Source organism: uncultured Aquimarina sp., from assembly GCF_947492965.1.
Taxonomy (GTDB): domain Bacteria; phylum Bacteroidota; class Bacteroidia; order Flavobacteriales; family Flavobacteriaceae; genus Aquimarina.
Genome location: NZ_CANLOZ010000003.1, coordinates 115,344 through 576,716, shown reverse-complemented (window position 1 = coordinate 576,716; position 461,373 = coordinate 115,344). Strand labels below are relative to the sequence as shown.

Here is a 461,373-nt window from a genome sequence, read left to right as displayed (position 1 = left end):
TAAAATTCTCCTCATAATCATTTCTCATTTTTTCAAAATATAGGAGATTATCTTCTTCCAGATGCATCCAATCATTATTTAGTGAAGCCAATCCATCCGAATTACGCAAAGTAACATCTATATGAAGACTTATTATGTTTTCTAATTTTTGAATAGCACTATGATCCGAATTTACAATTTGATTCATTCCGGTAGTAAACTCTTCAGCCAGTTCTATTATAATCGTGGATAAGATCTCTTGCTTAGACTGGATATGATTATATAGGCTAGCAGCTTTGATTCCCATAGCAGTGGCTAAATCTCTCATAGTAACTGCACTATAACCTTTCTCTTTAAAAAGAATTGCCGCAGCATTTACAATTTCTTGCTTTCTACTCTCTTGTTTCATTGGCGCAGGGGTTTTACGACTGTTAATCAAACATTACAAAAAACTTATTCCATGTTTTGATTACAGATTAAACACTAAAAATATAATAAATTTGTTATATTAGAAATTATACGACATCCTTTACTCCGTTTTTTGATAAAAATCGAAAACCTATGAAATATTATACTTTATTGTTTACTTTTTTTCTATTCCTAACTAACTGTAATAGCGTAAATGCTGTAAATTCTAACAATAAAGAAGCCCAGGATACATCCAAACTTAATGGTACTTACATGGTTACCAATCTCTACGGAAAGGACGTTTCTGAGTATAAACTAACTATGATTTTTGATACTGCTAAAAACAGTATTTCTGGTTTTTCGGGATGTAATTCTTACACTTGCGATTATAAATCAGACAAAAACTCTTTGAATACTGGTTTCCCAATAGGTACTAAAATCTATTGCGAAGAAACATCTGATGTAGAGAAAGAGTTTTTTAAAGTGTTCGCAGAAGAGAAATACAAAAACTTAGAAGGCAATACACTCAACTTAACGAACCACAAGGGCATAACTATTCTTTCTGCTAAGAAAAAACTTTAAGGAAAATACCCCTTTTCTTATTCTACTATAATCTTTTTAGTAAAATCTCCTCCTTCGGAAAGGTTTTCCATGTATACAAAATACATTCCTGAAGCTATCGATGATAAATCTATGGTTCTTTCATTAGTGATTTGTCCTCTAGCAACTACCTGACCAAAAATATCAAATACTAGATAATCAAAAGTGCTTTCTTCTTCAGAAATTGTAATCATTCCTTCCGTAGGATTTGGATAAAGAACAATCTCTGTTGACGGTTCTCCACCTTCTCCAGGATCAGGATCATTTCCTTGTGACAGTGCATTAAGAGCTGTTTGACCCGTATTTGTTGGATCTAACCAATTAGATAATCTGGTAGCATCTGTAGTTCCGAAATCCCAAGAAATACTAAATCGTCCATAAAAATCAGGTGCTCCATTATCATCTGTTCCAGAACAAGCGGCTCCTCCTCCTGCTAATTGCCCTACTATTCTACCTTGTGGATCAAAAATCGCAGAACCCGAAGAACCTCCTTCTGTTACTCCTAAATCCCAATCATCTACTCTCCAAGTATCTACGGGATCTGGTATCCCTCCAATATTTACATTATCAGCTATTGTTGGACTTATATCTTCTCGACATACTTTCATAATATCACCATCTGGATGATGAATTCCGACCACAAAGTCAGGAGTATTTCCTGTACGATCCCATCCTGCCCATTCGATATCCCAATCTTGATCCAATCCGCCAGTAATCTCTACTAATTGCACATCAGATTCTGGATTTACGGCTAGTGGTGTTGCCCCACTTGTAGTTTGAAAATAATTAGAAGGACCATTATCTACACTATCCTCTGTGGTTGCGCAAACAGCATTTGTACTTATCCAATTAAATCGAAACGCCCAATTAGGATTAGCAGTACCACAATGATTCGCTGTAAGAAAATATGGTGCTCCATCTCTACTAGTGTTATTAATCAAGGTACCTGTACAAAATCCATTTGTTCCCACCAGAATAATACCCACAGCTTTTTTTACAATATCTTTAATACTATCAAAATCAGATCCTACAGGGCAATTTACATCTTGATTACAATCCCCAGAAGTGTTCAATCCCTTTTGAAACGCCTGGAAGTTACTTTTACTTCTATAGCCATGAACTACAGAACCGATATTTAATTTTCCTAAACCTCTAACAAGTTTTGGCTCATAATATTCTATTATTATATTATCACCATCGGCAAGCCAGGTTCCTATTGTTTCGTCTGGGTTATTCATTTTATCCGTATAAGCTCCTAGGTGAAATGATTTATCCTCGTTATATAAAAAAACTTTTCCTCCTTCGGGAAGTCTGAACGAATTAAACACAAAATTTAAGGTGTTTGCACCTTCCGATATGATTCGTATCCTCCATATTCTATCTCCATTTGGTAATTCTGTCCATACTCCTGCATTTGCAATCCCAAGATCTACTTTAAACTCATGACCGAATCGATATACCTTAGATTTATCCTGATCGTTTATAGCGTCTTCTTTCTTTAATGCTTCTAGATCTATAGAAGCCATCTTTACAGAAGGTATTTCTACATTATCTAATGTTTTGCTAAATTGTACTTCTGAACTTTTGGGAAGTTCATTAGTTACCTGACCAAATACCACTACCGTAAAAAGTAATGAAACACTAACACATATAAATTTTCTTATCATTGTATATAATCTTAATAAGATTGACAATCTTTTTCTTATAACGGACAAAGCGAACAAAAATTAAACTACTATCTATAATTATAACATAATATTAGAATAAAACCCTACTGTTCGTTAACAAAATTAGTTAATTAATTCTAATCTTAGTTTTAAAACTAGTACTTTTCGGAATCCAAAAATTAGCACACAAAATTTGATTTATACATGTCATCACCAATAGAATCTAATCCTTTACTTGATAGACTACCACCTCATCTTAAACAGTTCATCAAACCGCAAAATTATGATGAATACACACCTATAGATCAGGCTGTTTGGAGGTATGTAATGCGTAAAAACATTGCTACATTAAGCAAAGTAGCTCATAAATCATATTTAAAAGGGTTAGAAAAGACTGGAATTTCTATTGATGAAATTCCCAGTATGTATGGTATGAATAGAATTCTTAAAGAAATCGGATGGGCAGCTGTAGCTGTAGATGGGTTTATTCCTCCAAATGCTTTTATGGAATTTCAGGCATACAACATATTAGTTATTGCTTCTGACATACGACAACTCGAAAATATAGAATATACACCTGCTCCTGATATTATTCATGAAGCAGCAGGACATGCTCCTATCATCGCTAATCCGGATTATGCAGAATACCTCCGTCGTTTCGGAAAAATTGGCTGTAAAGCGATTTCTTCAAAGAGAGACTACGACATGTATGATGCCGTAAGAACACTTTCCATACTAAAAGAATCTCCTGATACAGATCCTAAAGAGATTGAAAATGCGGAAAAAAGAGTAAACGAACTACAAAACCAAAAATCAGAACCTTCTGAAATGGCACTGATAAGAAATCTGCATTGGTGGACGGTTGAGTATGGTTTAATAGGAACAGTGGAAGATCCTAAAATTTATGGTGCAGGATTACTCTCATCTATTGGAGAAAGTGAGTGGTGTATGACTGATAATGTAACAAAACTTCCTTATCATCCAGATGCTGCGTTTCAAGATTTTGACATTACGAAACCTCAACCTCAGCTTTTTGTAACTCCTGATTTTGCTTATCTATGTCAGGTATTAGAAGAGTTTGCTGATACAATGGCCTTACGAAAAGGAGGTCATCGAGGACTTGCAAAACTAATAGAATCTCAAAACTTAGGCACTATAGAGCTCAGTACTGGTCTACAAGTCTCTGGTGTTTTTACTAGAATGATCAAGAATGAAGACAATGAAGTTATTTATTTTGAAACCGAAGGTCCTACTGCTCTTTCTTTTAGAGAAAAAGAATTAATTGGACAAGGAATTGATGCACATCCAAATGGATTTAGATCTCCATTAGGAAAACTAAAAGGAATCAATCTAGCGATAGAAAACATGTCTCCAAGAGATTTAAAAGCTTATAACTTTTATGATGGAGAACATATTGAATTTGAGTTTGAAAGTGGTATTACGGTAGCTGGAATCAACGTTACTGGAATGCGTAATATCAAAGGAGAACTTATCCTTATTCAGTTTAAAGAATGTACTATCAAATATAAAGATGAGTTCTTATTCAGACCTGAATGGGGAACTTTTGACCTAGCTGTAGGAAAAGAAATTGTTTCTGCTTTTTCGGGCCCTGCAGATGATTATTCTTTTGATATGATTACTCATAATCCCAATATGAATACCATAAAAAGGTCATATACCGATCAGGAAAAAGAATTACACGCTCTATATCAGGCTGTAAAAAATGTTAGAAATGGTGAAAACACAAAATTTTCTCTGGAAGCGGTTTTTGCGATTATAAAAAAAGATCATTCCGAAGATTGGTTATTACCTATAGAAATTTATGAATTGATTTACGATCGAGATGCAAACTTTGCAGATAACATTTTACAACATTTAGATAAGATCAAAGCAGCTAAACCTTCTATCGCTCATTTAATCGATAGTGGTATTGAAATTATTACAAAAAAAGCTTTAATCAGCTAGTTAAAACCATATATACATATATCAGACCAAAGCATCATAAACCTTGGTCTGATTATTTATCTTCTTCGGTTATTTTATTCGAAACCCTACTCCTATATGATGGGTTACATTAGATAATCTACTAAAATTAGATCTATAGCTTACGAACCAATCTCCTTTCCTGTTATATTGAAGTCCCAAACTAATATTATTAAACTGTCTTTGATTACCACCTACTTCTCCAAAAGCATACAAACCACTTCGATAAGCCTTCGGGTGCTCTATAGTATTTGTTATTTTAATTTCTCTAGGGACTTTTAATTTATAAGAAAAACTACTGGAAAGTAATTCTCCCTTTAACAAATTGTAACTATAAATCTCTAGATCATCCTTAAATAAAGTATCCCGGTATTCTCTAGCTTCCTCAAAAAGAACTTGTTCTTCTTTTGTTAAAGCTTCTTTTTCCTTAACATTTAGATTAATTTTTGTAGATGCTACCTTTTTAGGAATATACACTGTTTTATATTTCTCGGTTTGTAAATAAAATGTGTCTATTTTAACCTGATAGACAGTATCTGTCATAACAGTAACCTTAGGACTTTCTGATTGTATATTTTGATCAGAAGAACATTGTTTTTGAGCCAAAATATATACAGACAAGACTACAATAATAATCAACAGCACTTTATTGCTCGACATTTTATACCACATTCGAATATATTTTAAATTAGAAAGGTATACCAGATTGAAGTACATCAATCTGGTATTTTTAGAGTTATTTGAATTAATGAACTAATAAGAATTAGACCACATTATCCAAGGCTATTTTCAAACTTTTAAGAGATATTTGAGCGACTATCTTTCTGGGATTTGTTGCAGTTGTTAATTGTAAATTTCCGTTTACGATATCAATGTTTTCTATCATACGATCATTCATTACTTCAATTTGATCCGCTTCTGTTTCTATGAAAATCAATTCAAATTTTAGAGAGACATCTTCCAGAAGTTTATTAGTAATTGGACCACTATACGATTGCATCCTATAACCCGTATAATTATTATAGGAAACAGTTTCTTTTGTGGTATCCACAATTAAAGAAAGAGGATGTTTGTTCGCTCTGATTTTAACTTTACCTTTATTTTTAAAATAGGCAAATGCTCCTGTAGAAGAAGAATACACGTTTTTTACAAAGAAAAAACTCCCCATGGATGTACCATCAGTATCAAGCAATTTATCTACTTCGATAAAATCGGTATCAAAAGTAATTTCATCTGCTTTTACGTTAGCATAGGTTCTAACATTGTGTTTTAAAACAGAATTCTTTAATGCTCTATATTCACCTTCATTTATAGACACCTTATTTTTTAGTGCTACTGTAATCGCATTATTACGAACAGGGTTCACAGACGCGTCAGATAACACACTATCCACTGTGATATTACCACCAGTTGACGATAATGATGCTAATTTCTGTTTTTCTGCATCTGTAAAATCATTAGAAGATAATCCTTTACCATCCTCAATAGTTACTTTATTAGTTAGTGCTTCTAGTAATCCGTTTATCTGGTCAATATCCCAAGAGTTAGGAATATTTAGTACGGTTCCATCCGTAAATTCAACTAAAACAGCTTCATCATTATCTTCTATTACCTTCTTTACAAGTTTCCCCTCATTTTTATGATAAAAACCATCTATTAATTCTTCATATTGCTGTTCTGTTGGAACATCTCCAGTTTCGAAATATGATTTTAATTCTTCTTTTGTTTTTATAGACATTCTTTATGTATTTCTATTAGTTATTATTCTATTTCATTAAAAAAACCACTACACTTTTGCGAGTATCAATCCTAAATTTTATCATATAATCGTCCACGCAACTACCTGCCAGGTATTACTCATACGCAAATGCTTAAAAAATAAAAAACCTAAGATTGTGTTATCTAAAGTGTAGTGATTCTGATCATCTCTCTATTTTTTTCCTTCTTTAGAGATGGTATTTATGGTCTCAGAAATACCTCCTGATCTTAGCATACTTACTAAAGCTTTAAAAAGGTCTATTCCATAAATTTTATTGAAGTTTTCTAAAATTGATTTTATCTCTGTAATGGCTATAAATCCAGCAATTATTTTAAGAAAAGGAACTTCATCTACGATAAAAGTTTCTAATAAGAAAGATGCTAGAATTACCAAATTATAGATAAAAAATTTAGAGATCGTATTACTTATTCGTTCGCTACTTATAGGAACTTTGTTTTTATAGGATGCATATGAACCTGTAATAAAATCCACCAGAATCAGGAAGACCATTGTCATCATCACTCCATTCACTGGGGACAGGATCGCAAGCAGCCAAAATAATATATTAATAATCTTATCCATTTTTTGTTAATTTTTTATACTCTAAAACTCGATTTTTAGGATATGCCTGAATACACACCTTATTGTTTTGATTTCCTCCCAGAACATATACAAATCCTTTTGTTTCTTTGATAAAAAAACCAACATGGCCTTTCCAACTGGTTCGGCTTTCTCTCCATAAGACTACAACATCTCCCACACCTGGAGTGTTTGTAGATTGTCCAACATTAAGCCAACTTCTAGCCGTAAGCTTACCAGAATAGGAATAACCAGATTTTTTAGCTACCCAATTAGCAAATGCACTGCACCAAGCAGTTTCATCATGCAATTGAGCGCCATCAAAGCCAAGTTCATTAAAATAGGAAATGATCTGTGGATGATCTTTGGAGCCATTAATCTCCGTAACGCCATACTGAGATAGCGCCATTTCTAAAATATTCATCTGTTTTTTGTTTTTTTAGTTTATTTGACTATCAGATGTAATTTGCCATTAACCACCTAGGTTACTACCTACATAGTAATCATGGCTTATTTCACATGTTAAAAATGATTGATTACTCCCACGTAAATAATATTGTTCAAAAAAACACTTAATTCACTCCGAAAACTGGTGATATGTTTGCCTTTTTTTTGAATCTTTTTAATTACGCAGAACTTGGTTAATTGCACTTAAAAAGAGTGAAGTTTTTAGGCTTAATTATAATACCTGCAGGAACCCAAAAACCCGTTCTTTTTTTGCACATTACACAGTAAACTGTTAATACACTCTGATCATTGAATCGTCATCAAAATCAATGATTTACAGTGCTTTGAAAAGCGTATACAAATATACGAATACATTAAGGTTTTGAGAAAAATTTCGCCTACTACCTACTGCAACTACGGGATGAAAAAAGGTCAAAATTCAAAAGAAAAACTCTTCGAATTTTGACCTTCTAAAAAAGATATTTTATTGCTTATAAAACAGAAAAACTATTGTACTATAAATCTTTCTATTCTTTTATCAGACTGATCACCAACTTGTAACAAATACAGACCATTAGATAAATTACTTACATCTATTTTTCCGTTATCGAACTTTGAATTTATTAGTATTTGACCTGCGTAATTATAAACTTTTATTTCTGTATTTGAATTATTAACTCCATCAATAAAAAGAATTCCGTTCGTTACAGGATTAGGATATAACCGAAGTTTTGCATTATTATCAAAATCATCCGTATTGTTTATAGTTGTTACCACCTTTGCGCTACCAATATTTACGGTGTAATCCTCCACCTCTCCATAGGTAAAGGTTTCGCAAGGAGTAGCCGTAGCATTATATTTTAAAGTCACTCTCATTCTTGTCGTTCCTGATAATGCACTAGAAGGCACCGTAAAATCATAAGATTGATTTGCATCACTTCTGGTAGATTCTGAAACAATTTTCTCCGAACTTTCAAAAGTTCCACTCTGATCATAATCTATCCATACATTCCAGTATTCCGTATATACCGTACCAGTGTAATTTAGGCTGAGAACAATAGTGTTTTGTCCATAAGCAATTGTTCCTGTTTGGTTTGTATAATCAGAGTATCCTGTTGTTGCTCCAGAAGTATTATCAATTCCTCCAATACTTACGTAGTCAATAAATTCATCATTTACGTTATTACCTTGACTATCGCAATAAGTAATTACAACTCCTGTCGTGGTAATAGTAACGTCGTTACTTTCAGCTGAACTGTTACCAGCAGCATCTTTAGCAATCACAACAAATGTATATGTAGTATTTGGGGTTAATCCACTTACTGTGGTGTTTACAGAAGTTGAACTAGCAAAGAGTGTTGTTCCCTGATACACTTCGTAAACTGATACTCCGATGTCATCGGTAGATGGATTCCAAGATAAATCTACAGTTGTTCCTGTAACATTTGATGCTGTAAGGTTTGTTGGTATGGAAGGTGCTTGCGTATCTGGTGTGCTAGACATAATCGCAAAATCATCTATTGCTATGTCACTTCTGAATCCATTTCCGGTAGTCCCCTTAAACTGAAATTCAATTACAGATCCGGCATACGACGATAAATCTATCGATGCCTGATTCCATTGATTCCCTTGACTTCCGCTTCTAGACCAAAGGGATGTGTAGCTTGCTCCTTCATCTGTACTAACTAATACTTCTAACGATCCCATATTAGTTCCATTCATATGATACGCAAACTCCAAGGTAGCTCCACTAAGGTTTCCTAAATCAATACAAGGACTATTTAACAAAGCAACTTTTCCTGGATAACCACTGCCATTACCTGAAGCTTCGGTGAATAAATAAAAAGATCCTTCTTGAGCAGAAGACGGTCCTGTTCCACTGGATGGAGTTCCATTACTATCTCTTGTCCAATTTATATCGTCATTATTAGCATTTAACCAAACACCCAAATCGGTTTCAAAACCTTCTGTATACGGAAATGTGCTAATTCCAGCACATGCTGGAGTTGCCGTTGTTGTAAATGAGATAGCATCGCTATAAGGAGATGTAGTAGCTCCCGAACAGATGCTACGAACTTGAGCTTCATAAGTAGTTTCTGATAATAATCCACTAAGTGTAGTCGTATTTGTCGATAGATTTACTACTGTCCAATTTGTCGTTCCTATTTCCCTATATCTAAGATCAAAGGTAGCTCCAGCACTTCCTGTCCAGCTTAAACTAGCGCTACTAGACTGTACTGCAGATGCGGTTAATCCTGTTGGAGCTACCGCTCCAATCGGAGTTAGCTGCACATTTTGTATGACTGCCTGATCATCAGCGATCACCACATTTGTAATGGTTTTGGACTCATAGCATTCTGCTTCATAAAGCACGTCATATACTCCAGCTTTGATAGGTCTGTAATAATCTCCTTCTGGTAATTCGGTAGGAGTCCAGGTTTCATAATTCTCTTTTCCAACTACTGTTATTTTTGCATCAATTGCCTGATTAGTTACTGCATCGATAACCACACCTCGAATTCCATAATTGACTTGTTTCAAAAATCCGATAAGTGCTTCTTGATTATAATTCCAAAAATTGACCAATTGATTTGCGGGAGGAGTTTTAGCATTCGAAAGTTCTACCGTTACTTCCCTTCCTTTATGAAAATAAATTTGATAATCTTGTCTTCCTCCCTGTACTTCATACCAAGCATATCCGTTTGTAATTCCATTGTTAAGAGCATCAAAGTATCCATTTGGACTATTTTGCTGGCAAAAATCTCTATATTCCTCGGAGATGTGAATAAAATAATCTTGATCTGGATGTGCTCCAGCGTAGGTGTCCCAAGGATAATTAATCAATTCAATTCCTCCGTGAAAATTTGCAGATAGCACAAAATGTTTATCGGCTGCAAAATTCATAAAATGTTGGGTTTCTATCTGATGACTATTCCCATCAGGATTTGGCCCATCATCTGGATCTGGATAGTTTCGATTCAGATCTACATTATTAGCATTCCCTCGGGTAGCATTAGCTACCGAAGTATTATTCGCACTATTTCTAAACGTTCCATCTGGATTGGCTAGTGGATTAATCCATACCTCATTATTATCTAACAATTGTTTAATTTCTGCATGTCTTGGATGCGAAGCGTCATTATAGGTATTTAACAAAAAATCAATAAGATTAAGCATCATAGGATATCCTGCGATCTCATCACCATGCATAGAAGATGTATACATCACTCTGGGTTCTTGTTCATTAGCCGATACGTTATCCGAAAGTTTTACAAAAAGTATTGATTTATCCCCTTCTGTAGTTGCACCAATATTTTCCACCTGACAAATAGTAGGATTATTCGTTGCAAAATCATTCATCATACTTACATAATCTGCGTACGTTGGATAGGCTGTTAATGGAAAGGTTGCAGCTTTTACGGAAAGATCCGAAGTCATGGTTTGATAACCAACAATATTGTCTTCTTTACTAACTGTGAATGAGACGTTTCTTTGCAAAAACTGATCAAATTGAGATTGATTAGCCATAAGCTTAAGAATTCCAGTACTTTCATCATAATTAACAACTGAAAGTCCCTGACTAATAGATTGTATTTGTAAAGGGTTTTTAATAGCTATATCAAATATTACTTCTCCTTTAAGATTTATATATTCAATAGCTTGTTCTTTTGGAGTTTGCTGTGCAAACATAGGATAACTTAGGATCATGCCGATCCATAAGATAAACGGAAGTGTTTTCTTCATGGTTTTAAGAGTGTTTGTGTAAGTTCTGCCTTGGTTAAGAAGCAGTGTTTAATTTTAAATTGGTTTTAACAATCTTAAAGATAGGATAAAAAACATCAAAAACCCCTTCTAAACCCTAATCTTTTCCATCAAACACACCCCAGTAAATCAATAGATTAACTATTTAAAATCGTTTTACAAGCTTGTAAAAACTATCATCTTTTAAGGGGAAATATCATAAAAAAACCGCTCAGATTGAGCGGTTTTTGGGATTATAATTTTGTTTTACACAGCTCTTATTCTTCAGTTAAACCATTCATAAACTCTTTAAATGAGTTTGCAAGTAATTCAATATCTTCATCATCATCCATATCATGATACCAAATAAAAATCTTCCCATAGTTTTTCTCATCCAACGCGATACATATTTGATTCCCTCCACCATCGTAAGCAAAAGGAAAAAAACCATCGGGTAAAACATCTGAAATAACATTTAATGTCTCTTCCAAAGTTCCAGAATCTCCATACTTTATTGGGTAAAAATAGCTTAAACGGGTGTCTCCAAAATAATCCTTATCAGGTTTACCTCCATTATAAATCAAAATATGTGATTTATAATCTATTGGTAATATAAAACCTTGCTCTTTTTCAAACTCGCTTAATTCTTCTGGTAATAATTGTTTTTTAGTATTTTTAAAATTAATCATTATAAGTATTTTTTGATATCCAATAATTCCTGTAATTGTTTAGCTGATCCAAAATGCTTGTATGTTGCTGTGTGTATAGTGGATTTTACTAATTGCATAGTACCTTCCAGGTTTTCATCCAAATCATCAAGATGATGCCAGGTATAGCCTTCTGGAATTTCGTCCAATTTCATAAGCTCATTTGCTTGTGCAAAATCAACATCTCTTGAACCGGTAATTTTTATTTTTACTTTTCCAAATTTAGCATTTCCTTGATACAAATATTCAGTTAATCCATCAAAATCTGGTGAAGTACCGCTTTTACTAGTTGGAATATCATATCCCTTATCCAAAGTTTTGAGTTGATTATATTTTGTAGTCTTTCCTCGCAATGTTTTCTGCATTTCCGATATCAACTTTCTTCTTTGCTCCAATGGTTTATTAATAAACTCTAAGAATTTCGGCACATCATCCGGTAACCCTCTAAATACAATCTTACCATTACGATCCACTACGTCTAAGGTTTTTGTTGCCCTTGGTTTTCTTTCTACTTTTAGTTTTTTCTTTTTGAGAATAGAAAGCATTTCTTCATTTAACCCAGAAGCAATTTCATCTAAACGCTGTTTCAGTTGGTTTCGATTAACTCCTGCTTTTTTATTAAAATCCGTTAAAGCATTAAAGAAATTCTGGAATGGCCCTTCATAAATCACATCTCCGTATTGAGTTACAACCGCTCTTTCCGTTCCATTAAGTAGAGTTCTAGCAATATCTACTCCTAAATCCTGTAGTGCTCTTATCAAACCCTTAGCAAATTGAGCATAAGCATCTATTTTCTTCCCCACTTGCAAAACCTCATCCAACCATTTCCCTAAATCATCTAAAAGCTTTGGAAAATCATTCAGTTGTTTTTGTATTTCTCTGATGATAGTTAAAATGCCATCGATTGTAAATTTGATGGCCTTTTTAGAAGCTCGATATACACCTCTAATCAAGCTTTTATAAGAATCAGCAGCCAGTTTTAGGGCTGTTCCTACGGTTTTTGCACCTCCAGTAAGAATCGCAAACACCACCTCTTCGACAATAAACCCGATTAAATATCCTATTCCATACCCTAATTTATCAGAGGAAATAGATGGTGGAGACGTCAGGAATTTCACAAAAAGCCCAATCATAAACTTAAAGAACGCTTTGATATTTTTTAGCGTAAATAATTTTGCAGTAGTCTCCATAGCATTTTCGAAAAGCTCCACAAATAAGCTAAACATAGATGCTGGAGTTTTGGCAGTTTGCTCGTGTGCTTTATTGATTCCTATAACAATCTTGCAGATCAACCCTATCAGATCAAAAATACCTTTAATGACATCAACCAAACTATTGATCAGTCCTACTAAAAAAGAATTGAGAAAAATAAAATAGCTTTTGGTAAACAACAGCACCTGTGAAGCAACTTCTTTTAGAAATGATTTCCCTTCATTAATAAAATCAAAAAGGACACTTACTTTTTCTTTTACAAAATCACGAATCAACTGAAAAGGGATTTTATCAATTCCTGTTTGCAACTGACTCTCCAAAGCATCTAACTTTTGAGTAAATCCACTTAATAACTGATCATAATCTATATTCTCATTCAGTGTTTCTAATTGTTCTATCAATTCAAAACCTGGAAGTATTGGACTATAAGTTTTATCAGGATTTCCTTCTTGATCATATGCTTTCCAGTATTTACTTCCTATCTTCAGGTTATCTTCGATACCTTTGGAAACAGCATCCATCGCATCTGCTACTTTTTCTAAAGCAAAATTGGCAGGAATATTTACTACTTCGATACCTTTTTGAAATACATTTCGAATCAGATAAAAAACACTGTCTTTGTCTTTTACATGATCTTCTAACACATCTTTGATCGCAGAAGAATTAACTCCAATTTCAAAAGTTTTGGTTAATTTGGCAATATCATTAAATGGAATTTCAGTGCTTTCAGTAATCTCATCACCAGAATTTACTCGTATCACCGAACCAAAGGTGTTATAAGCATCGTCTTTTTCCACAAACATGACAATCTCATTAGGACCGAATTGATCTATTTTTTGATAAGCACGTTCTAGTTTTGCTCCATCTTTGGTAATAAATAAAATCACTGATAATTCCGACCCTTGCAATTGCTCACTCAACAACGTAAGATCTGGCGCGAATTTTTTCTTGTTACCTGTTCCTTTAGCGGTAACTACCACCTCATCTAAAATCACAATTTCAGGATTGAAAACGAAGTAATTTCCTTTAAACTCAAAAATTTCTCTTTGGGCAGAAAACCCAACAATATTTCTCGTTTCTCCTGTTGATTGAAATTGGCCAAACTTTTGCAAATATTCTTTTGTAAAAAGATCTGAATATTCGATTCCTGAAGGCGTAATTCTTGCGTAAGAATTGTTATTCTCATCCAAAGTAACTTGTTTATAAATAAGAACTTCTGAGAACAATGAACTGGACTGGTCTAGTACTTCTATTTGATCATTGAAAACCGTTATATTGGGAAAGGGTTGATATTTTTTATTAAAATTTCTAACCCCATAATCGTATGCATACATAATTACTTTCTTTTGTATTAACATTTATTTTAGGGCATACAGCATCCCTATCCCCAAGAATAGGGACACTTGTATGCGATGAATAGCAAACCATTTTTCAGGTTTTATAACTCATCATTCCTTTATAATTGTTGGGATTAAGAAACCGCTGTTTCTCCAATAATATCAGTACCTACTCCTTGTGAAGTCTCATTACCTCCAATAAGATTATCGGTTTGCTGGATAGGATTGCCATCAGAGTCAAACTGTGTCCAATCGGCACAATCATCATCGCATGGTAATCCTTCTACATTGAGACCAATAGATCCTGCTTGAATTACGGTAAGCGAGGTCGGAACTCTAGTTTCCCAAGTTTCTTCAACTACACTTTCTGGGTTACGTAATTCTTCTACGATAGATACAAATTCTGGATCATCGATTGTCGGCACTTGTCCGCCATTCCAGATTTGACCTGTTGCTAAATACCAGTTAACCATTTCTTCGAATCCAGGCCTTACGGTTACAATAACTCTGGCCATACCACTTTGCAAGAATGCTTTGAATAGTGGATCGTTATTCTCGATAATGTATCGCTTAGACCAATTATTTTTACTTGCCCAATAAAATGGATAAAATTGATAGCTCATAATATCCCATTCGAAGGCTTGTTCGAAGAACTTTACTTTGGCAGCATACGCATCTAATCGATCACTCGTATGATCTGGACGATATTCATCTAGCTTATTCTGGTTACCAGTGAACATATTGAGTCCCATATTTTCATGACCTAATAAATATGTGATACAATTCTTGCGTAAAACGGTTTTTTCTATTTGGCGATAGAATCCTGGATTGGTCTTGAAGGTTTCTTCTTGTAATTGCTTTTGTTCTGCTAACTTCTCTTCATATTCAGCTAACTTAGCTTCATACGCCTCGATAATTTTACCAAAAGAATCCATTTGCCATTGTTGCTTAGCTTTATCTGTTAAGACGCATTTTGCAACAACATTTACGCGAATTCCTCCCACATCGGAACCAATTACAGAAACTCCTAATTCATTTTCTACACCATTTAGATACAAGGTTCTTTCCTGATCCCAATACGCTCTTCCGGAAAGGCTAAAACTTTTATCACCTACAGAAATCGTAGCATAACTTAGCTCTATTCTATTTGGAACAAACACATAACCTCCATTTACATAAGCTCTAGTAGCTTTGTACCCTTCTGGAATTCTTAGGCTAAAGTCACTTGCACCAGGATAGTTGTGCGAGCTTAAATAACTGGTTCCAGTTACACTAAATGAATCAGAAACATTCATTTCTTTTGCAATACTATCGACTTCTACATTGTAAATCCCTGCCCAATGCGCTAAAGTACTATCAGTAATCTTCCTAAAATCTTTAAGATTCATTGTTCCTGAAGCTGTTCTAGGATCTAATGGTTTTACTAATACCTCTGCATCGCTATCTCCTTTTAGTTTAACCGCCAGATCGTGAAAAGCAGCAGGTTCAGGCACCATAAACTCATACATTAATCGTTTCCCATAATTAAGGATTCTATTATTGTAGATTTTATCAACCCAACGATATACTCCAGAAATATGCTTATCTCCTTCTCTGTTATCAAAACCATGCGAGCTATTTTCTTCGTATTCCTCAATTACCTTGGTAACTCGCTCTTCTCTCACTTTTTGAACTACGCGATCTAAAGCTCGTTCTGTTACTTCTCTTGCTTGACTTACCGCCTGAATATCAGATTCTTCTTTACTGGTATTACTTGCAAAACTTGCATTAGCACTAGCATTAAATCCGGCATTAGAATACGAAACTCCTGCTGATGCAGCAAATGATCTATCCTGCGCTAGAACTGAAGCAATCTCTTGATTCATCTCGAAACGACCTGTGGAAGTAGTTTCCGTTAATGTTTCTAATTCTTGTTCTGTAGCAACAATTACTGTATCTTCTTGCCTTCTTAATCTTCGAGTAGATTTTTCTTTGTACTCACGGGCCATAATGTTCTCGATATGAGAAACTTCTCCTGGCACATAGCAACAAACTTCTTGTTCCACTTTGCGATAATCTGCAATTCCCAAACGCTGAATTCCAAAACCATTTGGTGCTTCCTCTTCTGGAGTACCCGTATCTCCTCCAGAAACTAGAATTAATGATCCTGTAGCACATTGAGTGGGTGTAAAATCTGGAATATTGAATTTGTATTTCGCACCATTTGAGAAGGTTATATTCCCTTTGAAATTACTAACAGGTTTATCAATTACAATTCCGGAATAGAGGCTTAAAGAAATACTATTATTAAATTTTCTTTGTCTAAAAAACCCATTGGTATTTGATGTTCCATCGGCATAGTTCATATGATACAAAGTACTAGTAACATCTAGGGATGTATCAGGAACTTTGATCGTCATGATGATAGAATATCGATTACTTCCCAATTCTGACAAAGAACAGCAACTAAATGTAAATGCCTGTCCAGGATTGATTTCTGATACTGGTAATGTTGCTCCCAAAACACTCACTTGTTTGGTTCCTGATGAGGTGTTTTCAGAAATAACCTCAGCATTTTGTTTGATCTGATCATTGATCACATCTTTCACTTCTTCTAAAGAGTCTATTGCCAAATCTGAAACCAAAGTATTTATGTAACTTTTGGTTTTTTCTCCCAATAATGCTAATACCTTAGGATCTTCCAACTCATTAGTTATAGAAAAATCATATTCTGGAAGGACTAGATTTTCATATTCCTGAACTACGATATTATTTCCCGATCCAGGATCTTCTATAATTTTATCAATAATCGTAGCATCCTTGTACGCTTTTGACACCAACCCATCATAATCTCTTTGGTAAATTTCTCTAGCCTTTTCATTTTCCCTTACATACACTGTTTCTGCACGTTCAACTTCTTTTAAAATCAAACTCAACTCTTCATTTTTCTCGATAGCTGTAGCAATATCCATTTCTTTCTGAAAATCCTTTGCCATCACTACCGGAGTTGGAAGAGGATCAGATCCTTCGTCATCATTATTTTCGAATAAAGATTTGTCGATGATCACTCGTGATTGTGCCATCTTTCTGTAAGCTTCATCGGTTTTTTCTAATCGTACAGATTGTTTGATAAAATAATCCGCTACAATAATAGAAAGTAACAAATCTCTGAGATACGGAGAACCACTTGTTAGAATACTGTTGTGCAAATCATTCCAAAGCGATTTTAAGGCTATAGTTGATAAGGTTTCACCGGCTACATCGGCTACTCTATCATCTGTTTCTACTACCGTTAATTTAGTTCTATTTGTAATTAACCATTTTGCAAATTCAGCCAAATCTGGAAATGCTTTTTTAACATCCTCTACAGTTTTAAATTTAGGAACATATATAGAAGCAACTGCAGTTAATTCGTTTCGAGAAACATCCGCAGTCTCATCTGTGATCAAAGCAGAAGCCACAGCAACATCTGTTTGAGCCTCTGGATAACTGATAAATCCAATTCTCTTTTCTTCATCTCCAATTAGCTCTGCAGAGCGCATCGTAACAAATCGATACAGTGTATTCTTAATGTTTTGACTCATATTTAGTCTTTTAAAATATTATAAATTGTTTTTTCGGAAATGAAGAGCTGTTCAATCAGCTCTTCAACGATGACTTTCATTTGTTTTTCTGAATTGTTTTGTACATAATTATGAACAAACTGTTTACGCTTTTCTAATAACAGTTTACTTCGTTGCATAGGTCTCTTATTTTAAAATTAGACACAAAAACATCACCCTATTCAAACAAAAGTTTGAACAGTTACCCGTCTAAAGTGATTTTAGCACGACGTCTTATACTATTTCACCTGAAAATGTTGCAATAGAATTAATACAAATGTTTGATCATGAATTCTTTTTCGTATTTTAGCAACTAATTACAGTACAAATATACAACATTTTACAGAAATTTACAACAAAATGCAGAAAAATTCTGTAAAATGTTTAATTTTATTTTCATCATATGTTTTTAACAAAAAGAATGGGAAAATGGTAGAAATTGACACGAAAATAAGGGAGATAATAGATTTTTTTGGATTAAATAATCATTCTTTTGCCAAACGAATAGGAGTCACCAGCACAACAATAGATAGCATTACCACAGGAAGACTGCAATCTGACGGCTCTAGAAAACGAACCAAACCTGGGTACGATTTATTAGAACGTATGATTGAAGAATTTTCTATAGATCCCGAGTATCTTTTTGGTAAGAGCAATCAAATATTAAAACAAAAACAACAAGAAATTTCAACATATGGTGGAATTCCGCAAGTTGTTGCTGTAAATCAAGAAGGAGACGAAAATGTAGTTTACGTACCCATAAAAGCACGTGCTGGTTATTTAGATGGATATGGAGATACCGAATTTATAGAAACACTTCCTTCTTTTAACATGCCTCATCTTACCAATGGAACCTTTAGATGTTTTGAAGTACAAGGAAATTCTATGGTGCGTACGTTTTTTGATGGAGATTTGGTTTTTGGGAAGTATGTGGAAGATTTACAGGATATAAAAGACGGAAGGATCTACGTAATTGTAAGTAAGAATGACGGTATTGTGTTAAAACGAGTAATCAATCGCATTGAAGAAAGAGGTAAGCTTATTCTAAAATCTGACAATAAAAACGGAAACTATCCTACCTATACAATAAATTCTGAAGAAATTATGGAAGCTTGGTATGTTACCATGTTCGCTTCCAAACAAATGCCTGAACCTGTAGATGTTTATGACAGGCTTCATGATTTAGAAACTAAAATTGTTTTATTAGAAGAGGAATTAAGGAGAAGTCATTAGATAAAGATCGGGCGCAACCACCGTAGTCATCACCCGATCTCACGTAAAAAAACCTCACAATAAAGACTTTTATACTTATATCTATCCTTCCTTTTGTCTTTCAATAAATCAAAAGGTTAACATTTTATAGTGTATATTTATGGAATATTTTTTGATATTATTTTTCTTCAAAACCTACTAACCTTTTGAAATATGAAAAATTTTAATCTTTTATTCTGCGTCGTTTGCTTTGTTTGTATTCAAATACTACCTGCGCAATCGCTACAAAATCCGTCATTGACAAAGAAAAAGAACGTTCAGAAAACTTTAATTATAGATTCTATTCCCGTTTCTGTGTCTAAGAACTATCAATTAACAGGAATCAGTAAGAATAATGTAGACTATCGACTTTTTTTTGGTGCCTCAAGAATTTCTGATTACCCAGTTTTTGGAATCTCAAGATCTCGTCCATTTGTTGCGGTTACGAGCAATGCTTTTACTCATGAATTCTTATTTGACCCATTTACATCTTATTCTGTAGATCGAAGAAATTGGGACAATCCTTACAATACCACTTCTCTTGGTGCAGGAATATTGGCAGGAAGTCTGCAATTATTATCTGGTTTCCTAAATTAGAACTTAATAAAAGAATATTGCTGCTGGATTTGTAGTTTTTTTTGTTCTAATTTCTGAAGAAACTGATGATGTTGGTCGCTATCGGGATTAAAAGGTCGATGTGCTATCCCGTTTTGTATTTCATTTACCTTATCCATAGTCGGCAGGGCATTTTCATCAATCCAGGTTTGCTTAAAACGTTCCCAGATATAATCAATAGCTAATGAACTGGGATGAATCATATCTTCTTTATAAAATCGATAATCCCTAAGTTCATCCATCATAATCTCATAAGAAGGAAAGTAAGTACTATTCTGATCAACGCTAATAATCTGATGTATTGCAGCGATAAGATGCGACTTGCTACGATTATTTTCTACAAAACCGTCTTTACTATGTCTAACAGGAGATACTGTAAAAATTATCTGAACACCTGGATTAAAACTTCTGATCAAACCAACACTATTCTGCAAACATTGCACTACTTCGGCAACGGACAATATTTCTTTAGAAAATTCTTTTTGAGGAATTTTATGACAATTTGCTACAATCATGTCTAACGCTTGCAGTCGATATACCCAGGCTGTTCCTAGGGTTATACAAATATGCGTAGCAGATAGCATATCATTATATGTATGATCCAACCCTTGATTTAGTGTATTCAACACTGTTTTTTGATCTGGGTGACTCAATTTAGAATGTGCATCAAAGCAATGCCATCGTTCGTTATGAAAAAATAAATCCGTTTCGGTATACTTTTCCTGCTGAGTAGCCATCCACAAAAATGTCTCAATAGCTTTGGGATGAAAAAGTATACCGAAAGGATTTACTAAAGACTTATATTTAAAGTACGAGAACTTCTCTCCAATATTTTCAGCAAAACACGATCCTAGTAACACTAGATTAGAATCATAATTGATTTTAGGTTGCTGAGGTTTTAAGGGTATGTTGGTTTGTAAGTTCATATATATTATATCTCACAGAGACGCAAATAAGGTTTCACTCTACATCTTAACGAGCTATCAGTTTAAATATTCTTTTACTTTTTCTAAGGCTTCTTCGATACCTGCTGGATTTTTACCACCTGCAGTTGCAAAAAACGGTTGACCACCGCCACCACCTTGGATATATTTTCCAAGTTCGCGAACCACCTTACCAGCATTAAGCCCTTTCTCTTCAACCAAGTTTTTAGAGATATAACAGGACAATAATGCTTTGCCATTATTATCCGCTCCAAAAAGCATAAATGCATTTGATACTTCTCCACCTAATTCAAAGGATAGATCTTTAATTCCTGCTGGATCTAGATCCACTTTTTTACTTAAAAACTGAATTCCATTTACTTCTTCAAATTCAGCTTTAAGATCTCCTTTTAGGTTTTTGGCTTTATCTTTAAGAAGCGCTTCTATTTGTTTTTTAAGACTTGCATTCTCCTCTTGCAAAGCAGTAATTGCTTTTACAGGATCTTTTGCATTTTTCAATACTGCTTTTACTTCCGAAAAAGCTTCCGATTGATTTGTAAAATAATCTTTAGCAGCATCACTCGTGATGGCCTCTATTCTTCGAATTCCTGCAGCAACAGCACTTTCAGAAGTAATTTTAAAATGCCAAATATCACTAGTGTTTTGCACGTGAATTCCTCCACATAATTCCATAGACTCTCCAAAACGAATTGCTCTTACTGAATCCCCATATTTCTCTCCGAATAATGCTATTGCACCTTCTGCAATTGCTTGATCATAGGATATGCTTCGCTTTTCCTCCAATGGCAATCCTTCTCTAATTCTAGCATTCACAAAATCTTCTACTTGCTGTAACTCATCTGCAGATACTTTAGAAAAATGAGAGAAATCAAATCTCAAATTCCCACTATGTACCATCGAACCTTTCTGAGCTACATGAGTTCCCAAAACAGTGCGCAATGCCTGATGTAATAAGTGTGTTGCCGTATGATTAGAAGCAGTTCTGGTACGTTGTTTTGTATCCACTACTGCCTTGTAAGTTTCTCCTAAATGCTTCGGCAAACTTTTAGCAAAATGGATAATCAAATTGTTCTCTTTTTTAGTATCAACAATATATACCACATCTCCATTGGCAACTTCTAAATATCCTTTGTCACCTACTTGACCTCCACCTTCTGGATAGAACGGAGTTTGATCTAGTACTAATTGATACAGCTCTCCATCTTTCTTACTATTTACTTTACGATAGCGAGATATTTTAGCATCTCCCGTAGTATGATCGTATCCGATAAATTCTTCTTCAGCATCTGGCAATAAAATTTCCCAGTCTCCTGCTTTTACTTCAGAAGCTGCTCTGGAACGGTCTTTTTGTTTTTGCAACTCTACTTCAAAACTCGCTTCATCATATTCATATCCTTGTTCACTTAAAATAAGTGCTGTTAAATCTTTTGGAAAACCATAGGTATCATACAACTCAAATGCTTTTTCTCCCGAAACTACTTTTCCTTTGGTATTCTTGATCACATTATCCAACAACACCAATCCTTGGTCCAAGGTTCTTAGAAAAGAATTTTCTTCTTCCTTAATTACGTTAACAATTAAGTTTTTCTGAGATTTCAATTCTGGAAAAGCATCACTCATCTGATTGCTAAGCGTATCTACCAATTTATAGATAAAAGGTTCTTTGGTATTCAAAAATGTGAAACCGTATCGGATAGCTCTTCTTAAAATTCTACGAATTACATATCCAGCACCTGTATTACTAGGCAACTGTCCATCTGCAATCGAAAAAGATACTGCCCTAAGGTGATCTGCAATTACCCGTATAGCAACACTAACCTTACCACTATCCTCAGTTGGGATACTATCTTTATCATACGTACTATTCGTAATCGTTTCTATTTCTCGAATTAACGGAGTAAATACATCTGTATCATAATTCGACTTTACTCCTTGCAACGCCATACACAAACGCTCAAATCCCATTCCTGTATCTACATGCTGTGCTGGTAATTTTTCTAAAGAACCATCAGCTTTACGATTAAACTGCATAAAAACCAGATTCCAAATCTCTACTACTAATGGATCATCCTGATTCACTAAATCACGTCCAGGAATTTTTGCCTTCTCTTCTTCAGATCTTAGATCTACATGAATCTCCGAACACGGTCCACAAGGCCCTTGGTCTCCCATCTCCCAGAAATTATCTTTCTTGTTTCCCATAATGATACGATCTTCTGGAACTATTTTTGTCCATAAATCGTACGCTTCTTGATCCATTTCCAGATTTTCATCTTTTGCTCCTTCAAAAACTGACACATACAAGATATCCTTATCGATACCGAAAACATCAGTTAGCAGTTCCCATGCCCATTCGATCGCTTCCTTTTTAAAGTAATCACCGAAACTCCAGTTCCCTAACATTTCAAACATAGTATGGTGATACGTATCCATCCCCACTTCTTCCAAATCGTTATGCTTACCACTTACTCGCAAACATTTTTGGGTATCTGCAATTCTATTATTTTTTGGTATCCCGTTTCCTAAAAAGAACTCTTTAAACTGGTTCATCCCGGCATTGGTAAACATCAGTGTAGGATCGTCTTTGATCACCATGGGTGCAGAAGGCACTATGCTATGTTTTTTGGATTCAAAAAACGCTAAAAATTGGTTTCTGATGTCTTGGGATTTCATTTTTCTTCTATTTTATTTCTTATCAGTTAGTTATCGATAGTTCTAACTTCCCGACACCATCGATAATTGTCAGTTTTTTCTGGACTTTGCGACAATTTATTATATTTGTTGCAGCCTCAAAGTATAAATTAGCCTGTTTTTGGCTAACATCCTGCAAAAATAGTATATTTTAGATTATGTCAAAGGTTAAATATTACTACGATAGCGAGACGCTATCTTATCGTAGAATTGAGCAAAAAAAGGGTCGTAAATTTGGTTTTGCCATCTTGGGGATTCTTGGTGCTTTTTTAGCAGGCTTCATCCTTCTGGTAATCTACCTAAATATTCCTCAATTAGAAACTCCTAAAGAGAAAGCATATAAAAGGGAATTAGACAATATGAAACTGCAATATGAGCTTATGAACAAGCAATTGAAAAAAGATCATGCTGTTCTTGCTGAAATTGCGGAAAGAGATGATAATATTTACCGCTTATATTTTGGTGCACCACCAATTCCTGAAGAAGTACGAAGTGCTGGATTCGGTGGAGTAAATAGGTATAAAGGTTATGAAGGTTACGATAACTCTGAAATGATTATTGAAAGCCAAAAACAAATAGATAAACTTACCAAACAAATCGCTGTTCAATCTATATCTTTAGATGAGATTAAAGAATTAGCAGAACAGAAAGAAGAATTACTTGCCACGATTCCCGCAATTCAACCGATTGAAAATTCTGATCTAAAACGTATGGCCTCTGGTTATGGATGGAGAAGTGATCCTTTTACCAAAGCACGAAAGTTCCACTATGGAATGGATTTTTCTGCAGCTACAGGAACCCCAATTTATGCTTCTGGAAATGGAACAGTTACTCGTGCAGATGCAAACTCAAGCGGTTACGGAAAACATATAAGAATAGATCACGGGTTTAACTATGTTAGTTTGTATGCTCATTTAAGCAAATACAACGTAAAGAAAGGACAGAAAGTAAAACGTGGAGATATTATTGGATACGTAGGTAGTACCGGTAGATCCGTAGCGCCTCACCTTCATTATGAAATATTTAAAGATGGTGAACGTATTAATCCTCGTAACTTCTATTATGGAAGTTTAACTTCTGAGGAATTTAATGAAATGCTAAAAGCTTCTTCTCTTATTAATGAAACTCTAGACTAGTCTATATGCGCAAAGCACTTCTTTTTGTAATTCTAATTGGTTTTAGCACTACAATACAAGCTCAGAAATTTTCAAAAGAAGCCATTGACTCCATGACCACAATTGTGGAGGATTTTAAACTAGAAATGGAAAAACTGTCTGCTCCCAAAAGCATAAAGTTAATGGCTGTTGGAGATATCATGATGGGAACCAATTTTCCTAACGAAAGTTACTTGCCTCCAAAAGACAAAGGACCATTCGATAATGTGAACATAGTATTGCAACAAGCAGATATTCTTTTTGGAAATCTAGAAGGCACGCTTACTGACGAAGGTAAAAATGCCAAGCGTTGTTCTGACCCTTCTAAATGTTACTCGTTTCGTTCTCCGGAATTCTTTGGTCAATATTTAGAGGAAAGCGGGTTTGATGTAATGAGTGTTGCGAATAACCATATTGGTGATTTTGGTGCTGTAGGTATTAAAAACACAGCTAAAACTTTAGAGAAACATAATATTGCCTATGCTGGAATTTTTGCACAGGAATCTACTATTTTCGAAAAAAATGGAATCACGTACGGATTTTGTGCCTTTGCCCCAAACAAAGATTGCGTAAAAATTCATAACTTAACCAAAGCAAAAAGGATAGTAAAGGAACTGAAGGAAAAAGCAGATATTGTAATTGTTTCTTTCCACGGTGGTGCAGAAGGATCGGATCATACGCATGTACCTAGAAAAACAGAACGTTTTTACGGTGAAGATCGCGGTAATGTATACCTGTTTGCACATACATTAATAGATGCAGGAGCAGACGTTATTTTAGGCCATGGACCGCACGTTTCCAGAGCTTTTGAAGTATATAACAACAAGTTTATTGCTTATAGTTTAGGAAATTTTTGCACTTATTCTAGATTCAATTTAACCGGAATCAAAGGATATGCACCCATAGCAGAGATCGATATCGATCCGGAAGGTAATTTTATCCAAGGCAAATTACATTCTGCTAAACAGATTGATGAGATCTATCCGTTTATGGATGACAAAAAAAGAGCTCTAAAAGAAATTAAAAAATTGACAGAGGAAGATTTTCCAGAAAGCAATTTGGTATTTAAAGAAGATGGGAGTTTTACCCAACAAAAAGAGAACTAAATATGTACGTAGACTTACCCAAAAAATTATATTATGGTATTGGTGAGGTAGCTGATGCATTTGATGTAAATGCTTCTCTTATTCGTTTTTGGGAAAAGGAATTTGACATTCTAAAACCTAAAAAAAATGCCAAAGGAAATCGAAAGTTTACTCCAGAAGACATTAAAAATTTAGAGCTTATCTACCATTTGGTAAAAGAACGAGGTTTTACCTTAGAAGGTGCTAAAACTCACCTTAAAGAACAAAAGCAAGAAGCTTTAGATAGCTTTGATATCATCCGAAAATTAGAATCTATACGTGCTCAATTGTTAAAGATTAAAGAGCAGTTGTAATACGTTTTCCTCCCATTTGATAAAGTCTAAATAGTTTTTTTCTTTTTTTTCATCAATAGAAGACAGAAGTCTGATGACCTAATTAGGAAGAGGAAAAACTATAATCTCCCAAAACACACAATATCCAACACCCATCCAAAACTTTTTACTAAAAAAGTCCGATTTCTATAGTAACATATCTTCTTGTTTTGACACTATAACGAATGTCACCTTTCCTGATAATACGGATTGACAACTTACATCTTTAGCATCCTATCCCAAAAAGCTAACATCTCTTTTAAGAAAGTTTTAATCAAAGAAAAAATTATCTTTTCCAACCTCTCCCTTTTTTCCCAAACTATTAAATTTATAACTAAAACTCAACATAAAATATTGCTGTAAAACTGTACTTTCTGCATCCTCAATATAATTAGATGTCGCAATACGTCTTGCGTTGTTATTTTGATTTAGCAAATCATATATTTTTAAAGTAACAGTTGCTTTCTTTTTCCATAAAGAATAAGCGACTGTGGTATTCCAAAACCAGGAGCTTCGTTGAAAGCCGGCTGCTACATCTGGATTATAATTATATTTGATATCATTACTCCATTCTAAATTTTTAGGCACAAAAGTTGTTGTTCTTAGCCATAAATCATGCCTTAAAAAATCTCTATTATCAAAGAGATCAATATCATAAGTAGTATTCGTAAATGAAATACTATATCTAGGTCTTAATTCTAAAATATTTTTCCATGTAAACGTAAAACTAAGATTAGGAGTTAATGAGGTAGTATTAGTCCTGTATTGTATTTCATTATTAAAATTTACGATCCTATTTATATTACCATATAGCCCAAGGCCTACTTTTATAGTTCTTAATGAGTCTATTTTATAAGATTTACTCTTTGATAAACTTCCATAAATTCGATAATCGCCATTAACATTATCAAAAGTTGTATTTGACACCAAATTTTCATCAATGATCGTTCTTGCCACTACTTTATCGTTGGTTGCTCGAATATTAAAATAACTATAAAACCCTGATCTTTTCTGAAAATCATAGTCATTAAACCCAACATATACGCTATGCTCATTAGAGGGTTTAAGATTTGGATTTCCTGTAATAGTATTTAAAGGATTGGAAACATCCTGAAACGGTTGAAGTTGGGAAATATCTGGTGGCCTATTACTTAACTGATATCCCGTGTACAATGAAGCTTTTGGACTAAATCTATAATTAACTCGCCCATTAAGTTCAATAGCATCAAAGTCTTGTTCAAATTCGACACCTCTTAGTTTGTCTTGATTTTCTAAAGTCCTAAACACATAACCAGTACCAACACTTGCTGATAGTTTTTTTCCTTGATATACTAATTTTGCTCCTGGAGTCTTTCTTGTATTAATAAATCTAAAGTCAGTGCTTAAATCTTCATTAAAGTCATCATACTGCTGTGTAACTGTGTTAAAATTAAAAGTACTTTCCAGGTTTTCTCTAACATCCCATCTATATGAGTAAGAGACATCTAAAAATACCTTTTTTGAAATTAAAGGATGTCTATACGTAATATTAGCATACCAACTTGTAAAAGAATTTTCTGTATTTGTAAACTGATCTCTAGATAAGGTTTCGGGTAAGTCTCCAAATATATCTGTATTTGATTGCAGAAACTCATCACTAGAAGCATTATTAAATCCAGCAGAGGTATTAACCTTTAGAAAAGCACCACGATTACCAAACCTCTTGGTTACATCGATATCATTTGTAAATCTTTTATCTAAACGTTCCGAATTGGTAAAAAGATTTGATCTATTAAGTTGCACTCCATTTTCATCTCTAGAACTATCTGTACTCTGAAAACGAGAATCAGATGTTATAAATTTTAAAGATGGTTTTATATTGATTAAAAAAGTAGAATCCACTTTAATATCAAAACTAATATTCACATCATGATTATCTATTTTACTAATAGAATTAGAAGAAGAAGTAGAAAAAAAACGCGTGTCTGGCAGGATGTTTTCTCGCTCACTAAGCCTTTCATTTTCTGAATCTGTTGAGCCATAAAAATAGTTAGCATTCACATTTATTTTATTATTTAAATCATCAGTGTAGTTAACCCCTGCATTTCTAGAAGTCACTATACCTTCTCCTCCTCCAAAAGAGATTCCATCAATAGAAAATGCTCCACTATCGTTTACAGACATGCTTCTGGCTCCTCCGAACATCTTCCGTATCTCACCAAAACTAAATCCAGGCGAGTTGATATTATTCCCTCCCATTAAAACACTAATCCTTTGATCATCATTAAAATAATTAATAATCCCAGCTGCTTCATAACGTTCATCTGTTCCAATACCGGCTGCGACTCGACCAAAAGTTCCTTTATTTTTATCTTCCTGGATTGTTATATTTATGGTTTTATTTTCTCCATCGCCTTCTTCTCCAGCAAATGCTTCTGCATCTGTTTTAGTATCTGTAACCTGAATTTTATCGACAATGTCTTTAGTTAAATTTCTAGTAGCAATTGTAGGATCGTCTCCAAAAAAAGGTTTTCCATTTACCAAAATCTTATTGACTTCTTTTCCATTCACTCTAATTTTTCCGTCATCGCCAACCTCAACTCCTGGTAACTCTTTTAATAAATCTTCAACATTAGCATCTTTTTTAGTTTTAAATGACGCTACATTAAATTCTAAAGTGTCTTTTTTTATCGTAACAGGAGCTCTTGACTTTACTAGCACTTCGTCTAATGATTCTACTGCAAAATCCAAATTAATTTGCCCTAAATCAATTTTTGGATTTGTAAGCTTAATTTTTTTAAAATAGGGTTGATATCCAATTGACGAAATGAAAACCTTCGCTTCTTTTCTTGGAGTGTTTCCTAAAAGTTGAAAATTACCTTTTGCGTCAGAAATCGTATACGTAATTAGCATACTATCTTTCACAGCTTCTAAATACACCGTTGCGGCTTCAATTGGAATGCTTTTTTCCGCATCGGTTATTTGGCCTGTAATTGAAAAGTTCTGTGCATGCAAAAGGAAAGAACAAAAGAATAATATACTCAGAAGAGTAATTTGTTGTATTTTCATGTATAAAATTGATTGAAGAATTTGTGATTACTTAAAACTAATTATCCATTATTCATTAAGTGTTCGTAAAAGCAAAAATGTTACCTTCATTTTATGCTTTTTTTTGAAAAAGTTTATATACCACTTTTAAGAGAAGAAAGAAATTGAGAAAATCTGCACTCAACCATTTTTTTAGATTATATTTTTATTAAGAAAATAACTCTAAAAACACATAAAAAATCATGTAAATCTATTTTAGGATTAATATAAACTTTTTTAGGAAGAGACAGTATTTCAGAAAACGAAATTCCACTGCTGGCACGAACGTTTTGCTCGTGCTTAGCACAACACATTTAAAAACAAAAGTTGTACGTACCATTTCACAACTTTTGTTTAATTTGATGTAATAAGTAGAAAGCAAAAGTTTCCTAATATATCTGTTGCATACTTTACTAGCTTTATTATTTGGCTGCTAGATTAATTTAGGTTAATAAAATAGAAAAGCCACCAGTTACAAACTAGCGGCAGCGACGGGAAAGAAACACCATCAAATACAGATACTAATGTATTGAAAGAACAAAGAAGTATATTACTTAAACAAGTTGAAAGTCAACAAAAATAATTTCAAAATGCAAAAAGCACTTATTTTTTTAGGAACTATAATTTTATGCCTTAGTTGTTCGACCGTTCCTAAATCTTATTTTAATGATGAGTTATGTACTCCTAAAAAAGATTATCAAGAGAAAAAAGCTCTTACAGCATTTAATGCTTTAGACGATAAATATTCATTGATTGTTTTTAAATCAGCTTTCAATGGAGAGAAAATTCTAGTAACAAATGATTCAGATTCATTATTAAATCAACAAATCCACAGTGATAAATCCATGGGATTAGCTAAAGTTATTTGTATTAATAGAAATTATAGAACAGAAATTACTGAATTAGATAATGGTTATTCTTTTACACTTGATTTGGAAAACACAAAAAAAGGTAAATATATTTATATTAGTAAAGATCAATATTCTAAGAAGATTAAATATGAAATAGTCTATAGTAATGCCTTATGCGGATTTAAATAATCCAGATCCCCGCTACCGCTAGTCTGTGACTAGTGGCGTCAAAGATTGGCAATAACAAACAAGCAATCTAAAAGCTATACTATATCGGTATAGCTTTTGTTTTATTTGGTAATATGAGTAGAAAGTATAAGTTTCCTAATACATCTGTTGTATACTTCGCGAGCTTTGCTATTGGGTGCTAGATTTATTTGGATAATACAATAGGAAAGCCACTAGTTACAAACTAGCGGCAGCGATTGAAGAATTAGTGTCAGACAGATTGCAAATCCACGCTATCTTGATTGCTTCATTTTCAGGGTTTACTTTTTCCTAAAATACACTGCTACGGGTACACCATGAAAATCAAATTGTTTTCGTAATTGATTTTCGATAAAGCGTTTATACGGATCTCTGATGTATTGTGGTAGATTACAGAAAAATGCAAACTGCGGTTGAGGTGTAGGTAATTGCATGCAATATTTAATCTTTACATACTTTCCTTTATACGCAGGTGGTGGATTATGCTCAATAATAGGAAGCATGGTATCGTTCATAACACTCGTTTTGATCTTTTTAGAACGATTTTTATACACTTCTACAGCCGTTTCAATGGCTTTAAATATACGTTGCTTGGTTAACGCAGATATAAACACAATAGGCACGTCTGTAAATGGCTCTATTTGCTTACGAATATACTTTTCGAAATCTTTAAGGGTATTGCTTTCCTTATTTTCGATCAGATCCCATTTATTTACCAGAATTACAATTCCTTTTCGGTTGCGTTCTGCTAACCAAAATATATTCTGCACTTGTGAATCAAATCCTCGCGTAGCATCTACTAACAATAAACATACATCACTATGTTCTATCGCTCTTACCGATCGCATTACGGAATAAAATTCTAAATCTTCTTTCACCTTCGATTTACGTCGGATTCCTGCAGTATCTACAAGATTAAATTCAAAACCAAAACGATTGTACTTGGTATCAATAGCATCTCTTGTAGTTCCCGCGATATCTGTAACTATATATCGATCTTCGCCGATAAGGGCATTAATAAAAGACGATTTTCCAGCATTTGGTCTTCCTACTACAGCAAAACGTGGTAGCTCAGAAACTTCTTCTTCTTCTTGTTCTGGCAGAGCTTCTACTAAAGCATCTAATAATTCTCCTGTACCGCTTCCGTTAATACTAGCAATAGTATAATATTCTCCTAATCCCAGATTATAGAACTCAACAGCATCAGCAGCTCTTTTGGCATTATCAACCTTATTTACCGCTACAAAAATTGGCTTATCTACTTTGCGCAACAGATTGGCGACTTCTTCATCCATACCAGTAATACCAGATTCTACATCTACCATAAAGATAATTGCATCGGCTTCATCGATAGCAAGTTCTACTTGCTTATCGATTTCTGCTTCGAAGATATCATCACTACCAACTACATAACCACCTGTATCGATCAATGAGAATTCTTTTCCATTCCAATCACTCTTACCATAGTGACGATCACGAGTAACTCCACTCACCGCATCTACGATAGCTTCTCTCCTTTGGATCAGTCTATTAAAAAAAGTAGATTTTCCTACATTTGGTCTCCCTACAATTGCCACTATATTGCTCATTATCTCGAATTCTAAAATTTGTGCAAAATTAGTCTTTTTATTCTTCCTAAACTATTGATCCTGTAAGATGAAGTAAATAAAATGTAATGAAATAGGTGTAAAAAACGAAAAAGCTCAACGGTCAGCGCATCGACCTATTGAACTTTTTCATAATTGATAGTCAGTCAGTGAAATAATTACTTACCTCAAAGATATAAACAAATCTATATAAGTTGGTTACTGTAAAACATCAAAATTTTTATGGATGCTTTTATTTCACCTCGTAGATAGCCACAGAATTAGATACTTCGTGTGTAACAATCACCAAAGCATTACCTGTTGGACTATCCTCTGCTTTAACGGTAATCAATCCTTCTGGAGAGATATCAGCTGCATCACGCAACCAATCGATAAACCTCGGATTTACTGGATTAGAAATATCATACACCATTACTCCTCCTGTTCTTTCTAAACCTACAAACAACAACGTACTTCCGTCAACTTTTAGCACTTCTACAGCTTCTGGCTCTGCTCCTTTATCATCAGATCTATTATCTACTCCATCTCCTTCATTACTATTAAAGGCGCTAGGATCAAATTCAAATACGGTTCTTGCAATCTGATCACCACTATCGTATACTTTTGCTCCTGTTGTAGTCCAAATGGTAAAAGATCTTCCTCCATAAGCATAGATTTGATCTACATCACCATCTCCGTCTATATCACCATTAGCAGTAGTTGTCTTTAAACGTCCAAGATTTTCGTCTAATTGTAATGTCTCAGCATCTGGATATGCAGTAGGATCAAGTGTTAAATCTTTTACTCTTTCTTCTTCAGAATATCCATCATAATCTCTTGCATCACCTTCGTTTGCAGTAATTAAAAATCTCGCTCCACGTATTTTAGCAAATGTCATAGCATCTGGATGATAATACCCTAATACTGGCCAGTTCTGAAAGTTTCCAACAATATCATCTCGATCACTCGCATCGATCTGGTTTTCTGGTAATGAATAATCCTTAGTTCCCAAACCAGTAATATAACGTACCGTTTTAGTTCTTAAGTCTATTACGGCAATACCATTATTTTCTTGTAATGCTACATACGCTGTTCTAGAATCATCAGATACAGCTATATATTCTGGTTCTATATCCTGAGCAAATGTTGCATTTGGACCAAAAACCCTAAAATCATTGCCAATAGAAACACCATTAAACCTAGTAAACGTTACCTGGTGCACTTGACCTGTTGCTACTTCTATAATCGTTACAGAACCTTCTGGATCAATGGTATACTCATCGTTTGGCTCTCCTTCATTTGCAGCTATAATATATTTGCCATTTGGACTAAATGTTACCATGTCTGGTAATGCTCCTGCTTGATAGGTTGTTAGCAAAGTTTGTGAATCTGCATCGTATGTTGCTACTGTACCATTTGCCTGTTTATCTGCTGCATTTTCTAACGCTACAGCAACCAGTCCATCATGTACTGCTACACTATTAGGAATTCCGTTTAAAGAAATATCTGTGCCAGCTACTGGATTAGAAGGATTAGAAAGATCCCATACAGAAAGTTCCACATCATTAGGATTAACTACAAACAGTTTTGCTGTTTCTGGATCAAAAGCAGAAATTTCTGCAAAGCCTTCATCTCCAGTTCCGTTGATAAATCCTCCGATTTTGTTAAACGTAAGGTCGTCTGTATTACCACCTCCACCTTGATAATCATCGAGATTACAAGAATAAAATAATCCTAAAGCCCCAATTACAAATAGACTTGATTTGTTAAAGATTTTCATTATTAATTTGATTTGCGTTAGCTAGCTAAATTCAATAATGCATATATCCTTAATGTTACCATAATAATAAATTACGTCTATTTTACGAATTCTTAGAGTTAAGAAATTGTTAGATAGAAAAAGCGCTCTAAAAAGTGTTACTTTTTAGAGCGCTTTCAAATTTTAAGCTATATCGAAGAAAGTATTATTCTATAATAAACTTCTTATATTCAACACCTTCTTCTTTGTGTATCTTCACTACATACACTCCTGATTCCATTGATTGTGTCATGTTAAACACTAACGAATTTTTACCATTCGTAATTACTGACTCTTTTGTAGGAGTCATTCTTGAACCATTCATATTGTAGATAGTTACTCTTACATTTTGTTCTTTCTTAGACATGATATCTATGGTCATATCTTCTCCAGAATGTAATACTGTTGGATATAGTTTTGTACTTATAATACTCTCATCACAATTATCCACAAATACGGTAACCTCATCAGAATCGCTACAGTTTCCTGTAGTTACTGTAACTGTATAATTCGTAGTAACTGGTGGAGATACAATAATAGTTCTTGTTGTTTCTCCGTTAGACCATAAATAACTATCTCCGATAGAAGCTGTTAAAGTTGCCTCCTCTCCAAAACCTTCACATAAAAATCTATCTCTTCCAGCACTTACCTCTAATATCGTTACTCCTACTATAACTTCATCCATAGATTCACAAGCTCCATCTGTAACAATTACAGAATAAGTAGTTGTATTTCCTGGTGATACTGTTATAGTTCTAGTTGTTTCTCCTGTAGACCATAAGATATCTCCTTCCCCTTCTACCGACAATACAACTTCCTCTCCTAAACAGATTTCCTGATCTTCTCCAGCGTCAGCAACTAGTGAACAACCTTCTACAAATACCGTAACTTCATCAGTTGCTGTACATCCATTATTAGTTATGGCAACAGTGTATGTTGTAGTTTCTTGTGGTGAAACTTCGATACTAGCTGTAGTTTCTCCTGTAGACCATAGAATAGCTCCTTCTCCAACAACAGTTAGTGTAGCGGTTTCTCCTACCGTGATTGTTTGATCCTCTCCTGCATCTGCAGTTGCTGAATTTACTGTAACTGTTACTTCATCTGTAGCAGAACAGTTTCCATTCGTTACTGTAACTGTATATTCTGTTGTAGCATCTGGCGAAACATCAATACTTGCTGTAGTTTCTCCTGTAGACCATAGAATAGCTCCTTCTCCAACAACAGTTAGTGTTGCCGTTTCTCCAACGCAAATAACTTGATCATCTCCAGCATCGGCTGTAGCCGAACCTACTGTTACTACTACCTCATCTGTAGCAGAACACTCACCATTGGTTACTGTAACTGTATATTCTGTTGTAGCATCTGGCGAAACATCAATACTTGCTGTAGTTTCTCCTGTAGACCATAGAATAGCTCCTTCTCCAACAACTGTTAATGTAGCTGTTTCTCCAACACAAATAACTTGATCATCACCAGCATCTGCAGTAGCATTATCAACGGTAACAGTTACCTCATCTTCTCCAACACACTCTGTACATCCAGTTACTGTAACAGTATATGTAGTATCTTCTTCAGGTGAAACGGTAATACTTTGTGTAGTTTCTCCTGTAGACCATAAATACTGTACTTGTCCTTGTCCTTGAGAAATGCAATCTCCTAAGTTTATATTAAAATCTCCAAACGAATCTGGGTTTCCTTCTAAGTTAAACCATCCAGATCCTCCGTAAACAGCTGGAGTATATTCGAATACGTTAGCACCATTTCCTACCTGAAAAGCTTCACCTCTTCTGGAGATATCATAACTTAAATCACCTCCAATTTGTGTAATCGTTCCACTGATTCCTGTATAATATACCCAACCTGTTGCATCTTCTGTTTGACAAGAACTTGCTTTAGGACTTCCTGCTGGCGGTGTATCTGTAAATCCAGTAAAGGTAGCATCTACTGTAAAAGCAGTGTTCGTGGAATTGTATTCAAATACTTCTCCTTTTAACGTTGCAGTTCCATCAACAGCATTTTCACTCCAAACAAGATCAACGTTTCTAAACCATAATCTGGTTCCGTTATCATTTATGAAAACAACAAACTGATGATGTCTTCCTCTGCAATAGTCAGTATCTTTAATACCATATTCTATACAATCACCACAATTATCTATACCCGTAGCTTGTGCAGTTAAAGTAACTTCTTCTCCTAAACAAATCTCTTGATCTTCACCAGCATCAACAATCACTGGATCATTAACTACCACCGTAACCGAATCTGTAGCCTCGCAACTTCCACTAGTAGCTGTAACAGTATATGTAGTTGTTTCTGTCGGAGATACTGTAATACTTTCTGTTGTCTCTCCTGTTGACCATACAAATGTACCTTCTCCGGTAGCTGTTAGTGTTACTTCTTCCCCTAAACATACATTTTGATCATCTCCTGCATCTACCACAGCAGATTTCACAGTTACCACTACTTCATCAGTTGCTGTACAACCATTACAATTAGTAACAGTAACTGAATAGGTAGTATCCTCTTCCGGAGAAACAGTAATTGAAGCTGTAGTTTCTCCTGTAGACCATAAGAAAGTTGTATTACTCGTTTCTGAGGAAATACAATCTCCAAAATTAAAATTAAAATCTCCTACAGGATATTCATTATCATCTGTATCAAACCAACCACAAGCTCCAAATTTTCCTAATTCAGTTTCTGTTTGATTTGCTCCATTACCCATCTGGAAAGCTGGCCCTCTTCTAGTTAAGCTAGTTGACCAAGATCCATCTTCACTAGTAATTGTTCCAGTAAATTCTGTATAATATTCCCATGCTGATTCGTTTTCATCATTACAAACATGTGATTTAGGACTATTTGCTGGTGCTACCGAAGTTTTTCCGGTAAATACCACGTCTACTTCATAATTAGATTGTGTTACCGTATAATCAAAAACAGTACCTTTTAATGTTGCAGTTCCATCAGCAAGTTCATTCCATTCTAGATCTACGTTAGAGAAAAATCTATTACCTTCTAACCACAACACATAGTTCTGATCTCCACGACAATACTCTGTATCCTGAATACCATATTCTACACAGCTTTCACAACTTTCGTTGTTGTCTGTAGTAGCAGTTAATGTTACTTCATCTCCAAGACAAATTTCCTGATCATCTCCTGCATTTACCGTAGGAGCTTCATTAATGATTACCTCAACGGCATCAGAAGCTTCACAATTCTCACAATCTTTAACAGTAACAGTATATGTTCCTCCTTCATTAACTGTAATAGAAGGTGTAGTTTCTCCTGTAGACCACAAATAACTTACTTCTGTATTTGTTGTTGTAACACAGTCGCCTAAGTTAAAGTTAAAATCTCCTCTATTGTATTGACCATCTGTAGTATTGAACCATCCACAAGCTCCTAATTTACCTAGTTCCGTTTCCGTAACATTTGCTCCATTTCCTAACTGAAATGAAGGACCTCTTCTAGATAAATCAATAGACCAAGATCCATCTGTACTAGTTACTGTACCAGCTAATTCTGTATAATAAACCCAATCATTCGTATTCTCTGAATTACACTCATGGTTTTTAGGACTATTAGCAGGTGTAGAAAATGTTTTTCCAGATAAAACTGCGTTCACTTCATACGTAGTTTGCGTAAGGGTATGATCAAAAATAGTTCCTGTAAGCGTTGCAGTTCCGTCTGCCAACTCATTCCATTCTAGATCTACATTAGAAAACCATCTTGGATTGCTCCCATCCGTTAACCACATCACGTAGTCTTGATCTCTTCTACAGTTATTCGTATTTTCTACTCCATAAGTCCCAATACAATCCACACACTCAGAAGCTCCATTAACTCTGGCAGTAAGAGTTACTTCTCCTTCTCCACAGAATTCAGAATCTTCACCTGCATCAACGGTAAGTTCGCAAATATTGTTATCCGTACAAGCATCAAAAACATGTTGATGTAATTCTCCTTGGATATGATAATAATTAGCAGCAATTACCTGACCATTAATATTTCCTGAAGAATCTTTTGTAACATCTGATTTTGGTGCAAACAAACTTCCTATAATTGTAGAACCCCCTTTTAGTGTAATACTATTGTTATTATAAAAATTCCAAATAATAAATGCTCCTTGCGGGTCTCCTATTCCAGCTATGTTTAAAATATTCCATTCAAAATCACCTGGTGCATCTACATTAATAATTAAAGGAGTATCCTGATTAGGGGCATTCTCAAAAGTTAAGTATGGAAGATTTTGCAGTTGAGCTCCCGTAAGGTTTAATACATTCACAGTATTTGGAGCTAATGAAATTTTATTATCACTACTAACCGTAAGATTTGGTGTTAACAGACTATAATCTAATGATCTCGTTTCAAAAGCTCTAAAAGCCGCTTCAAAATCTATTAAACCTCCATTACTAACAGAGTTCTCTACTTGTTTTCTTTGTACCTGTACTCTAGGTTTTGCATCATAATCTCCAGAAGTTACTCTTGTATTTACAGATGCGTTATTTCTATCTAAATCAAATACAGAAGAACCATTAAGATCCCCAACTTTCACATATCCTTGATTTAAATGAATTCCTTCTCCAGAAGTATAAATTATTCTTCCGTTTACCACTAATGATGAAGGCTGATCATCACCGTTAAAAAAATTAGTACCGGCAGTTTGTGCCGCTACAGTAATGATACCATCCATTGTTAAATTTCCACCTAATGCTATAGGCCCTTCGGTATCACCTCCTTTGAGTGTTGTATTATATCTTACAAACGCGTTATACCCTAATGCTTCTCCTAATGGATTGCTACATACGGTAGCAGGAGCACTATTATTTTTATCTAATACAGAATTAAATCCTGTTGTCATCATAAAAATGACGATCATGGTTAGGCTAAAGATAGTCGCTCCAACATTTGTTGCGCTTATCTTTCGGCTTAAAGAGTTAAGCTTTTTAGTAAATATTGACATTGTGTAGTTTTTTCTTTTGAATTCGGAGATCCAATATGGTTAATTATTTTGGGTTATTTCATAAACAATTACAAGACAAAAAGAGTCAATAAATTCATTATAACATGAACTGTATTGTCTATTGTTTATTAAATTTTAAAAGTAAAACGTTATTAAAAAACGAGTGAAGTTAAAGTAAGTTTCATATCATATTTTAGGGCTTTAGATATTTGTTATGTAACAAAATTAGAAGATTCGCATTAAAAAATCATAGAAAAACCTATAAAAACGTTTAAATGCAAGGTTTTATCTTTCAAATACAGTTTTACCGTAAATCGTTAAGTTGGATAACTTATAAAAATCTTACAAACAAAGTTTTAGAAGAATTTAGAAGTGCTATGATTATTGATTATAACCAAAACGTTTTAATTGACGCTGATTATTTCTCCAATTTTTATTCACTTTTACGTACAACTCTATATGTATCTGCTTTCCAAAAAACTTCTCTAATTCCTTTCTAGCTTCTACTCCAACTCTTTTAAGTGCAGAGCCTTTGTGACCTATAATAATTCCTTTTTGAGAATCTCTTTCGACCATAATAACAGATCTAATCCTAATGATTTTTTCGTCTTCAAAAAATTCTTCTGTTTCCACTTCTACAGCATAAGGAATTTCCTTTTTGTAATGCAACAAGATTTTTTCTCGAATAGCTTCATTTACAAAGAAACGTTCTGGTTTATCGGTTAGCTGGTCTTTAGGATAAAAAGGTGGTGAGTCTGGTAGTAATTCTACAATCCTTTCAAAAACTTCTCTTACGTTAAAATTTTCTAACGCAGATATTGGATATAACTCTGCATTTGGAACTTTTTCTGACCAAAACTTTACTTGTTCTTCTAATTGTTCCTGGTTGGATTGATCGATTTTATTTAATAATAAAAACACTGGGATCTTAGCATTTGTAATTTTCTTAAAAAAAGCTTCATCCTTAAGTTCTTTCTCACCAATTTCTACCATATATATAAGAACATCTGCATCTTCAAAAGCAGATTTTACAAATCCCATCATAGATTCCTGCAATTCGTAAGCAGGCTTGATAATCCCTGGAGTATCCGATAAAATTACCTGAAAATCATCACCATTTACGATTCCTAAAATTCTATGCCGTGTTGTTTGCGCTTTTGAAGTAATGATGGATAACCGTTCTCCAACAAATGCATTCATTAAAGTTGATTTCCCTACATTAGGATTTCCTATAATATTTACAAAACCAGCTTTATGACTCATACTTATAATTTTGATGCAAAGTTAGTTGATTATTTCACAAAACTACGCACTCCTAAAAACTATTATCTTTTTCAATTGATTAAAATTTATATACATAAAACACAGAAAAATCTGATATAGAAATACAATCTAAAGGTACTCTTGTTAATTTTTTGTAAATTCAATTCCAGTATATTTTCAAAAACCCCTGAAAATAAATTATTGACATTAAAATACTGGGATCATTTTGGGAAATTGTTCTATATCATTTTTTATTAATTTCAAGACGTTTCATACGGTATCTATTTATGCTGTCATGACGTTATTTTTGATATCAATAAATTGTTTTTCTCAAAGCACAGAAAAGTTACTTTCTAAAGCGGATCAAAATTTTGAAGCATTAGCCTATATTAATGCCAGAGACATCTATCTCGATGTTGCAAAGAAAGGATATTCATCACCAGACTTATACAGAAAATTGGCAGATTCCTTTTATTTTACAGGAGAACCCGAAGCATCTATCGAGTGGTATGAAAAATTGATCTCGAATTTTTCTGATCAAATTAAACCAGAATATTTGTTCCGCTATGCGCAAAGTCTAAAAAGTGCTGAACGTTACAATGAAGCGGATACTGTTATGGAAAGATTTAATTCGATAACTGGTAATGATAAACGAGCCAAATCTTTTGTTGACAAAAGAGATTACTTAAATTTTATCGAAATGCAATCTGGTAAATATGACACTTATACATTAGATATAAATTCTGAATTTTCGGATTATGCTCCAAGTTTTGATTATAAAGGAAATCTTGTTTTTGCCTCTTCCAGAAGTAAAAATTCAAAACTACATGAATGGAATAAAATGCCTTTCTTAGACCTGTTCTCCTCAAAAATAAATGACGATAATATATCAACAAAGGAATCTAAAAAACTAAAGGGTAAGATAAACTCTAAATATCACGAATCTTCTACTAGTTTTACAAAGGATGGGAATACTATGTATTTTACCAGAAACAATTTCACCAATAACAAATTAGGAAAAAGCAGAAAAGGTGTTGTGTTACTCAAATTGTATAAAGCAACATTCATTAATGAAAAGTGGACTAATATTGAAGAACTACCTTTTAACAGTGATAATTATTCCATTTCGCATCCGGCACTAAGCCCTGATGACAAACAGTTGTTTTTTGCAAGTGATATGAGAGGAACCCGAGGTAAGTCTGATTTGTTCGTCGTAGACATACTTCCAGGAGGAGGCTATGGGAAGCCTAGAAATCTTGGAGATTCTATTAATACCGAAGGAAGAGAGACATTCCCATTTGTGAGCAACAGTGGACAATTATATTTTGCCAGTGATGGTCATGTGGGACTTGGAGGTTTAGATGTTTTTGTTGCTATCCCAAAAGAAGAAAACTCTTATGAAGTATTTAATGTAGGGAGACCTATTAATAGTCCAAAAGATGATTTTTCTTTTGTTATTGATGAAGAAAACAGAACAGGTTATTTTGCCAGTAACCGAAAAGGAGGGAAAGGAAATGATGACATTTATAGTTTTAAACAAACCGAAGAACTTATCACTTCCTGCAAAGAGTATTTAACTGGAATTATTACTGATGAAAAAACAGGTGAAACAATTGCAAATGCTGATGTTATCTTATTGGATACAGATGGAAATGTGATTAATGAGATCAAATCTGATTATAATGGTAGTTATAACTTTGAAGTAGAATGTGATAAGCAATATATTATAAGAGTAGCAATCGATGGTCTTAATCCTAATGATATTATTTTTAGATCAGACAATACCTATGAAACTCTTAACAATGTACCTATCAATTTCACAAAAGAAAAACTACTATCTACATCATCCGAACCTGTTTCTATCGGTGACGATATAGTAGACCCTTTACAATTAAATACGATTTTCTTTGACCTAGATAACGATGAAATAAGACCTGATGCAATTGCTGACTTACAAAAAGTAATTGCCGTTATGCAACAAAATCCTAATTTAAAAATTGAAGTACGTTCGCATACTGATAGCAGATCAAGCTATTGGTATAACAAAAGACTTAGTGTAAAACGTATGCGAGCGACGGTACGATACATAATCAGAAATGGTGGTATACATTGGCGTAGAATTAGAGGAAAAGCGTATGGTGAACGAAGACTTAAAAATAAATGTGCAAATGGTGTTCCTTGTACAGAAGAAGAGCATCAAGAAAATAGAAGAAGTGAATTTATTGTAAGAGAATAAAACTACTGTTTGCTTGAAAATGCATCTTAAATTATAATACAAACACGAGAAATTAAAAATGATATTCCTCGTGTTTATCTTAAATAATTAAAGCCCTAGAATATTTGCATCTACTCGAAATACACAATCGACTTTTATCTTATGATCTTCATTTATGGTTTCATCGGTAGTGGTGGAAGCTCTCAGAGTAAACGAGTCTTTTTTTAAGAACTCTTTTAACTCTGCTCGGGTCGTTTCCAACTCGATCACCTTTAGGTTTTCATTTTCTAAATCTTCGGCAAATGCGATTTCAGTTTCTTCTAATCCCTCTGCATCAATAAATAACCTAACCTCTTGAAGAAAGTTAAAATCTCCACTTTCCGGACTTTCTATGATAAGGCTAAGTCTTTTTAATTGAATACTCTCTATTAGTGAACTACTCGTATTATTACTTTCAAATTCGGATTCCGAATTAGTTGGTACCGGAGGTGTTTCTATACTTATTGGCACATCAATAATTGTTGTTGAAGCCACTGTAAATTCAGAATCGTAGTCAATCTCAAATACTGTTAGTCTTTCCAATTCTTCACAGGAAACAAAAAAAAGCATCAATATTACAGATGATAAATAGGTAAACTTGTTCATATTTTCAAAAATTTGGGTTAGAACAAATATATACGAAAAATAGGAGACTTTGGTTTTCTGTAGTTTCTCCTATCAAATAATACTAGTTTAAAAAGTAGTTTTACAGATTATTTGGAAGTGATTTTTTCAAAGTACGTTTTTGCCTTGTCATTTACCTTTTTTGACAATAATAACCCGGAAATTACGGTGGGAATCGCCATTAAGGCAAATGCGCTATCTATTAGGTTAATAGCAAAATCTATTTTTACGACCGCAGCAACAACAATAGAAAGTATATAGATATAATTATAATACTTTCCGAATTTTGGTTTGGTTAAAAAACCTAGACAAGTAACTCCATAATACGAAAACGAAAATAAGGTTGAAAAAGCAAAAACTAGTACCATAGTAATTACCACAATATCTCCAATCCCATAAGGCAATACAGAATTAAATGCAGCTAGTGTAAGTGAAATTCCATTATCGTCAGAGTGCTGCCAAACACCAGTAGACAAAATAGCTAAGGCTGTTAAGGTACATACTAAAAGGGTGTCTATTGCAGGTCCAATCATAGCTACCAAACCCTCTCTTATGGGCTCGTTCGTTTTTGCGGTTCCATGCATCATCGGAGCAGTTCCAATTCCAGCCTCATTAGAAAAAGCGGCTCTTTTTACACCTGTTTTTATTAGATATCCTAAGGCACCACCAGCTGCCGCTTCTCCAGAAAAAGCATCAGAAAAAATCAACATAAACATTTCCGGCACCTTATCGATTTGTAATATTAATATGGTAAATACAGTAATAAAGTATAATACCACCATAAAAGGCACTAATTTACTTGCAACAAGACCAATCCTTTTAATTCCTCCAAGAATGACAAATGAAGCTATAACCGCTAAAACAATTCCTATATATAGCTTAGTATGATCCTCCCAATCTAGAACATCTACCAGTGTCTGTGTTAATTGATTAACAGTAAAAGCGGGTAATGTTCCTATTAATCCAGCAATAGCAAAGAAAACTGCTAATGGTTTCCAACTTTTCCCTAATCCTTCAACAATTACATACATCGGACCACTAAGAGTTGTACCTTCTTTACTTTCCGATCGATACATAATCGCCAGAGTACAGGTATAAAATTTAGTCGCCATTCCAATTACAGCACTTATCCACATCCAGAATATTGCTCCAGGTCCACCCATAACCAAGGCTACTGCCACTCCACTAATATTCCCCATACCAACTGTAGCGGCTATTGCAGATGATAATGCCTGAAAATGGCTTAATTGTCCAGGAGCCTCTTCATTATCATACTTACCTCGTAATATTTGAATAGCATGTCCGAAATATAAAAAAGGAGTAAATCGAGAATATAAAAGAAAAAAGGCTCCTCCGCCAATTAAAAGAACTAACAAGGGCCAATCCCAAATCCATGAACTGAATTGGGCTATAGATTTCTCAATTATTTCGAACATAGAACTAAATAAGTTATAAATGTACTATAAAAAAAGTAGTTCTATTAAACTGTTGTAAATTGAGGCATAAAGATATATTTCGATTCGGACGCGCTTCAAGAACTTTTATGAAGATGCTCTAATAAACCTTGGCTTATCTATACCTCTATCATACATCACTATACTTCCAGCTACAGCAACATTAACACTTAGCTCAGATGAAAATTTTACTAAAAAATGTGACTTTTCGATTGCTAATTTAGACAAACCGTGATCTTCTGCTCCTAATAGATACACACACCTTTTTGGATGATGAAAAGTTTCTAGTGGAACTGCTTCTCCAGTCAATTCTACTCCTACAAGCATAGCTCCTTTTGGTAAGTGACTATAAAAATCTTCGAAAGTATTATAGTGAAAATATGGCATGGATTTTACCGCATTATGAGTATCACAAGCTTGCTTAGCATAACGATTACCAATAGTAAAAATATAACTAGCGCCCATATTTTGCGCGGTTCTCCATAATACTCCTAAGTTCTCTGGCGTTTTCCCATTTTGGATTCCTATTCCAAAAAACTCATTCTCGAAATTATTTATCATAGCGCAAAAATAACTATTAGATATGAATCACTATACAACGAATTCTCAATAAGGAATATTCCTTCATTATGTTAAAACCGTAATTAGTGATACGAATTCTAAATTGATTCTAACGAATTCTAAAACCAGCAATTTTGAACGGTGTAACGCCTATACATTTGTATCAAATAATCAACCTCAAAATAATACTGTTATGAAAAAGATCATTGTTTTTTTCATCCTAATTTTAGGATTTCAGTTTATGAAAGCGCAAAGTTTTCAGAAAACAGGAAAGTATAAAGCAGTTACTGAAATTAAAGAGAATGGGGCAGAACAACTGACTTGCATTGTTAATCTGATTCGTTTGGGGGGAATTTCAGAAAACGTTTTTACTTTCGAAGTAAAAGACAGTGAGCTTTTTGAGGACATCTTTATCACCACCTTGGAGAACCCAGGTCTGGAAGGGATCTCTGAGGTGATTAAGATGGAAGTGGAATATTTAGCCTGTTGTGCTGAGGTAGATTCCTATTATTTTATGGTGAATGATAAAAATGAACTAATTAAGTTACCACATCTAACGAACGTTTATTGCGATAATTCAAACACCGATTCTCAATATACTTTTCCTAGCCAAGAGTATGGTATCCATGGAAATATATTAGAAACTGAAACATTATATAAAGAGACATCTGAAATAAAATACGTAAATCTAAAACAAAGTTTTACCTGGAATGACAACAAGGTTACTACTCCAAAAAATACAGCGATTACCAGTAATTAATTTATTGAATATAAATTCAGCGAATTTCTATTATTCAATCATATTATTTTATTGCGCTATTTTATTTGTTTTTATGGTTCTATTGAGCATTAAGATGTTATAATATCATATTAAAACCATTGTATACGGCAGGCGCGTCCAATTATTTCCAATTTGTTTTTTCCCAAAAAAACTGCCTGCTTGTATACGGTTTTACTTTATTTTCCTTTTTATCATAAGTATTTTATGGGTACCGTTAACAAGAAATCAAGTTTGATTATATTTGTTATCAAACCAAAAGTTATGAGCCCCAATCGCTTTTCATACCTACTATTCCTTTTATTATTATATATCGGAATTGGAAGCTCCAATAAAATCACAGCCCAGAATAATGGCTTAAGAGCCTATACCTTAGAAGATGGACTACCGCAATCACAAGTTCATGATATTATCCAAGATGATATCGGATATCTGTGGTTAGGAACTCGTGGCGGTGGACTTAGCAGATTTAATGGAGAGGAATTTGAAACCTGGAATGAAGATGATGGGCTTTTATCGAATTATATTCATTCATTACTTTTCGTTAATGACAGTTTATTCGTAGGTACACGATTAGGACTTTCGATAAAAACAAAAAAACAATTCCACAATTTTGAAGGACTTCAGATCAATAAGATTTTTAGAATTCATAATAAAACCTATCTAGCATCAAATGTTGGAATTTATATATACACAGCTCGTAATGGCCTGAAAAAAGTACAATTAGATCCTAGAATCAATACCAGTATTGTAAATGATATTGTATTCGACGGAAAGCTATTTTGGATCGCAACTAATAAGGGGCTTTGGAAACTAAATCAAATTCATAAAGATGCGAGCATTATGGTGCGTCATAGTGCTTACAATTTTAGCGCTGCTCTTTATCATAAAACCAAAGTATTTGCTTCCGCTTTAAACCAAGGAACTCTAGTTTTAAACACCAATGCCAAAAGCTATGGAAATAAATGGATACAGGAAACACTAAATGTTAATGATATTTCGATCATTAACAATGAACTATGGTTTTCTACCAGTAATGATGGAGTTACCATTTTAGATGCTACCAACTATCGATTAAAGAAAAAAATAAATCGTAAAAACGGACTAGCTGTATCTAATATCAGAAAGAGTATTACAGATCGTCAATCGAATATTTGGATCGCTACTTCTGGAGGTGGATTTTATAAATATTCTCAGAATAACTTCACACATTACAATCAAGATACAGGTTTAAAAGGAAATCGCGTATACGCTGTCCATCATAAGGATGATGAAATCTGGGCTTCTAACTCAGAAGCTGGACTTATAAAAATTGATAGCGCAGGAATTCATCAAATAAAACAAGATAAAAAATTATCTGAGTTAAAAATTAAAACGTTAACTAGTGATAGCCGTGGAAACATATGGGCTGGTACTGAAGGAAAAGGTATTATACTTAAAGAGATAAAACTTAAAGACAGCATTTTTACTACCAAAAGAAGATCTAAAAGGGCTAAGAAAGATACCATTACTAAAGAAGTTATTAAAAACTATGTAATCAATAAAAAAAGAGGACTTTCCTCTAACTGGGTAAGATCAATACACATCAGTAACGACACCGTTTGGGCTGCCACCTACTCCTCTGGAATTACCAGATTTATTTATGATTATAGAAGACATAAGGTGAAATCTGTTCGCAAATTTGCTAAAAGAAGAGGAATCAAAGACTTAGAAATTAAGTATATGTCAGCCGATAAAAAAGGTAAGATTTGGTATGCTACAGAAAATGGAAGTCTTGGATTTATAAAAAGAAATAAAGTCACTCACCTCGGCAATGTCCTAAATCAAAAAGTAGCCATAAACAGCTTTGTTTTTAAAGACAAGAAAATGTATTTAGGTACTGCTGGACAAGGAATTTGGTGGGCTGATCTGAGTGAAAAAGAACTTTCTTTTAAAAAATTAAAAGGCGAAAAAAATCTATACTCCAACAATATCTATCAAATGATATTTGATAATGAAGAAAACTTATGGATTGGGACCGAACGTGGTGTGGATCGTGTAGAAATTAATTTACTCAATCAAATTCAGGATATTTTTCACTATGGTCGCAATGATGGTTTTTTAGGTATCGAAACTTGTCTTAATGCGATTACTAAAGATAATGATGGGAATTTATGGTTTGGCGCTATCTATGGCCTAACAAAATATGAACCAGGAGAAACAGATAAAGAACCCATAAAACCTGAAATTCATTTCGAAAATATTGAAATAGCATACCAAACACTAGATTCCATTAATCCAGACGATTGGGCTAAAAACAATTATGTTTTACAATTAACTCCAGAACAAACGGAGTTATCCTTTAGTTATAAAACAATCGATTTAGATCACCCTAATGATATAGAATATCGATACCGTTTAAATAGTACTGCCTGGAGCCCTTGGTCATCAGAAAAAAAGCAGAACCTGGCTGGATTAGCATATGGAGCACATTCTTTTTCTGCACAATCTAGAAATTATCGATGGGAAGAAAGTCAACCCATAACGTTCAATATCTTTATAGACAGTCCTATTTATGAAAAACTTTGGTTTCAACTGACCATGTTAGGTATTCTTCTTTTAATAGTGACCCTTATTGCCCTATTTTACATTAGAAAAGTAAAACTTAAAAACAAAGAAGAACGAGAAAAGCTGCAGATGCAAAACCACCTCCTTTCATTAGAACAAAAGGCCTTACGTCTTCAAATGAATCCTCATTTTATCTTTAATGTGTTAAATGGGATTAAAGCGATGGGAACTAGTAATCCATCAAAAATGAATAGCACCATTAATACTTTTGCTACGTTATTAAGAGAAACTTTATACAATTCTAGAAAAGATCATATTACCTTGGATCAGGAAATGAAAACCTTGAAACATTATATAGAAGTAGAAAAACTAATGGCCACAAAACCATTTGATTATACTATTTCTATTGATTCAGAATTTGATCCAGAAGAAGTACTTATTCCACCGATGCTAATACAACCTTTTGTAGAAAATGCTATACGACATGGAATCCTAAAAGGAAATAAAGATGGAAAATTAAAAGTCTTTTTTGATACTAATGAAGAATTCTTACATTGTAAGATATTAGACAATGGGATGGGTATTTTTCAATCCCAAAAAGCGAAGGCAAAAACGGATCATCAATCCATGGCATTGACGGTTACCAGAGAAAGATTAGAATCTATTTCGGGAAAAGACGCCTTACAGATTAAAGAAATTGTACACGAAGATTCTTCCATTGAAGGAACTGAAATTTCGTTTAAAATACCATTACTAACTGATTATTAAGTTAACTATGCTTACAGCAATTATTGTAGAAGATATGCCAGACGCACTTCAATTATTAAAAAGTGACCTGGAAACTAACCACCCCGAAATAAAAATTACTGATACTGCTAGAAGTGTAGTAGAAGCCGCAAAGGCATTAAGAACTCAGGAACCCGATATTTTATTCTTAGATATTATGCTTGGTGATGGTACTGGTTTTGATGTACTGGAAATATTTCCTGAATTAAAATCCAAAATCATCTTTGTTACTGCTAGTGATGAATATGCTATACGAGCTTTCAAGTTTGCTGCTATAGATTACGTATTAAAGCCATATTCTAATGAAGAACTTGCCCAGGCTATTAGCAAAGCCAAACAACAGATTCAGCCTAATAAAGAACGCCTAAACATTCTGAAGGACACTTTATCTGCTCCAGAACAAAAACCTGATAAAATATCTCTTCATACTTTAGACAAGATTATCATTGTAAGCCTGGATGATATTGTGCGTTGTGAATCTGATAGTAATAACACTATTTTCTATCTACAAGATGGTCAGAAAGTTTTTGTAACCAAAACACTAAAATATTTTGCTGATATGCTTAAGAATTATCAATTCTTACGCGTTCATCAAAGTCATTTGATCAACCTACAATGCATTAGCGCTTTCATAAAAGCTGATGGAGGTTACCTGATGCTAAAAAATGGAGAAAACGTTCCGGTTTCTGTTCGAAAGAAAGTAGAAGTAATGGAAATATTAGATAGAATGCACCGATAAAACTAGGAAATCAAAATAATTTTTATTTAAAAAGAATAGGCTAAGCCATTGGTCCATTCATATTGTGTATCTGGTATACCCATTGCTGGGAAAGAATCAAACAACAAGGTAAAAGTGGATTTAAAAGCGAAATTTTTAAAAATACTAAACACCAATGAAGTCTCAGTAGAAATACGATAATCTTTTAGCAGATCTATTTTGGGCTGGTAATATGTAGTACTTATGATCGAAACCTGATTGGATGGATAGAGGTTTACAGAAATATAAGTACTTCCTCTAACATCCGAATTAGTAATTATCTGATCTAACTCTTCTGTTTCTTCATATTCATACATTACCAAGGTACCGATATAAAACTTATGTTTTTCGGAAGGTAATACTTTAAATCTTGGTCCAGAACCTAACAACCCTCTAAACTTTATATTAGAAACAGGGTCATATTGAGTTTGCACAAAGGCTTCCCAAGTTACTCTAGAATGAAATCTATAATTATACCGAAGGTGCTGAATACCTCTGTTTACAAATCTTTCGGAGTCCAATTGCTGTAGATTAAGATCATTAATAAAAAGCACCAAATTCTTATCTGTTTTATATTGAATATGAGTTCTATTAGCGATCTTAAATATATCACGCTTGTTTTTTATCAATGCTACATCCAAACTTACAAATCCATACCATCGAGAGGTATCTGACACTTTTCGTAGGGATTCTACATTAACGATCTGAGCACTAGCAGTTATACAAAAACAACTAAAAATTAAAAGTATATATCTTTTGAACACCAACTAAATATGTAAGGTTAAAATCCTTTATATATAAATTTGAAAAAATTTATAGGCAGTAAAGAATTACATCATAGATCTACCAAAAATATAAAAAGGTTTTTAATTAAATTAACTTATAAATCTCATTTTAAAACCGCTACAACTTCCTCTTTTTACGCTCAATTTTTGATCAGATTTTATCATTTATATAGATTTTGATTCACTCTTTTTTGACGTTTTCACTTTCCAAAAACAGTTCAAAACCGCTGAAAACAGAAAAACAATTCTATTTTAATTTATTTTTTTCTAAAAATAATTCAGTTACAAATAACGAACTTTTTGTACTACTCTAAGAGTAATTAGATGCATTTCAAATACTTAATTTTCAATTACTTACAATAAAAAATCAGCATTAGAATTTACACCCAAAAATTATATTTAAACCACTTTGCGAAAATTTCATTTTTACATTTTTTAATCATTTTAGCGAACGTTCGCTTTTTTTATCAAAAACTTTTTTCTAATATTGTCCTGTAATTAATTTACTAAGACGCTTAGAAAATAATATTACAGCAAAATGAATCTAGTTGAAGCCTGTAAGTAGCAATTGGAATTCGGATTATTAATGAACATTAAAGATTATAAAGATGAAATCAAAAGCAAAAACTAAGACACTAGTCACTAACTGGGCGGTCAACAATACGATTGATTACAATTCAGAAAAAACCACTAAAGCATAAAAAGTAAATCCTTGAAATAAAATTTAAATACAAAATTATGACTACTTATAATTCGGCACTTGATACAGTACGAGCATTAAAAGCAAAATACGGAAACACTTGGGCAACCATTAAACCAGAAAATGCTGCGAGAATTGCGGTACAAAATAGATTTAAAACTGGATTAGACATTGCAAAATATACGGCTTCCATCATGCGTAAGGATATGGCAGCATACGATGCAAATAGTGTTAATTATACTCAATCACTAGGTTGCTGGCATGGTTTTGTAGCACAGCAAAAAATGATTGCTGTAAAAAAGCACAAAGGAACTACCGACAAAACGTACCTATACCTTTCTGGTTGGATGGTTGCGGCTTTACGTTCTGAATTAGGACCTTTACCAGATCAGTCAATGCATGAAAAAACAGCTGTACCAAATCTAATCGAAGAGATTTATACATTTTTACGCCAGGCTGATGCGGTAGAGCTTAATGATCTTTTCCGTCGTTTGGATGCTGGTGAGGATGTACAAGATCAAATTGATAATTTCGAAACACATGTAGTACCAATTATTGCTGATATTGATGCTGGTTTTGGAAACGAAGAAGCTACTTATCTTTTAGGAAAAAGAATGATTGAAGCTGGTGCATGCGCACTGCAGATAGAAAATCAGGTTTCTGATGCAAAACAATGTGGTCATCAAGATGGTAAAGTAACTGTACCACACGAAGATTTTATTGCAAAGTTGAATGCTCTTAGGTATGCATTCTTAGAATTAGGAGTTGATGATGGTATCATCGTAGCAAGAACAGATTCTGAAGGTGCTGGTTTAACTCAAAAATTACCAGTTTCTAAAGAAGAAGGTGATTTAGCTTCTCAGTATATGGATTTTGTAGAAGCTGAGGAAGTTCGTATTGATGAGGTAAATGAAAACGATGTTCTTTTCAAACGCGATGGAAAATTAGTTAGACCTGTGAGATTACCTAATGGATTATACAAGTTTAAAGAAGGATCTAATATCGATCGTGTTGTATTAGACTGTGTAACTAGTTTAGAAAATGGTGCTGATTTATTATGGATCGAAACACCTACGCCTAATGTAAAACAAATTGCTCATATGGTAAACCGTGTAAAAGAGCAAGTACCAAATGCTAAATTAGTATATAACAATTCTCCATCATTTAACTGGACAATCAATTTCCGTCAGCAGGCATATGATCTTATGGTAGAAGCTGGAGAAGATACTTCAACATATAATCGCGAAGAGCTTATGGATGCTAAATATGACGGTACCGAATTATCCAATAGAGCAGATGAAATGATCAGAAATTTCCAGGCAGATGCATCTAGAGAAGCAGGAGTATTCCACCACTTGATCACATTACCAACATATCACACTACTGCACTACATATGAATGACTTAGTAGAAGGTTATTTTGGTGATAAAGGAATGTTAGCATATGTAGGTTCCGTTCAGCGTCAGGAAATCAGAAAAGGAGTTTCTTGTGTAAAACACCAACGTATGGCAGGTTCAGATCTTGGTGATGATCACAAAACATTCTTTGCTGGTGACAATGCACTAAAAGCAGGAGGAGCTAAAAATACTAGTAATCAATTTGAAGCTAGTACTGTGAAAGAACCAGAAATGGCATTAGACAAGTAATATATTATACATTTAGTTTAAAAAGGCGATCTAAAAATAGATCGCCTTTTTGTTTTCCATTAAATACACCGATTACTAATCTATCTGTTAGTATCTTCTTAGAGATCTTTTGTAAAAAAGGCTGTTCATACGGGAAAAGAACAGCCTTTAGAATGGGCAACAACTAAACAATCAATGAAAACAACATTACTATCGTTAATTATTATATAAGAGCGCTTTACGCTTATTGAGTTGAGTTTTTAAACTTTTTATCGTTTCATTCAAAGCACTTAAGAGATCACTATTATGCGAAGAAGCATATAATAATGGACCAGGACCACTAAGACGAATTCCACATATATATCCTTGCCCCTTTTCTTTAAGACTAAGCTCTTCCTTAAAAAACACATAGCTTTTTACCACAAAAGGATATTTTTTAATTAATCTTTTCAGTTTTTTAGTTGCCATGGATGACAAGTAACCACTACTTCTTGCGTTATGATATTCAAAAATTACTTCCATATTTTTTCCTTTTAAAGTTTCCTATTCCATAAACTAATCAAACAACTACCCTAACATACCTCGTAATCTTCTATCGATTTTACGTTTTTTGTTAGTTACAGACTTCATAATATCCATTAACTCTGGATCTTTTGTTTTTTTATACACTTCATTAATTGATAATACAATCGCCTTGGCTTCTCTGGATGCTACTACCCTATCACTTGTGCTCATATTAGCCATACTTCTTTTTATAAATTCTGATGCTTTATTTAATAATTCCATGATCATTTGTTTTTAAGTTAAACTCTTGATTAATCATCTCCTGCTATAAGAAAAGGTGCTTTACCATCTGTAATAATCACTTTGCTATTCGGAGATTCTGAAAGTTTGTTAAAAGCTTCGATACTACGGATTCGTATAATTTCTTTTGTAAGACCTTCTGCTATTATTTTTTGAGCATCTCTTTCTCCTTTTGCATCAATGATTTTCCTATCAGCTTCTAGTTTTGCTTGGTCGATTACAAATTTCATTCGCATGGCATCTTGCTCAGCTTGTAATTTTCTTTCTATAGAATTTGCCAAACCTCTAGGTAACTGGATGCTTTTCATAAGTACTGCAATAAGCTCAATACCATCCGCCTGTTTTTCCAGGTTTTCTTTCATTTTCACTTTGATCTCTTCTTCTATATTTGCTCGCATTCCAGAATGCATATCCTTAGCAAAAAATTTCGCACAGACATCCGAAGAAGCTGATCTAAATACACTTGTTATAATGGATTCATAATCTCTTCCTAAGTTTTCTAAAACACTCGGTATTTTGTTCTGCTCTAACCTGTAGAGAATAGAAATCTCGGAATTAACACTCAATCCTTCTTTACTAGGAAGATTTAAAATCAACTTGATATTATTTGTTTGAGTAGATTCTTTTATTACTCTACTAACTAAAGGATTGTAGAACATTGTTCCCTGAGTAGAAACATTATTTGACAATTTTCCAAGTGTTTGTTTAACACCTGCCTCTCCGGGTCTTATTACTGCGCAATTAGATAAAAAAACAATAAGCCCGACATAAATTAAAACTCTGATTTTCATATTACTTTCTTTTAATTAACCAACCTTTCTGTTCTAAATTACTAGTTTTGTCTCATTAATTATTATTTATATTTATTATCTAATTAATAAATATTTTTTATGAAAATTTTCATTATACTTTGTTTAACAAAACAACTGTTCAAAATGTTAAACCATTAGAGCTTTCAAAAATCCAATAAATACTTGAAAAACAAATACTTGAACTCATAAATCTTTAAGAAATATGTAAAAAATTGTTAATGAAAAAACCTTAACAAATAAGAGATGAGTTAATTATAATTTTTTATTATGAATATTATAATTAATATAAATAATATTAAATGTAAAAAAGTATAGAATTTTGCGGTCAATATTTATCAATTAAACCTTCATTAAATCTAATATTATGACAACAAGATCTTATTTTACCTTATCATTATCACTTGTATTGTTACTTTTTGTAGGGTCTTGCAAAAAGGAAAAATCTACTTTATCGGGAGAAAACGTGACAAGTAATCAAACAAATGAGCAAATCAATACTGCAAGTATTTTTGGAGACTTAAAAGGTGATCCAAAAACGGCAGAAGATATAATAATAATAACCAAATCCTTTTATAAAAAGGAAAAAAACTACATTATTGATTATAAGTATCCTTATTTAGATATTTCATCCAACCCATCTTTAAAAAAATTTAATGATTTTATATCCAATAATTATTTATCCACTAATGTTTCTGTAAAAAACACTTTGAATGAAACAAAGTTGCAATGTGATCTTGGTTATAATTCTTCTGAACGGCACAAAAGATTAATTAATTATAAAATTTATTCTCACGAGAACATTTTTAGTATTCTGTTATACAAAGCAAATCATTATATCGATGACAACCAATCATCTTACATGTTTAAAGCATTAAATTTTGATCCTAAAAAAGCTGAATTCATCAATTACAACAACATTTTCAAGAATGGATCTGAAATAGACATGTTGGATGCAGTAAATAAAACATTGACTAAGTATAAAAAATCAGAACCACAATATGAAGAATGCTGGCAATTAGACCTAGATACTTTTCAACAGTACAAGAATAATTTTGTAATCAATCAAAATACAGTGAAATTTTATTTTGATGATTGTGTTATTTGTCCAATCTACTCAGGCAGTTATGCTGTTGAAATACCTAGAAGTAAAATTTCAAATTTATTTCTACAGAAAGATTGAAGAGATTGTTAGCAAACCTTCCTGCCACTAGTCGCTATTCCATAAGCAGATAGTACATCTATAAGCAAGGTGATCTACTCTTAGATCGCCTTTTGCTTACAAATTATCTTCTCTTTTACATTAAAATATTGTTCTTGATTTTAACGCCAGGTGGTAAATCTTTTTCTCCTAACATTTCTCTAAGGTCAATTTCTATTACCCGACAAAGCGATAACATAGGAATGTCATTCGCCATTCCCTGAAATGGATTTTCGGAGTAATCACCTACTAATTCCATCATTACATATACCCATCCTATCAATGATGTAATGGGTACGGATAACCAAAACCCCGTTTCTCCTAATTTCATTAACTCTGGTATCATACTAAATGGTAGTAGGAAAATAAAAATCCACACAAAAATTCTACTCATATTCGCATACTGCCTGGGAAGTGGAAATTTTTTAATACGCTCGTTCTTGCCTTGTAAAGCATAAAAGCTTCTCAATAACTCTGCCATCCTCATATGACGAAAATCTTCGATCAGTCCTTGCGCTCTAAGCTCTTGTAAATCTTGAGACTGCTCATTAATAATTTGTGTAGCTGTATTTACATTGGCTACCAATCGATCATGCTCGTCTTCTGGCAAAAAGTTCTTTAATTCTGTTCGTGTATATTCATCATCTACTAAGCCTATTCCGAATTTTTTCCGGTAATATCTTGCTTTTCGGGCAACAGGACCTCCTTGACTAACGTGTTCCCAAGGTGTTGGAACTAATAATTGACTTCTATGTGCATACAACCATGCTATATGTCTATAAATTAAGCGTTTTTTAATCTGGTGAATTTTCCTTTCGGATACCTCTGTATTAGAGAACAAATTGGTAACAAAACCATCTACGTACATCCCCCAGGTTCTACTATCATTTACAATGCCGCCCCAAATCTTCCGTGCTTCCCACATTCGATCATACGACTGATTGTTTTTAAAACCTACATAAAAAGCTACTGCAGTACCAATAACAGATATTGGCAACCAAGGCATACTTACTTCTATAATCTTAAAATAATACAAAGCCGCTACTCCTCCAGAAAAAATAAGTAACCAAAGTATGTGGAATCCTGTCCATTTAATAATTTTAAAAAAGGAAATAGTCTTTGCCGTTTGCATAGTGTATGAGTTAAGCTATATAACAAATGTAATTTTTATAAACTATTGATCCAATTTTGGGAAAATCTAGACTGAAATCCGGTACGATTTATAGGACTTACAAACAATATTTCTTTTAGGACAAAAAATTATTCTTTTCCGGACGATATCGTTATTATGAATGATTCACTATCAAAAGAATCATAATCTTTTTAGATGTAGCTGAAAAAATTAAGATATATCTTGATTATTGATATCGATTAAAAAATACTTATGAAAGAGTTCATCAATTTTAGATGGACTTAAGGGTTTTTTAATTGCTCCAACTACATTCCTATACTTACATATCTTCTTTAAGTCTTGTTGAGGTATCGTCTCATATAGAATAATTATTTTAATCCCTCTGGTAATTCTAGGTCCTAAATTAGAAAAGTGTGAGAAAAACTCTGATTTATTCATCATTGCCAAATCACAATTCAGGATAATTAAATCTGGTTTTAACGAAAGGTCTTTTTTAGCTTTTGTCAAATAATCAATTGCTTCATTACTATTAGAAACTTTAATGATATTTCCAAGCGCACAATATTTCAGTAAACGGTACTGATTTAAAAAATTATGAGATTTATCGCTATTAACAAGAAGCACGCTATTGACTATCCCTTTCATCGATCTAATTAATTTTAAAGAAAATTAAAGATCGATGTCTAAAAAAATGAATTTTCCATTAAATCAGATAAAAAACATCGTTTAAACGCTTATAAAAACGACGAAAAGCAGAACTTATGAAAGCTATATCAATGTAGCGAAGACAATAATTCTTTTGCTTCTTTATTCTTAAAATTAGTAGGTTTCTCTAATAGAAGTTCTAACTCGGTTTTGGCTTTTTCCACATCTTGATTCTTCAGATAACTGAGTGCTAAATACCAATGGGCTTTATCCGCATCCAAGGTGTTACTCTCTAATAATTCAGTAAAACTATCAATTGCAGCTGTATTTTTATGTAACTCTAATTGAGATATTCCCTTGTACATAAGCAACTGCGGATTTACTTCCTGATCATTATTCAAAACATAAGTATTTAGTAACAGCAATGACTCTTCATAATTTTCTGCTCTAAATTGCTGTTCTATTTCCGTTAAATCAGAATTTTGATCTCTTAGCGTTAATGATGGCAGCTCATCCCAATTCTTATAAGTCGCATATAATTGTTCGGTATTAGTCCCTTGATTGTATTCAACAACCAAAAATAATCCCGCTATAAATATTGCTGCAACCGCTACATACTTTAAAATTTTTGTTAACCTAAAAGGTTTCTCATTAAAATACGATTGTTCTGCTGATTTAATACTACTGGCTATTTCTTTTCCTTTATCACTTCTTAAAAACTGTTCGTATTGTTGAACCTTTTGATTTGTAGTTTTTTTATCTGATAATTCCCAATCATTCTGATCATAAACAATATGCATTTCTTGATAAAGACTGAGCAACTTTTTTGCCTCTGGATCCGTATCTATTTTATTTAGAAAAGCAGCTACCTCTTCTTGGGTCATTTCATTATTAAGATATCTCTCTATATCCTGTTCCATAATCTTTTACAACTCTTTTAATTCATTATAACGTTTATCAGAATATATCGCTTCTTTTAATTTTGACTTACACTTAAAAATACGCTGTCTTACTGTATTCTCCGTTGCATACCCTAGTTTCTTAGCAATATCGACATAAGGCACTTTATTAAAGAAAAAAGTTAAAACTTCTCTACAGTTCTGTGATATTTCTGATAGTTTTTCCTGAAATAGCTCCCATTTTTCTTGTTCATAAGCTGCTAAAGCTATTTCTCGTTCTTCATGTACAAGATCCAAAACACCTTCATTTGTTACCCGAGATTTTGACATTTTTGCTGCCCTTCTCCATAAGTTCTTGGCAATGGTCACAAAATAACCATCAAAACTCGATGTAATTTTAAAATCTGCAGCCTGCGCTCTGGCTAGTAATTGTAGTAATGACTTTTGCATAATATCCTTAGCATCGTCTTCTGATCCGTCATGACTGAGGATATAGTTCCTAACCTTAGGATAAACTTTCTTGTAGATCTCTTTTATACCCTTGTCATCACCATCAATAAGGCTTTGCAATAAATAGTCATCTTGTTTCTGAGTAGCCATGTGATTTCTTGCGTAATTATAGGTGCTATTTAATTACTTCAGATTATGAAGATCACAAACATAAGATAATTCGTAAAACTTCATCAGGGGGATATACCTATTTTTTTTAGGGTTAACTTCTTTTGATTTCATATATAGTTTCAATTATAACTTCAAGAACAAATTATCATTACAAAACAACAATCCATTAATTATCATATAATTAAACACAAAACCATCATATCAAAATCACAATGAAAAATAAATTTTGATATAAAAATTTAATTATTCCAATTTTTAGGGTAACATTTCGAAGGTTTTTGAATCGAATGAATGGATACCAATTTAAAAGTGCAGTGCTACAGGTATTGTTATGAGTACTGCTCACCTAAAAAACTAATCAATTATCATGAAAAAAAGTATTGTAACATTAAAATTAATCTGTCTTTCATTACTAGGAATATGGGGATGTTCTGTTGATGAGGATGGAATGGAAGAACCTTTAAAGGAAAGTAATGAGTTATTTACAAAGAACTCTCGGGCAGAAAGTATGGATCCCAAAATTATACCAAATCAACTGGTTGTTAAATTCAAACAGGATAATCTTACCGAAGAAGAAAAGTTTAACATCCGAAATAATTTCAAGAATAAATATAAAATTGATATCGAATATAAAGAAACTTGTGACTGTGACAATAATACTATTGAACTATGGACGATAAACCTCAGTAATTCTGATTTTCTAAAGATTGAAAATTTAGTGTCTAATGCTGAACATAATGACGATGAAGGAGGAGTAGAAATAGATTTGAACTTTTTCTTTCAAATAAAAAATGATCCAGTTTTTGGAAGTCATTATGCTAAGATTGAAGAAAAAGTAGTTCATAATGCAACGGAAGATGCTATAAACATTGCGATTATTGATACAGGAATCGATTATGATTTTTTTCCTGATCCATTTTTATATAACAGTAGTGATTCCAGTTCTTGTACAGATGAAATATCTGGATGGGATTTTGTAAACGATGATAACGATCCGAGAGATGATAATGGTCATGGAACTATCGTTACGAAAATCATTACAGATCAACTAGATCATTATCAAGTACCTTATACAATTATGTCTATAAAAACCTTTGATCACAATGGGAGAGGATCCTATTGGGCGAATGTTTGTGGACTGAATCATGTTGCTGCAAAGAACAAGCCTTTTATTGTGAATACGAGTTTTGGGTTTTACAAACTAAGCAATCAAGATATTTTTAAAGACATTGTTGAAGATGCTAGTGATCGATTACTTTTAATTTCTTCTGCAGGTAATCTTGGAATAGACACCGACATCCCCGGCAATGAACATTTCCCTTCTGGATACGACAGCACTAATATCTTAACAGTAGGAGGATATACCAAAGGAGAATATTTTACGTATCCTATACATGGAAATCCTTATGTAAGTGGTTTATTAAAAGCGCCGAATTCTAATTATGGAGTATCTACCATCGATGCACTTGCTATTTTTGATGAACATCGTTTCAAATTAATAAACGCATCTAATCCTAGCGAAGTCATCCCTGTTGATGTTAGAGGAACCTCTTTCGCAAATGCGGAAGTTACTGCTAGAGCAGCACAATTGCAAAGTGATCTCCATGGAAATCCGTTTCTTCTTAAAAGAAGCACTTTAGACTCTGGTTTTAAACAGTATAGCCTTAATGGAGTCATTGGTGGAGGAAGAGTAATCATAAGAAACTTAATCAATTCGCAAAACTCGGGACCTGTTCATAATTAAAACAAAGCATATAAAAATAATTCAATCAAATGACATTCTATAGAGTCCAATTCTTATTGACTATCTATAGTTATCAGATAACACTTTTACATTTTGCGGGAATAAACGATTGGTAATCCATATATTTATTTTATGAAATACCGATCGTTTATTTTTATGTGCATTTGTTTTTGTGCATCCATTGGAATCTACTCTCAATCGTTTACAAAATTCAAAGACATCTTATCTCAAGATATAGCTATTGACAGTACTCAAAAGCTTGTAAACTCTTTTTTAGAAAAAAACATAGAAAGCTTATCAAAAGAAGAGTTAGCAGAATGTTATCATGCATATGGTACGTGGTTTTACCGAAAACAAAGAAATAAAGAAGGTATTAAAAGTGCTATTATATATACCAATAAAGCAGCCAATCTTAAAAGAAAGATTGAAAACTTAAACCCTAAATCACTCAAAAAAACTTTATACAATTTGGGTTTTTTTCATGGAAAGGATGACGATTTTGCTTTTGCTATTAAATATTACCAAGAAATAATAGAAATCTCCTCGATCAATAAAAAAACTATAGAAGCACATAGAGCTCTGGGTAATATCTATATTCAGTTTGGAGATTTTCATAAAGCACTGGATCATATTGATCATATGATAGAGCTACTTCGTGATGATTATGGCACTAAAGAAATATTAATTCAAGGATATTTAACCAGAGCTGATATTAATTCTAAAATTGGTTATAATACAAAGTCAAAAGAAATCATACGAGACATCCAAGAGATTGATCAGTTATTACAAAATATTGAGCTTCCGAAAAACAAACTAAATAGTTATAAGGTTAGAAAAAATCTTCTCCAAGGAAATTTATTTTTGAAAATTAACGAATTTGACAAAGCAATTATAAATTTCAATAAAACATTAGATAACTTATCCTTATCAGATTCTATAAACAGAGCAATAACGCATAATAGTCTTGGTCTTTTATTTCTAAAAACAAAAAAAAATGATCAATCCGAAATTAATTTAACTAAAGCAATCAATTACAACAAACTCTATTCTCTTAGCTATGAAAATCTTGGAGATCTATACATCGCCAAAAAAGAGTTTACAAAAGCTTTAGAATCATATCAAAAAGCAATTCAGTACAATATTGATCCAAACAAACCACATGATTATAAAGATAGCATAGAAATCGAAGACCTGGTATTATTATCTAATAAGTACTATACTTTAAGCCATCTTATCCAAAAGGCTAATGCTTGGATTCAATATTATCACCATGATCAAAATAAAGATAACTTATATCAAGCTATCAAAACCTTTAAAATAGCAGATCAATTAGTGGATATTATTCGTTTTGAAAGTTCGGAATACAGATCAAAATTATACTGGAGAGAACGCGCTTCCGCTTTGTATCTAAATGCGGTAGCAGCCTCTTTTCTGCTTAATAATCATAAAGACGCTTATTATTTTATGGAAAAAAATAAAGCGATCTTACTGCTCGAAGATATTACGAACGAACAAGCTAAAGAGAACACCAAACTACCTGAAGACTTAGCCAACAGAGAGTTTTTATTAAAACAAAACATCTATTTATCCGAAAATAGATTGAATACTCTTACCGATACATCCGAAGATGCTCCGCAAAAGACTAAAAAAGAAATTTATAACCATAAAAAGAATTATGAAGTATTTGTAGATTCGCTTCATCTCCTATATCCTGATTATGCCATTAACAAACAGAAAATAAAAGTACTACCCTACGACAGTTTTACATCTCAATTCATTTCAGATCAAGAAGTTGTATTACAATATATTTTAAGTGAAGATGAAGGATATGGAATTTTTCACAGTAGAGATCAACAGTTATTTTTTAAAATCCCAAGGGTGAACGAATTATCGCAAGATATTACTCTTTTAAACAAACAAGTTACGAACTGGTTTAGGAATGAGGAAGAATTAAAAGCATACCACAAAACAGCATATCAAATTTTTCAAAAACTAATCCCCTCATCTGTTTTCTCTATTCTAAAAGGAAAAAATATCACTATTATTCCTGATTATGCATTACAGCAACTCTCTTTTGAAACACTTATTACTTCTGATAAGGAGCATAGTTATTTAATTAAAGATGTTGAGATACGATATGCATACTCCATGAGTTATCTGGACCAAAATGATCAAAAAGAAAGAAATGCGCCATTGGATTTTCTTGGAGTCGCGCCTGTAGATTTTAAGATAGAAAACTTGGGATCTTTGGTTCATAGTAAAAAGGAAATAACCACAATCACGGACATATTGTCTGGTGACGTATTGTTAGAGGAACAAGGAACTAAAACCAATGTGCTGGATAGTATAGATCAATATCGTATCATACATTTATCAACACATGCTGATATCGAACATCATACAAGTCCATGGATTGCATTTAGGAATCAAAAAATCACATTGCAAGAGATTTATGCCACCAAGAACCAATCGGAAATGGTTGTATTAAGTGCATGTAAAACTTCTTTAGGAGAGCTTAATAAAGGAGAAGGTATTATGAGTTTAGCAAGAGGTTTTTTTCATTCGGGAACTAATAGTGTCGTATCTTCATTATGGTCTGTAAATGATAAAGCTAATCAAGAACTTATGATTAATTTTTATAAAAACATTGATCAAGGACTTTCTAAATCTTCTGCCTTACGAAACGCCAAACTACAATACATTAATTCTCATGATGGAAGTGAATTATCTCCTTTTTATTGGGGTTCTTTGATACTTATTGGCAACAACGATCCAATACCCTTTTCTAATCATTTAAGCAGTTTTTTATGGATAGCTATTTTACTGGTGATCATCGGAATTATAATCCTAATTTATTTTAGAAAAACGAGAAAATCTTGAAAACAAAATAGAAATACTCGATTCCATATATTGCTTTCAAGATTTGTAGTGAAAATAGTTTAATGATCTGTAATTAATACTTTATGAGTCTTTCTAAAACCATTTGTATCAGAAATTTTAAGCATATATACTCCGCTTGGGTAAGGTTTTACATTTATTTTATAATATTTTTGAGTGATTATTTCAGAAATCAGTTTGGTTCCTTTTAAATCAAACAATTCTATCCGAAGTCCATTCAATTTATCATTCTCTGACTCTATTTTTACTTGAATTTTATCAGATGTAGGATTAGGAAATAAAGTTATCTCATACGAACTCAAGACACCTACACTATTAGTATTTAAAGGATCTCCTATATTCTGTTTGTTATGTAATTCATTGCTGCGATACATACTAGACAATTCTGGATATTTTTCATAATAAAAGAAATCAAATATTTCGTAATACTTTAGAGCCAGTATATGTTTTTCATTATGTGGTGTTGCTTTTACAGTTAAATAATCATTTTGAACTCCATTTAAGTACCAATTATCTAACCTTCCTGTTCCTGAATTATTCCAATTTTGTTGAAAATTGGTGCCATTATAATCAGCAGTAGCAGACCAAGTATTATTAATATTTAAAACCTCATCCGTAGCATCCTGATCAAAGTTACCTATCAAAATTTTCTGTTGATTGTTTAACGGTAATATCTGCATATTTGCAAATTTTGAATCTCCATATTGACTCCAGATCCAATTCCATTGCGAAGTATTAGTATCAAATCTCAGTACTGTTACCCAAGTATTAACCCAAGTTAAAAGTTCATCTGCATTCGTAACCGTAAATCTCCCAGGTGTATACCGATTATCATAATTAGCATCTACACCTCCAATTCTTCCGCTTCCACTATTTGTCCATCTCTGACTAAAAGTACCTCCTTCAAAATCAAATAAGCTTGACCAATTATAAGAGAATCCTAACAATTCATCTTTTCCATCCCCGTCAAAATCTCCTATCTGAAATTGATCAGAAGATCTTATATGCCATGTAGAAATATTAAAGCTGCCAAAATTGCTCCATTTATAATACCAAGAATTGGTAGCTGCATTAAATCCTTGTAACGTAGCCCATGCATTACTAACAGAAATAGACAATAAATCTGTAATTCCATCTCCATCAAAATCTCCTGTATAATGGCGATCTCCTTCATTCATATACCAGGATCCTATCCATCTGCTTCCGTGATTATTCCACATATCGTACCAATCTGTTCCCGTATCACAAGAATAATCTTCCATACCAGACCAGGTTGTACTACTCATAAAAAGTAGTTCTTCATCGGTATCTCCATCAAAATCACCTACTAGTTTATGATCTCCATTATTAAAATACCATCCTCCTAATCTTCTTTTGTTTCTTTCATTAGTCCAAGTCATTTCCCAATCATTTCCTACCGTCGATGAATTAATATTATTTAAACAATTACCATATGAAGCAAGGTGATTTTGTGTTTTCGAAATACTAGAAGCATTAAAAAAATATCCTCTAGTACCGTAGCACATAATTCCTGGAGTTGTACTACATTCGGTATTCCCTGAAACTTCAAACGGATGCGGCATATTTAATAGATGCCCTATTTCATGTGCGATGGTCATATATGCACCAGCCGTTCTTCCAATAACCGTACAGGCATATGTAGGGTATCTACAAGTGGTGCCGACGTAAGCAATTCCAGCTACAGACAAACTTCCATTATCATCTTTCATGCTAGTTAACCCTGTAAATAACATGCTTATATCTCTGTTAATTCCAGAAAAAACTGAGGGACTATTAACCCTAAATTCTATTAAACGATCTTCAGCAATAATTGATGTATAAGGATCCATGCTTGAAGTTTGTACATTTTGCCCTGTTACACTAAAAAGAATATTAAAATAAATAGAAAAGATTCCTTCTGTTTGATTTAGTAAGGATAAAATCTCTGGATTAGACCCACCAGTATTTCTATAGTATTGATAATGTTCATAATCTGCATCTGTAGCAATTTCTAAATATTTTGGTGTACAAGTAGAAGTACCGCCTTTTGATGAAAATGTTTGCCCTCCAATATTAATTTCTTCTCTATCACTTATATCAGCTATCAACTCTTGACATTCTCCAAATGCATTTTCTCTCATATCTTTTAGATGATATACTAACAAATAATTTCTTGCTTCATCATCTTTAAGAAAATGTCGTGTTGATTCAAAAAACAACCAATCCTCCTTTTCTTGATTATAAATATATCCCCAAAAATTATCTTTAGTGATAGTTACTCTTACAATATTATTTCTGTTTTTATCTGCTACTCCTTTATACGTATTTGATTGAGTATTATTTGCCTCATCTGTTTGATTTATAATCTCTCCATTAATACTTTCTACATACTCGGGGCTTCTTATATCATTAGATTGTAAACTAATTTCATATTTCCAATTTTCTGCAGCTAGTAGGAACTCTGATATATAATTATCTCTTTTAACATGATGATATACTTCTTCAAAATCAAAATCTAAAAGTTGATAGCTCTTAAAATACTCTTCTAAGCTATCTATACGCTCATTAGTATTTTTTAACTGGAAGGTCTTAGGTCTATAGTCATCTATATGATCAAAATCGCTTCCCTCCTTAATCTGCTCTTGTCCATAAAGCATGGTCAATCCCAAGCTTATAAACAACAGGTTTGTTACAAAAGATTTCATCGTAATGTATTTTTATCCACCTTTATGAATAAAAATCACAAAGGTGGATTATTTGATATTAGTTATTAATTGTCCAGACACCAAGATCTGTACAGCCCGAAGGATTCATCGTAACTGTAGACAGGTCGATAATCGAAGTGTAAATCGGCCCTCCTGGAACGCATAAACATAAACAAGCGTTTAGCTGGAATACACTATTAGGACACACCCAAAATTCTACAAATCCATTTGCATCAGGGGTAAAATGGCCCGAAAAACCATTATAAGTAAGTCCTGTAGCCCAAACATAACATCCAGGATCTCCATTGGTATATACCACTTGTACTCTCACACATACTAAAGCGTTTGCACAAGGATCATCTGCATTCCACGAACTATTAACCGATGTAATCTCTCCTCTTAATACATTTCCTTGATTAACCAAAACTCCAGAAATGTCCCAGTATCCAGTTTCTTTATTCAATTCGTATAAATTCACTTGTTCTGGCGTATTTTCCGTTTGTATTGGAAATGAAGCATCAATTACCGCTCCTTCATTTAGATCTAAAGGAATATTTTTCTCGGGTATTGTAGCTGTAATTTCTATCATTCCAAAAGATGTTAATGGATATAAAGTCCCATCTTCCTCTTCTGCTATGTAACTTCCAGGAGCACTTCTTAATTCAAACGGATCAGTTACATCTATATAAGTGGCTCTTATTTCTACTTTACCATTATACGGCTTTCCTCTATAGTTAAACGCATTGCTAGGAATTGATATTTGCCCTTGAAAGTCCACAGGTATTTCTGCCCCTTTATCAGCATCAATCACATGAGCTTTGGCTCTTTCTTTCATTAAAACAAATAGTTTTGTGTTCTTTTCAATTACTTTAGAAACTGTAACAAAATCCTCATGCTCTATAGTTAATACATCTCCTAACCTAAAACTGTTTTCCTCTAAAACAAAACCTCCTTTCGAATCGCTGAATGCTATTATATCGCCTCGAAGTTTAATCGTGGCATTTACAATTGGTTTATTGTTTTTAGTTTGAAGAGTCCCACTTAGGCGATCTAAAACCCCTTCTCTTTTTAAAGTAGTTTCCAATATATCTACACGCATTTCTGATGTAGTAAACTCATCATTACAAGCCCAAAAAAAAGTGATGAGCACTAAAAATGAGAGTAGTAAATATGTTTTAAAATTTTTCATCTATTCTATATATTAAATTGATTATAAAGACTATTGTACCGCTAATTGTTTTGTGATTACTTCTCCAGAGTCTTTAATGATTCTTACGAAATACATCCCTTTAGGTGTTTTCGCATCTATATCCAAAAGGATCATACCTTTTTCTTTTTTAAACGATATGGATGCACTCTTCCCTGTAAATGTTACTAATTCAACATTTTGGATATCCGTAGTAGTTGAGGTGGTAATGGTAAGCACTCTTCCTGCTGGAACTGGATTAGGGTACATTTCGATTTTTGAAATTTCTTTATCATCCTCCACAAAACTTCCCTCTTCATACTCTTCAAAAAGTTCGAAAATTACACCAGAATTAATGAGTTCATTGATCTCTTTTGTATAGGCACTATCTGGCTCAAAAGGATATTCTTTGGTTTCTAATACAAAACCTCCAGTATTATTCTCACTTTCCTGTATCTGAACTCTAAAATATCTTCTAGTTTCTTGCCATTCTTTACAATCATTCCAAATTCCATGTTTTATATAATACCAAGTGTTTGTAGAAAGTCCTGAAAAAGAAGCGATATCGGAGTTACAGCAAAAACCGCTAATGACATTATGATTAACGTCGTAGACTTGCCAGCCGTGATAAACCGATACAGGATTTGGATCCGCCTGTAGATTTACATTTACCAAACCACCACTAGCACTAAGGCTTAGTGTAAAATCTGTGGTATATCCTATCCAACTTACAGAATTAGGTACAATTTTTCTGGCTTCTTGCCATGGATAACAATTCTTATCAGAATCTTTCCAAACACCATGCTTTATGTAATAATTTTTGGTTCTACTTAGTCCACTAAAAGTAACCGATGTTCCTCCTTGAATAGGTCCTACTTGTGTACCTCCTGTAGTAGTCGAGGTAGCTGTTTCGAATAATCCCCACCATTGGTAGGCATTGGTTGTTGTAGCTGTTGCCTGAATCGTAATAGTTCCATTACCTGCACAACTAGCATTCATTGTAAAATCAGGATCCAAGGCTGCATTAGGTAATACAGTAAACCTCTTAGTTAAAGGCAGCCAACCGATGCAATCATTCCCTAACGCTACTTTGATTTCATATTCATAACCTGCTTCAAAATTTACATTATTACTAGCAAATAGATTGGTTAAATTCACCGTTTGTAATTGTCCTGCTGTCCATCCTAATCCAGATACATACTGAAAACTTCCTAAACTACCGCTAGGTCTTCTCCAGGCATCAATAAAATAATGAATCTCGCCTTGAGAAGCGCTTCCATTCAGTAGAATAGTCTCTCCCTCGCAAAAAGTATTCTTATGAGTACCAGCTGTATCTTCAAAATGAAAATCCACACTAAGGTTTTGACTTTCCTGAATCACAATATCATCAATCGCCATCTCAGCCTGTTTTACACCTCCTGTGTATAATGGATTTATTAATAATCTAGAATAATTAGCATTAGGTGTAAACGTAGTGGTTACGGTATGCCAGTTATTCCCTAAATAGGTTCCGATAGTATTAGAAAATATCGTTTGTTCTGTATCAATACTTCCATTTTGAAAATTTACAGCTCTTAAGTTTACGGTACCATGATCACTGATATCCTGATTGCCTCTATCGTTCGTTTTTACTTTAAAAGAAACAGCGTAACACTTCCCTTGTTCAAATGCTACTGGAGTTTGGATACTTTCATAATGATCATTCGTCCCTCCTGACCACATCCAGGCATGTGGATTTGATGATACTCCATGTAGGGAAGGACTTCCGGAATAGGAGTTCCAATCATCTACACAATTGGTGTTTGCTGATCCAGTAAAACCAAAACTAAAATCATTACAGTTAACATCGTATTGCGAGAAATCTCCGTTTAACACCAGGTTTTGACTTATCCCCAGATATATGCTTGCTATCATAAAAAATAGCGATAAAATATTTTTAAGCTTCATTGTATTAAGTTTTAAAAGAAATGCTTACTCTTTCGCTTTTCGGCTTACGCGTTTTGCTTTGCAAAAATTATTTAGGTTGATCAGACCAGATAATAAATGTCCATTTGGTAGAAGGAGTTCAACTAGATTAAAATGTTACCCACAACATTTAAAAATTTTTATTTTTTGATGAATATGACCCTAAGTTTTGGTCTAAATGTAGAGGAAGACTTTATGAATAATTCTTGTTCCAAACATTAATATCTTAAAACCAAATTATCCAAAGAGGATCTACTTTCTGTTTTTGAAATACTGGAGGAAATCCAAAATCAAATCTGTATCAATACATCAAAATATAGTAATGCGATCTACCCTCTAGTAATCTCCTTTTATATGATAAAGATCATATTTGATCTAAGGTTTAAAAGGTAATTTTATGGTATAAATCAAACATCATGAAGAATATTCTCTTACCCACAGATTTTTCAAAAAATTCTTTAAATGCTATTGACTATGCTACGGATTTTTTTAAAAAAGAACTATGTACTTTTTATATTTTACATGTACAAAAAGCATCTCATTATACCACCGATGATTTGATGAGCGCTCCGACAAACACTTCTCTTTATCATTCGATAACTAATGAATCAAAAACAAAATTAAATCAGCTTGTCGACGATCTAGAAATTAAATATTCTAATGAAAACTATGCTTTCGAGAAAATAATTGATTATGACATTTTCACGGATGCCATTAGGCAAGCTGTCGTGACTAAGGAAATTGATTTAATTGTTATGGGTACAAACGGAGCTACTGGAGCTGCTGAGGTAGTTTTTGGAAGCAATACACTAAAAGTTATCCGTAAAATTGATTGTCCAGTTTTGGCAATACCAAATAATATCAAATTCAGAGTTCCAAAGACAGTGTTATATGCTTTGAATATAGATGATCATTTTACAACAGAAGGAATTGATCCTCTCACCGATATTTTATCAAAACACAATGCTTCTCTAAGAATTTTGAAAACCAAAGAAGATGAATTGGTAACCATAACAGAATTTGATGATAAAAAGAATCTAGAATCATTTTTTAAAGACTACAACCATACTTTTCATACTATTAGTAATATACCGTTTTCTTTAGCGATTCATAGTTTTGTGCAGGTGATGGAAGTAGATCTTACTGCAATATTCGTAAAAAGAGAAACATTTTTAGAACGCTTTTTTAAAGGATCTGAAACTTCTAAAATTAGTTACGGAACTCAAATTCCTTTATTGATAATGCATTATTAAGTTTATCTTTAATTTGTGATTTATTCAATAGGTATTATTATATACATAATCATTAGTGCAATAATTACTATTAGATTATTGCTTAATGGTATGAGACCTACCAAAATATTAGGATGGCTTTTTGCTATTTTCACAATTCCAATAGGTGGTATATTTCTGTATTTTATGTTGGGAAGAAATCGAAGAAAAAATAAACTCTTTCGATTAAAAAAAACACCTAGGGTTGCAACTTTCATGGAAAGAGCCGTTGCAGAATGCGCTCCTATTTCGACAAAAGAATTTAATGAGCATCATAAAATAATTTCGTTGATTACTCAGAACTCACTTTTTAGACCTAGTACAGGAAATGAAGTAAAACTACTCAAAAATGGAAGAACTACGTTTGAAGCCATTTTTGAAGCTATAAAGAATGCCAACAAATTTATCTATCTTGAATATTATATTTTTGAAGAAGGAGGACTTACTACAGAGCTTTTTAATCTATTCAATACTAAAATTAATGATGGAGTAGATATTTATATCCTTTATGATGGAATAGGTAGCTTATCTCTGAGTAAAGCATACATCAAAAAATTACAGAATATCGGAGTAAAAATTCATAAATTCTTACCCATCCAATTTGGTAAATTTATTTCTTCTATCAATTATAGAAATCACAGAAAAATCATAGTGATCGATGGAGAAATAGGATTTACAGGAGGAATTAATATTGCGGATAAATATATAAAAGGAGATCCCAATTTAGGAATTTGGTATGATACACATTTACAACTAAAAGGTCCTTCTGTAAACAACTTAAAAGCAATATTTGCTCTTGATTGGTATTTGGTCAGTAATGACGAATCTATATTAAACACATCCTATTTTTCTAAAAACCTTGTTAACGGAAACTCTACTGTACAGATAGTTCATAGTGGTCCAGATGATAATTTTCCAGCTACAAAACAGATGTATTTTTCTATCATTAATGAGGCAAAAGATTACGTATATATTGCGAATCCTTATATCATTCCGGGAGAATCGATTTTAGATGCTTTGAAGGTTGCTGCATTGAGCGGAGTGGATGTAAGGCTACTATTATCTCAAAAATCGGATAACCTAATTGTAAAGTGGTGTGTTCGTTCTTATTTTGAAAATTTGTTACAAGCTGGTGTAAAGATTTATCTTTTTGAAGATGGTTTTTTGCATAGTAAAACGATTGTTTCGGACGATACAATATCATCAGTAGGCACTACCAATTTAGATATAAGGAGCTTTGAACAAAATTATGAAGTGAATGCTGTAATTTATGATGATGATTTTGCACTTCAACTTAGAAAAGAGTTTGTAAAGGATTGCCATAAGAGTACTCTTTTAGCGTATGATACTTTCGTAACAAGACCCTGGTCACACAAAATAAAAGAAGGTATCGCTAAAATTTTCAGTCCAGTTCTTTAGTCAAACCCTAACCATCGATATCCTTTAATACGGGTGTTAGCTCATTCTGCGGTATTCCTCCATTTTGCCAACTCTGTATATTATCAAAAGTAGTTTTCGCAATATTATGTAATGCTTCTTTAGTCGCGAATGCCTGATGCGGTGTAATCAAAGAATTGGGTAAATCTATTAGTTCCTGTAAAAGTGGATCATTTGGATGATTTTGAGATCTATCATAGAAAAAAACTCCATTTTCATACTCGTAAACATCCGAGCCATACGCTGCAATCTTTTTTAATTCCAAAGCTTTAATGATATCCTCAGTTCTTACGATACCTCCTCTGGCTACATTAATAAGAATTAGGTTTCGTTTCATATACTCAATAGTCTCTGTACGAATTAAGTGATGTGTCTCTGAAGTCAAAGGCGTACTTAAAAATAGGATGTCTGATTCTTTTAATAGTTCCTCTAATTTGTAATATGTTACTTTATCATTTTCTACTAAATCAGGATCTTCTATCAAATCATTAGCAATAATTTGGCACCCAAAACCATTCATGATTTTAGCAATTACCTTTCCTATTCTTCCCGTACCAATTATCCCAACAGTTTTTTGATTAAGATCAAAACCAATAAGATCATCCAGCAAAAAATTATAATTATGAACCTGTTGATTTGCCATTATTATTTTACGATTTAGTGATAATAATAATGTAATGGCATGTTCTGCAATAGCGTGTGGTGAATATCCCGCAGCATTGGCCACTCGAATTCCTAACCTGCTAGCTGTTTTTAGATTTATATTATCATATCCAGCAGAACGCAAAGTAATATGACGTATCCCAAAATCTCTAAGCCTTTCTAAAACCGAAGAAGAACAATCATCAGCAGAAAAAATAGAAACCACATCAAATCCAAGAGCTAAAACTGCTGTATCTTCGGTAAGACGTTCCTTACTATATTTGATATGAAATTGATCTTTATTAGCCTGCTCCAAAAATGGTATTTCAAAATCCTTTGCACTATATATCAACACCTTCATAATAGAGTTCATGCTTTACAATTAATAGTTTTTGTTCTTTCAATGCCCAGACTAACATATTCACATAATCTTTTATAGCCTTTTTTATATTATCAGGCATGGTAACGTCTATGGATCCTTGCCAGATCACTTCCTTTTCTTTTTCGGGACAGATACAATACAGTGTGGACTGAGCATGAAATATTTGATACTCTTCATAATAATCCTGATCATGATAAATTTCCTGATTCTGGTAATAATCTTCTCTAAAATTATTAAAAGTTCGATCAAGGTTTCTCATGGAAGAAACTACCGTAACCTTGTCTTCTACACCAAGAACTTTGGAAAGTAATATAGCATCAAAACCTTCTTGAATCAATTCTTTCTCAAGTTCTAGTAATTCTTCTTCAGTTTTTGGCGAATCGTCATAGAATTGTTCAAAAAGGTCGAGACTAGTAACAGCATTAACTCCATTTTTTTGTAACGTTTTAGAGAGCCTTTCTTCAAAACTTTTTCGATTCTTACTATCTGCAGTAATTCCGACCACCAGTACCTTTTCAGATTCAAATACTTCGATATCTGGATGTTTCCAATTTTCTACTAATTCACTCGAAGAACAACTCCAAAGCAATCCTATGATCAGTAAGTTATATATAAACACTTTATTCATTATGGTTAGTTTTTGTATTTGATAATATTTTATCTAGTCTATGGACTATCTCATTTGTATATTCTGGCAGTTTTTCAATAATGGATTCGCCAGATATTACATCTACATCTTGTAATGTGATATGACTGCTTCCAACGGTAGAAAGAATAATCAATCTATCAAGATCTTCAGGATGATTTTTGATATATCTCTTCACATTAGATGGCGGGCTTCCGTATTCCCAAGAATTGATAATCACAATTGCATCCCATTTATCTATTGGTACTGTAAACAGTGTATACACATCAATTACTTTAAAATAAATAGCATCCTCTTTATAATGTTTTAATACTCTTTGTACCAATGAATCTTTAAACCTGCTTCCCTGAGAGGCGATAAGCACTTTTGTTTCTAGATTTGGATCATTTACCTGAAATGGTATTACGGTATCCATGGAATATGTATACTCATACCAAATCCAAAATCCCATAAACAAAAGAACTATCACAATTGATATGTTCTTGAGTATTCTCAATGCTATTATTTTGATATTCGTTTTACTTTTTCCTTTTTGATAAAGCTTTTAATTAGTTCAAAAATTATTCTCTTGTGAGCTTTATATGTTTCTAAATAGCTATTTACTTCTTCCGATAATAATCGATGTGTTTGCTTATACTCCTTTTCCTCCTCCAATTGATCTTCACTGTCTACTAATACAAGAAGTTCATTGTTATGGTTCCTAATTTTCTCAAGCAGAGGATCTATCTGTTCAGATAATTTAGCAAGACGATCCGCAGTTTCTTTGCTTTCTTTTACTTCTATTTCTGAAATTGGCGTTGCCGGATAGTTCCTGATAAGATTTTGAAGAAATAACTGTTCATCTTTACTAAATTTTAATTCAGAAATCCAGCCTACGGTAATTTCATGTAATTCATCAGCGCTTTTCCACTCAGCATATTTTATATGTTGCTCATCGGTTTTCATATTTCTGCTCTTATTGATGATAGTTTTAAAATAGAAAAGGCAGAAAATTAACCCCACATCATTTTCTGCCTACCTCTTTTTCTAAGCAATTTCTATTACTCTTTTTGGTGGTTCCTTAGCCTCTTCTTTTTTGAGTAAATTCAGGGTTAACAAACCATCTTTGTATGCCGCTTTGACCTTCTTATTTTGGTCAATACTATTGGGTAACTGTAGTCTTCTTTGAAAAGAATTATAACTAAATTCTTTTCGGGTATAGTTTTCTTCTTCCTGAACAGCATTATTACTATTTTCTGCAGAGATATGAAGCATATCATTTTCTATAGTTACAGCTATATCCTCTTTAGAAAAACCTGGAACCGCCAGTTCTACTTCAAAATCATCTTTATTTTCCTTAATATTCATGGCTGGTAAATCCTTATCTCTGATGAAAAAATCATCAGAGAAAAAACTATCTGTATCTAACCAATTACCAATACTATCATTAATCCAAGGAAATCTGTTTCTTTTAAATTTAATTAGTGACATAATATTTAGGTTTTATAGTTATTATCTGTAATAAAATTAAATCAGTTGAATGAGGAAAAAAATGATATTTCTCAGCTTTAAGATTTATTTCTTCTTCTTTTTAAGCACTCCTCCAGCATAGCTAAACACCTTTGTTTTAAAAAACTGATAGTTTTTATAAAACAGATCAAATTTCTCCTTTAATGAAAAATGTTTATCACTATAAAAAATATCGCAAGACATGGTATCGCACTCCATCATTCCACCTAATTCACTTTCTTGCTTGCTTATCTCTAAATAAATATTCTCTAATTCTGTCTGTACAGTTTTTATTTGTGTTTTAAATTCCTGAAGTCTTTCAAAAAGGTTTGGTGTATTGGGTTCAAAAACATAGGAATTAAGGAGTTGATTAATGAATTGTACTTCACCTTCAATAAATTGAAGTGAGGATTTCCATGTTAACATTTCAAAATGAAAATCTTTTAACCTTGTTTCTGTTTCGTGTATTGTTTTCATTTCTTCAAAATTTTATAATTACCGTTTTTCTAGTATGCGTAAAAAAAGTAGGATTCATATTTAAGAGTACTATCAATACTTCTTTTACAGATTAAAATAATCTCTTACCAATGCTTTGGTTTGATTTGCGGTCATACTATCAGTTTTAAAAACACCTTCTAGTTTGTCATGTAGATCTTTATAGTAGTATCCTAATTCTTTTTTGAACTTTTCTCCAGCCTCTGCAGGTCCAAAAACAACCAGTTTATCGACGTCTTTTACATGAGAAGCTATTTCTTTAAAATAAGCTTTGAACTGATGTTTCTCTCGTTCCAAATATTTACTGTCTTGTACCACATCTTGTGGACCTCCTTTTACTCTGGTTCCGGAACCTCCATGAATGCGATATGTTTCTATTTGAGATGGGATGGTGATCATCTCTTTTTCGTTTTTATTAGGGTTAATAATAAACGCCTTTTCTTTATCCATCCAGATGCCTATGTTTTTCATTGTATATGGTTTTAGTTTTTTAAATCGTGAAGTGCCAGTACAGGAACTGTAGCATGATGTCCTAAGTTTTTAACTAAGGGTCTAGAGAATACACTACCAAAAAAGCTATGCTTATGATTTACAAAAGTGATCATATCACTATCTCTACTTTCTACAAAACAGCTCAAGCCTCCAGCCACATCTACATTATGCAGCGTATGAAATGTATAAGGGACTTCTTCGAAATATTCTTTTAATAAATCCTGATTATTCTTTTGTTCTTCAGAAAGTGTATCGTCTTGTGTGATATATAACACACGAATTGCTGCATTATTTCGTTGAGCGATCTCTACCAAATATTGTAATTCTCTTCTCTTAAAATGTGTTTTATAATCCGTTGGAAATACTATTTCTCTTGGTTTTCGGTATAGTGTTTCTTCTGGAACCATCATTACAGGACAGTTTCTTACCTTTTCCATAACGGATATAGCGTTGCTTCCAAATATGACATCTCTCTGATTACCGGTTCCCTTGGTTCCCATGATAATCATTTCGATATCTTTTTTATCCACGATATCTTTAATGGCCTCTAACAGACTATTCATCTGCGAGATAGCAAAGAATTTATGTCCTGGATATTCATCTCTAAATGCTAATCTTTCCAAGGTTTTTCCAAGTCCTTTTTCTGATTTTTCTTTAGCTGCATCATATAACTTCTCTCCTGGTTCTGGAACCATCATACTTTCCAGCGCATAACCAGACACATCAAACGTATTTAGTAAATAAAATTCGCACTCATCGCTTTTATACAATTCTATAGCATAACAAATAGCTGTCCATGCATTTTTAGAAAAATCTGTTGGTAATAAAATCTTCTTCTTCATCAGTATTGATTTTTAAGATTAGTGTAGTAAATGTACCTCTGTTATTTATCGTAAACTATGATAATTATCAGCTTGCGTCAGGAATAATTAAAAAGGGAACTACAGGATGGAAACCTATACTTTTTATTACTGGTTCATGAGTGATATTTTCCATCAGACTATGCTTATAATTCACCATAGCCAGCATATCAACATCCATATCTCCAATAAAATCATTGATCAATTTTGATTTTTTTGAGAATTTTGAAATCCAATGTACAGTCGGATTTATGTCCTTCAGGTATTTTTTCAAAGCTGTAAAATTATACTCTTGAAGTTCATCTAATTGTTCTTCTTCGTGAATATGAAAAAGCCTAATGTTAGCATCAAAAAGTTTGGTCATATCTACAAGAGGTTTCAACTCCTCTTCCAAATAGAATCTTTTAAAATCAGTAGGAAATGCAATTTCCATAGGTTTTACAAACTCAAATGCATCTGGAATCATCAAGATAGGACAGGATTTTATCGATTGGATCACCTTCACCGTGTTACTTCCCATAAAGATTTCTTTAGCTCCAGTAGCTCCTTTTGTTCCCATAACTACCAAGTCAATCTTTTTACTTTTAACAGTCTTATTAATAGTGTCTATTAATTCTTTGGAAATAGAAATCGTTTCAAAATGATGTTGCAGCTCTTCGGTATCAAGAGTTATTCTATGTTTTGTTTCGAGTAACTTTTCTTCAGATTCTTTTCTCAATTTCTGAAAGAGTGCATCTCCTTTACTCGTATCCAAACGACTAGTTAATATTGGGGTGTTAACCTCAAAAGTATTGAGTATATAAAAATGGCAAGGTTGATTCTGAAACAATCGAGTAGCATAAAAAAGAGCATTATATGCATTGTTCGAAAAATCGGTAGGAACTAGTATTCGTTTCATCGTTAAACTATTTATTAATTATGAGTAAATCTAATTCCTGTAGAAACGAAAAACTATGACAATTCTCAGTTATCAGCAGGGATTACCAGAAATGGAATTACAGTATGAAATGTTATTTTTTTAATAACAGGTTCTCTTAATAATCGCTTGATAAACCCATGCGGGTAGTTAATCATGGCCAATACATCTATCTCCAGTTCTTCTATAAAAGCCTGTATTGCATTTTCTATTGTAGAAAAGTCTTCAATTACATGAAAATCATGCTTCCTATTACTAAAATAATGCTCTAACGTGCTGGAATTAAAGCTTTGCATTTCTGAAAGTTTTGGTTCTTCATATACCTGAATCATTCGTATAGTAGCATCATGAATCTTTGCTAAATCTTTTATAGGATTGATTTCAGATTTGAAATACATTCTTTCAAAATTAGTGGCAAAAGCAATATTTGAAATTTCTTGATATCTACACTCTTCAGGAATTACTAAAACAGGACAACTATCCAGATATTGAACAACCTTATGCGCATTACTTCCCATAAAAATCTCTTTTGCCCCAGTAACTCCTTTAGTTGCCATCAGAACGAGATAATAATGATTTTCATTGATTAAATTTTGAAGAACTTCCACTAAATCTCCTAAACGAGAAATGGTTTTAAAAGAGTGAAGCATACTAGTTTTCGAATTTTCAATATCCTTGACAACCATATCCAACCCCTTTTGTGATGCTGATCTAAGAAGTTTATACTGCTCTCCTATCTTTTGAGAACTAATCGTAGTTAGCAATTGTGTCGCAGCTAAATCATAGGCATTTACAATATGAAATTCGCATGGAGTATTCTCAAAGAAATTAAAAGCATACACTATTGCATTCCATGAATTATCGGAAAAATCTGTTGGAATTAATATACGTTTCATATCGTTATATTTTTAAGATCTAATCATAAATTTATTATTGTCTTTCTATTGAAGGAATCACTAAAAAAGGAACGTTTAGATGATATGCAATCTGATTGATCACCGGTTTAAACAAAAGGTTCTCAAAAAATGAATGCTTATTGTGAACCATCACTAATAAGTTGATAATATGATATTTCTGATAGTCTTCAATAGCTTCTATAACATCCATGCCGTCTGCAATTTCAAAAACATGAGCATTCTCTTCGAAATAAGTATCTAAATATACTTTTGTATCCTTCTGTTGTGTAACTAAGGGAACACCATAATATGCATTTAAAATATGTAACCGCGAGTTATGGATGTCACATATACTCTTAATTAATGGAAATAAAATTGGGTTTGAAGTATTGAGATTATAGTCTGTCGGAAACAGAATTTCTTTAGGTTTTTCGTAAACAAATCCATCTGGGACAGCAATAATCGGACATTTTACTTTTTTCATGGTATACATAGTTTGGGACCCTATCAATACTTCTTTAAGTCCTGTTGCACCTTTTGTACCCATGATTATAAGATCAATATTATACGTTTCAATAACATCCTTTATCTCAGCAATCAACATATTAAAAGCAGAAAGCTTTATAAATTGATGCTTCTCATTTGGAAATTCTATTTGAATCTTTTGTGCTACTTTTTCTATTTCTTTTTTTGAATGTCCAAGTGCAACCTCCTCTATACCATAAGGTGCAGGATTCTCTATAAGGTATTCTGCTGTATATGAAATAGGAGTAAATGTATTTAGCAAATAGAACGTACAGGTTTCGTCTTTAAAAAACTGTACTGCATATTTTATAGCATTATATGCATTATCCGAAAAATCTGTTGGTAATAATATCCTTTTCATCTTTTCAACATTTATTGTTTACTAAATCACCACATCATGACAAACCATTATACCTTCTCATAATTCTTGTGGTCTATTTTTCCTTGTTATTTTTAGAAGTTAGATTCTTGGTACATTTTGCATCACCAAAAATGGAATTTTGATCTCTAATCCTATTGTATCTATTGTAGATGTATACAATATGTTCTCCATGTAGGAATGTCTAGAATTTACCATCACCAAAAAATCTATTCCTTTATGCTCGATAAATTCATTAATTGCTATAGTCAAACTCTTTGACGAGATCCTATGAGATTCTAGTTCAACACCTGATAAACTTGTTTCTAAAAACTCTTTATTGTCTTCTTGTCGTATGGACAACTTATCATTAGTAGATACCCATAAAAAGTTAATTTTAGATCTAAAACTTCTAGCCATTGTATACAATAACTTCAACTCTCTTCTTTTGTATGGTAATTGATAATCTGATGGAAATAAGATACTCTTCGGAGACGTATATGTACAACCATTAGGAATTACCAAAACAGGACTTTTAACGTATTTAATTACCTGTAGTGTATTACTTCCAAAGGTTATTTTGCTGTTATCCGTTTTTCCTTTGGTTCCCATGACAACAATATCTACATTTTCTTCCTCTATAATTTCATTACTCTCATCTACCAACTGACCAAACTTAGATAGTGTTTTATAAGAATGTCTTGGGTTCGGAGAAATCTGTTGTAATATCTCCTCTATTTTGGTCAATTCTTTTTCCGAGTTTTGATAGACATTGTCTTTTATTTCATTAAAAAGTTCTCGAGCCATATGAGCATTCTGATCATATACTTCGTCCGCATAGGCATGTAGTATAAAGAAATCACACTGTTCATATTTGAAAACCTCAACAGCATATTTTAATGCGTTTAAAGAATTCTCTGAAAAATCTGTGGGGATTAGAACCTTTCTCATGATAAATAGTTTTTATTATATCCAAAACTAAGTCCTGTCTAGGAGATGAACTATGACTAATATCAGTTATACCGTATCTTTTATCAGATTTTGATATCTTTTAGATACGTCTTTACCTATTTTAGAGAATGAAGTACTCATTCCTATTTCTGGTAGTATCATAAAAGGAATTTTTGAATAAAACGCTATATTTTTAATGACAGGTTCTCTGGTTAATTTTTCTAAAAAACTGTATCTATAATTCAACATTGCTAATAGATCTACATTCGATTTTTCTGCAAAACCTTGTAAAGTTGAAGCTATAGAATCACCCATGTTTATGGTATGCACATAACTATCTATAGCATTAAAATATTCTTGTAATATTTCTGAATTAAATTTTTGTTCCTCTGATAAAGAACCTGCTTGCTTCGGAATGTGTACAATATCGATTTTCGCACTTTTATGTATAGCTAGGTCTATTAAAGGTGTTAATTCTTCCTTACTATAAAAATGTGTAAATTCTGTTGCAAATGCTATATGCAAAGGATGGTTTATCAAGGAAAAACCAGATGGTATGACTACAACCGGACATTTTTTGATAGCTTTTATGATTCGTACAGCATTGCTACCTATAAATACTTCTTTTGCAGCAGTAGTTCCCTTAGTCCCCATAACGATAAGATCTATTTTCTTGGATGCTACTATTTCTGATGTTACTTCAGTGATCGTGCCAAAAACTGCAATGATTTCAAAATAATGGTTCTTATTAACATTCGCATACTCCAAGCTTTTCTTTATGTGTTTCAGGTTTGTTAAAACATCTAATTGTACTGTATTTTCTACACTACGCTCAGATGGATGATCGGAGAGATGAATAGCTTCATAAATAATTTTGCTGTAAGCATTTACTATATAAAATGTACAAGATTCTTCCTTAAAAAGTTCTGTAGCATAATCAATAGCATTCCAGGAGTTTTCTGAGAAATCGGTAAGTAGCAAAATCTTTTTCATGGTTTTTAGTATTATGTTGATATCTCAAAACTATTTTATTTGCCTTCTCCAAACTATGATTTTTGTCATATGATACGAACGTAGTCTTTATGATTTTTGTACAAAATCTAATAGATATGATAGCTACAAAATGTTTTCACTGCGGCAATGAATGTGATAAAACAATTGTGAAATTTGATCATAAAACTTTTTGCTGTAATGGATGCAAAACAGTGTATGAAATTTTTTCCACCAATAATTTATCCTGCTATTATGATTTACAATCTACTCCTGGAGCCATTCCCAAAGAGCTCGAAGGAAAGTACGATTATCTCGATAATCCTGATATTATTGAAAGATTAATCGAGTTCAGCAATGAAAATATCCAGATAGTTACCTTATATATCCCTCATATACATTGTAGTTCCTGTATTTGGATTTTAGAAAATTTGCATAAGCTTCATACATCGATTTCTGCATCACAAGTAAATTTTCCGAAAAAAACGGTAAGAGTAACTTTTGATACTTCAGAAACTACCCTAAAAGAAGTTGTTACTTTACTTAACTCCATAGGATATGAGCCTTATATTAGCTTAGAGGATTATACTAAGGGCAATCAACATATTAACCGAAGTTTATTCTATAAATTAGGAGTTGCAGGTTTTGCTTTTGGAAACGTGATGTTTTTATCTTTCCCTGAATATTTTGAAGTGTCAGAATATTGGTTAGAACAATATAAACATGCTTTTAGATGGTTAATGTTTGCTTTTTCGATACCTGTTGTTTTTTATGCGGGTCAGGAATATCTAATTTCTGCCTATAAAGGGTTACGAAATAACATATTAAATATCGATGTACCTATTGCCTTAGGTATTTTAGTACTCTTCATTAGAAGTACTGTAGAAATAATATTTGATCTAGGCACCGGTTTTTTTGATAGCCTCACCGGTTTGATATTCTTCCTATTATTAGGGAAGTTTTTTCAACAAAAGACATATACTTTCTTATCCTTCGAAAGAGATTATAAATCCTATTTTCCCATTGCAGTCACCAGAATTTCTTCAGACCAGAAACTAGAAGAGAACATTCAGGTATATGAAATTAAAGAAGGAGATCGTTTATTAATTAGAAATGAGGAATTAATTCCTGTAGACAGCATATTAATTAATGGTAATGCAAGGATAGATTACAGTTTTGTTACTGGAGAAAGTGAGCCTGTTTCTAAACGATCTGGAGATAAACTTTTTGCAGGAGGAAAACAGATGAACGGAGCAATAGAAATTGAAGCGCTCAAATCCGTAGAACAAAGTTATCTAACTCAATTATGGAGTAATGATATTTTTAAAAAGAACAAAGCCGATTCTTTTACCAATCTTACCGATATGGTAAGCCAATATTTTACCATAATCATTTTATGTATCGCAGTTATTGCAACTAGTTACTGGTTATTTAAGGATGCATCCAAAGCCATGAATGTTTTTACAGCAGTCTTAATCATTGCATGCCCTTGCGCATTAGCATTAGCCAGACCATTTGCACTAGGAAATGTACTAAGGTTCTTCGGTAAGCATAAATTTTATCTCAAAAATGCTGACGTTATCGAGCAAATGGCAAATGCAGATACCATTCTGTTTGATAAAACAGGTACGATTACAGTACATAAAAAAAATAATATTGAATATCATGGGCAACCTTTATCACATACCGAAGAAGCATTATTAAAAAACACTCTACGGGCTTCAAACCATCCGTTAAGCAGATCTTTATACGATACACTTGCAGCATATGAAATTATGACTTTAGATGAATATCAAGAGTATATCGGTAGTGGTATAGAAGGAAAACATGCCGAAAACTCCATTAAAATTGGTTCTACGAATTTTGTAGGAAATCCTGATAACGAAAAACAGCTTAACACTTCCGTACATATAAGCACAAATGATAATTACCGAGGCCATTTCATTTTTTACAATCAATATCGAAAAGGACTCGAAAAATTATTTAAAAAGTTATCTATTACTTACGAAGTATCAATAATCTCTGGTGATAATCAGGGAGAAAGATCTTATTTACAGAAAATACTTCCTAAAACGACTTCATTACTTTTTAATCAAAAACCAAAAGACAAACTTAACCATATCAAGAACTTGCAGGAAAACCATCGAAACGTAATGATGATTGGAGATGGTCTTAATGATGCCGGAGCACTGGCACAAAGTAACGTAGGAATCGCTATATCAGAAAATGTGAATGTATTTTCTCCAGCTTGTGATGCAATTTTAGATGCATCAGAATTTGAAAAAATCAGTGATCTTTTACATATTTCAAAAAAGACAATCCAAGTAATTAAATCAAGCTTTATTATATCATTTTTCTATAATATAATTGGCTTGTATTTTGCTGTAATAGGTCAATTATCTCCTATCGTAGCTGCCATTCTAATGCCATTAAGTTCAATTTCTATAGTAATTTATGTGACGGTACTTACAAATTTTATGAGTTTTAAGCTATACCATAAAAAGAAAGGAGATGTCGAAGCATTATAATCCCATAGAACACTTCCAACAGTGGTTTTATGAAATAAAAAACTTGGATACTGGAGATGAAATAAATGCTATGCAACTTTCTACCATTGGAATAGATGGTTTTCCAAAAACCAGGATTGTTTTATTAAAGAGATTTACTTGGGAAGGTTTTATCTTTTTCACCAATTATAAGAGTGAAAAAGGAAAAGCGCTTGCAAACAACAATAGAGCTTCACTATTGTTTAACTGGAATAAATCGCAAAGAGAAGTACATATTTACGGCCATACCGAAAAAATACCTGAAAATTTATCAGAAGGATATTTCGAATCTCGTCCTAGAGGTAGCAAACTTGCAGCTTGGGTTTCTGAACAAAGTACTATTATACCATCTCGAACAATTCTGGACAGAGGTATGGAACAATTGGAACAGAAATTCCAAAACAAAGAAATTCCAAAACCACCCTATTGGGGTGGTTATATTCTTAAGCCTATTCATATGGAATTTATAAAATACGACGCATTCACTAAAGCAAATAAGGTTATTCAATATACACTCCAACAAGATTATAATTGGTGTAAAACCAGTTCATATAGATTCCTTTGATTATAGCTTTATACCTGTATTAAAAACTATTTGTTTCTAGTGCGGCTAAAATTCTAAATCTGTATTCCATACAAAAATACTTTTTACAAGATGGATTTCGAAACCTGATAAATGTCATTTTTTAAGAAAAGGTTGGCACATACTTTTGATGCATAATAAAATAAGTATGGGTGTTATTTATGTGCTCTTAACGATTAGTATTCTAGTAGCGATTGTCTTTTTTATTGCTTTTATATTTTCTATAAAAAATGGACAATACGATGACGTTTATACGCCATCTATTCGCATGCTTTTTGAAGACGAACTCGTAAAAGAAGGCCAAGAAAAATCTTCAACACCTTCTAAAACCAAACAATCTTAACATGGAAATGGAACAGTTCTATTACGATAATAAAATCGTAAAAAAATTCTTGTACGCTACGATGCTATGGGGTATTGTAGGAATGTCAGTTGGTCTACTTCTGGCGTTCATGTTTTTATTCCCTAACCTTACCGATGGTATATCATGGTTGAGTTTTGGTCGACTAAGACCGCTACACACCAATGCTGTAATCTTCGCCTTCGTAGGAAATGCCATTTTTGCAGGGGTATATTATTCTACACAACGTTTATTAAAAGCAAGAATTTTCAGCGATATTCTCAGTAATATTAACTTCTGGGGATGGCAATTAATTATTGTTGGTGCTGCCATTACGCTTCCTTTAGGTTTTACAACATCCAAAGAATATGCAGAACTCGAATGGCCTTTTGATATTGCTATAGCAGTAATATGGGTTGTTTTTGGTTGGAACCTTATTGGAACAATATTAAAAAGAAGGCAACGTCATTTATATGTCGCCATTTGGTTTTACATCGCTACCGTTGTAACTGTGGCAGTACTCCATATTTTTAATAGTCTGGAACTTCCTGTAAGTGCATTAAAAAGTTACTCAGTGTATGCAGGAGTACAAGACGCATTGGTACAATGGTGGTATGGTCATAATGCAGTGGCTTTTTTCCTTACTACTCCATTCTTAGGATTAATGTATTATTTCATTCCTAAAGCTGCCAATAGACCTATTTATTCATATCGATTATCGATAGTACATTTTTGGTCCCTTATTTTCATATATATCTGGGCTGGTCCTCATCATTTGTTGTACTCTTCGTTACCAGATTGGGCACAAAATCTTGGAGTTGCTTTTTCTATAATGCTTATCGCTCCATCATGGGGTGGAATGATCAATGGTTTATTAACTCTTCGTGGAGCCTGGGACAAAGTCCGTACAGATCCTGTACTTAAATTTATGGTAGTTGCCATCACTGGTTACGGAATGGCGACTTTCGAAGGTCCAATGTTATCTCTTAAAAATGTAAATGCCATTGCCCATTTTAGTGATTGGGTGATCGCTCACGTTCATGTGGGCGCATTAGCATGGAATGGATTTTTAACTTTTGGAATGGCATATTGGTTAATTCCTAAACTCTTCAAAACCAAATTATGGTCTACAGGATTGGCAAATGCTCACTTTTGGTTAGGTACTCTTGGTATTATCATGTATGCATTACCTATGTATGTAGCAGGATTTGTTCAAGCTTCTATGTGGAAGCAATTTAATCCTGATGGTAGCCTGGTATATGGAAATTTTCTAGAAACCGTAAATGAAATTATACCGATGTATTGGATGCGTGCTATTGGTGGAAGCATCTACATATTAGGAATATTCATTATGCTCTATAATGTTGTGAAAACAGTGAAAAGTGGAAGCAAAGTTGCAGACGAACTTGCCGAAGCAGCTCCTCTTACTAAGGTAACACGACACAGAACAGCTAAAGAAGGGTACCATACCTGGTTAGAAAGAAGACCCGTAAAGCTTACCATTTTTGCAACTATCGCTATTCTTATTGGAGGAGCCGTACAAATCATTCCCACATTAATGGTTGATTCTAATATTCCTACTATCACAAGCGTGAAACCTTATACGCCTCTTGAGTTAGAAGGACGTGATCTTTATATTAGAGAGAGTTGTGTTTCTTGTCACTCTCAGATGATTCGGCCTTTTAGAAGTGAGGTAGAACGCTATGGAGAATATTCAAAAGCAGGAGAATATATATATGATCATCCTTTCTTATGGGGTAGTAAACGTACAGGACCAGATCTTATGAGGATAGGAGGAAAATATTCTGATAATTGGCATCTTAATCATTTCTACGATCCACAAAGCACCTCTTCTGGTTCTATCATGCCTAGCTACAAATGGTTGATAAAAAATAAGCTCGACAGATCTCAAACAGAGATAAAAATGGAAGCTATGGTAACCCTAGGAGTTCCCTATACTCCAGAGGAGATTGCAAGAGCACAAGAATGGATGGACGAGCAAGCTATACAAATTGAAAAAAATCTATATACCGATCCTGATTTTGCAAAGACCTATGAAGCCGATAAGAAATATGCCGAAGAAAATGGGTTAGACTTCATAGAGATGAGACATCGAGAAGTAGTAGCACTTATCGCCTACATTCAAAGATTAGGAACAGATATTAAAGTTAAAAATCAAGACGAAGAAACGATAGTACAAACTAAAGAATAAAGCTATGCTAAAATTTATAAAAGGTCATATGGAAAGTATCGAGGGAATAGAAATCTATCCTATGATTTCTCTCCTGATATTTTTCATCTTCTTTACCGCATTATTTTGGTGGGTTATTTCTGCAAAAAAAGAACACATCAAAGAAGTAAGTCATATACCATTAGAAACAGAAATTGATAAAGACCTAACATTATGAAAACAACCGCATCATATATAAGAGTATGTACCTTTTTACTCATTGCGTATATTTTAATAGAACTTACAGTTGAAACTAACGGCAATTCAGCATTTATTGAAGAACCTCTTAGCTGGTTAGTATTAGGTATGATTGCGTTATTTGCTATTGCGATAGAAATTAGTTTAGCTGCATTACAAAATATACTATTCCTATCTCTAAAACCAGATGCCCAAGAACGTTATGTACTTGCTCAAAAGATTAAGAAAGAAAAACAATTCAAATGGTTAAAAGATATCTATCTAAAGCTTCTTGATAGTAAACCGGTAGCACAAGAGGATGAAATCATCCTAGATCATAATTACGATGGCATTAAAGAATTAGATAATAATCTTCCTCCTTGGTGGGTATATGGATTTTATGCTACCATCGTATTCGGCATGATCTATATGATACGTTTCCATGTGTTTAATGACTACACCCAAAGAGAAGAGTATGAAACAGAAATGGCTGAAGCTAAAATTGCGATCGAAGAATACAAAAAAACCGCCAAAGATTTAGTCGATGTAAATACGGTTACACTATTAACTGATGCTTCGGACATGAGTGCAGGAAAAGCTATTTTCACAGCGAATTGCGTTGCCTGTCACAACGCTGATGGCGGAGGTGGAATTGGTCCAAATTTAACTGACAGATATTGGATTTTGGGTGGTGGAATTAAGAACATATTTCGTACCATTTCTGAAGGAGGTAGAGATGGTAAAGGAATGGTGGCCTGGAAACAAACATTAAAACCTGCAGAAATGGCTCAGGTAGCTAGTTATATCATCACCTTAGAAGGAACAACTCCTGCCGAACCGAAAGAAGCACAAGGAGAACTATGGATAGATCCTGATACTCCAAAAAAAGAACAATCAAAGGAAGAAACACAAGAATTAGTATCAGATTCAACCTCTGTCGCACTGAATGAATAATTGAAAATCAAAACTCTTGGAAACACCAACAAATGAAAAATTCAGAGATTCGATTGCTACTGTAAATGCAGAAGGAAAACGAGCATGGGTATACCCAAAAAAACCAAGTGGAAAATTCTATAAATATAGAAAGTGGGTAAGTTACGGATTATTAATCTTTCTGTTTTCTGCTCCTTTTATTAAGATCAACGGAAATCAATTCCTGCTTTTTAATGTCCTGGAAAGACAATTCAATATTTTTGGAGCTCCTTTTTGGCCTCAGGATTTTCATTTGTTTGTGATTTCCATGATTATAGGAGTTATATTCATCACCCTATTCACTGTGGCTTTCGGGAGATTATTCTGCGGTTGGGCATGTCCACAAACGATTTTTATGGAAATGGTTTTTAGAAGAATCGAATACTGGATAGAAGGTGATCGAGGAAAACAAATCCGACTTGATAAGCAAGTCTGGAATGCAGAAAAAATCAGAAAAAGAATAATAAAGTGGATTATATTTTTTATCATTTCCTTCTTAATCGCCAATGTATTTTTGGCTTATCTTATAGGAAGTGATCAATTATTACAATATATCATTGATGGCCCTTTAAAACATGTTAGCACTCTAATTTCATTACTGATTTTTACGGCTGTTTTCTATTTTGTTTTTGCATGGTTTAGAGAACAAGTATGTATTATAGCTTGTCCTTATGGTCGATTACAGGGAGTATTATTAGACTCAAAATCGATTGTAGTTGCGTACGACTACAAACGTGGAGAAAAAGAGACAGGCAGAGCCAAGTTTAAAAAAAATGAAGACCGCCAAAGTACTGGAAAAGGAGATTGTATAGATTGTTTTCAATGTGTACATGTATGTCCTACCGGTATTGATATTCGTAACGGCACCCAGCTAGAATGTGTTAACTGTACTGCCTGTATAGATGCTTGTGACCATATGATGGAAAGCGTGAACCTACCTAAAGGACTTATTCGATATGCAAGTGAGGAGAATATTGCAAAAAAAGCGAAATTCGAATTTACTTCCCGATTAAAAGGATATACCGGTGTATTATTGATTCTGACAGGTGTACTTACTGGAATGTTATTCTTAAGAAATGACGTAGAAGCCAATATCCTCCGATTACCTGGTCAACTTTATGAAAGAAAGGAAAATAATATGATTAGTAATGTATTTACGTATAAGTTGGTAAACAAAACCACTGAGGACATTGTAGATGTACATTTTGAGTTGTTATCACATCAAGGAAAAATTGAACAAGTAACACATAAAAACTTTGTTGTGCCTAGACAAGGACTGGCCGAAGGAACATTGTTTATTGAGGTTCATGCATCTGTGCTAAGTGGGGATAAAGACAAACTAAAAATAGGAGTTTATAGCAATGATACACTAATAGAAACAACTTATGCGGCTTTTTTGGGGCCAAGAAGTTATAGATAGAAATTAAAAACCTAAGACTATGAAAATAAACTGGGGAACCGCAATCGTATTGGTATTTATAGGATTCATAACCTTTATTATGTACTTCGTAGTACGTATGAATACCAACAAGAAATATGAGCACGACCTCGTAACCGAGGAATATTACAAAAAAGAACTAGCTTTTCAGAAGGAAATTGACGCTGAGAAAAATGCAAGAGCTTTGCCTAATGACGTTTTTATTAAAAAAACACCTATAGGTCTGTCCATCACATTTCCTGAAGAAAAGGAATTTCAAAAAATCAGTGGAGTAATTTCATTATATCGTCCATCAAATAAGCAACTAGATTTTTCTATTCCAATTAATCTTGAAAGAAATACCATAATAATTCCAGACGAAAATATGATCGAAGGAAAATGGAAAATTACAATAGATTGGAAGTATGAAGATATCCATTACTTATATAAAAAATCATTTACATATTAGATGTTAATATCTGCTTTCATATTAGGCTTTTTAGGCAGTTTTCATTGTATAGGAATGTGCGGGCCAATCGCATTTATGCTCCCAGTACATAATTCCAATAGTGCTAAAAAACTATTTCAGGTTTTAATATATCATTCTGGTAGGCTATTAGCGTATGGAATGATAGGTTTTTTCTTTGGTTTACTGGGGAAAAGTTTTCATATTTTTAATCTACAACAAGGATTATCGATCGTCATCGGAATTTTAATGATTCTTATAGTCCTAGTACCAGCAATTAAAGCCAAGAAAAAAACTTTTACCCGACCAATTTATTATGCAATTACAAAAGTAAAAGCTGCTCTTGGTCATAATTTGCAAAAGAAAACTACAGATACCTTTTTAACCATCGGTTTTTTAAACGGTTTTTTACCTTGTGGACTTGTGTATATGGCTGTTTTTGGTGCTATCACTTCTTCAAACATATTACAAGCAAGTTTATATATGATTCTTTTTGGATTGGGTACAATTCCATTGATGACTGCAATAGTCTTTGCAAACAACATATTCAAAGGAACTTGGATAAGACAACGGATACAAAAGATGATCCCTATATTTATCATTGTAATGGGATTACTTTTTATTTTAAGAGGAATGGGACTAGGAATACCTTATGTTTCTCCAAAACAAGCATCCCCTATTGTCTCTACCAATTTTGAATGTCATTAAACCCGAATCATACGGTATATAATTCGGGTTAAAATTGAATAAAACTATACTGGTTTTTGTTACACTTCAATATTGAAGCTTCTTCGTATTCTAGATTGTCATTGAAAACAATTGCGTTTCTGGTCTATTGCGCTGCAATCTTAAATCAAATGCCATGCAAATATTACGAACAAAAGGTTGTCCTTTTTTGGTAATTCTTATATTATGATTTGTCACTTCTACTAATCCATCACTTTCCATTTCTTCTAATCGATCAGATACATCTGCTAATTCATCAAAATGAAGATTATCTATACTCCAATCTGTTTCAAAATGACACATCAAATTCAGTATATGCCTTCTGATGATTTCATCTTCTTTCGTTAACATATGACCTCTATAAATGGGTATGATTCCTTCATGAACTAAGTTCTGATAAGCTTCAACACCTTTTACATTTTGAGCAAAACCATACCAACTATCACTAATGGAAGAAGCGCCCAAACCAATCATCAATTTGGTATTAGAAATGGTATATCCCATAAAATTACGATGCATATCTCCTTCCATTTTGGATGTATAAAGTGCATCACTTTTGAGTGCAAAATGATCCATTCCAATTTCTATATACCCTTCATTCGTTAATAATTCTTTACCTATTTCATATTGTCTTCTTTTTTGAGCAGCTGTAGGAAGATCTGATTCTTTAAAGCCACGTTGACCGTTCCCTTTTTGCCAAGGAACGTGTGCATAACTATAAAAAGCCAATCGATCAGGCAGTAATTCTTTTGTCTTTTTGATTGTTCTGATAATTGCTTCTTCTGTCTGAAAAGGCAATCCAAATACGATATCATGACTTATGGATGTGTAACCAATTTCTCTGGCAACTTCTGTAACATATTTCACATTTTCAAAGGGCTGAATACGATGGATAGCCTTCTGTACCGTTTCATCATAATCCTGCACCCCAAAACTTACTCTTCTAAAACCTACTTCGTATAAGACCTGTAACTGTTCTCGTGTTGTATTATTAGGATGCCCCTCAAAACTAAACTCGAATCCTTCTGCTTTTTTTGCAAAGGAAAAGATACCTTGTAGTAAGTATTGCAAATTTTCAGAAGAGAAGAATGTAGGAGTACCTCCTCCTAAATGTAGTTCTTTAATTATTGGCCTGGTTCCAAATAGGTCAACATACAATTGCCATTCTTTTATAACGGCATTAATATAAGGTATTTCTACTTCGTGTCTTTTGGTAATTCGTTTGTGACAGCCACAGAAAGTACACAAACTCTCACAAAATGGCAAATGTATATAGATACTGATTCCTTTAGAATTATTGGTAACATGAAAAGATTTTTGAACTGATTCTGTCCACTTTTTAAGCGAAAACATATCATTGTTCCAATAGGGCACTGTTGGATAGCTTGTATACCTAGGTCCTGGCACATTATACTTGGTGATTAAACTTGTACACATTCGTTAGAAATTATTAGGGTTTATTATTCGTGTAAAACAAAAAAAGGAATATGGGTGTGATAACTAATTTTTTCTACTGTAGGACGAAATAAAATTCGCTGAAAAAAATTCACATTTTTTGCAATCATCGTTATCATATTTATATTACTACTTTCTACAAAAGATTGAACTCCTTCTTCGATATTAGCGGTAGAAAGAAAATGAAAACTGTGCTTTAGAGTATCTCCCAGATAATCATCAAGAAGGTTTTTATTTCCTTTTTGTAATTCAGAAAGTTCTTTCTCTTTTTTGGCAATATGAAGTATTCGAAAATTTGCATCACTAGTGGCAACAACAGTTCTAATGGTATTTAAAACTTTGCTTCTATACTGTAGATTATAGTCTGTAGGAAAAGCTATTTCTATTGGTTTTATATAAGTTGCTTTTTCGGGTATTACTAAAATCGGACACTTCACTTTGGTAATTACATCTCCAGTATTGCTTCCGATCGTTCTTTCTTTCCATCCAGACGCCCCTTTTGTACCCATGACGATATAATCAATAGACTTTTCGGATACAATATTTCGTATAGTATCTACTAAATAACCATATTCATGAAGCGTAAAAAAGTGGTGCTTTTGGTTGGTGGAAAACTGTTTGATTTTTTCTCGAAGATCTATGAAACGTTTTGATACTGTTGTTTTTTCTTCAAAAGGATTCATGATAATTTCAGAAGTGATTCCTGATGCCACCATTTCGGAAGCGGAAACATGAAGTAAATAAAAAGAACATTCCTCTTTCTTGAAAAAAGAAATGGCATAATCCAAAGCATTCCATGCATTATCAGAAAAATCAGTCGGAATTAATATATTATTCATGTCTTTCGCCACCTAGTTATATACAAATATATCTGGTCGCTACCTCCCGAAATATGACAAATGTCAGGTTTGGAAATTTATTGAAAAATTATTCCATCAATTGTAATGCAGATAAATCTAATATCTTGATATTTCGGCCTTCAATTTCTATTAGACCATCTTTTTTAAAACTAGACAGTGTACGTATCAAGCTTTCAGTGGCTATTCCTGCCACACTAGCTAAATCGTTTCGTGAAATTTTAATGTTTTCCTCAGTTTTTTTATTTAAAATTTCTGCAAACTGAAGTATTGTTTGTGCTGTTTTTCTGCGTACAGAGCTATAGGCCATCTGTAATAATTGTTCCTTGATATCTGAAAGATTATCTGTAAGGAGCTCCATTAGTTCCAAGGATATATTATTGCTTTTTGCTAAAATATCTTTTAGTTCATTTTTAGAAACTCCAGCGAGTTCGGTCTCCTCTACTGCTGTTGCAGATTCTTGATACGGGATATTATCCATGAAAGAAGTAAATCCTAAAAAATCATCGGGTTTGTACAAAGTTGTGATCAATTCCTTCCCACTTTCATCCATTTTATGAGTTTTTACCACTCCTTTTAGGATGAGATAAATTTTATTAGAATGATCTCCTTCTTTATATATAACTTCTCCTTTTTTATAATTAGAAATCTCACCTTGATCATCAAAAAAGTTCTTCAATTCATGTAAGTTTCGCAGCGTATCCTCTTGATCTTCTGAAGCAACAGCACTACCTGTCATCATCTTTTTTAAAATCGCTGCTTTAGCCAAGCGACTTTCGATTGCACTTATTAATTCTTCTTCTTCAAAAGGTTTGGTAAGGTAATCATCAGCTCCCAGATCCATCCCTTTGCGTATTTCTTTATGTTCTGTTTTTGCCGACAAAAAGATAAAAGGAATCTGATGCGTATGATTATGTAATGATAGTGCTTCTAGCACTCCGTATCCATCCACTTCGGGCATCATAATATCACAAACAATAATGTCTGGATTTTCGGTTTTTGCTTTTTCTATACCTACTTTGCCATTAGGTGCAGTAGTAACATCATAGTCAGACAATTCCAGTAATTCTGCTGTGTTTTCTCGTAATGCTGTATCATCTTCTATTAATAAAACCTTACTCATCATTTAGTTATTTGTGTATTGCTTTTATAGTTGTAGGAATTGTAACAGTAAAGGTAGTACCTTGATTTTCTACACTTAAAAAAGTAATAGAACCTCCAAGATTTTCTATATGACTTTTTACAATATTTAGTCCTATGCCAGTCCCTTGATCCAATAATGCATTTTCTGCTCTAAAATATCTGTTAAAGATAAACTTTTGTTCTTTTTCTGGGATCCCGATACCTTGATCAATTACCTTAAAAACGAAGGTCTCTTTTTCTGGATAAGCTTGCAAATCTATGGTAGTACCTTCTCCAGAATATTTGATCGCATTTCCTATTAAATTGGTTAGTGTTAACTCCAATATTTTTTCATCAAACTCTAGGGTATATTCATCAATATCCTGAGGATAATTGATCTTTTGTCCATCTTTTAGCAGCATATTGGCATCGTAGACTACTTCGTTAATTACTTTGCTCAAAGGAAAAGTGGAAAATTTATAATTTACTTTTCCACTATCTAGCCTTTCTATAGACAAAAAATCTGTTAAGATATTATCAAGGTACTTCACCTTACTTTTAATAGTATGAAGGTGTTTTTCTCGCTTTTCTTGTTGTTCTGTTTTTTGGTATTTACCGATCAAAGTAGTTGAAGTTAGTATGCCACTTAAAGGGGTTTTGAATTCGTGTGATACTAATGATAAAAACTTTGTTTTTAACTCATTTAGTTCCTTTTCTTTCTCTAAAGCTTCCTGTAACTGTTTGGTTCGCTCTTTTACAGTGCTTTCCAGTTTTTCTGTATAGTTTTTGCGTTCTGTGATATCCATTACCAATGCCATGACAAATGTTTTATCATATATCTGAAATGGGCTTAATCCTGCTTCTACAGGAAAGGTATCTCCATTCTTTTTTACTCCATGAATATCTCTCCCAATTCCCATTTGCCGTTTTTGACTATGTTTCATAAAGCTTTGGAAATGTCCTCCATGATTTCCTCTATATTGTTGTGGAATCAGAATATTTAGCGATTGTCCTTTAAGTTCTCCTTTTTCATAACCAAAAATTTGTTCTGAAGCACTATTTGTGGCAACAATCATTTGATTTTCATCTACAATAATTACTCCTTCAGAAATCGCTTCAGAAAGAATATCAAAAGTGTTATCACCGGTTAATGACATATAAATGGAGGTTGTTTTTTTGGGTGTATCCACAAATTTACACAAAAAAACAGCAACCTGATTTATGTCATAATTTTTCTCCGTAACACCTATTACTTTTACTTCAATATTAAAAAAATACACCATGAATACAACACAAAATATTGGAGTAGCATTGTATCAAAGCTTAGGTAAACTATTTTATGCCATTGCTGCATCCGACAAGGTAGTACGCGTTTCAGAATATGAATCTTTGCATAAGATTGTACAATCAGAATGGTTGCCACTAGATGATCTCGAAGATGAATTTGGAATAGATGCAGCGTTTCAAATAGAAATTGTTTTTGATTGGTTAGATTATGAAACACCTAATGCAGAAGACTGTTTTGAGGAGTTCCAAAACTTTTATACGGAACACACTTCCATGTTTTCCAATCAGATCAAAGAACTTGTATGGTCTACCTGTAATGCCATTGCCAGTGCTTTCTCAGGAAAAAATAAATCTGAATTAATGATGCTTGGGAAATTAAAATTGCTTTTCGAGAACTAATCTTTTTTTTCCATTACTGACAAATATCATATTTCAGTTCTGAGACCTGATATACCTTTACAACAAATTAAAAACCAAATTATTATGACACTATATGCAAAAATAAACACCGACTTTTCTGAAAATTACATTGGATATTCTGCTTTAGCAATTATCGCTTCCACCTGTCTAGGTTCTGTAGCAATTATGTCTACTTTAATGGGTGGTCATGGCGCTGTAGAAATGTTTACGGTATTTCTAAGTGTAGCGATTTGTAGTGCTCATAATGCAGCTATATTAACCGTACAAAAACCAAAATTGGTATTAGATCTTTTGATCACCAGCTTAGCAATAAACTCATTAATTATTCTTATCAATACTCTCTTTTAATTTACATTATTAATAAACTTGAAAAAAGAGTGAACTTTTATTAAGGTTCACTCTTTTTTGTTTTTAAAATCTGTTCGATAATTAAGATGATAAAAGTCATTTTTATTCTAGCATATCCGATTTACATTGATATTATAAAATTATACTTATGAAATATTTAATTCTTATCCTGATTATATGTACTATAGGTTGTAAACCAAAAGCATCTTCTCATCCCGAACCTTCTCATACAAAAGCTACTAATCACGATACAAATAGTGATGATATCGATTCTATAGCTGTTTTTTCTGAAGAAAATCTAGAAATGCACCAAGAAAAAACGAAGGCAATCAAAAGAAAAAAATTAATTACTGCTCCCGATGATAAAGCACAGCTGCAAGATTTAGTTATTAATAAAAAATTATACAAGGCAGAAGATTATTATGTTTTGGATTATACCTATCCATATCTGAACGAAGACATTAATAAAGGGTATGCTGTCTTTAACACTTATATAAGTGAAACTTATTTAAACATTGAAGCTACTGAAAATGAAATCATGGAGGATAACGTAATCTTTTGCGACAGTATGCAAATAGGACGATGTATGGATAAAAGATTGATCGATTACAAAATATACAATGCCAAAAACGACTTAGTCAGTGTAGTTATTTATAAAGAAAACTATTATTCGGGTATGAAACATTCTACGTATATGTTTGAATGTCTTAATTATGAAATGGATACACATCAATTTATATATTACAATGACTTCTTTGATCTAGGCTCTGAAAAAGAATTATTGAGTATTCTGAATGATGAAATAAAAGCAGCTATCCATTCTGGAGAAATGTATTACGACTGTTGGGAAATCTCCGAATCAGATTTTAATGCTTATAAAAACAATTTTGTGATCAATGACGAAACTATCACTTACTATTTTGATGATTGCATTATTTGTCCATCCTACACCGGAACGTATAGTATCCAAATTCCAATAACAACGGTTATGCATTTAATTAGGAATTATAAAGACATTCCTATGATAGGTAACTAGCAGTTTTCATTAGATTGAAAACAGTTCTAGTGTACTAATTAATATACTAGGAAAGAAAATTTATATCCTTCCAATAATAGATAAAAAAATAACGGTTGACTATTTGTCAACCGTTATGATACAAACTCAACTTATTTTATATGTGATTTAAATTCTAAATGTAATCACAGGTCTATTAGCATGATTTGCTATATCCTCTCCAATACTTCCATTAAAAAAGTGTGAAAGTCCTTTTCTTCCATGAGTTGGAATAGCAATCACATCGGCATCTACCTGATTACTATACTTGTAAATACCATTTTCTACGGTATAATCATTATAAAAAACAACATCCTTAAACCTTTCAATACTTCCAGTAGCAGCTTTAAACAAAAACTCTTTCACCCTTTCTTCTATTTGGTCAGAGCTTCTAAAACTATCTCCAGGAAGATTAATATACAATAGGTGTATTTTAGCTCCAAAAGCTTCGAACAAGTTAATCGCATTTACATAAGGACGAATATTTTCTATTTTGAAATCGCAGGCAAAAACCACTTCTTGTATCTTAAAATCTGTGACCGCTTGCTTAATTACCAATACGGGTACATCCGAAGTTCGTACAACTTTCTCTGTATTCGAACCAACGAATATGTCTTCGCTCATTCCACTTGTTCCGTGTGATCCCATTACGATGAGATCTGCATCATATTCTTTAGCCACTTTATTTACCTCGCTAAAGATTTTATAGTTCTGAACTGTTTCGGAAACTTTAATTCCTTCTAAATACGGTTTATCTAAAAAAGTGCTAAATCTTTTTTCTGCTAGTTTCATATAATACATAGCTTCTGCTACTTCCTGACTTTCATCTTTGGTAAGAATGGCTTCTGATAAACCAAGCATATGTAATACGATAATTTCTGAGTTTAATTTTTTAGCAATAATAGCTGCGGCTTCTAAAGCGTATTCGGAATATTCCGAAAAATCTACAGGGACAAGAATTTTTTTCATCTGTTTATATTTTTGTTGTTTTTTAATGGTTAGATGGAATGACCATCTAATCATATCGGTGAATATCAACTTAATTGTTATGGCTTATTTCATGGGTTTAGATGCATGGATTTATAAATAAATTCATAGAGCAAGACTAATTAAATAGGTATATTGATAGATAGCGCCCTTTAGAATCGAATATTATCAAATTTGTAAATGGTACTAATGATATGGTTTCATCTCCTGCTTCTTTTTCTTAAGCAGTGTCTCGATATCCTTAAGAGTTTCTTTAAATGCCATTTCAAAATTATTTTCATTGGAAGTAGCATAAATTCTAGGACCAGGAATACTTAGTTCTATATCACAAATTTTCCCTTTTCCTTTGGGATCATTTTCTTTTTTGAAAAAAACATCGGATTTAATAATCCAATCGTATTTCCTGTAGAGTTTTTCTAATTTTTCATGCACATAACCCTCCATAGCTTCACTGGTTGGCATCTGCACGAACTGAATATTTGTTTTCATAGGCATTACTTTAAAATATACTCCAAAAGTAATTCCTGTAGAATCCGATAAATATGACATTTATCATGAATGTGTTATGTTTTTGAATTTTATGTGAGCTTATGCGAAGAAAACCAAAATACCGCACATCTAATTTTGAGAATAAAAAAAGCTTCAGATTATTTCTGAAGCTTTTTCCTAGTAGCGGGAGCAGGACTCGAACCTGCGACCTTCGGGTTATGAGGGTGAATATTCACAAAATAAAGTATTGATTATCAATAATTTAAATTCTTTAAAGTTGTAAAAACATGAAAAAACAGTAAAAAAACCCCCACCAGAACCCCCCACCTGAAAAGTTAAAAAAACAGGTATTCATGTACCAAATCAATATATTCACTTTATTTGGGTTTATGTTTGATCTAGAAAAGGTTCTTTTTAAGCCTAAGTCACTAACTAAACAATGGCCACTTTTAATTCTTTAATAAATCTTTCTATCTCGGAATTATGCTGTACTAAAGGCAATGTCCAATAGGCTATTTCTCTTGGATCATAATTTTCAATTTCTAAAATTTTATTTATCGTATAAGCCATGGTATCATAATCAGATGCATTAGGAATATTTCGAGGCTTTTGTAAGTCCCAAGCAGCAAGAGCAAAAATTATTGGAATGTTTAAAGTACTATAGGAGTTATATCGACCCACCTGCATCTCCCCTGGTCTTCGAAGATGAGCATCATTATGTTTAGTTCCGGATGTACTATAAGCTTGAGGCATTAAATAATCACAAATTCTAGCTAAAAGAGCTCCCCTCCCAGTAAGTTTTACATCTGAAGTAAATCCAAGTTTAGTATCACCTAATTGATTTTTAAAATTATCTCTTAAATAATTTGAACACCATTGATGTTGACTTCCAATTTTTCTCCAATTCTTCTCTGCATCAAGAAGGACAGACTTTATTCTAAATTCTTGAACAATTGGTAAAATTTGATCTACAGCATCCCTTATAAAACCTCTAAAAGGACGTGGAAAAAACATTAAGTGAATATTCAAATATAACCCTTCATTCTGGAAGCTATCGAGGGTTGTTCTTAATCCATCAATAATTTGATTTTGACTTTTATTATCCAAAAACTCAAATGAATTAGGAGAGTTAATTGAGTTCAAGTGAAAAACAACATCAGTTATTCCAGTATTCTTTATCATTTGAATCCCTTCTTTTCTAAGATCATCTTTGTAAGGCATACGTGCTCGAGTCCAGCTCCATATATTTGTAAAAAGAGCATTTTCCGAAATTTCAACTTCCTGATTATCATTATTCACGCTAGAAATTAACTTTTGAATTTTAAAAGACTCTTGAACTCCATCAGAATCTGTCCTTTCAGCCTCAACAGACTGACCTTTACTTACAGCTTCCGAAGCAATCTCAGAAAGTGATGGCCTGCTTTGCTCTCTTTCAAATTTAGCCTCATTGCGAATACTTTCGCCACCATCGATTTGTTGTTGTAAATGTTGTCTTGTTAATTTTTTGGCATCTTCATCAGATATAACACCTTCGTTCTTAGCCTTGTTTATATCACCTTGTATTCCTTTAGCATTTTTAGTATTATGCTGTTGTTTTGCTAAACTAGATGCCATTTCTGCATATTTCTGTGCGGCTTCAGTATTTGCCTTAAAGGTTTCAATCGCATTACTTTGATTAGCGGCTAAGCCAGTAATATCTTTAAATACATCGGATTTGCCGAGTAATTGATTTATACCGGATAATCCTGTAGCAGGTGCTGGGGCATCCGGAGCATTTTGAATATTTACTAAAGGTTGAGCAAAATCCTTGTATTTAGGTGTATATTGATTTATGGTTGGTGTTGGGGTTATGATAGGAGAGATAGATGTTGTCTCTTCAGTTCTAAATTTATCCCAATCTTGAGAAGAGTTTTCCTTAACCATTTCACATGCATCACAAGAACCTTGAACCGCTTCCATAAAGACGCCTCGTGTTGGCACGCTTATTCTATAAGGAGGGATAGGTGTTAAGGGTTTATAATAATCTAATAAAGAAATTTCTTGGGTTACATTATCACCAATAGTTTCAAGAATTACATTCTGTCCAACTTTATACCCATCAGCTACTGGAAATACCAAAGAGTTACCTGTAATATTTATTAGTTCATTTTTTACAACAGAGGCTATACTTCTCATTTTGCCTTTATGACCTGAGGAAGTGTAAGTTTGAATCGAAAATCCATCTAACAACATATAACGCCTATCTGGATCTAAATTTTTCCACAACACTTTATTATAATACTCTAAATTGCTATTAAGATGTTCAATAAGTTCATTTACTAGGTATTCGTCTTCTTTTCGCGGATTTATTTTATCCCTTCTTGTTAGAGGAATATAAAGATTAGTGCCATCTAAAAGATCATCATTTACATAACCATTAAAAATTCTTCCTGTGAAATGGGCAGTTGAATAGTGCAAACTCACTCTTCCTAAATTTAATTTGATATGATTTTTTAAATCGTATATATCCTCATTATTAGAAATAATGCTTAAATACTTTTCATCTCCTCCCAAATCCTTTCTCGTTTGTCCAATAGACCCTGTTGATCGAAAGTTTACATTTATTTTTTTATGCCCTCCAGTATATTTTGTTTCTGTAGAAAAGTCTAAAGGTAATCCCGCTCCCTCCGGTTTAAATTTATAATCAGTAACAATTTTTGATTCTCCATTAATTGTAACTGTCTTTTTAATTTCTGAAGTGGTTACCGAACCGTAATGGATTGAAATGGAATCGACTATTTTAGAAAAAACAATAGGCAAAATATCTTTATAGAAAATTTCATCCCATTCTGCAATTAATCGCCCTTTAAAATAATAGTCTAACATATCATAAACGGCATCCTCACCTGTATAACCCAAAATCTTGGCATAGGATTCCCATAACAATTTATCTATGTGTCCTCCATCAAAGAATTCTTCTCTTTGTATTGAAAAATTCACTCCATTATTTTCAACATTATATGGCCTATGAAAATTGACAACTCTTATACATTGTGCAGCTGGCACTGATTGAAAATTATCATCCATTATCATAAAATGATCAAACATTTTAGCTTTTTCTAATGTTCGAGTTTCAACTTCTTTGAATTTTGGACCCCAATCCCAAGGCCAAGGACTAGCGAAAGCTTTTGCCGTTGCTAAAGCATCAAACTCACTGTGTTTCGTTATTTTTGTAATAATTGGTAAGGACTTTATTCTATCGTATTTTGTTTTTGGTCTTGGCATATTTACATTCATGGAAAATCTTCCCTGAATACTTTCAACATCTCCATCTGCATAAGTTTCTCCTTCTTTAGGAAAATCTACACGATCATAGTTTGTTTGAATTCTTTTATTAGCATCAAAAGCTTTCAACAGTGGATGATTTCTCTTTCCAAAGAAATATGAAAACTTACCTAAATATGTATTAGAAGGTATTGGTAATAAATTCGTTGCCAATATATCTTTCCACTTATTAATATTTTCTGTTGTAAAATGAGTTAACAAAAGAGGAATGAAAACACATTCTTCTACATGAGAAACTTCTTGATAAATGGCATAGTGCCTAAGAACTTCAAAATACATCATTGTTAAAGAATGACAATGGTTATGATTCGCTATAGTTTCTGCTGTAACGCCATAATTTTGGTCTTGAGTAACTGTGGTGACAACAGAGGCATTTAACGCTCTATAACTTTCTGCATTTTGCATTAAAGATTGTCTTAATTTTTCTCCAAAGAACTGAGAGATGTTTCTAGAGCTATTTTGAGATGCTGAAGAATTCGAATTCGAAAATCCACCAGCTACTCCCAATGAAGCACCAATGCCTCCATAAGAACCTGCAGCACCTAGACCTGCCGACATCCCAGAGGTATGTGCTTTACTTTGTCCATTTAAAGATTCATTAATCCCGCCACTAAGTTGGTCTGTTATGAATCTATCGCTAATTAACCCTGCAGTAAGACTTTCTCCTTGTGATAGAGATTGTGATTCTGCACCTTGTAATGCATGCGAGGATTCAAAAACTACAATTTGCTTTTTCTGACCCGGTGCTAATGGAAGTGAATACACCAAATCTCCTAATGAATATCCATCTGCTTTAAATACAGATTTAAAATACAATATATGACCAGTAGCTACAGTCACAGCTTGATAGAAGGATAAATCAGAGTCTTGATTTGGATAATTAGAAGCTTTTGTTACCAATGGAGAATCTTGCCAATTTACAGGATTGTTCAAACCTATTTCTTCTCGATTATAAGCTTCTTCTCCATCTCCGGGAGTTAAATTGTAGCGTATGGTTCCATCTTCTCCTTCAATCTTTTTAAAAGTGTAATTTGACACTTCAGGATCTGTAATCCTTACTATTGCATTGTAACTATACTCACGAAGTGTTCTGTTTGGTGTAGATAAATTAAGACAAGTGCCTCCAATATCTTGTGAATATTCATCAGACTCAATTAAATCTGCTTGATCAGGAAGTCGCTTTGCTTTTTTGGTTTCATTGCATCCACAATCGTCTTCTTTTTCCTTATCTAGATCAATTACACTTTCCTCATCTAAAAGTAAAAAAATAAAATCATCAGAAATTGTTTCGTTATTATTATCCGGATATATTTTTATTTCTGCCGGACTGTTAGGCATTAATGATACAAAAATTTGAGCTTCCGTATAATTACCATAAGGATAAGGCATAAAGAAATTTCCCGATTTATCTGTAGTTGTTACTGCTACAATTTGTGATTCACTATCTATTTCTTTTTTTGCCTTAATGGTTATTGTAAGGTCTTTCAATTTATGCTTATTACTATTCTGTAAAACTTTACCTCTAATTTTTTTTATACCCTTGTTAGAACCTATATTTGATCCTAAGTTGATATTCCCTGGGAAATACTCTTCTATTTCTATGGAAAGGTTTTGTAATTTTTTATCATTAGGACTAAATCTTTCATTCCACAAAGTAGTTCCGTCAAATCCTTTCAATTTTACAGTAACAAAATTAGATAGACTATTAGTAATAATTGGAGTACTGTTATCAAATGAAAAATCAATCTTATTGTTTGAAATAGTATCATTAGATGAATTCCAAATGTACTTTAATATCAATGGAGTATTATCTATTCTCGGGGCTTCCAGAACTAAACTGTAAAAATCTAAATCTTTATTAGCCACTTCCTTATCTGTTAGAAATTCTAGGTTTCCTTTTACTGAAACCGTTTTTATTTTAGCAAGCGTGAGAGGGAAATCCAATAAGAAATTCTGATATTTATTTATGCTCTCATATAGAAAAGCGATAACTGGGCTATTTGAATCGTAATTCACATTGATCTTTAATATATTTTTTAAATAATCATTAAGTTGAACGAGATAAATATCAGGATTTACGTGGTCCTGTTTTAGATCTACAACAATTTGTAACAAATCCAAAATTTGAGCTTCGGAAATTGAAGAAAGACGACTAAAATCATCAGTACGAATAGTTTTTGATTTAGTATATATGTCTAATTTGAAAAACTCAAAAACCTGTTTGTTTAAAATAAAAACATTCGGATTTCTTTCTTTTGCTAAATTTTGTAATGCTTCGATGTTGTATATCCTCCCTAATTGCGAGTTTTTATCATAAGGTCTATAAGAATTTTCGTAATCAGAAAGTTCTTGGTTAAAATTTCTCTCATCAAAATCTGAAGAAATTGAAGCTTTTTGATAAAAAATCCCCTCAAACATCTCAGATTTGATTAATTGTCCAAAACTATCCTTAATGTTTATCTTAAATTGAACTGAAAAATCATTGATATCAATCTGAGGGTTCAATACATCGATAAAATAATATCTAAAAAAACCATAAATATCTTCAAGTTTATTTCCAACGATCTCTGATAAAGGCAAATCAACAAAATATTCTTTATCAGTTATTTGATGTGATGCCTTAAATTTTTTAATACCATTTGTAAACCTTCGAAGAGTTCCATGATCATTAATAAATGAAAATCGAGGAAATTCTACTTCAATAATTAAGCTTTGAATCTCTGAAGAATTTTCTAAGTTTTCAGTATTAAAGGTATATTGTAAAGAAGCCATACAGTATGAATTTAATAATTTATGCAAAAAAACGGGGTGAGATATCTTCAAAATAAATCTTATAATGACAATCCAATTATCAGAAATACGACATAATCTATCAGAACTACGACAAGTCAATGACAACAGTGCTTAACAAAGAAATCAGTAGGTGAATTATACAGAAAACAGTAAGAATTTAAGACAGATATTAGTTTTTATATTGGTAATCGGTAGGACTACATCCATACTTTAATTTAAATCGCTCGGAAAAATAGGACGGACTATTAAAACCCACATCATACGCTACTTCTTGAATTCTGATACTCGAATCTTTTTTTAGTAGTTCAGCTCCTAATTCAAGTCTGTGAGATTCAATAAACTCTACAGGAGTTAACCCGGTTAGGGATTTTAACTTACGTTCTATGGTTCTTAAACTGGGATTAAGATGTCTACTAAATTCTTTTACATTAAATGAAGGATCGGTCAGCTTTTCATTAAAAACAATTTCAATTTTCTTCAAAAACTCTTTGTCCATTGGAGAGATGTCCAAAGGATTTATTTTGAAGATTGATTTTCCACTATACTTTTCCTGCAGCTTTTTTCTGGATTCTAGTACGTTTTTGACTTTGGCTACTAAAATTTTTTTACTAAAAGGTTTATAGATATAGTCGTTCGCTCCAGTCTCAATTCCCATAAGTTCATTTTCTTCACCTACCTTAGCAGTTAAAAGTATCACAGGAATATGGCTAGTAGATTCATTGTTTTTTAATTCCTTAGTTAGAGTGACACCATCTTTTACAGGCATCATAATATCCGAAATGATAATATCAGGGATATACTCTAAAGCTAGCTCTACACCATTCTGTCCATTATTTGCTATTACCACGTTAAAACTGTTTTCAAAAGCTTCTTTAAGAATTTTGGTAAGATCGACGTTATCTTCTACAATTAATAAAACCGGAACATCTTCAGAACTTATTTTATTTGATTTAATCGGTAATGATGGATCCAAATGAATTTGTAAATTTTTATTTTCATTTAATTCAGCATTCAGTATTTCTTCCTTCAGATAAACATCGTTAGATATTGGAATTTTTATACTAAAACAAGTCCATTTATTAAGCTTACTATCAACTTCAATTGAGCCTTTATGTAATTCTACTAATTCTTTAACTAAAGTTAAACCTATACCCGATCCTTCCTTATTCTCATCTACTTGATAGAATCTATCAAATATCCTGTTTAATTGTTCTTTAGATAGTCCGCTTCCAGTATTTTTTATTTCAAGATTTAACCAATTATCATCACTACTTGTACTTGCTTTCAGAATAACCGAACCTCTAATCGGAGTATACTTAAAAGCGTTTGATAAGAGGTTAACTACAATTTTCTCTACTACATCAGGATCAAAACGGGTTTTAGCACCTTCGCCTTCAGGAATTTTTATATCATAAGAAATGTTCTTTTTATTACTCAAATGAATGAAAGAATTTGCTATGAGATTTAGGAGATTATGAATATTACCATTCCTAACCTTAAGACTAAGACTTCCTGCTTCTATTCTTGACAAATCAAGTAATTGATCAACCAAATTCAATAAACGCTCATTATTTCTGTTGATCATTTCAAAATCAGAACGATCTTTTTCAGAAATACTATTGTCTTCCAACTTTTCCTGGATAGGTACTGAAATCAAAGTCAATGGTGTTCTAAACTCATGTGATATACTTGAAAAGAATTTACTTTTAAATTCATTAATCTGTCTTAGTTTGTCACTCTCTAATGCTTTTTTAAAGTTTCTAAGATCCAAATATGATATTACACTCATAAAAAGCGTCGTTTCTATAACTATAAGAGGTACCAGAATAAAGAAGTTGTCTAATACAAGACATAGTACATAACCGATAAGTAACATGATACTTCCTATAAAAATAATTGCAGTATATGTGAGTTTTCTCTTTACAAACATATATACTACAAATCCTAAACTTATCAGTGATAAAATATACACAGAGGTTTTCATTATATCTTCGTGATAAGGATAAAAGGGATTAGTGATAATTATAATATTATAGATAATTATGAATGTTATAAAGAGATAAATCGCAAAATTATAAACCGGATTAAGTTTTGGATAATACTGTTTGATATCAATAAACTGTTTAGCGAAAAACATATAACTCAAATTTGCCAGCATTTGGCAATTTTGATTCAAATAGAAATACAAGTTTGGATGTATTTCTGAATAAAAATTATAGAAATACGGAGTCCTATAACCATAATTAAATATTAGAAAAAAGAGGTACAAAGCGTAAGACAGAAAATATACTTTCCCCATAATCAAATAGTGCAAAAGCATAAAAACAAAAGATATCATTATCATCCCAATCAACAGAAAAAACTGAAAATCAAATGTTGTATGATCAATCAATCTTTTTCGAAACCCTATATTTTCATATAGAGGTTTCTTATTATAGGCTACTACATTACTTTGTTCGTTTACCGACTGTAGCCCATAAATAGTCATTGGTTTATTATGGGTGTAAAAGAGTTTTGAAAAATCAATATCTTTTGCCCTTACCAGTATTTTTGAAGATTCTTGTAGCGAAATTATTTTTTGGGTCGGATAGGAAAGTCCCGTTACAAAATGATCATATTCTTCATTTATTCTAGGGATGTATAGTGTAATTTTATCAGTTACAGCAAAGCTAAACTCAATATACTTTGGTGGTACATCAGTATTTAAGGTAAAAGAAAAGATATTCCAATACGAAGTGCCTATTTCAACATTTTTTATCTCCCTATTTGAAAATTCTTTTTTGTCAACTTTTAAAATATCATCTATAGTAAGTTCTTCTTTCGAAATATGGTAATGATTTTTGAAATTTTTAGGAACATTGACAGAGTCTAATACTATGTTCTGACTATTGCAGATTAAGACAGAAAATAAAAGAAAATAAGTAGTGAGTATATTGGGCACTTCAAAACATATTTTAGAGTAAATGATATAAAATTGAGTTCTAACTATAGATTAAAATAAATTGTTACACCTCAATTGGCAACTCAATTTCATTTTCGATTCTTATCGACTCATAAACATCGATATTTTCATTTAAAACTTCTATTGACACAATTATAGCATATGGAACAGCCTCAAGGTTTTTATCCCAGCTTTTATGACCTCTTACCGAAAAACTAAGTTCTTCAGGAAGATCATAGGATTTTAGAATAGCCCAGTCTTTTTGAACCGTACTATTATTTCTACTAAATCCTTCCACAGTACCCCAATCCCTATTTTCTCTAATTTTCCATGGAATAATATTCCGTTCTACATTTTCAGGAATTTGTATTTCTTGATCTTCTATCTCTTTTACAACTCTTTTGGTGAAGTTTTCTTGAGACTCCCCTAAATAAGAGCTGGTCCAATCTAACCAGGTAGCCAGATAAGATTTTGTTTTTTGTCTTGTTCTTCTAACTTTTGCGGTATATGATAACGTTACTTCAATCAATATATCATATTCATCCGCTTGATTCCTTAGATTTTCAGGTATCCTTAAAGAATAAATTTTCCCTTCTTCAGCTGCTATTGAATCCGTATTATAAAAAGTAATTCTTTGTGCGTTGTTGTTCGTAACCCTATCTATTGAAGGTAATCCATACCCAAAGTGTTTTACACTTTTATTTGTAGGATTTAAAAAGAAATCGTTAGGCAATCGTGATCCTTGCACTACAAGTGATTTAATAAGGTTAATATCTTCATCAGGATATATTTTCCTTAATTGAGCAACGATATGACTTACTTTAGGAGTAGCAAAAGAAGTTCCTACAGTATCTTTGCCGAAGGCATTGCCACCATGCAATGTGGATCGTATTAATTCTGTAGAAGTAAACTCATTCTCATTGATAGAGTTAATTCCGTTTTTCGAACGGATAAGTCCTCCACCAAATTCCACTACATCCGGTTTGATATGCTCCCAAATACCAGAACCAATTCTTGAGAAGCCAGAAACATCATATTCACTTCCTAATGAATACCAATTTTCATCTTCAAATGAGGTATGATTAATAGAGCCAACGACTAACCCAAAACTACTTTGTGCTGGATTAGCTAACCCACAGAAGGGTTTATCTAAATAATCCGGATAAGAAACTCCATTATTTATGTAATTTCTGATATCAGGTTTTCCAATATTACCTGCAGATATTACAAATAAAATACGATTGTCATGGATTAGAGAGTCAATTGTTGCAGCCCATAATGACATATGTTTTTTACGAAAAGGAACTTTAGAATTTATAGAAAGATTAAAGATTGAGCAATCTTTGTTTTCTTCCACAATTTTCATCATTAATTCTGCGGGAAATTTGTTTACAAGGGTATTATCTTGGTTTAAAACACGAAGGTTTCTTACGAAACAAGGAAGTTGATAATCCGCATCTATTTCTGATATACCATATGGATATAAAATTGCGCCTGCGACTTTTGTGCCATGTCCACCTCCTAAAACTTTGTCCATAGTTGAAGGATCACCTTCTACATATGATTTAGAATTATCGTTTACTATGGCAGGTGCTAAATATTTGTGTTCCTCCATAATACCACTATCAATAACTCCTATTTCTGGCGACCCTACTTCAGGAGGCAGAATATTGAAATCTATGTCCTCTCCTTCCTTAACATTCCCATCAACACCTCCAACTTCTTCTACTTCAGAAATATCAAAAACAAAAGGATAATTTTGAACTAAATCTTTTAGTCCCTTACCATTAATTTCAACTTCACAACCAAAGCTGTCAGAAAGATGAATAATACTACTTCTTAATTCACCATAATGATTTATAAAATTTTCAAAGCCTTCTTCACGATCCATTAGCAGTTCATCCCTTTCAATTAATTGATTTCTATACCTTTCAAGACGATCTACCCCTCCTCGCTTTTCAGGGTCAGGTTCTTTTCCGATAGGTTTGTCAAATGCAATACTTACTTCTAAAAGAAATATATCGTTGTCATCAATATTAGGCCATTTGGATAGAAGTTCTTCTGATAATATATGTTCAGCTTTCCAATTAGTATCATTTCCTTCAATAATTTCCCAAAACTCAGCAATTTTACCAGTACCATGTTTAGATTCGATGAAACCATTAATCTTTTCTTCTAAAGATTGTAATTTATCAAGAGATGCACCAATAATAAAACCATTTTCTTCCTCAGAAATGATTTCAATACCAAATTGTTTTAGTTCAAAGTCACTTGTTAATATATCGGGATTTATCTGTAAAAAAATAGGAACTACCTCAGAATCTATTGGAGCTAAACCTTGATCTTTTCTCTCTGAAAGCATTGTATTCCAGTCTTTTTTAATATTGCCAGTCTTGTTGAAAAGAAAGTCACTATGCCCTTGTCTATTGTCTTTATTTTTGGCAGTTCTTTCACTAGTTTCTCCACCTCCATATAATCGAGGTTTTCCTATAACTTTTTGAACAAATTTTAAATGTGGAAATTTTTCCATGTATTATTTATTAAAAGCTAAGTTTTCCTCTAGAGCTTTTAATAAATCGTCTGGTGATATTTCATTATTAGAACTAATAATGGAATTTTTAGCAGCATCAATGGCAATTTTTACTATCACTGCATAAGATAGACCCTGCATTCTTTCGGCGAAATCACTTAAATTGATGGATTTACTAAGCTTTAAGGCGGAAAAAGTAGTAGTTAGTAAATTCACTATTTCTTTCTTATTTGGTTTTGGCAACTCAATAAAATCATCAAACCTTCTAAATAAAGCATTATCTAAACTATCTTCTAAGTTAGTTGTAGCAATTAAGATGCCTTCTCCATCATACTCTTCTAGTAAACCTAATAGAATGTTCACAATACGATGAATTTCTCCAACATCACTAGATTTAACATCTCTTTGCTTACCTATTATGTCAAATTCATCTAAAAGTAACACACAAGGATAATCTTTAATACTTTCGAATAGCTTTTGAAGGTTAGCAGCAGATTCTCCCAAATAAGAAGATATAATTGAGTCAAAACGTACTTTATAAAAAGGTAAACCTAAATCCCAAGCAATTTTTTCTGCAGTCATGCTTTTTCCACATCCAGATGTTCCATACAGCAAAATCTTCTTTCTAGGTTTTAATCCGTGATGAGCTAGTCTTTCTCTCGCTAGATATTCTTTTTCAATTCGTAGAATTTTATTTTCTACCTCTGGAGAAAGTATCATTTGATGTCTTAAATGATCATGCTCAATATGAGTAGCTAGAGGTAACTTATATCTTCTATCAGCAGGAATTTTAAAATCAGCTTGCTTAGCAATTTTGAATCCTTTATTTATAGCTGATTTTTCTGACTTAGCTATATTGCTTTCTATTATATTACTAAGTTTATTTGCTAATTTAGAATGTCCTTTTTCCTCTTCGGCTCTAATAATACTGTACGCTATCTTGATCAAAGGAGTGTCTTTGTTTCCCTCAATGGATTTAAATAATCGAGTAAGTAGCGCTTGATTCATTTGAATAAAAGTCTAATACAAAACTACGAAATTTAATAAAACTATTTTTAAACTAACTTCTTAAGATTTGATAAATTACAGGTTTCCTAATTAATGTTAACAATACTAATACAAACATTTTTTTGAATTCTTTACTTTTATTTTATCAATATCCCAGGAAAGAAAAATTAAGCATCTTTTTGAGAAAAAATTAAAAATACCCCCCACCAAATCCCCCCACCTATATTATATAAATCAACTAAACCCTTGCCTTAAACAGAAATCAAAATATTCATTATCAATTATTTATATTCAAAATGAGGATAAAAAAAATTTGTGTCCTTCGGGTGGAGAAGACGAAAGTCACACTCATTTTCGGACAAAACTGGCCAAAAAAACAAAAGCTAAAATACTGAAATTCAATATTTTAGCTTTCTTCGTAGCGGGAGCAGGACTCGAACCTGCGACCTTCGGGTTATGAGCCCGACGAGCTGCCTACTGCTCTATCCCGCGCTATTGGACGGCAAATATACAACCTTTTTTAGCTTTACAAAGGATAATTAACAAAAAGTAACATTTTTTTTATCCTATCATTTCTTATAACCTGATTTTAAATCAAATACCAAAACAAAAAATATTGGTTTTTCCCAAAACCTCTATCTTTTTTATCAAATCATCTAAAATTTAAGCGAATTTTGAGATATATTTAAAACTACTCCTTACTTTACCATTTTATTAGCTGATATCTTCCATAACTCGTAAATTCACCTCCTTTTTAACATTTTAATAACAAGATGCTAAATGCATCGATTGTATTGCAGAAAAGATCGTAAAAATGAGTAAGACATTATTTGATAAGGTATGGGATTCCCATGTAGTTCGTAAAATAGAAAATGGACCCGATGTATTTTTTATTGATCGTCATTTCATTCACGAAGTAACTAGCCCAGTAGCATTTTTAGGATTAAAAAGTAGAGGGAATACAGTTTTATATCCAGAACGCACATTTGCAACCGCAGATCATAATACTCCAACTATTAATCAACATTTACCAGTAGAAGATCCGCTTTCTGCGAATCAACTAAAAGCCTTAGAAGAAAACGCAGCCGAATGGGGTATTTCACATTGGGGATTAGGACATAAAAAAAATGGAATTGTTCATGTAGTAGGTCCTGAAAATGGAATTACACTTCCAGGAGCTACGATTGTATGTGGAGATTCACACACCTCAACACACGGAGCTTTCGGGGCTATTGCCTTTGGAATAGGAACATCAGAGGTTGAAATGGTGCTATCTACACAATGTATCATGCAGCCTAAACCTAAAAAAATGCGGATCAATATAAATGGTGATCTTGGTTTTGGGGTAACACCAAAAGATGTTGCTTTATATATAATTTCTCAGCTAACCACTTCCGGTGCGACAGGATATTTTGTAGAATATGCAGGGGACGTTTTCAGAAATATGACCATGGAAGGTCGTATGACGGTTTGTAATCTTAGTATCGAAATGGGTGCAAGAGGAGGAATGGTAGCTCCCGATGACAAAACATTTGATTATATAAAGGAAAAGCCACTAACTCCAAAAGGTGAAGCTTGGGATACTGCTATGGAATATTGGAAAACACTTTATACCGATGAGGATGCAGTCTTTGATAAAGAATTGACTTTTAATGGTGCGGATATAGAACCTATGATTACCTATGGTACGAATCCAGGAATGGGAATCGGAATTACCAATCATATTCCGGATGCATCTACTGTAGAGGGAGGTGTTGCCACCTATAAAAAATCTTTAGGATATATGGATTTTAACGAGGGTGACGCTATGATTGGCAAACCTGTGGATTATGTATTCTTAGGAAGTTGTACCAACGGTAGAATCGAAGATTTTAGAGCCTTTGCTTCTATTGTAAAAGGAAAAAAGAAAGCAGAAAACATTACAGCCTGGTTAGTTCCAGGATCTCATGAAGTAGAAGACCTGATCAAAGAAGAAGGTTTACTAGACATTATAAAAGAAGCTGGATTTACACTTAGAGAACCTGGATGTTCAGCTTGTTTAGCAATGAATGCGGATAAAATCCCTGCAGGAAAACTTGCTGTTAGCACCTCCAACAGAAATTTTGAAGGAAGACAAGGACCAGGATCCAGAACTTTATTGGCTAGCCCACTAGTGGCTGCTGCCACTGCAGTAACTGGTGTCGTAACAGATCCTAGAACACTTTTAAAAGAACAAACATTAGCATAAATCGAATTCGAAATTCTTAATCGATATAATTCGCAATTAAAATGGCATACGATAAATTCAACATACTAACATCTACAGCGGTTCCATTACCAATAGAAAATGTAGATACAGATCAGATCATACCAGCTCGTTTCCTAAAAGCTACCGAACGTAAAGGTTTTGGAGACAACTTATTCAGAGACTGGAGATATCATAATGATGATACCCCTAAAGAAGATTTTGTATTAAATAATCCTACCTATAGTGGTAAAATACTAGTGGGTGGTAAAAACTTCGGTTCAGGGTCTTCCAGAGAACATGCTGCTTGGGCAGTTTATGACTATGGTTTTAGATGTGTAGTCTCTAGTTTCTTTGCAGATATTTTTAGAGGTAATTGTTTAAATATTGGGGTATTACCCGTTCAGGTAAGTCCAGAGTTTTTAGAACAAATCTTCAGTGCCATCGAAGCAGATCCTAAAACTGAAATAGAAGTAAGTTTACCAGAACAAACCATTACTATCAAAGCTACTGGAGCGTCAGAATCCTTTGAGATTAATAGTTATAAAAAAGAGAATATGCTTAATGGATATGATGATATTGACTATCTCACAAAAATGAAATCAGAGATTCAAGAATTTGCTGCTGCACGTCCTTTTTAATTAGAGTTTGGGCGTTCGAGCGGGCTATACGCTATATCTTTTTTCTTATTGTAGAAACGTCTTAATACAAAATTAGACTTCTAGACCAGAAGTAAAAAAGGATGCCGCTACTATCCCTAACGCAAAAGATGCTGAATATGAGTATACGATCAATCGAAATTATGGATACTACCCTCAGAGACGGAGAACAAACCTCTGGGATATCCTTTTCTGCTTCAGAAAAACTAACCATTGCGCGACTTTTGATAGAAGAATTAGGAGTAGATCGTATCGAGGTGGCTTCTGCTCGGGTATCAAAAGGTGAATTTGATGCGGTAAAAAATATCATCGATTGGGCAACTAACAATGGATACATTGATCAGGTAGAGATACTAACTTTTGTGGATGGTGGTAAATCTATCCAATGGATGAAAGATACCGGAGCTAAAGTGCAAAACCTATTAACCAAAGGATCTTTAAATCACCTTACGTATCAGTTAAAAAAAACTCCTGATGAACATTTTAAAGATATCGCAGAAGTTTTCAAAAAATCCAAAGAAGAAGGGATTACTACTAATGTATATCTAGAAGATTGGAGTAATGGTATGCGTAATTCTCCAGAATATGTATATCAGTTTTTAGACTTTTTAGCTACACAACCGGTAAAAAGAGTTTTATTACCGGATACATTGGGAGTTCTGATTCCTTCTGAAACAAACACTTATTTGTCGGCCTTAAGAAATAAATATCCTGATTTGCACTTTGATTTTCATGCCCACAATGATTATGATTTAGGAGTAGCCAATGCAATAGAAGGTGTAAAAGCTGGTGTTAATGGATTACACCTTACTATGAATGGTATGGGAGAACGAGCAGGAAATGCACCATTAGCAAGTGTCGTTGCGGTGATTAACGATTATCTTCCTGAGGTGCATATCAATGTAAATGAATTAGCTTTATATAAGGTAAGTAAATTGGTAGAAACCTTTTCAGGGTTTAAAATCCCAGCTAATAAACCTGTAGTTGGAGATAATGTGTTTACCCAAACAGCCGGAATACATGCTGATGGCGATAATAAACATAATCTTTATTTTAATGATCTCATGCCAGAGCGTTTTGGAAGAAAACGAAAATATGCCCTTGGCAAGACTTCTGGAAAAGCGAATATCGAAAAAAACCTTCAGGAACTTGGACTAAAACTAAGCCCAGAAGATATCAAGAAAGTTACACAGAAAATCATCAAACTGGGAGATAAAAAAGAGGTAGTGACTCAAGAGGATTTACCTTATATTATTTCCGATGTACTAGATAGTAACCTATACACCAAAAAGGTAAAAATCAAATCTTATGTTCTCAATCATGCAAAAGGCTTAAACCCTTCTGCCACGTTGGCTATTAAATTGGATGATGAAGTAATCGAAGAACATGCACAAGGTGATGGTCAGTACGATGCTTTTATGAATGCTTTAGCTAAAGTATATCAACGAAAAGACAAAAAGCTTCCTAAATTGATTGATTATGCAGTAAGAATACCACCAGGAAGTAATTCTGATGCCTTATGTGAAACAGTAATTACCTGGAGAACCGAAAGCAAAGAATTTGCCACCAGAGGATTAGATTCAGATCAAACGGTTTCCGCAATAAAAGCAACAGAAAAAATGCTGAACATTATTGAATTATAATAATATATAAAACCAAATTGTCAGTCTGAGCTTGTCGAAGACGATTTGGAATCAGAATATAATACTTCGACAAGCTCAGTATGACATAACTAGTAAATTACTATAAATTAGAATTAACAAAATGGAATTAAATATCGCGCTACTTGCCGGAGATGGTATTGGACCCGAAGTAATCGATCAAGCTGTAAAAGTATGTGATGCCGTTGCAAAAAAATACGACCACAAAATTAACTGGACATCCGCATTAACGGGTGCAGCTGCTATTGATGCTGTAGGAGAACCTTATCCTGATGAAACCCATGAAATATGCACCAACGCAGATGCTGTATTGTTTGGAGCTATTGGTCATCCTAGATTTGATAATGATCCTTCAGCAAAAGTACGCCCAGAACAAGGATTACTAAAAATGCGTCAAAAACTTGGATTATTCGCTAATGTACGTCCTACATTTACATTTCCATCATTAATAGATAAATCTCCCTTAAAACAAGAACGTATTGAAGGAACAGATTTAGTATTCTTGCGTGAATTAACAAGTGGTATCTATTTTGGAAAAAGAGGAAGAGAAGACAATGGTGAGACAGCTTATGATACTTGCACGTATACCCGCGAAGAAGTAAAAAGATTAGCCAAAAAAGGGTTTGAAATGGCAATGGCTCGTAACAAAAAATTATGTTGTGTAGACAAAGCTAATGTATTAGAGTCCTCTCGTTTGTGGAGAGAAACGGTACAAGCCATGGAAAAAGACTATCCTGAAGTGGAGGTTAGCTACGAGTTTGTAGACGCTGTAGCTATGAGATTAGTGCAATGGCCAAATTCTTATGATGTATTAATTACTGAAAATCTATTTGGAGATATTCTAACAGATGAAGCTTCTGTAATATCTGGATCTATGGGGTTAATGCCATCCGCTTCGCTTGGAGAGAAAACATCTTTATTCGAACCGATACACGGATCCTATCCACAGGCTGCAGGAAAAGATATTGCCAATCCATTGGCTACCGTATTATCTGCTGCTATGATGTTTGAAACTGCTTTTGGGCTTCAAGAAGAAGCGCAAGCTATTAAAAATGTCGTGGATAAGTCTCTAGAAGAAGGGATTGTTACCGAAGATTTAGCTGGTGATGCTAAAGCCTACAAAACTAGTGAAGTTGGAGATTGGTTGGTGAAACACATATAAATTACAAAACCAGCTAACCCGTTCCAAAAGTTAGCTGGTTTTCACTTTAACTATGCTTGCGGTAAAACTCTATTTCTTATTTACTTAACCCATTATTTACTAATATTCTACAAACAGTACATTACCGCAACCTCAACTTATGTAATTTTCTATTTCATATAGTATAATTTTGTATTAGATAATTATTTCTCTTTCTTTTCTGATTATTGAAGAATACTATGCTGCAATTGGCTGCGTTGTATTTCCATATATTTCCAACAAAGGCTCATAAGTAATAGAAGGATTAATGGTAAATGTTGATATCACATTATAATTAAACCAAATCAAGATTAACCGATATGGAATTTCTAAAGAATCCTTCAACCCTAATTTAGAATCTTCAATATGCACCCATCTTTTTAGAGGCTGTTCATATATCGCTTTGGTTATTTTGGATTTTCCAAAATACCGTTTCATTCTAATAAACATTTCTACATCAAAAAGCCATTTACTCAAAAAGCTCTCGGTAAATAGAATAGGTACTAATTCTGCCTTATAAACTTTTGCTCCACATTGTGTGTCGCTAATGGACAAACCCACGATTAAAACAATTAATATATTTATTACTTTAGAGATCAGCGCTCGTATCTTATCTTTTTCTATGGCTTTAGATGCATTTTTAGCTCTAGAACCAAATACAAAATTTAATTCATTATTTATTTCCAAAGTTTTTACTAAGTCACCAAAATCCTCAAAATCAGTAGAGAGATCAGCATCAATAAATCCTATATAATCTATATGATGATTGCTGTAAAAATATCTAGATCCTGATCTTACAGCGGCGGCTTTCCCTCCATTTTTTTTCATATCTATAATACTCACCTTAGATGGATTTGCTTCTTGTATTTCCTTTAACACATGGATGGTGTTGTCCTTACTTCCATCATTCACAAAACATAAATAATATTCATTTTCCTGTTGTACAAATTTGATAAACGCATTTTTATTTAATCTTTTTTCCTCGTTATAACATGGTATAATAATTCCAGTTTTCATGATACATTCTTTTGGGTTTTGATTCAAAAGTATGTTGAAGCGGCACCGAATATTGGACTATTTCGATCACTGAAAAAAAGCTATCGACGAATGGTTTTTGTCTAAAGACATACCACTCGTCGAATCCAAAAGCTTTATTGTATATTTAGTTTTAGCAAACTTTAGTTTATATTTAAAGGGAAGTTTCCGCTTACGGTTATTGGATGGATAAAAAAAACACAAACAAATATTTAATTAGTGCAATACTTATTGGGATCTTATTCCATGGATCTAGTATCTTCTTTACCATAGAAACTACTTATGATGCCTTAATTCATCTTTTCTTTGCCGATCACTATGCCAATAGCTGGTTCGATCCATGGAGTTATAGTTGGTATACAGGGTTTACGGTTCAGGGATATCCTCCTCTGGTACATCAAAGCATTGGACTGTTTTCATTAATCGGCGGACTTAAGTTTGGTCTATTTTCTGTGGCTTTCATTGCTATTTTACTTTTTATAACCGGAGTATATCGATATTCTCTTCTAATAACTGGCAAAAGGAATGTGGCGGGTTATGCTGCACTTGTTGCAGTATTTTCATCTTCTTTTGTAGAAACGCTTCATATCTTCGGACAACTGCCAAGTATTGTAGGTGTTTCCGTTTTAATGCACGCATTACCAGAAATATATTTATGGATTAAAACCGGTAAGTATACCTATTTAATTAGAGCATTTAGTTTATTAGCGGTTACTGTTACCTCGCATCATGTTACTCCTATTTTTGGAATGGTATTTTTTATATTTCCGTTAATCGGTATGGTAATCATGGATAGTGCAAAAGACAAGGTTGATTCCTATCGAGCAGTACGATTTAAACATTTTCTACAAACTTTCTTTAAGCTGTTTTGGAGAATTGTAAGTTTTGGTTTCGGTTCTTTATTCCTTATTATTTTTTGTATCCTACCCTACTGGATTAATACCAAGAATAACCCTATCACTCAGGTCCCTATTCCTCATGGTTCAAGAGATAATTTCTTAGAAGTTACTTCTTCTGGATTGGTGTTTTTCACAATTCCTTGGGGTATTATTTTATTTATTTTCCCCTATTTATTTTATAGATATTATAGTAAACGATACTTGTTTTTTGGCCTTTCACTTACCTTATTAAGTATTCTAGGAACTGGTGGCACCACTCCAATCCCAAAAATGATGTTGGGGGATAATGCCTTTAATATTCTTACGTTGGATAGATTTACTCTTTGGGGTTCTATTATGGCACTTCCTATCTTCGGTGAATTTTGTTATCGATTTATAGAAGGTGATATAAAAAATAAAATTCAACAAAAATTTGGAAGCGTGTATCACCGAATCCTCGGAGGAGCTTTTGCTGGAGCTTATATTTTTGTCTGCATTTTTACGATGAGTTTGGGTTATTTTAGACCTTCGCAGCCACAGAAAATTAAAATGCTTCCAATCTTAAATTTCCTAAAACAAGATCAACACGATCACTGGCGGTACCTTCCGTTGGGGTTTGGCGATCAGATGGCATGGCTTTCTGCGCAAACGAATGCCATGACCGTAGATGGTAACTACCACTCTGCAAGAAGACTTCCCGAACTAACATCGAGAGCCGTAGAACGATTAGAGAATTCTAAATTTAGAGGCGTAGAAGGCATTGGCTCTTTACAGCAATTCTTAACTGTACCAGAGAAATACAATCTCAAATACGTATTCTCCAATGATAAGTTTTATGATCCAGTTCTCTTCTTCTGTGGTTGGCAACGTCTAAGACAACTAGAAAATGGGATTATGGTATGGGAAAAACTAAATGTCCCACCCATTCCTAATATTATCCCTAAAGATGATGTGGCATTACCTCTAAAATTAATGTGGGGACTTATTCCTGTAACTACTGTACTTATTGCCTTTATCATCAACATACAATTCATTTGGATAAGAGCCTTAAAAACAAAAGAACGAAGTCTCCTTGACTTTTATAATTATCGTATTCAATATGGTGATTTCAAAAATTATATGATCCGTCTACAACATATTTGGGTTGTTTTCCTATTAGGTGTGATAGCTTTTGGATTTTATATTTTCTATCTCAAAAATGCCACACAAATTAGTCCAGAAAACATAGTCAAATCCTATTATGATGCGCTGGATTTTAAAGAATTTAAACGAGCTTACAGCTATATAGATCCCGAAAGTGATAAAAAGGAAGAACAATATATGCTAGAAATAGCAGTAACGGATGGTTTATTAAGTTCTTATGCCAAAATGGATGAGATTACTGTTGATATTTTGGAACAAACAGATAGTACAGCAAAAGCCAAAGCTACTACCTACTGGATTACTCCATTAGAACGTATTGATAAAGTATTTTATCATGAATTGGTGAAGCATAAAGGAAAGTGGTTTGTAAAACCTCCTAATTATGATCTTGATATTCCACCGGATCAATTGTTTTCGCAAAACAAAACGCAATTCTATAACCATGGAAGAAGACGAATCTCTTCTGAACAAACTTTCCATGAAGATGTATTGAAACAACCAGTGCTGGAGGTTCTGAAAGCCAATCTAATTCAGAATGACACTACCTATACCATTGTAGGTGAGATACAAAATGTTGACAATGTGCCTGCAGACGTAGTTATAAAAGCAACTTTATATAATAAGGAAAATGAAGAATTAGCTATTTATAATGCTAAAGATCAAATAAAACACAAACTTGTACCTAAAGAGATTACCAGTTTTAGAGTTAATTTTGAGGGAATTGCCTGGATGAATTCTGATAAACCTAAAACTTTTAACCCAGATGAATTTACAGCTATAGAACTCGCTGATATACCGACCACTTTTAATTTGCAATGCGCAGGAAATGTTGCTACCACTGATTTGTACAAAGGACTATCGATCTCTGAAATTAAAATAAGTAACAAGAAAGTTAGAGGTATTTTATTCAACTCTGGTTTACAAGAAGTTACTATACCTCAATTAATTATTTCTTATTACAACAGTGATAAAGAACTCATTTGGGTTGATCATTCTTATGTAAGAGAAGGTATCCGACCTCAACGTAAAAAGGTGTTCGAATTTGAATTAAAAGAGTTAGAATGTATCAATTCCTTAAGTCAGGATATGGAAAATATTTATATAAATGGATTACCTAATAAAGCAATCAGTCATAAAGTAACACCTAATAGACGAATTAAACAAGATGATTATATCCTCATCCCTATCGAAGGCAAAGGATATGATTATATAAAAGTAGAAATAAACAATTATATCGGAGCTCCTTATTAATGAAATTAAATATTTATCCATATCTGTTAGTTGCAATTGTATTGGTTTTTGGATTTACGATCCACACAACCCATACGGATACTGTTATGGATAAGGAAATTGTTCTATTCGATGCAAAAGATGAATATACCGCCGGAGAAGAAATCGTTTTAAAATTTAAATACGATACCATAGAAAATTTGGTATTAGCAATCCAAAGTTCTTATGGCACTACATTACTTACACCAGAAAAACAGCTTGATTTTGTAGTTTTTAAAATCCCAGAATTTGTATCTAAAAAGAGAGGAATACTTAATTATCATCTCGTTAAAAACAAAAAAAACATATATACTGGAGAATGCTACATTACTGCGATGACTGATATAAAAGAACCATTAGAATCTTACTTAGGTCCTCCAAGCATTACTGCAGGAGGTACTGATTACAGTATGCTTTCCATCATTGCTTCAGATCGCTACGATAATCCTGTGAAGGATAGCACTCTAATCGTCGTCAAACATCAATTCTTAGACAAAGAAATTGACGATGATATTTACAGTAAAGATTTTATCGTTTGGAAAAACATATTTTCCTATGAAAAATCTGGAAGAATACTGGTAAGTGCAAATTTGGATAACATCCCCTCTAAAGAGTTTTCATTGGATGTATTCCCTTCTCAAGGACAGGATTTTGAATTATTTGTGAACACAAAACATAATTATGCTGACGGCAATCAAATTGCAGAATTTTTTACCTCAACAATAAAAGATGAATTTGGGAACATTATCAGTGATGGTCGTATTGTAGAATTTAGCATTCTAAAGGACAATAAAGAAAGGTTACGCACCTCAGGAACTACCATAGATGGTGTAGCAAAAGGCTTTATGGTGCATCCTGATCAAAAATCAACCTGGAATGCTCAGGCTTTTATTCCTGAAATGGCAGAAAGTAATAGTATCGAACTAAATTTTGAAGCTGCCGTTTCTGATTATAAGGTCTTTTTTAAAGAACAAAATAGAACTATAGAAATTGGTCCTATTGTAAGTTTCATGGATCAAATCATACCAGATGGAGCTCTAATCACTTTGGATATCTATCAGAATGATCAATTAATTGAAACGATAACTGAATTTTCATCCAAAGGATTTGTGAATTTTCACCTATCCGAGGATTTCTTTCCAAAGGGAATTTATACCTTAGAGATCAAGGGAATGGGAGTACATAAAAAATATGATCGCATCGAATTAGAATGAAGAAAAAGAATAAAATGATATACAGGTCTTTCATTATCACATCATTTATTGCTATAAATGCCTTAATCCTTTTTGGAATAAGTCAAACGTTATCATTTCTTAGCACTGGTGCAGATCGTTCTATGATGCTACATATCGGTGTGAAAAATAAGCAAGCGTATATTCCCAAAGTCGAATGGAAAGACACTATAAATCCTGCTCGACCGATCGAAAAACAAACCATGTATGATATCCAAAAAGATTATGTGAATTCGTGGTACGTTAGAAACGTAGGATATGCTACTTATGACTCCTTAGGTATTTTTGATTTTTATACCGAAAGCGCCCGAAAGAACTTAGTTGATGGAATTCATTTTAATAAGACAAATGACGTACAAATTGTGAGTACCACATTAGACCATCATCTTGCTCTAGACTTTTATAGCGCAGATGGGCAGTTAGTAGTATTTGAAGATCAAAACGTAAGATCTTACACCCAAAGTTTTAAAGAAAACAACTTGCAATATGAAACTACTTCGGTAGCAAGTTATAAAATTGCAATGCTTCTAGAAGACGGGTTTTGGAGAGTACGACATATTGTAAAACAACCTAATATCACAGTTATTGACACCAATACACAAAAAGAATCTCCATATATCCGAGGAAACCAAATTATTGTAGACAATACACCTTATCAAATAAAAGGTATCAATTATTATCCGCAAGATACTCCATGGAATATGTTTGGTGAAGAATTTGATATTGATATTATCCAAAAGGATTTTAAAATTATTAAAGATGCTGGATTAAATACCATCAGAATATTTGTTCCCTACGAAGATTTTGGCAAAGAATATGTACTAGCAGACAAACTCATAAAGCTAAAAGAAGTGATGGATCTGGCAGAAAAGAATAGTCTAAAAGTCGTACTTACGCTCTTCGATTTCTATGGTAATTATGATATAAACGATTGGACCTTTACGCATAGACATGCTGAGCAAATCGTAAGTAGTATCAAAGAGCACCCAGCGCTTCTTATGTGGGATATAAAAAACGAACCTAATCTTGATTTTGAAAGCAGAACAAAAGAAACCGTTCTTGCCTGGTTAAAAGAAATGATTCATCAAATACGCACTATAGATACAGAACATCCCATAACTATTGGTTGGTCTTCTATAGAAACTGCAGATATTCTGAGTGAAGATGTGGATATTGTATCTTTTCATTATTATAAAGATTTGACTCAGTTTCAGGATATCTTTAAAACTATATCATCTTTAGAAAAGCCACTCGTTTTGCAAGAATTTGGGTTGTCTTCTGATAAAGGATTGTGGGCTCCCTTCGGGAATAATGAAGAAGATCAGGCAGCGTATCATGAGGCATTTTTAAAAATCATCCAACAACATGAATTACACTATTTATCTTGGACATTGTATGATTTTAATAAAATCCCAACAGATGTAGTTGGAAGATTGCCTTGGAGAAAAAATGCACAAAAGCATTTTGGATTTATTGATGCAGATGGAAATAAAAAAGATGCTTTCCAATTTATAAGTTATTGAAAAACATCTTTTTGAAAAAAACATCAAAACACTTAATTATTATGGCTTAAGTCATTCTATTAAGATAATGACAGTACTTAAACCGATATTCCTTGTAATTCTTTTTCCTCTTTCTTTTTCTTACTTTTTCCGTTTTTAATACTTTTAAATGAGTCTATATACATTTTGGTTATCCTGCTCATTGGAAATGCGGTAGCCGCTTGATAATTTGCTTTTGCCAATTGATTTCTATATGCTTTATCTACCACGATCTTTTGTATTGCTGTAGCCAAACTATCCGTACTTTGAGGATCAAAAAACTCACCTCTATATCCTTCTTCTTTTACTAATATGCTCAGGTCTCCTAAATCCGGCATTACCACTGCTTTCCCATAGCTTCCTGCCTGATGTAATACTCCAGAACTTCCAGTAGTAGATGTATATGGAAATACTACCATAGCACTTTCTCCAAAAATTACTGGCACATCTTCTTCTTCTACATAGCCTGTAAATGTTAGCTGTGGTATATCCTGATATTGTTTTTGTACATTTTCTAAATATCCTGGTGTATTCGGGTTATCGGTTCCCGCGATGACCACTTCCAGATCCACTCCGGTTTCTTTTCTCACTTTTTTAACAGCATCGATTAAGATTTCTACTTTTTTATAAGTCCCAAACTTTCCGAAAGTCATTATTTTTAATGGTCCTTCTGGTAATTCGTACGAAGGTTCTCTGGGAATTTCGAAAGTTCCATGAGGAATCAAAACCACATTCTTCGCGTTATATTTTTTCTCTAATATTTCCACATATTTACTAATCGTTACTGCCACACGATCGGAAGCTAAAACAAACCTTGTTAAGACTGTTCCAATAAAATTGAAAATTGCTTTTAAGAAAACATTATTTGTAAAACCAGCTTTGCCTAGATCTACCTGTTCCATGATATTATGTAATAAGACAATCGTTGGTATCTTTTTCATTTTGCATAAGAACGGTAATAGCAGTCCTAGTGCCGCAACTATCTTTTTATCTCCGAACTTCATAAACTGAAGATTGAATAAAATAGCTTCAGGTTTTGTCTCTTTAACTGCTTTCATGACAGTTCTAATACTCTTATAACTATTAAATTTCCAACATTGTTTTACAGTAACGCTGCAACCTTCTGTTTCAAAATCTAAATTTGCTTCTTCTTCGGTAATATCAGTTAATAAAACCAATTCTGTAATTTCCGCTTGCTGTCTAAAATGTTTTACTAAATGAAATGCATATTCATTTAGAGTCACCTTACTTGGTGGATATGCTGTTACGATTGCTAATTTCATGTGTTTTGATTGTATGTTGATGTAAATTTCTTTTTTATTTATCTATTTGTCTTTTGATATTCGTTGGGTTACCGTTTTACTTCGATCAATAACATTTTTACTTCTTTCATCTATTTCATTACTACTTTTTAAAAAAGAAGTATATCAACTGAATTACTAATAAAACAGCCATCGCAATTATCTGCACAACCACCACTTCTAATAAAGAACTATGAAAAAATACGATGAGTAAAATCTGTGAAATTCCTAATAAACCAGAAACGACTACAGGCATATATTGATCCAATGACAAAAAATAGTACGCGAATATATTAGACACCGCAAATAATGCTGTTGCTATAGCGTATTTCCATAATAAAGGAGCCATAGATAGGTATGCATCACCAAATAATAAATGAATCGCTAATTCTGGAAATAGATAACATCCTAAAACAACAACGGATGCTAGACCTACTACATAACCAACATATTTAACCAAAATTGGTGCAGTAGCTTCTCCTAGTTTTTTCTTTTCTATAACCGCTGGAAGTAATAGCATTACAAACATCCAGGTAACAAAATAGACTACACGTCCGATTAATGCTAAAGAGGCGTATAATCCTGCATCATATTCTGGGAAATAATGCTTCACTAATAAGATATCACTATTATTGATAATGATCTGAGTCAACTCATAAAATGCAGTAAGCACAAAAAACTTACTAATCTGACTAGACTGCTCTTTACTTAGTACATTCTTTACCTTAAGCACAAAGTTTTCTTTCTTAAATGGTAATAACCCAAAAAAGAAGGATGCAAAGATTCCTATGACTACTAAAATTGATGAGCTTACGGTAGTGATGGTAAAAATCAATAAAAGTGTAATGGCTAATCTACTAAACATTTCTCCCTGATAGGTCCAGGCAAGTTTTTCGAATCGTTTGGTACCTTGATAAAAACCACGATTTACACTCATGATAAAATACACAGGTACTCCCAATCCAAAAATGGTAAACATCAAAGAAGATTTAGTATTAAATAATTGCTGTAACTCTCCAGAAAATACAACCATAGCGGCTCCGATGACAATACCAGTAATACCTGCATATTTATAAATAAGAGCAATGAAACTTTTAAAAGTAGCATTCTCAAACAACACAGAAAATTTTGCCGTAGCTAATTGAAAAGTCATAGCAACAAAGGATAACACTAACAAAAAAGTGATCAACAAGGCTGCATCTGCAAACATTTCTGGACCAAGAATTCTTCCTAACAAAAGGTTATAAAGATAATTCCCAGCATTCACTACGATAACACTAAGCATAAATTTTTGCTCTGATGTTAGTTTTGGAACCAATGTGCTAATAGTCATTTCTAAAAATATGGTTGAGTTTATTTGATTTTAAGGTCATAAACACCTTCTTATTTTTCTTTCCTAATACAAATAATACTTTCTTTCTACGCTGCGCTTTGGCATAAATGCCTTGTAACACCTGTAAAGCTTTTTTATCTATCTTCTTTACTTTTTTTAGACACATTACTACTTCTTCATAATGATCTAATAAGTAATTAAAATGATCTTTTACCTTATGGACATTCTCGGAAGTAAAATCTCCTACTACTTCCATGCGTCCTCTTACATTATTTATTTCTAATTCCATTTGGGGCTAATTTTGGGATTAGTAATAATTACAGAGACTCCTTTCTTATAACATAATTTACTTTACCAAAGGCCTTTTTTATAATGGCATTCTCTGCTCCAATCAAATAGAATATCTTATTGTTTTTAACTGCTCTTCTGTATAAATTGCTAAGTACTTGGATTCCTTGCGTATCAATCCTCTTTACCTTATCCAAGGATAATACGATTTGCTCTGACGAAAGCATTAATTGTTCGAAATGATTTTTTACAGATAAAGCGTTCTTACCTACTACATTTCCTTCTAGTTCAAAAATTCCGTATCGGTGTGTTATTTTTAGGGCCATAATAATTTAGTTTTTGATTACTCTCAATATCTTTATTCTTTTCTACAATATTCTCTTGTTTTAGACCAGATACTTTTTATGATCGACGAATGACAAATATCATTAGATGAAGTATTTACCATCAGCGCCATTTTAAAACAAACATCTATGGTATTGTGCAATAGAACTATATACTATCATAAATTGGTCTAAAAGTTTTTTAAAGAATACATAACATATATTTTTAAATCATATACGTTCTTCAAAAGCACTTTAGCAAAGGATTTCTTCATTCCAAAACTTTTGCTAGATCCTATAAAACTATGTGTCGCGAAAAGGAATAATGATGTGGATTGTATTCATTGTTGTTTAAGATTTTGGGGCCTTGCTTTTATTTGTTGTAAAAAACAAGGTAAAAGTGTTGTTGTTGTTATAAATTAATCATTTTAATTTCTACTTTCTTCGAAGGGCAACCGAAGATTTATTCTTTTAATTTATGACGACTAAGCTGAATATAAATAACTATGAATCAACTTACTGTAAAGTTAAATGTATTATCTTTTAAATAAATACTGTAAAACCGTAATTTTAGTAAGGTCTTGACAAGAAATCATGTATTACAACGGTTTTAAATGCCTTTAATCGATAAAATTAACATTTAATTAACTTTTTAAAGTATAAAAAACCTCTTTTTACCTCTTTTTTTAACATTTAAAACTGAATCTTTTTTTACTAAAAGGGAGAATTCCGTCTTATAAAGTTGAATATTCCCTCAAAAAAAGTACGTTTATATTTTTAATATTAACTCAAAAACTTAACTTACAAGTATTATATTCTATGGAGAATTTATCTTCAAAAAATATTAGTAACTTGTTATTCCAAATACGGTATATGAACAAAAAAATACTTTTGGTTTTCCTTCTTTTTGTAATAACCTTGACCAATGGTCAAGATATGAAAGAAGGGTTTGGTTATCTAGAAAATGGTCGCTACCAAGAAGCCAAGTCCTTTTTTGAAGGTATCCTTAAAAATTATCCCGATAACAGAACTGCAAAATTATGTTATGGGCGTGCAATAGGACTATTAGGAGAATCGGAAAAAGCAGTTGCTCTTTTTACAGAACTAAAAAGTATATATCCAAATGACTATGAAATAAAACTAAACTATGCAGAGTCTTTATTATGGAATAAGAATTATGAAAAAGCGGAAACCTACTATCAAACTATAGTGGAAGAAAACAGTACTAGTTTTGCAGCGGTACTAGGATATGCAAATACCCTTTCTAACCTAAAAAAATATCCCCAAGCGCTGGAGACTGTTAATAAAGCATTATCGATACAAGCAGGAAATCCAAATGCTCTGATTTCTAGAAAATACATTAGACTAGGATATGCTTTCACACTATCCCAGAATAAAGAATACGAAGAAGCATTAAACCTATTAGAGCAAAATCTAAATGATTTCCCTGAAGATAAAGACACCTTGCTAAATCAAGCTAATATCTATATCATTCTAGAACAGTATGATAATGCAGAAAAAGCTTACCGTACGATTGCTACAAACCCTAAAGATAGTATTACCTCTTTACAAGGACTATCGTTAGTATCTCACAAAAGATTTAAAGAAAAGAAAGCATTAGAACAGGCAAGTGAAGCACTTCGTAAAGCGAAAAAATTATCTCCATCAGATGAGAATCTTCTGATATCATCCTACGAACGCTATATCCAGGCCTTATTCTGGAATAAAAAGTTTAAAGAAGCAAAGAGCACATTATTAGAATTTGAAAAACAATATCCAGAAAGTACTAACCTTTTAAGTTTACGAGCTACTTTAGGAATGTATACTAGTGATTTTGGACTGAGTCTGGATCAATATCAAAAAATTCTTGCTAAAAGCGAAAGCTCATTCGATGGTAATTTGGGAATCGCCAATGCATATAGAGCATCTGGTTTAGACATGAAGTCTTATGAATTTGCCTTTAAAACTTTATTCTTTTATCCAAAACAACCCGATGCAGAAAAACTAATCGCTACCTTAAAAAAATCTCATACGCCTTTTATAGAAAATAGGACGGCATATACTTTTGATAATGGCAATAATGAAGCCATAAGTACCAATTTTAATACTGAAATACCACTATCTCCAAAACTAAAAATAAGAGGCAGCTATTCTTTTAGAACTACAGAAAATACTGAAACAGGTAGTAAAGCCGAGTCCCAAGAAGCTCTAATTGGGTTGGATTATAAATTTGGAGGCAGGATAGGATTAAAAGCAAATCTTGGATTTAATGCATCTGATGCAAATACAACCAGTTATACAGGTGTCATTGGTGAAGTGATTATTAGCACCAAACCTTTCAGACTTCAGAGTTTAGATTTTGGTTACAAAAGAGAATTACAAAATTTTAATGCAGATCTTATTGATAGAGAAATTATCATGAATAATTACTCCATAAATTATAACCTTGGTACCAACATTAATTTAGGATGGTATACTCAGGCCATATATACAACTCAATCCGATGATAATACCAGAAATTTATTGTTCACTTCATTATACTATAATATTTTAAACAGACCTGTTCTAAAAACCGGTATTAATTATCAGTATATTTCTTTTAAAGATCAAGTACCAACCATTTATTTCAGTCCGTCATCATTTCATTTAGTAGAAGTTTTTGCTGAATTGTTGAATGACCAGAATAATGATTGGTTTTATAGTTTAAGTGCAGCTGTAGGACGCCAGTTTGTAGAAGAAGATCCTGCTTCTACTACCTTTAGAGCAGAAGGAAAAATTGGTCATCATTTTTCTGAAAGATTTATGGCTCACATTTATGGAAAGTATAGTAATATAGCTTCTGCAACTGCTGCCGGTTTTGAATTTACTGAAATTGGTTTTAAACTAAAATGGTACTTCTTAGAAAAACCACTTTTTAATAAAAAGATTGAAAAATTAAGATTGTAATTTGATAACAATTGCTAATAAAAAATTAAAAGATTTCCATAAGGAATAAAGCATAAAAAAATAGCGAGGAAACAACACCTATCCTCGCTATTCTTAGTAGACCCCAAAAACCCAACCGAAATCAATACTCTATTTTTTCATAAAACTTCCTTGGTAACTTTTCTTGTGATCATCTGATACGATATACTTATATAATCCTGCTGTTAACTCTTCTCCGTTGAATCTAGCTACATTAGGAGCTACCATTTCTAGTTTTTCATTTCTAATTACTCTTCCTAGCATATCAACTACTGTGATTTGAATATTTCCTTGCATTGTTTCAGGCACTCTAATAGAAGTGGTCATCTGAAATGGATTTGGATAATTCATTACTTTGGTCAGCTTATCCTCAATCTCATACTCATCTACGCTTAGTACAGAGCTGTTTGTAAATGCTACTTCTGTAATAGCTACATCAAACAGTTCGAAGTTTTGATAGTCTCCTTGTATAGAGAATACGATACTTCTTACATCTGCAACTTCTGTACTTGCTCCTTGTCCATCTACAAAATCTGAGAAAGCTATTGTATGCATTTTACTTTTAGCACCTGCTTTTACAGTATATCTTAATCTGTTATTCCAATCTACAAGATCTTTTGTTACTAAGATTACTTCAATGTCTCTGTCTGTATTCATTTGGAATTGTAATGCATCATAAGCTTCTACATTCAATGTACCTTCTCCTGCTACAATATTTCTGAAGATATTCATTGTTTCTTTTACTTCTCCGCTCACTGTAATGCCTCTTTCTATCGTATGGTTCTCTTCTGTAGCTCCTTCTATTTGCTCTAACACTTCGAATGATTCTATAATCACTCCTTCTTCTGTATAATCAATTCCCCAAGGACCATCTGCAAGGTATAATGCATCTAGTTGTGTAGATTCTGTTCCATTTACTGAGAATCCGATATCGAATAAGAATCCAGTTGCTACTTTGATTTCTTCTCTATACTCGCCAGACAATGCTATTGCTTGGTTCAGTTGTACTTCTGCTGATAATTCAGTTCTTCTAATATTTCCATTAAAGTCCATCGAAGAAGCTCCTGTTGTATTTACTATACTTAATGTAAGTTCTCCATTTGTATAGTTTCCTTTTTCTACATACACTGTCGGAATTCTATCAGCTACTTCGTGACTTCTCATTGGCTTTTCTGCGATAAAAGTATCTAAGATATGATTCGCAATATTAGCTACTTGTGCTACAGAACCGCCCCACACCTGGAAATTGGTATAATCTCCTTCTGGATAGCTATCTATATTCCAAAGGCTATAAATTTCATTTTCTGATTCTCCTTCTTTGATAGAGAATGTAAGTGCGTACTCAATCTCACCAGAAGCTCTCTCAATTCGCGTACTAATGATCGTATGGTTTCTGATAGCTACAGTTCTTAAGTCTAACAATTTAGATCCGTTAAGACGATCACAGATTGTTTTAGAATGATCATATATCTTACCTGTAGTAGAAGTTGCTAAAGCAGCTGCCACTCTTTTTTCGTTATTATAATAATCAACTGAAAATACCGTATTTGCATTTGTAATTTCTAATAAATCTTCTGGACTAGACACATATGCTGACTCAGATCCAAGTACTCCCGTTGCAGGGAAATATGTACTTAAATTTCCATTATTTTTTGAGTTATAAGAAACAAGTCCTGGCTGAAAGCTTCTCTGCGATTTTTTAGTATTAAAAATCGAATTAGATTTTGTTCTATTAAAGTTACGCTTAGCAATTAAGCTAGCTAAATCTCCGTTACTTTCTAATCCTCCATCATTTGCCGATGTAACATCTGTAGCACTATTAATATCTGCATAATTATCTGTTTTTATTGCTGTAATAGGACTTGCAGTGATATAGAATAATGCATCATTAAAATCCTGATCGCAAGACGCATAATCTCTTCTAATATCTTCGAATCCAAGAATTATTCTTTCAGAATCCGGATCGTTTAGCAATACGTTATGGTATCGTAAAGTTTCATCACTTTCTGGGTTGTAATCAGGATTAGAGTATAATTGCCAGTTTCCTGTATCTACACATCCATCTTTCCATGCATCTGCTAATAATACCCATCCAATACCTGTATTAGGAGGAAAACTTCCTATTTTTACTTTATCCCCTATTTCTAACTCACCTCCACTACCTACGGCAGATACATTCGGAAAAATTACTGTAATGTCTTCTGGCTGCGGAACGGTAGTATATGGATTGTCTGCATCATACGTATAGAATCCAAGTGTATTTTTATATCCAGCTCCTTCTCCTACAAAAGTTACCCAAATCTCAGCATTTTCCTGTACTACTACATCCGTATCATACCCTGATGAGATATAATGAGGATTAAAATCAGGAACTGGATATCCTTCTGGCAATGCATTATGTATCATATCTACTGTTTCCTGAGAAACCACATCTTGTCCATCTAAATACAATGGTTTTCCATTGGAATTAAATTCACCTAAGTAGTTATATCTATCGCAAATTGCTGGTATTGGAAAATTGGCTGGTGTTTGACCTCCATTTTCAGAATCAAAACCTGTTTTTCTTTGATCATAGTGATCATCTAATCCATCATTATCAGAATCTACTCCAGAAGCTTCTGTTTCTGCTACACCATCACCATCACTATCATAAGCTTCTATATGATCAGAAATCCCATCATTATCAGAATCCGTATCTAAATGATCATACGCATCGGTATTATCTGTATTCACTGTTCCATTTGTAGTTCCACCAAAATCAGGATCGAAGTTATCATCCATTCCGTCCGCATCTTCATCGTTACCCGAAAGTCCTAAAAAGGAGTTCTCTTCCTGACCTTCTATTAGATCTATAATTCCATCGTTATCAGAATCGATATCATAACAATCATATACCTGATCATTATCTGTATCTAAAGGAATAAATTCTGTACCTAACTGATCTACATCATACGTATCAGCGATTCCATCATTATCTGTATCCTGATAGTTTATATCTTGATTATTAAACACACCATCATTATTGGTATCATTAGCTCCTCCACCTGCTTCTACGATATCATAAATACCATCATTATCAGAATCGATATCTAAGAAATCTGGATTCCCATCACTATCTCTATCAAATGCATCTTGTACTACATTGTCTCCGTTACCACTGATATCATTATCTAAGTAGTTAAACATTCCATCATCATCTATATCTCCATAAGGATCTGTACCATTACACTCAAATACGTTAGATAAACCATCTCCATCTACATCTGCATCCATAGAATCCAAAATACCATCTGCGTCTTTATCTAAAGGAGAAATACCACTTGCACATTTAAAACCGTCATTGGAATTGGTAGTTTCTGTTAAGTTTAAAAGAGTTGCCGAAGGATTAGCGCCTTCATAATCATTGATTAAATATAAACCTCCATTATTGTCTGAAAAATATAATCTATTATCTGTATCCGCATAAGCAGCTCCAAACGTACTGGATGGTAAATTGGCTACTGATTTACTCGAAAACACAGGAGTTCCTGAAGATAGATCCCATTTAAAAATCTTACCTCTACTACCTCCGTAAAAAGCTCCATTTACATAAACGATGTCTGCACATGTACTTGGCGCAGTAACATCTGCTTCTACAATCTCGAATTGCGGAGAATAACTACCATCATAGTCTTTAAGATTTATTATTTTATGGAAAGTTCTTTTTGTATTATTTTGGAATACCCATAAGTTACCATCTGGATCTACATCAGCTGCATATCCACCTCCAAAAACTGTAGTTCCGTTTGGAGCAACTGCTCCTAAATCTATCACCATATCTTTTGCGATACGTAATAAGTGTTTATCACTCTTCTTAATAGCATATAAGTAGTTATCCACTACGTTATAACCACCAGCGTTATAAGTATCATAAGAATGTAAGGCTTCAGAATAAGAACCTGTAATAGGATCGTAGGCTTTCATTGATCCAGAGATTACCTGGTAAAAAGTTCCATCGTTACATTCGAACGTTTGTTGGGCATTTGCTGCGAAGCAAATTAAGGCTAATAAAAAGGTAATAGTATTTTTCACGGCTTTAAATATTTGGTTTCTATATCTCAAAAGTATTGAAGATGAAGCCTCTAAAAAGAATTACTCGATGAATGGTTTTGTTGATTAGGTGAGTGGTTTTCTGACCTCGATAAAGGTAAAATGTGCTTAAAACGATTTAAAAAACGGTAGGAAGAGATCAAAATCCTACCGTTTTAGGTAAACATAAAAATCGAAACACATTATTTTATTATACTCTTTATATTTTGTACTGGGTTTATTAGTAATAAGATCTATTAGATTAGTTGATACTTAAAATCTTATTATACATCGTATCTACTTGATCACTATCAAATTCTTTACGTAAGTAAGGTTTTACTCTGCACATAATGTTTCCTTCTACCTCTTTGTGAGAAAGTCCTAATGCATGCCCTATTTCATGTGGAGCAGTCGTAGTGAATAAAAATTCATCAGTTATTAATGCTCTTTGCTTCAGTCCAATTCCTGCAATAGCAACCGTATTTGTTCTTGGAATGATATATATGTTCATTCTATCTTGTCTATAAGAATCCTGAGTTTCTGTATTGAATACCGAGGATTCTTGATCTCTGTTATCCTTAAGATCGTATAACTCGCTATTAATAAGAACTCTGGATTCTCCCATCTCGAAACCAATGTTATGTCTATTAAAAAAACAACCATTGATAAAATCCATAAATCTAGTTTCATCCATTGCGTACTTTGACTGATTATAGTTTTTTGAAGGTACTACATAGATAATATCAACTAATAATTTTGCTGATGGATTATCCATAAATATTGGTTCTATAGATGTTGGAACGTAGTCGTCTTCTACAGCACATGAAGGTAATAAGAACAGTAAAAATAAAAACAGTAAATATCTCATAGCAAATGTCTTTTTAGGGTTATTAGTAAATAAAAAATAGAACGTGGAATCATAAAGTGCGCATACCATATTTTTCCTACAATGAAATTACTCAGATAACCGATTAACGGTTGTATTTTTCGACGAATGGTAGATGTCTATCGACGAAATGTAAGTTATTGTGTACGAAAATTTTCGTCGAAACTCGATTTATGGTAGTAATTAACTGTTTAACAGCAGCAAACTTTCGATAAATGGCATTCGTCTTGTTTAACCATCAATTTTATAAATTCGACAAACTGTTTTTATATACAAGTAATTCTAGTAAACGATCTTCGAACTGCACAATAATTTCGATCATTTAAAAGAACAATTTCAAGACGAATTAAGGATAATGAAAAGTTTATAGTACGTTTATTAATACAAAAGAGATACTTTAATACTAGAATAGATGCATACATTTTTTTATTGTGACTATCTCAGTTACTGGAGGACTTTTGGCTTCTTTCCTTTAAAAAGAAATATTGATAATGATGATGCCAACTTGTTAGGTAGAAAAGGGGGAAGATGTTTTTCCAAAACAAAAACTGCAACTATTTTATCCTAAGAATATATGATTATAGTCTCTATTAAATCAAAATTATGTGTTTTTAAACTGATTGATTTGAATACTCCAAGGTAACTTTATTATTAAGCATAAAAAAAGATCGTGTAGAACACGATCTAAATAAAAATATATTTTTTGATGCTGTTATAGAAGATTTAATCGTCTCATTAATTCAGGACGCTTAGATCTACTCACAGGAATCACATCTTTGGCGATTAATACACTGTTATCTTCTATATCGATGATTTTCTTGAAGTTAATCACATAGGATCTATGTACTTTTAAAAAAACATCTTCAGGAAGTTTTTCTTCGATCTTTTTTAAAGTAGAATGCACTGTATAATTTTGCTTTTCTGTTTTAATAAGAATATAATCCCCTTTGGCTTCTATCACATTAATAGTAGGAATATCTATTTTAATTAATCTACGATCAATATTGATATATAGATCATTTTCTTCAGAACCTGTGCCTTTAGCTTCTCCCGTACTCGATGAAGATGCAGCTACATCCAAAGCAGGAGTACTTTCCGCTTTTTGAATGGCTTTTAAAAATCTCGGTAAGGTTACAGGCTTGATTAGATAATCTACAATACACTCATATTCAAAAGCTTCTAAAGCGAAATTCTTGTCTGAGGTAGTTAGAATGATCTTAGGCGGATTCTTAAGGGTTTGAATAAAATCAAACCCTGTAAAATCAGGCATATGAATATCCAAAAATATAAGATCTATAGACTCTTTATTCAAGAATTTGATAGCTTGAATGGCGTTGGGAAACTCTTCAATTACATCCAGATCATCTACCTGAGTGCATAATTGACCAATAATTAACCTCGCTGCTTCTTCATCGTCTATAATAATACAATTCATTCTCCTTATAAATTTTTAAGAAATTCATCAATGGAGTCTAAAATAAGCATAAATTTTGAAAATAAGGAATATTCTCCCTTAAGTAAGCCTTCTTCAAAGGCGATCGTAGTCTGGTATCCATCTTCAAAACCAAGCATTCCGATCTTATGCTTTAATTTGTGAACATTTTCTGCTGCTGCTTTAAATACACTACTGTTGTAATTATTCAAAAATTCATTTTTTTCCTCAGGAAATTCTCTTTTGAGCAATCCGATTATTTTTTCTTCAAATTCTTCTGATCCGGCTGATAATTCTTTAATGTACGACAAATTTGGGGCTTCGTTCATAGTTCATTCTTTTTTTAAAGAGAAACTAAATGTGGTTCCTTTACCTTCTTCTGATTCTAATAGCAGATCACCATCGTAATAATCGATAATTTTTTTGATGATTGGTAATCCAATTCCAACGCATTCCTTTTTAGAATCTATGCTTTCGAATAGCTCAAAAACCCGTTCTTGATATTTTTCTGGTATTCCTTTTCCATTATCCTGAACGCTACATTTTAGTTGTGTTTCTTCTCCTTTTATGTTAATACTAATTTTTCCTTTTTTATTTTCCTCGTCAATACTATTGACCGCATTACTTATTAAATGTTGAAACAGGTTTTGAAAGAGTGTTGGGTGTATCGATAAGGTAGAGATATTACTATCTACCATGATTTCTATATTGTCAGGAACCTCTAAAGATTCTATAATTCCGTCCAAAAATGTTGCAACCTCAATCTCTTTATCATTTTCTTCGAACTTATCGATCGTAGAATATGCATGTAATCCCTTTATAAGGTTATCCATTTTCTCGATGTTATCCTCAATACTTTCTAAGTTTTGCATAACATCATCCTGAAGATTTTCTCCATCTTCTTTCGTCCAGGCAATTAAAGTAACAATATTTCTTAGTGGAGATTTTAAATCATGCGAAATCACCTGTGTATATTCTCTTAGCTCTTTATTTTGCTTTGTTAATCTCTTTAGTAAGTTATCTCTTCTCATAAAGGATTCACAGGCTTTTAGAGAAATCGAGAATTTTTCCATAATCGGTGTTAGCTGATTAATCTCTACCTGATTAAATGGGGTTCCTTTATGATTCATGAGCATCAATCCCTTATCGTTTTTTAAGTTAAAAAACAACCAGGAACCTTGTGTTCTACAGGAAGAAACCATTTCCTTCGTATTATCTTCAAACATACCGGTTTTTATAGTGTCATCCTTAAAACAATCTGTAAGGAATCCACTATGCTCTATCATTCTATCATCTACCAATCCATCAGGATATGCATAAGATCTCGTAAAGTCATCTCCTTCTTTGGAGATTACACAGCAACCACTTAGGTTTTTTCTGGCCAACAATAGCTTCAGAAAGTTATCACAATTCTTATGAAAATCTAGCGTCTTTCCTATGGACATAGAAAACTCGTAGAGCTGAAGAATGTCTGCGATATGTTTGTTGATATTTACACTCATTTTTTACCAAATAGTCCGACTACAATAGTCTTATTAAAAAGTTCTAAATACCCATTAAAAGAAGATATTTCTCCTAATGTTAATGCTCCACCAATGAACATTTGATCATTTTGCTCTTTCAACAAATCTACTACGGTATCTAATTCGTTTTGAAACTCTTCTTCTAAAAATAATGCACGAGATATACAATCGATGATGACTCCAGACCTGGGATCCGAAAAATTCTCAATGGCCATTTTCGCGGCCTTCTCTGCAGACTTTACCAGGCTACATCGATTTCCTTTTAATACATCCACAACGGTGTTATTAAATACCTCACCCACACATATTAATTCTCCTTTTTCATTTGTAGCAATAGGGTCTCTTACGATACATTCCGAGTTATCTTTTACAACACCAAACGGATATGATTTTGCAATATCAAAGAAATTTTCTTTACCTATTTCTTTATTGCTATCTGCTTCTACGATTTCTTTATATACCTCGAAAGCATTTCTCCAATTCAGTTCTTGTATTACATTTTTATCGGTTTTTGTAGCGATGATAGGACCTTCAATTTTTTCCCATCCGTGTTGCACACCTAGACTGCCTGAACCTTCATAAACTACGGTTATGGCTGCATTCATAAAAAAACCTTCATTACTAAAAACACAAGGTTTTTGTTCCAAAGTAAGGCTTCCGGCACCTCCGCCTAGATATAGGCAATTATTACCGAGCACCCGATATACTTCTGATAAATAATGGGATATATTACCAGTTAAACCATCTAGCATGGTAAAAGCGCAATAATCTTTTTCTCTTTCAAATGGAATTTGAGGAATAGTAAAATCTTTCTCTCTAATGTTTTCTATCACAAACTGAGTTACTACGTGGTCTAAAAAATTAGCAACCACACCTTCATCTAACACCATATTTTGATAAATGATTTTGGGAACAATTCCTCCCATGAACTGCACATCGAGTTTGTTCAATTCTTCGATAAGCATTTCGACATCTACCGGATAATTATCTGGTATTGATAGTACAACGTTTCGACCTTTTGATTTTTCTTTAATTGTTTTTGCTACATTATGGGGGTCTGTAGAATTTATTAACATACTTTTTTCATTTTTTTATCGTAAAGTAGAAGGTAGTTCCTTCACCGACGACAGATTCCAACCAAATTTTTCCTTCATAGTAATCTATGATCTTTTTAACAATAGATAATCCAATTCCAGTAGACTCTTTTGTGGAGTCGATACTCTGAAACATTTTAAAAATCTTTGTGTGATACTTTTCCGGAATCCCCTTTCCGTTGTCTTTTATGTAAAATTCCCAATACTCTTCTTCTTCTCTAGAGCCAATATAGATATACCCTTCTTCCTTATCCATTCCCTTAATCGCATTGCTAATCAAGTTTTGAAATAATTGCTTGATTCTATGCGGATCCTTTTTTATTGTAGGAAGCCTATTATCTATACTAAATTCTATAAAATCTGGGGCGTGTAGTGACTCAATCGTTTGATATATCAATACATTTAAATCTACCAGATTTACAATTTTATCCTTTTTGTCGACCAGCGAATATTCCAAAATTCCTCCGATCATATTATCCATCTTACTTATATTCTTTTCGATATGAGCAAGATGACTTAATGCAGTTCCTCCCATTTGCTCAGCATCTTCCTTTATCCAAGAAATCAGGGCACTTACATTGCGCAAAGGCGATTTTAAATCATGCGATACTACTTGTGCATAGCTTGTAAGCTCTTCATTACTTTTTTCTAAATCCCTGAGCATCTTTGCTCTTTGCTTTTCAAAGGCAGAAATCTTAGCCGCTTGTTCTTCTATCAATGTGGCTAACTCAATTCCTGTAAGATCTTTGATTTCTTTGGTTACTTCTTTGTTACCTATAGATTGAAGTGTTTTTATAACATCATTCAATCTTTTTATCACCATTCGCTGTTGTTTGGCTTCTTCTGTTAGTCTTTTATTAGCGTCAAACAACTCTTGTGAACTTATCGACATCGCCCTCTGCAGCATCGAAAATTGCTCTTCGTAGGTGTTATATGAACCTTCGATTGCGGCTAAAAAGCTTTGTATCTCAGGATTATTTTTTAATTCTTCAGATAAGTGTTTTCTTATCTGTCGCTTCAATAATGAATTCATTGTTATTCACTCAATAAGGTTAAGGTCATGGTTTGATTATGGAGTTCGCATCTTGTACTATTACTAAAAGGTGCTAACTCTCCATAAGAATAAAAACCTGTAATCGCTGCATTTTTACCTACCTCTTCAATGACTTCCTCTATCTCTTCTTCTACTCGTTGATCCATTACCAATTTTCTTCCGATACAACTTACCAATAGCGCTAATTGTGGATCTTTATCACGAGACTCCATAGCAATTTCTGCTGCTTTCGAAGCTCCTTCCGCAATTTTATCGATATTAGCCATCATCAACTGCACCACAGATCCTTCTGGTACATCACCTGCTAAAATCATGGCATTTTTTTCTTCGTCGATATTTAGTATCGTTCTTACGATTGCTTCTTTACGCCCTTCCGTTTTCACACTTAGTGGATATAAAAGAGCGGACTGTGGCAATTCTGATGCTTTATCTCCTAAGTATTTTTTGTACAAATCCAGCGCTGGTTGATTGTCTAACTCGTATAAAATATTATCTACTGATTTTGTAATAATTCTTTCTGGACCAAATGGATTCCATCCTCCATATTGAGCACTCGTAATCTGTAAGGTATCTCCATAAAATCCAACTGCAACAATTTCTCCTTCTTTGGGCTTTTCGTTATATCCGACTAGTGTTTTTTCGAACCTTGCATCATCACCACACAGTCCTCCAGTACATGGAATGTCTTTATATACTTCTTCGATACCATCAATTAGTGCAGAACCATTTACAAAACTTCCTTCACTAACAATAAAAATATGTTTCAGGTTATCGGCGGGTAATCCAGCTGCTAATTTTTTTCCTGTTTCAAAGGTATTCTTATCATTATCCAGAATATTTTGACGACTTAGTTTTATGGTACTTCTTTCGAATTCTATAGCTGTTAGTGAAACTGTATTGTCAGAAACATTACCTCCTAAAATTTCTCCAGCAGAAGAGCCAATAATTATTTCACTGGTTCCAAAAAGTCCTGATACCTCTTCTAAAATCGGTTCTTTTTCTAAAATGAATCGATTTCCAAATACTAAAACCAACGGGTTCCGTAACTTTTCGGTATAGGATTGGGTAGCTACCCATTCACCTTGTCCGTTTCTTTCGTATTGTTGAATTTTCATTTAGAGGTTTTTTTAAGAGTGAATAAAAATGTTGTGCCTTTATTTTCTTCGGATGAAACTTGTACTTCTCCGCCATACATATTAACGATCTTTTTTACGATCGATAATCCAATACCGGTAGACTTAGTTTTATCCTGTGCTGTTTGAAAAATCTCAAAAATTTTGCGGTGGTATGCCTTTGGAATTCCTGGTCCATTATCTGCAAGCGTAAACTCCCAAAAACCACCAATCTCTCTACATTTGATATCTAAAACACCTTTTTCTTTATCATTATATTTTATTGCATTACTAATAATATTCTGAAACAATTGTTGAAATCTAAACTTATCTCCCATTACAACTGGTAACATATCATGGATATTTACGCTAAAAGTTTCTGGGATGAAAATCATTTCTAATATATCGGATACAATTTTATTAAGATTGACTTTCTGCTTCTCCTTCTCGTTTTTATCAATACTCGAATAGCTTAAAATCCCGTCGATCATATGATCCATTTTTTCAATTTTATTGAGTAATGAATCGAATGATTTCATAGCTCCTTCGTCTAGTTTATCTTCATAGTCTTCTTTGAACCAGGTAATCAGAGCATTCATACTACGAAGTGGTGATTTTAAATCATGTGACACCACGTGTGCAAAATCATTTAGCTCTTTATTACTTTGTTCGAGATTCCTAAGTAATTCTTCTTTTAGTTGCTGTGCTTCTATCTGGCTTGTAATATCTCTTACGATACCTTGAGCCGCGATTACTTCATTATTTTTATCTTTGATTACACTACCATTAATATGCACGATACGCACACCATTGTCTTTCGTTACTGCTCTAGCCACATAATCTGTAAAAAATCCTTCGGTAACAAGCTCCTGAAAAGAATTCATCGCATAATTAATATCCTCTTTATGAATCAGAGAAATCACATTTAGTTTTTCATTCTTAGGATCGTATCCGAATAGTTCTTTAGCTGCATCGTTCATTTCCAAAATATCTCCATTTACCTTCATGAGCACATAGGCATCAACAAGATTATGAAACATTCCTTGAAGCTCTGAACTTTTCTTTGCTAAGACCGATTCTAATTGCTCATTAACTGTTTTTAATTCTTGAGCAACATTGTATAACTCTCTGGACTTATCCTCTAAAATTCCTTCTGCTTGTTTCCGAGCTGCTTTTTCTCTTTGTAGCGCTCGCTGCAATATGTCTGGTTTAATTTCACCCATTAGTCATTTGAATCATAAATTTAACTTCTGTTCCATCATCTTTTAATTTATCGCAAGTAATGACAGCCTTTTTGTTAAAATGTTCAAATGTTTTGTGCATGAGTCCTAGTCCAAAACTATACATAGCTCTACTAGATTTATAAATCATCGCTAATGAGTCTGGAGTTCTTTCCAACACCTCAAAAGTAGGGAGCTCTGCACTAGGGTATATTTTTCTTACCTCTACATGAATGTGATTTTCAATGGATTCTAATAAATCTAGAGGGTCTGTATATCTTTCTATAAGTTGAGGATAGCCACCAGCCAGTACTCCAAAAAAATGTTCGGCATAGGTAAGTAGCAAATCATCTGTTTTTATGTTTGTGTTCTTACTAAGGTTGGTAATCAGACTAAGCATTTCTGAAAACTCATAAGTTCCTATGGCAGTATACACTCCATTAGATGGTAAGTTGGATTCCTCAATAATTTGGTCTACCATTTCCAGACCAAATTTATCTTCGACTAATTGTAAAAACTCTGTAAATACGATTCCTTTCATAATATGTTGTTTAGAGATTAGTTAATTTACGAGTTTTCTGGTACTTTAAACAGAAATTAACTCATTTTTTCCCCAATATTCTATCAAAGCTTTTATCTTTTCTACGTAATCTTCGTACTTTAATGGTTTTACTAAATATCCCGCAATCCCTTCCTCGTAGCACCTTTTAAGATCCTGATGATTATTTGATGTACTTAAAATGATAACCGGAACATATTTTAATTGACTGTTGGATTTTAGACTTTTTAGGAACTCGATGCCATTCATTTTTGGCATGTTCAGATCTAATAAAATTAGGTCTGGAGTTTTGGTTTCATCTTCTAAAATTTCTACAGCTTCTTCACCGTTAGTAGCTTCTTCCAATTTACAAGCGTAGTTATTTTTTTTTAACACTCTTGTAAATTTCATTCTTTCGATCTCGTCGTCTTCTATTAATAAAATTTTTAAATTTCTCATCAGGTTTTAATTTTAAACTTACGGGAATTCGCTCCTGTTTAGTAAAATTCAATAATTTTAACGAGGTAATCCCTTACATGTCGTTAGAATCATTTTAACTGTAGACGAATGGTAATTTACTGTCGACGAATGGAAATTCAATGGATTATTGCTCAATTTTCAACGTTTCGAAGGGAATTTATACCTGTTCTTCGAAACCTGGATACATCTCAAAGTGGTTGCAATATACTTCGCAGTCTTCTACATATTTTTAGTGAAGATCAATAAATAGAAATATTTAGGCTATTATAAAAAAAGATATTCTAGATAAGTGCGTGTTATTTTATTCTTTTAGCCTGCGTGGTAAAAGACAATCCTTGCTGTCCTAATGTAGAAGTCATCACCCCTTCAAAAAGTGGTTCTGGGCAGTCTTTGGGTGTTTTCCATTCAAAAATAAAATTGGAGCCTGTTCCTCCGGATATATCGATTTCATCGATTACGATTTCTGTTGTTTCCATTGGAGCCAAATAAATTGAATGATCAAAATATTTCCTCACGGATTTACCATTTGTATCATAATATTCTGCTCTTAAAATATAAATTGTATCCAAATCACTGGTATTTCTTAAACTAACCATTGACGTAAGATTATGGATCTTATGTTCATTAATACTGTAAATCTGAGAATAAACTGACAAATATGATTTTCCATAGTTTAAAGAATCACTTAATTGTGATGTTACCTTTCTTTTAGCCCAGTTTTCGGGATTTAAAGATCTATTTTCTTTATTCTCATCACAACTTAAAAAAGCAAAAACTATGATTAATGTGTATAAAATTCTCATTTTATTATTTACTATTTTTTTGATTTAGAAGAACACATAAAAAATTTGAAAAACTGTTTTTATGTTACTCTTCAGAATGATATTACCGTAGTTCTTAAAGATAAACTTTTGTTATGATTTTAATATCATAAATTAAAGGAATGTGTAATGAAATAACAAGAGCTAATTTGTACTGTTTGGTAAACAAAAGGTATTTATTGTTCTATATTCAACGCTTCGAAGGCTATTAATACCTGTTCTTCGAAACGCGGATGTATCTCTATAGGATTACAGCATACTTCGCAATCTTCTACATATACCTGATATGTAATAGAAGGATCTAATAACATTGATATTTCTTCCCAGCAGTAGGGACATTGAAAAAAATGTTCGAACATACTATTATATGTTGTTATTTTTTGATCTTTTACTATCAAAAATACTTCGAATTGCTTAAAATTCAATATTTAGCAACTGACCTGTAAGTTGCAATAATTGCAATTCTGCTAACTTAGCATCATATTTAGCCAGGTTTTTATTTGTTTTTGCATTTATGAGATTAATCTGTGCTTGTCGAAACTCTATAGAAGTAATCTGTCCCAGCTTGAAACGTTCTTTCGAACGCTCAAAATTATTCTGATTCGTCACTACGTTTTGCTGTTGTATTTCATACACTTTCAGCCGGTTTTCGTAGTTCCCTAAAGCATTGGCAATATCCCTTTTAACTTGCTGTTCTACTTGTAACTTGGCTAATTCCTGATTATCTAAAGCTATTTTAGCATTTTTTACTCTTGTAATCGTTCCTCCTCCATCAAATAGATTCCAACTTAAACTTACTCCTCCTGATAAGGTATAGGTATCTGCAACATTCCCTGGAAAAAACGCAGATGGTGGATTTCGATTTTCATTCCAGCCATAAGATCCATTCAAGCCAATTGTTGGTAAATACCCAGATTTACTTACCTTAATATCGTAATCACTGATACGAATATTACTTTCATTCTGTAATAAGGTGACGTTGTTTTCTATAGATTTTTCTATATAACTATCCATTTCTAATCTAGAGATAAACTTCACTATCGTATCTACAGAGAATTGTTTTTCTAACTCATTATCTACGATTACGTTTAAATCCCTTTTGGTATTGGTCAACTGTTGTCTCGTATTTATTAAATTGATACTATCATTAGCGACATCTACTTCGGCATTTAATACATTAAGTTTTGTGTTTTGTCCATACTCGAACTGATAATTCGATCGGGTTACTCGCTCTTTTGAAATACGTAGTGTTTCTTCCAAAATCTGCTCATTCTCTGTAAGTCTAGCCACTTCATAGTACACCGTAAATAATTGTAACAAGGTGTTTTCTATAGTTTCTCGTGCTTGTAGCTCTGTAAGATTGTATTGCTCTTTTAATCTTTTATAATTATAGTATCTTCCTAATCCATCAAACAATGTATAGTTAAGATTTAAAGATGCGTTATAACGCTGCGTTTCCGCTCCCTCAATTTCGATATCTGGTCTAGGTAAACCCGTATTTTGATCGATGGCACCTTGGAATGACGTATTGGAAGATGCTTCTTGATAAGTAGCTCCAGCATTTCCTGTTAATGTTGGAAGGTATCCCGAATTTAGAATTCCCTTATTGTTTTTAGCAGTTTCGATGGTATTGGTTGCTATTAGAATTCCATAATTGTTTTCTAATGTTAACCGAATTGCTTCTTGTTTCGTTAGTTTTTGGGCAGCAACACTACCTGCAACTACCACCAACAAGATAAATGTAATCAGTGATTTATGGTTGTAATTCATATTGCTCTTCTTGTTCCTCTTTTTGTTCTTTGATAGCTCTTTCTACTTCTTCTTTCGTTATTTTATTACCGGTAGCTAACCATTTAGTTCCTACTTTAATGGTATTACTAAACGATAAAAACAATGGTAAAACTAATAAGGTAAGTACGGTGGCAAATCCAATCCCATAGGCTATTGAAATTGCCATTGGTATCAAGAATTTAGCTTGTCTACTTTCTTCAAAAATTAATGGTGCTAATCCTGCTATGGTAGTTAAGGATGTTAGAAAAATTGCTCTAAATCTTGATTTACCAGCTTCATAAATCGCATTATCGAAAGTCATTCCTGCTCTTAAATTACTATTAAACTTACCTATCAGTACCAAACCATCATTAACCATAATACCGATAAGAGCAATGATTCCTAATAAGGATAATATATTAATTGGAAATCCGTGTATCCAATGTCCAAAGGCTACAGCTGGTAGGCTTAATGGAATCAACAGAAGTAATAATAAAGGTTGACTATAACTTCTAAAAGTAAAAGCAATGGTGATATAGATTAAGGCTAATGCTGTTAAACCAACTGGACCAAGAGATCCTAAAAACTTACCTGCCTCTCGATTTTGTCCTTCATATGATGGAGTAACTGTAGGGTATTTTGCAATAATATCTGGCATGATTTCGGATCTAATTTCTTCTAACACATCCGTAGAACTTGTTGTTTCCGGATCTTTTAAATCTGCCGAAATTTGTACTTCTCTCCTCCCATCTAAATGATTGACTGCAACATCACCTCTTTCTATAGAATAATTTACAATTTCGTTTAACGGAATTCTTGCTCCAGTTGGTGTCGAAATTCGCATATTATCCAGATCTAAAATAGAAGATCGATTTTCTCTATCATATCGCACCCAAACTCGTATTTCGTCCTGACCTCTTTGGAATCGTTGTGCTTGTATTCCAAAAAAACCACCTCTTACCTGAGCCATCACATCTCTAAGATTAAGTCCTAAAGCATATGCATTCTCTTTAAGTTCTATTTTTATTTCTTTAATACCGGCTGGGTCATTATCTGCTACATCTTTTAATCGAGAATCATTTTCTAATATCGTCTTAAACTCTTGCTTTGCTGCTTTTAATTCTTTGATATTACTTCCTAAAAGAGAAACAGAAACTGGACTTCCTCCAAAATTTCCTCCCGATCCAAAAATTAATCGTTCGGTTCCAAAAACCGGACCTACTTTTTCACGAATACGATTGGCTACTAATCCAGAATTTAGCACATTAGGTCGCTCTTCTCCTGGTAGCATGTTAATTCTTAATGATGCATTTGAAGACGACGAAATACTTCTAATAATATTTTCGAAAAGTTGTTTCCCTTCATAATCTTCTCCTCCCAAATATTCTTCGCTAAGCTCTTTATTTACGATCCAAGCTTTCTCTTCGATCATAGAAATGATAGAATCTGTAATTTTCTCATTGGTTCCGTTAGGCATTCCTAAGTCCACGGAGATTACATCACTAGCGATACGTGGAAAAAATGCTGTTCTTACAATTCCTCCTCCAATACTTCCTCCTGTAAGGATCAGAATCACTAGAAAAATAGAAAAGGTAAAAATCTTATTCTTTAAAGAAAAACCGAGCATTGGGCTATAAATATTATCTCTAAGCCATTTCATAATTCTATCTCCAAACTTATTAATATCTCTTAGCTTAGAGAAGAGTTTAGCGATCCCTTTCTTTGGTTTATTATCTTCTGCTTTTAGTGCTTTTGAATGCGCTAAATGCGCAGGTAAAATTATCAGTGCTTCTACCAAAGAAACGGTAAGGGTAAGTACTACAATTACGGAAACTTCGCCAAAGAAATCTCCAATACGACCATCGAGAAACAAAAAGATTCCAAACGCTAATATTGTAGTAATAATGGCAGAAACGATCGGTGGTATCACTTCCATAGTTCCATCTATCGCAGCCTGAATAGGACTTTTCCCTTTTTCATAATGTTGATAGATATTTTCTGCTATAACGATACCATCATCAACCAAAATACCAATTACAATAATCATCCCAAAAAGAGATAATACATTAATGGTTACATCAAAATAACCTGCAAACACAAACATTCCTAAGAATGCTATCGGAAGTCCAAAAGCTACCCAAAATGCCAATCGTGTATTTAGGAACAATGATAAAAATATTAATACCAATATCATTCCGATAATGGCGTTTTCGGTAAGCAATTTGGTTCTCTGCACTAAGGTGATCGAACGGTCACTAATTACGTTTAACTGAACATTGGTATACTTCTCATTAAATTCTGTAATGTATTCTTTTGTTTTTTCGGCAGAAGAAATTAGATCCTCAGTATTAGTACTTGTTATTTCAATGTTAACCGCTAAATCTCCATTAAAGTACGATGCGTTTGGTGATTCGGAAAAACGATCTCTTATCTCAGCAACGTCTTTAAGTCTAATAGTTCTACCCGATGCTTCTGCTCTAATTACCAAATTTGAAAGTTCACTAGCATAATAAGACCTGTTATTCGCTCTGATCAAATATTCTTCTGCATTTGTTTTAATGGTACCACCAGTAGTCAAAATATTAGCTTGACTTACTGCTTGAGCCACTTCATTAAAACTCAACTGATACGCTAATAAACTTGTTTCATTTACCGCTATCTCTATTTCTTCATCTGGATATCCTGTAATACCAATTTGAGAAATTCCTTCAATTCCTCTTAGATCATTTTCAATCTGTCTGGCGATTTGTTTTAGTGTACTTAAAGGTATTTCATCTCCACTTACCGCAAAATTAATGGTTTGCCTAATGGCCTCTTGCTTCGACACCACTATAGGCTCCATTCCTGTTGGAAATGTAGGTACTCGATCTACAGCATTTTTAACTTCGAGTAGCATAAAATCGATATCCTTTCCTTTCTCGATTTCTACATTGATACTACCGCTATTTTCTCTGGATGTAGAAGTTACTCTTTCCACTCCTGCTAATCCTTTAAGATTATCTTCGATCTTAAGAATAATACCTTCTTCAACTTCTAATGGCGAAGCTCCTGGATATATCACACTAATACTAACATTCTTGGAATCTGTTAGCGGAAAGAAAGAAGACTTAAGAGAAAGCGCTCCAAAAATCCCAAATACTATAAACGCAATTACAATAACATCTACAGCAACATGGTATCTAATAAAATAAGAAATAATCTTACGCATAGTTACTGTTTTGAATTTGTACTAATGATATTATTACCTTTTGCCCCTTGTTTATTTGTTTTTGATTGATATATCTTAACTAACATCCCAGCGTAAGCTCCTGGAACAGGTTTATTTAATATCACATCACCATCGGGAACTCCTGTAAGAATGACTTTCTTATCCGAAAAATATACAGGTTGCACATTTATCACATCTAAAATACTATCCCTAACCACAAAGACTTTATTATTTTGTTGTAACAAATTCCTATCGATCTCTATTGCATTTTCAGCTTTTCTTGCATTCAAATTTGCTTCTAAATACATTCCTTCTTTTAATGAAGGATCTTTTACTTCTATAAAAGTAGTTATGGTTTGAGTGGCCTGATCTACACTTCCATTAATTCTGGTTACAACACCTTGATATTCCTTCGATTTATCTAAGTTAGAAAGCTCAACAGTTTCTCCAATTTTTAATAAATCTGAATATTCTTTACTTATAGCCACTTCTATTTCATAAGCACTTGTATCTATAAACTCTCCAAGTTTCTGCCCTTGCCTGATTAAAGTTCCTTCTGTAACCAATGCCTCTGTTAAAATACCAGAGAATGGTGCAGAAATAGTATATTTAGATAACCGCTGCTCAAGATTTTTTACATTGTAATAAGTACTATAAATATTACGTCCTGTGATAAAATATTTTTCCTTTTCGGAAGTGGTTTCCGGAAGCTCTGGAGTTACTTTATTAATATCAAAATTTGTTAAATACGCTTGCCACTTATCATAGATATCTGGGTAGTCCAAACGCAAATCTGGCATTATTGACGTAATTAAGTTGTATAAATTACTCTTGGCAGATTGTACTGAAGCGTAATATTCTGAAGCATCAATTCTTATTAACTTTTGTCCTTTTTGATAAGGCTGTCCGGTTTTAAAAAGCTTAGCACCTCCTCTAAAAACACCTTGTACTTCCGAAAAAAGCTCTAATCTTCTCTTTGCAGTAAGATTGCCATTCGCAGATATCTTTATAGGTACAGTTCCATTTTGTACAGTATCTACAAAAACTGTTTTTATAACTTTTGCAGCTTTTGGTTTTATTTTGGTCTTACTATCGACAATCTTCATTGCTGCAAATACTGCAACAACTATCAATAATATACCAAGAATAGAAAGTATTATATTTCTCATACACACTTAATTGTTTAAACTTACAATATGATAAGCTGCACAAAACTATCAACTACTAACTTGGGTTCCAGTTAAAGAACTCATAAAATAAACTTCCTACATAAAAACAAAAAAGACATCTATATCTCAGATGTCTTTTTTAATTTATTTTTAGGACTAACTATATATTAATCCGCTATTTCTGCTATTTTGGCTTTCACTTTTTTCAAAGTGTTGATTAGATTTTCAATCTCCTCTTCTGTTAAGCTTTCTTGTACTGCAGGAATAAGATCATACATAATAGGCGTCACTTTTTCAATAACTTCTTTACCATAATCGGTAAGGAAAATTCGATTAACTCGTCTATCGTTTTCATCACTTTTTCTTACTACAAGATCCTTACTCTCCATCGTATTTACTAATCTGGTCATGGATGTTTTATCTCGATGTGTAATAAAAGCTAAATCATTTTGTGATTGACCATCGTTTACATTGAGGCGTTTCAAAACACTCCATTGTTCTTTTGATAAATCCAATCCGTTTTCACCAAACGCTTTTTGAACTAAAAATCCAAAATCGTAGTGAATCTTTCCAATCCAAGACAAAGCGTGCGCATTTAAATCAATTGCTTTGGTATCATTCATACACTGTATAATTTAATTTACGGTACAAAAATATCTATAAATATTCATTTGTGCCTGATACTAACGATAAAAATTACACCGCAGTATATCGGTTATTTAGCCTTAACATTAAGGTAACACACTCAAATTCAAGGATGTTTAATAAAACACCAATTACGATATAAGAATGACAAATTAGGATTCTATTTTTTAACTTTTTTTAAAATTTATACAGAAAGTTAATTCTATGCTAAAGCATCAATTTCTTCTTGTATTAACTCCCAACTATCCATTAAAGAAGCTAATTCTTCTTTTTTTGCTTGATATTTATCAAAAAAATCAGGTTCTGCTATTGTTTGATCATAGTTAATAGCTAATTTTACATCTATTTCCTTGATTTCTTTTTCTATCTTATTGATCTTAGATTCAATATTACTCAATCGATTATTGAGTGATTTTAGTTTTTTCTGATTTTCATAAGATTGTTTCGCACTTTCTTTGGTGTCAGAAACGGTTTTAGATTCTTTATCCTTCTTTTCGATATCTCTGAGATCGTCTACTCTTCTTTGCTCTAAGTAGTAATCGATATCCCCCAAATACTCCTTAATCTGTTTGTTTTTGAACTCATATACCGTATTAGTCAATCCTTGTAAAAAATCTCTATCGTGAGAAACCAGAATTAAAGTTCCCTCGAAATTTTTTAATGCTTCTTTTAATATGTTTTTAGATTTAATATCTAAATGATTTGTCGGCTCATCCATTACCAACACATTAAAAGGTTCTAGTAGCATTTTACATAAGGCTAATCTATTTCGCTCTCCACCAGAAAGTACTTTTACTTTTTTTTCTACGTCATCACCTCTGAACAAAAAAGCCCCTAGCATATCTCGTACCTTACTACGAGTTTTTTCATTGGCAGCATTGATCATCGTATCGTGAATGGTTATCTCTCCATCCAAATACTCTGATTGGTTTTGGGCAAAATATCCAATTTGCACATTATGCCCAAGCTTCAGATGACCTGTATGAGATATTTCATCAATAATAATTTTGGCTAAAGTGGATTTTCCTTGACCATTCTGACCTACAAAAGCCGTTTTGGAACCACGTTCTACTAGTAAATCTATATCTTTTAAAATTTCTTTCTCTCCATAGTTTTTACCTACACTTTCAGCTTCAATAACCACTTTACCAGGTTGCACGCTTACAGGAAAACTAATGTTCATAACTGCATTATCATCTTCGTCTACCTCTATTCTCTCTACTTTATCTAATTTTTTAATCAGAGACTGCGCCATAGAAGCTTTGGTAGCTTTTGCCCTAAACTTTTCGATTAATTTTTCGGTTTGTTCGATCTGCTTAGATTGATTTTTTTGTGCGGCAAGTTGTTGCTCCCTGATTTCTTTTCTTAACACTAAATATTTAGAGTAAGGCTTATTATAATCATAAATTCGTCCGAGAGAAATCTCAATAGTTCTATTGGTCACATTATCAAGGAACATTTTATCATGAGAAACGATTACCACAACTCCCGCATAATTTTTTAAAAAATTCTCTAACCAAATAATTGATTCTATATCTAAATGGTTAGTAGGCTCATCGAGCAACAGGATATCATTATTTTGCAATAGTAATTTCGCTAACTCTATTCGCATACGCCAACCTCCAGAAAAGGTGTCGGTAAGCTTATCAAAATCTTCTCGAAGAAATCCTAAACCTTGTAAAACTCGTTCTGTCTCTCCCTGATAGTTATAACCGCCTAAAATCTCATATTGCTGTGTAAAATCACTAAGATCCGTAATTAATTGGTTATAACTTTCACTTTCATAATCTGTACGTTCTGCCAGCTGAGCATTGATCTTATCAATGTCTCTTTCTATTTTCTTTATTTCTGTAAAAGCCTCATACGATTCTTCTAGCACCGTTCTACCTAAAACAAAATCTATATCTTGTTTTAAAAACCCTATTTTCACGTCTTTATCCATAGCAATTTGCCCTGAATCTGGCTCTTGCTCTTTGGATAAGATTTTAAGCATTGTGGATTTTCCTGCGCCATTTTTTCCAACAAGTCCTACTCGGTCTCCTGCATTTAATCTAAATGCTATTTCTTCGAAAAGGTATTCTCCTCCAAATGAAATAGAAAGGTTGTGTATGTTTAACATCAGCTTTAGAATATTTTGTGCAAAGATGATTAATTTTGTAATAGAATAAAAGTACTATGAGCTTCTTAAAAGGAACTAAAATATATAGCATCTTCACTGGCACTTGTCCTGTTTGCCAAAATGAAAGTATGTATAAAGAACAAAATCCTTATAAGTTAGGAAGGATTTTTCAGATGCACGAACGTTGTAGCCACTGTAATACAAAGTATAAAATAGAACCTTCTTTTTTTTATGGAGCCATGTATGTTAGTTATGGAGTAGGAATTGCATTTGCGGTAGCCGCTTTTGTCATAGGAAATCTTATTCTAAAATTTAATTTACTACAAAGCTTTTTTATCATCGTCGGTACGTTAATCGTATTTTTTCCTGTTATCCTTAGATTATCCCGTAATATCTGGATTAATCTATTTATGCACTACGGAAAAAAGAAAACAGCATCTTAATCAAACCTTTTGATGTCTATTTCAGTATGCAATGGAATACTCTTCGTAATATAATCGTATAACCCTTTTGCGGCATACGGACCAATTAATATACCTCTACTTCCTAATCCATTAATTATATGCAAGTTTAGGTGTTCTCTATGAGTTCCCACAAACGGTCTTCTATCTCTTGTTGTTGGTCTAATCCCTGCTACTTGATCAACTATTTCGTAATCCGCATTTAGAAAACGATCTAATTTCATACGTAATTCTTCTTTAGCCAACTCAGTAACAACAGAGGTTTTATCATCTCGATTATATGTAGCTCCCACCTTATAAAGATCACCTCCCAAAGGAATAATAAATATAGAAGACTTTACTGCTTCCTGTAACTGCAAATCTTTGGACTTAATAATAATATATTCTCCTTTATTTCCTTGCAGGGGCAAGTAATTAAAAAATGGATTGTTTCGTAATCCATAACCTTCACAAAAAATGATATTCTTAGCTCTTATCCCTTTATAACTAACATAGTCTTCTTGAACATCTAAGGCAGTGTGCTCAAAAGATTCGTTAAACAATAGTTGTCTAGCCTCGATATAACTTAGATAAGAAGACAACATTTTTTTTACCTCAATTCTTCCTGTATGTTTTACTTGACCAAATTGGAATGGGATATCTAAAGCTACATTTTCATTTTTAACTAAATCCGAAGAAAGAAATTCATTCAATATGGGCTTGTCGCAAGCTGTAAACCATAAATTCTGCTCTTCTACAGTATTAAATCTTCGCAAAACTGGAAGTTCTGTGATAAAAGATTCATTAAGTTGTTTTTCTACATTTTTATATACTGATAATGCTAAAGCCAATTGCTCCGAAGCCATCCAAGCAGGTGTAAATCTCTTCAAAATTACTGGATTATATAATCCTCCAGCTACTCTTGAAGATAGCTCTGAATTATTCTCAAAAACCACATAAGACTTTTGATTTCTATCCAGTATTTCTGCAAAAGACAATCCTGCTAATCCAAAACCTACGATTATAAAATCCTTCATATATTAAAAATAACAAAACGCCCAACAAGAGTTGGGCGTTTCAATATTATATTAGAAACATTAGAGTTTAATAACTCCACATATCCATTTCGAAATTTCTGATACTTTCTTTAATTCGTTCACTTTCTAACAACTGCATTAAAGCATTGTCTATAATATATTCATTCACCTCTCGGTCACCCTGAATATTATCTTCTTTATATATGACCGAACTAAATCGTCTTGCATTTAAAATATGATCATAAGTAAAAGGCATAGAAGTATTTTTCCTATTAAATGCTTTCGCTTTATGTAAAATCTCTCTTACATCAGGATACCACACCCAAAATAATGGAACCATATCTGGCTCATCATCATTAAGGAAGTTAACATCCGGAGCTACTGGGGCGATACCTAATAGTCGATATCTTAATTCTCCTTGACGCTTGTCAAAATACCAATATCCTCTAATTTTATACTCTGATATATCCGCAGCACCAATTGTAGTTGTCTCAATATACTGAGGATCTACCGGCTCACCTGCATTATACTGCTCATATCCTAAATCTAACGTATCTATTTTAGATAATGTACCATCTAAATCACTTAGCGTACGTGTTTCTGTAAAATATGAATCTGCGTAAATCTTTTTAATTTTCCCGTTTTTAACATTAGCTAATAAGATATCGTATAATGCTCTTCTATCAGAACCAATGTTAACGGTATCAATTGGGTAATACAAAGGGAAATTAATACGCTCGTCTAAGTCTATAGTCTCCCAAGTAGTCTTTGCCCACAATACATCACGCTCATCAACATAACCATACTCTAACGGAAGGTCATTATCTAACTGAATTTGTTCGATTGTCTTCTTCCCAATATCTTCTGGGCTTCCAGCATTCAAAATGTTAGCCTGACCAAACGAGAACATTGTCACGAATAGGCTAAAAACGGTTAATAATAAATTTTTCAAATTCATAATTATTAGTTTACTTTTAGTTCGTTAGCTCAACGATCACTGGAGATATTTTCTTTAACTTATATCCTTTATTCGTTTTAAGCTGAGCTTTGATATCCATTACCTGAACTGTAGATCCTCTTTTCGCCTTTTTCAATGCTGATTTTGCTCTAGAATCTAATCTACGACCTCTTACATTAATCGTTGGTTGTCCACTTACTTTAAACTTAAAGCTTGTAACATCTAACTTAATGTCGAAATCAAAGTCTGGAAGAATCGCACCAATAGATGCTTTATCTAAACCACTTTTAGACATTTTGATACTTCCGTCTTCTCCTCTTACAGTTCCAACAGGTCTTGGAATATCTTTAATTCTAAATTTCTTGCTATCACTTACAGAACTACCATTTGGTAATTTTCCGCTTACTTTAATAGCCACTTCTCTAGCTTTTATCGCTGTAACGTTCATTACATACTTACCAGCTCCACCAACTTTCTTAAGTCCTGGTGCAGTAGCATTGACTGAAGGTACTCCTGGGATAGAAATTGTCATTGGGTTTTGCACTCCTCTATATACCACATTCATTTTATCTGCAGAAATTACAGCTGAATTTGGCTTAGGAATTACAGCATAAGAACTTTTTATAGGAATAGTTACTGTTGAATCTCCTTCTTTAAATTGTAATTCACCTTTTACTTCTCTTTCTCCTACGTTTCCAGCTGGAAAATCAAGCATTATCTGTCCATTTTGAACTTCTGACTGCTCTTTTCCGTTAACCATTACTTTAGTAGGCTTTAATGTAGCATCAAAACGCCCTAAAACGATACGTCCTTTAAATTTCTCACCACTAAAAAAAGCAGTCTTATCTGGTACAACAATTGCCTCATAGTTACTAAATGAAAGTTCTGAAGCTTGCTGACCTGCTAATAAAGCAGAAAGCACTTTACTCTCAGTAGTCTTAACATCTGCTTGCATCTGTGTAAGCTTAGTGATAGAAGCTACTAAAGGAAATCCTTCAAAATTGTAGTTTAACCAATCTTTAGAAACTCCATCTCTATCTTTTACTTTTTCAGTATTAAAAGTAGTCTCTACATCTGTAGCTACCTGACCATCAACTTCCTTTACAGAACGGATAGCAGTAACAACTCCTTCTCTATAAGTTTTAATCTTTTCTAAGAACTCTGTTGCAGCCGCAGTAGTTTTACCTCCTTCAAAGAATTTAGTATCTAATGCATCTGGCTTATCCATGGTTTCATAATCTGTTGGATCATCAGCTGTCTCCAATAACTCAGACTTTAACTGTTCTACATACGTATTAAATTCATTAGAAAAGCTACTAATTTGATCAGCTTTTTCTTTTAATGGAGTGTATTTCTCTGGTTGTTCCGAAACTTTTTCGGCTAGACCAGTCATAAATGCTGAATTACGCTCGGTAGCAATAGTATTCGCTGAAGTCAATTTCTCATTCATTAAACCGAATGCAGATAATACTTCTTTTGACATATTCAATGCCATCATCGCAATAAATACCAAGTACATAAGATTAATCATCTTCTGCCTTGGTGATAATTTTCCTCCTGCCATATTTCTATATTTTGGTAGTTATAATTTTAATTAATGTTAAATACTAGCTTCTGTTCATAGCACTTAACATACCACCATATACTCCGTTAAGAGAAGACAGGTTACTTGACAAGCTCTTCATTTGCTCTTCTAAAGCTTTTGCATTATCCGCGATAGCCTGATTTGCTTCAGCTTGTTTAGCAGAAGATTCTAACTGCACTTTATATAAGCTATTTAAAGACTCTAAGTGAGTAGCAGCAGCAGCCATTTCTTCGCTATATTTTTTAGTTCCTTGGATAGCATCTACGCTAGGAGCAATTCCTTTTGCAGCACCTTCGAAATTACGAATACTTTCACCAAGACTAGTCATTAAACTAGTATCTAATCTAGCTTCTTTCAACATTTCATCTAATTTCTTAGATAATAATCCTTCTGGAGTTTCTTTTTCTTTCTTGTCTCTTTTAGATCCACCAGCTAATTCTGGATAAACCAAAGACCAATCTAGCTCGTCATCTACAGGTTCAAATGCAGAAACTGTAAATACTAATGCTTCTGTAATAAGACCGATGATTAACATCTCGTTACCAAAAGGCCAGTGCATAATTTTAAATAAAGCTCCAAGGATTACTACAGCCGCTCCGAGACCGTATACCATGTTCATTAACTTCTTGCTTGATTTTGAATTTGCCATAATAAATGTGTTTAGTTTTTTTAAATTTTTTAAATATTAAATTAAAAAAAAGGGTTAGTAATTAGGGTTGATAGATAAATTTTGGGACTTATTCTAATTTCGGGTATTATCTTCTCCAGTAACGTCAGTACCCATATAATCCTGTACCGTTCTGAAACCGATATAACTTCTAGCTGAATCCGCGTATTCGTAATCTCGAGTACTTACCTGTAGGAAATAAGCAACATCTTTCCAAGATCCACCGCGTACAACTTTTCGTTTGTTCTGATCATCATTAACATTTGGGTTCATTGATGATACATATTCGTAGGCTGCAGGATCATAAGATGACTGCACCCACTCAGAAACATTTCCTGCCATATTATATAAGTTGTAATCATTTGGCTCAAATGTTTTTGCTTCTACTGTATAAAGGAAATTATCTGCAGCGTAATTACCTCTAAGAGGTTTAAAGTTCGCTAAGAAACATCCTCTATCATTTAGGGCATAAGGACCACCCCAAGGATATGTACCTGACTCCAGACCACCTCTAGCCGCATATTCCCATTCAGCCTCCGTAGGTAATCTAAAATAGTTTACAAACTCCTTATTACGTTTTTTCTGATATGAATTCTTTTCTATAGTTCTCCAAGTACAAAAAGCTTTTGCTTGCTCCCAAGAAACTCCTACTACCGGATAATCATCATAAGAGCTATGCCAGAAATAATCATTGTGCATTGGTTCATTATAAGAATAGTTAAAATCTTTTATCCAAACTGTAGTATCAGGATATACTTCTATAACAGTTTCTTTTACGAAATCTTTTCTTCTACCTTTTTTAGCGCGTGCTGCAGCTTGGATATCCATCCAAGTAAACCTGAATTTGAAGTTTTGAACATCGAAAGTACGTCTACCATTGTAAGATTCCTCTAATGGTATATATAATGAATCCATAACCTCAGTATAGAACTCATCTGGATAATCTTCTGTATCCCATTCAATATCTATATCTTTATTAAGCTTACGACCTTCGTATCCTGTTTCTCCAGTTCCACTATAGTTATCATAAACATACTTTTCATACACAGACATGTCTTCGGTATTTGCATCTAAAAACGCGTATTCTCCAATACCATCGTCTCCTGGAGTTTTACCCATTTCATCTGCCATGATAGCTAATTTCATTCTTACGGTAGAATCACGAACCCATCGAACGAATTGTCTATACTCACTATTGGTAACTTCAGTCTCGTCCATGTAGAAAGATCGAACGGTAACTGTTTTTGTAGGCGCATTAGCAAGTGCTGCCTTATCATCGTCTGATTTACCCATAATAAACGATCCTCCGGGGATGAGGGCCATTCCATAAGGTTTCTCTGGATGCCATTTTTTACCCTTTACTCCAACTAGTTCTCCGCGGTTTCCGCCACCACAACTATATAGCATTGCTACAATAGCAAAGAGTGATACAAATTTCTTCATAACGTGTTTTAGGTTAAGATCTTCGAGATTTAAGGTGGTAAACCTATTTATTTATTTTCAGAAAAACAATTTTTTTCTAAAAAAAACCTTAATTCTCCCTAATAAAAATGTTAAACTTCGTTTTTTCGTTTTGCCTTATACCATCTTTCAGGTATTTCTTGATTACAAGCACGCTCATAATCGTTGTATGTGCAAGGTAATAACGTATGTCTTTTTAATTTATTATTCCCAGATGAAATAAATGGTATTTCTATCCACCATCTTTCTGTTTTTGGGCTTTTATAAAACGACAAAACTTCATCCTCGACAGGAACATTATAATGTAACGTACTTGTTTTATTCTTAATATTCAATTCATTGGACCTATAATTCACCCCTTCTATAAAATACCAAAGTATTTGAGCAATTAGTAAAGCTGCAGTCTCTTCATGCTTAAAATTTTTAAATTCATACACTCCAAAACTTTTCACCTTATCACTGATACCAGCATATCTTGCGATTGCACATATTTCTCTTCCATTAAAACCATTTGGAGAAGCGTATTTATAATCCAAACATGTAGAACTCATTGCCCCAAGATCCACAGCAACAATATCCGCGTCTCTCATGATTGGTTCCACAATCGTAACATCAGATATCACCTCTCCTAATCGATATGCATCAAAATATAGTTTTTCTATCAGATCAATCTCTTCTTGCGAATTAAAATATGTCTGATATCCTATATTACTGTAATTAAAAAGATTATAAGGTTGTTCTACTATGATTTTTCCAACAAAAGAATTGTTTTTTATGGGTTGCGAAGTATTTCCTAAATCAAATCTACTATCGACATTCACAAGGTTCACCATTCTCTCCAGGATATCAAAAGATCTATATTGACCATAAACAAGATCTTGACTTCCACCAATAATTAAGGGGATTACATTTTTCTGAAGAAGCATTCCAAGAATATCCTTCATTAAAAAATACGTGTCACTTACCTCCTCTCCTGGCTGAATATCCCCAAGATCAACAATAGATGTATCCCAATTACCAGGAAAAAGCTCATACAAAGAAGTTCTAATGGTATCAAAATGCAATCCTTCTCCTAGATAATTAATGTCATTTCTATTTTCTCTGACACCTATTATTGCAATATCAACTTTATCTAGATCAGGAACACCATCTGCTATCGTATGAATATTAATTTGCTTACCTAAAGATTGATCTGGAAGCAATGCAACATGTGCTGCCACTATTTCACTAACTGGCGAAAGAAATTCTAAGGACATAAAATTTATTATTTCTTTTTAGCAGTCTTCTTTGTTGTTTTCTTTTTAGCAGTCTTTTTCTTGGGCGCATTTTTCTCGATAAGATCTTTCACCTTTTCTAAAGTAAGCTTGGTAGCATCTACCGTTTTAGGTAATTCAATCTTAGTCTTACCCTTTATAATATTACTTCGACCCCATCTTGCTTTTTCAACTCGAATACCTTCTTCTTCCCAATTATGGATTACCTTATCAATCTCTTTCTGCTTTTTCTCTTCTATAAGCTGAATGATATCTTGATCAGAAAGATTATCGAAATCGTACTTTTTATTTACATTGATAAACATCCCATTCCATTTTATGAATGGTCCGAATCTACCTGTTCCTTTTTGCACAGGTAAATTTTCATATGTATATATTGGAGCATCTGCTTTTTCTTTAGCATCTATCAATTCGATTGCTCTTTCTAAAGATGTACTTAATGGATCTTCTCCTTTATCCAAAGAAACGAATTTGGCTCCAAATTTTACATACGGTCCAAAACGTCCATTATTCACACTTACTGCTTCTCCTTTATAATTACCTAATTCTTTTGGCAACTGAAATAAATCCATTGCCTCTTCAAAAGTTATATTACTTAATGTTTGTCCAGGTGCTAAACTTGCAAACCTTGGTTTTTCTTCATCTTCAGCAGTACCAATCTGAACCATAGGCCCAAATTTTCCAAGGCGAACACTTACCGGTTTTCCAGATTCAGGGTCCTCTCCAAGAATTCTTTCTCCTACTTCACGCTCTGCATTTTGTGCAACATCTTCTACTCTAGGATGAAACTCTTCATAAAACTCTTTCATTACTTGAGTCCAATCTTCCTGACCTTCGGCAATTTCATCGAAGTCTTGTTCTACTTTTGCTGTAAAATTATAATCTAAGATAGAAGAGAAATGATTTACCAAAAAGTCATTCACTACCATCCCAACATCGGTAGGAATTAATTTTCCTTTATCACTTCCTACTTTTTCCTTAAGATTTTTTTCTTTTATAGAATCACCAGAAAGCGTAATCTGTATATACCCTCTCTCTTCTCCATCCTTAGAACCTTTTTCTATATACTTCCTATTCTGTATTGTAGAAATTGTAGGCGCATATGTAGATGGACGACCAATCCCTAACTCCTCTAGTTTTTTAACTAAAGCAGCTTCAGAATATCTACTTGGTGGTCTTGTAAATCTTTCAGTAGCTGTGATGTAATTATTAAAAAGACTCTCTCCTACTTTCATTGCAGGAAGAATTCCGCTTTGCTCTTCATCCTCATCATCATTACCTTCCAAATACACTTTTAGAAAGCCTTCAAATTTTATTACTTCTCCATTAGCAGTAAATTGTTCTGAATGAGAGTTCGTCCCAATTTTCACATTTGTTCGCTCTAGTTTCGCATCACTCATTTGCGAAGCTATTGCTCTTTTCCAAATAAGCTCATATAATCGTTGTTGATCAGAATCAACAGGAACAGTATGTCTAGAAAAGTCCGTAGGTCTTATCGCTTCGTGAGCTTCCTGAGCACCTTTAGACTTTCCTTTATATTGTTTTGGATTACTATATTCATCTCCATAAGCCGAAACTATTTCTGCTTTAGCACTATTCTGAGCTTCAGTCGACAAGTTTACACTATCTGTTCTCATATAAGTAATAAGTCCAGCTTCGTATAATCGCTGTGCCATGGTCATGGTCTTGCTTACAGAAAAATACAATTTCCTGGAAGCCTCTTGTTGTAATGTAGAAGTGGTGAATGGTGGTGCAGGAGATTTTTTAGCTGGTTTTGTAGTTAAATCCGCCACCTTAAATCCAGCACCTAAATTTTTCTGTAAGAAAGCCTCAGCTTCAGCTTTTGTTGCGAAATTCTTAGGAAGCTTTGCTTTAAAAGATTTCCCTTTCTCATTAGAAAATTCTGCATCAATGCGATAAGAAGGAGTAGGTTTAAAATCTAATATCTCACGTTCTCTTTCTACAATTAACCGCACTGAAACGGACTGAACTCTACCAGCAGACAACCCTCCTTTTACTTTTCTCCATAAAACTGGAGATAACTCGTAACCCACCAACCTATCTAACACTCTTCGAGCTTGTTGCGCGTTTACTAGATTATAATCAATAGTCCTAGGATTTTCTATTGCTTTTAGAATCGCCTTTTTGGTGATCTCATGAAAAACAATTCTACGGGTCCTCTTTTTATCTAATTTTAATTCCTCTGCCAAATGCCAAGCGATTGCCTCTCCTTCTCGATCCTCATCACTAGCCAGCCAAACCATTTCTGCTTTTTTAGAAAGATCCTTTAATTTTTTCACTACATCTTTCTTATCCTTAGAAACGATATATTTCGGCTTAAAACCTTCCTCTACATCTACTCCTAGTTCTTTTGCTGGCAAGTCCGCAATATGCCCAAAGCTCGAAGCTACGGTATAATCTTTTCCAAGAAATTTCTCTATTGTCTTTGCCTTAGCTGGTGACTCTACAATCACTAAATTCTTAGCCATAATCCTCTTTTTTCATCTGTTGATAATTGACATTTATTAGTTGACAGATGGAACTTCTAATAAACATTTTTAGTTGGTGGTTACCTTATAATAAGGGATTTTCTGAGAACAAAAGTATATGAATTTTTTGAGATCAAAATTTTTTCACAAAAAATTATATTAAAAAAACCTGCAGAACTGCAGGTTTTATTTTCTATTATTCAACGATTACATTCCAGCTTTCGGATTTATTTTCCTCTTCAAAACCTATAGTATCTTTATACATATAATACATCACTACATAGGAAAAAAACAATGTTGCTATGACACCTATATAACACAATATGATTCCAAGTGCAGAAAGTAATCCAGAGATAAAGATTAATCCAAAAAAAGTAAACCAATATTTATTTCCTAATTTAAAGGCTGCTTTTATAATATTTTCCACACTCATTTCAGGATTAAAAATAAATATCAGAATTACTAACTGTAAGGGTACCATGACGTAGAAAAGAGGGAAGTAACAAGCTAACATAGCTACTATTGATATTCCCATATTAGCAAGGGAAATTAAAATGATTTTACCAAAATATTTCTTTGCAATCGTAAAATAACCTCCTGTTTCTTCCGTCAAACCGAGATCTTCATTCTTAACAACCTTAAGAAAATGACCATATATAGATATATTTAAAACTTGCATAACAAATGACAATGCAAATATCACTATCACCCAAACAATAATCATAACAACAGAGAAACCTTCTAAAAATGTTGGTTGGTAGTATGGATCACCTGCATTTTGAAGCATATCTATATAGAAAGGTAAAAGAGGAATATAAACAGCAAGTATAAAAGGAATTGCTAACGCAAACATTATCAATGCATGTATGATGCCTTTAGAAAACACTTTCTTATATAATTCAAAACTTTTAGATAAAATATCACCAAATTCTGGTTTTTTGGAGTTTTCTATTCTTTCGAAGAGTTGATTGGAATTCATATATAATGATGGATTTAGTTTATTAGTTCTCTCAAATATAAATATTTAAACAAATATTACCCTGCCACTTTGTCATATATTGTTTTAAAAAGTATCTTTGCACACTATTTGAATTGAATTAGCAAGGATATTATAACGCATGGAGAAGATTATTGATGAAAACATACAAGGGCAGGCATTGTCACTTGATAAAAAAGAAGGAAACACCAGAAAGCTTTTTATAGAAAGTTATGGATGTCAGATGAATTTTAGTGATAGTGAAATTGTAGCCTCCATCCTAGCTAAAGAAGGGTTTAATACCACACAAAATCTAGAAGATGCAGATTTAGTATTGGTAAACACCTGTTCGATCCGAGAAAAAGCAGAACTGACCGTTAGAAAACGTTTAGAAAAGTACAATGCTGTTAAAAGAATCAATCCTGGAATGAAAGTAGGCGTTCTGGGTTGTATGGCGGAGCGACTTAAGAGTAAGTTTTTGGAAGAAGAGAAAATTGTAGATCTTGTTGTAGGACCAGATGCTTACAAAGACCTTCCGAATCTTATTGAAGAAGTTGATGCTGGACGCAATGCTGTGAATGTTATTTTATCCAAAGAAGAAACTTATGGCGATATCTCTCCTGTTCGCTTACAAAGCAATGGAGTATCCGCTTTTGTATCCATAACCAGAGGATGTGATAATATGTGTACTTTTTGCGTAGTTCCTTTTACTAGAGGAAGAGAACGCAGCCGTGATCCGCAGAGCATTATAGAAGAAATAGATGATCTTGTTGCTAAAAACTTCAAAGAAATTACCTTATTGGGTCAAAATGTAGATAGTTACTTATGGTATGGTGGAGGTCTGAAAAAAGACTTTGAAAAAGCTAGTGATTTTCAAAAAGCAACAGCAGTGAATTTTGCTAAATTGCTGGATATGGTGGCCGAAAAGCATCCTAAGATAAGACTTCGTTTCACTACTTCGAATCCACAAGACATGACGATGGATGTTATCGAAGTAATGGCAAAACATAAGAATATTTGTAAATACATTCATTTACCTATACAAAGTGGAAGCGATCGTATTCTGAAAGAAATGAATCGTTTACACACACGTCAGGAATATTTTGATCTAATCGATAATATTAAACGTCTGATTCCTGACTGTGCTATTTCTCAGGACATTATCACAGGTTTCCCTACAGAAACAGAAGAAGATCATAAAGACACCTTATCCTTAATGGAATATGTAAAATATGAATATGGATTTATGTTTGCTTATTCTGAACGTCCTGGAACACTAGCCGCCAGAAAACTCGAAGACGATATTCCAGAAGAAGTTAAGAAAAGACGATTAGCCGAAATTATCGAATTACAAAGAGCTCATAGTGAGTATCGCCACCAAGCATTTATTGGAAAAACTGTAGAAATTCTTATCGAAAAAGCATCTAAAAAATCTGATGCACATTGGAGCGGAAGAACTACACAAAACACTGTTGCTGTTTTTCCAAAAGGAGACTATAAAGTTGGTGATTTTGTAATGGTAAGAGTAGATGAATGCACGAGTGCAACTCTGATTGGAGAAGCTGTAGGATATTCTGACAATAATTAAATAAACAACAACCAACTAATATAATTGTATTAATGGAATCAGTTCAAGCCACAAAACAACGATTCGGAATCATAGGAAATGATCCTAAACTAAATCGATCTATAGAAAAAGCTATTCAGGTAGCTCCTACGGATATTTCGGTTTTAGTTACCGGAGAAAGTGGTGTTGGAAAAGAAAGTATTCCTAAAATTATACATTCCTTATCTCATAGAAAACACGGTAAATATATAGCCGTAAACTGTGGAGCTATTCCAGAAGGAACTATCGACAGTGAATTGTTTGGTCATGAAAAAGGAGCTTTCACAGGAGCAACCTCTACTAGAAGTGGTTATTTTGAAGTTGCTGATGGAGGAACTATTTTTTTGGATGAAGTTGGAGAATTACCACTAACTACTCAGGTTAGATTACTTAGAGTTTTAGAAAATGGAGAGTTTATCAAAGTAGGTTCTTCTAAAGTACAAAAAACGGATGTTCGTATCGTTGCAGCCACCAATGTAAACATGTTCGAAGCGATCAAGAAGGAAAAATTTCGTGAAGATTTATACTATCGTTTAAGTACTGTTGAAATTCTACTTCCCCCTTTGCGAGATCGTGAAAACGACATTCATTTACTATTTAGAAAATTTGCTTCTGATTTTGCCACTAAATATAAAATGCCAACCATACGATTAGAAGAAGCTGCTGTACAGCTTCTAGAAAAGTATCATTGGAGTGGTAATATTAGGCAATTACGCAACATTGCGGAGCAAATATCAGTCCTTGAACAAAACAGAACGATATCTGCCAATACATTACGAGGATATTTGCCTGACATCGGAAGTAATTTGCCAGCTATTGTTTCTTCCAGCAAGAAAGAAAGTGATTTTAGCAATGAAAGAGAAATTTTGTACAAAGTGCTTTTTGATATGAAAAATGATCTTAATGATCTCAAAAAGTTGACTATGGAATTAATGCAAAGCGGGAATTCACAACAAGTACAAAAGGAGCATGAAGGACTTATTAGAAAAATCTATAGAGATGACAAAGCAGAAACCGAAATACCTTTTGAAGAACCAATAACAGAACATACTACAGAAGTGTTACAAATAACACCTGCTGAAACATCATCTATAAAGGAAGAAGACAAATATCATTTTGCTGAAGAAATTGAAGAAGAAGAAACCCTTTCGTTACATGATAAAGAGCTAGAACTCATTAAAAAATCGCTAGAACGCCATCGTGGAAAACGAAAAGCGGCTGCCGAAGAACTAGGAATTAGCGAAAGAACATTATATAGAAAGATCAAACAATATGACCTCTAAATTAAAATATTTGGAATTCGTAAATTATTAAAACAACATACCTTGTGATACAAAAAATCAAATACACAATCATAACACTCGTTGGAATCTTTATTATTCAAGGATGTGGAGCTTACTCTTTTAGTGGAATCAATACTACCGCAACTTCTTTCCAAGTAGATTTTTTTCAAAATCAAGCTTCCATTATTATTCCAGGTATTGATCAAACTTTTACGAATCAATTACAAGATCTAATTCTTAACCAAACCAATTTAGATCTAGTAACATCCAATGGAGATATTGCTTACGAAGGAGAAATTGTGCAGTATTATGTAGCACCTACCAATGCTACTTCTGCCAATACTGCAGCGCAGAACAGACTAACAATTGCAGTGAATGTTCGTTTCTATGATACCAAAAATCCCAAAGAAGATTTGGAGCAACGTTTTTCTTTCTTTTTTGACTATCCTGCGACTCAAGCAGAGACAGCGGTTAGAGAGGAGGCTATTCAGGTAATTTATGAACGAATTACTCAAGATATTCTTAATGCTACTTTAGCCAAATGGTAACTTTGTAAATCCTCATTTTTGAACACTAAAGAGCTTACATACTTGTTTCAAAACCCTTCTTTAATCACTAAAGAACACACAGAGAATCTGGAAAAAATTATTCAGCAGTTTCCATATTTTCAACCTGTAAGAGCCTTGTTACTTAAAGGATTAAAAGAAAACGAAGATTTTAGATATAATCAGGAATTAAAGACCACTGCAGCTTACACCACTGACAGAGCGGTATTATTTGATTTCATTACTTCTGAGCTTTTTGACACTAACATCCAAAAAACGGTAGAAAAGAAAAGTAAAAACGAAATAGATGTAGTAGATCCTCAGGAAATCAAGGCACTTTCAAGAATGTCTATGGATGACGCTGTTGATATGAATATTGAAGAAGCAGAAGAAGTTTTAGACCCTTCCTTGTTTTCATCAAAAGACACGACGATTGACAACAATATTACCATTATTGAAACGATCATAGAGCAATCAGAAAAAAATGAAATTGATGAAGTGTCTGAAGAAGAAAAAAGTGCTGCTGAAACGGCATTAGAAATCCACAAACCTCTCGATTTCAACAAAAAAGAATCTCATTCGTTTGCGGAATGGTTGAAACTAACATCGGCACTACCTATAGATCGAGAAACTGATTCGACTATAAACCCCAAGGATCAGGATCAGCAAACTGAAAATGAAAAGCCAAATAAACAGGACCATAAATTCCATTTGATCGATGAATTTATAGCTAACAATCCTAAAATAAAACCAGCAGAAAAGAATGCCCCATCACGCAATTTAGCAAATGAACATATGGTTGCTCCAGACGAGTTAATGACAGAAACTTTGGCACGTGTTTATTTAGCTCAGAAAAAGTACAAAAAGGCAATTCAGGCCTACAAAATATTAATTTTGAAAAATCCCGAAAAAAGTGGTTTCTTTGCAGACCAAATTCGAGCAATCAAAAAATTACAAGAAAATAAATAACAATATATAATGACAACGTTTTCAATATTTTTAATACTTATCATCATCGTTTCTTTTTTATTGGTGGTAGTAATTATGGTACAAAATCCTAAAGGAGGAGGTCTTTCTTCTTCTTTTGGTGGAGGTGGAACTCAGCAGTTAGGTGGAGTAAAGAAAACCACAGATTTCTTAGACAAAAGTACATGGGCTTTAGCTACTTTATTGTTAGCACTTATTCTTTTATCTAACGTAGACTTAATGGGTGGTGATGCTGGTCAGGATCCAACTGTTGATACTAACGATGTAGAGGTAATTCAGGATACACCTGACACACCTGTTATAGATGACACACCTGAAGAATAATAAGGTTAATCCAACTATAAAAAATGCCGACTTGTCATACAGTCGGCATTTTTTATTTCAATTTGTCAGTATCAAGTAGCTGGCATAATTTCTGAATTACACAGCATCGAATAATTCGTTTAAATTTTAAAATACAAAACTAATCATAATGGGAGTAAATATTAAACCTCTTTCAGATCGTGTGGTAATTGAGCCACTTCCAGCGGAAACGCAAACGGCATCAGGATTATACATCCCTGATTCAGCACAAGAAAAACAACAAAAAGGTAAAGTAGCTGCTGTAGGTAGCGGTAAAAAAGATCACGAAATGACTGTAAAAGTTGGTGATACTGTACTTTACGGAAAGTATTCTGGCACTGAATTAAAATTAGATGGTAAAGACTATTTAATTATGCGTGAGGATGATATCCTAGCAATCGTTTAATAATTCAATCAAAACACAACTCAAAATTTCAATATTTCCTATCTAAAAATAGTGATAGGATGAAGTTTAAAAATTAAAATATTATGGCAAAAGACATAAAATTTGATATAGAAGCACGTGACGGTATTAAACGTGGTGTGGATGCATTAGCCAATGCAGTAAAAGTAACATTAGGACCTAAAGGTCGTAATGTAATCATTAGCAAATCTTTTGGAGCTCCAACTGTAACAAAAGATGGAGTTTCTGTTGCTAAAGAAGTAGAATTAGAAGATGCTCTTGAGAACATGGGAGCACAAATGGTAAAGGAAGTAGCTTCTAAAACAAACGACCTTGCTGGTGATGGTACTACTACCGCTACCGTTTTAGCACAAGCAATCGTAAAAGAAGGATTGAAAAATGTTGCTGCAGGTGCGAACCCAATGGATCTTAAGAGAGGAATTGATAAAGCTGTAGAAGCTATCACTTCTGACCTAGAGAAGCAGATGAAAGAAGTAGGAAGTTCTTCTGATAAAATCAAGCAAGTTGCTGCTATATCTGCTAATAACGATGAGACTATTGGAGATCTTATTGCACAAGCTTTTGGTAAAGTAGGAAAAGAAGGAGTAATTACTGTAGAAGAAGCTAAAGGTACAGATACCTACGTAGACGTAGTTGAAGGAATGCAGTTTGATAGAGGATACCTTTCCCCATATTTCGTTACTAATAGCGAAAAAATGACTACAGAATTAGAAAGTCCATATATCTTGTTATTTGACAAGAAAATTTCTGCAATGAAAGATTTATTACCAATTCTTGAGCCAGTAGCTCAGACAGGCAAACCTCTTTTAATCATTGCTGAAGATGTAGATGGTGAAGCTCTTGCTACGTTAGTAGTAAATAAACTTCGTGGAGCATTAAAAATTGCTGCGGTTAAAGCTCCAGGATTTGGAGACAGACGTAAGGCAATGCTAGAAGATATCGCGATCTTAACAGGAGGAACTGTAATTTCTGAAGAGCGCGGATTTACTTTAGAAAATACTACCATTGAGCATTTAGGTACTGCAGAAAAAGTAGCTATTGACAAAGACAATACTACGGTTGTTAATGGTGCTGGTGCCGAAGACCTAATTAAGAACAGAGTAAATCAGATCAAATCTCAGATCGAAACTACTACTTCTGATTACGATAGAGAAAAATTACAGGAACGTTTAGCTAAATTAGCTGGTGGTGTAGCTGTATTATATGTTGGTGCTGCTTCTGAAGTAGAAATGAAAGAAAAGAAAGATCGTGTAGATGATGCTCTTCATGCAACTCGTGCTGCAGTAGAAGAAGGTATTGTTGCTGGTGGTGGTGTAGCTTTAGTAAGAGCAAAATCAGTACTTGACAGTGTGAAAACTGAAAATGCTGATGAAGCAACTGGAGTACAAATTGTAAACCGTGCTATCGAAGCGCCATTAAGAACAATCGTAGAAAATGCAGGTGGAGAAGGTTCTGTTGTAATTTCTAAGGTTCTTGAAGGAAAAGATGATTTCGGATATGATGCAAAATCTGAAGAATACGTGGATATGCTAAAGGCTGGAATTATTGATCCTAAGAAAGTAACTCGTGTAGCATTAGAAAATGCTGCTTCTGTTTCTGGAATGATCCTTACTACAGAATGTGCTTTGACTGACATTAAAGAAGATGCTCCAGCTGGAGGAGGAATGCCTCCAATGGGTGGTGGAATGCCAGGAATGATGTAGATCGCAAGACGAAATCAAAAATAATTTAGTGATTTTGGTAGCATCTACCATTCACTAAAAAATATACAATCCCTGTTTCAAAAGTTTTTGAAACAGGGATTGTTTTTATAAAACAGTATCTTTGAATATTAGAACAGAAATTAACCAATAGTAACTTTCAATATTCTATGTCGAGCTTATATGATGATTTGTTTGAAGAAGACGGAAAGGACAACAAACCTAAACCCACAAAACCTCAACCTTCTCCTATAGACGATGACAGGTTTCAGGCATCCACCACAGAATCTCTGGATGAAATTTTGGCATTAACCAAAAGATTCAATTTAAAAGCAGAACCTTTTTCACAATTGCTTACCAAAACCAGAGCTATTGACCATGAAGTTGAGAAAGGAGTATTGGATTTTTTCTTAGTTGCCAAAGATCCGCATGACCAAGGAAGCCTTGCTAGGGAACGTAAATACTACAGTATGCTTCAATCAAAATTTGAAGCAGTAATCGTTGAGATGCGAGTACTAGCAATGATTCACTTAGAAACCATTAAACAGTTTAACAGAGATATCGATAAAGATTATTATTCGGTAGAAAAAACTGACAAACAAATACAATCTGATAAAGAGATTGCTATCGATCAGATAAACATCCAGCGAAAGATCCTTGCTGATGCCGCTACGAGCTTGTCAATTCTAGAAGATGCTTTAATCACTACAGAAAAAAGACTACGAAATTATATCGATGTAGGAGGAGTTAATAATATTTCAAGGTCTGAATGCGAAATATTATCGCAAAAACGTCAGGATTTAACGAGTGGAACATCCCATCATTTTGATTATACATTCTTTAAAATAAATTTATTAGACAAAGCTGCTATTGCCATGGGTATCTACCTTAAAGAAACTACAACTCAATATTTGGATAAATTAAGTACTACTTTTATAAAATAAGTATGTATAACTATGCTTGCTGTACCAACTCTAACAGTTTAGCTGCTATTATTTCTGAAAAGTCTTCTTGTAAAAAATGAGATCCCTCTGTTTTTGTTATTTTTTCAATTTCTAAAGCTTTTTTAATCGGAACACCATACTTTTCATAGGTAAGTCCTTTATCATTCATACCCCAAATTAATTGTTTAGGAACGTTCAGATTTTTTAAGGATGAGATATAAAGATTTTCTTTGGCAGCTGTAGGCTCAAAACTTCTCATTATTTTTAAAAAAGACCTGGCTTTATCTTTCCCTTTTAAAAACTGAAGGTATGCTTTAGCCACTTCAATCCCAAAAGCTTCTTTTCTATAAATTCCTCTAAGATGCATTAGCTTTTGTAATAAAAAGGGTGTTGTAGTTGCAATAAATAACTCCCCAACTCCTGGTATCGGAAAAAATCCCATCGGGAAAGGTTTCCTAAATTGAGGTAAGTTTACCAAAAGTGTATTTAAAATGGTTACTGATAAAATTCGATCTTGCATTTTAGAAATCACTTCACTCCCCACAGGACCACCAATATCATGAAGTACTACATGAAATTTCTTTAATTTTAATTTTTCTATAACCTCTACCGACCAATTCCCAAGACCTGTCCAACTATAATCATAATCCAATGGTCTATCAGACAATCCCATTCCTAACAAGTCAAAAGAAACACCTCTCACTCCATGATTAGCAATCGTATCGATAATTTTTCTATACAAAAATGATGATGCAGGAACACCATGAAAGAAAACAATAGGAACTCCTTCTCCTTTATCAAAAACAAAAGCATTCGTATTGGATAGTTGTATGTATTTACCTTGTTTTTCGTGTTCTACAAAAAAGGTATTATTCATGTTTTGTAGTTGATAAGATTAAGAATACTCTTTAACTATATCCGCTACTAACTGAGAAGTTCTTCTAAACCTTTCTTTCGACAACAAACGTTTTGGAGGTGCTTTTCTTACTTCGCAATCTGCAATAGAACACGATTCGCAGGTAACACCTACCTTTACTTTTGGTATTTTAGAATCGTTTACAAAGCTGATCTTCTTTTCTAAGGCATTAGAGATTAGAAAACCTATTCCTATACTACGGTAGTAGTCTTTTCTAAATGGATCTTTGGTTGCCGAAGTAAACACTAAATATTGCTGATCCGTATCTGCATAATCTGATATCTGTATATCAAATGAATATGGCAGATCATTATTAGCAGTCCTCTGCAAAGTTTTAATTGCCATCCACCTTCTACAATAATGCTCATTGATCTCATTAGCATGTGGCTGTTGTTGATGGGTAATATGCAATTCTTTTACCAAATTAAATCGTTCAATTCCTTTCTTATGTGTAAATCTTAAAAAGAACACATTTTGCATTCCAAAATCCTTTGGCAAGACATTGGTTAAACGCTGATAAAACGATTCTGGTGAAGCATTATACAACTTCATTATCTTATGAAATGCATCTTCAGAAAATTTCTTTCCGCTAAACAATTCCTTGAGATGATCTTTGAGGTGGTTTCTCGGAATAATAAGTGCTCCAGCAAAATAGGACGCATAGAAATTATGTAACACCTCTTCGAAATTATCATAACGAATCCATGAGAAAGTGTAAGGCCTTTCGGTAATATTCATATACTGATACCCCAATTCTTTTGCATAGATAAACGTTTTTTGAGGCTCATCCACTCTATCTGATAATAACAATGTTTTTGTTGTAGGAACAAACACTGATCTCAAATTATCCAGTTCTTCCTGTTTCGGTATTCCTTTTGTATTTATGGTATATCCATATTCTTCTATCAGGATTTCTTCCAATTCTGCAGCACCAATGTTACCAGATAAATCCAACTGATATGAATTTGCAAAACGCACTGCTGTATCTTCTAGATCCTTGAAAAAGTTATTATGCGCTTCTTGATAAGATCGTAAAGAAGCTAGATAAAACCCCTCTCTACTCATATTATAATGCTGCGCTATTTCTATAATAGTACTGATAAAAGCATTTACTTTAGAAGGTGCATTTGCAATGATATCAATAAGATCACTTTGCTGAATGCCAAATAATTCAAGTGGTATTTCATCCAAAATTCCGGATTGCAAAATCTCTCCAATCGGCGCAAGATTTTTATCCAACTTTAGAGAAACCAAACTATCATAAGGCACCTCTAAAGTTTCAGCTAGTTTTATAATTTTATCCGTTTTCGGATATTTTTTTCCTTTTTCTATTTCATTTAAATACGATTTAGACAATCCACTTAATTTAGATAAACCAAAAAGTGATAAATCCTTATCTGTTCGTATCTGCTTGATTTTCAGACCAAAAATAAGTCTGATATATTCTTCTGCTATTGCCATAAAACCAAAAGTAGGGATTTTTGCGAAAATTTTCAAAAACAAAAAATTCACATTTAGCGAACGTTCGCTTGTTTTATCAAAAACTTTTTTTTAATATTGTTCACTCAAACGATATAGTTATGGAAACTCAAACAAACCTAAGTCAGAAAATTAGCTTTACGAAAGAGGTGAAAAATTATCATCCAGAAATTCTAACGGATGGTGCTTTAACTTTTTTAGAGGCTTTGCATAATCGTTTTGACGAAAGACGATTAGAACTTTTAAGAAACAGAGAACAGCAACAGCAGTTGTTTGATTTAGAAACTTATCCAGCTTTTCCGGAAAACACGAAAGAGATCCGTAATAGCGAGTGGTGCGCCGCTCCTATTCCAGCCGATCTTCAGGATCGTAGGGTAGAAATTACCGGTCCGGTGGACAGAAAAATGGTCATCAACGCTTTAAACTCAGGTGCCAAAACATTTATGGCAGATTTTGAAGACAGTAATGCGCCATTATGGGAAAACTGCTTACAAGGTCAAAAAAACCTGAAGGACGCCGTCAACAAAACTATTTCGTTTTACAATCCAAAAAAAGACAAAACCTATCAACTTAATGAAGAAGTTGCTACCTTAATTGTACGTCCACGAGGTTTACACCTTAATGAAAAACACTTATTAATTGAAGGTAAAGAAATTAGTGCTTCTATATTCGACTTTGCTCTTTATGTATTTCATAATAATGAGCGATTAAAAGAAAATGGTACTGCGCCTTACTATTACATTCCAAAATTGGAGCATTTTACAGAAGCAATTTGGTGGAATGATGTAATTGATTTCACAGAAGAATACTTAGGATTAGAGCATGCTACGATTAAAGTAACTGTATTAGTAGAAACGATTACAGCAAGTTTTCAATTAGATGAAATTATTTATGCTTTAAAAGAGCATATCGTAGGACTTAACTGTGGTAGATGGGATTATATATTCAGTTATATCAAAAAACTGAGAAATCATAAAGATTTTGTAGTTCCAGATAGAGCTCAGGTTACGATGACCAGTCCATTCATGGATGCATATAGCAAAAGAGTGATCCAAAGGTGTCACAAAAGAAATATACTAGCCATTGGCGGTATGGCGGCTCAAATTCCGATCAAAAATGACGAAGAGCGAAACAATCAGGCTTTTGCAAAAGTGAAAGCAGATAAAGAACGTGAAGTAAAGAATGGGCATGACGGAACTTGGGTAGCACATCCTGGACTAGTTCCTTTAGCTATGCAAGTTTTTGATATGCATATGCCAGAAGCTAATCAGTTAGATGTAAAAAGAAATGATGTAGTTGTTACCGAAGAGGATCTTTTAGAAATCCCACAGGGAACGATCACCGAGAGAGGAATTCGAGAAAATATCAATGTTGGTATTCATTATATCGCTACCTGGTTAGGAGGAAATGGTGCTGTGGCATTGTACGACTTAATGGAAGATGCTGCAACAGCAGAAATCAGTAGAACGCAGATTTGGCAATGGCTTAAAAATGAGGTGAAACTAGACAATGGTTTACGATTGAACTCCAACATGTTCCATATGCTTTTTGAAGATGAGCTAAAAACTGTGGAGAAACAAGCTGGAACGGATCTTTTTAATGGTAAAAATTATCAAAATGCAGTTCAGATTTTCTATAAACTAGTAACTGATGAGAGATTTGAAGAATTCTTGACCACACAAGCCTATAAATACTTATAGATAGATGATATGTTTCTGACCGTAAACTAATTTCAACTATTATTTGAAAGAGTTGGCTAACAAACACAGAAACTGAACAATTCTAATTTTTTCCGATTTTATAATTGTGCTCGTACGACATCCGCTTTATGCGGATGTTGTTGTTAGCAGTTATGTCCTAACCACACTTCCATTTAAAATCAGCAATCTTAAACTTTTTGTTTTTAAAATTATAGTGCCACCATTCGGTACGTATGGTAGAAAAACCATGCTTTTCCATAGTTTCTTTTAGCAACTTACGATTAGCAAGGATTTCATCTGACAACGCTCTATAAGAATGATGTGCTTCTTTCCCAAAATGATCAAAATCAGTACCCATATCTAATTGATTTCCTTGTAAATCTGTTAACGTAATATCTACCGCAGCTCCTTTATTATGAATTGATCCTCCTTTGGGGTCTGCCACATAACCTGGATTAGGAAATATTTCCCACATTTTCTTTTGTACACTATGAGGGCGATAGCAATCAAAAAGCTTGATTCTATATCCTTTTTCCATAAAATCCTTATTGGCATTAATCAATGCTTTTGCTACAACTCCTCTTACAAAACATTTAGCACAAGAATACACCGCCTTTTTAAGAAAGTTATCCTCTGTAGCATATTTCATATCCAATACAAAAAAGTTAGAAAGCTCTTCTATATTTACAAATTCATCGTCTTTAAACTGTACTTTAGACTTCTCTGAACTTCCGAATCGATCCAAAGAATCTTGCCAAACTTTCATATGCTGTTCGACTCTCTCTGCTCGTAACTGAATAGCTTTAGATTTTTCTAACAAGGCTAGTGTACTCGCACTAGTCACTGTCTGTACAGGTGTTTCCTTACATGAAAATAGTAAGGATAAAAATGTAATAAAAAGTAGTTTTTTAATCATATTCCCAATCTTTTCTGATCACATTTATTTGCTTGAGTATCACATAAAAAATCGTTGCGCATTTAATGCCTTTTCTGTAAAAACATAATGCACAATTAGTAATAACTGTAATCTCTTAAAAAACGTAATCCAATATTTCCCTAAATTAAAGATACGTCGTTTTGCTTAACCATTAAAATAAAATTGTATTATTTTACAAATCAAAGCTTTAAACATAATAATTCTAAGTAAGCTACAAGTGCTCTAAAGTGTTGATTACACTGCCGCAAGCAAGCATTGCATCACCAAAATAAGGGTTTCTAACTTCTTTTTCTTTACTTAACCAAATGGCTCCTTTATTATCATTAGCCATAGGGCATTTTTGTATGTAGATTGTTTGAGTAGTATTCCCGATTTTATGGATTAGACGATTTAAATTTTCATTCAGATCTTTAAAATGAGCTCTTTGATGTATTAGATCTTCTTTATCAGAAATACCTTGTAAATGCTTTTTAAGGTTTTGTAGATACTCTAACTCATCATCTGGCAATTCTGAAATATTTAGATTCTTTAATTGGGATAACATTTTCTCCGAAAAAGTGGCAGAAAGATTTGCATCACTAGCCACCAGCGCATCTTTGAGACTAAAATAAGACAACAATGCTTGATTGAACAATTTTCTAAAATCAACGGATATTGAGACTTTTTCAAAATCTATATCTTTTGTAGAATCACTTTGATTGATTCCTAATTTCATCATTGATTTTTTTCCTTGTAATTGTGCCGCAGCATCTACAGTAAAGGTTCCATTAGTAACTATTTCCTCTCCTTTCTGTAATCCAGACAAGATCTGGTAGGAATCACTATTCGAGTTCCCTAATACTACTTCTCTCATTTCAAAAACTGGAGTTATAGCCTCCTTTTTCACATATACTAATGAGCGTTTCCCAGTCCAAAGCACCGCACTTTTAGGGACTATTATGTTATCCTTTTCATCATTGTTATTAGAGACAGCAATAACTCCCTCAATAAACATTCCTGGCTTAAACATAGCATCTTTATTAGTTAATACAGCTCTAGCACTAACCGTTCTGGAAACTTTATTAAGAATTGGATCTATAAAGGAAATTTTTGCTTTTATCTTAGTATCTGGATATGCATTGGTAATCACATTGACATCTTGTCCATTTTTTATTAAAGAAATCTGATTTTCGTACATATCAAAATTCGCCCATACCGTATTCAAATTTGAAAGCTTATACAATACTTGTCCTCTTTCTATATGATTACCTTCCTCGACCATTTTTTCAGAAACTATTCCAGAAACTTGCGCATGCAAGGGGAACATTTCCATAATATTACCCGAAGATTCTATTTGATTAATTTGGTTCTCCGATAGCTTTCTAAGTTTTAATTTATTTCTTACTGCTTTATACAATTCAGGTTGCTGTTCTTTAAGCTTTGCAGCAGTTAATAATTCTTGTTGTGCAGCCACTAGTTCTGGAGAATAAATTAGAGCAATTCTTTGTCCTTTAGCTATTTTTTCTCCGATTGCATTTACCAAAAGTTTTTCAATCCTACCTGTAAAATGAGTAACCTGCACTGTTGTCTCTTCTTCATTTTCTTCAATCTTACCAGATAGTCTTATCTCTTGGGAGTTCTCACTTCCATCTCCTACAATAGATGTTTGAATATTAGCTAATGCCATAGCATTTTCTGTCATTCTGAATTGATTTATATCTAAATCAGCTGTCATATTTGTAGTAGGAATTAAATCCATTCCACATATTGGACAATCACCAGATTCTGATTGCTTAATCTGAGGGTGCATGGAACACGTCCAAATTTGATCAGCCACTTCAGTATTTTCATCATGAGCATGATCCGAGTTCGAGTGGGAGGAGCTTCCAAAAAGTAGATACCCTATTCCAACTCCAACAAATAATACTACTATCAAATAAATGGCACTTTTCTTCTCCATAATTACTTTTTTATCATTCTTCTAATCGTACTAGATGAGACATACCACAATACAAAGCCACTTATTACTGTGATAAGTCCTAATAGAGAAAAGATTCGTAATACTGATGTATTAAAATCATCTCTCCCTTCGTAATCCATGGTATGGGTCATCCATAAAAAATCAAACCATCTCCAAGATTGATGTCGTACTCGCTGAAATGATCCGTCTAAAGCTGCTACATACGCTTTTACATTTTCGGGATGATCATAATTAATCACATAAGCTGGTAAAGACCTTCCTCTATATTCATGATGCTTATCGACTTCAGTTATATAATCAACCGAGATTACTTGTAAATCGTCACGCATTTGCATTTCTGCAATTTTTAAGGCTTCTTCCTTAGAAATTTCTGGCTTTATAGATCCAGATAATGCATCTACCAGAATGCTATCATTAATCCAATAATATGGTTTATTAGCAATCGTTCTCAATTCTAATGCAGAAACTTCCATTCTAGAAGTGATAATATCCAATCCTTTTAAATTGCTATGAACTATCTTTTTCTGCTCTTTTTTAAAATGATCTCCATGTATTTCATCAATATCCGTCCAACTGAAATACAATCCACTTATTGTCCACATCAAAAACTGGATTCCAAGAAACAATCCTAAGTAGCGATGTGCTTTTCTAATCCATATTGCTGTTTTTCTTTTAACCATACATTACCTATTATAAAGCATTAAAAATGCCATAACAAGCATGATAGCATTTTCTATAAAAGTAGCTTTCGTCATGGGTAACTTTAGCGCCGTTCCCAAACACGCACATTGAATGCTCTTTTTATCCAATAAAACTTTTGTTACTCCAAATGTGGTAATACCTAAAACTACTATCGTAACTAATAAAGCTATCTGAATATTAAATCGCATCAGGAACATCAACCCTAAACCAATTTCGATAAAGGGATATACCCAAGCATAAGAGGAAAGCTTATTTGCGAGCGGATCATACATCGCAAAAGATTTGGCAAACCCTGACAAATCCAATAGCTTAAAAAAGCTAAATACAATATAGAACAATCCCATGAAATCCATCATAAAATTATCAGCATCCCATTGTTTATAATTCAATAATATTGATGCCATTGTTATATACACCAGAATTAAAAAAAGAGGAAATAACTGTCTAGTTTTTGTCTTTTCCGTTGCAACAATATGATTAGCATTTGACTTATCTTCTTTCTTTTCAGTTATGGTGTACTTTTTAGGCATCTCTTTTAATACCTTATCAATATCCAAAGGCTTATGCAAAACTAAAGATGCTTCTTTTGTTTCAAGATCTACGTGGGCTTCTTTTACCTCAGCTAACGAATTCAGTATTTGTTCTACTTGAGTTCGACATCCATTACAGGTCATCCCTTCTATGTGATACTTTACTTTCACACTTTTAAATTTTGGTAATCGTTAAAAATCTATCCTCCTAACTCCGCAAAAAAGCATTGTATAGTTTTTACTGTATGGTTGTATCTACTTTACCACAAATAAGCATCTCATTCCCGTAATAAGGATTACGAACTTCATCAGAATTAGACAACCAATATCCTCCATTTCCTCCGAAAGCCATCGGGCAAAACTGCTTATACACTTTTCCAGAGGTTATGGTCGCTCCACCTATTATTTTTTCAGTTTCTTCTGTTAGCGTAACAAAAAAATCTCTCTGCTTTTTAATCTCTTTCGTGAGAGAAATAAGCTTTGCAGTTGCCTTTAATTGTTTATTTTCATCCGAATCATCTATCAACTCCCCTAATTTCTTAGCTTCTTTTTGTACTAATTTTGATTTTGAGTTCACTAATTGTTTTTTTACTAAAAGATATTGATTATATAATTTGGTAATTTTTTCATCACCAAAAACCACTTCGCTTTTTGAGGATGTCAGATCCAGATCTTTATCCTCTTTTACACTTCCTTCTTCCGTTACAGGAGTATCTTCTATATTTTTTGTTGGTTCCTTTTTATCTTTTGCACAGGACATCATAAGACCTATTATTACGAGTGCTAATACTTTATACATTATTCTATTCATGATGATATTTTTTATTATGGGTTTGTTTTATCTTAAGTAATTTAAAATTGCTGTTTGTTTAAAATATTGAGCTATTGCTTTCACTTTCTCATTTTCGAAATTCAATAGCATTTGCTGTACATCCAGTATTTCTTCAAAATCTAACTGGGTAGTTTCATAACCTGATACAATAATTTGCTCGGCTTGTTTTGCTTGTTCGATATTTTTTTGCTGAGTATCATAATTAATTCGAGCTGTAATTCTATTATTTATTGCTTTTTCCATCATATTTTCTAAACTATTTTGCGAAGCTTCTCTTTTTTGATACACCTCTTCTTTTTGAAGTTCGTATTGTTTAGATCTAGAAGAATGTTTTTTGGAAAAAATAGGTATAGAGAGTGATAAAGAAGGCATTACTATATCTTTCCCATTATCCGAAAAATCAATATTCGGTCGTTCTTCAACTATGACATAATCCAAACCTACTCCAATTGATGGCAAGGCTTCTTTAGTATTCACATCTTCTTTTTTATCTAACAAATCATTCAAAAAATCGTAGGTCATTAATTCTGGGTGAAACGTAATATCATCTAACATCATAGTTGGTTCCTCATCCGGAATAAAAAGATTATCCGGGACAATTAATGGATCAAAACCATCTCTATGCAAAAGTTGATTCATAACAGTTTCCGAAGTAAGAATTTCACCCTTTAAAATTTCCTTTTCGTTTTGAAGATTATTTTTCGCAATATTTAGTTTTAATACATCTACGGTTGAAGCTCTATTGTTTTCAACTTCCTTAAGCGCAATCTCTATATAGGTGTCTAACAATTCTTCTTGTTTAGTCAATACATTTTGTCTTGCTTTTAGCTCATATAAATTGTAATAAGCTTGCTCTACTTGTAAGGTAATTTTTCTAATTGCAATTTCTAGTTTATTCTTAGAAACCTCACTTTCTAAAGATGCTGTTTCCTTTCTGGCTTTTATAGTACCAAACCAAGGTATACGCTGTTGTGCACTAAACTTTGCTTTTTGTGCACCTGTTCTAGTTTCTGGTTCACTCACAAAATACCCTGTTCCGATAGTTGTATTTGGTAGTCCTCCTACCTCATTGACTCTTTCTTCACTAACTTTTAAGGCATTCCGAAAGGCTTTTAACTCGGGATTATTTTCTTTTGCTTCTTTTATATAATCCTGTAGCGTTTGCGATTTTACCTCTTGAAAGAATAAAAACAACAAACCACAACTTATAAGTGTTTTGAGAGTTATCCAAGGAATCATATTTTGAAAAAAAGTTATCTTTCTTAAATTCATTTTATTCTTTTTATGCGTCTTTTTCAATTCTATTTTCTTTTTTTAATACAAATTCTTGTTGCCAACTAAATAAGATTGGCACTACAAATAAAGTAATCAAAGCGATAAACATTCCACCAAAACTTGGAATCGCCATTGGTATCATAATATCACTTCCTCTTCCTGTTGATGTTAGTATTGGAAGCAACGCCAAAATGGTAGTTGCTGTAGTCATTAAACAAGGTCGTATTCGTTTTTCACCAGCCTGTATTACAGACTCATGAATTGCTTTGATAGTTACAGGGTGATTTTTCTTAAAAGTCTGTGTTAGATATGTTGCCATAATAACTCCGTCATCGGTAGCAATTCCAAACAATGCAATAAAACCAACCCATACAGCTACACTTAGGTTTATCTTCTGTATTTGAAACAAAGATCTTAGATTATCACCAAATATATCAATATCCAAAAACCAACCTTGACCATATACCCAAATCATTAAAAAACCTCCTGCAAAAGATACGATAACCCCCATAAACACCATCAGAGAAATTGTTATAGACCTAAACTGAAAATACAAGATCAAGAAAATACTAAGTAAGGTTAAAGGAACAATAATGGAAAGTGATTTTTCCGAACGTAGTTGATTTTCATAAGTTCCAGTAAACTTATAATTGATTCCTTTTGGTTTTATTAATTCACCACTATTTATCTTCTCTTGCAACACTTTTTTTGCATTTTGTATGAGATCTACTTCTGCATACTCATCTGCTTTATCAAACAACACATAACTGACTAAAAAAGTATCTTCACTTTTGATAGCCTCAGGGCCTTTTTCGTATCTAATTGTCACTAGTTCGCTTAAGGGAACTGAAGTGCCTTGCTGAATAGGGATATATATATTCTTTATATCCTCTGGAGTTGTGCGCAGTTCTCTGGGATATCTAACTCTAATATCATATCGTTCTCTCCCTTCTACTGTCTGCGATATTTTTTTACCTCCTAAAGCAACTTCCAGCTCTTTTTGAACCTTTTCTACAGATATTCCATACTTTGCTATACGATTTCTATCGAGCTCTATTAAAAGATAAGGTTTACCAACTACTCTATCAGCAAAAACTGTCTCCGTTTTAATTCCCTTAACCTCTTTTAAAACAGTTTCTAATTGCAATCCAAAACTCTCTATTAATTTTTGATCTTGCCCTTGTATTTTTATTCCCATCGGTGATCGCATTCCTGTTTGAAGCATCACTAACCTGGTTTCTATAGGTTGTAATTTTGGAGCAGAAGTAACTCCTGGCAATTTGGTTACTTTGGTGATCTCTTCCCAAATATCATCGGGGGATTTTATATGGGCTCTCCAATTTCTATAAAATGCTCCATTCTTATCTGGAATTAGTTGTTCTTTTGTTGCATTAGGACTAGCAACAAAACTTCCATTTTTTAATTCGAAAAGTCCATCATTATTTATTTTAAACCTTTGTGGTTTTCCTTCTGCATTTGTAGCAAACTCAGGTTTATAGATGATAACATTCTCATACATCGATAAGGGAGCTGGATCAAGCGCAGAGTTTACTCTTCCTGCCTTACCAACTACTGTTGCTATCTCTGGAATATTTGCTACTGCCATATCAAGTTGTTGCAGCACTCTTTTATTTTCATCGGCTCCAGCATGCGGCAATGAAGTAGGCATTAATAGAAACGTTCCTTCATTAAGCGAAGGCATGAACTCTTTACCTAAAGATTGAAAAATAATAACCCCACAAATTACAATCGTTATCGGCAGCGACATAAATAATAACTTATTACGAAGTGCCCAGTTCAAAATACGAACATAATACTTCTGAAACAGAAAGAAACTTCCTAGTAGACCTGCACATAGGAGCACAACAAAAATCAAATTCCAAAAAACACTTTTATCAATTCCAAGAGGTCTCCAATGTATAGCTAACAGAAAAGCAACCGTTATCCCAGAAACAATGATATAGATGTTATTTGTTGTTTTTTTAGAAATCTTATCTGTAGTGTAAAGTATTTGAACAAGGCCAAAGACAATAAGTACTATACCCAAATACAAATTATTAAAAACACTTATTAAACCTAGTATAATAAGAACAAATTGAATTAGATAATTTATTCCTTTTGTTATGGAACGTTTTTTAAACAAAAACGCTGCAAAAGGAGGTATTAAGAACAATGCAATTACAATCGAAGCAATTAGCGCCATGGTTTTGGTGAAAGCCAATGGTCTAAAAAGTTTTCCTTCGGCCCCTATCAACATAAAAACAGGCACAAAGCTTATAATCGTTGTTAATACAGCGGTTAAAATTGCGCTTGACACCTCTGTAGTGGCATTATAAACAACTGTATTCACAGGTAATTCGCCCTTATTCCCCTTAATATGTCTAATAATATTTTCTGAAAGTATGACTCCAACGTCAACCATAGTACCAATAGCAATTGCTATACCTGATAGGGCTACAATATTAGCATCTACCTTACAAATTTTCATCATGATAAAAACCATTAAAACTGCCACAGGTAATAAGGTCGAAATCAAGATAGAGGCACGTAAGTTCAGTAGCATCATTAACACTACGAGTATGGTAATTAGCACCTCCAGCGTTAAAGCATCTTTTAATGTCCATAACGTCTCTTTTATCAATTCAGATCTATCATAAAAAGGCACAATGGTTACCTGAGAGGTTCTTCCATCTTTTAGTGTTTTTGACGGTAATCCAGAACTTAGTTCTTGTATTTTGTTCTTTACATTACTTATTACTTCCATTGGATTAGCACCATATCTTGCTACTACTACACCTCCAACAACCTCTGCTCCTTCCTTATCTAAGATACCGCGTCTTGAAGCTGGTCCAAGTGAAATCTTTGCAATGTCTTTTATACGGATAGACACATAATCTTTAGAACGCACTACCGCATTCTCTAAATCATTTATTGACTTAATATATCCTAAGCCTCGGACAAAATATTCTGCTTGATTAATTTCCAAAGTTTGTGCTCCTATATCACGATTGCTTTCTTTAACCGCGTTCACAACCTCTTGTAATTCTATGGAATATTGTTTTAGCAATTCAGGATTTACATCAATTTGGTATTCTTGCACATATCCACCTATAGAAGCTACTTCTGCAACGCCAGAAGACGAGGATAAAGCATATTTAACATAATAGTCCTGAATACTTCTTAATTCCTGCAGATCCCAACCACCTGTTACGTTACCATCCGGATCTCTTCCTTCTAACGTATACCAAAATATCTGCCCTAAACCTGTAGCATCAGGACCTAAAGAAGGTTGAACTCCAAAAGGTAATAAGCCATTAGGTAGAGAGTTTAATTTTTCCAAAATGCGACTACGACTCCAATAAAACTCTACATCCTCTTCAAAAATGATATATACATAAGACACTCCAAACATAGAAGAGCTACGAATGGTTTTAACACCAGGAACTCCTAATAAAGCACTCGTTAAAGGGTATGTTATTTGATCCTCCATATCCTGTGGGGATCTTCCTTTCCATTCGGTAAAAACGATTTGTTGATTCTCCCCTATATCGGGAATTGCGTCTACCGAAATGGGATCGCTTGGTAAAACGCCTAAATCCGAAGAAAAAGGAGAATATACCAACCCAAAGCCTACAAAAATAAACAGGAGTAGTAACGCTATAAATTTATTTTCTATAAAAAACTTAATGCATTTGTTAAGCATACATATATAATTTAGTCTATTATCAGTTTTATTTGCTTGCTATAAAACAACCAAAGATTCGTATCAAACAAAACCTAGTTTTGTCCAACAAACAACAATAGTCTAAATCAAATTAAAAAAGTCTCGAATAAGATTTGTATGTCCTTATACCTTTCGGGAGGAGAATACTCTTTTGGAATAAATGCTTTTTCCTTTTGCAAAAGGAAAAGATCTGCAAAAGAATAAAAGAAAGAAGTTATAAATAATTGATCAGAAAACTCTAATTGATCAAATGATACTTTGAGTTCATCCTGACCTTCTAAAACTACTATTTCGTCTTTACAACAGGATTTTTTTTTCACATGGTCATCTGATGAATCGTCATGGTCCATCATATCCATACCACAATCTTTGGCTTTTGAATACACTGCTACATCCACTAAGAAACGACCGCAATAGTGTTTCTCTACAGTAAAAGAAAACGTAGAAATAAGCACTAAAGATGCTAATAAAAGAGATGATATTTTCTGAAAAATATGTTTCATTGATAAAACAAAAATACATAATATTTAAAGAATTGCTGTTTTTTTACATTTCCCTTAGAAACTTTTAACAAAACAATACCATTCTAAAAATCTGTCAATCTTAAATATTTTAGATATTTTAGCCGGAAAAATTGTAAGGAATGCCATTTGAAAAATTAAAGCCAGAAGTTGTTAATATACTTGATAATCCAGAAAAAAATGTAACCGATCGCCTTCATGAAGTATGTAAATTACTGAATGATCATATTGATTATTATGATTGGGTTGGTTTCTATTTTAGAAATGGTGATAAGGAGGAATTAAAGCTTCGTACCTATGTTGGTGAGCCAACAGATCATGAAATAATACCTTTTGGAAAAGGAATCTGTGGACAAGTAGCAGTATCGAATGAGAATTTTGTTGTTCCCGATGTTCAAGCTCAAGATAATTATATTGCATGTAGCTTTACAGTAAAATCCGAAATCGTAATTCCCTTGTTTAAGGATGGTGAAAATATTGGTCAAATAGATATCGATTCGGAAACTCCAGATCCGTTTACAGAAAAAGACGAAAGATTTCTTGAGTTTGTAAATCAAGAGGTTGCTAAAATTTTATAATAGTAGTTTTTACTTTCTAGATACATAAACTTCAATAATCAATTCTTCTTGTAAGTGAGAAGTAATGAAGCTTAGATACCTATAACAAAAACTAATCCAACAAGTAAAATTTTTGGAATCTATGAATTAAGTTTAATTTTATACGTATCAGAAGCTTACTATAATTATGTCTCCATTACTTCAAAAAATATACGATCTACAAGATATCAATAGCTTATCAAAACACGAGCAAATTGTGAACGGTATTATAGATGCAATTGATGCTGGGGTATTGAAAGTAGGAGATAAACTTCCTTCTATTAATGAAATGGTTGCAGAAGTCGGATATGCACGAAAAACTTTTGTAAAAGCATATACTGAGCTAAAGGAAAGAGGGCTTGTAGAATCCAAAAATCTAAAAGGTTATTATATTATTAGTGAAGAAACGAATGTTACCTTAAAAGTAGCATTGATTTTATTTGCATTTCATAGTTTTCAAGAAGATTTTTACAATACCTTTAGAAAAGAACTTGGTAAAAAATACCATATTGATGTCTTCTTTCATCATAATAATCTTAGTTTATTTAAAACAATCTTAGACAATATATCTCGTAAATACGGAATGTATGTAATCGCCCCGATACAAGAAGAAGAAGTTCCTGCCATGCTAAAGCAGATTCCATCAGATCGATTATTAATTGTGGATCGTTACCTAAAAATGCCTAAAGATTATTCTTATGTTTCACAGGAATTTGAAGATATTACCTATCAAAAATTAGAAGAACTTACTCCACAGATAAAAAAGTATGACAGATTTGTGTTATTCTTCAAAAAAAATTCTGACTTCCCTCCAGAGATTTTAGCAGCTTTTAATAGATATGTTGATAATTATCAAATCAATGGAATTGTATTAGATAGTTATGAACCGAATACACTTAAGAAAAGTACTGCCTACTTTTCTATCAGTGATACTCAACTCTGGAAGGTTTTAAAAGATGCTCGAAAAATGGAGTATCGAATTGGAGCAGATATTGGTATTCTGGCTCATGATGATAATATTGTGAAAGAAATTGCCTTTGGAGGTATCACTACGATCTCCACCGATTTTACGCTAATGGCAAAAAAAGCTGCTCATTTTGTAAAAGAAGGCAATCCTATCAAAGAAATTACACCTACCTATTTAAGACAAAGAAACTCTTTATAGATCCATAATCTATTTTGGTTTTACCTTCCTTTTCGAACTATACTACAAAGGGAATACACCTCTCTTTTAAATTTAGCATGTCTTATTAAACATCAACTGAAACTATTTCATATATCTAATTTTTTACACGTTTAATTACGAATAATTCAAAATATAATGCAATAAAATTTTGATATAAAAATAAATATTCTACTTTTGTATAGTAGCATAGAGTATCATAGCATAATTTATTCTTTACTCAAATTTTGTCGAAAAGACAGAAAATCATTAACAAACACACAAATCATATGAGGCAAAAAATATGTAATCGTATAATGATGTTGCTGCTTGGATTAAGTACTACCTTAATATATGCGCAACAAACTGTTTCTGGAACAGTAACAGAACCTAACGGTCCTTTGCCGGGAGCAAATATCTTGGTAAAAGGAACCACCAATGGAACAACTTCAGATTTTGACGGAAAATACACTTTAGACAATGTAGCTCCTGATGCTATACTTATCTTCAGCTATGTTGGTTTTATCGCTCAGGAAATTCCTGTAAATGGTCAAACCACAATAGATGCTCTATTACAAGAAGATGCTGCAGCATTGGATGAGGTAGTTATTGTTGGATACGGATCACAATCCAAAAGAGATGTTACGGGAGCAATATCTCAGATTAAATCCGAAGACATCAACCAAGTAGTAACTGCCAACCCAACTGCAGCTTTGCAGGGAAAACTTGCGGGAGTGCAGGTTGAAACTGCCGGTGGTGCTCCTGGTAGTCCAGCCAATGTATTTGTTAGAGGTGTAAGCTCTTTAACCAATTCTTTTCCGCTCTATGTTGTTGATGGTACTATTACAGACAATATCAACTATCTAAATTCTAAAGATATTGTCAATCTTCAAGTATTAAAAGACGCAACTTCTGCAGCAATCTATGGATCCAGAGCTGCTAATGGAGTTATTATCGTAACTACCAATAGAGGGAAAAAAAATGCCAGTCCAACAGTAAACATAGATGTAAGAAGTGGTGTTAATACGCAATCCAAAAAATTGGATCTACTAAATGGCCCAGAATATATTGCTTTTCTAAATCAACGAAGAATTAATGATGGCCAACCAGGTGACATCGCGGATCCAGGTATCAATACAGATTTTCAAGATCTAACCATCAATATGGGAACCATTCAAGATTTTGGTTTCAATATCTCTGGAGGTGGTGAGAATTCTAAATACTTTTTTAGTGCCAATTATTATGATGAAGAAGGACTTCTTATAAGTGAGGAGTTTAATCGAAAGAACGCTCGCTTAAATAGTGAATTCAAATTGGGTCAACTAAAAATCCAAGAATCATTTGGTTTTTCTGAAAACCGATTTACGCGAAATAATGCCTTCGGAAATCAAGGAGGAACAGTTCCTATAATTCGTCCTTTTGCCCCAGAAAATGATGGAGGTTTTGAAGCGATTAGTGATCCCGTATTTGGAATTGGAGGAACTAATAAATTTGCTAATGCACAATTAGTTGACGATCAAAATATCGAACGCAATTTCTTAGGCAACATAAATATTTCCTATGAAATAATAGAAGGACTTACCGCTAAACTTAATTTCGGTACTGAGTATACAAGTTTTTATAGAAACACATTCCAACCTACTTTTTTTCAGAGTAATATAGATAGTGAAGTAAATGCCAATCCACTAAATGACCTTACCGAAGTACGGGGAGAACGATATGCTACCAACGTAGAACCAACACTTAATTATAAAAAGAGCATTGGTGATCATAACTTTGATCTTCTTGCTGGAGGTGCCCGTCAGGATATTACAACAAACACACTAGCTATTTATGCGGAAGGACTACCAAGTAACAATATAACCAATATCGCACAGTTTACGGATAATATTATAAATTCAGGTGGTGGGCGTTTTGATAATAAATTATTCTCCGTTTTTGGACGTGTTAACTACAATTACAAACAAAAGTATTTACTTACGGCTATCGTAAGACGTGATGAAACTTCTTTATTTGCGGATGGTTTTAATACAGGAACATTCCCTTCCTTCTCTGCAGGATGGGTCGTAAGTGATGAAAATTTCTTTAACCAAGAAGGACTTTTTAATTATTTAAAAGTAAGAGCTGGATATGGAGAATTAGGGTCTCAAAATGTTGATCCTTTTTCTAATCAATCAGTAGTAGAACCCAACTCTCCGATTACTGTTGGTGGTGCAGCAGGACAAATTCCTGGATTTGCTATTACTAGCTTGGTAGATCCTACACTAAGTTTTGAAACTTCAACAACCATTAATTTCGGTATTGATACCTCATTATTAAACAATGCTTTAAAATTAAGTTTAGATTACTTTAATAGAGATAATGAAGATGTTATACAAGCAGTTGCTATTCCCGATTCCAACGGATCCGTGAATCCTGTATTCCAGAACGCATCTTCTATTAATAATAAAGGTTTCGAATTTGAAGCTGCGTATAATTACGATACTGGTGGTGATTTAACTTTTAATGTAGGCTTTAATATTTCTGCTATTGACAATGAACTAACTGATTCTCCAAATCCTATTGTTGGACCATCCTATAATGAAGAAGGATTAAGAGCAAACCGTTTTGAAGTTGGACAACCACTTGGGTTTTTCTTTGGGTTCAGAACAGATGGAATCTATAATAACCAAGCAGAAATCGACAATGATCCTTTTTTAGCAAACGATCCAGATCGTAGAGCTTTATTACAACCTGGAGATTTTAGAAGAGTTGATATTAACAACGATGGAATTATAAACGATGAAGATCAAACATATTTAGGAGATCCAACTCCAGACTTTGCATATGGTATTAATCTTTCTGTAAATTATAAAAATTGGGATCTTGGCGCTTTCTTTAATGGTGTTCAGGGAAATGAAATTTATAATGTTACCAAATTCTTTGGATACTTCTTCCTAGATGACAATAAACTAGGAATTGTAAGGGATGCTTATACTCCAGAAAATCCTAATACCAATCTCCCTAGAGTAACCACCCAGGATACTGCAGGGAATCAGCTTCCTTCAGATTTCTTTGTTGAGGACGGTTCTTTTTTCCGTCTTAAAACCTTAGAAATAGGGTATAACTTAACCGATCTTGTTGGAAAGAAATGGGTTTCTAATGCCAGAGCATTCGTAAATGTTCAAAACTTATTTACTATTACCGATTACTCAGGTTATGACCCCGAAATTGGATCCAATAATAGCGGATTAGGAACCAATAGAGGATTCTTTGGTTTTACACCTTTAACCAGTGCTGACTCTGTTTTTGACAGAGGATTAGACGTAAGAGCACAGCCTAGACCACGTACTTTTACTTTTGGTTTACAAATGTCTTTTTAAAAAATAAAAAATATACTAATGAAAACGATTAAAAAAATACTACCTCTTATAATGTTGTTACTTTTTGTCGCATTCTATTATAGTTGTGATGAAGAAGATCTTAATATTTCGAATCCAAATAACGTAGCAGAACCAGAGTTTTTCCAAACGGAAAATGATTTTAGGTTAGCTGTTAACGGAATGTACCACCCTATTACTGCAGTTTTATTCTGGGGCCGTGTAATTCATACAGGTGCTATGCTTAGATCAGATGCTTATAATGTTATTCCGTTTCAACAAAATACCACTATGTCTACTTTAGAAGGACAACCGGGTATCTCGAGATGGGCAGTGGATTTATATCCACAGTTATATCAATCTATTGCAAGAGCGAATAAAATTATTGAAGAAGATGCCAGTAATAACGTGTTGTCGGGTGATGTACAAAATGAAATATTAGGACAAGCACATTTTCAAAGAGCATTTTGTAATTGGTATTTACTAAACCTATTTGGAACCGCACCACTGGTTATGAAAACACCAGATCCTCAAAATCCAGAAGAATTCTTCCCATCGAATGCTACACCTGCTATGTTCAATGATGCAATCATTGCAGACCTGACCGAAGCTATTAATAGACTACCTCAGTCCTGGGGAGAAAACGACATAGGACGACCTACTAGAGGATCAGCACTGGCTTTGCGTGGTAAAACCTATTTATATTTAGAAAATTGGACAAATGCTATTGCAGATTTCACAGAAGTAACCACTTTAGGATACTCTCTACTTCCATCTGATAATTATGGGGATAACTTTTCATCAAACCCAACGTTAGAAAACAATTCAGAATCAGTATATGAGCTTCAGTATGTGGCGCAAGACAATTTTGTATGGGGAGCAGACGCGCCACTTACTGGATCTCAGTCTAACTGGCATATTGACTATTCTCCTCCACACGTAAGTTTGGATCAGGGACATGTAATCAATCCACATATACTTCAAGTTTTCGAAGACAATGGAGATGTGATAAGACGAAATAGAACAATTGCCTTTGACTATCCCGGAGCCACTGGATATGGTGGAGCCCCTTTTACAGAGGACTTTGCTCCAAGTATAGAAGTAGCACAAAATCTAGGAGTTCCTGCATTATTCTCCAGAAAATATGCAGGTTTAGATGAAGGCTTGTCTAGTGCAGAAATTCCTGGCTTTGGACATACTTTGGGGACCAATTGGAGAATTATACGCTATGCCGATGTGCTATTAATGCTCGCTGAAGCGCTAAATGAAAATGGGGCTACACCAGATGCTATTCCCTTTATTAATCAAGTTAGAGAACGTGCACAAATCTCTTTATTACCTAATACCCTAACTAAAGAAGAAGTAGAACAAGCCATTATTGATGAACGTATCATGGAATTAACTGGAGAAGGACATCGATTTTTTGATTTAGTCCGTTGGGAATTGGCTGATGATATTTTAGGACCAGGTTCTACAGTTGCCGGAGGACGTCATCCAAAATCATTAGCTGGACCTGCTGCCGTATTTACAACAGGACAGGATGAGCTTTTATGGATCCCACTATCCGAAATACAAGCTAATCCTAATTTGAACCAAAACGATGGATACTAAACGTAATACGTAAACCACAGTTTGATTGTAATATTTAATTGTTTTAGTTAACCAAGCAAACCTTTACCACAAGTTTGCTTGGTTTTTAAAAATTCAGAAACATTCCTTGAAAAACATCCTCATACATATCTGCATTATTGTTTTGTTTTTTAGTTGTAAAAATAAAACCAATCAGGATTATTTATTTACGCAACTACATGCATCAAAAACAAGCATCCAGTTTCAAAATACAATCACCGAAGATGATAAGATTAACGCCATAGATTTTCAGTATTGCTATAATGGTGGTGGTGTAGGTATTGGAGACTTTAATAATGATGGATTACCTGATATCATTTTTACAGGAAATCAAGTGTCTAGTAAAATTTATCTTAATCTTGGAAATATGAAATTCCAAGATATTTCAGAAGTATCTAATTTTTCTACCTCTTCTTGGATAACTGGTGTTAGTATTGTAGATATCAATGCTGATGGGTGGGATGATATTTATTTGAACGTAGGAGGCTCGGATTGTAACAATAATTGTAACAACCTTCTTTACATTAACAAAGGCATAAATCAAAAAGGCATTCCTAGTTTTGAAGAACAAGCTAAAATTTTTGGCCTAGATGATGGAAACTATAGCCAACAAACTATTTTCTTTGATTATGATCACGATGGAGATTTAGATGCTTACATAGTACATAATGGTAATACGAAAAGAGATAGAAACACACCTATACCCAAAAAATATCTACCCGATCATTTGTCTGATTATCTTCTAGAGAACACAACAGATCCAAATACCAATCAAATCTATTTTCACAATATCTCTGACAGCCTAGGAATTACTCATAAAGGATTCGGTCTTGGTGTGGCTATCAATGATTTTAACAATGATCATTGGCCAGACATATATGTGAGTAATGATTTTATAACTAATGATCTACTCTACTTAAATAAAGGTGTTAATGAGCAAGGAATACACCTCGGATTTCATGAAATAAACCAACAAGTACTATCTAAGCAAACATATAATGCCATGGGAGTAGATGTAGGAGATATTAATAATGACGCTTTACCCGATATATTGGTATTAGACATGCTTCCGAATGATTACGAAAGGCAGAAAAAAATGTTGGCAGCTAACAATTATGATAAATACCTCCTTTCTCAAAGGAATGGATATACACCTCAATACGTCCATAACACACTACAACTTCACAATGGAACCGTTTCGAATAAAATATTACCAACCTCCGAAATTGGTTTTGCCTCTGGAATAGCAAGTACCGATTGGAGCTGGGCTCCTCTAATAGCAGATTATAATAATGATGGAGATAAAGATATCTACATCACTAACGGTTATGTAAAAGATATCACGGATTTAGACTTTATCAACTACTCTGAAAACAATAATATTTTTGGGACACCAAACGCACGCAAGGAAAAATTTAAAACTCTAGTAGATCAATTACCTGGGATTCACCTTTCGAACGTATTTTATCAAAATAATGGGAGTACAAAATTTACAGATGTATCTTCACAATGGACAAAAAGTATAAAAACCTATTCTAATGGTTCTGCTTATGCTGATTTAGATCTAGATGGAGACTTGGATTTAATCGTTAACAATATTAATAGTCCCGCATCTATACTAGAAAACCACGCTTCAGAAAAGAATAAAAAGTTCCTTAGAATACAACTTAAAGGAAGTTCTAAAAACAAGCATGGCATTGGATCCAAAATTATATTATGGGAAAAAGGACAGGAACAGACACAGTATCAATCGGTAGTTAAAGGATATTTATCTTCTGTAGAACCCATTCTTCATTTTGGGATTTCTTCAGAAAAAATAGATTCGATACAGGTAATTTGGCCAGATCAAAGTTCACAAACGATCAAAGATACAGGCACTAATCAAACCCTATCTATCGACTATAAAAAAAGCTCATATAAGCAACCTATTAAAGAAGAATTTTTAAGCTTCGAAAAGGATTTTAATATCTTCCCTTATTTACATGAAGAAAACTACTTAAATGATTATCTACAGCAATCATTACTAAGTCATCAATTTAATTCATTCGGTCCTTGTTTAAGCTCAGCAAATATAGATACTCAAAAAGGTGATGAGATTTTTATTGGTGGAAGCAAAGGAAAACCAGGTGTTCTCTTTAAGGAAAATCAAAATGGAATATACCAACCTATTCAACAATTTGAAACGGATTATGAAGATACAGCCTCGATATTTATAGATATAGATCAAGATGGAGATAATGATTTATATATAGGTAGTGGAGGTAGTGATGCTGGAAATAGCACAAAACTCCTTAAGGATCGAATATACCTAAATAATGGAAGTGGTTCATTTTCAGAAAAACAATATAACGTGCTTTCAGAAATACAAACCAACACTAGCTGCATTGCCTCTAATAATGTGACAAATGGATTACAACATATTTTTATTGGTGGAGGCGTGCAACCAGGAAAATACCCGCTATCTACCCCTAGTTTTTTAGTAACAAACAAGAATGGTACTTTAACAAAAAGCCACAGTACATTTTCAAATACTGGAATTGTTACTGATGCGATATGGGCAGATATAAACAATAATAAAAACAAGGAATTAATTGTAGTGGGACAATGGATGCCAATTATGATGTATCATATCCAAGACGAGAAAGTAGAAGAAATCCCTGTACAATGGGAAAACAAGGATGGAGAAGTTATAGAGTTATCAGGATGGTGGAATGCTATTGCTCTAGAAGATTTTGATAACGACGGTGATCTGGACATACTTGCTGGAAATCAAGGGATGAATGGCTTCATACAACCTACTTTTGATCGACCATTGTATGTCTACAAAAAAGATTTTGATCAGAATGGAAGCATTGACCCTCTCTTAGCCCAATACTTTGAAACTACTGAAGGGATTTCTCTTAAACCTGTTCATACCAGAGATGACATTATGAAACAGATTGTTAGCCTGAAAAAGAAATATCCTACTTATCATGATTTTGCAAAAACAAGCTTCCAAGAATTATTAAGCATAGAAAACCTAGAAGAAGAAACGTTCCGTGCCAACATATTTCAATCTATTTATGCAGAAAACATAGGGAATAATACTTTTAGAATTTCTTACTTACCAAATGTTTGCCAGCAATCTCCTATAAACGATTTTCTGGTAGATGATTTTGATAAAGATGGCTACAAAGATGTTCTCATTGTGGGAAACAACTACTCGGCAGAGGCTAATTACGGAAGACACGACGCTATCATCGGCATATACCTAAAAGGCACAAACAACGGATTCGTTCCTATACATAATACTGAAAGTGGATTTGTGGTGGCCAAGCAGTCTAATCATATTATTTCTGTACAAAATAAAAATGAGGAGAAACTAATTATAGCTACCCAGAACAATGATAGCGTCGTAGTACACCGCTTAAACAATAAACAATCAAAAGATGAACTCTCTGGCAATTAAACAACCACACTTGGATATCAACGAATAGAGGAAACATGAAAGAAGTAATTACTACTCATACTATAGAAATACAACAAAAATCTAAGGATTTTAAGGTCAGTATTCATTTACTTGAAGAACAAAATAACGTTACCATTTACAATATTAATTTTTCTTCAACATCCGAATTTCAACCTCAAGAAGTAATACTTAGATGGAAAATTCCTGCAGTAAATGTAAAAGGAGTATGGAAACCTACTACTGATTTTGCCAAAAGAATTATGGACGACTGGGAATTAGAACATATGGAATCGAGAATTTCCGTAGACTCGCCAGTTATTTCACTATTTGGGCATGATGATAGCAATGTTATGACTTTTGCATGCTCGGATGCCATAAATACTAAAAAATTAAATGCTTTATATCGAGAAGAGGATAATTGCATGTATTGTCATATCTCATTCTTTACAGAGAGGCATCATAAAATTACCGATTATAATGCACAGCTAAGAATTGATCAAAGTCAGCAACATTTTTCAGCATCTCTAAAAAGTGTAGGAAAATGGTGGGAAGGTTTTCAAAATCTCATCCCAGCAAATGTTCCAGAATTAGCTAAAGTTCCTGTCTATTCCACCTGGTATCAATATCATCAAAAATTAGACACTATAGATCTTATCGAGGAATGTAAAATAGCAAGTACATTAGGATATGAATTGATAATCTTAGATGATGGATGGCAAACAAAAGATGAAAATCGAGGGTATGACTATACGGGTGATTGGCTTCCAGAACGAATTCCTGAAATGGAAAAGTTCATACAAGACATTCACAAAACTGGTATAAAACTCGCATTATGGTACTCTGTTCCATTTTGTGGTAAAAAATCAAAGGCTTATCAAAAATTTAGAGGTAAGTTTTTAACCGAAGAACATCGTTGGGCTCCTGTTTTTGATCCCAGATATCCAGAAGTAAGAGCATACCTCATTAGCTTATATGTAAATGCTTTAGTAGCTTGGAAAATTGATGGTTTCAAACTAGATTTTATAGATGAATTCAAGGTGTATCCGAGTACAAAACTCACTAAAGAAGATGGACGTGATTATTCATCTGTAAATCTTGCTGTAGATCGACTTATGACCGATATTATTAGTTCTCTTCATGCTATAAATCCGGAAGTTGTCATCGAATTTCGACAGAAATATACTGGCCCCGCAATGCGTAAATATGGAAACATGTTTAGAGCTTTCGATTGTCCAGGAGACTCTGTTATGAATAGAGTACGGATTACAGATATCAAAATGTTATGTGGAGATACTGCGGTACATAGTGATATGTTTACTTATCATAAGGAAGAACCTTTGGAGATAAAGGCGTTACAATTAGTAAACACCTTATTTGGAGTTCCGCAACTATCTATTTTACTTAAAGATGCGTCCCCTGAAGAACTTTCCATGATACACTTTTATACACACTACTGGAAAAATCATAAGGAGATTTTCTTAGATGGCAGATTTACTCCTCAAAGACCTTTGGCTAATTATCCAATACTAAAATCAGCTTCTGAAACACATACCATTATTGGAGTATTTGACAATTATACTATTGATTTTTTAGAAAACACCAATAAAGTAGATATTATTAATGGCCAGTTCGAAACTAAAATAGTCTTAAGTAGCGAACAAAATTATGGTGCTTATAATTGCATCATTTATGATTGTACCGGTAAAAAAATTAGCGAAAGTACATTAATGATATTAATCGGAGTCATACAGATAAAAGTTCCAGTTTGCGGATTAATCAGATTAGAAAAAGTCTAGAACCATAAGGAATTAGCTCTCCAAAAACGAACAAAAGAGAAAAAATGATGTATAAAACATAATACAAACGATTACATTTTTTTTAATTGATGATTCTCTTTTCAATTGATATAATAATTCAGATATTTATAATCAACCGATTCATCTTCTGTAAAATTATCAGTTTTTAAGATGATTATCTAATAATCAACTAAAACAAAACAGATATAAATAAAGCTAACTATTGCCTAATGGATAAGAAATATATCATAGCCTTTGACCAAGGAACCACTAGCACACGAGCAATTATTTTTGACACAAAAGGTACTATTTGTGGCATCTCTCAGAAAGAACTAACTCAATATTATCCACAATCAGGATGGGTAGAGCATGATCCACAAGAAATTTTTAGGCATCAAAAAGAAGTATTCGAAGAAGTATTATCTGAATCTAAAATACCGGTAGATCAAATTGCGGGAATTGGTATCACAAATCAAAGAGAAACCACAGTAGTATGGGATAAAAATACTGGTGAGCCTATCCATAAAGCTATTGTATGGTTAGACAAAAGAACTTCTAATATCTGTAAAAACTTAAAAGAAAAAGGTTTAGAAGAATATGTTTCCAAAAACACGGGGTTAGTAATTGACTCCTATTTCTCAGGCACAAAATTAAAATGGATATTAGACCATGTAGAAGGTGCTAGGAAAAAAGCGTCAAAAGGAGATTTATTATTCGGAACTATTGACACCTGGCTTATTTGGAAATTTACCAATGGTAAAAGACATGTTACGGATCATTCTAATGCATCTAGAACGATGCTATACAATATTTTGAACTTAGAATGGGATTCAAAAATGCTCTCTGAACTAAATATTCCAAATTCGATGCTTCCAGAGGTATTACATTCCTCGTCAGATTTTGGCAGTATCAATTATCAAGGAAAAGAAATTCCAATATATGGAGTGGCAGGTGATCAGCAGGCTTCTCTTTTTGGGCAGGGAGGTTACAAATCTGGTATCGCCAAAAACACCTATGGAACCGGTTGTTTTTTACTACTAAATACCGGGAAAAAACCTTATCAATCCAAAAATGGTTTACTTACTACCTTATGTTGCAGTCTTCCTGGAGATAATATAAAATATGCTTTAGAAGGAAGTGTATTTGTAGGAGGAGCTTCTGTACAATGGTTACGAGATAAATTACAAGTAATAGAAAAAGCATCAGAAACAGAAGAGATTTGCAAATCTACTCCAACAGCGAAGGATCTGTATGTAGTACCTGCATTTGCCGGTTTAGGAGCGCCTCATTGGGATATGAATGCCAAAGGAGCAATTTATGGTCTCACATTAGATTCTGGTAAAAACGAAATCATAAAAGCTACTGTAGAAGCCTTAGCATACCAAACTCGCGATGTATTGGATGCTATGGTAGAAGATAGTGGCAAATTAATGAGAGAACTTAAGGTAGACGGAGGTGCGTCTGCCAATAATTATTTAATGCAATTTCAGTCGGATATTCTTAATGTAGATGTGGATCGTCCGGCAATGTTAGAAGTAACTGCACTCGGCGCGGCATTCCTGGCAGGAATAAAAGCTGGGGTTTGGACAAAAAAAGATATATCAAAAATTAGAATTGTAGATACTACGTTCAAACCCCAGATTTCTGAACATGAAAGAAATCGGAAGTATACTGGTTGGAAAGATGCTGTGGAGCGCACGAAATCTGCGAATGCCAAAATGGTTGCCGCTAAAGAACAAGGAGCCATACGTTTTTCAATTCTGGACAGAAACAGACAATTATTACAAGCTCAAACTACAAAATATGATTTAATTATTATTGGTGGTGGAGTTACTGGAGCAGGAATAGCATTAGATGCTTCCTCCAGAGGTCTAAAAGTATGTTTGGTAGAGAAAAATGATTTTGCTTCGGGAACCAGCAACAAGTCTACTAAACTCATTCATGGGGGGTTACGATACCTAAAGCAAATGGAAATAGCTTTAGTAAAAGAATCAGGAAGCGAACGAGCTACCGTTCATAAATTGGCGCCGCATCTGGTTGTTCCTGAAAAAATGTTACTTCCCCTAATAGAAGGTGGAACTTACGGTAAAATGATGACTGCTATTGGACTAAAAGTCTATGATTTTTTAGCCAATGTAGAAGGAGATGATAAACGAAAGATGTTGAGTATAGAAGAAACAATAGCCAAAGAACCTTTACTGAATAAAAATGGACTTACTGGAGGCGGGTATTATGCAGAATACAGAACCGATGATGCTAGACTAACTATTGAACTTCTAAAAAAGGCAGCATCCTATGGTGCGAATATCATCAATTATTGTGAAATGACAACCTTTAACTATAATGACGAAGGCAAAATTAAAAGTCTGCAATGCTTAGATCATAATTCCGGAAAAAGTTTTACGATAAAATCCAGAAACTACGTCTCTGCCGCTGGACCTTGGGTTGACCTGTTAAGAGAAAAAGATGATTCCATGAATAATAAACATCTACATCTTACCAAAGGAGTGCATATAGTTTTTTCCCGAGAGAAGTTCCCACTTACACAATCAATCTATTTTGATGTACCTGATGGAAGAATGATTTTTGCAATTCCACGTGGTAGAGCTACCTATGTAGGTACCACAGATACTAATTATAGTGCTAATTTAAATCGTGTTGTAGCTACAAAAGAAGACGCTCAGTATCTACTAGATGCCGTAAACAATATGTTCTCAACGCTACATCTAACCATAGAGGATATTGAATCTAATTGGGCTGGACTAAGACCTTTAATTCACGAGGATGGAAAAGATCCTTCAGAACTATCCCGAAAGGATGAAATTTTTATTTCTAAAACAGGGTTAATCTCTATTGCAGGTGGAAAACTTACAGGATATCGTAAAATGGCGCAACGGGTCATTGATGCAGTGCTAAAAACTATGAGTAGTAAAAGAAGAGAGCAATTTTCTAAATCCTACACCCAGAATATTCAACTAACAAGTGACCCGTTGGAGGACACTGCTGAAGTTAACCAATATCTAGAAGAAATTAATCAACAGTTAAAAGATAAAGGCCTGAATGATGTGTATTATGGCTGGTATTTAGCTACTACTTATGGAAAACAAGCAACTATTATCATAGATAAGATCTCTTATTTCTTGAACGATGCAATTGAAGAAAAATTAATACGATCAGAAGTCTGGTATGGAGTACATCATGAAATGGTAAATGGCTTGGCCGACTTTTTTGTTCGTAGAACAGGAAGATTATATTTTGATATTGGCAGTGTACATCAATACAGATCTGTAGTACAAGAAGATCTAGTAAAATATCTTGGTTGGGACGAAGAACGTCTGGAACGAGAAAATCAATATTTAGATCTCTTATTATTAGATGCATCTACCTATTACGAATATGAAATTGTATAAATGTAAATAAAGAGCTCACTTGGCTTTCTAAACTCTTTTAAAAACAAAACATATGGGAATACTTTCATTTATTGGATTTACATTATTAGTAGCAGTATATGCCTGGTGGAAAACAAGAAGTACAGATGAAAAATCTGCTGATGGATATTATCTTGGAGGAAGAAGCCTTGGTGCAATTACGATTGCAGGTTCTTTATTACTTACAAATTTATCTGCGGAACAAATCGTCGGATTAAACGGACAAGCTTTTTCTGAAGGTATTCTTGTTATGGCATGGGAAACACTGGCTGCTATTGCTATGGTGCTTACCGCTATATGGTTACTACCAAAATACATGAAAGGTGGTATCACTACAATTCCAGAATTTATAGAAAAACGTTTCGATGAAAATACTAAAGCAATATTATCCGTTTTATTTCTAATCGCTTTTAGTATTGTATTATTACCTACCATCCTTTACTCAGGATCATTAGCCTTTAGTACCATGTTTGACTTACCATCTTTATTAGGTTGGTCTCAATCTGCATCAATCTGGCTTTGTGTTTGGAGTATAGGCTTGATAGGGATTATCTATGCCATTTTTGGAGGTTTAAAAGCTGTTGCAGTATCAGATCTTATAAATGCAATTGGATTATTAATCGGAGGGCTACTCATCCCTTATTTTGGTTTAAAGCTGATTGGAGATGGTAGCATGATGGACGGTATGAATACCTTGTGGACCGAAAATCAGGATAAATTTAACGTTACTGGAGGTGTTACTTCCTCTATTCCCGTAGGAACTATATTTACAGGAATGATGATTGCTCAGATGTATTATTGGGGCACGAATCAATCCATACTGCAACGTGTTTTTGGTGCCAAAAGTTTAAAAGAAGGGCAAAAAGGCATGATGCTCGCAGCATTTGTAAAATTTCTAATACCTGTAATCGTTGTACTCCCTGGAATTATTGCATGGAATGTATTTAATGGAGAACTTAGTTCTGCGGATCGAGCATATCCAGAACTAGTTCGTAAAGTACTTCCACCTGCATTACTTGGTTTTTTTGCAGCAGTATTATTTGGAGCTGTATTGAGTTCTTTTAATAGTCTATTAAATAGTAGTGCTACACTTTTTGGATTTGACTTATATAAGAAATTTTTTAATAGAAATGCAAGCGAACTCCAAACGGTAAAAGCGGGTAAATTATTTGGCTTTATTGTAGCCATGATTTCTATGACGATTGCTCCTTTTATCGCCAACGCTCCAGCAGGTCTGTTTTCTTATATCCAACAAGCATTAGGAAGCTTAAGCGTACCTATTCTGGCTGTGGTTATCATTGGAATTTTGACGAAAAAAGTGCCTGCAATTGGTGCTAAAATAGTGTTAATCGGTGGTGTACTAATGTATTTAATAAGCTTACTTATTTTGGGACCTCATTTCACAAATAAAGCGTTATTAGAAGCTACTACCAATGGTATTACAGATCCTGATCAATTAGCTATTATAAAAGCTGAAGCCTATCCACACTTCTTGCATGTTATGGGTATTTTGTTTGTCATTAATGTTGCTATCATGCTAATTGTAGGAATATGGAAACCTAAAAAAGATATCTATACACCTATAACTACAGAAGTTATTGATACCACACCCTGGAAATATGCTTTTGCTATTGGAGGACTTATTACACTACTCGTATTGAGTACTTATTTAATATTCTAACCATTACATAAACTTATTTGTCATCTGCTTTCGGTTATAAAGTGTATTGTATTAACTTTACAACTCGTTCTAATAAAAACTCTTGAAAACAAAAAAATGAAAATATTAGTAACCGGTGGATTAGGGTTTATCGGATCGCATACGGCGGTAGAACTACAAAATGAAGGGTATGAAGTTGTTATTATAGACAACTGTTCTAATTCTTCTCCAGATGTTTTAAAAGGTATTGAAGCAATTACTGGAAAACAACCAATTTTTGAAAACTTTGATCTAAGAGAAAAAGAAAAAGTCCAAGACTTTTTTAAACGTCATCATGATATTGAAGGAGTTATCCATTTTGCGGCATCAAAAGCAGTGGGAGAAAGTGTTGAAAAACCTCTGTTATACTACGAAAACAATATTAATGTTCTTGTATATATCCTTCAGGAATTACAGAAAAAAGACAAAACTAGTTTTATCTTTAGTTCTTCATGTACTGTATATGGACAAGCTGATGAGCTTCCCATTACCGAAAATGCACCTGTAAAAGTAGCAGAATCACCATATGGTAACACCAAGCAAATAGGAGAAGAAATCATCAGAGATACCTGCAAGGTACAACCCAATCTAAACGCTATTGCTTTGCGCTATTTTAATCCTATTGGTGCCCATCCATCCGCAGAAATAGGAGAATTACCCATAGGTGTTCCACAAAATTTGGTTCCATTTATTACACAAACTGCTATTGGACTCAGAGAGCAGCTTTCTGTTTTTGGTGATGACTATCCTACAGAAGATGGTACTTGTATTAGAGATTATATCCATGTTGTTGATCTTGCAAAAGCACACGTAGTAGCATTGCAGCGTTTACTTAAAAATAATAATGTTTCTAATTATGAAGTGTTTAATGTAGGGACAGGAACTGGTAGTTCGGTATTAGAGGTGATACAATCTTTTGAAAAGGTTTCTGATCAAAAACTAAATTATAAAGTGGTAGACCGAAGAGAAGGCGATATTACATCAGCTTATGCGAACACTGACAAAGCTAATAATGAGTTAGGCTGGAAAGCAAAAAGCAGCTTAGATGAAGCATTATCATCTGCCTGGAAATGGGAACAAAAGGTTAGAGCATAAAATACCTTTTTCTATATCTTATAAACAAAAAAATCCTGAAGCATGCTTCAGGATTTTTTATTATCTGTTAGATACTTCTACTAGTAGAAGTTTGCTCTTTTATCTTCGATATCTGCTGCTTCTTTCAACGCATTAAAAACTCTTGTATTAACAGCGTTTGCTTGTGTTTTAGATTCTTGGGCAGCATAACTCATATACGTATCTAAACCACTAGCAGGTGTTTTCTTAGTAACTTCTACAACGTATACTCCATTATTACCAACAACTGGTTCAGAAATTTGACCACTTTCTAAAGCGAAAGCTGCTCCTACTACTTTAGGTTCTGTTCCAGCACCACTAATTGTTGGAGTCTTCATATTAAGTGCAGAAGCTGTTTTAACAACTTGTGATTGACTCTTAGCGATTTCATCTAAACTTGTGCCAGAAATTTTATTCTTCAACATTTCCGCTTTCTTCTCTTTGATAAGTATTGGCTTAACAGTAGCACTTGCATCTTCTACCTTTTGAAGTCCTTTAGATGCTTTTCCAGTCAACTGCACAACCGCATATCCATCAGTTACATCAAAACGTTTTACATCTCCTACCTTTGTCTCTTCATTAAAAGCCCATTGCACAATTGATCTTTGAGCTCCAAGTCCAGCAATATTTTCTGCTAATTCACTAATCTTGTTTACAGGACGAACGTTATACTCACTTTCTTTTGCCTTCTCAGCGAAGTCTCCATCCTTAGTAGCTATCTGAAACTTTGTAGTTTCGGTAAATATATCATTAATCGTTTTCTCACTTGCTTCTATTTCTCTAGCAATCGTTCCAACTTTTACAGCCTTTTGCTCATTTTTCTTGTCTTCGATATTAATGATATGATATCCAAACTGTGTTTCTACAACTCCCATATCACCAACATTGTTATCAACGATATAATCGTTAAATGCTGGAACCATTCTACCAGGAGCAAAATATCCTAGGTCTCCTCCTTTATCCTTATTAGAATTATCTGCAGAAAAATCTTTTGCAAGTGTTTCAAATTTAGCCTTATCCGTTTTAACTACAGCAAGTAAGCTATCTGCCAATGTTTTTGCTTCTTCTTTAGTACGCTCTGTATCTCCTGCAGTACCTAAACCTTTCCAAGAAACTAGGATATGACTTGCTTTTAATGAATCGTGTAATTGTTTATTCGCAATTACTTTAGATATTTTAATATACTTCCCATCCTTATATGGTCCATAAACTTCTCCAACTGGTACGTTATATAACGTATCAGCAACTGAAGTAGGTAAGTCTTTTTTAAACAGGAAACGATCATCATATTTTAAAGCAGAACTTTGATCAACATTGATAAATTCTTCAATATTTTCTGCTTTCTTAAGTGCTTCCACTTGTTCTGCCACTTCAGCAGTTAAACGCTCTTCGTCTTCTTTACTAGGTTCTTCTTTAAAGAACACATATCTCATATTTCTAGACGCTTCTGCCTGATATAAATCAGGATGCTTATCTATATACGATTGAATTTCTGCATCAGATACTGTTACGTCTGTATCAGGAATACTTGTAAAAGGCAATTGAACATATTTAATATCCACTACATCATTTTCCATTTTGTATGCCAACTCACCTTCTTTAAGAGTAGCTCCTACTCCAGCCTTAATCATATTAAGGTATGTTTGCTCTAAAGCTCCTTTTCCTAAAGATCTCTTATAATCAATCCATTGTTGGTATGCTACAGGATTGGCTTTAATACTTGCCACATATTCTTGCATTTTTGCTTTATCAAAAACTCCTGCTTCGTTTTGAAAGGTAGGGTTATTAGCTAATCCTTCTTCTAATAACTGATTTACTTCATCAGCACCAGCTCTAATACCAAGCTCTTCGAACTGACCATCAAAAACTATTTGTCTTACTTCTTGATTCCAAACATAGTTTACAGTTTGTAGGTTAGATCCACCACCAAAATTTCTAGAAGCTGCTTCTACCTTCTGTGCAAAATCAGTTCTATCAATTTCTTTCCCATTTATAGTAGCAATAGTATTTGCTGCTTTTTGAGAAATAGCTCCTCCATTTCGAATCAAATCCGCCAATACAAATGAGAAAAGCGCTAATGCGATAATCACAATTAAGAAAACGGAACGTTGTCTGATTTTATTTAAAACTGCCATTTTAAGTTTAATTTATTGAAATATAGTGGGCGAAAATACCATTTTCTTAGAATATTACCAATTAAAGACAGAAAGTCTTTACAACTTTTTTTACATTTTATTTTTCATGAAATTTTACCGTAAAAAATTACAGATTAATCCCACAAAAAACATAGTTCAATTAACTGATTTTAAAACACATAACGAATAAAAAAGGAGTCATCAACTGGAACAAGCTTTCTTAATAAAAAAAAGAAAAGTTATGTGATTTTTACACCAGAGGAATTTTGTTTTATAGAAATCAGTCTTCTTCCTTAAGCTTTAATTCTACGATTTCTATTTTGGTATTAGAAGTTTCTATAATATTTACCGTTACCGAGTCGATATTCACAACATCACCTTGCTCTGGAATTTCTTCTGTATGATTTACAATCATTCCACCTAAGGTTTCATAATATTCACTTTCAGGTAGATTTAGTTTATAGGTTTCATTGATATAATCTACTTCCATTCTAGCCGAGAAACGATAATGATTTTCTGCCAATTTATCTTCTATCAAATCCACAGAATCGTGCTCATCCTCTATTTCTCCAAAAAGTTCTTCTACGATATCTTCTACCGTAATAATCCCACTAGTACCTCCATATTCATCTATAACTACAGCTACACTCTTGTGTTTTTTAGTAAGCAAATTTAAAACATCCTTTACGTACATGGTTTCAGGTACAAATACTACAGGAAGTAAAATAGATCTGATTGACTTCGGCTTTTTAAACAGTTCAAATGAATGCATATACCCTATGATATCATCAATAGTATTATTATACACCAATATCTTAGACAATCCCGTATCAATGAACAGCTGGGTTACTTCTTCTAATGGTCTTGACTTCTCTATTGCAATGATCTCGGTTCTAGGAATCATTACCTCTCTGGACTTTACATCTGAAAAATCGAGCGCATTTTGAAAAATTTGAATTTCACTATCTATTTCATCATGTTCCTCTACAGTTTCCATTTGCTCTGTAATATAATCTCCAAGCTCAGTTTTGGTAAAAGCAAGTTGTACCTCATCACCGTCAGTTTTCAAGAACTTTTTTAAAACAAAGTCAGAAATCCAAATAACAAAAGAGGAAATAAACCAAAAGATTACATAAAAAAAATAGGCCGGCACAGCAAACACCTTTAATAAGGTATTGGCATAGATCTGAAAAAACACCTTTGGTAAAAACTCTGCCGTGACTAATATTACAAAAGTAGATATAATTGTCTGTAGCAATAAATTAACACTTGCTGCCAAATCCGGATAATACCCTTTTATGAATCCCATTAACAGCTCTCCCATGTAGAATCCATAAACTACCAGTGCAATGTTATTACCCACTAACATGGTAGCAATAAATTTGGAAGGTTTTTTTGTTAATCGAGATAAAATCGTAGCAAGAAAACCATCTTGTTTTTTTTCTATCTCGATATGAATCTTATTCGAAGACACATAAGCAATCTCCATCCCAGAAAAAAAGGCAGAGAGAATAATAGAAAGTACAATTACAACAATTTGTAGCTCCATTATTTGTTATCCTGGTTACTATTGGCATCAATTCTTTTACGGAAATTTCTCTTAAAGAAGAACATAAAAACAGCTACTCCAGCGAAACAGAGATACAAAATACTTCTACTATCTTGTTGTCCCCATTCCTCATATGCTTGATATAGAAAAAAACAAGTAATAGCTAGATAAGCAAATTCAAAAAATCTAAAAATTTTCATCATATTCATTTACTCTTCGATGAACATTATTCCTTCATTAATGCGAGAATTCAATATAGTAAAATCCTGATTAGCATCAAAACCATCTGCTTCATTGACATTACCATCTGGGAGTATACTTTTATAAGGCTGATCTGTAAAAACCCAGTTGATGCTTTGATCCCAATATAGCTGTTTAGCCATAAGATGTGTACTATCTGCTGTTTTGATATCTACATTTCCTCGCATATCGATAAGTCCTGTTTCTACATAAGAAATAGCATAATCTGATGTTACCACACTTACTTTCCCATCCTTATCAATAATATCTAAAACAATACCTTCTGGAAACTCACGATATCCAAAACCTTTATTTGTGTAATCTTTTATTTTTGGAGTTCTAAGAACTGCTGTAAGCCTACCAGAATCGGTATATTTAAGATTAACCTCAAAAGCCTCTGCTATAGGTGCATCATCATCAATACGATATGAATTCGTTTGGGACGTTTTAGATTGACATGAAAAAAACAATGTCACAGCAAAAGCTGTGACAAGGTTTCCTAATATATATAAAATTCTCTTTTGCATTATAGTTTCGGTACCTTAACCGTTTCTCCGATCCAACATCCAATCTTTACGGACTTAATCTCTGGATTATTAAAGATATCCGTTTTGGAAGGTGCTTTTGCTCTATAATTTGCTGCAGTTCCAGCAGCAGTTTTCTTTAAACTAGCATCAACTTTTCCTGCTTTTAAAGCATATCTCTCAGCTAACCAATATACCGCTCTTTTGCTAAACACATCAGTACCACAATCATTAGCACTCTTCGCAATCATATTAGCTATTTTTAAATACGCTTGTCCTAAAGAAGGCTTGTTAGCTAGTGCTTTTTTATAATTAGCTCTCGCTTTACTGTAGCTACCTTTTTTTCTGTACACCTCAGCAATCTTGTAATATACTTTTGCTTTATCACTTGCTTTGGTTTCTAACTGAGCAGACTGATTATAATATTCTAACGCTTTAGAAGTATTTTTATCCTTAAGCGCAAGTATTCCTAGGTAAAGCGCTGACTTAGCAGATGGATCTGCTTTGTGTAATGCTTCCACCATTTTGAAAAACAATGGATCATCAGTACATTCTTTTGCAGACATTCTGCTTGCAGCACTTTTTAACCAGTTAATATCATTTTTCTTACTATCAAATTGTCCATTATATAAGGGAATCAAGTTTTTACAATCTGCAAGTTCTCCAAGCTTCTGATTAACTCCTGCTTTAACCTTACTGTAATTATTAAGGATTTTATCGTACGTTTTTAATCTTTTCTTTTCTTTACTAGAAAGAGCAGCTCCAGATTCTTCTTTTTCCGTTAATTCAGAAACTATTTTCGCTTTATTACTTTCTTCATCCTCAATTTTTTCGATTACATCATCATATAAATCGAACACATCCTGAAGTTCTTTCTTTCCAGCAGCCTGAAGCTCTACTAATAAATAAAAGTAGGTATACACCTTTTTAGGACTAGAAAAGTTCTTTTTATCCTCTGTCCAAGCTTTATTGAACTCGGCAAACTGACTTTCCTTAGTACCAATATTATTATCATACATGATCTGACCAATATCAGAATGCATATCTCCTAATTCCACTTTTGCTGGAAAATATTGTTGACGCTCTTTCCACAAAGCAATCATTTCATTTGCAATAGCTGTTTTATCAGCACCAGTTGCCTTTTTATATTTTGCTTCTAACAATTTTTTTCCGAATTGGAAAGTAGCAACACTGTGCGTAGGGCATTCTTTTCTTACTTTCCATAAAGGTGCTTCTGCAGCCTCCCAATTTTTTACTTTAGCATGCTCATAGGCTATAGAAGCCGTAGTTGCACAGTCTGTAGCCTGTGCACTTACACTAGAAGTACCTAGAACTAATCCTGCTGCTATCGTAAATAAAACTTTAGTATTCATAGCTGTATAATTGTAGTTAATTAAATTTCACTTTTCTAAACCATCTATCATTTAGTGATAAACTTAATGATAGATTAAAGAACTCTTCTCGCACTAATCCAGCGTCTGTTGTTCCGCGTGTACCGAACTCAAAACCTACATTAGCATTTGAGAATAAGTTTCCTACTGGTAGACCTACTCCAAAAGATATGCCAAACTCATTAATCGCTTGTCCATTAATATTCAACCCAGTCTCTTCATATCTCAATCCTGTACGGTAAACTATCCTGTTCAGATAACTAGTAAGGGAGTTATATTTTGGAATATAATAACCTCCTAATCTAAATTTTGATGCATTTTCGTAAACCACATTATCCGCAGTAAAAGATCTATTATCAAAATCTTTAGCATCCAAATAAGTATACTCTGCCCCTACAAACCATTTTTTAGGCTCTCCTATTCCTGCGCCAAATTTCAATTCTGCTGGAAGATCAAGATCCCTATCTTCTACTTCCAAGTCCTGTCTTTCCACAACCAATTCAGATCCATTAGTTAATATCTGTATCGTAGCAAGCTCAATAGAATTTTCTGAAGCTAGCTTAAATGATGGAGTAGATACAAAAGATGTTGTTAACTCCAGTTTTTCGGTAAGCAGTCGCTTGTAGACTAAACCAAAAGATAAACTTACTCCAGAAAGATCGGAATTATCAATCTCTCTGGTATCAAATTGCAACTCGGGACGTCTCAGAATAGCTTTATTCTCAATGTTTCCAAAGTTATAATTAATATCTAAACCAACACTTAAATTCTCGTTAACTTTAAAACCTGCAGCTATGAACACTTTATTCAAGCCTCCGGTTCCAAAAAACTGACTTTCAGAACCATCACTATTAAAAGTGTTTGTTTGATATCCTACCGAACTTACTGGAAGTACTCCAAAACCAAAACCAAATCTTCCTGCTGGGATTCCAATTGCTAGATAATCTAAAGATGCATTATCCTTGTAAGAATCGTCTCCTGCGGCATTATCTAGGTTTAATCCATTATAATTAGCTCCTAACGTATACGTAGTTAGCCTCAACTCTCCATAAGATGCTGGATTCTGAAGATTTAAGTGAATACTATCTGCAAGTATACCCAATCCTCCCATCGATTTATTTTCCACTGTCCCCTTGAACTTCTGTAATCCTACACCATAAAAAGAATAGGGCGACGATGTTCCTTCTTGAGCATTAGATACACCGGTAATTACTACCAAAACAACTACTAAAATCTTTTTTATCATTGACTATTATTAAAAGCTAAAATGTAATTTAGTCCCTCCAATAAAAAATTAGAGGTGGCAAATATGCTATTTTTTAATCTTTTAGACAAAAAATGTGCATCTCCACCGGTTAAAATAACTGTTAAATCAGGGTAAGTGTTGCAATATTCGGCAATTGCTCCTTCAATTTCGTATAAAATACCATTTACAACACCTGAATGAATTGACTGATTTGTACTATCCCCTATATGATTTTTTGGTACCTCTAGACTTAATAATGGTAATTTTGAAGTGTAGTTATTGAGACTAGCATATCGTAATCCAATCCCAGGTGCGATTGCCCCTCCAAGATAACATTCGTCTTTATTTTTAAAATCATAGGTAATACAAGTACCAGCATCTATAATCAATGTATCCTTTTTAGGAAACTGACAAACCGCTGCTGCCACTAGAGCTAATCTGTCTACGCCCAACGTTGTTGGAGTAGCATATAAATTCTGGAAAGGCATCTTTAAAGTATGATCCAAAATAAGAGTATTAAACTTATTTTTTAAAAATGCTATTTCTTTTTCTTGAAAATTAGCCACAGAAGATAAAATAGCTTTATTTATAGATGAATAGTCTTGATGTAATTTCTCAATACACTTCTGAAAATCATTCAATTTCAGATTTTCCCTATGTATCATTATGTCTTTTTCAAAAACACCTACTTTTATAGATGTGTTTCCTACATCAATCACTAAATTCATGTATGTATTTTTTATAGTACATTGTAATCAGACATTTTTATCGGAAGCCAAATATTTTTTCTAAGAATATTCTTCCCTCACATCTTCTAGATTACAGCGGATTACGAGTTTATTTTATAAGTTTGCAAAAATACGAAACGATTTTTTTAATTTTTTCTTTTGAGTATTAAAAAAAGCGTTCTATATTTGCATCCGCTTACAGCAAGGTGCCTTAGCTCAGTTGGTAGAGCAAAGGACTGAAAATCCTTGTGTCCCTGGTTCGATTCCTGGAGGCACCACCTTGAAAACCCGAACAACTTCGTTCGGGTTTTTTTTGATCCTTATCAAACTTCGTTAATCAATAATAAGCAAGCAATTCTGAATATTTAGTTCTTCTTTGCCAATAAGTTATTATTTTTGTTTATCAAACCTCATAGTATGCAGCGCTTATACACTTTATCCCATTGTATCCTCTTATTTATATTTTCAACAAGTATTTTTTCCCAAGAACAACTAGATACGTCTAAAGAAAAAGATTCTATCTTATCCAATACTGAAGAATCCGCTTTAGAAATGACTCGCTGGCAAATGCTTAAATATGATGGTGTTTCCGCATTTGGAGGAATAACCAATGCATATACTCAACCTTTGAGATGGAAAGGAAAAGATTGGGCTACATTTGGTGGTATTGTTGCGGGATCTGCCCTAATTTATTTAATTGATGAACCTGCTAATGATTTTTTCACTGATCAGGAAGAAGATATTCCAGGCTTTGTTAAAGAAGCTGGATTCCGCTTTGGAAAACCTCTAGTAAATTATGGATTAACTACAGGAATATATGCCTTTGGACTTATTACAAAAAATGAAAAAGTTAGAAAAACAGGAGTATTACTAATTGCCTCTGCCACTGCAGGAGGAATTATACAAACTGTAAGCAAAACTCTTGCGGGTCGTGCCAGACCTTATACTGGAAAAGGCAAAGATGCATTCAAGTTTTATAGTAGCGAAGCAGACTATCACTCTTTCCCTTCTGGGCACGCTATATTGTCTTTTACCACAGCATATGCGATAGGAAAACAATTTGAAAACCCTTATATTAGAGGCGGTATTTATGCACTTGGACTCGTTTCTCCTGTTTCTAGATTATGGGCAGGAGCGCATTGGTTAACTGATGTCACTCTCGGCATTGTATTAAGTGTTGTTATGGTAGATGGTATTGATAATTATCTGAACCGAAAGCAACGTTTTACTTATAACAACAAAAAAAATAAAATTAAATGGGATCTTGCGATCGGGCCTGGACAACTAGGAGTAATTGGCAGGTTCTAAAAAATTAATAATAGAAAATTCTCACTCAATTCTTTTTTATTTTAAAGGCATAAAAATTTCGGCTTTCCATTTCGAAGCATCCCCTTCTTGCATCGGATTGTTATAAAATATCTCTAAAGGCTTTTTTTCAATAAGAATATTTCTTCTTTTGGCATATTCCATAATAGCGAACCATGCTTGATCGCTATGTCTATAGTTGCCATAAAACGTTGCTTTTATAGCTTTTTGAGTAGCTACTTTAGCATACTTAATGATAGAACTAACTGGTAACGAGTCCTTATACTTTATTGGAAACCCAAAATCAAATTGAATCTTATCATTTATTTCATTCCATTCTTTAACTTTTACAAATGGTAAACCATTTATTTTCAAATTGTTTTCCTTTATTTTAGGAAAAATATCTGCATTAGTTCTTAGCATCATTCCGGCTTTACCAGATCGATTAGCATTAGAAGAAATATAGAGATATTCAAGCACTGGTATTTCCGATGTACCTTCAATTTTTATTCTAAAAGTTTTAGCAAAATTATTTAAACCTTTCCCAAATTTTTTAAATTCTTTTTTTAGTGACCTTGTAAAAATAGTTTCTCCAGTAAGAATACTTAGCCGATTCATCAAAGATTGATTTTCTAAAAAAACTCCTACTTTTATCTCTGATATTGAATCATTCACACTGGTTATATCCCACTTCAAATTTAAAATAGTATCAGGTAGATTCACCTTTTGCTTTATTTCTTTATACAATACAGTATCTACAGTAGTAATATTTTTGGCTTTTACATCCTTTCCCCAAGATTCCCATCCTACGATCTGATGATATATACTCCCTGGAGTTCCTTTGGCCGTAAAAGTAATCTGATAGTCATATTCTTTAATAAATAAATACCATATCCCCAATACCATCAGAATAGTAAAACAGAAAATAATAACTTTCTTCATTCTAATTTGCACTTACTACTTCAGAATTTGGAGTATTCATTTTTAACTTACCAATTACAAAAGCTCCTAAAGAACGCCCTTGATCCAATCCTAAGTCAATAGCGGCTCTGTAATGAATTCCTCCATACAATCTACTAATCGCTGCTTCATCTGCTGCCTGATTAAAAGAAGTAAAAGAACGTACTGGCAGTCCATACTGAAGTTCAGTATCATCCTCAAAACCAAAATTATCTCCAAAAATATCTGTTAACACAGTAGATGCAGCTCCTGATACTACGGAATGTCCACTAGTATACTCAGGAAACGGAGGCGTTTGTAAAACAGGAGTCCAGTTCTCATCGATATGCTGATTGATTAATGTTTCCGGACGAATTAGATTACTTCTATATTTCTCATCCCAGCAGCTTATAAAGGCATCTGCAATGGCAATGGATGTTTTGGTATAAGCAAAAACAGTTTTTGCAAAATCAGAATTTGTTTTTTTACAAGCTATTTTACATATACCAATCCAATGTGCTCCAGGCGTGATCTTTTTAGTAGCAAACATTAAATGTCCTTTATGGGTTGACACGTAAGGATTACAATCCCAAAACTGCGCTATTTCCAATTTCTCAGATTTTTCACCTTCTTCTTTAATAAGATTTCCTACTTCATAGGTTTCCATCAATTCTTTATAAAAAGGCGTGTCCTTTTCCAAAGAGAAATCAGGATATCTTGCAGGTTTAAACTGTGAGGATGAATCTATGATCGAAGGTCTAATTTTTTTCCAATGCGGTTCTATTCCATCCATATAGTCTGGTGGAGTAGGTTGCCATCTCGAAGGGTCTTCGGTATTTACAGAAAACTTTGGCATTGTTCTAGTTTGCGCATAATTATCGGTGGCATACCAAGTTTTTATATGTTCTGCAACTTTTAATCCATACTCTTTAGAATCATTGAACATTTTTTCATTTTGAAGTTGCCATGAACTATACAAGCTATCTCTATACACTTCAACTCTATCCTCTGAAAAAAGCAATGATTTTCCTACTTCTAAATACGCTACCAAAGCCGCTATTTTATGATTTACGCTTTTTGTAGTATCGATAGCTGGAACTGATTTCAAATCATGCAACTGGTTAGATAATGTTTTATAATCTCCTCCTTCTTGGCTAATCACTTCATAAGCAGCAATATTGGAATAGTTATATATTCTACTGGCTACTGGTGGCGAGAAAATATCATGCACCATAACTTCAGTAATCTTATCTACTGCCTTATGATAATCATCAGCAGTAATTTGAATCTCTTTTTCTTCTTTTTGACAAGAGTTTAAAAGCATTACAGAAGAAACGAATACAAATATCTTCATACTTTTTAATAGATTACCTATTCTTATAGATTCATCAAAGTATCTCATAAACCTCTGCTTTTTCATTGTTTAGTGTGATGAGCAAATAATCCTTATTTGCAAAATTAATAATATTTAGCCCTCTTACTGATTTCTGACTCAAATTAATCCCCAATTCTGAAGCCTTTACCACAGTATTCCCTTCTTGCAATACAGCTCCTGCAAATGCATCAAATCTACCATGATATGGAATCACTCCAAAATAATTTCCAGCCAATAAAACTTCTTGTTTTCCATCTTTATCAAAATCAAATTTTAACATGGACATTATAGGAGCTAATTGAAGTTCATTTTCGAAAGGCACAAAAGAAAACTTACCGTTATCATTTCTAAGATATCCTGATGCAAGTTGATGCACATAAAATGATTTAGCTTTTTCTAAAACATCCTCTCCAAAAATCTCTTCTACCGTTTTTCCTGCGAAACTAGTATATGTTGTAAATTTTTTCTTCAGAAAATTTAATTGACTTGATAATTCATCCAAACCTAATGCTGTATAATATTTTCCATCCTTAGGTACTGCTAAAATTGTTTCTGTGGTGCTGTTATTATCAAAATCAGCATAATACATTTTTAAAGGGTTTTCTGATGATGTATTTAGTTTTGTATTTAATCCAAAATTTCCGAGTACATAATCCCTATCACCATCATCATCTATATCGAAATCAATAATAGATTGCCATAAACCATTTAGCTTTTGTTGATACATACTGTTTGTTACATCAATCAAATCACCATTCGTATTCTTAAAAAAATGTGGTGACATCCATTCTCCAACGACAATTAAATCTTTTATACCATCATTATCAAAGTCACTCCAAACAGCATCAGTTATCATTCCTACTTCTTGTAAACTGTTGTTTGGTTTTATACTGAAACTCCCTTGTTGGTTAATAAGCAAATAGGAATTTGGTATTTTTCCAAAGTCATTAGAAACCGAATACCCTCCAATAAATATATCCAAATCACCATCTCCATCTACATCATTAGTTTTTATCACCGATTCATGATCAAATAATTCTGGGAAATCTGTTTTTGACAATCCTATATCTGAATTTAAATATAATCGATCTATTAACTCTTTGGAGTTTCCATAAAACTCGCCTCCTGCAGAAGAAACGAGAAGATCATTTTTAGCATCTCCGTTTACATCGGCAATAATTGCAACTACATCTTCTTTCTTTTTATCTTTTTCTAAAATTTCTGATTGTTGCTCTTCAAAACCTGTATCGTTTTGCAAGTATATTTTTGAAGGTTCCAACTTAGAACTACCAAAGAAGACATCATCTTTTCCATCTCCATTTAGGTCTCCTATTGCTATTGCTGGTCCTCGATCGGAAATCTTGTAAGGAATGAGTTTTTGACGATTAAAATCCGTGTAATTATTTTCTTTATGCTCATAATTTAACCCAGGAACTGAATCAATTTTTCGGAACCATTTTCTAGTCTTTGGAAATAAATTCTCATAATCAACCCCATTTCTTTTGTACACCAATCTAATGGTCAGACTTTGGTTAGTAGCAATATTTTCAGCGATTTGAATTGTGTTATCTGGCCATATAATTTTCAACGAGTCTATGGTGGCTATGGTATCGTATCCAAAATGAACTATAGGTTCTGAAGAAGACTGAAACCCCTTAGACGTAAATAATTGTTTGTATTGTGCAATACCTTTATGATAAGATATTACTTTAGTTCCAATTCCAAATTTATTATTGTCTTTAAAATTGAATTTAAGCTTTAAAAAGTTAGATTTTTGATCTGTTGTATTTTTGTAGAAAGAAACCGGCGCATTAATATTATTAGTGACAATATCCAAGTCTCCATCATTATCAAAATCTGCATAGGCACTTCCTGTAGAAGCTGTATTTTCTTGTGGTAACCAGCTGGAAGATTCATTGGTAAAAGTAATTCCTTTATCTCCACGAAAAATATAATTTGGCACCTCGCCTGACGGCATAATATTCAGAGCATCATTATCTACCAATTTATTGGTATTTAGCTTCTCCTGAATCTTCTCGTTAGAAATATATTTTATGTAATCTAAATCATTTGGTCTTTTAGGAATACCATTAGATATAAAAATGTCTTGTTCTCCATCTTGATCATAATCTGCAAACAAGGCTGACCAACTCCAATCTGTAGCAGCAACTCCACTAAGTAAAGCCGTTTCTTCAAAATGATCTCCTCTATTAACCTGAAGCATATTTCTGGCGTACTGATAATGGTATCCGAGTCTTTTAATTCGCATCTGAAGCATATCTACCGTTTCGTCTCCCGCTGAAGCTTTTAATACAGTTTCACCTTCTGGAGTCATATCTAAAGTCATAATATCAGTAAATCCATCATGATTTATATCTGCTACATCGCTACCCATAGAGAATCGGCTTGTATGACCGAAGTTTTTCTTTAATGACTCGGTAAAAGTTCCATTTCCATTGTTTAGATAATAATAATCGTCTTCATGAAAATCGTTGCTTACATAAATATCTGTATACCCATCATTATTAAAATCGGCGGTAGCTACTCCAAGTCCATACCCATTTCCCCCTCCAAAAATACCCGCCTCTTCACTAACATCTGTAAACACTTCTCCATCATTGCGCAATAACTTATCTCCACTCTCATTACTCCTTTTATTTCTGAGCTTTGCACTACCAAACGAATTCTGTGTATGCACTGCATGATTAAGCAAATACATATCTAAATCTCCATCATTATCATAATCGAAAAAAGCTGCAGATGTAGTGTAATTCTCAAAATCTAATTTATAGGAAGCTGCTTTTTCGGTAAATGTATTATCACCGTTATTAATGAACAGTTCGTTTTTCCCTTTTAAACCCTGTAAACCAACAACAGCACAAACATATATATCTAAATATCCATCTCCATTAATATCCGCCATTACTGTTCCTGTATTCCAATCAGAGTTTCCCGCAACTCCTGCCCCATCTGTTATATCCTCGAACTGAAAATTTCCTTTATTTAAATACAACTTGTTCTTTCCTTGATTGGCTGTAAAAAACACATCTGGCAAATCATCTTTATTTATATCTCCAACTGCTACACCAGCTCCATTATAGTAATAAAGATAATCTAAGATATTAAGCTCATCGGTTGGGTTTAATGTATTCTGAAATGTAACATTTGTAGTTTTCGAAGTCATTTTTTCAAATAAACTACTTTGCTCAATTTGTTGCTTTTTACATGCAAACAAAAACGATAATCCGAATACTAATATGAATACTTTATTGGTCATCTCCTGAATTCGAATCTAGAACTTATTTTGTGTTTATTTTAAAAAGCTTTGGCATTTGGTTATTAACCCCAACTAGTAGATACTTTTCTCCAGATTTATTTTTCATCCATCGCATCGCTCTTACCTCATCCTCTACCAAAAATCCAGTATTTTGTTGATTGGTAAAACTTCCATTTTCGTTTCCAAATAAAACATTACCCCGACTTGCATCTAATCTTGAAAACTGAGGTTTAAAATTGTAATTATTACCTGCTAAAATAAGATCTAAAAAACCATCATTATTAATATCCTCTGTTTCTATATCACAGACACAGGATAATTGTACTTCTTTTGGTAATTCTTTGATTTTAAAAGACAAATCTCCCTCGTTATAAGCGATCAAACTTGAAAAATTGTTTACAATTTTTACTATCGAACTTTCTAAAATCTCTTTTGAAAAAAGTTCATCAATAGCTTTAGTCGCGTATTCTGAAAACTTCAGGTTTTGCTTTTTCAATACATTTATTTGTCCTGTAATCTCCTTTTTTAGATGAATCGGAATATCCTTACCATTGATTGTTTGGGTAACAATTTGTTCTACTGTTCCATTATTATCAAAGTCATTGATATACATCTTAGTTGGATTTTCTTCATCACTTTGGTAAATAGAATTTAAACCTCTATTTCCTAATACAAGATCGATATCCCCATCCTTATCTATATCTGTTGCTTCAACAGTATTAAACCAACCCGAAATTTTATCTAAATCAGTAGCAGCTACGGTTAACTTCTGACCATCATTTATCAGTATCTTAGGAGACATCCATTCACCTACTAAAACCAAATCTTTTTTACCATCTTTATTGACATCCTGCCAACTTGCATCTGTAATCATTCCAATAGTTTTGATGTCAGCCGCTTTTGCACTTGTGATATCTACAAAGTTTCCGTTTCCATCATTTTCCAAAAGATAACTTTCCGGGGAAACACCATATACTCCAATAACACTATGACTTCCAACAAAAATATCTATATCTCCATCCTGATCGTAATCATACGCCTTTAAAACAGAAATGTTAGTATTTGTAGGCTTTATAACATTGCCTCTGGCAAAATTACCATTCCCATCATTTATATAACTTCTAACTCCAGTTCTAGCTCCTTTAAAATTACCTCCTGATCCTATCACCAAATCCAAATCTTTATCTCCATCGATATCTTCAAAAATAGCTGTAACATCCTCAAAAAACTCCTCGGTTTCAAATTGAGTTTCTTTTAGTTTTCCAGAAGTGTTTTGAGTATATAGCTTTCCTTTTTGACCATAGGCTCCTCCAATAAACACATCATCATTCCCATCATTATTTACATCTGCGATGGCTAAAGCAGGGCCTTCTCTAGATTGCATCTTATAGATCAACCCTTCATAATCAAAATCTACATATGGATCTTCTTTATGCGCATTAAGACTATGTGATATTTCAACAAAATAAGGATTTTCTTTTTTAGAAACATATTGAAATTGCTGATCGGCATCCTTATAATTTAGGTTTATTTGTTTATTCAGAGCTACTTGATCCAATAATTGTGATTTCCCATCTGGATAAATAACTCGTAGTGAATCTATTTTATCACTCTCTCCAATTCCAATGGTCATTATATAGTCTATCGAAGATTGAAAACCTCGAGTAGGTATTAGCTCTTGCCTAATTACCTGATTATTGAAATACGCCTCTACAACACTTCCAATAGCAAAGGTGTTTTTCTCACTTCCAGAGACTTTAATTTTCAAATAGTTATTCCCTTTTTGCTGACTATTATTTTCATAGATTCCGACTGGCATATTTAGATTATTAACTACTAGATCTAAATCTCCGTCATTATCCAAATCTCCATAGGCTGAACCATTAGAAAAAGTTGGTTCATCAAAACCCCATTTTTCTGTAACATCTGTAAAACTTAAATCTCCATTGTTTTTAAACGAATAATTAGGTATTGGCGTAGAGGGCATTTTATTAATGATAGAGTCCACTTCCTCTTTTTTACCTGTCAATGTCATCTTTTGTATGATATCATTCGCAAAAAAGTTCATAAAATCTTGATCTGTAAGATCATGGTAAATCCCGTTGCTTACATAGATATCTCGATAACCATCATTATCCATATCAAACAACAAAGCTCCCCAACTCCAATCTGTTTTAGCAACACCGCTGTAAAAAGCTATTTCAGAAAAAGTATTATCTCCATTATTGAGCTGAAGAGAATTCTGCATATATTGATTATAGAAGTCCCTACTTTTCTTCAATTTATACACATCATAACTCTCAAAAGAACTTGTTTCTTTTAATCGTTTATCATCTTCCGGAAGCATATCGGTCACAAAAATTTCAGGACGCCCATCGTTGTTAATATCCGCCATATCCGCTCCCATCGAGGAAAGACTAAGATGTTTTACCCAATCTTTAATTTCTTCATTAAAAGTTCCATTTCCTTGATTTATGTATAGATAATCTCTTTCATAGAAATCATTAGACACATAAATATCAGGAAGAAGATCTTCATTAACATCTCCTATAGTAACCCCTAATCCAAACCCAATAAGACTACCTAATATCCCAGCTTCTTCACTCACATCTGTAAACATTCCGCCATCATTTCTTAATAGCTTGTCTCCTCCTCCCTTTAGAATTTCCGGAATATCCCAGTCTTTTGCTCTTAAATTTCTTTTATTTACATACCCTAAACTACTTACAGGAATAAAGCTGTTATTAAGAATATACACATCTAAGTCTCCATCCTTATCATAATCAAAAAAAGCTGCATGCGTAGTAAAACCACTATCGGCAAGGTTATAATCTTCTGCGCTTTCTGTAAACGTTAAATCACCATTATTAATAAAAAGCTCATTCTTTTGATCATCACCTTCTACATTTCCTGCATTACAAACATAAATATCCAACAAGCCATCCGCATTAATATCTACCATCACTACACCTGTAGACCAAGCATTTTTTCCCATTGTTTTTGATGATTTTGAAATATCTTCAAAAACAAAATCACCTTTGTTTAAATACAGTTTGTTTTCTTGTTTATTTGCTGTAAGGTAGATATCGGGTAAGCCATCATTATTAATATCCCCAATCGCGACTCCTCCGCCATTATAAAAATTCCTATAAGTAAAAATGTTCAGGTTTTTCTCATTATCTACTTCATTAATAAAATGAATATTCGTTTTCTGTGGAGTAAGTTTATTAAATAAGGTTTCTTTTTTTGCAATAATATTTTCCTTCTCCAGATTTTCTTTACAGGAAAAAAGAAGAACTATAAGAAGTGTACTATATAAAAGTTTATTCATGTTACTTATATGTCTTTTTTACAAGTTGAATACTATCATTATTAATTCCAAATAAAACATATTCCTCATCTTTTATTTGGATTGATTTAATCGATCGTACAGCTCCATCAATCTTCAAACCTGAATTTTTAACGCTATCAAAACCTCCTTTTTTATTATTGATTAAAATGGTACCATAAGAGCCATCTAATCTACTCAATTGTGTACTGATCTCATAGCTATTCCCTCCAAGAAATATATCCGGATACTGGTCATTATTGATATCTTTTATTAAGATATCATGAACTGAAGAAATTTGGGTTTCCCAAGGAAGCTCTTTTGCCGAAAAGTTAAGGTTTCCTTTGTTTTCAAAATAAGTGGTTTTCAATGTGAAAACTTGCTTCTTTTGAGCAGTTTCAATTTTCTCTTTCGAAAAATAATCTTCAAACTTAGCTTCTGCAAAAGCTTGATATGACAAAAACTTCTTGTTTAACTGAGGAATTTGTTTCGTAAGCTCATCTTTAGTGGCAATTGGAGTCTCCTTACCTTGATAAAAATAAGTAACAATAGGATCTATTTTTTGATTATCATCGAAATCAGCTAAGTAAAGTTGTAAAGGTTCATTTTCTGATGCTTTTAATCTACTATTTAACCCCCAATTACCAGCTATAATATCCATATCACCATCATTATCCATATCTTCTATTGCAATACAATTCCACCAACCATTTGTTTTTTGTAATGACTGATTTTCATCCTTTACTAAGTTTCCTTCTTTATCATTCATGAAAATGGTAATTGGCATGTAGTGACCTACAACAATCAAATCTTGATAATCATCCTGGTTGATATCAACAAATTTAGCATCATAAATTTGCCCGATGGTCTCTAAATCCTTAGATAATTCTAATGTATGATCTATAAAATTACCTTTACCATCATTTAAAAATAAGTAGTTCTTTGGTATCTTACCGTAATGTCCAGGAACACTATTGCTTCCTATAAAAATATCTTTATCACCATCTTTATCAATATCAGCAGTTATAACAACAGAGGCGTTTATTTTTATATTTTGAAAAGAGCTCTGACTTATCTTAAATTTCCCTTTATCGTTTAAAAACAATATAGGACCCGACTCATATCCTTCGTAATTTTCATTTCCTGCGTATACTGTAATAAGGTCTAAATCTCCATCTGCATCTGCATCAAAAAAGTGTTGACTTACATCTTCATACTTTTTATATAACTCAACATCTTCTTGCTTTGATTTATTAAATTCTCCTAATGCATTCTGAAGAAATAGTGAACCGGATCTAAACTTACCTCCAGGAATAAAAATATCATCTAACTGATCATTATTTACATCTACAACTGATACATGAGGACCTTCATTAGATATAGCATAGGGTGCTAGAGGCTCAACGCTAAAATCTTTAGTTTCATAATCCTGATGTTTAAACTTAATTAAGGATTCACTTTTTTCGAAAATTTTGGAATCTCTATCATCAAGTACAACAGAATCTAATGATTGATCTTGAAGCAAGTAGTTGACAGCGTTTATCTTTATATTCTTGTGTACTGATAAATTCCCGTTAGGCCATCTAATCTGAATGGAATCAACCTTGGTACGATTCTCTATCCCAAAATGTAATATGCTAGAAACAGACGATAAATAACCTCTTGTTGGGTTTATACTCGCTATTTGTAATTCATTGTCTATAAACAGTGTAGCTTTAGCCCCGATGGCATGTAAATTCTGCCCTATGCCTTTTAATTTTAGTTTGACATAATTGTGTTTTGCCAATTCATCCGAATGGTTTTCATAAACGAAAGCAACATCATCTATATTGTTAGTTACAATATCCAGATCTCCATCATTATCTAAATCTGCAAAAACAGCTCCGTTACTATAAGAGGGTATATTTTCTGACCAGTCAGCGGAAACGTTTTTAAAAGTTAAATCACTATTATTACTATAAAAATAATTAGTTGTTTTTTTACTGGGTAACTCATCGATTAATGCTAAATCTTCCTTTGTCATCCCTTCTTCTATGCGCCTTTGAATATTTTCATTAGCGATAAAACTAATAAAATCCATATCATTAGTCGCTCCTTTGATACCATTAGAGATAAAAATGTCTTTATAACCATCATTATTTAAATCTACCATTAAGGGTGACCAACTCCATTCGGTTGCAGCAATACCAGAAAAAAAGGCTATCTCACTAAAAGTATTCTCTCCTCTATTAAGTTGTAATGCATTTTGCATATACTGAGGTTGATATCCATTTTTAAGATATTGATTATAGACTGTAAAGCCATATTCAGTGCCAGATGACTTATAGGTGGCTAAATCTTCAGGCAACATATCTAAAGATAAAATATCAAACAAACCATCATTGTTAACGTCTGCAATATCCGTTCCCATAGAAAAATGTGAAGTATGCTGAATGATATTGTGTTCCGAATTAATTACTTCTTTAAATGTCCCATTCTTTTGATTAATATATAAGTAATCATTTTCAAAAAAATCATTACCAACATAAACATCGGGATAGCCATCATCATTTATATCATCTGTAATTATACCTAAACCGTACCCTATAGATCCCTGAAAAATTCCTGCTTCAGCAGAAACATCATGATATGTTCCATCATCATTTCTATACAACCTATCTCCCGACAAAGAATCAACTTGCTTTCTTTTAGAGCCTCGGCCGTAAGCACGATTAGGGTGTACCGAATGATTTAAAAGATACATATCTAAGTCCCCATCTAGATCATAATCAAAAAAACTTACTTGTGTAGAAAAACTAGATATATCAAGGTTATACTTCGACGCTTCATCCTTGAAGAAAGGAACGCTATCACTATCTAAACCTTGATTTACAAACAATCTATTTTTTCCAAATATACCTCTGTAATTACCAACTTTACATACATAAATATCTTGTAACCCATCATTATTAATATCCACTACAGTAACACCGGTAGACCAACCTTCTTTATCGGCTAAAACTTCTGAGTTAATTTTTTTGAATTGAAAATGTTTTTGATTCAGATATAGGTGATTTTCTTCTTGATTGGATACAAAATATAGGTCTTCCCAACCATCATTGTTAAAATCACCTGCTGCTACTCCAGCCCCATTATAAAAATAAAGGTATCTAAGAATATTAAGGTCTGGTGATTTTTTTAACTTATTTTGGAAAGTAATACCCGTTTCTTCTTTTGAAATCAGTTCAAAAAGATATGTTTCTTTTTTATCCTTTTTACAAGAAATCAAAAGATTCATAAAAAGCAGGCTAAGTATTATATTTCTTGTGTAATGAATCAATTATTATTAGATAAGCGAAAAATATGAATTAGTAGAGCCCTTCAAGGAATGAAGGGCTCTACTCTAACAAATCTTAGCAATTTAATATGTTAGTAACCAGGATTTTGTGTTAAATTAGGATTAGAAATAAGTGCACCTGCAGGAATCGGGAATAATACTCTAAAGTCTTCAGTATTACTTTTTAATCCCCAAGCTTCGGTAAACTTACCAAAACGAATTTGGTCATTACGTCTCCAGAATTCTTTATACAACTCTCTTCCTCTCTCATCTAGAATGTCTTGTTCTGTTAATGAACCTAAACTATTAGTAGTATTTCGAATAGATCTTAGTTCATTTACCATTGCTAGCGCATCATCACCAGAAGAACCACCTCTAAATATTGCTTCCGCTTTCATTAAGTGAGCATCTGCATATCTAAATACAATCTCATGGTTCGTAAAAGCACCATTATCAGGGTGATATTTAATCGTTCTAATACCTCTATTCTCATCATTCCCAAGTAAACCAGCAAAATCTCTAGTAAAATTAAGCGGTTGTCCTGGTCTATCTGTTAATGGATCACCATTCTCATCATACTGCTGTCCTACTAAGAAACCAAAACCAATACCTTGGAAAGAACCATCTGTTGGAACGAAACCTCTTCTTTCTTCTTGACCACTTCCTGGAATATTAATATTTGGATCTCCTTCAAAAAGATCATAAAACTCAGCAAGCGTAGAGAAACCATTCCATCCACCTCCACCATTACCTTCGGCGTTTTGATTATAATGCAATCCATTCCAAATTCTATTACCTACACCTGTTTCTGCAAACCAAATAGTTTCGTTATCTACGTCTTGTTTAAAGATATCAAAATAACCTGCTTGTAACGCAAAACCATCAGCTGCGATAGCATCTACCGCATTCACCACAGCGGTCATATCTGCTGCATCGGGTGTACCTGATCCATTATAAATATGTTTATTTAATAACACCTTTGCTAATAAATAATTCCCTGCTGCTCTAGAAGCTCTATTTGTGGAAGCACTTGGCCCTATCACTGGTAAATCAGGAATAGCTTCATTTAAATCCGTAAGTACAAAATCTAATGCTTCTGCTCTTGTAAACACTCTAGGATCAATTTCTGGACCTTCATCTGGCTCTCTAAATGGTACCTGACCATACATATCCATAATCCAGAACATACTGAATGCTCTTAAAAACTTGGCTTGTGCAAGCTGCGCCGCATCTGCACCACTTCTTGAATCAATAATTTCAGTTGTATTGAAAACGTTGGTATTCATGTTATTCCAATTATTCAATACAAATGGGTGGATCGCACTCCATGTATGCTCGTGTAAATTTCTCCACAATCCATTATCACCCCAGTCAGTTCCTCTTGTAGGCACTAATAATTCATCTGAAGTAACCTCATTCAATGCATATAAATCTGCTTGATTTCCTAATTGTCCATATATAGAATTGTAAACATTAGTAATCGCGGCATCTACATCTCCAACTCCAGAAAATTCACCGGTTAGATTTTCGATCACCGAATCAGTGGGCTCTATCTCCAAATCAGTACAGGAGACTAATAGCATTATTGAGAATAATGCCGATAATCCAATTTTAAATTTCTTTTCTTTCATAATCTTAATTTTTTAAAAAGTTGCATTTAAACCAAATGTATAGGTTCTCGGTCTTGGAAAGGCTGTATAATCAATTCCCGCAGTTGGTATACCATTTAACGGAGCACTTACATTTACTTCTGGATCTAAACCACTATAATCAGTTATTACAAATAAGTTCTGCCCATTTGCAAAAAGTCTAAGGCTTTTGAAAAGTCCTTCTCCGGATAATGGGAAATTATATCCAATAGAAGCATTTTGTAATCTTAAGAAATCTCCTTTTTCTAAGAAACGAGTAGATACATCAGGAGCGTTGGAAGAAGCTTCTCCATTTGTTAAAACATCTACAGTAACGTTTCTTCCACCGTTAATACTTCCTGCAGTGAAAAATGCATTTGCGGTGTTATTATATATGTAATGACCAAATTGACCTGCAAAGTTCATAGAAGCATCCCAGTTTTTATAGTTGAAACTTGTGGTAATACCAACATTGAAATCAGGCAAGGCACTTTTACCAACAAACTCTTGAACATCTCCGTTAGGATAAATTGATTGACCATCTGCATCAAACCCAGCAAATTCTCTTAAGAAATAAGAAAATAGTGGCTGATCCTCAGCTAATAATTGCGCAAACGCACCTGTTAATCCTTGTCCACTGATCTGACCAGATTGGATCTGACCATCAAAGTTCTGAAGCTCATTTTTATTATAAGCGATATTAAATCCAAAATTCCAATTTACGTCTTCTTGCTGGATAATATCATAATTGATTGCAAATTCTACCCCTTGGTTGATTACATTACCATCTATATTAGTAAAGTTAAAAGGTTGTGGTGTTGGTTGGGCATTTGCTGCACTTAATAATAAGTCTTTGGTATCCTTATGATAAAAATCTATAGTACCTGTTAAACGATCTCCAAAGAATCCAAAATCAACACCTACATTGGCTTGACTTGTTTCCTCCCATTTAAGATCATCATTAACAAAAGATACCTGACTAGTTCCCGGTGCATTTATCACACCATCTTGAGCGATTCCACCTGGGCTAAATCTACGTCTGATTGTAAAGTTACCGAAACCAAGTCCATCTTGATTTCCAGTAATACCGTATCCAAGTCTTAATTTCAGTGTAGAGAATGAATCACCAATAAAATCTTCCTGATCTAACTTCCAAGCGAATGCTGCAGATGGAAAATATCCATATTGATTGTTAGGTCCAAATCTTGAAGACCCATCAGCTCTAACTGTTGCAGTTAAAATATACTTATCTGCTATGGAATAGATACCTCTTACAAAAAAGGATTGTAACTCATCTGTAAAATCGAATGTATCACCTAATACTGAAGAAACTGGTGTTGTTGGTGCAACCAGAGCCTCACCTTGAACGATATCAGGGAAAAGTCTATTTACGAATGAACCATTAGGTGCCACACCATACTGCTGGAAAGAACCTTCAATAACACTTTCGATCAGATCTGCAGAAATTTCAAGATTTTCTCCCATTTGATCCAAATCTGTTGTTCCAAAGCCAAAACCTTGTACACTTCTTCCTTTTCTCCCAAAATCTTGATAAGAAAAACCTGCTAAAGCGGATAATTTAGAATTTCCAAATTCTTTCTCATAATTCAAAGTTATATCTAAAAGTCTATTCTCTACTTCGATATCATTTAAAGTTCCTCTACCATTTTCAGGAGCTCCATTATTAAAACCAGTTATATTTCCTGATAAAACATTTATAGCAGTAGACTCTGAATTATCATATCCTACACTTACCTTAGCACTTAACTCAGAAGTAATCGCATACTCCGCAGAAAGGTTAACTAAATATCTATTTGTTTTTGTTTCATTCTGACTAAAAGTCAATAATGCTAAAGGGTTAATATTAGAACCACCTGGCTCAAACCCTGCAGAAGCAGGCCATGTTGGATTTGCAGAGTACGCTGCTCCTAACAAATCTCCTTGGAAACCTGCATTATTTGTAATTGGTGGCGCTTCATCGTTTACTCTTGATAGTGTCCCTTGAAGATTTAATTTTAATTTATTGTTAAAAAATCTATGGGAAGCATTAATTCTTCCAGTAATCCTTTCTAAAGAACTTTTCTTAACAACACCAAACTGCTTTCCATATCCAAAAGAAGCTCTTACATTACCAGTTTGATAATTATGTGAATACGACAATGTATTATTAGTAGATTCAGCTTGTCTAGTAATTACATCTTGCCAATCCGTGTTAGCTCCAAAATCCTGTGCAGCACGATCTCCACCGAACTGATCAATAGCATCTAAATATTGTTCTCTATTCAGCAAATCAAATTCTTGAGCAGGTCTAGCGATACTGAGAGTAGAAGTATATTCGAAAACACCTTTTGGCGCCCCTCTACCTGCCTTAGTGGTTATGATTACAACTCCATTCGCACCTCTTGATCCATATATTGCAGTTGCGGATGCATCCTTAAGAATACTTACACTTTCTATATCATTAGGGTTTAAGAAATTAAGCGGGTTTCTTGCAGAACTAGTTCCAATCCCTAAATCACTACCTCCAGCGGCAGTATCGTCTCCAGCCAATGGAACTCCATCAACTACAAATAAAGGGTTATTGTTAGATCGAACAGAAGTTGTACCTCTAATTCTTAATGCTACGCCTGCTCCTGGCTCCCCACTTGCTTGTGTAATTTGAACCCCTGCTGTTTTACCTTGAATAAGCTGCTCTGGTGATGCAATAGAACCTGAATTAAAATCTTCAGAAGTTACTACTGCAACGGAACCCGTGGCATCTTTTATAGACTGTGTTCCATAACCAATAACCACAACCGCTTCTAGTTCTGCAGCATTTTCCTCCATGGTTACATTAATGGTTGTACGACCACTAACTTCCACCGCTTTAGTTTGAAATCCTACGTAACTAAAAATTAATGTAGCGTCTTCTGCCACATTACTTAAGGTATAGTTCCCATCAAAATCAGAAACTGCCCCATTTGAAGTCCCCCTAACAAGGACATTTACCCCTGGAACTGGACCATTTGCATCCGAAATCACCCCCGTAACCGTGATTTGTGCAAACATCATATTCCCTGAGATAAATACTAAAAGAAACATGAGTTTTTTAAGTATCATACTTTTCATAATTTAGAGTTTGATTAAATTTAAATATTTAGTTGTTAATTATTACTACTTTTATCGTTAAAAAAATTAGTTTTATTCAATATTTTAAGTAACAGGGGCGTCTTAGTCTTACTAGAACAATCGACATAGTAACTAGAAATTAATATTTAAATAAAAGTTACAATTTTAAAACGCCCCTAATGTTACCTCTTATGAAGAAGTTGCTATCAGATAAACTCCTTCGCTAACAAACAAAAACTAATTTCACTTTCTACTTTATTCATATTTGTTTTAAAATTATATTAATCTATATCTAAAACTAACCCTTGATAAGGTCTAAGGATTAAGTCATTTTCTTTACTATGCAGATCTGCATAATTATTTATCAAAACTTTGTACTCATTCACTACACCAGAAGTTTTAAAAACTTGATCTGATTCAGTAAAATTAAGAGCAACAATAATTGACCTATTTTCCAAGGTCTTTTTGTAGATATATAGATTAGGGCTATTAAATTCTATTTCCTCAAATTCTCCAAAAACAAACACATCATGCTGTTTTCTAATTTTGAGCAAGGATCTATAAAAATTCAGAATAGAATTAGGGTCATTTTCTTGATGCTTAACATTAATAACATCACTATTTGGATTAGCTTTTAACCACGGATCAACTATTGAAAACCCCCCATTAATCTCATCATTCCATTGCACAGGAGTTCTAGCATTATCTCTACCTTCTTTATTGATCATTTCCAAAGCCACTTCCTTAGAAAATTTAGATTTAACTAAATTTTCTTCATAAAAATTCAATGACTGAACATCTTTGACTTCTTCTATGGTTTCTAAGGTTATATTAGTCATACCTATTTCATCTCCTTGATAAATATTTAAAGTCCCATTTTGTGTAGCTAACATTGTAATTAACATTTTAGCAGACTCCGAATGATATTCTTTATCATTTCCAAATCTTGATACCATTCTAGCGAAATCGTGATTTCCCATAGCGTTTGCAATCCACCCAGTGTTATGCACTGCATCTCTCCATTTTTTAAAAATCCTTTTTATTTGCACTAGATCAAAAGGAGAAACCTCTTCAAATTTCCCGTTTACAATTGTACATTCAAGAATATCAAAATGATACAACATATCTAATTCCTTTCTGTCTCTGTTTACATACAAACCAGCTTTAGTTTCATTAATACCAACTCCTTCAGCTAATGAAAACGCATCGTACTTACTAATCACCTTCTCATTCATTTCATTCAGATATTTATGAACGGTTGGTCCATTGGCATATACATCTTCTATAATTTTTCTAAAACCGACTTCTGGAGCATCTGGATACCCTTCTGGTTTAGATATTAATGGAATCACGTCCATTCTAAAGCCATCCACTCCTTTATCCAACCAAAACCTCATGGCATCGTAAATCTCCTCTCTTACCTTAGGATTTTCCCAATTTAAATCAGGTTGCTTCTTTGTAAATAAGTGGAGATAATATTCTCCAGAAGCATCGTCCAATTCCCATGCACTTCCTCCAAAGAATGACTTCCAGTTATTCGGAGGACCTCCATCATCTGAAGGCTTATGCCAATGAAAATAATCTCTGTATGGATTATCCTTAGACTTTTTAGCTTCCTCAAACCACATATGTTCATCAGAACAATGATTCGCAACCAAGTCCAATATTAATCTCATACCTCTATCATGAATTCCTTTTAATAATTCATCAAAGTCTTCCATGGTTCCAAATTCAGGCATAACCCCACGATAATCACTAATATCATATCCGTTATCATCATTTGGTGAACAAAAAATTGGACTTAACCAAACAATATCAACATTCAAACTTTGTATATAATCTAGTTTCTCTATGATACCCCTTAGATCACCAACTCCATCATTATTACTATCATTAAAACTACGAGGGTATATCTGATAGATCGTACCTTTTTTAAACCAAGTTAGTTTCACTTAAATCTGTATTATGTTTTTAAATAATTTCATTTTACTAGTCTTATTCGTTTTGGCATTGAAATCCTTCAAAAACACACCTAATAATCGATTTAATAAAAAAATAGTTAAAAAAATCTAGTATTACTATTTATTACATCGTTTGATTACCAAAACTACAATATTATTTATATAGAATTTCAAAAACACAAATCTTTACATTACCTATACAATGTCGATATAATAACCTTAAAATTATCACAACAATCTATTTACCAGTCACTTAATCAGTAATTTCAAAATAAAAAATTCAATAATAAATAAAGAATTCAATCGATTAAGTATAGATTTTATATAGACAAGTACTTTATAAATTTCTATACAATTAAGAAAAAACAAACAATAAACTTCTTATCAAACCTATTTTCAATTTCTCTAAAAAACATATGCTTTAATTTTATTTATCATAAATTAGCGTAGGTAGTACAAATACAAAATTTGACTATTTTTTTTGGGGAAGGTTGTGTAAAATGAGCGTTTTATAATACTTTACTTTACATTAGTTTAGAGTGCTTTTTTTACGTTTATACAAAATACATAACAAATAATCTCCTTAGAAAGTAAATCAAGAACAAATAATAATACAAACGTTTGTATTATTATATTTTTAGCAAAATTAAAATTTTATTGATAATTTTTTAATACTTAATTTGATGGTTTTTAAAAAAAGAAGGGTTAAACTTGAAGATATCGCAAGAAAACTAAATATTTCTATTGCGACAGTATCAAGAGCATTGGATAAAAACCCTAGAGTTAAAAAGAGTACTCAAGAGAAAGTATTTAAAACTGCCGAAGAAATGGGGTATATGCCCAATCAGATTGCTAAAAGTTTGAGCTCTGGAAAAACCAACATCATAGGAGTACTTATACCTAGATATGACGAACCTTTTTTTATCGAAGTATGTAGAGGAATAGATCAATATGCTAGAAATCATAATTATAAAATTCTAATCAGTTCCTCGAGAAACTCGTATCAATTCGAAAAAGAAAACCTTATATCATTCGAAAAAGGTTTGGTTGATGGAATCATTTTATCCCCTACACATGAGACAGAAAATGTTGCCCATTTAAACGATCTTACAAGTAAAGGTATGCCCATGGTATTATTTGACAATATTAGAGAAGAAGTCTCTGGAGCGGACCATGTAATGATTGATGATATAAAATCGTCTTTTAATGCTGTAGAGTTTCTTATCAAAAAAGGAAGAAAAAAAATAGCATTTATAGGAGGAATAAAACAAAAAAAAGTATTTCAAGATCGGTTTACAGGATACAAGTCGGCTCTTAACAAATACAAGATCCCTTTCCATGAAGAATTAGTCTTACATTGTAACTCTTTGGACAGAGAGTTTGAGGATAGAGAAATACTAGATTTTTTTAAACATCTTACCACCTCTCCGGATGCAGTTTTTACGTGCACTGACAATTATGGATTGTTAGCAATGAAAACACTATTAAAGACCGAAAAAAAAATACCTGAGGAAGTCGCAGTAATCGGCTTTGGAGATTTGGGACTTGGAGAAGTCTTTGTTCCAACCCTAACCTGCGTATCACAACCAAGTTTCGAAATGGGCCAAAAGGCTGCTGAACTCCTTATCAAGCAATTAAATGAACCTGAGGACATACTTCATAAAAAAACAGTTGTTAAACTGGAAACTAAACTTACGCAGCGAGAAAGCACTTAAAGCACATTCATTAGAAAATTACATAATTTTAATCAAATTCACGATTCTGACTAAAAAATGATAATACAAACGCTTGTATTGCCATGCTAATTAGTTCAATTTCACTTTTCAAAATTTGTTTAGTAAATTGTGTATTCTATTTATTTTAAGATCACTAGATTCTTATTTCACAAAATATCTTGATTATGACACTAAAGAATTCAAAGGCTTTTCTTACTCAATTCGTGTGCTTTTTTATGACTATATCTATCGCAGCGCAAATTGATGGATGGACAATTTCCACTACTGATAATAAAAATTACACAGGAATTGTATCTGCAAATGGAAGAATCGGAATACTACCGTCTTCTAAAATATTTGAAACAGACAAAATAATTCTGAATAATGTATATGATAAGGAGTCACCACTTGGTGTTAGCAGAATTCTTCTGGGAATGAATTTTGGAAATCTTGAACTCTATATAAACAATACAAAATTAACCAATGAAAATATTAGCAACTGGAAACAGACGCTCAATATGAAAGACGCTAGCTTTACTACAACCTTTACCTATAATTCTATTGCAGAAATTTCTTATACCGTATACGCTCTTAGAAATGTACCCTATTCTGGTTATATCGATTTTGAAGTATCAGCAACTAAGGATATTGATCTAAAAGTTGTTGGAAAAATACAAACACCAGAAGAATACCTGCAACCTTTAAGCACATTTAGAGTTCTTAGAGATTTAGAAACCACAATGCCCATCTTACAAACTGTTGCAAAAAGCAGATTGGGAAAACATACAGTAGGTACTTCTGCTACCTTCATATGGCATGATATTAATTCTACAAGAGAAAATCAACGTCCAGAATTAGTACACACCAAACTTTCTGAATACGACAATCAACTGTCATTTGAAAAAAAAGTGTCTAAAGGAAAAAATTATAAGTTTTCGTGGACAGCATCTCAATGCTCTACCCAAGACTTTTTTGATCCTCAAAGTGAAAGCGAGCGTTTTGTAATTTTCAATTTATTAACTCCTAGAAAAGACCTTCTATATCAACACACAAATTTATGGACAGATCTTTGGAAAGGTGATATCATTATAGAAGGCAATCTACAATCTCAATTAGATGTTCGCTTAGCCCTATATCATTTATACGCTTTTTCTCGAGGAGACTCGGATCTTAGTATTGCTCCAATGGGATTAAGCTCTCAAAACTATAATGGTCATATTTTTTGGGATACGGAGTTATGGATGTATCCTCCTTTATTGGTACTTAATCAAGATATCGCTCGTTCATTAGTGAATTATCGATCAGACCGTCTCGAGGTAGCAAAAAGGAAAGCAATCAATTTTGGATATAAAGGAGCTATGTTTCCATGGGAAAGCGATGACACCGGAGAGGAAGCTACTCCCGCTTGGGCGCTAACAGGAACTTTCGAACATCACATCACAGCTGATATAGGTATCGCTTTTTGGAACTATTATCGAGTTACAAAAGATAAAAAATGGCTTCAAGAAAGAGGGTATCCTCTTCTAAAGGAAGTTGCAGATTATTGGGTTAGTAGATCCACAAAAAATTCTGACGGATCCTATTCTATCAAAAATGTTGTAGGAGCAAATGAGTTTGCGCCTAATGTAGATGACAATGCTTTTACTAATGGATCTGCCATCACTTGTCTAAGATACGCTTCTTTAGCTGCAACCGAAATTGGAATCACACCGAACAAGACATGGAATGATGTTGCAGATAAAATAATCATTCATAAGTTTAAAGACGGAACAACAAAAGAACATAGCAAATACTCAGGAGATAGAATAAAGCAAGCAGATGTTAACCTGTTATCTTATCCTCTAGATATCATAACTGATAAAGAAACCATTTTAAAAGACCTAAAATATTACGAACCTAAACTCGCAGAAGAAGGCCCAGCTATGGCTCAGAGTGTGTTTGCCGTTATCTATGCCAGATTAGGTGATGCAGAGAATGCCTTTAGGCTTTTCAAAAGAAGCTACGAACCCAATAAAAGGCCTCCGTTCGGAGCATTAGCAGAAGCAGCTACTAGTAACAATCCCTATTTTGCGACAGGTGCAGGAGGAATGTTACAAACAGTTATTTTCGGTTTTGGTGGCTTATATCTTACTGACAATGGAATAATTCAAAAAAATCCAATATTACCTAAAACTTGGAAAAAACTTACGATAACAGGAGTGGGAATAGATAAAAAAACTTATGTCGTCGAATAAAATTAATTCGTTGAATCTCTGAGAATCAACGAGGTTTTAACAATTTCTGTGGTTGTTTTATAATTATTCTCGGTAGTATTTAATAATCTATCCAATAATATTCTCGCCGCCCTAGCTCCTAAATCTTCGGCATGCTGAGAGACCGTCGTTAACTTAGGATAGGAGTGCTTGGATAGTATTCCATCGGTAAATCCGATTACAGATATATCCCCTGGAATTTTATACCCTAGCTTATTCGCCATATTGATAGCTACTGCTGCTGCGGTTTCATCCAAACCTAACACAGCATCTATTTCATTATTTTTAAGAAAAGATTCAATCTCCTTCTCTTCTAATTCAATATTATTTATTGGCAATTCAACAAGTGTTACCCCTTCATTATCAGCCACTTCTTCATGAGCCCCTTCTAATCTTAATCTACCAACGCTTAGATCAAAAATGGTAGAGATTATAGCAATTTTTCGACAACCTGTTTTAATCAAATGTTGCACAGCCGTTTTTGAAGCGTGCTTATCATCCACAATAACCTTATCACAATCCACTTCTGCACTTACGCGATCAAACATCATAAGTGGCACATTATCACGCTTCAAATCTTTAAGATGATCTAGCTTATTAAGCATCTGAGTTTCCTTACTCAAAGCTAAAATAAAACCATCTACACTACTATAATTAAGCATTTCTACATATTCTACTTCTTTCTCATAAGATTCGTTAGTAATGCAGGTTACAATTTTATACCCTTCTTTAGAAGCTTCTTGCTCAATCCCATAAAGTACTTTAGCATAAAAATGATTAAGAATCTCTGGCAGTAAAACACCAATAGTATTTGTTTTGTTACTTTTTAAACTAACAGCTAGTGCATTTGGTTTATAGTTATAAAAGTTAGCTAACTCATGAACTCTATTGATAGTTTTCTGACTTATCTCCGAATCATTCTTTAATGACTTAGAAACGGTAGAAATAGATAGATTTAACTCTTTTGCAAGCTGTTTTAGGGTAACCTTTTTCCTCATGACTGTGCTATTAGAAATTCCTTATTTAAGACTGATAAGAATATTAGTCAAATTGTCTTTGGAGTCTAAATTAAGCTTTTTTCTTAATCTATGCCTGCTAACATCTACACTTTGTGAACTTATTCCTAATAGAGGCGCTATTTCTTTAGAAGAAAGATTCATTTTCAGATAAGCACACAGTCGTAAATCCTTGGAAGTTAGGTTAGGATAATTATTCGAAAGCTTTTCGTAAAATTCTTGATGTGATTTATCAAAATTAATTTCAAACAACTTGCTTTCTTTATCTGTAATATAATAGTCCACTAATCGCACTAATTCATTGTAACTATTGGTTGGCAACTTTTGATCAGAAGCATCCTGAACCTTTACAATCTTATCCCTAATCTTTTTAAGAATTTTATTTTTATTCAAATTCACGTAGGCGATCTGAGTCAGCTCTCTACTTTTTGCTTTTATTTCATCTTGTAATTTAGAGTTATTAAGCTCGATGATTTTATGCTCCTGTTCTAATTTTTGCGCTCTATGTTCTTCTTCCTGCTTTTTTAATTTCATTGCTTTTTCTTCCAATAAAATCCTTTCCTGTTTTTTCATTTTATACCTATTGATCCCTCTTACTGAAATAATCAATATCAAAAACAAAATCAAATAGAGCATATATGCCCAATGTGTTCTATATATTGGAGGTTTTATACTAAAACTAAATGTTCCTAATCGATATTCTCCATTGTATTCTGCTCTTACTTTAAAAGTGTAATTTCCTTCTTTCAGGTTATAAAGCGTTCGCGCTGTACTCGTGGTTTTAGGACTCCAATCATTATCATTTAAGCTCGTCTGGTACTCTATTGCTTGTCCATAAATTGGTAATGCGTAGTTAATCTTCAGATCATTATCAGAAAATGCAATTTTATCCCCAACAACGTATGAATTTCCACTATTTACGGAAACAAAATTTCTAATTAGGATATCACTTTTAATAGTTTCCGAAATCGTATTATTCTTTTTGGAATACATAGCGAAACCATTAAAAACAGGAATTACAGTATTTGAATAATCAACAGGAAAAACATTCAAAACATCAGGCACCAATTGATCTTTTAATTCGTGAAGCACTATTGCATTTTCAGATTTTTTTACTGCAACTTTATCATTGCTTACATACCAAGTTTCTTCTCCATTTTTAAAAATCCTAGGAGCAGATCCTAGATTTGCTTGTATTTCCGTTTTAATAAAATCTTTGTTCTGATGAGAGTATGTGTATGTATGATAGTTTGAAGTTATTACTATTTTGTCATCTACCATGGAAAGCGCTATTCTATCACCTTCAAAATCACTTACAGGATAAAAAGCCACATCCTTTAATTGTTTTTCGTCATAGTCTAGCTCAAATTTAAACACACCATCACTATACAGTGCTACCCAAAGGTAATTTTCCTTATCTACCTCTAAATACCTACCGGATTTTTCAAAACCACTCAACTTAAACCCTTCCCATTTACCTTCTCTTTTTTGATATAGCGATATACCATTATAATTTCCAGAAACAATAACATCCTCTTCTTCTGAAAGTTTATATTTCCTGAAATTCCAAGCACCTAAATCTTCTCCCATTCGAGTTAAGACTTTACCTTCTACGGCATAAGCCCCTTTATCATGACCAACATAAACATCATCATCAACCTTTTCGATATTCCAAACCTGACCGTTTAATAGTAATTCAAAATCTTTATTAAAATCCGAAGAAGTGGTGTTACCCGCATAAAGTCCTTGATTAGTTCCTAAGTAAGAAAGTTTTTGATCATTTACAATCGCGTAGGTAGTTCCCAACTCTCCAAAGTAATCATAATAATAGGTAAGAGGAGAGTTTAATTTTATATGATCCACTCCATAATCTAACGCTAACCAAAGGTTTTCCTCATAATCTTGATAAATGGATAGGATCGTATTGTTTTGGAGCCCGTTTCTCTTATTAATATTGTGAGTTTCTCCTGTACTTACATCTAATAAGTATAATCCATTAGAAACTGTACCAAGAGCTATTCTATCATCATTAAGTTTAAGAAAAGAAAAGATCTGAGCTTTTTGAACTTCTTCTGACACAGAAAAAGTAATAGGTATGAGTTCATCATTTATTACTTTATATAATCCTTTAGTATCAGTTATAATAATTAAATTATCGTCAATTTTAGTAACGCCAACTATTTTTTCATTTAAAGTTGGATCACTTATTACAGGGATTAAATTGGTTTCCTGCAGTCTAAAAACCCCATACTTTAAATCATTTACATAGATCTGATTGTCGATACTATAACTCCACTTAAAACGATACGGAGCGGGAATTTTGGTAATTATATTTCCTTGATTAACATATAAATTTCTGAAGGTTTGAAAAATGATCTCATTGTTAACAAAATGTGTTCTCCAATACTCTTCAATATCCGCAGCTACATCTTTTTTGTTATTTCTTAATGGCTGAATTGTATAATCCTCATATCCATTTTTAATCAACATCCCATGATGCTCATCAGCCCCAAAATATATAGTGTCTTTGTTCTTAACAAAAAGACTTCTATTTACCATTTCTGGATTGGTGTCTACTGAAGTCCAATCAGTGCCGTCAAAAATTAAAATCTCATTCCCATTAGCAATATATACTAAACCATTTTCATCTTGTTTAATATCCCAAGATTGCGCATTAAATCCCATGTTTTTGGTGTCATAATGGGTTATCTTAGGAAGTGTTTTATTTTTTATGGATTGCGAAAAAATCGAAAATGATAAAAAATAAAATGTAATAAAAAGACGATACATGAGATGAGTTTTTACATAAGTAGGCTTATCAAATATACCATTAAAATCTTAACATACCTTATTTACACTTTGTTTATAAGATATCAATAAGCACCCTATTCTTTTTAATTTTAAAATATGGGTATTAATTTTTATATTATTTAAGCTTAATTTTCTTTTTTAAATCTCCAATACTAATCTCAAAATCTCCAGGCTCGGCAATAGTCTTTAACTCCTGATTTACAAAGGAAAGCTCATCCTTAGTGATTGTAAACGAAACCTCTTTAGACTCTCCTTTGCTTAAAGCAATTTTCTCATATCCCTTCAAAGCTCTCACTTCGGGAGTAATACTGGCATACAAATCACTAATAAAAAGCAACACCGCTTCTTTTCCATCTCTACTACCAGTGTTTGTAACGGTTACTGAAACGTCAATAGAACCATCTTCATTCATTTCTTCTGCACTTACGGATAGATTACTATATTCAAAAGTTGTATACGATAATCCATCACCAAACTCATATTGTTGATCATAGTCCGAATCATAATAGTTTGGAATGGAAATGTTATCAGAGTGTTTGTGATTATAGTTTACAAATGCATGTGGATGTTTTGGATAATTTATTGGCAACCTTCCAGAAGGGCTTTCTAACCCATACAATAAATCTCCCAGAGCATCTGCTCCGTGGTTACCTGGCAAATATCCCATAAATACAGCATCTACTAAAGGCTCTATCTCGTTAAAGATGATTGGTCTTCCTTCTAGTAACACAAGCACTATTTTCTTACCTGTTTTTGCCAATGCTTTTGTTAGTTCTACTTGATCCTTTGGCAATAAAATAGAATTAATATTTCCTGGAGTTTCTGTATAGGAGTTTTCACCTAAACATAATAAAATAACATCAGTTTGTTGAGCAGCCTTTACAGCAGCAGCAATATTCTTTTGATCTTCGAAAGAAACCTCTTTTAATACAGTACTATCGATACCATTATCTTCTTTAAACGAAACTCCCTGAACAAATGTAGCATTACCTAAACCTACAATAGCTTCAGCAATTGTATTTTTATCTTTAGCATAGTTATCTGCTTCACTTCCCTGCCAATTATATGACCATCCTCCATTTAGAGATCTCATGGTATTGGCAGTGGGACCTGTTACTAAGATTTTTGTTCCTTTTTCTAGTGGCAGTACCTCATCTTTATTTTTTAGCAATGTAAAAGATTCTAACGATGCTTTTTTGCTTACTGCAGCAAATTTTTCTGATCCAAAATCAGGATAATCTTTAGGATCTGTGACTGGGTTTTCAAATAGACCCAATTGCATTTTTACTTTTAATATTCTAGAAACTGCACTATCGATTCTTTCCTCAGCTACACTCCCCTCTTTCACCAACTCTACCAACAGTTCGGCAAACTCAAAATCATGAGGTACCATACTCATATCTACACCTGCGTTTATAGACATTTTGATTGCATCTTTAATTGTTTCCGCAACTTTATGCCTCGTATGTAGATAATTGATATCTGCCCAATCCGTTACTGCAATACCCTCGAAGCCAAGTTCGCCTCTCAATACATCCGTTAACAAGAATTTGCTAGCATGTACAGGAACTCCATTTATTTCTCCCGAATTAATCATTAAGGTTACAGACCCTGCATCTACAGCTGCTTTAAAAGCTGGTAAAAAATATTGTCTTAATTCTCTTTCTGGAATCCAAGCAGGTGTTCTATCTTTACCAGACAAAGGAACGCTATATCCTAAATAATGCTTCATACAAGAAGCTACAGTATAAGGGTCTCCAAGTGTTCCCTGATAACCCTCTACCATTGCCACACCCATTGTCTTTCCTAAATAGACGTCTTCACCAAAAGTTTCCCATAACCTTGGCCATAAAGGATTTCTTCCTAATCCCAAAACAGGTGAAAAATTCCAAGGAATCGACGAAGCTCTTGTCTCATAAGCAGAAATCTTAGCAACTTCTTTTACCAAATCTCGATTAAAAGTTGCAGCCAATGCGATCTGCTGTGGAAATAACGTTGCTTCTGTAGTGTAATTAACACCATGAATAGCATCTATACCATATATAATAGGAATTTGCCTAGGTGTTTTCGCAGCCTCATCTTGAAATATCTTTATAGTTTTATACCAATCTTGTCTGGATAAAGGAACTCCTGGAGTATTTAATATAGAACCAACTTTATAAGTATGAATTGCCTTGCGCACTAAGGCAGAATCCAACTCATAAGGCTGAGCAGAACTATACTGATTATCTCCTTTGGTAACTACATCTAAAGTAATTTGAGTCATTTGCCCTACTTTTTCCTCTAATGTCATTTCGGAAAGCAGTGAAGCAACTTTTTTATCAATCTCTGTATTCATAGAAGGTTTTTCCTTTATTGTTTTATCATTGTCTTCGGTTGATTTTGAGTTACAACTTAATACCAAAAGACTGAATACGATAATATATAATTTGTGCATCATTTAATTATTTAAAAGAAAAATTACTTTCTAGTTCTGTTTTTGAGCTACCTCCTATAAACACTTTGAAATCTCCTGGTTCTGCTTCCCATTTTTTATTAGCAGTGTAAAACTGAATCGTTTTTTCATCTATCGTAAAAGTGACTGTTTTACTCTCTTGAGGACCAAGTTCTATCAGTTGAAACCCTTTCAATTCTTTTACTGGTCGTGTTAAGCTACCTATTAAATCTCTAAGATACAGCTGTACCACTTCCTTGCCTTTTACTTTCCCCGTGTTTTTGACTATAACAGAGACTAATAATTTTCCTCCTGCACTAAATGTTGGAGCACTCACTTTTAAATCCTTATATTCAAAATCGGTATAACTTAATCCGTGACCAAAAGGAAACAAAGCATCATTCTTTTCATCAGTATAATGTGACCAAAACACCATACCATCCTGATTTACTGGTCTTCCTGTATTTTTAACATTATAATACAGAGGTGCTTGACCTCCATGTCTAGGAAAAGATACTGGTAATTTCCCTGAAGGGTTATAATCACCAAATAATACATCTGCTATTGCATTTCCAGAAGTTGATCCAAGATGCCAAGTTTCTAATATTGCGGATGCTTTTTCAGCAATATTAGAAAGAGCCATTGGACGACCATTCATAAGCACAACTACAATATTTTTGTTTACTGCATAAACAGCATCAAATAACTTTTGTTGTGGCGGAGTTAATTCTATACTCACCTGACTTCTTGCTTCTCCAGATTGAAAAGCTTCTTCCCCTAATGCTAAGACAACCACTTCTGCTCCTTTAGCAACACTTACTGCGTTTTCAATTCCCTCAAAATTATCTCTATTAACTTTCAAACTTCTAACGAAACTTCTTTCACCCACACCTATCTCAACTCCTTTTGCGTGTGAAATTTTTGCAGAACTAGATACAGCAGCCTTTATACCTTCTAGTAATGAAACTGCCGAATTCGGTGTTGCCATTCCTCTCCAACTTCCAATAGGAGTATCTTTATCATCCGCAAGAGATCCAATAACCGCAATACTTTTTGCATCTTTCTTGAGCGGTAACATATTACCATCATTTTTTAACAAAACAATTGATTTCTTGGCAACATCTCTAGCTATCTCTAAATGCTCCTTTGTATATATCTCTGTTTTTTCACGTTCTTCATTACTATATCTAAAAGGATCATCAAACAACCCTAATTCGAACTTAACTCGTAAAATACGTCTAGCTGCATCTTCTATAAGTTTTTCATCTACTTTTCCATCTTTTACCAACTTTTCCAAACCAACTTCATAAGCTCTACCTTCCATGTCCATATCATTACCCGCATGTATCGCTATATCAGCTGCGTGTGTTCTATCTTTTGCATATCCATGAAAAATCATTTCAGCAATAGAAGCCCAATCCGAAACGATAAAACCATCCCAGTTCCAAGTATTCTTCAAAATATCTCTTTGCAAACCTTTATGACCTGTTGCTGGAATTCCATCTATCTCATTAAACGAACTCATCATTGATGCTACACCAGCATCAACTGCCGCTTTAAAAGGAGGTAATACGGTATTGTGTAATTCATATTCTCCTATACTTACTGTGTTATAATCTCTTCCTCCTTCTGCAAAACCATAAGCTGCAAAATGCTTAGCACATGCAGCAAGTGTATTCTCTTTTGCTAAATTATCTCCTTGAAATCCCTGAATTCTGGCAACTGCTATTTTCGATGCTAAAAATGGATCTTCTCCTGCTCCTTCCATAACTCTTCCCCATCGAGCATCTCTAGAAATATCCATCATAGGACCAAATGCCCAATTAATACCAGACGCAGTCGCCTCCTTTGCTGCAATTTCTGAAGACTTTTTAATAGCCTCTAAGTCCCAACTTGCACTTTCACCAAGTGGAATAGGAAAAATTGTTTTAAAACCATGAATCACATCATATCCAAACAACAATGGAATTTTTAATCGCGAATTTTCCATTACCGTTTTTTGTAATTCTTTAGTACCTGCTACTGATGTAGCGTTAAGCATAGCCCCTACTTCTCCGTTGCGAAGTTTCTCATATTTTTCTTTATTCCCAACATCCGAAGGTGGTCCGGTTACATCCCAACTACCATTATATAAAACAAGCTGTCCTATTTTTTCCTTTAATGTCATTAAAGCAATAACAGAATCCACTTTCTGCTCAATATTTTTATTCTGAGAAAAACCCTGTAATGGAGCACCTACAAATAACCCCAATAGGACAATACCACAAATATTATTTTTAGCATATTCTTTAATAATTCTCACCTATCTTATTTTTTAGTTACGTCAATTAAATTTATCTTACTTACTTTCTTAATATAAATCTGATTCGTTTTTTAAAAATCAGTAAATAAACACTTTAGATTTTTATCTCGAAATATTGATAAAGCTACAACATTACATTCTAATTTGCGCTAACTAGATAATCTTAACATTATCATTACATTTTAATTCAATTATCCCATTGACATTTATATATGTCTAAAAAAATCACTGTTAATCAACGAATTGAGCGATTTAATTGTTAAAATAATAGAAAGTTATCAGGAGTTAAAAACAAAACCTAATAAAGATTAAATAAATATATTATAACAAATGAGCTTAGGGATTAACATCTAAAATGCAACAAATCTTTTAGTAAAAAAACATGCTTTTTATCTTAACAATTGAAGAGTAAAATAATTATAGATCAATATAATTCACAATTCCTAATAATGGGTGTCAATTGGTTATTTTAACGTGTATGATCGGTATATTTTTGACAAAAAAACTTAAATATTTAACATTCCCTTTTTTTTTATCTCCATAATGTTGATTTTAGACATTATGAATAAAAGATAAATTTATTGTAAGTTTTAATCTATATCTTACGACATACAATAACTATCTGTTTTAAAACAACGATTATATGTCTAAAACATATTACGATCCTTCGGATCTTAGAAAATTTGGAAAAATTACTGAATGGAGCGAAGAGCTAGGAACTAAATTCTTTGATTATTATGGAAAGGTTTTCGAAGATGGTGCATTAACGGCGAGAGAAAAATCTTTAATCGCCTTAGCAGTTTCCCATGTGGTAAAATGTCCTTATTGTATTGATGCCTACACAAAAGATGGTTTACAAAAAGGAATTACTAAAGAAGAAATGATGGAAGCTGTTCATGCAGGAGCTGCTATAGAAAGTGGGGCTACACTAGTACATGGTGTACAAATGATGAATAAATACGAAAAGTTGTCTATGTAAGATTGAGGCTGATATCTTAAAAGACAATTTTAATAAAAATGATGTATGGCTACTAAGTCACTGAAAAAAAGAAATAACGAATTAGCAGATTCTAATAGGCAATTAGAAATACTAAACAATGGTATTTTTGCTAACGGTGAACTACCAAAATTTGCTGATAAAATTGCTGAAATTGGCAAAAACCCTTTACGTCCTAATAAACTTGAAATATTACAGATCAATGTTGGATACATGTGTAATCAAGTATGCGAACACTGTCATGTAGATGCAGGTCCTGATCGTAAGGAGATTATGACCAAAGAAACTATGCAACAATGTTTGGATGTTATTAGAAAAACAGGAGCGCACACACTGGACTTAACTGGTGGAGCACCAGAAATGAATCCTAATTTTAGATGGTTTGTAGAAGAAGCCAGTAAGGCTGGAATTAAGGATTTCATAGTACGTAGTAACCTGACAATCATAAGGGCAAACAAAAAATATTATGACTTGCCTGATTTTTTCAAAAAACATAATGTTCATGTAGTTTCCTCAATGCCACATTGGACGAGAGGTAAAACCGATAAGCAACGTGGAGATGGTGTTTTTGACAAATCCATTAAAGCGCTTCAAGAACTAAATGAGCGCGGATATGGAATGCCCGACAGTGATCTTCGCCTTGATTTAGTATACAATCCTTCTGGTGCTTTTTTACCAGGTGATCAAGCTTCTATGGAAAAAGATTTTAAAAAGGCTTTGCTAGAAGATTTTGGAATTCACTTTCATAATTTGTTTGCAATCACTAATTTACCGATCAGTAGATTTTTGGATTACTTAATTGCTTCTGAGAATTATGAAGATTATATGTATGCTTTGGTCGAAGCTTACAATCCTGCAGCTGTGGCTAATGTTATGTGCACAAACACAATTTCTATAAGTTGGGATGGATGGCTTTATGATTGTGATTTTAATCAAATGTTAGATCTAAAGGTAGCAAGCAAAGTAAAACATATTAGCGAATACAACGAAGAATTACTTCAAAACAGAAATATTATCATTTCCCAGCATTGTTATGGTTGTACCGCTGGTGCAGGAAGTAGTTGCCAAGGAACAGTAGCTTAATTATGAATTTAAAAACCGCCATATTAGTTTTTGCAAACTCCTCTAAACAGGAGGTGCTCAATAAACCAATATTTGGAGGTGATAAACTATTCTCAGAGCTTAATAAAGCTACTCTCAAAATAGTACAAAGTACAGGGATTCCATTTTTTGTATGTACAGAGAGAGATCAGATTGGAAATAGTTTTGGAGAACGTTTTGTAAATGCGATTCAGAATATTTATGAACGAGGATATGAAAGTGTAATTACTATCGGGAATGACACACCTCATCTACAAAAACATCACTTAGTTGAAAGTGTTAAGCAACTTAAAAATAATAATTTTGTACTTGGACCTTCTGTCGATGGTGGATTTTATTTAATGGGGTTGCACAAATCTCAGTTTAATAAAAACACCTTTTTAAAACTCCCTTGGCAGTCTAAAAACCTGGCTAAGAGCGTATCTCTTTTGATAAAAACTTCAAAAATCGAAGTTACTCAACTCGAAGTTCTTTATGATATAGATACTTTAGAAGATTTAAAAACTATTTCTAAAATTGGTTTTGGTCTATCTAAGATGATGAAGACCATTATCAATGAAATATTACGCCCTTTTGTTCAAATATTTCGTGGTGTAATAACAAGTACAGATACCTACCAACAATATTCTTTTTACAATAAAGGATCTCCACTCTTATCTTAAGACATTTATAAAGTCAATTTAGATGATTCCTATACCTTATTAGGAATTATTGCTCTTATAAAACTACAGCGATCAAAAGCATATCAACATTTTAGTATTGACCAATCAGTCTCTTTGAGATTACAGCATTACGAACATCATCTGTATGAAGAAAGTAACTCTTATATTTTTCTGTATACTATTACCCTTACTCGGAATAAGCCAAAATTCCTTAAAGGAGTTGTTAACACTACACAATAGTAAGAGTATCCCTTACATTACTGTTAAAGAACTGAAAACTTCTAAAAACGATGTTATCCTTTTTGATGCAAGAGAGCTTGTAGAGTACCAAACAAGTCACTTAAAAGGTGCTATTCATGTTGGGTATGATTTTTTTGAAATAAAGAAAATAGCGAATCAAAACATCCCTAAAGACTCAAAAATTGTAGTGTATTGTAGTTTAGGAATACGATCAGAAGACATTTCAGAAAAGTTAAAAGAATTTGGTTATACCAACATATATAATTTATACGGCGGCATATTTGAATGGAAAAATGACGGTAATGAAGTAGTGGATATGAACGAAAAAGAAACTAACAAAGTACACGCATTTTCAAAAGAGTGGGGAAAATGGTTGTATAAAGGAAAAAAAGTATACAAAAGGTGAAAGAAAAGAATCTATTATTAATTTTTACCCGAAACCCCGAATTGGGTAAATGTAAAACAAGACTAGCAGCTACCATAGGCGATCATGCTGCTTTAGAGGTATATCAAACTTTATTAAATCACACAGTGCGTATCACAAAAGATCTAGATATCACGAAAGAGGTACATTATTCTGTAAAAGTTAGAGAAAATGATATTTGGGATAACCATATCTATCACAAAAAACAGCAAGATGGTGAAGACCTCGGACAACGAATGAAAAATGCATTTCAGAATGGTTTTACTAATGGATATACCAATATCATTATCATCGGAAGTGATATGTATGACCTAAATCAGGAAGACATCGAAAACGCATTTAGAGCTCTCCAAGATCATGAATATGTAATTGGTCCTGCAATGGATGGAGGATATTATTTGTTAGGGATGAAAAGAATGAACTCTGAAGTTTTTGAAAACAAAGATTGGGGTACTGAGACAGTCCTTAAAAGTACATTAAACGATTTACAACAAACCAATATAAAATTACTGGAAGAACGAAATGATATCGACTATTATGAAGATATTAAAGACATCTCGGCCTTTCAACACCTATTAAGTTATCAAAATGATTAAATACATTAAAGAAACAACAGAGTATCTACAGGAAAAAGGATTTGAAAACCCAGAGATAGGAATCATCTTAGGAACAGGACTAGGACAACTACTTAATGAAATTGAAATTCTTAAAGAAGTAAGCTATAATCATATTCCTAATTTCCCCACTGCAACGGTAGAGTTTCATAAAGGAAAATTAATTTATGGAAACCTAGAAGGAAAAAAGGTTGTCGTAATGCAAGGTCGTTTCCACCTATACGAAGGATATTCTCTTCAGGATGTTACTTATCCTGTACGTATCATGCAGCAGTTGGGAATTAAAACATTGCTAGTTTCAAATGCTTCAGGAGCCATTAATCTAAATTTCAAAAAAGGAGAGTTAATGTTAATTGATGATCATATCAACCTTCAGGGAGGATCGCCACTTGCATTTAAAGGAGTAGAACAATTAGGAACTCGTTTTACGGATATGAGTGCTCCATATGATGCCAATCTTAATCATCAATTGGAAACCATTGCAAAAGAAAATAACATCACTTTGCACAAAGGCGTATATGCCTCTGTGGTAGGGCCACAATTAGAAACACGAGCAGAATATAGATACTTGAAGATAATCGGAGCAGATGCAGTAGGAATGAGTACTGTTCCAGAAATTATTGTCGCTAATCACTTAAATCTAAAAGTAGCTGCAGTTTCTGTACTTACGGATGAATGTGATCCTGATAATTTACAACCTGTAGATATTGAAGAAATTATCGCTATGGCAGGAAAAGCAGAACCAGAAATGATTCTTTTATTTAAAGAACTAATAAAATCCTTGTAGAAGCGTAAGATAAACCCCATTAATAGTAAAAAGAAAGTATAAAATATGAGTTATTTAGAAACCACACATGATGTTTATAAAGAAGCAGCATTAACTCCAGATGTTGGACTATGTTGTACCACAAATCCAATTTGGGAACTACCAGGATTAAAAATCCCAAAGATCATGCAAGAAATGAATTATGGATGTGGAAGTACTGTAAATGCCCGAGACCTTACCAACAATCCTAAAATTCTATACGTTGGTGTTGGTGGAGGAATGGAATTATTACAATTCTCTTATTTCTCACGCCAAAAACATGGTGTTATCGGTGTAGATGTAGTACAAGAAATGTTGGAAGCTTCTCGTAAGAATTTTAAAGAAGCTGAAGAACAAAATGATTGGTTCAAAAGTGAATTTGTAGATCTTAGATTTGGTGATGCTCTAAATCTTCCAGTAGAAGACAATAGTATTGATGTAGCTGCTCAAAATTGCTTGTTTAATATCTTTAAAGAAGAAGATCTAAAAAAAGCTATCGAAGAAATGTATCGTGTCTTAAAACCTCACGGCAGATTGGTGATGAGTGATCCTACTTGTGAGCAGCCAATGAATGAAACGTTAAGAAACGACGAACGATTAAGAGCTTTATGTTTAAGTGGTAGTCTTCCGATTGCAGAATATGTAAAAGCACTTACTGATGTTGGTTTTGGAACAATAGAAATTAGAGCACGTAAGCCTTATCGTATATTAGACCCTAAAAACTACGAAACGGATGAATTAATCTATATAGAATCTATTGAGGTGGCTGCTATTAAAGATCCAATGCCAGAGGATGGACCTTGTGTATTTACTGGGAAAGCAGCTATTTATTATGGAGATGAAGACTATTTTGATGATAAAAAAGGACACGTTTTATTAAAAAACCAACCTCTTGCCGTATGTGACAAAACTGCTGCTGCTATTGCTGATTTGGGAAGAGATGATATCTATATTAGCGAATCTACTTTCCATTACGATGGTGGCGGATGTTGCTAAATTTATTAAATATGTAAGCATTCATATCCCTAGAACTTCTTTTAGTTTTGGGGATATGTTTTTTTAGAACTTCTTCGACATTGCTTTTCTAAATTCATATATAATCAAAAGCATAGAGCACCAAAGCGGACTCATATTGATTTTCAATCCTTTTCCTTTCGAAAACCTTATAATTTGTCTGGCATAAAATCCTCCTTCGGCTGCATCTTCAAATTGTTTAATTCCCGTACGCAAAACCAAGTTTTCTAATCTAGGTAACTTCCCTTTTAGAAAATCCGATATCTCATCCCTATTCGTAATAAAAGGACGAGCCATACCAATTAGATCTACTTCGCCATTAGATAATACTTCGTTACAAAAATCATATGACCTAAAACCTCCAGTAATCATTAGTGGCAACTGACTGATTGCTCTTATTTTCTTAGCAAAATCTATAAAATACGCCTCTCTGCGTTTTGTACTCTCTTTTAGTTTTTCATCTTCTTCATTCATAGTAAAAAAAGCAAGCTTTTCATAGGTTCCTCCAGATATCTCCAGTAAGTCTATCTTTTCATTATCCAACATTCGAACTACCTCTAAGGATTCTTCCTCTGTAAAACCTCCTCTCTGAAAATCAGCAGAATTCAATTTTACGGCTATAGGAAAATCAGCTCCTACTACTTTCCTAACTTCTTTGATAATAGTTAGTAATAAACGACTTCTATTTTCAATACTACCTCCCCATTGATCAGATCGCAAATTGGTATTAGGTGATAAAAACTGGCTCAATAAATATCCATGAGCAGCATGGATTTGAACACCAGTAAAACCAGCTTCTTTGGCTAATTGTGCAGCCTTGGCAAAACCTTTAATTACTTTTAGAATATCCTCTTCTGTCATAGCTTTAGGTTTACCAAAAAGCCCTAACTTTTTTAACTGAACTTCAGAAGGTGCTAAGGGTCTACTAGTTCCAAAACGATTTGTTTGTCGACCAGAATGCGAAATTTGGACCCAAACATGATTACCATGTTTTTTACCAGCTTCTGCCCATAACTTTAATTTTGGGAGCATATTTTCATCATCAAAACATACATTACCCGCAGATTCTAAATGTTTCCTATCGATAACTACATTTCCGGTTATTAGCAAGCCTGCTCCAGTAGCAGACCAATCTTCATACAACCGATTATGGCCTTTAACAGGTTCATAATTCCGATTGCTGATACGCTCGGTCATAGCGGATTTTACCAATCTGTTTTTCAATACCGCTCCGCAAGGAAGTGTCAAAACTGTACTAATCATATAGAAATAGTTCGATTACAATAATACACATTCAATAAGTAAGTTCCAATATAAGGAACTATGAATTACGAATAACATCTGTAAGGAATGGCACAGACTTTGGACTAACCTCGAGTATTTAACGAATATTTATATAAACATTTCGTTATTTGGAAAAACAAAAAATAAATTAAGTGTCAAACCTAACCATTTGGAATAAAAAACATAAAAAATGAAGACCCCAAAACTATTTGTATTCGCAATTATTGCATTCATATCACTACAAACGAAAGCACAACAAAAATTAGATCATGCCATCTGGGATCAGATATTATTGATCAATGTATCTGATGACGGAAAAGTAGATTATAAAGGATTTATGAGAGACAGTGCAGAGCTATATAAGTACTTCAACTATCTTTCTGATAATCCACCTGCAGAAAATTGGAGCAAAGAAGAAAAGTTAGCATACTGGATCAATGCTTACAATGCCTATACTATCAAGCTTATCATTGATAACTACCCTTTAAAAAGTATTAAAGACATTAAAAATCCATGGGACAGACAGTTCTTTAAAATTAATGGCGTACTACACAGTTTAAATGAACTAGAACACAAAATTCTTAGAAAACTAGGAGAACCTAGAATTCATTTTGCTATCAATTGTGCTTCTTTTTCTTGCCCAATAGTATGGAATAGAGCTTTTACTGCAACTAATGTTGATAATGCCTTGGAAACACTTACTGGAAATTTTATCAACGACCCTAAAAGAAATACGATTACTGAAGAAGTAGTAGAGGTTTCAAAAATTTTCAGTTGGTTTAAAAAGGATTTCAAAGTAGATGGTGAAGATGCAAAATCTTTTATCAATAAATACTCTAAAGTTAAAATTGATAAGCAAAAAAAGAAAGGATATAAGAAATATGATTGGAGTTTAAATGAGTAACTTTATACCATAAATAACAGCTGACCTTTTGAAAATTTCTATCGTCATTCCTATTCTTAATGAAGCGGCTTCTATATGTAAGCTGCTTTCGCATTTGATACAGGTTTCTTATGCTAAAGACACCATTAGTGATATTATCATTGTCGATGGTGGAAGCACTGATAATTCAAAAACCGTGGTACAACAGTTTGCAGAAAGCCAAGCTGTAAAGATTAAATTAGTAGATTCCGAAAAAGGTCGCGCTAAGCAGATGAACACAGGAGCATCGGTTGCTACAGGTGAAATTCTGTATTTTTTGCATGCTGATTCCTTTCCTCCAAAGCATTATGATAAGGATATCATAACGGAAATAAAAAAAGGTAATGAAGCTGGATGTTTTCGTATGAAGTTTGATTCAAATCATTGGTGGTTGCGATTTCTAGGCTGGCTTACAAAATTTGAAAGTAAACGCTGTCGTGGTGGCGATCAAAGTCAGTTTATAACCGCATCATTATTTAAAGAAATAGAAGGTTACGATGAAAATTATATCGTTTATGAAGATAATGATCTAGTAGATCGTCTTTTTGCGATTAACAAATTTGTTATCATTCCTAAATACGTCATTACTTCTGCAAGACGTTACAGAGAAGTCGGAGTTTGGCGATTGCAATACCACTTTTTAAATATTCATATGCGACGGTGGTTGGGTGCCTCTTCAGAAGATTTATATAGGTATTATAAGAAAAAAGTTGTTTCTTAAATCTACTTCTTTATCTTTAGGGAAGTGGAAACAATACCAATACTTTTAGTTGTTTTACTCCTAATTGGAGCTATTCAGGGAATCATTTTCGGAACCATATTATGGCAAAAAAATGGATTACATTATATAGCTAATAGGTTTCTAGCTGCCATTTTATTCTTCTTTTCTTACCGACTTATTGTAGAGACATTAAATATATTTGGTTTAGGCCGTTATGATGTTTGGTATCATATTTTGCTAGAATATAATTGGATTTACGGAACGCTTATTTTCTTTTTTGTAAAAAGTTATGTGAATCCAAAATTCGAATTTAAACGGAAAGATTGGATTCATTTTCTACCAGTATTCATTGAATTTGCCTGGAGCTTTTTTATCAAAGCTCAAAACTTTTACTGGGATGGAACCAGAGAAAGCCTTACTTGGTTAGGATATTGGGGATATGTAGTATGGATGCATTATCCAACGATGTTTGTCATTTCTGGAGCACTCATTATTTTTTATAGTAGTAAAGCCGAAAAAATACTAAGTAATATGACGAGTGTAGAAGGATATAAGATCATTCCAGGAAAACTCGACTGGATCAAAAGAGTAATTTTGGTGATGAAAATATTCTCTATTATTTATGTTCTTGGAATTTTAATAGACTTTTTCTTTTTCAATTTTGCCAGTAATTTTTTCTACGGTCATCCTGTATTTATAGGCATGGCGATTATTACTTATTGGTTAGGGCTCGAAGGATTTTCTCGCAGAAAAGAAAGTGCATTTAAACCAACAACAACTGTCTCAGATAAAGAAAAAGAGCAACTTGTGACTATCAGTAATGCATTGAATCTTAAAATGCAAGAAGACCAATTATTTAAAGATCCTGAACTTACCTTAGCTTCCCTATCCGAACAACTATCTGTAAAACCATACTTGGTAACCAAGTGCCTTAATACCATCTACGAGAAAAAGTTTAATGATTACATCAATGAACTTCGTATTAAAGAAGTAAAAAGGTTAGTAAATGACTCAAAAAATAACAATTTTACCCTTTTAGCATTAGCTTATGAAGCAGGTTTTAACTCTAAAGCTTCTTTTAACCGAGCAGTTAAAAAAATAACCGGTAAACCTCCTAGCGCTTTAAAATCAAATAGTTAAACAGTCTCAATTAAAAAATTGAGCCCTTAACTTTCTTCAAAATTTGTCTCATTTAGCGAATTGAAACGATTTTAGTTGTTAAATGATCAATATTTGTCTCGAACAATTCTAAAATCAGAACAACATGAGACAATTAATGACATTTACAGTAATCGTATTAGTAACATCTTTCTATAGCTTTTCTCAAGAAGACACAAAAGATCTACAACAATTAGTTGGCGAATGGAAACTGGATATGAGTCCACAGGACACCACAGATTCCAATTTTGCTATGATGCGTATCGATAAGATTACTTCCAAATCCGTAGAAGGAACATTTTACAGAGAAGGTGTAAAAATGAGAGAAGGAAGAGTAAACACTCAATTAGATGTGATTTATGTAGCACTTGTCTCCGGTGACAATAGTGGTGACTATAATACCACATTTTACTATAAAAATGGAAAACTTTATGGATCTACACATGCTATAAAGAAGGACTTTTTAGCTGTATGGACTGCAGAAAAAATAAAATAATCATGAAAAAAGTCATCTTACTATGCGTTGTTATGTATACGTTCTTACTAACAGCGCAAACTAAATATGGAACACCTATAAATGATAAATTACCTGAGAAATTAAGCAGTTTACGCAGAGCTATCTCCGTAAAAAATTTTCCAAAATCAATTGATGCAATAAAAATTGATGATCGATATTACTGGAAACATAATACCGCTATTCTATGTAAAGAAAGTGAAATAACAATTATTGAATACGGTGCATATCTATTCTATAATGATACTTGGAATTTAAGAAAATCATATCCACTAAAAGAACTAAACAAAAATTTCAAAACCAAAAAACAGGTAATGAAACAATCTCAACCTTATACCTGGGCAAACAATTGGCGAACAGATGATACGCTGTTTGGAGGATGGGCCATGTGGTATTTTATTGGTATAACCGAAGATGGAGAAACTGTATGTGGTTATGAGAAGATTGAAACAACAGATAAACTTTTAAACTAAATCAATTATGCCAACATTAAAAAATATAGTAATCATAAGTCTAATCATAATTGGATTACAAAAGATACAAGCGCAGAATTACACTTTAGATGTAAAAAGTTCTGAACTATCATGGACTGGAAAAGCTGCCTTTAACTCGTACGCACTTACTGGAACTATTACACCTAAAAGTGGAACGGTAACAGCCTTGGACAAGACAATTTCTTCCTTACAACTAATCATTAATATGAAGAGTATTGATCACGAAAATAATGACCTAAAAAATCACCTTAAAAATGAAGATTTCTTTGAAGTAAAGAAATATCCAACAGCTACCTTCATCGTTAATAACTCAGTTACATTTGAAAACACAGAAACTGTTTTAACAGGAAGCCTTACGATAAAGGGCAAAACAAATACAGAAAATATTCCTGTTACTATTGAAAGCAAAGGCACTGATATCTTGATTACATTTAAATATTCGATAGATAGAACAAAATATGGAGTGAATCATAATTCTCCGAGTATTTTTAAAAGAATGAAAGAAAATGCGATCGCCGATGAATTTATTTTAGAGGGGAAATTATTATTTAAATCGAAATAAGTTCTGACCGAAAATCGTTATTTTTATAAAACAACAGTATTTTACCCAACGATTTTTTAAGATTTTTGTTTGTTATGAAAGTAGTTCCACAAGCATTCTACCAGCATCCAAAGATTGAAAAGGTCTTAGTAGATGGTTTATCCTGTGTCATTCTTAAAAGCGTACAGCATGCAGATCTTCAGAATGAGCGTTATTTAGCATCGCATGCATTAACATTAGTGTTAAACGGTGGATTACGAATTGAAACCAAAGAAGGAGATCTTTCGATTGTAAATAAGAATCAAATGATACTTCTCCCAAGAGGGCTATATATGATATCCGATATCGTTCCAAAAAATGAATCTTTTGAGGCTATTGTATTCTTTTTTGATGAAGAAATCACGGATGAGTTCTTACGAAACTTCGAAGTCTCAGATATTACAAATTCTAACAATAGCATTATTTTAGCATATGATCAAAATATTAGATTATTCACGGACACGCTCATTACCTTATATAGAAATAAAAATCAACATCAATTTACCAAACCGAAATTACTCGAATTATTGCATTTGATTAGCCTTTCTGATGCAGGTGAAGCTTTTGTAAATAGATTACAACATCACAAGAGAAGAGCTAAAAAAGACATTAAAGCTTTTATGGGTGATAATTATGATAAACCTTTGGATATAGAAGATTACGCATATCTAACAGGTAGAAGTATTTCGACTTTCCGTAGAGATTTTAAATCCAAATTTGGAGTTTCCCCTAAGAAATGGCTAGTTCAGAGACGAATGGAAAAGGCAGCGCTCTTATTAAAAGATACTCCTAGTTCGGTAACAGCTATTGCACAACAAGTTGGTTATGAAAACACATCACACTTCATAAAAATATTTCAAAATAAGTTCAGCCTTTCGCCTAAACAATTTCAAATCAAATATCGAAAAGATATCCTTTTATAAAGTTTTGACCGAAAAACACTATTTTTTGTTTTTTTGAAAAGTTAGCACATTTATTTTCCTAGACATTTGTACAAAATAAATATATACAGATGAAAAAAATAGGATTTATAGGACTTGGTATTATGGGCAGTAGAATGGCGGCCAATCTCCAAAAAAAAGGGTATGATCTGGTTGTATATAACCGGACCAAAGAAAAAGCAAAACATCTATTGCAAAACGGTGCAACTTGGGCCACTTCACCCAAAGAAGTTGCTAAAGAAACTGACGTGATTATTACAATGCTTTCTACTCCTGAAGTAGTAAGAGAAGTAGCTATAGGAAATCAAGGTTTTCTCTCTTCACTTAAGGACAACAGTATTTGGTTGAATTGCAGCACGGTAAACCCTTCCTTCACTAAGGAAATGGATATCATATCAAAAGAATTCAGAGTTCGCTATTTGGATGCTCCTGTAGCAGGAACAAAAGCACCTGCAGAAAATGGAGAATTGCTTTTTTTAGTTGGAGGAGATACTGCTTCGGTAAATGAAGTATCACCATTATTAACCATCATGGGCAAAAAGACATTGCACCTAGGAAAAGTTGGAAAAGGTGCAGCTATGAAAATGCTAATCAATCAATTATTAGGGCAATCGATGGTTGCTTTTGCAGAAGCAATGGTGATGGGAGAGGCATTGGAATTAGAAAAAGAAACACTCTTTAATGTGCTTCTAAACACTCCAGTAGTAGCTCCTGTTATTTCAAATCTACGTCATAAACTCGAAAATTCGGATTATGAAGCTAATTTCCCTTTAAAATGGATACAAAAAGATCTTCACCTATCTAGTATATCAGCGTATGAAAACAATGTAGCTGCACCTAATCTAAATAGTACAAAAGAAATTTTTGCACAAGCAAAACAACAAGGATATGGAAACTTGGATTTTAGTGCAGTATATGAATTTTTAAACTCTAAAAAATAAAAAAATGAAATTATTACGAATCGATGCTAGTTCTAGAATTGAGAATTCAGATAGCAGAAAAATGGCAGATTTATTTCAAAAACAATGGCAACAAAAAAACCCAAATAGCACTTTAGTTGCAAGAGATATTATCAATACTCCAATACCTCATATCCAACAAAAAACTATTGAAGGATTTTACACTCCAACTGATCAACTTAGTGATGATTTAAGTAAAGCTATTAGATTATCTGACACCCTAATTGCTGAATTAAAAGAAGCAGACATCTTGTTGATCAGTACACCAATGTATAATTTTAGCATTCCTTCTGCTCTAAAAGCCTGGATTGATCATATCGTTAGAATCAATAGTACTTTTGGAGTCAATGAAGAAGGTGGTTTTTATGGAAAAATTGAAGGGCTGAAAGCCTATATCATCACCTCTGCTGGAGCTGTATATGATTCTCAGGAAATGAAAGCCTTAGATTTTCTTCAGCCATATTTACAAACTGTTTTAGGACTTATTGGAATTACCGATATAACCTTTCTACCGTTAGAAGGAACTACTATGAATGAAGAAATTTTTGTAAAAACAAAGGAAAGTGCTGAGGAAATAATAAACCATTTATAAAAAGCAACAAATTCCCCGTTTTTCCGTTCTTAATGTCATAGACATAAACCTCAAGTGTCTCTAAATGTTTGGGGAAATATTATTCTTAAAACCTTAATTATGTTAAAAAGCATTTTAAATTTAAAAGACACTCAGACCCTTAGTAAAGAAGCGCAAAGATCTGTAAATGGTGGAGCTGTAAGAGCAACTTGCCCTACATATTCACCTCAAGAATGTCAGGCTTGTGGTGGATATCCACTGCCTAATGGTTGTTGTTTAGGTACTAGAGAAACGCATATGTGTCTAACGGGTATATTTGAATAATAAACAAACAAGGATCTAGTTTTAATTACTAGATCCTTGTTCTTTTAAAATAACTATTATTTATAAAACCTTATGTAAAAATGCTCTCATTTTCTTAATAATAGATTCGCTCTCTTCTTCTAAAGCAAAGTGTCCAGTATTATAAATATTATAATCAATATTCTTTACATCTCTTTTATAAGCTTTAGCTCCGCTCTCGGGAAAAAAAGCGTCGTTCTTACCCCAAACAATTAATAATGGTGGTTGATTATCTCTAAGATATTTTTGCCATTTTGGATATAACTTAATATTATTTTGATAATCATAAAACAGATCTAAATTTACCTTGTGAGCATTCGGTCTAGACAATCGTAAGTAATCCAAATGCCAAGTATCGGGGTTTACATTCTCTGGGTTTCTGGTTCCATGAGTATATTGCCATTCCAATCCTTCTAATGAAAATACTGGTAATAAAGCCTCTTCAGTTGCTGAATTCCGATTAGTCCAAAATACTCTAAGATCTTTCCAAGCAGGTCCTAATCCTTCTTGATATGCGTTCCCATTCTGATTTATAATTGCCGTTACTCTTTCTGGATGTTTGGTAGCTATTCTAAATCCAACAGGAGCCCCATAATCCTGAATCATTAATGCATACGAAGTTAGTTCCAACTTTTCTAAAAAAGTATTAATCGTATTTGCAAGATTATCAAATGTATATTCATAATCAGTTTCACTAGGGAAGTCGCTATTACCAAAACCTGGATAATCAGGTGCTATCAAATAGAATTCATCAGATAATTGATTTAATACCTTTCGATACTGGTGTGAAGAAGCAGGAAAACCATGTAATAATACCACTGCTGGATTTTTTGGATTACCCGCTTCGCGATAGGCTACTTGTACCCCATCTACATTGATTTTTTTATATTTCACACTATACGCTTCAGTAACTACATTATCATTACTAATCAAGCTTAGATCAGACCCCAACATGTTACTTGTAATAGCGAATATTAGGATTAAAACTAGATGTTTTGTTGTTTGAATTTTCATTTTGTGTATGTATTTAAATTAGACTATAATTTTCTGTCAGATACTGTTATCTCTAGATCATTGATACTAGCGTATCTCTTTTTCATAAGGCCATTTTCATCAAATTCCCAATTCTCGTTGCCATACGCTCGAAACCATTGTTCCTGATCATTTTTATACTCATATTCAAATCGAACTGCAATCCTATTTCCTGTAAAAGCCCACAGTTCTTTTTTCAATTTATATTCCTGTTCATTCTTCCATTTATCAGTTAAAAAATCTTGTACTTCTTTTCTTCCGTTGATAAATTGATTCCGATTTCTCCACTCGGTATCTTCGCTATATGCTTTAGACACTTTAATTGGGTCTTTTGAGTTCCAGGCATCTTCTGCCATTTGCACTTTTTGTTTTGCTGTCTCCTCTGTAAAAGGAGGTAAAGGATACTTTTTTTCCATGATGATTTTATTTATTACCGAACGTTCGGTATAATTATTATTCAAAAAAATACGTTAGCCTATATAGTATTTTCCTATTTCTTCTAAAGTTTCTAAAAACAACGAATTATCAGACATTGCATTAGACACTACCAAACTTCCTTGTATACTAATAAGACCTCGTCTGGCGATCTTAGAAGATGTTTGCTTATCTAAGCCAAACTCCAAACCGAAATTAGAAAAATGCTGAATCCAAGATTCCATTTCTGATTTTATTTTTTCACCAAAGATCTCCATTCCGGCTTCCATAGATAGTGATCTTAATACACAAGTTTCCTTTCCTTGATCGTATAACTCACCAATTTTTTGTAATACTAATTCTAATCTTTCTTTTGGTTCTTTAGTCTCATCCAAAAGTACTTTGTAAAGATTTGTTTGCAGCCAATCCGAAGAATAAGACAGTACAGCTAAACCTATTTGTTTTTTACCTTCAGGAAATCTATGATACAAACTCGCTTTCTTAAGACCAGCTCCTTCCGCTAATTCATTTAAACTAGCACCTTCATACCCTTTAGTCCTAAATACTTGATTCAGGCCTTCTATTAACTGTTGATCATCTACTTTTACTGGTCTCATAACGTTGCAAATGTAGCCTTTTTTAGTTTTTTACCAAACGTTCGGTTTATTATTAACTTGTTTTTAACACTAAAACATTATTCTTCTAAAAATATTGACCTATTCCGAATACGAAACCATTAGTAGCATCTTCCGTAACTCCATATCCATAATCGATTCTAAAAATCGCATTAAAAATTCGCTTATGCATAAAACGTAACCCTACACCTGGATAGACTCTAAAATTTTGAGTATCTCCAAAATCTCCAAAATCTCCTCCAGGATTTCGCCAACTTCCACCATCGACAAAAACATTACTTTGTAATACAAACCAGTCTTTATCCATCAACGTATGCCTATACTCTGTATTGAGAACTATGACTCCAGTACCCCTATCAATGGTATTACCAACTCCTCTAATATTCAAATTGTTATCCACCGCAAATGGCGCAAAAGGAGATTCATCATTACTAGCCAATCCTACACGTAATCTCGATGCCCAGTTTCCTTTTTTACCAATTCTGTGATAATACATAAAATCGTTCCATCCTATTAAAAAGTCAGGGAGCACCTCTTCTGTACTGATTACATATTGAAAATTCGCAACGCTTCTAAATCCAGAAACATATTGGAAATAAAAATCTAAGTTATTGTATTCATAAATTCCTTTGAAAAGTAATTTATTTACGTCAAAATCTAAGGGAACATCTGGTGCTGTTGCTCCAGTTCTATATGTATAATCTTCATTAAAATAGTTAACACCTAATTCAATCCTATTTTGAAAATTAAACTGGTATAATCCTAACAATTCATAGGAAGTGTTGTTATATTTATAATCTGCGGTGCCATTGTCTAAAAACACAGGCTCTTGTGTAGTGAGACTTTGATAATTAAATGCTAAACCAAACTTTTTACTAAATAAAAAAGGGGCTCTTATATTCACCCCAAACGAACTATAAATATCATCTTGATAGAAACCTCCCAAAGCCACATTTTGCCCAAACAAATTAAATTCATACAATCCCACTCTAAAGGCAAATTCATCGTTGTTAGTGGTATATACATTAGCGCTAGGAATGATCGTAAAATTTTCTTCTACTCCATAAACCACCTTATAACCGTTTTCCTTTTTATGTACCTGATAATAGGCATGCGCAATGCTTGGCAATCGTTTTAATCGTTTGATATCTTCTTCTATTTGAATAGAATCTAGCACATCACCTTCTCGAATAGAGTTCAATTTTGCAATGGCTCTTGTTTTTGTTTTTTTATTTCCCTGAATAACGATTTCGGAAATTACATTTTCCTGAGCGTAGCCTAAACAACAAAAACAAAAGGTTATGAAGACAAGGGTAAGTCTTATTCGCATTTAGTTGTAAATATTTGAAGCAATTTCCTAACAAAGGTACGTCTTATTACACTGCAAATCAAAAATATTGGCCAATTCCAAAGGTAATTCCGTTGGTTGCATCATTTCCAATTCCGTAACCGTAATCTAATCTAAAAACTGCATTAAAAATTCGTTTATGTATGAGTCGTATTCCTGCTCCAGGATAAAACCGTAAGGTACTACCATCTACCAGTTCTACTAAATCTCCTCCAGGATTTCTCCATGTTCCGGTATCTATAAAAACATTACTTTGCACTACAAACCATCCTTTTTCGTATAAGGTATGCCGATATTCTGTATTTAATACAATTGCAGCAGTACCTCTATCAATCGTATTTCCAGCCCCTCGTATGTTTAATTGATTATCTACTGCAAAAGGAGCAAAAGGGGTATCATCATTCGATGCATATGCTAATCTTAGACGATTTGCCCAGTTCCCGCGTTTTCCGATTCTTCTGAAATATTCAAAATCATTTCTTCCAATAAAAAAATCATCCAACAAACCTTCTCCACCAGTTACAAAACGGAAATCCAATAGACTTCTAAAACCAGAAACATACTGATAATCGATATCAATATCGTTATATTCATATTCTCCTCTGTACGCAATTTTATTAGCAGAAAGACGGGTTGGAATTTCGGAAGGCAAATCTCCTTCTATAAAATCATATTCTTCTTTAGAAATATTAACACCAACCTCAGCTCGGTTATGAAAATCAAACTCATATAAAAAGTTCAATTCAAACGCTTTTGTATCAAACTTATAATTGATGGTATTATTATTTTCTAGAAAAATAGGTTCTTGAGAAACAAGATTTTTGTAATTAATACCTATCCCAAATTTATTTGTAAATAGATATGGTGCTTCCCAATAACCTCCATAGGAATCAAAAACATCTCGCTGATAGAAACCTCCAAAAATTTGATTTCTTCCAAATAGGTTGAATTCGAAAAGTGAAACTCTATACGCAAATTCTCCATTATTGTCTGTAGCAATACTTAAACCAGGAATAATGGTGAAATTTTCTTCAATAGCATACGTAATTTGATATCCGGAATCTCGATTTTGCTTCACTACAACTTCTGCATTTGCTACACCAGGAAGTCTTTTCAATCTCTCGATATCTGTTGCTACTCGTAAAGAATCATAGGTAGATCCTGGTTTTACTTTTACCAATTTCCTAATAAAGGATTCCTTGGTTCTTTTTAAACCGGTAATTTGTAATTCTGAGACAACAGCTTCTTGAGAAAAACTTCCGCAATAAGCAAAGAAAATCAGTGCTATTAAGATGTTCTTCATAACATTTTTTATCATCGTAGACGCAAAATATGTTATGATCTTACAGGAAAATCTAAATAAAATTAAGGTTGAAATTCTTTTTGTATCAAAAGGTTCACCCAATTGTCTTCACTAACACCCATCAGTGTAAAATTATAAGAGCTTATAGCTTCTAACGGTAGTGGTGTTCCCATGGTGATATTAAGCACTACATTTTCAGTTTTGTAATACTGAAATTGTTTTTCGAAAGTATAAGTTCCCGAAAGTAGTTCGTTATCACTATCGGAAACCACCTGAAAATAGATAGCATTATCATCAAACACCCCATCTTGCCAAGAAAATACTGGCATGCTTTCTGTTGCCAAATCAATATTTACTTCACTTGTAAATTCAGTTGGTTTCGTCTTATGCTTTAATCGAATTGGATTCGATAAGTGTAGTTTTCCTTCTTCAAAAAAAGTTATAACTACCCATTTTTCTTCATCTGTATTCCTAGTAAACTTTCGAAGGTAGCCATTAAAAAAATCCGTCGATTCTATGAGTATTCTTTGGTAATTACTATAATCGTTTTTATCTACATCGATATTAGAGGTTTCATAATATCTAATATCAGTTGCTTCGGGTCTCGGATAAACGTAAGCAATGATACTATTTTCATCAGATTCAGATCCAGAAGCACATGCAATAACATTATCTACTTCTATATCATTAGAACTTACTAACGTTGCTAAAGAAGTATTTAATGCTATCGTATTTTCATCACTGTTGCACGCATATAAAACGCAACATAGAAGACATACGATATAATTGTTTTTACTCATCTTTATACAACTCCTGAATTAGCTTTTCTGATGGTTTGTTTTGTATAGTAAACCTATTATTCTCTTCTCCTCCTACCTTTTCATGATTGTGATACCATTTCCATAAAAAACCACCAGCAAACCAAGGTTCTTTCCAAAACTCTGCATACAATGCAGTTAATGCATTGTTCTGACCTTGCAGATCTATATTTCCTTGTACTCTGTTTGAATCCCAAGGTTCTTTTCCTGTAAAATGTACACTTCGGTATCCATATTCTGTAAACAGTACAGGCTTTTTCACCTCAACTTGTACATTTTCTATCTTACTTTTATGCACTTGCCAACCTTTTCTTAATTCTTCTACAGTTGGTGTTTTACTTTCTGAAACTGGAAAATATGCATCAATCCCAATGTAATCTAACTGATCCCAAAAAGGTACTTTAGCAAACTGATCCCAATTCTCTGCATAGGTTAGCTTTCCTTTGTAGACTTCTTTGATTTTTTGAATCAATTGATTCCAATACTCCGGTCTTTTCTGTACAAAACTGTGTAATTCGGTACCTATACATAACACAGGAACTTTAAGTTCCTCTGCTAATTGAGCATACAACATAATAAATGCTTCATATGAGTTCTGCAAGGTTTTCCAGTCTTCTTCGGAATCCATAGAAATATTACCTGTAAACTCTCCTCTCCATACCCAAATCTGTGGTTTTAGCATTACTTTGATTCCTCGCTGATTTAGCAATTCAATCGTACGCTTTGCTCCATCCGCTCTTTCTCCCCACCATTGTCTCTCTATATTAAAAACTACTGTTGGTTCTTTCAGGTTTTTCACAAACCCAAAGGGCATCACTGCAGCCCAATTTGCATTTACACTTACTACAGGTTCTATATGTGTTTCATCAATCTGATCAGGTGAGGCTACAAAACTTATCCCGTTCATTTTTGGTTCCTGTCCAGAACAGCTACTAAAAAAAACGAAAATCAGCGGCATAAAAAGATGTCTCATATCAATTTTTTATACCGCTGAAAATACAATATTATCTTAGAAAACCGCTCTTAACCCAATGTTAAAAGTTTCTCCTAAACCTGTTCTATCTCCTCTAACAAAATTAGTATATAAGGCTTCTATATTCAGTTCTTTTGTCAATTGATACTTAGCACCTCCACCTAGTGCAGTAAAATTCTGATCAAAATCATTCCCTAAATCAATCAATTCTGAATGCTGAGCTAATGCTAATACTGTAAATTTAGAACTTGGAAAATAACTAAAAAATACTCCAGGCGTTAAACGTAAACTATCATTAGCAAAACTATCTTCCTCATCTCCAAAATTTAACTCAGAATTCAATTCTCCAAAAATCTGAAATTTGTTTCCAGGAAATGTATAGTCGTAAAAGAAACGGTTTTGCCAAATAAATCCATTTTGATCAAGGAAAACACCATCTTCAGTTTCATTATCCACTAGCGGAATAAAAAATGAACTTTGAATAGAAAAGTTATTTACATTCTTAAGAGGTACAAATTTTACCGATGGTGCAATAGATGTTAATCCTGATCTTGCAGAACCTCTTTCTCCATCAAATTTAAAGACATCCAAAGCATCTCTTCCTCCAACAGCATTTGATCTAAATTCTAAAATAGCACCAATATTCCATCTTTTATTATTTCCAATTCCTGTGTAAGCTTCTAAAGTACTTGTAAAGAAAGTATTTCTAGGAATGTCTCTTTCTTCTCCGTTAGGTCCGAAAAGATCTTTAGTTTCCGTATATAGGTTATTAAACCACTTAATATCATACTGACCTTTCCCGATTAATTTAGAGGGTGTTAATGTTTGAATTACCGAACCCTGATCATCATCATCCTGTGCAAAAGCAAAAGAAACGGTTAATAAGAGACAGAAAGCGGTTATAATGTTTTTAGTAAATTTCATGATTACAATAGGTTATTAAAAATTAGTTTAGGTTATTATTAGATGTTAACCTTATATTATGATTTGTTATTTAATGATATTTAGAGACCAGTTATATGGATAGTAAGAGATTCTCGCATTTGAAGGGATCTTTTCTTTTCTAAACTGATTTACGTAATCAATTTCGGATCCGTTCTGAGTAAAATCACCTTTATACCACTCGAAAATTTGAGAAAGCTGTACTTTCTTACCTTTTACTTTTATAAAGTTTGGATTGTTTAATGCTATCGTGGTCTGGCGTTGTAATTGTTTATCTAATAAAGCTGGTGTATACGCTTCTGATATTATTGGAGGACATCCTAACCCTGCACAAACTAATGCAAAATGGAAACGGGCTTCTTTTGGGAAATTTTTACGTAGTATCTTATTCTCCAAATCATTTAGCGTAGTTTCCTTACCTGCTAACGTATATTTAGTTTTATCAAAAAACCCTTTAATCTTTAGTGGAGACTTTGTTGGGAAATTATTTACTATTCCTTTTATAACAGATAAGTTGTACCCATTAATATAAAATGCCTGAAAGGTTTTTGGATCACTTTTAGAAACACTTATAGTAGCCGCCATATCTAATAGCTCATTAAGAGTCTCTGGATTACTTTTTATTGTCTTATAATCTACTCTACCATCTGTAACATGCTTTTTAAAAAAGGCATCAGATTTAGTAAAGAATTCCTTTGTACTTTGAGAAAAACTATTCGTTATAGTTAATAATGTTAGTATATAAAGTATTTTTTTCATGACTATTTTTTTTACTTCTTACATATGAAGTTGTGTTTACATTTAAGTTTATAATTTACCTTGGTAACGGGCATTGAGTCGAAGCCTTTCTGAGCTACTTACAAATTATTTTCAAAAAACCATTCGGAAAGTGCACTTGTGTTTTGTGAAGTAAATGCCGTTCGAATTCAAAAAGAAAACTTACAAAACCTCAGCTTTTTAGATTAATTCTAAATTATTGAAGCTGTTTAAGTTCTTATATTTATATACGACTTACGCACAGAAGCTTCATTTTAAGAACTAGAATTAAAATCAACTAACATAAAACTCTATGGAACATATTGCAATAATCGGCAACGGAATTTCTGGTGTGACAGCTGCAAGACACATCCGGAAAATGTCTGATAAAAAGATTACCCTGATCTCTGGTGAGACGGATTATTTTTTCTCCCGTACAGCTCTTATGTATATATACATGGGACATATGAAATTTGAACATACACAACCCTATGAAAACTGGTTTTGGGAGAAAAATAGAATAGAACTAAAGAAAGGATTTGTTTCTAAAGTAGATCATGAAAATAGTCAATTAATCTTCGAAAACGGAGAGAATCTGCAATATGATAAGCTCATCATAGCTACGGGATCCAAACCAAATAAATTTGGATGGCCTGGTCAAGATCTGGATGGAGTAATGGGAATGTATCATAAACAAGACTTAGAAAATCTGGAAAAATATGCTCCTAATAAAACAGTTTGTAAAAGAGCCGTCATCGTTGGTGGTGGACTTATTGGAATTGAATTAGCCGAAATGCTAAATTCCAGAGGTATTCCAGTAACGTTCTTAGTTAGAGAAGATAGCTTTTGGAATGGTGTGCTTCCTGCAGGAGAGAGTGGAATGATTAATAGACATATCAAGAATCATCATATTGATCTTCGTTTAGGTGTAAATCTGAAAGAAATAAAGGCTGATGATCATGGAAAAGTAAAATCTATTGTAATACAAGAAACTGGTGAGGAAATTGAGTGCAATGTTGTTGGTTTAACGGCTGGAGTATCTCCAAACGTAGATTTTTTGAAAGATTCTGGTATAGAACTAGGAAGAGGTGTAAAAGTGAATCGTTTTTTGGAAACTAGCATTCCAAACATATACGCTATAGGTGATTGTGCAGAACAGCATGAAGCTATTGGAAATAGAAGGCCAATCGAAGCTGTATGGTATACCGGTAGAATGATGGGTGAAACTGTGGCGCAAACCATATGTGGAAACAAGTTAGAATACAAACCAGGACATTGGTTTAATAGCGCAAAATTTTTAGATATCGAATACCAAACTTATGGATGGGTATTTGGTAGACCCAAAGAATATGAAGCACAATTTCATTGGATACATGAAAGTGATACCAAATGTGTAACTGTGTCTTATCATAAAGAAACGAGAGAGTTTTTAGGAATTAACACTTTTGGAATTCGCATGCGCCATGAAGTATTCGATCGATGGCTAACAGAAAAACGAGATGTAGATTACATAATGGAACATCTTCCTGAAGCGAATTTTGACCCTGAATTTTACAAACATTTCGAAAAAGATATTTTAAACGCTTTTCAGAAGCAACAAACCGTAAACGCATAAATCATGGCAGTAGAAAGAAATATGGCTTTAACAGGACAACCACCTAAAAGCCTAAATACAATACAAAAGATCGGTGTTCTTATTGGAATGTCTGGACTTTTAATCCTATTATTAGCAACTTTTAATGTTAACCTACCGAATCAAGCATTATGGTTAACGGTATCCTTAGTGGCACTAACCACTGGTATTATTGTTTTTTCAAAAGGAGCTTACGATAAAAAATTGGAAGGAATAAAGAATGATGGAGTATGGTTTAAATCCATGTCTTCTCGTGGGGTTTTGGCTTGGATTGCAGGAGTATTCTTAACAGGTTTTTATATCGTTTTATATTTTTATGCAGAGCTTTTAGGTCTTGGGCAAGGTGCTGATGGAGCTAATACGGGATTGATTGGATTATTTGATCCCTTAAGTTATGCCCTAAAGAACGAAAAAGCGAGCGAATGGTTTGTATATGGAACTTTATATACCGTTGCAATCATTGCATTTGGGATCAAATTTATGATGAAATACAAACATAATCGCTACGAGCAATTACGTACAATTAGTGTAATGTTTTTTCAAACCGCATTTGCATTTGTAATCCCAGAATTAATGGCACGTTTAAATTCAGATGATTTTTCTTTGCCTTATAATGATATAAAATTAATGTGGCCATTAAATTATTATGCCTTTGATCAATGGAGAGTGGATCAGTTTATTAACGCACAAACGATTGGACTGTTCTTTTTAATACTTGCTGTACTAATGGTTTTTGTAATCTCTCCTTGGCTTACTTACAAATACGGAAAAAGATGGTATTGTTCTTGGGTATGTGGTTGTGGTGGATTAGCAGAAACTGCAGGTGATGCCTTCCGTCAGTTATCTGACAAAAGTGTTAAAGCATGGAAAATTGAACGCTGGTTGATTAATGCAGTACTTGTATTTGCTGTAATTTTTACAACAGCTGTAATCTCTACTTATCTTGGATATGATAGTACTAAATATTGGTTTACGAAAAATAGTTTCCTTATATCCTCTGGAGCGTTCTTAGTTATTGTATTTGCGGCAGTTGTGTATTGGAAACGTGACCAATTAAAAAAAGATGCTTTTATAGGAGCTACAGTATCTTTAGTTATCACCTTAGGGTTCTTTGTGTTATTAGCTTTTGTAGATATTAATAACATAAAAATTAACGCAAGTTATTTGTCTTTTGGGTTAAACACAAAAGAATATGGACTTGCTGATGGTTTGCGTAGTTTCTATGGCTTTGGTATTGGATCTATTTTCTCTGGTGTTATTGGAACTGGATTTTATCCAATACTCGGTAATAGAATATGGTGTCGCATGGGATGTCCTATGGCAGGAATTCTGGGAATTCAACAACGTCTTTTCTCTAAATTCAGAATCACAACCAATGGTGGTCAATGTATTTCTTGCGGAAACTGTTCTACCTATTGTGAACAAGGAATAGATGTTCGTGCGTATGCTCAGAAAGGTGAAAACATTGTACGATCTAGCTGCGTCGGATGTGGAATTTGTTCTGCAGTATGTCCGAGAGGAGTTTTGAAATTAGAAAATGATAGTTTAGAAGGTAGAATCAACTCTAACGATGTCTTATTAGGAAATGATGTTGATCTCATGAATTATGTAAATAATAAATAGTAATTATTACTAGTAGTCATAAAAAAACAGCCTATTATTTAGGCTGTTTTTTCGTTATGGTATTTTTTTGGTTTAGTCATTAAGCGCTCATTGTATGTGGAAAATAAAGATTAATTGTGGTTCCTTTATTATATTCACTTTCGATCTCTAAAACTCCATTCTGCTTTTCTACAAGTTTTTTAGCTATACTCAAACCAAATCCAGTTCCTTTTTCATTTTCTGTTCCTGCTGTAGAATTATTTTTATCTGTTGTGAATAGGCGAAATAGACTATCAGTATCCATACCTACTCCTTTATCTTCTATCGCTATTCGTATCTTACCTTCCATTTTTTCTGACTTTACAATGATATAGGAACCTCTATGAGAAAATTTAATCGCATTGGCTATTAAATTTCTCATTACAGTTTCCATCATAGCAGGGTTTATGGTAATTTTTAAATCTTCTGGAAGCTTATTAATAAGGCTGATTTGTTTACGTTTTCGTTTCATATCCGAAAACTTAAATACTTTATCTACAATCGTTGACACTTCTTTATCTTCTAGCAATACCTGAGATTGTTCTTTGTACATATGTCCCCATTCTAATAGATCCTCTAACAATTGGTTTCCTTTACTCGCAGATTCTTTGATCATTGCTTTGATCTTTGTCTTCTCCAGTTCATTTTCAGCTTGATCTACCATATCAATTAACCCTTCTAATTGATAAAATGGTGTTCTTAAATCGTGTCCAATAATTCTAAATAGATCATCCTTAGATTGGTTCATTTCTCTAAGCTTATCATTCTTTATACTAATTAGTCTGTTCGCTTCTTTCAACTCTCGAGATAGTTTTACCAAAATTCGTTGACAGAAAAAGGCCATTAATCCGCCACCACTTACGATAACTGCATAAAAAGCAAGCTGAACCAATGGAAGTTCTGGATATCGGAATGCACAAAAACCTATAAATATGAAATTAAAAACCAGTAATGAAATGATATGTCTAAAATGTACTAGCATACCTACCGCAAAAAGTAATAATGATACTATAACTTCAACTTTAAGAAAAAAAGATTCGATAGCAAACGCTGGATCATTAACTGCCCAGAACATGGTTGACATCATCAATAACACTACTGAATATACCGATGTACCTAATAAAGTTGATTTTCTGATATGAGATGTAATATATAATACCAAGGCAATGGACACAATAATAAGATTTACCACACCACGATAAAAATATAAACTCACTCCTCCGTTATAATACTCCGCTAATGCATCTAGAATTACTCCTGGCATTACGATAAAGAGGGTCGTAAATAAAACTTTATCAAATTTGAAAAGACTTTTGGTTTTTTGGGGCGAAACACTCATAATCTTCTAAATTTATTAGAAAGCCTTGATGATTGTGATAATATTACGACACTAATATAATGTGTTTATATTAAAAAACCAAATAAATTGTGTATTTCATCCTAATAAACATGTATTTCATCGATTAAATAAAAATAAAAATGTAAGAAATTTACTCTTAAAAACAAGCTCAAAATACTAATAAACAAACATTTACATTAAAAAACACATACATTTAAAGATGTGTCTTAATTTTTCATACAGTTTCATCTATAATTGAAAATCTCTTTTTTAATAAAACACCCAAATAAGAAAATATGAAAGTAAAATACACTATTTTAAAACATAACTCAGTATTACTAGTTTTGATTAGGCAAAATCTATTGAAATCAATAATATGAAAATTAATAAGCGTTTTTTAGATACTAAACTATGATTACTTATATGAAGAAATAGAAATTAGGCCACCATAGGGAAAGTGAGAATTACTTTTGTACCTTTTTCTAATTCGCTATTAATGGATAAAGAGCCCATTTGTTTTTCAACAAGCTTTTTTACAATTCCAAGTCCATAACCCGTACCTTGCTCGTTCGCCGTACCTGATGTCGATACCACTTGATCTTCTGAGAGTAATATTTTTAATTGATCAGAGCTAATTCCCACTCCTCTATCCTCTACAGAAATATCAACATAGTTATTTTTAATACTGCATTTAACGATGATGTTAGATTTTGGATGAGAAAACTTTATAGCATTACCTATTAAATTTCTAAAAACTGTTTCCATCATAGATGGACTAATTTTAAGCTTTATATTTTCTGGCAATTCATTGATCAGCTTAATTTCTTTGACACCACTTTTAACTTTAAAAAACTCAAAAGTTTTATCTACTACCTTAGCAATAGAAGTTTCTTCTAAACTAACTTGAGTAGTATCCATATTCTGTTTTCCCCAGTCTAATAAGTCTTCTAAAAGCTCACTTCCTTTGGTAGCAGATTCTTTAATTAAATTAGCATATTGCTGGCGTTCATTTTCATCTTTACTTTCTGTAATCAATTCTACCAATAGATTTAACTGATGAAAAGGTGTTTTAAGATCATGTCCAATAATTCTAAATAACTGATCTTTTGAAGCATTCATTTTTTTTAATTCGGCATTTTGCCGTTCTATCAAAATATTAGCTGCTTTTATTTTTTTGAAAAGTGATTGAACGAATTTCTTACCAGCATAAGCAATAAAACCACCTCCGGATACCAGCACTGCACAAAAGACAAATCTCCAAATTGAATAATCGCTACCATAGGTTAGCGCGCACATGACTATGAATATAATGTTGATTGTATTTAATACGAAAAGATGTTTAGAGTGAATCAGCGTTCCTGCAGCAAATATTACCGTAGCAAAAATCATCTGTACGTGAATAAAATTATATTCAAATGCAAAATTAGGATCAAAATAGGCTATTATAAATGTGTAATCGATAGCGAATCTTATTGTATAAAGCGAGATAACTATTAATTGTTTTTTACTAATCAAAGAGAACTTCAATACTACAATTCCCATGATCAAGATGAGCACATTAATGACATCTCTAAAAAAATACTGGCTTAACCCAGTGTTTAGATATTCCATATATCCATGAAGTGCAGTACCAGGTAATATAACAAAAAAGAAAGGAGCTAATATCCTGTCATATTTCTTTGTATTTATAAACCTTGATAAATTCCACTTCATAAATTTCCGCTAAAACTTCATTAACACAATGCAAATGTGTATTTTAATTTGTCGACAAATATACCTAAAACATCGACAAAAAGCATTTTTTTCTTAAAAAAATCCAAAAATAGGTAAGTTTTTTACTTACAAAAACTACGCCTCTCTTATTTTTTAAAAATATTTTGTAGGTATAGCTAAAGCTTTTCGTCTAAGCCCCTAACCAACGCTTATAATGATGAAACACCTGACATACTTAATTGTTACGATATTTCTTTTTTCGTTTCAAATACCTGCTAAAAAAGAATATCATAGAGAATTTTATGAAAGCGGTGCTCTTAAAGCAGAAGGCTGGAAAGTACAAGATCAAAAAACTGCTTATTGGTATAATTATTATCCTAATGGAAATATTTCCGAGAAGGGGCATTTCAGAAATAATCAAAAAGAAGGATACTGGTATTTCTATTCTTCTGACAAGAAACTAATAAAAGAAGGACACTTTATAAACAATAAAGCCGAAAAATGGTGGATTATTTACGATATTGCCACGAATAATAAAAAAGATAAGGTTACAAGAAAGTACCAATATCGAAATAACAAAAAAAATGGGTATTGTCTCTTATACAAGAATAACAAGCTCTTTAAAGCTGAAAAATATATTGAAAATCAAAAGATTGGAGAATGGACAGACGTTTCTAGCTTTAGAAAAGACAATCCCAATGTTTCTTTATAAATGAATCCTTTAATTAAAGTAATCATACCAGCCTTCAACGAAGAAGGTTCTATAGGCCACGTAATTAGTGAAATTCCCGAAGTTGTTTCTGAAATTATAGTTGTAAGTAATAACTCTACAGATAACACAGAAGCTGTGGCTAAGAAAGCTGGGGCAACGGTCTTAAGAGAAGAACAAATGGGATATGGTTATGCTTGTCTTAAAGGTTTATCACATATTGCCTCTCAAGAAATTACTCCCGAAATTATCGTATTCTTAGATGGAGATTATAGCGATTATCCGGAAGAATTATTAAAAATTATCGATCCTATAATACATCGAGATATAGACATGGTGATAGGTGCTAGAGATAAAAAATTAAGAGAGTCTGGATCCATGACTATTCCTCAGATTTTTGGAAATTGGCTAGCAACCAGCTTGATGAGATTATTTTTTGGAGCAAAATTTACAGATCTAGGGCCTTTTAGAGCTATCAAATACGACAAACTTCTAGAATTAAATATGCAAGACAAAACCTATGGATGGACTGTGGAAATGCAGTTAAAAGCAATAAAAAAACAGTTTTCTTATACAGAAGTTCCAGTAAGATACAAAAAGAGAATAGGTGTCTCAAAAGTTTCAGGAACCATAAAAGGTGCTATCTTTGCAGGCGTTAAGATTTTAAGTTGGATTTTTAAATATAGCTTTGCGTAATGGATATTGCAATCATCGTTATTTACACGTTAGCACTACTTATCATTTTCTTATACAGTTTGGCTCAGTTGAACTTACTTTTCAACTATCTCAAATCCCGTAAATTAGATGATAAGTCACCTACTTTTGATCTTTCTAAAAAAGATGAAACGCCTTACGTTACGGTTCAACTTCCTGTTTACAACGAATTATATGTAATGGAGCGTTTGTTGGATAATATCTCTTTATTAGAATATCCAAAGGACAAATTAGAAATACAGGTATTGGACGATTCTACAGACGAGTCGGTTCATACGACCGCTGCTCATATCGAAAAATTACAAAAAACCGGATTAGACATTCAACATATTCGTAGAGAAGACAGAACTGGTTTTAAAGCTGGTGCTCTAAAAGAAGGACTCAAGATCGCTAAAGGAGAGTTTATTGCTATTTTTGATGCCGATTTCCTTCCAGGAAGTAAATGGTTACTTCAAACGATTCCTTATTTCAAAGATAACAATATTGGTGTAGTACAGACACGATGGGGACATATTAATAGAGATTATTCTATTCTTACCAAAATACAAGCTTTTGCTTTGGATTTTCATTTTACTATGGAACAGGTAGGACGTAATTTTAAGGACCATTTCATCAATTTTAACGGAACTGCTGGAGTTTGGAGAAAAACGTGTATTGAAGATTCAGGAAACTGGCAAGGAGATACACTTACTGAAGATCTCGACTTAAGTTATCGAGCCCAATTAAAAAAGTGGAAGTTTAAATATTTGGAAGATGTTGAAACTCCTGCAGAATTACCTGTAGTTATAAGTGCTGCACGTTCTCAGCAATTTAGATGGAATAAAGGAGCGGCAGAAAATTTCCAAAAACTATATTGGAAGTTATTAAAAGACAAGACAGTACCTTTTAAAACTAAGTTTCATAGTTTCTTTCATTTACTGAATAGTAGTATGTTTTTATTAGTATTACTAGTTGCAGTACTTAGTGTACCTGTAATGTATATTAAAAACAGTAATCCTATGTTTAGCTGGTATTTTAATGTAATCGCCTTCTTTGCATTGAGTACAGTGATATTCTTCTTTTGTTATTGGCATACGTTCAAAAAGATTCATAATGGAGGCTTTTGGAACTTCATAGAATATGTAAAGATGTTTTTTACGTTCTTCTCTATTGCTATGGGATTCTCCGTTCATAACTCCATGGCTGTTCTAGAAGGTCATTTCGGAAAGAAGAGCGAATTTGTTAGAACTCCAAAATTCAACATTAATTCTTTAAAAGATTCTTGGAAAGGAAACAAATATATAAATAAGAATATCTCTGGTAACACCATTATTGAAGCCTTATTAATGTGCTATTTTGCTTTTGCCTTATACAGTGCATTCAAACTACAGGACTTTGGATTATTCCTGTTTCATATCATGTTATTTCTTGGTTTTGGATTTGTATTCTTTAAATCTGTTACCTCTAAACTGTGATGATTTTACAGCTATGGAAATACCATAAGTTTTCCATTTTATATGCAACTGTTTGTTTCTTATTTTACTGGAGTTTTGCTTATCAATTAGAACGTACGGATTTTATAAAAATGTTTGGTCTTTGGGCGGGATTATTCTTGTTTACTTATCAAATTATTAAAATTAACCCAAATAATATCAAATTTTTAGCGGGTTTAGCATTAGTATTTAGAATCCTTTTTTTATTTGCCATCCCAAATCTCTCTCAGGATTTTTATCGATTTATTTGGGATGGAAGAATGTTATTAGAAGGGTTTAATCCATACTTATCATTACCCGAAAATTGGATTTCACAGGGTAATCCACCAATAGCTCAGGCGCAAGAGTTATATAATGGTATGGGAGCTTTAAATGGTAGTCATTTTACAAATTATCCTCCAGTTAGTCAGTTCTGTTATCTAATCGCTGCAATATTTGGCTCTAGTAATATTTGGGGTTCGGCCGTTGTATTACGCTTGTTGATCATTCTTTCGGATATCGGAACTTTTTTTGCAGGTCGTAAACTACTACAAAGATTAGCTATCCCAGAAAAAAACATCTTTTGGTATTTATTAAACCCATTCATCATTATTGAACTTACAGGAAACCTCCATTTCGAGGCAGTAATGATTTTCTTTATTGTATGGTCCTTATATCTATTACAAAAAGGTTATTGGTATTGGGCTGCAATTGCTTTAGCACTTTCTGTATCGGTAAAATTGATCCCTTTACTGTTTTTACCATTATTTTTCCAAAAATTCATGGTAGGACAAGGTGGATCTACTATATTTCAAAGGTTTTTGAAATTGGTAGGTTTCTATAGCATTGTAATCATAACAACAATACTCCTTTTTGCTCCTTTCTTATCTTCTGAATTTATTTCAAATTTTAGTAAAACGATTGGTTTATGGTTCCAAAATTTTGAATTCAATGCGAGTATCTATTATATTATAAGATGGATAGGATATGAAACTATTGGATGGAATATTATCGGTACCGTTGGAAAAATCCTACCATTAATTACCGTAGCAATTCTTTTACTACTTACTTTTTTTAGAAAAAATAAAGAAACAGATCAATTAATTGCCGTAATGATGATAGCGATTTGTAGTTATTATTTTTTATCTACCACAGTTCATCCCTGGTATATTGCTGTACCGTTAGTTTTATGCGTATTCACAAAATATAAATTCCCAATTTGGTGGTCGTTTGTCATCATATTTAGCTATACTGCTTATATAAATCCTGATTTTAAAGAAAATTTATGGTTTGTTGCTTTAGAATATATTACTGTATTTGGTATTTTTATTTTTGAAGTACTTAAAAACACTTCTCGAGTTTCATTAAAATCTATCTATAGTTGATTTTTAATAGATATAAAAAAGTAACAATATTGTCATTTTTGATGTTTACTAACTTTCTCTTTTCTCAAGATACAGAAGTGATAAGAGCATATTTAGCAGATAACTGGAATTTTTGCAAATATGTAACAAGCAAACATTATTGCGAGAACAATGAGCGTAGATTGAATTGTGAATTTCAAATTATATTTTCCGAAAATAAGTATACCTTATTAAGAGACTCCATAAAAATAGACACCGGTACTTTTGAGATAAATCATCAGTACGATGAAGTATATTTCATTAATTTTGATTCTGTACAACAAGGTGAAATTTTAAATATTCTGGGAATATCAGGCGTTCAACTTCGTAATCAAGAGGATGGTTTCACGTTATTTGTGGAACAAACTTCTGATTTATATATTTTAAAAAAATAAATTATCAACTTGAGAATCAATTTCAAAAAAATAGGAAGACGATTATTACGAATCATGGCTTTTATCGTCATATTAATCCTTGGTGTTTACATATTCTTATATGTGAAACAAGAACGTTTCTTTTTTAACCCAAAGGTATTAGCAAAAGATTACTCCTATTCTTTTGACCAACCTTTTGAAGAAATAAATATTGCTGTAGAAGATGATGTAAATCTGAATGCATTATTATTTAAAACGGATTCTATAAGTAAAGGATTAATTTTATATTTCCACGGAAATGCTGGGGCCATCCATGAATGGGGAGAAAGGGCGTATCTGTATACAGAAAATAAATTTGATGTATTGTTCGTGGACTATAGAGGTTATGGAAAGAGTGATAGTTTTTATGAAGAAGAATCTGAATTGTACAATGATGCCCAAAAAGTGTATGATTTTGCGCTTACTCGTTATAAGGAGGAAGATATTATTGTATTAGGTTTCTCATTAGGAACAGGGTTTGCCTCGTACACTGCCTCTAAAAACAACCCTAAACTACTTATTCTAGAAGCACCTTATTACGCTTGGAACGAATTTATCGCTAGTATGGCACCCGTACCAGAATCCTTAATTAACTACGAAATACCTTCATATAAATTTCTGGGAGAAGTACAATGCCCAATTAGGGTGTTTCATGGATCTAGAGACTTTTTGATTAAACCTGAAGAACATTCTAAGCGATTAAAGGATCTATATCCAGATAAAATAGAACGTACATTGATCAAAGGCGCAGGACATAGTGTACATCTTACAAAACAATATTACGACGAACTAAAAGAACTGTTGGCAAGATATTAAACCACTATTCTCTTATTATTCTGATAATAGCAATATCATCGGTTAGTACCTGATTGTACTCCAATTCTAAATCACGGATTTTCTTTTCTAGAAAGTTGTCGTAATTTTTTCCTTGCTTATCTCGTAATAAAAACGCAATAATCTCCTCTTCTTTCTTTTGTTGATTAGGATTTTTAAAATTTTTAAAGGAATAAATTCCATCTGTAGAAATCGATAAATCCCTAAAGTCAGTAATTGATAATCTTTGTTCTTGGGATTGATACCAAGTATCAAAATCTTCGCCTAAATGATACCCTAAATAATCAGGCTTATCATTTTGTTCGTATTCTACTGAAATGTCATCATAATGAATCAATCCATCACCAACTGATAAAAACTCTGCATTAGATGTATGCTGATCTATTACACCTATTATAAGAGTCGACAATAATTCTTCTGTCTCTAGGCCTAAATTATTTTTTATAGTTTTTAATTGTAAAAAAAGTTTTTTGAGAATTTCTTGCAGGCATAATTGCAATTCCTTGGTATTATTATTTAAAAAGTCCTTGTAAAACTCTTCTTTAGCAATATTTCTAAGGATCTTACCAATCAGCATAGAGGCAAAAACAGATTCTTTACCCATAGTACAACCATCCATAACAGCTATTATGAATCTGTTCGTACTAATATTCTCGACTATTAAAAAATCTTCGCAATAATTGGTGTGAAAGTCTCCTATATTAAGGGTGGAATATATTTTCATAAAAACAACTCCACGAAAATAAAAAACTAATTACATCATCCTTAAATTAATTACTTCTTGTTCCGTATATATTAGAACTATTACTAATTATAACGAGTGGATCCAAAATTCGTGCGTACCGTTTGCCCAACTCGTCTTGCATCTCCAAGCAATGTAATAGTTCTTTCAACAGGCCCTGTCCACCCATAAACTTGCCGATCCAATTTAAAACTTAATTCCGTTTTTTCTTGATTAAGTTGATAATTATATAAAGTACCGCAACAATCATCAACTAAAAATATTGAACCATTATTAGGTATTGCAAGTTGTTCTGTTAAATTTATTCCCTTAATCAATACTGTGTCATCAACATTATAAAATTCTTTATCTAATGATTCTACTACAGGGATGTTATCTGATGAGATGTTAAACGCATCTATGGATTCTGAAACAAAATCTGAATTTTCATATACAACTTTATAATTATCATTAGAAGTAATATTTTCAGGCATTTTTACAAATAAGTTATAAATTCTTGTATTTAAGGATTCGTATGATTCACTCGACAAAACCTCTAAATTAAAGTTGGTAATACCATCTGTTAAATATAAGTTGAAATTTTCTGATTGGGGGTTTAAAAATTTACCTGAAATCCATAATTCTGCGTTAGAGTATACCCATTTCGAATTAAAATACCTCGCACTAATTGTTTCTATTTCTGGCGCATTCACACGTACATTGTAAATAGATTCATCTCCATTTTCAGCCGTAACAGTATATGAAACTGTTTCATTAAAATTAATAGGAGTTTCTAAATCAGGCGTAATAGTAGCGTACTCTGAAATTAATATTTGTGGAATAATCCCATTTAAATCAGTGTTGATCAAATCAAATTCAATTATTTTTAATTCTTCATTAATAGTAGCTATTAAAGTCTCATCGTTGCTATCTGTTACCGAAAATTCTAATATCTTATTTTCATTACTTAAAGGTCTATTCTCTATTATAACTCTATATATGTTAGACTCTCCATTTTCTGCAATTACGGTGTAAGAAACCTCCTCGTTAAAGTTTTGAGGTTCGCTTTCTTTAGGTGAAATAGCTGCTTTTTCGGAATATTCTATTGTTGGAACCAAAGAACTTAATTCAGCGCCTACAAAATTAAAAGAGATCGTCTTATCATTCTGATTTATAAGTCCACTAAAAACTTCATCGTTTATTGTTAATTTAAAATCTGTGATAGTATTCCCTGAACTCAATACTAGAGGTAGAGGAGTATCATCGTCACTGGAACAAGATATTAAAAGCAATATTGAAAAAATGCATGTAAGAATTCTAATATTCATTTTATGTGTTTTTTTATTTAATTTTTTAGTCCGTGTATACTCGGATAGACAACTTCTTCTCCATTACCTATGACAATTATTGGGGGAGAACTCAAACCTACAAATGCTTCTTTTTTCCAAATTAACTCACCAGTTTGAGCATTTAGACAATAGAGATTTTCAAAATCATCAAAATATATATTCCCCTCATATACTATTGGTGAGGAAACACTTCGATTATCAAGTACAAACCTCCAATTCTCATTCCCATTCCCAGCATTCACAGAAACCAAATTCCCTACACCATTAATTGATGATATTGCATATACATTGTTCATATACACATATGGCGATGTCCCAAAATATTCACCAGTATTAAAACTCCAATTCTGACTACCAGTATTCTTATCATAAGAATACAAACCGTAAACTGTTGCAACGATTACACTTTCATCATGTAGTATAGGAGAACCTGAGAAAGAGTTAAATAGCCCTGCATTTATACTCCAATTTTTATTTCCAGTATTTATATCAACGGAGTAAAATCTACCTATAGTATCCCCAAAATAGATGTTATTATCTACAATCAAAGGATTTGTTTCTATTCTCGGGGCAGAACCCGTTGGGTTAAAATCTAGATCAAAACTCCAGTTTAATTCACCATCAATCTTGTTAATAGCATACAAATAATCATTATTCCTACTGCATACGAATACATTCTTTTTGTCTATTGATAAAGGTGCATAAATATTTGAGAAACTTCTCTCCCATTTTAAATCCCCTGTATTTTTATCAAAGCAATGAACTTTATTGATTTCATCCGCGTAAATATTATTCTCATCGGTTATGATATTTCTATAGTAGCCTTCTTTTTCAAATGAAAAAACAACTTCACCACTTAAAAGATCTAATCCTGAGACTCCATTAAATATTTTATTCTCACAAACGGTATGTGCATAATTACCTTGATTAGAACTATTTACCGCCCATAAGATTTCATTTGTAATCAAATCAAATGCTGTAAGTTTTCCACCAATGCCTCTAAAAAAAAGTATTTTACTCTTAGGGCTTTCAAAATCAAAACTAATTTCTGAAACACCTCCTTTTCGATCAGTAGCTATAATTCTTCCATTGTAGGAATTATTATATTCCAGTTCTCTGGTTACTATAGACTCAGTAGATTCAGATATCAAGACTGAGTCAATATAGAGACTATAAAATATAATATCTCCATCTGCATCTTCGATATCATTCCAATCAATTGTTACCTGTTTCCCAACAAAACTAATGTCTTCAATTTTCAAATTTCCTGGAACAGAATTTACAGGTGGAACATAATTATCATCTGAAGAACAGGAATAACATAAAACAAACAACAGAAAATAAAGTATAGATTTTAGTTTCATTTTAAAAAAATATAAGCGTATACATATTAAGTATCTTTTAAAGGGAAAATGTTACCCTTATATGTTATATATTTTTAAAAATGTTTACATCATCCTTAAATTAATTACTTCTTGTTCGGTAAGTATTCTCCAATGACCTCTAGGAAGGTCTTTTTTGGTCAATCCTGCAAAAATCACTCGATCTAATTTGACTACACCATAATTAAGGTGTTCGAATATTTTGGTCACGATTCCATTTTTAGAAGACATTAACTGTATTCCTATTTCATTCTTAGAAGCTCCTTCGATATATGAGATCTCATCTACTTGTATAAAACCTTCCTGCAGTTTAATCCCCTTTTCTATCTTCTGAAAATCTTCAAATTTTAGATTACGATCTAATTCTACATGAAAGATTTTACGAACTCCTGTTTTATGATGGGTAAGTTTTTTTTCTAGATCCACATCATTCGTAAAAAGTAACAACCCAGTAGTATTTCGTTCTAATCGTCCTACAGGTTTTAGTCTGGCTTTGGAAGCATTTGCGACCAAATCCATAACTGTTCTAGTTTTTTCAGGACTTGTAGAGGTTACAAAGCCTTTTGGCTTATTAAGTAAGACATATTCCTTTTTTTCAGGTGTAATGAGTCTACCATCGAACTTAACCTCATCAGTAAGCTTTACCTTATATCCCATTTCTGTAACTGGCTTCCCATTTACCCAAACACTACCCGTCTGAATATATAGATCAGCATCTCTTCTGGAACAAACACCAGAATTAGCAACAAACTTGTTTAATCTAATTTCTTCAGAATCAGAGATCTTTTTTGGCCCGTTACTTTTATTCCTTACAGCAGCATTTCCTTTTGTATACGAATTTCTTTTAGGCTTTGCTCCCTTTTTCCCACTTCCTCTTCCTTTTTTGGAATTGTCTCCGCGACTCATATCTTACATTTTTTGCAAAGATAGCTCTTTCGTATTTAGAAATAATGAAAATTAATCTTCATCTATCCAAACGGTACTTTGGCGTTCTCTATTTACACTTAATTGTGTTACATCTGGTCTGGAATAATGCCCTACAGGATCAAAATTCTGACGTTCTTGTAAGACACGATTAAAGTCTAAGGTTTCTATAAGTAATCCTTCATTATGGAGTACTGGTTCTAAAATCCACTCTCCATCAGGTCCCGCAATACAAGAACCTCCATTGCCAAGAACATCTGGAGCCTTTTTAAGGATTTCGTCTAAATGTGGTGTAGTCGCTGGGAAATCTTCCTTTCTCATTAAACTAGAAACAGAAATCACATAAGATCTAGATTCACGTGCAATAAACCTGGTAATATCTTTGGTATTATAATCGCTACCAGGCCAAACAGCTACGTGCAAATTTTCTCCTTGACCATATAATGCCACTCTAGGCAAAGGCATCCAATTTTCCCAGCAATTCAATCCTCCTACTGTAAAAGCTTTTAGTGGATGTACTCGAAGTCCATTCCCATCTCCAGGAGACCAGGTTAGGCGTTCTTCGTATGTTGGTTGTAATTTGCGATGTACTGATTTAATTTCTCCATCACTATTGATATAAACCAAAGAAGCATACAAACTATGTCCACCGCGATCTAGAGGTCGCTCAATAATCCCTAAATAAACAGCTAAGCTATATTCTTTGGCTAAAGCACAGATAGAATCTAAATCACCTTTCTCTATAACTATAGCATTCTGTGCATAATGCGCATGAATTTCTTTTTGGATCTTGTTATCAAACTGTGCACCATCTGTAAGCGAAACCCAGAATGGGTACCCTGGTAATAATGTTTCGCCAAATACGATAAGCTCCGCTTTTTTAGCAGCTGCTTCGGTAATTGAATTTTCTATTTTTTTTATGGTAGCATTTTTATCCAGCCAAACTGGTGATATTTGTGCTAAAGCAACAGTTAGTAATTGATCATTCATGTAGCATATTTATTTTATCTCGTATACGTCAAGTTTTTCCTATAATTCTAAAAGTATTGCAAACTAGTTAACGAATTATTAACATTTAAAAAATTGAATTTCAATTAGTTAAACAACAAAACTAGCTTTACGGTTAAACCTTCACGTAACATTAAGTTAACATTAGAAAACATCCAAAAATTAAACTATTCGCATACTTGTTCATTACAGTACTGAGAATTTGATATCAAAAAATCTTATCCTCTTTCATACTTCTAAAGTAAACATATAAAAAGTACTTTTTATTCAAAGTTGAATTTATGTTAAAACGCACTAATTTTTACATAATGGTAAAGCTAACAATACATTCTAATAAAATTTAAACTTAAAAAAAGCTGTTTTTCAGATCTACATTTGTCATGTAAAATTTAAACAAACAATATCTTAAAACTCAAATCAAAAACACGTAAAAAATGAAAAAATTAGTTGTATTAGCAGTCGCAATTTTAGCATCTACTCAGATCTTTGCAAACGACAAAAACACTGAGGAAACGAACGAACAAAAATTAAGAAGTGAAATCGCACTTCTATTAGAGAAGCCACAGATCCAGTTGGATACTGATGAAATCAAAGCTAATATTGAGTTTATAGTAAACGGAAAAGGAGAAATCGTAATCCTATCTATTGATTCAGAAAAAGAAGCTATCGAATACTACGTAAAATCTAGATTGAACTACAAAAAAATAGGTAACGAAATTAACAAAACTGGTAATAAAATATTTAAATTAAGAGTAAAGGTATTAAATCCTGAAGCTTAAGATATTTTGAATATATAAAGGATTCATCCTTACCTAAAAGTTAAGCAGCTATATAATTTCATATAGCTGCTTTTATTTTTTTACTACCAAAGTAGTCTGTCTAAAATCATATTTACATCAATCAGAACGATACTAAATACTCCAGCAACAATAATGAACTTCAGAATATTATGTAGCCAAACGTAATGTGTTCTTTTATTTGATTTCCATAGTGCAATCAAAAACGACAATAGCAATCCCAGACAAGCGTAGAAATAAAAATTCATTAAACCAATTTCATAAGAGGTTAGCAATAGATAAATAGGACCGCAAGAAGCCAGGACAAGTAGACTAATTAGTTTTTTTGATGTGGGTTCTCCATAAATAATTGGAATTGTCTTATAATTCTGTGCCATGTCTCCTCTAAGGTTTCCAAGATCCTTTACCATTTCTCTCATTACCAACATTAAAAACAAAAAAGTAGCATGCACAAAAATTACCTCATCGAAGTTTTTGTAATAAATAAAAACAGCAAAAAATGGTGTAATGGATAATATGGAAGCTACGAAATTACCTAAAAAAGGTTTTCTCTTGAGTTTATGTGAATAAAACCAGATTCCGAATACATATAAAGAAAAAAACAACACAGCTTTAAAAGAAACATAGCTGGCTAGAATTACTGAAAGAAAATTGAGCACAAAGTATCCTGTTAGTTTAGTTTGCTGACTTACCAAACGATCTAACATTGTTTTCTGTGGCCTATTGATCAGGTCTTTTTCTCGATCATAGAAATTATTAATAATATATCCTGCAGCAATTACACCTGCAGACGCTAGTACAATAACAAATAAATTGGGATCAAAAAGCACCTCTCTTAAAGGAATATCTGGTGCTAAAATGAATATGGACGTAAGATATTGAGCAAAAACAATAATAAGAATATTGTAACCTCTAACAATAGAAAACAAACTCAATAACTTAAGAAGGATGAGCTTATTTTTTCTAGAAAACATCTTAATGGGATGCTTTTAGAAGTTGTATACTACTTCTAATTTATAGTCTTTTAGTGCAGATTGCGCTTTATCTAAATCTTGTGTAAATCCTAAGATATAGCCGCCACCTCCAGAACCACATAATTTAAGGTAGTAGTCATTGGTTTCTATACCTTTTTTCCACAATTCATGAAATTGTTGAGGAATCATTGGCTTAAAATTATCCAATACTACATTTGATAATTGCTTAATGTTGGAGAATAAAGATTTTATATCTCCTTTCAGGAAATCATCTACACAGGCATCAGTATGCTTCACAAACTGATTTTTGAGCATTTTTCTAAAACCTTCTTGCTTCATGTTTTCCATAAAAATACTAACCATAGGTGCTGTTTCTCCTACGATACCGCTATCTAATAAAAATACAGCTCCTTTTTTATGATCTACACTTTGGGAAGGAATCCCAGCAGGCTCAATATTATCTTTAGAATTAATTAGAATTGGAAGGCTCAAATAACTATTTAATGGATCTAAACCAGAACTACTTCCATGGAAAAAGGACTCCATCAAACCAAAAATTTCTTTCAGTTTAAGTAGTTTATCTCTAGTAAGGTTTTCTAAAACTGTAATTTTATCCTCTGCATACTTATCATAAATCGCAGCAACTAAAGCTCCACTACTACCGACTCCATATCCTTGTGGAATACTGCTATCGAAATACATTCCTGCGCCAACATCTTCCTTCAACTTTTCTAAGTTGAAACTGACTACACCTTTACTCTGCACTTCTTCGAGATAATTTGTGAACTCTTGTAGACTTTTATTAGACTTTACAGCGTCTTCACCAGGATTATCTGAAACTTTTAGAGCTCCTTTATAAAAATTATAAGGTATAGAAAGACCTTTGGAATCTTTAATGATTCCATATTCGCCAAACAAAAGTATTTTCGAGTAAAATAATGGTCCTTTCATCAGTTTATTTTCCTTTTTACTAATTTGTCTAATTATTTAGGATAAAGTTACAACAATTTAGCACCTAATCCTATTTTATCGCAAATATACTGCCCTTTCTCACAATACACAACTAACTCACTCTTAATGAAATCCATCACTTCATTTTTTTCTGAGTTTGGATATAACACATGTACATTTGCTCCCGCATCTAGCGTAAAACAAATTTTAGAACCTGTATCCTTTCTATACTTCCATATTTTATGTATTACGGATAACGTATTAGGCTTCATTAAAATAAAATACGGAAGAGAAGTCATCATCATAGCATGCAAGGTTAGCGCTTCACTTTCTACTATTTCAATAAATCTATCCAAATCACCAGAAACAAGTACATCTTTAAGTTTTGTGATGTTGGTATTTGCCTGAAAAAATCGTTGTTCCGCAAAAGGATGACCATGCATTAAATCATGACCTACAGAACTACTTACTTGTTTTTCTCCCTTATCCACGAGCAATATAGTATCCTGATAATTATTAAAATTTTCATGAATGGTATGTGGAAACTTCACTGCGTAAGCATCGCTACTTCCTTCAATTTCATTATGATTACCCCAAACGGTTACAGGACCTTCTATACTTCTACTAGCACTTCCTGATCCTAATCGTGAAAGAAAAGAAGCTTTCTTAAGAAACTCCATATCTGTTATTGAAGTGTCCATCGATCTTTCTAAATGCATTATACAATACGCTAATGCACTCATTCCACTTGCAGATGATGCAATTCCACTACTGTGCGGAAAAGTATTTTTAGTTTCTATTACAAACTTAAAGTCTTTTAAAAAAGGTACATAAGCTTCAATTCTTTGGAAGAAACTTTGAATTTTTGGTTTAAAGTCAGGTTTTGGCTTTCCTTCAAAAAGTAACTCGAATTGAAAATCTTCTGATGGATTCTCCAACTTTTCGTATTGCAAAATTGTTTCGGTTTTACAAACATCCAAAGTAAAACTAATGGAAGGATTTTCTGGTAATTGTATCGGCCGTTTTCCCCAATATTTCACTAGTGCAATGTTACTTGGTGATGAGCAGGAAAAGAATCCTTTGTTAGGGATATTTACACTTTTTTTTGCAATAAACTGACTATAATCGGCCATAATCTAAAAAATAATTTTGGCAAAGATACGTGGATAAGCTGTTTTAAGAGTAAGCTAGTAAAAATAAATTATTATTTTAGTGATTAACTAACTAATTCTAAATGAAGAAAAAATTACTACGTATAGGCGTTGCTGTCTTATTGTGTCTTTTAATTGGATTTTTAAGCAGCATTGCTACTCAAACATCGATTAGCACCTGGTATGTAGGATTGCAAAAACCATCTTTTACTCCTCCGAATTGGCTTTTTGCTCCTGTATGGACAGTTTTGTACATTTTAATGGGAATTGCTGCAGGTATTGTTTGGAGTAGAGGTTTTTATCATAAATGGGTAAAAACTGCGTTATATCATTTTGGGTTTCAACTTTTACTCAATGCTGCGTGGTCCATTTTTTTCTTTGGAATGCGCAATCCATTGATTGCACTTGTGGATATAATTGCCCTTTTTATCCTACTTTTGTTTACCATCAAATGGTTTAAAGTTGTAAACTCAACAGCCGCTTACCTACTTATCCCATACTTGATTTGGGTTGCTTTTGCGACTGCATTAAATTTTAGTATATGGCAACTTAACTAAACCAAGAATGAAGGAATAATTTTTTTATGAACAAAAAGTCGATCGTCTTACAGACAACTTTAGAATTAATCACAAAACAAGGAATACGGGCAACTTCTCTCTCACAAATCATTAAAGAATCAGGTGTTGCTAATGGAACAGTATATCATCATTTTAAAAATAAAGAGGAGATTATCACTGAGCTATATTTAATGCTCACACAAGATTTCGGAACAGTAGTTATGAGAAATGTTCCGGAAGATGACATTAAAAAACAATTTTCGATCATGTGGCTCAACTTATTCCACTATTTCGTTAATAACCCTCTTGCCTTTATATTTTCTGAACAAATAGCAAGATCTCCAGAGATCCCGCAATCTTTAAAAGATAAAGCGAGACAATATTATGGAGATATTGAAAATTACTTTAAAACTGGTATTCGACAAAAAGTATTTAAGTCTTACAACACTCTAGTGATGGAGGAATTATTTTTTGGGAATGTAGTATCACTAGTAAAAATTCATGAAAATGAGAAGGTAAAACTACTTGACAAACATATCAATCAGGCTATAGAAATATCTTGGAAAGGCTTTTTAAGAGATTAAAAATTACATTATTAGTTTTTTTATAATAAACCCTACTCTGAAATATAGAGTAGGATTTATTATAAAACTTCTTTGATGTATTAGTTAAATATGACATTGACGCAAGAATCTTTATACAGTTTTTTCACTGCTGCTTGTATCGCTTTTTTGGGTTCTTTCGTTTTTCCAATGGATTTTCCATTATAATAAACGCCTCCATTTCCTTTCCATGCAAATTCTTCGCTATGCGTTTTAATAACTCTTACTCCATCTTTCTTAGTTATCTGAAAAGACTCTAATTTCTGATCATATTCTAATCCTGCAGGAAAATATACTTCAGTAACAAATTTTGTGTCTCCATTTCCGTACATATAGCAAACACATTCACCAATATCTTTTGCTTCAGACACTCTCACCATATTATTCTGCACAATCTTCCATCTTTCATTTACTTTAACAGCGACCATATCCATTAACATAGTGCCTTTTTCGGCTAATTTTTTATCTATAAAAGATTCGAAATTAACTACTGCCGATATAATTCCGGCATTTTCTTTCTGGCTTTGAAAAACAATATTCTCTAACTTAAGTTTGAAACTATAATTGTCATCATTTATAATATCATCTAACTGGGAGGAAATATGTTTTTTATCGTACTCTTTTCGAACCAAAGCTCCTGATAAATTTACGTAGACCGTATTGCCACTATATTTTTCATCAAATAGAAGTAAGACGCTATTTTTCTTAGCTCCTTTTTCTAAATTATTCATTTTAGCTATATAGTCCATTAATAGCTTTTTAATAGGCTCATCATCTCCTGCTCTGGCTGTAAACGAACTTTGACAAATAAGAATAATAAGTAGTAGTGTAATTTTTTTCATAGTATATAAGGTAATAGTTTAACCTCTTTAATATACGAAATTTTACACAAATCTCTTAGGTGTTTATCTACAAATCAACCAACTAAGGAGCAAATTTCCAATAACTTACTTAAAGTTTTCAGGTTTCTAGCAGTAGATTTATTTCCTAATTTCTTTTCAAAAAAATTATTGTGAAGTTTTGTTTTTCCGTAACCATTTGCAGCATATAAATAGATGACATCAGGTGTGATTATAAATTCTTCAGGAGCTACCGAAAGCTTATTAAGTTCTATGATGGCATTTTCATTTGGGGCATCACAAAAGACCATGAAATATATTTTTTTGAGTTCGGCTTCGTCATTACTAAATCTCTCTTTGAAAGGATTTTTTGTTAGAATTTTCTGTAAAGTTTTTTGTGTTAGCACTACAACAGATATCTCTAAATCAAAGTTCTTTTGGATTACTTTCTTTATTTTTTCTTGTAATTCTTTAATGTTTTCAGATCCAGCTTTAAAAACAATATTTCCACTTTGTATATAGGTAGTTACCGATTCAAAACCGGTAGAAAGAAGTGCAACTTTAAGATCAGCCATTTTAATCTTGTTATGACCTCCAACATTAATACCTCTCAATAAAGCGACATAAGTTTTCATGTGTTGTCCTTTTATTCTTTCGATGTAATTGCCTGAGCCGCTATATAAGCTCCTGTCCAGGCATTTTGAAAATTAAATCCTCCTGTTATCGCATCTATATTTAAGACTTCACCAGCAAAATATAAGTTCTTGTATTTCTTGCTTTCAAAGGTTTTAAAATTAACTTCTCTTAAATCTATACCGCCTGCTGTTACGAATTCATCCTTAAATGTGCTTTTACCTACTACTTTATAAACTCCTTTAATCAATTCTTCAGAAAGTCTAGTTAGTTGTGTTTTATTTACATCTGCCCACTTGGTTGTATCACCAATATCTGCGGCTAACACTAAACTTTGCCATAGTCTTTTGGGCAAATTAAATTGAGCATATTTAGAAACTTGTTGCTTGGGGTGCTCGTTTTTTAAAGCCTTTAACATATGAAGGGTTTCTTCTAACGAATAATCTTGTAACCAATTGACAATGATTTCAAAGTTATAATTAAAATTATACAACTCTATTGCTCCCCATGCCGAAAGCTTCAGAATTGCAGGACCACTCATTCCCCAATGCGTAATCAAAAGAGGACCTTCGCTGAATAATTTAGAGTCTTTGACCTTTACGGAAGCATTTGTTGAAATACCTGGTAGACCTTTAATCCTTTTGTCCTTTATATTAAATGTAAATAAAGAGGGCACTGCATTTACCGTTTGAAGTCCAAGGGATTTAAGTTTTGCCCAGATTTTGGAATTACTTCCTGTAGCTATCATCATTTTTTTACTTTCAAAATCGCCTTGATTTGTACTTATTTTCCAAACCTTATCTTCATAGTAAAAATCTTTTACCACATGATTTTTAAGAATTTCTATTCCTAACCTTCTGGCCTCAGACAAAAAACAATTTATAATAGTTTCCGATGAGTCAGAAATTGGAAAAATACGACCATCATCTTCTATTTTTAATTCAACACCACGTTTATCGAACCATTCCATAGTATCACCTGTCATAAAAGTATGAAAAGGACCTAATAGCTCTTTTTCGCCTCTTGGATAGTTTTTACTTAAAGGATCTGGAACAAACTCCGCATGTGTAACATTACATCTTCCTCCTCCAGATATTCTAACTTTAGAAAGCACTTCTTTTCCTCTTTCTAAAATGGCTATCGTAAGATTTGGATCATTTTCAGCTACGTTGATTGCAGTAAAAAAACCGGCCGCTCCGCCGCCAATAATTAGGAGATCATATCGCATTAAGCAAAATTAGGAAAATCAGTTATGATAGTATCTACTTTTAGCTTTTTTGACGATTTAATATCCTCAGGATCATTTACCGTCCAGACATACACTTTATAGCCCTTATCTTTTGCCAGCTTCACCTCTTCTTCCGTTAATATGGCAATTGGCGGATGAACAGAATAGGCTTCTAAACTTTCGGCTACTGATAAAACTGAGGATATATTTTTCTCTGTTAACACTCCTAAATTAAATTCGGAACTGGATCTTTTTATCTGAAATAGTTGAGAATGATCAAAACTAGATAACACAAAATTATTATGCTTCCAGTTAGTGTTTTTAATATAATCTTCTAAAAGCTCTATAACAGGCATCACCGTTCCTATTCCTTTTAATTCTATGTTTATATCACATGTTGTATTGACCAAATTTAATACTTGATTTAACGTAGGAATCTTGTATCCTTCGATCGTTGTGTATTTATGTAATTCCTGCAGTGTAAAGTCAGATACTTTTCCCTTACCGTTAGTTGTTCTTTGTAATGTTTCATCATGAATTACAATAAGCTCGCCAGACTTACATTTATGAACATCTATTTCAATTCCGTCGACCTTATGATTTAAGGCTTCTTTAATAGACTCTATTGTATTTTCTGCAACCAATCCAGCGGCTCCGCGATGCCCAAATATTTTCATTTATTTTTATTTTAAAATTATACGATTTGAAAATGTCAAACTATCACTAATACATCCTACTTAATTTGTAATAAGATCCGAAAGAATTACTTGTGTAGATGGGTTTCCATGTTTTGCTAAACGATCGATAAATTTCTGCAAATGACCACTATCTTTTACATTTATTTTCATAATCAAACAATTCTCTCCTGTAACTCTACTACAATGCTCTATTTCGGGATAGTCTTTCATAATCTCCACAAAAGAATGGAAATTTTTACTTTCTAAACTCATCAGAATATAAGCCGAAACAGAAAGTCCTATCTTTTTCGGATCTATTAATGTCCTATATCCTTTGATAACTTCCGTTTCTTCCAAACGCTGAATTCGTTCACCAACTGCCGATGCCGACAACCCAATTTGTCTCCCTATCTGCGCATAAGAAGCTCTAGAATTTTCTTTTAAATAACATAGGATCTTACGATCTAATTCGTCTTTCACCACAATCCAGTGTTTTTGTATATTAAAAAACCGTTTTCGAAGGAAATTGCGTGTTATATCCCACGAATCAACATATCATCTCGCTAAGATAAAACTAAATTTACACTGTAAGAATAAAGTACTATTACTTTACATCATTTTCATAAAACCGTAATACATGTTTGGAATTATCAACTTTGAAGCTTTTATACTTGCAGGAATTCTTTTAAACTTAACACCAGGCGCGGATACTATGTACATCCTTGGAAGAAGCATATCCCAAGGAAAAAAATCGGGTATTTTATCTGCTTTAGGAATAACAACTGGTGCTTTGATCCATTGCTTGGCAGCAGCTTTAGGCTTATCAGTATTACTAGCGAAGTCTGCCCTAGCCTTTCAGCTCATAAAATATGCTGGAGCTATTTATCTCGTCTACTTGGGTATCCAATTATTACGATCTAAAACGGTACAAAATTTTGAAGTAAATGAAAATATTGAAAATCACATAAACTACTCTAAAATTTATGTTTCAGGTATATTAACCAATATTCTGAATCCTAAAGTAGCTTTATTTTTTCTTGCTTTTTTGCCTCAGTTTATTAGTCCTGAAGCTGTAGAAAACCATATCCCATTTATGATTTTAGGTTTAACCTTTGTTACTACAGGAACAATATGGTGTCTTTTTCTTGCCTTTTTTGCAGCCAAACTATCTGATCGAATACGTAAAAACTATAAAATAAAAACGTGGTTGGATAAATTCACAGGAACTACCTTTATACTACTTGGAATCAAATTAGCCTTCTCTAAACAATAATTTATCACATTAAAGTATGGATATTTTACAACAAATGCGAACAGAATTATCGGAGAAAAAGCTATTCGATAAAGCTCGTTCCTTTGCTTATGACTATATAGATGGGATTGAAAAGATGGATGTATTTCCATCTCCCGAAAATATTAAACGATTAAACGTGTTCGATGAACCTCTTAGTGAAAAATCAGGTTCTACTGAGGAAATTATGCATCTATTACACGATGTTGGTTCTAAAGCTACAATTGCACAACTAGGAGGACGATATTTTGGTTTTGTAAATGGAGGCGCCGTTCCCATAGCATTGGGAGTAAAATGGTTGTCAGATGTTTGGGATCAATGTGGAGGATTATTTCTTACATCTCCTATAAACTCCAAGTTAGAACAAATTTGTGAACAATGGCTTAAAACTATTTTTAATTTACCAAATGAAACGGTTGCCGGTTTTGTTAGCGGAACATCTATGGCGAATCTTTCTGGATTAGCAGCTGCACGTTTCAGATTACTTAAAAATCTAGGATGGGATATCAACATAAAAGGAATAAATGGTGCTCCGGAAATTAAAATTTTCGCCCATCAACAAGTACATGCTAGTATAAAGAAAACCCTTGCTATACTTGGCTTTGGTTACGAAAATATCAGCTGGATACCATCAGATGATCAAGGAAGATTATTAATCGATAAACTTCCTGAGTTAGACAATCATTCTCTTTTGATTTTACAAGCTGGCAACGTAAATACTGGTAGTTTTGATGATTTTTACACCATATGTGATCAAGCCAATAAAGCTGGTGCTTGGGTACATATCGACGGAGCATTTGGACTATGGGCATCAGCCTCAAAATCTCTTTCTTATCTTACGAAAGGAATCGAAAAAGCATCATCTTGGGCTGTAGATGGTCATAAAACTTTAAATACTCCGTACGACTCTGGAATTATAATGTGTAAAGATTCTGAAGCGTTAATATCTGCATTACAAGCCTCTGGAGAATACATTACCTATAGCGATCAAAGAGATCCTCTTTTATATACACCTGAATTATCAAAACGCTCCAGAGCTATAGAATTATGGGCTACCATGAAATACCTAGGAAAAGAAGGCATGGATACTATGATTACAACATTTCACAACAAAGCAAAACAGCTAGCAGAAGGATTATCTGTAAATGGTTTTATCATTCTGAATGAAGTTGTATTTAACCAAGTATTAATAGCCTGTGAAAATGATCAGCAAACAAAATTGGTTTTACATACAGTTCAAAATTCTTCACAATGCTGGTGCGGTGGATCTCGTTGGAAAGGAAAAGATGTAATACGTATTAGTATCTGCTCATGGATGACTACAAAAGAAGATATTGAAAAGACAATCAGCATATTTACTAATGCTAAAAACCTAATTAAAAACTGAACCAATTATAAAAGTATACTCCTGCATAAATAAATATTTTAGGTTTAGAGAGTGATAAAAACTATCTCATAAAAAAACGCCTTAGGAAAACTAAGGCGTAATTATTACGAAAATTTATTTTGATTTTTACTTAAAAGCTGGAATACCTGTAATATCCATCCCTGTAATTAATAAATGAATATCATGAGTACCTTCATAAGTGATTACACTTTCCAAATTCATCATATGTCTCATAATACTATACTCTCCTGTGATACCCATTCCTCCCAGAATTTGTCTTGCCTCTCTCGCAATTTTTATTGCCATTTCCACATTATTACGTTTTGCCATAGATATCTGAGCAGTCGTCGCTTTACCTTCTTCTCTTAGCACCCCTAATCTCCAAGCTAACAATTGCGCTTTCGTGATTTCGGTAATCATTTCAGCTAACTTTTTTTGTTGTAACTGAGTTCCACCTATAGGCTTATCGAACTGAATTCTTTCTTTAGAATAACGAAGTGCTGTGTCATAACAATCCATTGCTGCTCCTATTGCTCCCCAAGCTATACCAAAACGAGCAGAATCCAAACAACTTAACGGTGCTCCTAAACCACTTTTTCCAGGTAATAAGTTCTCTTTAGGAACCTTTACATTATCAAATATTAATTCACCTGTTGCAGATGCTCGTAAGGACCATTTGTTATGTGTCTCTGGTGTAGAAAAACCTTCCATACCTCTTTCTACCACTAAACCGTGGATTCTTCCTTCTTCATTTTTTGCCCAAACCACAGCAATATCAGCAAAAGGTGCATTGGAAATCCATAATTTTGCTCCATTTAATAAATAATGATCTCCTTTATCTTTGAAATTGGTAGTCATACCACCTGGATTAGATCCATGATCTGGCTCGGTAAGACCAAAACATCCCATAAATTCTCCAGATGCTAGCTTAGGAAGATATTTATTTCGCTGTTCTTCTGTTCCGTATTTCCAAATAGGATACATCACCAATGATGATTGCACTGAAGCTGTAGAACGAACACCTGAATCGCCTCGTTCGATCTCTTGCATGATTAACCCATAGCTTATCTGGTCTAATCCCGCTCCTCCATATTGTTCAGGTATATATGGACCAAAAGCTCCAATTTCTGCTAATCCTTTAATAATTTGGTTAGGAAATTCAGCACGTTGTGCATACTCTTCTATGATTGGAGACACATCTCGTTTTACCCAACTGCGCGCAGCATCGCGTACTAACTTATGCTCATCAGTCAAAAGTTCGTCTAAATTATAGTAATCTGGTGCTTCAAAAAGATCAGGTTTCATAGCGTAAATGGATTATTTTTTTATGATATATTCAAAAATAGTGAGATTAATTAAAAAATAATCAAGAAAGATATCAGATTATTCCTTTTTGCATTAAAAAATGTCAAATCTATTAATAACCCTTGTAATAAAGCTGTTTTTGATTTTCCCCAATCATCCTTCTAATCCTTTTATGATCAAACTTACTTCAAACAAAACAAATTGTGAGAAGCGTTTATCATACGTTTTGCATATCTATTTTGAATATAAATTTGTGGTTAATTTCCGCATTCTCAATCTGATTTCTACACATTTTAGATACTATTAACATTATTAGCATTTGTTTTAAAACACTGTATTACAGATATTTAATCAACATTAAAGCATTATCAATCCTCTGGCATAATTCTTCCTCTTATTTAAGTATCGAAATAAAAAATAATTAAAACCTGAAATTAAAATGAAAAATTTATTTGTATTACCAGTAGTAGCTTTAGGACTTTTATTCGGAACTAGTAATATCACTGCTCAAGTGACTTCTTCAGATGAAGCTATAGAAATTACTGCTCAAGAAAAATATATTGAATTAGCTGTTGAAAATTTACCGCAACCTGTTTTAGATGCTGTTGCGAAAGATTTTAAAGGTGCGACCATCAATAAAGCTGCTGCTAAGGAAGACGCTTCAGAGTTTAAGCTAGAACTTACGAAAGAAGACGGAGAGACTGTAGAAGTATTATGTGATGCAGAAGGAAACTGGATCGGTAAAAACTAATAGCATTAAAAATCTTTAAGATTGTTTACACTTATAGAAATATAAGTTGAACTACGTAGAGTGATTGAATTTGGAGAAAGGGGAGTCTACTAGACTCTCCTTTTTTACATTTTTAAATAAAAATCTCGAGTAAGGTCTACATATTCTGGAGTATATTGGTGCCTTTCATTCTCTATAATAAGCTCATCCAATTTTACTTCCATCTCTTCAAAACCAAATAACAAAAGTGTTCTTTTAATTTCTGAAGATGGGTTTCCCTTTACTCTTGTAATTTTTTGAGGATACAAGCCTACTTTATGGGCAATTTCAATTACTACTTCCTCTTCTTTATAAGGTAAAATTACTCCAAACCTACCATTCTCGGAAAGCAAATGAGTTGCTCCTATAAATAAATGTTCAAATGGCAATGCGTCTTCAAATCTGGCTAAATCCCTACTAGAATCTTCTGTTTTATAGGTATCTTTATAAAAAGGTGGGTTACTAATGAGAAGATCATACTCATCATCAATTTCCTGAAAGAATTCCTGAAAAGAAGCATGATAACAAAATAGCCGATCTCCCCAGTCAGAAGCTTCAAAATTTTCTACTGCTTGTTCATAAGCAAGCTCATCTATTTCTAGTGCATCAATAGTTCCTGCATGAGAACGCTGTGCCATCATTAGAGCAATGATTCCTGTTCCAGTACCTATATCTAGTATAGTATTTACAGTTTCTGAAATCGGAACCCAAGATCCTAAAAGCACTCCATCAGTACCAATCTTCATGGCACATCGATCCTGGTGAACCATAAATTGTTTAAAATGAAATGGTTTAGACATTATTTTATAAATAAAGATCGATCAATCCTTCTGGAGTATTTACAAAAACAGTACGCTGTTCTCTATCCACCTTATCAATGAATTCGTCATTCATAGGTATTAAAATTTCAACACCGTCCCTGTCTATTTCGAAAAGTGCTTGTGCAGTACTATCATTGATATGAGTAATAACTCCTACTTTTCCAAAAGCTCGATCTACAATACTAAAACCAATAACTTCGTGAAAATAAAATTTATTTCCTTCCAACTTAGGCAACAAGTCAAGTGGCAAATATATTTCTGCCTTCATTAGATCATCAGCATCCTCTTCGGAGTCTATATCTTCAAACTTTACTCTAAGCAAATCGCTTTTATGAAGTTTACTTTTTTCTATAAAAAATGGAACCAAATTTTTGTTATAGTTCACAAAAACTGATTCCATTTTTAGATAACTTTCAGGTTCATCGGTATCAAGTTTTATCAACACCTCCCCTTTAAAACTAAATTTACTTACGATTTTGCCTAGATAGAAGCAATCTTCTTTCTTCATCGTCAATAATGCAACTACTCTTCCTCGTTGCTAGCTTCTTCAGTTACTTCTGCTTCAGCAGCTTCAGCAGCTACTTCTTCTGCTTTAGCGGCAGCTTCAGCTTCTGCAGCTTCAGCTTCACGCTTAGCATTTACTTCTTTTTCTGCAGCAAGTGCTTTTGCTTTTGCATCAGCCTCTGCCTTTGCTAAAGAATCTTTCTTAGCATTTACGGATCCTTCTTTTTCCTGAACCCAAGCGTTAAATTTCTCTTCAGCTTGTTCTTCAGTTAAAGCTCCTTTTTTAACACCTCCTGCAAGGTGATTTTTCAGCAATGCTCCTTTATAAGAAAGAATAGCTTTAGCAGTATCGGTTGGCTGCGCTCCATTTTGTAACCATTTTACAGCTCCATCAACATTTAAGTCTATAGTTGCTGGGTTAGTGTTTGGATTGTAAGTACCGATTTTTTCTAAAAATCTACCATCTCTCTTTGCTCTAGCATCTGCTGCTACGATCCAGTAAAAAGGCTTTCCTTTTTTACCATGTCTCTGTAATCTTATTTTAACAGGCATAAAAATTAATTTTTGGGTACACGACCCTGTTTATAATTAAGTGCGCAAATGTAATCATTTTTAGCAAATTAGCATCGAACTTATTCTTCTTTCATTAAATAATTTAGAGCTATCGAAGAATTAACACGTTTTACTGTTCTTTCTAACCGGACTTATAGACGTTTCACGAGAAACGTAAATACCTACTTTTATTAGATATAAAATATAATTTTGTGTATTTCATCGATATTAAAATGTTATTAATCGTAAAAAATTATGATTTTATCTTCAAAAAAATTGTTTTCTTCAGAATTTCGTGATATGTTTGTATTAAATTATTTATTGATAGTTGGTTATCTATCTCTAAATTTTTTAAAGCCCCAAGCGTATGATTAAAAAAATTACCCTACTCCTGGCATTTATATGCCTTATTTTCAGCTCTTGTAGTACCGATATAGAAGTAAATTCACCAGGATTACAAGCTACTATAGACGGAAAGTTATTTAGACCCGATATTAGAAAAGCAATCATTCATGAGGATGGTACATTAGTAATCATCGGAAACACAGGAACAGAATCAATTAGCTTCACTACTTCTTCTACAGAAAGAGGAACTTATAGATTAGAACAAGCCATTAATCAAGTAACATTCGAAAACAACGATGCTAAGTTCGTTTCTGAAGAAGGTGCTAATAATGGACAAATAGTAATTACGGAAATCCAGGACAATTTAGTTTCTGGGAATTTCTATTTTACAGATTTAAAAGGAAGCAATGGAAAATCAATGAGTTTCCAAAACGGATGGTTTTATAGATTACCTATAGAAAATTTTGTACCAGAACCTGAAGAAGAGGAAGAAGAGGAAGAAATCATTATTACCTCTGAAGAAGAAGAGCAAGAAGAAATCAACCCTTGTCTTTTAAACGCTTCTTTAACAGCCATGATTAATGGAAACGAGATGATTACTGATGATCACGATGCAATTCCTTTTGGAGTGAACAACCCTTCAATACTAATAAAAGCGAGTAATGAAGACGAGGAAATAACAATCGTTTTCCCAATCAGTGTGGAGGTTGGACAGCACTCTTTAACAGGATCAGGAGAGTATAGCGCGACATATAGCTTATACAATGATAAAGCATCAGCTGTTTCGGGTAGACTTACCATAACATCTCATGATACCGAAACAAAATGTATCAGCGGAACTTTTGAATTCGTGACTACAACAGGTGTTGCAGTAACAGAAGGACAATTTGAATACGGATATTAATCAAAACTCAACTATAGCGAAAAAGGCGTTCACTAATTTATTTTAGTGAACGCTTTTTAATTTTTAGCATATTACATTATTTCTTAAAACAATCTTTTCATTGATTCCTCATAAAGGAAATCTTAAGTAGTTAATAATTCTGGATAACTTTTCAATCACCGAACACATCATTTTAATTATTTTTGATGATCACTTTGACCATAAGACAAAACTTTCTCGAAACATATTTTTATGTATTTAATTTTTGATACCGAAACAACAGGTTTACCTAAGCGTTGGGATGCTCCCATCAGTGATACTGATAATTGGCCAAGATGTATTCAGATCGCTTGGCAATTACACGATGAAATGGGTAATTGTATCGAGCATCAAGATTATTTAGTAAAACCAGAAGGATTTAATATTCCATATGATGCAGAAAAAGTTCATGGAATTTCAACTGCCCTTGCCGAGCAGGATGGTATTAGCCTAGTAGAAGTTCTGGAAAAATTCAATATTGCGTTATCAAAAACGAAGTTTGTTGTCGGTCAAAATGTAGGGTTTGATGTTAATATCATGGGTGCTGAGTTTTATAGACTTGGTATTAGCAATCAATTACAAGAGTTGCCCGTGCTTGATACTTGTACCGAAACTACTGCAAGTTTATGTCAAATTCCTGGAGGTCGTGGAGGAAAATTCAAATTACCTACACTTACAGAGTTACACGAGTTTTTATTCGGAACCGCATTTGGAGAAGCTCATAACGCAACAGCCGATGTAGAAGCTACCACTCGATGTTTTCTAGAATTAATCAGGAAGCAAGTTTTCACAAAAGAAGAGCTAGATGCTCCTTCAGATTACTTTGAAAACTTCAAACGTGTTAATCCAGAACCAATAGAATTAATAGGTTTACAACATATTAATCTAAAAAGAGCTTCTCAAAAGATCCAAGAAACACTGGATAAACAGGGAAGCTCTGACATTTCTCAACAAGAAATCAAGGACAATATTGCGGCTTTGGATGCTGTAAATTTTGTTCACTTACATAACCATACGCAATTTTCTGTCCTACAATCTACTACCAGTATTCCTGATCTGGTAAAAGAAACAGCCAAACACAAGATGACAGCTGTAGCCATGACAGATCATGCAAATATGATGGGAGCTTTTCATTTTGTACAAGCAGTTACCAATCACAATAAAAGTGTAAAAGCAGCGAATGCAGAAGCTATCGAAAATGGAGAAGAACCAACAGGAGTTGAAATAAAACCAATTGTTGGATGTGAGTTTTTTGTTTGCGAAAATCATAAAGACAAATCCCGAAAGGATAATGGATATCAAATAGTTTTGTTAGCTAAAAACAAAAACGGATATCACAATCTAGCCAAAATGTCTTCTATTGGATTTGTAGACGGCTTCTATTACCTACCTAGAATTGACAAAGAAGTTATTAAACAATACAAAGAAGACATCATTGTACTAACTGGAAATCTGTATGGAGAGGTTCCTAGTAAAGTACTAAACATAGGAGAAAAGCAAGCTGAAGAAGCTTTGCTATGGTGGCACGAGGAGTTTGGCGACGACCTTTATATCGAGATCATGCGCCATAATCAAGAGGATGAAAATCGAGTAAATCAGGTTTTGATCAACTTTTCCAAAAAGCATAACATCAAAACAGTAGCTACAAACAATACTTATTATTGCGAAAAGAAGGATGCCAATGCCCATGACATTCTACTATGTGTAAAAGACGGAGAAAAACAAGCGACTCCAATTGGAAGAGGAAGAGGATATCGATATGGATTACCAAATCAGGAATACTATTTTAAGTCTTCTGAAGAAATGAAAAACTTATTCAAAGATCTCCCTGAAGCCATCATGAATATTCAGGAGATCGTGGATAAAATAGAACCTTTTGTACTAGCAAGAGACGTATTATTACCTGCATTTGACATCCCAGAAGAGTTCCAATCTGAAGAAGACAAAATAGACGGAGGGAAAAGAGGAGAAAATGCTTATTTAAGACATATCACCTACAAAGGAGCAAAGATTAGATATGGAGAAATTACTCCAGAAATTGATGAGCGCCTTGATTTCGAATTAAAAGTTATTGAAAATACAGGATACCCAGGATACTTCCTGATTGTGGAAGATTTTATAAGAGCCGCAAGAGAAATGGGGGTTTCTGTAGGTCCTGGACGTGGATCTGCTGCTGGATCTGCGGTAGCCTATTGCCTATGGATTACCAATTTAGATCCGATAAAGTATGATTTACTTTTTGAGAGATTCCTAAATCCGGATCGTGTAAGTATGCCCGATATTGATATTGATTTTGATGATGAAGGACGAGGACGTGTAATGGACTATGTAATCGAAAAATATGGAGCCAATCAGGTAGCTCAGATAATTACATACGGTACTATGGCAGCAAAATCTTCTATTCGAGATACTGCTCGTGTACTTGATTTACCTCTTGGTGATGCAGATCGAATTGCAAAGCTAATCCCAAATATGTCTAAACTTGGAAAAATATTTGGTGTAGATGAAGCGGTATTAAAAAAGAAGTTTAGAAGTGATGAATTAGAAAAAGTAAATGAACTACTTAATATAGCAGAAGGTAGCGATCTCGAAGCCGAAACCTTAAACCAAGCTAGAGTTTTAGAGGGTTCAGTTAGAAATACAGGTATTCATGCTTGTGGAGTGATCATCACACCCGATGATATTACCAAGTTTGTCCCAGTTGCGCTTGCCAAAGATTCTGACATGTACTGTACGCAGTTTGACAACTCTGTGGTAGAAAGTGCTGGTCTGCTAAAAATGGATTTCTTAGGATTAAAAACATTAACCCTAATTAAGGATACCGTAAAAATTGTAAAAGCAAAACATGGTGTAGAATTAGATCCTGAGAATTTCCCTCTTGACGATGAAGAAACGTACGCATTATTCCAAAGAGGAGAAACGGTTGGTGTATTCCAATATGAATCTCCCGGGATGCAAAAATACATGAAGGAACTAAAACCTACAGTTTTTGCCGATCTAATTGCGATGAATGCTTTGTACCGACCAGGACCTTTAGAATATATCCCAAGTTTTATTAATAGAAAACACGGTACCGAAGAGATCATATATGACTTAGAAGCTTGTGAAGAATACCTAAAAGAAACCTACGGAATCACAGTATATCAGGAGCAAGTGATGCTACTTTCTCAAAAACTTGCTGATTTTACCAAAGGTGAAGCGGATGTACTCCGTAAAGCAATGGGTAAAAAACAAAAAGCAGTATTGGATAAAATGAAACCCAAGTTCATTGAACAAGCTGCTGCCAAAGGACATGCTGAAGATAAATTAGAAAAAATATGGAAAGACTGGGAAGCATTTGCAGCCTACGCTTTTAACAAGTCTCACTCTACTTGTTATGCTTGGATTGCGTATCAGACCGCTTATCTAAAGGCTCATTATCCTGCAGAATATATGGCAGCTGTACTATCCAATAACATGAACGACATCAAGCAGGTTACTTTCTTCATGGAAGAATGTAAGCGTATGAAATTAGATGTATTAGGACCCGATGTGAATGAATCTTATAGAAAATTCTCTGTAAACAAAGATGGTGCAGTACGATTTGGAATGGGAGCCATCAAAGGTGTAGGTACCGGAGCCGTGGCTACTATTGTAGAAAACAGAAAAGAAGATGGACCATACAGATCTATTTTTGATATGGCAAAACGCATTGACCTACGTGCGGCTAATAAAAAAGCTTTTGAAAGTTTAGCACTTGCCGGCGGATTTGATTCTTTTACAGAGACGCATAGAGGTCAATATTTTCATCAGGATGGAGATGGAATTACTTTCTTAGAAAAAGCCATGAAATATGGATCTAAGTATCAAGAAAACGAAAACTCATCTCAGGTAAGTTTATTTGGCGAATCTAGTGATGTTCAAATTCCAGAACCAGTTGTTCCTCCTTGTGAAGAATGGGGCACTATGGAAAAACTAGCTAGAGAAAAAGAAGTAGTTGGTATTTATTTATCTGGTCATCCACTCGATGATTTTAAATATGAAATGAAATATTTCTGCAATGGAACACTTTTGAATTTTGCCGATCTAGAAAACAATCTCAATCGTGAGATCTCCTTTGGTGGCGTAATCACAGGTGTGGAGCATCGAACATCAAAAAATGGAAAAGGATGGGCCACGTTTACCATAGAAGACTATAACACTGCTCATGAGTTTAGAATTTTTGGCGAAGATTACTTAAAACACAGACCCTTCTTAGTACAAAGCACCTTCGTGTATGCAAAAGCTTTTATAAAAGAAGGTTGGGTTAATCGCGATACGGGAAAAAAGGGAGATCCTAGAATACAATTCAATAGTTTTCAGCTACTACACGACGTAATGGAAACCTATGCCAGAAAGCTGACAATTCAGCTAGATATTAATGAACTTTCTGATACTAGGATTGATAAGCTAAAAGAATTGCTCACTGAACATGCTGGAAATCACACGTTAAATTTTGTGATTTTCGAAATGGCAGAGAAACTTAAGTTACATATGCCAAGTAGAAAACAAAAGGTAAACATCTCTCCAGAATTGTTAACCGCATTGGAGAGCGATTCTGTGTATTACAAATTAAACTAGAAACGATCTTTAATTCTGAAGTTTTTAATCCCACACTTTTAAGAAGAAGGGAAAATACCTCCTATAAAAAAGCCAATAAAAACCTCATAATGTGTTAGATAGCTAACACTTACAAGTTGTTAAGGATTCTTAAAAACTAAAGCGATCTAGTTAATTATTTCCTAAAAAACATTGTTTTTTTACATTTTGTAATCATAGCCTTTTTTCATATAAAACCCTTTAATTCAAAGGGTTTCAATTCACAAGATCTACAAAACCAACACTATTTTTTAAAATTCAAAATTCCCCTTGATGTAAGATTAAATATTTATACCGTCTCAAAATATGTAAGATCTTAAAACCCTAATTACTTTAAACGATTGGCCAATTGTTTTCTTAATGATTTTTTCAGAATATAACTATTAAAAACACAAAAAATGAAAAATTTTAAAACCTTACTTTTAAGTATTTTCGCCGCCTCATTATTTATGGCTTGTAACAATGATGACAATCTTTTAGAAGTTGAAACGAATCAAACGATCACTGATGAAATTGCAGAAGATGCATTAGAAGAAGAAGCTCAATCAAAAGGCTTATTACAATCATTTAGAGCTTTAAAAGAAGCTAAAATATTACTAGCAAGTATCCGTAAAGATGGCGGAATTCCTTATAACTTTTTTAACCCAGCTTTACGATTCACAGACGCACAAAATGTTTTTGTACCAAGTGTTTTGGGAATTGATTTTAGAATTGATAGAGATGTAGTTCCTGCAGGCCCCACAGTTAGACTGCCTATGTTTAAAGGTTGGGAAACTTTACCAAATGGTCAAAAGAGAGAGCTTTACTACGTAATCACAGAAGTATCTGACAGACTGATGGCTAAAAAACTTGGTGTTATTTTCGCACCAAGAATGGCAGCCTCTATAGGATCTGGAGGGGAACAAAAAGGATATTTTACAAGAACAGGGCGACTTGTTTTTGAAGGATCTGTAGATTTTTCACCAAAAAGATCTTTAGTTACTGGACCAGCAGACGGTTTACTATTCGGATTTCCTCCAGCAGAAGCAAACCCAGGAGCAATTGCAGATGGTAAATGGTCTTCATATGTTGTCTTACCTAGTGGAGTAGTAATTAATGCGCAGCCAGTAGCCAACAGTACAGGTCTTCATGACAGAGTACCAAACCCTCTTGGAAACGAGCAAGAGCAAGAAGATGATTTAAACAATCCAAATTTTGCACCTGATCAAGCTTCAGTTGTTATGCAATTACTTGATGGATGGCATGCTAATAGACCATATTACTTCCATATTGTTACTGATACTTCAGATCCAGGACCTGCAACTATCGAGTTAGGAGTATTTGCACCAAGATTAGCAAATCTACCAACATTTGGATTATTCCCAGGAGGATCTATGCTACCCTTTAGTCCAACAGCTAATGGAAGAACAACAGATACTGATGGACTTGGAGTACAAGGATTAAATACTGCTTCTTTAAGTAACAGACAAGTACAAGATCCAACCAATACATTCCCTATAGATCCAAGTGATACAAGATATGCTCCGATGTGGGATGCTCACGTAACAGAATTTACCGTTCCAGAATCTGAACGTCCAATCCTACAGAGTTTTGATCAAATTAATGATCTATTAGCAGATGGGACTTTGATCCCATTTAGAGGAAATGCTAATCCAAGCCCATTAGCTAATTCTTTATCAGATTTATTAACAGCTACAGGAGCTATTATTAACTGTCCCGTTATTACACAACCAGATGATAGTGTTATTGGTACTCAAATAGGAATACCTACAAATAACTAATAGCAACTCTTAAAACCTTATGGAAAAGCTCAGCAACCAATAAGCGCTGAGCTTTTTCTTATTTATATAGAAATATACAAAAAAGCCGACATCAGGTTGTTGAATCACAACCTAGGATGCCGACTCTCAAAAAAAATACTTTTTTATTGGCAAGTCCTTACTTTCACTTCTAGGAAATTTCGGTAGGATTCAAAACAATCTTCATGTGCGTGAACATATCCTCCAATGTTATCCGTCCATTTATTCTCGTAACCAGTACCTGCTTTTGCCCTATCTACATAATAGAAGATATCATAAGCTCCATCTGGCGGAGTAATGATAGTCTGCTCACCATCTACCTTATTATCTTTCCAGACAATTTCATCGTATGGTACACTTGCACCTTCCTTTAGTTTATATTCAATTCCTATTCTAAAATTATCTACCACTGTATTTTTAAATACTATTCGATTATGCACACGCTTTGCTGTAGTACAATTTAATGCAACATAATCCGTACTATATCCCATTTTTGCTAAACTATTATCCTTTAAAAATCTAATGGTATAAGCAATTGGAAGCCCTGGATTATTTCTACTATACACAGCATTTTCTCCTTTGATAATAGATTGTAAATCACCAAAGTTTTGTGCAGAAACGGCCTCAGAAGCCACAGAAGCGTTCCCTCCTATTGTTACCGTAGTGATAGTAGATTCATTTAAAATTTCTTTATACTTAGCCTCTACATCACCAGATGCATTAGTCACACCACTTGCATAATTAAAAGCTCCTGTGAGTTCTGATTCCGTAGCTTCTGCTGTAGTCTCCATTCTAAACATAATTATTCTACCATAATTTACAGAGTGCACGTACGCGGGTGGTGTTGCAGAATTAAATGCATTTTCGATTCGTGATAATGGCACGTCAGCTCTAAATACACTCGAAGGATTTTCAGGAGTATCCATAGTAATTGTGTAAAAAACTTGTTTAAACACCATAACAGCTACTCTATTGGTACTTGTAGTTTCATAATTAAATTGTGCAGAAACATCTCCCGTTGCCCATTCCGTATTCATTCCAACTTCCAGACTCATCTGCTTAGAACTATAAGAAGTACTGGCTGAGTAAGAGGAGTTCGAAGGGTTTACATACCCTTCTTGATATGCATTTGTATTCCAATATTCTAAAGCCTCATCGATCTTGGATTGCACATTAGAATTCCTGGGATCCTCTACTCTAATATTCCCTGCTTCCCCAATGCCTGGTAAATCTAATCGTATAGTCATTGGTGCTCTACCTAAAGTAAAAGCCTCTGGAAGACCATCTCGCATAGTTTGATTTCCAACTACCAATGCTCCTGGCCAAACAACACCATTTGTTGGACGAAGGATTGCCACATCTTCAAAATTGGCTTTTAGGTTATAATTCACGCTCACACAAGTAGTTTCTATTCCAGAATCAAATGACTCATCTGTATTGGTCCCACCAGGTGTTTTGAGCAATGCTTCCCCTCCAGTTTCTTCAACCCCTAACAATTCACTTGGATTATATTCCAAATTATTAATGAATTCATTGATTGTATTTGCTTCTGGATTTACTGGTTCGGAAGGCAAACTATCTTCATCTTTACTACAAGAGCTGCATGCTATGCAAGTATAAATCAAACTAATTAATATAAATGCTTGGGGCATTTTTAAGATTGAAGTTTTCATGAGTTTTCTTTTTAATGATTCAACGATCCAAAACTACTGGCAAAGCGTTTTTAGTCCTAATTTCAGTCATGGACAAAGCATGGACACCTATTAAAAACCCATAAATTAACTTGGAAAGAAATGAGTGTTTTTACGAATACTAAACTGAAGAGTTCTCTACGTTTTCAAAGTATTAAGAGAGGATACCTAAGGGAAAAAGCAACCTAAAGATCTTGTAAACTCCCTTCTACACTTTCTTTCGAAATACAGAGTATTCGACAATCATAATATTTATTAATTACCTTAGTTGTCAACTAAATGACTCGCTTTTATGAAATTCCAATCTCTTCTTATTACAGTATTTATATTTTGTACCCAACTGGTGATTTCTCAAAACCTAAAATTAATTGACAGTTTAAAAAATGCTTTAGACAATCATATCGAAGAAGATAGTGTTAGGGTTGATATTTTGACCGAGCTTCATGAGAAATTAATGTTCTCTGCACCTTTAAAAGCTAAAAAATACGCAGAAGAAGAACTGAAAATTTCAAAAAAAATTGATTACAAAATGGGGATTGGCAAAGGCTTATTGCACTTAGGTGATTTTTATACCAATCGAAGCAATCTAGATTCTGCTCTTTATTATTACAAACAAGCAAAACAAGAATTTAGCAATCGCAATTCTTACAGAGGTACTTTATTTGTTAACTATTCCATTGCGGACATCTTGCGGAGCAAAGGTGATTTTGAAAGCGCTATTCATATAATTCTGGAAAACCTTGAACTTATAGAAGAAAATGAAAAAGTGGATAAAGCTAAAGCAAAATTTAAGGGTGCACAATATAATAGCCTTGCTACTATTTATATGGAAAAAGGTAATTACAAACTTGCTTTAATTGAAGCGTTAAAAGCATTGGAACTTTTTACAGAAATCAATGACGTCATGAGAAAAGCTGATATTCTAAAACTTTTAGGTGATTTGGAATACGCAACGGAAAACCACAAAAAAGCACTTACCTATTTTAAAGAAGCAATGGCAATTTATTTAGCTCAAAATGATGAGATTTATTTATCCTATGCAAAAAACTCAGCTGGGAATGCCTTAAAAAAATTAAATCGCATAAACGAAGCTCAAACACACTATGAAGAAGCTATAAAACTAGCAAGAAAGCATGAGGCAAAATCCCCATTAGCCAATGCACTTTATAATCTTGGTGAATTATTCAACATTGAAAAAAAATACGAAAAAGCAAAAGCATCTTTTATAGAATCCAAAGAGATTACAGAGGGCGAAGACATAAAAATTGGGATTATAAATGCATATAAAGGATTAAGCCACACCTTTAAAAATGAAAACAATATCCCTGAAGCTATTAAAAACATTAATCAAGCGATCAACATAGCCGAAAAAATTGGTACCATGTCGAATCTTCAGGAATTATATGAAAAACGCTCTAACCTTTTTCAATTACAGAATAAAAATAAAGAAGCACTTTCAGACCTACATGCATCTCAAAAAATAAGAGACAGTTTATTTTCAGTGAAAAAATCGCAACAAATAGAAGAATTACGAACTATTTACGAAACAGAAAAAAAAGAAGCTGCCATTACTTTACAAAAGGAAGAAATCAAAAATCTAAATCAACAAGTAGAGATCAGTAATCTTCGAAAAACGCTCTATGCAGGAGGAATGATATCTTTCATTGTGGTATCGGGATTGTTATTTTTTGGATTCAGACAACGCATTAAAAAGAATCAAATAGAACGAGAAAAACAAGAAGAAATATACCGACAAGAAATTGAATTTAAAAGAAAAGAACTTACCTCGCAAACGTTGCATTTGGTTCAAAAAAGTAGCTTTATCCAAGAACTCAAAGAAAATCTAGAACGTATTAAAAACTCTCCTGAACTTTTTAAAGTAGAGTTTAGAAGATTGGTAATGTTATTAAAAAAAGAAAGTGCTGAAGACAAAGATTGGGAAGTATTCAAGTCATACTTTGCAGATGTACACAATAATTTCGATAACAAATTAAAAGCAATTCATAATGAAATCACTGAAAAAGAAATACGATTAGCCTCCTTTCTACGAATGAATCTTACTACTAAAGAAATTGCTAACATGCTAAATGTACTACCAGATAGTGTATTGAAATCAAAATATAGATTAAAAAAGAAACTTCAGCTGGGGAAAGAAGAAGATCTCTATGAATTCTTAAATACTCTATGATAAGAACAATATTGCGTTTAATAATAATTAAAACTTAAACTTCTTTGCATTAATTCGAACTTATTATCGTTCTTAAAAAATAACCCAACTATTATTCTTTAATTGAGCAAGCAAAAGATTCAGAAATATCTTCCTACAGAACAATTTAATAGTATATTTGGTATCAACAAAATCAATAGCCCTATAGTCAAAACAAATATTTTGATTGTAAGCTTTGGGATAAATATTGACTAATTTTGTGAAATTAATAAATAACAAGAATTAATAAACAATAAATAAAACTATGGCATTAGAAATAACAGATGCTACTTTTGATGAAGTAGTACTTAAAAGCGATAAACCAGTATTAGTAGATTTTTGGGCAGCGTGGTGTGGTCCATGTAGAATGGTAGGTCCAATAATTGAACAGATCAGTGAAGAATATGAAGGTAAAGCTGTTGTAGGTAAAGTAGATGTTGATGCAAATCAAGAATTTGCTGCAAAATATGGTGTACGTAACATCCCTACAGTATTAGTTTTCCAAAACGGAGAGGTAGTTGGACGCCAAGTTGGTGTTTCTCCGAAAAATGTATATGCTGAAGCACTAGATTCTTTAATCTAGAGAATAATTTTAGAGATAAAAAAGGGTTGACGGATTGTCAACCCTTTTTTATTGAAAACAGATTAGTATCCGTATATTGTTAGCACGAAAGTATTCGTTAATCTCATAACTCGCAAAGCAATATGAATATCCAAAATGAAATTAATAGCACCAGTGGTTTTACCAACTTAGAGCTTTTAGCCAAACAGGTGGTCGAAGGTTTTATTTCCGGTATGCATAAAAGCCCTTTTCACGGATTTTCTGCTGAATTTGCCGAGCATAAAGTTTATAATAATGGAGAGAGTACAAAGCATATAGATTGGAAATTGTATGCTAAAACTGATAAATTATTTACTAAAAGGTATGAAGAAGAAACAAATCTAAGATGTCATATCATTATTGACAATTCTTCTTCTATGCATTACCCCCAAATCAAACAACATCATTTAGAATCCCTAAATAAGATAAGTTTTTCAGTATTAGCAACAGCTTGTCTTATGAACATTCTTAAAAAACAGCGTGATGCCGTAGGTCTAAGTATATATAGTGATACCTATGATTACTATACGCAAGAAAAAGGTAGTGAGCGACATCATCAGATGCTTTTAAGTAAGTTAAGTCAGATAATTACTACTCCAAAGGATACTAAAAACACAGACACTTATACTTTTTTACATCAAATAGCAGAAAAAATTCATCGCAGATCTCTCATATTTTTATTTACGGATATGTTTCAGGCTACTTCAAATCCAGAAAAACTATTTGAGGCTTTAAGACATCTAAAATATAATAAACACGAAGTTGTGTTATTTCATACCTTCGATAGTACTAAAGAATTAAATTTTGATTTTAGCAATAGACCTACTCGATTCGTGGATGTAGAAACTGGTGAATTTGTAAATTTATATGCAGACAATATCAAAGAAAATTATCAAAAAGCTGTGAGTTCTTATTTCTATGAACTAAAATTAAAATGCTCTCAATATAAAATCAAGTATGTAGAAGCAGATATCACAAAAAATTTCGACAAAATTCTTACCACCTATCTTGTTGAAAGGCAGAAATTTGCGTAGAATCACAAAAAAATACTTAAAAAAAGTTCAAAAAACATTTGCGGGTATTAAAATGAGGTGTATATTTGCATCCGCAATAAGGCAATGGTCTGGTAGTTCAGTTGGTTAGAATACCTGCCTGTCACGCAGGGGGTCGCGGGTTCGAGTCCCGTCCAGACCGCAACAATTGCAAAAGCTTCAATTACGGTTGAAGCTTTTTTTTGCAATGTACAATGTTGTGTTGTCCCATGCCAATTGCATGGGTGGTTTAGTAAACCAATGAGAAGCTTTTCCTGAAAAAGGAGAGGCTTTTTTTAATTTCTTTTGTATCCACTTCCACTTACAGTTAGATCAATCATTCTTTTCATTAATAGGTTATATCTTTTTAACTACTTGAACAATCTATTATATAATTCAAAAATGTAAGTTTTTTCTTGTTAAAATATTTAATTTTTAAATTAACTATGTTAAAATTGCATTTTTTTACGATAAAATACACAAAAAATTTGGAGCTAACCAAAAAATCACTATCTTTACAAAGTGAAAATGAGTTAGTGCTTTCGTTCCCCCCAAGATGAAAGTTTTTATAAAAGTGAGTTTTAATTTTAGAATAAGCCCCTAAATTAAGATGATTTGTGTGAAGAAAAAGAGTGCGTTAAACGCACTCTTTTTTTGTTTTAATATATTTTATTAGAAGACAACAGCGATCAAAATATCGCTTCCCAATGTTCCCACACTTTATTAACATATAAAATGATAAAGGCGATAGACACGATGAACTTCACAAAAGTACCTGCAAGAAAACCTAGAAACGATCCAAATGCAGCTTTTAACGCTTTTGATGAATCTTTGCTATCCTTTATAAGCTCTCCAATAAAAGCTCCAGCAAAAGGTCCTATAATTATCCCAAATGCACCTAAAAAAAGTAATCCTATTACCAATCCAATAGAACTTCCTATCATTCCGTATTTTGTGCCGCCAAAACGCTTTGTTCCCCATGCAGGAACGATATAATCTAATATCCAAACGACAATAGCAATTCCCAGAGTAATTCCGAGAAAAGTCCAGTTCTGTGGGATCACATCTGTAAAATGAAGTATCAACAAACCAATCCATGAAGTAAAAGGACCCGGCAACACTGGAAGAAAACTACCAATGATACCAACCAAACATAATATAAAACCAATGATTACTAACGCTATATCCATAGTAAATTATTAGACTATCAAAAATGAATATTGTTACTCTAATATTATTTTTTTTCTAAAATACTTAAAACTGTAGTAACATCAAATTAGCTAATAAATCATAATTTTGTAGGAAACGAAGTACCCTTAGAAACCTATTCTATCCCCGAAATGAAAAAGTATATCTATATAACCTTATTGGTTACTTTATCCAGCTTCTATTCTTATTCACAAAATAAGCCCACAACACTTAAGTGTAAAAACAAATCCATAGAACGCGTCCGAAAACATTGTATTTGTAAGGATATTGAGCAATACGTGAAAAAAAATTACGACATCCTCGCTGTTTCTTCATATGCTAAATCAGGAATTAATCGCATCTATACAAGGTTTAATATTTCTAATAAAGGGAAAATTGAAAATATTGAAGTAAAAGGATTCTCTCCTGAAATCGAAAAAGAAGCTATAAGAACACTTCTATCCTTCCCGGATATTATTCCTGCAAATACCATATCCGAAGCTAATACTAATGTAAATGACTCTTATACCATAATGATTCAGTTCGAAATCAAAAATACCATCACAAATCTTTAGTAACACTAACACCCTATTATTGATACATTTATAATAGTTTCCATTCCAAAACGAGCTGTTTTTACAAGTAAAGAAGCAGTAAAAGGGCTATTTTTTTAAATTTTTAAACTAAATATTTAGTTAAAAAGAAAAAATGTATATATTTGTCATTCAACTAATCTATTAGTTGAATAGATATAGATATCTATAGAACAACTGGGGGACGTCGACCTGAGTCTACTATTTTTGGAATACAATGTAGTAGGCTCTGGATTGACACGATAACAATGTTTATGTAAAAGAAAAAATATGCTCCACTACCTACTTCAAATCCTTATTTTTCAATCATTATTCCTTTTGGTTTATGACGTTTTTCATAAAAAGGACACCTTTTTTAATTGGAATCGTTTATACCTAATTGTCACTCCATTTTTATCATTAATACTTCCATTTATAGAATTAGACTTTTTGACTTCTAGTTCTACAGAAATTGTTGTTACTAATATCGAGCGTTCCATCATTGTTCCTACCGAAAAAATAATCTTTAATACCAATGTAACCAGAACAGATGCTGGTACAAATGGAATACAAATAAATTGGTGGATAGTGACATATTTAGCAGGAGTTTTGCTAAGCTTTATAAATCTGTTATTGAAGTTTCACAAGCTTCATATCCTTAGAAACGTATCACACATATCCAAATCATTTAATCAGAAAATAGTAATTCTTCCAAATAGTATGCACGCGTTTTCTTTTTGGAATACAATTTTCATTGGAGATTCTCTAACCGAGGAAGAACAACAACATATTATATCACATGAACTTGTTCATGTAAATCACAAACATACTATTGATCAAATAGGAATCGAGCTCCTAAAAATCTTATTATGGTGGAATCCTTTGGTATATATCTATCAGGCAAGAATTACACTGCTACATGAATACATTGCAGATGCCATTACCATTCATAAAGTAAACCAAAAAAACTATATAGAACAATTATTAAATTCTGCTTTTCAAACAGAGAAAATCACATTCATTAATCAATTTTTCAATCAATCATTAATCAAAAAACGAATATTTATGTTACAAAAGTCCCAATCAAAATCTATTGCCAAATTTAAGTACCTGCTTTTAATTCCTGTACTAACAGGGATACTTACCTACACCTCTTGTAAGGATGGTTCTTCTATTAATGAGTCAAACGAACCGAAGACTACTCCAGTAACAGAGGTTTCCTCTAATAATGATAAAAAAGCTGTTAGTAATCAACCTGCTTGCCTTAATAAAGGATCTAAATATGACTATAAATTAGATAATTATTTGAAAATTGAAAATGGCAAAAATGCGGATATTATTGCAAAACTTATCTTATTAGAAACAAATGAAGTGACCAGAACTGTTCTAATTTATAAAAATCAAAAACGTTATGTAAGAAACATTCCTGAAGGTATATATAGAATAGATGTTACCTATGGAGAAGATTATATGGAAAAAGAAACCGATGGAGTTTGTAATGGTAGTTTTCAAAAAGAAATCCTATTTGAGACTGGAGAAGACATATTAGACTTCACTACTATCATTACAGACCAAGGCAAAAATGTACCATCGTACTCTATGACTTTAGATTTACTTCCAGAAGAATTAAGGAAAAATCATAATCATACTGATGAAGTTCCTGTAACCGAACAAGAGTCTACACGAAAAAAAGCAATGGATATGGCTCAAAAAATGGCAAAAAATAAAACTGGAAAAAAAGACGACATTTCTATTCCTATTTCAATTTCCAAAGAAAAAGTAGAGCTTAATTGTGCTAACAATGCCTCTAAATATGATACAAATCTTAACAATTATTTAAAAATATCAAATGGAAAAAATTCCGAGATCATTGTAGATATTGTCAATCTAGAAACATTAGAAAGTGTAAGAACGATACACCTGCCTAAAGATACTCAGCATTATGTCAGAAATATTCCAGAGGCTACCTATAATTTGGAAATTGTTTATGGTACCGATCTTAGAAAAACTAGTGCAAACGGAAATTGCAAGCTTTCTTTTAATAATAAACTGGCAAAAGAAAGTGGTAAAGACAAATTAGATTTCCATGTAGCTAGAACTTCAACTGGCACGAATGTTCCTTCCTATTCTATCACTTTAGATGTCTCATATCTAATAAAATAAACATCTTGTAATAACCAGAAAGAATTAAATTTAAAAGGTATGCTACAATACATTATTCAAACTATATTATTTCAGCTAATATTTTTAATAGCGTATGATTTATTTCATAAAAAAGACACCTTTTTTACAGTTAATCGAGTATATCTTTTAGTGTCTTCACTTCTTTCCTTAATGCTTCCTTTTATTAAGGTAAAAAGTATTCAGGAAACCATACCCGATGATTATGTTGTGAATTTACCGACTGTGTTTATCGGTGGAGCGCAACCTATTAAAAATACAGTTGTAGAAACAACAAATACCGTTGCTACTGCTCCGCTGAATATCAACTGGTGGTTGGTTATTTACATTATAGGAATTGCGATCACCTTGTTTTTATTTATCAGAAAAATTTTCATTATATATTCTTTAAATAAAAAATCAACCAAGGGAACATTTAATACCTTTCCTATTAGGATATTGCCCAATAGCAAAGACGCATTTACATTCTGGAATACTATCTATATCGGTGGCGAATTATCGAAAAATGAAAAAGATCAGATCTTAATTCATGAAATTGTTCATCTAAAACAAAAACACACCTTAGACCTTCTTTGGTTTGAGATAATTAAAATCATTTTCTGGTTTAATCCTTTATTATACATCTATCATTCTCGAATTATCACTTTACACGAGTATATCTCTGATGCTTCTGCGATTAAATTACTAGGAAAAAGACAATATTATGAGCAGTTGCTCAATGCAAATTTTGAAACGAAAAACGTACAATTTGCAAATAATTTCTTCAATCATACATTACTTAAAAAAAGAATCATCATGCTTCAAAAAACGAAATCAAAATCAAAAGCTAAATTCAAGTATTTAGCTGTAGTACCATTACTAGTGGTAATGCTTACTTTTACTGCTTTTTCACAAAAAGCTGTTGCCTTAGCAAATATTTCTTCAGAAAAAATTACCGATGAAATTCAGGAAATCACTAACTCATTTTCTAATACAGATACTACAGACGAAGTCCAAATCGCCAATGAAGTTCCAGTAAAAGAAATCATAGTACCTTCTGAAACCGAAGACCCAAAAATGGAGGAAGCATCTAAAACACTTCCTGTAATTAATAAAGAAGAAACAAAAGCAAAAAAAGCTATTGCAACTATCGCTAAAGATTCTTTATCGGAGGTAGATCAAAAAATTGTGAATCGACTTTTAGAAATCAAAGAAGATATAACGATTCATAACAAAAGTTTTGCTAGTAGAGCTGTATTATACTCACAGGATCCTGGATCCAAAGGAAATGGTGGATTCTATTTTGTGCAAAAAGATACTCCATTTCATGAAAGCTTTAAACAAGTAGCATTTAGCCTACAAGAAGGTGAAATTTCGGAACCATTTAGAACTCCTTTTGGTTGGCATCTCCTTACTGTAGAAAAAATTAAAACTGATGGTGTAGATGTTAGACATATTTTAATTATCAGAGAACAAAATATTCCTTTTGCCGTAGTAGAAAAAGTACCAGCTACTCAAAATTGCAAGGACTTGGCCAGTAATGAAGAGGTAAAGAAATGTGTGTCTGACGAAATCAAAAAATATGTAAATAAACATTTCGATATGAACATCCCAGAAAACCTTGGTTTAAAGGGTATAAACCGGGTTTATGTTAGATTTAAAATAGATACTTCAGGAAATGTCGTAGAAGTAGAATCTAGAGGTCCAGCTATCGAAGTAGAAGAAGAAGCGAATAGAGTGATTAGCTCTTTACCTAAAATGATTCCTGGAGAACATAAAGGTGAGAAAGTAAATGTGTTATACTCCTTACCTATCGTATTTCAAATTGGAACCGAAGTTGATCAAAAGGATAAAAAAAAAAGCGATAATTAAAAACAATATCAACGAAGATACTGTCCTCACCGAAAATCTTTCTAATGACGAAAACAATGAAGTCGAAAAAGGATATTATTTAGTAACGGGAATTTTTAAGCGTAAACCTTATTTTGAAAAAGGAATGGCAAAACTTAAAAAGATGGGGCTTGACCCAAAATGGTTTAAAAACCCCAAGGATACTTATCTATATGTATATCTAGATAGATATGATACACTGGATGAAGCCAAAGGAATGTTATATTCAGATTATAGAGGAAAATATGACGGTGATTTATATATCCTAAAAATTCAATAATAAATTAACAAAACACAATACCCTTATAAAAGACAGATGAAACAATTAACAAAAGCAGAAGAAGAAGTAATGCAGCTTTTATGGCAACTTGGAGAAGGAAATGTAGCCGCCATTATCGAATGCATGCAAGAGCCTAAACCTGCATATAATACTATTTCTACAATTATTAGAATTTTAGAAAACAAAGAATTTGTATCTCATCGAAAAGAAGGAAAAGGATATATCTATTTCCCTTTGGTTAAAAAAGAAGAATACAGTAATCAATCGTTAAACAAGTTGATGAATAATTACTTCAATGGTTCTTTTAGAAATATGGTCTCATTTTTTGTCAAAAAGAATGATATGAATATCAAAGATTTAGAAACCATTCTAAAAGAAATCAACAAAGAAGATCATGACGCTTCTTAGAGCTATTAAATATTGCATCTTTATTGTTACGCTACTTGCTTTTACCATTGCTAAAGCTCAAAAGGCTTCATTAAAGGCAGCGGATAGTCTATATACAATTGGTAATTATACCGAAGCTATAAAAGTATACCAGAATATCGAACCAAAAGATGACTATATTTTACTAAAAATTGCCAAAGCACATAAAGCAAAAGGAACCTATAATGATGCTTTATCTTATTATGAAAAAGTACTTCAATTAGATACTGAATTATTATCAGCAAAACTGGAATATGCTAAACTATTAACCACTACCAGAAAGTATAAAAAAGCAGATAGTGTATACACTGGTTTAGTATCCCAATATCCTGATAACCCAAATTTTTATTACCAATTAGGTTCTGTAAAGAAAAAACAAAAAGATAGTACAGCAATTGTTTATTTTAAAGAAGCTTTTAAATTAGATAGTACACACCAAAAAAGCTGTTTCGAAGTAGCAAAACACTTTCTAAAAAAGAGAAATTATAATAAAGTCGAAGATATTGCTAATAAAGGATTATCCTCTTATTCAGAGAATCCTGAATTGATCAATATATTAGGGCAAAATTATCTTTTAAGGAAGTATTATTCTGAAGCTATCCCATATTTTAAGAAACTAATCTCATTAAATCATGGTAATGAGTATGTACATGCCTCGTTAGCGCTATGCTATCATAAAAATTATGACTATAAGCTAGCGATAATCCAATATCAGGAAGCTCTGAAATATAATGATCAAGTGCCTCTTAGATATACCCGAATGGCTGAAGCCTACACCAGATTAAATATGTATAACGAAGCATTAGCTAATAATACAAAAGCACTACTTTTAAAAAATCTTCCTGTAGAACAAGAATTTTTCAATGTTGCGATGAGTCATCGTCATTTAGAAAATTGGGAAGAAGCGATTAAATATGTAAAACTAGCGATCAAAGAAAATCCAGAATTCTTAAGAGCCCAATATCAGCTAGCCGTATTTGCAGATGCTTATTACAAAGACCCAAAAGTGAAACTGGAATACTATAATGTATTTATGAAAAAATTTGGAGAAACTAAAGATGCCAAAAACTTTTATGGATTTATGGTCAATAAAAGAATTACTCAACTCGAGAAAGAAATTCAAACTTCTGAAAAAGCTGTAGTGGAAAAATAAACATCATCTCGTCTATTCATTTTCAGACGATAGAAACCCTTCAGCAATGGTCTTTTAATAAAAAACTTTAATTTTAGGGGCTTTATATACACATCTTGTATTTTTACACCTCATAAAATTAACGAATGATTAAAAGGGTATATTACATATATGTTTTCATCTTCCTATCATTTTCCTGTGATAAATTATTGGTAAAAAAACAAAACCAAGAGGACGTTTTTAGAGAAAAATGGAGTGAAATTGATGAAAATCAAGTAGATAAACCTCCGCTATTTGAAACCTGTATTAATGAACCTGAAGAAATAGATGATTGTTTTCACCAAACTATTATCAATCATATAAAGTCCGAAATAGCTGACACTAAAATTTCGGTAACAACATCCATAAATGATACTATATGGATACCATTACTAGTGGATAAAAGAGGAAAAATCAACTTAGAGGAATTTACTATACCAGAATTAATAACTGAGCAGATTCCTAACTTTAAAGAAATTCTTATAAAAAGCATCAAAACGTTGCCAAAAGCAGACCCCGCTATTGTACGAAGTACTCCAGTTACCTCTAGATACAAATTACCACTAGTTATTCATATGAATTAATAAGCTATTGCTTAGTTTTGTAGAAACGAGAATTTCTTGGAAAACGAAAAAATCATACTAGGTATTGATCCTGGAACTACCATTATGGGATTTGGATTGATAAAAATTATCAATAAAAAAATGTCCTTTTTACAATTAAATGAGCTACAGCTTGGTAAATATGATGACCATTATTTAAAGTTGAAACTTATTTTTGAAAGAACAGTAGAGCTTATTGATACATATCATCCCGACGAAATAGCCATCGAAGCGCCATTTTTTGGAAAAAATGTACAGTCTATGCTAAAACTAGGACGTGCACAAGGAGTCGCTATGGCAGCTGGATTAAGTAGAGAGGTACCTATAACCGAATACTCCCCAAAAAAAATAAAAATGGCAATTACTGGTAATGGTAATGCCAGTAAAGAACAAGTAGCTAAAATGCTTCAAAACCTTCTAAAAATCAAAACACTGCCTAAAAATTTAGACTCTACCGATGGATTGGCAGCTGCTGTTTGTCATTTTTATAATATGGGAAGAGCAGATATCGTAGGAAAAAGTTATAGTGGTTGGGCTGCTTTTGTAAAACAAAACGAAAAGCGAGTTAAAAAATGACACGTTTGACTATTCTATATTCTCAGATATAACCTTAGATTTGTAATAATATAGAATTGTTAAAACTAAATAACAACTGATTTGTCTGGTATATACATCCATATTCCTTTTTGCAAACAAGCTTGCCATTATTGCGATTTCCATTTCTCAACTTCTACTAAAAAGAAGGATCAAATGGTATTTGCTTTGTGCAATGAGATTAAACTAAGAAGATCAGAAATTGACGATCACCAAGTTATTGAAACGATATATTTTGGAGGAGGAACACCAAGTATTCTTACTGTTCCTGCTTTGAAATTTATCATAGATACTATCTACGAAAATTATCTAGTATCAGATGATGTAGAAATAACCGTAGAAGCAAATCCAGATGATCTTACAGAATCCTACGTAAAAGCCATTGCTAGCACAGAAGTAAATCGACTAAGTATCGGTATCCAATCTTTTTTTGACGAGGATTTGAAACTTATGAATCGAGCGCACAATGCCAATGAAGCTAGTAAGAGTATATCCTTAGTTAAGGAATATTTTGATAACTTTTCTATTGATTTAATTTATGGAATACCAGGAATGTCAGCCGATAGATGGAAAGAAAACCTAAAAATAGCATTAGACACCAAAGCTCCACATATCTCTAGCTATGCACTAACGGTAGAACCCAAGACCGCCTTGGCTTCATTCGTAGAAAAAGGCATTATTGCACCCGTAGAAGATGAACTTGCTCAAGAGCACTTTGACATCTTAGTAGATACGATGGAGCAAGCAGGATTTGAATATTATGAATTTTCTAATTTTGGAAAACCAGGATATTTTAGTAAAAATAATACCGCATATTGGCAAGGAAAGCATTATTTAGGTATCGGTCCTTCTGCACATTCGTATAATGGTAATGAACGAAGTTGGAATATTAATAACAACACAAAATATATCAAAGCGCTGCAAGAAAATGAGCTTCCTAGAGAAGTAGAAAAGCTAACCACTACCGATAAGTACAATGAATACGTAATGACAGGATTACGAACAATTTGGGGTGTTTCTCTTGAAAAAGTGGAAAATACTTTTGGAATTACCTTTAAAGAATACTTACTAAAACAAGCTAAAAAACATATAGAAGAACATTTATTGTTTTTGGATAATGACACGCTATCAGTTACTAAAAAAGGAAAGTTTTTAAGCGATGGGATTGCAAGTGATCTTTTCTTATTAAATTTAGGCTAACTCAGAAGATAGAGGAACACATTTTCATGATTACAACCATTCAATACCAGAAGACTTCTTATCAAATTGATTTATCTAAACCATTGGATATCTCTATTTCATTGAGAGCAACGGAAGATAACGTAAATGCCTGGTATATCCCTGCTCCAAAAATAGAACCTGTAAAAGATGGTGATTGGGTTGGAAAAGTTTCTGAAGGAGCTTCTACTAACTTTAATAATATATACTTTAATCCTCATGGACATGGAACACATACAGAATGTGTTGGACATATCACTCCTGAATTCCATAGCATTAATCAAACTTTAAAACAATTCTTTTTTACGGCTGAACTTATTACGATTGACCCAGAAATTAACGACGATGATTTTGTAATAACAAAAGAACAAATCAAAAAAGCGTTGCTTTCAAAACCAGAAGCACTCATTATACGAACAACCCCTAATCATGCAGGTAAATGCAACAAACAGTATTCTCACACCAATTGGGCGTATTTATTAGAAGAAGCAACACAATTTATAAGAGAACAAGGAATCAAACATCTTTTGATTGATTTACCATCTGTAGATAAGGAAAAAGATGATGGGAAATTATTGGCGCACAAAGCTTTTTGGAATTATCCTCAAGATACCCGATTAGATGCAACTATTACAGAAATGGTTTTTGTAAAAGATCAAATAAAAGATGGACCATACATGCTTAACCTTCAGATAGCATCTTTCGAAAATGATGCTTCTCCTAGTAAACCTGTTTTATATAAAATAATACAATCATGATGAAAACCACTTTGCAGTTAGAAGAGCTAGCTATGCTTGTTTTAGGCATATACCTTTTTAGTTTACTCTCATTTTCTTGGTGGTTATTTTTGGCTTTATTTTTGGTACCTGATATTGGAATGTTAGGATATATTATCAACACTAAAATAGGAACTTTTTCATACAATATATTCCATCATAAAGGCATAGCTATTGTAATCTATCTGATTGGCGTATACCTATCCAATGAATACCTATTGTTATGCGGAATTATCCTATTCTCTCATTCCGCCTTTGACAGAGTTCTAGGATATGGTCTTAAATATGAAAAAGGGTTTAAATTTACCCATCTAGGCGAGATTGGGAAAAAGAATTAATATGGAATTATTATTTATTGGATTATTAATAGGTGCTATTTTGGCGTATTTTATTTTTGCCAGATTTAGTGCTGTTAAAAAAAGAGCTACTGTACAAACACAATCCACTATTCTTATGGAAAAGATAAGAAGTGTTTGCAAACTTGTTACGGTAGAAGGGGATTTTGCAGAAATATACCACTACGAAAGTGTAAAAGAGAAATTCTTTAATATCATAAGAGGCAAGAAAAAGGCATTAATCCTAATTGATGCAAAAGCACATGTAGGATTCGATCTTTCCAAGATAAAATTAGAAAGCGATACCAAAAACAAAAAAATTATTTTAACCCAATTTCCACAAGCCAAATTACTTACTATTGAAACGGATTTTAAATATTATGATAAGAAAGAAGGTTGGTTAAATCCTATGACTTCTAATGATCTTACCGATATTAACCAGGAAGCAAAACAATTTATTATAGATAAAATTCCTCAAAGTGGGTTGATAGAAGCTGCTGGAAAAGAATTATTAACTGTAATATCTCTTATGGAAACCGTTGCGGAGTCTATAGGTTGGAAATTAGATTATTCTGCTTTAGAACTCAATAATGAGTTAGATCAAAAGCTTCTTAACTAGAAAATAATGAGCATTACAATCTCTACGGATAACTCAAAACTAAATATTGATTTTATTCATCAATTTTTAACGAATGCCTATTGGTCAAAAGGAAGAACCAAAGAAGAAGTTCAAAACAGTATAGAACATTGTCTTAATTTTGGCGTTTATCTAAATGGTGAGCAGATTGGTTTTGCTAGATTGTTAACAGATTATACAGTTTTTGCATACCTTATGGATGTATTTATTATTGAAAATTATAGAGGTAATGGATATTCCAAACAACTGATCAAAACGATCGTAGAACATTCTGAACTCCAAAAAGTACATCGGTGGATGCTTGCTACTAAAGATGCGCACGGATTATATAAACAATTTGGATTTGAAGAATTACCAGATCCTAATTTGATGATGACAAAATGGACATAGAAGCTTTTAGAGCATATTGCTTATCAAAAAAAGGTGTTACAGAAGAATTTCCTTTTGACGAAAATACACTGGTTTTTAAGGTAATGGGCAAAATGTTTGCCTTAACGGGATTGGAAAGACTTCCCTTCAGCGTAAACCTAAAATGCGATCCCGATAAATCTTTAGAACTCCGAGAATATCATCCAGAAATCGAACCTGGATATCATATGAGTAAAAAACATTGGAATACTGTTAACTTTTCTGGCAGTTTAGCTACTCATATGTTATGCGAATTAATTGATCACTCTTATGACTTAGTTGTTAGTGGACTGACCAAAAAAGCAAAACAAGAATTAGAAAACCTTTAAAACAAAAAAAGAAAATCCATATCATAGTCTTTTCGGCTTATAACATTTTCTTTTTACACATACAATGAACAAACCGCACGAATTTTATGACTCGCAAATAAAAAGTCATAGCAACTCTTTAAGTAAGATAAAAAAACAATTAGCTATTTCTAGTACCATTAGACTTCTTGTTTTTCTAGGGATTATAGCCGGAATCTACTTTGGATATCCTAATACGCAGATCATTCTGGGAAGTATTATTGTAGGTATTGTGATTTTTATTGTTATGGTAAATCGTCATACTAACCTATCCTATACCAAAAATAAACTCCAAAAATTAATCGATCTGAATCAACTAGAGTTAGACGTTTTTAATAACGACTATAGCAAACTTCCTGCAGGAAAAGAATTTATCGATGCTACCCATGAGTATAGTCATGACATTGATCTATTTGGAGAACGGTCTTTCTTTCAATACACTAATAGAACTGCTACCATAGCTGGTAAAAACATGCTTGCTGAGCTACTAAAAAGTAATAATATAAAAGAAATAAAAGACAAGCAAGATGCTATTAAAAACCTCTCTAAATTAGCTTCCTGGCGACAAGAGTTTACAGCTATTGCCTCCTTAGTAGAAGTCTCCATATCCATATCCAAAATTCAGTCTTGGTTACAAAAATACACACCCTTTGTCCCAAAAATAATGAAAGTACTTCCTGCTATTGTTTCTACAATCTCTGTTATATTATTGGTGTTGCTTTTTATAGAGATTATTACATTTCAAATGTTTCTCATTTGGTTTTTTATTGGCTTAGGAATCACAGGATCTCAACTAAAAAAAATAAACAATTTGTATAACGATGCTAATAAGGCAAAAGATACCTTCGAACAGTATTATAAGCTAGTTGATCTTATTGAAAAAAGTAAATTCGAATCGAAATTATTGCAAATAAAACAGCAAAATGTCATCAATGAAAAAGAAAAAGCTTCATTAATTCTAAAACAATTTGCTAGTATCCTAAATGCCTTTGACCAACGAAATAATATGATGTTCGGAATTTTTGCAAATGGTCTTTTTCTTTGGGACATCATACAATGCTATCGAATTGAAAAATGGATAGCTGCTCATCATCATAAAGTAGACCAATGGTTTGAAGTCATCGCATTTTTTGATGCTTATAACTCCTTAGGTAATTTTGCTTTTAATAATCCTAATTATGTATATCCAGAACTGACAAAAGAAGGGAACATCATTGAAGCTAAAGCATTAGGACATCCAATGCTAAAAACCTCTAAACGAGTTGATAATGACATTACTATTAATAAAGAAGAGTTTTTCATTATCACTGGTGCTAATATGGCTGGTAAAAGTACTTTTTTAAGAACTGTAGCCCTACAGATTGTGATGTCTAATATAGGACTTCCCATATGCGCAAAATCTTGTACCTATAGACCAATTAAATTGATCACAAGTATGCGAACTTCTGATTCGTTAAGTGATGATGCTTCTTATTTCTTTTCAGAATTAACGCAACTTAAAAGAATTGTAGATGCCTTACACAAAGACGAATATTTTATCATTTTAGACGAAATCCTAAAAGGCACTAACAGTAAAGATAAAGCTGCGGGATCCAGAAAATTTGTAGAACGATTGGTAAAAGCAAATGCCACTGGTATCATAGCTACTCATGATTTAAGTTTATGTGAGATAGCTTCCGAATTGAACTCTGTAAAAAACAGATTTTTCGATGCTCAAATTATTAATGATGAGTTATTTTTTGATTATAAATTCAAAGATGGGATTTGTCAAAATATGAATGCTTCCTTTCTATTGAACAAAATGGGGATCGTTTAGTCTTCTTTTATAGGCAGAAGGAGTAATACCCTTTATTTCTTTAAACTTTCTATTAAAATTGGATAAGTTTTTAAATCCACTGCTGTAAGAGGCTTGAGATATCGTAATCTCTTTTTCTTTGGATAATAATTTACAAACATTTTCAATTCTAACTTCTATCAAGAATTGAAAGAACGTTTTGTTCGTTCTGGTTTTAAAATATCTACAAAATGCATTCGGAGTCATATTAGCAAGATCCGCTGCTTCTTTCAAGGAAAAGTCTTTACTAAACTCATCCATCACAGCTTTAAAAACTTTTGCCATCCGTTTTCCTTCATTATCAGTATACACCCTTTTAGAAATAAATGAGGATATCGTTTGAGTATGAGCTGTTTTTAATAACTGTAATATCTTTAAAAACAATACGAAACGATCAAAACGATTTTCTTTTTCTAAAATTCTCAGAAACTGTTTTTTAAGCTTCTGCTTTTTAGAAAGTACTCTAATTCCGTATGCCGAACTTCTAAAAAAATCCGAAAGATCTTCAAACTCTGGGAGTTCAAAAAAAGATTTACCAAAAGATTCTCTAGTAAAAAAAAGCGAAATCATATACGATTCTTCATCCGAAGAAGCGCTTTTTAGCACATGTGGTACATTACTACCAAAAACCAAAATATCATTTGGCTTATAATCTGTAATAGCATCTCCTACAATTAAGCTACCTTCCCCTGATATGATAATAGATATTTGTATCTCTTCATGCTGATGCAGCTTATCATATAGCACAATTCCCCTATCTTCCTGAATAAGCAACGTATCTGTAGAAGATTTTGGTATTTTAAAAGGTAGGGCTTTCATTTACAGATGAATATATTCCAATATTAATCATATTAATGTAAATTTCAATAATATAAGATAATATAGTATTAGTTTTAGATAATTTCACCATATCCTAAGCTGTAATTTGACAATATCTTTGAATAAAAAAACAACAATGAATATAAAATGGGAAGGTGTGATGCCTGCAGTAACTACAAAATTTACTGATCAGGACACTTTAGACTTACAGATGTTTACGACTAATATTAAAGCTCAATTAGACGCTGGTGTTCATGGTATTATACTAGGTGGTACTTTAGGAGAAGCCAGTACACTTACTGATTCGGAAAAAAGCACTTTGGTAAAAACTACTGTAGACATCGTTGATAATAAAGTTCCAGTGATTATCAATATCGCTGAGCAAAGTACAAAAGGTGCTATAAACGCTGCTAAGAAAGCTAAGGAAGATGGCGCGAATGGACTAATGATGTTACCTCCAATGCGATACAAAGCTGGAGATCGAGAAACGGTAGTATACTTCAAAGAAGTAGCTAAAAATACTGACTTACCCATTATGATTTATAACAATCCTGTAGATTACAAAATCGAGGTTACACTGGACATGTTTGAAGAACTTTTGGAAATGGATAACATTCAGGCAGTGAAAGAATCAACAAGAGATATTTCTAATATTACTCGCATCAAAAATAGGTTTAATGATCGACTAAAGATTCTATGCGGTGTGGATACGCTTGCCTTAGAAAGTTTACTTATGGGTGCTCAAGGTTGGGTGGCTGGATTGGTCTGTGCTTTTCCGAAAGAAACTGTTGCTATTTATGAACTACAAAAAGTAGGCAGAATCAAAGAAGCCTTAGCAATATATCGCTGGTTTTTACCATTGTTAGAATTAGATATAAATCCTAAATTAGTACAGAATATCAAACTGGCAGAAGTTGCTACAGGTATTGGAACCGAAAATGTTCGTGCTCCTAGACTTCCGTTAATTGGAGACGAACGAAAAATGGTTTTGCAAATTATAGAAAATGGGATCAAAACAAGGCCTGTTTTACCAGATTACAAATCATTAGTAAGTAGCTAGTTTGAAAGCTACCACAAAAAGACAATAAAATTATTACACTCATTAATGTATCATTTATGATAACGGGCAAAAACTACATAGGAAATCAACTTTCATCTGAAGGATCAAAAACATATAAGACCTTTAACCCCAAGTTAAATATTGAGAACACCCCTCTTTTTCATGAAGCTTCATCAGAAGAAATAGAAAAAGCAGTTTCTTTAGCTTCAAACGCCTTTGAGATCTTTAAAAAGATTTCAGGAGCGAAAAAAGCTGAATTTCTGAATGCTATTGCTGATGAAATTTTGGCATTAGACCAAGCTCTTATCGAGACATATATGTCTGAAACAGGCCTGCCAGAAGGAAGAGCAAAAGGGGAACGTGGAAGAACTATTGGACAATTACGAATGTTTGCCGAATTGGTATTAAATGGATCTTGGGTAGAGGCTACTATCGATACAGCGGATCCAGATAGAAATCCAATACCAAAACAAGACATCCGAAAAATGCTTGTGCCATTAGGACCTGTTGTAGTTTTTGGTGCTAGTAACTTTCCTTTGGCTTATTCTACAGCTGGTGGAGATACAGCCGCTGCATTTGCAGCAGGATGTCCAGTTATTGTAAAATCACATCCTATGCATGCAGGAACTGGAGAATTGGTTGCTAGTGCAATTGCAAAAGCAGTTGAAAAAACGGGAATGCCAAATGGAGTTTTTTCAAACCTTAATAGTTCGGGAATTGAAGTCGGCACACAACTCGTAGAACATCCAAAGGTTAAAGCCGTTGGTTTTACAGGAAGTATTATAGGAGGAAGAGCGCTGTTTGATTTAGCGTCACAAAGACCAGAGCCTATTCCTGTTTTTGCAGAAATGGGAAGTATTAATCCTGTTATTTTATTGCCAAAAGCTACAGAATCTAAAGGTAAAGAACTTGCCAAAACCTATGCACAATCCATAACTCTAGGAACAGGACAATTTTGTACAAATCCAGGATTAATAATAGGTATTAAAGGATCTTCATTAGATAAATTCATTGAATCCTTATCCGATGAAATCTTAACAATAGATCCTTCCTGTATGCTACATCCTAACATCATAAGTAATTATGAAAGAAATAAAAACCGCGCATTAGAACAGAATGGACTAATAACTACAGCCGATTATCATGATGATGTCGCAGTTAATCATGCAAGACAAACCATAACTACAGTAGAAGGTAAAACCTTTTTAGAAAACACTACATTACATCAAGAGGTTTTTGGACCATTTTCTATGGTAGTACAATGTGAAGATATAGAAGAATTAACTGCAGTAATCTCTAATCTAGAAGGGCAATTAACAGGAACTATTTTAGCAGAAAATGATGAATTAAACTCATATCCCTTTATCGTCGATGCCTTGCAAAACCGAGTAGGTAGAATTATTTTTAACGGAGTTCCTACTGGTGTGGAGGTTTGCCCTTCTATGCTTCATGGTGGACCTTACCCTGCTTCTACCGACAGTAGATTTACCGCAGTAGGAATTCACTCGATAAAAAGATGGGTTCGACCATTTAGTTATCAAAATTGGCCCAATCATCTTTTACCAGATGAATTAAAAAATGAAAACCCTTTAGGTTTGTCTCGTCTAGTAAATGGCTCGTCAACCAGTGATCCCATCTAATCATGTCTAGAACTGTTTTTAAATGTATCGACGCACATACCTGCGGAAATCCTGTAAGAGTAGTCACCACAGGACATCCAAATCTGCAAGGGAATTCGATGAGTGAAAAAAGACAACATTTCCTCAAAGAATATGATTGGATCAGAAAAGGGTTAATGTTCGAACCACGAGGTCATGATATGATGAGTGGTAGTTTTTTATTTGAACCACATAATCCTGAAAATGATTTTGCCATCTTATTTATCGAAACCTCAGGTTGTTTGCCGATGTGTGGCCATGGAACTATTGGTACTATTACCATTGCTATTGAAGAAGGACTCGTACAACCAAAAAATCCAGGAATCATAAAAATGGAGGCGCCTGCTGGTTTGGTAGAAATCAGCTATCAACAAACTTCAAATAAGGTGGATTGGGTAAAGTTGAAAAATGTAAAATCATATCTAGCTAGCGAAGGCCTCAAGATCCAATGTCCAGAGCTAGGAGAAATTACTTTTGATGTCGCCTATGGTGGTAATTATTATGCCATCATTGATCCGCAAAAGAATTTTAGTGGTATACAAGATTTTACTGCTTCTAAATTGATCCAGTTTTCGCAAATACTAAGAGAGAGTATTAATAAGAAATATCCTAATCAATTTATACATCCAGAAAATCCAACGATTCGAGATGTAAGCCATGTATTGTGGACAGGAACTCCTTTAGATGTTAAATCTTCGGGTAGAAATGCTGTTTTTTATGGTGATAAAGCAATTGATCGCTCTCCTTGCGGAACAGGAACCTCAGCAAGAATGGCTCAATTATACGCAAAGGGAAAACTAAAAAAAGAAGAAGAATTTATCCATGAAAGTTATATAGGTTCTAAATTTATTGGAAGAATTGAAGAAGAAACAACATTAAATGGTAAAAAGGCCATTATTCCAAGCATACAAGGATGGGCGAAAATATACGGATATAATACCATTATTATTGACGAGGAAGATGATCCATATGCGCATGGGTTTCAGGTAATTTGATAAGATGTATTAATAAATCAATGAAAAAATGATATAATAAAGTAATTTATGATTTTAGAAAATAATCAAAAAGAGATTAAACTAACATATGGAAAAGGTAGAATTCATTGAAAAATTTAAGGATCGAACTAAAAAATTATCTGTAGACATAATTCTGATGTATAATAATTTGAATAAATCAGAAGCCACTAAGGTTATTGGTTATCAAATTATAAAAATTGCAACCTCGACAGCAGCGAACTATCGAGCTTCGTGTATTGCTAGATCCAAAAAAGAATTTTATTCTAAAATTTCAATTACAACTGAAGAGGCAGATGAAACCGTATTTTGGTTAGAAGTTTTAAAAGATTCGGGATTAGCATCTGAAAAATTAATTAATCCACTCTTAAACGAAGCAGAAGAAATTCTAAAAGTAGTATCAAAAGCTAGAAAAAACACCACATTTAATTAAATTATTTATACCATTAATTAGATCATTGTTTCACTAAACCATTCATACATTGAAAAATTGTATCATTATAGGAGGAGGTATTATCGGATTATCATCCGCTTATTACTTACAGAAGGCTGGACATAAGGTTACCATTATTGATCAATCCTCTATGGACTATGGAGCTTCTTATGTAAATGCAGGATACCTAAGCCCAAGCCATATTATTCCGTTAGCAGCTCCCGGAGTGATGAAAAAAGGATTAAAATGGATGTTTAACCCAGGAAGTCCATTATTTATTAAGCCACGTCTAAAATCAGATTTTTTGCAATGGGCATGGGCATTTAACACTTCTTGTTCTGTCAAAAATGTAACTAGAAGTATACAGCCTATTAAAGATATTACCCTACTAGGTCAGCAATTATATTCGGAAATAAAAAAAGAAGAGAATTTCAAGTTCCAACTAGAAAAAAAGGGACTTTTAATGATTTGTCAAACTCACAAAATGCTAGACGAGGAATTAAAGGTCGTGGATTTAGCAAAAAAAGAAGGACTTGCAGCAAGAGAATTATCCTTAAAAGAATTACAGCAAATAGAACCAAATGTACAAATTGACGCTAAAGGTGCTGTTTTATTTGAGTGTGATGCTCATACTACTCCAACTACTTTTATGGAAGAAATGAAAGCTTATCTAAATAAAAATGGTGTTACTATTCTTAAAAATGAAAAGATACGAAGTGTACAAAATGAAGGAGAAAAAATAATTTCAATAACGAGTGATTCCAGCACCTATACAGCAGATGAATTTGTAGTAGCCGCAGGATCCTGGTCAAAATTACTTTGTAAAAAACTAGGCATCAAACTTCTGTTAGAAGCAGGCAAAGGGTATCGAATTAACTGTACTAGAGACCTTGGTATTACTATGCCCGCTATATTAGCGGAAGCAAAAGTAGCAGTAACTCCAATGAATGGTTTTACCCGATTTGCTGGAACTATGGAAATTGCCGGAATTAATCATCATATTAATACAGTTAGAGTAGATGCTATTGCCAAAGCAGCTCACAACTATTATCCAGACATCACTATATCCAACTCCGAAAAGAATGATGCTGCTTGTGGCTTAAGACCTGTAACACCAGATGGAATTCCTTACATTGGAAAATCTGGAAAATGTAAAAACCTAACTATAGCTACAGGACACGCAATGCTTGGTTGGAGTATGGGAACATCTACGGGAAAACTCGTTTCAGAAATTATTTCTGATAAAAAAACATCATTAGAGATAGAAGTGTATCATCCAGATCGAAGGTTTTGAGTATCTTTAGGATCACTTTACACAAACTCAAATCTCATGACTGTATCTAATTACAACCTACTTTCGCTTGTCCAAAAAACAACTTTAATTGTTTTAATATCTAACTTCTTTTCATTTTCATTAAATGCTCAGCAAACATTAACCAATACGCTAATGCATGATGGAATACAAAGAGAATATATTTTATATATCCCTGCCAGTTATTCAGGTAATGTAGAGGTTCCATTGGTTTTTAATTTTCATGGATATGGTTCAAACCACACCCAACAAATGAACTATGGGGATTTTAGATCTATTGCAAATCGGGAAGGTTTTTTAATAGTACATCCGTTAGGAACCGTTGATAATAATGGAAATACTCATTTTAATGTAGGCTGGGGAACTAGTACCGTGGACGATGTAGGATTTACTGCAGCGCTAATTGATGAAATATCATCAAACTATAGTGTTAATCAAAAACGCATTTACAGTACTGGTATGTCTAACGGCGGATTTATGAGCTATAGATTAGCTTGCGAACTCAGTGATAAAATTGCTGCTGTCGCTTCTGTTACAGGAACCATGACTGTGGGCCAACAGAATAATTGTACAACTTCACACCCAGTACCTATTATGGAAATACACGGAACGAATGACTCCACAGTTCCCTACAACGGAAATGGTGGTTTTGAATCTGTTGAAAACGTACTTAATTTTTGGGTAAATGCTGTAAATACGGATTCTACGCCTACGATCACAAATATTGATGATGTTAATCCCAACGATAACTCTACGGTAGAATATTATGTATATCCTAATGGTGATAACGGAGTCCAAATGGAACACTTCAAAATAATCAATGGAGGTCATACATGGCCTGGAAGTGCTTTTGAAATTGGTCCTGTTACCAATAAAGATATAGACGCGTCTGAGGAAATTTGGAAATTCTTTTCTAAATACGATATTGACGGTGCGGAGCAACTCTCCGTAGACGAATTTAATGAAGGTGACTTAACTGTGAACATTTATCCAAATCCAACCAGTAATTATCTTACCATAAACACAATTTTTTTTGAACCTGTACCGTACAGGTTGTATTCTGTATCAGGAAATGTAGTATCTACCGGAGAAATAGACACTGTTGATCAAAAAATCAATATAACTAGCTTAGCCTCTGGCATCTATTTTTTAACTATTAAAAATAGTTCCTATAAAATATTGAAAACGGAGTAATTAGGTATATTTTTTAGTGGCGATTAATGATAAAATTTATGAATAATTTCTACGAAATAGATGAAATAGGAAAAATGGAGCTTTTAAGCAATCTGAATTGTTACAGTAGCTTAAAGGAATTTAAGGTTGAAGAGTATTCAATAACTATAGGAATTAATTCCACTGATGAAAATCAAGCCAAAAATCTCCATAAATATATACATCTAATTTTGAACCAAATTTCAAATTTTGATAGCAAAGCAAAGGAAAAACTAAAAGAGCTATATAATCCAACTAAAAGAGAGCTTGAAGAAATAAAAATCAGTCATAATAGATTTTTATATCAATAAAGATTTTGATTTACTTTATAACCTCCTGAAGGTTTTCCAATGGAATATTTAAGTATCAAATTTTCCAAACATGGGGTAATTATTGATTCTGGAGGAGGAAATTATTAAAAAATGAACCACAACAATATGTAGCCAAAATTAAAAATTGGCGGTTATACACAAATTGCTATACACAAAATACACCTTTACAGAATATCTGTTTGTCTTTTATAAAAGGCGTCTTGTTGTTTTTGCATTAATTCTCTAGCGATTTTCTTTTTGTACTGATACAACTCATCTTCTTCAGCAATATCATTGTAAACTCTATCATTTACCACATGATCCGTTTCTAGCAAGGCTTTACGTTGATCTGCTTTCTGCGCAGTCCATGTTTTGACCTCACCTTCTAAATCTTCTATTTTAAAATCATATTCCCCTTTGGGAGATAGTAATTTTGCGAAAATCGGAGAAGTTTCGATCGCTAAAAACAACAAAAAGATAAAGAAAGAAGGTAACCAAGGTAATTCGCCCAATGCATTTACCCTCGCCATTAATCCATCAAAATTATCAATAATTGGCTGAGAATCTTCTACCTGTTTTTCATATGCTTGTGCAAGTTCACCTTTCTGTACTTCCAAATTTACAATTTTTTCAGCATTCGTTTTCTTTAACTCCACTAATTCTGCTAATTGCGCATCATGCTTTTCTCTTTTTTCTTTGTAAACAGGACCTTTACCCACGAGCTCTGTTCCCTTTCGCCCTTCTGCTTCGGCAATATATGTTTCATACAATTCATTGACTTCCGCTTCTTTGGTAGTCACTTCTTTTTTTAGTGCTTCAATTTCAGTATCAATCCCTTCTACAACAGGCGTATATTGCGTAGCTATCTGTTCCTGATTTGCCAACGTAAGATCATTTTTTTGCTCTAAAAGCACTTGATCTATTTCCTTTTCAAAAATCTTTAATTCTAGAGGTTTAGATATCACTACTGCTATGATGACTGCCAAGATAATTCTAGGAGAAGCCTGCAAAAGCTCATCCAAAAAACTATCCTTTTTCTTTATGGTAGAAACGATAAACCTATCCAGATTAAAAATTAACAGCCCCCAGACAATTCCGAAAAACACTGCTGTAAAATAATTATCAAAAACTGTGTATAACGCATAACTAGCGGCTAAAAAAGCCATTAATGCTGTAAAAAATACGGTTGCGCCAATACCGGCATACTTATTTTGTTCTCCGTTGGAGCAATTAGCCAAAATATCGGCATCTGTGCCAGAGCACAGAATAAAAAATCGTTTTAACATAATCTAAGGGTAATTTTGATTGACAATAGACTTATAACGCTGATTACTAATCAAATGTTGCACAAAAACCCCACCAAAGTGAGGTTTTAATGCGTTTTTATGTATTGATGAATGATATCTAAATAATTAATCTTTGATAATCACTTTAGATTTACCGTTATTAGTAGAAGCATCAATGGATAGCGGATTACCCGAATCCTCTACTAATTTGAGTGCTTTTTTAGCGGAGATTTTCTTTCCGTTATAATAGAATTCCGCGTCGTTTTTTGCCATGTTTTCTATTAATTTAGCAGGAGTCTGGCGTTTAGCTCGTTGTTCTGCTTTTCTAGCATTCATTTCTGCAGCGCGCATAGCACTTTCACTTGCCAACATTTGTGCTCTAGCATTCATTTCTGCCTTGCGCATTTCTTGTCTTGCTTGTTGTTCTGCTTTTCGAGCTTGCATTTCCGCTTCACGTATTGCTTTTTTCGCATCCAGTTCTGCTTTATAGGCTTCAAATTCAGCTTTTACTTGCTCTTTTTGGGCTTTTCTTTCAGCCTCTAGAGCTAACTTTCTGGCTTTCGTTTCTTCTTTTCGCATTGCCTTCTCAGCCTTTCGAGCTTCTATTTTAGCTTTTCTCATATCTTTTGCCGACAATTCTCTCAATCTTTGTTGTTGTTCTAATACCTCTGCTCTTTGTTTCTCTGCTTGTTCAGCTGCTTCAGCTCTGGCTCGTTCTGCAGCTCCTATTAACTTCTGCATTTGCTCCATTGCGATAGCTCGTTTTACTTCAGCTTCTTCAATTCCAGCAATTGCATCTCTTCGATTTTCCTGCTCTACTCTTTCTGCTTCTGCAATTAATCGCTGAGATTCAGCTAACACTTCCATTTCTTCTGCTTTTATCTCCTCTAATGCTCTTTCTTGTTCCGCTTTTTGTTTCGCAATCTGAGCTTCCACTCTTTTGACATAAGCTTCTTTTTCTTCTTGGGTCAAGTCAGAATCTTCTGAAAACATTACCTCCACATAATTTCCATTCACTTTTGAAGGAGCTTCTGGAGCAGGTGGTGGCGGAGGTGGAGGAACATCACTTTTCTCACCTTTCTTTACTTTCGGAGCTTCTGGCGCTGGTGGTGGAGGCGGTATATCAGGAAACTGCTCCGACCTTTTGCGTTGATCTGGATTCATCTTTGTATAAATATTTATCATACGATAAATCTCACTATGCTTTACGCTAACTGGTTTATTCCCTTTAATCTTGGAATTTAAATCCTTTGCCCAGATATTATATTCTTTTACCATTTCTTCAGTTACTCCATCCTGAACGTCTTTCTCTTTCCAATTTTTGGAAATGGTCATAGTTCTTTTCTCAGAAGTATTTTTAGTTGATGATGGTTCAAAAGATTGAGGTTCTTCAACATAACCTTCATTTTTAAACTTAATATCACCCATGTTAAGGTCTTTAAGCGCATCTAATAATGGAAGTATAAACAAATCCTTATTAGCTTCTTCATGAAAAGTTATATTAGCATTCGCATCTTTTTCTGAAGCATTATTTTTTACATATTCTTTTGCTAAATTTCTCACTTCATCAATACTAATTTTCTTTTCTTTATGATAAAGATTGTTATTGGCGTCAATTGTTAATTCAAAATCATCTGTAACTAACAGTTCTGGGACTTCTTTGATAATTTCCTTAGCTACAATATCATTATTAAATGACAGTAAACCAATTGCTAGTAACGGTAATACGGCTAGCATCTTTAAGATTGCCCTCTTGCGGGAAAAATTTTTAGTCATCATCTGTAATCGTTTTTTCGTTAATGAATAATTAATAGGACTCGATAATTCAGCCTGATTAGAGCTGTTTTTGTAATTAACGAGTAGGTCAAAATAACTCTGTATTGAAAATTGTTGTTTTAATACATTCTGATCTGCTAAGAACTCATGATTTAATCTGATTGATTTTTTGATAAAAATAAATACTGGATTAAACCAAAAAATTACTTGCAATAATTCTACAAACAGTATATCTAAGGTATGCTTCTGAAGCACATGTGTTTTCTCATGAAGAAGGATTTGTTCTGGAATAGCGTTTTGTTGAAACTCTTTTTTGGAAACAAAAATAAAGTCAAGAAACGTATGCGGAACAATGGAGTTTCCCACCAAAACGTTTACATGAGATGTCTCCTTTAAACGTTCATTTCTTCTCACTTTTTTGCCAATATCGATAAGATTCTTAATGAAACGAATGCCAAAAATCAACACGCCGATACCGTATATACTCCATATGATAATTGATGTATAATCAAGTGGTTCTTTTACATCACTTAGTTCAGATACATTCATCATCAATGGAGCTGTCCCATCTACCACTATTTCTGGTTGCGGAGCAACTTCTACCTCATAAGTAAGTGTAATAAGAGGTACGCTAAAAGCAAACACTAAACTAAAAAGAAGATAGAATCTCTTTAAAAAATGAATATTCTCCTTTTCTAAAAACAACTTATAGAAACCCCATAAGAGCATCAAACACAAAGAAGATTTAAGAATATAGGCTATCATTTTTGTTTCTTTAAAAGTTCTTGATCCACTATTTTTTTAAGCTCCTCTAACTCGGAAGTAGACAAATTTGTTTCGGAAGTAAAAAACGAAGCAAACTGTGAAGCAGAATCATTGAAGAAATTCTTTATTAAGCCATTCACATGCTTAGAAAAATAATCTGTCTTTTTTACCAACGGATAATATTCTCTCGATTTACCATATAATTTGTAGTCTACAAAACCCTTGTCTTTCATTCTTTTTAACAAAGTTGCCACTGTAGTTGTAGCAGGCTTTGGTTCTGGAAAGGCATCGAGTAAATCTTTCATAAAAGCTTTCTCTAATTTCCAGAGATACTTCATTAATTGTTCTTCGGCTTTTGATAATTGCATTCTTCTACGTTATTAGAATTAACTCTACAAATGTAGAATAAAAATTTATATTTCCAAATATCCTTATTCTAAAAAATAAAAAAACCGCTCATTTAGAGCGGTATATCATTAGTTTTATAAGAAAAACTTATTTAAACAATTCGGTAAAATATTTATAAAATAACGGAATAGTTTCTATTCCTTTTAAATAATTCCAAACTCCAAAATGTTCATTAGGAGAATGAATCGCATCGCTATCTAGTCCAAATCCCATAAGAATAGTTTTACTTTTCAGTTCTTTTTCGAACAAAGAAACAATTGGAATACTACCTCCGCTACGTTGTGGGATTGGAGTTTTACCAAAAGTATCTTCATAGGCTTTACTTGCCGCTTGATATCCCACGCTATCGATTGGGGTAACATATCCTTGTCCTCCATGATGCGGAGTGACTTTTACTGTTACTGCTTCTGGAGCAATTGCTTCAAAATGTTTTGCAAACAACTCTGTGATTTCTTCCCAATCCTGATTAGGAACTAATCTCATGGATATTTTAGCGAATGCTTTACTAGCTATCACAGTTTTTGCACCTTCTCCTGTGTAGCCTCCCCAAATTCCATTAACGTCTAAAGTTGGTCTAATAGAATTACGCTCATTAGTAGTATAGCCTTCTTCGCCATATACCGCTTTGATATCTAATGATTTTTGGTAATTCTCCAAAGAAAATGGAGCTTTTGCCATTTCTGCGCGCTCTTCTTTAGAAAGCTCTTCTACTTTATCATAAAATCCTGGAATGGTAATATGGTTGTTTTCATCATGAAGTGAGGCGATCATTTTTGTCAGAACATTAATTGGATTTGCTACTGCACCTCCATACAATCCACTATGTAAATCTCTGTTAGGACCAGTAACTTCAACTTCTACATAACTCAAACCTCGCAAACCTGTAGTAATAGAAGGAACATCTTTTGCAATCATACCAGTATCACTAATCAGTATTACATCGTTTGCTAACTTCTCTTGATTATTTTCTACGAACCAACTCAAGCTACTACTTCCTACCTCTTCCTCTCCTTCTATCATAAATTTTACATTACAAGGAAGCTGGTTAGTCTTCGTCATTAATTCCAAGGCTTTTACATGCATATACATCTGTCCCTTGTCGTCACAAGCTCCTCTTGCAAAGATTGCTCCTTCAGGATGTAATGCTGTTGCCTTAATAACAGGTTCAAACGGAGGACTGTCCCAAAGATCTATAGGATCTGGTGGTTGTACATCATAATGACCATATACCAACACTGTTGGCAAATCTGGATCGATAATTTTTTCACCATATACAATTGGATATCCTGGAGTTAAACAAATTTCAACCATGTCACACCCTGCTTTCTCGAGGCTCTTTTTAATCTCATCAGCAGTTTTAATCACATCATTTTTATAGGCAGAATCTGCACTGATCGACGGTATTTTGAGTAGTTCTAAAAGTTCGTTGATAAAACGATCTTTATGTTCCTGAACGTAAGATTTAATATTTTGCATTCGTATGAGTTAATTTTCGTTAAATGTAATAAAAGTTTATATTTTTTAAGAAGGTTGTTTTTATTTTAAAAGTATTGTTTATATTTGCACCCGCTTACTAACAATAGTGGGTCATTTTGTACTAAGTCCTAAGTGGTACAAAATAGTAAAAATGCGGGCGTGGTGGAATTGGTAGACACGCTAGACTTAGGATCTAGTGCCGCGAGGTGTGAGAGTTCGAGTCTCTCCGCCCGCACAATAAAAGAAAAAGCTGAATCAAATGATTCAGCTTTTTTGTTTTATAAATTCCTTGAGTATTACAAAAGTTTACTCTCCTTTCTCAAACTGTTTATCGTTCAATGTTTTTATAAATGCGATTAAAGCTTTAGATTCATTATCAGTTAAGTTTAATGAATCAGCTGGTAGTGTTTGATAAGGCACATTCAGTCCCATTCCTTGTCCTCCCCCTACGTTATAAAATTTAATAACTTCCTCCAAACTGTCATATACTCCATTGTGCATATAAGGTGCGGTTAATTCTGCATTTCGAACAGTCGATGTCTTAAAGAAGTTTCGTTTTTCTTCTACCTCATACGGATAATATTGACCTGGATCTTCATCTAATATTGGGTGTTCAAAACTTGCATTTTTAGGAACTCCAAGATTTTCAAATTCAGTTTCCAAGTATTTAGGAGGAACCGTACCATTAAATGTTGGTGGAAAATGACAAGTTGCACAAGCAGCTTTACCCATAAATAAATTGAAACCTGTAATTTCTACATTAGTAAGCGTATTTTCAAGACCTTGCATGTTTCTGTCAAACTTCGAATCAAAAGGAGATAAACTTCTAATATACGTAGCTATGGCATGACGTGCATTACGATTTGAGATATTTCCATCATATAAAGAATCGAATTGCTGTACATAAGTCGGATTTGACCGAATACGTCGCTCTATCGTGTTTAGATCTAAATGAAATTCATTTTGATCATTAACTACCTTTACAATTTGATCTTCTAAACTAGCAGCTCTACCGTCGTAAAAGAACGTACGTTGAAAAACTGCGTAAGATAATGTCGGTGTATTACGGAGTAATTCAATATTATCAATTCCTTTTGCTTTTTTAAGTCCGTCTGTAAAGGCTTTGTCTTTATGATGACATGTAGCGCAACTAATGGTCCCTGTACCCGATAAGGATTCATCATTAAAGAGCATTTTTCCTAAAGCAACTCGCTCATCAGTAATTTCTGGTGAGCGTGGCGTTGAGAATTGCGCCATGTTAAAAAAGTCTTTATCAAAAAGATTGGTCGATGATGGATTGAGAGCGCGAGAAGTGTTTAAAGTTACCTTCCAATCTTTTGATGTCAAATTAATAAGCTCTAACTGTTTGTTCGTATGGTTTTTGATAAATGTATACCGATCAAACGTATCAAAGTTTCCTGATTTTAATTCTGAAATCGTATTATCTATTTCTTTTACCCAAGATTGATATAACTCCTTTGAAGCGAAAGCTTCTTTATACATACCAAGAACTTCATTAATAGTCTCATAATTATAAATGGCTTCATTTAGAGAATTTGCCAACATGGGTGAATCAAAACCTGTGATACCTTTTGTAGCAATATTCACGATGCCATCACGCAACATTTTTAAATGATGCCTATCACGTTGCTTTATAATGATATGATTCTTCCTAATGTAAGGGATACGAACCTGTAGATACTGTGCAACCCTAAATATCTCTTTATTTTCAGGGTTTTCTTCAGCATATAATAATTCTTCTAGAACCTGGTAACTTTTGGGCTTTGATTTTTTAATATCTTGATAATCCTCCATTTCGATTTTCAGCAAATTCGGAGCATTCATTGAAAGGTAATTCTCATAGTCATAAGCTATGAGCATAGGCTCTGCACGTTTGTACCATTTTCTGCTTTCTAGAAAACTATTTTTATTTTCTTCTAATGTCTTCAACGTATCTATCTTCTTAATATAAAAAGCAGCACTATCTAAAGTTTTAAAATAGTGATTTCTAATAACGTCGTTGAACATCGATTCAGCTTTTGATGAAGTTGATACTGCCAATAGCTTTTCTTCTTTTTTACAAGAAATGGTAAGAAGTAAGACAAACGTTGTAAAAAAACAATACATATTTTTCATAGCGGAAGAAATAATTTTAAATACACAAAAAGCTCCCTAATACTTAGGGAACTTTTTATTTAAGTTTGTTATCTTAATATCTATCTTGGTAATCCAGTGATCTTAAACAAGAATGAACCTTCAAGTCTAGCAGAAGACTCATCGATTGCAGTAGGATCGTAGAATTTAGCACCATCAGCACGTACAGCTGATTCAGGTTGACTACTGTAATTCCATCCATGTACTTGTGCCCCACCAATGAAAGTAGACTCTGTAGCACCTATAATATCGGTAACATCAATTAAACCAGTTATTTCCCAATAGCTATCTGTATTTCCAATACCCATTCCGGCTGCTGCAACTTGATTACATTCCATTACTTCGGTTACGGCTCCAGTATTCAAATCCAATTGCCATAATTTAGCATAACCTGTAATGTCAGCGTTCAAATCTGCGTAACCATTAGGATCTTCTTGAATGTAAGCATAATTTTCAGTCACTAATATGTTATCAGGAGAATGCATACCATCAGCTTTACCACCCTCAAGGTCTCCATCCATAACTACTTCTAAAGTAGCAGGTCCAGTAGGATCGTCTGGATTCATTACTAATTTATATACACGTCCAAAAGTTGTACCTCTGTTCGCTAAATCAGGATTGTCACTTCTGTATCTTCCAGTAGCATTAAAATATACCTCTCTGTTAGCATCTGCAGAACCTCTTCTCCAGTCGATATCCTCAATTCTCTGAAAACCGATAGCTAAAGAGTCTATTGCTTCTTGATTTAATTCATTTAAAGTTCTCTCGGTAACTTCTACCCATTCCACATCATACGATGTACCTTCTGCCATACCCATTTCGAAAAGTTGACCACCAGCACCAGGAGCTGTTTCAGTAGGGTTTGTTCCTCTTAAAACATATAAGCTTCCTCCATTTAAATCTCCTCTAGCACCAACATACATAGCAAAGTGAGCTTCTGGATAATCATTGCTACTATCATCATCTCCCATAAAAACTACTGTTTGCGAAGGATATGCATCTTTACCAATAACTACTGCGTTTTCTGTTGACCATTCACCAAGTGCAGGTAATCTATCAGCCTCTACTCTATCATCTGTAGAACGGAATGGATTCACTCGGTAAACACCTTTTGCATTTCCACCCCACTCACCACCTGAAAGGTAAAGCGGTCCAAAACCATGCTCCTCTGTAGTGATAGAAGAACCTGAACATTGTGCAGTAAAGGCTGTAGCAGTAGCATTTACAATGTAATCACCTTGTAAAGGTTGTAAATCTGAATTCATCATAATTCTAGCGATAGAAAAGTCAGACTCTAGGTTATTGATAAATGCGTACATGTCATTACCAGCAGGATAAAGAGCTGCTCCATCCATGAAAGAACCATAAACGAAGGTAGAATCAGAAGGAAGTATATCTGCTGATGTTAATATCATTTCTAAATCGGCAGAAGAAGCGAAACTACCTTTAAGCTCAAAAACGTCGTTAGATACAACTGAGCTTTCTAAAGGTTCAGACTCTTCAAGTGTTAAATCCATACCATCTACACCATCTTGACCGTCAGCTCCATCTTGACCATCAACCCCGTCGATTCCGTCGATTCCGTCACGACCATCCTCACAGCTATAAAATCCGATGTTCACCACCGAAATCATTAAAATCCCTAATATTAACTTTCTAAGTTTCATAATTTGTGTTAGTTTAAGTTTACGTTTATTCTTAATTCTGACTATACTTATATTGAGGTCAAAACTAATTCTTGATTTTTGTAAACCCGTTAACTGAACGTGTTCTATACTTGAAGAAAAATTAAAAAAAATGTTACCTTTTTAAAGAGAATGTTATTAATAAGATCCGATCTAAATAAGCGAGATTTTTGTTGAACTACATAAGTTTATACTACAACAATTTATTATGAGAACTGCACGCAAATATGAAACTTCCCATCCTCCATTAAAAAATTTCGATAAATCTCTACCCGACTATACAACAAAGAAAAGAGGCTGTCTGAAAAGGCAGTCTCTTTTTTTTTGCTAAAAGCTTTAGACTTTTTATCTTTAGGTATGAGTCGCCACGTTGTTTTCAAGAGGTATGATCAAGATCAATTACGTCTTTTACCTCCCAGTTATGATGATCTGGTTCTCCAAAATCATCCTGTCCGTATAGTAAGTACTATTGTCGATCATTTGAATATCGATAAACTCACCAAAACCTATAAGGGAGGTGGTACTTCGAGCTATCATCCTCGTATGCTGCTGAAGGTTATTATCTATGCTTATTTACGTAATCTTTACTCTTCTCGTAAGATAGAACAAGCTTTACAAGAGAATGTTCATTTTATGTGGCTCAGTGGTGGAAATACTCCTGATCATAATACAATCAATGATTTTAGAGGTAAACGCTTAAAAGGTCATTTAAAAAAGATTTTCAATCAAGTAGTTATTTTACTGTAAGCAAGGATATTTGTCGTTGAAAGATTTATATGTTGATGGTACAAAAATCGAAGCCAATGCCAATCGTTATACTTTTGTTTAGGCAAAAAGCATCAACACCAATAGAGGTAAGATAACCAAGCAACTCAAGGAATTATGGGCTTATGTAGAAAAGGTCTATGCTACTGAAGAACAAGCACCTAATACTCCAAATTTTGAAGCCATTGACCCAGAACAGGTATCCCAAACCATTGCTCAAATCAACCAAGCATTAGAAGGTAAAGAAGTGGATAAAAAAGTAAAACAAAAACTTAGCTATGGCAAAAAGCACTGGCCTTCTAATATTGACAAATATAATAGACAAGAAGCTCTGTTAAAAGATCGTGGTAGTATGAGCAAGACGGATCCTGATGCCACTTTTATGCGTATGAAGACTCAAAAGAAACGTATTCCACTAACTCGTGGATTACTAGGGCTTTTAAAAAAGTTTATCAACTTTGAGCAATCCCTACGCGAATCTCACCCGATCACTTTTAATGTTGCTTACTATCGTAGGGTAGCCACTATCAAAAAAATCTACACACAACAAAAAGCATATTTTAAGACAGGAGCAAAAATAAAAGACCGTATGGTAAGTATATCCAAAGACTACGTGCGCCCAATTGTACGTGGTAAAGAAATCAAGTCCGTTGAATTTGGCGCCAAGGTCAACAAACTACAGATAGATGGTATTAGTTTTATTGAGCACATTAGCTTTAATGCCTTTAATGAAGGCACAAGATTGCAATCAACCATCTATAAAGCCCAAAGCCTCACCCATAGAAAAACCAGGGTTTTAGGAGCCGACGCTTTTTATGCTACCAACAAGAACAGGAAATATGTTACCCATCATAACATTAAAACCGACTTTAAAAGGAAAGGAAAACTCCCAAAAAATTATAAAGCAGAAAAAAAGCTAAAAGTACTTATTACAAAAGAAAGAGCGACTCGATTAGAGGGTAGCTTTGGTAAAGAAAAGGAGTACTATCATCTCAAAAAAATCAAAGCCAAAGCCAAAACCAAAGCCACAGAAATACTTTGGATTTTCTTTGGCATACACACCGCAAATGCCCTAGAGATCGGAAGACGAATGTATCTAGCTCAGCAGCTAGCAGCCTAATTCTTTTAATTTAAAAATGAAAATCACGGGATACCTATGTCTGAATACTACCCAAAACAGAAAAAACTACACCTGAGAGCTTAAAATCAAAAATCCAAGACTACAAAATCGAAAATCTTGGATTTTTTTAAATTCTTCTTTGAAAATTAGGCTGTTTTCTGAATGCGCCTATAAAGCAAAAACATAAAAAATAGAAAGCAGTAAAATCAGCACTTTATCGGGCTGAAATTGGGTAAAACACTATCTAAAAGTCAAGTAAATCAAAATCACAATTACACAAATAGCTACTCCTACTGGAATGGTATATTTCCAAGGTGTAATATTTACTTCCTTGGTATATTCAATTTTAAAAGCTTCTTTACGTGGAAACATTTTACCAATTATAATCATTATTAAAATGTTAATGGCAAATAGCACTCCTTGCACATGTAAAAAATGAGGAAATGTACCCTTCATCACTGTATTATCTAAAATAACATAAATCAAGTACACCACTGCTCCTAAAATAATAGCTACTTTGGCCGCAACAGCAGGAATCCGCTTTGTTAAGTATCCCATAATTATGATCGTTAAAATAGGGATTGTATAGCATCCGTTAACTTGTTGTAAATACCCAAACAAACCCGAAGGAGCATTTGCAATCAGTGGTGCAATAAACATAGATAATACTGCGAGAATGATTCCGAATACCTTTCCGGTTTTTACGATCTGTTTTTCAGAAGCACTTTTATTGATATAGCCTTTATAAATATCTACTCCAAAAAGAGTAACAGAACTATTTAAAGCACTATTAAATGAACTCAAAATAGCACCAAAAAGTACAGCAGCGAAAAAGCCAATCAATGAAGTTGGTAAAACTTTACGCACTAAGGTAGGATAGGCTTCATCTGGATTGGTAATACTATCTCCGTATAAATGAAACGCAATAATTCCTGGTAACACCACTAATACTGGTCCTAATATTTTAATAAAAGAAGCTAAAAGGATTCCTTTTTGTCCTTCTTTAAGGTTCTTAGCACCTAATGCTCGTTGAATAATTGCCTGATTTGTTCCCCAATAAAATAATTGAACCAACATCATTCCTGTAAAAATAGTACTGATAGGTACAGAAGAATCTTCGCTACCCATTGATTTAAATTTATCAGGATTTGCTGCCCATAACTCCGTAAACCCTTCTACCATATTACCATCACCTACTAACATCAAACCTAAAACAGGAATAATCGAACCACCTATCAACAATCCAACTGCATTGATTGTATCTGAAACCGCAACTGCTTTAAGTCCTCCAAAAATTGCATAGATAGAACCAATAATTCCAATGGAAAATACTGTAATCCATAATGCGGTTGTTTTATCTACATTGAGTAATGTTGGAATATCAAAAATGGTACTAATGGCTAGAGCTCCAGAATATAAAACAATAGGTAAAAGCACTACCACATACCCTGTAAGAAACAATCCCGAAGTAATCGTTTTAGTGTCAACATCATACCTTCTTTCTAAAAACTGAGGAACTGTTGTTAATCCTTCTTTAAGATATCGTGGTAATAAATATAAGGCAGTTACTACCATGGCGATTGCGGCTAGTGTTTCCCAAGCCATTACCAAAATTCCTTCAGAAAAAGCCTGCCCATTTAACCCTACAATCTGTTCTGTAGATAAATTAGTAAGTAATAATGAACCTGCAATCACTGGAGCTGTTAAGCTTCTACCAGCCAAAAAATAACCTGTATATGATTTCTCATCCGTTTTTTTTGTTGCTAAATATGAAATCAAAGCTACCAGCAAGGTAAAGCCAAGAAAAGTGATAATACCCATAAGATTTTGATAGAATTATTTAAAATTGAAAACAACAGTATTCTTCCTTTTTACAGGATTTTAACCCATTGCGTTTCCTGAAGCAATTACGATTACTCCTAATATCATTGCAGTTAATCCTAGATAAAGAATTTTTCTCGGTTTAGCACTCGTGCTACTCCACTCACCAGTAAGTATTCCAGTAATTATAGCTACAGCAACACATACCGTATTAAATATGGCATATCCAACCGTATTCCCTGAAGATCCTAATTTGTAAGCTGCAAAGGCAAAAGTTCCTGAAGCAGCAAAGTTTAAAAGTGCCATGATAAATGTATAAAACAAGTTTTTCGATGTATGCGAAGAATTGAATTTGCTCCACAATTTCTTAGCACTCAATTGATATATAAAATAAGGAATCACAAAAATAGCTCCAGATACATAGATGACCACCATTACCATAACTGCCGTAATCCACTCTGGATTTCCAGCTTCTTGACAAGCCTGATGCAAATACGGTCTTCCATAGGCATTCGCATAACTAAAACCAGTAGCTAACAAACCTCCAATAACAGCTATAATAATTCCAATAGTCATCGAAGACGCTTTTCCATCTAATTTTTCTCTACTATTTTTTTGATCTTCTGCTTGTCTCAGCATTCCTGCTTTCCCATTAAAAGACACCCCAAATAGCACTATTAAAATTCCTAAAAGGATTACCATAAACACATTATTGGAAGGTAATCCATCCACTAAGAACGGTAATAAAGATCCTACAAGAATAACGGTACCAATAAAAATCGAAAAACCTAAGGACAAGCCAATGTAATTAATTGCTTTTCCCCACATCATAACACCAATACCCCAAAGAATACTGGCTACTCCCATTTTCCAAAGGATATCAGTTGGGATATTCGAAATGATAACATCAAAGTCTTTCACTAATAAAAAACCAGCAGCTATTGGAATAATGAGCATATTGATAAAAAACATCATACCCCAAGTGTTTTCAAACTCGTATCCTTTGGTATATTTTTCGGGCAATGCATATAGTCCAAGCATTAATCCAGCGAGGACTGCAAATAATATTCCTATAGTCATAATTATTAATTTTAAAAGTTGAGTATTGTGCTATTAATTTTATATATCTTCTTGACTACTTAATTGTAGAAAATTTGAATATAGTAGTACTGGTAAATGGTTCTTCGGGATAGGTAATCGTTTTAGGAGCATCCTCTAAATTTACTCCATTCGGATATCGATGGGTTTCGCAACAAAATGCCTTGTATTGTCCATACTGATCTCCTGTTTCTCTTTTTAGTGCATCAGAAGTAAAATACCCTGAATAAAATAGCATTCCAGGTTCTGTGGTTGAAACTTCCATAGTTCTTCCAGTTCCTGCATGCTCAAAAGAGGCTACTTTCCTTAACTCAAAATCTTTTGGGAACAAAAAATAATGATCAAAACCAGTTTCCATATGATCTAAAGCTTCTTTAAAAAACTTTCCATTCCTAAAATCTTCTGGTCTTCCATCCACCTCTATTACTCCTCCTTGAGCTACTCCTTTGTCATCACCTTCTAAAAAAGCATCTGAATGAATGGTTACTTTATGATTGTGAACAGTTTCTTCGAAACCAGATAAATTAAAATAAGAATGATTGGTTAATGAAATTGGAGTCGCTTTATCCGTATTCGCTTTATAAGAAATAATTAGTTCGTTTTCGTTGGTAAGGGTAAAACGAACCTTAGCATTTACATTTCCTGGATATCCCTCTTCCATATCGGGGCTTTGTAAACTCATGATGACCGTAACTTCATCTTTCATATTATCATAACCCTCTACTGTCCATATTCTTCTGTCAAATCCTTGAGTTCCTCCATGTAAATGGTTTCCTCTATCATTACCAACCAAGGAATATTCTTTACCTTCTAAGGTAAATTTTCCTTCATGAATACGAGAAGCACATCTTCCTACTGTTCCACCGAAATACGGAGCGTTATTCTTATACTCTTCTGAAAAATAACCATCAATATTCTCAAAACCACAGGTAATCTCTCTGGAGTTACCTTGATTATCTGGTGTAAGAATAGCCGTAATCGTTGCTCCGTAATTCGATACTTTTACTACCACACCATTATCATTAGACAATTCATATAGGAAAACCTGATCGCTTTCTATATTACCAAAATTTGTTTTTTCTACTTTCATTGACTATTAAAATGTGTGGGTTATTAAATAATTTATGTGAATCGTACTAGTGCTGTTCAAAAGGCTCTAATTTTCCCCAATTGAAAACAACACCAGTTCCAGCAATATCAGGAGCTACTGCTCTGTGGTTTTCTACAATTAACGGTCTTAATGTATATTCATCAATAGGAAAACTATGCACCTCTAACCATCCTGCATTTTCTTGGGAAGACACCAAACTTACATGCAATTCTTGCATGCCATGAGAACATACCGGAATGTTATGTTGTCTTGCCAGTTGGGCAACACGCAACCACCCTGTAATACCTCCACAATTAGAAGCATCTGGTTGTATAAAGGATAATTTTGATTGCTCAAATGCATATTCAAACTCGTGAATTGTATGTAGATTTTCTCCCATAGCTAGAGGAAAGCCTGTTCTTTCTACTATTTCACCATATCCCTTATAATGATCTGGAATTATAGGTTCTTCAAACCAAGTAATATCATATTCTTTAAATCTACTGATCGCTTCGATAGCTTTATCAATACTCATAGAATAATTGGCATCTACCATAAAAGTAACATCAGGACCAATATGCTCTCTCACTGCCTTTATACGCTCAATATCTTCATCTAAATTTTCTCTACCAATCTTAATTTTGACCGCATTAAAACCATTGGATAGATAGGTATCCATGTTCTGTAGCAACTTTGGCAATGGAAATTGTAAATCAATTCCTCCACAATACGCTTTGCACGTATTATTTGCTCCTCCAGCGACTTTCCAAAGAGGTTGTCCTAGCCTTTTACAGTGTATATCCCACAAAGCTATATCTACAGTAGAAATGGCAAAAGAAGCAATTCCTCCTCTTCCTACATAGTGGATATGCCATTCTAAAAAATCATAGATTCCTTCAATATCAGCACCATCTTTTCCGATTAGAGCTTCTTTAAAATCATATGCTATCATTGCTTTTATAGCTCTACCACCTTTACCACCGGTATAGGTATATCCTGTACCTTGACTTCCATCATTTAAGGTAATGGTGGTAGTAACTAACTCAAAATGATAATGATCTCCATGTTTGGCGTCAGAAAGTACTTCTGGCAGAGGTACTTCGAATAATCTAACTTCTATATCTTTAATTTGGGTATCCATTAATTGTAACCTATTATTTATAATTCATATAAAAGGTTTTCTTTTCCAGATACTGTTCGAATCCGTACTTTCCATCTTCTCCTCCGCTTCCTGAAAGCTTATATCCATTATGGAATCCTTGATGCTGCTCTCCATGACCTCTATTCACATAGATTTCACCAAATTCTAATTCATCATTACAACGTAATATGGTTGCCATATCTTTGGTAAAAATCATGGCTGCCAGTCCATATTCGCAATCATTAGCATATCTAATCACCTGATCAAACTCAGAAAATTTAATTACAGGTAATATCGGCCCAAATGATTCTTCGTGTACGATAGTCATTTCTTGAGTTACATTTGTAAGTACTGTAGGTTCGAACCAATGCCCTTTTTCAAATTCAGCTCCTTCTGGTCTTTTTCCACCCGTTGCAACAGTGGCTCCCTCTTTTATACTTACCTCCACTAAATGTTGCATGTTTTTCAATTCTGAGGCATTCACTTTAGGTCCCATCGATACACTTCTATCTAAAGGATTTCCAACCTTGTAAGTCTTTAAATGCTCCATAAATTTCTCCATAAACGCATCGTATACATCTTCATGCACATACATACGTTCATTACAAGTACATACCTGTCCACAATTATCAAATCTGGAGTGGAATGCTGCTTCAGCAGCCTGATCTAAGTCTGCATCTGCAAATACTATAGCTGGTGCTTTTCCTCCAAGTTCTAACTGAACATGAGTAAGGTTTTGAGCTGCTGCTTTAAAAATCTGCTGACCTGCTGGAGTACTACCTGTCATGGTAACCATTTTGGTAATTGGATTTTCCACTAATGCATTCCCAAGTACTCTTCCTGATCCAGTTACCACATTTAATAATCCTTTAGGTAAACCTACTTTTTCGGCAATAAAACCTAATTCTAAAGTTGCTAAAGGAGTTTCTTGTGTTGGTTTTACTACAATTGCATTTCCGGCTACCAAAGCTGGACCTATTTTTCTACCAGCTAAGGCTAGAGGAAAGTTCCAGGCAGTAATTGCTACAACAACTCCTCTTGGAATTTTATGTATGTAAATATGTTCATTTTCATTATCAGAAGGCATAATATCACCTTCTATATGTCGAGCCCAATCACAAGCATATTCTATAAAAGTTGCCGTAACTTCTACTTCGATTTCCGCCAAGGAAATAATTTTACCTTGTTCTCTGGTTAATAATTCTGCTAGATATGGCTTATTTGCTCTTATTTCGGCAGCAAACTTTCGCATAAGTTCTGCACGCTTTCTAGGAGGAACTTTTCTCCATTCTTTTTGTGCTTTTTCGGCTGCTTCCAGGGCAATTTTTGCATCTTCTTCTACACCCATTTGCACGGTTCCGACAACACTTTCATCTATTGGACTGGTAATATCAGCAGTTTTTCCAGATGTGGCGTTAGCCCATTCTCCATTAATAAAAAGTTGATATTCTTTTGCTTTCATCTTTTCTTTTTTTGAGGTGTTTTTAATTTAATTATCTACCCATCCATCCGCCATCAACAACCATAATGGATCCATTCATATAACTTGCTGCTTCTGAAGACAGAAATACTACTGGTCCTGCAAAGTCTTCGGGATCTCCCCATCTGTTAGTAGGAATTCTTGCTAAAATTGAGTTTGCTCGATTAGGATCGTTTCTAAGCGCTTCTGTATTATCGGTTGCTATATATCCAGGAGCAATGGCATTTACATTAATTCCTTTCGATGCCCATTCATTGGCGAACGCCATGGTCATCTGTCCTATTGCACCTTTACTAGCAGCATATCCTGGCACTGTAATTCCACCCTGAAAAGTTAGTAGAGAAGCTGTAAACACAATCTTTCCATTGCCTCGATCTACCATATCTTTCCCTATTTCTCTTGTAAGAATGAACTGAGCACTTTGATTTACTTCTATCACTTTATCCCAATATTCATCTGGATGTTCTACTGCTGGTGCTCTTAAAATTGTACCTGCATTATTAACAAGTATATCAATTATTGGAAAATCTGATTTTACTTCTTTGATAAATTGATATAATGACTTTCTATCTGAAAAATCACATTGATATGCTTTAAAGTCTTTTCCTAATTTCTTAACAGCGTTTTCTACATCACTTCCTTCCTTTTCAAGACTTGCAGAAACACCAATAATATTAGCTCCAGCTTCAGCTAAGCCAATAGCCATAGCTTTTCCAATACCTCTTTTACAGCCTGTTACTAAAGCTGTTTTACCTTCTAAACTGAATTTATTTAAAATACTCATTAATTGTACGTGGTTAGTTTTATTGTTGGCAATCCATTAATACTTTTAAGCCGTCTGGATTGTTATCTATATTTTCAAAAACTTCTTGGATTTTAGTTAAGGGTTGAACATCCGTAATTAGCTCTTCAAAAGGAAGTTCATTAGTGGTTATCAATTGTATTGCTTTTTCGTAATCTTCCTTCTCATACACCCTTGCTCCTATGAGTTTTAGTTCTTTCCAAAAAAACTTAAATAAATTCACCGGTTTAGGTTCTCCGTGGATAGCTACCATCACTATTCTTCCTCTTATACCTGCCACCTCGGTCATTACGTCCAACGCTGGCTGAACACCTGCTACTTCAAATACTACGTCTGCTAATCTACCTTCTGTATTTTTTCGTACATAAGCTACCAAGTCTACTTCTGCAGGATTCACTGTTTCAAAACCTAGTTCTTTTGCCTTCGTTATTCTAACTGGATTTACTTCCGAAATAACAACATTTGCACCTGTATCTTTGGCTACCATTGCTACTAACAATCCAATAGGTCCTCCTCCTAAAACTACAGCAGTTTCTCCTTCTTTTAGCTCACTCAAACGAACATCATGCACTGCTACCGATAATGGTTCGATCAATGCCGCTAATTTTAGATCTGTTTCTTCTTTTAATTTATGTAATGTAAAAGCGGGTACGTTCCAAAATTGTTGCATAGAACCAGGACTATCAATCCCAATAAACTTTAGCTCTTCACAGATATGATTGAAGCCTTTATCCGAAGGTTTTACTGCACGATCATCTAATGGTCTTACTACAATCTTATCACCTAATTCGTACCCTGTTACTCCTTCGCCAATAGCATCAATAGTACCCGACATTTCATGACCTATGGTTTCTGGAATATTTACTCTTTTATCCATCATCCCATGATAGATATGCACATCGGTTCCACATACTCCAGAATATGCCACTTTGATACGAACTTCTCCTTCTTTAGGTTCGGCAATCTCCTTATCAATTACACTAAAGGTTTTATTACCTTTATATATCGTTGCTTTCAATTTTGTCTACTTATTAATTATCTTTTTGCTTATCTTTTTTCTTTTTTCCGTCTGGCGCTTTAGCTCCTTGTGCTACATGAGATGTTTTGCGGTAGGAATCAAAACGCATAATACTCTGGTAGTTCCAACTATTATACACGTGTGATAATCCCCAATCAAAAATTCCAGTCGGATTATCTATTGTAGCTTCAATTGTTCTGTTTAACCCTATCGCATGAGGCATATTTGCACCTTTTACGGCACCACGAATCTCAAAATTGATCCCATCTGGTGACCATTGGAATGTATTTCGTTCAGGTCCATCCGTAGTAATTAAAGAAGCAATCCCTCCATCGACGGGCCATACACAGATTTCATGTCCTGAATTGGAAATAGGATTATACTTGGATTTTACATAAGGTCCTTTCGGGTTATCAGCTACTGCAACTCCATGTCGAATTTGACGCCCGCCATATAATATTTCTTCTCCCATTTGCTCTCCTTTATAATACAAGTAGAACTTTCCTTTGTAAGGAAGAATACAAGGGTCATGTACTTTATGTGAATCAAAATCTCCTTTCTTTTCTACCATAAAACGATTTTGTTCTTCTCCTTTCCAAACACCATTATCAGCTGGTTTTAGAATAGGTTCTTTGCTTTTTTCCCAAGGACCAAAAGGAGATGATGACCATGCTAAACCAACTTCGTTTTTGGTACGAACATCATATGGTGACTTAATAGTTTGATAGCATAGATAGTACATCCCATCCCATTCCATAATTTCTACCGTAAATATGGATCTATCGTCATAAGATCCTTTCTCTCCTAAAGGAACTGCTGCTTCTTTATCTTCTTTCCAAGTCCATCCATCTTCCGATGTTGCATGCCATACGGTACAACGATCCCAAGGAAAAACTTTATCGTTTTCAATATCACCACCAAATCCATCTGTTGCACCTACACTTTTTGAATACCAAACATGATATAATCCATCTACTTTGATTACTGCAGAAGGATCTCTACGAACAACACCTTCTTCATAAGCTAAATCTCCTTTCAATGGTTTCATTGGATTAAAAACTCGATACCAATCGTTCTCCACATACTTCCACTGAAGTGCTCTTTTTGAAGCTGCACTTAGGTATTCTTTATTCGTTATTCCAAAGCGATCTAATTTCTCTGGAGATACATCTAGTACCGTTTCACAAGGTTTTTCCTTTTCCTCTTCCACAATTTCTTGTTTACTAGGTTGATTGCAACCGACAATAAGAATAGTTACTAATAAATGAAATACGATTTTATGATTTAGCTTCATATGATATATGCTATGATTAGATACTGTAAAGTACAAGAATCTACTTAATATTTATGGTTAACTGATTACTGGTTAGTTTCTCTGATGTAGCAGATATTGTGATATCTCCTTTATCTTTTTGGGACTGAATAAGAAATAAACATTTTCCGTTATTGGTTTGAACTGAATTTGATTTATAATCCTGAACACTAAAAGCAGATCCATTATCCACGCCTAATATGCTAACATTTCCATCCACAGAAAATCTTATCTTATCCTCTATGTTTTTCACGGGATTTCCATCAGCATCTTCCAATTGTGCAATGATATGAGCTACACTATATCCATCAGCTTGCATTACCGTTTTATCGGTTGTTAGTTTAATATTTTTAGGTTCACTAGTAGTCTTTATTGTCTTGATTTCTTCAATCTCACCATCCTTTTTTCCAATGATTTTTAGTTCTCCTTTCTGAAAAGGAATAATCCATTTATAGATTCTATCTTCGAAATCTTCTAGTTTTTTCGTCTTATAACTTTGTTCATTTACACATAACTCTACCTCATCATAATTAGAATACACTTCTATGACCACTTTTTCCTGATCCTTATAATTCCAATGTTCATTGACATCGTGCCATACCCATAAAGCTTTTTTCCAAGCACCTTTTTCTTTTTCTACTGGCTCTCCTGTTTTTTCGTCTTCCTTAAAAATTGATTTTTCTAGTTTTTGTGTTGCTACATAGATATGAGGATCATCATTCCAAAGAGTTTTCATCATATGATAGGATGGCTTTTCGAATCCCGCAACATCTAACATTCCGCTTGGCGTAGCTTTTCTTGGCCATTGCCCGTTAGATTCTCCCATATAATCAATTCCTGTCCACAAAAATGTTCCTGAAATAAATGGACGTTCTTTAACTGCCTTCCATTCATGCCATTGCACTAAATTTTCGGTTCCCATAATTGGTTTATCAGGATAGTTTTCATGTCCATAGTCATACAGTACTCTTCTATAACTATACCCTACGACATCAAGTTCATCAGCATAACCAGAAAGATGACTAGCAGAAGGTAAAATACAATTAGCTGTTATATATCTTGTGGTATCTAATTCTCTAGTCCACGCTGCTAGTTTCTTAGCTGTTTTTCCAATATCATATTTTCCACGTGGAAGTGTTGCCAATTTTTCTTTAATCTGTGCTGTAGAATGTGGGGGTTCCTCCCAGAAATAGTTTCCGCTCCAATCCATATTATTAAAAAAGCCAGTTGCATCAGCATTCCTAGGGTATGTCCATTCTATTTCATTACCAATACTCCATTGAAAAATTGAAGGGTGATTTCTATGTGCCAATATCGTATTTTTAAGATCTTTTTCTGCCCACTCCTGAAAGTATTCTGTATAACCACGAGTGATATCATCCACGCTTCTTTCATTCATGTTAAATCTTTTATCCTTAGGATTGTCCCATTCGTCAAAAAATTCGTCTTGTACTAAAAACCCCATTTCATCACATAAATCTAAAAACTCATCAGAACCTGGATTATGTGAAATTCTTATCGCATTACAACCAGCATCTTTTAATTTCTGCAATCTTCTTCTCCAAACATCCTTCGGTACAGCGGCTCCAACAATACCCCCATCGTGATGTAAACAAACCCCTTTTATTTTGGTATGCTCTTTATTTAAAAAGAAACCTTTATCGGCATCAAATTCAATCTCGCGAGCACCAAATTTTATAGTATTCTCATCTATAATATTGTTATTCTGAACTATGGAAACAACAGCTTTATACAATCTTGGGGAATCTAGTTTCCACAAATACGGATTGGATATTTCTACAGTACTTTCAATCTCTAAGTCACTCATTGCTTCAATACTTTTAGATTGACTAGTCTGAAAAACCACTTCTCCTTGATCATCATAAATCTTGATCTGTATCTCAAAATTTTGGTTTTCCGGAAACTTATTTTTTAGAGAAGATTTGATATTTACAGTTGCTTTTTCTGTCGTAATCTCTGGAGTAGTTATAAAGACTCCCCAAACCGGAATATGCAAATTGTTCTTTCTAATTAGTTTTACATTTCTATATATACCAGAACCAGTATACCATCTACTGTCTACATATTTCTTGCGATTGACATCAACTTTAAGTTGGTTTTTTCCTGTAGTCGTATTTAAATGATCCGTGATATCGAAATAAAAAGGAGAATACCCGTAAGGATGAAAACCTAATAATTTATCATTCAGATAAAACTTACTATTATTATAAACTCCATCAAATAATAGATAAGTAGTGGTCTCTTTTTTATCACTTATCATAAATTCCTTCCTATACGTACCCTTTCCGCCAGGCAAATATCCAGTTGCTCCTTCTCCTTTATCAGCATCGAAAGGAAAATCCACACTCCAATCATGCGGAATGCTGATTTTTGTCCAATCATCATATTGTTCAGTATCGTATATTCCAGTATTTTCTACTAATTTAAATTCCCAATGCTGGTTAAAATCGTGATTACCGATTTCTGAATAATTTTGAGCATTCAATGAGAAAAAAACAAGAATAACGCTAATTTTAAGAATAGATCTTAAAGCAATCTTCATAATTTTAAAAATTAAGGTTCGACAAAGATCACATTTACTTAAGAATCTTGATTTAAATCATACTAGACATAAACTGAACATGTGGTATTTTGGGTTGAAAAGTACTAGACAAAAACACTATTTTTGCCTAGACCTCTTGAAACACAACTTTAATGCTTCTTTATTTTCGTTACTTTATATGAATTACGCAAAGTATTCAGGTTTTAACAAAGAATATATCAGCAAACAAAGAAGAAATAAAACAATATTTCAATTATAACCCAAAAACGCCTTAGGCTTACTCGAAGAAAAAGTTATGTTTAAAAGAACCCCAATTTCGATAGTTTTTATAGCATTTTGCATTAGTATCTCATGGTCGCAACAACTATATAAAACAAATCAATATCTCGAAAAGGCTAGAGAAAATAAGTTTGTAAACTTTGAAAAAGCTATACATAACTACGAAAAGAGTATTGAGTTTTTTACATTCAAAAAAGACACTTTCAATTTAATTAATAGTATTAACGAACTCTCTGAATTGTATGGTCACAATCTTAATTATGGAAAAGCCTATGATGGATACTGGAAAGCATTATTTCTTGCTGAAAAAAGTGATGATTCATTCTCTAAATCCAGAGTGTATCAATCTCTAGGATGGCTATACAGTTTTTATAATCGTAACACCAAAGCATTAGAAAATTTTGGTAATGCTCTTACTATTAGCAAAGATCTTTCTTCTAAAAATGGTTTTAGTATCGATTATACTATTAGCGACTATTTTTCTATAGCGAATTTTTATAGATATAATAAGGATTATGAGACCGCAAGGACTTATTTGGATAGTTGCTATCTCTATTTTAGGTCTAAAAATGAAGGAGTTCGAAACTATTTTTTAGAATCTGAAAGAGGATTTCTTTTAGCAAATGAAGGAAAATTTGAAAAGGCGGAAGAAATACTTCTAAAATCACAAGAATATTTCAAAGAAAATAACGAATCTTATTTGGTGATTATCCATTACTTTCTTGCTAGATTATACCAGCTTAAAAAAGACTATAAGCAAAGTAAATTTCATTATAACAAATCACTTGAGGTATCTTATGTACATAATAGTCATATGAACTATCAAATTATTAATCACAAAGAAGTATCCCAATTATACTATGACTCTAAAGATTACCAACGTGCATTTTCTCATATCAAGGAAGCCATTGATCTGGAAAACAAAATATTTGGTATTAATAGTAAAAATAATGAGTACCTATTTGAAATTAAAGATCAATATCGACTACAAAAAGAAAAGCAAGAAAAACTCCTTAAAGAACAACGTTTGTCGGAACTAGAGAGTAAACAAAAAATATCTCTTCTTAGCGCCACATTATTGTTTGTTACCCTCTTTTTTCTAATTATTGTGGGTATAATGACCTTTAAAAATCTAAAAAGAAAACACAAAAGAGAACAACGGTTGTTAAAACAAAAACAACGCTTAAAGCTAAATGAAAGTAAAAAAGCTATAGAGCTAAAAAATAAAGAATTGGCGAAATCGGCTCTTCAGCTTATCGAAAAAGATGAGTTTATTGTTGGCTTAAAAAATTCACTAGCAGAAAATAAAGACAATTTAAATTTAAACTCCGTAAATAAAATCATCAAATCCATCCAATCTGGAATGGGAAGTAACTGGAAAGAGTTCGAAGCTAGGTTTATCAATATAAACCAAGGTTTTTATAAAAACTTAAAATCTAACTTTCCAACGCTAACCCAAACGGATCTAAAAATATGTGCCTTGATAAAACTGAATTTTTCCAGTAAAGATATGGCTTCATTACTAGGAATTTCAGTAGAAAGTGTACATACTTCGAGATATAGATTGCGTAAAAAATTGCAACTCGAAAGAAATGACAACTTAGTAGAGTTTATATCTAACTATTAGTTGGGAATATATAATACAATCAATTGCTAAAACAGTTTAATAATTAGCATTTACTAAACACTAATTTGCAGCTAACAATTATACTTTTATAGATGTTAGCAAAAGCAGCAATTACTGATGGAAATGGCGATTTTTCCATTGAAGATATAACGATAAGCGAACCAAAAGGAGACGAAGTTGTCGTAAAAATAATGGCAGCAGGATTATGTCATACGGATTATGATTCTCTTCACTGGGGAAGACCTGTAATATTGGGACACGAAGGCGCCGGAATTGTAACAGATATTGGACCCGATGTCACCTCTGTTTTACCAGGAGATCATGTAATTCTCAATTGGGCCATTCCTTGTGGAACTTGTTTTCAATGTCAAGAACAAAATCAACACATTTGTGAAAACAACTCTCCTGTAGTTGCGGGGGACGCTTTACCAGATGGAGAAGTTTCAGCAGGACACGCTAGATTAGAAAGTACCACTTTTAATGATAAAGGTATAGAACGCTCTTTTAATATTGGCACTTTATCTACCCATACTGTTGTAAGAGAACAAGCTGTAGTAAAATATCAAACTGAAATTCCTTTCAGTTCCGCATCTATTGTTAGTTGTGGAGTAATGACTGGATACGGCTCTGCTGTAAATACAGCAAAAGTAACTCCAGGATCTACCGTAGCGGTTATTGGAACTGGTGGTGTAGGTCTTAATGTAATTCAGGGAGCTAAAATATCGGGCGCAGCTAAAATTGTAGCCATAGACATTAATGAGTCAAGATTAGAAATGGCCAAGCAATTTGGTGCGACCCATTTTGTACTAGCGCAAAAATCTGATAAAGGTTTAAAAGAAGCTACGACAAAAGTTAAAGAAATCGTAGGCAAAAGAGGTGCCGATTTTGCATTTGAATGTACTGCCATACCAGAATTAGGTGCTTCACCTTTAGGAATGATTCGTAACGCAGGTACAGCAGTTCAGGTAAGTGGTATCGAACAAGAAGTAACCATTGATATGCAATTATTCGAATGGGATAAAATTTATATCAATCCATTATATGGTAAATGCAGGCCTCATATTGACTTTCCTAAAATTTTGGAACTTTATGATAAAGGCGATTTGTTACTAGATGAAATGGTAACCTCAACCTACAAATTCGAAGAGTTACAACAAGCTTTTGATGATATGCTAGTTGGAAAAAATGCGAAAGGCGTCATTGTTTTTGAACCTTAATGAGGCATTAAAAATCAAAAAAAAGTATCGTTATGACATCAAAATTCAGGACAACAGAAATTTCAGACCCTCGTTTTGAAGCCAATCACTTACGGCACATTACAATAAAAAGTGGCCATCTCAAACAAAGAGGTGATATTACCGCATATGTTCCTTCTGTTAAAAATCTGAAAGATCTACCAATAACCATTCTGCTTCATGGAGTTTATGGCAGTCATTGGATTTGGTCTCAGAAAACTGGTATTCATTTAAAAATGGAATCTTGGATTCAAAACGGTGAAATTGAACCTATGATTATCGCTATGCCATCTGATGGATTATGGGGCGATGGTAGTGGTTATCTTCCGCATACACATGCCGATTATGAGAAATGGATTACCGAGGATGTTATAAATGCTGTTATCGAATTGATCCCACAAGCTAGTACCAACTCCAAAATATGTATTGCCGGACTATCTATGGGTGGATTTGGTGCTTTACGATTGGGAATCAAAAACCATCAAAAGTTTGAGGCCATATCTGGATTATCCTCTATAACGATACTAGAAGAAATGAAACTTTTTGTAGAAGAGCCTTTAGATGCTTATTTTCAGGAAGAGAAAGAAAATGAATCCATCTATCAAACCATCTTAAACTACAAAGAACATCTTCCTAAACTACGATTTGATTGTGGTATAGATGACCTTCTCATTGAAGGTAATCGAAAATTGCACCGCCAATTAAAAGAATTAAATATAGCGCACACTTATCTGGAACATCCAGGAAAACATGAATGGAGTTATTGGGAAACTCACATAAAAGACACGATACTTTTTTTCAATAATATCCTTCAAACTGATAAGCAAAATAGGTTAAAATAATTTAACTATTTATCAAAATAAGCTAATTTCTATCAAACACATCTCACTTACTTTGTTACACTAAATAATTCAGCTTATGAAGAATAGTAAGTTTTCTGATCCTTTTAATAAAGCTCGACAAGAAAAGGGATACGGTGAAATGAATGATCAGGATGATCCTGTTACTATGGTGTTACGTCTTAAAGATGTCAGAAAGTGCGCCCATAATTGGAAAACATATCAATCTGGAGCAGTTCCAGGACGAATTGTAATTCCATCAGAAGTTCATATACGAGATACGCGACAAATCCCATTTGAGGTAGACCCGCCAATGCACAAAACCTATAGAGATCTTATTGAAGATTGGTTTAAAAGACCGCTACTTCCAGAGTATCAAGCTCAATTGGTTAACATTATTGAAGATATAGTTGATGAAGCCGTTACTAAGGATGGTTCTGTAGAAGTTGTAGAAGAATTTGCGTTACGCATACAATCAAGAGCCTTAACCTTATTACTAAATATTCCGTATGAAGAATCTGAAACTTGGATCTCTTGGGGAACTCATGTATTTAGAAGTGAAGACAGTGCATTAGATGGTAGCAAAGCTAATATCCTATATGATTATATAGATGCTCAAATTGAAAACGCAGTAAAAAACCCAGGTAAAGACTTATACTCCGTTTTATTAAACACAAACATTGAAGATAGGAAACTCACAAGAGAAGAAGTAAAGGGAATTATGATTCTAACCTTTGCCGGAGGAAGAGATACCGTAATTAATTCTATCACAAATACGATTGCCTATTTTGCTGAACATAAAGAGTCTTTACAGTTACTGAAAGATAATCCTGAGATCATTAGCAAAGCTGTAGAAGAGCTGATACGATATTTTGCACCATTAACACAAATGGGAAGAGTAGCTACTCAAGATACAGCAGTTTGCGAGCATGCTGTAGAAAAAGATACTCGTATTTCATTATGTTGGGCATCTGCTAATAGAGATGAAACTGTATTCGAAAATCCAAACGAAGTTATGTTAGATAGGAAAATTAATCCTCATGTAAGTTTTGGGTTTAGTCATCACAAATGTTTAGGAGCTACACATGCTCGTCAAATAATGAAAAAACTCTTACAAGTCTTAACTAAAAAAGTAGCTTCTATAGATATTATTGACGCTCAAGAAAATATCGAGGAGCTTGGAGAATTTAAAAGAAAAGTAGGTTTTGATAGCTTAAGTGTGAAGTTTAACTAATAACTCTCTTTTCAAAAAAATAATTAAAAAATATAAGTATGCCTAAAATAACTTTTATCACTAGTGAAAACGAAACCATTTCGGTAGAAGGAACTTCAGGATCTGTAATGCAGCTAGCTGTAGATAATGATATCAAAGGAATTGACGGAGATTGTGGTGGTGTATGTTCATGTGCTACCTGTCATGTTTTTGTTCATCCAGATCATTTCGAAAAAACAGGTGCTGCAGGAGAAATAGAAAAAGATATGCTAGAACTAGACGACAATGTAACCGAATATAGCCGATTGTGTTGTCAATTAGAAATTAGTGATAGTTTGGATGGCTTGATCGTCACAGTTGCTCAATAAATTTATGATAACCAGTCCAGTCTAATTACCTCAATTATTACTATGCTAAACGAAAACACAAAAGCTCCAATATGTTTGGTTATTGGAGCAAGTCATGCAGGAGTTAATTTTGCATTTTCTCTTAGAAAACAAGGGTGGACTGGTTCTATAATTATATTTGACAAGGATCCAGAGACTCCTTATCACCGTCCTCCATTGTCGAAGTCTTATTTAACCTCAGCAGAAGAGACAAATAATAACTTACTGAAGTCATTAGAAAGTTATGAAAAAGAAAATATTACATTACAACTTGGTGTTTCGATAAAGAGAATTGACCGTATTCATAAAACTGTCATTACAGAAGATGGTGCTATACAACAATATGATAAACTTGTAATTGCTACTGGTGCAAGACCTCTAATTCCACCTATTAAAGATTTAGAACAAGCAACTGAAATTTACACGCTTAGAACAGCATATGATGCTACTAGGATTCGAGATAAAGTTAAAAAGGATACCAACAAAAGAGTGCTCATTATTGGTGGAGGATATATAGGATTAGAAATTGCTGCCTCCTTAAGAAAACTAGGAACTTCTGTTACTCTTTTAGAACGCGAATCCAGAATACTAGCGAGAGTGACATCTCCAGAAATGAGTCAATTTTTTTATGATGTACATACCTTAAATGGAGTTCAAATTCACACCAACAAAAATGTTTCTTCAGTCACATCCATAAATCATACAAATACGATCACTTGTGATGATGGTACCACATATGAAGCCGAATTAATTATATTAGGCACTGGAGTTATTGTAAATACTGAGCTAGCAAAAGATGCAGGAATAGAAATTGAAAATGGTATAAAAGTAAATCAGGCTTGTCAAACAAACGACAAAGATATTTATGCCATTGGAGATTGTACGTTTCATCATAACCTTCATTATAATCGTTTTGTACGTCTAGAGTCTGTACAAAATGCCGTGGATCAAGCAAAGATTGCAGCCGCTTCAATCTGTGGAAAAGAAGTTGTTTATAATGCAGTCCCATGGTTTTGGTCGGATCAATATGAAATTAAGCTACAAATGGTAGGTTTGCCTTTTGATTACAACGAAGCAATTATTAGAAATGAAGAAGAAACTACCTATAAGTTTTCTATTTGGTATTTTGATAATGATAAATTATTGGCGGTAGATGCTATCAATAATGCGAAAGCATATGTGTTAGGTACTAAATCCATTAAAGAACACTTAAAACTCAATAAATCTAATCTTCGAGATTCTTCTTTAAAGCTAAACCTTGCAAATCTAATCTTGAAAAACTAAAAAACCACTATCAATCTTTAGCAGATTTTCGCAGGGTATAAGGCGAAACATTTTCTATTTTTTTAAACTGTCTATTAAAATAAGGAACAGAATTGTATCCACATTCGAAAGCAATTTCTTTGATTGGCATGTCTGTATTAATCAATAATTTTTTAGCAAAATCTATTCGTATTTTATTTAAGTAATTGGTAAAGGTAAAGCTAGTTTCACTTTTAAAATATCTACAAAAAGCGGATACCGTCATGTTTACCATTTCGGCACACTTTTCTAAAGAGACATCTTGTTTATAATGCTCCATTATAAATTCGTGCACTTTTAAAATCCGATTTGATTTAAAATAGAAACTATTTTTCAAATAATTTTCTGATGCTAATACCTGATATCCTGAAAGATTAATAAGGTCCAGTATTTTAATTAGTTTTAGCAATTGATCTAAAGGAGAAAGCTTAGGGATTTCCTGAAGTAACTCAGCGATATGAGTTCGATGTTTTCCTATAATTTTTATACCTCTTTCAGATGCCTGTAGCACTTTACGAACTCCTTTCAGTTCGGGTACATCTACAAAATGAGATCCAAAAATATCTTTTCTAAATTGCACATAAATAGACTCACAGTACTCTTCAGAACTCTCCTCCAGAAATCGGGCATCCGGAATCCAAGCATGAGGTAAATATCCACCAAGCAAAACCAAATCTCCTACTTCAAAATCTTCACCATGATCCGCTACTAATCTTCTGCCTTGCCCGTTAACAATCAATAATAATTCAAATTCGGGATGATAATGCCAGTTACCACTAAAATAAGGTTGCTTATACACTCCTGTATGAAAAGAAGCGTGTTGTGAAGTTTCTATTTTTTCTAATGAAACTTCTATTTTAGGATGTTCTGAAACTGGTTTCAATACGACAATAAAAATTAACTTATTGCAAAAATAGTACAATTACTATTCTCAACAACATTCTATCTTCGTGAAATCGATATACCAGAACTATTTATTTTTATAAATAGATTATTTATTATACCGATAATTGTATCTTCCATTTCATTAATTTCTTCATTTCACAAAAATGGCTAATTCCAAAAGAAATATTTCTATCACTGGATCTACTGAGTTTTCTGATTTACTAGTAAAAGAACCTTCTACCTATGCTGCTGGAACTAAGGCTGTAAAAGTAGCCTTACAACATGCTTTTAAAGAAATGGGTGTTGTAAAATCATTAAAAGGACTTGCTCAAATGAATCAAAAAGAAGGTTTTGATTGTCCTGGTTGCGCATGGCCAGATCCTGATACACCTTCAAAAGTTGCGGAATATTGTGAAAATGGAGCAAAAGCATTGGCAGAAGAAGCCACCAATAAAAAAGTAGATGCTGCTTTTTTTAAAAAATACTCGGTAGAAGAAATTTCACAATGGACAGATTATCAAATTGGGAAAAGTGGTAGAATTACGGAACCCATGGTTTTATATCCAGGTAGCATACATTATGAGCCGATTAGTTGGGTGAAAGCTTACGAACTTGTTGCCGAACACTTGCATCAACTTGAAGATCCTGATGAAGCTATCTTTTATACATCAGGAAGATCCAGTAATGAAGCTGCTTTTTTATATGGACTTTTTATACGTGCTTTTGGCACTAACAATATGCCAGATTGCTCCAACATGTGTCATGAATCTAGTGGTGTGGCGCTTAGTGAAACGCTAGGTATTGGCAAAGGTTCCGTTACACTAGATGATTTCGAAAAAGCTGAAGTTATTTTAGTTATAGGACAAAATCCAGGAACAAATCATCCTCGTATGTTATCGGCATTACAAAAATGCAAAGAACAAGGCGGAAAAGTAATCAGTATCAATCCTCTTGAAGAAGCAGGACTTATCAGATTTAAAAATCCTCAGGAAGTAAAAGGTCTTATTGCAGGAGGAGAAGCGCTTACTGATATTCATTTGCAAGTAAAAATCAATCAGGATGTAGCATTATTAAAAGCTATTCTTATCAAACTTGCTGCATTAGATAAACAAACAAAAGAAGTGTTTGATCATGAATTTATTCAAACTTACACGCAAGGGTATGAATCACTTTTGGAACATCTGCAAAATTTTGATGCCCAAGAATTGATCAAACAATCAGGAGTATTATCTTCTTTAATCGACCAAGTTGTAGAACTACTAGCTCATAAAAATAAGATTATTATTTGTTGGGCTATGGGACTTACTCAGCACAAAAATGGCGTAGAAAACATTAAAGAATGTGTAAATCTATTATTATTGAAAGGAAGTTTAGGCAAACCTGGTTCAGGAACTTGTCCTGTAAGAGGACACAGTAATGTACAAGGAGATCGGTCTGTTGGAATTGTACATCATGCATCTCCAGCATTTAATAGTGCTGTAGAAAATGTCTTTGGTTTTACACCACCTACTAAAGCAGGGCTTGATACTGTACATTCTATAAAAGCAATGCATGAAGGAAAGGCGAAAGTATTCTTTGCACTAGGTGGGAATTTTGTGTCTGCTGTTTCAGACACACAGTATGCCGCTGATGCTTTACAAAATTGTGAGTTAACCGTACAAGTAAGTACCAAACTAAACCGGACACATACTACTGCGGGGAAAACAGCATTAATATTACCCACATTAGGAAGATCTGAATTTGACCTAAAAGATGGGAAACCACGATTTTTCACCGTGGAAAATAGTATGGGAAAGGTACACAGATCAAAAGGAATGCTATCTCCTGCTTCTGATAATCTTAAAAGCGAACCCGAAATCATCGGTGGCATTGCGGATGCTTATTTTAAAGGAAATCATCCCGTAGATTGGCTACCATTAAGCGAAGATTATACGGCTATTAGAGCAAAATTACAAGAAGTTATTGCTGGTTTTAAAGGACTAGAAGAAAAATCCAAAGGATCAGGCTTTTATCTTCCTAATAATGTTCGTGAATTAGATTTTAGCAAATTACCAACTGGTAAAGCTCAATTTAGTAATTGTTCTGTACCAGATCATCATTTACAAGAAGATGAATTTTTAATGATGACTATTCGCTCTCATGACCAATTTAATACCACTATCTATGGTATGAATGATCGTTATCGAGGTATTTTTAATGAAAGAAGAGTGGTTTTAATGAATCCTAAAGACATTGAGAAGTTTGATCTAACTCCTTTAGAAAATGTTGATCTTACTAGCAACTATGACAATGTTCCTAGAAAAGCAGAAAACTTTAAGATAATCTCCTATAATATCCCACAAGGAAATATTGCTACGTATTTTCCAGAGACTAATATCCTAGTTCCCTATAACCATTACGCAGATAAAAGCAATACTCCGATTAGTAAGTCGGTAGTGGTTAAAATATTGAAGAAAGAATAATCGAGATATGATCTAATTTGTACAGACGAAGTAATACTTCTTTTCTATAAAATTACTTTCTTATTTATACCATCTTCTTTTTTAACAGAAGTGTTCCACAGGTATATTTTTTCTAGGTTTTTAAATTTAGAAAGTTGTTGGATACTTTTATTCGTTATTGAAGAATTACTATGTAGGTTTAAGCTTTCTAATTGTTCTAAGCTAGTTAGATATTGAATACCCGTATCCGAGATATTATTTTTTTGCAAAGCCAACTTTTGTAAACCTTTAAAACTACCTATTATTTCTAGATGGGTATCTGTAATTCCTTGGGATGGCAATGACAACCAAACAATATTATCCTTAATTTTTGAGAGTTCTTCCAGAATTTCTTTTACAACTTTTACATCAAATTCTTTGGTGTTTTTAGGTAACATAGATACATCATATCGATTTGATTCTGAAACGATTTCTCTCATGTTCACACCTTTTTGTAGTAAGCTTGCTATAACTTCTTCTGATACTGGTGAAGCTACACTCATCGTTGACCCAACAGAATGATCATTATCTAAATAAAGTTGCTCTATTAATAGTTTTTTAATTTCTTCTGAAGTATCTATCGTTCCTACTGTTGCTGTAAAATCCGCCTGACCATGATCTATCCAATACTCAATTATTTTTATCTCTTCTTCCGTTAAAGGAGTCTTTCCTTCTGGTGGCATGAATTCTTTGTCATCTGGATCTAGATGAACTCTTTTAATCAACTCTGATTGTTTACTATTACCAGCAATTAAAGCAACACCACTTTTTCCTCCTTTTAGAATTGAAACCTCATCTGCTAACGAAAGGCCTCCTTTTTTCTTAGAATTATTATGACAACTCAAACACTTATTATCCAAAATAGGATGAACGACATGAGCAAATAGTTGTGCCTCTTCAATAGAATTTATTTTAGACACTTCTTTTTTTTCTTTCGTACTAAAAGGTAAATAGGCTGTTAAATAATCTGATCCATGAGTTAGATTACCTCCATAGTGTCCTGTAATACTTAGTAACAAAACAATAAAAGTAAGTGTTGCGATATTTAATCTAACAGACTCTTTTACTATATTTTTAATTCTTTTTGTTTTCAACAACCAGGCTAGTATAGCTATGACTGTAGTTGCTACACCAAACCAAAAATGTTTATCCAAAGCTTCACCTTCATACTCGCCGCTTAATGACAACATATATCCCAACACACAAGAAATAATAGCACTGAATCCTCCTAAAGACAAGGCTAATGGCACAGATTCTTTCAATAGCTCTTTTTTCTGATATTTTGCTGCTATTTCTAGTATAAATGCAAAAAATAGAAACCCAATTGGTAAGTGTACTACTAGTGGATGAAATCTTCCTAAAAACAAAACAAGATCAGATACTTCATTCATGAATATTCTTATATATTTTTATTACAATAGCTCTCAAACTCCAACTTCATAGTTTGAGAATATTACTTTACTTTTCTTAAACTCTTTCTAATTTTAATGGAGGCGTTCCATTGGCATTCCATTGACAGACATATAGGTTCTTATCCTCGTCAATACATACATCATGGCCATGTAAAATTGGCTTATGCTTAAGCTGATATGATTTTTGTAATTCTCCATTTACATATGAAGGTTTTGTCCCGCCTGGATTAGATACAACTTTATCATCTTCTAAAATGGTTACAAAACCTGTATGATCTTTCCAAGTAGTTCGTCCGACTTCAGGTTGCGACCAACAAACACCTGCATATAAATTTTGATCATCGAAAACAGGTCTACAGACTTGCATATTTGGCAAATGCAACGTTTTCACATATTTCCCTTCTAATGTGAACCATTTAAAAGATTCTTCATTTCTAGAGGTACATACTACTAATGGGTTCTTTTTATCACGATAATCGATAGCCACTCCATGAGCATTATCTAATCTATAATTAGGATCTTCATTTTGTTTACCACCCCAATGTCTTATATATTTCCCATTAGCATCGTATTGAATGATATAATCCATTCCATATCCATCTGCTACATAAATATCTCCGTTAGGTGCTATGGCCGTTTCGGTAGGGCAAAAATGATCTCCAGCATTGTAAATTTCAATCGTTTGAGGATGTCCAATATCAAAAATAACTTTCCCATCGGTGGTAGTTTTTGTAACTCTTCCATTATGATGTATCCATTTCCCATTTTTATCTAGAAACCATCCAGAATCCGTAAGAAATAATACATCTTCTCCTCCTTCATCAAATAACGTAAGACCGTGTCCTCCTGGATATGCAGTACCCCAATAATCCAAAAGCTTTCCCGATTTATCAAAAATCAAAATGTTATTATCCGTATGATCTCCCATCATGATTAATCTGCCCTTGCTATCCATTTGCATCTCATGACAGTTAAGAATAGGATTTCTTACCGTACTGACATCTGCCCAATCTCTTATAATTTTGTATTGATAATCTCCGTGACCTACTATATTTTCCTTGTTCACAGTATTCTTTTTAAGAATATGAAATCCGAAAGAAGGAACGGTCGCCGCACCTGCACTTAATAAGGTAGTATTCTTAATAAACTCTCGTCTTGAATTTTCTTTATTCATGGGAAGAAAAATTAGCTTAGTATATCTTTTACTATATGTCCGTGTACATCTGTCAATCTGAATCTTCTTCCTTGATGCTTGTAGGTTAATCGTTCATGATCAATCCCGAAAAGATGAAGTAATGTAGCTTGGAAGTCGTGTGTATGCACAGGATCTTTAATTACATTATAACTAAAATCATCTGTCTCTCCATAGGTAATTCCAGGTTTTACACCTGCTCCCGCCATAAACATGGTAAAGGCTTTAGGGTGATGATCACGACCATAATCTGTAGCCGTAAGTTTTCCTTGCGAGTATACTGTACGGCCAAATTCTCCTCCCCAAATCAACAAAGTATCTTCAAACATACCTCGTTGTTTTAAATCCTTGATCAAAGCAGCATTTGCTTGATCTGTTTTTCGGGCATTTCCTAACACTCCTTTTGGACATCCGATATGCTGATCCCAACCTTGATGATATAACTGCACAAATTTGACTCCTTTTTCCAGCAATTTTCTTCCTAAAAGGCAATTTGCAGCATACGTACCTGGATCTCGACTATCTTTTCCATACATATCGAAAATATACTCGGGTTCATCACTCATATCAGTTACTTCAGGAATCGATGTTTGCATACGGAAAGCCATCTCGTATTGAGACATTCGGGCATTAATTTCGGGATCTCCGTAGAAACTATGTTGTACATCATTCAATTTTCCTAGATAATCTAACATGTTTCTCCTGTTATGACCATCATAGTTTTCAGGATCTGTGAGATACAATACGGGATCTTTTCCGCTTCTAAATTGTACTCCCTGATGTTCTGTAGGTAGAAAACCATTTCCCCAAAGTCGAGCATATAAAGGTTGCCCTCCTCCATTTTTAGAGATTAACGTAATAAATGTGGGTAAGTTTTCATTATCAGAACCTAAGCCATAACTAATCCATGAACCTATAGAAGGTCTTCCTGGCTGCTGACTACCTGTCTGAAAAAAGGTGATTGCAGGATCATGATTAATCGCATCAGTTTGCATCGATTTTATAAAACAGATATCATCTACTACTTCCGACAAATAAGGCATAGCACTACTCACCCAAGCTCTGGATTCTCCGTATTGTTTAAAGTCGATAATAGATGGAGCAATAGGTAATGACGTTTGATCAGCACTCATACCTGTAAGACGTTGTCCTTTTCTTACGGAATCTGGTAATTCCTGACCAAATAAATCTTTTAGCTTCGGTTTATAATCAAAAAGTTCAATTTGAGAAGGACCTCCACTTTGAAATAAATAAATAGCTCTCTTTGCTTTCGGAACATGATGAGGTAATCCTAAATCATTTCTGCTAAACATTCCTAAATCAGGTTGAACGTTATTTTTAACAGCGCTCCAAGCTTTATCCGCATTTAGAAGAGAACCTAAAGCCAAAGCACCAAAACCTAAAGACGTTTTGGTCAGAAAAGCTCTTCTATCCATCATTTTTTCTACTTGTTGTAGGTCTTTATTATCAGACCGTAAGGTGTCGTGGTGATCGCACATAGACGTATTATCTTTTAGTTATGGTGGCATCAGAATTCATAATGGTGCTGGCAACTATCGCATTTGCTGCGATCATCGATAGGTTATCATCTGGATCAAAAGCAAAATCTCCTGATGCCAACCAGCCTTTTGCTTTTGAAATATTACTATTAAACCTATCATATTCTTCCTGTTGAAGAGTAACTAATAACTGTAACTCCTTTTGAGATATCTGTCTTCCTGTTAATCGGATATAGATATCTTTAATACCTTCTTCTACAGAAGCAAAGGCTGTCATATTTTTACCCATTACTTTAGAAGCTTCAATGTATGTAGGATCATTTAGCAACACTAAAGCTTGCAAAGGAGTATTCGTTTCTTGTCTTCTAGTCATACATATTTCTCTAGTCGAAGCATCAAATGTTGCAATGGTAGGATTGGGAGCTGTTCTTTTCCAGATAGTGTATAAACTTCTTCTGTATAACTTATCTCCAGTATCTCTTTTGTAAGGTAAGTGCGTCATCTTCCAAAGTCCTTTTGGTTGGTATGGTTTTACACTTTCGCCTCCTATTTTAGCGTTTAACAATCCACTTGCTACTAAGGCATTATCACGAAGCATTTCCCCAGACAACCGTTTAGATGGTCCTCGAGCCAATAGTAAATTATCAGGGTCTATCTCTCTTAATTCCTCAGAAACATTAGAATCTTGCTGATAGGTTTGAGACATCACAATCTGTTTATTTAATGCTTTTAGATCCCATCCAGACTCTATAAAATTAGTTGCTAACCAATCCAGTAACTCAGGATGTGTTGGTAAGCTTCCTTGATTACCAAAATCTTCGGACGTTTCTACAATTCCTTTTCCGAAGAAATTCTGCCAATACCTGTTTACAGCTACTCTTGCTGTTAATGGATGTTTAGGATCTGTTAGCCACTTAGCTAATCCTAATCTGTTTTTTGGTAAATCTTCTGACATTGCGGGCAAACTGCTTGGCGTATTTGAGAAAACTTCTTCTCCATGAGCATCATATTGTCCTCTTTCTAATAAATATGTTTTCCTGAGTCCTGGAGAATCTTTCATTACCATTATCTCCTTAATGTTATCTGCGCTATCTGCTTGGATCGTTCGAACTTTTTGAAGAGACGAAATGGCTTCTCTCGTTGGAATGGATTTTACGGATAAATAATAGTCCGTGAGCAGTTTTTTATCGGTATCTGAGAGTTCTTTGGATGTTTTTGAAATCAAAGGTTTCAAAAGCTTAGTATCAGAAAGTTTTAAGACTTCCAAAGGAGTTAGCTCTTTGCTAAATACTTTTAATTCATCTACGATTGCTCCTGCAATTCCCTTACCACGCCATCTAGCTCCGATTTGTAAACCAGGTTCTATGGGTTCTGGATAAATATAATCCTCTAAATCATGAAATATAATATCTTTATATAGGTTGTCAATTACTACATTAGTTTGCATATGCTCTCCATTCACGTACAACTTTAATCCACTAGCTTTGCTAGATCCATCATAAGTCATTGTTAGTTGAACCCATTCTTCTCTCGGCACTTCTTTAATCGTGGTCTCTACGATAGCATTATCTGGCCAAACATGCGCTAGCAGTAACTCAAAAGTGTTGTCTTCTGTAATCGACAGATGATATCCACGATAACTATGTAATCTTGTCCCTTGTGCTTTATGAAAAATTACTCCTTCTTTGAGATCCTTCGGAATAAAAACACGTATTCCAATACTGAAATTCTCACTTCTCTGGAAAACTCCCACTTTATCTAAATCTAACCACGCATCACCATCAAACTGAAGTCCCCTTCCTTTATATCCTTCTTTTAGAACAATTTTTTGATTTCCAGCAAACTGGGTTTTCATTTCCCCTTTATCTAAATAATTTAAATTGTTTCGCAAAGAAGAATTCTCGAAGTCATAATATGCTACCAAATGTTTAGAATCTGTAAATGAATCTCTTCGATATTTTTCTTTAGCAATCCACTGATTTACTTTTTCTTTTTCACTTTCCGTGACACGTTCTATTTTACGCTGAGAATTATTTACAAGATCATCAATGTAGGCTATCATTTGTTCTTCTTCTTTGGTCGGAAGTAACATCGTAGGAACGGGCATTGACCAATCCCATGGAATTTGACCAGATTCATTTACCTGATTAAAAAAACCGAATAATTCAAAGTAATTTTTTTGAGAAATCGGATCGTATTTATGATCATGACATTTAGCACAGGCAACGGTTAATCCCATGATACCTTGTCCTACGACATTGGTTCTATCAGAAACATACTCTACTCTAAATTCTTCATCGATAATACCACCTTCTAAATTCTGGGGGTGTAGTCTGTTAAATCCAGTGGCCAAGATTTGGTCTTTAGTAGGGTTTTCTAATAAATCACCGGCTAACTGCCAAGTTATGAATTGATCATAAGGCATGTTTTCATTAAAAGAGTTAATTACCCAATCTCTCCAAGGACTCATATCACGATAGCGATCTACAAAATATCCGTGCGTATCTGCATATCTTGCGACATCCAACCAATCGATTGCCATCTTTTCTCCATAATGTTTTGAAGCCAAAAGTCTATCAACCTGCTTTTCATAGGCATTGGAGCTTGCATCATTCAAAAAACCAAGCAATTCCTCCTTGGTTGGTGGCAAACCAGTAAGATCAAGGGAGACTCTTCTTAATAACAACTCTTTACTAGCTTTTTTTGATAGATTTAAATTGTTTTCAGATAGTTTTTTGATTACAAAATTGTCAATCGGATTTTTTTCTAAAGTTCTATTTTCTATACGTGGTATCTCTGGTTTGCTTGGAGTAATAAAGGCCCAATGATCTTTATATTCTGCGCCTTCTTCTATCCACCTAATCAAAATTGCTTTTTCTTCAGAAGAGAGTTTTAGATAGGATTCTGGAGTGGGCATCACGAGTTTAGGATCTTCGGACAAAATTCTATGAAAAACTTCCGATTTTTTTAAATTTCCCGGATCTATAGCAAATTTACCAGGTGATTCTGGTAATTCCAGAAAAGCAGTTTCCTCGGAATGTAATTGTAAACCCGCAGAGATCTTTGCTTTATCAGGACCATGACATGCAAAACATTTATCAGATAGAATTGGTTTTACATGCGTATTATAATCTATAGTTTTAGGAAGTTTCTCATATGCATCAGCTACTTTTTCTGGCAATGAAGGCTTACAACCTATACAGATATTCAAAAGAAACAGTATTGTCAAAAAATAACCTTTTTTCATTTTTTATTAATTATTCCACAACATTATTGGACCAAAACTACTATATCATCAATTTTAAGTTGACTACATCGACTGAACAAAAACTATACAATCACTGTTTTAAAACTAAACCGATATGAATAAATCAGTAAAAATCTCATCAATTTGTAAGAAAAATCGAATAAGACAAGATGTTTATAGTATCTAGTTTTTGATCAGAATTTTTTAGCTAGAAGTACTGAAAAACAAAACAAAAGGCCTTTACTACTAAGAAGAAATTGTAAATAATTTTTTAGTAGCAATTCTTCACATTTTCTTCTTGTTTAGTTTTTGTCCAGTCTATTTTTTTTAACAAACTAGAGAACTTTGTAATTTTCAATTTCTAATAAATAACACAACCACAACTTTTATATTCATATTTCCAATCATGAAAAAAGCCTGCTATTTCCTTATTTTATCTACCTTGCTTCTAGGATGTTCCAATAAAAAATCACAAAAAGAAACAGCATCTGACCCTACATATATAGAATCACCTTTTACAGGTATTGATACCATTGCCACAAATGATTGGTGGAATAGAAAGTCGAACACCATCATTGATGTAAAAGTTCCAAGAGGAGAAGTTATTGCATTTGGAATTTATACAGTTAGTAATGAAACTCTTAAATTAACAGCACAACTATTCCCGCTGTATCCAGATGAAACTAGAGAAGTTCGGTTAGAAATCAAAGAAAATGGAACATGGAGAGAAGTCCAGAAAAAAATGGTGAACGAACTTGGTTGGTCAGCTACTTTTAGAATCAATAATTGGAACTATAAAGAAAATATATCTTATCGAATTTTACATAGCACTGAAGCTAGGTATGAAGGTGTTATTAGAAGAGATCCTACAGATAAAGACGAAATTACTTTGGCTGCTCTTTCTTGTAATAGCAACAAAGATAGAGGTGATAGAGATAATTATATACGAAACATAAATTTTCAGGATCCTGATTTAGTCTTTTTTGCTGGGGATCAATCATATGATCACCAAGAGCATACTGCTGCTTGGTTGAAATTTGGATTGCAGTTTAGAGAAGTTTTTAGAAACAGACCTTGTATCACCATACCTGATGATCATGATATAGGACAAGGAAATTTATGGGGCGAATATGGTAAGAAAGCTTCTACTATGGCCGGAGATGATGGTGGTTACTTTTATCATCCTGAATATGTAAAAATGGTTGAAAGATGTCAAACCGCTCATCTTCCAGATCCGTATGATCCAACACCAATACAGCAGGATATTGGAGTTTATTATACTAATTTGATTTGGGGAGGTGTTGATTTCGCCATTATTGAGGATAGAAAATTTAAATCAGGCCCAAAGGGTAAGATTCCTCAAATTGGCCCAAGACCTGATCATATTAGAGACCCTAATTATGATCCTAACACTGTAGATCTAGAGGGATTAGAATTATTAGGGAATCGGCAACTTGAATTCTTAAAATCTTGGGGTAGCAATCAACAGACAACCGATTTTAAAGTAGTTTTATCTCAAACTGGATTCTGTGGAGGAGCACATTTACATGGTTCGTTGGACAACAGATTACACGCAGATATGGACTCTAACGGATGGCCACAAAAGGGAAGGAACAGAGCTTTAGAAGCGATAAAAAATTCCAATGCAATACACATTGCTGGCGATCAGCATCTCGCAACCGTAATACAACATGGAATTGAGTCATATGATGATGGTCCTTGGGCTTTTGTTGTACCTGCCATTGTAAACAACTTTTACAGCCGATGGTGGTGGCCAGAAGATGCAAAACCTGCTACATCTTCTGATAAGCTTCCTTGGATCGGCAAATATCTAGATGGCTTTCATAACAAGATTACTATGCACGCTTATGCCAATCCTGATAGCCCTTCGAACGGGGCTGGTTATGGTATGATTAGATTTCGAAAAAATGAAAAAACTGTAACCTTTGAGTGCTGGCCAAGGTTTGAAGACGTTCGTAAAAAAGGGGCTAAACAATTTATTGGCTGGCCAATAACTATAGAAATAGAATAGATTGATTTACTACTTAAATTTTGTAGAACCTCTTTCTATTAGATAAGTTTCCAGTACTGTAGTTTCATAGGTAATAGCTTCCTTCTGGTTATCTTCTAACCTACTAATTATATTATTAGCAGCTACTTTTCCAAGTTCTACAGCTCTTTGATCTACAGTTGTCAAAGGAGGATTACTATTACCCGCAAGAATCCCGTCAGTAAAGCCAATAACAGAAACATCTTCGGGAACTCTATGACCCGCACCAATTAACAAATTCATTGTATAAATTCCAGAGAGTTCATCAGCCGCAACAACACCATCTACTTTATTATCCTTTAAAAACGCTGTAAAGCTATCTGTAAACTTTTGGTAATCTTCAATTACCAAAACCTTAGGCTTCCCTTTTCTTTTTAATATGTCCTTTAATGCTTTTTCATATCCACTTACCCTATCTAATCCTACACTTGTATGATGAATTGGCGTTACAAAAACAACATTTTTACAACCCGATTTGATTAGCTTTTCTGTAGCGGTATAAGAAGATTGAAAATCGTTAATAACAACTTTATCACAATAAACTTTATCAGTCACCCTATCAAACATGGATATAGGTAATCCTTTATCTATAGCTCCTTGCAAATGCTTATAATTCTCTTTTACGAAAGTCTCTTTAGATATCGATATGATAAATCCATCAACACTTCCATTTGCTAGCATTTCTATACTTTTTACTTCTTTTTCAAAAGATTCATCCGAGATACAGGTAATAATATTATATCCTTTTTCTGTTGCCTCTTTTTCAATACCAGATAAAACTTTAGCGAAAAAATGAGCCAAAATATTAGGAATTATCACTCCTATAGCTCTTGTTTTTCTCTCTTTTAGGTTTTTGGCAGTTATGTTTGGTTTATAATTGTAAAATTCTGCCAGCTTTTTGATTTTATTTTTGGTCTTTATACTAATCTCAGGGTTATCAGCCAATGCTTTTGACACGGTAGAAACCGAAAAATTAGATAGCTCTGCAAGTTTTTTTAATGTCATCATTTGATTACTCATATCTCACTTTTTATCCACCGCTTAAAGAAAATTATCCTGTAGTATAATGTACTGTTGATAAGGATTTTAATGTTTCTGCTGCTTGTTCTGCCGTAATATCACGCTGTGGATCTGCAAACATCTCATAACCTACCATAAACTTTTTTACGGTTGCTGACCTTAATAATGGAGGATAAAAGGACATATGAAAATGCCATTCTTCATGAGGGTCTCCATCTGTTGGAGCTTGATGAATCCCTGCAGAATATGGAAAACTGCAATTGAATAAATTATCATATCTAATGGTTAAATCCTTTATGATTTGTGCAAACGAAGCTATCTCCTTTTCATTTAGCTCTTTAATACTTCGTTTCTGTTCTTTTGGTAATATCATAGTTTCATAAGGCCAAATTGCCCAATATGGTACCAGAGAAACGAAGTGATCATTTTCTAAAATTATTCTTTCTCTTGTCTCCAATTCCTGTTTTAAGTAGGCTTGTAATAAACTTTGATTCGTATCAAGCCAATATTTCTTCATTTGCGCTGTTTTCTTAGAAACTTCTAGCGGAATAGACTCTTGAGCCCATATTTGACCATGAGGATGAGGATTACTGCACCCCATGACATCTCCTTTATTTTCAAATATCTGAATATGATTGATATATGACACCTCACTTAATTCCTCATATTCCCTTTTCCATAGTTTAACGACATTCTGAATCTCTTCTACCTTCATTATAGGCAATGTCAAAGAATGATCAGGAGAAAAGCAAACTACTTTACAAACCCCTCTTTCAGATACTCCTTTCAACAATCCTTCGGAAAAAACCTCTTTTGGAGTTTCAGACAACAAGGCAGAAAAGTCATTTACAAAACTATAAGGTCCTTCATATTGGGGATTTGAAGCTCCACTTGCTCTAGTATTTCCTGGACACAGATAGCAATTCGGATCATAAGAAGGTCTCTGGACTATAGATTGTTTTTCTTCTTTTCCTTGCCATGGCCGTTTAGTACGATGAGGAGATACTAAAACCCATTCTCCTGTTAGTATGTTATATCTTCTATGGGGATTTTCGTTAATCATGTGATATCTTTTTTAGCTTACTATGATACTTTAGACTCTGTAAATTCGATACTTGTTCCTTTGCTTGGCATTACCTGAAAAGAATCTAAATCGATATTAAATCGTTCTTTATATGCTATACTCACTTCTTCTGTATACGCATCGATATAATCTTTATGCACAATATTTACTGTACATCCACCAAAACCTCCACCCATCATTCTCGATCCAATTACATATTCTTTTTCTTTGGAAAAATCCACTAAAAAATCTAATTCATCACAACTAACTTCGTACTTATGTCGAATTCCATCGTGACATTGATATAAAAGATCTCCAAACTCATTTAGCTCGTTGTTTTTTAGAAACTCCGCGGCTACTAAAACTCTTTTATTTTCTTGGATAATATATTGACATCTTCGAAAAACAGTTTGACTTACTTCATCTTTTACCTCTTCTAGCATATCTAAATCGACATCTCTAAGAGACGAAACATGTGGATGTCTTTTTTTAATAAAAGCTACTCCTTCCTCACATTGCTGTCTTCTAACATTATACTCGCTAGTAGCCAGATTATGTTCTACATTGGTATTTAGAATTAGTATTTTAAAATCCACCAAATCAATTGGAATTAAGCTATGTTCGAGAGATTTACAATCAAGAAAAAGAATTTTGTTTGTTTCACTAAAAACGGAAGCATACTGATCCATTATACCACATTTGGTACCAACATATTCATGTTCAGCATCTCTACTTAGTACAGTGATATCTTTTTTAGAAAGCCCTAATTCAAACAATGAATTTACACCGTATGCAAGACCACACTCTAGAGCAGCAGATGAACTTAATCCAGAACCAATTGCTAACTCGCTAGAAAAGAAACAATCAAAACCTCGGATCTTATCTGATCTTTTTGATAGCTGATGTAGTACACCCAAAATATAATTCTCCCAATTTTCTGTGCTAGGTGAAATATTATTTAGATCTACTCTTAAGGATTTATCATAATTTCTACTGTAGAAATTACAAATATCCGCTGTTCCATTTTTTTTAAACTCAAAACGTATTTTTTTATCAATAGCAGTAGGAAGTACAAAACCATTATTATAATCCGTATGACCACCTATAAAATTTATTCTCCCTGGAGAAGATACTATGAGCTCTGGGATAAATGTATTTTCTTTGTTCATTATTAAAACCTTTATTTATAACAAAAATAATAAATGTAATTATTACATTTATTATTTTTTAAAGAATATTTTATGGAGTTTGCCAAAAATCAGCAAAATAGTTGGTATGAAAATAAAGAGCAGGTATTAGTTGCTGTAGACTGTATCATCTTTGGATTTGATAATGAAACTTTAAAACTTCTTGTTTTTAAGCGAGAAATACAACCTCTTAAAGGTTCGTGGTCTTTGATTGGAAGTTTTATCAGACAAAATGAAAATGCTAATCAAGCTGGTTTAAGGATCTTAAAAGATATTACGGGCCTGGAAAACATTTTTATGGAAGAGCTAAAGACCTACTCAGCAGTTGATAGAGATCCTGGAGCACGCTGTATTTCTATTGGCCAATATGCGCTAATCCGAATCGATGAGAATAATAAAGAACTAGTGAATAAACATGGTGCCTTTTGGTTTTCACTAGATGAGTTACCAGAATTAGTATTAGACCATAATCAAATGGTAAAAGATGCTTTGGATAGACTACGTGAAAAGGCTAGATTTTCTCCAATTGGATTTGAATTACTTCCGAAATATTTTACTTTACCGCAAATTCAAACCTTATACGAACAAATCTTTCAAAAAAGATTAGATTCTCGAAACTTTAGAAAAAAGTTACTATCTCTAAATTTTTTGAAAAAAACTGAAATTAAAGATAAATCGAGCTCCAAAAAAGGTGCTTACTTATACGAGTTTGATTATGAAAAGGAAACAGATCAAAGCTTTATATTTAAAGGATAGTATAAGATTTCTTAAATAGAATTTTCGATATTCATTTTTCAAAATTAAGAACTTACTTCTCAATAGTTTTCAGCAAGTTTGAAAAGAAAAGCTTAGTTTATAACTAAAAGTAACGAGTCTTACCAAGCTTTTATCTTTTCTCACTTACTTTAAACAAAAATCTAATCTAAATCAATTAACTTCTTTAGGTTCATATATACGTATCCAGTCTACCTTAAAGGTATGATTGTCTTCATTTTGGATCTCTGAATTAGAAGGAGTTCTCCCATTACAAGCGTTCCAATTTTGATCCTCAACATTAATAATAATATCCATTTCTTTATCCAAATTCATCCCATTATTAAGATAATTAAGAGGGTCTATAACACTGGTAGAAGAATTGCTTTGCGCTTGATCCAAGCTACTCGCTTGATTAACTGCTTGGAATCCATTGGCCGCAGTTGGCAAAGAACCATTGCTAACAGGTTGTGGATAAGTATAAGACCAATTACCATTAACATCTCTACTTGCAAATGCGTTATCCGAAAGTATTCTTACTTTTTCACCATCAATGTAATATTCTAAATGTTTTGGATCTCTCCAATACACTCCAATTCGAACCCATTGACCACCCCACTGACTTACTCCATTTTTTCTCCACCAACTTCCTGCATCTCTTGGCTGATAATCCTGAAAAGGATTCCTAATAAAGGTATGGTGACTAAGGTGTATCCGCTCTGCTAGCCATAAGTTTCTATCATCTTCACCAGTTCCACCATAGGCTTCGATAATATCTATTTCCTGTGTGTCATCTGGGCTTAATAACCAGACATCAGAAGCTGTAACTGCATCTGCAACTCTTACTCTTGCTTCTACATATACAGGGTATATTACTCTAGTGGTAGAGGTAATACAACCTGCTCTAGTAGTAGGTAAGGTCCAAGTTTCTACAACACCATCTACATCACAATCTACATCAAAAGATTTAGTCTCTCCGGTCACTCTTGTAGCCTTGATTTGAAGATCTCCATCTCCAACAGAAACATTTTCTCTAACCCACTTAGTAGGACCTGGCCCTTCCCAATCATTGTGATAAAAATTAGTCCATTTTCCTCCAAATGTCGCTGCGCTTGGTGTAGCAGTAAAATTGTAATTAAAATCATCTGAAGCATCCTGATTTAATTTCCAAAACTTGCCTTCGCCTGCTTCTGCAGGAATATCTATTCCTTCCCAATCAAATCCTTGATCATCTGGATCTGTGACAACAACATCAGGATCGGGATCGGGATCAGTAATCGTTACAGGATTTCCAATATCATCTCCATTAGAACAAGATTTTAATGATATAAATACGCTAAAAAGTAATAAGATTGATATTTTCATTTTCATAACGTTAAGCTTTTTGTTCTCTAAAATTTATGGGGTTTTAAAAGCATTTCTTACGATTTTAAAAGTATTATTCAGTTTAATTATCTTCTAATTTCCAAGTTCTCACCCAGTCAATTCTCATGGTATTAATCGTATCATCACCTAAATCGGACTTTGGTGGAAGTCCTCCTAACCAATTAGCTTCATTAGTCCATAAATCAAAAATTATTTCTAAATCTCTGGTAAAAACACGACTTGGAAAATTATCTCCTGTTTCATGGTTCCCAACTACTACACTGCCTGCAGGTTCACCATCTAGATAAAACTGAACATTTTTATTATCCTTCCACCATACTCCCACGACATGATATTCCTCATTCCATTGCACTCCTTTTAGCGGGTTTGCGTCTGATAGATTGTTATTACTATAATTCCCTTTATTTCTAATAGTAACTGGAGTTAGATTTGAATCGGCATGAAAATACTGAGAATTCATAGTTGTTGGAAAGTCTGGTTGACAGTTACAAGAAGGTTTAGAATTGTTCTCTATAATGTCAATTTCATCTCTATCAGAAATATCTCCATTGTTTAACCAATAGGTATTATACGCAGATATATGAGCTGTTTTTATCCTAGCTTCCGTATACATAGGATAGCTTGTTTTCTCTCTGGAATGGATTCTGGCCGTTTGAAACCATCTTTGTTCTGGGTTAGATTCATTAAGAGTAGCCTTTATCCATAAATTACCGTTAGCAACGCCAGAATTTTCATTGGAATTAGACATAAAAACTGGCACTCCATAGTTCCAAGTAGACTTAAACCATTTATTAGCATCCCAAACATCAAATTCATCTGACATTGCTTCCATTTTCACCCATTTTTTATCAAGAGGTGTTGTATCATCAATAGAAACAAAGGATGGTAGATCAGGATTTATATTATTAAAATCATCTGCTGTAGGTACAAACGGATTTACAGTTATACTCACACTCGCTGTTGCTTCATCTCCATCTGCATCTGTAATGATATAGGTAAATCGGTCAGTTCCATCATAATTATAATTAGGAATATATTCGAATACGCCATCACTAATTTCAGTAAGTGTACCATTAGAAGGTTCTGTAGATATTTTATAATCATCTCCATCTCCACCATTTTCTCCAATAATATCATTTGTAGAAACATTAATTCTATTCGCCTCACCAGAACCACTATCTTCCTCCACTGTTAAGGTATCATTTACAGCTACGGGTTCACTATCCATAGGACTCGTATCTGGTTTTGACTCCTCATTGGAGCAATTAGACATTATCATAGTGAAAGCAACTATTGGTAGAATTCTTAAGTCTATATGTGAATACAATTTTTTAAACATTTTCTTTTTCTTTTTATTTAATTCAACTTTTTTACCGAAGCTTGATTCCATATCACAAACTTCTAATCTGATAGGATGTGATGAAACAATTATCTCCCATAATTAAATGTTCTAAACATAATTTTACGATCCAAAATAATTCGTTTAGGAGTATTGTATAAATGAGTATGATTAGGCATTTAAAAAACGCCCAATCATACGAAACAATAAAAACTAATAACTCTAAATTAGATTTTTACAAATTTTCCAGTTCCTTTTTCAGTTTGTATAAAATAGGTACCTGCTGCTAATTCTTCGACATTTAATGATGATGTTCCTTTCACCGACTTTACTGTTCTTCCTGTAAAATCAATAATAGTATACTGATCTGAAATCAATTCATTATTAAAGTATAAAACATCCTTTACTGGGTTTGGATAAAAACCACTTATACTTTTTTCATTATCAAAGGAGTCAATAGATAGAGTAGAGTCTACTGTTATAGCTGTATTATCATTAACAAACCCACCATCATTATTATAGGACATGAATATGATTAATAAGTATTGGTTTCCAGATGACAAACTTGTTGAATTTGGAGCACTAGCATCAATAGTATAATCAAAGGTGACATTGCTTTGAGCATTTGGTTGTTGACCAGCATTCTCATCAATAGGAAAAACCTGATTGTAATCCTTTACTATACCAAAGGCAGCATCCACTTCTCTTAATATAACACTAACATAGAAAAAGTCTTCCGAGCCTGCATCATAGGAAACATCCATATTAATAGTTTCGCCAGGAGCAACTGCGCTTATTGGATTATTCCATGTGATACTCTGAGAAAAACCTAAAGAAATAATAAAAAGGAAATAAATTAACGTAACTTTTTTCATGATCTTAATTTTTAAAGATCTAAAATTAATATTTAATAAAACGATAAGATAAATAAGCAACTAGACTAAAACTGAACTAAACTGTATTACAACTAAAAAAAATTTCGAAATGACATATTTCTACAATTGTAAAGTAATGATCAATAGTTTTTTCTTAACTATTTTTGGAACAATTAATCTTTTGACACCAAAAACTGAAAATAGCAAGCGTTTGTAAAACTATTTATCCTATAATTATTCGAAAAAAGCTCAAAGCCTTAAAACTTTGAAAATCAACTATATTATAGCCTTATAATTAATTTTCATTAACACAAAAAAGGAATTACCAGAAACAAACTACAGGTCTTATGAAAATAAGAAAAGTGAACCCTATTTTTATCTCAACTAAGTAAATATTTAACATTTTTTTTTATAAAAACACATTCGTCTATTTTTTGTCTAGTTCCTTTTTTTTTAATAAAACCTTAAGATTTATATGTTTGTTTTGATCATTTCAGTGAATTGAGTTTAAAAAAATGAGAAATCATTAATAAGTATTAAATTTTACTAAGTTTCTATTATCATTTATGAAAAATAACAAAACAACTATGACCAAAAAATATCATTGGTTACTGATCTGTATACTGATGTTATGTTTCGTCAGTACGAAAGCGCAAGATAAAATTAACATTACCGGACAAATTGCAGATGAAACCGGCATGCCTCTATTAGGAGTTAATGTTTTAGTAGAAGGAACCAATAGAGGTGCCGTCTCAGATTTTGATGGAAATTACACTATAAAAGCTTCTAAAGGAGAAGTGCTAGTATTTTCCTCCATAGGTTTTACGAATCAGTCTATAACTATCGGGGACAATACAACTATCAATATTGTTTTAGCACAAGATAGTCAGGAATTAGAACAAGTAGTTGTGATCGGTTATGGAACCCAACGAAAGATTGAAGTTACGGGAGCTGTAAATAAAGTAAGTGCTGATCTTATTTCTAAAGCCCCTGTATCGGATGTTGCAGAATCTTTACAAGGTCAAGTTGCTGGTGTTAATATACAAGCCAGTAATGGTAGACCTGGAGAAAATGCTAACATTGTAATTCGAGGTATAGGTTCTCTTTCTCCTGGAAGAAACGAACCATTGTTTGTGGTAGATGGTGTTCCTTTCCAAGGAAACCCAAATATAGCCCCAGAGCAAATAGAATCTATAGATATTCTTAAGGATGGTGCTTCTGCAGCGGTATATGGAACAAGAGCATCGAACGGAGTTATCCTAATCACCACTAAAAAAGGTAAGAAGGGACAACTTACTGCAGATTATAGCACTTATGTTGCAATTCAAAATATAACATCAGGAATTCCTCTGCTAAATACTAAACAACAATTTTTTACTGATCAATTGACTGCCGATAGAGAAGGAACTATTAATGAAACATTATTCTTTAACCCGAACGCATTGAATATTGATAATGATTTTGTTGATGACGTTCAAAGAAATAATGCTCTAATTCAAAATCATAATATTAATGTTTCTGGTGGGATCGGTGATTTAACATTAAACCTTAGTGGAAATTACTTTGACCAAGAAGGTGTATTAGTTAATTCTAGTTTTAGTCGATTAACAAGTAGAATCACTGGTCAATATACTAGAGAGAGATTGAAAGTTTTTTCTTCGATAGGTATTACTGATGAGATAAGAGATCAAGAACCTTTTGCTTTACTTGAACTAGCAATCGCTCAAAAACCGTTTCAACCTGCAATTAGCGATGCAAGACCTGTAGATGGTGTAGTTGATTTAAGTGAAGGAACTGGGCAAGCAGAATTATTAGGTTTCTTAACGCGAGAACTTGCTAATGAAGATAGAAGAAGGATAAGAAGTACCAATGTAGCTTTTAGTATCGACTATGAATTATTGCAAGGGTTAACATATAAAGTTAATCTCGGGCGCAATAGCTTTGATTTTAGAAGGAAATTTTTACGCCCACAGTATTTATTATTTGATAATATGGGAAGATTTGTTCCTACTGCATCAAGACCAGATGCTATCTTACAAGAAAGTTTTATTTTTTCTCAAAGAAGCACTGTAGAAAATTCCTTGAGCTATAATGTTGATTTTGGTAATCATAACCTGAAGTTGCTTGCCTTAGGTTCATATGAACAGTTCGATAGCGAGACAGTAAACACAGGTGTAATTGGCTTATTAAGCAACGACACAGATGTTCTAGGAGCTGGAGCAGAAGGTATAAGACCTAATGGGCGACGTGAAAGACAAGTATTTACAGGTTTATTAGGAAGATTACAATATAATTACGACGATAGATATCTTCTTTCAGTGAGTGTAAGAAGAGATGGTTCTTCTGTTTTTGGACCAGAAAATAGATACGGAACTTTTCCAGGTATCTCAGTTGGATGGAATGTTAGTGAAGAAGCTTTCTTTGAAAATATCAACTTTATATCCAATTTTAAGTTAAGAGCGAGTTGGGGAGAAGTTGGAAATGCACGTATCGACCCATTCTTATTTGTTCCTTTAATTGAATCTGGATCGAATTTTATATTCGGTAGCCAAGAGCAATTAGCAATAGGTCAGATCGGAAGAAGGTTTGTTGATCCAGGTATCAAATGGGAAACTAGTATATCACGTAATATAGGTATTGACTTAGCTTTTCTTAATAACAAAATTAACTTTACTGCTGATTATTACTTTAACGATCAAGAAGATTTATTATTAGAAGAACAACTACCGCCATCTGCTGGTGCTGATGCGCCAGGTGATCAAAGCTTTAACGCAAGACTTACGAATGCCGGAAGCCTTACGAACAAGGGTATCGAATTTGCTGTATCTTATAGAGATGAATTACAAAACGGTTTAAAGTGGAATTTATCAGGTACGTTTACCAGAAATAAAAATGAAATCACAAGTCTTAATGGAACTGCAAGAGGTTTTCAAGGTGGTGTCCCTACCCTAACTTTCCCTACCGGAGATCCAACTACATTTTTAGCTGAAGGGTTTGAAGCAGGGGCATTCTTCCTTATACAAAATAATGGCGTAATCAAAACGCAAGAACAGTTAGATGCTTACCGACTTATTGATGATACTGCTCGTTTAGGAGATATTCAGTACATCGATGCAAATGGAGATAATCAAATAGATGAAAATGATAGAGTATATGCAGGTTCGGGTCAACCAGATTTCGAAGCAGGTCTATCTTTAAACTTGGAGTATAAAGGTTTTGACTTCTTTTTACAAAATTATGTATCCTATGGAGCTGAAATATACAACGGAGCTAGACTAGCAGCTTTTGCGTATGATAGAAGTCTTGAATTAGTTAATCAATGGTCACCACAGAATCCGAATTCTGATATTCCTGCTGATAATGCTGGAACACTAACGGAAAATGTTAGATCAAGATCAGATTTCTTTTTAGAGGATGGAAGTTACTGGCGTATTAGAAATATTACTCTGGGTTATACGATACCAAAAGATTATTTACCAGAAGCTATAAGAAATGTAAGAGTATATGGTACCGCGCAAAATCCATTCACATTTACAGAGTATACCGGTTTTGATCCAGAAATAGGAGGTGATGGAATTTTCACAAGAGGTGTGGACACTGCAACATATCCAGTAAGTAGAAGATTCTTATTTGGTGTTCAATTAGGTTTTTAAAAAATTATGAAAAGTCAATATAAAATGAAAAATATATTTTTAAAATTCTTGCTCGGTGCAGTTTGCATTTTATCCTTAACAAGATGTGGGGATGATCTTTTAGAAGTTGAAAATCCTAATGCCATAACGGTAGAACGATTTTTTAATAATCCTACTCAATTTAACGCTGCTCTTAATACGGTATATGCAGCATTACAATTTCAGAGCATCAGCGGATCTGGATTGCAATTTGAAATGATACAAACTGATGAAGCTGGAACAGAGTTTTTCTATCCAAGACAAATAGTTCATGCAAATTTAAATTTTGGTGATAATTCTGAACAAGTGATTAATAAATGGAGCCAATCTTATATAGGAATAAATAGAGCAAATCAGGTTTTATTAGGGTTAGAAGAAAATCCTGATGCTTTTGATCCTACAGAAATAGAAGAACGTAATCAGGTAGAAGCACAAGCCCGCTTTTTAAGAGCATTTTACTATTTTCAAATTGCGCATACATATAACGGAGCTGTTCTAAGAACAGATCCAAGGTTAGGATCAGATGCTAGTGCTCCTTTTATTTCAATAGAAGAAATTACGAATCAAATTATTATGCCAGATTTGATTTTTGCTAAAAATAATTTACCACAAACTTGGCCAGATGAGGATTTAGGAAGAGTTACTTGGGGAGCAGCCACAGCAATGTTAGGTAAAGTGTATTTATTTCAAGAAGATTGGTCTCAAGCAGCATCCGAATTTAGAGAAGTTATCGATTCTGGAATATATGCACTAGCTTCAGACTTCGGAGATAATTTTTCCGTGATGGGAGAGTACAATTCTGAATCAATTCTTGAAACACCGTATTCTGCTGAACTTAATCCTGGAGCTCCTGGAGGTCAAGTTGATGACACTCAATTCTTAACTGGAGCTGAAGCTTCAGCGCTAGCAAGAGATATTGGTCAATTGCGATTTGGTGGATTTAATACTGTACTACCAACTTACTACATGCACGAGTTATTTGTTAGAGACGAAGTAGATCCGAATAACCCAGTTAATGATGGAAATGTACAATCTAGACGAATGAGAGCAAGTATTGCCCCTATTAATGATGAGGGTCCTTTCTATCAGGTTGCGCCAGACCCTGCAAATGGATGGGCTTTTGGACAAAGTGCGTATACTAAAAAACATACCAATTGGGAAACCTTACCAAGTGAAGATGTTAATAGTAGATCAGGTATAAATTTCAGACATATCCGTTTAGCAGATGTTTTCTTAATGTATGCGGAAGCTGTTTTAGAAGCTAATGGCGACATAAATACGGCAATTGACTTTATAGATCAAGTAAGAGCTCGCTCTGGAGTTATAACACTTCGTCAGTATATTAATGACCAAGGTGAATTTCCTGAATTTCACAAGAGTATTCTTGTAGACGGAAGAACCCAAACAACAGTTGCTCCTAGTGTTGAAAGTATTATGACACACATAAGGAGAGTAGAAAGACCTTTAGAACTTTATATTGAAGGACACAGGTGGAAAGATCTAGTAAGATGGGGTATTGCAGGGCAGGTATTCAATGAACTTGCAGAGGACGAAAGATGGAGACTCGACGCAGAAGCGCAAGAAATAGCAGACCCAAATAACAATATACTTAATCTTTTTGGTGGTGGTAATCCTCCTATATTTATTAATGGTAGAGTTAGACCTGACTTTACACAATCGAGTGCCAATTACGGCCCACAGGTAGATTACTTTCCACTACCGGCAAGAGAAGTACAAACAAATGATCAGTTGAATAATTAAAATAAAGCATATGAAAAGATTTGTAAAATTAATTTTCTTTCTGATGATAGCAATTACTGTTATCCTCAGCTGTGAAAAAAATGACATTAATACGGATGATGTCCCCAGTCAGAGAGTTATTTATACTTCAACTCAAACCACTGGGAATATAATTAGAGTAAATGCATCCGTTACATTCGGAGATGTTTCTCCTGGTGTTGTATCAAGGTTATGGACATTTCCAGAAGGAAGCTCTGTAAATGAATCTGCAGAAGATGTAGTTACTCCAATATTCACAGAAGTTGGAGAACAAACAATAAATCTACAGCAAGTTTTTAAAGAAAATGCTTTCGCTAACGGAGCTTTGCGAGGAACTGAAATAGATACTACAATAACAATTACGGTATTGGATTCTATTAGAACAACACTGAAAGCCAATATTTTAGATTCCGATGGCAATCTTGGTAATGAACTAACTATCGAGAAAGATGCCAAAAATCAAATCCCAGCTGGTAGCGTTGTACGTTATACGATTGAGGCCACAGGACAACCACAAAGGATAGAATGGACTGCAGAAGGAGGTAGCCCAGAGGCACAAACAGGACAGGCTTTAGAATTTGACGTAACCTACAGACGCCTTGGAACTTATGACTTAAGCACAAATTCTAGTACTCAAAATCCTTTTGACGAAGATGATTTAGCTTATGAGAACTTAATAGAAGTAATTCCATCTACCGAACCTGTGGTTCTTGAGCAAGTCAAAGGTGGAATTGATGATGGATCACTTTCACTGGTCTTTAGTAGAGAAATGGATCCTGCAACAATTCAAACAGATCAATTTTCTGTTTCTATTATGCATGACGGAGCAATGATTCCTTCAGCAATAGACAATATAACTGTAGACCCTAATGAAGGTAACATCTTAAACATTTCTCTAGTGGGTGGTGAACTGGTTTATACAGATGATGTAGTAACAGTATCTTATACCGCAGGAACTCTAACCACAACAGATTTTGTTGCAGCTACCAGTTTTTCTGATCAACCTATTGATTTCGGAAACGTAAATCTTTATGAAGCTGGAGGGATGGATTCTGGATTTGAGACCTCTGTTGATGATAGTAATTGGCCATTTTTAGGTTGGGATTCTCCATTTAATAGTTACACATTCTCTATTTCTAATGCTCAAGCACATTCTGGAAATCAAAGTGCACTAATAGAAATGGATCCTAATAAAGGAATGATCATAGGACATAGTGATGGAACTTTTGCAGTACAAGCAGGCAAAACTTATGAAGTTGGAGTTTGGGTATTTGTAGAATCTCTTGGAAGCACACCTCCTACCAATCTACAACCAGACATTAGATTTTATTGGAGCGAAAATACCGATTGGGGTGTTGGTCCTAACCCAGAATTTAATTCAAGCTTCCCAGTAAATCAATGGGTATTTAGTTCTATTACTGTAACAATATCAGCAGATTCAGATGCTCAAAATCTATGGATAAGAGGATTCAATGAATTTAATCCTGAACCAATGAGATTCTTTATGGATGATATAAGTTTCAGGCAAATCAATCGCAGACCCTAATCTATTCTAGGTAATACAAAAATAATGTTACCCTAAAACAGATATATATTAGCCAATTTTAAACTATTTGAAAATGGGGTTACTTATACTACTCAACTAAGTAACCTCTTTTTCAGATAGCCATCAACCCCAGTCAGAACCTAACTAAAATCTTTTTTTAGATTTTATGTAATTATTAATAGCCAAACACAAACTTAACTCTTAAACTTAAAAACCAACACCTTACTTCGTTATAAAAAATACTTTTACGAGCCTACTACTTTCCAGACCACCTGGTAGTATTACTTTTTTAATTGCCCAAAAAGCAATTTCTACAAGACAATTCTAATTCTTCTTTTTACATAGAAAATAGCTCATTATTAGCTCTTTCAATGTAAGAATGACTGATTAAAAAATTTACTAAATAGAATACAATACCGTATTTCAATCGGTTAGTTCTTAATTCAATATATCTCATCTTTTTTAAAAGTATATACACTTTTAACAGGGAGATCTATTGTCAAAAAAAACCGGCTGAGAATAAAACACCTCCGAACCACACACATATATTTTATAAACTCAATCTTATTAATCATGAAAAAAATCAATTTCATTATTGTAATGGGGCTTTTTATGCTATTTCCCGTAGCAAACAGGGCTCAAAACGTCGAAGTAGACGTAAATCTTAACATTAAACATTCGGTTGGAGGCATCTCCGATTTTGGGAGAGAAAGGCATATTACAAATCATGCTAGCATTTTTGAAGCTGACTATGAAGGTGAAATAAACCGTGTAGATGAATTATTAAATGAATTAGATGTAGCCTTAGGAAGAGATAATGGAACATCTTCTTTTCTTTTTCAATTTACCCCAGTAGATGAAGAAAGACCCAATAAACACGATCGCGATAGTTTAAGTGTTTTATTAGACTTCTGGCAGGAAGAATATCAAAGACGCTTGGAAGATCGTGGATTAACATCCTTCAAAGGAAATACCACATCCATCATGGGAACCAACCCTCATCCTACGTATCCAACCTTATCCTATTTTGATAATGGAATATGTGGTTCTAATTGGGGTAGAGAAAATGGTCAAACTTGGATACCGCAAGATATTGAAACTTCCGCGGAATGGATGGTTCAATTCATGGATGAATTTTTTGTTGATAATATTAGTCAAGATGGTATTGTAATGCCCGAATATTGGGAGGTTATTAATGAGCCAGATTTCCCTTTAAATACAGGACAATTTATGATGTCTAGTTGGGAAGACATATTCGAGTATCATAATCTCGTTGCCAAAGGTGTGAAGGAAAAACTAGGTAGCAGAGCACCAAAAATTGGTGGAATGACTTGGGGACTTCATGATTTATTTAATGGTGATGGGTTTTCTAGATTCCAAAGCGTAGATTATGTAAATGGTTTTTATGGTAATACTCCAGGGGATGAAATAGCAAAAGCCTATGCCAGAAGTCAAGTAGATAAACCTTCTTTTTTTATCGACAGAAATAAACCATGGTATCAGTGGGATGTAATGTGGAAAGGATTTATCGATATAGCAGGTGAGAATATGGACTTTTATTCTGTTCATTTTTATGATTGGCCAACATATGACGCCACAGGAGGAACTACCAGAAGTGGTGGTCATGTAGAAGCAACACTAGAAATGCTGGAATCTTACGATATCAATAAATTTGGAACACGAAAGCCTGTCATTATTTCAGAGTATGGAGCGGTACAAAATGCCTGGGATGATAGACCCCATGACAGAAGATATGACTGGGAGAACTTAAAACCGTTTTCTAACATGTTGATGCAATTTTTGGAAAGACCAGATTATATAGAGTTATCTATGCCTTTTACTTTAACCAAAGCAACATTCAGAGATGTAGATAGTAATGGAGATGGTATTCCCGAAATTGTATATCACTACAAAATGCTTAGAGATGACGATGGTGATGGTAACTGGGAATGGAGCGATATGATCAAATGGTATCGATTATGGGATGACGTTGATGGAACAAGGGTTGATACTATGTCTTCTGATCCAGATATACAAGTGGATTGTTACATTAATGGAAAAGAAGTTTTTCTTATTCTAAATAATCTTGAAGATGAAGACACTAATATTAACCTTAACTTCTTTGAGGATTTTAATAATCAGGCAGAAAGTGTTCGTATAAAACAGTTATTCTTACAAGGAGTTAGAGATGTTACTTTATCAGACGATACAACTACAGACATTCCTTCAACAGTTACTCTCAGAGCAGATGCAACAATGGTTTTAAAATATACATTTGCAGATGAAGTGAATATTAATGAGTCCTCTACAGAAAAAAAATTCTATGGAGCTTCAGTTAGTAATGATCAAAGAGTAGAGATCCAAAGTGGAGATAATACTTTTTTCGTAAATGGCGTACAGGTACCTCAAAACCCTGATAATACAGAAGCAATGTTAAAGGTTACTGTAAATCTTTTTGATGCTCCTGATAATGTAGAAAATGGATTTTTATCTATAAATAAATTAGTCTTTAATGGTGTAGAAGTTGAAACTCCAATTGACTGGAGAGGTGGACAGCAAAATAGAAGTAGGTGGTTTGGAGCTTTGGAAATTCCAGTTCCAGCAAATCTGCTAAGACAAAATAACACCATTACCCTAGATTTTCAACATGTAGGAGAAGTTTGTGTTGTAAACCTCCTTACTTGGGAATTTACCAAAAAACCTGGAAGATCAGATGAAGGACCAGGAAGTCCTGATCCTGTAGCAGTTACTAGTGTTACTGTTTCACCGACATCTATAACCTTAGATCAAGGTAATACTACGACAATTACAGCAACAGTAACTCCTGCTAATGCTACTGATAAAACAGTTACTTGGTCTTCTAGTAATCCTTCGGTTGCTTCCGTTTCTAGCAATGGTGTGGTGACAGCCTTAGCAATGGGTTCTGCAATCATAACAGCAACTACAGTAGATGGTAACTTTACTGCTACTAGTACTATCACTGTTAATGACACCTCTATTCCTCCTTCTGGAGATCAGATCATTATTGAAGCTGAAGACTTTATCGCCACTGGTGGTACATTTAATGATGCATCTGCAGGTGGACCTGGACTTGGAGTAAATGCCACTACTAATAATATCAATTATGTAAATAGTGGAGATTATGCAGAATATTCCATTAACGTTGGAAATCCTGGTGCTTACAGAATCGATTATGAAATATCTACACCTTCTGATAATGCACAAATCCAACTACTCATTGATGGAACAGTAGTAGCTACAGATAATGTGCCTAATAATGGACAATGGGATGATTACAGCGTATTAGTATCATCTAGTACGATCTCTAATCTAACTGCTGGTGTACATACAGTTCGTGTAGTAGCATCTGGATCCAATCCGTGGCAATGGAACTTAGATAGAATTACACTGACTAGAATAACAGGAAACACACAAGTAGATGGAGGAACTATAACGGGTGGTCCTTTTGTATTTACTGTAGGCGACGGAATTGAGGATAATGTATCTGGAATTACACTTACAGGAAATTCAGGAACTAATTCACAATGGGTGGTAACCGATGACCAACAAAATATATTAGGACTACCTCCTACTCCTGAAGCTGTAAACTTCGATGAAGCTGGAGATGGATCTTGTTTTATCTATCACCTAAGCTATGAAAATGGAATTAATGGATTAAGTGCTGGAGCTAATCTATCTGGACTTTCTGGAAACTTCGACCTTTCTAACAGTATAGAAGTGATCAGAAACTCAGTAGCATCTCCTAACGCATCCTTGATCATAGAAGCTGAAGATTTTATAGCTACTGGGGGTACTTTTGATGATGCTTTTGCTGGAGGACCAGGTTTAGGAGTGAACAGAACCTCTTCTAATATTAATTATGTAAATAACGGTGACTGGGCAGAATATACCATTAATGTTACAACAGCTGCAACGTATAATATCGAATATTTGATCTCCACGCCTTCCAGTGGAGCACAAATTCAATTATTAGTAGATGGAACTCTTGCCGCTACATCAAATGTACCTTCCAATGGAGCCTGGGATAACTTTACTTCTCTTGTGGATGGAACAGTAACTTTAGCAACAGGAACACATACCATTAGAATACAAGCATCAAGTAATACAACATGGCAGTGGAATCTGGATAAAATTATATTATCTACTGATAATGCTAATCGCATTAATCCTGATACTACAACCAAGCCCATAGCACCAAAGGTATACCTATTCCCTAACCCCGCTACTGGTAGTGTATTTATCCAAGGATTATCTCAGGAAAAACAACACAACATCAGAATTTATGATATCAAAGGAGCTACTTATGTAGACCAAAAATTAAACGAAAATCATATCATAAATATACAAAGTTTACCTCAAGGTATTTATTTCTTAACCGTAGTAAATCCTACAGATGGAAACAGAACACTAAAACTGATCAAAAAGTAAAATCCAAACTACCGATTGAAATGTAAATACTATTTCAATCGGTAGTTTTAAATGATATTTTTTTTGCTTCGTACATAAGAAAATTACAAGGTGATTTTACAAATACAAGAATGACCATTTTATATCTAGTTTTATTTAGTTTCTAACGGATTTTGTTCAGTTTTTGTCTATCTCTTTTAACATGGATTGACAAGGGTTTCTTTTATTCTTGTAGTGATATTTTATACTGAAAAAACCCTTTGTTAAAATTAAATTTTCAATGATAGGGATAGCTATAAATTATCTAGCAAGTCAGTGATTTTTTTCCTACACTTTCCCACCCACTTTTAGGTAATTATAAATCACAAATATTAATGTAGAACCAAATTTTGGATAAATTCCAAGCTGGATTGTGGTACGTTTTAACCAAATCCTCTAAAGTTTATTTCAAAAAGATTTCTACGAACCTAAATATCATTTAAAACCTATTAACTAAACAGTAATTTATTGTAAACCATGAACTTTCTAACACACTTTACAAATAACTCATTTGTAAAAAATCAAACTCAACTATTATTTTTATTCTTTTTATGTACTATTTCTTCCATCGCACAGGATTGGAATGGGATACCTGTACCTGCCAATGCAGGACAAGGAAATGTTTGGGAGCTTCAGCCAGCTCCGTCAGATGATTTTAATTATACCTTTAACGAAACCAATCAATTATCCAACTTTGGGAATAACAAATGGTATAACTTTTATCATAATGGCTGGGATGGTCCAGGTACCACCTACTGGAAATATAATCATGTATCCGTGGATGGTAATGATTTAATACTAAGGGCATCTCGTTGGAATCGCACTGGCGGTGACCTTCCTATTACAGGGCTTCCTGATAAAATGGGACGCCCTAATGACGGAGTAAGTTCAGGATGTATCACGGGTAATACACGTGTTAAATTTCCAGTTTTTGTAGAAGCAAGTGTAAGTGTTGCCGATATTGTACTGGCATCTGATGTTTGGCTTTTAAGCCCTGATGATACACAGGAAATCGATATCATCGAATGCTACGGAGGTGATGAGCAAGGAAATGAATTCTTCTCCGAATTTATTCATCTAAGTCATCATTCGTTTATTCGAAATCCATTTACAGATTATCAACCAAGAGACTTTAATAGTTGGTGGAGTCAATCAGATGTTTCTGTTTGGGGAGAGCACCACTGGAATAATGGAAACAGAAGATATGTTCGCATTGGTGTGAATTGGATAAGTCCATTTCATTTTGAGTATTATATAGACGGTAACCTAGTACGTGTACTATATGATAAAGCAGTTGCTACTAATAGAAATGGCACCTGGACATATGCATACCCAACGATGACAAATGGCCAGCTGGATTTTGATGCTACAGGCTTCCAACAAATGACGGAATTTGCAACAGGAACTTCTTATTCTTTTCAAACTCTACAACAAGCCAGTAATACATCTTCTGTAAGTATTATTGACCCATTTAATTTTCAAGGAGGTAATGGATTTACCAAAGAAATGGATATTATTATCAATGTAGAATCCCAAGACTGGCATGTATTAGCCAATCGTACACCTACTGATGCAGATCTAAGTGACCCTGCTAAAAACACCATGAAAGTAGATTGGATACGCGTATATAAACCCGTTGGAGGAGGTACAAATGTACCTGTAACTGGAGTAAATGTAACACCTGCCAATCTTACGCTGGTAGCTGGAACTACAGGAAATTTAACTGGAGCAGTAACCCCTGCAAATGCAACTACTAAAACCATGACATTTACCTCTAGTAATACGTCTGTGGCAACGGTAACACAAAGCGGTGTTGTTACAGCAGTTTCCGCTGGTATGGCAACCATTACTGTAAATACAACCGATGGTAATTTTACAGATACTGCTACCATAACTGTAACAGAAGGTTCTACCGGAGATGGACAAACACCATTTGGCGGTAGCCCTCATCCTATACCAGGAACTATCAACTCCGTTGATTTTGACAATGGAGGTCAAGGAATAGCATATAATGATTCAGGATCTGGTAATAACGGAACCGGACCAAGACAGAATACTGATGTAGATACCGAGTTTAGAACTCCTGCTGGTAATATCGGATGGATTTCTAATGGAGAATGGTTAGAATATACTGTTAATGTAGCTACCGCAGGAACTTACACTATTGATGCTCAAGTAGCTTCTATAAATAATAATGGAGCCTTTCATATAGAATTTAATGGTAATGATGTTACTGGACTACAATCTGTAGGTTCAACTGGAAATTGGGGCTCTTTTGTAAACAAAACAATATCAAATGTATCTCTTCCTGCCGGTCAACAGATAATGAGAGTATTTATGGACCGTGGACGTTTTAATTTAGGATCCATGAATTTTACAGCTACTGGTGGTGGCACTAGTAATTTAATCATAGAAGCAGAAGATTTTACTGGTACTGGTGGAACCTATGACGATACTTCTGTAGGTGGTCCAGGATTAGGAGTTAATAGAAGAGCTACTACCATCAATTATGTTAATAATGGTGATTGGGCAGAGTATGCCGTTACTATTCCTACTACAGGATTCTACAATATTGAATATCTGATTTCCACACCATCCAACGGAGCACAAATTCAGTTATTGGCAGATAATGTTCTGGCATCTACCACTAATGTTCCTAACAATGGATCTTGGGAAAGCTATGAATCATTAAATGGTGGTGTTGTAAATCTTACAGCAGGACAACACACTATAAGAATATTAGCGTCAAGCAATACTCCTTGGCAATGGAATTTAGACAAAATCATACTTACTAGAGATGTTAATAGAAGCAATGATGAAGAACTAACCAAAGAATTTGATAGCCTTGAAATGTATCCAAACCCATCATCGGGAGAAGTATTTCTAGATGGTTTAGATGCTGAATTAGAATATCACATTCGTATATATGATATCAAAGGAACCACACATATGAATACACCTTTGAATCAAAATCATACTATTAATATTGAGAATTTATCTAAAGGAATCTATTTCTTATCTATAAAGCATCCTAGAAAAGAGACTAAAACACTAAGATTGATTAGAAACTAATTAACTTCTAATATACCAAAATTTGCCTCAATCCCGTTTCGATGATAAAGTTGTATAACAACATCGAAACGGGTTTTTATTTTAAAATAACTGTATTTTTTACATTTAAAAAATGTAATTTTGAAATCATTAAAAGTAAGTCAACATTTTGTTCTTAATGACCTTATTATTTTATTATAAAATTACATTGAGAACAACAAAACCTTGCAGATGAAAAAAGTTGTAACCTTTGGTGAGATCATTATGAGGATTTCACCTCCTGGCAATAAAAAACTCATCCAATCGAATCAATTGGAATATTATTTTGGTGGAACAGAGGTAAATGTAGCCATATCCCTTTCGCAATTAGGAAATGAAGTAGATCATGTTTCTGCAGTCTCTAATGACTTTCTCGGAAAAGCAGCCACAAGTTATTTGAATACTTATGGAGTTGACACTAAATTTGTGCAGACCTCAGAAGCCCCTTTAGGTTTATATTTTCTTGAAGTAGGTGCTGTTATGCGACCAAGTACTATAAGTTATCATAGATCGCATTCTGCATTTTCCAAAATTAATTCTTCAGATCTCGACTGGGAACAAATTTTAGAGCACTGTAACTGGTTCCATTGGACAGGAATAACACCAGCATTATCGGAAGAAGCTTATATAGGATTAAAAAATGCGCTTTTAGTAGCCAAGAAAAAAAATATTCCTGTTTCTGCGGATCCTGCGTACAGGAAAAACCTTTGGAATTATGGAATTGATGCCAGAGCAGCACTATCTGAATTATCAGGTTTATCAACGATTTTTATCGGTGGTCCGAATGAGATCAATGAATTATTAGGTACTAATTTTACTAATGATACAGATGATTTTATCAAAAGTTGTAAGTATCTACAAGAGCAGTTTCCCTACATAGAAAAAGTTTTTGATAAAACAAGAGTATCCTTAAACGCCAATTGGCATAAGATTAAATCTCGAATGTGGGATGGAAACACTTTTCATGAAACAGAAGAATTAGAAATTACTCATATTATTGACCGAATAGGAACTGGAGATGCCTTTGCCTCTGGGTTGATTCATGGACTATTACATTATGATGATCAGAAAGCATTACAATTTGCCAATGCATCCTGTGCATTAAAACATACCATCGAAGGAGATGCTAACTTGGTAAACGAAGAGGAAATAGCATCCGTAATAGAAGGAAATCTAACAGGAAGAATAAAAAGATAAACATGGCTAAATATACTAGAATAGAAGTTGCACAAATAATGGGAAGTACTAAGATTGTTCCTTTATTTTATCACGAAGATATTACGATAGCAAAAAAAATATTAAAAGCTTGTTATGATGGTGGTGCTAGAGTATTTGAATTTACCAATAGAGGAGATCATGCTCATGAAGTTTTTTCCGAATTAGTAAAATGGGTAAACCAAGAATTACCTGGTATGATATTAGGCATTGGATCTGTAGTGGATGTAGGTACAGCTTCTATTTTTATCCAAAATGGCGCTAATTTTATCGTTTCTCCTGTACTAAATCCTGATATGGCTAAAGTATGTAATAGAAGAAAAGTTGCCTGGTTACCTGGATGTGGAACATTGAGTGAAATTAATTATGCAGAAGAATTAGGAGCTGAAATTGTAAAAATATTTCCAGCTGGTCAAATTGGTGGTCCTGATTTTATTAAATCGGTAAAAGCACCTTGTCCTTGGACACTTATCATGCCTAGCGGTGGTGTTACTCCAGAAGAAGATAACTTAAAAAAATGGTTTTCTTCTGGTGCTTATTGTGTGGGATTAGGTTCTAAATTAATATTTAAAAACGATGCTGGTGATTTCGACTACGAAGCGATCACAGCCACCACGAAAAAATCTATTGCTATAGCTTCTAAGTTTTAATAGATTTCTTGATAATCGTAAAACAATTTATATGATGATCTCTGCAATTAAAATCCAAAATTGAGTCCTAGAGATGCTCCACTATATTCGGCTATGTTATACTCTAGATTTGCTTTAAAAAATCCAAGAGAAACCTTTGCTCCTATCGTACCTCTTACACCAGATACTTTACTCTCTATCGAAAAAGGATCTGTAATCTCTTCGGATGATATAACACCGGATTGTACTCTGTAGACTCCTTTTAAATCAGTATTAGAAGTTCCCGAGATATAACCAATTCCGCCATAGACATTAAAAACAGGTAATTTTGTTGATCCAATCAACTGAAATAATAGCGTATTGGTATCATTTTCGAAACGTTGATTTTCACCATCTACAATACTCGTATCTGTAAAATCATAACTCCCGTCTAAGTGCGTGTAGGCTATTAACCCAGCAATTGCCACTGGAAATAATTTCTCAGCTGGTAACCAAGATGTAAATTCATGTTGTACACCTATTCCATAAAATCCAACCTTTGCATCACTTGTATTAATTTGCGGAAAAAAGCGTGCTTTTATTTCGGTTCCTTTTAACGGGCTAAAACTTGCTTGTAAAAATGCCGTCGGTACAAAATTGATATTAGACTCTCCCAAACCAGTTGGTAATTCAAATTCAGCATCTTGTGGAGGTAATCCTGGTATAGTACTTTCTCCTTCAACAAAAACAACAACTCCTTCAATATCTCCAAAAGCGGTTGCTACTTCTTGTTGCGTACTCCCATCTCTAAACTGAAGATTTTCATACTGCGAGGTATCAAGAATAAAAGACTTATTATCACTTCCTACGAAAGAAGCATTAGCAATAAGAGAAATTTCAAATCTAAATTTCTTTTTGGATTTTGCGCTATTAAACCAACCTTGATTCATACTATAAATTAATCCATCTGAAGCTGGGCGTAAGTAATCTGTTGCAAAACGTTGGGCATCATTTACTCCGGCAGCCAATAAATCATCAATATTCTGTTGTCCAAAAGTGTAAGAGAGATTAAACACTAGGATAAGAAGTAGTAATTTTTTCATAAGACTTTGGTTTTTAGGGAATTTTTTATCTACTACAAGATAACTTTTTATTAAAACAAATTCGATTTTTTGCATCATCTTTATTTAAACCAAAAAAAAAACGTCCCTGCAATTTATTTGCAGAAATCGTTTTTTTATGATTAGAAAACTCTTGTTTCCTTATAAAGCTGAGTTTGTGCTTACAACTTCCCAGTAAGACATTTCTGAGAAATCCGTACACTTTCTTTTTTCATTTTGTTTTTTCCAATAGTCGATAGCTGTTTTTATTTTTTTTGAGTTTTCTGTTTTTTCCAAAATATAAATGGTTTTGTTTATGTGGTTTTTATTATAGTGAATATACCATCGCGTTGATGTTATATCTTTTTATTAATCTTTCTGCATGTGCTTTATGTCCTTTGGGAGCTAACAAATGTAATTTTCCTCTTTTTACACCTGCGATAAAACTTAGTACTTTCCATTTTACAACTTGCTTTTTAGTATCCATATTTTTTAACGCTATTTCTATAAAGTGTTTAGCGCCTCCATGGGTTACAAAAGATATATCTGCTCTGATTTTTTCCTTTGAAGATTTACTAATAAAAGCTTTTGGATCTTCATAATCTTCTGCTATAGAATTTACAGATACTGTTGATCGTTTTTCGACCCAGGATAATGCTTTTTTCAAATATTTGTCTTTTCTCATATCGTTTAGCTATATATAGCTTTTTTAGGTTTCATATTATGTTTTATTTTATTTTGGAGTTTTCTTAAAAAACCTTTGCTTCCAAAATATTTTTTTCTCAGCCCAGGTCTTTGTATTTGGTCTTTATGTTTCATAGTTCAAAAATTAAATGAGTATTATTGTTAGTTTCAATTCATTATCGATGAATAGCATTGCTGCTGGCAGCGGGTAATTCTTTCACAAACTTCATCACGCTATTCATTAATATTCTTAAGTATCTATAATATATTGTCATAGTATTTTCTTTAATGTGATTATATTTTTGAAACTGGTAAAGAAGTTGATTTCTCAACCTCTCTCCAGTGTATATTATTTTAGATCTGGCTTATTTTAATTCGTCATAAGTTTCTACACTTATTAAATGTCTATCTCCATTTGCAAAGGTGAGTTGGTATAACCCTTCATCATTCAATAAATCAGTATCAAGCATTTTTCCATTTTCGATTTTATCAATCCCTTTTATGCTATTTTCTTCATCATCTGCCGATACAGCCAACCCTTTACTGGTAAGATCAAAATCATATAATTCTTTTTCTCCTCGTCTATAAAATAATGAGATCATTTTGTCATAAGACTCATCGCTATCGTTATCTAACATAATTACTTTTGTAACCTTATGTGGTATATCCGATCTATCCTGATTTAATTTATATCTATCTTCTTGATCCAAAACAATAGGTTGCTCTGCAGACTCTGTCTCGAATTGCTTAAAAGTAATTTCTTGCCCATCTTTAATCACTTTGTTCTCTTTTTTTATAGTCTCTATCAATACATTTTTATTCTCCTGAGCGAATGCACTGATTAAAGCAAATGTGAATAGAAATACTGAGGTCAAGGTTAGTATGATATATATTTTGTTTTCTTTATTATTTGTTTTCATATGTCTCAATTTTGTATTTGTAATTATTTTTTCAATTCGTATTCTTTAATTTATTCCAAGGGTTTCTAATTGTTTTAATTCACTGGTTAGGTGCTTTTCATTTACATGTAGTGTTCGGATAGGAAATGGAATATTTACCCCATTCTTATCAAAAGCTTTTTTAAGCTGAATAATCGCCTTACTTTTTGCCCTTAATCTGTCTAAACCACTCATTCCTTCAACCCAAAACCTACATAAGAAATTAATAGAACTGTCCTCAAATCCTGTGTAATAGAATTCTATCTGTTTATTAATTTTTTCTTGGTCAAATAAGTTCGAAATTGTTTCGATAGTAAGCTTTTGAACGGCTTCCAAATCAGATTTATAATCAATACCGCATTCTAAAGAAATTCTCATTTCCTTGGTTAATGAGAAGTTTTTAAACGGATTCTCAATAATTTGTTTATTAGGAATGACAACTGTATTGTTATCTACCTCCTTTAAAACAAAATAGTTTAAATTAATATCTAATACTTCGCCAGAAAAACCATTAGTTTCGATCCAATTACCAACCTGAATATTATTTCTAAAAGACAAAACAATTCCGGATATAGTATTAGACAATGTGCCTTGTAATGCTAGTCCAATCACTAAACCTGAAACTCCAGCACCTGCTAATAGACTTGTTAATACTTGCCCTAGATTTAAGGCTGCTAATGCTAGAAACAATCCTCCTAAAACAACTATAATTGAAGCTCCTCTGGCAATAAGTTTTGTTATAGATGTTTGTCTTACTCTTTTATAAATTAACTTTAGCGTTACGTTATAAATTAATCTAGAAACTAAATAGGAGGCTATTAAGACCACTATCGCAACCCCGATATTAGGAAGGTTTGCTAACAGCGTTTCCCACCAACTATGTAATTTTTCTGTAACAGTTTCTAATGATTCCGGAACTTCATTTTGTAATAAGAACATAACTATTACTTATTAAAATTTAGAGAAACTGTTTCCAAGTGCATTTTTGGTCTCTTACTCCAGGTTGCTAGAGTTACGCTAGATTTTTTTATTTCATTTATATATGATTGGATCAAGTCCTTGGTTTCTTCATCTCCTGTTATTGTCGTATTATTTCTGATACTTTTCATCCGATCCAATAAGACAGCATGATCTCTTATAATCTCTTTTATCATTTCCTCATCTGTTTGAGGAAGTAAGCCTCTTTCTATCGAAGTAATTTTCTTTAATTCTCTATATCCAGAAATAGGCTCGTCTTGTATATCTGTTATTCTTTCTGCCAAACTATCAATGTTAGTCTTAGCATTGGTATATAATTGTTCAAATCTATCATGTAATTCATTTTGCTTAATGCTACCTATATATCGATGAAAATTTCTTATTTTCTGATAATACATTTGAAAATCAGCAAGCAGTGCGTTACACTCCCAAATAGTAGAAATTCTCAAATTATTATTTATAATTAAATGATTCATTTTTTAAGTTTTGATTTAGTAAATGATATGTATTGCATCAACAGTTAAAAACTAGTTACAGAAAGTAACAGAAAAGAAAATGTTTTTTTAATCGGGATGCTGATTATAAAACAATACACTTGTAATATAGGGCTCAGTAGAATTTTGTCAAGGCATTTAACGGGCTTTAACTTCAGTTAAGAATCTTTAACATAAGTATTTCTAAAATTACCTCTTATATGTTAATAAAAGCTTAATTCATTTAACACTAAAAAATATGTTTTTACCCAAAAACAAGATAAAAAATAGCCAAAACCATCATTTTTCAATCAAAAAACATCATTTTTTAATCAAAAATTCAAATTTTTTAAAAAAATGAAATACAATAAAAACATCATGTTTTTTATTAAAAAAATCATAACTATCATTTTTCAACATATTTGAAGTCACTAGAAAAACTGAGTTATTTTGTATACAACCTCCAATATAATTTCGGATATTGCTTACGCAAATAGTTATGATCTATTTGTATAATCTTTATAAATCAGAATCATGAGGTATTTACAGCGTTTGATGTATTTTTTAATATATATTGTTTTATGGTCTTGTGTGGAAAAAAATCCCAATAAAGAAGTAGAGCAAGGAATTCTGAAAGAAAACAAAATGCCCTTATCAGAAGACGGTTTTAATTATCCTATTAAAAAGGAAGTATATGTTCCTATTTACTCTGATATTTATAATAAAACCAAAGACTTTAGATTTCAACTAACTGCTACTTTAAGCATAAGAAATACAAGTCCGAGAGATTCTGTGTTTATTAAAAATGTTGACTATTATAACACTTCTGGAGATTTTGTTAGAGGTTATATACAACAACCCATTTTTCTGAAACCACTAGAATCTATAGAATATGTGATAGAAGAAGAGGATACTACTGGAGGTAGTGGTGCAAACTTTCTAATTACCTGGGGTTCTAACACAAATATTAAACCATTATTTCAAGGAGTGATGGTAGGTGTCTCTGGTCAACAGGGTTTCAGTTTTACCACTGAAGGTATTACCGTTTCTGAATAGAAGCTTTATTTTCCAGAACATACCGAATGATTAAAAATTAAGACAATCAACCCAAGAACTACTTTTATTCTTTGTCTTTTTTTCTTTCAACAATTTCAATCCCTTTTTGAATTACCAGAGAATTAGGAAGTGTAATATTTTTACCATCATCAGTTCTTATGAACAAATAAAACCCAGTAATATCTACTAGCTCGCCTGTCCAATCAAAATCTTTATCTAAAACCCGAATCTTATCACCAATTCTAACCGGATGACTAAAAAACAAAATAACACTGGCAGTTAAACTGGAAAGTAAAGACCACTGAGCAAAAAAACCAATACCTAATACCGCAAGTACCGAAGAAATAAAAACTATGAACTGTCTGTAGTCTACACCCCAAATTACAGCAAGTATCGAAATAGCTATACCATAAATAAAGAGATAACTAAGATTTAAGATGATTTTTCTACGGTTGATTTCGATAGATCGGATAAAACTAAATCTTCTGAGAGCCCTCTTAGTTAATATGATTATCCCAGTCATGGTTATAACTAATATGACTGTAAAAAGAATTTCTTTCTGATGATTAAACATGTGACTACTATTTTTACAGATTAAACAGTGTAATCTTGATATATCAATTTTCTAAAAACCCAAAAAATGCATGAGTTTAAAACTTGAAAAAACTGACTTTTAAACTTCATACAAAGTTAAATTGTTTTTAATGATTTATCTGATTGATTTCATATTTTAAAAACATTTTAAAAGTATATTTGAAAGAAATCCTGTTTACTAAAAGCATATGTTGTTTATAGCTTCCTTAGATCCGATAATTATACTAATTGCAATTTTTGCTATTTTAATTATTGGTATCAGTATCATCCTCAAAAAATTAAACCAAACCTATATCATAGGTTACATTCTTGTAGGCGTTATTTTAGGAGAGCACGGAATGAACTTAGTTCAGGATAAAGAATCGATTCACCTTCTCGGAGAACTAGGTATCATTTTATTATTGTTTTTTATAGGCATGGAAATCAACCTTATTGATTTCATAAAACAGTGGAAACTTGCCGCAATAGGTACTATTTCGCAGATTGGACTTAGTGTAGCCATGGTATTGCTGATAGGATATTATTATGATTGGAGTTTTGCCAGATCAGTTGTACTTGGATTTGTTATTGCATTAAGTAGTTCTGCAGTTGTGATCAAGTTACTTCAGGATAAGAAATTAATAGATACTAAAGTTGGCAAAAATGTCCTCAGCATTCTACTAGCTCAGGATGTTGCTTTGGTTCCTTTGCTTCTAATTATTTCTCAATTAGGTGGCAAAACAGAATCTATAGAACACATACTTCTTATGATCTTAGGAGCAATCCTTATCGTTGGCATTTTGGTTTATATTTATATAAAGAAAACCATTACACTGCCCTTTTTCTCCAAAAAAATAGAACGTGACCATGAGTTACAAGTTTTTATGGCCATATTTTTGTGCTTTGGAGGAGCGCTATTCACCTTGGTGTTTGGGTTGTCGGCTGCTTTAGGAGCTTTTATTGGGGGAATTATAATGAACTCGGCAAAAGAAACCGATTGGATTCATGATACGCTCCATTCGTTCCGAATACTATTTGTCTCTTTCTTTTTTATTAGCGTAGGACTGCAATTAGACCTTTCATTCATCTATAAAAATTTGTGGTCTATATCTATTGCAATTTTAGTTGTCTACTTAACCAATCATTTTCTAAATTCAGTTATTCTACGGTTTTTTTCCTGTAATTGGAAAGAAGCATTGTTAGGCGGTGCTCTTCTTGCACAAATCGGTGAACTGAGCTTTTTATTAAGTTCAACAGCATTTAGCTTAAATATTATAGAAGACTTTGGTTATAATTTTACCATTAGCCTTATTTCATTAACTCTGGTTATCAGTCCTTTTTGGATAGGTATTACAGAAAAGCTTACAGGAAAAAAGTGATTTTCACACGATCGTTACAACCATTTTTTACGTTTAAAATACATCAGTAGGGCTATAAAAATTAGTAACAGAACTGCCCAAAAAACATAGTATCCATATTTGAATTTGAGTTCAGGAATGTTTTCAAAATTCATCCCGTAAATTCCCGCTAAAAACGTTAATGGAATAAAAATCGTAGCAATAATCGTGAGCACTTTCATGACCTCATTCATTTTGTTACTGATCGTTGTCATATACATATCCATTAAACTCCAAGTCATCTCCCTGTAGATTTCTACATTTTCAGAAACTTGTATGATATGATCGTATAAATCTCTGAGATATAAACGCGTTTTTTTAATCACGAGTTTATGTTCGTTTTTTTCTAGTTTATTTACTACTTCTCTTAATGGAAATACGGCTCTTCTTATTTTTAGGATTTCTCGTTTAAGACCTTGTATTTCGAACGTAATGGCGTCGGTAGATGTATTTTCGAATAACATATCCTCTAATTCTTCAATCTTATCTCCAACTACTTCTATTAAATTGAAATAATTGTCTACAATAGCATCCATTAGCGTATACAACAGGTAATCTGCTCCCATTGTCCGAATCCTACCTTTATTATTTCGTATTCGATTTCGAATGGAATCAAAAACATCTCCATCAGATTCTTGAAAAGACAAGACATAACCATCGCCTAAAACTAAACTAACATGCTCTATACATAACTCATGCTCTTCATTGAAATACAACATCTTCAATACCACAAAAAGATAATTATCATATTCATCAATCTTGGGTCGTTGATGCGTATTTACAATGTCTTCCATTATTAATGGATGAAGATTGCAATAAGCTCCAAGTTTTTCGATAGTCTGGGTATGACCAAGACCATTAATATTTAACCAGGTGATCGGTTTAGAATCTATATATTGATAGGCATCATCAATGCTATGTAATTCATGTTCTTCCATAAAACTCTCATCATAATCAAAGAGTTCTATACTAACATCTGTAGTATTTTTTTTTCCTACATAAACTACGGTACCAGGAACTAAGCCTAATGATTTCTTAAAGGAAGACTGTTGTATCTCTTGCATTCTTTTTAATTAAGAAGTACAAATTATCACATTTTTTTGTCTCCTCAAAACATTGTAAAATATAGAAAGTAATCTCTTAATTAAGCGAACTAATAGAATATACAAACATCATATTGATTTAATAAACCCAACCACGATCTACTGTAAAACACTTTATTTCTTCACAAACTGAACTCCTTCTAAACTATCATCAATTTTTACAAAATAGGTTCCTCTACTTAGATCTCTGATATCAATTGTATGATTCTCACTTTTAATAAGTGTATCTTTAACAAGTTTACCTGCAAAATCAAAAATCAGTACTTTATGCTTTCCAGATTTCACCCCTAAAAGTTGAATTTCTTCATAAGAAGGATTCGGTGAAATACTGAATGGTTGCTCATATTTTGTAGTATCGATTTTTGATTTCGAACCATTTGGCACAGTCACATTATCCTGAATACAAATTGAAATGTTTTGCTGCCATCCTGTTCCTTCTGGTCTTATAGCTCCTCGTAAAGAATATGTTGTTCCTGAAACAGGAGCATTTGGTACGGTAATCGTAACATTTGCAATACCAGATCCTGCAGACACGGTAGTTTTTCCTACTCCAAGCCAATTGGTATTCCATAAAGCAACGATTACATCTCGATTAGTGTTTGCAGCGTAGTAAATCGGAACCGTAATACTTGTATTCGAGTTGATTTTAACAGGTAACACAGAACAATCCACAAGTTCAGTTCCGTTAGCAACAGCAATATTTTCATTTGTACATAATGTTATACTTTGTTGCCAAGGAGCATCAACAGATCGAATAGAAGTTCTAAATTCGTATGTTGTACCTGCTACTGGAGTACTTGAAAAATTCATCACTACATTAGCAACTCCAGAGCCTTTGTTAACTGTAACTTTACCTGTACCTGCCCAAGTATTATTAACATAAGCTAAAACCACAATATCTCTAGTTTGATTTGCCGTGTATCGCACTGGAACTACAATGGATTGTTTTGCAGGAATCATACTCGGTATCAAATCACATGTTGCTTTTTCTTCTTCTGTTATATTACCATCTGTGCTCAAAACTTGATTAACTGATTCATTTGTGAATGTTTTAGTTTCACCATTGCGCCACCTTACTGTTACTTCTTGAATTTGAGCATCATTACCCAAACCAAAATGAACCATATTGAGTAAACTTTGAGAGTGTGCGGAGCCTGAAGAACCAACCCGCTTAAACAATGTTTTTGTATTGGTTTTTACAGTTATTTCTGCAGAAATTGGATCAATATTCGAATTAGGAGAATACCCTACGTTTACTATCACGTAATTATTAGCATCTGTTCTTTGGTTTGAATACAGATGCCAAGTCCCACGTTCATCACTTCCGTCCAAAATATCTACATCTCCATCAAGATCGTAGTCAAAAGCCTGACTTTGATCTCCATGACTGCTTTCACCTGCATCATCAGCTCCATGAGAAGTAGTCACCTCAAACTTACCATTACCAGTATTTAACAACATATAATCCGAAACTCTTTCGTTCAATAGTGGATATCGATTTACAAAGATATCTGCAAACCCATCATTATTAAAATCACCAGTTGTAACACCCCAACTGTTTCCTCCTAAAGGAACATTCCAATCATTAGCAACATTTACAAATTTGTTTCCTTCATTTTTAAGTAATATATCATATACATTTTTGTTGTTGGGTGTAAAACCTGGAGTTGCCGAGCTAATACCTTCAAGAGTCCATGATATCGACCAGTACAGTACACCTGTTCTAACGGATTCTAGTTTCCAGTTTCCATTACCTGTATGACCGATATATATCCCATTTTGATTTCTTGCCGATGGCCAACCTTGTGCTTGGTTTTGCTTGATAATACGTTCTCCTGTAATTTGAGTTAGATCAACTGGTGTTTTTGCACTACCTAAGAATATTGGATAATCTCCATTATAAGTACTTCTAAAAACAGCTTCAAAACCTTTTAAGGTAAAATCTCCTACTGCTGTAAAATCAATCAGAGATCTCCCTTCATCTCCTCGGTCTTTGACGTGCATAATCTGAGTGACCGGATTATAGTCAATTGCCTTATCTGCTACTTGCGTATAAGTTTTTCCGCGAGAGATATAAATATCCAAATCTCCATCATTATCCATATCAAAGTCAGCCATTGCGAGCATACTAGGAAGTCCTTGTACTCCTGCTGGTATCCATTGAGAGGTTACATTTGTGAATGTGAAATCTCCATTCCCTTTCCATACAGATATTGGAAAGAAAACAATAAAATCATCTATATGATCACCATCAATATCTGTAAGCAAAAATCGATCTCCGGCCGCATTTTCAAAATTTGGAACCCGTATAGTTTCAAAACGTCCATTTCCATTATTTCTATAGATCACATGTTTTCCTCCATTAGGATTATTCCATTGTGCATTCAACAAAACTAAATCCAAATCATTATCCGAATCAAAATCTCCCCAGACTGCTGATCTTCCTCTAGCGCCTTCAGTGATGCCTACCTGATCATTCCCCAAAGTTAGTGTTCCGTTATTGTTAATATAAAAATCTGGTGTATTTGGACTAGTTCCATTTCCTCCTCCACGTGTTGCTACCAAATCTAAATCTCCATCATTATCAAAATCTGCTGCAGAAGATCCGTGTAAATCCTGTAATCGCCATCTTGCCAAATTAAAAGAGCGATCAAAAACTCCATTACCATCGTTCCAAACTAACTTGCTCGGATTATTAGGGTCATTATGATTATTAAAAATCATATCATAATCTCCATCATTATCCATATCCGCTATGGTAGGACCTGCATATTTTAGAGCAGGACCTGTGGTAATTCCAGCAGATTGGGTTACATCTGTAAATAATGGATATTGAATAGAGATATCCTGAAAATTCAATTGGTTAATAGTAACATTACCTGATCGGGTTGCAATAGTGAGCGTTATTTGTCCACTTTGGGGAAATCGCACGATAGCATTTAGCGAATGGGTCCCACTAGAAATGATATCAATATTATCCAAAATAACCTTGCCATCAGCCAAAATACTAAGGTTTGCATAATTAAAAGTAGTAGACACGTTAATGGTTACTTTTTTTTCTAATGAACCAGAAACAGTATAGTTCAAATTTAAGGGAGATAACTGATTTAAAAAGGTGGGATTATTGATTTGAGATAAAACACCATTAATAACAATGATAGATAATAAAACAAATAGTTTTAGTTGTCTGTGTTTAGCGCTGTTTTTCATGAAATATGAGTTAAGTTGAGTTAGTCTAATTTTTTAAAAAACGCTACCGAATTTAGTTATAATTCGTATCTCAGCACTATGTTTTTACTGCACAAAAACTAGACAGAAACTCATTTTTCACCCATTTTTAATCGTGTGCCAACACAGATTATGGTATTAATCTGAAAGAAATATGGGAAAACCTTTTGCGGACACTTTTGATAGGAAATTTATAAATATATCCTTCCTATTTTTTAGTTTATAAAATCAGAAGGACTGATTTCAAATTCTTTTTTAAAGCATTTCGAGAAATAAGAAGGACTCGAAAAACCTGTCTGAAAAGCTATTTCTGCAATCGTACTCTGTTTACTCATTAATAATTCTTTGGCTTTATGCAATCGAATAGAAGATATCAATTGATTTGGAGACTTATTGGTAATGGCTTTGAGCTTTCTTTGTAGTTGTCGTTCACTAACTCCTATCTCTCTACACAGTATTGTAACTCCGTAAAAATCATTGCTTAAGTGATTATTAATATTTTGAATAACCCGTTGTAAAAATGAATCCTTGTATGGGTCTTTAACTTTAGGAATATGAGAGACAATTTTTTCAGACTTCTGCTTTTTCGAGGCAGTATATAAAAGTATAGAAGTACCTAAGTCGGTTTTAAAGACTGCCTTTTGCGGAGTGATATTAATATTTACACCGATAAGTAGATTCTTTACGGTTTCTGTTAATATGATTTGATTTGGGATTGCTTGATTCGCTACAAGGGCAACAAAATCTTCAGTTTCTTCACAAATACAATCTACTACAGAACATTCTCTAATGTCAATTCCTATCGAAATCTGAGCATTAAAACTTTGCACTGCTTCTACCAGCTCAGTACTACAATGTACTGCCTTGCTAGGTCCTTCAAAGGTAATGGTAAAAGAGTTTTTAGTATCGATTACCAAATTTCCTTTATACGTATTTGCCAATTTCTTAACCAAATTTCTCACCGAATATTGATATGCTTCTGCAGCTTTTAAATGTCCAACCATAAAGGTGTACAACTTTCTTTCATATACTGGTTCAGAAGTTACTTTAATACTATCAACAAAAGACTTTATTTCTTCTAAAACTTCAAACGTATTTCCTGCCCAAAACAAATGGTCATCTCCTTCTAGCTCCACCAATCTCGAATCTGGAATTCGATCTGCAATAAATCTTCCTTCTTCTATTTTTACATCGATATCACCGACTCTCTGAAGTAATAATGTTGGTACTTTTATGGAACCTAAAATATTAACAATGTCTACTTGGGTATTCATTTTGGTCAATATCATGGCAGCTCTAGGACTGGCTCCAGATCTAAAGTAGTTTGCCAACCACTCCATGAACACCTTATCCTTAGCTTTTGATGGTGCCAACGATTCTAGATTCATAGCACCGCTCCCCCAATTGTTTTCGATCATGTCATACACTTCCTGACGCTCCTGATCGGTTGGCGCCCAAGGATAGTCATCAGCATATCTTCTCTTTGCAAAAATTCCAAAAGCAATTAATGAAATAACACGATCTGGATACGTAGCACTAAACAATGCCGAAACACTTCCTCCTTCTGAATGTCCAAATAATATAGCTTTTTCGGATCCTGCTGCATCCATAACAGCAGTAATATCTTCCATTCGTTCTTCTAATGTTGCAAATTCTACAACTCTATCGGATAAACCTGTTCCTCTTTTGTCGAAAAGAATCACTCTGGCAAATTTTCCTAATTCTTCGAAAAAACTAACCAATTCCGGACAAGACCACATTAGATCTATATTAGAAACCCATCCTGGTATGTATACTAGGTCTACGGGTCCCGAACCGAATACCTGGTAAGCGATATTTACATCTCCACTCTTTGCATAAGCTGTCTTTGGTTTTGTCATTGTGATCGTTTTAAGAAGGTTAATAACTGTAGAAAAATCTACTTCTGTAAAACTATAAAACAACAACACGAAACCCACAATAACAGTAAGTACAAAGTGTATACGACCTGTATAAAACTGTTAAAAAAGCGTATACATTATGTAGACAACAAATATTTAATTATATGAATATCAGTTCTTTAAATATTAATATCAATAAAATTTCAGTGAACAATGATACTTAGGTGTTTTCCTTTTCTAGCTGTACCAAATAGGAGAAAATTTCTTGTTCTGGAGCTAGTTGTAGCTTTTTTCGAAGTCGATATCTTGCCGTTCTTGCACTATCTGGAGAGATCCCCAAAATACCAGCCATTTCTTTTACATTAAGATTCAACCGAATTAAAGAACATATTTTTAGATCGTTGGTACTTAGGTCTGGATGTTTTGATTTTAATGAAACATAGAAACCTTGATGGGCATCTTCAAAAAATCGACTAAAATCTTCCCAGTCCTTATCAATACTTATATTCTTTCGAACGATCTTATTTAGATCAGCAATTAATTTTGTTTTTTCTATTGAAGGAGATTTTTTAATTTTCTGTATAGTTTGCTGAATATTTTGTACAATTTCGTTTTTCTTAATAAAGTTTAAAGTATAGGTACTCAACTCTTTATTTTTAAACTCTAATTGTTGTTTTAATTCTTTTTGTTTTAGCTCTGAGTTTTCCAACTCCTTTTTTAATAGTTCTTTCTTGTTTACGGCTAATTGGCTACTCTTTTTTGCACGTTGTACAGAAATGATATAAATAAAACAACCACTAATAGTTATGATAATTACACTAAGCACCAAAATAAGCTGGATAATATCATCTTTCTTCTCCTGTGCTTTAAAAGACACTAATTCCTTATCTTTTTTTTCTAATTCATTCGCAAATTCTATATACGCTATCTGTTTAGATTTTTCTAAGTTGAAGAGCGAATCTCGTAGCACAATATACTTGTCATAGAAATAATAGGCTTCTTCGGGTTTAGACTGTAGCTTTTTAATCTCCTTTAATTCCTCATAAGCAAACAGTTCATATTTTTTAAGGTTGTTCTCTTTGGCTAACCTCAATCCCATACTAATTTCTTTTACTGCCTCATCTAATTTACCTGATAGTCTTAAGATTTTACCATGGAGAATTAGATTATTCGTTAGTCCATCTGTATCACTTACCTTACTGCCTAAATCTTTGGATCTGTTAATATGGTAATACGCTTGTTCAATTTCATTTTTATAGAGATACAGAATTCCTAGTTTGTTATGAGCTTCTGCGATACCATAAGTAAAGTTGGTATCAGTATGCATTTTTAATGCATCGGTAAGATATTTTAAGGCTTCTTCATATTTTCGTTGCTCTACCAACATGGTTCCTATTTTGGTAAAGGTGGTCGCTATTCTTCCTTTTAATCCTAAAGCAGTAAACTCATTAATAGCTCGCTCATAATATTGTTGAGCCTTTTTGTATTCTTTAAGATCGGCATACACCATTCCAATATTAAGTGTAGAATTGGCTATACCTTCTTTATCTTGCATACTTTCATAGGCTTTATAAGCATTGTTTAGAAATAGTAAAGCTTGCGTAAGATTCCCTTGTGCCCAATAGGCTACTCCTACTACTCGATTAGCCCTTGCTATTCCTTTTGGATAGGATAATTTTTCTGCCAGTTTTAATGCTTCAGAACCAAAATTTATGGACTCATTAGCATCCATAATCCAATATTCATATCCTATGGTGTTGAGAAGGTTTACCTTTATGGTATCTTCATCTGTATAGGCCTCCGCTAAATTCCGAAGGCTATCAATCTTTTTCGATTTTTGTGTAGCAAAAGTGAGATTGATGCAGAGGAAAAAGCCTAGAACAATAAAAAAGCTTTGGTTTTTACCAATAACATCGTACTTGGGTATATAAGATAGTACCTCAAAGAATCTCATCAAAAATCAGGGTTACAGGAATAATTGGTTTACAGTAAAAAACAAAGCTACTTATCATTTTCTTAATCCTATCGCTAAGAATTGTTAAAACCTGTCCTTCTAAACAGATTTTGACAACATCTCACTAAATTCCTATTTAATTTATGAAAAACACATCTTTGGTTCTAAAATATCCTCCTCGTTTTACAATGAAACTCCGATCAATACTCCAGCACCTACACCAGCAATCCCAATTAATATTTTCTCAAAAACACTCTTTCTTCGTTGTCGTTTTGCTGCCTTTTCTACCAATTCTAAACTGGTACTTGCTTTATCCAAACTATTAATCGTATACTCCAATGCTTTTTGCGTATGATCCAAAGTGTTTTGAGTTTTTTGATATACTAACAAATCCAAACTATCAGTCTTCGCAAAATTAAATCCTAATCGTCGCTCTAAATCCATATTTCTTCGCAAGGTTTGGGTATATTTTTCCACCAACTCTTTGGTCATTCTATCCTGATCAATCGTACTCTGATATACGTTCTTAATAGCCAAAAAAGACTTTTTATTCACTAAGAAAATATCAGCGGTTCCAAACCTATACAAACTATCTTTTTTAACGGTCAATGGTTCTCCAGAATGATCTGCATAAGCAGCCGGAATCTTGATAACCTGCAAAGAATCTGCTACCTGACTGAAAGCCTTTGGTATTACAAAAATGAAAATGAGTACGATTATTTTATTCATGATATATTAATTTTATAAGAAGTCCTTGTTACTGATTTAATCCGAATAATCCTTCTAATAGCACACGGTCTTTTGTCAACTGATTATTCGTTTGCTGAATAGAATCTTTGATGTTTTGTAATTCATTCCAATCCTTTGCGTTTTTCTTTTTAAAAGCAAATAATATAGAATCTCGCTGATGAATCAGTAAATCTTTTTGTGCCTTCATCTGTTTAAATTCTATTCTAGAATTTTTTAAAAGATTTTTTGTAATAGCCAGGGTATCTTTTGATATTTTCAACTCTTTATTTGCTTTCTCTAACTCTGAAGTAATTACTTTCCAATTTTCACTACTATTAAAAGTCATGTAACCAATAATGATCAAAAAGATCAATGCTACTATTTGAAGTACGGTACTAATATTTATGGATTTCATCTATCTTAGGTTTATTAACTTCCTTTTACTATTACAGCTACATTATCTAGCGCTAATGCTTTTTAGACACCTGCGGTGCTTTGCATTTACTCTTCAAAAGTATAAATACATTTTTGACGAATCTAGGACAAAAACGGATAATCTGTGTAAATTTCCGACGAAAAATAATGGTACAAACGTGAAATCTTAAGAGGGCGAGTACGATAGATGTAAGAAATCTAGAATTATGTGATTAACAAAGTGCTTTTGCACACATATCACAGTACTACTAAATGATATGATCTAGCTTTTTCGGGGTAGGTATTTTTTCTGTATAATATTAAATATCAACTAAAAACAACATATCCGATAAACCATATAAGTGCATAGAAAATAACTAGTACTAATTCCAATCTATATTTATTTATCATTTTTTCCATATCGGTATACTATATATTTTTATTACTTGGTATAATACCATTTCTCATATGAAATAACAGTATAAAATTGTCTCTTTTGACTTGATGCTTCGTCACAAAATGTATCGATTGCTAGGGCTATCCATAAATTTTCTTCCTTGTCTAAATTCAAAATAGCTCAATTTCGTATTTCAGTAATTTCATATAAGAACTGGTAAAGAAGGTTATTAAAAAGGTCCTGTGAAGGAATACGCAGGACCTTTTCTAAAAATTACTAACGAAAATTTATCCTATAAATTTTAGTACCTCTTATTTCTTTATTAATTGTTTGACAACACTTCCTCCTACACCTTGAATACTAACAAAATAAGACCCACTTTCTAAATTTGAAACATTAATTTCTATGTCATCATTCGATTTACTTTTAGAAGATGTTAATACCAATCTACCATTGATATCATATATCTCTATTTTGTTTAGCGTAGTTTTATTTGAGTTCGTAATATGTAATATATCAATTACCGGGTTTGGATATATGGATACTCCAGCAAAAAGTTCGAATTCATTTGTACTCAGCGTTGGATCTACAGTAAGCTCAAAACTACAGCAGATCTCTGTTCCACTTTCATCTGCTGCACAAAGAGTAACGATTGTAGTACCACTTGACAATAGTGTTCCTGGGGCAGGATTCTGTGTAAAAGTGACTAACGGATTAGCGCAAGTTCCTATTGCTATTGCTTCTCCAATAGCAAAGTAATCCGGTAACTGATAGGTGTCATTTCCTTCATCTGACGCTACAGTCTGATCAGCAGGACAACTAATTTGTGGTTCTGAAGGATTTTCTACCGTTACAATAGCAGTACAACTATCTGTATTACCATTATTATCTACTACTGTTAACGTTACTGTATTTTCGCCTATCGATCCACAATCAAAAGTAGTCACATCTATACTCATTTCTGCAATACCACAATTATCAGATGATCCGCCATCAATATCTGCCGCAGTAATACTTACCTGACCATCTTCATCTAATTGAACGGTTATATCCTGGCATACAGCAGTAGGAGTTGTAGTTTCATTTACATTTACGGTAAAAGAACAGCTTGTTGTATTTCCAAATTCATCAGCAATCTCAAAAGTATTTACCGTTTCTCCCGCGGGGAACTCACTTCCACTAGCTAATCCTGCAGTTTGCGTAATTGTTCCGGTTGCGGTGGTGATGTTATCTATAAAGCTAGTTGCTATAAGCTGCATGGTAGCATCATCTACCAATCCGCTATCTATGCTAGCAAACAATAAATAATACAATCGATTGGTGTTTATAAGATCTGTTACCTGATGCTGATCATCATCGGTATCATCCGCAAAATTCTGAGAAGCCTCTACATTTTCTGGAATAATAATCAAATGGTTAACAGAAGGGTCACTAGAACTACCATCTAACTCTTCTCTTACTCGTTTTACAAATATGTTATAGTTGATCGTGTTTACGGTAATAGTTGCTGTAAATCCATCTGCTAAGCCATCTCCATCTGCTCCTAACTCACCCGTAATATCAAAATCAGTAACACCATCTAAATCGGCTGCTAATAACCATAAATTTTCTACTTTTCTGGTAAAGTACGCACCATTTGTACCAAAGTCAGCAAGAGGTACAACCACATTATCTGAATAGGTAATCGTTCCTGTAGAAAGATCTGTACTGATAAAGTTTCCATCATCGTACATATCATCTCCTCCATCATCAATAGATGACGCATTAAGACCCTCGTCTAACTGAAAATCAAATGGATTTGGAATTAGTGATGAAACCAAAGAGTTTTTTCGATTAAAAAGTAACAAAATATCATCTAAGGTATTATCAAATACAGCGAAGTTATCGCTGGCACTTGGAAGATCGAAATTTACTACCATACTACAACTAGTTTCATCTAAATCAATTACAATATCATCTACACAAGTAACTACTGGAGCCTCTGTATCGTTTACCGTAATACGTTGTTCACAGCTTATGCTATTACCTTGATTATCCTCTATTGTCCAATTTACTACAGTGGTTCCTACAGGGTATACACCCGAAGCATCTGAAGTATTGGTATAATCATTTACAATTGAAACGTTACCAAACTGTGGTAATCGCAATCTAAAAAAGTTATTGTCTATACTTCCACATTGATTATCGTCCACAAAATTATTTTCCAACAATGTAAACGTAATAGCATCTCCGAAAGTGTTGATCCATGTATTCCATGTTTCCTGTTCTACAACTACGAATTGCTTTACAATAGAACAACCGCTATTATTTTCTTCCAGCAATATTTGATCATCTGGCCCTGTTAATACAAACTTCTCATTGTCAGCATCATTATGATCTCCATTAAACGTTATTTCTAAAGTAACATCGGCATTAGTTGTGCTGAGTCCAGATAAAATAGTCGGAGTATCGATAAGATCTCCTGAATCATTGAAACGATAGGATACATTAAAAGTATCTGGTATGACTTGATCTCCACAATTATCTCCAAAAGCTGGTGTAGCTATTGTAATTGATGCTTCATTGGAGTTAGGATCAGTCGCAACTGAGATGTCCGGTGCACAAGTAATAGTGGGTGCTGTATCATCTGCAATAGTAACATCAAAAGAACAGCTTGCGATATTACCACTATTATCTTTTGCAAAAAATGTATTGGTCGTAGATTCAGCTAAGAAAAAATTACCAGATTCTTCTCCACTAATCAAAATAGGACCTGTAGTATAATCATGAAATTCTACAATGAATCTTGTGGATACAGTTCCTGTAATATCATTCCAAAGACCAGAGGATGCTATCATCCTTACAAAATCTTCATTCCCTACATTATTCGGCTCACCAGAGTTGAAATTTCTAAAAGCAGCAGGTTGATCACTCTGCCATACAAAGGTATCTTCTTCAACTTGATCATTCAATCCAATTAAAACACCATCAATCGTATTATCGGTTAAAAACGTTTGTATAAACTCATTTTCTTCTATAGTATTAATGGTAAGAATATCCAATCTTTCTTCTTGCGCTTTTTGGAAAGCTTCTGAAGCAGTCATTTCTTGATCAGATATAAAATACGTGCTCGTTCCTAAAGTTCCTAATAAGGTAAAACCATCTAAAATACTAGGAACTTCGGCAAAATCGCAATCTGAAACTGCTACTTCATAGGTTACTATGTCTGGACAATCCAGTGTTATATTTTCTGGACAGGCAATAACTGGCGCAGTGATATCTTCCACTGTAACCATAGCTGTACAAGTCGATGAGTTTCCACGGGTATTCGTTACTGTTAGCGTTACTTCATTAGCTCCTATATTAGAACAATCAAAACTACTGGGCGTAACAGAAAAAGCCGCAATACCCTCGGTATCGGTAGAACCCGCATCCATCTGAGTAGCAGTTATTGAGACTGTCCCACCTTCATTTAATTGTACGGTAATATCTTGACATCGCACCACAGGAAAATCATTAGCTATAACGGTGACGATTGCTGTACAACTAGATGAATTTCCACTTTGATCAGTAACCGTTAAGGTTACCTCATTTTCTCCTAGATCTGCAGTACCAAAGGTATCTTGACTAATACTCTTGCTATCTATATTGCAATTATCTGCACTTTCCACTTCAATATCTGCAATTGATATAGATCCCTGGTCATTGCTATCCAATTGGATTGTAATATCCCGACATACAACTGTTGGATTCAATCTATCTTCTACTGTAACCGTAGCGATACAACTAGAAGAGTTTCCTATAGCATTAGTAATCGTTAAAGTTACTTCATTTGCTCCAAGATTATTACAATCAAAATTATTGGGTTCTGCTGTGAAAGATTCAATACCCACATTATCTGTGGATCCTCCATCAATATCGTTCCCTGTGATTGTTACCAGACCATCATCATCTAAAGAAACGGTGATATCTTGGCAAACTGGTGTTTGTATGGGGTTTGAAACAGATAGAAAGCCAACCCAGTTTCCGTCTTGATAGTCTGTTTCCGTACCTTCTGGTATTATTAAATCAATAACACTTTTATCTCCAAAAGAGCCATTAGAAATTCTTGGTGGATTTACGATTTGTGAAACTACTTTTGTGAGTGAGTTTCTGAAGAATGCTTCTACTCCCACGGTAGTCACACTTGCTGGTATAATAATGCTGGTAATTCCTCCATTATCTCTAAACGCACGAAACTCTAATGTTGTAAGCGTTTCAGGCAATACCACACTAGTAAGTCCTCTATTCCTAAAAGCAGCTGTACCAATAGTGGTGATTGTATAGGTAGTGTTATCTCCTGGATCAGTAACAGTCTCCGGAATTATCAAATCACTAGGAAAACCAGAACCTCCTGTTACGCGGACGGTTTGGAGATCCACATCAATGATCTCAAAGTTTAAATTATCCGAGGTAAAGGTTTGTGAAAAACTTACTATATAAAATAGCAGAAAAAATGTAGTGTTTAGTAATTTAATTCTCATGTCTTACTTTTTTGTTTACGTTTAATTCTAAATTTTACAGACTATCAACCCTAATCGATGAATTAGGGTTTATTATCTGTATATTTATATGAAGGTCAAAACTAGATCTGTTCTAAAAAACTTGATATAACAAACCCGCAAAAGACTTGTAATATTCCGACATGTAAAATGATAGTTATATAAAGTATTTGATGGTAAGTCGTATAAACAGATTTAAGAAAAACAGAAAGTCAATCAGATAGCCAGAAACGCTTTTTATAAATCATCCTATGATCTCTTGTATTCCAATCTTATGAGATATCATAGCTTCAAAATAAAAATCCTTACTCAGACTGTTTCTTTTAGAGTTTCGCCGCTACTCTTTTCTTCTACCTTGATTGTATATTTCTCTTTATACAAAATCATAAGATTACAAAACGAAATGATAAATCCGGCAGAAAACATATAGCATAAAAACAAGAGTACGATTAGTTGTATCCTGTTTGATGCAATACTTTCTTTGGTCCATGCCTTTTCAGGATCTCCTAATAAGATCATCATCTGTTCATTTCGAGCTGGTAAAAATCCATGAGAAGCTTCAAACGCTTCAAAAGGATTGCTATTCTTAAATTCATTACCAATCACAATGTCTTTTTCTAAATATGGTAATGTTTTTGCTTCTCTGGTAAAATGATAGGCAGCATAGGTTCCTATTAAAATAACAATGAAATTAATGGATAATCGCATCCACGTTTGGATCATTTTATTTTTTAAAGAATATAAAATCAGAAAACCTGCTAGCGCCGTAGCGATGAAAACTCCGAATTTCATCAAAAACACGGTATTATCATCCGATGCATGCCAAGATGGTAATGGGATGATAAACGCTCCTGCTACTGAAGCTATCCAAGTACTTAGCAATGTAATTTCTTTCCAAACTTCTTTTAGTTTTGCTACTAACATGATATCTTATTTTGGGGTTTGTAATACCAATGTTTTCTCTTCCTCGCCACCATTACTCATAATCAGATGTAGTTCTGGCGCTCCTACTCGGCCATCTTTTTCTAACCAAAATAAATAATACCCAGGCACAAAATCCTGAACAGCATTTTGAGTAGGTTGGTTAAACCGAAATCTTTTAATATCCTGTCCCTGCTCAAAGGACAATTTTCCGAACACAAAAAATCCTTCTTCTTCATTTGAATTTACAATTACTTTAATTTTTGTCGTTGCGTCATTTTTCGCAGTATTATTGATGGTCTGTAATTTGGCATCATAATCCTGATAGATTGCATTGATGATATATTCCTTATCAGAAATAGTTTCATAATTTCTAGCCAGATCACCCACAATTCTTTCTGTTTCTTTAAGCGTAGCTACATATTCTGGAGTCAATGCATACTTATCATTACAATTTTCTAATACCGGAAATAACTCTTTACTTTTTACTACTAATTTTTCAAAAGACTCTTTTTCTTTTGGTTCACTAGAAGCTGTAATTTTTTCTTGTAGACTTGTCAGGTTTCGTTGGGTGTTTGACAATACTACCGTAAGGTCTTTGTTTTTGGGTCCGTAACTTGCACAGCCCGAAAGCATCACTGTTATTAGCAACAGCATAACTTGTGTTTGAATTTGTCTCATTTTAAGGGAATTTTAATGAATCTAAGGGATTATTTTGATTCAAAATTACAGGGAATTACCCCTTATTCTATATTACAAAAACGGCAAATTGAAGTAATTTTCCGACTTTTGATATTGAGATTACAAAGCTTGGATAACTTGATCCCAATCAAAAGCAGGACCTATATCCCATTTACCCGAAGATCTGTAATTAACATGAGATGTAATTCCTCGGAAATTAACTAACTCTTCTTCTGCTACTATACCATATCGCTTATCTTCTGGTAAAAACGATGCAGGAATGTTATACTCTGCCGTTAAATATTTAAGTAACAAAGCCAAGCTTTTATATTGTTTAGCCGTATGTGTCGCAAAGTATTGTTCTCCTCTAAATGGAATATCTAATTGGGTATAAAACTGTGTATCGCTAATATGACAATACACATCATTATCATTATATACAGTCACTAAATTATCACCGATTCTTTTCAAAAATCCAATGTTAGACATTTCGATGGCGATGGTTCTTCTACCTCCGTTTGTATTTCCACCTACTGCTCTAGAACCTAAATGATAAGCCCAAAAAGCAGAAGACCACATATTAAGAATTGTTCCATTTCTAGCGATAATAAATGGTACAGATACTCTATGATTGGGTCTAGACAAAGCGGCAACATCTCCTTTTAGATAACCAGCAGTATAATGTAGTACAATCTGATTTTTGGTATGTTTTTCTTTTACATAAAAAGAAGTGTCTCCATTTTTTGTACGACATTGTACATATGGCATCTTCTCATGACTTCCTGTAATAGAAACGGAACTTGGTGTTAAAATAAATTCCTTACCGGCAGTATCTCTTCCGGTATCAAAAAAACTTTTCTCATGCTTGGCAATACTGGTAGCTTTCATACCTCATCGAATTTATAATTATTAATACCTCAAAATTACTGGCAGTTCTATACAATCACTATTACAAAAACGGTAAATAGAGGGAAAATTGCGACAGATTCTGTATGAACTTATGTAAGCTTAAAAACATTCGGACTAACCCTATCTATTAAATAAGGAAACAAAAAGTCCCTCAGGTCATGGAGCTTGTCGAAATGAGAGAGGGATTTAGCGAGATGTTTTTGCAAATCAAAAAAGTTATTACAACGTCCTAATGCTTCTCAAAACTTTTTTCTTGACTAAAAGTCTTCATCATTTTTTCGACATCTAGATGGATTCTTCCTTTTACCAACCAAGCTACTGCAAATGCATATACTGCTACCCACTCGATCCAAAAGGTATACGCCGGAATAATAGTATCGAAATTAATTCCTAATATGGCTTCAAGTGCAAAAATAGCAACCAACGCTCCTACAGATGCCCAAACGATAATACCACATCGTTTAAACAGTCGATTTCTGGATGCTGACGCATTGTGGTTTAATACAAATTTGAAAAAACTCATATAGCCCAACAAAACAAAGAATGAAGCTGCACTCAACAAATGGATAGCTCCTAAAAACCCATTAGACTCGTGCCCAAACAAATATGGAGATCCTGTGAAATATAATTGACCCAATGGATTCTCTGATTTCGTAGGTATCAATACGGTAATTAAAATACAAATACCTGCGGCAGTAGTAACAAACCGATCGCTTAGTAGTTCTCCTTCTTTTTTGGGATAGCCTTTATAATTGATTAATATCAATCCAAAAGCCGATAAGATCAATATAAAAAATACACTTCCAGCGGTATAATAATAATGACTCATACTAGAAAGTAAATCCTGATGTGCTGCCAGAAGTAATAATGGTAATGCCAACCCTAAAATTCCTATTGTTTTTCTTAGTGAATAGAGTGATGTTTTATGTTCCATGATATACTGATTTATGTTTCTCCAAAAGTAGTATCACAAGACAGCTAACGGCTATCACAAAAACGGTAAATAAAGGGAATTTTGCGACAATCTTACAATGATCCTACTATAGGCATGCTGATAAGGCTTACAGTCTATAAAGAAGTACAAACATAGATTACTATAATCCATACTTGGGTAATTTTATCAGTTGTTACCCCATTACAAACTGTTTCGAAAGGATAAAGAACTACTTATAAAGATTAAAATGAAACTTCCAAGTAGTTCTTTAAGGTATTGATGCCCTAAGATGAAGCCCTAAAACCCTAAACCTATCTCATCTAAGAATTACATTGATTCTTAAAAGTGCTTCTTTTTGGGATCATCACCCTTGCTCTATCTTTTCGAACTATTAAAGTGATTGTTGGAAGTATTGTTTTGATGTTTGGAAGTACTTCTGTAAGGGGTAGCCCTAATTGTTTGAATGGAAAGCTGGTACTAAAATTAATAGCAACTATTCATAAAAATAAAACTATTGGAGACTTTAATGGTTAATCATTTAAAACAATCTGTTTTAGTATAGGATGATTGGTTACCCATTTTGTTAAAAGCTCGTTGTAATCATGGATAGTGTCTTTCTTTTTTAATTCTAATTCTTTTAAAGTAGGAAATTCTTTAAGTTTTTCTTGTTCTAAGCGCTTCTCCTCTTCCTTTCGTGTCTTTTGTTCTATATCACTAGTATTCAACTCAATTCCCTCAAAATCCTCAAGTTCTTCATCTATTGTTTTTATCTCTCCTATTATCACCGTTACTTGTTCAATTTCTCTGTTGATACCTGCGATTTCTTCGGAAGATTGGTGAGCTATATTGTAAAGTATATTTAAATGTCTTTGTTGAAAACCTTTTATTTCAAATGGTTGAGCCGCACCACGAGAAGGATGGTATTCTTCATTTCCATATTTATTTTTTGCTACTTCTATCAAAACCTTGTCACTATCTAATGGTACTCTAGAAGATAATAAGTAATCATTATTACTTTGAACTTCATTAAAATAAGTATCAAAAAATTTATGATCTAAAGATTTCTTCACAGAATCAGGCACTTGATAGCGCTCTACTCCGTGCTCATGAATTTCTATTCCAGGACCATCCTCATGTCTTAATCGGATCCTACCGTTTGAAAAATAAATACTACCCGTTTTTCCATCTTTTGATGACATATACTGAATATCTTGGAGATCAGGGTTTCCACTACTGGTTTGCATAAGTCCCTTGACTTTAGCAACATCAGGTTCTATTTCTAAAACAGCCTTTATTTCTTCGAAATCCGCTCCGGTATTGAATAAATCAATTAAATCTTCAATATAGATGTTCTTTTTTTTTGAGTGTTTATAGATCTCATTCATCTCTTGTATGCCCACCGAAAAACCATGATAATCTAACTCTACCTGCATCCTACGCCTTTCTTCTTCTTCTCTTTGTAATTCCTTAATACGTGATGACCGTTTCAATTGAATTACTTGCTTTTGATCTGAGATATTTGGGTTTTGTATCGATTCTTGCAACTTTCTTCGATATATTCTTGAACGTCTATTATCTATAAAAGAAGCTTCTCCGATAGTAGCGTATTCTTGTCCTTCTTTTTTTATAGTTTGTAATTGCGATTTTTGAGTTTTATCCTTTTGTACCATCATCGTATTTCATAAGTTTTTTGTTGATACTAATAATAAGCTTTGCCTAGTAATTGTAAGATATTGGTTTAAAAAATGTTTCTATTCTCATGGCTCTCTACGCGCTTTATCAAATTTTATTTTCAGGTTTAGTAACTTTGCTTTGATACTATTTTTCAAATAATCCGGTTTGCTTTTCAAATAGTTATAGATAGGCATGTCTAAATTATTTATTCCCAAAAAGTCAACAAATACAGTTTCCATGAGCGCTTCTTTGCTGGATTGACTGTCAACATAGCCTTGTCCTTGTTGATATTCTTTACCTTGTTTGACTCCTTCCCAATTACTAGCGGCTCTTCGTTCTTTTTCTGAAAAATATCTGGTGTACTCTTTATCTGTTCCTAAACAATAATGTTTGAACAAATTATAAGCTCTATGCACATATTTTCCCATTCGTATGAAATCATTCATATTTTCTGCGGCATTCAAGCTATGAAATGCAAAACCTATCTGCTCTGTAAATCCGTGATAATATTCGGCGGGTGTAAGCTTTAGTTTTAGATATTTTGTAGACCTGTCATCTTTATACATATTATCGAGTATCTGTTTATTCACTACTACCCCGATTACTGCTCCCTGAGTATAATAAGCTTCATTGGCATAAGCTAAGGCTTCTGATTTTGCTTTTTTAAGATTTTTATACGCTCGATCGGTTCTATTTTTTAGGTCTTGATCATTTGGATTGTTCTTAAGCTTCCATTTTACTATTTGATATTCCATTCTAGCTTCAATGACTTTTTTAAGCAAAATCTTCTCATATATTCGATTCTCTGGAGCTATTTTTGCTAAATCCGGGGACAAATTTGTAGGGGCATTACCATTTGCATTCAAAAGCTGGTTTCGCTCTGTATACTTTCTTTCAACTTCCTGTAAAACATGTTGTGATATTAATCGATTGTTTTGGTTAAGTGGATTCAATTGATTTGTATAATCTGTCCAATCAGCTTGATTCATGTTTACCCGCATCATGAGTAAAGAGGCTATTTCTTGTTCTTCTTCATCTTCATTTTTTATTGCTTCATCTTCGATTTGATATGTTCTCCAATTATCATTCTGATAATATTTTTCGTTACCATTTTTATCTAGTTCTCCTCTCCCTTTTAATCCAAAAACCTTTTTAGGGACAAAGTCCTGAGCATAAAAATTAATATCATAAACTACGCCTGATTCTCTACCGTTTCCATATTTTTCTTTAAACTCACGATTAAGCCAGTACACAGCAAACTCAGTACCATCACCACTCAGGTTCACATCAATATCTGAGGTAGGATTCATACTTCCAGGCACATTTCCTTTTAAAGGTTTGATAGGCTCATCGACCTCCCATTTTCTATTAAGTCTGTTGTCCTGTCCGTGAATATTATAAAAGTTCTTTTGTCGTTGTCCTTTTTCCCAATCTTTAACTGGTTCTATGGCATCTTCTAACAATTTTTCTGTGATCATTTTTCGATACATTAATAATGCGTTCATTCCAAAATAATTTAAGAACGAATTCTTACTATAACTCTTTAATCCGTCCAGTGACCCAACCGATCCATATAGTGCAGATCCTTTGTAATGCTGTAAGGTTCCGTTTTGTAACTGTTCTAGAACTTTAAACCAATTATTTTCAGCATTTTCATTTACATAAGTATCAGGGTTTTCTGCGGCTTCTTTATTTTTTTCTGCATTATTTACAACCCTACGTTGAATAACAAAATTATTCCTAGTTACATTCTTACTATTTTTTCGTTGTATAGTAGTATTGCTACTGATCATACGATCTACCGTTTTCTCTCTAGTAGTATCTACTTTATAACCATTTACTGTAGTGTCTCCCTTTGGTGTACCGTGCAATGTATTATCAATTGCGTGTGCTACTTCGTGTTTAATATTCTCTGTAGTATCCTTTCCCGGAGCAAAATGAATGTTCTTGCCTTGTATAGTTGCTTCAGCATTTAGTGTTGCTGGAAAAGAAGAATTATGAGTAGCTTTTAAAGAGGAAGTATCTACACCGTATTGCCGGCTCATTTGTGAAGCTATTTTTTGAAAGCGTGAGGAACCTGTTGGTTTTCGCTGAATAGGTGTTGTTATTTTTTCAGAACTACTTATTACAGATTTTAGCTTGCGTTGTACAGCAATAGCAGGTCGGTTGTCAACAATAGTAGACTCACCACTAGAACTAGGTTCTTGTTGTATATTTTGCACTATCTTTTTCTGTTGTTCTTGAGTGTTTTCTAGTGGTACTTTCATTACTCTTTATTTACTTATTTATAAAACAGCACAGATTGCAAATCCGCGCCATCAAGGATAATCTCGGCTTGCAATTCTTTGGTATACTCTATTGATGCTTTCACGGTTTTTACAGCTTATTTATTAAATTGATCATTATGACAAGTGTGGATACAAGTCAAGACCATCTTAAAAACATTTTAAAATCCTATAAAACAACAGTTATAAGGGATAGGTTCATCTAAATATTCATTCCAAATATTTAACCATTCTGACTCAACGTGTTCAATATCTTGACCATGCCTAATTTCAAAGACACCTGCATATTGATCTTTCTTTGTTTGTAACCCTGAATGTTCCTCTAAATAATAAGTATCTGGTATTTCTCCTGGTTCTGAATTATTTATTATTCCGACATACACCCGTTCTCTAAAAGCATTCATTCTTTTAAACAAGCTATGTTCTTGTAGCGCTAGCCATAAAGAGTCAGCTATACGGCGCCTAAAAATATTATTTCCTGCCCATAAATTCTTATTATCCCACGAACTTACGGCTACTTGGGTCTTAATCGTAGTTTTGGGAAGAATTGGATAGTTATTCTTGGGGTGTTTGGACCTTTTCATAGAGTTTTCTTGGCGAAGTGCTAAATACATATACTGAAAAACAATACTCCGTATATATGGTTTATCTTCTTCTGCCATTCCGTCTACTGAAAAAACATTATACTTACTGACAAATGTATTCCACAAATTATCTTCTTGTATATATCTGTCTTTAGGTCCTTTTAATACAGTATCATCCCACTCATCTGCGTAATCTTTAAAAATACTTTGTACATCTTCTAAATTCATACCTACATTAACCTGTATATTTCCGAGTAATTGACCATTTGGTAATAATGTATTTCGAAGGCTTTCTGGAATTTCATATCGATAATCACCTTCGACATACGAGTTTTCTCTTCCAATTGCTGCAATAACAGTTCCCAACCAACTTTGTATATTAGTCATTATATTCTTTGCATCTTTCCTTTTAGAAACTGGTTTTGTAACGATTTCCACGGCAGAATCAGTCATTAACTCTCCGCTACCAGCAGCATTTCTTACCTTTGGAACATGATCAACCATTGCCTCCCACCCAATACCTTTATGAACAACTTTTTTATAACCAGGATCGAATTTTTTTCTAAGTTTTTCTGAAGCTTTAGTTGCAAACTTTGAAAGTCTTTTTTCTTGATTCGCATCCAAAGAATTATTTATACGGTAAGCAGAGATTAAGTTCCAAAGTTCACCTTCGTATTGAGGTTTTATGACTCTTCTGATAGCTTCTCGATCTTCTACAGGATAATTTCTTTCTGAAATAATCTTAATAATTTTACTCCAAACATTGTTCGCTTCAGTTACTTCATTATCTTTCCTAACGGGCAATGTGGTTTCAATCTCGATTCCAACCTTTGCATCTTCACTTTTTTTCTTCAACTGTGCAACATTTGAATATGTCTTATACTCATCGACAGTTTGCCTTTGTATACCAAAGGGAACTGTTCTCAGGGCTTTATTTCCCATCACATCCGCTTCTTTCTCCAACCCAGCATCGTCATTAATATTTACTTTACTTTTTAATTGTTTAGTAGGTTTTACACGCCCTTGTTTTTGTTGTACCACATGCCAGGCTTCATGAGGTAGATGTTTTTCTTGCCCTGGTGCCAAATGAATATCTGTTCCTTGTGCATAGGCGTGTGCCTGTAATTGGGCTGGTTTGCTGGAGTTATAGTATACTTTTACGTCATCCATACTGTAACCTGATAAGTTTTCTATACCGGATTTTAGGTTGTCGGGTAAACCGGTCTTATTCCTTCGACTAGGCTCAGGACTAGTTTTTCGTTGGATCGGATTGTTATTATTATCCATACTATCCATTCCAGATCGTAATTTTCTTTGACTAATAGAAGAGGTACGGTTATCCATAAGTTGCGCCGTACCTCCGTTGCTAGATTCACTAGCAACTCTCGAGGTAATCGAGTGCTGCGGTTCTTGAGTTTTATCTTTTTGTGTTTTCATCGTATTGTGTTTTGTGTCTAGATTTTACTATCTACTTCAGCTTAAAAAAACCTATTCTCGATACGTTTCTCCTATGTCGAAACACTCGAATTGACGGTTTTCATGGTTGCTACTTATATTGGTCTTTTTTCGTCACATCGAGTGGTTTTATCATAAGCAAGAGCGGTTGATAAAATTGCCTGTCCGCCTTTGGAGGATATCGAGATGCAATCAATACTAGTTGCTTTAATAAGTTCTCGATACAATTACCTTCCATTACATTTCAGGTGATCACTCGAACTGACGTTCTTTAACTTATAATCACTCCCTCCTTCTGTAACTCCTGCTTTATAGCCGTTTCCAGATTTTGTTGAGAGATGGTTTCTTTTTCATGGGTTACTGCTTGCAGTGTACATTTCCGTATCACATTCATCATCAATCCACCGGAAATATCATAGTGTTCTGCAATTTTCCATAGATCTGCACTGACATCTAATGGTAGTTTCTCCGCAAACGATTGTTGCCATAGTTGGTAGCGTTCTTCTACTCCTGGCATTTTAAATTCAATCATAGATTGGAATCTTCGGGTAAAAGCGTCGTCTATATTGTCTTTCAAATTACTTGCAAGGATTACTACTCCAGGAAAATCCTCAATACGTTGTAGTAAATACCCTATTTCCTGATTTCCGTATCGATCATTAGCACTGCTTACCTGTGTACGCTGCCCAAACAGAGAATCAGCTTCATCAAAAAACAAGATCCAATCGTGTTGTTGTGCTTGATCAAATACTTTGGCTAGATTTTTTTCGGTTTCTCCTATGTATTTAGAAACCGTCATACTCAGATCTATTTTATACACCTGTTTTCCTGTACTTTTCCCTAATAATGCAGCAGCCATACTTTTACCAGTTCCTGGCGGTCCGTAAAACAAACTTTTGTATCCGGGCTTTAATCGCTTGCCGAGTTCTAGAGTTTCTAAAACTGTTTGCCCATGGGTTACCCAATCCCTGATTTCCTGTAAGCTACGTGCTGTAGATCTAGAGACGATGAGATCATGCCACGATAACTTAGTATGTAACTGTTGTGCAGGGAAATCAGGGCTATATACTGCTTGATAGGGTATTCCTGTTAGTATGGAGGCTACATATTCATTAGATACCATCCATATACTGCTTAGTAAAGGACTGTTTCCTTTAGTCGGTGTCGTACTGATCATTCCTTGTCGAATGCCTATAAAATGCTGAGTAACCAATCCATGATATATCAATCGTTTTTGGAGGTCATCTCCTGCCAATAAAAACATCGCAGTTTCTGCGGTAGGTATTAATCCCAAATGCCCTTCTAATAATACTCCTCCAAACTCACTATACCGTCTGTCATAATCCTTGTTTTTAGTAAGTAAAATATCTAAAACCTCTGGTTTTAGATGTGGTACTAATGCCAGAATTAGTAGTAGTCTTTCTGCAAAGTTGAGTTTGTGTTCTTGGATAAAGTTGGTATAACTCCCTTCCTTACCCATTATATCTGGAGGAGTTAATTCTTCAACAGATTCATATGGTGTTTCCTGTTGGAAATGTAGTTCTAAGCGAGTTTGTAACACTAAACTTAACCATGCAAGTTCAGCTTGTAAAACTTGGGCATTACTACTATTTACGTTTGTAATAGTTTTATGATGATTTTTTGTTTCTATGATTGTTGATTTTTCCATATCTCTATTTTTTTAAACTGCACTAAAGTTCTTCCTTGTAAATCGGACTTCGAGAACCTCAGCCCTCGTTTTCGTATTTCATATTTCTATTGTCATTATGGACCTTCTTTTTTGCATTGCCCTACACTTCGACAGCACTTCGACAGCACTTCGACAGGCTCAGTATGACAGCTCAGTGTAACAACCAAACCTCAAACCCAACATCTAACACCCTTAAATCACAACCATTCTACTACCAAAATTTCTTGCATCCATGGTAACTTTATGGTATGAAATCCCCATGGTATTTTTTCTAATGTAATATCATGAGTTTCTCTTTTTACTTGCAATAACCAATGCCCATCTCTAGTTCTCAAAGAACCTTGTCTACACAAATAAGAGGCTCTAAATCCATCAGAAGATAGATTTTTCCATTTGGGTCCTTTTGCTATCACAGCAGTTACCAAACCTTGGGCTATTTCTTTTTCTTCGGCTGATAATTCAATTGGCGATACTACCGTATCGATATCTAGACCACATACTATTTTATTCAGTACTAAATCACCTTCAAACAATTCTTCTTCTTTGGTTTCACATAAATACTGTAATACACAAATTGCTTTGTTACGAGCTACTTCATCTATGAAATTCTTATCCTTCATAACTCCTATATTTTCAAAAAAGCGTTCTAAAAATGGCCAGAACAATACTAATCCTGCATTTTGTATGGATATAAAATCCGTATCATCAAATGGTGAAGACAACTGTTCTGTTACGATAGATTTTGGCTTTGATCCTAAATGCTTCAATTCCTTTTGCAATCCTTGTAAATGCAATGCTAAAGGCTTCAACAAATTATTGGCATCTAGTTCTTCTATAGTTCCCTTAGAAGTATTGCTTACATCGGTAAGTAATGATTTCGTCTCTTTCAATATCTTTGTCGATAGCCGATCAAAAAAAGGATGATTTACCAAAGATGATACTTGCTTAAAAAACTCCTTTCCTATTGCATTTTGTGCATACAAGGCACTACAAGAATCCACTAATCTTTTAATCTGATAAGCATATCTCCCATTATCTACTATAAGTTCTTCTTTCTCATCAATCCCCAGATCCAGAAGTACCTCTTTTGTACGTTCTTTTAGGAATGCGAAATCGGTAGTAGCTACAGCATATTTTAAGAAAGCTGTTTTCCAAAAGCTATTGATTATTTTCTTCCTTTCTAGAGTATATTTCTTCTGAATGTTATCAAGAATAATGTTTTGAATCCTCAGTATCTGAGGAGATGAAAGGTTAGTAAGCAGTTTAAAAGAAGCTAATAATTGATCTTCTGTACTTGCATATACAAAGCGTTGTAGGTAGGTAAGGTTCCAAGGCAACTCTTTTAACAATCTAATAAATGTGCTACTTGGTTGTTCTAATAATAGTGCTAATTGCTCCTGAAAATCATTTTTGTTTCCTTGTTTTGACCACCAAGGTAATACTCCTGTCTTTAGATAATAAATGATAGCTCTTAATGGTGTTTCTTCATGAGTATTATCACTATTTTGTTTTTCTAAAACTACATTTGCTCGTTGATATGCTATGAGTTCTTCTTGTAATTTTTCGGTAAAAGCAGTTTCGAAATTTTGCAAAGACACATTTCCTAAATCTAATGTTAGTCTATCAATCTGAAGTGATGATTCTGATACATTCGCTTTGCTAAGCACACGATCCAACACAGTCGTCAATTGATTTCTACACAACAAACTCAATTCATGCTGTATCTTCGATGTATCCGAATGTTTCGGTACATGAATTTCTAAAATCTGTTTATTAACTATGTGTTTTTGCTGTGCCATAATCCGATCTTTTATCCGTTTTTAATTTCAGTAAGAAAACGATGATACACATGGTCAAATTCTTGCATCTCTTCCTGGTCCAACCATTGAATATTTGTTCTGATATGCACGGGTGTTTCTTCTCTAATGGTTAAGGCAATGAATTTTTTGAAATCATCATCCTGATATCTTTCTATCCATGAAGGAAGCATAAACGTGAGCTGCAAAGAATACGGATCTTGTGAAGTTTCCGTAGCCATCCATCGTCCTATTTCATCTTCCTCAGCAAAAGGCACATCGATTTCAAAACCATTGTTGGATATCGAAATAATGGTATGCGTTCCATTATAATGAGTGGTTTTAGTAATCTCTACAAGGTCACCAACTTGTAAAGAATGTGATCCTATGTGACAAAAAGTATGGTTTGTATTTGTAGATGCCTTAAAACTATGAACAACAGCCGAACGTAAGTAATATCGTATATCGTGCGTACGCTTCCAAACGGCTCCTGATTCTGATGCTTGAAAAGGTGCTTTAATCTCAAAAAAATCATCCCCAACAGCTAATACAGTATAGATACCATTATAACTATCATTGTTGGTAATTTCTACTTCTTCTCCTGGTAGCACATCATGATTACCGATGATACATCGTGTAAACTCTTCTGTGATAGCGGCCTCAAATGTTGTAATTGGTGATGCACCGTAACCCGCTACAAAAGGATAGGGATAGGATTTTCTAGATCGCAACAAAATATGTTCTACCATATGTAAACCTGCGGTTTCCCCATTCCCGAGATTTCTACGACTATAATCTTCGATCCCTATCTTTAAAGCGATTCTTTTTTCTAATCCAGAGACATTTTTCGTATCCCAAAGATCACTTTTAATATCATATCCTTTTGCTTTGCAACCACTAACCGCAGGATATTCTTTTAAAAATCGTGCTTTGTCTTTTATCAATTTTTTATCCGAAGTATCCTGATCATCGGTAGTATCTTTTAATACCATTCCGTAAGAAGTAAACTTCTCGGCAAATCGAGCTAACAAATGATTCAAGAATTTATTTTTTCTTAACAGCCCCGTATTCGTATCAGCAGTCATTTCCTGTAGATACGAAGTATAATTCTCTGGACTGTCTAGCAACTCTGAAATTCCAGGAACACAATTCAACAAATTTTGATTAAAATATGTACTGGTATCGTTCCCATCAAAACTCATTAGTTTTTTAAAATTTGCTAACTGAGAAAAATAATTAGCAAGGGTTTGCTCAAAAAACAGTAAATAACCACTCAATTGTTTTGCTTGTGCTTTTCTGGTAGCAGAAGCAGCATCTGGTAATCCTATTTCTCCGATACCATAATTCATCGGAAATTGATTCTGAATCGGATAGTATTGATCCAATGATATTGCATCGGATATAGGTAGAACGATGTCTTTTTCTATTAACGATCCTAATCTAGAGATTTCCTCTGTTCTTTTTTGATTATATAGTTGTTTGATTCGTTCTGCGTCAACACTTACAGTAAGCCCTTTGGAAGTAAAAGATAATTGCGATAAGGTACCATCAACATCTAGAATAGGTGTTTTGGAAGTATCTAATGGTAAAAGCCAATTTTTTATGGTATTGGTCCCGGTAGCAAGTGCCAGTTTATCGATCACCAGAATACCGGGTTGATCCATTATTTCTTTAATCACATCCGAGGTTTGAATTTCCTCTTTCCGATAGGCTTTGGTGATATCCTGATCTTCCATAAAACCATGATGTAATCGAGGACCATCAAAAATTTCATCCGTTGTTTTACCTTTTTCTAATTGTTGTTGCAAGGTATAAAAAGGAATACGTGGCGAAAAATGGGTGCCAACACGATGTAACATATTTGCAATAAGCTCATGGATATTGTCTACGTTATCAGCAATTTCGATTACACCTTGTAAGCGTACTCCTTGCGTATCCAATAGTTTAATTTCTTCAAAATCTTCACAAATAGAACGACAGCTATATAATTTTTCTCGAACGGCAGTTATGATTTTACTACCAGGAATATCAAATAATCCATCTTTCTCTATAAACACACGAAACAATCCTTTGGGAATACTAGATACAAGTTCATTGGCACTTTTAGGAACTACTTTTTCTACCCATGCATTCTTAACTCCTTCTATATCAATCACCATCTTACGAATATCCATAAGAGTCACCGGATTTGTAGTCAAAATGGTTGCTGGACTATACAAACTCTTATGGTCATTCCCTATCAAATCCTGGATATCATATTCCATACGATAGGCAAGGTCAGTAACAGCGTAACATACTTGTTCTAAAATCGTAATACCAGGATCATGGATATTATGATCTGTCCATGTATCTGCTGCCATTTTTTGGATCAATTGCATTCCTTCTGCTCTTAGGAATTCATAGCTCAACGTACTGTCTTTTGGTACTTCTCTAGGTATGGTGATTGTATCTGTCATGGTAAAAGGTAATTATTGTTCGTATTTCTCCAAATTGATATATATATCTTGCCGTAGTTTTTGAAATGATTATAATTTCATGATGTATGCTAATACAAAATATGGTGGACGGTTTTCATGGGCTTTATTGCCTCCTGTTGATTTTAAATCTGCTTTGGCAGTATTAATAGAAATATCTGTTTTATTCTTCTGAATTGTTCCAAAATTATTTAAGGCAAACTCTTTACCAGCACCAGGATTATTATCCATTGTATCAGTAGTATCCTTCCCAGTAAACCTAACCAACCCATTAAAACTTCCATGATTATGATTATGACCAGGATCCGTTATATTATGTTTATGCCCTTTATCTAAATGAGTATGACTTGGCATTTGTGCTTCAGTAAGCGTTACTTCTTTTGCCCCTCCTTTTTCCCCAATTTGGTACTCTGGATTGTTCTTTTCCATTCCCACAATAAATCTTCCTGATAAATCAGGCGTATTATTGGTTCCATCACACAACACCCAACCTTTGGGAATATCCTGTCCAGACCACATAGAAATGAGACCTTTTGGCAAACGTGTATCCACATAGGTCTTTACCGCTTTTTGGGTGGCGAGTTTATCATGACTGGTGGTTGTATTATCCAATTCTTCGTTATCCGAAATATTAGATGCCTTCAGGTTTCCTTCTACTTGCAATGTTCCTTTTATAGCAACTCCTTCTTTTTTAGAAACCTTAAAAATAGTAATGGGGGTATTGGTGGTATCAGTTATAGAAACTAATGGAGCTGTATCTTTGCCTTCAACTGTAAGTTTGGCTGTAGGTTCTATAGTGCCTACACCAACATTTCCTTCTCCTGACTTAATAAATAATCTACTTTGTCCAGTAGTATCTTTGATATTAAAACCAGGTTGATTGCTATTGGGTGTGTCAGAATTTACTCTTGGATTCAGGTTAATAGACCATTGCGGATTATCATCAGAAAAACTCTCATATAGATCCAACACTTCTTGCGTACCCACTCGCTCTCCTTCTGCTTGCACGGATAATGGGTTTCCTTGTACTTTTGCGACACCATCTTCTGCCTGGTTCAACACAGCTTCTATAAAATCTGCAAACTCCTCTTGTGTAGGCTTGTCATTAATCTTAAAAAAACCTTTAAGTTCCGTTCTATTTTTTTTATTGATTTCCACTTCTTCTAATTTTTTTAGGATGTTAAATCTTCTGTAATTACTACAATCTTTTCTTTTTGATTTATAATTTCATGATATATGCCAATGCGAAATACGGTGGACGGTTTTCATGAGGTTGATTGCTTCCAGTCTTATTGGTATTAAAGGAATGTCTATGCTTACCCGCAGGTTGGGTAGTTCTGGTGAATGCTTTGTAATAGTCATTAGAACTTCCTGTACCGGATCCATCTCCTCGTTTAGCTGCCCCCGTAAAATTATGTGCGTGTTCGCCAGCTTCTCCAGTAGTTCCTGAATGACTATGTGATGGTAATTGGCCTGTTGTTAGAGTAACTTCTTCTTTTCCTCCTGTTTTTCCTATCTGATATTGTGAATTTCCTTTGTCAAATCCTACAATAAATCTCCCAGATAAGTTTGGAGTACCTTGCTGTCCATCACACAATGCCCATCCCACAGGAATACTACTAATATTTCCGGACCACATGACAATCACTCCTTTTGGCATCCTTGTATCTACATAGCTTTTTACTGCCATTTGGGTAGGAATTCTATCATGGCTAGCACCTTCTTTATCTAAATCTGTACTCGTAGAAATATTCTCTGCCTTCAATTTTTTTACTGTCATATCTCCTTGAACTGATACTGCCCCTTTAATAACAGTTCCTCCATCTGCTAGAATCTCTAGCTTTCTAGTAGTAGGATCACTATTCGTTGATTTTCCAAATAATTTTAAAGTAGTAGTTCCTACTTCAATCTTTGCAGAATCTTTATGCTCATTCGTATTATTGCCTCCAAATAGGATTGTATCTTCAGAAATTTGCATTGCATCGATAGGTTTGTTAGAAGTAGCATTCCCTTTCACCGTAAGAGGAGCCACAGGTTCAATGGTACCAATCCCAACATTACCTTCTCCAGACTTTATAAAGAAACGACTTTGTCCTGTTGCGTCTTTGATATTAAATCCAGATTGATTACTCGATGGTTCTTCAGCATTTACCCTTGGATTTAAATTAATAGACCATTGCGGATTATCATCTGTGAAATTTTCATAGAGATCTACAATCTCTTGTGTACCTATTCGCTCTCCTTCGGCTTGTATAGACAAGGGATTCCCTTGAACTTTCGCAATCCCATCTTCAGCTTGATTAATACTAGCTTCTATAAAATCTGAAAACTCTTCTTGAGTAGGTTTATCATTGATCTTAAAATATTCCTTGAGTTCTGTTCTGTTTCTTTTATTGATTTCCATAAGACTGTATTTTATTACTTTGGTTTTAAGATTTTATTTCACAATAAAGTCTTTACTGATTTCCATATAATTAATTCCTTCAAAGCTATCTTCTTCGAATCCACTTTCGTTAACTACATAGACTTCGTGTATTTGGGCAGCTACCATAATCATATTAGGTTGTGAAGGCGTTACGATAGATTTACCATCATTCAGACTTCGTACATCGGTAAATGTCTTTCCATCTTCGCTTTGAAACAATTTTAGGTTCGCTACATAATCGATATAAGGACGTTCTGCAATGAAGTTGATAATCATACTAGCATGAAGCGATCCTCCGATTTGAATTTCGCTATCCTCACCATATGCCCATGGAGACATGAATCGTTTGATTTCTTCTATTAACTTGTCTTTATAAAAAACTTCATCATATCCAGGATAAAATTTCACAACACATTCTGTAGAAACTTGTAAATAAGAAGGATTCGAAACGGATATCTCGGCATAGGTTGGAGCCAGATTTTCTAAATAAGAATTGATCTTAAAAAGTGTATCTGCTGCTACTTTTGGGGCAAAAGGATTAAATGGTAATTTCCCTTTAATATCTGGAACTACAATCACATCTACTCCTCCAATACGATCCAAAGCTGGAAGACATTTCGTCTTATAAATTTCAGGAAACTTATGTAATATCATATGTTCATAATCCCACATCGTAAGCGCTCTATTCTTGTGCCGTAAACGTTCACTGATTCGCTTGTACAAAGCATCTCCTTTTTCTACCGGTTTCCCTTTACTAGATGTAAAAGGTTGTGATATTTTTGCTATTTCAGGTATTTGATTGAGTTCTTCGGTAATCGTATCTACTGGCAATGGATTTTCGAAATGCACTGGTGCTACTGTTTCACTAGCAAGTGTAGCGCTAATCACCTGACTCTGAATATCAATAGTATCAGATACTCCTTCAATATTTTTGAACGCACTTATCTTCATCCAATGTAAATCAGATGGCATTAACGTACCACCTTGGGTAGCATCTTCGGGTATTCTAATTTTTACAATTCCTGTATTTAGTAATCCATTAGTACCATCCTGTAAAAGATTAGTAGGTGCCAATGTTATCCATTCATTATTTCGCAGATAACTCCATTGTACTACTGGTTTTTCTATTTCAGGATCCGCACTCCCTTCTGCCATTTGAAATAAAATTGAAAGTACCTGTGGTGTATTTACCTCTTCAATTCCAAGATATAGTGAACCTTCGTCCTTATACGCAGGTATTAATGTACTTGTTGCTCCAAGAATGATATCATCATACCCAAATGGGTGTATATGAAATATCTTATTCGTAGTGCTATGGGTTGCTGTATTTGCTAGAATAGTATCACAAGACGTATATGAAATTCCTAGTTTTTTAAGCTTAGGCTGATATGGCGGATTGATCTTTAGATTTTTTATTTCTGCCTTATCCGATATTGCTTGTTTGACAGACAAGGTATTAAATACCGAATGCTGAAAGTTTATTGGAGTCAATTCTATTCTAAAATAGCGATCCCAAAGCAATGCTTCTTCATCATCTGTCTGTATTCCAAAACGTTCTTTATATTGATAATCAAGACTTGTATTTTTTATCCTTGCAGGAATATCATTGATAGATATATTTTTTTCTTTATTAAAAAGAGGAAAACCTTCTGTTAGTTCATTGCCTTGTTCATCTTCAACCTTGGCAGAAAGTAACAGCTCTGCATTGCGATCATGTAAAAACACATCAGCCTTAAAATCATGTTCATTCTCAATGATAGCAGCATCAAAACCTAACTTTTGATCCATAAGTTCGGCCAATTGTTCATCATTTAGTGTAGCGAGTTCTTCCTCGGTATGATCTGCCTGAATCAACCAATAATTTTTGTAATAATCCACAAAAGATGTTGGCTGTTTTATCCATTCTAAATGTAACTGTACATCTTGCAATCGTTTCTGTGATATTTCGTCATTGGCGATGTAAAAACTAGTTCCTATTTCCGGTTGAAAGCCAAAAGGTTCAAATGGTTTGTTGGTATCAATTGTTCCTTCATCATTCTCTACGATACTATGCTGCATCTCCTGAACATCTACTCGAATATGGGCTTTTTGTAATGCCACATCTACTAAATGTTGATAGCTACTTCGTATCCTGTTTTGATCATCTTCCTCTTCCATTAAAGATTGCAAGACACACACCATAACAGGATAATCCGATGCTATAAAAGCAGAAGAAGATGGAAATGAAATGATAGGCAAATCATTATCCTGAAGCTTAATTCGGATTCTCAGCGCATTTAGGTATACTTGATCCTTGCTGTATTTTTGCGTGTTTTCTATGGGTTTTTCTAATACTCCAACCTCTTTAATCTCTACAATTTTCACATCCTTAAAGTCTACAATCTCATAAATTTTTTGAGAGGCATCCACGATGTAATCGCCTATATCGGTTACAGTAAAATTAGTCGTATCTAATCGGGTAATGGTTTGATCCTTTATTTCAACGTTTAGATTATTCTCTGATGAACTGCCTACATAATTCCCTAAAGAATACTGAACCGCATCTGGTATAAACCATTGTTCTGCACTACTTAAATAGGTTTGAAAAGGATCTTTTCTATCAAAAACAGCTCGTAACTCTTTTATTTTTTGGCTGCTAAGATTTAGATCTAGAAATACTTCAATAGTACGTTTTCCGTCTTTGAGCAATAAAGTGGGAGAACTAATTGCAAATCCAATCTCTGATGGTTTTAAGGAATTATCTGCAATAGCAGTTAGTCTATCCCCAAAAGTTTTGAACCTTTTACTTTCTTCTTCCTCATCATATTGACTAAAAAGAAAATCCTTAACGTTAGCAGTATCATAAATATCAGATAATTGTTCTGTTTCTGGAGAAGGAATTACCACAGCACGTAGCTGTCGTTCAGAAAATTCTAAAATACGGTATACTTTATTTTTATCTTCTTCGGAAATAGTACTATCACTATTAGTTTGCATAACATGAATAAAATCTTGTTTTCTCAACAATAATTCTACTTCCACATATTCTAATGCTTGTTCAGAGTTCTCATTTGAGGCCTGTAAATCTTGAAGTACTTTTTCTAAAGATGTTGTTTCTCCATTGTATAAAGGCAAAGAATCTCCTGGATTTGGATTACCATACACCTTCTTTAACATGGCATCAAATCCATTGGTGAGGTGTAGTTCTTTTAAACTTTGTTGTCTCTGGTGAATAATTTTTCTTTCGTATGCCTTTTCTAATAACTCGTACTCAGGTTCCCAATCTATAGGAATACCTTCTTTGTCTTGTCGATGCTTTAAAAAAATACGATCAAATTCATCTCTTTCTAAAAACAATGCTTCTTTTACATAAGTAAGTGCCTCAGCATTCTCATTTTTTACAGCTTCTTCTAATTGAAAAAGATCTTCTATTTGTAATGCTTCTGGAAAATCTGGTAGTGCATCACCTGGATTTGGATGCCCTAATGCCATTTCCATCATGTCTACAAATGCCGTATCCTTTGTTTTTCTTCGCTCCTGATGTACATTTCGGATAGTTCGTATTTCCTTGGATACAAAAACACTTTTTAATTGCGTAATTTGGGCTTTGCTAATCACCGTATCTTCATTGGTGACATACTGTAATTCGTTTCCTTCAGCATCTTCTCCCGCCTGTAAGATGGTTCCTTTTTCTACTTCGAGATATTGAGTATTCTCTTCTAATTCTAAAAGTACATTCACTACATCTGGAACTGCCTGTTTTGGATCTAATTGTAGATACTTTCTGTAGTAAAAATCGAGATGCTTTTCGGTAAGTCCATTTATTTTAGACTTTACATGATTCATTAATTTAAGAAAGGTGATAAACAACACTACATGAGGTTTTGATAATTTTGCCTTCTTTTCGGTGTTATTATAAAACAGCTCTGGGTTTTCTACATATGCCGCTAGTTCTTTCGCCCAGTGTTTTTGTTGTATTTTTCTCCCTTCCAGAGAGTTTTGATTAAATATATTGGGATCATCTATAAGAAATGATTCCCAAGTACCTGTAGGTCTATTTTGTTCATCAAAAAACTGAAGCTCTTTGGCTAACCGCTGTGCTTCTGTAATCAATTCTTCTAAACTACGTCCTTCGATAGCTACATAATCAGTGCTCAGAGCATCCGAATTGCGATCGTTCTGACTGGTTCCATCTCTAAGAAGTATGTTATCTATATTTTGAATCGTATTCATCTCTTTTTACAACTTTTAGGTTATTTAGATTTTAAGTAGCTTTAATTTTTGCATTTGAGGGAACTAGTTTTCCTTGTCCAGGATACATGGGTAAAGGATCTGGTGTATTTGCTGGAGGTGGCTGTTTTGCTGGAGAAGTAACCTTAAACTCCGCTATAAAAATGCTCCCTTTTATAATAATGCTTTTGTTTCCACTTTTACTTTTGGTTGTTAATTGATCTGGACCTAATTTTTTAATGGTTAATGTACCCTGGCCAGGAATCACAAATGGAGGTGCTACATACGAACAGTTTTTAACTTCCACTTTAGATTCGTCTCCTGCCACACATACTTTTTTACCTTTTACAGTCGTTTTTCCTGAAGCTGTTATCTTACCTGGTTGTACACTAACAACCGCACTTCCAAAAGCTGGTAAAAAATTAACTGTATCTCCATCTATCACTATTAGATCCATTTTTCATTTAGTTTTAATAAGTATCGATTTTATTATAAATCAAATGCCACGCTAGAGGCTTCATTGATATAGAATGGATAGATAAGATTAAATCGATTATTTGTTGCTCTTACCATATAATCTATATCGATATGTACTACGCCATTTTGGGGATCTATGTCGGTTATAGCAACATTATTCACCTCAATTCTTGGTTCGTATAATAGCACGGCACGAGATACCATATCACTTAACTCATTGGCAAATTTCTCATCCAATTCTTCAAACAAAAATTGCGTAAGATCACACCCAAAATCCGGGTGCATGATTCGTTCCTTTAGCGATGTGGATAACAAAATCTGAAGACTTTGCTTGATATCTTCTTCTCCTGAAGTAAGTATCACCTCAGCGCCTCCAATTCCAAAAGCAGGAGGAAATGACCATCCGTTTCCTAAAAATTTATTATTCATAGCTCTTATATTAAATCCACTTTTTTTCCTTTTACTTTTACTTTTCCTTTAGCATTGATGTCAAGGTCTCCTGCAGCTTCTATTGAAAAATCTTTAGCACTAATTATTTTAATACCATCTTTACCCATTAGAATACTATTACCATGAGCATCTTCTAATGTGATTGTTTTCTCCTTCTGATTGATAGCTAATTGCTGCTCATTGGACTGGTCTTTATCCGCTGTAGATAATGTTATTACTTCTTTTTCCTCATCAAAAAGCAATTGATAATTAGACTTGGTAAAAATCCCTTTGTATTTATTTTTTTTCTTTTCGGTATGTGGTGCTTTGTGGCTGTGCATTGCTCCTAAAACAACTGCTTGTCTCGGATCATCATTTAAAAAACCAATCACTACGCGGTCTCCTTTTTCTGGAGGAAAGAAAATTCCATGATCTACTCCAGCATCTAATGTCGTATACATGGCCAATACTTCGGTAGCTTTAGCTTCTTGATCAAAAGCTGGTATATGAACTTTAATTAGAAATCCGTGTTTCGAATCTTCTACATGTTCCAACACTGTTCCCACTTGTAACCCATTTACACCTGGTAATAAACCAGCAGCTTTTGTATCTACAATATCAGATTGCGAACTAAACCAATTGGCATCCATTCCTATTTGTAGGTAGGTATACCATCCAGAACCCATTACAAATCCATGTCGAACTCCAGTAATGATATGTTCTCCATTAAATCGACTTACATTTTCGATTTTCAGCGTCTGACCTACTTTTACTTTTCCATTTCCATTAATCCTAATGGTTCCTTGTACCAGAGACAGTCTTGACTTTACAAGTTGTGCATCTGACCAAGATTGCAATTCTAATGGATCTGTAGGTACAGCATGCACCAAGTTTGTTTCTTTAGCTCCAACTGCATCTGACAATTGTGAAGTTTTGTAATCAATACTAGTTAATAATTGCTCTTTACCTTTTTTGGGAATACTAAGTGCTAATTCATCCTTTTTTGTATCCAAACCAAATGAATGCACTTTCTCATATTGATGACGACTACTAATTTTTAGATCAAAATGAGCCAGATCTATCCCAAAGGTTAGGGTATGATCGGTACTACCAATTTGTGGCGTAAAAACAGAAACCTCTCCATTATCAACTTGTACAAGTTGCCCATTCGCTTCTGCTCTTGATACTATAAAATCCCAATCCGAAACATAGTACTGTACCATCTGTGAATGTGCCAAAGAAGTATTTTCTATATTCTTAGCTTTTACATCTCTGTAGGTACTGATAATGTCTTTTATAAGTTTGTTATCCGTTTTATTCCGAAATACTTTGTTTTTTCGTAAACTGGTCATTTTTATAGACGGATCGCAAAGCTCTATCGTAAATACTGATTGGTATTGTGAGCGTTCGATTTCCTGATTGATCACAATACCTTCAAAAATCTTCGTCTCGTTTGTATTATTTCCTTCGTACCGCAAAAAGATTTCAATTTCAGCTCCTGGTATAAAAGCATTACTTTCTAAGGTGGTAAACTTTTGATTTGCTACACAACCATCAGATAGCTTAAGTTCAGCTAAAGGTATTTTGTTAAACTCTTTGCTCGTATCTATCGACAATAATTCATACGATCCTAATGGCAGGATCTTACCGTTACTTTTAATCGTACTTGTTACTACAGTTGATGACATCTCTTATTTTTCTATTGGTGGGAAATAAATTTCTTGACCTGGTGTTAGATTTCTAAAATCCGTTAGTTTATTTACACTTGCTACCAATGGATAATACATTGGAGAGCCATATATTTCCTGACACATTAATGGTAATTGATCACCTGCTTTTACCACACGATAATGCGTAAGATCAGGAGATTGCAAATTCAACTTGGCTAATTGTGCTTTGGGCGTATCATCTCCAATGAAAGAAACATTGAGTTCGGCTCGCAAAGGATCTCCATTTCTTTCGAACAAGGTGTAATTAATATCTAAGCTAGAAAGTCTACAATTAAACTTTAATGTTTTTCCCCAACTAAGAACTAAATAGCGCGGCTCGTGAATTTTACCTTTTATTTCTGTAATGTCTTTTCGAAAATCATCTATTCTTTCTGCAACACTTTTTTGAGTTCCTCTTAACAATCTAAGCGCTATTTCTGCTCCATATTGATCTACATTGGTTCCATCAAAAATTAGACTCATACTCACGGTAGATGACCCACTATACGTAAACTTGGTAGTACTCTCGTTCTGAGGATTACTTGCCTTATCGGTAAACTTATTTACGAAACTTCGCCTAACGGATTCGGGATTAAACATCACTTCTAATTCCTTCTTACCAACGCTTCTTTCTTCATTATCAAAAGAAATAATGGTAAGCTTTTGTAGTTTAAAACTTAATTCACTTAATAATGCCATGATCTATCTAAGGGTTTTCTTTTTCAATATTTTTAGTACCTGATGCACGCATTCTTGTACTATATCACATTGCTCTTTTCCGGTATCCAAAGTTGGTCTATCTTCATCTGTCTGTGAAGCATCTGATATGATGGCTCGAATGACAATTTCTTTAATCTCTACTGCCATTTTTATAATCTTAAAATTTGAAATCGTGTATATGCTAACTCCATTGTATCGATGGCCACGGAATTGGATTGTGCATCCAAATCAGATACGGACCATTTTACTGGATATGCTTTTAGAAATAACCACCCACCAATCGGAATACCATTTTCGTTAAATAATGTGACTAGTACATTAGAAGGATTAAACTTAAAAAATGAAAATGTCGCATTGAATTCAGAAATCAGCGGAGAACGCATCTGACCAAAACCTGGTAGACTAAGGCTATCTAAACCATCAGCTAAACTACTGGCCACAAAACCTCGCTCCAGTACCAAATTGTTATAATTCATCTTTTTGGGTACGCGATGTGCGTGTAGGTTTTGTCCACCTTCATTTATCGTATCCAATTGCACTTCGGTACTAATACCACTTACTTTTTGAAACCTAATATCTATTGGATTAGGAATAACGCCGCCTGATAGAAAGAATACTCCAAATCTATGTGATAATGAAGGCTCTTTATCTGCAAAATTGATTGCTCTTAAAACATCTAACATATGGTAACTCTTTAATTGTATTTTACTCGTAAGTCATGAGCTATTAAATCGAGACTCTCTATTGCTACTTCACTGGCGCTAGCGCTAAACGATGGAGCATCTAATTTGAAAGGTAATGCTCGGGAAACCTCCCAAACTACGATGCCCATCCCAGCTTCATCACAAAGCTCTATTCTAATGTCTTTCTTTTCGCCAGATTTAATCCAGTCATATAAATCACTCCTACGTTTGATCAACCCTCTTTTTAAAGAAATATTAATCGGTTTTCTTTGGCCACGGATCAAATGATCTCCAACTGCCCAACTAAAACCATGTCGATACAACACGTGATCATGGTCAATTTCTAAACCTGAAATCTCTGAGAACGACATGATTTCAACTCCGTTAATCGTTACCTGATAATTGTATACCGGTAACGGATAGGTTTCGCTAATTTTCTGTTTATCAATTGCCACAATACTTTGGTTTTTAAAATTTATATTGACTTATCATTCTGGTTTTATTTCCTAGAATAGAACTTGCTTAGTTTACTTATCTACTATGCCTCTTCCATAGTTACTCTAAACGCCATTAAATCCATAGATTCTATAGCTACATCATTAGAACTTGCATCAAAAGAAGGCGCAGTTAATTTGGTTGGAAAGGCATCAATAACTTTCCAGCTCACTACAGTACTACCTGTTTCATCTAAAAGATGCACTACGATATCTCGTTTATCTACCTGATTCAATTGTATATCATTGATCCAATCATAAAAGACAGGAATGCTCTTTCCTTTTACCAATCCTTTTTTCATAGATATATTTACGGGTTGGATCTGTCCTGGCATGTACATAATATTCGGGCCTACTTTTCCTCCTGTAGCAAAGCTTTCCTTATATGTTGTTGTTTCGAAGGATAATTCTAAACCTGATACCTCCGAAAAACTTATAGATACTCCGTTGATATCTACCCTATAATTGTAGGTTACTAAAGGGTAATCTGTCTTTATTTGTTCTTTAGTTAAAGCCATTGTTTTACTTTTTACTTGTTCATTAAATTTTCTGCGCTAATTATGCTTCTTGTAGTTTATGAGAGAATTTCAATATGATAAATTCTGCAGGACGCACAGCTGCTAGTCCAATTTCTACAATCATCTTTCCTTCTAAAATATCTTGTTGCGTCATGGTTTTTCCCAATCCGATATTTACAAAATATGCTTGTTCTTCAGTCGCTCCAGCTAGTCCACCTTGTTGCCAAACGCCATATAAAAAACTTTCGATCATAGCCTTCATCTTTAACCAAGTCACGGCATCATTAGATTCAAAAACTGCAAACTGAGATGCTTTTTTGGTAGATTCTTCTATCATATTGAATAACCTTCGTACTGGTACATATCGCCATTCGTTGTCATTTCCAGCTAGTGTACGAGCTCCCCAAATCATGGTTCCTTTTCCAACAAAACTTCGGATAGCATTAATGGATTTACCACTTGTAGCATCCACATTTAGTTTTTCTTGATCTTTAGAAGTAATTTTTGAGATAGGACCTATAACAGCATTTAAGCTTACGTTTGCTGGTGCTTTCCATACACCTCTTTCCCTATCTGTAGTAGCATATGCACCGGCTACTGCTGCACTTGGTGGTAAGATGATGCGTTGTTTTGATACCTCACTAATAATTCTGCTATATAACTCAGAACGAGACTCCTTGAAAGTTGACAAACTAACAGATGCATTATCACCACCAGTAGTAATAAGATCAGTGGTTCCTGTAGAAGACTCTACAACGGCAGCACCATCTAACAAAATAATATCAAAATCGCCTTTGTTTGAAAATGTATTCCATTCATTTATAATTTCACTAGCGGGAGTTCCATCTCCAACATTCATGGTTAATACAGCATCAGCAATACTAAAAGAAGGTATACTTCCCGATCCTTTGTTGATCTTAACTTTAGGAGCATCTTGCGAAGATCCATTGTATTCAACTCTAATCGCACCGGCTATTTCTAATTGTAGGGTTTCAGTTGCCGAAGAACCTGACACTTGCACAAGATCTTCTTCGTAACGATAGGTAATTGATGTTTGTAAATACGGAGTATAAGCAGCACCATATTTTAGATTATTTGTACCTATTCCATTTCTAAAAGATGTTCCATCTTCATCATCTTTTTTAATATCAAAAATGCAAAATCTGTCTTTTAATTCTTGACATTGAGCTAAAGCACTTTGACATACTTCGTGATAATCAGGCGCATCTAATTTTGTTGCTTCGCCAAGCATAATCAAGGTAGGTTCATCTTCCTTACTCAAAGCTTCTAAGCCATTTAAGAATGATTCCTTATCATGATCATCATTATGACTTCCTATGGATATAATATAACAATCACCTCCACCATTTTTAAAGTATAAATCGATGGCATGATATAAAGTATGCTTCGGAGCTTCTACTTCTATATTTTCTACAGCATCATCATCCGAAATACTTACCTTAAAAGATGCTGATTGTGCACCTCCAAAAGCCTCTTTAAACTCCAATAAAGTAGATACTCTAATGGCTTTGTTTGTAATATCTTTCCCATTTTTTACCGCTTTTTCAGTATATCCAATAAAAGCTGGTACCGCAGTAGAAACCTCTGCTACAGATTGTGGTAATAGAGGTACTTCCTCTGTATACACATCTGGTGTTAAAAATCTAGACATATTCTAATAGTTTTACATGTTTATACTAGGCTTTTCTAAAAACCAATACGTTTTTCCAGATCCGCCTTTCTTATTTAATTTTAATTATTTGAATTCCTTGTTGTTCTGCTCGAGGGTTGGGTAAATGATTGATAAGAATATCACCGTTTTGAAGTAGTTTGATATTCTTAATGGGTTTATTACTGTAGGGAACCAAATCTTTAGATTCGAAAATCTTAACTTGGGTATTCGGAAAATTTAATTGAATGGAATTTATAATCTGATCCGTGGTGTTTTCATCGACCACCACTTCATTGAAACTAATTTGATTATCTCTAGACTCTAAGCTGATATCCGTATCTTCGGTATTAGAAACAAAATAGTATTTCCACTTTACCGACTTTGCTCCAAATACAGCTTTAAAAATTATTGGTTCTTCTAAAGATGTAAGATTAATTTTATGACCTATAATATGAATACTTCCTAATGCAGGATATCCTCCAAAAACTCCTTCCTTGGCTACTTGGCTACTTACTAATTCCTGACTATTTTCTGAAAGATCTTGATTAGAAAATGAGATCATATGACCTTCATCTATCTTAGAAAAATCTGTAATCTCCTGAGTAGTATCTGAAGTTGGATATATATAAAAAGTAAAGTTGTCATCTTCGCTCAAAGGCTGGAAACCGATATTTCCCTGAGATATGGGAGCTAAAATCTTTATTCCTTTTTCTGTTTTCTTTATTACAAATCCAAGGTTACTTAAGTGTTTTCTCGTTTCATTTTTAGGTACAAGAACTACAGCATTAGATTCTAATAAAACAGGGTGAAAAACCTCTATGTCAAAAATTTCGCGATATTCCATGTTATACTTTATTTGATTCGATATTGGACTTGTTTATAGATCTATTTGTTAAAAGCTTATACTTTTTGATGAAGATTAAGATTCGTTTTGGATATTGGTTCTCCCACAAACTCCATACTTTGATCGTCTATAAAAGATAGCAGACGTACTTTATATAATACTGAGGGCAGGTATGATGTGTTTAAAGAATGCCATACTTGATTTTGTTCTTCTAATGGAAGTGATATTAATTCTACGATCAACTTCTCTATATTTTCATCTGATAATTGCGGTGAATTCAGAGGATCAAAGATTCGGTTGACCTGAAAAAACTTAATAACATGTGATAAAAACTTAAGTGCCTGATCATATTTATTGAATTTGGATACGAACAAAATCAATAACTCAATTCTTATTTCAGGATTTGCTTGGGTTTTTATGCCATTTCGGATTACGCCAGCATATTGATCTGCATTTCTAAATTTTCTATCCTCTGAAATATTAATGAGAAAAGGAGTTATTTTATCATTAGTAAAAGAAACAGGATCGTTATTATTTGTACTTATAAAGTCTATAATATTAGATTCTGTAGTACCTACTACATTTTTAAAATACTCATTGAGCTTATCCTTTAAAACTGTTAATACAACATCGACCATGATTTAGACTAAGTTTATTGATTTTTGATGTTTCAAAGGTACTTGACTAAGCAGCGCAAAGGCTAGCACTTGTCCGTCAAATGATTAGAAATTTCCGACAAAAAAATGTCGTAAAATAGACGCAATATCACTTTTACGACACTTAATTAAACCTTGTTCCAAAAGGATTCTAATATTTTTACACTAGGGAAAGTTCGTCCAGTAAGGATGTTGTTTTTAGTACATAACTAAAAAGAAGAAAATTAGAGATATTTCTCTATTCTATAAATCACATAGACATCCAAAAAAGAAGTAGCTGCCCTTGAAAGCAGCTACTTAGGTAATAATTGATAATGAAAGCATCACAAATAAAGAACTATATAGGGCGTTATATAGTTCTTTAACTAATTCAAATTTTAGTATAAGCTAATTTTTCTTTTTCAAGTTTGTGTTTTCCAATAGACATCATATTAATTGAAATTAAAGACTAGAATAATTATTTAGTTTACGTAGTAATGAGTCCTTTCAATCTTTTATCTATTTTTCTTTTTTTCAGAGTAATTAGCTTCATAACATCCATAAGTTTTGGGTCTTTACTTTTCTCATATATTTCATTTATACTTAATACTAGTAATTTAGCTTTTCTAGAAGCAGATACGCGGTCACTGGTACTCATATTACTCATACTTCTTTTTAGGAAGTCCTTTGCATTTTTCAATAACTCCATATATCTAAATTTTAAATGATACACTTTATTTCGTTATGGATTCAAAACAATATTTATAAATATTTGTTAATCAATGACTTTATTTTTATAATCTCTAATTTACAGGATATTTTTCATATATTTTCATTTATATTTGTAATTACAATCATTAATTATATTTATGAATTATACTTTGCATCAATTACAGATTTTTCTAAAAATCGCAGAAAAACAAAGTATTACAAAAGCCTCGGAAGAGCTGCATCTAACCCAACCTGCAGTTTCTATTCAGCTTAAAAATTTTCAAGATCAGTTTCCAATTCCGCTAACCGAGGTAATTGGAAGAAAACTTTATGTTACTGATTTTGGTAAAGAAATCGCTATTGCTGCAAAAAAAATAATCGATGAGGTAAACCAAATAAGTTACAAGACTAATGCTTATCAAGGACAGCTATCTGGTATTTTAAAAATATCGGTTGTTTCTACTGGTAAATACATTATCCCATATTTTCTGTCAGATTTTATGAAACAACATGAAGGTGTGGATCTTGTACTAGATGTAACCAATAAGCAAAAAGTAATAAAAAGTTTAGAAGAAAACACTGTTGATTTTTCACTTGTTTCAGTACTACCAACGCATTTAAAAATCGAGAAAACTAAATTGATGGAAAACCAATTATTTTTGGTAGGAAATACTTCTGAACAGTTTCATAAAAAAAATTATAACAAATCTATTTTTACCGAACTTCCATTAATTTATCGAGAACCAGGATCAGGAACTCGACATACCATGGAAGCCTATATCGAACGTAACGATCTACCAGTTCGAAAAAAAATGGAACTTACTTCTAATGAAGCAGTAAAACAGGCTGTAATTGCTGGTCTTGGTTATTCGATCATGCCTCTTATTGGTATTAGAAATGATTTAGAAGCTGGACGTTTACAAATTATTCCAGTGAAAGGATTTCCAATTAAAACTATATGGAATCTAATATGGTTAAAAAACAAAAAGTTTTCTCCAGTAGCAGAGGCTTTTTTAAACTATGTTGAAGATAAAAAGGATGAAATTATTAAAAATAAATTCCATATTCTAAATTGATCTCCTCCTACAAATCTCGTAACCTATAATCAGCATTTTAATCAAAAATATTCCTCTTTTATTGATTAAACAACGTACTTATTAAGTTCTTTCAGCTGCTACTTTTACCCCAAAACAAAGCAACCAGAGTTCTTTCTTTTTCGAACAAAATCAACGTGTTACTAATTAAAAAACCCTTAAAATCAATAAAACAGGGGTTTATACCCATACCAAAAATTCCCTTTCGATTATAACTTTGAGAAGCACTGCTTTATTAAAATTATAACTCACAATTATGTCCGGTAAAAAGAGAAAAATATCTCAATACGAAAGCGTAAAAGAGATTCTAAATTCATTACAGGGAAAAACGGTTCCTAGTTATCAAGGATTGCATGCTTTTTGGTTAGATCCGGAAGTTTTCATAACTGCTTCCTTATATGGGCAACGTCTTATTGCACCAAAGGCAAATAACACTTCAAGTGAAACAAAGGGATGTTGCGGGTCTAGAGATGATTCTCACATAAATATTCCTGCTTCACAACCCACAAAAAAAAGTGAAGGATGTTGTGGATCTCAACAAAAATCCTCAGATACTGCATCTCAACAGCCAGCAGTATCTTCGGTACAACAACCACCAATACATACATCTATTGGAGATTGTTGGCCTTCAGGAGGGCAAGGAGGTGGAGGAGGAACCCATCCTCCTGTATATAAAAGGAGTGATCAGTCTGCAATTATTAAAGGCTTAAAAGGATTGTATCCTTTTGATGGTAGTATTTTTCCAAAATTACTGTGGGATGCTACTGCAAAAGCTTCAGCAGATCAAATTCAAATAATAGCAAATTGGATTGATGCCGATTGTCCTCTGACGCTGGAAGAAGAAAATTCTAAAAAAGAAGTACACATAACTCCCAGCAATAATCATCTTGCTCTAGCGAACGGAGAATTGCTTCACCCTGTATCTTCTAATACCACAAATCAGGATCATAGAGATAATAAAGGATTAACCATTAGAAAAGAGGTAAGTTCCTTATCTCCAAAAGAACTAGGAACATTTAGAGAAGCTTTGAATTGCATGTTTCAATACACAGATTATTGGCAAGATGAGAGAAGCTTTGACTACTGGGCAAGGATTCATACTGATTCCTGTCAACATGGGTGGGAACAATTTACAACATGGCATAGACTCTATCTTTATTTTTTCGAACAAAAATTAAAGGATTATGATCAAGATATTGCGCTACCCTATTGGTCTTGGTCAGATTACGCAGATCAAAACAAAAACACTTTTAATAACAAAGAATATGACTTAGGAGTACTTCCTGAGGCTTATGGCTGTTTTCTTACTCAAAAAGGATTAGATCAATTAAAGAATCAAAAAACAAGCGAAGGAAAATCTATACTTACTAAAAAAGAAATTGCTGCCTTAGAAAAAATCGTAAAAAAGGGAATTATTTATAACTCTGGATTGCGTTTTTTAAAAGCAGCTGGAATACCTTATGAAATTATCAATGTAAATAATGTTGCTGTATGGTCTGATAAAATTCGTGCAATTTATAATACCCTTAAAGAAATAAATCCACTTTGGTTTCCAAATCGATGGCCTGGATCTATGGGACCTCTTTCTCATTATCCAACCAAAGATGACATTGATGTATTACTTTCTTTAGACAATTTTGGTGATTTTGGTGGCGGACCATCCTATGACCATCATTATGGTTCTTTGGAAAAAGTACATAATGGAATGCATAATTTCTCGGGTGGTACGAATCCTAATTATCCTTATAAAGGAAATACCAAGTGGCAAAAAATTTATGCTGATTTAGGCCTTACTATAGATCCTCAGAACCAAGAAAATCCTATTTACGGCTGGATGACAGATAATCGAATCACTGCTTTCGATCCACTGTTTTGGGCACATCATTCTAATGTAGATCGTTTATGGGCACGATGGCAAGAATTACACAACGGAACTCCTCAGGAGATGAATGCTGTTTTGGCTCCATGGTCTATGACCGTTCAAGATACTATGAGCATTCAGAAACTCGGGTACACCTACATGAGAGATTCTGTATTCTATGATGTCTCTAGCAAAGTAGGCTTGGTAAAATTTAATAGTGCACCAGCTACCATTTCGACCAATACATTAGATACACACAGAAAAGCCGAAATAAAAATCCATCGTGTACAACGTGGTAATTTACCAAATGCACATATCAGAGTGTTTCTAAACAGTCCAGATGCTACAATAGATACTCCAACCAATGGAAATGATCACTTTGTAGAAGAAATCTCCACATTTCATGGAAGCTGCTATGGTGGACCAGGACATTGCAATTTACCACTAGACAAAACAAGAAATTTTGACTACAGGCAATTACATCATCATGAACCTAGAAACTATAAAATCAATGCTACAGATGCTGTACAAAGGATATTAAACAATGGTGCTAAGAATATTACCGTACAACTAGTTATTGCAGGTATCGATGGCAAACCCATAGACAATGCTATCTATATCGATGGTGTATCATTAAACTTCATGGACTAATTAAAGCAACACATAATGGACAATACATATACCACTTTTAAAATTCACCCAAGTATTGGAATCGCAAGGCTTGGTAATACAGATGACGATTTTTATCTAACTCCAGAACAACCTGGGACCTTACCAATTGCTTGTGATGAAATGGGAAGAGAACAAAAAGACTCTAAAGGAAACCCTATAAGGGTTAGTTCTTTTAAAGACAGTAATGATTTATCTAAAATCAAAAAACAAGCAGCAAGATTCAGGATTTTCTCCTATGAAAATGGAGACACTAAAGGAGAAGAAATTAAAGTAGGAGGCAGTTACAATTTTGTATATGAGACTGCAGTTACTGCCCCAAGAATTGTAAAAGGAAAAGTTACTGATATTGATTGGACGGTTCATCTAGCCAATAAAAAAGCTTCCTGGTATGAATTTCAGGAAAACAACGGACAACAAGGGTATGCACCAGACCACCCACTTCGTAATCCAGAAGTAACACAACCTGATCTAAGAAGACAACTGATTATCGATCCTGGACCATTAACTGTAAACCTAAAAAACAATAGGGGATTTTTTGCAAAATTTGGTTCAGAAAGCAAAAAAACAGATGCTAGTAAATACAAAAAGGTATCCTATCCACAAACATTTCCTCCTTCGGATATTCAACCAAATGCTATAGAAACCTTAGGCAGTTTATTAGTAAACGAACAAGAAAAAAACATCCGATTGATTGTATTAGGCGGAAATGGAAATTCAGGTTCTACCAAAACTACCGTTATCGAAAGTTTTGTAAATAATGATGGGTGGTTTGATGATATTTCCGATGGGCCAGTAACAGCCAATATCGAATATACATTTATGGATACTGTTTACGATGGTGATAAAGAAAAAAAGGTGAAAACTACTGGAACCATGGACGTACAAGTCCCTGCATGGGTAGTCGTTGGGTATCCAAGATATGTACCTGAAATGGAAGATATGATTACCATGGATGAAAAGATGTATGATCTTTTTGTACGTAAAATGGCCTATGATCCACAGGTATTTGGAGTTCCTCCTTTTACCAAAGAAACTAATAGTCCAAAAACACCAGAAGAATTTGATATCTGGAGAAATGAAGCTCATTACAATCCAGATTATTATCCAAAATTTTATAAAGAATTGTGGCCTCAACTACGAAGACCTGATGATTTTAAGTACACTTTTGTCTTTGATTTCTTCGGTGGTGGTGATCCTCATAATAGAGGAACAGGAGGTAATCTAGATTATAAAACACTTTCTATTCCACCAAAAAACGGAAAAGATCCTTACTACAGGTTACGACAATTCGTTTATGGAATCATGAGGAAAACAGATCAACTCAATGCGTATGAAGTAGAAGGCAATTACAACCTAACTTCTAATAAGCCAAGATTGATGCCACTACTTTGTGGAGATAATCCATTAACCAATACCGCTCCTCAAAAATTTCTTTCTATGACAGAAACCCAGCTGTTTTTCTTAAAACAATGGGCAAATGGAAAGTTTGTAAATGAATGCGATGAATGGGGAGAAAGTAACTCATCCTGCACAAATCCTTGGGCAAACCCGCCAACAACAGGAATCGGAATTGATAGAGGCGTATTAAGTAATGTATTGGGTGGTGCATTTTGTCCTGGAGGAGAACTCTCATGGATTGTAGACAATCCTGCAATCTATAGCGA

354 protein-coding genes and 4 tRNA genes (2 of these 358 running past the window's edge) are annotated in these 461,373 nt (G+C 33.5%); 145 read left to right on the top strand and 213 right to left on the bottom strand.

The features are described from left to right. A protein-coding gene (locus Q1B37_RS10465) for a TetR/AcrR family transcriptional regulator (RefSeq protein WP_299606144.1) crosses the window boundary here: on the bottom strand, nt 1-388 show its 5' portion. 182 nt of this gene lie to the left of the window's left edge; the window shows 388 of its 570 coding nt (coding positions 1-388); it begins with the start codon at nt 386-388; its stop codon lies beyond the left edge, outside the window. 152 nt (nt 389-540) lie between these two features. Here Q1B37_RS10465 and Q1B37_RS10460 point away from each other — a divergent pair, with 152 nt between their 5' ends. Beyond that, entirely contained in the window at nt 541-969 is a 429-nt protein-coding gene (locus Q1B37_RS10460) for an META domain-containing protein (protein WP_299898483.1), read from the top strand. A 17-nt stretch (nt 970-986) separates the two neighbouring features. On the opposite strand, the gene Q1B37_RS10455 is transcribed toward Q1B37_RS10460, so the two are convergent. Further along, the gene (locus Q1B37_RS10455; protein ID WP_299898482.1) at nt 987-2,654 is read right to left on the bottom strand and encodes a T9SS type A sorting domain-containing protein; all 1,668 of its coding nucleotides are present in this window, start codon (nt 2,652-2,654) and stop codon (nt 987-989) included. A 204-nt stretch (nt 2,655-2,858) separates the two neighbouring features. On the opposite strand from Q1B37_RS10455, the gene Q1B37_RS10450 reads away from it, so the two are divergent. Beyond that, a complete protein-coding gene (locus tag Q1B37_RS10450; RefSeq protein ID WP_299898480.1) occupies nt 2,859-4,619 on the top strand; it encodes an aromatic amino acid hydroxylase in 1,761 nt (586 codons plus the stop codon). Between the two features lie 69 nt (nt 4,620-4,688). Here the strand turns inward: Q1B37_RS10450 and Q1B37_RS10445 are convergent, their stop codons facing one another. The 9 genes from Q1B37_RS10445 to Q1B37_RS10405 form a co-directional block, all read right to left on the bottom strand. After that, nucleotides 4,689-5,309 carry a hypothetical protein gene (locus tag Q1B37_RS10445; protein WP_299898478.1) on the bottom strand — a complete coding sequence of 207 codons (621 nt, stop codon included), beginning with the start codon at nt 5,307-5,309 and terminating at the stop codon, nt 4,689-4,691. A gap of 91 nt (nt 5,310-5,400) precedes the next feature. After that, entirely contained in the window at nt 5,401-6,375 is a 975-nt protein-coding gene (locus tag Q1B37_RS10440; protein WP_299898476.1) for a hypothetical protein, read from the bottom strand. 192 nt (nt 6,376-6,567) lie between these two features. Next, a complete protein-coding gene (locus tag Q1B37_RS10435; RefSeq protein ID WP_299606130.1) occupies nt 6,568-6,978 on the bottom strand; it encodes a phage holin family protein in 411 nt (136 codons plus the stop codon). Next, on the bottom strand, nt 6,971-7,399 hold the full coding sequence (locus Q1B37_RS10430; RefSeq protein ID WP_299606127.1) for a TIGR02594 family protein: 429 nt from the start codon (nt 7,397-7,399) through the stop codon (nt 6,971-6,973). The genes Q1B37_RS10435 and Q1B37_RS10430 overlap by 8 nt, the downstream gene beginning before the upstream one ends. Nucleotides 7,400-7,929: 530 nt before the next feature. Next, a complete protein-coding gene (locus Q1B37_RS10425) occupies nt 7,930-11,166 on the bottom strand; it encodes a M14 family zinc carboxypeptidase (protein ID WP_299898475.1) in 3,237 nt (1,078 codons plus the stop codon). A gap of 275 nt (nt 11,167-11,441) precedes the next feature. Then, the gene (locus tag Q1B37_RS10420; RefSeq protein ID WP_299898474.1) at nt 11,442-11,852 is read right to left on the bottom strand and encodes an SMI1/KNR4 family protein; all 411 of its coding nucleotides are present in this window, start codon (nt 11,850-11,852) and stop codon (nt 11,442-11,444) included. After that, on the bottom strand, nt 11,852-14,440 hold the full coding sequence (locus Q1B37_RS10415) for an HNH endonuclease (protein WP_299898473.1): 2,589 nt from the start codon (nt 14,438-14,440) through the stop codon (nt 11,852-11,854). Before Q1B37_RS10415 ends, Q1B37_RS10420 begins: the two co-directional genes overlap by 1 nt. 113 nt (nt 14,441-14,553) lie before the next feature. Next, the gene (locus Q1B37_RS10410; protein ID WP_299898471.1) at nt 14,554-17,982 is read right to left on the bottom strand and encodes a hypothetical protein; all 3,429 of its coding nucleotides are present in this window, start codon (nt 17,980-17,982) and stop codon (nt 14,554-14,556) included. 2 nt (nt 17,983-17,984) lie between these two features. Continuing rightward, nucleotides 17,985-18,140, bottom strand: coding sequence for a hypothetical protein (locus Q1B37_RS10405; RefSeq protein ID WP_299606110.1), 156 nt, complete (start codon nt 18,138-18,140; stop codon nt 17,985-17,987). Between the two features lie 289 nt (nt 18,141-18,429). Here Q1B37_RS10405 and Q1B37_RS10400 point away from each other — a divergent pair, with 289 nt between their 5' ends. Together Q1B37_RS10400 and Q1B37_RS10395 are read left to right on the top strand one after the other, a co-directional pair. Beyond that, the gene (locus Q1B37_RS10400; protein WP_299606108.1) at nt 18,430-19,233 is read left to right on the top strand and encodes a S24 family peptidase; all 804 of its coding nucleotides are present in this window, start codon (nt 18,430-18,432) and stop codon (nt 19,231-19,233) included. Nucleotides 19,234-19,425: 192 nt separating this feature from the next. After that, nucleotides 19,426-19,848 (top strand): hypothetical protein, encoded by a 423-nt coding sequence (locus tag Q1B37_RS10395; RefSeq protein ID WP_299898469.1) that lies wholly within the window; start codon nt 19,426-19,428, stop codon nt 19,846-19,848. On the opposite strand, the gene Q1B37_RS10390 is transcribed toward Q1B37_RS10395, so the two are convergent. Both Q1B37_RS10390 and alaS read right to left on the bottom strand, forming a co-directional pair. After that, on the bottom strand, nt 19,845-20,792 hold the full coding sequence (locus Q1B37_RS10390) for a GSCFA domain-containing protein (RefSeq protein WP_299898468.1): 948 nt from the start codon (nt 20,790-20,792) through the stop codon (nt 19,845-19,847). The two genes, Q1B37_RS10395 and Q1B37_RS10390, sit on opposite strands and share 4 nt — an antisense overlap. 57 nt (nt 20,793-20,849) lie before the next feature. Beyond that, nucleotides 20,850-23,483 (bottom strand): alanine--tRNA ligase, encoded by a 2,634-nt coding sequence (gene alaS / locus Q1B37_RS10385; RefSeq protein WP_299898465.1) that lies wholly within the window; start codon nt 23,481-23,483, stop codon nt 20,850-20,852. Nucleotides 23,484-23,659: 176 nt separating this feature from the next. Here alaS and Q1B37_RS10380 point away from each other — a divergent pair, with 176 nt between their 5' ends. From Q1B37_RS10380 to Q1B37_RS10370, 3 genes are read left to right on the top strand one after another with little or no spacing between them, the layout of a single operon-like run. Next, nucleotides 23,660-24,637, top strand: a complete 978-nt coding sequence (locus Q1B37_RS10380) for a M23 family metallopeptidase (RefSeq protein ID WP_299898463.1) — start codon at nt 23,660-23,662, stop codon at nt 24,635-24,637. Between the two features lie 5 nt (nt 24,638-24,642). Beyond that, nucleotides 24,643-25,761 (top strand): CapA family protein, encoded by a 1,119-nt coding sequence (locus Q1B37_RS10375; protein ID WP_299898462.1) that lies wholly within the window; start codon nt 24,643-24,645, stop codon nt 25,759-25,761. Between the two features lie 2 nt (nt 25,762-25,763). Next, complete coding sequence (locus tag Q1B37_RS10370; RefSeq protein WP_299606090.1) at nt 25,764-26,093, top strand: MerR family transcriptional regulator; 330 nt, start codon at nt 25,764-25,766, stop codon at nt 26,091-26,093. A gap of 288 nt (nt 26,094-26,381) precedes the next feature. Here the strand turns inward: Q1B37_RS10370 and Q1B37_RS10365 are convergent, their stop codons facing one another. Further along, a complete protein-coding gene (locus Q1B37_RS10365; RefSeq protein WP_299898460.1) occupies nt 26,382-29,159 on the bottom strand; it encodes an outer membrane beta-barrel protein in 2,778 nt (925 codons plus the stop codon). 608 nt (nt 29,160-29,767) lie between these two features. Between Q1B37_RS10365 and Q1B37_RS10360 the strand changes: the two genes are divergently transcribed. After that, nucleotides 29,768-30,217: a hypothetical protein gene (locus Q1B37_RS10360; RefSeq protein ID WP_299898458.1), complete on the top strand. Its 450-nt coding sequence runs from the start codon at nt 29,768-29,770 to the stop codon at nt 30,215-30,217. A gap of 299 nt (nt 30,218-30,516) precedes the next feature. Here the strand turns inward: Q1B37_RS10360 and der are convergent, their stop codons facing one another. The 4 genes from der to era form a co-directional block, all read right to left on the bottom strand. Then, nucleotides 30,517-31,824: a ribosome biogenesis GTPase Der gene (der, locus tag Q1B37_RS10355; protein WP_299898456.1), complete on the bottom strand. Its 1,308-nt coding sequence runs from the start codon at nt 31,822-31,824 to the stop codon at nt 30,517-30,519. Nucleotides 31,825-32,074: 250 nt separating this feature from the next. Beyond that, the gene (locus Q1B37_RS10350) at nt 32,075-33,601 is read right to left on the bottom strand and encodes a choice-of-anchor I family protein (protein ID WP_299898454.1); all 1,527 of its coding nucleotides are present in this window, start codon (nt 33,599-33,601) and stop codon (nt 32,075-32,077) included. A gap of 184 nt (nt 33,602-33,785) precedes the next feature. Beyond that, on the bottom strand, nt 33,786-38,582 hold the full coding sequence (locus tag Q1B37_RS10345) for a collagen-binding domain-containing protein (RefSeq protein ID WP_299898453.1): 4,797 nt from the start codon (nt 38,580-38,582) through the stop codon (nt 33,786-33,788). Nucleotides 38,583-38,963: 381 nt separating this feature from the next. Beyond that, nucleotides 38,964-39,845, bottom strand: coding sequence for a GTPase Era (gene era, locus Q1B37_RS10340; protein ID WP_299606065.1), 882 nt, complete (start codon nt 39,843-39,845; stop codon nt 38,964-38,966). Nucleotides 39,846-40,140: 295 nt separating this feature from the next. Here era and Q1B37_RS10335 point away from each other — a divergent pair, with 295 nt between their 5' ends. Continuing rightward, nucleotides 40,141-42,081 (top strand): OmpA family protein, encoded by a 1,941-nt coding sequence (locus Q1B37_RS10335; protein WP_299898451.1) that lies wholly within the window; start codon nt 40,141-40,143, stop codon nt 42,079-42,081. Between the two features lie 87 nt (nt 42,082-42,168). Here Q1B37_RS10335 and Q1B37_RS10330 read toward each other — a convergent pair whose 3' ends face one another. From Q1B37_RS10330 to Q1B37_RS10320, 3 genes are all read right to left on the bottom strand, one after another. Then, a complete protein-coding gene (locus tag Q1B37_RS10330; RefSeq protein WP_299606060.1) occupies nt 42,169-42,705 on the bottom strand; it encodes a hypothetical protein in 537 nt (178 codons plus the stop codon). A gap of 107 nt (nt 42,706-42,812) precedes the next feature. Then, on the bottom strand, nt 42,813-44,159 hold the full coding sequence (locus Q1B37_RS10325; protein ID WP_299898450.1) for a sodium:alanine symporter family protein: 1,347 nt from the start codon (nt 44,157-44,159) through the stop codon (nt 42,813-42,815). A gap of 105 nt (nt 44,160-44,264) precedes the next feature. Next, nucleotides 44,265-44,738 (bottom strand): RNA methyltransferase, encoded by a 474-nt coding sequence (locus Q1B37_RS10320; RefSeq protein WP_299898449.1) that lies wholly within the window; start codon nt 44,736-44,738, stop codon nt 44,265-44,267. Between the two features lie 193 nt (nt 44,739-44,931). On the opposite strand from Q1B37_RS10320, the gene Q1B37_RS10315 reads away from it, so the two are divergent. The 3 genes from Q1B37_RS10315 (at nt 44,932) to Q1B37_RS10305 (ending at nt 49,588) form a co-directional block, all read left to right on the top strand. Beyond that, nucleotides 44,932-45,498: a hypothetical protein gene (locus tag Q1B37_RS10315; RefSeq protein ID WP_299606052.1), complete on the top strand. Its 567-nt coding sequence runs from the start codon at nt 44,932-44,934 to the stop codon at nt 45,496-45,498. A 282-nt stretch (nt 45,499-45,780) separates the two neighbouring features. Continuing rightward, nucleotides 45,781-48,831, top strand: coding sequence for a two-component regulator propeller domain-containing protein (locus Q1B37_RS10310; RefSeq protein WP_299606050.1), 3,051 nt, complete (start codon nt 45,781-45,783; stop codon nt 48,829-48,831). 7 nt (nt 48,832-48,838) lie between these two features. Then, nucleotides 48,839-49,588, top strand: a complete 750-nt coding sequence (locus Q1B37_RS10305; RefSeq protein ID WP_299898447.1) for a LytTR family DNA-binding domain-containing protein — start codon at nt 48,839-48,841, stop codon at nt 49,586-49,588. A gap of 26 nt (nt 49,589-49,614) precedes the next feature. Here the strand turns inward: Q1B37_RS10305 and Q1B37_RS10300 are convergent, their stop codons facing one another. Then, the gene (locus Q1B37_RS10300) at nt 49,615-50,283 is read right to left on the bottom strand and encodes a DUF481 domain-containing protein (RefSeq protein ID WP_299898445.1); all 669 of its coding nucleotides are present in this window, start codon (nt 50,281-50,283) and stop codon (nt 49,615-49,617) included. An 846-nt stretch (nt 50,284-51,129) separates the two neighbouring features. Here Q1B37_RS10300 and Q1B37_RS10295 point away from each other — a divergent pair. Next, on the top strand, nt 51,130-52,737 hold the full coding sequence (locus tag Q1B37_RS10295; RefSeq protein ID WP_299898443.1) for an isocitrate lyase: 1,608 nt from the start codon (nt 51,130-51,132) through the stop codon (nt 52,735-52,737). A 195-nt stretch (nt 52,738-52,932) separates the two neighbouring features. Here Q1B37_RS10295 and Q1B37_RS10290 read toward each other — a convergent pair whose 3' ends face one another. The 3 genes from Q1B37_RS10290 to Q1B37_RS10280 are packed head-to-tail and all read right to left on the bottom strand — an operon-like array spanning nt 52,933 to nt 54,311. Next, nucleotides 52,933-53,238 (bottom strand): HPF/RaiA family ribosome-associated protein, encoded by a 306-nt coding sequence (locus Q1B37_RS10290; RefSeq protein ID WP_299606023.1) that lies wholly within the window; start codon nt 53,236-53,238, stop codon nt 52,933-52,935. A gap of 45 nt (nt 53,239-53,283) precedes the next feature. After that, entirely contained in the window at nt 53,284-53,502 is a 219-nt protein-coding gene (locus Q1B37_RS10285) for a hypothetical protein (RefSeq protein ID WP_299606022.1), read from the bottom strand. Between the two features lie 29 nt (nt 53,503-53,531). Next, nucleotides 53,532-54,311 carry a prohibitin family protein gene (locus Q1B37_RS10280; protein WP_299898441.1) on the bottom strand — a complete coding sequence of 260 codons (780 nt, stop codon included), beginning with the start codon at nt 54,309-54,311 and terminating at the stop codon, nt 53,532-53,534. Nucleotides 54,312-54,696: 385 nt separating this feature from the next. Here Q1B37_RS10280 and Q1B37_RS10275 point away from each other — a divergent pair, with 385 nt between their 5' ends. After that, a complete protein-coding gene (locus tag Q1B37_RS10275; RefSeq protein ID WP_299898439.1) occupies nt 54,697-55,512 on the top strand; it encodes a DUF3298 domain-containing protein in 816 nt (271 codons plus the stop codon). 115 nt (nt 55,513-55,627) lie between these two features. Here the strand turns inward: Q1B37_RS10275 and Q1B37_RS10270 are convergent, their stop codons facing one another. From Q1B37_RS10270 to Q1B37_RS10255, 4 genes are all read right to left on the bottom strand, one after another. Further along, nucleotides 55,628-56,662 (bottom strand): bestrophin family protein, encoded by a 1,035-nt coding sequence (locus Q1B37_RS10270; protein WP_299898437.1) that lies wholly within the window; start codon nt 56,660-56,662, stop codon nt 55,628-55,630. Between the two features lie 210 nt (nt 56,663-56,872). Beyond that, on the bottom strand, nt 56,873-57,307 hold the full coding sequence (locus Q1B37_RS10265) for a hypothetical protein (RefSeq protein ID WP_299898436.1): 435 nt from the start codon (nt 57,305-57,307) through the stop codon (nt 56,873-56,875). 128 nt (nt 57,308-57,435) lie between these two features. Beyond that, nucleotides 57,436-58,227 carry a hypothetical protein gene (locus Q1B37_RS10260; protein ID WP_299898434.1) on the bottom strand — a complete coding sequence of 264 codons (792 nt, stop codon included), beginning with the start codon at nt 58,225-58,227 and terminating at the stop codon, nt 57,436-57,438. Nucleotides 58,228-58,233: 6 nt separating this feature from the next. Continuing rightward, a complete protein-coding gene (locus Q1B37_RS10255; protein ID WP_299606007.1) occupies nt 58,234-58,806 on the bottom strand; it encodes a sigma-70 family RNA polymerase sigma factor in 573 nt (190 codons plus the stop codon). Nucleotides 58,807-59,194: 388 nt separating this feature from the next. Between Q1B37_RS10255 and Q1B37_RS10250 the strand changes: the two genes are divergently transcribed. Both Q1B37_RS10250 and Q1B37_RS10245 read left to right on the top strand, forming a co-directional pair. Continuing rightward, entirely contained in the window at nt 59,195-60,571 is a 1,377-nt protein-coding gene (locus Q1B37_RS10250; protein WP_299898432.1) for a S8/S53 family peptidase, read from the top strand. Nucleotides 60,572-60,727: 156 nt separating this feature from the next. Continuing rightward, on the top strand, nt 60,728-63,451 hold the full coding sequence (locus Q1B37_RS10245; RefSeq protein ID WP_299898430.1) for a CHAT domain-containing protein: 2,724 nt from the start codon (nt 60,728-60,730) through the stop codon (nt 63,449-63,451). Between the two features lie 59 nt (nt 63,452-63,510). On the opposite strand, the gene Q1B37_RS10240 is transcribed toward Q1B37_RS10245, so the two are convergent. From Q1B37_RS10240 to Q1B37_RS10230, 3 genes are read right to left on the bottom strand one after another with little or no spacing between them, the layout of a single operon-like run. Beyond that, the gene (locus Q1B37_RS10240; RefSeq protein ID WP_299898428.1) at nt 63,511-66,174 is read right to left on the bottom strand and encodes a T9SS type A sorting domain-containing protein; all 2,664 of its coding nucleotides are present in this window, start codon (nt 66,172-66,174) and stop codon (nt 63,511-63,513) included. A gap of 58 nt (nt 66,175-66,232) precedes the next feature. Next, nucleotides 66,233-67,363, bottom strand: a complete 1,131-nt coding sequence (locus Q1B37_RS10235; RefSeq protein WP_299898427.1) for a hypothetical protein — start codon at nt 67,361-67,363, stop codon at nt 66,233-66,235. 30 nt (nt 67,364-67,393) lie between these two features. Then, a complete protein-coding gene (locus Q1B37_RS10230; protein ID WP_299898424.1) occupies nt 67,394-69,307 on the bottom strand; it encodes a T9SS type A sorting domain-containing protein in 1,914 nt (637 codons plus the stop codon). Between the two features lie 434 nt (nt 69,308-69,741). On the opposite strand from Q1B37_RS10230, the gene Q1B37_RS10225 reads away from it, so the two are divergent. Together Q1B37_RS10225 and cls are read left to right on the top strand one after the other, a co-directional pair. Further along, nucleotides 69,742-70,578, top strand: coding sequence for a universal stress protein (locus Q1B37_RS10225; RefSeq protein ID WP_299898422.1), 837 nt, complete (start codon nt 69,742-69,744; stop codon nt 70,576-70,578). 15 nt (nt 70,579-70,593) lie between these two features. Beyond that, nucleotides 70,594-72,015: a cardiolipin synthase gene (gene cls, locus Q1B37_RS10220; RefSeq protein WP_299898420.1), complete on the top strand. Its 1,422-nt coding sequence runs from the start codon at nt 70,594-70,596 to the stop codon at nt 72,013-72,015. Nucleotides 72,016-72,022: 7 nt separating this feature from the next. On the opposite strand, the gene Q1B37_RS10215 is transcribed toward cls, so the two are convergent. The 13 genes from Q1B37_RS10215 to Q1B37_RS10155 form a co-directional block, all read right to left on the bottom strand. Continuing rightward, nucleotides 72,023-73,048 carry a 2-hydroxyacid dehydrogenase gene (locus tag Q1B37_RS10215; RefSeq protein WP_299898418.1) on the bottom strand — a complete coding sequence of 342 codons (1,026 nt, stop codon included), beginning with the start codon at nt 73,046-73,048 and terminating at the stop codon, nt 72,023-72,025. Beyond that, nucleotides 73,017-73,685, bottom strand: a complete 669-nt coding sequence (locus Q1B37_RS10210) for a hypothetical protein (protein WP_299898416.1) — start codon at nt 73,683-73,685, stop codon at nt 73,017-73,019. The genes Q1B37_RS10215 and Q1B37_RS10210 overlap by 32 nt, the downstream gene beginning before the upstream one ends. Beyond that, nucleotides 73,678-74,154 carry a hypothetical protein gene (locus Q1B37_RS10205; RefSeq protein WP_299898414.1) on the bottom strand — a complete coding sequence of 159 codons (477 nt, stop codon included), beginning with the start codon at nt 74,152-74,154 and terminating at the stop codon, nt 73,678-73,680. The genes Q1B37_RS10210 and Q1B37_RS10205 overlap by 8 nt, the downstream gene beginning before the upstream one ends. Before the next feature lie 50 nt (nt 74,155-74,204). Further along, nucleotides 74,205-74,648 carry a hypothetical protein gene (locus tag Q1B37_RS10200; RefSeq protein ID WP_299898413.1) on the bottom strand — a complete coding sequence of 148 codons (444 nt, stop codon included), beginning with the start codon at nt 74,646-74,648 and terminating at the stop codon, nt 74,205-74,207. 81 nt (nt 74,649-74,729) lie between these two features. Continuing rightward, nucleotides 74,730-75,173, bottom strand: coding sequence for an Hsp20/alpha crystallin family protein (locus Q1B37_RS10195; protein WP_299898411.1), 444 nt, complete (start codon nt 75,171-75,173; stop codon nt 74,730-74,732). A gap of 84 nt (nt 75,174-75,257) precedes the next feature. Continuing rightward, entirely contained in the window at nt 75,258-75,668 is a 411-nt protein-coding gene (locus tag Q1B37_RS10190) for a hypothetical protein (protein WP_299898409.1), read from the bottom strand. Between the two features lie 84 nt (nt 75,669-75,752). After that, complete coding sequence (locus tag Q1B37_RS10185; RefSeq protein WP_299605974.1) at nt 75,753-76,157, bottom strand: hypothetical protein; 405 nt, start codon at nt 76,155-76,157, stop codon at nt 75,753-75,755. Between the two features lie 11 nt (nt 76,158-76,168). Beyond that, the gene (locus Q1B37_RS10180) at nt 76,169-77,020 is read right to left on the bottom strand and encodes a universal stress protein (RefSeq protein WP_299605971.1); all 852 of its coding nucleotides are present in this window, start codon (nt 77,018-77,020) and stop codon (nt 76,169-76,171) included. Between the two features lie 67 nt (nt 77,021-77,087). Then, nucleotides 77,088-77,936, bottom strand: a complete 849-nt coding sequence (locus Q1B37_RS10175; protein WP_299898407.1) for a universal stress protein — start codon at nt 77,934-77,936, stop codon at nt 77,088-77,090. A 65-nt stretch (nt 77,937-78,001) separates the two neighbouring features. Then, entirely contained in the window at nt 78,002-78,850 is an 849-nt protein-coding gene (locus Q1B37_RS10170; RefSeq protein ID WP_299898405.1) for a universal stress protein, read from the bottom strand. Nucleotides 78,851-78,884: 34 nt separating this feature from the next. Then, a complete protein-coding gene (locus Q1B37_RS10165; RefSeq protein ID WP_299898403.1) occupies nt 78,885-79,736 on the bottom strand; it encodes a universal stress protein in 852 nt (283 codons plus the stop codon). A 99-nt stretch (nt 79,737-79,835) separates the two neighbouring features. Continuing rightward, nucleotides 79,836-80,684 (bottom strand): universal stress protein, encoded by an 849-nt coding sequence (locus Q1B37_RS10160; RefSeq protein WP_299898401.1) that lies wholly within the window; start codon nt 80,682-80,684, stop codon nt 79,836-79,838. A 66-nt stretch (nt 80,685-80,750) separates the two neighbouring features. Continuing rightward, nucleotides 80,751-81,677 (bottom strand): universal stress protein, encoded by a 927-nt coding sequence (locus Q1B37_RS10155; protein ID WP_299898399.1) that lies wholly within the window; start codon nt 81,675-81,677, stop codon nt 80,751-80,753. 116 nt (nt 81,678-81,793) lie between these two features. On the opposite strand from Q1B37_RS10155, the gene Q1B37_RS10150 reads away from it, so the two are divergent. The 9 genes from Q1B37_RS10150 (at nt 81,794) to Q1B37_RS10110 (ending at nt 91,113) form a co-directional block, all read left to right on the top strand. Further along, on the top strand, nt 81,794-84,202 hold the full coding sequence (locus Q1B37_RS10150; RefSeq protein WP_299898397.1) for a heavy metal translocating P-type ATPase metal-binding domain-containing protein: 2,409 nt from the start codon (nt 81,794-81,796) through the stop codon (nt 84,200-84,202). Then, nucleotides 84,186-84,785, top strand: coding sequence for a pyridoxamine 5'-phosphate oxidase (pdxH, locus tag Q1B37_RS10145; RefSeq protein ID WP_299898395.1), 600 nt, complete (start codon nt 84,186-84,188; stop codon nt 84,783-84,785). Before Q1B37_RS10150 ends, pdxH begins: the two co-directional genes overlap by 17 nt. Nucleotides 84,786-84,951: 166 nt before the next feature. Beyond that, nucleotides 84,952-85,146 carry a cbb3-type cytochrome oxidase assembly protein CcoS gene (ccoS, locus tag Q1B37_RS10140; RefSeq protein ID WP_299898393.1) on the top strand — a complete coding sequence of 65 codons (195 nt, stop codon included), beginning with the start codon at nt 84,952-84,954 and terminating at the stop codon, nt 85,144-85,146. Nucleotide 85,147: 1 nt separating this feature from the next. Then, entirely contained in the window at nt 85,148-87,355 is a 2,208-nt protein-coding gene (gene ccoN / locus Q1B37_RS10135; RefSeq protein WP_299898392.1) for a cytochrome-c oxidase, cbb3-type subunit I, read from the top strand. A gap of 4 nt (nt 87,356-87,359) precedes the next feature. Next, nucleotides 87,360-87,551, top strand: a complete 192-nt coding sequence (locus Q1B37_RS10130) for a CcoQ/FixQ family Cbb3-type cytochrome c oxidase assembly chaperone (protein ID WP_299605945.1) — start codon at nt 87,360-87,362, stop codon at nt 87,549-87,551. Further along, complete coding sequence (locus tag Q1B37_RS10125) at nt 87,548-88,504, top strand: cbb3-type cytochrome c oxidase N-terminal domain-containing protein (RefSeq protein ID WP_299898390.1); 957 nt, start codon at nt 87,548-87,550, stop codon at nt 88,502-88,504. The genes Q1B37_RS10130 and Q1B37_RS10125 overlap by 4 nt, the downstream gene beginning before the upstream one ends. A gap of 16 nt (nt 88,505-88,520) precedes the next feature. Further along, nucleotides 88,521-89,942, top strand: a complete 1,422-nt coding sequence (gene ccoG, locus Q1B37_RS10120; protein WP_299898388.1) for a cytochrome c oxidase accessory protein CcoG — start codon at nt 88,521-88,523, stop codon at nt 89,940-89,942. Nucleotides 89,943-89,961: 19 nt separating this feature from the next. After that, complete coding sequence (locus Q1B37_RS10115; protein WP_299605939.1) at nt 89,962-90,408, top strand: FixH family protein; 447 nt, start codon at nt 89,962-89,964, stop codon at nt 90,406-90,408. After that, on the top strand, nt 90,409-91,113 hold the full coding sequence (locus Q1B37_RS10110; RefSeq protein ID WP_299898386.1) for a sulfite exporter TauE/SafE family protein: 705 nt from the start codon (nt 90,409-90,411) through the stop codon (nt 91,111-91,113). It abuts the gene before it with no gap. Nucleotides 91,114-91,203: 90 nt separating this feature from the next. Here Q1B37_RS10110 and hemN read toward each other — a convergent pair whose 3' ends face one another. The 4 genes from hemN to Q1B37_RS10090 form a co-directional block, all read right to left on the bottom strand. Further along, a complete protein-coding gene (gene hemN / locus Q1B37_RS10105; RefSeq protein WP_299898384.1) occupies nt 91,204-92,568 on the bottom strand; it encodes an oxygen-independent coproporphyrinogen III oxidase in 1,365 nt (454 codons plus the stop codon). Between the two features lie 23 nt (nt 92,569-92,591). Next, on the bottom strand, nt 92,592-93,425 hold the full coding sequence (locus Q1B37_RS10100) for a universal stress protein (protein ID WP_299898383.1): 834 nt from the start codon (nt 93,423-93,425) through the stop codon (nt 92,592-92,594). Between the two features lie 88 nt (nt 93,426-93,513). After that, complete coding sequence (locus Q1B37_RS10095; protein ID WP_299898382.1) at nt 93,514-94,566, bottom strand: response regulator; 1,053 nt, start codon at nt 94,564-94,566, stop codon at nt 93,514-93,516. Between the two features lie 7 nt (nt 94,567-94,573). Next, nucleotides 94,574-95,722: a PAS domain-containing sensor histidine kinase gene (locus Q1B37_RS10090; RefSeq protein ID WP_299898381.1), complete on the bottom strand. Its 1,149-nt coding sequence runs from the start codon at nt 95,720-95,722 to the stop codon at nt 94,574-94,576. 124 nt (nt 95,723-95,846) lie between these two features. On the opposite strand from Q1B37_RS10090, the gene Q1B37_RS10085 reads away from it, so the two are divergent. The 3 genes from Q1B37_RS10085 (at nt 95,847) to Q1B37_RS10075 (ending at nt 97,656) form a co-directional block, all read left to right on the top strand. Beyond that, nucleotides 95,847-96,251 (top strand): hypothetical protein, encoded by a 405-nt coding sequence (locus Q1B37_RS10085; RefSeq protein ID WP_299898380.1) that lies wholly within the window; start codon nt 95,847-95,849, stop codon nt 96,249-96,251. Between the two features lie 84 nt (nt 96,252-96,335). Next, nucleotides 96,336-96,620, top strand: a complete 285-nt coding sequence (locus Q1B37_RS10080) for a hypothetical protein (protein WP_299605925.1) — start codon at nt 96,336-96,338, stop codon at nt 96,618-96,620. Nucleotides 96,621-96,768: 148 nt separating this feature from the next. Further along, a complete protein-coding gene (locus Q1B37_RS10075) occupies nt 96,769-97,656 on the top strand; it encodes an RsiV family protein (protein ID WP_299898379.1) in 888 nt (295 codons plus the stop codon). Nucleotides 97,657-97,803: 147 nt separating this feature from the next. Here the strand turns inward: Q1B37_RS10075 and Q1B37_RS10070 are convergent, their stop codons facing one another. From Q1B37_RS10070 to Q1B37_RS10040, 7 genes are all read right to left on the bottom strand, one after another. Beyond that, nucleotides 97,804-98,643 (bottom strand): universal stress protein, encoded by an 840-nt coding sequence (locus Q1B37_RS10070; RefSeq protein ID WP_299898377.1) that lies wholly within the window; start codon nt 98,641-98,643, stop codon nt 97,804-97,806. Nucleotides 98,644-98,847: 204 nt separating this feature from the next. Further along, nucleotides 98,848-99,210 (bottom strand): ribosome-associated translation inhibitor RaiA, encoded by a 363-nt coding sequence (raiA, locus tag Q1B37_RS10065; protein ID WP_366944315.1) that lies wholly within the window; start codon nt 99,208-99,210, stop codon nt 98,848-98,850. A gap of 372 nt (nt 99,211-99,582) precedes the next feature. Further along, nucleotides 99,583-105,246, bottom strand: a complete 5,664-nt coding sequence (locus Q1B37_RS10060) for a hypothetical protein (protein WP_299898376.1) — start codon at nt 105,244-105,246, stop codon at nt 99,583-99,585. A gap of 190 nt (nt 105,247-105,436) precedes the next feature. Further along, the gene (locus tag Q1B37_RS10055) at nt 105,437-108,208 is read right to left on the bottom strand and encodes an ATP-binding protein (RefSeq protein WP_299898375.1); all 2,772 of its coding nucleotides are present in this window, start codon (nt 108,206-108,208) and stop codon (nt 105,437-105,439) included. Nucleotides 108,209-108,272: 64 nt separating this feature from the next. After that, a complete protein-coding gene (locus Q1B37_RS10050) occupies nt 108,273-110,738 on the bottom strand; it encodes a S8 family peptidase (protein ID WP_299898373.1) in 2,466 nt (821 codons plus the stop codon). Nucleotides 110,739-110,741: 3 nt separating this feature from the next. Then, the gene (locus Q1B37_RS10045; protein ID WP_299898370.1) at nt 110,742-111,746 is read right to left on the bottom strand and encodes an AAA family ATPase; all 1,005 of its coding nucleotides are present in this window, start codon (nt 111,744-111,746) and stop codon (nt 110,742-110,744) included. Between the two features lie 419 nt (nt 111,747-112,165). Beyond that, nucleotides 112,166-112,238: transfer RNA gene (locus Q1B37_RS10040), tRNA-Met, on the bottom strand. 322 nt (nt 112,239-112,560) lie between these two features. Between Q1B37_RS10040 and leuC the strand changes: the two genes are divergently transcribed. The 4 genes from leuC (at nt 112,561) to leuB (ending at nt 117,452) form a co-directional block, all read left to right on the top strand. Continuing rightward, a complete protein-coding gene (gene leuC, locus Q1B37_RS10035) occupies nt 112,561-113,973 on the top strand; it encodes a 3-isopropylmalate dehydratase large subunit (protein WP_299898369.1) in 1,413 nt (470 codons plus the stop codon). A 41-nt stretch (nt 113,974-114,014) separates the two neighbouring features. Further along, nucleotides 114,015-114,611, top strand: a complete 597-nt coding sequence (leuD, locus tag Q1B37_RS10030; RefSeq protein ID WP_299898368.1) for a 3-isopropylmalate dehydratase small subunit — start codon at nt 114,015-114,017, stop codon at nt 114,609-114,611. A 137-nt stretch (nt 114,612-114,748) separates the two neighbouring features. Then, nucleotides 114,749-116,272: an alpha-isopropylmalate synthase regulatory domain-containing protein gene (locus tag Q1B37_RS10025; protein WP_299898366.1), complete on the top strand. Its 1,524-nt coding sequence runs from the start codon at nt 114,749-114,751 to the stop codon at nt 116,270-116,272. Between the two features lie 121 nt (nt 116,273-116,393). Then, nucleotides 116,394-117,452: a 3-isopropylmalate dehydrogenase gene (gene leuB / locus Q1B37_RS10020; RefSeq protein WP_299605895.1), complete on the top strand. Its 1,059-nt coding sequence runs from the start codon at nt 116,394-116,396 to the stop codon at nt 117,450-117,452. 216 nt (nt 117,453-117,668) lie between these two features. Here leuB and Q1B37_RS10015 read toward each other — a convergent pair whose 3' ends face one another. Next, nucleotides 117,669-118,487, bottom strand: coding sequence for a dolichyl-phosphate beta-glucosyltransferase (locus tag Q1B37_RS10015; protein ID WP_299898364.1), 819 nt, complete (start codon nt 118,485-118,487; stop codon nt 117,669-117,671). Nucleotides 118,488-118,690: 203 nt separating this feature from the next. Here Q1B37_RS10015 and Q1B37_RS10010 point away from each other — a divergent pair, with 203 nt between their 5' ends. From Q1B37_RS10010 to Q1B37_RS10000, 3 genes are read left to right on the top strand one after another with little or no spacing between them, the layout of a single operon-like run. Beyond that, a complete protein-coding gene (locus Q1B37_RS10010) occupies nt 118,691-121,777 on the top strand; it encodes a hypothetical protein (RefSeq protein ID WP_299898363.1) in 3,087 nt (1,028 codons plus the stop codon). Then, the gene (locus Q1B37_RS10005; RefSeq protein WP_299898362.1) at nt 121,777-123,009 is read left to right on the top strand and encodes a hypothetical protein; all 1,233 of its coding nucleotides are present in this window, start codon (nt 121,777-121,779) and stop codon (nt 123,007-123,009) included. Before Q1B37_RS10010 ends, Q1B37_RS10005 begins: the two co-directional genes overlap by 1 nt. Then, nucleotides 123,006-124,550 carry a glycoside hydrolase family 2 TIM barrel-domain containing protein gene (locus tag Q1B37_RS10000; protein WP_299898360.1) on the top strand — a complete coding sequence of 515 codons (1,545 nt, stop codon included), beginning with the start codon at nt 123,006-123,008 and terminating at the stop codon, nt 124,548-124,550. Before Q1B37_RS10005 ends, Q1B37_RS10000 begins: the two co-directional genes overlap by 4 nt. A gap of 77 nt (nt 124,551-124,627) precedes the next feature. On the opposite strand, the gene Q1B37_RS09995 is transcribed toward Q1B37_RS10000, so the two are convergent. The 4 genes from Q1B37_RS09995 to Q1B37_RS09980 form a co-directional block, all read right to left on the bottom strand. After that, on the bottom strand, nt 124,628-125,851 hold the full coding sequence (locus Q1B37_RS09995; protein ID WP_299898358.1) for a glycosyltransferase: 1,224 nt from the start codon (nt 125,849-125,851) through the stop codon (nt 124,628-124,630). 121 nt (nt 125,852-125,972) lie between these two features. Next, nucleotides 125,973-127,202 carry a sugar isomerase gene (locus tag Q1B37_RS09990; protein ID WP_299898356.1) on the bottom strand — a complete coding sequence of 410 codons (1,230 nt, stop codon included), beginning with the start codon at nt 127,200-127,202 and terminating at the stop codon, nt 125,973-125,975. Continuing rightward, the gene (locus Q1B37_RS09985; RefSeq protein WP_299605881.1) at nt 127,192-127,491 is read right to left on the bottom strand and encodes an STAS domain-containing protein; all 300 of its coding nucleotides are present in this window, start codon (nt 127,489-127,491) and stop codon (nt 127,192-127,194) included. Before Q1B37_RS09985 ends, Q1B37_RS09990 begins: the two co-directional genes overlap by 11 nt. Before the next feature lie 28 nt (nt 127,492-127,519). Next, complete coding sequence (locus Q1B37_RS09980; RefSeq protein WP_299898335.1) at nt 127,520-127,816, bottom strand: STAS domain-containing protein; 297 nt, start codon at nt 127,814-127,816, stop codon at nt 127,520-127,522. 870 nt (nt 127,817-128,686) lie between these two features. Here Q1B37_RS09980 and Q1B37_RS09975 point away from each other — a divergent pair. Next, nucleotides 128,687-130,759: a tetratricopeptide repeat protein gene (locus tag Q1B37_RS09975; protein WP_299898333.1), complete on the top strand. Its 2,073-nt coding sequence runs from the start codon at nt 128,687-128,689 to the stop codon at nt 130,757-130,759. A 129-nt stretch (nt 130,760-130,888) separates the two neighbouring features. On the opposite strand, the gene Q1B37_RS09970 is transcribed toward Q1B37_RS09975, so the two are convergent. The 18 genes from Q1B37_RS09970 to Q1B37_RS09885 form a co-directional block, all read right to left on the bottom strand. After that, complete coding sequence (locus Q1B37_RS09970) at nt 130,889-134,848, bottom strand: DUF4114 domain-containing protein (protein WP_299898331.1); 3,960 nt, start codon at nt 134,846-134,848, stop codon at nt 130,889-130,891. Between the two features lie 259 nt (nt 134,849-135,107). Continuing rightward, a complete protein-coding gene (locus Q1B37_RS09965) occupies nt 135,108-135,713 on the bottom strand; it encodes a matrixin family metalloprotease (protein ID WP_299898329.1) in 606 nt (201 codons plus the stop codon). Between the two features lie 730 nt (nt 135,714-136,443). After that, on the bottom strand, nt 136,444-137,166 hold the full coding sequence (locus Q1B37_RS09960; RefSeq protein WP_299898327.1) for a LytTR family DNA-binding domain-containing protein: 723 nt from the start codon (nt 137,164-137,166) through the stop codon (nt 136,444-136,446). A 5-nt stretch (nt 137,167-137,171) separates the two neighbouring features. Next, complete coding sequence (locus tag Q1B37_RS09955; protein WP_299605864.1) at nt 137,172-137,492, bottom strand: Hpt domain-containing protein; 321 nt, start codon at nt 137,490-137,492, stop codon at nt 137,172-137,174. A 3-nt stretch (nt 137,493-137,495) separates the two neighbouring features. Continuing rightward, nucleotides 137,496-138,665 (bottom strand): HAMP domain-containing sensor histidine kinase, encoded by a 1,170-nt coding sequence (locus Q1B37_RS09950; RefSeq protein ID WP_299898325.1) that lies wholly within the window; start codon nt 138,663-138,665, stop codon nt 137,496-137,498. Next, nucleotides 138,662-139,762, bottom strand: a complete 1,101-nt coding sequence (locus Q1B37_RS09945; RefSeq protein ID WP_299605858.1) for an FIST C-terminal domain-containing protein — start codon at nt 139,760-139,762, stop codon at nt 138,662-138,664. The genes Q1B37_RS09950 and Q1B37_RS09945 overlap by 4 nt, the downstream gene beginning before the upstream one ends. 7 nt (nt 139,763-139,769) lie before the next feature. After that, nucleotides 139,770-140,813, bottom strand: coding sequence for an ATP-binding protein (locus tag Q1B37_RS09940; RefSeq protein WP_299898323.1), 1,044 nt, complete (start codon nt 140,811-140,813; stop codon nt 139,770-139,772). A gap of 2 nt (nt 140,814-140,815) precedes the next feature. Continuing rightward, nucleotides 140,816-141,949 carry an FIST N-terminal domain-containing protein gene (locus Q1B37_RS09935; protein ID WP_299898321.1) on the bottom strand — a complete coding sequence of 378 codons (1,134 nt, stop codon included), beginning with the start codon at nt 141,947-141,949 and terminating at the stop codon, nt 140,816-140,818. Then, nucleotides 141,946-143,169, bottom strand: a complete 1,224-nt coding sequence (locus Q1B37_RS09930; protein WP_299898319.1) for an ATP-binding protein — start codon at nt 143,167-143,169, stop codon at nt 141,946-141,948. The genes Q1B37_RS09935 and Q1B37_RS09930 overlap by 4 nt, the downstream gene beginning before the upstream one ends. Then, the gene (locus Q1B37_RS09925; protein ID WP_299605846.1) at nt 143,162-143,707 is read right to left on the bottom strand and encodes a heme NO-binding domain-containing protein; all 546 of its coding nucleotides are present in this window, start codon (nt 143,705-143,707) and stop codon (nt 143,162-143,164) included. The genes Q1B37_RS09930 and Q1B37_RS09925 overlap by 8 nt, the downstream gene beginning before the upstream one ends. Nucleotides 143,708-143,752: 45 nt before the next feature. Further along, nucleotides 143,753-144,163, bottom strand: coding sequence for a response regulator (locus tag Q1B37_RS09920; RefSeq protein ID WP_299605844.1), 411 nt, complete (start codon nt 144,161-144,163; stop codon nt 143,753-143,755). A 317-nt stretch (nt 144,164-144,480) separates the two neighbouring features. Further along, on the bottom strand, nt 144,481-144,987 hold the full coding sequence (locus tag Q1B37_RS09915; RefSeq protein WP_299898317.1) for a DUF3124 domain-containing protein: 507 nt from the start codon (nt 144,985-144,987) through the stop codon (nt 144,481-144,483). Between the two features lie 194 nt (nt 144,988-145,181). Then, nucleotides 145,182-145,364 carry a CPXCG motif-containing cysteine-rich protein gene (locus tag Q1B37_RS09910; protein ID WP_299605840.1) on the bottom strand — a complete coding sequence of 61 codons (183 nt, stop codon included), beginning with the start codon at nt 145,362-145,364 and terminating at the stop codon, nt 145,182-145,184. 55 nt (nt 145,365-145,419) lie between these two features. After that, entirely contained in the window at nt 145,420-146,775 is a 1,356-nt protein-coding gene (locus Q1B37_RS09905) for a TolC family protein (protein WP_299605838.1), read from the bottom strand. Next, nucleotides 146,759-149,983, bottom strand: a complete 3,225-nt coding sequence (locus Q1B37_RS09900) for an efflux RND transporter permease subunit (protein ID WP_299898315.1) — start codon at nt 149,981-149,983, stop codon at nt 146,759-146,761. The genes Q1B37_RS09905 and Q1B37_RS09900 overlap by 17 nt, the downstream gene beginning before the upstream one ends. Before the next feature lie 2 nt (nt 149,984-149,985). Beyond that, complete coding sequence (locus Q1B37_RS09895) at nt 149,986-151,152, bottom strand: HlyD family efflux transporter periplasmic adaptor subunit (protein WP_299898313.1); 1,167 nt, start codon at nt 151,150-151,152, stop codon at nt 149,986-149,988. Nucleotides 151,153-151,319: 167 nt separating this feature from the next. Beyond that, nucleotides 151,320-151,775, bottom strand: coding sequence for a MarR family transcriptional regulator (locus Q1B37_RS09890; protein WP_299898311.1), 456 nt, complete (start codon nt 151,773-151,775; stop codon nt 151,320-151,322). 224 nt (nt 151,776-151,999) lie between these two features. After that, a complete protein-coding gene (locus Q1B37_RS09885; RefSeq protein WP_299898309.1) occupies nt 152,000-153,916 on the bottom strand; it encodes an ABC-F family ATP-binding cassette domain-containing protein in 1,917 nt (638 codons plus the stop codon). A 56-nt stretch (nt 153,917-153,972) separates the two neighbouring features. On the opposite strand from Q1B37_RS09885, the gene Q1B37_RS09880 reads away from it, so the two are divergent. Further along, the gene (locus Q1B37_RS09880) at nt 153,973-154,359 is read left to right on the top strand and encodes a DUF983 domain-containing protein (protein WP_299605826.1); all 387 of its coding nucleotides are present in this window, start codon (nt 153,973-153,975) and stop codon (nt 154,357-154,359) included. On the opposite strand, the gene Q1B37_RS09875 is transcribed toward Q1B37_RS09880, so the two are convergent. From Q1B37_RS09875 to Q1B37_RS09840, 8 genes are all read right to left on the bottom strand, one after another. After that, on the bottom strand, nt 154,356-155,393 hold the full coding sequence (locus tag Q1B37_RS09875; RefSeq protein ID WP_299898307.1) for an FAD-dependent oxidoreductase: 1,038 nt from the start codon (nt 155,391-155,393) through the stop codon (nt 154,356-154,358). The genes Q1B37_RS09880 and Q1B37_RS09875 overlap by 4 nt on opposite strands. Nucleotides 155,394-155,460: 67 nt before the next feature. Next, nucleotides 155,461-156,351 carry a gliding motility protein GldN gene (gene gldN, locus Q1B37_RS09870; protein WP_299605820.1) on the bottom strand — a complete coding sequence of 297 codons (891 nt, stop codon included), beginning with the start codon at nt 156,349-156,351 and terminating at the stop codon, nt 155,461-155,463. Nucleotides 156,352-156,367: 16 nt separating this feature from the next. Further along, nucleotides 156,368-157,915: a gliding motility protein GldM gene (gldM, locus tag Q1B37_RS09865; protein ID WP_299898305.1), complete on the bottom strand. Its 1,548-nt coding sequence runs from the start codon at nt 157,913-157,915 to the stop codon at nt 156,368-156,370. Between the two features lie 43 nt (nt 157,916-157,958). Next, on the bottom strand, nt 157,959-158,585 hold the full coding sequence (gldL, locus tag Q1B37_RS09860) for a gliding motility protein GldL (RefSeq protein WP_299605814.1): 627 nt from the start codon (nt 158,583-158,585) through the stop codon (nt 157,959-157,961). Nucleotides 158,586-158,678: 93 nt separating this feature from the next. Beyond that, complete coding sequence (gldK, locus tag Q1B37_RS09855; protein ID WP_219007881.1) at nt 158,679-160,046, bottom strand: gliding motility lipoprotein GldK; 1,368 nt, start codon at nt 160,044-160,046, stop codon at nt 158,679-158,681. Nucleotides 160,047-160,156: 110 nt separating this feature from the next. After that, nucleotides 160,157-161,320 (bottom strand): formimidoylglutamase, encoded by a 1,164-nt coding sequence (locus Q1B37_RS09850; protein ID WP_299898303.1) that lies wholly within the window; start codon nt 161,318-161,320, stop codon nt 160,157-160,159. Nucleotides 161,321-161,328: 8 nt separating this feature from the next. Next, a complete protein-coding gene (gene topA, locus Q1B37_RS09845; protein WP_299898302.1) occupies nt 161,329-163,827 on the bottom strand; it encodes a type I DNA topoisomerase in 2,499 nt (832 codons plus the stop codon). Nucleotides 163,828-164,023: 196 nt separating this feature from the next. Beyond that, nucleotides 164,024-164,806, bottom strand: coding sequence for a hypothetical protein (locus tag Q1B37_RS09840; RefSeq protein WP_299898300.1), 783 nt, complete (start codon nt 164,804-164,806; stop codon nt 164,024-164,026). Between the two features lie 139 nt (nt 164,807-164,945). Here Q1B37_RS09840 and miaB point away from each other — a divergent pair, with 139 nt between their 5' ends. The 8 genes from miaB (at nt 164,946) to Q1B37_RS09800 (ending at nt 172,634) form a co-directional block, all read left to right on the top strand. Then, nucleotides 164,946-166,391 (top strand): tRNA (N6-isopentenyl adenosine(37)-C2)-methylthiotransferase MiaB, encoded by a 1,446-nt coding sequence (gene miaB / locus Q1B37_RS09835; protein ID WP_299898299.1) that lies wholly within the window; start codon nt 164,946-164,948, stop codon nt 166,389-166,391. Between the two features lie 32 nt (nt 166,392-166,423). After that, nucleotides 166,424-167,692, top strand: a complete 1,269-nt coding sequence (locus Q1B37_RS09830) for a sigma-54 dependent transcriptional regulator (protein ID WP_299605797.1) — start codon at nt 166,424-166,426, stop codon at nt 167,690-167,692. A gap of 44 nt (nt 167,693-167,736) precedes the next feature. Continuing rightward, a complete protein-coding gene (locus Q1B37_RS09825; protein ID WP_366141452.1) occupies nt 167,737-168,240 on the top strand; it encodes an LptE family protein in 504 nt (167 codons plus the stop codon). A gap of 18 nt (nt 168,241-168,258) precedes the next feature. After that, complete coding sequence (locus tag Q1B37_RS09820; protein ID WP_299898297.1) at nt 168,259-169,206, top strand: hypothetical protein; 948 nt, start codon at nt 168,259-168,261, stop codon at nt 169,204-169,206. 9 nt (nt 169,207-169,215) lie between these two features. Further along, a complete protein-coding gene (gene secG, locus Q1B37_RS09815) occupies nt 169,216-169,548 on the top strand; it encodes a preprotein translocase subunit SecG (protein WP_299605792.1) in 333 nt (110 codons plus the stop codon). A 148-nt stretch (nt 169,549-169,696) separates the two neighbouring features. After that, the gene (locus Q1B37_RS09810) at nt 169,697-169,972 is read left to right on the top strand and encodes a co-chaperone GroES (RefSeq protein ID WP_219007873.1); all 276 of its coding nucleotides are present in this window, start codon (nt 169,697-169,699) and stop codon (nt 169,970-169,972) included. Between the two features lie 83 nt (nt 169,973-170,055). Then, nucleotides 170,056-171,693: a chaperonin GroEL gene (gene groL, locus Q1B37_RS09805; protein ID WP_299605790.1), complete on the top strand. Its 1,638-nt coding sequence runs from the start codon at nt 170,056-170,058 to the stop codon at nt 171,691-171,693. Nucleotides 171,694-171,860: 167 nt separating this feature from the next. Continuing rightward, nucleotides 171,861-172,634, top strand: coding sequence for a hypothetical protein (locus Q1B37_RS09800; protein ID WP_299898295.1), 774 nt, complete (start codon nt 171,861-171,863; stop codon nt 172,632-172,634). Between the two features lie 10 nt (nt 172,635-172,644). Here Q1B37_RS09800 and Q1B37_RS09795 read toward each other — a convergent pair whose 3' ends face one another. Beyond that, nucleotides 172,645-173,511 (bottom strand): alpha/beta hydrolase, encoded by an 867-nt coding sequence (locus Q1B37_RS09795; RefSeq protein ID WP_299898294.1) that lies wholly within the window; start codon nt 173,509-173,511, stop codon nt 172,645-172,647. A gap of 18 nt (nt 173,512-173,529) precedes the next feature. Then, nucleotides 173,530-175,011 carry a helix-turn-helix domain-containing protein gene (locus Q1B37_RS09790; protein WP_299898706.1) on the bottom strand — a complete coding sequence of 494 codons (1,482 nt, stop codon included), beginning with the start codon at nt 175,009-175,011 and terminating at the stop codon, nt 173,530-173,532. A 119-nt stretch (nt 175,012-175,130) separates the two neighbouring features. On the opposite strand from Q1B37_RS09790, the gene aceB reads away from it, so the two are divergent. Beyond that, nucleotides 175,131-176,729, top strand: coding sequence for a malate synthase A (gene aceB, locus Q1B37_RS09785; protein WP_299898292.1), 1,599 nt, complete (start codon nt 175,131-175,133; stop codon nt 176,727-176,729). Nucleotides 176,730-176,886: 157 nt separating this feature from the next. Here aceB and Q1B37_RS09780 read toward each other — a convergent pair whose 3' ends face one another. The 8 genes from Q1B37_RS09780 to Q1B37_RS09745 all read right to left on the bottom strand — a co-directional run bounded on the left by Q1B37_RS09780 (nt 176,887) and on the right by Q1B37_RS09745 (nt 187,192). Beyond that, the gene (locus tag Q1B37_RS09780; RefSeq protein WP_299605780.1) at nt 176,887-177,645 is read right to left on the bottom strand and encodes a M15 family metallopeptidase; all 759 of its coding nucleotides are present in this window, start codon (nt 177,643-177,645) and stop codon (nt 176,887-176,889) included. Nucleotides 177,646-177,877: 232 nt separating this feature from the next. Further along, a complete protein-coding gene (locus Q1B37_RS09775) occupies nt 177,878-179,605 on the bottom strand; it encodes an efflux RND transporter periplasmic adaptor subunit (RefSeq protein WP_299898289.1) in 1,728 nt (575 codons plus the stop codon). A 2-nt stretch (nt 179,606-179,607) separates the two neighbouring features. Continuing rightward, nucleotides 179,608-180,306, bottom strand: coding sequence for a PepSY domain-containing protein (locus Q1B37_RS09770; protein ID WP_299898287.1), 699 nt, complete (start codon nt 180,304-180,306; stop codon nt 179,608-179,610). Nucleotides 180,307-180,309: 3 nt separating this feature from the next. Further along, nucleotides 180,310-181,029 (bottom strand): MauE/DoxX family redox-associated membrane protein, encoded by a 720-nt coding sequence (locus Q1B37_RS09765; RefSeq protein ID WP_299898285.1) that lies wholly within the window; start codon nt 181,027-181,029, stop codon nt 180,310-180,312. 67 nt (nt 181,030-181,096) lie between these two features. Next, the gene (locus tag Q1B37_RS09760) at nt 181,097-181,669 is read right to left on the bottom strand and encodes a DUF3347 domain-containing protein (RefSeq protein ID WP_299898284.1); all 573 of its coding nucleotides are present in this window, start codon (nt 181,667-181,669) and stop codon (nt 181,097-181,099) included. 27 nt (nt 181,670-181,696) lie between these two features. After that, nucleotides 181,697-182,962 (bottom strand): TolC family protein, encoded by a 1,266-nt coding sequence (locus Q1B37_RS09755; RefSeq protein WP_299898283.1) that lies wholly within the window; start codon nt 182,960-182,962, stop codon nt 181,697-181,699. A gap of 10 nt (nt 182,963-182,972) precedes the next feature. Next, complete coding sequence (locus Q1B37_RS09750; RefSeq protein ID WP_299898281.1) at nt 182,973-186,668, bottom strand: efflux RND transporter permease subunit; 3,696 nt, start codon at nt 186,666-186,668, stop codon at nt 182,973-182,975. 107 nt (nt 186,669-186,775) lie between these two features. Next, nucleotides 186,776-187,192: a hypothetical protein gene (locus Q1B37_RS09745; RefSeq protein WP_299898279.1), complete on the bottom strand. Its 417-nt coding sequence runs from the start codon at nt 187,190-187,192 to the stop codon at nt 186,776-186,778. A gap of 140 nt (nt 187,193-187,332) precedes the next feature. On the opposite strand from Q1B37_RS09745, the gene Q1B37_RS09740 reads away from it, so the two are divergent. The 9 genes from Q1B37_RS09740 (at nt 187,333) to galE (ending at nt 205,422) form a co-directional block, all read left to right on the top strand. Beyond that, nucleotides 187,333-187,788 carry a GAF domain-containing protein gene (locus Q1B37_RS09740; protein WP_299898277.1) on the top strand — a complete coding sequence of 152 codons (456 nt, stop codon included), beginning with the start codon at nt 187,333-187,335 and terminating at the stop codon, nt 187,786-187,788. 166 nt (nt 187,789-187,954) lie between these two features. Then, on the top strand, nt 187,955-188,971 hold the full coding sequence (locus Q1B37_RS09735; protein WP_299898274.1) for a GntR family transcriptional regulator: 1,017 nt from the start codon (nt 187,955-187,957) through the stop codon (nt 188,969-188,971). Between the two features lie 287 nt (nt 188,972-189,258). Next, nucleotides 189,259-192,330 carry a TonB-dependent receptor gene (locus Q1B37_RS09730; RefSeq protein ID WP_299898272.1) on the top strand — a complete coding sequence of 1,024 codons (3,072 nt, stop codon included), beginning with the start codon at nt 189,259-189,261 and terminating at the stop codon, nt 192,328-192,330. A gap of 18 nt (nt 192,331-192,348) precedes the next feature. Beyond that, the gene (locus Q1B37_RS09725; protein ID WP_299898270.1) at nt 192,349-193,938 is read left to right on the top strand and encodes a RagB/SusD family nutrient uptake outer membrane protein; all 1,590 of its coding nucleotides are present in this window, start codon (nt 192,349-192,351) and stop codon (nt 193,936-193,938) included. A gap of 106 nt (nt 193,939-194,044) precedes the next feature. Further along, entirely contained in the window at nt 194,045-197,404 is a 3,360-nt protein-coding gene (locus Q1B37_RS09720) for a VCBS repeat-containing protein (protein WP_299898268.1), read from the top strand. Between the two features lie 35 nt (nt 197,405-197,439). After that, nucleotides 197,440-199,200, top strand: a complete 1,761-nt coding sequence (locus tag Q1B37_RS09715) for a glycoside hydrolase family 36 protein (RefSeq protein ID WP_299898266.1) — start codon at nt 197,440-197,442, stop codon at nt 199,198-199,200. Nucleotides 199,201-199,430: 230 nt separating this feature from the next. After that, nucleotides 199,431-202,610 carry a glycerol kinase GlpK gene (gene glpK / locus Q1B37_RS09710; RefSeq protein WP_299898265.1) on the top strand — a complete coding sequence of 1,060 codons (3,180 nt, stop codon included), beginning with the start codon at nt 199,431-199,433 and terminating at the stop codon, nt 202,608-202,610. Between the two features lie 52 nt (nt 202,611-202,662). After that, nucleotides 202,663-204,309 (top strand): solute:sodium symporter family transporter, encoded by a 1,647-nt coding sequence (locus Q1B37_RS09705; RefSeq protein ID WP_299898263.1) that lies wholly within the window; start codon nt 202,663-202,665, stop codon nt 204,307-204,309. A gap of 96 nt (nt 204,310-204,405) precedes the next feature. Further along, on the top strand, nt 204,406-205,422 hold the full coding sequence (gene galE / locus Q1B37_RS09700; RefSeq protein WP_299898260.1) for a UDP-glucose 4-epimerase GalE: 1,017 nt from the start codon (nt 204,406-204,408) through the stop codon (nt 205,420-205,422). A gap of 80 nt (nt 205,423-205,502) precedes the next feature. Here the strand turns inward: galE and Q1B37_RS09695 are convergent, their stop codons facing one another. From Q1B37_RS09695 to Q1B37_RS09665, 7 genes are all read right to left on the bottom strand, one after another. Continuing rightward, nucleotides 205,503-207,575, bottom strand: a complete 2,073-nt coding sequence (locus Q1B37_RS09695; RefSeq protein WP_299898259.1) for a peptidylprolyl isomerase — start codon at nt 207,573-207,575, stop codon at nt 205,503-205,505. A 280-nt stretch (nt 207,576-207,855) separates the two neighbouring features. After that, complete coding sequence (locus tag Q1B37_RS09690; protein ID WP_299898257.1) at nt 207,856-209,124, bottom strand: hemolysin family protein; 1,269 nt, start codon at nt 209,122-209,124, stop codon at nt 207,856-207,858. Then, entirely contained in the window at nt 209,124-209,327 is a 204-nt protein-coding gene (locus tag Q1B37_RS09685; RefSeq protein WP_299898255.1) for a hypothetical protein, read from the bottom strand. The genes Q1B37_RS09690 and Q1B37_RS09685 overlap by 1 nt, the downstream gene beginning before the upstream one ends. A 6-nt stretch (nt 209,328-209,333) precedes the next feature. Next, a complete protein-coding gene (gene lptC / locus Q1B37_RS09680; RefSeq protein WP_299898253.1) occupies nt 209,334-209,891 on the bottom strand; it encodes an LPS export ABC transporter periplasmic protein LptC in 558 nt (185 codons plus the stop codon). Continuing rightward, nucleotides 209,891-211,261, bottom strand: coding sequence for a tetratricopeptide repeat protein (locus Q1B37_RS09675; protein WP_299898252.1), 1,371 nt, complete (start codon nt 211,259-211,261; stop codon nt 209,891-209,893). Before Q1B37_RS09675 ends, lptC begins: the two co-directional genes overlap by 1 nt. 16 nt (nt 211,262-211,277) lie before the next feature. After that, complete coding sequence (locus Q1B37_RS09670) at nt 211,278-212,525, bottom strand: hypothetical protein (RefSeq protein ID WP_299898251.1); 1,248 nt, start codon at nt 212,523-212,525, stop codon at nt 211,278-211,280. After that, a complete protein-coding gene (locus Q1B37_RS09665; RefSeq protein ID WP_299605727.1) occupies nt 212,522-213,253 on the bottom strand; it encodes a type III pantothenate kinase in 732 nt (243 codons plus the stop codon). The genes Q1B37_RS09670 and Q1B37_RS09665 overlap by 4 nt, the downstream gene beginning before the upstream one ends. Before the next feature lie 205 nt (nt 213,254-213,458). Between Q1B37_RS09665 and Q1B37_RS09660 the strand changes: the two genes are divergently transcribed. Both Q1B37_RS09660 and Q1B37_RS09655 read left to right on the top strand, forming a co-directional pair. Further along, a tRNA-Phe gene (locus Q1B37_RS09660) sits at nt 213,459-213,531 on the top strand. 139 nt (nt 213,532-213,670) lie between these two features. After that, nucleotides 213,671-214,561, top strand: a complete 891-nt coding sequence (locus tag Q1B37_RS09655; RefSeq protein WP_299898250.1) for a phosphatase PAP2 family protein — start codon at nt 213,671-213,673, stop codon at nt 214,559-214,561. Between the two features lie 36 nt (nt 214,562-214,597). Here the strand turns inward: Q1B37_RS09655 and Q1B37_RS09650 are convergent, their stop codons facing one another. The 8 genes from Q1B37_RS09650 to Q1B37_RS09615 form a co-directional block, all read right to left on the bottom strand. Further along, nucleotides 214,598-215,500, bottom strand: coding sequence for a GyrI-like domain-containing protein (locus Q1B37_RS09650; protein ID WP_299898248.1), 903 nt, complete (start codon nt 215,498-215,500; stop codon nt 214,598-214,600). A 1-nt stretch (nt 215,501) separates the two neighbouring features. Further along, complete coding sequence (locus tag Q1B37_RS09645) at nt 215,502-216,851, bottom strand: vanadium-dependent haloperoxidase (protein ID WP_299898704.1); 1,350 nt, start codon at nt 216,849-216,851, stop codon at nt 215,502-215,504. Nucleotides 216,852-216,885: 34 nt separating this feature from the next. Beyond that, nucleotides 216,886-220,149, bottom strand: coding sequence for a VCBS repeat-containing protein (locus Q1B37_RS09640; protein ID WP_299898246.1), 3,264 nt, complete (start codon nt 220,147-220,149; stop codon nt 216,886-216,888). A gap of 22 nt (nt 220,150-220,171) precedes the next feature. Then, the gene (locus tag Q1B37_RS09635) at nt 220,172-223,480 is read right to left on the bottom strand and encodes a VCBS repeat-containing protein (protein WP_299898244.1); all 3,309 of its coding nucleotides are present in this window, start codon (nt 223,478-223,480) and stop codon (nt 220,172-220,174) included. Between the two features lies 1 nt (nt 223,481). Beyond that, nucleotides 223,482-226,754, bottom strand: a complete 3,273-nt coding sequence (locus Q1B37_RS09630) for a VCBS repeat-containing protein (RefSeq protein WP_299898242.1) — start codon at nt 226,752-226,754, stop codon at nt 223,482-223,484. Between the two features lie 131 nt (nt 226,755-226,885). Continuing rightward, entirely contained in the window at nt 226,886-228,424 is a 1,539-nt protein-coding gene (locus Q1B37_RS09625; protein ID WP_299898239.1) for a RagB/SusD family nutrient uptake outer membrane protein, read from the bottom strand. Nucleotides 228,425-228,436: 12 nt separating this feature from the next. Continuing rightward, on the bottom strand, nt 228,437-231,529 hold the full coding sequence (locus Q1B37_RS09620; RefSeq protein WP_299605704.1) for a SusC/RagA family TonB-linked outer membrane protein: 3,093 nt from the start codon (nt 231,527-231,529) through the stop codon (nt 228,437-228,439). A 281-nt stretch (nt 231,530-231,810) separates the two neighbouring features. Continuing rightward, a complete protein-coding gene (locus Q1B37_RS09615) occupies nt 231,811-233,481 on the bottom strand; it encodes an alpha-glucosidase (RefSeq protein ID WP_299898237.1) in 1,671 nt (556 codons plus the stop codon). A 692-nt stretch (nt 233,482-234,173) separates the two neighbouring features. Between Q1B37_RS09615 and Q1B37_RS09610 the strand changes: the two genes are divergently transcribed. After that, nucleotides 234,174-235,205 (top strand): LacI family DNA-binding transcriptional regulator, encoded by a 1,032-nt coding sequence (locus Q1B37_RS09610; RefSeq protein ID WP_299898235.1) that lies wholly within the window; start codon nt 234,174-234,176, stop codon nt 235,203-235,205. Between the two features lie 185 nt (nt 235,206-235,390). Further along, nucleotides 235,391-237,439, top strand: a complete 2,049-nt coding sequence (locus tag Q1B37_RS09605) for a glycoside hydrolase family 65 protein (RefSeq protein WP_299898233.1) — start codon at nt 235,391-235,393, stop codon at nt 237,437-237,439. Between the two features lie 2 nt (nt 237,440-237,441). On the opposite strand, the gene Q1B37_RS09600 is transcribed toward Q1B37_RS09605, so the two are convergent. From Q1B37_RS09600 to bglX, 4 genes are all read right to left on the bottom strand, one after another. Then, entirely contained in the window at nt 237,442-238,455 is a 1,014-nt protein-coding gene (locus Q1B37_RS09600) for a LacI family DNA-binding transcriptional regulator (RefSeq protein WP_299898232.1), read from the bottom strand. A 21-nt stretch (nt 238,456-238,476) separates the two neighbouring features. Then, nucleotides 238,477-241,263, bottom strand: coding sequence for a LuxR C-terminal-related transcriptional regulator (locus Q1B37_RS09595; protein ID WP_299898231.1), 2,787 nt, complete (start codon nt 241,261-241,263; stop codon nt 238,477-238,479). Nucleotides 241,264-241,399: 136 nt separating this feature from the next. Next, nucleotides 241,400-243,721 carry a glycoside hydrolase family 3 N-terminal domain-containing protein gene (locus Q1B37_RS09590; RefSeq protein WP_299605685.1) on the bottom strand — a complete coding sequence of 774 codons (2,322 nt, stop codon included), beginning with the start codon at nt 243,719-243,721 and terminating at the stop codon, nt 241,400-241,402. Nucleotides 243,722-243,728: 7 nt separating this feature from the next. Beyond that, the gene (gene bglX, locus Q1B37_RS09585) at nt 243,729-246,020 is read right to left on the bottom strand and encodes a beta-glucosidase BglX (protein ID WP_299898229.1); all 2,292 of its coding nucleotides are present in this window, start codon (nt 246,018-246,020) and stop codon (nt 243,729-243,731) included. Nucleotides 246,021-246,663: 643 nt separating this feature from the next. Here bglX and Q1B37_RS09580 point away from each other — a divergent pair. The 7 genes from Q1B37_RS09580 to arsM all read left to right on the top strand — a co-directional run bounded on the left by Q1B37_RS09580 (nt 246,664) and on the right by arsM (nt 251,859). Then, nucleotides 246,664-246,999 carry an arsenosugar biosynthesis-associated peroxidase-like protein gene (locus tag Q1B37_RS09580; RefSeq protein WP_299605680.1) on the top strand — a complete coding sequence of 112 codons (336 nt, stop codon included), beginning with the start codon at nt 246,664-246,666 and terminating at the stop codon, nt 246,997-246,999. A gap of 45 nt (nt 247,000-247,044) precedes the next feature. Further along, complete coding sequence (gene arsS / locus Q1B37_RS09575) at nt 247,045-248,100, top strand: arsenosugar biosynthesis radical SAM (seleno)protein ArsS (RefSeq protein WP_299898228.1); 1,056 nt, start codon at nt 247,045-247,047, stop codon at nt 248,098-248,100. A 2-nt stretch (nt 248,101-248,102) separates the two neighbouring features. Then, nucleotides 248,103-248,780 (top strand): DUF2064 domain-containing protein, encoded by a 678-nt coding sequence (locus Q1B37_RS09570; protein WP_299898226.1) that lies wholly within the window; start codon nt 248,103-248,105, stop codon nt 248,778-248,780. Between the two features lie 145 nt (nt 248,781-248,925). Continuing rightward, on the top strand, nt 248,926-249,426 hold the full coding sequence (locus Q1B37_RS09565; RefSeq protein WP_299898224.1) for a rhodanese-like domain-containing protein: 501 nt from the start codon (nt 248,926-248,928) through the stop codon (nt 249,424-249,426). Further along, nucleotides 249,414-250,040 (top strand): TIGR04282 family arsenosugar biosynthesis glycosyltransferase, encoded by a 627-nt coding sequence (locus Q1B37_RS09560; RefSeq protein ID WP_299898702.1) that lies wholly within the window; start codon nt 249,414-249,416, stop codon nt 250,038-250,040. Before Q1B37_RS09565 ends, Q1B37_RS09560 begins: the two co-directional genes overlap by 13 nt. Beyond that, the gene (locus Q1B37_RS09555; RefSeq protein WP_299898222.1) at nt 250,033-250,845 is read left to right on the top strand and encodes a purine-nucleoside phosphorylase; all 813 of its coding nucleotides are present in this window, start codon (nt 250,033-250,035) and stop codon (nt 250,843-250,845) included. Before Q1B37_RS09560 ends, Q1B37_RS09555 begins: the two co-directional genes overlap by 8 nt. 45 nt (nt 250,846-250,890) lie before the next feature. Next, nucleotides 250,891-251,859 (top strand): arsenosugar biosynthesis arsenite methyltransferase ArsM, encoded by a 969-nt coding sequence (gene arsM / locus Q1B37_RS09550; protein WP_299898221.1) that lies wholly within the window; start codon nt 250,891-250,893, stop codon nt 251,857-251,859. Nucleotides 251,860-251,922: 63 nt separating this feature from the next. On the opposite strand, the gene Q1B37_RS09545 is transcribed toward arsM, so the two are convergent. Continuing rightward, nucleotides 251,923-253,140, bottom strand: coding sequence for an NADH:flavin oxidoreductase/NADH oxidase family protein (locus Q1B37_RS09545; protein WP_299898219.1), 1,218 nt, complete (start codon nt 253,138-253,140; stop codon nt 251,923-251,925). A 211-nt stretch (nt 253,141-253,351) separates the two neighbouring features. Between Q1B37_RS09545 and Q1B37_RS09540 the strand changes: the two genes are divergently transcribed. The 10 genes from Q1B37_RS09540 (at nt 253,352) to Q1B37_RS09495 (ending at nt 260,345) form a co-directional block, all read left to right on the top strand. After that, nucleotides 253,352-254,065, top strand: coding sequence for a DUF547 domain-containing protein (locus tag Q1B37_RS09540; protein ID WP_299898217.1), 714 nt, complete (start codon nt 253,352-253,354; stop codon nt 254,063-254,065). 28 nt (nt 254,066-254,093) lie between these two features. Next, nucleotides 254,094-254,804 (top strand): TIGR04283 family arsenosugar biosynthesis glycosyltransferase, encoded by a 711-nt coding sequence (locus tag Q1B37_RS09535; RefSeq protein ID WP_299898216.1) that lies wholly within the window; start codon nt 254,094-254,096, stop codon nt 254,802-254,804. A gap of 24 nt (nt 254,805-254,828) precedes the next feature. Continuing rightward, nucleotides 254,829-255,944: a helix-turn-helix domain-containing protein gene (locus tag Q1B37_RS09530; RefSeq protein ID WP_299898213.1), complete on the top strand. Its 1,116-nt coding sequence runs from the start codon at nt 254,829-254,831 to the stop codon at nt 255,942-255,944. 124 nt (nt 255,945-256,068) lie between these two features. Then, entirely contained in the window at nt 256,069-256,458 is a 390-nt protein-coding gene (locus Q1B37_RS09525) for a hypothetical protein (RefSeq protein ID WP_299898211.1), read from the top strand. Between the two features lie 2 nt (nt 256,459-256,460). After that, entirely contained in the window at nt 256,461-256,949 is a 489-nt protein-coding gene (locus tag Q1B37_RS09520; RefSeq protein WP_299898209.1) for a hypothetical protein, read from the top strand. 7 nt (nt 256,950-256,956) lie between these two features. Then, nucleotides 256,957-257,532, top strand: a complete 576-nt coding sequence (locus Q1B37_RS09515) for a YceI family protein (RefSeq protein ID WP_299898206.1) — start codon at nt 256,957-256,959, stop codon at nt 257,530-257,532. A 74-nt stretch (nt 257,533-257,606) separates the two neighbouring features. Then, nucleotides 257,607-258,473, top strand: a complete 867-nt coding sequence (locus Q1B37_RS09510; protein ID WP_299898204.1) for an AraC family transcriptional regulator — start codon at nt 257,607-257,609, stop codon at nt 258,471-258,473. An 89-nt stretch (nt 258,474-258,562) separates the two neighbouring features. Continuing rightward, entirely contained in the window at nt 258,563-259,432 is an 870-nt protein-coding gene (locus tag Q1B37_RS09505; RefSeq protein WP_299898202.1) for an NAD(P)-dependent oxidoreductase, read from the top strand. A 4-nt stretch (nt 259,433-259,436) separates the two neighbouring features. Next, entirely contained in the window at nt 259,437-260,042 is a 606-nt protein-coding gene (locus Q1B37_RS09500; RefSeq protein ID WP_299898200.1) for an NAD(P)H-dependent oxidoreductase, read from the top strand. Between the two features lie 99 nt (nt 260,043-260,141). After that, complete coding sequence (locus tag Q1B37_RS09495) at nt 260,142-260,345, top strand: hypothetical protein (RefSeq protein ID WP_299605641.1); 204 nt, start codon at nt 260,142-260,144, stop codon at nt 260,343-260,345. Between the two features lie 60 nt (nt 260,346-260,405). Here the strand turns inward: Q1B37_RS09495 and Q1B37_RS09490 are convergent, their stop codons facing one another. From Q1B37_RS09490 to Q1B37_RS09450, 9 genes are all read right to left on the bottom strand, one after another. Then, nucleotides 260,406-261,377, bottom strand: a complete 972-nt coding sequence (locus Q1B37_RS09490) for an alpha/beta hydrolase (protein ID WP_299898198.1) — start codon at nt 261,375-261,377, stop codon at nt 260,406-260,408. Between the two features lie 23 nt (nt 261,378-261,400). After that, nucleotides 261,401-261,811, bottom strand: coding sequence for a nuclear transport factor 2 family protein (locus Q1B37_RS09485; protein WP_299898197.1), 411 nt, complete (start codon nt 261,809-261,811; stop codon nt 261,401-261,403). Between the two features lie 54 nt (nt 261,812-261,865). After that, the gene (locus tag Q1B37_RS09480; protein ID WP_299898196.1) at nt 261,866-262,426 is read right to left on the bottom strand and encodes a TetR/AcrR family transcriptional regulator; all 561 of its coding nucleotides are present in this window, start codon (nt 262,424-262,426) and stop codon (nt 261,866-261,868) included. 85 nt (nt 262,427-262,511) lie between these two features. Then, nucleotides 262,512-263,774, bottom strand: coding sequence for a POTRA domain-containing protein (locus Q1B37_RS09475; protein ID WP_299898194.1), 1,263 nt, complete (start codon nt 263,772-263,774; stop codon nt 262,512-262,514). Between the two features lie 58 nt (nt 263,775-263,832). Then, on the bottom strand, nt 263,833-265,095 hold the full coding sequence (locus Q1B37_RS09470; RefSeq protein ID WP_299898192.1) for a POTRA domain-containing protein: 1,263 nt from the start codon (nt 265,093-265,095) through the stop codon (nt 263,833-263,835). A gap of 62 nt (nt 265,096-265,157) precedes the next feature. Beyond that, entirely contained in the window at nt 265,158-265,895 is a 738-nt protein-coding gene (locus Q1B37_RS09465; protein ID WP_299898191.1) for a hypothetical protein, read from the bottom strand. Next, nucleotides 265,888-266,886, bottom strand: coding sequence for a glycoside hydrolase (locus tag Q1B37_RS09460; RefSeq protein WP_299898189.1), 999 nt, complete (start codon nt 266,884-266,886; stop codon nt 265,888-265,890). The genes Q1B37_RS09465 and Q1B37_RS09460 overlap by 8 nt, the downstream gene beginning before the upstream one ends. A 36-nt stretch (nt 266,887-266,922) precedes the next feature. Beyond that, nucleotides 266,923-267,810 carry a hypothetical protein gene (locus tag Q1B37_RS09455; RefSeq protein WP_299605620.1) on the bottom strand — a complete coding sequence of 296 codons (888 nt, stop codon included), beginning with the start codon at nt 267,808-267,810 and terminating at the stop codon, nt 266,923-266,925. Nucleotides 267,811-267,876: 66 nt separating this feature from the next. Beyond that, complete coding sequence (locus Q1B37_RS09450; RefSeq protein ID WP_299898188.1) at nt 267,877-268,587, bottom strand: DUF547 domain-containing protein; 711 nt, start codon at nt 268,585-268,587, stop codon at nt 267,877-267,879. A 310-nt stretch (nt 268,588-268,897) separates the two neighbouring features. Between Q1B37_RS09450 and Q1B37_RS09445 the strand changes: the two genes are divergently transcribed. After that, nucleotides 268,898-270,199: an FAD/NAD(P)-binding oxidoreductase gene (locus tag Q1B37_RS09445; protein ID WP_299898186.1), complete on the top strand. Its 1,302-nt coding sequence runs from the start codon at nt 268,898-268,900 to the stop codon at nt 270,197-270,199. Nucleotides 270,200-270,202: 3 nt separating this feature from the next. Then, nucleotides 270,203-271,840: a 4Fe-4S dicluster domain-containing protein gene (locus Q1B37_RS09440; RefSeq protein ID WP_299898184.1), complete on the top strand. Its 1,638-nt coding sequence runs from the start codon at nt 270,203-270,205 to the stop codon at nt 271,838-271,840. A 79-nt stretch (nt 271,841-271,919) separates the two neighbouring features. Here Q1B37_RS09440 and Q1B37_RS09435 read toward each other — a convergent pair whose 3' ends face one another. Beyond that, complete coding sequence (locus tag Q1B37_RS09435; protein WP_299898182.1) at nt 271,920-273,197, bottom strand: HAMP domain-containing sensor histidine kinase; 1,278 nt, start codon at nt 273,195-273,197, stop codon at nt 271,920-271,922. A gap of 438 nt (nt 273,198-273,635) precedes the next feature. Continuing rightward, nucleotides 273,636-274,910: a HAMP domain-containing sensor histidine kinase gene (locus Q1B37_RS09430; RefSeq protein WP_299898180.1), complete on the bottom strand. Its 1,275-nt coding sequence runs from the start codon at nt 274,908-274,910 to the stop codon at nt 273,636-273,638. A 214-nt stretch (nt 274,911-275,124) separates the two neighbouring features. On the opposite strand from Q1B37_RS09430, the gene Q1B37_RS09425 reads away from it, so the two are divergent. From Q1B37_RS09425 to Q1B37_RS09400, 6 genes are read left to right on the top strand one after another with little or no spacing between them, the layout of a single operon-like run. Next, entirely contained in the window at nt 275,125-275,622 is a 498-nt protein-coding gene (locus Q1B37_RS09425; protein WP_299605604.1) for a hypothetical protein, read from the top strand. Further along, a complete protein-coding gene (locus tag Q1B37_RS09420; RefSeq protein ID WP_299898178.1) occupies nt 275,623-276,315 on the top strand; it encodes a glycosyltransferase family 2 protein in 693 nt (230 codons plus the stop codon). After that, entirely contained in the window at nt 276,315-277,787 is a 1,473-nt protein-coding gene (locus tag Q1B37_RS09415; RefSeq protein WP_299605598.1) for a cellulose synthase family protein, read from the top strand. Before Q1B37_RS09420 ends, Q1B37_RS09415 begins: the two co-directional genes overlap by 1 nt. Continuing rightward, a complete protein-coding gene (locus tag Q1B37_RS09410) occupies nt 277,787-279,169 on the top strand; it encodes a glycosyltransferase 87 family protein (RefSeq protein ID WP_299898700.1) in 1,383 nt (460 codons plus the stop codon). Before Q1B37_RS09415 ends, Q1B37_RS09410 begins: the two co-directional genes overlap by 1 nt. Before the next feature lie 41 nt (nt 279,170-279,210). Further along, a complete protein-coding gene (locus tag Q1B37_RS09405; RefSeq protein WP_299898176.1) occupies nt 279,211-279,582 on the top strand; it encodes a hypothetical protein in 372 nt (123 codons plus the stop codon). 9 nt (nt 279,583-279,591) lie between these two features. Then, the gene (locus Q1B37_RS09400; protein ID WP_299605592.1) at nt 279,592-280,416 is read left to right on the top strand and encodes an alpha/beta fold hydrolase; all 825 of its coding nucleotides are present in this window, start codon (nt 279,592-279,594) and stop codon (nt 280,414-280,416) included. A gap of 4 nt (nt 280,417-280,420) precedes the next feature. Here the strand turns inward: Q1B37_RS09400 and Q1B37_RS09395 are convergent, their stop codons facing one another. The 5 genes from Q1B37_RS09395 to Q1B37_RS09375 form a co-directional block, all read right to left on the bottom strand. Beyond that, nucleotides 280,421-281,158, bottom strand: coding sequence for a protein phosphatase 2C domain-containing protein (locus tag Q1B37_RS09395; RefSeq protein WP_299898175.1), 738 nt, complete (start codon nt 281,156-281,158; stop codon nt 280,421-280,423). Nucleotides 281,159-281,241: 83 nt separating this feature from the next. Continuing rightward, nucleotides 281,242-282,483 carry a DUF5018 domain-containing protein gene (locus Q1B37_RS09390; protein WP_299898173.1) on the bottom strand — a complete coding sequence of 414 codons (1,242 nt, stop codon included), beginning with the start codon at nt 282,481-282,483 and terminating at the stop codon, nt 281,242-281,244. Between the two features lie 17 nt (nt 282,484-282,500). Beyond that, nucleotides 282,501-283,868, bottom strand: a complete 1,368-nt coding sequence (locus tag Q1B37_RS09385; protein ID WP_299898171.1) for a PQQ-binding-like beta-propeller repeat protein — start codon at nt 283,866-283,868, stop codon at nt 282,501-282,503. 84 nt (nt 283,869-283,952) lie between these two features. After that, a complete protein-coding gene (locus tag Q1B37_RS09380) occupies nt 283,953-284,792 on the bottom strand; it encodes a pseudouridine synthase (RefSeq protein ID WP_299898169.1) in 840 nt (279 codons plus the stop codon). Between the two features lie 51 nt (nt 284,793-284,843). Next, entirely contained in the window at nt 284,844-285,800 is a 957-nt protein-coding gene (locus Q1B37_RS09375; RefSeq protein WP_299898167.1) for a carbon-nitrogen hydrolase family protein, read from the bottom strand. A 452-nt stretch (nt 285,801-286,252) separates the two neighbouring features. Between Q1B37_RS09375 and Q1B37_RS09370 the strand changes: the two genes are divergently transcribed. Beyond that, nucleotides 286,253-286,597, top strand: a complete 345-nt coding sequence (locus Q1B37_RS09370; RefSeq protein ID WP_299605580.1) for a hypothetical protein — start codon at nt 286,253-286,255, stop codon at nt 286,595-286,597. Between the two features lie 83 nt (nt 286,598-286,680). Here the strand turns inward: Q1B37_RS09370 and Q1B37_RS09365 are convergent, their stop codons facing one another. The 3 genes from Q1B37_RS09365 to Q1B37_RS09355 are packed head-to-tail and all read right to left on the bottom strand — an operon-like array spanning nt 286,681 to nt 289,673. After that, nucleotides 286,681-287,589, bottom strand: a complete 909-nt coding sequence (locus Q1B37_RS09365) for a geranylgeranylglycerol-phosphate geranylgeranyltransferase (RefSeq protein ID WP_299898165.1) — start codon at nt 287,587-287,589, stop codon at nt 286,681-286,683. Between the two features lie 15 nt (nt 287,590-287,604). Beyond that, complete coding sequence (locus Q1B37_RS09360; RefSeq protein ID WP_299898163.1) at nt 287,605-288,540, bottom strand: mevalonate kinase; 936 nt, start codon at nt 288,538-288,540, stop codon at nt 287,605-287,607. A gap of 47 nt (nt 288,541-288,587) precedes the next feature. Further along, the gene (locus tag Q1B37_RS09355; RefSeq protein WP_299898161.1) at nt 288,588-289,673 is read right to left on the bottom strand and encodes a diphosphomevalonate decarboxylase; all 1,086 of its coding nucleotides are present in this window, start codon (nt 289,671-289,673) and stop codon (nt 288,588-288,590) included. 101 nt (nt 289,674-289,774) lie between these two features. On the opposite strand from Q1B37_RS09355, the gene Q1B37_RS09350 reads away from it, so the two are divergent. Together Q1B37_RS09350 and Q1B37_RS09345 are read left to right on the top strand one after the other, a co-directional pair. Beyond that, a complete protein-coding gene (locus Q1B37_RS09350) occupies nt 289,775-290,248 on the top strand; it encodes a TspO/MBR family protein (protein WP_299605570.1) in 474 nt (157 codons plus the stop codon). Between the two features lie 26 nt (nt 290,249-290,274). Then, the gene (locus Q1B37_RS09345; RefSeq protein ID WP_299605567.1) at nt 290,275-290,832 is read left to right on the top strand and encodes a TetR/AcrR family transcriptional regulator; all 558 of its coding nucleotides are present in this window, start codon (nt 290,275-290,277) and stop codon (nt 290,830-290,832) included. Between the two features lie 80 nt (nt 290,833-290,912). Here the strand turns inward: Q1B37_RS09345 and Q1B37_RS09340 are convergent, their stop codons facing one another. The 5 genes from Q1B37_RS09340 to Q1B37_RS09320 all read right to left on the bottom strand — a co-directional run bounded on the left by Q1B37_RS09340 (nt 290,913) and on the right by Q1B37_RS09320 (nt 294,710). Next, a complete protein-coding gene (locus Q1B37_RS09340) occupies nt 290,913-291,692 on the bottom strand; it encodes a hypothetical protein (protein ID WP_299898159.1) in 780 nt (259 codons plus the stop codon). A gap of 74 nt (nt 291,693-291,766) precedes the next feature. Then, a complete protein-coding gene (locus Q1B37_RS09335) occupies nt 291,767-292,324 on the bottom strand; it encodes a DUF1697 domain-containing protein (RefSeq protein ID WP_299898157.1) in 558 nt (185 codons plus the stop codon). Nucleotides 292,325-292,335: 11 nt separating this feature from the next. Then, nucleotides 292,336-293,550, bottom strand: coding sequence for an NAD(P)/FAD-dependent oxidoreductase (locus Q1B37_RS09330; RefSeq protein ID WP_299898155.1), 1,215 nt, complete (start codon nt 293,548-293,550; stop codon nt 292,336-292,338). Continuing rightward, nucleotides 293,550-294,227 (bottom strand): glycerophosphodiester phosphodiesterase family protein, encoded by a 678-nt coding sequence (locus Q1B37_RS09325; protein ID WP_299898153.1) that lies wholly within the window; start codon nt 294,225-294,227, stop codon nt 293,550-293,552. Before Q1B37_RS09325 ends, Q1B37_RS09330 begins: the two co-directional genes overlap by 1 nt. Nucleotides 294,228-294,287: 60 nt before the next feature. Continuing rightward, nucleotides 294,288-294,710 (bottom strand): Lrp/AsnC family transcriptional regulator, encoded by a 423-nt coding sequence (locus Q1B37_RS09320; protein ID WP_299898151.1) that lies wholly within the window; start codon nt 294,708-294,710, stop codon nt 294,288-294,290. A 154-nt stretch (nt 294,711-294,864) separates the two neighbouring features. Between Q1B37_RS09320 and Q1B37_RS09315 the strand changes: the two genes are divergently transcribed. Next, nucleotides 294,865-295,500 carry a LysE family translocator gene (locus Q1B37_RS09315; protein ID WP_299898149.1) on the top strand — a complete coding sequence of 212 codons (636 nt, stop codon included), beginning with the start codon at nt 294,865-294,867 and terminating at the stop codon, nt 295,498-295,500. A 16-nt stretch (nt 295,501-295,516) separates the two neighbouring features. Continuing rightward, entirely contained in the window at nt 295,517-296,905 is a 1,389-nt protein-coding gene (locus tag Q1B37_RS09310; RefSeq protein WP_299898147.1) for an aminotransferase class V-fold PLP-dependent enzyme, read from the top strand. Nucleotides 296,906-297,031: 126 nt separating this feature from the next. Here Q1B37_RS09310 and Q1B37_RS09305 read toward each other — a convergent pair whose 3' ends face one another. Beyond that, nucleotides 297,032-298,210, bottom strand: a complete 1,179-nt coding sequence (locus tag Q1B37_RS09305; RefSeq protein ID WP_299898145.1) for an acyl-CoA dehydrogenase family protein — start codon at nt 298,208-298,210, stop codon at nt 297,032-297,034. Nucleotides 298,211-298,649: 439 nt separating this feature from the next. On the opposite strand from Q1B37_RS09305, the gene Q1B37_RS09300 reads away from it, so the two are divergent. Continuing rightward, nucleotides 298,650-298,961, top strand: a complete 312-nt coding sequence (locus Q1B37_RS09300; protein ID WP_299605540.1) for a hypothetical protein — start codon at nt 298,650-298,652, stop codon at nt 298,959-298,961. Nucleotides 298,962-299,065: 104 nt separating this feature from the next. Here Q1B37_RS09300 and Q1B37_RS09295 read toward each other — a convergent pair whose 3' ends face one another. From Q1B37_RS09295 to Q1B37_RS09285, 3 genes are read right to left on the bottom strand one after another with little or no spacing between them, the layout of a single operon-like run. Next, a complete protein-coding gene (locus Q1B37_RS09295) occupies nt 299,066-299,779 on the bottom strand; it encodes a methyltransferase (RefSeq protein ID WP_299898143.1) in 714 nt (237 codons plus the stop codon). 4 nt (nt 299,780-299,783) lie between these two features. Continuing rightward, the gene (rimM, locus tag Q1B37_RS09290) at nt 299,784-300,308 is read right to left on the bottom strand and encodes a ribosome maturation factor RimM (protein ID WP_299605534.1); all 525 of its coding nucleotides are present in this window, start codon (nt 300,306-300,308) and stop codon (nt 299,784-299,786) included. Between the two features lie 14 nt (nt 300,309-300,322). After that, a complete protein-coding gene (locus Q1B37_RS09285) occupies nt 300,323-300,856 on the bottom strand; it encodes a 30S ribosomal protein S16 (RefSeq protein ID WP_299605531.1) in 534 nt (177 codons plus the stop codon). Nucleotides 300,857-301,223: 367 nt separating this feature from the next. Here Q1B37_RS09285 and Q1B37_RS09280 point away from each other — a divergent pair, with 367 nt between their 5' ends. From Q1B37_RS09280 to Q1B37_RS09270, 3 genes are all read left to right on the top strand, one after another. Further along, the gene (locus Q1B37_RS09280; protein ID WP_299605528.1) at nt 301,224-302,105 is read left to right on the top strand and encodes a DUF6252 family protein; all 882 of its coding nucleotides are present in this window, start codon (nt 301,224-301,226) and stop codon (nt 302,103-302,105) included. A 231-nt stretch (nt 302,106-302,336) separates the two neighbouring features. Continuing rightward, nucleotides 302,337-306,722 carry a DNA polymerase III subunit alpha gene (dnaE, locus tag Q1B37_RS09275; RefSeq protein WP_299898141.1) on the top strand — a complete coding sequence of 1,462 codons (4,386 nt, stop codon included), beginning with the start codon at nt 302,337-302,339 and terminating at the stop codon, nt 306,720-306,722. A 416-nt stretch (nt 306,723-307,138) separates the two neighbouring features. Continuing rightward, the gene (locus Q1B37_RS09270) at nt 307,139-308,521 is read left to right on the top strand and encodes a hypothetical protein (RefSeq protein ID WP_299605524.1); all 1,383 of its coding nucleotides are present in this window, start codon (nt 307,139-307,141) and stop codon (nt 308,519-308,521) included. 143 nt (nt 308,522-308,664) lie between these two features. Here Q1B37_RS09270 and Q1B37_RS09265 read toward each other — a convergent pair whose 3' ends face one another. Continuing rightward, nucleotides 308,665-310,212: a thiol-activated cytolysin family protein gene (locus Q1B37_RS09265; protein ID WP_299898139.1), complete on the bottom strand. Its 1,548-nt coding sequence runs from the start codon at nt 310,210-310,212 to the stop codon at nt 308,665-308,667. A 310-nt stretch (nt 310,213-310,522) separates the two neighbouring features. On the opposite strand from Q1B37_RS09265, the gene Q1B37_RS09260 reads away from it, so the two are divergent. The 4 genes from Q1B37_RS09260 (at nt 310,523) to Q1B37_RS09245 (ending at nt 314,231) form a co-directional block, all read left to right on the top strand. Further along, the gene (locus tag Q1B37_RS09260; RefSeq protein WP_299898138.1) at nt 310,523-312,418 is read left to right on the top strand and encodes a tetratricopeptide repeat protein; all 1,896 of its coding nucleotides are present in this window, start codon (nt 310,523-310,525) and stop codon (nt 312,416-312,418) included. A gap of 283 nt (nt 312,419-312,701) precedes the next feature. Further along, nucleotides 312,702-313,019 (top strand): thioredoxin, encoded by a 318-nt coding sequence (gene trxA, locus Q1B37_RS09255; protein WP_299605517.1) that lies wholly within the window; start codon nt 312,702-312,704, stop codon nt 313,017-313,019. Between the two features lie 122 nt (nt 313,020-313,141). Then, a complete protein-coding gene (locus Q1B37_RS09250) occupies nt 313,142-314,071 on the top strand; it encodes a DUF58 domain-containing protein (RefSeq protein ID WP_299605515.1) in 930 nt (309 codons plus the stop codon). A gap of 86 nt (nt 314,072-314,157) precedes the next feature. Continuing rightward, nucleotides 314,158-314,231 (top strand) — tRNA-Asp (locus tag Q1B37_RS09245). Nucleotides 314,232-314,757: 526 nt separating this feature from the next. On the opposite strand, the gene Q1B37_RS09240 is transcribed toward Q1B37_RS09245, so the two are convergent. Next, nucleotides 314,758-315,258 carry a DUF456 domain-containing protein gene (locus Q1B37_RS09240; protein WP_299605513.1) on the bottom strand — a complete coding sequence of 167 codons (501 nt, stop codon included), beginning with the start codon at nt 315,256-315,258 and terminating at the stop codon, nt 314,758-314,760. 297 nt (nt 315,259-315,555) lie between these two features. Between Q1B37_RS09240 and Q1B37_RS09235 the strand changes: the two genes are divergently transcribed. The 15 genes from Q1B37_RS09235 (at nt 315,556) to Q1B37_RS09165 (ending at nt 328,488) form a co-directional block, all read left to right on the top strand. Beyond that, on the top strand, nt 315,556-315,831 hold the full coding sequence (locus tag Q1B37_RS09235) for a hypothetical protein (protein WP_299605511.1): 276 nt from the start codon (nt 315,556-315,558) through the stop codon (nt 315,829-315,831). Between the two features lie 288 nt (nt 315,832-316,119). Beyond that, a complete protein-coding gene (locus Q1B37_RS09230) occupies nt 316,120-317,991 on the top strand; it encodes a M56 family metallopeptidase (RefSeq protein WP_299898136.1) in 1,872 nt (623 codons plus the stop codon). A gap of 39 nt (nt 317,992-318,030) precedes the next feature. Then, the gene (locus Q1B37_RS09225) at nt 318,031-319,860 is read left to right on the top strand and encodes a peptidylprolyl isomerase (protein ID WP_299898134.1); all 1,830 of its coding nucleotides are present in this window, start codon (nt 318,031-318,033) and stop codon (nt 319,858-319,860) included. Further along, nucleotides 319,826-320,158, top strand: coding sequence for a hypothetical protein (locus Q1B37_RS09220; RefSeq protein WP_299898132.1), 333 nt, complete (start codon nt 319,826-319,828; stop codon nt 320,156-320,158). Before Q1B37_RS09225 ends, Q1B37_RS09220 begins: the two co-directional genes overlap by 35 nt. 36 nt (nt 320,159-320,194) lie before the next feature. Continuing rightward, nucleotides 320,195-320,566, top strand: coding sequence for a BlaI/MecI/CopY family transcriptional regulator (locus tag Q1B37_RS09215; protein WP_299898130.1), 372 nt, complete (start codon nt 320,195-320,197; stop codon nt 320,564-320,566). Further along, the gene (locus Q1B37_RS09210; protein WP_299898128.1) at nt 320,553-321,737 is read left to right on the top strand and encodes a tetratricopeptide repeat protein; all 1,185 of its coding nucleotides are present in this window, start codon (nt 320,553-320,555) and stop codon (nt 321,735-321,737) included. Before Q1B37_RS09215 ends, Q1B37_RS09210 begins: the two co-directional genes overlap by 14 nt. A 125-nt stretch (nt 321,738-321,862) precedes the next feature. Continuing rightward, nucleotides 321,863-322,339, top strand: a complete 477-nt coding sequence (locus Q1B37_RS09205; RefSeq protein ID WP_299605498.1) for a hypothetical protein — start codon at nt 321,863-321,865, stop codon at nt 322,337-322,339. A 36-nt stretch (nt 322,340-322,375) separates the two neighbouring features. Then, nucleotides 322,376-322,933: a crossover junction endodeoxyribonuclease RuvC gene (gene ruvC, locus Q1B37_RS09200; RefSeq protein WP_299605495.1), complete on the top strand. Its 558-nt coding sequence runs from the start codon at nt 322,376-322,378 to the stop codon at nt 322,931-322,933. A gap of 81 nt (nt 322,934-323,014) precedes the next feature. Continuing rightward, nucleotides 323,015-324,151 carry a radical SAM family heme chaperone HemW gene (hemW, locus tag Q1B37_RS09195; RefSeq protein ID WP_299898126.1) on the top strand — a complete coding sequence of 379 codons (1,137 nt, stop codon included), beginning with the start codon at nt 323,015-323,017 and terminating at the stop codon, nt 324,149-324,151. Between the two features lie 26 nt (nt 324,152-324,177). Beyond that, nucleotides 324,178-324,927, top strand: a complete 750-nt coding sequence (locus Q1B37_RS09190) for a cyclase family protein (protein WP_299898124.1) — start codon at nt 324,178-324,180, stop codon at nt 324,925-324,927. Next, on the top strand, nt 324,927-325,283 hold the full coding sequence (locus Q1B37_RS09185; RefSeq protein ID WP_299898698.1) for a DUF4260 domain-containing protein: 357 nt from the start codon (nt 324,927-324,929) through the stop codon (nt 325,281-325,283). Before Q1B37_RS09190 ends, Q1B37_RS09185 begins: the two co-directional genes overlap by 1 nt. Nucleotide 325,284: 1 nt before the next feature. After that, a complete protein-coding gene (locus Q1B37_RS09180; protein ID WP_299605486.1) occupies nt 325,285-325,899 on the top strand; it encodes a DUF4230 domain-containing protein in 615 nt (204 codons plus the stop codon). Nucleotides 325,900-325,905: 6 nt separating this feature from the next. Beyond that, nucleotides 325,906-326,307, top strand: a complete 402-nt coding sequence (locus Q1B37_RS09175; RefSeq protein ID WP_299898122.1) for a GNAT family N-acetyltransferase — start codon at nt 325,906-325,908, stop codon at nt 326,305-326,307. Beyond that, nucleotides 326,298-326,654: an MmcQ/YjbR family DNA-binding protein gene (locus Q1B37_RS09170; protein ID WP_299898121.1), complete on the top strand. Its 357-nt coding sequence runs from the start codon at nt 326,298-326,300 to the stop codon at nt 326,652-326,654. The genes Q1B37_RS09175 and Q1B37_RS09170 overlap by 10 nt, the downstream gene beginning before the upstream one ends. A gap of 64 nt (nt 326,655-326,718) precedes the next feature. Beyond that, nucleotides 326,719-328,488 carry a DNA mismatch repair protein MutS gene (locus tag Q1B37_RS09165; protein ID WP_299898119.1) on the top strand — a complete coding sequence of 590 codons (1,770 nt, stop codon included), beginning with the start codon at nt 326,719-326,721 and terminating at the stop codon, nt 328,486-328,488. Here Q1B37_RS09165 and Q1B37_RS09160 read toward each other — a convergent pair. After that, nucleotides 328,462-329,325, bottom strand: coding sequence for an AraC family transcriptional regulator (locus Q1B37_RS09160; protein ID WP_299898117.1), 864 nt, complete (start codon nt 329,323-329,325; stop codon nt 328,462-328,464). The genes Q1B37_RS09165 and Q1B37_RS09160 overlap by 27 nt on opposite strands. 136 nt (nt 329,326-329,461) lie before the next feature. On the opposite strand from Q1B37_RS09160, the gene Q1B37_RS09155 reads away from it, so the two are divergent. The 7 genes from Q1B37_RS09155 (at nt 329,462) to Q1B37_RS09125 (ending at nt 336,324) form a co-directional block, all read left to right on the top strand. Next, on the top strand, nt 329,462-330,385 hold the full coding sequence (locus Q1B37_RS09155) for a dihydrodipicolinate synthase family protein (protein ID WP_299898116.1): 924 nt from the start codon (nt 329,462-329,464) through the stop codon (nt 330,383-330,385). A gap of 56 nt (nt 330,386-330,441) precedes the next feature. Beyond that, the gene (locus Q1B37_RS09150; protein WP_299898115.1) at nt 330,442-332,025 is read left to right on the top strand and encodes an aldehyde dehydrogenase (NADP(+)); all 1,584 of its coding nucleotides are present in this window, start codon (nt 330,442-330,444) and stop codon (nt 332,023-332,025) included. 2 nt (nt 332,026-332,027) lie between these two features. Further along, entirely contained in the window at nt 332,028-333,038 is a 1,011-nt protein-coding gene (locus Q1B37_RS09145; protein WP_299898114.1) for a 4-hydroxyproline epimerase, read from the top strand. Nucleotides 333,039-333,126: 88 nt separating this feature from the next. Next, nucleotides 333,127-333,489 (top strand): four helix bundle protein, encoded by a 363-nt coding sequence (locus tag Q1B37_RS09140; RefSeq protein ID WP_299898112.1) that lies wholly within the window; start codon nt 333,127-333,129, stop codon nt 333,487-333,489. Between the two features lie 49 nt (nt 333,490-333,538). Next, nucleotides 333,539-334,783, top strand: a complete 1,245-nt coding sequence (locus Q1B37_RS09135; RefSeq protein ID WP_299898110.1) for an FAD-dependent oxidoreductase — start codon at nt 333,539-333,541, stop codon at nt 334,781-334,783. Between the two features lie 36 nt (nt 334,784-334,819). After that, nucleotides 334,820-335,995, top strand: a complete 1,176-nt coding sequence (locus tag Q1B37_RS09130) for a T9SS type A sorting domain-containing protein (protein WP_299898109.1) — start codon at nt 334,820-334,822, stop codon at nt 335,993-335,995. A 38-nt stretch (nt 335,996-336,033) separates the two neighbouring features. Further along, nucleotides 336,034-336,324, top strand: coding sequence for a hypothetical protein (locus Q1B37_RS09125; protein WP_299898107.1), 291 nt, complete (start codon nt 336,034-336,036; stop codon nt 336,322-336,324). 185 nt (nt 336,325-336,509) lie between these two features. Here Q1B37_RS09125 and Q1B37_RS09120 read toward each other — a convergent pair whose 3' ends face one another. The 4 genes from Q1B37_RS09120 to Q1B37_RS09105 all read right to left on the bottom strand — a co-directional run bounded on the left by Q1B37_RS09120 (nt 336,510) and on the right by Q1B37_RS09105 (nt 342,035). Then, on the bottom strand, nt 336,510-337,610 hold the full coding sequence (locus Q1B37_RS09120) for a DUF4407 domain-containing protein (RefSeq protein WP_299898105.1): 1,101 nt from the start codon (nt 337,608-337,610) through the stop codon (nt 336,510-336,512). Nucleotides 337,611-337,736: 126 nt separating this feature from the next. Then, nucleotides 337,737-340,151, bottom strand: coding sequence for a M56 family metallopeptidase (locus Q1B37_RS09115; RefSeq protein WP_299898103.1), 2,415 nt, complete (start codon nt 340,149-340,151; stop codon nt 337,737-337,739). Next, complete coding sequence (locus tag Q1B37_RS09110; protein WP_299605460.1) at nt 340,148-340,519, bottom strand: BlaI/MecI/CopY family transcriptional regulator; 372 nt, start codon at nt 340,517-340,519, stop codon at nt 340,148-340,150. The genes Q1B37_RS09115 and Q1B37_RS09110 overlap by 4 nt, the downstream gene beginning before the upstream one ends. Nucleotides 340,520-340,646: 127 nt before the next feature. After that, complete coding sequence (locus Q1B37_RS09105; RefSeq protein ID WP_299898100.1) at nt 340,647-342,035, bottom strand: dipeptidase; 1,389 nt, start codon at nt 342,033-342,035, stop codon at nt 340,647-340,649. A 153-nt stretch (nt 342,036-342,188) separates the two neighbouring features. Here Q1B37_RS09105 and Q1B37_RS09100 point away from each other — a divergent pair. Continuing rightward, nucleotides 342,189-342,270 (top strand) — tRNA-Leu (locus tag Q1B37_RS09100). A 71-nt stretch (nt 342,271-342,341) separates the two neighbouring features. Here the strand turns inward: Q1B37_RS09100 and Q1B37_RS09095 are convergent. After that, nucleotides 342,342-344,063 carry a cytochrome c peroxidase gene (locus Q1B37_RS09095; RefSeq protein WP_299898098.1) on the bottom strand — a complete coding sequence of 574 codons (1,722 nt, stop codon included), beginning with the start codon at nt 344,061-344,063 and terminating at the stop codon, nt 342,342-342,344. A gap of 188 nt (nt 344,064-344,251) precedes the next feature. Further along, the gene (locus tag Q1B37_RS09090; RefSeq protein ID WP_299605453.1) at nt 344,252-345,856 is read right to left on the bottom strand and encodes a phosphatase; all 1,605 of its coding nucleotides are present in this window, start codon (nt 345,854-345,856) and stop codon (nt 344,252-344,254) included. Nucleotides 345,857-346,231: 375 nt separating this feature from the next. On the opposite strand from Q1B37_RS09090, the gene Q1B37_RS09085 reads away from it, so the two are divergent. Beyond that, nucleotides 346,232-346,621 (top strand): transposase, encoded by a 390-nt coding sequence (locus tag Q1B37_RS09085; RefSeq protein WP_299898096.1) that lies wholly within the window; start codon nt 346,232-346,234, stop codon nt 346,619-346,621. Between the two features lie 265 nt (nt 346,622-346,886). Continuing rightward, the gene (locus Q1B37_RS09080; RefSeq protein WP_299898094.1) at nt 346,887-347,759 is read left to right on the top strand and encodes a transposase; all 873 of its coding nucleotides are present in this window, start codon (nt 346,887-346,889) and stop codon (nt 347,757-347,759) included. Between the two features lie 240 nt (nt 347,760-347,999). Here Q1B37_RS09080 and Q1B37_RS09075 read toward each other — a convergent pair whose 3' ends face one another. Genes Q1B37_RS09075 through Q1B37_RS09035 form a run of 9 tightly spaced genes read right to left on the bottom strand, consistent with a single transcriptional unit; the run spans nt 348,000 to nt 360,084 of the window. After that, complete coding sequence (locus tag Q1B37_RS09075; RefSeq protein WP_299898093.1) at nt 348,000-349,580, bottom strand: solute:sodium symporter family transporter; 1,581 nt, start codon at nt 349,578-349,580, stop codon at nt 348,000-348,002. A 60-nt stretch (nt 349,581-349,640) separates the two neighbouring features. Beyond that, nucleotides 349,641-350,660, bottom strand: coding sequence for an L-rhamnose/proton symporter RhaT (locus Q1B37_RS09070; RefSeq protein ID WP_299898091.1), 1,020 nt, complete (start codon nt 350,658-350,660; stop codon nt 349,641-349,643). Nucleotides 350,661-350,715: 55 nt separating this feature from the next. Next, on the bottom strand, nt 350,716-351,768 hold the full coding sequence (locus Q1B37_RS09065) for an aldose epimerase family protein (protein WP_299898089.1): 1,053 nt from the start codon (nt 351,766-351,768) through the stop codon (nt 350,716-350,718). 46 nt (nt 351,769-351,814) lie between these two features. Beyond that, on the bottom strand, nt 351,815-352,909 hold the full coding sequence (locus Q1B37_RS09060; protein WP_299898087.1) for a mandelate racemase/muconate lactonizing enzyme family protein: 1,095 nt from the start codon (nt 352,907-352,909) through the stop codon (nt 351,815-351,817). Nucleotides 352,910-352,922: 13 nt separating this feature from the next. Continuing rightward, nucleotides 352,923-354,371, bottom strand: coding sequence for an aldehyde dehydrogenase (gene aldA, locus Q1B37_RS09055; RefSeq protein ID WP_299898085.1), 1,449 nt, complete (start codon nt 354,369-354,371; stop codon nt 352,923-352,925). Between the two features lie 31 nt (nt 354,372-354,402). Continuing rightward, nucleotides 354,403-355,167 carry an SDR family oxidoreductase gene (locus tag Q1B37_RS09050; protein WP_299898696.1) on the bottom strand — a complete coding sequence of 255 codons (765 nt, stop codon included), beginning with the start codon at nt 355,165-355,167 and terminating at the stop codon, nt 354,403-354,405. 25 nt (nt 355,168-355,192) lie between these two features. Continuing rightward, complete coding sequence (locus Q1B37_RS09045; protein WP_299605371.1) at nt 355,193-356,209, bottom strand: zinc-binding dehydrogenase; 1,017 nt, start codon at nt 356,207-356,209, stop codon at nt 355,193-355,195. Between the two features lie 13 nt (nt 356,210-356,222). Continuing rightward, nucleotides 356,223-357,503: a glycosyl hydrolase gene (locus Q1B37_RS09040; RefSeq protein ID WP_299898083.1), complete on the bottom strand. Its 1,281-nt coding sequence runs from the start codon at nt 357,501-357,503 to the stop codon at nt 356,223-356,225. Between the two features lie 40 nt (nt 357,504-357,543). Further along, on the bottom strand, nt 357,544-360,084 hold the full coding sequence (locus Q1B37_RS09035) for a glycoside hydrolase family 2 TIM barrel-domain containing protein (protein WP_299898081.1): 2,541 nt from the start codon (nt 360,082-360,084) through the stop codon (nt 357,544-357,546). A 295-nt stretch (nt 360,085-360,379) separates the two neighbouring features. Here Q1B37_RS09035 and Q1B37_RS09030 point away from each other — a divergent pair, with 295 nt between their 5' ends. From Q1B37_RS09030 to Q1B37_RS09005, 6 genes are all read left to right on the top strand, one after another. Beyond that, on the top strand, nt 360,380-361,990 hold the full coding sequence (locus tag Q1B37_RS09030; protein ID WP_299898079.1) for a hypothetical protein: 1,611 nt from the start codon (nt 360,380-360,382) through the stop codon (nt 361,988-361,990). A gap of 92 nt (nt 361,991-362,082) precedes the next feature. After that, the gene (locus Q1B37_RS09025) at nt 362,083-363,207 is read left to right on the top strand and encodes a Zn-dependent alcohol dehydrogenase (RefSeq protein WP_299898077.1); all 1,125 of its coding nucleotides are present in this window, start codon (nt 362,083-362,085) and stop codon (nt 363,205-363,207) included. Between the two features lie 32 nt (nt 363,208-363,239). Further along, nucleotides 363,240-364,067: an alpha/beta hydrolase-fold protein gene (locus Q1B37_RS09020; RefSeq protein ID WP_299898075.1), complete on the top strand. Its 828-nt coding sequence runs from the start codon at nt 363,240-363,242 to the stop codon at nt 364,065-364,067. Between the two features lie 76 nt (nt 364,068-364,143). After that, a complete protein-coding gene (locus tag Q1B37_RS09015) occupies nt 364,144-365,298 on the top strand; it encodes a cytochrome P450 (RefSeq protein WP_299898073.1) in 1,155 nt (384 codons plus the stop codon). A 38-nt stretch (nt 365,299-365,336) separates the two neighbouring features. Continuing rightward, nucleotides 365,337-365,645, top strand: a complete 309-nt coding sequence (locus tag Q1B37_RS09010; protein WP_299898071.1) for a 2Fe-2S iron-sulfur cluster-binding protein — start codon at nt 365,337-365,339, stop codon at nt 365,643-365,645. 42 nt (nt 365,646-365,687) lie between these two features. Next, the gene (locus Q1B37_RS09005; protein ID WP_299898068.1) at nt 365,688-366,947 is read left to right on the top strand and encodes an FAD-dependent oxidoreductase; all 1,260 of its coding nucleotides are present in this window, start codon (nt 365,688-365,690) and stop codon (nt 366,945-366,947) included. Between the two features lie 10 nt (nt 366,948-366,957). Here the strand turns inward: Q1B37_RS09005 and Q1B37_RS09000 are convergent, their stop codons facing one another. Continuing rightward, nucleotides 366,958-367,848 carry an AraC family transcriptional regulator gene (locus Q1B37_RS09000; RefSeq protein WP_299605350.1) on the bottom strand — a complete coding sequence of 297 codons (891 nt, stop codon included), beginning with the start codon at nt 367,846-367,848 and terminating at the stop codon, nt 366,958-366,960. 166 nt (nt 367,849-368,014) lie between these two features. On the opposite strand from Q1B37_RS09000, the gene Q1B37_RS08995 reads away from it, so the two are divergent. Continuing rightward, a complete protein-coding gene (locus Q1B37_RS08995; protein ID WP_299898065.1) occupies nt 368,015-370,312 on the top strand; it encodes an FdhF/YdeP family oxidoreductase in 2,298 nt (765 codons plus the stop codon). Nucleotides 370,313-370,356: 44 nt separating this feature from the next. Here Q1B37_RS08995 and Q1B37_RS08990 read toward each other — a convergent pair whose 3' ends face one another. The 4 genes from Q1B37_RS08990 to Q1B37_RS08975 form a co-directional block, all read right to left on the bottom strand. Then, entirely contained in the window at nt 370,357-371,721 is a 1,365-nt protein-coding gene (locus Q1B37_RS08990) for a c-type cytochrome domain-containing protein (protein ID WP_299898062.1), read from the bottom strand. A gap of 76 nt (nt 371,722-371,797) precedes the next feature. Then, complete coding sequence (locus Q1B37_RS08985; RefSeq protein ID WP_299898059.1) at nt 371,798-372,916, bottom strand: 6-bladed beta-propeller; 1,119 nt, start codon at nt 372,914-372,916, stop codon at nt 371,798-371,800. An 11-nt stretch (nt 372,917-372,927) separates the two neighbouring features. Then, nucleotides 372,928-374,433 (bottom strand): DUF1501 domain-containing protein, encoded by a 1,506-nt coding sequence (locus Q1B37_RS08980; protein WP_299898057.1) that lies wholly within the window; start codon nt 374,431-374,433, stop codon nt 372,928-372,930. A 7-nt stretch (nt 374,434-374,440) separates the two neighbouring features. Continuing rightward, complete coding sequence (locus Q1B37_RS08975; protein ID WP_299898054.1) at nt 374,441-377,644, bottom strand: DUF1553 domain-containing protein; 3,204 nt, start codon at nt 377,642-377,644, stop codon at nt 374,441-374,443. A 442-nt stretch (nt 377,645-378,086) separates the two neighbouring features. Between Q1B37_RS08975 and Q1B37_RS08970 the strand changes: the two genes are divergently transcribed. Next, on the top strand, nt 378,087-379,712 hold the full coding sequence (locus Q1B37_RS08970) for an alkaline phosphatase D family protein (RefSeq protein WP_299898051.1): 1,626 nt from the start codon (nt 378,087-378,089) through the stop codon (nt 379,710-379,712). Between the two features lie 9 nt (nt 379,713-379,721). On the opposite strand, the gene Q1B37_RS08965 is transcribed toward Q1B37_RS08970, so the two are convergent. The 3 genes from Q1B37_RS08965 to galK are packed head-to-tail and all read right to left on the bottom strand — an operon-like array spanning nt 379,722 to nt 382,982. Next, nucleotides 379,722-380,750 carry a LacI family DNA-binding transcriptional regulator gene (locus tag Q1B37_RS08965; protein ID WP_299898048.1) on the bottom strand — a complete coding sequence of 343 codons (1,029 nt, stop codon included), beginning with the start codon at nt 380,748-380,750 and terminating at the stop codon, nt 379,722-379,724. Nucleotides 380,751-380,781: 31 nt separating this feature from the next. After that, nucleotides 380,782-381,813 (bottom strand): UDP-glucose--hexose-1-phosphate uridylyltransferase, encoded by a 1,032-nt coding sequence (locus Q1B37_RS08960; protein ID WP_299898046.1) that lies wholly within the window; start codon nt 381,811-381,813, stop codon nt 380,782-380,784. Nucleotides 381,814-381,833: 20 nt separating this feature from the next. Beyond that, entirely contained in the window at nt 381,834-382,982 is a 1,149-nt protein-coding gene (gene galK, locus Q1B37_RS08955; RefSeq protein ID WP_299898043.1) for a galactokinase, read from the bottom strand. Nucleotides 382,983-383,054: 72 nt separating this feature from the next. Here galK and Q1B37_RS08950 point away from each other — a divergent pair, with 72 nt between their 5' ends. After that, nucleotides 383,055-383,756, top strand: a complete 702-nt coding sequence (locus Q1B37_RS08950) for an NUDIX domain-containing protein (protein WP_299898040.1) — start codon at nt 383,055-383,057, stop codon at nt 383,754-383,756. Between the two features lie 171 nt (nt 383,757-383,927). Here Q1B37_RS08950 and Q1B37_RS08945 read toward each other — a convergent pair whose 3' ends face one another. The 3 genes from Q1B37_RS08945 to Q1B37_RS08935 form a co-directional block, all read right to left on the bottom strand. Next, complete coding sequence (locus tag Q1B37_RS08945) at nt 383,928-385,118, bottom strand: family 16 glycosylhydrolase (protein ID WP_299898038.1); 1,191 nt, start codon at nt 385,116-385,118, stop codon at nt 383,928-383,930. Nucleotides 385,119-385,200: 82 nt separating this feature from the next. Beyond that, nucleotides 385,201-386,529: an Ig-like domain-containing protein gene (locus Q1B37_RS08940; RefSeq protein ID WP_299898028.1), complete on the bottom strand. Its 1,329-nt coding sequence runs from the start codon at nt 386,527-386,529 to the stop codon at nt 385,201-385,203. A gap of 176 nt (nt 386,530-386,705) precedes the next feature. Continuing rightward, nucleotides 386,706-387,353 carry a T9SS type A sorting domain-containing protein gene (locus tag Q1B37_RS08935; RefSeq protein ID WP_299898025.1) on the bottom strand — a complete coding sequence of 216 codons (648 nt, stop codon included), beginning with the start codon at nt 387,351-387,353 and terminating at the stop codon, nt 386,706-386,708. A gap of 566 nt (nt 387,354-387,919) precedes the next feature. Between Q1B37_RS08935 and Q1B37_RS08930 the strand changes: the two genes are divergently transcribed. The 7 genes from Q1B37_RS08930 (at nt 387,920) to Q1B37_RS08900 (ending at nt 403,771) form a co-directional block, all read left to right on the top strand. Beyond that, nucleotides 387,920-391,006 carry a TonB-dependent receptor gene (locus Q1B37_RS08930; protein WP_299898022.1) on the top strand — a complete coding sequence of 1,029 codons (3,087 nt, stop codon included), beginning with the start codon at nt 387,920-387,922 and terminating at the stop codon, nt 391,004-391,006. A 24-nt stretch (nt 391,007-391,030) separates the two neighbouring features. Continuing rightward, on the top strand, nt 391,031-392,785 hold the full coding sequence (locus Q1B37_RS08925) for a RagB/SusD family nutrient uptake outer membrane protein (protein WP_299898019.1): 1,755 nt from the start codon (nt 391,031-391,033) through the stop codon (nt 392,783-392,785). 10 nt (nt 392,786-392,795) lie between these two features. Next, entirely contained in the window at nt 392,796-394,349 is a 1,554-nt protein-coding gene (locus Q1B37_RS08920) for a hypothetical protein (RefSeq protein ID WP_299898016.1), read from the top strand. A gap of 573 nt (nt 394,350-394,922) precedes the next feature. Beyond that, a complete protein-coding gene (locus Q1B37_RS08915) occupies nt 394,923-398,798 on the top strand; it encodes a carbohydrate-binding protein (protein WP_299898013.1) in 3,876 nt (1,291 codons plus the stop codon). Between the two features lie 495 nt (nt 398,799-399,293). Next, nucleotides 399,294-401,888, top strand: a complete 2,595-nt coding sequence (locus Q1B37_RS08910; protein WP_299898010.1) for a carbohydrate-binding protein — start codon at nt 399,294-399,296, stop codon at nt 401,886-401,888. 210 nt (nt 401,889-402,098) lie between these two features. Next, the gene (locus tag Q1B37_RS08905) at nt 402,099-403,103 is read left to right on the top strand and encodes a sugar kinase (RefSeq protein ID WP_299898007.1); all 1,005 of its coding nucleotides are present in this window, start codon (nt 402,099-402,101) and stop codon (nt 403,101-403,103) included. A 2-nt stretch (nt 403,104-403,105) separates the two neighbouring features. After that, a complete protein-coding gene (locus Q1B37_RS08900; RefSeq protein WP_299898004.1) occupies nt 403,106-403,771 on the top strand; it encodes a bifunctional 4-hydroxy-2-oxoglutarate aldolase/2-dehydro-3-deoxy-phosphogluconate aldolase in 666 nt (221 codons plus the stop codon). A 47-nt stretch (nt 403,772-403,818) separates the two neighbouring features. Here the strand turns inward: Q1B37_RS08900 and Q1B37_RS08895 are convergent, their stop codons facing one another. From Q1B37_RS08895 to Q1B37_RS08870, 6 genes are all read right to left on the bottom strand, one after another. Continuing rightward, nucleotides 403,819-404,832, bottom strand: a complete 1,014-nt coding sequence (locus tag Q1B37_RS08895; RefSeq protein ID WP_299898002.1) for a DUF6588 family protein — start codon at nt 404,830-404,832, stop codon at nt 403,819-403,821. 159 nt (nt 404,833-404,991) lie between these two features. Further along, nucleotides 404,992-405,126 (bottom strand): hypothetical protein, encoded by a 135-nt coding sequence (locus Q1B37_RS08890; protein WP_299605287.1) that lies wholly within the window; start codon nt 405,124-405,126, stop codon nt 404,992-404,994. 31 nt (nt 405,127-405,157) lie between these two features. Beyond that, nucleotides 405,158-405,514 (bottom strand): hypothetical protein, encoded by a 357-nt coding sequence (locus Q1B37_RS08885; protein ID WP_299605285.1) that lies wholly within the window; start codon nt 405,512-405,514, stop codon nt 405,158-405,160. Between the two features lie 364 nt (nt 405,515-405,878). Then, the gene (locus Q1B37_RS08880; RefSeq protein ID WP_299898000.1) at nt 405,879-406,433 is read right to left on the bottom strand and encodes a hypothetical protein; all 555 of its coding nucleotides are present in this window, start codon (nt 406,431-406,433) and stop codon (nt 405,879-405,881) included. Between the two features lie 45 nt (nt 406,434-406,478). Next, nucleotides 406,479-407,390: a mechanosensitive ion channel family protein gene (locus tag Q1B37_RS08875; protein ID WP_299897995.1), complete on the bottom strand. Its 912-nt coding sequence runs from the start codon at nt 407,388-407,390 to the stop codon at nt 406,479-406,481. A gap of 5 nt (nt 407,391-407,395) precedes the next feature. Next, the gene (locus Q1B37_RS08870; protein ID WP_299897992.1) at nt 407,396-407,905 is read right to left on the bottom strand and encodes a ferritin-like domain-containing protein; all 510 of its coding nucleotides are present in this window, start codon (nt 407,903-407,905) and stop codon (nt 407,396-407,398) included. A 531-nt stretch (nt 407,906-408,436) separates the two neighbouring features. Between Q1B37_RS08870 and Q1B37_RS08865 the strand changes: the two genes are divergently transcribed. Further along, nucleotides 408,437-408,958 (top strand): DUF3124 domain-containing protein, encoded by a 522-nt coding sequence (locus Q1B37_RS08865; protein WP_299897990.1) that lies wholly within the window; start codon nt 408,437-408,439, stop codon nt 408,956-408,958. Nucleotides 408,959-409,022: 64 nt separating this feature from the next. On the opposite strand, the gene Q1B37_RS08860 is transcribed toward Q1B37_RS08865, so the two are convergent. Next, nucleotides 409,023-409,532: a mechanosensitive ion channel domain-containing protein gene (locus tag Q1B37_RS08860; protein ID WP_299897987.1), complete on the bottom strand. Its 510-nt coding sequence runs from the start codon at nt 409,530-409,532 to the stop codon at nt 409,023-409,025. A gap of 208 nt (nt 409,533-409,740) precedes the next feature. Between Q1B37_RS08860 and Q1B37_RS08855 the strand changes: the two genes are divergently transcribed. Continuing rightward, entirely contained in the window at nt 409,741-410,910 is a 1,170-nt protein-coding gene (locus Q1B37_RS08855; protein ID WP_299897984.1) for a cation:proton antiporter, read from the top strand. 14 nt (nt 410,911-410,924) lie between these two features. On the opposite strand, the gene corA is transcribed toward Q1B37_RS08855, so the two are convergent. The 32 genes from corA to Q1B37_RS08695 all read right to left on the bottom strand — a co-directional run bounded on the left by corA (nt 410,925) and on the right by Q1B37_RS08695 (nt 456,080). Next, nucleotides 410,925-411,992, bottom strand: coding sequence for a magnesium/cobalt transporter CorA (gene corA / locus Q1B37_RS08850; RefSeq protein WP_299897981.1), 1,068 nt, complete (start codon nt 411,990-411,992; stop codon nt 410,925-410,927). A 153-nt stretch (nt 411,993-412,145) separates the two neighbouring features. After that, nucleotides 412,146-415,241 (bottom strand): FG-GAP-like repeat-containing protein, encoded by a 3,096-nt coding sequence (locus Q1B37_RS08845; RefSeq protein ID WP_299897978.1) that lies wholly within the window; start codon nt 415,239-415,241, stop codon nt 412,146-412,148. 233 nt (nt 415,242-415,474) lie between these two features. Continuing rightward, nucleotides 415,475-417,139 (bottom strand): alpha/beta fold hydrolase, encoded by a 1,665-nt coding sequence (locus Q1B37_RS08840; protein WP_299897976.1) that lies wholly within the window; start codon nt 417,137-417,139, stop codon nt 415,475-415,477. 220 nt (nt 417,140-417,359) lie between these two features. Beyond that, nucleotides 417,360-419,093 (bottom strand): tetratricopeptide repeat protein, encoded by a 1,734-nt coding sequence (locus Q1B37_RS08835; protein WP_299897973.1) that lies wholly within the window; start codon nt 419,091-419,093, stop codon nt 417,360-417,362. A gap of 183 nt (nt 419,094-419,276) precedes the next feature. Further along, entirely contained in the window at nt 419,277-419,822 is a 546-nt protein-coding gene (locus Q1B37_RS08830; protein ID WP_299897970.1) for a hypothetical protein, read from the bottom strand. Between the two features lie 28 nt (nt 419,823-419,850). Further along, the gene (locus Q1B37_RS08825) at nt 419,851-420,237 is read right to left on the bottom strand and encodes a hypothetical protein (RefSeq protein ID WP_299897967.1); all 387 of its coding nucleotides are present in this window, start codon (nt 420,235-420,237) and stop codon (nt 419,851-419,853) included. A 707-nt stretch (nt 420,238-420,944) separates the two neighbouring features. Continuing rightward, nucleotides 420,945-425,135, bottom strand: coding sequence for an HYR domain-containing protein (locus Q1B37_RS08820; protein ID WP_299897964.1), 4,191 nt, complete (start codon nt 425,133-425,135; stop codon nt 420,945-420,947). A gap of 327 nt (nt 425,136-425,462) precedes the next feature. Then, complete coding sequence (locus tag Q1B37_RS08815; RefSeq protein WP_299605250.1) at nt 425,463-426,077, bottom strand: hypothetical protein; 615 nt, start codon at nt 426,075-426,077, stop codon at nt 425,463-425,465. 6 nt (nt 426,078-426,083) lie between these two features. Beyond that, on the bottom strand, nt 426,084-426,755 hold the full coding sequence (locus Q1B37_RS08810; RefSeq protein ID WP_299897962.1) for a hypothetical protein: 672 nt from the start codon (nt 426,753-426,755) through the stop codon (nt 426,084-426,086). 120 nt (nt 426,756-426,875) lie between these two features. Then, nucleotides 426,876-427,643 carry an N-acetylmuramoyl-L-alanine amidase gene (locus Q1B37_RS08805; protein ID WP_299897959.1) on the bottom strand — a complete coding sequence of 256 codons (768 nt, stop codon included), beginning with the start codon at nt 427,641-427,643 and terminating at the stop codon, nt 426,876-426,878. A 250-nt stretch (nt 427,644-427,893) separates the two neighbouring features. Then, nucleotides 427,894-428,598, bottom strand: coding sequence for a hypothetical protein (locus Q1B37_RS08800; RefSeq protein WP_299897956.1), 705 nt, complete (start codon nt 428,596-428,598; stop codon nt 427,894-427,896). A 530-nt stretch (nt 428,599-429,128) separates the two neighbouring features. Continuing rightward, nucleotides 429,129-430,271: a hypothetical protein gene (locus Q1B37_RS08795; protein ID WP_299897954.1), complete on the bottom strand. Its 1,143-nt coding sequence runs from the start codon at nt 430,269-430,271 to the stop codon at nt 429,129-429,131. 84 nt (nt 430,272-430,355) lie between these two features. Then, on the bottom strand, nt 430,356-432,539 hold the full coding sequence (locus Q1B37_RS08790) for a hypothetical protein (RefSeq protein WP_299897951.1): 2,184 nt from the start codon (nt 432,537-432,539) through the stop codon (nt 430,356-430,358). 179 nt (nt 432,540-432,718) lie between these two features. Continuing rightward, on the bottom strand, nt 432,719-434,578 hold the full coding sequence (locus tag Q1B37_RS08785; protein WP_299897948.1) for a DUF4157 domain-containing protein: 1,860 nt from the start codon (nt 434,576-434,578) through the stop codon (nt 432,719-432,721). A 289-nt stretch (nt 434,579-434,867) separates the two neighbouring features. Then, the gene (locus tag Q1B37_RS08780; RefSeq protein ID WP_299897945.1) at nt 434,868-436,265 is read right to left on the bottom strand and encodes an ATP-binding protein; all 1,398 of its coding nucleotides are present in this window, start codon (nt 436,263-436,265) and stop codon (nt 434,868-434,870) included. A gap of 218 nt (nt 436,266-436,483) precedes the next feature. Beyond that, complete coding sequence (locus tag Q1B37_RS08775; protein ID WP_299897942.1) at nt 436,484-438,085, bottom strand: contractile injection system tape measure protein; 1,602 nt, start codon at nt 438,083-438,085, stop codon at nt 436,484-436,486. 11 nt (nt 438,086-438,096) lie between these two features. Further along, a complete protein-coding gene (locus Q1B37_RS08770; RefSeq protein ID WP_299897940.1) occupies nt 438,097-440,538 on the bottom strand; it encodes a hypothetical protein in 2,442 nt (813 codons plus the stop codon). A 69-nt stretch (nt 440,539-440,607) separates the two neighbouring features. Continuing rightward, on the bottom strand, nt 440,608-441,714 hold the full coding sequence (locus tag Q1B37_RS08765; protein WP_299897938.1) for a hypothetical protein: 1,107 nt from the start codon (nt 441,712-441,714) through the stop codon (nt 440,608-440,610). 61 nt (nt 441,715-441,775) lie between these two features. Further along, the gene (locus Q1B37_RS08760; protein ID WP_299897936.1) at nt 441,776-442,960 is read right to left on the bottom strand and encodes a hypothetical protein; all 1,185 of its coding nucleotides are present in this window, start codon (nt 442,958-442,960) and stop codon (nt 441,776-441,778) included. 33 nt (nt 442,961-442,993) lie between these two features. Continuing rightward, nucleotides 442,994-447,193, bottom strand: coding sequence for a baseplate J/gp47 family protein (locus Q1B37_RS08755; RefSeq protein WP_299897934.1), 4,200 nt, complete (start codon nt 447,191-447,193; stop codon nt 442,994-442,996). Nucleotides 447,194-447,224: 31 nt separating this feature from the next. After that, nucleotides 447,225-447,647 (bottom strand): hypothetical protein, encoded by a 423-nt coding sequence (locus Q1B37_RS08750; protein WP_299897932.1) that lies wholly within the window; start codon nt 447,645-447,647, stop codon nt 447,225-447,227. A gap of 32 nt (nt 447,648-447,679) precedes the next feature. Next, the gene (locus Q1B37_RS08745) at nt 447,680-448,096 is read right to left on the bottom strand and encodes a GPW/gp25 family protein (RefSeq protein WP_299897929.1); all 417 of its coding nucleotides are present in this window, start codon (nt 448,094-448,096) and stop codon (nt 447,680-447,682) included. A 5-nt stretch (nt 448,097-448,101) separates the two neighbouring features. Then, on the bottom strand, nt 448,102-449,784 hold the full coding sequence (locus Q1B37_RS08740; protein WP_299897926.1) for a phage baseplate assembly protein V: 1,683 nt from the start codon (nt 449,782-449,784) through the stop codon (nt 448,102-448,104). A gap of 3 nt (nt 449,785-449,787) precedes the next feature. Further along, the gene (locus tag Q1B37_RS08735) at nt 449,788-450,504 is read right to left on the bottom strand and encodes a hypothetical protein (RefSeq protein ID WP_299897923.1); all 717 of its coding nucleotides are present in this window, start codon (nt 450,502-450,504) and stop codon (nt 449,788-449,790) included. A 3-nt stretch (nt 450,505-450,507) separates the two neighbouring features. Next, nucleotides 450,508-450,672 (bottom strand): DUF5908 family protein, encoded by a 165-nt coding sequence (locus tag Q1B37_RS08730; protein WP_299897921.1) that lies wholly within the window; start codon nt 450,670-450,672, stop codon nt 450,508-450,510. 2 nt (nt 450,673-450,674) lie between these two features. Then, nucleotides 450,675-451,208, bottom strand: a complete 534-nt coding sequence (locus tag Q1B37_RS08725; protein WP_299605205.1) for a phage tail protein — start codon at nt 451,206-451,208, stop codon at nt 450,675-450,677. 11 nt (nt 451,209-451,219) lie between these two features. Next, complete coding sequence (locus Q1B37_RS08720; RefSeq protein ID WP_027395214.1) at nt 451,220-451,663, bottom strand: phage tail protein; 444 nt, start codon at nt 451,661-451,663, stop codon at nt 451,220-451,222. A gap of 83 nt (nt 451,664-451,746) precedes the next feature. Next, nucleotides 451,747-452,220 carry a phage tail protein gene (locus Q1B37_RS08715; protein ID WP_108805100.1) on the bottom strand — a complete coding sequence of 158 codons (474 nt, stop codon included), beginning with the start codon at nt 452,218-452,220 and terminating at the stop codon, nt 451,747-451,749. Nucleotides 452,221-452,260: 40 nt separating this feature from the next. After that, nucleotides 452,261-453,892 carry a phage tail sheath C-terminal domain-containing protein gene (locus Q1B37_RS08710; RefSeq protein WP_299897919.1) on the bottom strand — a complete coding sequence of 544 codons (1,632 nt, stop codon included), beginning with the start codon at nt 453,890-453,892 and terminating at the stop codon, nt 452,261-452,263. A 70-nt stretch (nt 453,893-453,962) separates the two neighbouring features. Next, entirely contained in the window at nt 453,963-454,736 is a 774-nt protein-coding gene (locus Q1B37_RS08705; protein WP_299897917.1) for a hypothetical protein, read from the bottom strand. 56 nt (nt 454,737-454,792) lie between these two features. Then, a complete protein-coding gene (locus Q1B37_RS08700) occupies nt 454,793-455,374 on the bottom strand; it encodes a DUF4255 domain-containing protein (RefSeq protein ID WP_299605193.1) in 582 nt (193 codons plus the stop codon). Between the two features lie 484 nt (nt 455,375-455,858). Further along, nucleotides 455,859-456,080, bottom strand: coding sequence for a hypothetical protein (locus Q1B37_RS08695; RefSeq protein ID WP_299897915.1), 222 nt, complete (start codon nt 456,078-456,080; stop codon nt 455,859-455,861). A gap of 160 nt (nt 456,081-456,240) precedes the next feature. On the opposite strand from Q1B37_RS08695, the gene Q1B37_RS08690 reads away from it, so the two are divergent. The 3 genes from Q1B37_RS08690 to Q1B37_RS08680 all read left to right on the top strand — a co-directional run. After that, entirely contained in the window at nt 456,241-457,158 is a 918-nt protein-coding gene (locus tag Q1B37_RS08690; protein WP_299605188.1) for a LysR family transcriptional regulator, read from the top strand. Between the two features lie 274 nt (nt 457,159-457,432). Continuing rightward, complete coding sequence (locus Q1B37_RS08685) at nt 457,433-459,688, top strand: tyrosinase family protein (protein ID WP_299897912.1); 2,256 nt, start codon at nt 457,433-457,435, stop codon at nt 459,686-459,688. A gap of 15 nt (nt 459,689-459,703) precedes the next feature. After that, nucleotides 459,704-461,373, top strand: the 5' portion of a protein-coding gene (locus Q1B37_RS08680) for a LodA/GoxA family CTQ-dependent oxidase (RefSeq protein WP_299897910.1). Its footprint extends 541 nt past the window's final position; the window shows 1,670 of its 2,211 coding nt (coding positions 1-1,670); the start codon lies at nt 459,704-459,706; its stop codon lies beyond the right edge, outside the window.

Excerpts from the sequence above, each read along its gene's own strand:
- Q1B37_RS10200 (WP_299898413.1), bottom strand. The coding sequence starts at position 74,648 with ATGAAAACCGATGAGCAACATATAAAATATGCTGAGTGGAAAAGCGCT.
- Q1B37_RS09450 (WP_299898188.1), bottom strand. The coding sequence starts at position 268,587 with ATGAAAAAAATACTTTATATACTAACATTATTAACTATAACGAATAGT.
- Q1B37_RS09695 (WP_299898259.1), bottom strand. The coding sequence starts at position 207,575 with ATGGCAGTTTTAAATAAAATCAGACAACGTTCCGTTTTCTTAATTGTG.
- Q1B37_RS09945 (WP_299605858.1), bottom strand. The coding sequence starts at position 139,762 with ATGTTAATAAATTCTACAGACCCCCATAATGTAGCAAAAACAATTAAA.
- Q1B37_RS08835 (WP_299897973.1), bottom strand. The coding sequence starts at position 419,093 with ATGAGATTCTTTGAGGTACTATCTTATATACCCAAGTACGATGTTATT.
- arsS (WP_299898228.1), top strand. The coding sequence starts at position 247,045 with ATGGCTACTAAGTCACTGAAAAAAAGAAATAACGAATTAGCAGATTCT.
- Q1B37_RS08780 (WP_299897945.1), bottom strand. The coding sequence starts at position 436,265 with ATGGAAAAATCAACAATCATAGAAACAAAAAATCATCATAAAACTATT.
- groL (WP_299605790.1), top strand. The coding sequence starts at position 170,056 with ATGGCAAAAGACATAAAATTTGATATAGAAGCACGTGACGGTATTAAA.
- Q1B37_RS09185 (WP_299898698.1), top strand. The coding sequence starts at position 324,927 with ATGAAAACCACTTTGCAGTTAGAAGAGCTAGCTATGCTTGTTTTAGGC.
- leuC (WP_299898369.1), top strand. The coding sequence starts at position 112,561 with ATGAGTAAGACATTATTTGATAAGGTATGGGATTCCCATGTAGTTCGT.
- Q1B37_RS09035 (WP_299898081.1), bottom strand. The coding sequence starts at position 360,084 with ATGAAGATTGCTTTAAGATCTATTCTTAAAATTAGCGTTATTCTTGTT.
- Q1B37_RS09060 (WP_299898087.1), bottom strand. The coding sequence starts at position 352,909 with ATGGATACCCAAATTAAAGATATAGAAGTTAGATTATTCGAAGTACCT.
- Q1B37_RS09205 (WP_299605498.1), top strand. The coding sequence starts at position 321,863 with ATGATTAAAAGGGTATATTACATATATGTTTTCATCTTCCTATCATTT.
- Q1B37_RS09955 (WP_299605864.1), bottom strand. The coding sequence starts at position 137,492 with ATGAACGAAGCCCCAAATTTGTCGTACATTAAAGAATTATCAGCCGGA.
- Q1B37_RS08730 (WP_299897921.1), bottom strand. The coding sequence starts at position 450,672 with ATGGCAGTAGAGATTAAAGAAATTGTCATTCGAGCCATCATATCAGAT.
- lptC (WP_299898253.1), bottom strand. The coding sequence starts at position 209,891 with ATGCAAAAGAGAATTTTATATATATTAGGAAACCTTGTCACAGCTTTT.
- der (WP_299898456.1), bottom strand. The coding sequence starts at position 31,824 with ATGAGCAATATAGTGGCAATTGTAGGGAGACCAAATGTAGGAAAATCT.
- Q1B37_RS08960 (WP_299898046.1), bottom strand. The coding sequence starts at position 381,813 with ATGATTAACGAAAATCCCCATAGAAGATATAACATACTAACAGGAGAA.
- Q1B37_RS09900 (WP_299898315.1), bottom strand. The coding sequence starts at position 149,983 with ATGCGTAAGATTATTTCTTATTTTATTAGATACCATGTTGCTGTAGAT.
- Q1B37_RS10290 (WP_299606023.1), bottom strand. The coding sequence starts at position 53,238 with ATGGAAGTAATTTTTGAATATCATAACGCAAGAAGTAGTGGTTACTTG.
- Q1B37_RS10115 (WP_299605939.1), top strand. The coding sequence starts at position 89,962 with ATGAAAATAAACTGGGGAACCGCAATCGTATTGGTATTTATAGGATTC.
- Q1B37_RS09780 (WP_299605780.1), bottom strand. The coding sequence starts at position 177,645 with ATGATTAAAAAACTACTTTTTATTACATTTTTATCCTTACTATTTTCA.
- Q1B37_RS09115 (WP_299898103.1), bottom strand. The coding sequence starts at position 340,151 with ATGATAGCCTATATTCTTAAATCTTCTTTGTGTTTGATGCTCTTATGG.
- Q1B37_RS08795 (WP_299897954.1), bottom strand. The coding sequence starts at position 430,271 with ATGATGGTACAAAAGGATAAAACTCAAAAATCGCAATTACAAACTATA.
- aceB (WP_299898292.1), top strand. The coding sequence starts at position 175,131 with ATGGAAACTCAAACAAACCTAAGTCAGAAAATTAGCTTTACGAAAGAG.
- Q1B37_RS08985 (WP_299898059.1), bottom strand. The coding sequence starts at position 372,916 with ATGAATAAAGAAAATTCAAGACGAGAGTTTATTAAGAATACTACCTTA.
- galE (WP_299898260.1), top strand. The coding sequence starts at position 204,406 with ATGAAAATATTAGTAACCGGTGGATTAGGGTTTATCGGATCGCATACG.
- trxA (WP_299605517.1), top strand. The coding sequence starts at position 312,702 with ATGGCATTAGAAATAACAGATGCTACTTTTGATGAAGTAGTACTTAAA.
- leuD (WP_299898368.1), top strand. The coding sequence starts at position 114,015 with ATGGCATACGATAAATTCAACATACTAACATCTACAGCGGTTCCATTA.
- Q1B37_RS10320 (WP_299898449.1), bottom strand. The coding sequence starts at position 44,738 with ATGATAAATAATTTCGAGAATGAGTTTTTTGGAATAGGAATCCAAAAT.
- Q1B37_RS10070 (WP_299898377.1), bottom strand. The coding sequence starts at position 98,643 with ATGAAAAAAATTCTTGTCCCTGTAGATTTTTCGGAATATTCCGAATAC.
- Q1B37_RS09040 (WP_299898083.1), bottom strand. The coding sequence starts at position 357,503 with ATGAAGCTAAATCATAAAATCGTATTTCATTTATTAGTAACTATTCTT.
- Q1B37_RS09770 (WP_299898287.1), bottom strand. The coding sequence starts at position 180,306 with ATGGTTAAAAGAAAAACAGCAATATGGATTAGAAAAGCACATCGCTAC.
- Q1B37_RS10195 (WP_299898411.1), bottom strand. The coding sequence starts at position 75,173 with ATGTCACTAATTAAATTTAAAAGAAACAGATTTCCTTGGATTAATGAT.
- Q1B37_RS09170 (WP_299898121.1), top strand. The coding sequence starts at position 326,298 with ATGGACATAGAAGCTTTTAGAGCATATTGCTTATCAAAAAAAGGTGTT.
- Q1B37_RS09480 (WP_299898196.1), bottom strand. The coding sequence starts at position 262,426 with ATGAGACCAGTAAAAGTAGATGATCAACAGTTAATAGAAGGCCTGAAT.
- Q1B37_RS08855 (WP_299897984.1), top strand. The coding sequence starts at position 409,741 with ATGTTGTTTATAGCTTCCTTAGATCCGATAATTATACTAATTGCAATT.
- rimM (WP_299605534.1), bottom strand. The coding sequence starts at position 300,308 with ATGAAGAAAGAAGATTGCTTCTATCTAGGCAAAATCGTAAGTAAATTT.
- Q1B37_RS09960 (WP_299898327.1), bottom strand. The coding sequence starts at position 137,166 with ATGAATTGTATTATTATAGACGATGAAGAAGCAGCGAGGTTAATTATT.
- Q1B37_RS08805 (WP_299897959.1), bottom strand. The coding sequence starts at position 427,643 with ATGAAAGCTACCAGTATTGCCAAGCATGAGAAAAGTTTTTTTGATACC.
- Q1B37_RS08735 (WP_299897923.1), bottom strand. The coding sequence starts at position 450,504 with ATGGCATTATTAAGTGAATTAAGTTTTAAACTACAAAAGCTTACCATT.
- Q1B37_RS09760 (WP_299898284.1), bottom strand. The coding sequence starts at position 181,669 with ATGAATAGAATAATGTATAAAGTATTAGCACTCGTAATAATAGGTCTT.
- Q1B37_RS08865 (WP_299897990.1), top strand. The coding sequence starts at position 408,437 with ATGAGGTATTTACAGCGTTTGATGTATTTTTTAATATATATTGTTTTA.
- Q1B37_RS09800 (WP_299898295.1), top strand. The coding sequence starts at position 171,861 with ATGTCGAGCTTATATGATGATTTGTTTGAAGAAGACGGAAAGGACAAC.
- Q1B37_RS09930 (WP_299898319.1), bottom strand. The coding sequence starts at position 143,169 with ATGGGTGAAATTAAACCAGACATATTGCAGCGAGCGCTACAAAGAGAA.
- Q1B37_RS09655 (WP_299898250.1), top strand. The coding sequence starts at position 213,671 with ATGCAGCGCTTATACACTTTATCCCATTGTATCCTCTTATTTATATTT.
- Q1B37_RS09540 (WP_299898217.1), top strand. The coding sequence starts at position 253,352 with ATGAAGACCCCAAAACTATTTGTATTCGCAATTATTGCATTCATATCA.
- Q1B37_RS08905 (WP_299898007.1), top strand. The coding sequence starts at position 402,099 with ATGAAAAAAGTTGTAACCTTTGGTGAGATCATTATGAGGATTTCACCT.
- Q1B37_RS10130 (WP_299605945.1), top strand. The coding sequence starts at position 87,360 with ATGCTAAAATTTATAAAAGGTCATATGGAAAGTATCGAGGGAATAGAA.
- Q1B37_RS08900 (WP_299898004.1), top strand. The coding sequence starts at position 403,106 with ATGGCTAAATATACTAGAATAGAAGTTGCACAAATAATGGGAAGTACT.
- hemN (WP_299898384.1), bottom strand. The coding sequence starts at position 92,568 with ATGTGTACAAGTTTAATCACCAAGTATAATGTGCCAGGACCTAGGTAT.
- Q1B37_RS09950 (WP_299898325.1), bottom strand. The coding sequence starts at position 138,665 with ATGAGTGTAAATATCAACAAACATATCGCAGACATTCTTCAGCTCTAC.
- Q1B37_RS10345 (WP_299898453.1), bottom strand. The coding sequence starts at position 38,582 with ATGTCAATATTTACTAAAAAGCTTAACTCTTTAAGCCGAAAGATAAGC.
- Q1B37_RS09840 (WP_299898300.1), bottom strand. The coding sequence starts at position 164,806 with ATGAATTCCAATCAACTCTTCGAAAGAATAGAAAACTCCAAAAAACCA.
- Q1B37_RS10315 (WP_299606052.1), top strand. The coding sequence starts at position 44,932 with ATGAAAAAGATCATTGTTTTTTTCATCCTAATTTTAGGATTTCAGTTT.
- Q1B37_RS10375 (WP_299898462.1), top strand. The coding sequence starts at position 24,643 with ATGCGCAAAGCACTTCTTTTTGTAATTCTAATTGGTTTTAGCACTACA.
- Q1B37_RS09370 (WP_299605580.1), top strand. The coding sequence starts at position 286,253 with ATGAAAAAATTAGTTGTATTAGCAGTCGCAATTTTAGCATCTACTCAG.
- Q1B37_RS09325 (WP_299898153.1), bottom strand. The coding sequence starts at position 294,227 with ATGAAAATATTTGGGCATCGCGGAGCCGCTGGATTGGTTGCAGAAAAT.
- Q1B37_RS09365 (WP_299898165.1), bottom strand. The coding sequence starts at position 287,589 with ATGTTTTCTAGAAAAAATAAGCTCATCCTTCTTAAGTTATTGAGTTTG.
- dnaE (WP_299898141.1), top strand. The coding sequence starts at position 302,337 with ATGTATTTAATTTTTGATACCGAAACAACAGGTTTACCTAAGCGTTGG.
- Q1B37_RS09995 (WP_299898358.1), bottom strand. The coding sequence starts at position 125,851 with ATGAAATTAGCAATCGTAACAGCATATCCACCAAGTAAGGTGACTCTA.
- Q1B37_RS09260 (WP_299898138.1), top strand. The coding sequence starts at position 310,523 with ATGAAATTCCAATCTCTTCTTATTACAGTATTTATATTTTGTACCCAA.
- miaB (WP_299898299.1), top strand. The coding sequence starts at position 164,946 with ATGGAGAAGATTATTGATGAAAACATACAAGGGCAGGCATTGTCACTT.
- Q1B37_RS08830 (WP_299897970.1), bottom strand. The coding sequence starts at position 419,822 with ATGAATAAAATAATCGTACTCATTTTCATTTTTGTAATACCAAAGGCT.
- Q1B37_RS09175 (WP_299898122.1), top strand. The coding sequence starts at position 325,906 with ATGAGCATTACAATCTCTACGGATAACTCAAAACTAAATATTGATTTT.
- Q1B37_RS09685 (WP_299898255.1), bottom strand. The coding sequence starts at position 209,327 with ATGATGAAAATTTTTAGATTTTTTGAATTTGCTTATCTAGCTATTACT.
- Q1B37_RS10420 (WP_299898474.1), bottom strand. The coding sequence starts at position 11,852 with ATGATTAATTTTAAAAATACTAAAAAACAATTATTACCAGAAGAATTA.
- Q1B37_RS09965 (WP_299898329.1), bottom strand. The coding sequence starts at position 135,713 with ATGAGATATTTACTGTTTTTATTTTTACTGTTCTTATTACCTTCATGT.
- leuB (WP_299605895.1), top strand. The coding sequence starts at position 116,394 with ATGGAATTAAATATCGCGCTACTTGCCGGAGATGGTATTGGACCCGAA.
- Q1B37_RS09895 (WP_299898313.1), bottom strand. The coding sequence starts at position 151,152 with ATGAGAAATATAATACTTTCTATTCTTGGTATATTATTGATAGTTGTT.
- Q1B37_RS09160 (WP_299898117.1), bottom strand. The coding sequence starts at position 329,325 with ATGAAAGCCCTACCTTTTAAAATACCAAAATCTTCTACAGATACGTTG.
- Q1B37_RS08700 (WP_299605193.1), bottom strand. The coding sequence starts at position 455,374 with ATGGTCGATGTTGTATTAACAGTTTTAAAGGATAAGCTCAATGAGTAT.
- Q1B37_RS09890 (WP_299898311.1), bottom strand. The coding sequence starts at position 151,775 with ATGAATGATACCAAAGCAATTGATTTAAATGCGCACGCTTTGTCTTGG.
- Q1B37_RS10270 (WP_299898437.1), bottom strand. The coding sequence starts at position 56,662 with ATGCAAACGGCAAAGACTATTTCCTTTTTTAAAATTATTAAATGGACA.
- gldK (WP_219007881.1), bottom strand. The coding sequence starts at position 160,046 with ATGAAGAAATTTGTATCACTCTTTGCTATTGTAGCAATGCTATATAGT.
- Q1B37_RS08935 (WP_299898025.1), bottom strand. The coding sequence starts at position 387,353 with ATGAAAAAAGTTACGTTAATTTATTTCCTTTTTATTATTTCTTTAGGT.
- Q1B37_RS10305 (WP_299898447.1), top strand. The coding sequence starts at position 48,839 with ATGCTTACAGCAATTATTGTAGAAGATATGCCAGACGCACTTCAATTA.
- Q1B37_RS10250 (WP_299898432.1), top strand. The coding sequence starts at position 59,195 with ATGAAAAAAAGTATTGTAACATTAAAATTAATCTGTCTTTCATTACTA.
- Q1B37_RS10100 (WP_299898383.1), bottom strand. The coding sequence starts at position 93,425 with ATGAATAATATATTAATTCCGACTGATTTTTCTGATAATGCATGGAAT.
- alaS (WP_299898465.1), bottom strand. The coding sequence starts at position 23,483 with ATGAAATCCCAAGACATCAGAAACCAATTTTTAGCGTTTTTTGAATCC.
- Q1B37_RS10005 (WP_299898362.1), top strand. The coding sequence starts at position 121,777 with ATGAAATTAAATATTTATCCATATCTGTTAGTTGCAATTGTATTGGTT.
- Q1B37_RS10365 (WP_299898460.1), bottom strand. The coding sequence starts at position 29,159 with ATGAAAATACAACAAATTACTCTTCTGAGTATATTATTCTTTTGTTCT.
- corA (WP_299897981.1), bottom strand. The coding sequence starts at position 411,992 with ATGCAAGAGATACAACAGTCTTCCTTTAAGAAATCATTAGGCTTAGTT.
- Q1B37_RS08945 (WP_299898038.1), bottom strand. The coding sequence starts at position 385,118 with ATGAAAATATCAATCTTATTACTTTTTAGCGTATTTATATCATTAAAA.
- Q1B37_RS09595 (WP_299898231.1), bottom strand. The coding sequence starts at position 241,263 with ATGTATCGTCTTTTTATTACATTTTATTTTTTATCATTTTCGATTTTT.
- Q1B37_RS09880 (WP_299605826.1), top strand. The coding sequence starts at position 153,973 with ATGAGCTTCTTAAAAGGAACTAAAATATATAGCATCTTCACTGGCACT.
- Q1B37_RS09675 (WP_299898252.1), bottom strand. The coding sequence starts at position 211,261 with ATGAATACTAAAGTTTTATTTACGATAGCAGCAGGATTAGTTCTAGGT.
- Q1B37_RS09015 (WP_299898073.1), top strand. The coding sequence starts at position 364,144 with ATGAAGAATAGTAAGTTTTCTGATCCTTTTAATAAAGCTCGACAAGAA.
- Q1B37_RS08995 (WP_299898065.1), top strand. The coding sequence starts at position 368,015 with ATGGCTAATTCCAAAAGAAATATTTCTATCACTGGATCTACTGAGTTT.
- Q1B37_RS09570 (WP_299898226.1), top strand. The coding sequence starts at position 248,103 with ATGAATTTAAAAACCGCCATATTAGTTTTTGCAAACTCCTCTAAACAG.
- Q1B37_RS09305 (WP_299898145.1), bottom strand. The coding sequence starts at position 298,210 with ATGAAACCTGATCTTTTTGAAGCACCAGATTACTATAATTTAGACGAA.
- Q1B37_RS09380 (WP_299898169.1), bottom strand. The coding sequence starts at position 284,792 with ATGAGTCGCGGAGACAATTCCAAAAAAGGAAGAGGAAGTGGGAAAAAG.
- Q1B37_RS09620 (WP_299605704.1), bottom strand. The coding sequence starts at position 231,529 with ATGAAAAGTATGATACTTAAAAAACTCATGTTTCTTTTAGTATTTATC.
- Q1B37_RS08825 (WP_299897967.1), bottom strand. The coding sequence starts at position 420,237 with ATGAAATCCATAAATATTAGTACCGTACTTCAAATAGTAGCATTGATC.
- arsM (WP_299898221.1), top strand. The coding sequence starts at position 250,891 with ATGAGTTATTTAGAAACCACACATGATGTTTATAAAGAAGCAGCATTA.
- Q1B37_RS09190 (WP_299898124.1), top strand. The coding sequence starts at position 324,178 with ATGATTACAACCATTCAATACCAGAAGACTTCTTATCAAATTGATTTA.
- Q1B37_RS08970 (WP_299898051.1), top strand. The coding sequence starts at position 378,087 with ATGAAAAAAGCCTGCTATTTCCTTATTTTATCTACCTTGCTTCTAGGA.
- Q1B37_RS10450 (WP_299898480.1), top strand. The coding sequence starts at position 2,859 with ATGTCATCACCAATAGAATCTAATCCTTTACTTGATAGACTACCACCT.
- Q1B37_RS08870 (WP_299897992.1), bottom strand. The coding sequence starts at position 407,905 with ATGAATCATTTAATTATAAATAATAATTTGAGAATTTCTACTATTTGG.
- Q1B37_RS09725 (WP_299898270.1), top strand. The coding sequence starts at position 192,349 with ATGAAAACGATTAAAAAAATACTACCTCTTATAATGTTGTTACTTTTT.
- Q1B37_RS09670 (WP_299898251.1), bottom strand. The coding sequence starts at position 212,525 with ATGATAAAAAAGATTTTAGTAGTTGTTTTGGTAGTAATTACCGGTGTA.
- Q1B37_RS10025 (WP_299898366.1), top strand. The coding sequence starts at position 114,749 with ATGAGTATACGATCAATCGAAATTATGGATACTACCCTCAGAGACGGA.
- Q1B37_RS10075 (WP_299898379.1), top strand. The coding sequence starts at position 96,769 with ATGAAATATTTAATTCTTATCCTGATTATATGTACTATAGGTTGTAAA.
- Q1B37_RS09025 (WP_299898077.1), top strand. The coding sequence starts at position 362,083 with ATGTTAGCAAAAGCAGCAATTACTGATGGAAATGGCGATTTTTCCATT.
- Q1B37_RS10350 (WP_299898454.1), bottom strand. The coding sequence starts at position 33,601 with ATGAAAATCTTTAACAAATCAAGTCTATTTGTAATTGGGGCTTTAGGA.
- Q1B37_RS08810 (WP_299897962.1), bottom strand. The coding sequence starts at position 426,755 with ATGAGACAAATTCAAACACAAGTTATGCTGTTGCTAATAACAGTGATG.
- Q1B37_RS08785 (WP_299897948.1), bottom strand. The coding sequence starts at position 434,578 with ATGAAAACACAAAAAGATAAAACTCAAGAACCGCAGCACTCGATTACC.
- Q1B37_RS09270 (WP_299605524.1), top strand. The coding sequence starts at position 307,139 with ATGAAAAATTTTAAAACCTTACTTTTAAGTATTTTCGCCGCCTCATTA.
- Q1B37_RS10295 (WP_299898443.1), top strand. The coding sequence starts at position 51,130 with ATGACTACTTATAATTCGGCACTTGATACAGTACGAGCATTAAAAGCA.
- Q1B37_RS08685 (WP_299897912.1), top strand. The coding sequence starts at position 457,433 with ATGTCCGGTAAAAAGAGAAAAATATCTCAATACGAAAGCGTAAAAGAG.
- Q1B37_RS09750 (WP_299898281.1), bottom strand. The coding sequence starts at position 186,668 with ATGCTTAACAAATGCATTAAGTTTTTTATAGAAAATAAATTTATAGCG.
- Q1B37_RS09690 (WP_299898257.1), bottom strand. The coding sequence starts at position 209,124 with ATGGAGCTACAAATTGTTGTAATTGTACTTTCTATTATTCTCTCTGCC.
- Q1B37_RS10415 (WP_299898473.1), bottom strand. The coding sequence starts at position 14,440 with ATGTTAATACAAAAGAAAGTAATTATGTATGCATACGATTATGGGGTT.
- Q1B37_RS09935 (WP_299898321.1), bottom strand. The coding sequence starts at position 141,949 with ATGAAAATTCAACAATACGAAAGAAACGGACAAGGTGAATGGGTAGCT.
- Q1B37_RS09510 (WP_299898204.1), top strand. The coding sequence starts at position 257,607 with ATGAAAGTAGTTCCACAAGCATTCTACCAGCATCCAAAGATTGAAAAG.
- Q1B37_RS10000 (WP_299898360.1), top strand. The coding sequence starts at position 123,006 with ATGAAGAAAAAGAATAAAATGATATACAGGTCTTTCATTATCACATCA.
- aldA (WP_299898085.1), bottom strand. The coding sequence starts at position 354,371 with ATGAAAGCAAAAGAATATCAACTTTTTATTAATGGAGAATGGGCTAAC.
- Q1B37_RS10080 (WP_299605925.1), top strand. The coding sequence starts at position 96,336 with ATGACACTATATGCAAAAATAAACACCGACTTTTCTGAAAATTACATT.
- Q1B37_RS09385 (WP_299898171.1), bottom strand. The coding sequence starts at position 283,868 with ATGAAACTAAAATCTATACTTTATTTTCTGTTGTTTGTTTTATGTTAT.
- Q1B37_RS10175 (WP_299898407.1), bottom strand. The coding sequence starts at position 77,936 with ATGAAACGAATACTAGTTCCTACCGATTTTTCGAACAATGCATATAAT.
- Q1B37_RS08980 (WP_299898057.1), bottom strand. The coding sequence starts at position 374,433 with ATGTGCGATCACCACGACACCTTACGGTCTGATAATAAAGACCTACAA.
- Q1B37_RS09435 (WP_299898182.1), bottom strand. The coding sequence starts at position 273,197 with ATGAGTGTTTCGCCCCAAAAAACCAAAAGTCTTTTCAAATTTGATAAA.
- gldM (WP_299898305.1), bottom strand. The coding sequence starts at position 157,915 with ATGGCAGGAGGAAAATTATCACCAAGGCAGAAGATGATTAATCTTATG.
- Q1B37_RS08770 (WP_299897940.1), bottom strand. The coding sequence starts at position 440,538 with ATGACAGATACAATCACCATACCTAGAGAAGTACCAAAAGACAGTACG.
- Q1B37_RS09315 (WP_299898149.1), top strand. The coding sequence starts at position 294,865 with ATGTTTGGAATTATCAACTTTGAAGCTTTTATACTTGCAGGAATTCTT.
- Q1B37_RS10280 (WP_299898441.1), bottom strand. The coding sequence starts at position 54,311 with ATGAAAATCAGAGTTTTAATTTATGTCGGGCTTATTGTTTTTTTATCT.
- Q1B37_RS09005 (WP_299898068.1), top strand. The coding sequence starts at position 365,688 with ATGCTAAACGAAAACACAAAAGCTCCAATATGTTTGGTTATTGGAGCA.
- Q1B37_RS09105 (WP_299898100.1), bottom strand. The coding sequence starts at position 342,035 with ATGCAAAATATTAAATCTTACGTTCAGGAACATAAAGATCGTTTTATC.
- Q1B37_RS08920 (WP_299898016.1), top strand. The coding sequence starts at position 392,796 with ATGAAAAGATTTGTAAAATTAATTTTCTTTCTGATGATAGCAATTACT.
- Q1B37_RS09625 (WP_299898239.1), bottom strand. The coding sequence starts at position 228,424 with ATGAAAGAAAAGAAATTTAAAATTGGATTATCGGCATTATTCTCAATA.
- Q1B37_RS09485 (WP_299898197.1), bottom strand. The coding sequence starts at position 261,811 with ATGGAAAAAAAGTATCCTTTACCTCCTTTTACAGAGGAGACAGCAAAA.
- Q1B37_RS08790 (WP_299897951.1), bottom strand. The coding sequence starts at position 432,539 with ATGAAAGTACCACTAGAAAACACTCAAGAACAACAGAAAAAGATAGTG.
- gldL (WP_299605814.1), bottom strand. The coding sequence starts at position 158,585 with ATGGCAAATTCAAAATCAAGCAAGAAGTTAATGAACATGGTATACGGT.
- Q1B37_RS10390 (WP_299898468.1), bottom strand. The coding sequence starts at position 20,792 with ATGAACTTACAAACCAACATACCCTTAAAACCTCAGCAACCTAAAATC.
- Q1B37_RS09810 (WP_219007873.1), top strand. The coding sequence starts at position 169,697 with ATGGGAGTAAATATTAAACCTCTTTCAGATCGTGTGGTAATTGAGCCA.
- Q1B37_RS09505 (WP_299898202.1), top strand. The coding sequence starts at position 258,563 with ATGAAAAAAATAGGATTTATAGGACTTGGTATTATGGGCAGTAGAATG.
- Q1B37_RS08815 (WP_299605250.1), bottom strand. The coding sequence starts at position 426,077 with ATGTTAGTAGCAAAACTAAAAGAAGTTTGGAAAGAAATTACATTGCTA.
- Q1B37_RS09580 (WP_299605680.1), top strand. The coding sequence starts at position 246,664 with ATGTCTAAAACATATTACGATCCTTCGGATCTTAGAAAATTTGGAAAA.
- Q1B37_RS10230 (WP_299898424.1), bottom strand. The coding sequence starts at position 69,307 with ATGAAGCTTAAAAATATTTTATCGCTATTTTTTATGATAGCAAGCATA.
- Q1B37_RS09085 (WP_299898096.1), top strand. The coding sequence starts at position 346,232 with ATGAGTCGCCACGTTGTTTTCAAGAGGTATGATCAAGATCAATTACGT.
- Q1B37_RS08705 (WP_299897917.1), bottom strand. The coding sequence starts at position 454,736 with ATGGAATATCGCGAAATTTTTGACATAGAGGTTTTTCACCCTGTTTTA.
- Q1B37_RS09225 (WP_299898134.1), top strand. The coding sequence starts at position 318,031 with ATGCTACAATACATTATTCAAACTATATTATTTCAGCTAATATTTTTA.
- Q1B37_RS09140 (WP_299898112.1), top strand. The coding sequence starts at position 333,127 with ATGGAAAAGGTAGAATTCATTGAAAAATTTAAGGATCGAACTAAAAAA.
- Q1B37_RS09440 (WP_299898184.1), top strand. The coding sequence starts at position 270,203 with ATGGCAGTAGAAAGAAATATGGCTTTAACAGGACAACCACCTAAAAGC.
- Q1B37_RS09850 (WP_299898303.1), bottom strand. The coding sequence starts at position 161,320 with ATGTCCTTAGAATTTCTTTCGCCAGTTAGTGAAATAGTGGCAGCACAT.
- Q1B37_RS08760 (WP_299897936.1), bottom strand. The coding sequence starts at position 442,960 with ATGGAAATCAATAAAAGAAACAGAACAGAACTCAAGGAATATTTTAAG.
- Q1B37_RS08875 (WP_299897995.1), bottom strand. The coding sequence starts at position 407,390 with ATGTTCTTATTACAAAATGAAGTTCCGGAATCATTAGAAACTGTTACA.
- Q1B37_RS09340 (WP_299898159.1), bottom strand. The coding sequence starts at position 291,692 with ATGAAAAAAATTACACTACTACTTATTATTCTTATTTGTCAAAGTTCG.
- Q1B37_RS09665 (WP_299605727.1), bottom strand. The coding sequence starts at position 213,253 with ATGAATTTAGTGATTGATGTAGGAAACACATCTATAAAAGTAGGTGTT.
- Q1B37_RS09645 (WP_299898704.1), bottom strand. The coding sequence starts at position 216,851 with ATGAAGATATTTGTATTCGTTTCTTCTGTAATGCTTTTAAACTCTTGT.
- Q1B37_RS09975 (WP_299898333.1), top strand. The coding sequence starts at position 128,687 with ATGAACAAAAAAATACTTTTGGTTTTCCTTCTTTTTGTAATAACCTTG.
- Q1B37_RS08860 (WP_299897987.1), bottom strand. The coding sequence starts at position 409,532 with ATGTTTAATCATCAGAAAGAAATTCTTTTTACAGTCATATTAGTTATA.
- Q1B37_RS08915 (WP_299898013.1), top strand. The coding sequence starts at position 394,923 with ATGAAAAAAATCAATTTCATTATTGTAATGGGGCTTTTTATGCTATTT.
- raiA (WP_366944315.1), bottom strand. The coding sequence starts at position 99,210 with ATGTCATATTTATCGGATTCTACAGGAATTACTTTTGGAGTATATTTT.
- Q1B37_RS09500 (WP_299898200.1), top strand. The coding sequence starts at position 259,437 with ATGAAATTATTACGAATCGATGCTAGTTCTAGAATTGAGAATTCAGAT.
- Q1B37_RS10205 (WP_299898414.1), bottom strand. The coding sequence starts at position 74,154 with ATGGGATTTTGGATTTGGTATGAGTATACATATTCCATGGATACCGTA.
- Q1B37_RS09515 (WP_299898206.1), top strand. The coding sequence starts at position 256,957 with ATGCCAACATTAAAAAATATAGTAATCATAAGTCTAATCATAATTGGA.
- Q1B37_RS09065 (WP_299898089.1), bottom strand. The coding sequence starts at position 351,768 with ATGAAAGTAGAAAAAACAAATTTTGGTAATATAGAAAGCGATCAGGTT.
- Q1B37_RS09775 (WP_299898289.1), bottom strand. The coding sequence starts at position 179,605 with ATGGAGAAGAAAAGTGCCATTTATTTGATAGTAGTATTATTTGTTGGA.
- Q1B37_RS09600 (WP_299898232.1), bottom strand. The coding sequence starts at position 238,455 with ATGAGGAAAAAGGTTACCCTAAAACAGCTTGCAAAAGAGTTAAATCTA.
- Q1B37_RS10045 (WP_299898370.1), bottom strand. The coding sequence starts at position 111,746 with ATGAATCAAGCGCTACTTACTCGATTATTTAAATCCATTGAGGGAAAC.
- Q1B37_RS10155 (WP_299898399.1), bottom strand. The coding sequence starts at position 81,677 with ATGAAAAAGATTTTGCTACTTACCGATTTCTCAGAAAACTCCTGGAAT.
- Q1B37_RS09905 (WP_299605838.1), bottom strand. The coding sequence starts at position 146,775 with ATGAATTACAACCATAAATCACTGATTACATTTATCTTGTTGGTGGTA.
- Q1B37_RS09070 (WP_299898091.1), bottom strand. The coding sequence starts at position 350,660 with ATGACTATAGGAATATTATTTGCAGTCCTCGCTGGATTAATGCTTGGA.
- Q1B37_RS10240 (WP_299898428.1), bottom strand. The coding sequence starts at position 66,174 with ATGAAATCTTTTGTAACAAACCTGTTGTTTATAAGCTTGGGATTGACC.
- Q1B37_RS08710 (WP_299897919.1), bottom strand. The coding sequence starts at position 453,892 with ATGTCTAGATTTTTAACACCAGATGTGTATACAGAGGAAGTACCTCTA.
- Q1B37_RS09885 (WP_299898309.1), bottom strand. The coding sequence starts at position 153,916 with ATGTTAAACATACACAACCTTTCTATTTCATTTGGAGGAGAATACCTT.
- Q1B37_RS09310 (WP_299898147.1), top strand. The coding sequence starts at position 295,517 with ATGGATATTTTACAACAAATGCGAACAGAATTATCGGAGAAAAAGCTA.
- Q1B37_RS10180 (WP_299605971.1), bottom strand. The coding sequence starts at position 77,020 with ATGAAGAAGAAGATTTTATTACCAACAGATTTTTCTAAAAATGCATGG.
- Q1B37_RS09215 (WP_299898130.1), top strand. The coding sequence starts at position 320,195 with ATGAAACAATTAACAAAAGCAGAAGAAGAAGTAATGCAGCTTTTATGG.
- Q1B37_RS08745 (WP_299897929.1), bottom strand. The coding sequence starts at position 448,096 with ATGAATAATAAATTTTTAGGAAACGGATGGTCATTTCCTCCTGCTTTT.
- pdxH (WP_299898395.1), top strand. The coding sequence starts at position 84,186 with ATGTCGAAGCATTATAATCCCATAGAACACTTCCAACAGTGGTTTTAT.
- Q1B37_RS09705 (WP_299898263.1), top strand. The coding sequence starts at position 202,663 with ATGGGAATACTTTCATTTATTGGATTTACATTATTAGTAGCAGTATAT.
- Q1B37_RS09130 (WP_299898109.1), top strand. The coding sequence starts at position 334,820 with ATGACTGTATCTAATTACAACCTACTTTCGCTTGTCCAAAAAACAACT.
- Q1B37_RS10215 (WP_299898418.1), bottom strand. The coding sequence starts at position 73,048 with ATGAACTCTATTATGAAGGTGTTGATATATAGTGCAAAGGATTTTGAA.
- Q1B37_RS10190 (WP_299898409.1), bottom strand. The coding sequence starts at position 75,668 with ATGAAAACAATACACGAAACAGAAACAAGGTTAAAAGATTTTCATTTT.
- Q1B37_RS10090 (WP_299898381.1), bottom strand. The coding sequence starts at position 95,722 with ATGTCATTAACCGGTGATAACACTTTTGATATTCTTTCTGAAGCGATT.
- Q1B37_RS09790 (WP_299898706.1), bottom strand. The coding sequence starts at position 175,011 with ATGGCAATAGCAGAAGAATATATCAGACTTATTTTTGGTCTGAAAATC.
- Q1B37_RS08965 (WP_299898048.1), bottom strand. The coding sequence starts at position 380,750 with ATGAGTAATCAAATGATGACATTAAAAAAACTTGCAGAGCTATCTAAT.
- secG (WP_299605792.1), top strand. The coding sequence starts at position 169,216 with ATGACAACGTTTTCAATATTTTTAATACTTATCATCATCGTTTCTTTT.
- Q1B37_RS10455 (WP_299898482.1), bottom strand. The coding sequence starts at position 2,654 with ATGATAAGAAAATTTATATGTGTTAGTGTTTCATTACTTTTTACGGTA.
- Q1B37_RS08895 (WP_299898002.1), bottom strand. The coding sequence starts at position 404,832 with ATGAAAAAATTACTACTTCTTATCCTAGTGTTTAATCTCTCTTACACT.
- Q1B37_RS08840 (WP_299897976.1), bottom strand. The coding sequence starts at position 417,139 with ATGACAAAACCAAAGACAGCTTATGCAAAGAGTGGAGATGTAAATATC.
- Q1B37_RS10125 (WP_299898390.1), top strand. The coding sequence starts at position 87,548 with ATGAAAACAACCGCATCATATATAAGAGTATGTACCTTTTTACTCATT.
- Q1B37_RS08690 (WP_299605188.1), top strand. The coding sequence starts at position 456,241 with ATGAATTATACTTTGCATCAATTACAGATTTTTCTAAAAATCGCAGAA.
- gldN (WP_299605820.1), bottom strand. The coding sequence starts at position 156,351 with ATGAATTTGAAAAATTTATTATTAACCGTTTTTAGCCTATTCGTGACA.
- Q1B37_RS08750 (WP_299897932.1), bottom strand. The coding sequence starts at position 447,647 with ATGGATCTAATAGTGATAGATGGAGATACAGTTAATTTTTTACCAGCT.
- Q1B37_RS09125 (WP_299898107.1), top strand. The coding sequence starts at position 336,034 with ATGAATAATTTCTACGAAATAGATGAAATAGGAAAAATGGAGCTTTTA.
- Q1B37_RS10435 (WP_299606130.1), bottom strand. The coding sequence starts at position 6,978 with ATGGATAAGATTATTAATATATTATTTTGGCTGCTTGCGATCCTGTCC.
- Q1B37_RS09420 (WP_299898178.1), top strand. The coding sequence starts at position 275,623 with ATGAATCCTTTAATTAAAGTAATCATACCAGCCTTCAACGAAGAAGGT.
- Q1B37_RS09355 (WP_299898161.1), bottom strand. The coding sequence starts at position 289,673 with ATGGCCGATTATAGTCAGTTTATTGCAAAAAAAAGTGTAAATATCCCT.
- Q1B37_RS10285 (WP_299606022.1), bottom strand. The coding sequence starts at position 53,502 with ATGGAATTATTAAATAAAGCATCAGAATTTATAAAAAGAAGTATGGCT.
- Q1B37_RS09755 (WP_299898283.1), bottom strand. The coding sequence starts at position 182,962 with ATGAATTTAAGAAAGATAACTTTTTTTCAAAATATGATTCCTTGGATA.
- Q1B37_RS08885 (WP_299605285.1), bottom strand. The coding sequence starts at position 405,514 with ATGAGAAAAGACAAATATTTGAAAAAAGCATTATCCTGGGTCGAAAAA.
- Q1B37_RS10165 (WP_299898403.1), bottom strand. The coding sequence starts at position 79,736 with ATGAAAAGGATATTATTACCAACAGATTTTTCGGATAATGCATATAAT.
- Q1B37_RS09465 (WP_299898191.1), bottom strand. The coding sequence starts at position 265,895 with ATGAGTAAAAACAATTATATCGTATGTCTTCTATGTTGCGTTTTATAT.
- Q1B37_RS09990 (WP_299898356.1), bottom strand. The coding sequence starts at position 127,202 with ATGACTATTAGCACATTGGTTCCAAAACTAACATCAGAGCAAAAATTT.
- Q1B37_RS08755 (WP_299897934.1), bottom strand. The coding sequence starts at position 447,193 with ATGAATACGATTCAAAATATAGATAACATACTTCTTAGAGATGGAACC.
- Q1B37_RS09120 (WP_299898105.1), bottom strand. The coding sequence starts at position 337,610 with ATGTTAAAACGATTTTTTATTCTGTGCTCTGGCACAGATGCCGATATT.
- Q1B37_RS09335 (WP_299898157.1), bottom strand. The coding sequence starts at position 292,324 with ATGAAAACTTATGTCGCTTTATTGAGAGGTATTAATGTTGGAGGTCAT.
- Q1B37_RS09915 (WP_299898317.1), bottom strand. The coding sequence starts at position 144,987 with ATGAGAATTTTATACACATTAATCATAGTTTTTGCTTTTTTAAGTTGT.
- Q1B37_RS09415 (WP_299605598.1), top strand. The coding sequence starts at position 276,315 with ATGGATATTGCAATCATCGTTATTTACACGTTAGCACTACTTATCATT.
- Q1B37_RS10245 (WP_299898430.1), top strand. The coding sequence starts at position 60,728 with ATGTGCATTTGTTTTTGTGCATCCATTGGAATCTACTCTCAATCGTTT.
- Q1B37_RS09980 (WP_299898335.1), bottom strand. The coding sequence starts at position 127,816 with ATGGCCCTAAAAATAACACACCGATACGGAATTTTTGAACTAGAAGGA.
- Q1B37_RS10275 (WP_299898439.1), top strand. The coding sequence starts at position 54,697 with ATGACAACAAGATCTTATTTTACCTTATCATTATCACTTGTATTGTTA.
- Q1B37_RS10310 (WP_299606050.1), top strand. The coding sequence starts at position 45,781 with ATGAGCCCCAATCGCTTTTCATACCTACTATTCCTTTTATTATTATAT.
- Q1B37_RS10010 (WP_299898363.1), top strand. The coding sequence starts at position 118,691 with ATGGATAAAAAAAACACAAACAAATATTTAATTAGTGCAATACTTATT.
- Q1B37_RS09920 (WP_299605844.1), bottom strand. The coding sequence starts at position 144,163 with ATGAGAAATTTAAAAATTTTATTAATAGAAGACGACGAGATCGAAAGA.
- Q1B37_RS10410 (WP_299898471.1), bottom strand. The coding sequence starts at position 17,982 with ATGAGTCAAAACATTAAGAATACACTGTATCGATTTGTTACGATGCGC.
- Q1B37_RS09985 (WP_299605881.1), bottom strand. The coding sequence starts at position 127,491 with ATGGAATTAGAAATAAATAATGTAAGAGGACGCATGGAAGTAGTAGGA.
- glpK (WP_299898265.1), top strand. The coding sequence starts at position 199,431 with ATGGATAAGAAATATATCATAGCCTTTGACCAAGGAACCACTAGCACA.
- Q1B37_RS09360 (WP_299898163.1), bottom strand. The coding sequence starts at position 288,540 with ATGAAAGGACCATTATTTTACTCGAAAATACTTTTGTTTGGCGAATAT.
- Q1B37_RS08880 (WP_299898000.1), bottom strand. The coding sequence starts at position 406,433 with ATGAAAACAAATAATAAAGAAAACAAAATATATATCATACTAACCTTG.
- Q1B37_RS08740 (WP_299897926.1), bottom strand. The coding sequence starts at position 449,784 with ATGTCATCAACTGTAGTAACAAGTACGATTAAAAGTAACGGTAAGATC.
- Q1B37_RS09350 (WP_299605570.1), top strand. The coding sequence starts at position 289,775 with ATGAAGAAAAAATTACTACGTATAGGCGTTGCTGTCTTATTGTGTCTT.
- Q1B37_RS09300 (WP_299605540.1), top strand. The coding sequence starts at position 298,650 with ATGAAAAATTTATTTGTATTACCAGTAGTAGCTTTAGGACTTTTATTC.
- Q1B37_RS10440 (WP_299898476.1), bottom strand. The coding sequence starts at position 6,375 with ATGTCTATAAAAACAAAAGAAGAATTAAAATCATATTTCGAAACTGGA.
- Q1B37_RS09180 (WP_299605486.1), top strand. The coding sequence starts at position 325,285 with ATGGAATTATTATTTATTGGATTATTAATAGGTGCTATTTTGGCGTAT.
- Q1B37_RS09075 (WP_299898093.1), bottom strand. The coding sequence starts at position 349,580 with ATGGGTATTATCACTTTTCTTGGCTTTACCTTGCTGGTAGCTTTGATT.
- Q1B37_RS09590 (WP_299605685.1), bottom strand. The coding sequence starts at position 243,721 with ATGCACAAATTATATATTATCGTATTCAGTCTTTTGGTATTAAGTTGT.
- Q1B37_RS09295 (WP_299898143.1), bottom strand. The coding sequence starts at position 299,779 with ATGTCTAAACCATTTCATTTTAAACAATTTATGGTTCACCAGGATCGA.
- Q1B37_RS10405 (WP_299606110.1), bottom strand. The coding sequence starts at position 18,140 with ATGCAACGAAGTAAACTGTTATTAGAAAAGCGTAAACAGTTTGTTCAT.
- Q1B37_RS09445 (WP_299898186.1), top strand. The coding sequence starts at position 268,898 with ATGGAACATATTGCAATAATCGGCAACGGAATTTCTGGTGTGACAGCT.
- galK (WP_299898043.1), bottom strand. The coding sequence starts at position 382,982 with ATGAACAAAGAAAATACATTTATCCCAGAGCTCATAGTATCTTCTCCA.
- Q1B37_RS09605 (WP_299898233.1), top strand. The coding sequence starts at position 235,391 with ATGACACTAAAGAATTCAAAGGCTTTTCTTACTCAATTCGTGTGCTTT.
- Q1B37_RS10060 (WP_299898376.1), bottom strand. The coding sequence starts at position 105,246 with ATGGCTTCTTTACAATATACCTTTAATACTGAAAACTTAGAAAATTCT.
- Q1B37_RS09390 (WP_299898173.1), bottom strand. The coding sequence starts at position 282,483 with ATGAATATTAGAATTCTTACATGCATTTTTTCAATATTGCTTTTAATA.
- Q1B37_RS09265 (WP_299898139.1), bottom strand. The coding sequence starts at position 310,212 with ATGAAAACTTCAATCTTAAAAATGCCCCAAGCATTTATATTAATTAGT.
- Q1B37_RS09375 (WP_299898167.1), bottom strand. The coding sequence starts at position 285,800 with ATGAATGATCAATTACTAACTGTTGCTTTAGCACAAATATCACCAGTT.
- Q1B37_RS10360 (WP_299898458.1), top strand. The coding sequence starts at position 29,768 with ATGCAAAAAGCACTTATTTTTTTAGGAACTATAATTTTATGCCTTAGT.
- Q1B37_RS08820 (WP_299897964.1), bottom strand. The coding sequence starts at position 425,135 with ATGAGAATTAAATTACTAAACACTACATTTTTTCTGCTATTTTATATA.
- Q1B37_RS09165 (WP_299898119.1), top strand. The coding sequence starts at position 326,719 with ATGAACAAACCGCACGAATTTTATGACTCGCAAATAAAAAGTCATAGC.
- Q1B37_RS09410 (WP_299898700.1), top strand. The coding sequence starts at position 277,787 with ATGATTTTACAGCTATGGAAATACCATAAGTTTTCCATTTTATATGCA.
- Q1B37_RS10380 (WP_299898463.1), top strand. The coding sequence starts at position 23,660 with ATGTCAAAGGTTAAATATTACTACGATAGCGAGACGCTATCTTATCGT.
- Q1B37_RS10325 (WP_299898450.1), bottom strand. The coding sequence starts at position 44,159 with ATGTTCGAAATAATTGAGAAATCTATAGCCCAATTCAGTTCATGGATT.
- Q1B37_RS10170 (WP_299898405.1), bottom strand. The coding sequence starts at position 78,850 with ATGAAACGTATATTAATTCCAACAGATTTTTCCGATAATTCATGGAAT.
- Q1B37_RS09230 (WP_299898136.1), top strand. The coding sequence starts at position 316,120 with ATGCTCCACTACCTACTTCAAATCCTTATTTTTCAATCATTATTCCTT.
- Q1B37_RS09285 (WP_299605531.1), bottom strand. The coding sequence starts at position 300,856 with ATGCCTGTTAAAATAAGATTACAGAGACATGGTAAAAAAGGAAAGCCT.
- Q1B37_RS09730 (WP_299898272.1), top strand. The coding sequence starts at position 189,259 with ATGAGGCAAAAAATATGTAATCGTATAATGATGTTGCTGCTTGGATTA.
- Q1B37_RS09010 (WP_299898071.1), top strand. The coding sequence starts at position 365,337 with ATGCCTAAAATAACTTTTATCACTAGTGAAAACGAAACCATTTCGGTA.
- ccoS (WP_299898393.1), top strand. The coding sequence starts at position 84,952 with ATGGGTGTTATTTATGTGCTCTTAACGATTAGTATTCTAGTAGCGATT.
- Q1B37_RS09520 (WP_299898209.1), top strand. The coding sequence starts at position 256,461 with ATGAAAAAAGTCATCTTACTATGCGTTGTTATGTATACGTTCTTACTA.
- Q1B37_RS09745 (WP_299898279.1), bottom strand. The coding sequence starts at position 187,192 with ATGAAACATATTTTTCAGAAAATATCATCTCTTTTATTAGCATCTTTA.
- Q1B37_RS08695 (WP_299897915.1), bottom strand. The coding sequence starts at position 456,080 with ATGGAGTTATTGAAAAATGCAAAGGACTTCCTAAAAAGAAGTATGAGT.
- ccoN (WP_299898392.1), top strand. The coding sequence starts at position 85,148 with ATGGAAATGGAACAGTTCTATTACGATAATAAAATCGTAAAAAAATTC.
- Q1B37_RS10015 (WP_299898364.1), bottom strand. The coding sequence starts at position 118,487 with ATGAAAACTGGAATTATTATACCATGTTATAACGAGGAAAAAAGATTA.
- Q1B37_RS09735 (WP_299898274.1), top strand. The coding sequence starts at position 187,955 with ATGTCTCCATTACTTCAAAAAATATACGATCTACAAGATATCAATAGC.
- Q1B37_RS10050 (WP_299898373.1), bottom strand. The coding sequence starts at position 110,738 with ATGGAAAAATTTCCACATTTAAAATTTGTTCAAAAAGTTATAGGAAAA.
- Q1B37_RS08775 (WP_299897942.1), bottom strand. The coding sequence starts at position 438,085 with ATGGCACAGCAAAAACACATAGTTAATAAACAGATTTTAGAAATTCAT.
- Q1B37_RS10160 (WP_299898401.1), bottom strand. The coding sequence starts at position 80,684 with ATGAGAAAGGTTCTAATCCCCACAGATTTTTCAGAGAATTCTTTAAAC.
- Q1B37_RS10110 (WP_299898386.1), top strand. The coding sequence starts at position 90,409 with ATGTTAATATCTGCTTTCATATTAGGCTTTTTAGGCAGTTTTCATTGT.
- Q1B37_RS10095 (WP_299898382.1), bottom strand. The coding sequence starts at position 94,566 with ATGAGTAAGGTTTTATTAATAGAAGATGATACAGCATTACGAGAAAAC.
- Q1B37_RS09330 (WP_299898155.1), bottom strand. The coding sequence starts at position 293,550 with ATGCGATATGATCTCCTAATTATTGGCGGCGGAGCGGCCGGTTTTTTT.
- Q1B37_RS08940 (WP_299898028.1), bottom strand. The coding sequence starts at position 386,529 with ATGGAATCAAGCTTCGGTAAAAAAGTTGAATTAAATAAAAAGAAAAAG.
- Q1B37_RS10085 (WP_299898380.1), top strand. The coding sequence starts at position 95,847 with ATGAATACAACACAAAATATTGGAGTAGCATTGTATCAAAGCTTAGGT.
- Q1B37_RS08925 (WP_299898019.1), top strand. The coding sequence starts at position 391,031 with ATGAAAAATATATTTTTAAAATTCTTGCTCGGTGCAGTTTGCATTTTA.
- Q1B37_RS10210 (WP_299898416.1), bottom strand. The coding sequence starts at position 73,685 with ATGAATAAAGTGTTTATATATAACTTACTGATCATAGGATTGCTTTGG.
- Q1B37_RS10260 (WP_299898434.1), bottom strand. The coding sequence starts at position 58,227 with ATGGAACAGGATATAGAGAGATATCTTAATAATGAAATGACCCAAGAA.
- Q1B37_RS08715 (WP_108805100.1), bottom strand. The coding sequence starts at position 452,220 with ATGGCTTTAACTAAAGAACAAATAAAGACAGATTACCCTTTAGTAACC.
- Q1B37_RS09455 (WP_299605620.1), bottom strand. The coding sequence starts at position 267,810 with ATGAAATTTACTAAAAACATTATAACCGCTTTCTGTCTCTTATTAACC.
- Q1B37_RS09640 (WP_299898246.1), bottom strand. The coding sequence starts at position 220,149 with ATGACCAATAAAGTATTCATATTAGTATTCGGATTATCGTTTTTGTTT.
- era (WP_299606065.1), bottom strand. The coding sequence starts at position 39,845 with ATGAGTCATAAAGCTGGTTTTGTAAATATTATAGGAAATCCTAATGTA.
- Q1B37_RS10265 (WP_299898436.1), bottom strand. The coding sequence starts at position 57,307 with ATGAAAGGGATAGTCAATAGCGTGCTTCTTGTTAATAGCGATAAATCT.
- Q1B37_RS10225 (WP_299898422.1), top strand. The coding sequence starts at position 69,742 with ATGAAGAATATTCTCTTACCCACAGATTTTTCAAAAAATTCTTTAAAT.
- Q1B37_RS09395 (WP_299898175.1), bottom strand. The coding sequence starts at position 281,158 with ATGAAAATATATTCCACCCTTAATATAGGAGACTTTCACACCAATTAT.
- Q1B37_RS09650 (WP_299898248.1), bottom strand. The coding sequence starts at position 215,500 with ATGAAGAAAGTTATTATTTTCTGTTTTACTATTCTGATGGTATTGGGG.
- Q1B37_RS10330 (WP_299606060.1), bottom strand. The coding sequence starts at position 42,705 with ATGAACAAGTTTACCTATTTATCATCTGTAATATTGATGCTTTTTTTT.
- Q1B37_RS09715 (WP_299898266.1), top strand. The coding sequence starts at position 197,440 with ATGAAAGAAGTAATTACTACTCATACTATAGAAATACAACAAAAATCT.
- Q1B37_RS08845 (WP_299897978.1), bottom strand. The coding sequence starts at position 415,241 with ATGAAAAACAGCGCTAAACACAGACAACTAAAACTATTTGTTTTATTA.
- Q1B37_RS10395 (WP_299898469.1), top strand. The coding sequence starts at position 19,426 with ATGAAAAATTTTAATCTTTTATTCTGCGTCGTTTGCTTTGTTTGTATT.
- Q1B37_RS09610 (WP_299898235.1), top strand. The coding sequence starts at position 234,174 with ATGGTTTTTAAAAAAAGAAGGGTTAAACTTGAAGATATCGCAAGAAAA.
- Q1B37_RS09030 (WP_299898079.1), top strand. The coding sequence starts at position 360,380 with ATGTTTAAAAGAACCCCAATTTCGATAGTTTTTATAGCATTTTGCATT.
- Q1B37_RS09490 (WP_299898198.1), bottom strand. The coding sequence starts at position 261,377 with ATGAAAATTCAAACAACAAAACATCTAGTTTTAATCCTAATATTCGCT.
- Q1B37_RS09155 (WP_299898116.1), top strand. The coding sequence starts at position 329,462 with ATGAATATAAAATGGGAAGGTGTGATGCCTGCAGTAACTACAAAATTT.
- Q1B37_RS10460 (WP_299898483.1), top strand. The coding sequence starts at position 541 with ATGAAATATTATACTTTATTGTTTACTTTTTTTCTATTCCTAACTAAC.
- Q1B37_RS09425 (WP_299605604.1), top strand. The coding sequence starts at position 275,125 with ATGATGAAACACCTGACATACTTAATTGTTACGATATTTCTTTTTTCG.
- Q1B37_RS09925 (WP_299605846.1), bottom strand. The coding sequence starts at position 143,707 with ATGAAAGGAATCGTATTTACAGAGTTTTTACAATTAGTCGAAGATAAA.
- Q1B37_RS10400 (WP_299606108.1), top strand. The coding sequence starts at position 18,430 with ATGGTAGAAATTGACACGAAAATAAGGGAGATAATAGATTTTTTTGGA.
- Q1B37_RS10425 (WP_299898475.1), bottom strand. The coding sequence starts at position 11,166 with ATGAAGAAAACACTTCCGTTTATCTTATGGATCGGCATGATCCTAAGT.
- Q1B37_RS10150 (WP_299898397.1), top strand. The coding sequence starts at position 81,794 with ATGATAGCTACAAAATGTTTTCACTGCGGCAATGAATGTGATAAAACA.
- Q1B37_RS10430 (WP_299606127.1), bottom strand. The coding sequence starts at position 7,399 with ATGAATATTTTAGAAATGGCGCTATCTCAGTATGGCGTTACGGAGATT.
- Q1B37_RS09150 (WP_299898115.1), top strand. The coding sequence starts at position 330,442 with ATGATAACGGGCAAAAACTACATAGGAAATCAACTTTCATCTGAAGGA.
- Q1B37_RS09240 (WP_299605513.1), bottom strand. The coding sequence starts at position 315,258 with ATGGATATAGCGTTAGTAATCATTGGTTTTATATTATGTTTGGTTGGT.
- Q1B37_RS09090 (WP_299605453.1), bottom strand. The coding sequence starts at position 345,856 with ATGAAACTTAGAAAGTTAATATTAGGGATTTTAATGATTTCGGTGGTG.
- Q1B37_RS08990 (WP_299898062.1), bottom strand. The coding sequence starts at position 371,721 with ATGAATGAAGTATCTGATCTTGTTTTGTTTTTAGGAAGATTTCATCCA.
- Q1B37_RS09430 (WP_299898180.1), bottom strand. The coding sequence starts at position 274,910 with ATGAAGTGGAATTTATCAAGGTTTATAAATACAAAGAAATATGACAGG.
- Q1B37_RS09460 (WP_299898189.1), bottom strand. The coding sequence starts at position 266,886 with ATGAGACATCTTTTTATGCCGCTGATTTTCGTTTTTTTTAGTAGCTGT.
- Q1B37_RS09470 (WP_299898192.1), bottom strand. The coding sequence starts at position 265,095 with ATGAAGAACATCTTAATAGCACTGATTTTCTTTGCTTATTGCGGAAGT.
- Q1B37_RS09210 (WP_299898128.1), top strand. The coding sequence starts at position 320,553 with ATGACGCTTCTTAGAGCTATTAAATATTGCATCTTTATTGTTACGCTA.
- Q1B37_RS10335 (WP_299898451.1), top strand. The coding sequence starts at position 40,141 with ATGACGTTATTTTTGATATCAATAAATTGTTTTTCTCAAAGCACAGAA.
- Q1B37_RS10445 (WP_299898478.1), bottom strand. The coding sequence starts at position 5,309 with ATGTGGTATAAAATGTCGAGCAATAAAGTGCTGTTGATTATTATTGTA.
- Q1B37_RS09545 (WP_299898219.1), bottom strand. The coding sequence starts at position 253,140 with ATGATTAGTACAGTTTTGACACTTCCTTGCGGAGCGGTATTGAAAAAC.
- Q1B37_RS10185 (WP_299605974.1), bottom strand. The coding sequence starts at position 76,157 with ATGAAAAACATAGGCATCTGGATGGATAAAGAAAAGGCGTTTATTATT.
- Q1B37_RS08725 (WP_299605205.1), bottom strand. The coding sequence starts at position 451,208 with ATGTTAGATGTTTTAAGAGCAATCAATTTTGCAGATAAAGAGCCTTCA.
- Q1B37_RS09740 (WP_299898277.1), top strand. The coding sequence starts at position 187,333 with ATGCCATTTGAAAAATTAAAGCCAGAAGTTGTTAATATACTTGATAAT.
- Q1B37_RS09940 (WP_299898323.1), bottom strand. The coding sequence starts at position 140,813 with ATGAATTCATTATTGAAGCGACAGATAAGAAAACACTTATCTGAAGAA.
- Q1B37_RS09250 (WP_299605515.1), top strand. The coding sequence starts at position 313,142 with ATGAATATCCAAAATGAAATTAATAGCACCAGTGGTTTTACCAACTTA.
- Q1B37_RS09635 (WP_299898244.1), bottom strand. The coding sequence starts at position 223,480 with ATGAATAAACTTTTATATAGTACACTTCTTATAGTTCTTCTTTTTTCC.
- Q1B37_RS08950 (WP_299898040.1), top strand. The coding sequence starts at position 383,055 with ATGGAGTTTGCCAAAAATCAGCAAAATAGTTGGTATGAAAATAAAGAG.
- Q1B37_RS09555 (WP_299898222.1), top strand. The coding sequence starts at position 250,033 with ATGATTAAATACATTAAAGAAACAACAGAGTATCTACAGGAAAAAGGA.
- Q1B37_RS09345 (WP_299605567.1), top strand. The coding sequence starts at position 290,275 with ATGAACAAAAAGTCGATCGTCTTACAGACAACTTTAGAATTAATCACA.
- Q1B37_RS09525 (WP_299898211.1), top strand. The coding sequence starts at position 256,069 with ATGAGACAATTAATGACATTTACAGTAATCGTATTAGTAACATCTTTC.
- Q1B37_RS10235 (WP_299898427.1), bottom strand. The coding sequence starts at position 67,363 with ATGAAAAATTTTAAAACATATTTACTACTCTCATTTTTAGTGCTCATC.
- Q1B37_RS09095 (WP_299898098.1), bottom strand. The coding sequence starts at position 344,063 with ATGTTCAACGACGTTATTAGAAATCACTATTTTAAAACTTTAGATAGT.
- Q1B37_RS08930 (WP_299898022.1), top strand. The coding sequence starts at position 387,920 with ATGAAAAATAACAAAACAACTATGACCAAAAAATATCATTGGTTACTG.
- Q1B37_RS09795 (WP_299898294.1), bottom strand. The coding sequence starts at position 173,511 with ATGAATAATACCTTTTTTGTAGAACACGAAAAACAAGGTAAATACATA.
- topA (WP_299898302.1), bottom strand. The coding sequence starts at position 163,827 with ATGGCTAAGAATTTAGTGATTGTAGAGTCACCAGCTAAGGCAAAGACA.
- Q1B37_RS09830 (WP_299605797.1), top strand. The coding sequence starts at position 166,424 with ATGGAATCAGTTCAAGCCACAAAACAACGATTCGGAATCATAGGAAAT.
- Q1B37_RS09110 (WP_299605460.1), bottom strand. The coding sequence starts at position 340,519 with ATGCAATTATCAAAAGCCGAAGAACAATTAATGAAGTATCTCTGGAAA.
- Q1B37_RS10370 (WP_299606090.1), top strand. The coding sequence starts at position 25,764 with ATGTACGTAGACTTACCCAAAAAATTATATTATGGTATTGGTGAGGTA.
- Q1B37_RS09630 (WP_299898242.1), bottom strand. The coding sequence starts at position 226,754 with ATGAATCTTTTGATTTCTTGTAAAAAGGATAAAAAAGAAACATATCTT.
- Q1B37_RS09405 (WP_299898176.1), top strand. The coding sequence starts at position 279,211 with ATGTTTACTAACTTTCTCTTTTCTCAAGATACAGAAGTGATAAGAGCA.
- Q1B37_RS09495 (WP_299605641.1), top strand. The coding sequence starts at position 260,142 with ATGTTAAAAAGCATTTTAAATTTAAAAGACACTCAGACCCTTAGTAAA.
- Q1B37_RS09565 (WP_299898224.1), top strand. The coding sequence starts at position 248,926 with ATGAAGAAAGTAACTCTTATATTTTTCTGTATACTATTACCCTTACTC.
- Q1B37_RS08910 (WP_299898010.1), top strand. The coding sequence starts at position 399,294 with ATGAACTTTCTAACACACTTTACAAATAACTCATTTGTAAAAAATCAA.
- Q1B37_RS10255 (WP_299606007.1), bottom strand. The coding sequence starts at position 58,806 with ATGGCTACTCAGAAACAAGATGACTATTTATTGCAAAGCCTTATTGAT.
- Q1B37_RS09910 (WP_299605840.1), bottom strand. The coding sequence starts at position 145,364 with ATGTTCGAACATTTTTTTCAATGTCCCTACTGCTGGGAAGAAATATCA.
- Q1B37_RS09280 (WP_299605528.1), top strand. The coding sequence starts at position 301,224 with ATGATTAAAAAAATTACCCTACTCCTGGCATTTATATGCCTTATTTTC.
- Q1B37_RS08800 (WP_299897956.1), bottom strand. The coding sequence starts at position 428,598 with ATGGAACATAAAACATCACTCTATTCACTAAGAAAAACAATAGGAATT.
- Q1B37_RS09145 (WP_299898114.1), top strand. The coding sequence starts at position 332,028 with ATGTCTAGAACTGTTTTTAAATGTATCGACGCACATACCTGCGGAAAT.
- Q1B37_RS09020 (WP_299898075.1), top strand. The coding sequence starts at position 363,240 with ATGACATCAAAATTCAGGACAACAGAAATTTCAGACCCTCGTTTTGAA.
- Q1B37_RS09875 (WP_299898307.1), bottom strand. The coding sequence starts at position 155,393 with ATGAAGGATTTTATAATCGTAGGTTTTGGATTAGCAGGATTGTCTTTT.
- Q1B37_RS09475 (WP_299898194.1), bottom strand. The coding sequence starts at position 263,774 with ATGCGAATAAGACTTACCCTTGTCTTCATAACCTTTTGTTTTTGTTGT.